The sequence below is a fragment of the Altibacter lentus genome, assembly GCF_000746845.1.
Classification (GTDB): domain Bacteria; phylum Bacteroidota; class Bacteroidia; order Flavobacteriales; family Flavobacteriaceae; genus Altibacter; species Altibacter lentus.
The window spans coordinates 2,356,815-2,818,187 of the sequence record NZ_KN050846.1 but is presented as its reverse complement, the minus strand read 5'-3'; the positions used below and the strand labels follow the sequence as shown (position 1 = coordinate 2,818,187).

The following is a 461,373-nucleotide window of genomic DNA, read 5'->3' as shown; positions in this document are numbered from 1 at the left end:
ACGCGAAGAAGGAAAAGATATAATAGGCCTGAGTTTGGGTGAACCGGACTTCACTATACCCGATTTTGTAAAGGAAGGCGCGATCCAAGCCATTAAAGACGATTATCATACTTACACTCCCGTAGATGGTTATGGCGACTTGAAAAAAGCCATCATTACTAAGTTTAAACGTGATAACGGTCTTACGTATGCACCTGCTCAAATAGTAGTATCCACAGGTGCCAAACAATCACTTGCAAATCTAGCTATGGTCCTTTTAAATGAAGGCGACGAAGTTTTGCTTCCGGCTCCATACTGGGTGAGCTATGCCGATATTAGTAAACTGGCAGGTGGTGTTCCGGTTGAGATTCCAACCACTATCGAATCCGATTTTAAAGTGACTCCAAAAGCACTCGAAGCGGCGATCACCCCTAAAACCAAAATGATCATTTACAGTTCTCCCTGTAACCCCAGCGGATCCGTCTATAGCAAAGAAGAGCTTCGAGCATTGGCCAATGTACTGGTGAAGTATCCAGATATTATTGTGATAAGCGATGAGATCTACGAACATATTAATTTTGTGGGGGAACATGCGTCAATGGCCGCCTTCGAAGATATGTACGACCGTACTGTCGTGGTGAATGGTGTCTCAAAAGCCTATGCCATGACGGGTTGGCGTATTGGGTATATTGGAGGTCCCGAATGGATCGCACGTGCGTGCAATAAGATGCAGGGACAGATCACCAGCGGTGCTAATTGCATTGCACAACGCGCTACCATCACAGCTTTAGAGAATCCGCCAAGTAAGATCCAATACATGGTCGATGCATTTAAAGAACGACGGAGTCTCATTTTGAACCTCCTTTCTGAAATTCCTGGTTTTAAAACGAACGAGCCGGAAGGAGCTTTCTATGTTTTTCCCGATATTTCCTATTACTTCGGAAAAACACTTCGAGGTAAAAAGATTGAAAATGCTTCCGATTTTTCATTGTATCTCTTGGAAGAAGCAACCGTTGCTACAGTGACGGGTGAAGCTTTTGGCGATTCCAACTGTATCCGTATCTCTTATGCTGCTTCCGAAGCAGAGATAAAGGAAGCTATGAAACGCATAAGAGCTTCCGTTACCGCATAAAGCACAGACATGGCAAAGATTTTACTTCTTGGGAGTGGCGAATTGGGCAAGGAGTTCGTCATCGCAGCGCAACGCATAGGTCAAACCGTCATTGCTGTTGATAATTATACCAATGCTCCGGCCATGCACGTGGCCAATGGGTATGAAGTGATCAATATGTTGGACGGAAACGCGTTGGATACGATCGTGGAAAAACATCAACCCGACTTTATCATCCCCGAAATTGAAGCCATTCGAACCGAACGGTTCTATGATTATGAACGTCAGGGATATACGGTGATCCCTTCGGCAAAAGCAGCCAATTACACCATGAACAGGAAGGCCATTCGCGACCTTGCTGCAGGAACCCTGGGTCTAAAAACCGCCAACTATCGGTATGCTACCTCAGCGAAGGAGTTAAAGGAAGCCGTGGATCAAATTGGGATGCCGTGTGTGGTAAAACCATTAATGTCTTCCAGCGGAAAAGGTCAAAGCACCATTCATACCGAAGCCGATATTGAAAAAGCCTGGCGGTATGCGCAAGAAGGTTCGCGCGGTGATGTCGCCGAAGTGATCGTGGAGACCTTTGTAAATTTCAATTATGAGATCACGCTACTAACCGTGACCCAGCGAAATGGCCTTACTTTGTTCTGTCCACCCATAGGACACAGACAAGAACGGGGCGATTATCAAGAAAGCTGGCAGCCGGCTGCCATGGATACAATCCATTTGCGTGAAGCGCAGCACATGGCACAGAAGGTAACCGAAGCCCTGGGAGGCGCAGGTATCTGGGGAGTAGAATTCTTTGTAGGTGATGATGGGGTTTACTTTTCAGAATTATCCCCCCGGCCGCATGACACGGGTATGGTAACCTTGGCGAACACCCAAAATTTCAACGAATTTGAATTGCATCTGCGGGCTGTTCTAGGTCTTCCTATTCCTGAGATCACTCTAGAGCGGATGGGTGCTTCAGCTGTGATCGCAGCTTCAGGATATTCTGAAAGTCCGCAATTTGAAGGCCTGGAAATCCTTTCCGAAGCCAAAAAGACCGATTTCCGAATCTTTGGAAAACCCACCGCAAGGCCCTATCGACGCATGGGTGTGGTCCTTACATACGATGCCGTTTCGGGCGACCTTTCCGAAGTGATCCAACGTGCTAAAGCATTAGCAACGCAGGTAAAGGTTAAACTGTAGACCTAACGATTTCTCCAGAAGAACGGTGTTAGCAGGATCAATACCGTAAAAAGTTCCAATCGACCAATTAACATTAAAAAAGAAGACCACCATTTGGCCATGGCCGGCAGGTTCCCATAATTATTCACTGGTCCCAGATCCCCTAAGGCCGGGCCTACATTCCCCAGTGTAGAAGCCGCACCTCCTAATGCTGTTTGGAAATCCAGTCCTAACCATGAGAATACCAATACTCCTACGATAAAAGAGAGCATGTAAAGAATAAAGAAGCCTAGAATATTGAATACAATGGGCTGCTGAACCGCTTTATTATTATAGCGTACAGGCAAAATGGCGTGCGGGTGCAAGGTGCGCTTAAATTCTAAGATTCCATTCTTAATCATGATCAAGTGGCGCACGATCTTAATTCCACCGGCGGTAGAGCCTGACGAGCCTCCCAAAAACATCAAACCAAAAAAGAAGATGGTAAGAAATGGAGTCCAAAGCGTGTAATCTGCCGTGACAAAACCTGTGGTGGTCACAATGGCCAACACTTGGAACAAACCATGGCGTACTGCACTCTCGAATGCACCCCATACCATTGGATGTGCAATGCTCGAATCGCTTACATCCGCCTGGAAATAGATAATCAATGCGGCGATGATGGTGAAAAGGATCACCGCATACGTATACAGTTTGAATTCCTCGTCCCTAAATATCTTGCTGAATTTGGTCTTAAAAGCGAAGTAACTAAGCACGAAATTAGTTCCCGCCAAAAACATAAATGCCATGATGATGTATTGGATAATGGGTTGATCGTTCCAATAGGCAATACTGGCATTCTTTGTAGAAAATCCTCCCGTACTAAGCGTACTTAACGAATGATTAATGGCATCGAAGAAACTCATCCCGGCTAGATTTAGCAAAATGGTTTCTGCAATGGTATACCCAACATAAATAAGCCACAATCGCTTGGCGGTATCGGTTATACGAGGGTGAAGTTTATCCCCACCGGGACCCGGTGCTTCGGCAGCGAAAAGCTGCATCCCCCCTATTCCTAACAATGGTAAAATGGCAATCGCGAGAACAATGATACCCATCCCTCCTATCCAGTGCGTGATGCTGCGCCAAAACAAGACTCCATTTGGAATGCTTTCAATATCGCTTAATATGGAAGCGCCGGTGGTAGTATACCCGCTCATGGTTTCGAAAAAAGCATTGGTAAAACTTGGTATCGCCCCTGTAAAAAGATAGGGTAAGGTTCCCGCCAAGGACATAAAGATCCAGCCCAAAGTAACAATAATATATCCTTCTCGCTTTTGTATCTCTTTCCGGTGATTGCGCGTGATGTACATTACAATACCTCCAAAAACTACGGTTACTGCTCCGGCCATCAACAACTCGCGGGTAACACCATCTTTATAATAAAAGCTCACGAGTGATGCCAGAAGCATAAAACCTCCATTGACCCCAAGAAGCAACCCCATTAAGTGAGAAATAATCTTAAAATTGATGGTGGATATGGCACGCATTAGACGAACAATTTTTCCACTTTTGTGATGGATTGTGGCAAACAACAGACAACAATACGGTCGCCGCTGGCAATTTTAAAATCTCCCAGAGCAATGATCCCTTCTCCATTGCGAACAACACCACCTATTACCGCCGAACGAGGAAAATCGATCTCTTTAATGATCATGTTACAGACCTTGGAAGTTGGGGAAACGATGAACTCTAAAAGTTCGGCGTTCATATTATTGAGTTTGGTCATGGCGACCACTTCCCCTTTACGAACATACCGAAAAATATTATTTGCCGCCAGCAGTTTCTTGTTGATAAGCGTATCGATCCCAATGGAATGAGAGAGCTGGAAATAGTCCATATTCTCAACCAACGCAATTGCTTTTTTCACACCTTTGGATTTTGCTACCAAACAGGACATGATATTGGTCTCACTATTTCCTGTCACAGAGATAAATGCATCCATTTCCTGTATGGATTCTTCCTGAAGCAACTCTACATTTCTTCCGTCACCGTTAATCACCAGACAACTGGGGATATCATCTGCGATCTCGAAAGCTTTATTCTTATCGTTCTCTATCAGTTTTACATTAAAGCTGCTCTTACAAAGATCCCGCGCTGTCTTTCTTCCAATATTACTTCCTCCCAGAATCATTACATTCTTTATTTCCTGACGCACTTTTCCGGTAAGCTTGTAGATATGTTCAACACCTGCTTCTGTAGTAATAAAATATACCTGATCACCTTCCTTAAATTGAGTATCTCCCCTGGGAATCAACGTATACTGGGTTCCGTAGCGTTGTATGGCGATGGGCACATATTTCAATTCCGGATACAACTGTCCTACTTCTTTCACGGTCTTGCCTACAAAAACTGCGGTTCGGGACAGTGAAAGACCTATCATGGTCAAGGCACCTTCTTCAAATTGATAGGTGTCATTGAAGGCACTTTGATTGAGCAGAAGTTCTATTTCGTTTGCTGCAAGGGATTCGGGCGAAATGAGTTCATCGATCCCAAATTTCGTAAAACCTACTTCGTCTTTATTATCGATAAATTCGGTATTTGAAATACGTGCAATGGTACGTTTTGCTCCTAATTGTTTTGAGAGCACACATACCGTAATATTGGTCGTCTCGCTGGAAGTGACCGCAATAACAAGGTCGGTATTGGCAACTTTGGAATCTTTTAAGACTGAAATAGAGGTTGCATCTCCACGTACCACCCGAATATCTAAATGAGTATCGGCATAGGCCAACGATTCTCTATTGGTATCTATGAGGGTTATGTCCTGGGATTCGAAAGAGAGAAGCTTTGCTAGATGAAATCCAACTTCGCCGGCACCGGCTATTATTATCTTCATATTCTATTGCGCAATGAGTCCTGCAAAGGTATTGAATTTTAGTCGAATCCTGAGATTGGTAGCAGATTTCTCTTTCAACAGGATTCTCGCCAAAATAGTAAAAAAGTAGTAGCTTTGCAGCCTTGTTTGCTCTTCGCTCGTACATATATGTAAAAACGAACAAACAACAGTCACTATGAGTAAAAAAATAACGCCTTATAAGGATTCAACGCTCAACAAGAAGGAGCAGGTCGAGCACATGTTCGATACTATTTCGGGAAATTACGATGGTTTAAACCGTGTGATCTCTTTGGGAACTGATACTTCTTGGCGTAAAAAGATCATTAAAATGGTGGCGAAGCGAGAGCCAAAAAATGTTTTGGACATAGCCACCGGAACAGGCGATCTGGCCATCCAATTTGCAGAGAAAACAAATATCCCTCGTATTGTTGGGTTAGACCTTTCGGAAGGAATGTTGGGTGTGGCTAGAAAAAAAATAGAAAGCAAGTCTTTTGCAGAACGTATTGAGTTCATTAAAGGTGATTCTGAAAAACTTCCTTTTGCCAATAATTCATTTGAAGTGATCACAGTATCGTTTGGCATACGAAATTTTGAAGATCTCGAGCAAGGTCTTTCAGAAATTTACCGTGTACTGGAACCACAAGGTCTTTTTATTATTCTGGAAACTTCGGTGCCTACCAAATTTCCGTTCAAGCAAGGATATTTTTTCTACAGCCGAAGGTTGCTCCCCTTTATTGGCCGTATCTTCTCTAAGGACAAGGTTGCCTACAAGTACCTTAGTGAAAGTGCTTCGGTTTTCCCGTATGGTGAAACGCTCAACAATATTTTAAAGAAAATCGGGTTTATAGAAGTGGAAAATAAACCGCAAACCTTTGGAGTGGCAACGATCTATAAAGCCACAAAATAACTATGAAAAAAATTCTCTTTCTCGTCACCTTTTCAATATTCGCACAAGCGGCTCAGGCACAATTGTTCACCAAAGAACGGTTGGCGAATCTTGAAACCTTCGACAATCGCTTTTTAAGTTGGGGATATTTTTTAGGATTCAACAGTTACGACTTCAAGTTCGACTATATTGACGATCTTGGGGATCAAAATACCGAGGTACTGGTAGAAGGGCAGGCAGGCTTTAATGTAGGTCTTATTGGTGATATGCGTATCAACAACTATGTCAACCTCCGGTTGGAACCCGGACTTTACTATACGCAACGCAATCTGCTATTTCCGGGATTTGAAGAAGAACGCGATCAACTTCGCGAAGCAAAATCCACGTATATTCACGTACCGCTTCTTGTTAAACTTTCAACCAAACGACTCAATAACTTTAAACCCTTTATAATAGGAGGAGTCTCCACTTCCTTTAATTTGTCAAGTAATGAGAAGAACCCTGAGGACAATTCCAGCGGACAATTTCGAATGACCAACACGACCAGTTATTACGAACTAGGATTTGGCGTTGATTTTTACCTGTATTATTTTAAGTTCACGCCTTCCATTCGTGGGGTTTTTGCAATGAGTGATGAATTGGTTCGCGATAACGATCCTAACAGCCCGTGGACCGGCAATATCGACAAGATGGCAACCAGAGGTATTTTTGTGAACTTTACTTTCCAGTAGACCGCCTCACTTCACTTAATAAAATAGCTCCTGCCGTAGCGACGTTAAGGCTTTCGGTTTCTTGTTTCACCCCAAATTGTGGTATAGTGACCTGTTCCTGAAGCAGCTTCATCACTGGACCGGAAATTCCATTTGCTTCGTTCCCAAGCACCAATATACCCTCTCGGGGCCACGTTTTTTTATACACATTAGTCCCCTCCATACAGGCACCAAAACCAGGTAGTGTCGTTTTTTGCAAATAATCGGTTAGCTCCACATAATGAACCGATACGCGGGTAATGGATCCCATAGTGGCCTGGATCACTTTAGGATTGTAGCAATCGGCAGTATCTTTAGAGCAAATTAATTGACGGATCCCAAACCAATCACAGAGACGAATCAGGGTTCCAAGATTTCCCGGGTCCCTGACCGCATCTAAGGCAAGGACCCATCCGTTCTCGTTAAGCGGAGCAGCGGTGGGTATGGTGAAAACCGCGAGAGCGGTATTGGCCGTACTTAAAAAACTGATTTTTTTGAGCTCTGCTTCAGAGATTTGATAATGATTTTCTTTCGGCCGGGTAATCACTTCCGAAGAAAAAAGTCCATGAAGCTCAAAACCGCCCTTCAGCAATTCTAAAATTACTTTAGGTCCTTCAGCAACAAAAAGTCCTGTTTTGTCGCGGTACTTTTTTTGGCGTAGACTCGTTATTAATTTTATTTGACTTTTACTTATCAAAATTATCCTATTTTTGAAATGCACTATAACAAATGTGTACTTTTACAGTATGTTTTCATGCAACAGTTGTTGGACCAAATAGTTGGTTCCGTTAAATGTAAGTAAACCCGAACGATTGACCCTACGCCTCACAAAAATATCATTTTTTTTAGGAGTTACGATACTGCTTTTCTCTTGTAATGCAGTAAAAAGGGTCGATGAAGACAACTATCTCTTGACCGACAACACCATTGTTGTAGATAGTGTTGAGATCAAGGATACAAAGGTCTACAGTCAGCTTTCCCAACGACCAAACTCACGAGTGCTTGGGGTGCCCATTGGTATTTACATATACAATCTGGCCGATCCAAAACCAGATTCGACTTTCCAGAAGTGGCTGCATAGAAACCCTAAGCGAGAAGAACGCCTGGTGCGGTTTCTTTCTGCAAAGCAAGTGGAAGAAATAGGCGACAGCTATGTGGGTTTCAACAAATGGCTTGAGAAATCGGGGGATGCTCCCGTGGTGATCGAAGAAGCCAAGATCAAAAAATCTGTGGATCGATTAAAACGATATTACGCCAGTTTTGGTTATTTCAATGCCAAAGCCGATTATTCTATTGTACCCAACGAAAAGAAAGAAAAAAGAGCCGCCGTAACGTATTTTGTAGACAGGCAACAGCCGTATTTTGTAGATAGTATTACAAAGAAGATAAGTTCTCCTGTGGTAGATTCGCTTTTTAAGGACTCAAGACAAAATACCTTTATCGTGCAAGGAAAGCAGTATTCGGCCAACGATTTCGTAAACGAACGTGACCGATTGACCATTCAATTTCGAAACAGCGGACTTTATTATTTTGACCAAGATTATGTAGGGTTTGAGGCCGATACCGTAAACACAGGCCACAAGGCCAATATCACGTATATTATTCCCGACCGTAGGATAGACGAAGGCGACAGTACCCGCACCGAGCCATTCAAGGTTCACACCATCAACGAAGTGCGCATTGTCACCGATTACACCTTTGCTAACAGGAACGCGCCCATAACAGATACGGTATCTTATAACGGTTATAAGCTGTTTAGCTATGACGAGTTGAAGTTTCGCCCAAAGGCCATTACAGATGCCATCTCTATTACCCCCAACAAGATATTCAAAGATATTGACCGAACGCTCACGTACAACCAGATCAGTGACCTCCGAATCTTTAAGTATCCCAATATTTCCTATCAGGAAGATCCGGCAGACACCACCGGTACCGGTTTGATCGCTACCATTCTTTTAACCCCTCAAAAGAAATATACCCTGGGAGTGGATTTTGATGCTTACACATCGACCATTCAGCAATTTGGAATTGGTTTCAGTTCAACGTTTTTAATTCGGAATATCTTTAGAGGAGCCGAGATACTGGAAATCTCCGGAAGAGGAAGTGTAGGATCTTCGAAGGATGCTGCCGATAGTGACAGTAGGTTCTTTAATATTTCTGAAGTAGGTGGCGATGCCAAGCTCACCTTTCCCAGGATCCTATTCCCGCTTCGCACCGAAAAATTGATCCCTAAATATATGTCTCCCTCCACGAGTATCAGTCTGGGAGCCAATGCCCAGAACAATATTGGTTTAGATCGTCAAACCTTGAATTCGGTGTTTAGCTATCGATGGAAGCCTTCTAAGGTGAGAACAAACAAGCTGGACCTTGTAAATGTGCAATACGTAAGAAACCTAAATACCGGAAATTATTTCAATGTATACCGCACCTCATACGAAAGACTAAATGAGATCGCTCAGGATATTGGCTACGATTTCAATAATCCTTCAAACGATCCCATGCTTGAGATTCCCAACGAAACCAGTCAGTTTATAGACGATGTCCTTTTTGGAGGCATCACAGCTTCAGAAGAATATTTTCAGGAAGTGTTGAGTATCGCCGAACGTCAATTCCGACTTACCGAGAACAACTTGATCTTTGCTTCCAATTTTACCTGGACGCGGGATAGTAGAGAGAATATCTTCGACAACACCTTCTCTCGCCTGCGTTGGAAGCTAGAAGCAGCTGGTAATCTCCTCTCGGGAATTTCGAGCTTAGCAGGGTTCGAGAAGAACGAGGACGGCAATTATAAAGCATTGGGTGTTGTGTTCTCGCAATACGCAAAAGGAGAGGCCGAATATATAAAACACTGGGAACTCAACGATAATAATATTTTTGCGATACGCGCTTTCGGCGGCATCGCCATTCCCTATGGCAACAGCAACAGTATTCCTTTTACCCGAAGCTATTTTGCAGGGGGTGCTAACGATAACCGTGGATGGCGTGCTTACGATCTGGGCCCCGGAAGCAGTGGAAGTATTTTAGATTTCAACGAAGCAAACTTCAAGATCGCACTCAATGCTGAATATCGCTTCACCATTCTGGGTGATTTTAAAGGGGCGTTTTTTGTCGATGCCGGAAACATTTGGAATGTATTCGACAACGTAGAAGACGAGGCTTCCACATTCAACGGCATTGCAGACCTTAAAGAGATCGCTATTGCATCGGGTATAGGAATTCGATACGATTTTGGGTTCTTTGTACTGCGATTTGATATTGGATTCAAGACCCACGACCCTGCTCGTCCGGTTGGGGAACGCTGGTTCAAGGATTATAATCTAAACAATGCAGTCTACAATATAGGGATCAACTATCCCTTCTAAACCATTAAATTTTGTTATTTTTGCATACCAAATTCAGTTAACCATGAGTCATTCCATTCAGCCCGGTGTAGCCACGGGAAGAGACGTTCAGAAAATACATGCATACGCAAAAGAAAAAGGTTTTGCCTTACCCGCAGTAAATGTAGTAGGCTCCAACAGTATTAACACAGTACTGGAAACCGCAGCTGCATTACGGTCGCCAGTGATCATACAATTTTCCAATGGCGGCGCTCATTTTAATGCAGGAAAAGGATTGTCCAATGAAGGGCAAAAAGCGGCGATCGCCGGTGGTATTGCAGGAGCAAAACACATTCATGAACTGGCGAAAGCGTACGGTGCTACGGTCATCCTTCATACAGACCACTGCGCGAAGAATCTTCTTCCGTGGGTCGACGGACTTATAAGTGCCGGGGAAGAATTTTATAAAAAGAATGGGGTTTCCCTGTACAGTTCACACATGCTGGACCTTTCTGAAGAACCCATTGAAGAGAATATCGAGATCTCGAAACGCTATTTGGAACGCATGAGCAAGATGGGGATGACCCTAGAAATTGAATTGGGTATAACCGGAGGTGAAGAAGATGGCGTTGACAACAGTGATGTCGATTCTTCAAAATTGTACACACAGCCCGAAGAAGTAGCGTACGCCTATGAGGAGCTCATGAAAGTGAGCGATCAATTTACCATCGCAGCAGCCTTCGGAAATGTACACGGTGTCTATAAACCGGGCAATGTTAAATTAACCCCGGTGATCCTTAAAAATTCGCAAGAGTATGTTCAGAAAAAATTCAACACCGGCCACAATCCTATAGATTTTGTTTTTCACGGCGGAAGCGGTTCTACACTCGAAGAGATTCGTGAAGCGATTGGATACGGTGTAGTAAAGATGAATATTGATACCGATCTTCAATTTGCATTTAACGAAGGAATTCGCGACTATATGGTCAATAATATTGAGTACCTTAGAACTCAAATAGGAAATCCCGAAGGTTCCGATGCGCCCAATAAAAAACACTACGACCCTCGTAAGTGGTTGCGCGAAGGAGAGTTAACATTTAAAAAACGTCTTGAAAAGGCGTTCGAAGATCTAAATAACGTACATACATTATAAACGAAACCCACCATTCTATGTCTTGGTTTAAAAGAACAAAAAAAGGGATTCAAACCCCCACTGAAGAGAAAAAAGACGTTCCAAAAGGCCTTTGGTATAAATCCCCTACCGGAAAAATCGTAGATTCCGACGAACTGGAAGCAAACTTTTATGTGAGTCCGGAAGACGGGTATCATGTTCGCATTGGAAGCAGAGAATATTTTGAGATCCTCTTCGACGACAATAAATTTAAAGAACTCGATAAAAACTTATCTTCGAAAGATCCGCTCAAATTTGAGGATAACAAAAAATATACAGACAGACTCAAAGATGCGCAAGACAAGACCGGATTGAAGGATGCGGTACGCACCGCCGTAGGAAAGTCTATGGGAGAGGACCTTGTAATCGCCTGTATGGATTTTAGTTTTATTGGTGGTTCTATGGGGAGCGTTGTTGGTGAGAAGATCGCACGTGCTGCCGATTATTCTTTAAAGAAGAAGATCCCTTTTATGATCATTTCTAAGAGTGGAGGCGCCCGAATGATGGAAGCAGCTTATTCACTTATGCAGTTGGCAAAAACCAGTGCCAAACTGGCCCAACTTTCGGAAGCAGGGATTCCATATATCTCCTTATGTACAGATCCCACAACAGGAGGTACGACAGCTTCTTTTGCCATGTTGGGAGATATTAATATTAGTGAACCCGGAGCGCTTATTGGCTTTGCAGGCCCCCGAGTGGTTAGGGATACTACCGGAAAAGAGTTGCCGGACGGATTCCAGACGGCAGAATTTGTCTTGGACCACGGTTTTCTCGACTTCATAAGCCACAGAAAAGACCTAAAACGAAAAATAAACTTGTATCTCGATTTAATTCTTAACAGACCCCTTCGGGAGAAATCGGCTAAGACAGCCTAATAAAAAAGCCGCTAATTAGCGGCTTTTTTATTAGGCTGTTTCAGAGGGACATTATTGCCCTAAGATAATGGTGTAATCTTGACCGTTGAATGTAAAGACAGCAATATTATCGCAATTACCGTCGCCAAAATCAAGAGTTCCGGTCAAGGCCTGTTGAGAGATATCCAGGGTACCACTTACCAGATATAAGCAATTCAATTTTCGAATGAGCGCTTCTGTAACTTCGCCGCTTCGGCTAAATCCGTTTGAAAAAGTCGTGTTCCAGTTTCCGGTAATACTATAGACATTGTCTGTCCAGGTACCGCTCCCTACACCTTCAATCCATTCAGCAACACGCAATCCAACGCGAGTAGCAGTGATTTCTGTACCTTCAAAACTTACGGTGATCGTCTCGTTCACCGTGGAAGATGGGTTGCCATTTTCATTCTCGATATCCCTAACGATCTCACCACCGCCTGTCACGCCGTGACCATTGTAGGTATAATTCTCAAAGGAATAGTTAATGGTTCTGGTTCCGTCCACGATGGCTCCGTATTCCAGATTTATTTTTCCTGAAACAACGCTTCCGTTGTTCAAGGTACAAGACGTTCCAAAATCCAGTACAATGGTACCTCCATTTCCGTTGGGTGTAATGGTGATGGTGGTGCAGGACGGGAAAAAGGAAACGGCAAAGTTTCTGGTTTCTTCGCTCTCAACATAACCATTCTCCATAATATTCAAAGTATTTTCCACAATAATATCGGCTTGTGCGGCCCGGGTGGCATCTTCAGCCGAATAATTTACATCTACGGTTCCGCTATCATCTGAGGTATCACAACTCGAAAGTAAAAGTGCTGTGACAATACAAGAAAACAGGGCGATCTTCTTTGTTAGGTTTTTCATACGTTTGTTTTAGAGTTATTACTAGTTGACCATTAAAACGTATAAAAGTTTAATTTCGTACGCAATTTGTAAGAATTTGCGTAAGAACCCACTCTTTCTGAAATAGATTTTGTACTTTTGCCGCTCGATTACCAAAGCGGTCGTCGGTACATAAAAATCATTTAAATAATATTGGCATGTATTTAGCACCAGAAGAAAAAGAAAAGATCTTCGCAAAACACGGAAAGTCTAAAACAGACACCGGTTCAGCCGAAGGTCAGATCGCGTTATTCACGTATCGCATCGAGCATTTAACAAAACACCTTAAAAACAACCACAAGGATTATAATACAGAACGTTCTTTGGTAAAGTTAGTAGGAAAGCGTCGTTCTCTTTTAGATTACCTTATGAAAAAGGATATCTTGAGATACCGTGCAATCGTTAAAGAATTAGGTTTACGTAAGTAATACAAAGAGGGGCGTTTTTCGCCCCTTTTTAATTATTTTTATATTTTTTCTGAAATCATTTCTTCAGAAACACATAGAAAAGCTACCCTTAGGTTTTTCATTGGTCACCACAACAACACAACAACGCGACCGATAGCCGGTCGTTGACCATTAGTAATCCCACGCAGCTCCTGTTTAATAATACCGGGCTGGTGGAAAATGAAAAACAAATGATACCTAAAGTATTTAAAGAGGTCATAGACCTTGGTGACGGTAGAGAGATCTCTATTGAAACCGGAAAATTAGCAAAACAGGCCCATGGTTCTGTTGTTGTTCAATCGGGAAAATGTATGTTGTTATGTACTGTAGTTTCCAACTACAAACAAAGCGATGTAGATTTTTTACCGTTAACGGTAGATTACCGTGAAAAATTTGCCGCTTCGGGGCGTTATCCGGGCGGATTCTTCAAACGGGAGGCGCGTCCTAGCGACGGCGAAGTATTGACCATGCGTTTGGTTGATCGTGTGTTGCGTCCCTTGTTCCCTAAAGACTATCATGCCGAAACACAGGTGATGATCCAGCTTATGTCCCATGACGACGATGTGATGCCGGATGCCATGGCCGGATTGGCAGCTTCAGCAGCTATCCAGTTATCCGATTTCCCTTTTGAATGCCCTATTTCTGAAGTACGAGTAGGTCGTGTGGATGGTAAATTTATCATCAACCCAACGCGTGCGCAATTGGCAGAGAGTGATATTGACATGGTGATTGGTGCCTCTGCAGATTCTGTTATGATGGTAGAAGGTGAAATGAAAGAAATTTCAGAAGAAGAAATGGTGGAAGCCATTAAGTTCGCACACGATGCCATTAAAGAACAATGTGCTGCACAGGTACGATTGGCGGAAGCCTTCGGAAAGAAGGAAGTTAGAGAATACGAAACAGCGCGAGAAGATAAGGATCTGGAGAAGAAGATCCACGATATGGCGTATGATAAAGTATATTCCATCGCAAAATCAGCATCGGCCAAGCACGAACGCAGTTCTGCTTTCGATACAATAAAAGAAGAGATCAAGGCAAGTTTTTCTGAAGAAGAACTCGAAGATTTTGGTGACCTTATTTCCAGCTACTATTACAAAGCCGAAAAAGCTGCCGTTCGCGATCTTACCTTAAATGAAGGATTGCGCTTGGACGGAAGAAAGACCGATGAGATCCGACCTATCTGGTGTGAAATAGACTATCTGCCTTCCACCCACGGTTCTGCCATCTTTACACGCGGAGAAACACAGGCACTGGCAACGGTCACCTTGGGAACCTCAAGAGAGGCTAACCAGATCGATATGCCATCGTTTGAAGGTGAAGAAACATTCTATTTACACTACAACTTCCCACCATTCTCTACCGGAGAGGCGCGACCTATTCGCGGAACGTCCAGAAGAGAGATCGGTCATGGAAATTTAGCACAACGCGCGTTAAAAGGAATGATCCCTGCAGATTGTCCGTATACCGTTCGTGTTGTAGCCGAAGTATTGGAGTCTAATGGTTCCTCTTCCATGGCAACCGTTTGTAGCGGAACTATGGCATTGATGGACGCAGGTGTTCAACTGAAGAAACCTGTTTCAGGAATTGCGATGGGACTCATCTCCGACGGTGACACCGGTAAGTATGCCGTGTTGTCTGATATCCTTGGTGACGAAGATCACCTAGGGGATATGGACTTTAAAGTAACCGGAACTGCCGATGGGATCACGGCGTGTCAAATGGATATTAAGGTGAAAGGGTTGTCGTATGAAATTCTTGTGAATGCTTTAAAGCAGGCAGCTAAAGGACGACTACATATTCTTGAGAAATTGACCGATACTATCGCAACGCCTAATACAGATGTGAAGCCACATGCACCAAAGATGGTGACGGTGACCATCCCGAACGAGTACATTGGAGCCTTGATTGGTCCCGGAGGAAAGGTGATCCAGGAATTACAAAAAGCGACAAAGACAACTATCGTTATCAACGAAGATCCTGTGACCGAAGAAGGGATTGTAGAAATCCTGGGAACCAGTCAGGAAGGAATCGATGCTGTATTGGCGAAGATCGACTCCCTTACCTTCAAACCTGAAGTAGGAAGTGTATACGAAGTGAAAGTGATCAAAATGTTAGATTTTGGTGCTGTAGTAGAGTATACCGATGCCCCGGGCAACGAAGTCTTATTGCACGTATCGGAATTGGCGTGGGAACGCACTGAAAATGTGAGCGATGTTGTGAATATGGGAGATGTTTTTGATGTGAAGTATCTTGGGGTTGATCCAAGAACACGTAAGGACAAAGTGTCCCGTAAAGCGTTGTTGCCTAAACCTGAAGGGTTCAAGGAACGGCCTCCTCGATCTGACAATAAGGACAGAGGACGTGACAACCGCGGACGTGATAATAGAAACCGCGACAGAGACAGAAAGAGAGATTAATTAGTTTGATCTTTTTTAGATAAAAAAAACGCTTCCCAATGGGAGGCGTTTTTTCATATAAGGCAAATGCCTTATTTACATTTGCTCCTTTTCAAAGTAGATTTGACTAAAACAATTTTATGAAAACCTACTCACTTGCAACCATCATATTCGCCATTGGCGTATTATTTACAGCTTGCAGTAAAGATTCGGAACAAGCCGAAGAGGAACAGCAAATGGACGAACAAGAGATTGTATTTTCCACTGTTGATTTTAACGATAATCCCAGACTGCAATATGGACACCATGTAACGAAGAGTGGTGATAAAGTATTTCAAATCTCGGGATTTGACAATAATTATCTAAGCGCGTTCTCTTTAGCCGATAATTTTGACTTTGGAGTTCACATCCCACGTTTAACAAATGTAGCTTCCATTGAATCGGACGGTTCGGGAGGAGTGATTGTAACAGGGGTTAAAGACAATGCCTTTCTAGTTGTTTTCCGAGTGAGCGCAAGCGGAACAGTTATTTGGGAACGATCGTATTCGTATCAAGGTAACATAATGAATAGTCCGATCACACAAGACTTTTTTTATCATACCCAAACCAGTGATATTCTAAATGGTAAATTCATTTTAATGCATTACAACACTATGTATGTAGTGAATGTCGCCGACGGAACGGCGGATTTTGCAATTCAACACTACAGTGTATACTATTGGATGCAGTCTGTTTTAGATCCAACAGGCTTTACTGTTTATGGTCGAAGCGGAGCTTCCCTATTAATGGCTCGCTATAATTGGACCGGAGATTTACAATGGTCTAAAGAAGCGCTGGATGAAACAGCTTACACTTTGGTCGCTTTGGACAAGCCTTTGGTTTTGAATTCAAACGAAGTTTTAATGCCCTATACTCGGTATCAATATTCCGGAGTGTATGGAATATTAAAGCTAAATTCGCAAGGGGAAGTATTGGATAACTGGAGTTACAACCTGAGTATTGCGAGATTTCCCGACATAAGTTTTAATGCAACAGCGCAAAATACCTTTACCCTGGAGAAGAATACGAACAACCAATTGTATATCAATGACAAGAGGTTAATCGCGCAGGATATAAACAATAATCCAATACCATTGGTAGGCGCTTTTTCAATAGATGCGAATGGTAATGTGGATGGTAACTCCCTCACATTTAGTAAATCTGAAGTATTCTATTTTGATGAGAATTACATTACCGTAGACGGCTCGGGAAGAAAGGGCACCCGCACCACCAATTGTGATAATTATTTTGGTTACGAAGTGACACAATTAGAAAAAAATACAAACGTATACCCATACAATTTTGTAAGTACTCAGTTGTATGATTCCGAAATTCTATCACCCATTGTTGCCATACATGCAGCGCTCCCGTTTGAATTTATTAGTAGCGCTGCGCAAACAGAAAGTGACAAGGACAGTAAATGTACCAATTTATCCTTTTGATTTTTTCAAGATCCTATCCATAAGACGCTTACTAACACATTGCGGCTTTAAAGTGTGTCACTGTTTTTATTTATGATCGTGAGGAATCCTATAACTGACGCTCACCACTGATGAATTTGAATAGCTTGCTGATCCACAGCAAAGTTAGTAGCCCAGACTTGTAGTAAAACCCGAAACCAAGAGAGAACGCAGATTAATGTAATTAGCTTCAGTTTAAAAAATCTTAGGATTCTAAAGTTTTTTTGTTCTGGCTACGCAACCTTTTGAAAAAAATTCAGACTATAAGTTGTAGTAAGTAAATTTCAGGGTAATACTTATAATTTGTTTGTCATTGCTATTTGCATTAAGTATTTTCATCATCATTAAAATATGCAAGCAGGATGAGACGTTCGTAGCTAAACCTATAAGGAAGAGGTAGAATTTTACAATGCAGAATTTGTGACCGCTTTTAAAATTGAAAAGTACATCAGTTCAAAAATGATTTTACTTATTTATTTGATAAAAACACTCTAGCACTCAAACATCATTGAAAGAAACGCAACTTATAGAGAATTGTATTAAAAATGATCGAAAAGCTCAAAACGAACTTTTCCAGAAGTATAAGGATACGCTATACTTTACATCTTTAAAGTACTGCAAGAATAAAGCCGATGCCGAAGACAATTTACATGATGCGTTTATCACTATTTTCCAAAAGATAAGGACCTATAAAAATAAGGGCTCGTTTGAAGGTTGGATGAAACGTATCACAATTTACAAGGCAATAGACCGATATAAAAGTAACCGTCCTTTCCTTACAAAAGACCATGACGATATTCCCGAAGAAAATGTATACCTAGAAGAAAATCCTCAAACAGATATCCATGAACTTTTAAAGCTTATCCAAGAATTACCGGATCAATACAGGCTTGTTTTTAATCTTTATCAAATGGACGGTTATTCACATAAGGAAATTGCATCTCTATTACATATTTCTGAAGGAACATCCAAGTCCAACTATCACCGTGCAAAAATACTTTTACGCAATAAAATAATTGGGCTTACAAAATTACTTAATTCAATGGCATTGTGAAATGGAAAACAAGAGAGAAATAGGATCGTTTTTTGAAGACAAACTTAGAGAGGGTGAAAAATCTCTCGAAAGTAATCTGTGGGAAAGAATTAATAATTCTTTGGACGTGGAAAAGATTCGTAGAAAAAAAATATTGTTTTATTGGGCTACGGGAGTTAGTGTAATTGCTCTAATAGGATTGTTGTTATTATTAATACCTGATTTTTTTTCAGAAGAATCAGGAAAATATAAGGAGAACGCGACTCCCACTAAGGATCAGGTGGAATCTACACTTGTACAAGAGCATACCGCTAAGGAATATAATGATATAAATGCAACCCTTATTGAAAACAAGAATGACGACGAAGGAACATCTTCGAGTGAAACCCAAAAGGATTCAACTGAAAAAACCCATGAGATTTCAGTGCCTTCTCTTCATCGAACTAATAATAGAGCTAACTTAAAGAACGAAAGTATTGATGAAACCTTTACGGTTTCAAAAAAATATTATTACTACAACAGCAAAGATGGCAGGCAGATAGAAACAAACGAAAAGAGCGTGATTGATAGCCTGATTTCAAAAAATAATACGTCATTGGACTCGATAGTAAATAAAGGGGATGACAATAAGAATCCCTAAAATAGTATTAAAAACATATTCTCTTAACTTTTTTAATTTTCATTGCAATCATTAATAATTACTAGCAAAACAGAACATTATGAAAAATCTAATCTTCCTATTTCTAACAGCTACTACAATTGTTTTCTTCTCAAGTTGTAGTTCGAACGACGAATCAGATAGTTCGCAGGATATAATTTTTGAAATTGGGGATGCTTATCAGGGTGGTATTATTTTTTATATTGATAGTACTGGGGAGCACGGTCTTATTGCTGCTACAGTAGATCTTCCTAAGGCTACTTGGGGTTGTATTGGGAATACTTCACCTATCGCACAAAATCAAGAAATTGGTTCGGGTATAACGAATACGCTCGCTATTTTGAGTAATTGTTCAGAGCCCGGTATTGCGGCGAGAGTGGCTTCAGAGTTTGATTTTAATGGGTATACAGATTGGTTTTTGCCTTCCATCAATGAACTTGCTTTGCTTTATGAACACAGAGAAATTATTGGAGGTTTTGATGAATCGGAGGGTGCAATTTATTCAAGTTCCACTGAGTTTTTTCCTGTAGGAACAGGAGAACACTTAAACTATTGGGTATATGATTTTGGCGTTAGTCCAGTTATACCGGATGCCAGAAAACTGAACACTAACAAAGAGACTCCTTCCATAATACGTGTAATCCGGTCATTCTAGCAATGAGTTTATTTACACAGTTAACGGATTCTTAGGAATTATAAAATCGTGTAACGGTAATATATTCTTCAATACGCCATCTACTATTTAAAACCATAGACAAGACCTATGGTGATATACTGCATTCCAAACTGTGACGGGAGGTTCTTTTTAAAAAGATTATAGGGGACTACAAAATAGTCGATCTTGACCCCAATGTTCTGGTCAAATACAGGAGTTCTAAAGGCTGCTCCCACACTCAGGAAAATGGTTTCGGCGCCATATACTGTATCATTTGTCTCTTTTGGTTTCCCGGTTTCTATATCCGTTTGAAAGAAGCCAAGTCCTGTGCCAATACGTGTGTCCCAGTACCACGATCGCCCCAAGCGTTTAACTCGAGTGCCCCAGACCCCGATCGTACCACTTAACATGGCTCCCCCCTCTTCGATTCCGTTGTCAGTACGGTACATAATAGGTTTTTGTATGGCCGGAAAAAAAACGGAAGTGCCAATATCAATTCTAATACGACCGTTGATGGGATATCCTGCATACAGCCCCAGTCCCAGACTTGGATTAAGTGTTTCTGAAAGATTACCCACCGGAACAAAATTATTCACTTCGAACGTAAAGATATTTGCCAATTCCCAATTGTCTAAACTTTCGATTTCCACAACAGAAGCATTTTTCTGAGCATAAATGCTGAAAGCACATAAGGTAAACACTGTACATATAAAACATTTCATAAAGAATTGATTAAAAATTATAATCAAACCTATTGTATATATCGCAAAGAAATTAGGTATATTTACAATTATCTATTTATTTTTTTGTGTTTTTCACAATTTCTTAGATTCAGTATGATGCAGCAACAGCTTTTCTCCCAAATCTCCTTACAATTAGAGGCAAGTACCTCTTTGATAGATATCGTGGCGATGGTACTAGATATTAGTTATGATGCGGCTCATCGACGTACCAGTATGAAAGCCAAACTTTCGCTTGAAGAAAGCGTACTGCTCGCAAGACATTTCTCTATTTCCCTAGATCAAATGTATACAGAGCAGGATCCCGAGCGTGTTATTGTGAATAAAACAGCTTCTATCACATCGGAAGCGGAATTACATCATTACTTTGAAAGTTCGTATAGGTCTTTAGCTCCCTTAGTAGCCCAGACGCATAGTTCCATAACCTATTCGGCTAAGGATATCCCTCTTTTTTATACGCTCACCGGCACTTTATTGGCCAAATTTAAGATCTACGTATGGCTGAAGTTACTTCACCCACGATATTCCGATATCCCATTTGAGGGCTTCCATCCGGGATTGGACTTGTTGTCTTCTGCCAAAAGATTGGGAACGCTGTACGAATCGGTTGCCACCACCGAGATCTGGGATACCACTACTATTAACAGTACGCTAAAGCAAATTCACTTTTATCATGAGGCGGGTTTGTTATCGGCTGCAGATGCCAAACAAGTGTGTTGGGAACTACGGGAATTATTAAAGAAGCTGCATCGAAAGGTCGCTGATGCAAAACCAGGTTTTACGTTATATTTTAATGAATTGTTATTGATGAATAATAATGTGCTGGTTACGACACCAAAAGAAAAGATGTTGTATGTCCCGTTTACCATTCTGTCATATTTTAGAACAAGTGATGTTCTATTTTGCGAGCAAGCTCTTGATTATTTGAACAAACAATTACAACATTCCAAGTTGTTGAATTCGGCGGGAGAAAAGGAACAACGCCAATTCTTTAACAAGTTATACGCAAAAATAGGAGCATTGGAACAATGGATCGACTCGAAACAGTTGTTGGATTTTAACTGAGAAGGACAAAGCTCGCATGAGCGATAGCAGCGGCATCCCCTCCCGTAGAAATACGTGAGGGATACAGCGAATAGCGCGGTCCCGGCGGGCGGTCGCACGCCGGGACATGCCCAAAAAACAAGTCTTCTTAGTGTTTTATGAAATTAATTTACGCGCTTTTGTAACATTTTGAGGTTTTGTTACGTATAACTTAATGCACAAGCAAATTTAACTTAGTAATACAGGAGACACCTTAAATGAGACAACTTAAAATTACGAAGCAGGTCACCAACCGGGAAACCGCTTCTTTAGACAAGTACCTTCAAGAGATTGGAAAAGTTGACTTAATTACCGCAGATGAAGAAGTAGAGTTGGCACAACGCATAAAGGCGGGGGATCAACGTGCTTTGGAGAAATTGACCAAAGCGAACCTTCGTTTTGTTGTATCGGTAGCGAAGCAGTATCAAAATCAGGGTTTGACCCTCCCCGATCTTATTAATGAAGGGAACCTCGGTCTTATCAAAGCCGCACAGCGTTTTGATGAAACGCGTGGTTTTAAATTTATTTCGTATGCTGTTTGGTGGATTCGCCAGTCGATCCTACAGGCATTGGCAGAACAGTCTCGTATTGTTCGTTTACCTTTAAACAAGATTGGTAGCATTAACAAGATCAACAAGACATTTGCCTTTTTGGAGCAAGCACATGAGCGTCCGCCTTCGGCCGAAGAAATTGCCAAGGAACTGGACATGACGATCAACGATGTGAAGGAATCGATGAAGAACTCGGGCCGTCACGTATCGATGGATGCCCCTTTGGTGGAAGGAGAGGATTCCAATTTGTATGATGTATTGCGTAGCGGAGAATCACCTAACCCCGATCGTTCTTTATTACATGAGTCACTAAGAACCGAGATAGAGCGTGCTTTGGAAACGCTTACACCAAGAGAAGCCGATGTGATCCGTTTGTATTTTGGTTTGGGAGATCAACACCCAATGACCTTAGAAGAAATTGGTGAAACATTTGATCTAACTCGTGAACGTGTTCGACAGATCAAAGAAAAAGCGATTCGTCGTTTAAAACATACATCCAGAAGTAAGATATTAAAAACGTATCTGGGATAGGTCTATGCTTTGCATAACCTTATCCCGTTAAAGCAACTTACAGTTAAAAATAACTGTTCGTTTTTTGATTGATGAATGACCTCCGGCTGATTACCGGAGGTTTTTTTATATTTACCGCAACAACCTTTCGAACCACACATGCATACAATTTGCTATTTGAGCAATAAGGTTCCTCATGTTGATCTTCATAACATCGAGGAATTATTTGAGACCACTCAGCGTAATAACCTTTCCAACAACATCACCGGTATATTGCTGTACCTAGACGGCAATTTTCTTCAGGTCCTGGAAGGAAAAAAGGAGGTGATTGGGCCGCTGTTCGATAGTATTATGAAAGACGCAAGGCATACCAGTATTTTTGTGATACTGGACAAGTCCATAGACGACCGTACTTTTAATCATTATAGATCTGGATTTAGTGTGGTTAAGAACCAAACAGACCTTTCTAATTTAAAGGAGTATCTCAATACTACTGTTGATATCAAAACCCTCTCTAAAAGCATATTGGGAATTCTAGAACCGTTCTTATTGTAATACTATTATCTTGAATGCTGTACCATCAGTATCAATTGCCTTTTACATTTTATCACAATTTCGTATATTGAAACCTATCGAACTCTGACATGAACCATACTATCTGTTATGTAAGTAAAGCGAGGCAGGGGCTGTCTGAAAAAGAGATAGAAGCCATCTTTGAAAAAACCCAACGCAACAATACGAATGCGAATATTACCGGTATTCTGCTATATGGGTTTGGCAATTTCTTTCAGGTCTTAGAAGGTGAAAAAGAACAGATCACTGTACTTTTCGACACGATCTGTGAGGATCACAGGCATGATCGTATCGAAACCTTGATACATCATCCTATTAAAAAACCTATCTTTGCCACGTACAACTCGAAGTTCAACGTCGTGAAGACTCAAAAAGAATTATCTGAGATAAAAAACTACCTTGATGTTTTCAACAACAAAACTTCTTTTTCCAGTAAAATTAACCGATTGATCCATCCTTTTCTGTTATCGATATGAACAAAACCCTTATTGCCCCTTCGATCCTTGCTGCCGATTTTGCCAACCTGCAACGTGATGTTGAAATGGTGAATAACAGTGATGCAGACTGGTTTCATTTGGATGTGATGGATGGAGTGTTTGTCCCTAATATTTCCTTCGGAATGCCGGTGATAGAAGCAATCTCCAGATATGCAAAAAAACCTTTGGACGTACACCTAATGATCGTGGAGCCACAACGTTATATTAAGGATTTCGCCTTATTAGGAACCGACACGCTCACGGTACACTACGAAGCGTCCACACATTTACACAGAACTTTACAAGCTATCAAGGCAGAAGGAATGAAAGCCGGCGTGGCTATAAATCCGCATACCTCTGTCGAATTACTTCGTGATACCATTACCGATATCGACCTGGTCTGTATGATGAGTGTGAATCCGGGTTTTGGCGGACAGAGTTTTATAGAAAACACCTATGAAAAAGTAAAACAACTTCGTGCTATCATCACCGAAAAAGGAGCTTCTACTAAAATTGAGATCGACGGTGGTGTCACCAATAAAAATGCTGCCCAACTCGTTTCGGCCGGAGCCGATGTTCTTGTAGCAGGCAGTTATGTTTTTGGAAGTTCGAATCCCGTTGATACAATTTCAGGATTGCGTGACTTGGTAAGGCAGTAGAGCTCCAAAAGGTTTCTTTTTATAAGTATACACTCCATTTAAGTTTGGGAGTACTATTTTAGCGATCAATGTGATGACACCTCCTAGCTTCGATACATGGACGTCCCTGTTTTTATTAGCAGTCGCTATGGGATTGTTCCTGTTCATGGTTTTGATCACGGGCAGACAAAAAAAGAATTATCCTATCGCATTTCTTTTGCTTGCCTTCGCTGTTATTCTCTTCCAATATGTATTATTCTGGACACGCTATGAACGTGTATACCCTTATCTCATCTTCATACCTCCGGTATGCTATTTTGTGTCCGGTCCGCTACTCTATCAATATTTTTTAAACCTCTATCAAACCAGATTGTCCAAATATTTTTGGATGCATTATATCCCGGCGGTTATTGCGATTGTACCCTCCCTAGTGCTATGGCTGCGAATAGCCGGATGGAGCGAGACCGAAATTCCCCTCCGCTGGTATGTGGGAGCCTACTGGGGAATTGCGGCTCATATGGGCATCTATTGTTTCCTTATAGCAAAAAAAATAAGCGCCAACGCAACTCCCGACACAGAATACAAGAAGGTAAGACATCGCTGGGCATTGGTCTTGTTGAGTTTATATGGTTTATTCCTACTGGCCTATGTTTCATACTATGTTTTGGTGAACTTTCCGTTCTTTAACAGCGAGTGGGACTATATGATCTCTGCCACGATGACGCTTTCAATATATACGATTGGATATTTTATTATCAAAGAACCACGCATCTTTGACGGAGCCCTTTTTGCTGAAATATTCCTACCGATAAAGAACAAGAATGAATCGTTTGAAAACTCCTTACTCAATGAGTTCTTTGAGCATCTCACTACCTATATGCGTCGGGAAAAACCATATCTCGATAACGAATTGCGATTGGTCCATTTAGCAGATCAAGTAGGATTTTCAACACATTTATTGTCGAAGGTGATCAATAAGAAAGCCGGAAAGAGCTTTAATCACTTTGTGAACGACTATCGCTTGGAAGAAGCAGAGCGTCTCCTTCGGAATGAATCCGATCAATACGTGAAATCTATTTATTTTGACGTTGGGTTCAATAACAAAGCTACATTCTACAAAGCATTCAAAAAGAAACATCAATGCACTCCTTCCCAATACAAGGAGCAAAAACCATGAAAATAGGTTAACTTTTATAAGATCATACCCCTTATATGAAAGGTATTTCGACATTCGTGCTATAGAACTTTAAAAGCACAGGTCATGAAAAACAATCTTTTACTTTCAGTGGTATGCCTACTTACCGGCTTCTTGCTACACGGACAAGAATTGGCCGTGTATGTAAGTGATGCCGGAAACTTTAACGTAGGTCCGTGGCAAATTGCCAAATTCGATGCAGACGGAACATTTCTGGGACCCCTAATAACTTCGGAAAATGACGAAATCGTATGGCCACAGGATATCATTTTCTTAGAAGCTGAAGAAGCCGTACTCATTTCAAATTTAAGCACTGCCGGGATCATTTCAAAACACGACTGGGCAACAGGCGATCTAATAGCGAACTTCGCCGAAGGTCTTGGGGGACCCACGCGTATGAAGGTAGGACCGGACGGATTGCTGTATGTCATCCAATGGGATACCGCAAATAACAAGGTATTGCGCTACGAACTCAATGGCACCTTTTTAGGCGAATTCACTGCTACAGGTGTTCCCCGAAGTATTGGCATCGCCTGGGACGCTACCGGCGACCTATACGTTTCATCGTATTCTCAATCCACCGTACAAAAGTTCAACGGAACAACGGGCGAAGCCATGGGGACGTTTATCGACACCGGACTCAATGGCCCAACGAATATCTTTTTTGAAGCTTCAGGAAACATGATCGTGTTTAGTTACAACAACGGTATTATAAAAAGATATGATGCAGCGGGAAACTTCATAGAAGATCTTATAACAGGACTCAGCGGTCCCGAAGGATTTGCATTCTTCCCAAATGGCGACATGCTTATTGGTAATGGCGGTGACGGAACCGTAAAACGATATGACAGCAATTATAATTTTATAGAGAATTTTGTGAAGAGTGGTTCCTTAACAACCCCTAATGCCATAGTGATACGCGAAGATATTCCGTTGTCGACACCTTCGACCAACGAAAAAAAAACCTTCGTGATACCCACAATAGGAACTAAATTTCGGCTCAACGAAGCGTTGCTTTCCGGCTATTCAACCTTGGAAGTCTATACGATTTCCGGTGCATTAGTTGAAACCATTGTGCTTTCGCAGAGCACCACATGGGATGCCTCTCATCTCGCCGAAGGAGTCTATATAATTGCAGGCACACAACAGGGAATAGTCTCGCAACAACGCGTACTGGTGCAACAAAAGTAGCATGTAAAAAATGATAGTATCGAGACCGAGGGTTGCTTGACTCAAAGGAAGCAACTCTCGGTTAATATCCTGCAAAATTAAAATTAAGGAGTTGTCGTGTATGTTGATAAAGCTTCGGAAAGTGCATTTTAAAATCTCCGGGCGATTCTATAAAATATTCGGTTAAGACCGCCATGAACTCATATTGATTGGTAAATGCATACGCTCTAAAATACCGTGTTTCATCAAGCTTATCTTTTACTTCCTGCTGCGTAAGCTGTTGTAGGATTTTTTGGAACTGCTTCCCAAACCGCGAGGAATCCAGATCGCGACTTTTCAAGGATTCCAGTTGCATGGCATGCATAAATTCATGTATTCCCAAATTCAAGTTATCGTCTGTGATCTTATAGCCATTTTCAAAATCACTCCATGACAGTACAAGTGCCCGTTCACGAGGATTGAACTCACCTTTGTGATACGCATCGTTCATGGTGCTGTAAAATTCCCCGGGATATAACAGAATATAATTGATCAACGAATACCCATAGTTTTTTCTTCCGAAGCTAAGCATGCACCCCATTGCTGTAACAAGCACCTTCATCCGCTCTGTAACGATAAGTTGGTCTCGGCCCACAAACTTTTTCTCATTTAAGAATGTGACCATCCTGTGTTGAAATTGTCGCTTGTGTTTTGAAGAAAGTTTGTTGTAAAATGTAAATTCTTCTTCTAGGATTCGAAGCTGTGTTTCTGAAAGCCTTTTGTATACAAAATAATGACGGTACAAGGGTCTGTTATACTGATTTGCATACCAATTCTCGAAGACCCTGAACAAAAAAAATGCGAACCCCAATAATACAATGGTATAGGCGTAGGGTGCGAGCCATGTTGCATTTTCGTCGGTTTGTAACAGTAGCATCATACACGTTTGGGGTATTGTAGGGGTTCAATCGTTTATCACTCAAACTATTTGTCTGAATGTAAACGTTTTATTTGTCAATTTTAGTACGTGACCCCCAACGATCAGTCTCTGGAGAGAATACTCAAAATGTACCAAAACAATAACATGAGTGAGGCGAACAAGCCTAATGACGCCGCTACATATTGATCTTCACTGTATCGATGCACCATATTTGATGTTTGGTACAATATCGATCCCGACGCCAATACCACCATCCCTACACTAAACCAAAGCCCTAAATTGAACCCGAATAAAACACCGGCCACAATAAGCCCCAATGCAATAAAGAATCCAATCGCTAAAATGGATCTTAAGAAAGAAAAGTCCTTTTTGGTCAATAACACGATCGCCGAAAGGCCAGAAAACAAGGATAATGTTAGTATGGCAGCTTGATTGAGTATTTCAGTCCCACCATCATCGGCGATCATCATTGCCATGAAAATAAGAGGAATAAAAATAAAGGCTTCCGCAACTACATACAGCAAGAGAGCGAGATATTGCTTGTTTTTGTCATGATTGGTAAGCGCCAATTTTTCAGCATAGTTGGTTACTAACATAAACCCTCCCAACATCAATAACCACAGCCACCCTTCGGTAAGAGAGAGAGCGAATTTCAATACGGCAGGAATTTGAAAAAAGATCATTTCTACCAATATGAACAGCAATACGGCCAGCGCAAGATGAGTATACGTCTTTCTATAAAAGGCCACGCGTTTTTCATCGCTTAAAGTAACGATCGTGGGATATGTGGGTTGTTGTTGTAGTTCTTCCATGGAAAATTATTTGGTTAATTACATTTACTTGGCGCTTTCGCCCTTGAATTGTTGTGACTGATTTTTAAAAAGTACGTTGAAGGTGGTCAAACTTCCGTAACAACGCGTTATATATTGCTGAAGGTCTATCTTATCTTGATCGTCCATCGATTTACTGGCGTTGATCTTTTGTTCCATCACGCGCAATCGATCCCGAAGCATCACGATCTTGTGAAAAAAGGTTTCAATGGGTATCTCTTTGTTGGACAGGGAGCTGTCTTTAGGCTGAAGGATCAACGTCCCCCCACGGTACTTATCGGCTATGGGTACGATCTCGCTCACATCGCTCCATTTCTTTAAGATCTCCCGAAGGCTTTTTTCCACTTCATAAAAACTCACGGTATCCACTTCGTCCTCGGCTGCTTCGATCACAGTGAAATCTGCATCTGTGGCAATAGTTTCAAGACCTTTATCCATAAACGTTACCCAGTACATTTGTGATGTCACATTGGTCACCACTCCTTTCCCGTGTTCGGGATGTTCAATACGAGATCCAATGCCTAAAATTCTGTTCATATTGTTTTATTTCTGAAAAAGTGAAAATACACATTTTTGCTTTTTCAGAAAGGATTTTATACAATTTAAAATTGTTCTCTATCTTCAGTAAACCCATAGGATTACGACACGAAAATTTGTCACAAAAAATAAAATCGTACTTTTAGGTTAAACAAAAAGACTTTGAATCAAATTACGGTAAAATCGTTGCCTCTGTACGAGGTAATTAGGGATATCGCCGAAGCACTTGACACGAGCTACGAAGAGAATTGCGGCGAGTATTATGTAAGCATTCCCGACCATTGTGGTACCGGAACTATTCGCGGCATTAACTTTCACGGCGGTTTTGGACTCATAATCTATGAATGTACCTTTCATGAGGATATGGAAATCCACTTTATAGTGAGCAAGATACACCCGCTTAAATTTTTGTTTTGTTTAAGCGGTGGATTGCTTCACCGTTTTGAAGATGAATCCTCCTATAACGAGATCGACCAATACCAAAGCTCCATTGTTGCCAGTAGAAGCTATAATGGACACATCCTTCAGTTCAAGGGGAACCAGAAGATCAAGGTGAGCAGCTTGGAGATAGATCGTGAAAAATTTCAGGAAAAGATGGACTGTGAATTACGCAATCTTGACCCCAAACTGAAAGAACTCTTTATGGACTCTAAAGCAAGCAACCCTTTTTATTATGCCGGTTTCTACAGTTTACAGATCGCAGATCTTTTCAGAAAAATAGATACCTTTGAAAACAATGACTTTATACGACGCATCTTCCTGGAAGGAAAAGCGTATCAGATACTTACTTATTTGGTACTTCAATATCATGATGACCTTAAAGACGCCGGGAAGCGCTCTCTTTTAAGAGAACACGAGATCAACTTGATCGAGAAAGTAGCGGGCAAGATCGATATGAATCTCTCTCAACCCGAGACCATTGATTCCCTGGCCGAAGAGATTGGACTAAACGTGAACAAATTACAGGAAGGTTTCAAATATCTTTACGGCAGTACGGTCAATAACTACATCCAAAAAAGCCGTCTTGGTTTGGCAAAGCACCTTCTTATTTCAACCCAGTTGAACATTTCGGAAATTGTAGAAAAAATTGGTCTCTCGAGCAAAAGTTACTTCTCTAAAGTGTTCAAGGAACAGTACGGTATTACTCCCTCTGAATTTAGACAGAAGAACCGCAATCTAATACGAAGCAAATAAAAAAGCCTCTTTGTAACAACAAAGAGGCTCTGGCTTACAACCAATGAAACAAAAAATTCAAGTCTACCAAATTGATTGAATTTTTAAAATAACCGTAGGATACACCTGTAAACTAACTAAAACCCATACGAGGTGGGCCTACTAATTATTTCGCATTAAAAATAGCTTTTCAAGCCTTAACGCAGTATCTCAAAACACATTTTTTGTAACAAAATACCTTAAAAATAACAGCATCTTTCGCAGCACTTGCTTGCCGGGAAACATCCTTCGAAATCAACCGTCAAAAGGAGACTTTATTACTCTGCTTGAAAGGAAGGCCGGCAGGGAGATTCCAAAGAAAAGGAAAGCAAAAAAAAAGGGATTACAGATCCCAAATGCGATCCCCTGTGCAAATACGAAGTTTACAAAGCTAAAGCTTTGCACTTTTTGTTTTTCAAAGAAAAGAAAGCAAAAAAAAGGGATTACAGATCCCAAATGCGATCCCCTGTGCAAATACGAAGTTTACAAAGCTAAAGCTTTGCACTTTTTGTTTTTCAAAGAAAAGAAAGCTTGCTTTCTTTTCTTTGAAAAACAAAAAGTTCTGCAATTTTCATTGCAGAACTTCGTGCTTGTAGTGACCGCGGAGGGATTCAAACCCCCAACCCTCAGAGCCGAAATCTGATGCGCTATTCAGTTGCGCCACGCGGCCGTTTATGTTTGTTACATTATTACAAATTACCTAACTGCCCTAAAGACGTTTAGGTGTTATATTAATTCTAAGACAATCTGCTCTTTACGACCGTAGCGATTGTTTTACCATCAGCTTTTCCCGCCAATCGACTGTTCGCCATCCCAATAACCTTTCCCATGTCTTTCATGGAAGTCGCTCCCGTTTGTGCGATGATCTCGTTGACGATTTTGGCGACTTCTTCTTCACTAAGCTGCTCGGGCAAGAACTGCTCGATCACGGCAGCCTCCGCCAACTCCGGCTCGGCAAGGTCCGTACGCCCTTGCTCTATGTAAATAGCTGCACTATCCTTTCGTTGTTTTACCAACTTTTGAAGTAGTTTGAGTTCCTCGGCTTCAGAAATGGTTTCCTTTGCACCACTTTCGGTCTGTGCTAACAAGATCCCCGACTTCACGGCACGCAATGCCTGAAGCGCAACAGTATCCTTTCCTTTCATCGCCGTCTTCATGGCATCCATAACCTGTTGCTGTAAACTCATATCACTTTTTAAATAGAGTGCGAAGATAGTAATTCTATGGTTTCTGAAAAAGAAGTTCTGCCCTAAAAAAATCCGAATGTTCTAAAATAAACATCCGGATTTCGTCGTGTTACAGCAATTGAAGTATATAGGTATTTTACAAAGATTCTAGTCTACATTGTCATGCAAGAAAGAGTTATTGGACCTCAGTTCAATATCGTCATCATCAGTGTTTACAGAAGTCCGTGAGATACTTACTTTCGAATCGGAACCCTCATCAAGATCGATGCCCATTCGCTTATATGCCGGTTGTTTTTCAATATCTTCAATTTTGGAAGCACTGTTCCTGAATTTATAATTGAACTCCTTCATCTTCTTCTTACGCTCTTCAGAGCGATCTCTCAGTATTTTTGAAATTGGAGAGTTCATTGGATCGGCTGGCTCATCCACATCGGTTTCGGGTGCTTCGGGAGCTGCGATCGTCTTTTTCTCAAAAACAATTTCTTCTTCAAGGATCTCTGTACTTTTAGCAGTAGGTTTTGCTTCGTTAAGCATGTTTTCAACCTCTTGATAATCATCCAGACTGTATCGTTTTATGCCTTCGCCGGAGACTTCAGTCACCGGAATGATCTCCACATGGTCCTTCACTTCGATCTCTTCCACCCGTGAAGTGGTGATTTCAGACTCTTCTTCCTTCTTCTTTTTCCTTTCCGTATCCTCCTCACCGGAGTTATGCAATGGAAGGTCGAACATAAGCATTTGTTCGTCTGTTTCTGAAGTTTGCTTCGGTTTTGTATAGGTAAATTCTTCTTCTGAAGCTTTTTCAGAAATAATTGGCCTACGTACTTCTTCACGAGGTTTTGGTTCAACGATCACAAATTCGTTGACGTCGATCTCATTGATAAGAATTTGTTCGAACTCGGCCAAATGATGGATGTTGATCTCTTCAAATTGAACGTCTATGTTCTTGATCAATTCTGAAGTCTTAATGTACCCGTCGAACGGAAGGCTCATTTGTGGTTTGGGCGTTTCTTCCTCTTCTTCGAACAGCGTGTGCTTTATAACAGGTGCTTTTTCAGAAGGCGCTTCAGAAGACCGGGTTGGTCCTTCTTTGGGCAATTCCACGGGTCCCGCAGAAGGCTTGGTGGTCAACACCTGCTCTGCGCGTTGTTCTTCTTCCAGTGTGTGGATGATCTTCTTCGATTCGGTATTGACGATCTCATGCTGTTGCTCGGCATTGAACCCTGTCGCGATCACGGTAATAGAGATCGCACCGTCTAAGGTTTCGTCTTCACCCACTCCCATGATGATGTTGGCACTATGTCCGGCCTCATCCTGAATATAATCACTAATTTCTCCAATTTCATCGATGGTGATCTCTTCACTTCCTGAAACGATTAGCAATAGAACGTTCTTCGCTCCCCGTATTTTATTGTCGTTCAACAAAGGAGAGTCCAGAGCTTTACTAATGGCTACGTGTGCTCGGTTCTCACCTATGGCATTGGCGCTTCCCATAATGGCAGTACCGCTGTTAGACAGTACGGTCTTGGCATCGCGCAAGTCAATATTTTGAGTGTAGTGATGGGTAATCACCTCGGCGATTCCTCGAGCCGCGGTGGCCAATACCTCATCGGCTTTAGAGAAACCGGCTTTAAAACCAAGGTTTCCATATACCTCACGTAATTTATTATTGTTTATCACTACCAAAGAATCTACATTTTGACGTAAATTCTCGACACCTATCTGTGCTTGATCGTTGCGTATTTTCCCCTCAAACTGAAAAGGGATGGTCACTATGCCTACGGTTAGAATGTCCAATTCCTTGGCCATCTTGGCAATGATCGGTGCGGCACCGGTACCGGTACCACCACCCATACCGGCGGTGATAAAGATCATTTTAGTATTGGTAGCGAGCATGTTCTTGATCTCTTCAAGGCTTTCCACAGCCGATTGCTCACCGATCTTTGGGTTGGCACCTGCTCCCAGTCCTTCGGTCAAGGACACCCCAAGCTGGATCTTCACCGGCACAGGGCTATTCTCGAGTGCCTGGGCATCGGTGTTGCAAATAACGAAATCCACGCCTTTGATTCCTTGGCTAAACATGTGGTTGATGGCGTTACTGCCGCCACCTCCCACGCCAATGACCTTTATCACGTTGGATTGGTTTTTTGGCAGATCAAAAGAAATGTTGTCAAATTCTGTGTTGCTGCTCATATACTTAATTTTGTGAGGTTTTTAATTTCATTTTAGCTGGGTTTACTCTGCGTTGTCTAAGAATTCCTTAAACTTTTCAGCCCATTTATCAAAAAAGCGTTTCCGCTCTTTAGGTGTATCTTCTATCTCTTCTTCGTCTGTATTCTGGTCCTCCGGGCCATCCTGAGATGCTTCCATGGTAGAAAATGACGTGGCTTGTTTAAATTTTGGTTTGCTTTTCAAGCTGTTCAGCACCAATCCCACGGCCGTAGCATACATAGGGCTGGTTGTTTCACTGTCTGTATCTCCGGCGAGGTGTTCGTTGGGATATCCAATACGGGTGTCCATGCCGGTGATGTACTCCACCAATTGTTTAATATGTTGAAGTTGTGCTCCTCCACCCGTTAAAACGATACCGGCGATCAGTTTTTTCTTCTGTTCTTCATGCCCATAGTTCTTGATCTCCAAATACACCTGTTCAACGATCTCAACGACTCTGGCATGTATGATCTTTGAGAGGTTCTTCAACGTGATCTCTTTTGGCTCACGACCTCTTAATCCGGGGATAGAAACGATCTCATTGTCCTTGTTCTCACCCGGCCAGGCCGAACCAAATTTTATCTTTAAAAGTTCTGCTTGTTTTTCGATGATGGAGCATCCTTCCTTGATGTCTTCGGTAATTACATTTCCTCCAAATGGGATGACCGCCGTGTGACGAATGATTCCGTCCTTAAAGATGGCGAGATCGGTAGTTCCTCCACCAATATCGATCAATGCGACTCCTGCCTCTTTCTCTTCCTGGCTCAATACGGCATTTGCCGAAGCTAAAGGTTCCAAGGTAATACCAGATAATTCCAATCCGGAACTCTTTACACACCTTCCAATATTGCGAATAGAGGATACCTGACCCACGACCACATGAAAATTAGCTTCCAAACGACCGCCGTACATTCCAATAGGTTCTTTGATTTCGGCCTGTCCGTCAACTTTAAAATCCTGGGGCAGTACATGAATGATCTCTTCTCCCGGAAGCATCACCAGCTTATGCACTTGATTGCAAAGACGGTCAATATCGCCTTCGTCAATTACTTCATCGCTATTGGTCCTGGTAATATAGTCGCTGTGTTGCAGGCTCCGAATGTGTTGTCCCGCAATGCCCACTACTACTTCTTTGATCTTGATCCCCGAGGAAGTTTCCGCGTCTTGAACCGCTTGTTGAATGGATTGAATAGTTTGGGTAATGTTGTTCACAACACCGCGATGTACACCAAGACTTTTGGATTTACCAATGCCAAGGATCTCCATTTTCCCGTACTCGTTCTCTCTACCAATCATGGCAACAATCTTGGTAGTTCCAATATCTAAACCTACAGCTATGTTGTCGTTTTCCATTCCCTTATTTTTTTGTGGCTACCACTTGATTTTCAAATTGTAAATTCACCAAACCGTAGCTTGAAAGCGTACTGTCTTGTTTCGTTTTCTTATAAAATGCCTTGAAATTCTGAAATTTCTTCTCGATGCCTGTTGGTTTTCCAAACAACACCTTACAATCGTGTTTTCGCAATCTCAAATCGATGGTTCCGTTACTGTGTACATGGACTCCCACGACAGTACTCTTCATAAAAGCATCTTCTTTAATTTTTAAAAGCAGGGGCGTTACTTCTGAAAATTCCGACACTGATGTTCCGGTGATCAAGGGTACTCTGGCTGAATAAACCGATGACAAAGGCATCTTCTTCCCGTCGCTATCCAGATAGAAATGTGGCGAAGCAGCAACTCTCGCGATGGGCTCGCGTTGTTCAATTTTCGCCCCTAATACCCCGTCCACAGTTACAAATACCTCGGCATCACGGATCATAGGGTTTTTCAATAGCCTATCTTCCATCTCTTTCAAAACTAAAGTTTCTTTATCGATACTCGTAACGCTGTCCTTATTTTGTATTAACAATTTATTAACCGTGTTTACCGTGATAAATGGGTCGTTCTCATCAACAAACTCAACTTTTATTTCTGTTAATTTTCTGCTTTCGTTTCTGCTTTTCGAAAAACTAAACAAGAAGACAACGAGTGCACTTAAAACCATAAATTTTATAAGACCCCAATTAACTTTCATGACTCAAGATTTTAGTGATTCTTTCTACTTCAGCTCCAATATCACCGGCGCCTACAAGCATTTTAATACGACATCGGGAGGCTTGTATCTTACGAGCCAAATGCTCTTTGGTAACTAATTCTTTAGTTGCTGCGGAAATTTGATCGAGCAACCATTCAGACGTAATTCCTTCCATGGGTTCTTCCCGTGCCGGATATATATCAAGGAGCAGGATCTCATCGAATTTTGAAAGGCTTTGTGCGAAACCTGAAGCAAAATCTTTGGTTCTACTGAATAAATGTGGCTGAAAAACAATCAATTTCTTATCTTCCGGGTACATTTCTTCCACTGCCTGATGCAATGCATCGATCTCGGTGGGATGGTGTGCATAATCATCTATAAGAACCAAGTCATCCCGTTTTATCTTGTAAGAAAAGCGTCGTTGTACTCCTTTAAAATTTTGTAAAGCTTTGGGCAGGCCGGGTGTTGGGATACCGGAAAGAATGGCCATGCCCAAAGCAGTTACAGCATTGTGTAGGTTATGATGTCCGGGCAGATTAAAAACAAGATCTCGTAATATGATGTTGGGTGTCTTAAGGTCAAAATGATAAACTCCGTCCTCGATTCGAATGTTCTGCGCCTCAAAATCAGCTGCCTCGCCCACTGCTACGGTTTGCCCCTCTAAAGGCAATCCTTTTCGAAACAACAAATTATTTGCATCGGGAAGTAATGCCGTAAAACTTTTAAATGCTTCTTCTATGGTTGCAGAATCGCCATAGATATCCAGGTGATCTGCATCCATTGAGGTCACGCAAGCGATATCGGGTCGTAAGGTGAGAAATGAACGGTCGAATTCATCTGCTTCTACCACGGTGATCTCGGTCCCATTGCTTATAAAGTTACTGCCGTAATTCTCTGCAATACCTCCAAGGAACGCTGTAACAGGCATATCGCACGCAGCCAAGAGGTGTCCTAAGATCGCCGACGTGGTGGTTTTCCCATGAGTACCGGCTACCGCAAGACACAAAGAATTCTCTGTGACCGCACCAAGAAGTTTGGAGCGTTTCACAACAGAGAACCCTTCCGAAGTAAAATAATGCAAGAGTCGACTCGAACCCGGAATTGCGGGTGTATAGACGATTAGTGCGTTTTCTTTATTCTGAAAGGCTTCAGGAACTTCACCAACAGCATCCACATAGGTTACATCAATACCCTCATTTACCAAAGCTGCGGTAAGATCGGTGGGTGTCTTGTCATATCCCGAAACTGTTTTTCCCAGCAATTTACAGTAACGCGCCAAGGCACTCATCCCGATACCTCCAACACCTACGAAATATATGGCCTCTATGTCCTTCATCTCTTTCATGACGCGTTATTCAATAATTTTTCGATCTCTGCAACAATCATCCGGGTCGCATTGGGCTTTGCCAGTTCCTTTATATTCTCTGAGAGGAGCTTACGGGTATTCTCCGACTCTACTAGCGCTGTGAACTCTGTTTCGAACTTATCGCTGAGCTCACTTTCCTTTATTACTAATGCTGCATTTTTTTCTGAAATTGCGATAGCGTTCTTTGTTTGGTGGTCTTCGGCAACATTGGGCGAGGGGATGAACAATACTGGTTTTCCCACGAGGCATAGCTCAGAGACCGATAATGCCCCTGCGCGCGATATAATGATGTCGGCAGCAGCATACGCCAAATCCATGCGGTTTAAATAAGCGTGAACTTGAACCGAACGAGTACCTTCATTTTTATAGGTTGTTTCATAATGCGCTCCGCACTGCCAGATCACTTGTAAATCAAGACGCTCGAAAAACGGAAGGGAGGTTGCGATCAATTCGTTAATACGTTTGGCACCTAGGCTTCCGCCCAGAACGAGCAGTGTTTTTTGTGAAGGATCCAACTTAAAAAAGGATTGCGCTTCAGTACGCTTTGATTCCACTGCAAGCAGATCCTGTCGCACCGGGTTTCCGGTGAGGGTTATTTTTTCAGAAGGAAAGAACGCATCCATTCCTTCATAAGCGACACAAATGCGTTGTACCTTGCTCCCCAACCATTTATTGGTGATCCCGGCATGACTGTTTTGTTCTTGTATCAAACAAGGGATCCTTCTCATGGATGCAACCCGAAGCAACGGTGCACTCGCATAACCCCCGGTTCCAATGGCAACGTGAGGCTTGAATTTTTTAAGGATGCCTCGTGCCCTTATAAGACTTGAGGCTAATTTTAAAGGAAACAGCAGGTTTTTAATTGTCAAATTTCGTTGTAACCCGGAGATCCATAAACCTTCAATGGCGTAGCCTGCCTGTGGTACTTTTTGCATTTCCATTCTGTCCTTAGCCCCAACAAATAGAAATTGGGCTTCCGGATAGCGTAATTGCAACTCGTTCGCAATTGCTACGGCCGGATAGATATGACCTCCGGTTCCTCCTCCACTTATGATGAATCTATAGGGCTTCACTTAATATATCTAAAGGGTTCTCTTCTTTTTCTTCTTTTTTAATTACTTCTCGCTTGGCACTCACACTTAGTACCATCCCCAAGGCCAAGCAAGTCATCCATATCGCACTTCCACCGCTACTAATTAGCGGGAGGGTCTTCCCGGTAACCGGAAACAATTCCACCGCAACACCCATATTGATAAGGGCTTGAAATACAATAGGCAATCCCACTCCAATGACCAGCAATTTTCCAAAGACCGATACCGCCTTATAAGCAACGATCACCAGCCGGAACAAAAGGAATAGATACAACGACATAAGAAATAGCGCGCCCAGTATTCCAAATTCCTCTACAATGATCGCATAGATAAAATCGGAGGAGGATTGTGGTAAAAAGTTCTTCTGAATACTCTTTCCGGGACCTAAACCGGTCACCCCGCCCGAAGCGATGGCGATCTTTGCCTTTTCAATTTGATAGTCGGCTTCTGTGTCTTCACCGTTGGTAAAATTATCTATACGACTCATCCAGGTATCCACACGATTGGGGAATAGCGTAGGAAATGCTTTTGCCGTAGTAATGAACAAGGTGAGGAACAACAGTCCTGCTCCCAAAATAATGCCTAAATACTTCACAGGGTATCCCCCTACAAAGACAAGCATCACCACCATGCTGAAAAGGATGGCGGTGGTTGAAAGATTTGCAGGCAGTATCAAGGCCAATACGATAAAAACCGGAAGCCACAAAGGCACTATGGTTTCCTTAAAAGTGATCGCCTTATCCTTAATTCGGGAAAGATAACGAGCTACATAAGTTAGTAACACTACAGATGCCAAGGTCGACGTTTGAAAAGTGACCCCTACAAAGGGAACACGTATCCATCTGCTTGCATTCGCTCCTTCTACGGTAGTACCTTCAGACAAGGTGATCAATAGCAAAATAATAACAATAGGAAGTGCAATGATCGAAAGTCCTCTAAAATAGTGATACGGGATCTTATGCACGCCGTAAAGTATGGCAAAACCTAATAATAAATGCGCAAAGTGTTTCAGCAGATAAGGAAGGGTACTTCCATCACCATACAAATAGGCCAAATTACTACTGGCACTATACACCGGTAAAAAGGAAAAGAGCGCCAGTAATCCTACGACCGCCCAGATCGCTTTATCTCCCTGTATATGTTGAAAAATCGCACGCATTGATTTAAATTATTTTATAGGTTTCGTACGGCATCTTTAAATTGTCTTCCCCGGTCCTCATAATTCTCAAAAAGATCGAAACTGGCGCAAGCCGGTGAAAGAAGTACGGTTTCGCCTCTTTCGGCCATTCGATACGCTACCTGCACAGCATCCTGCATGGACTGCGTTTCCACCATGACATCTACTACATTCCCAAAGGCGTTGACGATCTTTTCGTTATTAACACCCAAACAAATAATCGCTTTTACTTTTTCATTGACCAAAGGCAATAGCTCACTGTAGTCATTACCTTTATCTTCTCCGCCAACGATCCAAACGGTAGGAGTTTCCATGCTGTCCAAGGCATAAAAGGTAGCGTTGACATTGGTTGCTTTTGAGTCGTTTATATAAAGTACCTTGTTGATTCGAAGTACTTTTTCCAAACGATGTTCCACGCCTTGAAAACTTTCTAAACTTTCCCGGATCGTGGCTTTTCTAATTTTTAGCAGCGTTGCTACCGTAGACGCGGCCATGGCGTTCTTGATGTTATGTTGACCTTGTAATCCTAATGTTGCAATTGGCATAGTGAGATTGGTATTATCTATTGTTAGTATTATTTGTTCATTTTTTATGTATGCACCTTCTTCTAGTTCTTTTTTTACCGAAAAAGGTATTTTCTTAGATCGTATGGGATGTGTGGCAAGCCATTTCGCTATTTCTTCATCATCGGCATCGTAAATGAAATAATCACTTGCTGTCTGGTTCATTGTTATCCGGAATTTGGAAGCGATATAATTTTCGTACTTGTAATCATATCGATCCAGATGATCCGGACTCAAGTTTGTAAGCACTGCAATGTGCGGTCGAAAATTCACGATTCCATCCAACTGGAAACTGCTCAATTCCAAGACAAAGTGCTCGTATATATCTTCGGCCACTTGCTCGGCAAAGCTCTTCCCTATATTTCCACCCAACGCTACATTCAATCCACCGTTCTTTAGCAGTTCATAGGTAAGCGTTGCCGTTGTGGTTTTTCCGTTGCTGCCGGTAATTCCAACGATGGTCGCTTCGGTGTATTGAGAAGCAAACTCTATTTCAGAAATAACAGGGATTCCCTTTTCCTTCAATTTCATTACTACAGAAGCGGTATCCTTGATCCCCGGACTTTTCATCACTACAGTTGCTGAAAGTAATGTTGCTTCGGTGTGTCCCTCTTCTTCCCATTCGATCTCATGATGTAAAAGAACTTGTTTGTACTTGTCTTTAATTTTTCCGAAGTCTGAAACAAACACCTCAAACCCCTTCTTTTTGCCTAAAATGGCAGTTCCTACCCCACTTTCTCCTGCTCCTAATATGACCAACCTACCTGCCACTACTATCGAATTTTCAATGTGACGATGGTAAGGATTGCCAGAAAAATCCCGACGATCCAGAATCGTGTAACGATCTTACTTTCGTGAAACCCCTTTATTTGATAATGATGGTGCAGCGGTGACATTCTAAAAATGCGTCGTCCTTCACCAAACTTCTTCTTCGTGTACTTGAACCAGCTTACCTGCATCACCACCGATAGGTTCTCCATTAAAAAGATCCCGCAAAGAATAGGGATGAGCCATTCCTTTCGAATTGCAATGGCGATCACAGCGATGATCCCTCCAATGGTCAAACTTCCTGTATCCCCCATGAATACTTGAGCGGGATAGGCATTGTACCAAAGGAATCCAATGAGTGCTCCTACAAAAGCCGTTATAAAAATGGTAAGTTCTCCCGTGTTGGGGAGGTACATGATGTTGAGGTAGTCTGAAAAAATCACGTTCCCGGAAACCCATGCAAAAATGGCAAGGGTGAGCGCAATTATGGCCGAGCTTCCGGCGGCAAGACCATCGATCCCATCGGTGAGGTTGGCTCCATTGGATACTGCCGTTATGATAAAGATCACAATAGGAATAAAAATGAGCCAGGCATATTTGGCGTAATCGGGTCCTGCCCAAGCGATAAGACGTTCGTAATTAAACTCATTCTCTTTCACAAACGGAATCGTGGTCAATAGTGTCTTCTCGGCATCATAAAATTCCCGAGGTGAATTTTGGGTAATGGATTCGACACTGTTCACCGGATTGACCTTTTCTCGTTTCACAGTAATGTCCGGATGGAAGAACATGGTCGCACCTACTATAATTCCTAAACCTATCTGCCCGACAACCTTATACCGTCCCGCAAGACCTGCTTTATCATTCTTGAATTTTTTTAGATAATCATCTATAAAACCAATCGTTCCCATCCAAAGCGTCGTAATAAGCAATAAGATCACATAGATGTTCTCCAAACGGGCAAAGAGCAACACAGGAACCACAGTGGCCAAAATAATAATGATCCCTCCCATGGTAGGCGTCCCGGCCTTTTCACTCTGGCCTTCCAAACCAAGGTCACGTATAGTTTCACCCATCTGTTTACGTCGCAGATAATTTATGATCTTCTTGCCGTAAACCGCTGCGATGAATAAAGACAAGATCACTGCCAAAGCTGCTCGGAAGGTGATGAACTGAAACAGCCCGGCCCCCGGTAGTTGGTAGGTTCGTTCTAAATATTCAAACAAATAATACAGCATGGTCTACTTATTTAGGGCGTTGATACATTCATTCACTACTTTAAAATCGTCAAAATCGAAACGTTCACCTTTTATCTCTTGATAGGTCTCATGTCCTTTCCCGGCTATGAGAATAATATCTCCCTGATTCGCCAACTGACAGGCCGTTCTAATGGCCTGCTTCCTGTCGGTAATGGAAATTATTTTTTTAAAGTGCTCCGGCGATACGCCGGCTTCCATCTGTTTGATGATAGTGTCCGGGTCTTCGCTTCTGGGATTATCGTTGGTAAAAATGACCTTATTGCTAAGAGCGGCTGCGATCTGCCCCATCTTCGGACGCTTTTCCACATCCCGATCTCCGCCACATCCAACCACGGTGATAAGCTCTTCATTACCGGTTCTTATGCTATTGATGGTTTCCAATACATTCTGTAAGGCATCGGGGGTATGAGCATAATCTACAATACTGGTGATATTGGTAGACGAAACCCGATACTGAAAGCGACCATCGACACTTTCCAGTGTGCTCATTAGCTGCAGGATCTCCAGTGTTTCTAATCCTAAAAGATCGGCAGTGGCGTAAATGGCAAGCATGTTATACGCATTGAAATTCCCTATGAGCTTTACCCATAATTCATTGTTGTTGATCTTCAGCAGCAGACCTGTAAACTGATTTTCTAAAATCTGAACCTTATAATCGGCATACGACTTGAGTGCGTAGGTGTATTTTTTAGCAGGCGTGTTTTGAAGCATCACAGTACCATTCTTATCGTCTATATTGACAAGTGCAAAAGCCGACTTTGGTAGTTGATCAAAGAACTTCTTCTTTACATCCCGGTACTCGGCAAAATCTTTGTGGTAATCTAAGTGATCGTGCGATAGATTGGTAAAAATGCCCCCTGCGAATTGAAGCCCCTCCGTACGTTTTTGATGGATTCCGTGTGAACTTACTTCCATAAAACAGTAGGTTACACCTGCATCGACCATTTTCCGGAGATATTTATTGATCGTTAAAGAATCGGGCGTCGTATGAGTCGCCTTGTGTTCCACATCCCCAACCATGACCCGTACGGTGGAGAGCAACCCCACTTCGTAGCCGGCTGCTTTAAAAAGATTGTATAATAGAGAGCTTACCGTAGTTTTACCATTGGTACCGGTCACGCCAATTAGTTTAATTGCTTCGGAAGGATTCTCGTAATAATTGGCAGCCATTAAGGCAAGCGCCCGATGCGCATCCACAACCTGAACATAAGTGATCCCGTTAATGATCATACTGGGAAGCGTCTCACAAATAATCGCGATCGCTCCTTTATCGGCCGCCATTTTTATAAAGTCATGTCCGTCGGTTTGTGTTCCCCGAACTGCTACGAACACATCGTTCAACCCTATATTTCGGGAGTCGAATTCAAGATTGGTAACAGCCACAGAGGTGTTCCCAATCACCTTTTCGATGGTTACCTTATAGAGTATGTCTTTAAGCAGAATCACGATAATTTTAATAGTATTTGTGTACCTTGTTTTAAAACCTCTCCCGGTTCTATTGACTGTGAGGTCACGTTACCGTTCCCTTCAATTCTTACCTTTAATCCAAGATTCTCCAAAAGAGAAACGGCATCCATCCCCGCCATTCCCTTTACATTGGGAATTTTCTCATAACGGGTCTGCACCTTGGCATAGTAATTCTCAAAATCCATTGCAATGGCAGGATCTGAAGTATCAATATTGGCGATCTCTGCTACGGTGGGTGCGTCTGTAAAGATCTTTTGCGCAATACGCTTAAAGACCGGTCCTGAAACATCTGCGCCATAATAGCCTTTCTTAATACTGGGTTTGTGGATCACAACAATGCAGGAATATTTTGGATTCTCAGCCGGAAAATATCCCGCGAAGGAAGAAACATACCGTCGGTTTTCACGCCAATCGTCCATCCAGTACTCCGTCTGTGCGGTCCCGGTCTTTCCTGCCATGGAAAAATGGGGTGAATACAACGATTTCCCCGTACCGCGCTTTACAACATTTTTTAGGATCTCTTGGATCTTTTTCAAGGTTTCGTCGGAACAGATCTTCGTGTCGATCACTTTGGTATCGTAGCTTTCCACTTTTCGGTTCCAGGCACGAACCTCCTTAATAAAGCGAGGTTTCACCATGACCCCGTCATTGGCAATGGTGTTGTAAAAACTAAGGGTTTGTAAAGGAGTGAGCCGAAGGTTATACCCGTACGATATGGATGGTAAAGCGTTCTTAGACCATTTGCTGTGACCGGGTTCCGGAATAAAAGGCTCCCCTTCACCTTTAATGGCAACGCCAGTTTTTTCGGTGAGATGCCAACTTTTGAAACGGTTGATCAATTTTTTCGGATTGGCGGCATAATTTTCATCAATGATGGTCGCCAGACCAATGTTGGAGGATACCTCCAATGCTTTGGCGGCAGAGATCTTTCCGAAGCCACCCCGATGAGAGTCATAGATCTTTCTGCCATAAAAAGCCTTTACCCCTTCCTTGGTATCGACCACGGTGGACGTATCGATCACTTTATCTTCCAATGCAGCCATGAGCGCCATCACTTTAAATGTAGAACCGGGTTCATGTGATTCTCCAATGGCGTAATTCAATTTTTCGTAATAGGTGCCGTCGTTGGTCCTGCCAAGGTTCGAAACGGCTTTGATCTCACCGGTCGCCACCTCCATTACGATCACCGTTCCGTGCTCGGCCTCGTAATATTCCAATTGTTTTAAAAGTGCATGATGCGCAATGTCCTGAATGTTCACATTTATGGTAGAAACGATATCGTAACCATCCTGAGGTTCTACCTCATTATCATCATACACCGGTTTCCATTGCCCCTTGGCAATCTTTTGCTTCAGCCGGTGTCCTTCCTTGCCTTTTAATAGTTCATGGAAAGCTCCTTCCAGTCCTACTGCATAGTAACCCGGTCTGTCGTAGGCCTCATCCCCTACGGTACGCTGGGCGATCTTCCCTATTGGATGTTCACGCACCGTACGTTGTTCTACGATAATCCCTCCTTTGTAGGGACCAAGACGGAACAACGGCATTTTTTTAACACGCATATAGTCGGAATACCCCAGGTTCTTTGCGACCAACATGTAGCGGTTCTTGTTGGCGCGTGCTTTCCGAAAACTGTTTTGATAGAAAGAGGCCGGTTTTCCAAACATCTTGGAAAGCTCTATGGAAAGCGGCACCATGTGCTCTTTAAAATTCTGGGATGTAACCGTTACGGCATCAAACCGAATGTCGTACTTGGGTACAGAGGTCGCCAGTAAGCTTCCGTCATCGGCGTACACATTTCCTCGATTGGCCGGGATGGTAAAGTTTTTAGTTGTGTTCTTAAGCGCAAGGTCTCTATACTTTTCGCCTTCCACAAATTGAATTTTTATCAAGTTCACGGTAACAGCGATCGCAAAGACGAACATACATCCGGCGACAAAATACAAGCGGTTCAATATGTTCTTTTCCTCTATGGCCACCGCGTTACTTTTTTGTTGTTATCTTGATTTTTTGTGGCGGCGTGACCGAAGGTTGTAATCCCCGCCGGGCCATCGCCGCAATGATCTTGCTTTCCATCTTTGTTTGCATGAGCCGCATGCGCACATCTACATATTCACTTTTTAATTCTTTTACCTCGTTATTTAGTTGTGCGATGCGATGCACTTTTTTATCGGCACTGTGCGAGCTTGCTATCATGATAAGGGCCAATACCGAAAGGAAGATGATAAACCGCCAGTTCTTAAAAGCATCATCGCTTATTAAGAATTTTCCTTTCATGATATTGTAAAAGCTCTTCTTCATTTGTTTCGCAGGTATGCTTTTCTCTTATGTTCTATAGTTTTTCTGCAACCCGAAGTTTTGCACTTCGCGCACGGTTGTTCGTTTCTATTTCTGCTTCGGAAGGAATACTAAACTTTCCTACTGCTTTGAAGGGTACTTCTACCCTTCCGAAGACATCCTTCTCCGGCTCCCCTTCAAACAACCCGTTCCGAATAAATCGTTTTACCAATCGATCTTCCAGGGAGTGATAGCTTATTAAACTAAGTCGGCCTCCCGGACGAAGCACTTCTTGTGTTTGCACTAAAAATTCCTTTAAGGCTTCCAGCTCCTGATTGACCTCTATGCGAATCGCCTGATAAATCTGTGCAAGGATCTTGTTTTCTTTATGTTTTGGAAGAAACCGCCCCAAGGCCTGCTTCAACTGCTCGCTGGTCTTGATGGGTTCTTTGGCCCGAGCCGCAACAATCACGCGAGCCATTCCCGGTGCAGCCCGCAACTCGCCATATTGAAACAAAACACTGCGCAATTGAGCTTCCTCATATTTATTAACCACATCGTAGGCCGAAAAAGCACTGTTCTGGTCCATACGCATATCCAGATTGGCTTCAAATCGTGTTGAAAACCCTCGTTCGGCCACATCGAATTGATGGGAGGAAACACCAAAATCCCCGAGGATCCCATCAACCTGCTTATAGCCATGAAAACGCAAGAAGCGCTTGAGATACCTGAAATTTTGATTAATCAATAAAAACCTCGGGTCGTCGATAGCATTCTCAAGCGCATCTTTATCTTGATCGAAAGCGATCAATGTGCCGTTCTCATCCAAGCGGGAAAGAATTTCTCTGGAGTGACCTCCGCCGCCGAAAGTGACATCCACATAGACCCCATTGGGGCGGATGTTCAAACCGTCAACCGTTTCTTTTAATAATACCGGTTTATGATATTCCATGAGCAGCATCGCTTGCATCTCCCATTACTTCTTCAGCCAGATCTGCAAAATCATTGGCAGCGTCGTCAATGGCTTGTTCGTACTTTTCTTTATCCCATATCTCCACAATGTTGATCGCAGTGGAGATGACAATTTCTTTGGTAATACCCGCGAAGGACAGTAGATCCTTTGGAATAAGTAGTCGCCCGGTAGCATCCAGTTCTACGGTCTTTACCCCGGCGGTAAACCTTCTAATAAAATCGTTGTTCTTACGGTTGAAGCGATTGAGCTCACCCATTTTTTGCATTAATGCATTCCATTCGTTCATGGGATACATTTCAAGACAGGGTTGAAAAACCGCTCGCTTAATTACAAATCCCTCGGTCATCACAGGAGTAAGCTGCTTCTTCAATGGAGCAGGCACCATAAGCCTTCCTTTTACGTCGGCTTTACACTCGTATGTCCCTATAAGGTTGACCATGAGGGGTATTCTTTAACAAAATTTTAAATTCAAATATAGAGAACTTTTCCCACAATTTACCACAATTTACCACATTGTTGATAAGTTTTACCACTACAAACCATTTTGAAGGGTGTGTTTGCAAATTTGAAGGAGGAATTATAAATTGAATCAGTGAAATAAATTTGTGTACTTTTGCCTTTGTTAATTGCATTAACCACAATGACGAACCAGCTAAAGAAAGAAGGAAAATTTAATTATTTAGAATTGGGCGAAGGAACCCCAATTATTGTGCTTCACGGACTTATGGGCGGGCTAAGTAATTTTGACGGGGTGACCCAATTTTTTCCGCCAAAAGGATACAAGGTGTTGATTCCAGAATTACCTATCTACAAAATGTCCTTGTTAAAAACCAATGTAAAGAATTTTGCAAAATACGTTTCGGAATTCATCGACCATAAAGGTTTCAAAGATGTTATCCTACTGGGAAATTCACTGGGAGGCCATATTGGTTTACTCTGCACAAAACTCTATCCCGAAAAGATAAAAGCACTAGTCATTACGGGTAGTTCCGGCTTGTACGAAAGTGCTATGGGAGAGAGTTATCCCAAGCGAGGCGATTACGATTACATTCAGAAAAAAGCCGAAAATGTGTTCTATGATCCGAAAGTGGCAACCAAGGAGATCGTAGACGAAGTATATGCAACGGTTAACGACCGCAACAAGTTGATTAGAACGCTTGCGATCGCAAAAAGTGCCATTCGGCATAATATGTCTAAGGACCTTCCTCACATGGACACACCCACCTGTATCATTTGGGGGGAGGACGACAATGTTACACCGCCGGAGGTAGCCAAAGAATTTCATGAGTTGCTACCGGATTCCGATCTTTTTTGGATCGCTAAATGTGGACATGCCGCTATGATGGAACATCCGGATACTTTTAACGAGCTTCTTTTTGCATGGTTGCAAGAACGCGATTTTTAGTATTGACCGGCTGGGGTATTTCCACTTAAATAAAGAACATAAAAAGTAGCGTATGCAGATCAAATCGGCAGAATTTGTAATGAGCAACAGCGATGTTGCCAAATGTCCCAAAGACCGACTGCCCGAGTATGCTTTTATTGGTCGTTCTAATGTGGGAAAATCGTCGTTGATCAATATGTTAATGCAACGAAAAAGTCTGGCAAAAACGAGCGGACGCCCCGGAAAGACTCAATTGATCAATCATTTTCTAGTCAATAAGAATTGGTATCTGGTCGATCTCCCCGGTTACGGTTATGCGCGGGTCTCAAAAACTGCCAAAAAGACCTTTCAAAAGTTCATTACCAATTATTTCAGTAAACGAGAGCAGCTCGTTTCGGCTTTCGTTTTAGTCGATTGCCGTCATGAGCCACAAACCATAGATCTGGAATTCATGCAATGGATGGGCGAGAATCAAATCCCTTTTTCCATTGTATTTACAAAAGCAGATAAATTAAAACCGAAGGCACTCTCAAGAAATATTGAAACGTATCTTCAAAAATTGCTGGAGACATGGGAGGAAACACCGCAGTATTTTGTGACCTCGGCCACCTCATCTGAAGGACGTGACGAATTGCTTCAATATATTGATTCGATCAACAACACGATACACAGTTCCTAAAGGGAATGATGAAAACTTCAGAATATAGAAAAAGCCTCACTTAACTAAGCTTTTTTATTTCTCCCTTTGTTCAAAAAAGCAGCTATTTATTCTTTTTTCAGCTCAAGCTTTTCAGCAAAATAATGGCAAAAATCACGCATGGTGGCACTCATCTTTTCATCGGACGTGGCGCGCTCGAAAGTATCTGCCATAGCAGTCAACGTTTGGTGGAAAAAGATCTTCATTTCGTCCAGCGGCATGTCTTTGGTCCAGAGATCGATGCGCAGTGCTTCTTTGGATTTATGGTCCCATACCGACAGGAATACGGCTTTGGCCGCTTCGTTAGTAATCCCTCCGTCTACGGCTGTCCATTGAAGGTTCTCGGGGATCTTGTTCTCATCAAGATCTACTTGAATTTTAATTTCTGAAGTATGTGCTGACATTAGTTCTTTTTTGGTTTGTATTTCGACTTTTTAAAGATCTCTTCGGCCTCAAGGATACTTAATTGCTGAAGGCTTGCAGGGTTGTTCTCCATATAAGACGCTACGATCTGCCATCCCAGGTATCTGCCGGTCATACCCGGGGATTCGTTGTCGATCTCAAGGTAGAATTTAGAAAACGGTGCCGGATTGATAAAACGCGGAGGCAGCTTTGGATCTGTACTGTACAGCAATTCGTTCTCCACAAAATAGCGCCACATATCGATCTCATTATCTTTAACCCATTGGTATTCGGCTTCGGTATATCCTAGTTTTTCGGCATTGGAAACCTCGGGCAACCAAAGGTCCTTGAGATACAGAATTTTTCCGTAGTAAACCATCAACGAAAGCAAACTTCTATCGCGAGGAGGTGCAATATATCTTTGCGCATAGGCCTCGGCGACATTCACAGGAATTTGAGAAGGCTTCATGTTCTTTACCGTATATTTTTGAATGCCTTCATAAAAAGGGTGTGCTTCTCCCAAATAGGTGTCCAACGCTATAACGAGCAGACTGTCCACAGCGATCACCTTGTTGCGGTAATCCACATCCGACGTGGTAGTGTAGACCTTGGGTATTTCAAACTGCGGAAAGTAATATTTTATATGCTGAAAGAGCGGTGTGAGATCGTCTTCCAAGACCGAATTATCCGGAAATCGCTGCGCTACTTCCATGTGTAACTGTTGCTGAAGCGTATCCTGCATGCGCTGCACCCAGATGCTGTCTGCATACTGTTCCGGAAAGAAGAGAGGGTACTGTGCCTTTAATGTTGGAAGTTCCTCGACCGAAGCTGCCGCAAAGGTCTTATCGAATCGAACAATGTTTAGATCTACCGGGATCCTTTCGATCTCCTCTGTGACATCCAACTTCGATTCGCAGGATAGAAACAGAAGGGCGAGCACTGTGAAAATGATATATTTCATTATAAAACGGGTTTGGCTTGTCTTTAACGTCATTCCCTTTTTTAAATTTTACTTTTAGCGTATTTTTGTGTGGCAAAGGTATTATTATAAACGATTAAACCGTAGAAAATGCAGACAGAAAAAGTAGCAGACCACATTGTAAATTGGCTAAAACAATATGCCGTGAGTGCCAAGATGGAAGGTTTCGTAGTAGGCATTAGTGGTGGTATCGATTCTGCGGTAACCTCAAGTCTTTGCGCACGTACGGGATTGCGAACGTTATGTGTTGAAATGCCCATCCATCAGGCGCAAAGCCAGGTTTCCAGAGGTGAAGAGCACATTGCCCTTCTCAAGAAGAATTTCGCCAATGTGAGTGATGTGCGAGTGGACCTCACCCCCGTGTTCGAATCGTTTAAAAAACACGCCCCCTTTACCGTAGACGACACACATTTGGACCTTAGTCTTGCCAATACCCGTGCACGTTTACGAATGACGACCTTGTACTATTTTGCGGGGCTACATCGCTATTTGGTATGCGGTACCGGTAACAAGGTAGAGGATTTTGGAGTGGGATTCTACACCAAATACGGTGATGGCGGAGTGGATCTAAGTCCTATCGCCGATCTTCTTAAAAGCGAGGTCTATACTCTTGGCAGCTATTTAAATGTCCCCGAATCGATTTTAAAAGCAGCTCCAACCGACGGATTATTTGGCGACAGTCGAACTGACGAGGATCAAATTGGTGCCAGTTACGATGAATTGGAGTGGGCGATGAAAATGAAGGACGAAGGAAAGACAAAAAGTGACTTTTCCGGACGCCAAAAAATCGTTTTTGAGATCTTTTCAAGGCTCAATTCTGCCAACCAACACAAAATGAAACCCATCCCAATCTGCGAAATACCCCCCTCTCTAAAAAGTTAACCGTTATTTAACGAGTTTTCGTGTTGTTGAACGAAATTAATCTTAAGTAGTTTAACTTTTTTTTAGTTTTGATTTGTAGTATAAATATTACAAAACCTCACACTTTTAGCATCGCAGTTGTTTTAAGTGTCTTTCGCATCGTTAAAGACTATAAAATGAAGAAAATCATTATTGCAGATCATCATCCTGTGACCCGAAAAGGGATCGCCTGTATGTTAAAAAAGAACAGTAATTACACCATAATCGGAAAAGCCAATAATGGGGACGAATTGTACAAGAACCTACAGGAAGAACAACCCGATATTCTTATCATGGAAATTGACATGCCCAACCTTAACGGAATTAATGCATTAAGGGGCATCAAAACCGAATTTCCAAAAATGCGCGTTCTTATTTTTTCCACACACCCCGAAGAGATCTATGCCCTGCGATCCATTAAATCCGGTGCGGCGGGATACGTTCCAAAAACTGCGTCCACAAAAGTATTCTTAAAGGCTCTTAAACAAATTGCGAAAGGCGGTATCTTCCTTAACGAAGAACTTACTTCTACCTTCACGAGTCGTAATGTGGGAGAGACCAGCGCTATTAGCCGGTACAAAAAATTATCTTCCAGAGAGATCGAGGTATTAAATCTACTATCCAGCGGCAAACGCAATAAAGATATTGCCAATGCACTCAACATTAATGAAAAAACAGTAAGCACGTATAAGACCCGTTTACTAAAAAAGTTAAAGGTGGATAACCTGGCAGACCTTATTCACCAGTCCAGAATGTTTCAATTCGGGTAAATTACAATACCCGATTCAATTTTTCAGAAAGTACTTTTTTCAAGGTGATATAATCAACAATATCCTGAAGCCTTGTTTCTTTATCGGCGCTGTCGCCATCCTTAATTTCGTTGGAGAGCTCATTGATCTTTTGGGAAACCAGAAATCTTCTTAGGTTCAAGATGGTCTCACTTACTACTTGAGCAATGGAAGTGTTCTTCTCTTTCACATAAATATCCTTGCCCTCCCAATTGTGCAGCTGGTATTTCTCTTCTTCCATAAGAATGTGCGAAATTGTTTCTGCAGTACCGGGTTCAAGTTCGTTTACCAAAGTATTGATCTGGAAATTGGTGTCCTGAGTCAGTTTATTGATAATGGCATAATACACTTCCTTAAAAGTATCATTGGCAAATTCTATCTCATCATCCTGAAGGTCGAGATAGATCTTTTCATAGACCTTAGCCTTATGCGTCTCCGGTTTTAATGCAATGGCTCCTTTCTCATCGGTTTCAAGAAGAAGCTCCTCAAAATCTTCCTCCTCTTTTCCATAAAGGAGCAACAATTCAATGAGTTTACGTTCCAGCTCGAACTGGACATCTACCTTCGTAACCGTTTTATTTTCTGAAGCAATTACCTGCATCTCACCCGACTCAGGTTTTGGTTTCCTGCCGGCATCCCTTTTTTCCTTCTGAAGGATCTGCGCCAACGTATTGAACAAGACCTCCTCGCTTATATCCATACGCCGAGCACACTCTTGTATGTACACCTCACGCTTAATGACATCCGGGATCTTGGAGATGCTCAACACCATATCCCGAATGGTCTCTGCCTTCTTTACCGGATCGTTCTTAGCTTCCGAAGCCAAGAGCGAAGCCTTAAAATTGATAAAATCCTGACTGTGCTCTTCCAGATACAATGCGATCTCTTCTATCGTATTGCTGCGAGCAAAACTATCCGGGTCCTCACCCGGGGGGAATGTAAATATCTTCACATTCATCCCTTGCTCCAGAATGAGATCCACCCCGCGTAAAGAGGCGCGAACACCCGCTGCATCACCATCGAACAAAAGTGTGATGTTTTTAGTAAGCCTGTTGATAAGGCGTATCTGTTCTGCGGTAAGGGCCGTTCCCGAAGATGACACTACGTTGTGGATCCCTTTTTGATGGAACTGAATGACATCGGTATAACCTTCAACCAAGTAACAATTGTCTTCTTTCGCAATGCTTTGTTTTGCATGGTAGATACCATAAAGCACTTTGCTTTTATGGTAGATATCACTCTCGGGAGAATTGAGATATTTCGCTGCTTTCTTATCGTTGGTGAGTATCCTTCCGCCAAAGCCAAGTGTCCTTCCGCTTAAACTAAGGATGGGAAACATCACACGCCCTTTAAAACGATCGAACTGCTTTTCTTCCTTTACAATAGTAAGCCCCGTTTTTTCAAGGTACTCCAGCTGGTATCCCTTTTTAATGGCATGGCTTGTGAAGGCTTCCCATGAATTGGGGGAATAGCCCAATTCAAATTTCTTGATCGTCTCTTCGGTAAAACCCCGCTCTTTAAAATACGAAAGACCAATGGCTTTCCCCTCTTCGGTCTTCAGCAAAGTAGTATGAAAATAATCCTTGGCAAATTCACTTACCAGATACAAGCTCTCGCGCTCGTTGGCAGATTCTTTCTCTTCGTTGGTTTGCTGCGTCTCTTCGATCTCGATCCCGTATTTTCTTGCCAGATACCGGATCGCTTCAGGATAGGTGAAATGCTCGTGTTCCATTAAGAAAGCCACTACATTCCCTCCTTTTCCGCTGGAAAAATCCTTCCATATCTGCTTTACGGGCGACACCATAAAACTGGGTGTACGCTCATCACTAAAAGGACTCAATCCTTTAAAATTACTCCCCGATTTCTTCAGTTGTACAAAATCACCTATCACCTCCTCCACCCGGGCGGTCTCGAATACAGAATCGATAGTGTTTTTTGAAATCAATGGAATGAATGAATTTTCAGTAAAAATACTATTAAAAATTATACTTTCCCATAAAGAAAAAGCTCCTTTACAGGAGCTTTAATGTATCGATGGAAACACAGGTTTCTTAGTCCATATCAAATCGCAACCCCAGAGAAATATTTCGCATTTCTACCGGATTATCCTTAAATAGGGTATTCAGATCATATTTTACATACAGAGCCGTTTCTCGCCAACCTACATAGGCACTCAAGCCGTAAATAAAATTATTCGTGTTATATTCTGCTTTCAGCTTTTCTTTTACGTCTTCCCCATCGGCGGTATATTTTAATTTTTGGCGTGAGCTAAGTTTAAAGCCGGCATAGCCCCCAATTCCTACTTTCACCTTATTGTAGGTTGAATATCGAAAATAGTTTTCTCCTTCTATCTTTTTAGAGGGACCTACTTCAAAGTGAACCGGAAATACAAGGTTGTCCATTCTGAATTTTGATTTATCGAGATCCACAGGAAATTCCTGCAATTCGGTTTGAGAACCGGTATCCACAAAATATCGATTGTCGGTAGGTTTTAATCCGTTAAACTGAAAAGAGAATCCGTATTTAACACGAAGCCAGTTACTTTCTTCGAAGACCCGCGTCTTCCAGGCCCAACCGATCTCTGCAAATCGGCTCCCGCCTATTTTAAAATCGCTGTCGTTTAGAGACTCCCCTTTGGTGATCACATTGTTTAAACCTACGGCCAAAACAAAATCGCTGTAGGTTCGCCGGTCATATTTCCTTTCATTCGACTTGTTGAACTGAATGCCAAAAAGCGATCCTTCGGTTTCGTCATCTTTGCCAAACCCGATCACTACAATGTTGTTTTCTTCTTCATCCACGCCGTTTCGCTCTATTAAAGCGATCTTATTATCAACAATAGCGAGTCGGTTCTCGATGTTCATTGCGCGTTTTTCGGCTGCTTCGTTCTTTAACGTTTCAGCTTCCTCATAAGAGATCTCTTCATTTTCCAGACGGCGATTGATACGTTCGACCTCTTGTTTTAATGCGTCCTTTTCTTCATTGATGATCCGTTCTTTTGTTGCCTTCAGGAATTCGATCGTGTTCTCTTGATCGGTTTCCTGTGCCAAACTAAAAGACATAGCGATAGCCCAAAGCACCACTGCGATGCAATACGTAATAGTTTTCATATTGTAATTTTTGATTTAGCGCTCTTCCGGCCTCCCTCCCGAGTAGAGAGGGATGGAAAAGCTTGATTGATGAATGATTGTTAATTGTTTCGTTCGGTGACGGCAGTTCGAATCTTCTCAAAACCGTCCCCTAAAGCGTCGAACACCTTATCCCTAAAGCTGCGTTCCAACTCCAGCTCCACATCTAAAAGCAGTGCCGCCGCATCTACCTTTTGTGTGCTTTCCGTAAGGATCCGCTGTGTTTGGATCTCCCGTTGCGCCTTGGCCAAAAGCGCATCGACTTCCTCTATGGTGATCTCGATATTCGATTCTTTTAATTTTTTAAGCTCATTGATGACTTCTTCTGCTTTTGAATCCTCAAACGATTTTTCTTTTATCGCGATCGCTTCGGAAGCAGTGAGAACATCATCTGTCTTTTTCTTTTCAAGTTGAGCAAGTGCTTCAGAAGGGGTTTCGTTTTGCTTCAGAAGAGCTTCTTTTTTCTTCGGAAGGGATTTCTCTTGAGCTACCTGCGATCCGCCCTCTGTTTTTTCTTCAGAAGAAAGACTTTCCGAAGCAATTTCCGAAGAAGTGATCTCCTGCGGAACGATCTCTTTGGTGCTTTCTTCTTTCTTAACTTTTACAGGTGCTTCCTCTACCAGACTCCCGTTAGGGGTTTGCTGAAATGGGCTGTAAACCAACGCCCCTACGATCAACAGTGCGGCGACCGCAGCTGCAACGGCAAACCAGAAGCTCCGGTTGCTTTTTTGTGGTGCTTCGGTCTCCAGCTTTGCTTCCAGTTTCTTCCAGGCATCTTTGGACGGTGACAGCTCCCGCTCCTGCAACTTTTCTCTAATATTCTCTTCAAATTTAATGGGTGCCATAACTAATTGTATTATGTTCTACTTTCGACTGAAGCATTTTTCTAGCCTTGAACAGTTGTGATTTCGAAGTGCTTTCACTTATCCCTAATAATTCGGCGATCTCACTGTGCTTGTAGCCTTCCACGGCATACAAGACAAAGACCGTTTTGTAACCATCCGGCAGTGTATCTATCATCGCCTGGATCTCTGCCACTTCCAAAGCAGTCTCAATGTAAGCCACATGATCCATGGAATTCTCGATTTCGGTTTCATCTGCAAAGCCTAATTTTTTATCCTTGCGAAGTTGAGAAATAGATTCATTTACCATAATACGACGGATCCATCCTTCAAAACTTCCCTCCGACTTATACGTGTGGAGGTATTTAAACACCTTGGTAAAACCGGTGATCATCACATCTTCCGCCTGCTCGGTGTTCTTTACATACTGTCTGCATATACTCAGCATCTTTGGCGCAAAGAGCTCAAACAGGTCGTGTTGTGCCCTGCGGTCCCCTTTTCCCGCCTTTGCGATCAATTTACTATAGTTCTTATGTAATGATACAATCTTCACAAACTTGGTTTTTTTAAACGCTTCTATTATTAAAGACGCAGCGTTTTAGCAAATGGTTGCCTGAAGGTGAAAAAATGTTGGAGCGAGGTTTCGTTTCTGAAGATCACTTCTTTCTATCGATAACGTAGTTGACCATGAGCTCCAGTGACTCCTTATAGGGTGAGTTGGGGTAGGTTTGAAGGATTTGAAGTGCTTGTTGCTGATACTCTTTCATTTTGGTTACCGCATACGAAAGCCCTCCAATTTCCTTTACAAAATCGATAACCTCTTTTACCCGTTGTTTGTCTTTATTGTGATTTTTTACTGAATTGATCAACCAGCGCTTTTCCTGTTCCGAAGCGGTATTCAACGCATAGATAAGAGGCAACGTCATTTTTTGTTCTTTGATATCAATGCCTGTAGGTTTGCCTATCTTTTCATCGCCATAGTCGAATAGGTCGTCCTTGATCTGAAATGCCGTGCCAATGAGTTCCCCGAATTTACGAAGCGATTCCACTTCGCTCTTAGGCGCATTCACAGATTGTGCGCCCATAGCGCAGCAGGCTGCTATCAAGGTTGCAGTCTTTTGACGTATGATATCAAAATAGACCGCCTCGGTGATGTCTAATTTTCGCGCCTTCTCTATTTGAAGCAATTCGCCCTCGCTCATTTCGCGCACCGCCACCGAAATGATCTTTAAAAGGTCGAAATCGTTGTTATCAATGGACAGTAAAAGTCCTTTGGATAAAAGATAGTCGCCTACCAAAACCGCAATTTTATTTTTCCACAACGCATTGATGCTAAAGAATCCGCGGCGGCGGTTACTGTCATCCACAACATCATCATGAACCAAGGTAGCCGTATGGATCAACTCGATCACAGAAGCTCCGCGGTAGGTGCGGTCATTCACTTCACCGTTGTTGGTCATTTTGGCAATTAGAAAAACGAACATGGGACGCATCTGCTTGCCTTTTCGATTCACAACATAATGCGTGATCCTATTTAAAAGCGAAACTTTGGAAGACATGGCCACCGAGAACTTTTTTTCGAAAAGCTCCATTTCAAATTCGATGGGCTGTTTTATTTGAGAGACAATTTTCATCCAAAGGTAAAAATAAATAAAATCGAAACGTATCTTACAATTCACTAAGATTTCTTATTTTTGATAACATATAACTTTCTAAAAATTAATTAAAATGAAAAAAATTACTTTATTGGCAGCACTGCTTGCTGTTGTAACATTAAGCGCACAAAATGTGCTTTATGAAGAAGATTTTGAATCAGCTACTGTATCTGACAATGTTGGGGAAGATACAGATATTCCAGGTGATTTTCTATCTTATGATGTAGATGGAGATGGATTTAATTGGGGGTTATCAAATCCAGCAAATTTTACCCAACCCTTCGGTGATATTTACATGGGAAATAACTTTATTATTTCGGCTTCTTTTATTACTACCGGTGCAGGAGGTAATGGGGGCCAAGGAGCACTTTCACCAAACAACATCCTTGTATTGCCAATGATTAGTATTCCTCCGGGAGCTACAGGAGTAGAATTAAGTTATTTTGTGGGTTCAGGAACTGATCCAGCATTTTTTAGTGAAACCTATTCTGTGACCGTCACTACAAGTAGTGCTCAAGCTGATATTTTAGCTGCCACACCCGTTTTATCAACCACCTTAGCTTTTCAAGGAGGAGAAACTGTAAATATAAATCTTGATGCATTTATTGGCCAAGATGTATTTATTGCATTTAGACATCACGACACTACAGATGAATGGCTTATAGGTCTAGATGACATTAAAGTTGAAGCTGCCACGCTTTCTATTGAGGATAATAATTTTGAAGGCTTTGCGTATTTTATGGATACCGACAGCAACCTTAACCTTAAAGCGAATGCTCCTATCCAAACCGTTGCGCTTTACAACATCTTAGGTCAAGAAGTAATTGCACAGAAATTGAATACTACCAATGCGGTAGTAAACATGGCTTCTTTGAAGTCAGGCGTGTATATTGCTACCGTAACCATCGATGGTGCAAGCAAGTCATTTAAAGTGATCAAGAAATAATATTTTCTTGACATTTCAGATAAAAAAAGCGACCTTAGGGTCGCTTTTTTATTATTAAAAATTTGTTTATTAGTAAGTTTTTTCCTACTTTTAATTTCAGTTATTTTATTCTGAACTCTCCCCAATATAGAATATCATTCTATAATTTTATTATAGATGCCCCTGTATGACATTTTAATTTAATTAGTTGTATTCACTTTTAAATTAATATATCATGAAAAAATTTATGTTATTTATTGCAATTATTCTACTTGTCACCTCTTGCGAAAAAGATCAAGGGTACAATGAAGATGAAGTTTTTAACCTTGAACTAAAAAAACAAGACCCAAAAATTCTAGAATCATTTAGGTCGAAAAATTTGATGTTTGAAAACACAAAATTAGCTTTCGAACAAGAACGTAGCAATGCCTATATCGAAAATCTATTAAAGAAATCACAACAAAATTCTTGCTTATCTGACAACCCAAGTTATCCAATAGCTCAACTTACTAGCGCAGCTCAATATTTAAGTCAACATTTCGATCCTAATCCAAATACACAACCGGGTGATCTAGAAACATTAATTCAATCAAAATATCCATTCACATATCCTAATTCTACACCTATAGGTGGTGTCTCGACGTCGATTGAACTTACACAATCACCTTTTAATCTATCTAGTGGACAATTTTTATTAACTGCAACTCAAGCAAATCTTGTTTTGAATGAGATTGAATGCGCATTAGACCCTTTTTACCCGAACAATGGTTTAAGGCCTAAGATAGAATTAGATTTTGCATATGGAGACATCCTCCTCTGTTGTGGCACTCCATTTTTTTTCTATCAATTTACTATATATCAATAACGAAAAAAGCGACTCTAGGGTCGCTTTTTTTATTGTTTATTAGCGAGCTGTCCGCACGCAGCATCAATATCTTTGCCACGGCTGCGGCGTACGGTAACGGGTATCCTGTGCCTCTCTAAAGCCGCTATATACGTCTCCGTCGCTTCTATGGATGCCTGCTGAAACTCACCGTCATCAATGGGATTGTACTCAATAAGGTTTACTTTACATGGGACATACTTACAGAATTGTACCAAAGCTTCGATATCTTCTTTTTCATCGTTGATTCCCTTCCAAACCACATACTCATACGTAATCCTACGCTGCGTCTTGGCATACCAATATTCCAAGGATTCTCTCAGGTCGACCAACTGAAAACTCTTGGCAAACGGCATGATCTGCTCCCGTTTCTCCTGTATCGCAGAATGCAGCGAAACGGCCAAGTGAAATTTTACCTCATCGTCTGCAAGTTTCTTGATCATTTTTGGCACACCTGATGTGGAAAGGGTGATACGCTTTGGAGACATTCCCAAGCCTTCTTTGTGAGTGATCTTGTCGATGGCTTCAAGTACGTTCTTATAATTCATGAGTGGCTCTCCCATTCCCATGAAAACAATATTAGACAAGGGCCTGTCGTGGTATAATTTACTTTCCTGATCGATCGCCACGACCTGATCGTAGATCTCATCCGGATTTAAGTTACGCATGCGTTTTAGGCGTGCTGTAGCACAAAATTTACAATCCAAGCTACATCCTACCTGAGAAGATACACAGGCTGTCGTACGTTTTTTTGTAGGTATGAGCACAGATTCCACTACCAAACCGTCATGCAATTTTACGGCATTCTTAATGGTTCCGTCATTGCTCTTTTGCAGGCTGTCCACTTGTATGTGGTTGATCACGAAATTCGCTTCCAGATGCGCTCTAGTTTCTTTTGAGAGATTCGTCATCTGGTCAAAGTTATGGATGCCCTTACCCCATAACCATTCATATACTTGATTGCCACGAAAGGCTTTATCTCCAATTCCTTCGAAAAAATCTCGAAGTTCTCCTTTGGATAATGCTCGTATGTCCTTCTTTTCTGAAATCATTGATGCAAAAATACAGTATCCTCCGCACTAAGACGGCTGTCTTAGTAGTTTTTTAGCATTCGAAAAAGGGGTATGCTTATTTTTGGATAAGGATCTTCTTAGTGATCTCTTGATTGGACTCCTCATCTTTTAGGCGTAGAAAATAAATGCCTTCAGTAAACGTAGCCACCTGGATGACATTCATGGTATTGGAAACCGATCCTGAAACGATCTGCTGCCCTAACACATTGAAGAATTGATACGATAGATTTGGATATCGGCTATTCATCACCGTGATGTAGGTATTTGCCGGGTTCGGAAAAATTTCCAGCGTACCGGTGAGCTCGATATCCTGCACATTCAATATATTCTGTAAGGTCTCTATGGTTGTCTGTCCACTATTGATGGGATCTAACCAATCCTTTAAGCGGGTTTCCGGTGTGTCTCCAAAATCCCAAGAAACAGCAAACCGTCCATAGATATCATATTGTCCGTTGTTACTGGTCCCGTCACAGAATGACTGTCCTCCATAGAGCTGACCAATGATATGTCCTTTCTCGTTAAAGAGCGGGGAGCCGGAGGAACCGCTCTCGGTAGTTCCAATTTCCCAACCATTGCCGGTACCGGCAGCGCCGCCGCCAATGAGCCAGACATCGGTTCCTGATGCTACGTCCTTAGTAGCGCCGCTATTATCTCTGCACACCTTCATGATATCACCATTGGGATGGTGTATTCCCACCTCAAATTGGGGCATCGCATCCGAATTATTCCAACCGGCAAAGGCGATATCCCAGGACTCCGGAATTCTATTGAAAAGCTCAACCAGCGCAAAATCACTTTTTGTATTACTGGCCCTTACCTGACCTCCACTCATAGTGAAGTTCGTTTGAATATCGGCACTTTCAGCTTCTTCCCCGCACACAGGCGTAGGACTTATCCAATTGAAACGTACCGACCAGAATTCGGGGTTGCTATCCTGAAGACAATGGTTGGCCGTAAGCAAAAATGGTGTTTTATCGGCTGCTGTATTATTCACCAAAGAAGCGGTGCACAGATAACCGTTCCCAAGATTCAGTAATGTGATCGCCTTTTTAATAACATCCTTTAGATCGTCAAAATCGGCTCCAATAGAACAATTCACGTCAAAATTACAACTTCCGGAATCGTTGAGCCCTCTTATGTTTTGAGCAATAGTCGTGATGTTACCCATACGATAACCATGTATCACGCTGGTAACGGTCAATTGAACATCTTCGGAAATGTAAGGTGGCTCATAATACTCCAGCCAGATCACATCCCCTTGGAGAAACCAAGAGCCCAAATTATTACTGGACCGATTTGAAGCATCGGTATAGGGTACAGAAACATCGGACTGGTCGCCGTTGAACAAGAAAAAGCGAGCTCCTTTAGGAATGTAAAACGCATCCAGATTAACACTAAGGTTTATCGCATCGGTGGATTTGATCGCCACTTGCCATAGTCTTCCTGCATTATTGGGAAGCGTGGTCCAAACCCCATCTTTTTCAATATCTATCGCTACAGGTCTGGTAATCCCATAGCGCCAAGGCTGACTTTTATCAAGATCATTAACGGCATCTTCGGCATGTACGGCTTCCAGATCCAGCGGGGGTAATTCTATAGGTGTATTTCGTTGCTGTAGGTTCAATTGCCAGCTTACAGGAACATCTTCAGCGAAATCCTGCGCATGACCCATCATTGGGATCATTAATATAAAAAACAACAGTAGAAGTTTTTTCATAATAAGCCGTTAGCTCTGCTACAATATACTAAGGTACTTTTTTATTTTGATATTTGAAAACCAAAAGTTTAGAAATAAAAAACCCCTGCTGTAGAAAGCAAGGGTCTTTTTTATCTTTAAGCCATCGTTAGATAATTAACATGGCGTCTCCGTAGGTATAGAACCTATATTTTTCCTTGATCGCTTCGGCATAGGCCTCTTTAATAAATTCATGGCCTGCAAAAGCTGATACCATCATCAATAAGGTTGACTTTGGGGTGTGGAAATTGGTCACCATAGAATTGGCAATGCTAAAATCGTACGGAGGGAAAATAAATTTGTTGGTCCATCCGCTATAATCGTTCAGCGTATGATCTGAAGAAACCGAGCTCTCCAACGCTCTCATCACCGTAGTTCCAACAGCACACACACGACGCTTCGATTTAATGCCTTTATTGATGGTTTGAACGGCATCTTCAGTAATAATGATCTCTTCAGAGTCCATTTTATGTTTCGACAGATCTTCCACCTCTACAGGACTAAATGTCCCCAGACCTACGTGAAGGGTCACCTCTGCAAAGTTGATCCCTTTGATCTCAAGGCGTTTTAACAGATGTTTCGAAAAGTGAAGACCTGCGGTAGGCGCGGCCACAGCCCCTTCATTCTTGGCGAAGATGGTTTGATAACGCTCAGCGTCCTCGGGCTCTACCTCTCGTTTTATATATTTTGGCAAAGGGGTTTCTCCAAGCTCTGTAAGTTTGCTTCGGAATTCTTCATAAGACCCGTCAAATAAGAAACGAAGCGTTCTTCCGCGGGAGGTCGTGTTATCGATCACTTCCGCAACCAAAGACTCGTCATCACCAAAATAAAGCTTGTTTCCAATACGTATCTTTCTTGCGGGATCTACCAGTACATCCCATAAACGGGTTTCAGAATTAAGTTCCCGAAGCAAGAAAACCTCGATACGAGCTCCTGTCTTCTCCTTATTTCCGAACAAACGGGCCGGGAATACCTTGGTATTGTTAAGCACCAACACATCATCTTCTTTAAAATAATCGATAAGGTCCTTGAACATCTTATGCTCTATGGTTCTTTCTTTACGATTGAGCACCATTAACCGTGACTCATCCCGATTTGCTGCAGGATATTCAGCGAGTAATTCCGGTGGTAAATTGAAGTTGAAATGTGACAGTTTCATTCCCATAATGACAATATTTTTGTTGACTTTAAAAGGTGGCAAATATACAACCTCCACATAGGGGTTGTCAAGTAAAAGTGTATTTATTATTGGAAATCGGTTGAAATACCGCACTTTTCGAGGTCTTGCCAAAATCCCGGAAAGGATTTTGAAACTACCTGTGGATCTTTAATGTGTACAGTTGTTCTCAACCCTAAGGGCGCAAATGCCATAGCCATTCTATGGTCGTTGTAGGTTTCGATGGTAACCTGATCACGTATCTTTTCTGAAGAAGTCAACGTAAGCGAATCTGGTGTGATCACGACCGAGCCACCCAGTTTTTCTAATTCAGTTTTTAATGCTGAAAGCCGGTCGGTTTCTTTGATCTTCAAGGTGTGCAATCCGGTGAGATGACACCCCACTCCCAGTCCGAAGCAAGTCACGGCTATTGTCTGTGCAAGATCGGGAGTATCTGCCAGATGCAACAATACACTATCCGGGAACACAACATTTTGTTTGCTTAGCGTGATCGAGGCTTCAGAGGAATTAAAAATGGTCTTGACCCCTAATGTCTCGAACAATGAAACAAGCGCGCTATCCCCTTGCAAACTGTTCTCCTTAAAATGTTTCAGTGTCACTGATAATCCTTCAGAAAGGGCTACCAAGCTGTAAAAATAGGATGCCGAACTCCAGTCAGATTCTACTCTGAAGTCGGTAGGTGCAATGGCAGCGGCCGGTGCCACACGAATCATATTTTCAGAAAAAGAACACGAAACCCCCATTTTTTTCAAAAGCTGTAATGTCATTTCAATATATGGCATGGAAGTTACCGTCCCCTCTAACTGCAATGTGAGTCCGTTTGTTAAGGAAGGTGCGATCAGCAACATTGAGGTTATGTACTGGCTGCTAACATTGGCATGGATCCTAACTGTATCGTTGGCAAGGGCTTTTCCTTTGATGCGCAACGGAGGAAACCCCCTGGTACGAGTATACGATATATCTGCTCCCAGCTCGCGCAAGGCATCGACAAGAATGCCTATAGGACGTTGCTGCATGCGTTCGCTCCCAGTTAGAAGAACATCCACCCCTTCACGACATGCAAAATAAGAAGTAAGGAACCGCATTGCAGTGCCCGCATGATGAATATCGATATTTCCGCTCTGCTGTTGCAGCGCTGCTTGAAGGACTTTGGTATCATCACTGTTGGAAAGGTTGTGCAAGGTTAGCGCCGGAAAGAGTGCTTTTAGGATCAACAGACGATTTGATTCGCTTTTAGAGCCTGTGATCGTAACAGACACTGATTGCACGGGCGATTTGGCCTTTTGCAACAGCACCGTCATTTTCTGTTCTCTTTAGCCTTTAATTTTGCTCTAAACTTTCCGAAGCTTACAAAAAAACCATACACAAACCCCGCGGCAAGGGTACCAAGGATAAAAAACAGCGGATCACGATCTGTTAGGTAGACAAACGAAAATCCTTCAATAGCCCATTTAATAAGCAGGAAAAGAAGGACAAAAGCCAGTCCCAAGGAAACCACAGATCTCCAGAATCCCGGATATGTCACTACTTTTTTAAACATTATTGTAGCTTTTTATTGTCATGATGCCTGTCGTGGTCGCGTTCAGTTTTAAGTGCCAGTTTCTTATCGAATGCTTCTTGCAGATTGACTCCGGTTTGGTTTGCCAAACAAAGCACTACAAAAACAACATCGGCAAGTTCTTCTCCAAGATCCTTATGTGTATCACTTTCCTTCTCGCTCTGCTCGCCATAACGTCTGGCTATGATCCGGGCGACCTCGCCCACCTCTTCGGTGAGCTGGGCCATATTCGTTAATTCATTGAAATAGCGAACGCCATGGTTCTTTATCCACGTATCCACAGCCAACTGGGCGTCTTGCAATTGCATACTTTAGGTTTTAGTGAGTACTATCTTTTCGTTTTCCTTGTCGATTAGCATCTGATAGAATTTCTTTAAATTCGCATAATCGGTAGGTAAAAATAAGGCTTCATTCATAGATAATTCCACAGAAACCTGAATTTTATTTCCAGAAGCATTTACCGCATAGCGAAAACTAGCTGCATTTCTGTCCAAAGCAAATGTTACAGACTCGGGGAGGGATTCTACTAAATATCCTTCAGGAATGTCCAGCGCAATAAGATAACGATCTTTAAAAGGGTATTGAAAATCAATTGGGTACTGGCGTTCTTCAGCCTTAAAGGGATTTTCGGCTTCGGTCAAAAATAATAATGGCGAAACATAGAGTTTTCCACTGATGTTCTCCACAGCATCGAAAGACTCAAATTCATAAGAAAGTTCTACAGGCTTATAAGGAATGTTTAGATTGTTAAAAGCGATGCCCGATGTTTCCAGTTCTCCTTTTCCCTTTTCTATCTTCTTGCGCTTTTCATCGTCGTTAATAGCCCCATACTCCTCTCGGTATTCCATCGCATAATGTCCGGTAAATCTATTTTGTGCATTTCCGGTTATTGATAGGTCTTCGGCAATTGTACCACTCAACATCGTGTTATTAACTGCATGTTCCTTAGGACTAAGCGGTACCCAGTTGGAACTACCGTCTTTTCGAATGATGCGTCCTTGCCAGTTAAGTAATTTTGCTTCCAGCAACCCAATTTCGCCACGTTTGTTTGTAGCATCGAGAAGTAATACGTCGTTTTGCACCTCCACCCCTGCAATCACATAATTGAATCCGTTCATGGTTGGAAAAAGAGGGATCCCATTGGATTTTGTACTAACCAAAACAGGGTTGGCATTTATTCCGGCGTATCGAAGCATTGCTGTAAGCATCAAATTGATATCGGCAACGTTTCCTGTATTGCTCTTATACGCTTTCTTGACCCCTTCATTGGCGAACATTCCATGATATCCGTTCCAGTTCATTTGCGCTTTTACAAATTCGAATATCTTGAGGATCTTCTCATTCTCACTGGTCGTTCCGCTTAATAACCGGTCAATATCATCTTTAAAATAATTATTTGTTTCCAGTTCATCGCCAAAAGAATCGTATTTATTGATTGTTTTGGAAACATCCTCCCAAGTTGAAGTAAATGATCGAATGGGATCGTTTGGAAATTTTATATATGACAGTTCGAATTGTAAAGCAGCTGTGTAGTTATCCAAATTTCCGGCATAAGCTTCTTTTCGAATTGGTGGAACATTAGACAATAGAACAGAATATTTTTTCTCAAGGTAATTTAATTCTCTTGTGACCGCTCTACTTTCAGTAGGAGTTCCAATATTGGTGAAGCGCACCATACTAGTGTTAGAAATCTTTTTAGTATGAGAAGATTCATTAATTGAAAAAGACAGCCAGCCTTTTTGATAGTATTTATACTCGTAATATTCGGGTGCCGCAAATTCCAGGGAAACCTTGTCAACAGGAATACTTTCTTGAAAACGATAGATATCTATATCGGAGACGAATGGGGAACGCACCTTGTATTGATACTCAATAACAGAACCTTCTGAAATTCCCGGCAAGGTAAAAGTAGTAGTATTGTGATATTTATTTTCCTTATTTTCAAAGATCCCGTCGTTCCGCAGTTTATTTTCATTAATCTTGTCACCTTCCAATGTATAGGTATATCCTTTTAACGAAGACAGAGATTCCTTATCCCCTCCATTGCCTTCATACAGCTTAACTTTGTGTGTGGCCCAATCAAAACCTTCTTTGGTATACAATTTGACTCTTTCGAATACTTCTGTGACTAATTCAAACCCTTCTCCGGGAACATATTCAATTTGTGATTTATGTTCTCTGTAAAGAATAGCGGCATCGGCGTCCGGATATTGAGGATGGACTGTTTGTTGCAATTCTTCTTTTGATACTTTTCCAAATCTGTAATCTTGTGCGAAAGAATATTGTAAAAAGCAAATAGTTATTAGGGTGGATAGGATGGTTGTTTTCATGTTTAAAAAGTTTTTTACTGCTTTTTTTTGGTGAGTCTGTTACTGAAATTAACGATAAGTGAGTGAAGCCGTCTATGCTCTTTTTAAAAGAATTTTGGATTTATCCCATTTTGAAACGTTCCGTCTAAAATTCCTATAATCTGAATAGTCATTTTTTGTAAATGTTCCTTTCTTAATGATTAGCGTTCGTGTATAGCGAATTTTTCTTGCCGAAATTCTTTCAATTTGTGAACTGTACAAGCCAAACTTATTTTCTTCAGTATACCCTTCCGGTATTTCTTCCAGTACAAATCCTTCCGGCAACTCGATCTCAATTTGATCTACATCCTTAAACCCAATTGGAAGAAACAATGGTTGTTTGCGATCTGTAATGCGAGGCGGGATAAATTGTGACTGATTGAATAGGTTGGGTGCCAAAAGCAAATCTTCACCAATGAAAGAGCAATATTTTGGAACGGTTAACTTCAGCCCCTCCAGAAAAACAATATCTTCTTTATTGTTCTGAAGCGCTATCGAGTCAATCGTAAATCCGTTAATGTAATCCCAATGTTCCTTATAATATTGATCTAGTTTGAGCGCATCGAACTTCTCCAGATAGTACTTTTGGTCGTACTGAAGCCCCATGGATCTTCTTTGAAATTGAGCCTTCAATCCGCCGTCAGGATCCAATTGCACACTCGCTGTATTGTGCTGAAGACTTTCATCGAACGCATATTTTTTGGTGTGCACGATTTTTCCTCCTTCGGGAGTAATGACCAATACATCCCTGTCATCACTATGCGTACCCCCAAAGCCAAATGGCATATCCTGACTGGTACATTCTAACCATACAATATCGTCGTCGCTTGGAATGCCTAAGATAACATGATCCCCTTGCATGGCTGAAAAATCCTCATCAAAATCTCGTCCATTGGGGCCCGAATACAATACGGTATAATAGGATGGGACACCCACAGCGTCCAATAAAGCTTTGGTATAATTGGTAAGTGCTTTACAATCGCCGTAACTTAATTTATCGACTTCGGAGGCTAACATTGGTTTCCAGCCCCCTACCCCTATTTGAACACTTATATACCGCACTTTATTTTGAACGAATTCGTAGACTTTACGAGCTTTGTCAAGAGGGGTTTTTTCTGTGCTAACCAGCGATCGGACTTGCGCAATGGTTGCTTCTGGAAGATCGTTCACATCGCCCAGCAGGGATCGCTCCATCCACCTGCCAAATTCGTTCCAGTCCTTTCCATAACCGGCGACACCTTTCAAGTAAAAGCGATCCAAAGCAAAAAGCACCTGAGGCGCTGTATTTAAAAAAGGAGGACTATGCTCTTCGAACTTTCTTGCTTTCAAATTTTGAGCACGACAAATTATTTTTGAAGGTTCTTCTGAAATAGCGATATCATACCCCTCCAAATTCACAGCTTTATACCTAGCGGTATTAACCGGATTATAGGTAATGGTATAACTACTTTCCAAGGTACTTGTGGCAGTTCCTTCCAACGGATACCACCGTGGCAAGAATGCGGTCGTATTACTTACTTTTTCATAAGAAAATGCTACTGTATAGGGGTATCTGGTTGGAGTGTAATCCATGTACAAGACCCGATCGTCTGTATAGAGTGAGAATCCATCCGAAGCGCTGACATCATTAAAATCATTCTTGCGATAATGTTCCATTTCTTTCCCTGAAGCATCATAAACATAGGCTTCAATCTTTCTAACCTTCACATCGTCGTCGTAGTATGCTACCGCACGCACATAGGCATCGCCCATTTTATTAAGGACCGTCACCACACGATCGACCCGAACTTCCATATGAGCTTCCTTTGATACATCAACTTGGATTTTGTGCTGTAAAAGGACACTATTAGCACCAAGTAACAATTCCGAAGGAATAGATGAAATAGCATAATTGGATTGTGCGCAGATGCTAAAGCCGGTGGCTAATAGCACGAATAAAAATAATTTTTTCATAAAGTATTCTCCCGCGGCAATATATTAATTTACCCGAACCTAAAAAATGTTATTCTTTATTTTTTGAATCGATAAAAAGGGTTACGGGACCGTCGTTAACCAACGCCACATCCATCATTGCACCAAAAACACCTGTTTGGATCGGGGTAGATATTAACGTAGAAAGTTCATTTACAAATGTTTCGTATAACGGGATGGCTATTTCGGGACGAGCGGCTTTTATAAACGAAGGGCGATTTCCTTTTTTGGTGCCGGCATGTAAGGTAAACTGACTTACCACGAGAATTTCGCCTCCAACATCCTCCAAGGAAAGATTCATGGCGTCAGTCGCATCTGAAAAAATACGCATTCGTGCAATTTTTCCTGAAAGCCACTCGATATCCTCTTGATTGTCCTCGGCTTCAATTCCCAACAGCACTAGAAATCCGGTGCCTATCTTCGAAACAATTTCACCATCCACCGTGACCGAAGCTTCTTTCACACGTTGTAGGATCGCTCTCATGGGTTGTGTATGTCTTTTCGATAATGCTCGTCTTCTCCCTCCAATATTTGAAGGTAGCTCTTGTAACGTGACCATGCAATCGTTTCGTCTTCCAATCCCTCTTTTACAGCACAATGCGGCTCTTCCAGATGCAGACAATTATTGAATTTACACAAATGCTTAATGGCAAAGAACTCGGGAAAGTAGTCTCCCAATTCTTCCTTTTCCATTTCTACGACCCCAAAGCCTTTAATTCCGGGTGTGTCAATAATTTGCGCACCAAATGAGAGATCGAACATCTCTGCAAACGTCGTAGTATGCTGGCCTTGCTGGTGTTGTTCGGAGATCTCGGAAGTCTTCAGGTTCAATCCGGGTTCAATCGCATTGATAAGCGTCGATTTACCCACACCGCTATGTCCCGAGAACATAGAAACCTTATGCTGCATGAGCTGTTTTATCTTTTCTACATTCTTACCTGTTTTTGCTGAAATACCCACGCATTCATAACCAACACTCCTATATAAGGCAGCGAGATATTTAACCTCCAGTATTTCTTCTTCAGAATAGGTATCGATCTTATTGAATAACAAAACTGCTTTAATATGGTATGCTTCCGCAGTAACCAAAAACCGATCGATGAAGGTGGTGAAGGTAGGCGGATTATTAAGGGTGATCACCAAAAAGGCAAGATCAATATTGGCGGCTATAATATGTGTTTGCTTTGAAAGGTTGACCGATCTGCGAATAATATAGTTTTCTCGCTCTTCTATTCCCGATATTACACCAATGGTTTCATCCCCCTTCGTTTCAACTTCAAAGGTCACCTCGTCTCCAACGGCTACCGGATTGGTACTTTTAATCCCCTTGATCCTGAATTTTCCCTTGATACGGCATTCGTAAAAATCACCTTGCTGTGATTTCACGGTATACCAACTTCCAGTAGATTTATAAACAGTGCCTTGCATCTATTGCAAAATTCAGAAAATAAAAAATAACTCGTGCTATAAATATTTATTTTTACGCTGTAAAAACCATAAAACTCAATTAACATGAAAAAAACACTTTTCACATTGCTTTTCGTTGCCTTGATAGCTGTTGAGCTTCACGCACAACAATACGAGGTAAAGGTAGTCACCAGCGTAGAATCCATCGTTCCAAACGGTTTGGGCCGTTCGCGCCTGATTTCGGCCAATGCCGAGCGTGACTACAAAGAATTCACTACCACACAAACCGAGGACGACAATACACGAAACAAGTCGGATCGGTCTGATATACGCGTGAAAGATTTTGACGAAACGAAACTTCTTAACTTCTATAATCTTGGCGGAATCCGTTTCCAGAACATTGCTGCCAATGATGCAGTGATTACCTCAAAAATCAACACCATGTTAGCCGAAGGCTGGGACCTCGCCTTTGTAAGCAGTGCTGTAGAAAGCGATTCGGGCAAAGATGACGGGCAAGGAATTTTTATTACCCGCTATATCTTTAAACGTTTAAAACAATAATGAAAAAGACCCGCCATAAGCGGGTCTTTTTTCTATTCATTGATCACTTTCTTCTGGTGATTGATGGATTCCTGGTGAATTGCTTTGTAAATGCGTAAAATAAACTCTTCACTTAACTGGTTCTCCTCTCCCTCCAGTATCATGCGCCCCAGCACTTCGTTCCATCGTTTGACCTGAAGGATCGCCACGTTGTTCTTTTTCTTAAGAAGTCCTATGGAATCTGCGATCTTCATTCTTTTCCCCAACATTTCTACCAATTTGTTGTCGATCACGTCTATTTGGGTACGTAGCGTATTCAACTGGTTGTTGAATTCCACCGCATCGTCTTCCGTTTTACGAATACGAAGGTCGACCGTCATTTGATCCAAAGTAGCCGGTGTTATTTGTTGTTTGGCATCGCTCCATGCATTTTCAGGGTCATAATGAGTTTCGATCATAAGCCCGTCGTAGTTGAGATCCAATGCGGTTTGGCAAAGATCGAAGATAATGTCCCGTCTCCCTGCAATATGTGAGGGATCCAAGATCAAAGGCAGATCGGGAAACCTATTTTGAAGATCGATAGGTATCTGCCATTCCGGATTATTCCGGTAGCGTGTCTTTTCGTAAGTCGAGAAGCCGCGGTGGATCACACCCAGATTCTTCACCCCTGCTTTATAAAAACGCTCTACCGCTCCCAGCCATAAGGCGAGATCAGGGTTTACAGGGTTTTTTATAAGAACCGTCTTATCGGTTCCCTGCAATGCATCGGCGATCTCCTGCACCATGAATGGAGAGACCGTCGTTCGGGCACCTACCCACAAAATATCAATATCATGTGCCAGCGCGAGGTCCACATGATTTGCATTGGCAACTTCGGTAGTGGTCAATAGACCTGTTTCTTCTTTGGCGCGTTGTAACCATTTTAATCCCAAAGCACCCACTCCTTCAAAATTTCCCGGTCTTGTTCGAGGTTTCCAGATCCCGGCACGCAGCACCGTAGTATCGGTTTCTTTAAGCTCATGGGCTATCTTTAGCACCTGTGCTTCAGTTTCGGCGCTACAAGGACCGGCGATGACCAAAGGATGACTTAGCTTAAAAGCATCCAGCCAATTTCTCAATTCTTTTTTGTTCTCCATAGATCTTTTCAGAAATAAAAAAAGCCCCGGAAGGGACTTTCAACAAACTGCAAATTTATATATATACAATAATCCCTCTTAGCAACAGTTCAGTGAATGACGCCATCTAATTAAAATAGGGTGTTTTTGTACGGTTATTATCATTGCAGCTAAAGTAGCTAATAATTTACGTACTGAAAATCTTTTATTAAAAATTTTACATTTTAGGAAGGTGCCGCTGCGCGTTATTTTTGTGTAGTTTTGTTTTTCTGAAGAACTTATGTCCATACAAGTAGAAAATATCACGAAAACCTACGGCGACCAGAAAGCCCTGAACGCTGTTAGCTTCTCTATTGAAAAAGGCGAGATCGTTGGATTTCTGGGGCCGAATGGTGCCGGAAAATCTACGCTGATGAAGATCCTCACTACCTATTTGAAACCTACGGAAGGAACCGCGGTAGTGAATAACCACATACTTTCTAAGGACGATCTAGGCATCCAAAAAAGTGTGGGATATCTCCCGGAACACAACCCGCTGTATCTGGACATGTATGTACGGGAATACCTTGCCTTTAATGCAGCCATATATAAGATTGCATCCACGCACATAGAAGATGTTATTGTTCGCACAGGTCTTTCGCCTGAAGCCCATAAAAAAATAGGGCAACTCTCAAAGGGATACCGCCAGCGTGTAGGACTTGCAAATGCCTTACTGCACGATCCCGAGGTGCTTATCTTGGACGAACCCACCACAGGATTGGATCCCAATCAACTTATCGAGATCCGTGAACTCATAAAAAGCATCGGAAAGCAAAAGACCATACTACTTTCTACTCATATCATGCAGGAAGTAGAAGCACTTTGTGACCGGGTGATCATAATCAACAAGGGAGTTATTGTATTGGATAAAAAGCTTCAAGATCTTAAAAAAGATAAAAAACAGATCATTGAGGTAGAATTTGATTACCGTGTCGAGGAGATCGCACTTCAGCAATTACCCAAAGTAGCAAAAGTGGACAATGTGGTAGGTTTTGTGTATCACATACATTTTGAAACCGATACGGATATGAGAGCTCAGGTATTTGACTTTGCCCATGATAACGGCCTTAAGATACTTCAGCTGCATCAAAAGAATACCACACTCGAAAAACTTTTCACTGAATTAACTACTCAAAAATAAGACGGCCCTGGTATAGCTCTTCTACATCGACCAGCTCCGGCCTGTTAGTAGCGTATACATTTCCCAAACTCACAATTTTCCCTTGAATGGAATTCATGGGTCTTACCCTAATCAAATTGGTGCTTCGGTGAAAAATTACGAGATTCTGTATCTCGAAATCCTCGGCTTCAATGCGTACATCGCCATCGATGGCGGCGAAATTGGCATTGAATGCTCTTCCGCTCAAATAGAAATTAGACAATCCGTTGGCTCGTATGAGCAAACTTCCCACATTGAGATCCCGCATGATAAAATCACCGTCTATATGAAACACCCCTTCCCTTAGTGGATCCTCCGAAACCAAAGTGAGCACAGGAAATCTAATGACTCCAATATTCTGAACAGGCAATCCGGAACTGTTTTGGATCTCTTCCACATCGGGGGCCGTGACATAGACTTTAGTAACACCATAATCGCGTACAAAATTACAACTGTTGCGATCACTCACCTTTAGAATACTGTCCTCAACCCTCACCAAAACCTCATCTATTAGGTTAGAACCGGACTCTACCCGTACTTCCTGCGGACCTTGAGATATAAACAATTGTACCCGATTCCAAACGATGATTCGTTTAAAAGCATCCACATCGTAGGTTTGAGATACGATATCACCAGTCGCCTGAATACAGTCCGGAGCCTTCTCTGAATCGCATGAGAAGAAAAAAACTAAGCTACATATAAAAAAGGCGTATTGTTTCATTTTTTTCCTAATCGTATACCGATACTAAATTCAACAGCTTCGGCTTTGGCATAGTGTGCCTTCACGGTAGCGCTTGCAAAAATTCGGTCGTTATAAAAATAGCGTTTTAATCCCAATCGATTGTACACCCGGTTTTCAAATTCATAAGGCCAATAGGCATAATATCCTACCTGAGAAACAAATGCGATCTTACTGAACCGTAATTCGTGTCCTACGAATACTCCTATTCGCCTGTAATCTTCATCGCCGGTTAGGCCATCCTCGGGAAAGGCAATAGAACGAAAGCGTATCAATTCTATTAAAAAGTGTGAAAAAAAGACATCAACACCCGCTTGAACTGTGCTTTTATAATTTAACCTTTTGTCTGCAAAAAGAGAAAAGGTATAAAATGGAAACTGCCCCAATCCGTTCACATCGGCTTCGTTCACGCCGGTTCGAACCACAAAATTGTATTGTATAGGTTCGGCATAATTGGAACTTGGCCAGGATCCCAGGGGAATATAACCGGGGAAATCGTAATGGTCGAACTGATAACTTATCCCTGCGTTAAAATAAAGCGTATTTGTACTGTTATTGGGTGCCTTGAAATTTGCGTTAGAATAATGTATGATCCCCACCCCTGCCTGTACTCCAAATCCGTCAAAAAGGTTCTCCTTTACGAAATTGGCCCGCAAAATGGTCGAACTCATAAAAGTACTTCCATAGGCGTTGTTAATGAAATTAGTCTCCGGATCGTAGGGATTGGTCGCATAAGCAATACCTTGCCCTACTCCCACCGTTAGTGTTCGGTTCAAAAAATACCAGTTAAAATGTCCATAGAGCGAATAATTCTCTCCTAGATATGGGTTTTTAAGATCTTGATAGATGAATGTAACGCCCCAGTCCGGATAGTTGTAGCGCGCTTCGGCCTCATTGAAACCGTAGGTCTTCCTGTTGTATTTTAATATCAAGCCCGTGGGATGGTCTGTGATCAAGTGGGAAATATCCGGATTGTGTTCCATGATCGTTCCATAGAAATAATTTGCTTCTATTGAAAAGGGTTTCAGTTCCTTCTGTTGCGCCCATGAAAGCTGAAACGAAAGAAGTGCAATTAGAATACAAAAAAACTTGTTCATACCAATTTAAGAGCCGTAAATATACAGTAATACTTCGTATCTGAAAACGAAATAAAAATGCATTTAAGGACTAAAAAGGGAGCTGTGACAGAGACACATTTCCTCCCGATAAGAGGATGCCTATTTTTTTATTTCTGAATTGTTCTTTGTGACGTAGCAGTGCCGCAAAAGGCACCGCCGAAGACGGTTCGATCACTATTTTTAATCGTTCCCAGAGATACCGCATGCTATCGACGATCTCCGCTTCCTCCACACGAAGAATATCGGTTACTAGTTCTTTAATTATGGGAAAATTAACAGACCCTAACTGCGTTCTAAGTCCGTCGGCGATGGTAATGGCCGTAGTGTTGGTTTCTATTTGTCCGGCATGGAAAGAGCGGTAGGCATCATCTGCCGCAAAAGGCTCTCCTGCAATGGTCGTGCACCGATTACCAAAATAATGAACAGCCAGGGCCGTGCCCGCCAGTAAACCCCCACCGCCAACAGGTGTGATAACAGTATCCAGATCGGGATGGGACTCGAGTAACTCCAAAGTTGCTGTTGCATTGCCAAGGATCACCTCCATTTGATTAGAGGGATGTAAAAATGTAGCCCCTGTTTCTCTTTTTATTTCTTCTGCCGCTCTTTCCCTATCCTCCAAGGAAGGCAAGGATTCTGTAATAATGCCACCATATCCCTTAACAGCCTCCTTTTTCACGCCGGGCGCATTGGAAGGCATCACAATATAGGCTTGGACCCCTAGGGTACGAGCGGCCAAAGCAACTGCCTGGGCAAAATTGCCGGAAGAATGTGTTACCACCCCGGCTTTTCGTTCTTCTTCACTTAATTGTAAAATGGCATTGACGGCTCCCCTCATCTTAAAAGCGCCCATTTTCTGAAAGTTCTCACATTTAAAAAAGACCTCGGCATTGATATGTTTGTTAATCAGGCTTGAGGTAAGCACAGGTGTTCTGTGTACATACGGTTTCACCCGTGCATAGGCTGCTTCGATATCGGCTTTTGCTGGGATCATTTACATTGGACGTTGTGAAGTTTGCTGTATGAGATCTTCCAATGAGGTATTCTCGAAGATGGTAAGCGTATTATCCCTTACTTGTATCATCAACCTATGAACACTGCAGCGGTCCTCATCGGGGCAATCATCGCATTTTTCATAGAAATTCAAACTTACGCATGGAACCATGGCGATAGGTCCTTCCAGCACCCTGTAGACTTCAGAAATGGGAATATCCTTTGCCTCTTTCAGCAAATAATAACCTCCTCCTTTGCCTTTTTTCGACTCCAAGAATCCCGCCTTCCGAAGCGTTAAAAGAATGCTTTCCAAAAACTTTTGAGAGATGTTCTCTGCTTCAGATATAACAGAGATCTGCACAGGCGTATTCGATTCCTTCCTTGCCAGATAGGTGAGTGCCTTTAATCCATATTTGGTTTTTCGGGAGAGCATAGGTTATGGTTCTTATGGATTAAACTTACAAATTTTAGAACAATTGTGAAGCTACGGTTTTTATATTATCGCTTTTACCCATAGAATAAAAATGTAAAAAAGGGACCCCGTGTGCCATGAGCTCTTTGCTTTGCATGATGCACCATTCGATACCCACGTTCTTTACCTGATCTGAATCTTTGCATTTAAGGACCTCTTGGATCAAGGCATCGGGCAGCTCTGCATTGAAACGCTGCGGAATAAGATTAAGTTGCTTTTTACTGGACAACGGTTTCAATCCCGGAATGATGGGAGCTTCGATACCTGCTTCTCTGCATTTCTTTACAAACAGAAAGAATTTCGCGTTATCGAAGAACATTTGCGTCACAACATACGCCCCGCCGTTCTTCAATTTTTTTTTCAAGAAGTGGATGTCGCTTTCCATATTAGGTGCTTCGGCGTGTTTTTCGGGGTATCCGGCTACGCCTATACAAAAATTGGTTTGCGCCTGATTTAAAGTTTCAGCGTCCAAATAAGTGCCTCTGTTAAGGGCATCGATCTGTTTCACCAACTCCTCGGCATAGGCATGACCCTTCTTCTCAGGTGTGAAATACGTTTCGTTCTTTACGGCATCGCCGCGCAGGGCCATTACATTATCGATCCCCAAGAAATCAAGATCGATCAAAAAATTCTCGGTATCTTCTTTTGTGAATCCGCCACACAGGATATGCGGGATGGCGTCCACGTCGTACTTATTCTGTATGGCTGCACAAATTCCCACCGTGCCGGGACGCTTTCGCACCACTTTTTTTTCAAGCAGGCCATTCTCCAACTCTTTATAAACATATTCCTCTCTGTGATAGGTCACATCAATAAAGGGAGGATTAAACTCCATTAACGGATCAATGCTATCGAAGATGGACTGTATATTTTGTCCTTTTAAAGGAGGGAGGATCTCAAAGGAGAATTGGGTCTTGCCATTCGCCTTCTCTATATGTTCTAAAACTTTCATCTAATCTGCTATATTCGTTTTTAGCCATTTTTCGGCTACTTCATAATCTATTTTCTTGCGTTCTGCAAAATCGGCCACTTGGTCTTCCTTGATCTTACCCACGCCAAAATATCGCGCTTCAGGATGTCCAAAATAATAACCGGAAACCGATGCCGCAGGCCACATTGCAAGACTTTCAGTAAGCGTGACACCTATACGTTCTTTCACCTGCAGAAGCTCCCAAATGGTTTGCTTTTCCAGATGATCGGGACAGGCGGGATATCCCGGTGCCGGGCGTATTCCGGTGTATTGTTCACTTATAAGCTCTTCGTTAGAAAGCTGTTCGTTAGTAGCATATCCCCAATAGTTGGTACGCACGTGCTTATGGAGGTATTCGGCAAATGCTTCAGCGAGTCGGTCAGACAGTGCCTTTACCATTATCGCATTGTAATCATCCAGTTTTGCCAAGTAATCATTGGCAAGTTCATCGGTTCCAAAGCCGGTGGTGACACAAAAACAACCTATATAATCCTGTACTCCCGTTTCCAAAGGAGCAATAAAATCTGCCAGTGCAATATTTGGGCGTCCTTCGGCTTTTTTACTTTGTTGACGCAGCGTTCTGAAATAGATCTTTTCTGTAAGTGGTTCGGAAGGAGATGTGACCTCAATATCATCATGTTGCACGCTATTGGCTTTAAAGAGTCCGAAGACTGCTTTTGCCTGTACTTTCTTTTCAGTAATGATCTTCTGAAGCATTTTCTTTGCATCGTCATACAATTCTGAAGCCTGGGTCCCCACCACTGCATCTGTAAGAATCTCGGGGTACTTTCCGTGTAGGTCCCAACTTCTAAAGAACGGAGTCCAATCGATATAGGGTACCAAATGCTCAAGATCAAAATCTTCTATTACCTCAATCCCTAAGTGCTTTGGCTCTTTGATTTTAGGATCCTTCCAATCCAGCTGCAATCGATTGCTTCTTGCCTGCTCCAGGGATAAATAGGTCTTTTCAGACTGTCGGGAGAGGAACCGTTCCCGAAAGTCGGCGTACTCTACTTTCAATCGATCCTTGAACCCTTTGGAATGTTCCTTTTGAAGTAGATCGCCTACAATGGTAACGGCCCGCGAAGCATCATTTACATGCACTACAGCTTCTCGATACTGCGGATCGATCTTAACTGCGGTATGAGCTTTGCTGGTCGTGGCACCTCCAATAAGTAAGGGCACCTTAAAGTCCTGTCGCTGCATTTCCTGAGCAAGGAAGACCATCTCATCCAGTGAAGGAGTGATCAAACCACTCAACCCAATAATATCCACCGCGTGTTTTTTTGCTTCCGCAATGATCTTCTCCGGTGGTACCATCACACCCAGATCTATGATCTCGTAATTATTGCAAGCCAAAACAACCCCAACAATGTTCTTTCCAATATCGTGCACATCTCCTTTTACGGTAGCCATCAATATTTTTCCATTGGATTGTGCTTTGCCGTCCTTTTCAGCTTCAATAAAAGGCAACAGATAGGCCACTGCCTTTTTCATTACTCGCGCCGATTTCACCACTTGAGGCAGGAACATTTTTCCGCTTCCGAAGAGATCTCCCACCACATTCATCCCTATCATTAAATGTCCTTCGATCACCTCAATTGGTGCAGCCACACCGGTTCTTGCTTCTTCGACATCGTTTACAATAAATTCGTCTATGCCTTTCACCAACGCATGTGTAATGCGCTCTTGCAGCGGGTTTTCACGCCAAGAAAGATCTGCGGTCCTTTCTTTACTGGTTTGTTTCACTGTTTCGGCAAAATCCAGAAGTCTTTCGGTAGCATCTTCCCGGCGGTCCAGCATCACATCTTCAACACGTTCCAGAAGATCTTTCGGGATACTGTCATAGACCTCCAACATCGCCGGATTCACGATCCCTAAATTCATCCCTGCCTGGATTGCGTGATATAAAAAGACAGAGTGCATGGCTTCCCGTACCGTGTCGTTTCCTCTGAAGCTAAACGAAACATTGCTTACACCTCCGCTAACGCTGCAATGGGGAAGATGAGTTCGCACCCAGCGCGTGGCTTCTATAAAATCCACCGCATTCTTGCGATGTTCGTCCATGCCCGTAGCAACAGGGAAGATATTGAGATCGAAGATGATGTCTTCCGCAGGAAATTTCACGATGTCTACCAGCACATCGTAACTGCGCTTTGCTATTTCGATCCTTCGTTCGAAGGTATCAGCCTGTCCCTTTTCATCAAAAGCCATGACGATCACAGCCGCACCATACCGTTTGATCAACGCAGCCTGTCGAATGAATTCGGTTTCTCCCTCCTTGAGGCTAATAGAATTCACAACACATTTGCCCTGTACCACCTGCAGGCCTGCTTCTATGATCTCCCATTTTGAACTATCGATCATAACAGGGACCCGGGCTATGTCGGGTTCGGCCATCACCAGATTTAGAAATTTTACCATGGCTGCCTTTCCGTCAATAAGACCATCGTCCATATTCACATCAATGATCTGTGCTCCTCCGTCCACTTGGTGTCTTGCAACCGACAGTGCTGCTTCGAAATTATCCTCATTGATCAATCGAAGGAACTTGCGGGATCCCGCCACATTGGTTCGTTCTCCCACATTAATAAAGTTACTTTCGGGTGTAATGACCAAGGGCTCCAGACCCGAAAGTTTTAAATACCGCTTTTCATTCAGTCCTTTCTCCATACAGCTCTTTATATATTTACGGTTGAGTGGTTCGAAACAGTAAAAGGTCGTGGTTGATATTGCGATGCCAACTGAGCGATCGCTTTGATATGTTCAGGAGTTGTCCCGCAGCACCCCCCGATTATGTTGATCAGTTTTTTATCTAAATATTCCCGGATCTGTGAAGCCATCTGTTCTGCACTTTCATCGTAGGCACCAAATGCGTTGGGCAAGCCTGCGTTGGGATAAGCAGAGACTGCCAAGGTGGTATTTCTAGAGATCGCTTCCAAATGGGGCGCCAACTGTTTGGCTCCCAGCGCACAATTAAAACCTACACTTAAGAGCGGAATATGGGAGATGGAAATAAGGAATGCTTCTGCAGTTTGCCCCGACAAGGTTCGGCCGGAGGCATCGGTGATGGTTCCGCTTACCATTACCGGAATATCCAATTGGCGTTCTTCTTTTAGTTCGTCTATTGCAAATAGAGCGGCCTTCGCGTTTAAGGTGTCAAAAACGGTTTCCACCAATAATAAATCCGCACCGCCATCGATAAGTGCGGCTGCCTGTTGTTTATAGGCTACCGCCAATGCTTCAAATGAAATAGCCCTGTAGCCCGGATCGTTCACATTTGGGGACATACTTGCTGTCTTGTTGGTGGGGCCCATCGCTCCTGCTACAAACCGGGGTTTGTGGGGTTCCCGTTCAGAGAACTCCTGTGCTACCTGTTTTGCAATTTTAGCCGATTCAAAATTAAGTTCATATACGAGATCTTGCATCTCATAGTCGGCCATAGCAATAGTAGTACCGGAAAAGGTGTTGGTCTCCACAATGTCTGCTCCGGCCTCGAAGTACTTGCGATGCACTTCGGCAATAGCTTCAGGCTGTGTTAGGGAAAGAAGGTCATTATTCCCTTTCACAGAGAGATGATACTCTTTGAAACGTTCACCGCGAAAATCAGCTTCAGAAAAATTATACCGTTGCAACATGGTTCCCATGGCACCATCCAGGATGAGAATGCGCTCTTTCATTGCCTTAAGGATCTCCTTCATATCGCTTCTCCATTAAGAATGATGGAATAGGTAACCGAAACACATCCTGTCAAGGTAAGGGAGACCGAGCAATACTTCTCAAAACTCAAGGCCGCGGCTCGTTTTGCCTTTTCAGGTTGAATGTTTCCGTCCAGGAAGACACTTACATGAATTGCTTCAAACGGCGTTGCGTCTCTAAGTTCCTTGCGTTTCCCGTCGACTTCAATGGTATAGGAAGTCACCTCTTGGCGCTGCTTCTTTAGAATTGAGATGATGTCGATAGCATTACAACCCCCTACGGCCATAAGCACCAGTTCCATGGGACTCGCGCCTTGAACGTTCTCATTGCTCTTATTATCGATATGTACCGGAATTCCATTGGGACCAACCGCTTCAAAAAGGTAATCGTTATTGGTACGCTTAAGTGTTACTTTCATAGTTACATTTTTTCTGACATTGTCAAAATTCAAAATCCAAAACCGAACGATGGTCGTTTCAGCAATTAAAATGTATCAAGAAAAGGAAGAGAAGGTAGAACTATCCCTGTGTTATCTATCACCATTGTAAATTGTGTAGAATGTAGCACCTTCTTTCAAGTGAAAGGGTTGCTAAGGCTTCAACGGGTCTAATCCCTCCGCCTTTCTTGATAACGTTTCAATAAAGATGTGAACTTAACGAGTACAAATATTGAATTGAAAAACCGAACATCCAAATTTTTTCTGAAATATTTTGAAAAGGAATCGCTATTCACATTATTTTTTTACTTTTGCCCGAAGAAAGTAAAGAGGAAAGATTTGACTGATTGCAACCTCCCTAAAAAATGCTAAAGGCAGTGCAAACTACCTTCGACGCTTCCGTCAAATCTCCGTTAATTTTAAATTTTTAAAAACCATTTATATGGCGTATTTATTTACTTCGGAAAGTGTTTCCGAAGGACACCCGGATAAAGTTTCAGATCAGATTAGTGATGCATTGCTCGATCATTTCTTAGCCTTCGACCCAGAATCTAAAGTTGCTTGTGAAACCCTGGTAACTACCGGACAAGTTGTTTTGGCAGGAGAGGTGCGAAGCAATACCTACCTGGATGTACAGAACATTGCGCGCGATGTGATCAACAAAATTGGATACACCAAAGGAGCCTATCAATTTAGCGGCGACTCATGCGGGGTTATTTCGTTGATACATGAACAATCCAAGGACATAAACCAAGGGGTGGATCGCGATACTAAAGAGGAACAGGGCGCAGGTGACCAAGGAATGATGTTTGGATACGCTACAAAAGAGACGGCAAACTACATGCCGCTGGCCTTAGACATATCACATAAGATCCTGATCGAACTGGCGGCACTGCGCCGTGAAGGAAACGAAATTCCCTACTTGAGACCCGATTCTAAGAGTCAGGTAACTATTGAATACAGCGATGATAATGTCCCGCAAAAGATCGTTGCTATTGTCGTTTCGACGCAGCACGACGATTTTGATGAAGATGAAATCATGCTAAAAAAGATAAAGAAGGACATTATTGATATCTTAATTCCTAGAGTTAAAAAGCAACTTCCGGAATATGTACAGGCATTGTTTAACAACGACATCACCTACCATATCAATCCTACCGGAAAGTTCGTGATTGGAGGACCGCATGGTGATACGGGACTTACAGGAAGAAAGATCATTGTTGATACCTACGGCGGTAAAGGAGCCCATGGTGGAGGAGCATTTAGCGGAAAGGATCCCAGCAAGGTAGATCGTAGTGCGGCCTATGCAGCACGACATATTGCGAAAAATCTTGTAGCAGCTGGAGTAGCCGATGAAGTGCTCGTACAAGTATCGTATGCGATTGGTGTTGTAGAACCTACTTCCATCTTTGTCAATACTCACGGTACTTCGCACGTCGCTATGTCCGACGGGGAGATCGCTAAGATCACAGCTAAGATCTTTGACATGCGTCCTGCTGCCATCGAGACACGTCTTAAGCTCAGAAATCCTATTTACTTGGAAACCGCTGCGTACGGACACATGGGCCGTACTCCGCAACACGTAACAAAGGTGTTCGAAAGTCCGTATAACGGTCGTATTGAAAAGGAAGTAGAGTTGTTCACCTGGGAAAAATTAGATTATATTGAAGCTGTGAAAGAAGCTTTTAAACTTTGATCGATCGATTAAATTATATTTTTTTCTGAATAAATTTTAAAAACCACGCTTTAGTATAAGCGTGGTTTTTTACATTTATAGAAACAATTTCGCCATGAACGCTACTTCTTTTCTTACATTTTTCCTCCTTATCCTTTGCAGCTGTATCTCCTGTAAAAAGGCACCTTCAGAAACAAAACAGGTAATGTTGTGGCAGTCCTACGACGAAACTCAAGAAATCGAAGCGCAACAAGCGCATGAAAGCAACCGGATGAAATTCAAGTTGATTCAATCCAGGTACCGCGACAAGAACGATGTATTTCAACCTTTGTACGAGGCTGTAGCCGCTTTTTCTGAAGAACGATACGCCCAGCTGGCTCCTATGGTGCTGGAACAAGATATTCCAAGCCTTCAGCAACATATTAGTAGGGGTGATCTTACCTACGAAGAGCTTACACTGTTCTATTTGAAACGCATCTACACGTATGAGCTTGACCCCGCTACGTCCTTACATACCATCATGGCCCTTAATCCTCTGGTCCTGGAACAAGCGAGAGCCCGCGATAAAAATAAGCACGACAAGAAACATCCTATATATGGAATGCCCATACTTTTAAAAGATAATATCACAACAGCTACCATGAATGCTACCGCCGGAGCCGCCGTTTTGGAACACACCTCCAATGAAAAAGATGCTTTTCTCGTAAGTCAATTGGAGGCCAATGGAGCCCTTATCCTCGGAAAAGTGAATCTTAGCGAATGGGCTTATTATTTTTGCTCTGGCTGTCCATTGGGATATAGTGCCTTAGGCGGACAAACCTTAAATCCGTATGGACGAAAGATCTTTGAAACGGGAGGCAGCAGTGCGGGCAGCGGAACATCGGTAGCGGCAAACTATGCCGTGGCCGCTGTGGGAACCGAAACAGCAGGTTCGATTATTTCTCCCTCCAGTCAAAACTCTTTAGTAGGATTGAAACCCACAGTGGGAGTGATAAGCCGGTCCGGGATCGTTCCTATTTCCCATACGCTGGACACGCCCGGCCCTATGGCCAAAAATGTGACCGATGCAGCTATTTTACTGGACGCCATGAGGGGGAAAGATGCCAAGGATCCTTCCAGTATTGCTTCTTCGAGCTCGTATATTCTTCAGAAAAAGAACAACGACCTTTCAGGAAAACGATTAGGCGTGATCAATGGATTGCTTAGCGATACGATCTATGCAGCATCTATCAAACAATTGGAATCTCGGGGTGCTATACTTGTCCCGTTCGATCCGCCGCAAGTCCCGCTGGATGGTTTTCTCAGCCTGCTTAATCTGGAGATGAAACAAGACCTCCCTGTCTACCTTAGAGAATATACGTCCATTGCAGACACCCTTCCCTCTTTGGAGGCGATCATGACCTACAATGCGAAGGACAGCACTTTGCGAATGCCCTACGGACAAGGAATCTTTGATGCCATCATGAACGACACCATAGACACCAAAGGTTTGGATTTGCTGCGCTCTCGGCTTCTTACCAATGGAAACCGCTATTTTCAGGAGCCTATGCAACAATACCAACTCGACGCCATCTTGTCCATTAACAATTATCATTCGGCGTACGCGGCGGTGGGATTACATCCTTGTTTAGCAGTCCCAATGGGTTATAAAACAAGTGGAGAACCCATTGCGCTCACGCTTATTTCATCACCATATACAGAAGCGTCCTTACTTGAATTGGGCTATGCGGTAGAACAAATACTCAATGCCCGAAAGATCCCCCGGGCGTATAAAGATTAGATGATATTGTGATTTTTAGCCTTCTGAACGGCCTCCATCTTACTATGTACCTGTAGTTTCTTATAGATGTTCTCGATGTGTTTTCGAACCGTACTCGGGGATAAAAAAAGGTTATCGGCGATCGCTGTGTAACTTAAGCCCTTACTTAATTGCTCCAGCACCTCCACTTCGCGTTTGGAAAGCGAGATCTCCTCTTTGTCACAAGGGTTTTGAATGTCTATGGGATTTCGGAGCAACTTCAAGGTTTTCAACGCAATGGAAGGATTCATGGCAGCACCGCCATTAAGCGTTTCTTTGATCCCGTTGTAAAGGTCTTCAGGATTTATCTCTTTAAGAAGATAGCCGTCAGCTCCCGCTTTTATGGCGTTGAAAATGTTCTCGTCGTTGTCGAAAGCCGTAAGCATAATGATCTTGATCTGCGGATATTTCTGTTTGACCATCTGTGTGCTTTCGATACCGTTAAGAACGGGCATTTCGATATCCATAAGAATTACGTCCAGATTGTGGTTCTCTTCTAATTTGGTGAGCAGTTCACTGCCATTGAGGGCGGTGTGTTTTATTGAAATATCCTCAAAGAAAGAAAGCTTCTCTTTAATCGCGTGGATCAAGAAACTGTTATCGTCTACAATGGCAACTTTTACGCTCATCTTTGGTGGGTTCAACATTAAAGATACTTAAAATTACAACAGTTTGATCCTTCTTGCCATAGGGCAGTTGCCTTATTTACAGTTATCCGTGCTCTTTAGGGATGATCACCTTTAGGGTGGTTCCTTTTCCTGCTTCGGAACGGACCTCCAGAGTGCCTTTAAACTCTCTGGTTCGTTTTTTCATATTGTTGAGCCCGTTACCCGATTGGGTATTGTCAATATCGAAGCCCGTTCCGTTGTCTCGAACGGTGAGCAGGAAATGAGTTGGTTCTTCTGAAATGTTCACGCCTATCTCTGAAGCTTCCGCATATTTTATGGCATTATTGACGCCTTCCTGAATGATCCGGTAAAGATTCATTCCAACAACCGAAGTGAACGCGTGAGAAGCTTCGACCGAAGCATCCACAGTAAAAGAAAACTGGGTTCCTTCCGAAGCTAACTTCGCCTTTTCTATGAAATTACTAATGCGGGACTGAAGGTCTTCGAACGTAATGCTGTTCTTGTTCATGGCCTAAATAGTATCCCGTAGTTCATAAATGGTCTGAGAAGTAAAAGAACTGATCCCGGAGAGTTTTTGGGACAAGGTAGTTTCCATATCCTTGAAGCTGTACTTGAGGTTGTCCAGACTTGAAATAATAAATGTGAGTTGTGCCCCGATATTGTCGTGCAGATCACGGGAGATACGCAACCGTTGTTCCTGCAACCTGTTTTGTGTTTCTATCTGTGCCAGAGCGGTTCTTAACTGTCCTTCTTTACGCAACTGCCGGTTCTTTAACTTTTGTTGATTATAGACCAGGTAGCCCAGAAGCCCTAAGACAAGCGCCAGGCCAAATCCGCCATAGACCAAGGTGTTCTTTTTTCGAACCTGCAGGTCCTTTTCTGCCAGTTGCGCTCTTTGCTGAAGGATTTCCTTTTCCTTCTTCTCGGTTTGATATTTGGTTTCTGTCTCTTGAATGATCTGACTGTTCTTCTCATTAAGAATCGAGTCCTTTACCGCAATAAAGTCGTATAAATAGGTATTTGCCTTTTTATAATCATTTTGATCCTTGGCAAGTTCTGAAAGGCTTGAATATCCTTCTTTAAGCGACAATTTTATATCATATTGCTTCGCGAGTGCGACCCCTTTCAGTAAATATTCTTCAGATTTCTTAAGTCGTTTTTGAAGTCGAAGCGATTCCCCAAAACTGGTATACGAATGTGCCATCCCGTTAAAATCCTGTGCGGCTTCACGCAAGGCGATGGACTCCAGAAAGAGACGTTCGCAGGTAGTGAAATCGCCTTTTTTAGAATACGCCAGGGCTATATTAGTGAGATTGGAAGCTTGTTCCTTGGTATCACCCAGCTGTTTGCTAATAGCAAGTGCTTTGGAATAGGAAGCGATCGCATCATCGTACTTTTGCTGATAATCGTAAATAGCCCCCACATTGTTATAGCCATTCTGCAATCCGGCAAAATTACCCAAAGCTTCCTGCATTTCAAGTGCCCTTGTAAGGTATTGAGTTGTTTTGTCGAAATCCTGAAGATAGTAATAGGCTACTCCTATATTGTTATACGCCTGAGCGATTCCTGTCTTGTTACCCAGTTTCTCTTCAGCTTTCAGGGCTTCAAATAGCAACGGAATGGCTTTTTGGTAATCGCCCCTGCGAATATGAATGGTTGCAATATTATTGAGAATTACGGCAAATCCCTTTGTACTGTTGGTCGCTTTGGCAATGTCTAGCGCCTTGTTATATTCGGTCATTGCCTTCTCATAATTAGTCTTGCGTTCAAAATAATTTCCCAGGACATTTAGGTTCATCATTTTTCCGTAGGGATACTTCAGCGTCTCTGCCAGACGAATCCCATCCTCGGCAAAAGCCTTTGCACTGTCCAGATGTGTAATATTATAATGACGTGCAATCGCAAGCAAAAGTCCCACTTTTGCGGTATCGTTGGGTGCCTTTCTAAGCACCGTTAGGGCACTATCAATATTTTGTAAGGTTTCTTGTGATTGAAGAAGGAAGGAGGAAAAAAAGAATACCAGAAAACATGCACTGCGAAGTTTTGACATCTTAGATCTAATTTGGTTAGTTACCATAAATCTAGATATTTATATTGGTCTGAACAACAAGTGCTTCGTCTAAATTGTACCGTAAAAAATGATATTTGTTCAACGCATTCTCTCGTATCGCGATCTGCGTCTTATGCAGCACAATGGCTTCGGAAAGTTGCTGTCGTTTGATCTTGTGACTTTTTTCCAGCCGCTTATTCCGAAGAACAAAATACAGTGTTATTCCCGCGATCGCACAAAAAAAGAGCGCGAATCCTATAACAGATTCATAATTCATGGTGTTTCATTTGGCATTCTAAAGGTACAACCCCCTTACCAAATTGAGTATACGGCATTTGACGTATTTAGCTAACTCTTAAAGGTCACCACTACGCGCGTTCCCTTTCCTGGTTCCGATTCTATTGAAATGTTTCCACCCAGATCTGCTGCTCTTTTATGTATATTCTTAAGGCCGTTTCCGGTCGTTTCAGAAATGACCAAAAATCCGCTGCCATCATCGGTTATTGTTAGTGTGCACAATTCATTTTTCTTATCGATCTCCACTGAAACATGGTTTGCCTGTGCGTGTTTTAGCGCATTGTTAACCGCCTCCTGGATAATCCTGTAAATATTCATGCCTTCCACAGATGAGAATGTGATGTCCGGCGTGACATTTCTCCCTACAGAAAAGTTAAAATCAACACTGGCCGAAGCCGTACCGGCCTTTTCAATAAAATTTGAGATACGCCCTTGCAGATCTTCCCACGAAATATCGTTCTTGTTCATGGCCCAAATAGTGTCCCGCAACTCATAAATGGTCTGAGATGCAAAAGCGCTGATATGGGTTAACTTCTCCTTGGTTTTCCCACCGGTGTCCTTCAGTCCGAATTTTAAAGTGTCGATCGAAGAAATGATAAACGTAAGCTGCGAGCCTATGGTATCATGAAGGTCCCTGGAAATGCGCAATCGTTGTTCTTGCAGGCGGTTCTGGGTCTCTATGCGTGCAAGTGCGGTCTTTAACTCGCTTTCCTTTTTTAACTGTTTGTTCTTTAGTCGTTGCTGATTGAAGAACAAATACCCTAAAAGTCCAAAGATGATCGCAATAGCGATCCCTCCGTAGATAAGCGTATTCTTTTGTTCCACTTCCAGTTCACGTTCCGCCAGATCGGCTTTCGTCTGGGCGAGATCCTTTTCCTTCTGTGCCAGATTGTATTTGGTTTCCAGATCGGCGATAGCAGCTGCGCTTTTATCTGAAAAGATCCGCTCTTTGGCATCCAGGGATTTTTGAAGGAATGCTCCACCCAATTGAGGGTTTCCGGTTCTAAAATAGGTCTCTGAAGCATGTTGGTAGAAATCGACTGCGGCATTTTTAAGATCCGGGAATTCTTCTAGAAATTCATTCCCCAGCACTACATATTTTAACGCCTCATTGGTATTGCCCAGACTGTTGTTCGCCTGTATCAAGAAGGAGATCGGGATCAAATTCGCACGTCGGTCTATATTAGCGGCATCCCGTCCTTTTAAGATCTCGGTAAACAATGGTATGGCCATCGCCGGTTTTTCCTGGGTGATGTACAGATCGGCCAAACTACTAAGTGAATCGAAATATTTGCCCTGTTCATTAGCAGCTTCGGCAGTAGCAACGGCTTCTTTTAGAACTTTTTCGGCTTCATCGAATTTTTCCAGTGCTACAAGGTTGATCCCAATATTATTAAGGGAGGCAGGAATCTCGCTGGTTTTGTTATACTTTCGGCGTAATTCAAGCGAGCTGTTGTGATATTCGATCGCCTTATCATACTGCCCCATTTCCTGATAGATCAAGCCTATATTATTGAAAAAGACCGCGTTTCCCGCTTCACTGGTGTTGGTCTCGTTCATTTTGAGCGCTTGAAAGAAATAATCGAGGGCATCTTGATAGTTTCCTTTGTTCCAGTGAAACATCCCCAGATTATTGATCACCATGACCGTTATGGTCTTAAAATCCTTTTGTCTGCTAAGCGCTAATGCTTCCTTAAAGTAATAGTTTGCAGAGTCTGCCTGCCCAGACACATCGTAGTAGATACCGTAGGTATTTACGAGTTCTGCTTCGGAAAAAGGAACCTTCTTATTTTTTGCTTCGGCAATAGCATTTTGCAACAATTGCTTCGCCCGCGGAGGGTCGTTAAAAATAAAATAGAAACCTACCTTGTTGAAAATACGAAGCCGCACCGAATCATTGGCTGTTTCTGCAACTTGAAGGAGACTGTCTATTTTTTGAGCCTGGGATTGTGAGAAAAGGATCCCATTGATAAAAAGGAAAATGAGGATTACAATCTTACGCATGTGAAGGGGTTTCTGAAAACGAATGTAAAGAAAAAATAAAAAACACGATCCGTAGGGATCGTGCTTTGATCTATTGGCTAATTAGTATTATAGTTTTTTGACGAAGGTGCCGTTATTCCACGTACCTACGCGGTCATCGGCAGCAGACTGACCCTGATAATAGCCCCGGCCATGGTATTTCCCGTTATTCCATTCCCCGCCGTAATAGTTCCCGCTGGTAAAAAAGAACCTTCCTTGCCCGTGGTACTGATTGCTACTGTTAAACTGACCGGTATACTTATCGCCATTGGCAAATAAATAGGTGCCCATATACAGATTCCCGTTCTTAAAGAAACCTGTGTACGAATCGCCATTGGACCATTTAAATCGTCCGTATTTATTAGTACAATCTCCTGCGACACAGCCTGTGGTCGTCCCGTTATCGATAAAGGTGTAGGCGTCCTTCAACTGACTTAGTTCATAGCGACCTTGCTCCCAGACCTCATCTTCCACAATATATCCAAGTCCTTGGATAAATCCGTTTTGATACTCACCCACCATGTCTTTATTGACCCCGATATATACACCATAGCCTGTCATGGCATTGTTTACCCAAAAGCCGATATACTTTCCGGAGTCATTCCAATCGAAGAGGCCATAACCATCCCTGTTTCCGTTTTTCCAGAATCCTTCATAATATCCATAATCAAAGGTCTTCTTTCCCCATCCGTTCATACAATCGCCACTTACACACCCAAAGGTAGTTGTACTGGGCGTGCTTGCGGTGGTGGTAGGCGGATTCGCAGCATTCCCGGTAGTAGGTGTCATTGGTGTTTCTTGTGCCATAAGCAAGCCGCTAAACAGCATGCATAAAAAAGCTAGTGTTAGTGATTTCATACTATTTTGGTTTTACGTGTTAATTGAATTCTATTTCTTTAAAGATTTAACCAGCGTCCCATTAGACCACTCCCCTACTTGCTGGACAAGATCTTTGTTGTGGTAATAACCCCGGCCGTTATATGCACCGTTCTTCCATTCGCCCCCATAGTATCCGCCACTTATATAAAAGTACCGTCCTGTGCCGTGAAACTGATTTTGAGCATTGAACATCCCGCTGTATTTATCGCCATTGGCAAACGTGTATGTGCCTAAAAGAAGATTACCGTTCTTAAAGAAGCCTATATAGGAGTCTCCGTTAGAATACACAAATTTTCCATATTTATTCTGACAGTCTCCCGCAGTACATCCCGTTTCTATATTGTTCGTATAGAATGTATAGGAGGTGACAAGATTACCATTTGTGTAGATGCCTTGTTGCCAATCCTTTCCATACACAGCATAACCGGGACCATTCAATTTACCATTACGGTATTCACCTACGATATTATCCTCGTTATCGGCAATGTAAGCTCCATAACCGCTCATGGTATCATTTTCCCAATTTCCTATGTATTTGCCTACACCATTCCATTTATAGAGACCGTATCCGTTTTTCTTTCCGTTTTTCCAGAACCCGTCGTAGTGCGCATTCTCGTATTGCCATTTGCCCCAGCCATTATTGCAATCACCGCTCACACAACCTGTGCTTCCATTGGTAGTTGCAACCGAATTTGAACTAGAAGCTGAATACAGCTGGACAGGTTTATAGACAAAGGAAGCCATGGTGTAATACCCGGGAAGCACATATTTTTTTACGCCGTCAACAGATACGATAAGATCGTTCCCGTCCTTTTCATTGGTAGCCTTGGTATAATCAATGTGTTTTCCTTTGATGAGTATCGCATACAACCCTTTGTCAGTATCACGGTACCAATAAGTATTGTCCGGCGCAGCGGGTAGGGCATTGATGGTTTTAGCACCCCAGTTCGAAAAATTACGTATCCCATCCAGGACATAGGTACTATTGGCTTCTTCCAGATATTCAACATAACTCCCGTTAATATTACTGAAGGTTCCGCTTTGGGATGCATCATTGATATATACAATAAACGAATACGGGTTCGTGATGTAAAAATCCTTACCGATGTTATTCGCCAGGACCGACACACGACCTGTGGTACCCGTTGGTGCTTCTTTAATATCTGCGCACAAATAGAGCGTACGTGTATTTTTATCCAACACCGGCAAGGTATCGGTCTTTAAGTAGCTAAGCGGCTGAAGATTGGTGAGTTTTTTTCCGGATGAATCGTACATATAGAACTTGTCATTCTCAAGCATCGTCCAGCTATTGGCAGTACCATTAGCGGTGCTCGAAGTACTTGATACAGGCGAAGGCACTTGAGCCAGCCCTGAAAAACCTATACAAATCCATAAAAAAAGTGATAAAACAAAGGGTCTCATACTTGATTAGTTTTTAGTGATATACAAAGTAGCAAAAAAAATAATGTGTTTCAAATAGGGCAGCTGACGTATTTTTTTGTTATTCTGAAAATTCTTGATATTTGCGTTTCATCTCTTCATAATGATCGGGTGAGTTAGCATACTTCTTTGCCAGTTTTTCCAGCGTTTCCGAATCTTTGTGTAAAGACACCATGGTAAGATCTATCAACAACCTAAAAACAATTAATAGCACAGCGGCAACCACACCAGTTGATAGAAGCAGGTAGAAAAAGAATGCCAGGATCACTACAAACTGCTGTACAAAGATGCGCACATACGGTTTCATAAAGATCGCTCCCGGTGTATATGACTTGTACTTTTCATTCTTCCAGAAATTGGTGTAGAAGTAGCTCAAATTAGTAACTACCAATGAAGCCAGCACTACGGGCATCCCTTCCACCGAAAGAATGTATCCATAATTTTCAAGCAAAGCAAAAGAGCTGGTGATCTCCGGTACCGCACTTTCAAATAAAGTAAAGGCAAAGATCGATTGGATGGCAACGAACATTCCGTAGTGTAGCACGAAAAAGAATATTAGTGGCAACCCTCTAAGTTGTAACCCTTTTTTAGATCGGGTTGGTTTTCCTTCCGCAGAAACAATCCACAATTTCAAGATATGGATGAGTCCTATGACAATAGTTTCTAAAAAGTAGGCAAAGACCACGGTCAAGGCATCTATCTGTTGCATGAATAACAATGCCAACAGGAAAAGTGCGTTTGCCCACACCAACATATTCTTTTGATTAGGAAGTAAAATGGTTCGTATCATTCTATTAAAGGTAAAAAGAAACCCCGTATGTTGTATACGGGGTTTGTACGATTACAGACACTCCTCACCATCTGCAACCCTCGTAACTTGGCTAGTTAGTTACTTCTTAAGATCGTATGCAAAGATGGAATTGTTGTCGGCTTTGTAATACAGTATCCCTCCTATTTCATCCACTTGGTACTCCGGCTGCTTATCTTTCAATACGATCTCCTTTTCTTTAGATCCGCTGTCCTTGTTCAATTTTACAAGTCCTACACCGTCATCCAGTTTGGTCAATACAAACTGTGCATTTTCGGTGGCGGCTGTTGCTTTAAAGCGTTTTAACATCTCGGCAACTGAGGCACCCGCAGCTGCAGCCATCCCATCCCCCAGGTCGGCATACCGCTGACCACGGTCTGTGTAGTTTCCTAATTTGTTCCGGTTCTGGTTTGCAGCATTGTAGGAAGCAACGGCTGTCGTTGCTGTGGCAACTGCCGCGACTCCTGCAATAATAGCTCCTAAAGCACTTTTCCCGGGGGCTCTGTAATACTCATGGAATTTCTTACTGCCGTTCCAGTCAAGCATCATTAGATTTTGATCGCTGGTGAGCAAGATCCCTCCGTCGCGCACTTCCACTCCTGTAGGTGCTTCTTTGCCGTCAAATTTGGATTCAGCCAAGGTGGATACCTCTCCCGAATTGGCGTCTACCGCAAATAATTCATCATCGGCGCTTATTAAATACCGGGTATTCTTACTGTCATAGCTAGACGACACGGCATTAGCTCTTTTATATTTCAATGGCTTGTTCCAAACCTGGTCCCCCGTAGCGAGATTTACGATATTGGCATCTTCCGAAGTAATATAAATAAGTCCCTGTGGGGTATTGGCCATGGTCATGATGTTCTCACCTGTCTTCAATGGTTTTTTGAATAGTGTCTGCCCGTCGAACGAGATCTTATTGATCCCCCCCTGGAAAATCCCGAAGAGTATACCATCATCCATAATGTAGAAATGTTGAACATATCCCTTGGTCTTAGGTGCCTTATCCCAAAGATCCTCTCCTGTGGATGCACTTAAAAATCCAATTTCCGATTCGTTCTTGGCGGCAAATACGCTGTTACTTCCACCGTCATCTTTGTTGCTTACAATGGCTAGGCCCTGTGGCAATATCTCGAAATTGGCGACTTTACCTTTTACTTTGGCCGGTTTGTTCCACAGCTCGGCTCCGGTAGCACTTATCTTATAGACCTCGGTATTGGTCCCGCTGGCATTTTGCTCGAATGCATAGATCTCTTTTTCCCCGGCATCGGCCACTAACCAGTTCACGTTCTTGATCTTGGTCTCCCATAACTTATCTCCTGTTTGCGCCTTTTTGGCGATCAAACCTTGTGCGGTAGGGATGATAAGGTATTCCTTTAACAATAATGGTCTGCCGGTGACGCTGTAATCTTTGGCAATGCCTACACGTCCCGGTTCATCCAAATGGAATCGGTAATCTTCTTTGCCCGTGTTAAGATCGTATACGGCTACCTGCATCGCAAATTTTTCTTTGGAAGTACGTTGACCGCTTACCACCAATTTGTTTTGAGGCATCATGACATCACAGGTCATTACTGTCTTCCAGCCATTGTTCTCGGTCGTGAACAATACCTTCCCCGATATATAGTCGATCACTGCCTTCTTTGCCGAAAGATTGGCAAATCCAACATCCCCGACAATTACATAAGGCGCGCTGGGCACAAAGAAAAGTTCTTCGGGCTTGACACGACCGTAGTCAGTGAAATTAAAAAGCAGCTCATTGCTTCCGGGTTTGATCCCAACGAGACCATCATTGGTCGCTACGACCATGGTGCCGCCTTGGGTAAGGGTCATTTCGTTGATCTTCGCACCGGTATCGTAGCGAAAATCGGGTGTTTCGGCACGTTGAGCCGAGACGTGGATCACCGAGCTTATTGCGAGGGCGATCATTAGTGTTGCTGTTGTTGAAAGTTTCATATGCGTGGTTTAATTAATTGATATCTCAAAGGTGCGTTAAAGAAAGAGGCCGTTCAATAGGGCAATTGTCGTATTCTACTGATTGTGAATGAGAAACTAGGGGTGTCGGGAATAGTTGGCAGCAGCTTGCAGAAAGTAAAACTCCCCTATTCACCTTGTCACATACTCCTCAAAAAAAACCGGAAGAAGAACAAATTGTTCCGCTCCCGGCTCCACGTAAAAACCTCAACACTGAGATTTTCTTTAGAGGATCTAGTTTTGTGTAAGGGCCATGTCAAAAGACCCCTCTGTTACAGAAGTAGTCTCACTGGTATTATTAATATTATATCCGGTAAATGAGAATGTGCCTTTAACATTTGTGGTGCTATAACTTGAAATATTAATAGTTCCGTTTGAACTGTTACCATTGGCTGTGCTATAAACCACTACAGTGCTTGGATCCGGATTGCTTGGATCCGGCAAAAAACTATACGTTCCAATATTTGTAAAATTAAGATCATAGGTACCCTCTCCATCAAAATTGATGATGATCATTTGTAGGTTTTCAGAATTGACCGTTCCCGCCGAAACTGCAAGGGTGCGTACTCCGGAATTACTTTCCTGCGCCATGACAGTTCCTTCAAGCGATTGAAAATTCTGTCCGTCTACTTTTGCGACCATCTGACCTTCTCCGGCCTGTCCGTCATCGCCGCCTTCGTCATCTTTTTTACAGGCGGTCACGGCCAAACTTATAAAGAGAACGAAAAGTACTTTTTTAAAATTTTTCATAATTGCTGGGTTTTTAATTGGTTAACTGAAGCAAAGATGCCTCAAAACCCAACGCGACTCAATAGGGCAGTTGTCGTATTCTAGAATTTCAAACCGGGAACTCGCTGTTCCAATTGGAGTATTTTCTTCTGAAGGTTTTTCTGAAAAGCCTCATAAGCCGCTCCATCCTGGTGGAATGGCCGGTGTTGCAACCCCTTCTGGATCGCATCCACTTCCTTTTGAACGTTTTCCGTTTCCGAAGCGATCCAGACATCCTTGAACCGTTCCCAAAGCAGCTCGATCGCAGTGACATTGGGATGGATAAGGTCTTGTGCATAAAAACGGTAGTCCCGCATTTCGTCTTGCATTAGTTCGTACGACGGAAAATAGAAAGCATTCGTTCGGGTATCCAATGCTGCATGCAGTCCGGCGATCAAATGGGCCTTGCTCCTGCTGTTCTCTGAAAATCCGTCCTTGAGATGTCTCACGGGAGAGACGGTAAAGAGGATAGGTGCCTTGGGGTTCACCCTTTGAATGCGGTCAATACTTTCCCGGATCACTTCAGAAATATGGGATACGGAAAGCAACTCTTTAGCAAAGGATCTTTGCGGTATCTTATGGCAGTTTGCCACTATAGTTTCGCTCTCCAAATACCGGTACACCCATGCGGTCCCCAATGTAAGTATGATATGCGTCGCACTGAAGATGGTCTTCTTTAAGAGATCTCTTTGTGTATTCAATGTTATAAGGAGGTCCTCTTTGTTAGGGTGACTGAGCCTAGAATGCACTTCAAAACAATGCCACTGTTCGTTGTATAGGAAGATATCTTCTTCGGTATAGGGCCTTTCGTCCAAGGCTCTTGCGATCAAGGTATCGATCGCTACGGGATGAAACACGATCCCAAAAGGATTCTGGACATTGTGAAATTTAAAATAATCAAGCTTCCCGCCTATGTTTTCAGTAAAACAGGAGCCCATGAGCAACAAGTTGGAATCGTACGTAATAGGATTCTCTTCAGGTGCTAACGGTATATGGGTAAAGAGCTTCATGCTTTAATTATTTAAAAGGATGGAAAGCCAACTTCTCAATCCTCACCTCCTACTCCAGTCTTCTATTGCACAAACTTCCGTGCCTCTTCGAGGGCTTCAGCAATCCCTGCCGGGTTTTTCCCTCCAGCCGTTGCAAAGAAGGGTTGTCCGCCCCCACCGCCTTGTATGTACGTACCAAGTTCTCTTACGATCTGGCCGGCATTTAATTTTCGCTCTTCCACCAGTTCTTTCGAGATATAACAGGTAAGCAATGCCTTATCCTCGCTTCGGGAGCCAAAGATAACGAACAGATCATCGATTTCTCCACCCAGTTCGAAAGCCAGGTCTTTTAGACCGGAAGCATCCAACTCCAGTTCTTTTGCCAAGAAGTTAATCCCGTTAATATGTTCCACGTCGTTTTTAAGGTCTCCTTTAATGTTCTTCGCCTTATCCTTCAATAATTGCTGAATTTGTTTCTGAAGCAGCGCATTCTCTTCCTGAAGCCCGGCAACTGCCTTTACAGGGTCTTGTGCATTGTTCAACACCTTCTGCACTTCGGAGTAGGCTTCGCTGCGCTCCACAAAGTACTGCTTGGCAGCATCTCCGGTGATCGCTTCAATACGGCGTATTCCCGAAGCTACAGCGCCTTCCGAAGTAATAATGAAGTGCCAAATATCTGATGTGATCGGGACATGCGTTCCTCCACACAACTCCATGGATTTCCCGAATTTGATGGCGCGAACGCTGTCTCCGTATTTCTCACCAAACAAAGCGATGGCTCCTTCGTCCAACGCTTGTTGATAAGGGATACCGCGCCGTTCTTCCAGGGCAAGCCCCTCACGAATTCGCGCATTGACAAAGTCTTCTACCTGCTTCAATTCATCGTCGGTTACCTTTCCGAAGTGAGAAAAATCGAACCGTAAGCTACGACTGTGAACCATCGAACCTTTTTGAGTGACATGCTCTCCTAAAATATTGCGCAAGGCTTGATGCAGTAAGTGTGTGGCTGTGTGATTGGCTGCTGTACGCTGCCGCTGTTTGGCATCGACCACTGCCTTGAAGGTAGCCTCGGGATTTCTGGGAAGGTTTTTTGCAAAATGGATAATGAGATTGTTCTCTTTTTTTGTGTCTATAATGTACACAACCCCGCCATCGGGAGCTTCCAGATATCCCTTATCGCCCACTTGTCCACCCCCTTCGGGATAAAAAGGTGTTAGATTAAAGACCAATTGAAACAATTCGCCTTCTTTTCTGTTCTCTACCTTTCGGTAACGGGTGATCTTAATTGGTGTTTCCAAAGTATCGTAGCCCACAAATTCTTCTTCCGAATCGTCTGAAAGGACAACCCAATCACCGGTTTCCACTTTGGTTGCGGCACGAGATCGATCCTTTTGTTGTTGAAGTGCCGCCTCAAACGCTGCCACGTCCAGATCGAAGCCTCTTTCCCGCAAGATCAAGGCGGTAAGATCAATAGGAAAGCCAAAGGTATCGTACAGCTCAAAAGCTTTCTTTCCCGAAATGGTCTTGGAGGAAGCTGTTTCGATCACGTTCTCCAGCAATACCAATCCCTGATCCAGCGTGCGCAGGAAGGATCGTTCCTCCTCGAGGATCACATTGGTGATCAAGTTCTGTTCGGAGATGAGCTCCGGAAAGGCCTCGCCCATTTGTTTGCTCAGGGTGGCGACTAGCTTATAGATAAACGGCTCTTTGGTATTCAAAAAGGTAAAACCGTAACGGATACCACGACGTAAGATACGACGTATCACATAGCCGGCTCCCGAATTGCCCGGCAACTGCCCGTCGGCGATACTGAAGGCAACAGCACGAATATGGTCTGCGATCACACGAATGGCAATATCTGTTTTTTCGTCCTTACCATAGGTGGTATTGGTGATCGCCTCGATCTCCCGTATCAAAGGGGTGAAAACATCGGTATCGTAGTTACTTTGTTTGTTTTGCAAAACCATCGCCAAACGTTCAAAACCCATCCCGGTATCCACATGCTGCGCCGGTAATTTTTCAAGGCTTCCGTTCGCTTTACGGTTAAATTGCATAAAAACCAGGTTCCAGATCTCTACCACTTGTGGATGGTCTTGATTGACCAACAGAGCGCCGCTTTGTTTTGCTTTTTCTTCGGAAGAACGGATATCCACATGGATCTCACTACACGGACCACAAGGGCCTTGTTCGCCCATTTCCCAGAAATTATCCTTCTTGCTGCCGTTCAAGATCCGGTCTTCGGGGACAAACTGTTTCCAGTATTCGTAGGCTTCACTGTCCCGCTCTAAACCTTCCGAAGCATCCCCTTCAAAAATGGTGACATAGAGTATGGACGGATCGATCTTATACACCTCAGTTAACAGTTCCCAGGCCCACTCGATCGCTTCCTTCTTAAAATAATCGCCAAAACTCCAGTTTCCCAACATTTCGAACATGGTGTGGTGATAGGTATCCATCCCCACCTCTTCCAGATCGTTATGCTTTCCGCTTACACGCAAACACTTTTGTGTGTCGGCAATACGATCGTGCTTTGAAATGCTGTTGCCTAAAAAATATTCCTTGAATTGGTTCATTCCCGCATTGGTGAACATTAGGGTAGGATCATCCTTAATGACCATAGGTGCTGAGGACACAACGGCATGAGATTTCGATTGAAAAAATTGTAAAAATTGGGAACGTATTTCCTTGGACTTCATACGGTTTTGCGCTACTGAAATTATTAGTTAGGGTTATGCACGAAACAATTTCTATATTTGCAGTACGTTACGTACCTGTTAGCATAACCTATCAACGAGCAAAAATAAGTTTTTTTAACGTATGTCTAAGGTTAAATATTACTACGATAGTGAAACCCTTTCCTATCGCAAAATTGAAAAGAAAAAAGGAAGAAGGCTTGGCATCTTCTTGCTGAGCCTAGTAGGTATGCTCTTAAGCGGTTTTCTGTTGCTCTTGGTGTATATCAATCTTCCCTATGTAGAAACGCCTAAGGAGAAGGCACTGCAGCGCGAATTGGCGAACATGGAACTGCAGTTCGAGATCCTTAATAAGAAAATGGCGCAGGCCGAAACAGTACTCGCCGAAGTGGCCGATCGCGACAACAATCTCTATCGAGTTTATTTTGAAGCAAACCCTATCCCCGATGAGCAGCGAAAAGCCGGATTTGGAGGGGTGAACCGCTATAAGGACCTGGAAGGTTTCGACAATTCGAAGCTTATAATTTCATCCAGTAAGCGTCTGGACATATTGACAAAACAGATCGTGGTGCAATCCCGTTCGCTGGACGAGATCGCACAACTCGCCGAAGAGAAAGAAAAACTATTGGTAGCCATACCCGCCATCCAGCCTGTTAAGAACGAAGACCTCACAAGGGTTGCCTCAGGATTTGGATATCGCACCGACCCTTTTACCAAGGCAGTAAAGTTTCACTTTGGGATGGATTTTACCGCACCACGGGGTACCCCGGTCTATGCTTCAGGGGATGGCCGCGTGGTTCGTGCAGATAATACGGCCACAGGCTACGGTAATCACATACGCATCGATCATGGATACGGGTATGAAAGTCTTTACGCTCACCTCTACAAATACAATGTGCGCGTAGGGCAAACCGTTAAGCGGGGAGACCTTATTGGTTTTGTGGGAAGTACGGGACGTTCGGAAGCACCGCACTTACATTACGAGATCTTTAAGGATGGTGACCGCATCAATCCTATTAATTTCTACTACGGAAACTTGACCCCGGAAGAGTTTGCGCAAATGCTGAAAAAAGCACAGGAAGAGAACCAATCACTGGATTAGTGGTATGATTCGGGTTAATGAAATATAGAAATTTATAGTTACATTTATCTAACGTATCGCATATCCCGAACCGGAAATAAAGCAACAATACGCACCACAAAATGCACATCGAACTACCCGAGAAAAGATATTACAACATTGGCGAAGTAGCCGAAGCATTCGATGTGAACACATCCCTTATTCGTTACTGGGAGAAGGAATTCGACGTGCTTCAGCCCAAGAAGAACGCCAAGGGCAACCGCAAGTTCACGCCTCAGGACATCAAGAACCTAGAGCTAATCTATCATCTGGTAAAAGAACGCGGATTTACCCTCGAGGGGGCTAAAATTCACTTAAAGGAAAACAAACAGAAAACGCTGGACCGGTTCGAGATTATTCGTAAATTAGAATCGATCAAAGTAGAACTTCAGAAAATAAAAGACCAACTTTAAACACATTTCCCATGAAAAAATGGATACCCATTATCATTATCCTTGGCCTGGTTTTACTGGCTGGGGCCTGGTTTGCCAGTGTGAACAACAAGCTCGTCCCCTTGGAAGAGAATGTGGCTTCACAATGGGCCAATGTTGAAAGCTCATACCAACGACGTGCAGACCTTATACCTAATATCGTCAATACAGCCAAAGGCTATGCCGAATTTGAACAAGAAACGCTGGTACAGGTGACCGAAGCACGCAGCAAAGCCACGGCTATTCAAATCGACCCTACCAATATTACACCACAGCAACTGGAGCAATTCCAACAGGCGCAATCCGGACTTACCTCAGCCTTATCACGATTACTGGCCGTATTCGAGCGTTATCCCGATCTAAAAGCCAATGAGAATTTTAAAGAACTGATCAACGAACTAGAACGTACCGAGAATCGTATCAATGTAGAGCGTAACAGATATAATGAGGTTGCGCGCGATTTCAATGCTGAAATACGTTTGTTCCCAACCAACATGGCAGCGGGGATCTTAGGTTTTGATGCCAAGGCATACTACGAAGCGGAAGCAGGAAGCGAGAATGCCCCCGATGTGGAATTTGACTTTGGGGAGGAATAGTCATGTCGAAAGTAGAAGATTTTTTGAGTTCGGCAGATGAACGCGACGTGATCGAAGCCATTCGGGTGGCAGAAAGCAACACCTCCGGAGAGATCCGTGTGCATTTGGAATCACACAGTAAGATCGATGCCTTCGATCGCGCCGCAGAGGTATTCGATTTCCTGCACATGGACAACACCAAGCTTAGTAATGGTGTACTCATCTACGTAGCCGTAGAGGACCGAACGCTGGTCATTATGGGGGATAAAGGAATCAATGATGTAGTCCCGCCCCATTTCTGGGAAACGACCAACGATGCGATCATTTCTCAGTTTAAAAAGGGCAATATGAAACAGGGACTTGTAGACGGGATCCTGAAAGCGGGAGAGCAGTTAAAGAAACATTTCCCCTATTCCAAGAATGACCGGAATGAATTGCCGGATGATATTTCAGTGGGGTAAATACCCTGCACACTTGTTTGGTGAAGCAACACCGTAATAACCAATTAATCTAATAATATTAGTCTGTATCGTACATATTGTCTCGTAGTTTTCCTGATTGCTTCTCTTGGAGCTAGCGGAACGTTATCGGCGCAGTTTACTATTCCCGAAAAGCCCAAGCTTCAAACAGCTGTATACGATTATATTGAGTTGCTCACTGCATCTCAGCAACAACAATTGAGCTCTAAATTAAAGAACTATGCCGATACTACTTCTACTCAAATCGTAGTGGCAATTATTAGCTCCACCAAAGGGGAAGATATTTCTCTGCTGGGTGCCAAATGGGGACAGGAATGGGGTATCGGACAAGCGGATGAGGACAACGGAATCCTTATTCTTCTGGCCAGGGATGATCGCACCATTGACATCAATACAGGTTATGGAATAGAATACCGACTTACCGACCTTATGGCCGAAAGGATCATCAACAGAGTGATTATCCCCGAATTCAAGCAAGGCGATTACTATGCCGGTCTGGATAAGGGAACTACAGCTATTTTTTCAGCCCTTAATGGCGAATTTACCGAAGACCGTGACTTTGGAAAGGAGGTAGGCTATAATTTTGGATGGGTGATTATTCTGCTCATCTTTATAGGTTTCATTATTCTTATCTCACGCGGACGCAAGAACGACGGCGACAACAAAGGAAAAGGCGGAGGTGGCGGCAGTATTTGGGATATCATTATCCTTAGCAACGCTGGCCGTACCGGTGGCTTTGGTGGCGGAGGTGGTTTTAGTGGTGGCGGTGGCTTTGGCGGTGGCTTCGGAGGCGGCGGCTTTGGCGGAGGTGGAGCCAGCGGAAGCTGGTAAACAAATTCATTGGCCTTTCAGAATAAATCCAACCAATCTTATGCACATCTACACATTCAGGTGTGCCCTTTAAGAATTGCTCTTAATTATAGAGATCCTTACATTTACAACGTGGTTTGGGGAATTCAAATTCATAGTTTAACATCAATTCATGAGAACCGGAAGTACCCACGCTTAGGTTCGAGGTGATGTAATCATAAGCATACCCGATCGAAAGCCCTTCAGTGATCCTAAAATTTACGATCGCTCCAAACGAGTCGGAGTACCGGTACATCCCTCCTAACCATAAATTCTCATTAATGTAGAACATGGAAGAGAAATCAAAGGATATCGGTGCGCCATTTACATACTTTATAAGAAACGAAGGCTTGAACTTCAAATGAGGGTTCAAGTCAAACAGATATCCTCCATTCAAAAAGTAACTTACCTTATCGAGGTCTGCATATTCGGAAGTGGTTCCATAGCTCAATAACTTCGGAGCCGAAACTCCCACGTAAAAAGAATCCCCTCTAAAATAGAGACCAGCGCCCACGTTCGGGTTCCATGACGGGTCCAGATTCTGTAAAAAGGGATCGTTCGCCGCGTTCGGGTCCATCAATAGTTCATCGTCTATAGTATACCTTCTAAAACCACCCTGCACCCCGAAAGCCAGCTTATACTCATCGTAAGGATCCAGATCGATCGTATACGAAACTGCGGTCGATAAATATGTGGTTTTCTCATAGCCCAATTTATCATTGATCACAGACAATCCCACACCTAATTTGGTGCCGGGAATGGAGGAATGCGCCGAAAGTGTCTGGGTCACCGGAGCCCCGTCTATTCCTAACCACTGATTCCTGTTTAGCAGATTCACAACCAGTACCTCGCGCGAACCGGCGTATGCCGGATTCACCGAAATGGTATTGTACATATACTGTGAGAACTGTGGCAACTGCTGCGCCAGTCCCAGGACCGGAAGTCCCAAGATCAATACCCGGATCGCTATGTGTTGCAGTTGTTTCATTGGTCGGTTCCCAATAATATATATCCTTGTATAGTGTCGTATCCACTGTTCTGGAGGGTGACCAGATAATAATAAGTCCCAGATGGCAATACTCCGGCATTTCCAAAAGCACTTGAAGGTGCCGTACCATTCCAGTCGTTGGTATAGTTCATATCACTGAACACTTTTGCTCCCCATCGATTGAAGATCTCTACCTTCACTGAAATATCACAAGGATCTGTATTAGCCGGATTGAGGACATAGTTCACTTCAAAGAAATCGTTAAAACCATCGTTATTGGCGGTCACCAATTTTGAAATGGTAATATCTTCCTTGGAAGCAATACAGGGACCGTCGGCACAAGCGTTGTTTACCGAGATACGGAGCATGGTCATCCAGGAACACTCGTCTTCTTGATAGATATAGATAAATTCATATTCTCCTATTCCCGCACCGGAAGGATCGAAAATAGTTCCGTCAAGCAACTCCATGGTATCACTTTCCCAAGCCCCTCCATTCGGATCGGCATTCTCAATAAAATTGGTCAGGTCAAAGGGCGGATCGGTAGTACATACACGAATGGATTGTGAAGCGACCTCCACAGCAGATCGAACATGGATGGTTTGAGTGAATTGGCTCTCATTATTACAATCGTCGGCAACCGTCCAGGCTCGTAACACATCATACCCTTCTTCTGTTTCGTTTATTATTTCTTCGGAAAAAACCACCCGCGGTTGTACGGTACAATTGTCTCCAAATTCCAGTTCGGGAACATCCGGTAACTGGGCACAGGCTATAAAAACCTCTGCGTCATACGTATTCAGTAATACAGGAGGCGTATCATCTTGAATGACGATGGTGTGTTGTACCTCGATCGCATTGTCGCAGGCATCGGTAATACGGTAGGTACGTATAATGGTTTCGGGACAACTTCCATTATCGGTCGTTTCACCAACAAAGGCCACTAAGGGGACCGAGCAATTGTCTGAAGCATCTGTGATCACATTCACATTAGGTGCCGGTACGTCATCGACACACTGAACTTGCAAAAGTGCAGGTGTACTGGCCGTAGGAGCGATGTCGTCATTGACGATGATTAACTGGGTTACATATATGGTATTATCACAGGCATCGGTCACACTGTAGGTACGTGTGATCGTTTCGGGACAACTTTGATTATCAGACACGTCCGACACGAATTCCACCACGGGAATAGAACAGTTGTCTGAAGCTTCCACCACACTGCTGTCGTACTCCGGAATGTCATCCACGCACGACACAGAAATAGGCGCCGGATTGTTTGCCGTGGGCGGTATGTCGTCATTCACCGTGATCAACTGTGTTACCTCAATAGCGTTTCCGCAGGCATCGGTCACACTATAGGTACGGGTAATGGTTTCGGGGCAGGATTGATTGTCTGATACGTCTGAAACAAAGGCAACAAGGGGTGTCGAACAATTATCGGCCGCATCGGTCACCACCGCTGTATCAGGCACAGGAATGTCTTCCACACACTGCACATTAAGAGGGGCAGGGGCACTTGCGGTAGGGAACACTTCGTCATTAATGACAATGAGTTGTGTCACCGTGATCGCGTTTCCGCAGGTATCGGTCACACTATAGGTTCGGGTAATGGTTTCGGGACAACCGCCGTTATCACTTTCATCTGAAACGAAAGCAACGATTGGCGGCGCACAGTTATCGGCCGCATCGGTCACCACACTCGTATTTGGTGCAGGAATATCTGCAGCACAACTAACAGTGAGTGTGGGCGGATTTGAAGCGGTAGGAAAAACATCGTCATTAACGATGATCAATTGTGTCACATCGATCGCATTTCCGCAGGCATCGGTCACCCGATAGATACGGGTAATGGTTTCGGGGCAGGATTGATTGTTGGATGTTTCAGAAACAAAGGTCACCGAAGGCACCGAACAGTTGTCGGCAGCATCTGTTACAACGGCGGGGTCGGGTGCAGGAATATTGGAACTACAGGCTACTTGAAGGGTCGCCGGGTTACTGGCAGTAGGGGGCGTGGTGTCAGTAACGGTAATGGTCTGAACAAAGTCAGCAATGGTGACCCCACAAGCATCTGTAAAGTTCCAGGTATTGGTATAGGTACCCGTACTTGGACAAGCTCCTACCACGAAAGGCCCGGAGGTCTTGTTCAAGGTAAAGGTACATTTGTCGGGAACCGGGAAAAGTGTTTGAGCGGCTGCTAAGGCACCGGGATCATCACAATCCACAACTGCATTCAATGCATTGGGCGCCGTTGCCCAATTCACTACAGGTTGGTTCACGGTTACGGTATAAGGCAAGGCCTCGCAGGAGGCAGGATCTGAAGTACTGTTACTGATGATCTGTTGCGCACTGGTGGCTCCGGTATAGGTAGCCGTGAACTGCAGATCGAAGGAAAGATCACAGTTATCTTCCAGAAAGTAACATTCATCATTGATCTGTAATTCGATCGGGATGTTCACTATCGGGTTCCCTATGTCTAAAACACCATCGGGTATATTGAAAGTAAGCAGTCCTGAAGGCACATCGTAAGTATGGGTGATACCATTTGGTAAAGCGCCTATGGGCTGTAAGGTAGTTTGCGGCGGAATCGTGGTTTCTATGGAAACACCCACAGCATCGTCATTCCCGTTGTTTTCAAAGCTCAAATTAAAACCTAAAGTATCTCCCGGATTGGCAGGATTGGTCCCGGCTGTTTGTGTCACGGTCATAGGCTGCAGATTTGGGCGATAGATCTCAACTGCGAGACCCAGTAAATACAGACCATACACTTCCTGATTGGAGGTAAGTCGGAGAGTCGCACTGGTTTGATTGTTGCCTATGATCGTGTTTCCCGGATTATCGAGCGGAAACACGGCAGCATCAAAACCAAGTGTATTTGTACTGGCAGGATTCCTGTCGGTATAATCGCCTCCTCCTACGGTAATACGACTGTTAAAGAAATTGTTCGCACTTCGGGAGGGGGCTGTTAGATTTACATAGTTATTGGAAGTATTTAAGATCTGAAGCCGGTCACCGGACAAGTTGCGATCGCCCTCAAGCGCTCCAATGATCATATTGGCATTGACGGGTCCTGACGGGGTGGTCTGGAACCCACTGAAGTTGATATCAAAATTATTCATAAAAGAAGTCACATGGGCATATCCGTCGAACAAAGAGATGTTCTTCGCAGGTAATTCCGGACTTTCATAGACAAATACGATCTGCCAGCCTCCCGAAGTTCCGGAGTCACTATGTGTAAGATAACCTTCTTTCGCTTCAACGTTGGCTACTTGATAGGTACCGTACTTATTCGCGAGGGCAGTCACTTCGGCAGAAATGTCCTTTACACAAATGTAAGGGTCATTACTAAAGTGAGAATTTCGGCCACGAAACAACACTTCATCGGCCGTAATCGTTGTATAGGTGGTTTCACCCGGAAGCATCAATTTAACCTGATCGAAATCCCAACCCGGCTGATTATCGCCACCACCGCTTTGCTCTGTATCGGCTGCCGCCCAATAAAGATAGGCTTTAAAAACAGAGATACAGGAAAGCGATACGTTTGGGTTGCTAAAGTTGGCACTACTGGAACTGAAGGTAGTAGGATCACTATCAATATCAACATACACATTGTTAAAGAAGTTGTGGTTGTCCCCTCCTCCGTTAAAATTTCCCGTAGGAGTACGAGAGATCATATTATTGCCAATGATAGTGAAATCTCCTTCCATGGACTCGCTAAACCTAACGGTAAAGGGTGCCTGAACCTGGGCTTCACAATAGGAGCCAAAGAGCAGTACCAGTAGAAGTAGTATCGATAACTTACGTACCATTAGAGGGAGCTAAATGCGCGTTTATTTTTGGGCGAATTGATAAATGTAATTAGAAGAAATGAGTTTCAAAAACAGCCTTGGGATGACGATTGTTTTGATGTAAGAATAAACTGATTTAGAGTGATGTAGATCGTGTTTCATGAGTTAGGGGCTTTTGAAAGTATCTGCACAAGTATACACGAAAAAAACGATTAAGTGCAAATAATTACGATGTAATGCATTAAACTTTAACAAAGTACGGTAGAAATCACTGATTTTTCAGAATTATCTTACAAATATCTAATAGAAAACCTCAAGCTGAAATATATGATGCTCAACATCATACCGTATTTTCTGTCATTATAATCGTACATATTTATATGGCAAAAATGTGGAGAGAATTGTGAGATTTTTAGGACAAATAATTTTTATGAACAACCCTTAGAAGAAAAAGAGGTGGATAAAAGTATAATGAAAATAAGACCTATGCTTCTTCAGCGGAAAACGTCGAAATTCCACTGCTTACATCGAAACGATACGGCAGTGCAACCAGCTCTGGATCCTCTGCTACTTTTTCCGTATATACACCGTCACCGGGGCCCCGGTAAAATCGAAATTATCACGAAGTTTATTCTCTAAAAATCGCTTATACGGATCCTTTACATACTGCGGTAAATTTGCAAAGAACACAAAACTGGGATACGGTGTAGGGAGCTGCGTACAGAACTTGATTTTTACGTACTTTCCTTTGTGCTGTGGCGGTGGATACGCCTGAATAATTGGCAACATCACCTCGTTAAGCACACTGGTCTTTACTTTTTTGGTACGGTTCTCATAAACTTCAACAGCGGTTTCGATCGCTTTATAGATCCGTTGCTTGGTCAATGCAGAAATGAAGACAATGGGCACATCTACAAAAGGCTCGCATTGTTCTCTTACGTACTTTTCAAAATCCTTGACACTGTGATTGTCTTTTTCTACCAGATCCCACTTATTGGCCAGTATCACGATCCCTTTGTTGTTTCGGTGAGCCAGCCAAAAGATATTTTGTACTTGTCCGTCAAATCCCCGTGTGGCATCGAAGACCAGAACCACGACATCACAATGCTCTATAGCACGTACGCTGCGCATCACCGAATAGAACTCAAGGTCTTCTTTTACCTTGCTCTTCTTTCGGATGCCGGCCGTATCTACCAGATTAAATTCAAACCCAAAACGATTGTACTTGGTATCCATACTGTCACGGGTGGTCCCGGCAACATCGGTCACGATATACCGGTCTTCCCCTATCAGGGCATTGATAAAAGAGGATTTCCCTGCATTGGGTCGCCCCACCACTGCAAAGCGCGGTAACTCATCTTCCTCCCTATCGGGCGAATCGGGCAGTGCCTTCACCAAGTCATCCAAGAGGTCTCCCGTTCCACTGCCACTAATACTGGACAGATTATACTGGTTGTCAAAACCCAGTGCGTAGAATTCCAATGCATCGTTGACCCGGGTCGCACTGTCTACCTTATTGATAGCGAGAAAAACCGGTTTTTGCGATTTGCGAAGCAGTTTAGCCACATCCTCATCCATCCCCGTCACTCCGGTCTCTACATCTACCATAAAGATAATAGCATCGGCTTCATCAATGGCCAACTCCACTTGCTTGTCGATCTCGGCTTCAAAGATGTCGTCACTCCCCTTCACATACCCGCCGGTATCGATCAAAGAGAATTTCTTTCCGTTCCAGTCGCTCTTTCCGTAATGGCGATCGCGCGTCACTCCGCTCACGGCATCTACAATGGCTTCACGGCGCTGGATCAACCTATTGAAAAAAGTTGATTTTCCTACATTGGGCCTCCCTACAATCGCAACAATACTCATGGTGATTTATTTAGGGTGCAAAAATAACGCTTTTTTTATGGACGACTGACGCTTGTCAGTAATTGATTCAGAAAAAAAGAATAAATTGACAGGCTTAATTCTCTACAGATGGCTCTATCCAACGATATCGTTCTTCGCCCGCGTTTCCGAAGAAGGCTACCGCATACCAGCGAAGTGGTATTGTTAGCCTTTGAAGAGGCTCGTTTGGCAGCTACGCAGTTCATCATTTCTAGGGTAGACGACCATGTGTTCATCCGTATTCCCAAACACAAACAACATTTTTGGTCGCCTCAGCTGCATCTGGAAGTGCGGCCGGTTTCAGAAAAGGAAAGCGAGCTCTTTGGTCTTTTTGGCCCTAACCCTACCGTCTGGACATTATTCATGTTCCTGCATTTTGGTGTGGCCACGCTCTTTATAGGGTTTGGTATATGGGCGTATAGTAATTACGTACTTGACACACCCTACGGAATTCAATTGGGCGTCATGGGACTCTTGATCGCCTTGTGGGTGATACTCTATTTCGCCGGAAAGATGGGCAAAACAGCTGGAAGCAATGAAATGCAAGCGCTACACGCCTTTATGGAGGAAGTATTGGCCGGAGAGTTCAAATGATTCGTTATAAAGGAAAGACAAGAAATCAAGAACTTAACATTCCTAAATCCTATCTCCTAATCCCTGTTTCCTGTTTCCTGATTCCTAACCCACAACTACTGATTATACCCAAATCGCCTTAGTTGCCGAGCGTCGCTTCGCCAGTTCTTGTTCACTTTTACGTACAGTTCCAGATGCACCTGTTTTCCGAAGAATTTCTCAAGGTCCTTACGTGCCTCAATACCCACACGTTTTAGGGCTGCTCCTTTATGACCAATGATGATGCCTTTTTGTGTTTCCCGTTCGACCATGATCACACTTCGCATGCGAATAATAGCTTCTTCCTCAAAGAACTCTTCGGTTTCGATCTCTACGGAATACGGGATCTCTTTCTTGTAATGCATTAGTATCTTCTCCCTGATGGTCTCATTCACAAAGAATCGTTCCGGCTTATCGGTGAGCTGGTCCTTGGGGTAAAAGGGCGGGGATTCCGGCAAATGTTCCAGAATGCGGGTAAAGACCTCAGCCACACCAAAATTCTGAAGGGCGGAGATGGCGAAGATCTCTGCATTCGGCACTTTCTCCTGCCACAGTTGCAGCGAGGCTTCCAGCAGTTCTTCATTTCCCTTATCGATCTTATTGATGAGCAGCAAGACCGGTATCTTTGCTGAAGTGATTTTCTGAAAGAATGCATCATCCTTAAGTTCCTTCTCTCCCAGTTCCACGAGATACAACAGTACATCGGCATCATCAAACGCCGACTTAACAAACCCCATCATGCTCTCCTGAAGCTCATACGCAGGCTTGATGATCCCCGGCGTATCACTAAGGATCATTTGAAAGTCCTCCCCGTTAACGATCCCTAAAATTCTATGGCGGGTTGTTTGTGCCTTGGAGGTAATAATGGAGAGCCGCTCCCCTACGAACGCGTTCATGAGTGTGCTCTTTCCCACATTAGGATTCCCTATGATATTGACAAAACCGGCTTTGTGTGTCATGAAACGAATTTTTTACAAAGATACAGGATATATTGGATGTTGGAAGGCAATTATAGGATGTCCTTTGTGCGAACCTCCAAATCTGAAAACTGACCACCGTGAACTCACTCTTCCTGCACGGCTCCGCGTTTTGCAAGGTAATTCACCAATTTTTCAACCGTCAATCCTTGCACAAGTATGGAGAACAAGACCACCACATAAGTGATCACCAGAAAGAGGTCGCGCTGCATGTCTTGTGTGAGTCCCAGGGCGAGTGCAATGGAGATCCCGCCGCGAAGCCCACCCCAGGTCATGATGAGGTTGGTCTTGGGTACAAAAGCGAGCCGGTCCTTGAAAAAAGCGATCGGCAAAACAAGCGAACTGTACCGGCATGCCAAAATAATAGGTATGGCGAGCAATCCGGCCACGATGTAATTGCCTTCAAAGGTGAGTACCAACATCTCCATCCCAATAAGAACAAACAAAATGGTATTGAGCAGGATATCTATAAGCTCCCAGAATTTGTCGACATAGGTTTCTGTGATCGCAGACATGGTTGACGCCCGAACCGTGTCATTTCCTACGATCAGTCCGGTAGTGACCATCGCCAGGGGTGCCGATAAGTGCAAACTTTGTGCGACTACCGTGCCTCCCATCACCGCTGCCAGGGTAATGATCACTTCAATATCATAATCGTCTATGGAACGCATAAGGCGGTAGGTGATCCATCCAAGCAGTAGTCCTAAAAGTATACCGCCTAGCACTTCCTGAGAGAACAATACAATAATATCCATGGGATCCACACTCCCTTGGGCACCCATACTTGCTATCTGGAAAATGGTAAGAAAAATCACCACGCCTACGCCGTCATTAAAGAGCGACTCTCCAACGATCTTTGTTTCCAGTTTCTTGGGAACACCTGCTTTCTTGAGGATGCCTAGCACCGCAATGGGATCGGTGGGAGAGATCAGTGCGCCAAAAAGCAGACAGTAGATATAGGCTACCTCCAGCCCTAGTAGTTGTAAAACAAAATACATCACAGTTCCCACCAAAAAGGTAGAAACCAGCACCCCAAAAGTGGCAAAGACAAGTACCGGCCAGCGCTGCACTTTTAACTGTTGGAAGTTGGTATGCAAGGCCCCGGCAAAGAGCAGGAAGCTTAGCATGATATCCAGGAGCACACTCTTAAAATCGATTTGTGTAATAATGTATTTCTCGGCATCAAGCAAGGTACTGTCAATATAGCTAAGTGCAAAGATCCCTAATGTGAACACTATAGTGATAAGCATGAGCCCTATGGTATTGGGCAGCTTCAGAAAACGCACATTGATATAGCCGAAGAGGGCTGCCAGGGTCACTAAAATTGCGGTGATCAAGAAATAATCCATAAGGTGTTCTAAATTTCTTTACAAGGTAATGATTCTGAAACATGAAGTGCAAATCATTGGGCTACGGGCACACATTTTGAAAAGCATTTTATAGTTAAACACCAGATACTAAAGGGGTGTTTCGGCGATTAAAAAAACTACGAGCACTCCAAATATATACGAAATCCTTTCTTCGGCTATAAATGTTGTTGATAAATTGTTAAAATCCATGCCAATCCAGTTCTTATTCCGTAACTTATACATTATTTTTGCACGATAACAAACTTGACTCCCCGTCTAAACCTATCGGTTCATGAGTATCCCCACGATATCTTCATTATTTTTTTTAGTGGCTAACTTTAGGGTTCCACAACAGGATTTCTTTACTTCCTTTTTCAAAGAAATGGGAATGGACATGTCACACTGTGACTTCCGGAAGGAAGTCCCCACACATGCATTGTCGCCTCATATTATTATTTGGTATGTGGATGAAAGCATTAAAGATAAGGAAATAAAAAAGGTACTAGTTAGGCATCCTGAAAGCGCCTTTATCCTCATATGCAAAAAGGTTACGTCCGAAGAACTGGCCCGTTATTATGCCTGGGGCGCGTTTGAGGTCTTTACCACCGAAGAATTGAACGTTTCGAACCTCACTAAAGCGGTTGCGCGATATCGCTTCCGAAAAACACCCAAAAACCCGCGGGCCGTATCAAAAGAGGCGTTATTGCTGGAGGAAAGAAATTTCTATTTGAAAATGAATACGGCGATGAACGATCAAAACAGTTTTAAATCGCGGTACGATGCTGTCATTAAGACACTGCTGGAATACACCCAATTTGATATTGCAGAAGGATGGATAAGCAGTATCGATTACAAAAAATTAATCCTTGAAGTCACGCATCATAATGAAAAGCCCAATTCAAAGTTGTTTGCCAGAATTAACAAACTAAAGAGCACCACAGTGGGCAAAGGCCTTTCCGGATTGGCTTGGGAAACCGGATCCATAGAAATATGGGATACGATAGCGAATTGTAAGAACTTTTTACGAATCTACGAAGCCAAGCGAGCTCGTATTCAATTTGCAATTGCAGTCCCTATTTTTCATAAAGGTCGCATACAGGGAGTCGTCCATCTCTTGCGGGAAACAACCCCGGAGAATCTCAGTTATCTTCGTAATTTTCTGAGAGATTTCTCTGAACGCTTCGGCGGAGCGCTCCATCGACTTAAACAGGAACACGAGACCAGCAGCTATTTGACGCTGGTTCCGGATATGTTATGTATCTTTTCCGAAAAAGGTATTATCCAAAAATTAAACCCCGCTTTTGCAACCGTTAGCGGACACTCCATGCTTCAGTTAACAGGGAAGCCACTTCAAAACTTTCTACATCCGGAGGATATAAAGCCCTTTCAAAAAGCACTTCGCTCTGTGAAACGCGCGTCTCAACCGGTCGTTCTTCAAAATCGCTTAGTGCGTCCGGACGGAGATCAGGTGCATATTTCGTGGTCCATTGCCTACGATCCGCACCAGGGTGCCAATTATGCGATCGCGAAGAACGTCACACGCGAACAGGAACTCGAACAATTCTTAAAAGAAAGTAACCGTCTCATTGGGATGGCACACTGGCATATGGATATAGCCACAGGCACCGTACACTGGTCTCCCGAGCTCTATGATATTTTAGGGGTACCTGAGGATTTCGAGCCTACACTGGAAAATTCATTGGCATTTTACACTCCCGAAGGTCAAGAGACCATTCAACGTGAGTTGGAACTGTTGCTAACCGGGTCCAAAACGCAATACGATCTTACCTTACAGGCTATTACCCGGGATAAGGGGCTACTTTGGATACGTTTGGCCGGGCAGGCAATCTATCATAAAGGAAATTGCATTAAGTTATATGGGATCTTTCAAAATGTCCAAGAGCAACATACAGCTACACAAAACACACTTGCCTACCACCACCGCTATAAGCTGGCAATAGAAGCAGCTTCCATTGGGGTTTGGGAACTCGACCTTATTACAGGAGATATCTTTTGGGATGAGCAGACCTACACCCTATTCCATTACCAACCTCCTAAAGACGGAACCCTTTGGGGAGCCTGGAAAGAGCGTGTGCATCCCGAAGACTATCCCAGGGTCACCACAGAAGTGCGTAATGCGATTACTCAGGGCAGAAAGCATATAGATTCATTCCGAATTGTTTTGCCCGATGGCAGTCAACGGTGGTTGAAGGGGCGACTGGATTTAATTAAAAATAAGGAAGGTGTCGCTGTTAAATTGATTGGTGTGGTGTACGATGTAACGAGGGAGATCACTCAAAAAGAAGCGATCGTGGAAGCTGCTGAATCAAGAGAGGCTATCCTTACCAATATCACAGACGGTTTCTTCGCCATAAACTCCAATGGGAAGGTGACCTATTGGAATCCGGCTGCTACCCAAATTTTCGGAATTTCCGAATCCGACATCGTGGGAACTTCTTTATGGGAGCAAGTAGCGAGTCTAAAGAACTCCTCATTGCAGGAACGGATGTTGGCTAATGAATCATCTTCTGAAGTGATCTTTTTAGAGGAGTATCTATCCGTTTTAGATCGATGGTTACAGTTTTCGGCCTATCCGGGTCCAACGGGCTGGTCTGTATTTGTGAAAGACCGAAGTGAACACATGCAACAGGAACAGGAACTTGGCCGTATGAAGCATTTAAAGCACCATCTTATTAACAGCACCGATGATCTCATTTGGGCGATCGATTCCGACTTCAAATTATTGGTAGCCAATGAAGCTTACTTATCCGCCATGAAGGAATATACCGGTCAAATCTATCGCATTGGCGAAATCGTAGCCAGTAAGAAAAAAACACTTTGGCTGACGCGGGATACCTCTAAAAAAGACTGGATATCGGCCTATGAAAATGCTTTGGCCGGGGAAAATGAAGAGATAACCTATACCATTTCGAACAAGACAGGTCTGGAAGAACATTACCAAGTAGCACTGCACCCCATTCGTACGGAGGTTGGAGGTGATAATCGCACCATAGGCGTCGCTGCCTTTGCCAGAAATATCACACAGCGACTTAACCACACAACACTTTTAGCCCAGCAGAACAAGCAGCTGAAGGACATCGCATGGAAACAATCACACGAAGTCCGTGCACCGCTCGCCAATATTATGGGTATCACAGACCTACTACTGAATTACGAGAAGGATCCACAAGAATCCCTGCGCTTGATGAATCATTTACAAGAAGAGGCGATGCAACTGGATTCCGTATTATCAGATATTGTCACAAAACTATATCAAACCGAGAATGCCTCATGAGATCGCGTCCACACATCTTTTTAATCGATGATGATCCCTTATCGAATATGATCACCCACAGGATGATTTCCCATACGTATCCACACTGGACGATCTCTTGTTTTGAATGCGGAAGGAAGGTACTTGGTGAGCTTAAGGAGCGTCGTGAGGATACGCTGCCCGACCTTCTTGTGGTCGATCTCAACATGCCCGGTTTTTCGGGATGGGAATTACTGGAAACATTGGAAGCAGCGGGGCAAACACGAAAGATCCCTGTGGCCATTCTCACTTCCTCCATTGACCCCAACGACCGAGAACGAGCTAAGCAGCATCCTTTAGTGAACGAGTTTCTTATTAAACCACTACGACCGGAAACATTACAAAAAGTATTGGAAAACCACCTAATTTAAATATTAGGACAGGCTGAGTTTACGAGCATTCAATTTCAGCAGTGCCAAGCGTTTTCACTTAATTTTAAAAGTTAATGTGAAGTCAAATAAGGGGACTTTTTTACACTAACAACCATTGCAATACTTATTGATTTTCAAACACTTACAATGTTTCAATCGACAACCTACATTTTTCATGGCATGAAATACACATCCTGCTCATTATGAAGCTGATATGTTAAATTATAAAATGATAAATACTGATTATCAGTTATTTGTAGGAAATCACTTCACTCACCTCTTTTTTTGTTCATTTCTAAATAGTACTTTCGGGACGAATTTTTACAAATTACTAACCAAATTCTGCTTATGCGATCATTACTACGCTGCATGAAGAGAGTCTTCTCGTTCATGCCTTCTTTAGTGGGTATTACTCACGCCACAACAACCTTTTTTACAAACACAACGGCATTCCTGCTGCTCGCCTTTATGGTCACGACAACGGGAACTGCGCAAGTCTTTACCGATGGATTTGAATCGGGTAACATCAATAACTGGACCTCCGGAGTAGGAAGCTACAGTGTGCAGGCGGCAACAAACACGGCACCCGCGGTGGGCAGTTTCTGCTTACAGCAAACGGGAAATTCCGGGCACTACCAAGGACTTACTTCAACTTTTACACCTACTCAGGCAAGTGCGGTCTCCTGGCGGGTTAAAACAGATAATACCACTACTGCCAATGGTTATATGGTTTTTGGTGATAACAATAATTTTAACAATGGCGTTGCCTTTGTCTATATAACCAGCGGGAGTCTTCAATTCATCAACGGGACTTCTAACTATTCGTATCCCGTAGCGGGAAATACGTGGTACCACATCGAACTCATTAATTTTGATTGGACCGCAAAGAATTTTGATATTCGTATAAATGGCGTTACGGTACAAACGGATTTTGCGTTTCGTAATACAGCAGCAACGGATGTCGATATCATCCATCTATACAACTTCCAATCAGCCACTGCCTATTGGGATGAGATCATTGTAAATGGAGCGGCCGCAGACGCACCACCAACGGCTGTATGCACCAATTATACTGCTGCACTGGACGGTTCGGGCATGGTGACCATCACCGGCGCTGATGTGGACGGAGGATCTACCGATGCCGAAGGCCCTGTGACCTTATCTGTGAGCCCGAATACCTTCGACTGCTCCAATATCGGTCCGAATACTGTAACGCTTACCGTAACCGATAACATGGGCCAGACAGATACGTGTACGGCTACTGTGACCGTAATTGACAACACGGCACCTGCTATTTCGTGTCCGGCGGATGTAACGCTTGAATGTGGAGAATCTACTACCCCGGGTGGTGGCCCGGTTCAGCTATTTGCCAGTAATTCTGGCGGACAACTTTACGAATTAAATATTTCTACCGGAAATGCTAGCACGATCGGTAGCACCTCTAGAGCGAACGTCGGACTTGCCTGGAACAGTGGCACAGATGTTACCTACCTTCGTGATTTTGCAAACTTGTTTACGGTGGATCTTACCACAGCGGCGCTTACTCCTGTTGGACCACTCACTAGTGGTTATACAGCCTTAACCTTTAATGCGAGCGAATCCCTTTTATACACGGTGGGTCAGGGCAACGGGTCTTTTGCTTCTATTGATCCCGCTACCGGAACCACCACCGTAATAGGAAGTACAGGGGTGGGAGGCACTCAACTTGGACTTGCTACAGACATGAATGGCGTTGTTTGGGGCGGAGATATCAATGCCAACTTATACACTATAAATACAAGTACGGGGGCGGCCTCCCTTCAATACAGCAATGTAGGAGGAGACGGACTAACGGCAATGGCTATTCATCCTACTACCAATGAACTGTATCTGGTAACATTAAATTCTGATAATCTTATTCGGGTAGATCTTTCTACCGGAGTCGCTACACCGATTGGTGTCACCGTACCGGGATCTGATATACGGGGACTAACCTTTGTAGGTGCAGGAGGAGGCCTTCCTTCCGCTACAGCTACCGATAATTGCAGTACCCCAACCATAACATACAGCGACAGTTCAGCTCCGGGTTGTGGCAATACTGAAGTGATCACACGTACCTGGACTGCCACCGATGCTGCCGGTAATTCATCCAGCTGTGTTCAAACCATTACGGTGACCGATAGTACGCCTCCTGTGGCAACCTGTCCTTCAGACATTAGCGTAAATAATGACGCCGGTGTATGTGGTGCCGTAGTGACCTACACAGTAAGCGGTACCGATAGCTGCGGAACAACGTCGGTGACCCAAACTGCGGGTCTGGCCTCCGGATCGGTATTTCCGGTAGGGACCACCACCAACACTTTCGATATAACCGATGCCTGTGGCAATACGACCAACTGTAGCTTCGACGTAACGGTTACTGACACAGAAGTGCCTGTTGCCAACTGTATGAATATTACGGTTCCTTTGGACGCTACCGGCATGGTTACCGTAAATGCTTCGGATGTGGCCGGAACCAGCACCGATAATTGCACGATTGATTCGATCTCATTTTCAGAATCACAAACGGCCTTTGCCGAAGTGAACGAAAACCAGAGCCTTACCATCACCCTCCCGGCGGGCGCTGTTGTGAATGCAGTAGATTTCGCCAGCTATGGAACGCCTACGGGCAGCAATGGGATGTATATGATCGGCGGTTGTCATGCGGCCAATTCACAAAGCATCGTTGAAGGATACGCACTGGGGAATAATTCCTTTACCATCCCTGCTAATAACGGCGTATTCGGGGATCCTTGTAACGGAACGGTAAAACGTCTCTACGTGGCCGTGAGTTATGGGGTTGAAAGTACCAGCATGAGCTTTGACTGCTCCCAAATTGGAGCTAACCCGGTGACGGTGATCGTAACAGATGTCAACGGAAACAGCAGTACCTGTACAGCTACCATCACCGTGGAAGACAACGAAGCTCCGGTGATTACCTGCGTAGCCAATGCCACCCGTGATACCGATCCGGGCGTATGTGACTATACCGTTCAGGGAACTGAATTCGATGCGACCTTTACCGATAACTGTACAAGCAGTACGCTTACCAACGATTATAACGGTACGGCTACCTTAGCCGGAGAAGTACTTCCATTGGGAGTGACCACCATAGTATGGACCGTGAATGACGGAAACGGTCAGACCGATACCTGTACCATGACGATCACAGTAGAAGACAACGAAGCACCTGTCATTACCTGCGTAGCCAATGCCACCCGTGATACCGATCCGGGGGTGTGTGACTACACCGTTCAGGGAACTGAGTTCGATGCGACCTTTACCGATAACTGTACAAGCAGTACGCTCACCAACGACTACAACGGAACGGCTACCTTAGCCGGAGAAGTGCTTCCATTGGGAGTGACCACGGTAGTATGGACCGTGAATGATGGGAACGGTCAGACCGATACCTGTACCATGACGATCACAGTAGAAGACAACGAAGCACCTGTCATTACCTGCGTAGCCAATGCCACCCGTGATACCGATCCGGGCGTATGTGACTACACCGTTCAGGGAACTGAGTTCGATGCGACCTTTACCGATAACTGTACCAGCAGTACGCTTACCAACGACTACAACGGTACGGCTACCTTAGCCGGAGATGTACTTCCATTGGGAGTGACCACGGTAGTATGGACCGTGAATGACGGGAACGGCCAGACCGATACTTGTACCATGACGATCACAGTAGAAGACAACGAAGCACCTGTCATTACCTGCGTAGCCAATGCCACCCGTGATACCGATCCGGGCGTATGGGACTACACCGTTCAGGGAACTGAGTTCGATGCGACCTTTACCGATAACTGTACCAGCAGTACGCTTACCAACGACTACAACGGTACGGCTACCTTAGCCGGAGATGTACTTCCATTGGGAGTGACCACGGTAGTATGGACCGTGAATGACGGGAACGGCCAGACCGATACTTGTACCATGACGATCACAGTAGAAGACAACGAAGCACCTGTCATTACCTGCGTTGCCAATGCCACCCGTGACACCGATCCGGGGGTGTGTGACTACACCGTTCAGGGAACTGAATTCGATGCGACCTTTACCGATAACTGTACCAGCAGTACGCTTACCAACGACTACAACGGTACGGCTACCTTAGCCGGAGAAGTTCTACCATTGGGAATAACCACAGTAGTATGGACCGTGAATGACGGGAACGGTCAAACCGATACTTGTACCATGACGATCACAGTAGAAGACAACGAAGCGCCTGTCATTACTTGCGTAGCCAATGCCACCCGTGACACCGATCCGGGGGTGTGTGACTACACCGTTCAGGGAACTGAATTCGATGCGACCTTTACCGATAACTGTACAAGCAGTACGCTTACCAACGACTACAACGGAACGGCTACCTTAGCCGGAGAAGTTCTACCATTGGGAATAACCACGGTAGTATGGACCGTGAATGACGGAAACGGTCAGACCGATACCTGTACCATGACGATCACAGTAGAAGACAACGAAGCGCCGGTGATTGCCTGTCCTTCAAACATAAACGTGAGCACCACGCCGGGCGATTGTTTCGCAGAAGTAACATTCCCGGGTGCACTGGCACTGGATAACTGTGGTGTGGCTTCCGTAGTACAAACCGCAGGTTTACCAAGCGGCAGTATGTTCCCTGTAGGAGTGAATACCATTACCTTCACCGCTACCGATGTGAATGGCAATACCAGTAGTTGCAGTTTCACTATTACAGTAACCGATAACGAACCTGCCGTCGCTGTATGTCAGGATATCACCATTCAGCTGGATGCCTTCGGAAATGCAAGCATTACCGCAGCCGATATTGATGGTGGTTCTACCGATAATTGTGGGGTGGCTTCCATAAGCGCCTCTCAAACCAATTTTGATTGTAGCGATGTAGGCCCTAACAACGTGATCCTGACCGTGACCGATGTGAATGGCAATACCAGCACCTGTACCGCAGTAGTGACCGTGGAAGACGTAACGGCTCCTGATGTAATGTGTATGGACATAACCGTGCAGCTGGATGCCGCCGGTACCGTAACCATAGCAGGAACTGATGTAGATGCCGGTTCGACAGATGCCTGTGGTATTGCAAGTTACGATCTGGATATTGACACCTTCGATTGTTCCCATGTGGGAGACAATACCGTGACCCTTACCGTAACCGACGTGAATGGTAATACGGCCAGTTGTACCGCCATTGTAACAGTAGAAGATGTGACCGCTCCGGACCTTGTGTGTATGGACATCACCCTTCCGTTAGACGCAGACGGTACCGCGATCATTACACCGGCCGATGTGATCCTGAGCAATGACGATGCCTGTGGTATCGAAACCTCGGCGGTAGACATCACCGAATTTGATTGTAGTGATATTGGAACTCCTGTTACTGTACAAGTGTTTACCGTGGACGTGAACGGAAACCTGGCAACCTGTTTTGCCACCGTGACCGTAGTCGATGATCTGGCACCGGAACTCAGCTGTCCGGCCGATCAAACCGTAGATCCGGGAGCCGACAACCTGTTCTATACCGTACCCGACTATTTTGCAACGGGTGAAGCAACGGCTACCGACAATTGTACCGATCCGGTGACCATTACAACGCAAACCCCCGCAGCAGGGACGCAATTGCCTGATGGTGTATACACCATTACGCTTACGGCAGAGGATGCTTATGGAAATGTAGCGACCTGTACCTTCGAACTTACGGTGGAAACCGTGTTAGGCGGTAACGACATCACACTGGAGATGGGCACGCTGAGCATGTACCCGAATCCGGCGAAGGAATTCGTGATCTTAGCCAATCCGAAGCTCATTCCGTTACAGGATGTATCTATTTACGACCTCAACGGACGCTTGATCCGTACGATCGATCTAAGCACCATGACCACCGAAATGCGTATCGATATGCATAACCTGGCCGGCGCTTCGTACCTGTTCGTTATCAGCAACGGGAAACAACAGATCACAAAACGAGTCATTAAAGAATAGGTTTTAATTTTAAGTGTTTGAAAAGGCCGCTCTTAGGAGCGGTTTTTTTATTTCTGAACATAGCGTTTCGTTGGTGAAGGAGGCGTAGCCGGGACTTAGGATTTAGTAGTGATTGGTGAATGGTGAATGGTGAATGGTGAATGGTGAAGAGTGATTATACCACTTCTCGATACAATGCCCTATCAGGGCATCACTCGAAGTGACACGGCTTCTTCTTTTATATAAATGTCTCTTAGAATCAAACCGGCCATACGATTCGACTTCGGGACCCGCCGTTTGCAACTGAGAGAATAACAAAAATCTGTTTGAGGGCCGCATAAGCGGACCGAGTTATTTTTGTGGCGAAGTAAAAACTTGGCGGGTGAAAAAGAATCGTAAGGACTAGACCTTTTTGCTTCTTTTTCCGGCGATGGGAAAAAGAAGAAAAAAAAAGATTCCTCATTGCATTCGGAATGACATTGGTAGGTGAACAGTGAGCAGTGAAAAGTGAAGGGATCACGTTTTCTTAGCATTAAAATTGGCCATACGATTCGACGCATGCTTCCCATTTGAATGGTTTAAAAGAAAGTTAAGAACATTAATAAAAAAAAGAAAATTCGTATTTTAATACCACAAAACCGGTATCATGACTCTTTCACTACGTCTGGAACAAGCCCTTACCAAACTCTACCGGGCATTTCATGAGGGAACGCTGCACCCCGAATGTGCCCGGCAATGCGCTGTGGGAAATATCTGCGACCATTCCGATACCTGGCGTCATTTCACCGATGTGCATGGTTCGCAACAACTCAATTATGTCGGGCTGGTCCATCAACGTCTGGGCCGTCGGTATCACGGCTACACACCTCAGGAATTACTCACTGCCGAAGCGGTCTTTTTGAAAGGCTGCGGTTATTCCGTTCCTTTCGGACGTAATAAAACCAAGCCCGAGCATCCTACCCATACGGACACTCTGTTTGAAGGTCTCTGTGCCGTGACGCGCTATTTATGTGAACTGGAGGGTGTAAAGGATGTGATGCACCTTCAGAAAGTGTTAACAAATCCCGGTCCTTCACGATCGGAAGCCTTAGAGATCACCTTTTAATACTATTAGTAAGCAGCTCTTTTTCTAAAAAAAAGAATGCTACAATTTTAGAGACCTTCCATAACTTTTCGGAATCCTTCAGAAAAAATAAAACCTACTCCCCTTTTATTCCGTATGTAGTATAGCAAGTATATCTTTGAATAGTACATGAAACAACGCTTAACACACATACGCGCCTTCCTGTTACAGTCCTTTCTTATAGGAATGGTCACCGTATATGTAGTAAGTCCGTTGCACAATGAGGTGTTCAGCTTGCTGCACCATTTTTCGCACTACGTACATTCAAACATCGGACACACCCACCATGATGACGACGAAGACCACGACCACGACCTTCCTGTCATGGCAGTGACACCCACTGAAGCACCGGCAGCACATGCGCATTCGCATAAATTGCTGTCCTTTATAAAAACAGCCCTGGGCTTCGCAGAGACTCCCGAGGATGCCGAGAAACCTGCGGTCGAATTCAAATTCCCTAAGCACATCCTTCCGCAACAAGATTCGCACACACAACTGCTTGCCTATCGCACCATACAGCCCATCGGCTGGCGCGAAAAGGTTCATGCAGGTCGTGAACAAGACGTGACCACACCCCCTCCCCAGGCCTTTTATACATAAGGATCTTTCCTTTTTGGTGTATGCTTGGATACGCTGTGTACTATCTGATACACGGTGCTATACCTTGTACAACTATGGATATGGCCTTATGTGTTCTTCAACTAAAAGGTGTTCCCGCAGCGGAACCAAACTATCAATCCATACAATTAAAAAAAATGAAATATATCTATATCGCATGTTGCATATTTGTTGCAACCCCGCTATTCGCGCAAAATCTGCGTGGGAAAGTGGTCAATTCTCAAAACCAACCGCTCGAAGATGTTGGCATATTCAATCAGGATACAGGACAACACAGCCATTCCGATGCCACGGGATCCTTCACCATTATCAATACTTCCCCGGGAGACTCGGTCTATTTTTCGATCCTGGGGTACAAAACGCAACTGCTTACGGTCTCTCAGGATCACCTTAACTCAGGCGTCACGGTGTCCATGCAAACGTCCAGTATATCGCTGGACCAGATCGTACTCACTTCAGAGATCACTACGCTTAGCCGTATTGTGGATGTCGATGTACAGACCAATCCGGTGAATTCGTCCCAGGAGATCCTTCGTAAAGTCCCTGGCCTTATCATCGGACAGCACGCAGGCGGCGGAAAGGCCGAACAGATCTTTCTGCGTGGCTTCGACGTGGACCACGGGACCGATGTGGCCCTAAGTGTGGACGGAATGCCGGTGAACATGGTAAGTCATGCACACGGACAAGGGTACGCCGATCTGCATTTCGTTATTCCCGAAACGATCGAGAACGTACACTTTGGCAAGGGACCCTATTACGCCGACAAAGGGAATTTCAATACGGCGGGTTTTGTGGACCTGCGTCTTCGGAAAACCCTGGACAAGAGCAAGGTCTCTTTGGAAGCCGGACAGTTCAATGCCTCCCGACTCTTGGGGATGTTCAATGTGCTGACTTCAGAAAAAAGCAATGCCTATATCGCTTCGGAAGTATACCTCACCGACGGTCCGTTTAATTCCCCGCAAAACTTCAATCGGATCAACGTGATGGGGCGCTACAATTACAACCTGTTCGCCGATCAGGAACTCAATGTAACGGCTTCCTATTTCACCAGCAAGTGGGATGCCAGCGGACAGATCCCGCAACGCGCCGTGGACCAAGGATTGATCGGTCGCTTCGGGGCCATAGACGACACCGAAGGCGGACAAACCAGTCGAACCAATCTGTTGGTGGCACACACCAAGAAGATCGATGACGATCAGCAGTTCAAGACCCGAGCCTTCCTGTCCCACTACGATTTCGAACTGTATTCCAATTTCACCTTCTTTCTGGAAGACCCGGTCAACGGCGATCAGATACGACAAAAAGAAGACCGGATGATCGCAGGGGCCGAAAGCGTGTATCAAAAGAAGAACATTTCTCTGGGTGGAAATACGCAGCTGGAATTACAATCGGGGATCGGGTTCCGCTACGACAATGCAGACGATATCGAGCTGTCCAATACCCTGAACAGGCAAACCACCTTGAATCGCGTTGCCCTGGGTGATGTCGACGAAGTGAACACCTATGGGTTCGTCAATGCCGAATTCGAGACCGGAAAGTGGAAATTCAATCCGGCACTGCGTCTGGACTATTTCAAATTCGATTATGAGAACAAGATCAGCGAAACCTACGATGCCCAAAGTGAATCCAAGGTAACAGTGAGTCCGAAACTGAACACCATCTACGCCGTGAACCGCAACTGGCAGCTGTTCCTAAAATCCGGTATCGGCTTCCATTCCAACGACACCCGTGTGGTCGTGGCCAACAATGGCGAAGACATCCTGCCGGCTGCCTATGGCGCCGATCTGGGGACCATTGTAAAACCGCTCGACCGACTCGCCCTTAATGCCACCCTGTGGGGCTTGTTCCTGGAGCAGGAATTTGTATACGTAGGCGATGCCGGGATCGTAGAACCTAGCGGAAAGACCCGACGTATGGGACTGGAAGTGGGTGCCCGCTATCAGCTGAATGACTGGTTGTATCTCTACGGCGACGTCAACTACACCTATGCGCGCAGCACCGAAGCCCCGGAAGGAGAAGACCTTATTCCTCTGGCACCGGACCTCACCTCCTCGGGCGGACTCCTGGTGGATGGCCTCGGTAATTTCTCGGGCGCCCTCACCTACCGCTTAGTAGGCGACCGCCCTGCCAATGAGGACGGTTCCATCACAGCCGAAGGCTATTTTATTACCGATCTCAACGTTTCTTACGCCTGGGACAACTGGACCTTCGGAATCATTGTAGAGAACCTGCTCGACTCCCAATGGAACGAAACCCAGTTCGCCACCGAGAGCAGGTTGTTCAGTGAAGCGGCCCCCATGGAAGAGATCCATTTCACGCCGGGAACACCTTTTTATCTGAGAGGGAAAGTGGCGGTATCTTTTTAAGGTGAAGGGTGAAAAGTCAGGAATTAGGGCTTAGGAATTAGGGCTTAGGAATTAGGGCTTAGGACTTAGGATTTAGCTTTAAGTAGTGAATAAATTGGAAAGAAGGGAAACGTCCATCCCATTCGACGCTTGCTTCCTACGATACGCTATAAGCGGGTTGCTTCTTAGAAGGCTATCCGGCCTCAGAAAACATCTTAGAGCATAATGCTTCAATTTAACTCATCCTTTTCATCAGCATAGAACGCAAAAAGCTCGGAGATTCAGTGAGCATAGTGAACGCCGAGTTTTTGCGTTGGTGTGGAATGCGTGAGCATTTCAAAATGCCTATGAAAAGGATAAAAGGTCTTTTTCTTTGCAACTTTCTTTTGGACCAGCAAAAGAAAGTTGAACTAAAAAAAATAATCAATACTAAAGACAACACATCCACGGTAATGGGAAAAAGAAGAAAAAAAAAGATTCCTCATTGCATTCGGAATGACATTGGTAGGTGAACAGTGAGTAGTGAGTGGTAAAGCGAGAGCTGTTGTACGTCCCTGATATAGGTTGACCACTTAAAACAGTGGTAACTATGAAAGCAAATGTGCGAGAGTTGCGCAAGCAGCGAAAATACTCTGAAGAGTTCAAAAGAAAAATAGTGGCAGATTTCGAGAGCGGCAGGGTTAGCGGTTTGCAGCTAGAGAAGCTCCACGGGGTAAGAGGTCAGATAATCTACCGTTGGATCTATAAATTCTCTCCCTTTAACCAACAGGGAACCAGAATTGTAGAGATGAAGGACAGCAGCAACAAAAAAATGAAAGAATTAGAGGCTCGAGTAAAAGAGTTGGAGCGTGCCGTTGGCCGTAAGCAAATCAAGATTGATTATTTGGAGAAGATGATCGAGATCGCCAAAGAAGAATTGGACAGCGATATCAAAAAAAACTTCGGCACCCCACAGTCAACTGGTTCAAAGAAAACAAACAAAAAGTAAGTTTTTCTATGAACAATCTCTATAAAGAAGCAGGGCTGAGTAAACAAGCAGTTGCGCAGTATCAAGTCAGGCAAATGGCCTTTGATACTAAAGTCAATCAGTTGATCCTTGAAGCTGATGATCTTAGAGAAGATCACCCGGGTTGTGGGGTGGAGAAAATGTACTATACCCTTAACCCTGCCTTTATAGGACGGGATCGGTTTATAGAGCTAATGATGGAACTGGGGTATCGATTGAAGCGGAAAAACAATTATAAAAGAACAACAATCGCTTCAAAGATCTATTAGCCATACGATTCGACTTCGACAAAGAAGATTGTGGGATATAAGATCTCTGATAATATGAGAGCCAAAGCAAACGTGGAAGCATTAAAGATGGCACTTAAGGATAATTCCCCACCTTTGATTCACCACAGCGACAGAGGAAGTCAATATACCTATAAAGAGTACGTAGCGCTTCTAAAAGGGCATGGCAGTAAAATAAGTATGGTACTCTCGGCGCAAGACAATGCTTATGCAGAACGCATCAACAGAACCATAAAGGAGGAATACCTGGATTATTGGAAGCCACAGGATATTGTTCAATTAAAAAGAATGGTGGCAAAAGCGGGACAGAACTATAACAGTAAAAGATTGCATAACAACAACGACAGAATGAGTCCTGAGAAGTTCATAACTCAGTTTTCTTTCTTGAGGCCTCAAGAAAGAAAACTGATGACTATATTTAACAATGAATTAATTAACTAAAAACGGTCAACATTAATTAGGGAAGTTCATGTTCTCACACCACTTCTCGATACAATGCCCTTTCAGGGCATCACTCGAAGTGACACATGTTAGTAGTGATTAGTGAATGGTGATTGGTGAATGGTGATTGGTGAATGGTGAATGGGGTAACATTTAGTAATTAGTAGCGAATAAATTTGAAAGAAGGGAAACGTCCATCCGATTCGACGCTTGCTTCCTCCGAGGCGCCATAGGCTGATGCTTCTTAGAAGACGAACGGCCTCAGAAAACATCCCGTGAAATGCAAGAAGGTGCAGCGTCAAGCGCGTTACGCTGTCTGAGGGCTGCGAAAGCAGACCGAGTTCGGAACGTGTAGCGAACCGACGTAGCATTTAGGGATGGTTTCTGCATCCGATGAGCCACAACATGTGACGAAAGGAATGCATTTTTCCGGCAATGGAAAAAAGAAAAGAGAGCACTATTCCTTTATAATTCAACCTAAAAAATGTACCGCCTATTGTCGTTGATATAATTCTTCATAGATCTGAATATATCCCTGACCTGCATCTATTACGGTCTCAGTATTACCGCCATCATAGGTGAGAATATAGTTCGTGCCGTTGAAATAATAGGTTCCATTTCCTTCTTCGGTAGAATAGTAATCGGTGTCGGGAAAGTCTTCATTGATCACACAGGTCTCGCTATCAAACGCGATGTTGGTAAGGATGGTATGCTCTGTCCAGCTATAGAAAAAAGTATTACCCGGAGCAAATTCGAAGTACCCGCTACTCGACACTTTCTGTTCCAGAATATTAGAACAATTCTCATCGTAGATATTCTGATAACTGCCTACAGGAATACCCCCTGCAAATGCGGTCATCTCCCAGACCCCTACCAGATTCGAAATCCCTTGAACGACCAGCTCTTTACTGGCGGTACAGCCATTGCTGTCGGTGACGGTCACCGAATAATTTCCGGGGCCTTCGATAATCAAGGTAGGTCCTTCGGTATCATCGTTCCACACATATTCATACGGTGGATTCCCATCGGATGCCGTTGCGGTAGCGGTTGCTCCGTCAAGTTCTATATCCACTTCGGGACTATTGAATTCACAGCTATCTTCGGGATCCATACCGTCATCCTTGGAACAGGTTGAAAGAGAGAACACAGCCCATAAAAAGGCCAGAGAGAATTTAAAATAAAGCATTATGTATGTTTTGTTTTCAAAAATAAAAAAATCAATAAGTAAAGCAAGTCATATTTGCGACCCCACCCCGAATCCAATCCCCTGAATACAGACCTTCTGTGCGTACGCCAACAACGCGACCCCCTATCCTCCATCCCTGCGAAACACTTCTAACGGTTCTGACTCACAAACATTTACGGAAGGATGCACGCTCTGTGGAAGCCCTCCCTTTTCTTGTCGCTGTGACCGTAAATAAACTGTTGATAAGTTATCTGTTAAAAAAAGTAGAACCTATGGCATCGTTGAAGGGGGAAGCGCGAGTAGCCGGGGGTTAGGACTTAGGATTTAGTAGTGACTAGTGATTGGTGAAAAGTGAGTAGTTAGGACTTGGAGTTAGTAGTGATTAGTGAAGTGTGAGTGGTGAAGAGTGATTATACCACTTCTCGATACAATGCGCCTACAGCACATCACTCGAAGTGACACATCTTAGTTTCACTCGCAATGCCGCTTAGAATCAAAGTGCACGGTGGTGAAAAGTGAGTAGTTAGGGGTTAGCAGTGAACGGTGCGCGGCACTTGTAACAATTATAAAATCAGACAGTTAATTATTTTTTCATACCTTTAAACTATTCTCCTCCAATAGTATTTCTGCATTCCAACAATATAAGCTTATGAAAAAGTGTTCGTATTTAGTACTTTCTATTATCATTTCTACTTTAATATTAACTACAAGCTGTGCACCATCTGCTGCCAAATTCATAAAAACAAATTCAAACAATTTTGTGACAGTTGCTAGTTATGGGTCTAATAATGTGCTTACTGTCTCTGAAAATGGAAATATTGAACTGCAGCCTTATTCTAGAGAAAAAAGAGTTAATCAGATCTTTAGGCTTAAAAATGTTTACGACCCACAGAAAAACCCTGTGTTCTACTTACAGATGGATACGCTTTATGTTAGAACCCTTCCTTCTGGTTTTCAATTACAACCCTATGAAGAGTCTATTGATTTTCTTTTTACAGGCAATATTGTCAGTAAAGAAGATTCTACTTCCTATCAGTTATATAGACCGGTTACCTATAACGAGGTTTTTACTAAACTTTCAAAAGGAGATAATAAAGCGATCCCCACTACATGGATAGCTGATGGCACACGTGTTTTTCTGGGAGAAGTCCCGGCAGGTAATGTACCAACAACAAAAAAAATTGTTTGGAAAATTAACCGTTCTCCCTATGTCCCTTTTAATTTTGAAGCATCGCTCAAAGAGTTGGACACTATAAAAAATCGCAATCCGGCGGATATCGATATTACTTCCAATTATTATATAGCAAGCAGATGGAATGACCACGTACTCACTTTTTCAGATTCAACAAACACTACGTTCATAGCTCCTAATATGACAGAGAAAAAGGGAGCTCTTTTTTTAAAAGCATTTGAACGTGTCAATTGGCAACAGTTTGAATTTGTGAAGCAGGGGGGTTCAAACTATGCCATCAAGAATTTGGAAAATGGCAAATACCTCACCTATGATTCGGTTTCAGATGGCAACGGACTTGCTTTATATGAAAGTGACCCGGACACCGGTAAAAATCAGTCCTTTGTCATCCAATACAGTTGGCATCCCGGGAATTTTGTTTCCATAAGAGCAGCAAATGCCAATTTATATCTTACCTCTTTAGGCAATGGAGAAAAACAGGAACTCAAAATGATGCCGCCGGATTTTTCAGAAAAACAGGAGTTTGACCTTATGAAAACCGAGCTGTACGAAGCAATCATTTACAATAACGCAACGGCGATCTTCGATATTGAACCACTATATTTTAAGTATAAGATCTCAGCAAGAAACGCGGGAGCATCCTGTAAAAAAATAAAACAGATGCACCTTGATTTTATCGTGTTTCAAGATAATTTCGTGAGAGACGGCGATAACGGGTATAGGTACACTGGCTGGAATACAAGAAATTACCCAGACTATATTACTCAATATAACACCCACAATTGCGCAAGGGAAAATGAGATGGCCACCTATAAAATCTACAGTTCCGGTAGTCGTAAGTTTACCTTTTTTAAAGTTTCATTTATTCAAGTAGATGAAGGGGTGGGTAGTTATCTTCCAATGAAGGTAGTGGGAAGACCAAAATCTTATAAATATAGGGAAATAGTGGGAAAGCCACTAAATGCGCCTATGAAGCTGCCAAGTTGCAAAATACTCTGTTGGAAATCGCATGGGGCTCCCGAACCGGATGGAATGGTGGGACTGGGTTATTTGTATGCCAAGGATAGCGAAACACTACAAAAACAAATTGCACACCAAGCGTATGTAGTAGGTACTGTGGCTACTGAATTAGCCATAGGCTTCGCAATACCCGGTGGTGCCAAAGGCGCAAGAGGTTTTGCAGAAGAAGTTGTACAATTTACCGGGGAATATTATGTGGGGGCTGCTGCTAATTTTGTAGCAGGCTCAGACGATAATCCAATAATGAATGGTGTGGTAGACAATATTGAGCTAGAATTCCGTAAAGCCGGATTGCCTCCGGGCTTGAGTAACGAGCTTTCAAGGATCGATCCTACCGGGTTCTACGATATCGTAAAGGCTTTTTATTTTCCTAATTGCGATTGCGATAAATAAGTAAGACGGCATTGGCTTCCTGCATCGTACTTATTACCTTTTACGTCTCCCACCTTAAAACTCTGTTTTTGTTATCTTTTTATCCGATTTGTTAATGACTCCCGCTGCTTCTTTTACACGATCTTGGTGACCTCTTAATTTCAGCAATACCACAACAGCCAAGGCCCCTGCCAAAACAATATGCGAGACCAAATACCATTTGCTAATGGGGTGTGGGGGTTTATAGTAGGCCAGTGCGACCGAAGCCGCATACAGTAATACATAGATGCCCGAGTTCACCCAAGCGATCACATTGTTCTTTACCATATAGCGCATCCCGATATGCGCGTAAGAGATCAGGTTCTCCCCTGCCTTCTTATTAATGAGTTCCTCCAAATGACACTTATAACCCTGTAAACCTAGGGTTCGTTGCAACTGGTACGCCACTCCCATTAAGATAGTGAGGAGCACATAGGGCAAGAATTGAATATAGAATTTGGTGTTGTTATACGACTCAACTACCGCCTCCTGCGAAGCATCAAAATAGCTGGTGCCTTCAATTAAGAAGAAAATATACCCTCCCGCAAGTGCGAGGGTACCTTGTGTATATAAAAACTGATTCCCTACAAAACGTTCTATCTTTTGGTTGATAAGCTCGTATTCCTTTAACAGGATCTCAATTTGTAATTCTTGGTTCATAGTACGTTAGTTTGAATTACGAACTTAAGGAATTTTATGCTACTTCGTGAATGGTAAACTATTAGCTATTCACCAAGCACCCGTAGATTTTTTTTGGGGGAGCAAAAAAAGAAAAGAATGAAAAATAAAAAACACCACTTCTCGATACAATGCCCTTTCAGGGCATCACTCGAAGTGACACGGCTTCTTCTTTTATATAAATGTCTCTTAGAATCAAACCGGCCATACGATTCGACTTCGGGACCCGTAGTCCGAACATTCGTTAAAAACTAAACACTGTCTGAGCCGCCTTTGGCGGTGAGTTGTGTGTGTTTAGAATGGAGGACGTAACGGGTGAACAAGAATCGTAAGGACTAGACCTTTTTGCTTCTTTTTCCGGCGATGGGAAAAAGAAGAGAAGAGAAAAAGAAAACAACACTTCTCGATACAATGCCCTTTCAGGGCATCACTCGAAGTGACACCGTAATTATTAATCGTAAGACATCCTTTACATCAAGTCGGCCTCCGACGAGCATAGCGAGAGAAAGGCACTATTTCTTTTGGACCAGCAAATGCGAAGCATTCATGAATTCCTATAAAAAAAATATAAACGCATGAATAAAAGAAAGTTGAACTAAAAAAAAGAATCAATACTAAAGACAACACATCCACGGTAATGGGAAAAAGAAAAAAAAAAGATTCCTCATTGCATTCGCAATGACAATCTGCATGTCATTCAAGCGAAGCGAAGAATCCTTTCAATCACAAAGAGATTCCTCATTGCATTCGGAATGACATTGGTAGGTGAGCAGTGAGTGGTAAAGCGTGAGCTGTTCTCACACCACTTCTCGATACAATGCCCTTTCAGGGCAGCACTCGAAGTGACACATGTTAGTAGTGATTAGTGAATGGTGATTGGTGAATGGTGAATGGGGTAATATTTAGTAGTTAGTAGCGAATAAATTTGAAAGAAGGGAAACGTCCATCCCATTCGACGCTTGCTTCCTACGATACGTTATAGATAGTGAGTATTGAACGGTGAGTAGTGAAGGGCAATAGGTTCTTGCGAATTAATACATCAGGCTTATTTTGTTACTAACCTAAAACCTTCTTCTAAAACGATTATTTCAATACGAAGGACAACCCTTTTACGCAAGAATATGCACACAAAACTTCGAGATCCAGGAGGCCACCACCGGTGGCTGACGCGGAGTTTTGGGGGCGGTTCCCGGCATCAAAGGCCGGGAAATTCCTCGTAAAAGGCCTCCTTTTTTTCGTTCTTTTCTTGCATCCGACGATCCGCCGTAGGCGGTAAGTGGAATGCACAAGCAAAAAAAGAAATTAAATAAAAAGAAAATTTCATTTACACCAATATTCCTCGGTAATGGGAAAAAGAATAAAAAAAAGAAATCAACTATCTTTAAAACACAAAACACCCCACCAATGTTACAACTCCAACAATTCTGGAACTGGTTCGTGGAAAACGAGGAAACCTATTACCGGCTCCACCGAATGCCCCTGGAGGAAAAGACCTATCACTTCGAGCAGCTGTTAACGTACCTCCGCGGTTTCGACCCCTGTGTAAGTGTTCAGCTGGCAGGTCCGGTGCAACTGGGAAAAGCCACACTCACCTTCACCTGCGACGGCAAACCCGAAGGCATATTATACGTACAGAACCTCGTGGCGCAGGCCCCTGCACTCCCTCGTTGGAATATAATAGCCTTTGTACAGCCTACCCTGGATCTCGACGCCTGTGAGCGCCGTATGGATGACGAGTACAACTTCCCGGGGATGCCTATAAAGGCCAGTGACGTGTACTGGCTACCGTTAAAACCGCAAGAAGGCGACACCTCCGGAAAGCTGGACCTGATCATTTGTTTTAAGGGATTTGATGAGAGTGTCAAGGGACTAGGCTACCGGCAAGTACAGGAAAACATATATCATATCTTTATGGAGCTGCTGGGCGAACTGGAACTGCACCGCCGTATCGGAATCGTATATTTTGAGGAGCTGAACCCCAAACGGGAGCCGTTGGAGCTGTATCTCCTCCCCGACTATCTGGAGCTGGAAATGAAGACATAAGCGGAGCCGTCATGTTATGACTTAAACAAGGTTCTAGAAAACTAAAATTAATATAATGTAATTGAAATTTGATCGTTCGTTCCTTTGCATTTTTCCTTATATTTAACCTCTCCCTAATTAATTTGTTGTATTCGATTGCCCCTCCTTTGCGCAGGTGAGGGAATGTTTTATATTTGAATTGAATAGAAGGAAATTAATGACCAAACCAAACCAAACTCCCGAGCAGATAGCACGTGATAAGATAGATGCAATGCTTATCAAGGCAGGATGGGTACTACAATCCAAAGACAAGATTAATCTTGCCGCCAATAAAGGTGTTGCTATAAGGGAATACCAAACCGATGTAGGTCCTGCCGATTATGTATTGTTTGTAGACAGAAATCCTGTTGGTATTATTGAGGCGAAAAGAGAAGATGAAGGTCATCGTCTTACCGTGGTAGAAGAACAATCTGGAGATTACGCAAAAGCAAAATTAAAATACCTCAATAATGACCCCTTACCTTTTGTATATGAAAGTACAGGAACGATTACTCGCTTTACCGATTACAGAGATCCGAAGCCAAGAGGTAGAAATGTATTTAGCTTTCATAGGCCCGAGACTATGGCGGCATGGATTAAAAAAGACAAAAGTTTACGGGCACGTCTAAAAGAATTTCCACCTTTAAATGACGACGGACTGCGTCCGGCCCAAATAAAAGCTATCAATAATTTAGAGACGTCCTTTAAAAACAACCGTCCTAAAGCACTAATACAAATGGCAACCGGAGCGGGAAAAACCTTTACCGCAGCCACTTTTGTATATAGACTTCTAAAATTTGCAGATGCCAAACGCATACTGTTTCTGGTGGATACAAAGAACCTTGGTGAGCAAGCTGAACAGGAGTTTATGAAGTTTCAACCTAACGATGACAATCGCAAGTTTATTGAGCTCTACAACGTACAACGACTTAATTCCAGTTACATAGCTTCTGATAGCCAAGTCTGCATTTCTACCATTCAACGTTTGTATTCCATCTTAAAAGGAGAGGAATTGGACGAAAGTGCCGAAATGGAGAACCCAAACGAATCCTCGTGGATGCAGGAACAAGAAAATAAAAAAGAACCCCTTCCGGTAATATATAATGAAAGGGTGCCTATTGAACAATTCGACTTTATTATTATAGACGAATGCCACCGCTCCATTTACAACCTTTGGAAGCAAGTACTAGACTATTTTGATGGTTTTCTTATTGGCTTAACGGCAACCCCAGACAAGCGCACATTTGGTTTCTTTAATGAAAACGTGGTTAGCGAATATACCTATGAAGAATCGGTTGCCGATGGCGTAAATGTACCCTATGATGTTTATACCATCGAAACCGAAATATCAAAAAAAGGGGGAGAGCTCAAGGCAAAGGAATATGTGGACAAACGTGAAAAACTCACTCGTAGAAAACGATGGGAGCAATTAGATGAAGATTATACCTATACTGCCAACAAGCTCGATAAAGATGTAGTAAACCCAAGCCAAATCCGTAATATTATAAAGGCATATAAAGATGCCCTTAGAAAAGAGATTTACCCAAACCGTTTTGACGAAAACGGAGAATACGAAGTACCTAAAACATTAGTCTTTGCAAAAACCGATAGTCACGCAGACGACATCATCAAAATAATTAGGGAAGAATTTAATGAAGGCAACGATTTCTGTAAAAAAGTAACCTATAAAATTGAAGAAGACCCCAAATCTGTACTCAACCGTTTCCGTAATTCCTATTACCCGCGCATTGCAGTAACGGTAGATATGATAGCTACGGGCACCGATGTAAAACCGCTGGAAGTATTGCTCTTTATGCGCGATGTTAAAAGCATCAACTATTTTGAACAGATGAAAGGGCGGGGTACAAGGACTATCAATAACAACGATTTAAAATTAGTGTCTCGCACGGCAGACTCCAAAACGCACTTTGTAATTGTGGATGCTGTAGGTGCCATAAAATCTAAAAAGACAGATAGCCGTCCTTTGGAACGTAAAAGAGGTGTGCCACTAAAAGATTTATTGGGTGCTGTTACGATGGGAGTGGCAGAAGAAGATCTATTCCTTTCCCTTGCAAACCGCTTGATACGTTTGGAAAAACAGATTTCCGAAAACGAAAAAGAAAAAGTATTAGAGTATAGCGGTGGCAAGAACCTAAAGCAAATGACGAGGGAGTTACTGGATGCCTTTAACCCTGATACCATAGAAATAGAAACCAATAAGATTGTAGAAAATATTCCCATTGAAGAAAGAACTCCGGAGGTCATTGAGCGGAGCCGAAATGAAGTCATGGCAAAACTCTCCCAAAGTGCAAGCACTACCTTTAATGGCGAACTAAACGAATATTTGGACAACGTGCGTAAAATACACGAACAGATTATAGACCATATCAATATTGATACGGTAACCAAAAGCGAATGGGACACCACCTCTGTAGATAAAGCGAAGGAAACGGTAAAAGATTTTACCGAATATTTGGAAACTCACAAAGACGAAATAAAGGCTTTGAGTATTTTCTACAACCAGCCCTACAACCGCAGGGAAATTACCTTTAAAATGATAAAGGACGTTTTGGAAAAATTGAAATTGGACAAACCTACTTTAGCACCAGATTATGTATGGCATGCCTATGCTGCTTTGGAAGATGTAAAAAGCCAAAAACCGGAAAACGAACTCACTGCTTTGGTTTCCTTGATACGTCGAGCCTGTGGGATTGACAACACCGTAACCGCTTTTGATAAAAAGATAGACGACAACTTTAACAAATGGATTTTTAAACAGCATACCGGACAGCACAACCGTTTTACACAGGAGCAGTTGGATTGGTTAAGGATGCTAAAGGATCATATTGTGAGTAGTTTCCATATAGAAGTGGAAGATTTGGACTATACCCCTTTTGATGCCCATGGGGGTCGGGGTAAAATGTGGCAACTCTTTGGGGAGGAAATGGAGAGCATTATTAAGGAATTGAATACGGAATTGGTTGCGTAATAATCAGTTATAAGTCAGATGATTAAGCATTTATAAATACTTAACATACTATTTGAAACCTAAATCGTACATTTGAGGACAGCTATAAACATAATGGATTTCGAAAATAAACCACAAATTGGATTGGGTATTTATACGGCATCGGAGATTGCCCAAATACTACGTTTGCCATACCAAAAAATCTATTTATGGATGAATAAGTATTGGGATGACAAACTAGGCAAGAATTACGGTGAGAAATATTCTTGGCAAATGGATGGTACACGAGCGGTAAGTTTTCACACGTTTGTAGAATTTTATGTTATGATGCGCTTTTCGGAAGCTGGTGTAAAGCCAAAGGAGGTTATGAAAGCTCACACAGAATTGGTTGAATGGTACAAAACTCCATTTCCTTTTGCACTTAAGGAAGTGCTCGATGGTATCCGTAGTGATGGTAAACGAATATTCTTAAACCACAAACAGGGTACAATAGAATTGAATGGGATGAAGCAATTTAGTTTAGAAATAATTCAAATGTTCTTTGTTAAATTAGATTTTGGAGACAATAATCTTGCTTCCCGTTTTTACCCATTAGGTAAAGAAAAATCTATAGTCGTAGATCCTGCGCGTAAATTTGGGAGTCCAGTTTTTAAAGACCACAATATTTATCCTGAAACTTTTTATGGCATGTACAAGGCAGGAGAATCCATTGAATTTATAGCGTACATCTACGAGGTGCCGGAACAAATGGTAAAAGATGCCATTGAATATTGCACTGCCGCATGATTGTTTATATTGATGAAAATCTTGCACCTGTTTTGGCTTCTGGGTTTAATATCCTACAAGCTCCTCTTAATTTTAGACACAAACTTAAAGAACCAATAGAAGTTCGTTCCATCAAAAAAGAGTTTGGCGAAGGAGCCAAGGACGAAGATTGGATTCCCAAACTTTCTAGTGGAAAAGATTGTGTAATCACCCAAGACTATAACATTAATAGGATAAAGGAGCAACGTCAACTTTGTGAAAAGTTCAATATAGGAATGGTTTATTTTAGACCGCCTTCCAAAAACGGTTTTGAATACTGGGATATGGTATCCATGCTCGTAAAACATTGGCCCGAAATAATTAAAAAAGCAACCAAGGAAAAACGTCCGTTTTCCTTTAAAGTAACATCTCGTTCTTCTAAGTTGGAAGAGATATAATTTACAAAAAAATATTAATGGCATTAGGAATAACTCCAGATCAAATTGTTGCAGATGATAAACATGTCTTATTGAGAATAAATAAAGAATGGAAAAGAGTTTATATAGAAGATTTAGCAAAAGTCCAAAATGGATATGCTTTTTCATCAGAATTATTTAATCGTATTGAAGGACTTCCGTTAATAAGAATTAGGGATATTAATCGAGATGAAACTGAAAATCTATATTCAGGAGAATATAAAAATGAATTTTTGGTAAGGAAAAATGATTTCTTGATTGGTATGGATGGTGACTTTAAAGCATCAAAATGGCCTGGAAAATTGGGTCTGTTAAACCAACGTGTTTGTCGTCTTATTTTTAAATCTAAATATTATGATAAAGAGTTTTTTTATAACTCTTTACAACCCTATTTAGACGCAATTAATGAAGAAACCTCTGCTGTAACTGTAAAACACTTATCTTCAAAAACTATAAAGCAAATTCCATTACCTCTTCCACCCCTCCCCGAACAACGCGCCATAGTAGCCAAAATAGAACAACTCTTTAGCGAGCTGGACAACGGCATTGCCAATTTAAGGACTGCCCAGGAGCAGCTAAAGGTTTATAGGCAGGCGGTTTTGAAAAAAGCGTTTGAGGGAGAGTTGACGAGGAAATGGCGAGAAAAACAAACCGATTTACCTTCTGCTGAAGAATTGTTGGAACAAATTGAAATTGGTAGACAAGAATTTTTTAATAAGCAAATTGAAGAATGGGAATTTGAGCTTAAGAAATGGAAAGAAGAAGGCGAAAATGGAAAAAAACCAAAAAGACCAAGACCACTAACAGTTCCAGATACACCAAATAATGGTCATAATGAAAGAAAATGGGCTATCCCTATTAATTGGATATGGACTCAAATAGGATCGCTATGCTTTGTTACCAAGTTAGCAGGCTTTGAATATACAGACTATGTTAAATATGATGAAAATGGAGATTTACCTGTTTTAAAAGCTGAAAATGCTGGGGCAAATGGCTTTAAGAAAACAGATTTTTCAAAAGTTAAATCAGAAAGCGTTAAAATGCTTACACGTTCTCAAATTTTTGGAGGAGAACTATTAATTGTATTTGTGGGTGCAGGAACTGGAAATGTGGCCATGGTTCCTTTTAATCACAGGTATTTTCTTGGACCTAACATTGGAATGGCAAGACCATATTTTGATTTAAATTCAAAATATTTGGAACTATTTCTTCAATCTGAATTTGGAAAAAGTTTAATGATGTCTGCTGTAAAGGCTGTCGCGCAACCGTCTTTATCTATGGGTACCATTAGACAAGCTCCGATTTCTTATCCATCATTAGAAGAACAACACCAAATAGTTCAACAAATAGAATCCCGCCTTTCCGTTTGTGATAAGGTAGAAGAAACCATAGCAGAGAATCTACAAAAATCGGAAGCCCTGAGGCAAAGCATCCTTAAAAAAGCCTTTGCCGGGGAGTTGCTCACCGAGGCAGAGATAGCAGCCTGTAAAAAAGAAAAAGATTGGGAGCCTGCGGGGGAATTGTTGAAGCGGATAAAAAAAGAGAAATTAAAAAAATAAACTATGAACCAAGATTTAAGAAAATATTTAATAGATGTTTGTAAAACAGGATACCCTGTTAATTATAGTGATGTTGGAAATTTTTTAGGTTTAGATTTTTCTAACGCGGGTGACCGTAAAAAATTATCAAAAGAGTTAGGCGCGGTTTCTGAATATGAATATTTAAATAAAAGACCACTTATAAGTAGTGGGGCAATTTATAAAGATAAAAGTGACCATGGCCCTGGTTTTTATAACTTATGTGAAGAATTAGGGGTGGGAAATGCTAAAAAACTTCATGATAGTCAATATGGGTTTGCTGCTTTTAATGAATCAAAAGATTATTGGAATAATGAAGTTAATTACTCTAAACATTATGAGCTAAATGATGATGCTAAATATGATATGCCATTTTTCAATAATGCTGAATTAGAGTTCTTTAAAGAGTGGGCTGATAAACCATATAATCCAGAAGATAGTGATCACATTAATGCCAAAGAATTTTTAATGGAGACCGTATGGTTAAAAACGCAACTTTGGTCTAACGAAGTAATCAATAAGACTTTAGAATATACAACTTCAAATGGAAGATATTGGTCAAAACCTGATTGGCTCGACGGAAAGCGAATAGCTGGCTTCAAGCCCTATACGTGGGCGCGTATTTATAAGTTTGGGGATAAGAATAAAGATATATTTTTTACTGTGGGTGTTGATGCACTTAGAGAAGTTTTGGTTTATAAACTAGATTATTTTCAAGAATCTAAATCCAAATTAAGTGAAGAACAAAAACTTTTGTGTGAAAAATACATACCTAGTGATATTAGATGGCAAGAAATACTTTTTACTTCTTTAGAAAATTATAATTGGTCAAGATTAATTGATAAAACAGTAGATTTTATCTCAAAAAATAATCAACATTATGATCAATTAATTAATATTGTTTGGAAAGATATATCAGTTGAAGAAGCTTTTAATAATTCATTAACTCTCAGAGAATTTCCTAAAGGTGGTTTTACATCTCCTCCAAATTATAATCCTAGTTTTAATGAAACTAATGTCAACTTTCTTAATAAGAGTATTGAAGCTAAAGAACTTGGTGATGCCGGAGAGGAGCTAGTAAAAGATTATGAATATAATCGATTAACCGCAAAGGGCATGTTTAATGAAGCTAAAAATGTAAAAATAGTTAAAGATGGAAAAGGTTATGATGTTCTTTCATTTGACGACAACGGTAATGACTTGTATATTGAAGTAAAAACAACCACTGGTAATGAAAAAACACCGTTTTATTTATCACGAAATGAGATGGCTTTTTCCGAACAAAATTCAAAGTCATATCAGCTTTTTAGAATATATAATTATGATGAAGTAAACAATAGAGGTGACTTTTTTATAATTTACAACCCTTCTGCAACACAGTTTTTAGTTCCAACCAACTATGTTGTTTATATTAAAAAACAAAACTAAATGACCGAATCCTCAATAATATCAAAAGTCTGGAACTTTGCAAGCGTACTTCGTGATGACGGCGTAGGTTATGGTGACTATCTGGAACAAATCACCTACCTGCTATTCCTAAAAATGGCAGACGAGCTAAATAAACCACCCTATAATAAAGGGCTGGTATTCCCGCGTTTAAAAGACATAGAAGGCACAGAGCAAGAAGAAGCAGAGGTTTGTGACTGGCAAACCCTAAGCACCAAACGTGGTGCAGAACTCGAAGCCTTTTACACTCAAATGCTACGTACCCTTGCTACAGAAAGTGGCATGCTCGGACAAATATTCACCAAAAGCCAAAACAAAATTCAAGATCCCGCCAAACTTTTAAAAATCATAGATATGATTGACAAAGAGGAATGGACGATGATGGGTGCAGACTTAAAAGGAAAAATCTATGAAGGTTTATTGGAAAAGAATGCCGAAGACACCAAAAGTGGCGCAGGACAATATTTCACACCCCGTTCCCTTATCAGAGCAATGGTGGAATGTGTCCGCCCAGAACCTAAAAAAACCATAATAGACCCTGCTTGTGGTACAGGAGGTTTCTTTTTGGCGGCCTATGACCATATTGTGGCCAATAACAAGCTGGACAAAGAGCAAAAGGATTTTTTAAAGAACAAAACTTTTCACGGTAATGAGATAGTAGCAAACACCCGTAGAATGTGTTTGATGAATATGTTTCTGCACAACATAGGCGAGATAGATGGGGAGTCTTTTATTTCTTCCGTTGATGCCTTGATTTCTGATGAAGGCATACGCTATGATTATGTATTGGCAAATCCACCTTTCGGTAAAAAGAGCAGCATGACCAGTACTAATGAAGTTGGGGAACAAGAAAAACAGGATTTAAGTTACAATCGTCAGGATTTTTGGGCAAGTACTTCCAACAAACAACTAAATTTTTTACAACATATAAAATCCTTGCTTAAAATACATGGGGAAGCAGCTGTAGTCTTGCCAGACAATGTACTTTTTGAAGGGGGAGCAGGAGAGACCGTACGCAAGGAGCTTTTAAAGACTACAGAATTACATACCGTTTTAAGATTGCCAACAGGCATATTCTATGCTCAAGGTGTAAAGGCAAATGTTCTTTTTTTTGATAACAAACCAGCTTCCAAAGAAGCTTGGACAAAAGATGTTTGGTTTTATGATTACCGCACCAATATACACCATACGCTTAAGAAAAAACCCATGCAGTTGGAAGACCTCAAGGAATTCATTGAACTATACAACCCAAAAAACAGAAACAAGCGTAAAGAAACCTGGAGTGAAGAAAACGAGGAAGGCCGTTGGCGTAAATACAGCTATGAAGAAATATTAGCTAGAGATAAAACCAATCTCGATATTTTCTGGCTACGGGACAAAAGCCTCACCGATTTAGACAATCTTCCCGATCCGGATTTCTTAGCACAGGAAATCATTGAGAATATGGAAGCAGGTTTGGAAAGTTTTCGTGAGATCATGGACACACTGTCTAAGGAATAAGGTTAAAAAATAACAAACCCCAATAACATGTTTTTAAACAAAGAGTATTTTATTAGTAGACTAATACAATTATTTAATGAAACACAAGAAGAACTGGTTTTAATTGTACCCTATGTCAAGACATCTGCCCAAGTTTATGAGCACTTAGTAGAACTAGATGAAAGAGGGGTCGAAATTTTAATGGTATGTCGTGAAGATTGTTTGAAGCAATCGGAAATATCAAAACTAAGCAAATTAAAACACCTCACTTTGTTAAGCCATCCAAACCTCCATTCAAAGATATATCTCAACGATTACGATATCATTGTAGGTTCAATGAACCTATACGAATATTCGGAACAATTCAACAGGGAAGCAGGTTTCGTATTCCCTAAGAAAGAGGTTTGGGACAACAATAATGGCGAACTTTGTATCAATGAGATTCGGCAGATCATTTCAGGTTCCACAGAGATTGTAACGTCTAAGAAGGTACGTGAAGAAGGGGTGAATTTTGAGATTCTTAGTACAAGTTTCGAAAAACTGCAAAGTCGGAGTGATATTTTATCCCGTATGTTTACCACAAAGAAATTTATTCCATTAGAAACCAGCGAAGGATACAATCCAACATGCACAAATTTTTATGATAATATAGATGTTGCAGTATCATACCGCGTTGTAATTTTACCAAATTATCCGGAAGAAGTACTTGAAAAAGTGTTCGGAAAAATGAGAGAACCCAAAGTAGATTATTATCCTGATTTCAGAGTGTATGTAGATACACGAAAAAAACGTATTACGGTATATGCTGCCGAAGGTAGTACCATTGACGATCATATCTACACAAACAAAAAGTACGTGAAAAACCTTGAAAAAACAATTATGTCAATCTCCAAGGAAATTAATCAACTTTATACTCGAGTATTACGAACACAACCACGGACTTATTAAACTGAAAATAAAAAGACCATTTCCGGTCCCTCAATTTTCCAAACCCAAAACACCCCCTATCCAATTATTTTCTATATTTGAGTTCCCCCCGTTATAAACAACACACAATACCCTGTTACCCGGTACAGGATCCTTCCTTAGGGTCCCCCGGCTCAAGGGTTGTGTTCGTAAAACAAAAGAAATGAAAAAACATACCCTTACGCTAATTGCGCTCTTGGTGGTGCTGTCTGTAAAGGCACAGATCATTGATGTACACCTGCACAGTTACACCGATACCGATTACTGGGGTGGAAGAACACATCCCACCGGAATTGATTCGCCTAAGAACGCCGAGGAACATCTGGCAAGGACCATTGCTTTAATGGATAAACATCAAATTGAATATGCGGTCGTGAGTGGCAGTATGGAAAGCGTCGAGAAATATGTACTGGCAGATGCGCGGTTTATTCCCGGGTATATGGATAGCGAAGAACTGCTCCCCATCGATACCTTCGAACAGCTCATCAAAGAGGGGAAGATAAAAGTATTTGGCGAAGTGGCGGGGGTCTATTTCGGACGCACCTTGAACGATCCCATATATGCGCCTTACCTTAAGATTTGCGAACAATACGGCATCCCTGTGGCGTATCACACGGGAGGGGGTCCGCCAATGACTCCCTATGGCTGCTGTCCTAATTTCCGAATTGCCCTGGGCGATCCGTATCTCATTGAAGATGTGCTGGTGACCTATCCCAAATTACAGGTGTATCTCATGCATGGCGGAGAAGTATACTTCGAACATGCGGTGCGGATGCTGAGTATGTACCGACATTTGTACGTCGATCTGGGGGTGCTGCTATGGGTCGATCCCATGCTCAATGATTATGCGGTGCGCCTTCTTAAACTGGCACAAAAGGCCAAAACACTGGATAGGATTATGTTTGGTACAGATCAAATGGTGTGGCCGGAAAGTATATCAACATCCATAGAATTCATCAATTCCCTGGATTTTTTAAGTGAGAAAGAGAAACGAATGATTCTCTACGAGAATGCCCGAACCTTCTTAAAACTTCCGAAATAACACCCCACCGGCCCGGCTGGTTTTTATATCTAGGTACTTCAGGCAGTGTAAAATTGTGGTTTACGGCTGAAAGCTGTATACGTCATTATTTCAGTGGCTACTGAATTAATTATCATACCTTTAGAGAAACTAACCGCCTGTGATACCATTCTTTCGAAGAATCAGACGCAATATACTTTCCGAAGGAAAAACGGGGAAGTACATTAAATATGCGCTCGGAGAGATCTTCCTTGTGGTCGTCGGAATATTGATCGCACTGCAAATAAATACCTGGAATAATAACAGAATAAATTCCTATAAAGAGCATGAATATTTGATGGGTATCAAAAATGATCTGGAAAATCAAATTGCTGCCTTAAACGGCCGACTTCAAATATTTGATGTAATCATTGACAAAGGAGAATCCATTATATCCGACTTCACCACAAAAGGGAACTTGACGGCAATAGATAGTATCAATACCAAGCTAAGCTATATGATGTATGCCTTGCATTATCCCGAAGCACAAACAACCTTTAACGAACTTAGTGCTACAGGGCAAATTAATTTAATTCGGGAAAAAGCACTGCGGTTAAAAATTATAAGCTACTATCAGTTATCTGAAGACACTAAGTCGAATGTAAGCTCCAATGTGGCCGCTGTTTTTTACGATCGCATATTTCCAATCGTACAATCTTCCGTTATAGTACATTTTGAAGATTTTGGTTTTATTACGGAAAAGGTCAGTAAAGAGCGTTTAACCGAAAAGTTGCTCCCGGCGTTTCAGGCGATTCTAGATGATCCGCACAAAGAGTTCGAGATTATAAATGCGGTGAGTTTACGGGTACTGGAAACGAATACGAATAAAGGACACCTACAAATTGCTAAAGGGAATGCCGAAGCTCTCTTAGCCGATATTGAAAGTGAATTAAGCCATTAAAACGATGATCAAATTCTTTCGAAAGATCCGACACCGATTCCTTTCTGAAAACAAATTCAGCAAATACCTGCTGTATGCCATAGGCGAGATAATCCTGGTGGTGATTGGTATTTTGATCGCATTACAGATCAATAACTGGAATCAGGATCGCTTACAGGATCAGGTGCTGATCAACATCAATAGAATTATCGTGGAGGACCTGAAGAACGATATCGCAGATATCGACCTCATCCTGCGAACAAAGCGAGAAAAAGAGGTCTATTTTACAAAAATATTGAAGGGTGAAATGACAAGAGAAGATTATAAACAGTGCCGGGAATGTAAATTTCTTATTGTGGGCTCCTTGGATCTCTCCATCGAGAAAAGGGGGTATAATCTCTTGAACAATGTGAGCACCTCCAAAATGAGTATCGACAGCTTATCCGTTAAGATCGTTCAGTTTTATACAAAACAGCTCGTTGAGCTCACCGTTGATAATCCGCTAAGGGAAAACGATATTGAGAACAATATCAATCACTGGAAAGAAAATTATACCTGGTATGCAGCCTTTATCACCCAACAGAACAGTGACTCCTTTATAGAATACGCATTGAACGACCCCGACTATACCAACAGGGTAGCCAATTATTATTTACTGAACTATACTATTTACATTCCGCTGCTGGAAACTTTTACCACGGAAGCAAAGTCCATTGTAAACGAGCTGGAATTGGCACTGGAAGAATAACAAAGGCCCGTTTCCGGTCCTTATTACCTCCGGTTTATTATTTACCGGCCACCAACCTCCCCTATCCAATTATTGTCTATATTTGAGTTTACTCCTTTTTAACAGCTTGTTAGATAGCCGGGTAAGGCATGACGAAGTACCAAACGATGTATGTTCGGCCGGCTGCCATACAACAAAAAAAGTACTATTAATTGAAGCAACAGATGTTGTAATATATAAACCAAGATGAAAATAATAGTAGTTGTATCCTTACTCTTTAGTTTCGTAGGCTTTGGACAGACCAAACCTGAAATGGAGCAACAGATAAAAGATCTTTTATACGAGTACGGTACTTTTATTCCACAGGACGCCGATAATGCATCCGGCCCGCAAAAGTCTTGTAATATTTCATTTAAGGAGGGTAGTATAGAGGTATTGCTTCGTCATTACGGGGATATGCAAGCAATAAAAAGTATAGGCGGAGCAGATCCGTCAAACGCGATCGTAGCTCATGCGTCAACTATAAACAAATACACTTTTAATGTTGCTGATTTAAAGCTGAAAAATGGTTCATTAGACTATCATATACTGCAACATGGAACAGGGGAGGCGACGCTTTATTTAAATGTGCATGGCGGAACGCTTCAGTCGTTTACCATAGGTGAAATTCACAATAAAAACAACCTGAATAATAAGATAAATACCTATCGCTATTTTAATGAATCAGGCGCCCGTATAACAAAGCTGAACGAGTCGTTCGATCAGGCATTGGCCAGCGTTCCAAAAACGGATGTAAAGCTAATTAGGATCCCGATTTCAGATAAGGCAACGAATTCCGATTGGTTTAAAAACACATTGAACGCATTGTTTATTAAGTATTTCGACCCTGGCAAAGATATTGTGTTTGAATACGATTCAAATGGCAGAACCACGTCAGAAACGCATATGGTTGATGGCGTTAAAAATGGGCACAGCACCAACTATTATGAAAATGGCAACCCGAAACTGGTAGAGATTTGGAAAAATGGAAAGAGAATTACGTTCAAAGACCAGTTTTTGGAAGATGGCACACAAACCTTAAAGGATGGCTATGGCGTTTATATGACGTTCAATAATGCCGGAAATAAAAACTTTGAAGCGCAATATTATGCAGGAAGAAGGGCCGGAAAAGCCACCTGGTATTATGATAACGGACAAATAAGTGAATCTGCGGTGTATAGATTTACTAAAGATGATATCTCCGGCCTGCGGTGGGAAATAGTATCGTCATTTCATAAAGACGGGACCCCTCGCGAAAAAGGAACCTTAAAAGAGGGTAATGGCACTTGGATCATCTATGACGATGCCGGTAAATTAGTAGAAGTGCTGGAATTTCAAAATGGAATGCGTATAAAATAAACAAACATGAAACATTTGGTGTATCTTATTTTAGCGTGTTTAGTGTGTCCCCAAATGGCAAAAGGGCAAGAAACCGCAATGCCCGATAAAGACGAACAACAAATATTTTGTCAAGAGTTTCATGATCGTAATTTTTCGGGGCTAGTGGCCAAAGTTGAAGCGTTTGGACATAGCCTTTACGACGTTTATAATTGTATTGAGTGTGATAAAGTGACCAAGGCCGATTTAATAAGACACAGAGCATCGATTTCTACTGCAGGATCAGATATTATGTCGTTGGCGCGGTATTATATTAAAATTAAGAACGATCCTGAAACACTAACGTTTATTTTTAACCGCATTATCGATAATCCCGGCAAGCCTAGAGGCACTTTGTTAGATTGGGTAGAGTACTATTCTTCAAATCCTAATTTAATGAAATTGGAGAAAGAAAATTTTGCAAGATACGAATCAACCATTCGCCGTTTTGGTGGAAAACGAGAAGCAGAATTGACCGCAGAAGAAAGACAAAAATACAGCACTACAAGATGTAACTGAAAATAGAATGAGATTCACGCAACCTGCTTACCCAACGGTTTATTTTAGCACATTAATATGGGTGCGTTGCCCCAATTGCGACAAGGCAGCCAGGATTGAAACGAAACTGGGAAAGTACATCATACCGGAGCCTCAACAACATCAGTCTACACTCACATGTGCACATTGTGGTCTACGCAATAAGCATAACGAAAATTGGCACGGACAATACCGGGGGCATCTCAATATAGCTTGTGGTTTTTGTGGAAGCCCACTTATACATACAAGAAAACCTACTAAAAATAGAGTCGCACAGATAGCCGTTAGGTGCGAGGTCTGTAAGAAAGAGAAGGAATACGCTTTGCACTGGTATAAATACAAACAAAATAGTGCGATAGATCCCTATTTTGGACTCGATTTGTGGTTGCGAATAAGTATTAAGGAAAACGTGTTATGGGTGTACAATGTAGAGCACTTAAAATATTTAAGAGACTATGTGTCGTCTTCATTAAGAGATGATAATAGCAGACATAAATATGCTATGATTGCTAATTTACCGAAATGGGTAAAGTCTGCTAAAAACCGCGACTTAATTGTAAAAAAATTAGGGCTGTTAGAAATGGAATGCAAGAATTTAAACGGATGAGAATGATGTATACAAAACTTAAGATTTCGTTGTGCTTATTAGGTAGCTGTATAAGCTCTATGATGTTTGCACAAGAGGAAGACCTGCCTTCACAATTTGCAGCAATAACAGGCGAAAAGGATATGCCTTCTTCTGGTTTCTATATAGGGAAATACGAAGTGAGTGTGGCAGATTATAAATTTTACCTGGACGCATTAGGACAACCCATGCCGGAGCCTCCGGAGTATGGTTGGGAAAATGATTCATTACCCATGGTAGCTGTGTCGTATGTCGAAGCGCAAAGTTATGCCAACTGGCTGTCAGACCACTATCAGATCACCTTCAAAATCCCTTCGGAAGCACAATGGGCGCTGGCGGCCGGAAGTCAACAGCGTAATAGTAATGGTGATTCAAAAAGCCCGCAATGTGTCGATTGTATGGCGCCAAACCAATTTGGTGTGTACGGACTAAACGGCAATGTATGGGAATGGACCTCGACCTCAGAAGATGATGAGTTCTATAATATCCGTGGCGGTAGTTATTTAGAACCATCAAACGAATTGAACGTGAATAGATCGAGCACCATAAGCGCCGGTTTGCAACTATCCGATGTGGGTTTTAGGCTCTTACTGGAAGAAAACGAAATGAAAAAATATCTTTTTATGGTAGAAGTAAGGGAGTTATTGCATCTGTTATTTCCCGAATATACGAACATGAGAGTCGAGCCCTATGGTATTTATATTGACGACATGGAAATGTTTTGGGGAGAAGACGAGCTTCCGATTGTTCACTTAAATGAAACTGAATTTAATCTGTCATTTTGTTGTATGGATGCCATTAGTGAAGATGCAGAGATGATCTCAAAAAAAGCACTGGTCTTCGATTTTGATAAAAACGACCTCGTCATTGCCCAACAGCTGGAACGATTAATAAATAAGCGAGATGTATCGATATTTAGGAAGTAATAAAATAGCTAAGGCATCCATGTATATGCTGTTATGTGTTGGCGTGCATGTGCATGCACAACTGAATATCCCGGCACATTTTTCGTATGTGGAGCAAGGCTTTTATGAACAGCCGGTATTTGATGAAGATACCAATACAACCAGGTTATTGTATTCCGAAGAGATCCCCCCGTTCTACCTATATAGCTTTGAAGTGAGTGTACAAGAGTATAAACGATTCTGTGATACCACCAACAGGCAGATGCCGCCACAACCGGAGTGGGGTTTTAATGATCTTAAATTACCCGTTGTGAATGTAACCTATGTTGATGCCCTTGATTATTGTCACTGGTTATCCACTGTATATGGTATGCAGTTTCGGTTACCCACCAAAATTGAATGGGAACACGCCGCCAGGAACGGAGTGTATGAATCAAACGAGTATAGCTATGCAGCTAAAACACCCAATGCCTTTGTAAATTATGCTGACAACACAAACAATAAACCGAAATGCGTTAGTTGTATTCAGCCTAACGAGATAGGACTCTACAATATGTGTGGTAATGTCTGGGAGTGGACGCAACAACAGCGTCAAGGAGCTACTGCCCGGGTTGTCGGAGGCAGTTTTCTGGACGATTCCACCCAGGTGAAAGTAACGTCTCAAAAAGAGTTGAATACGTCCCACAGGAGTGAAACGGTAGGTTTTAGAGTATTGGTGGAAGCCAAGGACATGAAACACTACCTGTTTTTGGAGAAAGCACAAACCTTATTAAATAATGCTTTTAATAACAAACCGCCCATTGAATTCACAAAAGAAGGTATTGTCTATAAAGATCGATTTGTGCCTTGGGAGGATGCTTATAAAAATGTCTCAATAGCCCGCGATGCTGCGTATATTGAGTTTTGTTGTGGCGTTAAGGACCGTAAGAACACAAATACAAAAAGTGCAAAAGCGTTTCGTATTACATTTGATAAGGAGAACAGAAAACAGATTGACGCAATGATGGTACACCTAAAGAGTTTTAATGAGCTGTAGCAGCCTCTTTCGCTTGAATAAAATACGTTGAACCAAAGTGAGGTCGATCAAATAAAAAACACAGATAGCAAACCATGGGCAACAGAAATCTTGAACAACAGCGGATTGAATTTATCAATCAAAAATTTCTGGCAACTCCCTTAGCCGGATTGATCATTTGGACGGTAATAGGATGCATCGGGATCTTTTTCTCCCACTTTATTGCGGTTTGGGCAATTTTTATCGGAACGGGAAGTATTGTATATCTCGGACTCTTTCTCTCAAAATTTACAGGCGAGAATTTCCTCGATAAAAAGAAACCGAAAAACGAATTCGACACGCTTTTCCTCTTTACCGCTGGACAAGCGATTCTGGCCTATTCCATAGCCATACCCTTTTTCCTCGGAGACTATTCCTCTCTTCCGTTATCTGTGGGCATCCTTACCGGATTGATGTGGTTGCCATTTTCATGGATTATAAAACATTGGGTGGGGATTTTTCATGCCTTGACCAGAATTATTACAGTGCTAACGCTTTGGTACCTCTTGCCTGAACACAGGTTTATTGCGATTCCCTTTGCGATCGTCTTGCTCTATAGTATTACCTTAATGATCTTAAAAAATCGAAAGAAAGCCGAATAGAACAATAATACAACAAAGGCGCTTCGTACTCGCCTACTCCCCGACGCCGATAGCTATTGCGTCCCTCGGCTATTAAGTGTAGTGTGTACTTGAAAGGTTTAGAGCTTACTAAATATCCCTTTTCAAATCCCCTTCCTCCCCTAGCCTCATTTTTACACCCCACCGGCCACCCCTATGTATTTAATCGCTATATTTGAGTTCCCCCCTTTTTAACATATGGATGCATAGCCGGGTTTGGTGTAATTAAAAGCCGAACTTTTTTACAGAAGTGCAGGTGTTGGTGATAATTATTAAAATGCAAATCGTATCATATGTAACTGATTTTTCTGAAATATTTAGAAATTATGATCGAAGGAATATTAAATATTATTTACGGACTGATTGCTTCATCCGTATTTGTTGGGGTCGGTTTTCTGTATGGAAGATACAAGGAAAGAAAAAGGAATCAAGGAAGTCCCCTTGAAAATTATTCTTTTTACCCTTTTACTTTAGATGAGAAAAAAATGCTTCAATTTGATTTTGATTTATTCACTCAGGCGGTTTCTGCTTTAATTAAAAAAAGAGACTTTCAAGCAGGTAAACAGTTGATATTAATTGGAGAGCAAAATAATGTGCGGCAGGTATTAAAAGCTCCAAATTTAGGAAATTATAAAAAACTATATAAGTTATATAATGGCGATAAAGTATTAGACGATTCAACTAAATATTTGAAAAATTACAAGCGAATCGTTCGGCTTATTGGTGACAGTTTCCCTGAATGCGGAATCGAAATTTTATTGCATAATCTTAGTAATCCGTCTAAGGCCTTATATATTCTGAAAAATAATGTTACCGGTAGAAATATAGAAGCACCGGCTACTAATCTTGTAATGGACTTAAAAAGAAGAGATTCAAACAAGGAAGACAAACTTAATTATGAACTAAATATCGGATCCAGAAAATTTAAGTGTACCACAATTCCAATCTATAAAGAAAACGTGGGCTTAGTTGGAGCTATTTGCATTAATGTAGACTATAATTATCTCAACAATAAGGTTAGGAATGATGAAAAATTAATGAATGATTTTATTGATTCAGTATGTAAAGTAGAAATGATTCTAGATGAAAATATCTTAAGTAAGGTTGAATATGAAAAGGCGCTTAAAGGGAAAAGTCATTTTCGTGATTTTTGATTATAACATTATTCGATATTATTAACATATCACCAACAACGCATCCTATAAAAAAGCCTTAGTCCGCTTCTCCAAAGGGAACCATATCATGAAACGGAAGGTAACTCACAAGACCGCAATTTCATAAACTACATTTTTCCCGGCCACCCCTATCCATTTATTTTCTATATTTGAGTTCTCCCCTTTCTAACATGTTGTGCGATAGCCGGATATGGCGTACCGAAGTAACATACTATTCTAATTTTAGCAAGTGTTATGGACAATTACAAGGACTATGAAAAATCAACTGTTTAAGTATGTATGCATTTTAGTTTTAGTATATGGATGCTCCGAAACAAAGAATCAGGGCAACCCGGAAGAACACGCGACTGAGCAATATACGGGCCCTATTATTGACATGCACATTCATGCATTTGAAAAGGGTAGCCCTTTTTTCGGCATGACACACCCACCCACATTACGTGGGGAAACTTTTAAAGGGGTCGCTTCGTTCACTGAGCAGAAAGAAAAAACACTGGAGAAGTTTAAGGAGCATAATATTGTTAAAGCGATGGTGGCAGACGGTGAGCTTTGGTATGATAATGAGCGTTCAGACCTAATTATAATCGGTGGTAAAAATAAGCCAATAGATGCGTTAAGAGCGCAGTACAATGAAGGAAAGCTGGGTGTTATTGGTGAGATGGCGCCCTTCTACGGTAAAATATTGGCGAATGATCCCTCGCAAATGCCATACTTTGAGTTGGCGCAGGAATTGGAAATTCCTGTTGGCTTTCATGTGTTTCCGGGAGGTCCAAATTACGGCATACATGTCTTGCCCGAAATGCTTGGAGGTATGCGTACTTACAACGCCGGACCCTTGCAACTGGAAGATGTACTGGTGAAATACCCTCATTTGAGACTCTACATTATGCATGGAGGCTGGCCCTATCTGGAGGATGTTAAAGCCTTGATGTATGCCCACCCTAACCTGTATGTTGATGTTGCGGTTATTAACTGGATCTTGCCTCAGGAGGAGTTCCATACTTATCTTAAAGTTCTCATCACGGCAGGCTTCGGGGATCGGATAATGTTCGGAAGCGACCAAATGGTGTGGCCTCAGGTTATTAGCATAGGTATTGAATCCGTTAATAACGCTGATTTCCTCACCCTTGATCAAAAAGAAGATATTTTCTATAACAATGCTGCAAGATTTCTTAAACTAAGCGAAAAGGAGATTAAAAAACATAAAAGTGAATAACAACGGCCCATAACAACGCCTCCCATGAAAAATTGCGATTTAATCGCTGCTTTTTAGATACAAGACTGTGGTGTGTGCTTTGAGAAATGACAGATAAAGAACATCATATAGAAATTGAATTTTTAGACCACGTAGCCATTCGCGTTGCCGATATGGAAGCTTCCGCAGCATGGTATGAAAAAGTATTGGGCCTAAAACGTTATAGCGTACCTAAATGGGGGGACTTCCCGGTCTTTTTACTTTCCGGAAGATCAGGAATCGCATTGTTTCCTGCTAATACCACTGATCCCAAACTTGAACCAACTTCAAGAAATGTCAAAATTGATCATTTTGCCTTTAATGTGACAAAGGAAAATTTTGAAAAAGCTAAAAAAAGATATAGCGAACTGGGTTTGGAATTTAGTATCCAAGACCATCATTACTTTGATTCCATATACACAAGAGATATAGATGGACATACAGTTGAATTGACCACATTGAAGGTGCATGAAAGCGAATTTTATAAATAAAATCGCACCATAACAACGCATCCTATAAAAAAGGCATAGTCCGCTTCTCCAAAGGGAACCATATCATGAAACGGAAGGCAACTCACAAGACCGCTAATTTCATAAACGAGAATTTTCCCAACCTCCCCTATCCAATTATTTTCTATATTTGAGTTCTCCCCTCCTGCAAAATAAGGATCGCAAGCTGTACGGAACAGGCTATAGTCATAAAATGATACAGTAGCGTTAGTGTGGTGCTTCATTTTTTAAAATAACAAATGACGTTAACAATAAAAAAATATAACGCGGCTTCAGATTATAAAGGGCTTGCTGCGCTTATTGAGCTTGAAGGTGAAGCATGGGAGGATTATATCAAAAAACGCAGAACAACGTACCAAAAGTCATTAGAAGGATCCATAACATATGTAGCCTATTGTGATGGCGTTTTATGTGGTTACTTACGTTCGATCAACGATACTGACATGTATATTTGGATTGTGGATTTACTGGTTCACAAGAAATACAGAGGAAATGAGATCGGAAAAAAACTGATGGAGCGTATAGCAACCGATTTTCCTGATCATAAGATTTTTGTATTGTCAGATGTCGATGAATATTATAAAAAGCTCGGGTATATCAAAGAAGGATCGATATTTACTATTACTACTTAAATTAAAAGCTCTACCACGTATTACACAAATAGACCAACGGGTAAACCAACGTTCCTTTCCTCTTTCTACCATGTAAAATTCAAAGGTGGACAGCCATTTTTTAAAATTGATGCGGTGTTAGGCTTCCTGTTTAAAAGAATAAGTATATATTGAAATCAAATAGTAGATGTAAATGAAAAATACCATTACTGCCTTAGGAATAACGTTTCTCTTCCTTCTGTTTTCAAACAATGCGCAAGCGCAATTCAATGTGAACACCAATCCTTTTTGGGAAGGTGAAATTGTAATGCTTGATGGTCGCATAAAAACCGGCTATATTCAAGTGCCCGCTATCGCCGCAGAAAAAAAAATAAGTTATAAGGAGACCAAAGGATCCTCTGCAGAATCGGTTGATCGAAAAGAAATCGCCAGGATAAAAGTGATCTCGGAAAATGGTAACCACTTTTATTTTGACAACCTTCCCATAGGGTCGGTAACAAAAGATAAAGTCTCAAAGAAAAGGTATTTACTCCTAACGCATGCAAGTAATAATTTTGTCTCTTTTTATGTCATGAGTCAATACAAAGTGAACAAGAGATCAGGGACCATTGATTTCGTGTCAAGCTATGTACAGGGAAAGGACATTCCAACGTTTTCATATTATATGAGCAAAGGCGATAAAACAGATGCTAAGCTCTACTATATGACCAAACAATTGGGCGGGATAAAGAAAGATGCCGAGCTTCACTTCAAGGAAGATCCTGAATTGGTCAAACTAATTGAGAACAAAGAACTAAAAGGCGATGATATCTCAGAGATTATAAAACGCTTTCTGGAAACCACTCAGGCAATGTAATTGCAACAGCATTGTATAGTGGCCCAATAGCCCGGGTATGGCGTACTTAAACGCAAACTGTGGGCATTGTAGCAAGTGTTGGTTTACATATAAAAATACCCCTAATGAACTTGAAAGATCTTGAAACGATCAAGCCAAATGAAGAAATCACGTATAATGATTTGCTCGCTTGCCAGGAATGGAAAAATAAAAGACAAGAAATATTTCATCGGGATGAATTTAAATGTTCCAACTGTAACAGAAAGAAAACGTTTAAAATGTGGTCCGGGGGTAAAGTGATGTATTTTGAACTGAATACGACTGAATCTAAGGAAAATGAAAGTCTTATTCGATCTAACCAACCTATCCGCCTCGAAGTTCACCACAAGTATTATATTTTAAATAATTTCCCCTGGGAATATGATGACATCGCGTTAATAACTGTCTGCAGAGAATGTCATCAGGAAATACACGACAATCATAAAATTCCGGTTTGGAACCAGGACATGCTGAATATTATAGAATTTGGTTCGTGCAATAGATGCGATGGGAAAGGATATTTAAAAGAATACAAACATGTAGAGAACGGCAGATGTTTCAAGTGCAGCGGATCGGGATCTAATGTACCCTTTCGTTATAAACCCAGAGTATAGTACTATAACTGCGGTGTTAATGGGCCGGCTCATTCGCACACACCTGGCTTCGCAGAGACCATTATAAGCTCCCCTTCCTCCCCTAGCCTCATTTTTACACCCCACCTGCCACCTCTACCCGATTATTCTTTATATTTGAGTTCTCCCTTTTATAACATGCTGCGCGATAGCGGGGTATGGTGTACGAAAAGCCTAATCTACGTAAAGGATAGCAGGTGTTATGTTCAATTTTGAAAAACCGAATTAAATGGAAATAAAATGTTTAGACATCAGGGTAAAAGCAGAACATTAAAACACAATCTGCGAATTGCCACTATTTTGTCCTTTGTTGCTGGAATTGTGAATGTTACGGGTTTTTTAGCTTTTAAACAATTGACAACAAACGTAACTGGGCATTTTGCTCTTTTTATTAGCGATGTTGCCAGTTTTGAGGTATGGAAAGGAACAGTTTATTTTCTTTATATCTTCTCCTTTCTCTTTGGTTCTTTTTTGTCAAGTTTCTTAATTGAAAAATTCAAAGAAAATAGAAAACTTAATGTTTTTGTTATCCCAACAATAATTGAATGCCTAATTTTAGTATCAATTTCTATCATAAGCAATACTGGAGGAATAAAATATCCTGACTTAATTGTTTGTTCGCTGCTCTTCGCTATGGGACTTCAAAATTCTTTTGTTACAAAGATTTCAAATGCGATTGTAAGAACAACACATCTTACAGGATTGTTCACAGATTTAGGAATTGAATTATCACAACTTTTTTTCCCTGAATCTCATCCACATAGAGTTAAACTTAAAGCAACTATAAAACTGCGGATTTATATAATTTGCTTCTTTTTTCTTGGCGGAATAATCGGCGGATTTCTTTACTCAAGACTTGACTTGAAATTAAACACGCTTATTTTAGGAGCAGTAATTTTAGTAACGAGCCTATTTTATGACGATTTAAGATATAGATATATCAGAACTAAAAGGAAATATAAACAAAGAAATAAACGGCACACACCACCGCAGCCTATGAAAAGTGGTACTCAGGTTCTCTAAAAGTCACGATATCACTAAACAAAAGTTATCCTAAAACCGCTACGTTCATATACAAAACCGTTGGCAATAAGTATGACCCCCCTTTTGGTACAATTAAATACTCTTTTGAGTAAAGAACCTAAATTCCCCAAACTCTTGATGACGTTTCCGAAAATTTCCGATGTATAGGAAATAAATTAAAATTAAGGCAATGCAACAAAAAATACTTTCTCCGATTTTTACACTAACACTAACTCTCTTTGCTGTTTTTTCAACAGCATCGCAAAGCTTTGATGTTTTCGATATCAACCCCAATGGGGATAGCGACCCTAACGATGGTTTAAGAATCTATAATGATAACTTGTATTTCAGAGCTGATAATGGAACAAACGGCAGAGAATTATGGGTTACCAATGGCACCATAGCGGGCACCCAAATGCTCACGGAAATCAATATGACGGGCGATGCAAATCCGCGCTGGCTTACAGAATTCAACGGCAATGCCTATTTCGCTGCAAGTAATGGAGTTAATGGAGCAGAATTATGGGTAACAGATGGCACACCTTCAGGCACAGTGATGATAAAGGATATTAATCCCTCTGGCAATAGCGACCCAAATGAATTTACAGAATACAACGGAAAACTTTATTTTGAAGCCACAGACGGTACTAATGGCAGAGAACTATGGGTTACCGATGGAACCACTGTAGGTACGCAAATGGTTAAGGACATTAATCCCACTGGATTCAGTAACCCTGATGATTTTACAAGCTATAATGGTAAACTTTATTTTAGTGCAAACGATGGAACTAATGGTTACGAACTTTGGTTTACAGACGGGACTACAGCAGGCACGCAAATGCTAAAAGACATCAATCCAACTGGAAATGGAAGTCCTTTATCAATGACGGTCTATAATGGGCTCCTATATTTTAATGCAACAGATGAAACAAATGGCGGCGAACTTTGGGTAACAGATGGCACATTTGCCGGAACCCAAATGCTTAAAAGTATAAATCCAGGCGGTGATGGTGGTCTTCCTTATGGTTTTACTGAATACAACGGTAAACTGTATTTTGAAGCTCTTACAGGTACAGATGGATGGGAACTTTGGGTAACGGACGGCACTGAAGTTGGCACCATTATGCTAAAGGATATTAATCCTAACGGACATTCCAGTCCTAACGGTTTTACCGTCTATAACAATAAACTATACTTTAGTGCAAATGATGGTTCAAATGGTTTTGAGCTTTGGGTTACAGATGGAACTATATCGGGTACGCAGATGGTAAAAAACATTCATCCTACTAACAATAGCAGGCCCAACTTTGGTAAAACGGAATATAATGGCAAACTGTATTTTGTTGCAGAAGATGGTACGAATGGCGATGAATTATGGATGACAGATGGCACATCAGTAGGCACCGTTAAGGTTGTACCCGGTAATGCCACAAACACGAACCCATTAGATCGTAATTTTGCCGAGCGGCTACAAGTATTCAATGGCTCCTTATATTTTAGTGCCAATTATAACGATACTGGGCGAGAACTTTGGAAATACACTGCTTCTCCATTGAGTGTTTCAGAGACAATGTTGGATGTTGTAAGTGTGTACCCTAACCCAACTTCTGATATTTTGAATGTTAAGGGTGTCTCAAGTGATTTTATAAATTATAGAATTTTTGATATAAACGGTAAAGAAGTTTCAAGGGGCAGTTTAAATAACGGTAAAATCAATATCAATAATTTGCAGTCTAGCGTATATTTTTTGAATTTAACAAGTTTAGAAAATCAACGAATAATTAGAATAATAAAGAACTAACTATTGCCAACAATGGCTATAAGTAATTGCTTGTTCTCGCCTATTTACGAATCCCGATAGCTATCGGGACTCGCGGACGTTCTATCTGTGATTTATTTGCTAAATTAATTGCTGAAACACGCAACGAAATCATACACAAACACGTTGTGCATAATGCGAGAAATGAACGTTAATTCAAAAATAAAACCTGAAGATAAATGCTATTGGTGTGGAAAACAAGCAGTAAGTTTTGAACACGTTCCACCGCAAAATTTATTTCCTAAAGGACATCGAAACGAATTAATAAAAGTAACTGCTTGTAAAAAACATAATCAAGACTTGTCAAAAATCGATGAGCGAATGAGAATAAATTTAATAATGCTTTCTCATACATCAGGAGTTGCAAGAAAACTTTTTAATGAAAAGATTTTAAAAGGAATTCAAAGAGAGGAAAGCAAAGGACTTGGAATTGATATTGTGAATAATATTTTGGAAAAGCCAGAAGGTGGAGGATACATTCGAGTGAACTCAACACACTCGCATATCTATTTTGAAAAAATAATTCGTGGACTTTATTTTAATATTTACAAAAAACATTTTTCAGGAAATACACATCATTTTTGGAACGGATTTAATGATTTAAGTTTATCGGCAAATGCGCATTTTTATTACTTCGAGATTGAAAAAAAATACTCGGAAAACTGGGTTAACGGAAACTGCAAAAATAAAGAGGTTTTCGACTACAAATATTATTATTGCGATATTGAAAAGCAATTCTTTGTGATTATGGACTTTTACAAAACTCATAAGGTTATTGGAATCAGTATTCCAGAGGGAAAGAATATTGAAAACTATGGATTGGACATGGAAAAATATTTAAATGTAAAATTGGAGTAAAGTACAATGAAAAAGATTTTAGACAAATGGTATTTAAGTGTATTTATCATTCCAATAATTCTTACCTATTTGACCAACTATGTCGAACTGCCAATCATATTTGCTAATTGGGAATATTCAATAATTGCCTCAATGACAATATTAATTGGAATTCTACTTTACGAAGTAATAATTTTTAAGAGAAAATTAGAAAGATTAAGAGAGATACCAAAAAAGTCAGATAAAAAAATCGTTCGGGAATTAATAGAAACGCTGAATATCGATAAATTTCACGAAGATATTGTAAGACAAGATGCTTGGAATGGTTATCATCGTGAGGATATTCATAGAATAATTGAGTTTCAAGAAAAAGCGAAACTGATTGGATATAAAACATCAAGTGAAAAGCTCAATAATTTAATAAACAACTTTCTATCAAAACTTGATGATTTTACAGATTACAGTTCTATAAGAGTTTATGGTAGTGGAGATTGGTTGATTCCTTTTAAGGATAATCCAGATGTTCATACTCGTGAAAAAATCAAAAAGGAAACTGAAAAAATGAATGAATTAACAACGAAGTGTTTTATAGAACTTGAAAGTCTAATGGAATATTTGAAAAAGAAAGAATATATATAAAGCACTATGTACAACACCGTATAAAATTAAGTGCTTGGTACAAGCCTACTTGTTAAAATTGCTTACGTCAGTTCGCTTCGCTAGTGTCTCACGGATTTTAAGTTTGGTGGGTACCTGTAAAGTTATGTTCTAACTAAAAGATCCTTTTCCAATCCCCTTCACCCCCGGCTTATTTTTACACCCCACCGGCCACCCCTATCCAATTATTTTCTATATTTGAGTTCTCCCCCTTTATAACATCATGCGCGCTAACTCGTCATGACCTATTTAAATGTTAACTTATTATAGGATAGCAGGTGTTGGCAACAATACAAGAACATTGATAACAAACCTACCAACAGCAGAAGATTTTGAAGAAGTCACATTTCAATGTTTGACTCAGGCATTCAATTTACTATTTCGGGTCTATCAAGATTATCAAGAATACGACGAAACTGTAAAAGAAGAGGTAAATTGGACTGAAATTTGGAATCACAATGACGGTACAATCCGAACCTCAATTATCTTATTACATCAAGCTGTAGAAACTTATATGAAATTTTCAATTAGTAAAGTTTCTCCACTATTGCTAATTGAAAAAAATCGTGCAGATTGGCCTACATTACCTTCAAAAGCTGACAAAGATTTTGATAGTCTTTACACTATCTCCGGAGAAGCATTATTATCAACATTTTGTGCAGTAGAAACTGAAATTCAAATTAATTCTGAATTAATAAATTTTATTGAAAAAATAAGACAGAACAGAAATAAAGCAATTCACGGAGTATCAAAAATATCACTAACACCTAATGAACTTTTAGATGATATATTGAAAGTATTCACATATTTTTTTGGTAAAGATGTTTGGTTTCATCAATTATCAAATTTTAATTTTAAAAATCCTTTATTTGGTTATTATGATTGGGATTACGAAGATGCCTTGACATATGAATTCCTCGATTTTGCCGAATTTATGATTGGTAGAAAAAAACTTAATAAGCATCATTCAGTTGATGTCATTGGACGAAGATACTTCTGTGCAATTTGTAAAGACACAATTGATGCCGAATATGGAGATTTGGAAAGTAAATGGGCTTTTTTAACGCCAAACAAACCATCATCTAAAATTATTCACTGTATTAATTGTAATGCTGATTTCAATGTGATTAGAAAAGATTGTGAAAATGAGAAGTGTAAAGGAAATGTTCTTTATCAAAATAATGATATAGGAGAACAAATCTGCTTAACTTGTTATAAATATTGACACAAGTACTGTTGCCAACAACATATAATGCTAATGGTGGTTAGTGCTTAAGCTTAATAATTTTCGTACAAATTGTTGTAAATTGATTTCTGAAAAATAAAAACTTGCGGCGCCAGTGCTGCTGATTCGCACGCGGGTTCAAACCCGCTCCCGCGCTCGCCTTGCCAATTGGCTTTGGCTTGACCAATGGAAAAGCCGCAAGGCTCGTCCACTGTCGACTCAGCCGCCAGTCCGCCACAAGCATTATACAAACTCGTTAGGTAACATTATTACTCGAAAAATGAATAAAATAAGTTTTATTATAATTTTAGTTTTATCAATTCAATTATCATTTAGCCAAAACGGCGATTCCGTTGATAAAATCAATTCTATAGAGACAAAATTAGACAGTATTATTTCTCTGAACAACGAACTAAGAAAGGATTTATCTCAAAAAAAATTAAAACAAGATTCTCTAACGAAGGAACTTTTATTCTTTCAAGTTAAAGAAGACTACTATTCTTCAGCACTATCCGATCAATCAACGAGATTCGCGCTAATTGTATCTGGAATTTTAGCGCTATTTGCATTAATTTCATTCAGTATTTTCAAATACGAAGTTAATCGCATTAAAGAGTCAATGGAAGAGAAAATGCTAAAGCACGAAAAGAAAATAAAAAAATACAAAAGAAAACTTTCCAAAACAAAAAACACCTTAATTGCAGCTAAAGGTAATTTAAACACCTCCATTGCAAGAAACTTTTATCGTGAGAAAGATTATCCAAATGCTTTTCGCTTTTATATTTTCGCAGCAAGAGCACATGGAACTTTTGGCGAAAAATATAAATTCAAAGCGGATGATAATTCATCAAAAGAATCATACTACGGAACTTGTATCACTAATTTAAACCGTGCCAAAGAATGTCTGGATAAAATTGAATCTCAAAGAGAGATTAAAAATCTTAAGGATCATATTGAAATTCTTAAAAAGGCTTTGAAATTGACCAGTGAATTAAAAGATGATGAAATACATAACAAAGTATCTGAATTAAGAATTAAACTTAATAGTTTAATAAAATAACGTTACCTAACAATGCATATAGCAAAGCGGTCTGATGGTTAAGTGAGTTGCAATTCCTACAATTAATCGTAAATTAGTCTTTCGGATAAAAACGTAGTGGCGGCGCCAGCCCTGCTGTTTCTCACGTCACGCCGGTGGCGTGACTGCCCCCAAACGCTACCGCGTTTTGTCGGCCAGCCGAATCTAAGCCGCCAATCCGCCACAAACGTTATACAAACCCGTCCCAACCTCCCCTAATAAAAAATTAAAAAAGGGGCCGTTTCCGGCCCCCTTTATTACCCAAGTAGTCCCAGAGGGCACGACGCACTAGGGCACATTGGGTTGTGACTGTCCGCAACAGGAGCAAAACCGCCATGTACCGGGAAAGCGACGGTAACCTAAGAGGTTTTTTGCAGCGTAGGCATCAATGGACACTGCGTCCTTTTGGTTCCCGCCCAATACCTGTATAGCCGTGGCCGTAGTGCTCCAGTAGAAGCCCACATGACCGCCTTTGCCCCGCCGGAAGACCACCACATCGCCGCGCTTGGGCGTGGTCGTTCGCTTTCCCCAATGCAACCAGTCCCGGGCCCAGGCAGAGTTGGTCCCTTCGATCCCCACCTGCTCCATACACCAGTTGACAAAAGCCGAGCACCAGGGCGTGGCATCACTGGCCCGCAAGGCCGCCGGCAAGCGTTCGCAGCTTTGCAGGTACTGCAGCACCCGGGGATGATCGGCCGCTCCGGCGGCTTCCCGTACGCCCAGTTCTCCTACCGCTGTACGCAACCAGGGCGGATCGGTGACTAGCAGGAGGTTGTCCCCTTCGACCGCTTGCAGGTAGCGCAGCGAGCTCCATCCCGTATGGGTGTTGCCGTTTTTGGTATACTGCAGTTGCAGCCATTTTCGGTCCTCAGATTCCCCCAGGGCGGTGACGGTGGTACCTATGGTCAATACGCCGCGGATCCTTCCCGCCAAAGCGGGCTTCGCGCGTACATTCAGGGCATGGGTTGTTACACGATATGTTTTCATAATGATTGTTTTTTTAAAATGGTTACTATTCAACTTTCTTTTATCGGTTCAAAAGCACTGCTTGATAGGCTGTGCTTAGGTGTCAAGCGTGAGCTGTTCTCACACCACTTCTCGATACAATGCCCTTTCAGGGCATCACTCGAAGTGACACATGCTAATAGTGAATAGCTAGGACTTAATAGTGATTAGTGATTAGTGATTAGTGATTAGTGATTAGTGATTAGTGATTAGTGATTAGTGAATAGATAGGAATTAGGGGTTAGTAGTGAGCGGTGAACAGTTGTACGTCCCTGATATAGGTTGACCACTTAAAACAGTGGTAACTATGAAAGCAAATGTGCGAGAGTTGCGCAAGCAGCGAAAATACTCTGAAGAGTTCAAAAGAAAAATAGTGGCAGATTTCGAGAGCGGCAGGTTTAGCGTTTTGCAGCTAGAGAAGCTCCACGGGGTAAGAGGTCAGATAATCTACCGTTGGATCTATAAATTCTCTACCTTTAACCAACAGGGAACCAGAATTGTAGAGATGAAGGACAGCAGCAACAAAAAAATGAAAGAATTAGAGGCTCGAGTAAAAGAGTTGGAGCGTGCCGTTGGCCGTAAGCAAATCAAGATTGATTATTTGGAGAAGATGATGGAGATCGCCAAAGAAGAATTGGACATCGATATCAAAAAAAACTTCGGCACCCCACAGTCAACTGGTTCAAAGAAAACAAACAAAAAGTAAGTTTTTCTATGAACAATCTCTATAAAGAAGCAGGGCTGAGTAAACAAGCAGTTGCGCAGTATCAAGTAAGGCAAATGGCCTTTGATACTAAAGTCAATCAGTTGATCCTTGAAGCTGATGATCTTAGAGAAGATCACCCGGGTTGTGGGGTGGAGAAAATGTACTATACCCTTAACCCTGACTTTATAGGACGGGATCGGTTTATAGAGCTAATGATGGAACTGGGGTATCGATTGAAGCGGAAAAACAATTATAAAAGAACAACAATCGCTTCAAAGATCTATTACCCCAACCTGATAAAAGGAATGGAGGTTGACCGTCCATCGATGGTGTGGCAGTCTGATATTACCTACATTCCAATTGGAAACAGACATTATTATGGAGTGTTTATAATAGATGTCTATACAAAGAAGATTGTGGGATATAAAATCTCTGATAATATGAGAGCCAAAGCAAACGTGGAAGCATTAAAGATGGCACTTAAGGATAATTCCCCACCTTTGATTCACCACAGCGACAGAGGAAGTCAATATACCTATAAAGAGTACGTAGCGCTTCTAAAAGGGCATGGCAGTAAAATAAGTATGGCACTCTCGGCGCAAGACAATGCTTATGCAGAACGCATCAACAGAACCATAAAGGAGGAATACCTGGATTATTGGAAGCCAAAGGATATTGTTCAATTAAAAAGAATGGTGGCAAAAGCGGTACAGAACTATAACAGTAAAAGATTGCATAACAACAACGACAGAATGAGTCCTGAGAAGTTCATAACTCAGTTTTCTTTCTTGAGGCCTCAAGAAAGAAAACTGATGACTATATTTAACAATGAATTAATTAACTAAAAACGGTCAACATTAATTAGGGAAGTTCAAGTTAGCTGTGAACAGAACATGAGGGCAGGGCTCCGTTTCATCAAGAATAACCGAAGCCAAGCTCCGAGATCCAGGAGTTGCTACAAGCAACGACGCGGAGTTGGCGAGGTGGTTTTCAGCTTGCTGGAAAATTCCTAGGAAACGGAGAAAGGGTCCTTTTCTTTGCAACTTTCTTTTGGACCAGCAAAAGAAAGTTGAATCAAAAAAAAATATACGAAGCCTCCTTTTTTTCGTTCTTTTTTTGGAGGAGCAAAAAAAGAAAATAAATAAAAAGAAAATTTTATTTACACCAACATTCCGAAGTAATGGGAAAAAGAAGAGAAAAAAGATTCCTTATTGCATTCGCAATAACACCCTCCATGTCATTAAGAGCGAAGCAAAGGATGTATCAATCATACCCAATCCTATCCCGAATCGTCCCATCCTCCCGGTGGATGATCACATCAGACTTTCGTTTCTTCGCGATGCTTTTCGCTTTATTAACAGCCGTACTTTGCTTGCGGTGTTTGGACGTGATGCGCTTATTACCTTCCCGTCGTACCGCCCAGCCGTCTTTATACGGTACTACGTGCTGGTGCCAGGTTCTGGGCGTAGCGCTGTCGCGCGACTGCTCAAATAGCACTTTTATAATATCAAGCAGGGATCTTACTATGGATTTTAGATCAGCCATCTCATACAGTTGTTTGGGTGAAGATACAGAAATTGGCAATAGTGAGGAGTTAGGAGCTAGGCTGTTACTATTTTAAATGCACGAAATGGTATCACGAGATTCCTCACTGCGTTCGGAATGACATGGGTAGGTGAGCAGTGAACAGTCAGTGATGAAGCGTGAGCTGTTCTCACACCCCTTCTCGATACAATGCCCTTTCAGGGCATCACTCGAAGTGACACCGTAATTATTAATCGTAAGACATCCTTTTCATCAGCATAAACGGAAAAAGCTCGGAGATTCAGAGAGCGATAGCGAACGCCGAGTTTTTACGTTGGTTTGGAATGCGGAAGCATTTCAAAATGCATAGGAAAAAAATAGAAGGTCCTTTTCTTTGCAACTTTCTTTTGGACCAGCAAAAGAAAGTTGATTCAATCTCATAAATGGAAAAAAGAAGAGAAAAAAGATTCCTCATTACATACGGAATGACAATAGTACCAACTCATGAAAGTAAGCGCAAGCGCCGGTTTCATGGCACAAAAAAAACCTCTTGATCTCTCAAGAGGCTTTCTTAGTAGCGGGAACTGGACTCGAACCAGTGACCTTCGGGTTATGAGCTTAGTCCGTACAGCAACTAACAATACTTAAAACTACTTAAAATCAATGATTTACATAATTTTAATAAAATTTATCATCAATTATAGGCATCCGATACCAAATTATTCTGTACTTATTCTGTACTAGTTTTTGTATCTTTATCATTGCAAAAAGTAAGTTATGGCTAATATAAAAATTGTTCTTCGTAAAAATATGATTAAAAAGGATGGTACAATTCCATTGGCCATAAGAATAAGTGCAAATTATAAGACTAATTATAAGTGGCTTGGTCAATACGTTCTTGCAAAGGATTGGGATAAAGTTGCTGGACAAGCAAAAAGAAGTCATCCAAATTATAAAATTCTAAATAATTTTTTACTTAAAAAATTAACAGAAGCCAACGATGTTTATTTAAATAACCAAGATGAAAATATTACTCCAAAACAGGTCAAACAAAAACTGAAAGGTCCAGGCGGCTCTAAATCTTTTTTTGCAGTTGCTGCTCAACGGATAAAAACAAAATATGACCGTAAAGTTTTTTCAGTAGCCAAATCAGAGCTTTCTATTTTATACAACATTGAAGAGTTTTTAAATCTCAAAACTTCCTTAACTAAAAAAGATGTTATCGAAGGTATTGGAAAACGAAGAAGAGATAGAGTTGGTAAGGCTAGAAAGTCGGAATATTCCTTTATTGATGGAATTGAACATTTTCAAAAGAAAAAAGATTTGAAGTTTCAAGATATTAATCAGGCTTTTCTAGAACGCTATAAAACCTTTTGTTCCGCTTATCTAAATCAGAAAACTAGAACAATTTCAAATCAATTAATTTTTATCAGAACACTATTCAATGTTGCCATTAAAGATGGTGTGGTTTCTGCAAAGTATTACCCTTTTGCTGGTGACAAAGAAAAAATCAGATTAGGAACTAGTAATAAGATAGGTCTAACTATCGAAGAGGTCGAAAAAATTGAATCATTGAAATTAGAGCCTTATTCTTCGATTTGGCATACGCATAATGTATGGTTGATTTCCTTTTATTTTGCTGGTATTCGTATTTCAGATGTTGTAAAATTAAAATGGTCTGATTTTAAGGATGATAGGCTGTATTACGTTATGAATAAGAACGAGAAGCCTTTAAGCCTTAAAGTTCCCGAAAAAGCGAAAGCTATTCTAGATTTTTACAAAATGAACAGAAAAAATAATGGTGGATATATCTTTCCTTTTTTAAATGAAGTCCGGCCAAATGATGATGAAGATTTTTTTACTAAGACTAGAAATGCCACTAAACTCTTCAATAAATATTTAATTAGAATCGCTGCCCAATGTGATATTGACAAAAGCTTATCTAATCATATTGCGCGTCACACTTTTGGAAATATTGCAGGGGATAAAATCCACCCATTAATGTTACAGAAGCTTTACAGACATAGCGACTTAAAAACTACTTTAAACTATCAAGCAAACTTTATTCATAGAGATGCTGATGATGCTTTGGATAGTGTAATTAGTTTTTAATCTGAGTTTTACCATTTACAGAACACTTCGCAAGCACCAACTTTTAAGAAATTTTAAGAAAGGCATAATTTTTGCAGCTTTCCAGTAAAAAACTGTCTATAGAACGTCAACTACATAATTCTTTGTAATTACCTTATCTAATATCGACCCTACTATTAACAGTTACTAACTCTGTAATTAGGTATGGTATGAAATTACATTTACTCGCGCAAAATCTAGAAAAACAATTATTAGAAATTGAAGAAAATTCAGAGACAATTATGCAACGCTCAAAGCATTCTATAATAGTCTGCACGAAACTTTTAGGTCAATTTAAAAAGGAAATTATTAACAAAGGTTTCGCCTCTATCTCGGATGAGATTTATTTTTTTAAGCACACAAAACAAATCCCATTAAGACATCTTATCTATTTTTCTGAAATTCGTTCCTTTGAAATTCAATTCCCCAAAACAGACAAAGAATCACAACGCAAATTTATTAGAAGAAAGATGCAGAAAGTCAATCGTTTCTTTAGCTACAATTTGGACTTCACGCAATATGCTGATTCAAAACATACTCATTTTGATAAAGAATATTATACACGAGAATATTTGGGGTCTTACATTATAGCTACATCTAAATTCTATTTCCAAGACCCTGAATTTTGTACACCAAGAGATATGCTTCTTGGTAAATACAGAGCCTATGATTCGCTAGCAACTTATTTAGATGAGAAAAAATTTAAAATTCGCAACGGTTTAAATGGTAAACTTAAATCCATTAAACCGATTGAAAAAATACATTGGCCATTTTCAAATACAGAATACGTTGAACTTTTATATGCACTCTGTGCAAAAGGATTGGGAAAACAAGATAACCAAAGCATAATGCAAATTTCCAGAAAATTGCAACAGCTATTTGATCTTGAACCAAAAGACATCTACAAAACCTATCACGACATCAAAAGCAGGAAGAATAGTCGAACGCTTTTTCTTGACGAACTCTCTACATCACTACTCATAGAAATGGATAAAAGTGAAGAATAAAGCCATTATTTCTCTATTCGATTCCTTATACTCAAACTGTTAAAAAAAGACCGTACTACGGTTGACCTACGGTAATTAACTTATGTATCTATTTTTTATAAAATTTAATATGATTTGAAGGTGTAGGTTTGCAAAAACACCCTCAAAAACTATCAAAACAAAGCAAATCTCAAGATGTTAAATTTTGACCGTACTACGGTCGAACTGGGGAATAAAATCCAATAAACCTATTCAAATTTGTAGAACGAAAGTCAAATCAAGTCAGGGGCTATCAAATTAATTGTAAATCAATAGTCCCTTTCTTTAAAATCGTTTTATTATGCCAGCAACTATTATTACTTCAGACGACCTTAGAGAATTCAAAATGGAATTGCTCGATGACATCAAAAATCTCTTATCCAAACAGGGAAATGGAAAACTTAAAAAATATCTTAAGTCTTCTGAGGTTATGGACTTACTGCAAGTAAGTCCTGGAACACTTCAAAATCTTCGTATCAATGGAACGTTACCCTATACTAAAGTTGGCGGAATCATTTATTATGATACCGAAGAAATACAAAATGTAATGACAGCTAACCGTGTACATCACGGTTTAAATCATTAAGCGATGAACTATATAAAGCTACTAAACGCGGCTTTTGAAAAGTTCTATTTTGATGACCGCCTAAACCCTACCCATATCAGTTTGTATATGGCCTTGTTCCAAGAATGGAACAGCAGCCGCTTTGCAAATGAATTCTATGTTAATCGTAGAGATTTGATGCTCGCATCAAAAATAGGTTCAAAATCCACTTATCACAGGTGTGTTACCAACCTAGATTCTTGGGGCTACCTGTCATACTACCCTTCAAACAATCCTTACAAGGGTAGTAAAATCAAGATGTCCATTATTGGTACAAGTGATGAACCTGATATGGGACGGTACAGTCCCATATTAGAACAGGTTGCGGAACAGTACCGTCCCAATGGTGTACCGATAGCGGGACAGCACTATCCCATATCTGGACAAGTTGTGGACTCGCACCGTCCCGTGAGTGGACAAGCATTGGTATCTACTATAAACAATACCAAACAAGTAAACAATATAAAACAACCAAAGGGCTGGCAGGCCGTTATTGATTTTTTTATTGAAAAAAGTTTTAATGCTGATGAAGGAAAAAAATTCTTCGAGCATTATGAAACTCGAAATTGGCAAACTAGCGATGGAAAAGAAATTCGAGATTGGCGAGCCTTAGCTTTGAACTGGATGGATAGAACCGAGCTTTTCGATGAAGAAAACAAACCAAACAAAAAACAAGCGTCCCAAATCAAGGACAACTTGCGAACCACTAAAAATAAAGATTATGGACAACCCCTCTAAAATTACCGAAGGTGGCGTGGAATACTCGCTCGGAAAGTTTGATGGCAAAAGCGTTCTTTACGATTTTGACAAAATCCTAATTTATCTAAATGCAAAGGGATCGAAATTATTTGGTCAACAATTTAGAATCTATGACGAGGACACGGTTATCATTCGTAAACTCTGCCATTATTTCATCAAGGACAAAGAAAATTGTGAAAAGAACGGAATTGATATCGACAAAGGCATTTTACTTTCTGGACCTGTAGGATGTGGAAAGACTACATTGATGAAACTACTTCGACATATCGTACCAATGCAAAGGCCTTACGAAATGATTCCTTGCAGGAACGTGGCTTTCAGTTTTAACCACCTCGGTTTTAAAACCATTGAAGACTATGGAAATACCAGATTTTATTGCTTTGATGATTTAGGTATTGAACCTGCTGGAAGGTTCTATGGCAAAGATTTGAACGTAATGGGCGAAGTCATCTTATCTAGATATGAACTATACATTCAGACCAAACATAAAATTAAAACACACGCTACCACCAACCTCAATGCTGAAGAACTGGAAGAACACTATGGTAATCGGGTTCGTAGCCGAATGCGAGAACTGTTTAACTTGATTGCTTTTGATAAAGGTGCTGGGGACAAAAGAAAATAATTAAACTTTGGCAAATTTATTGTATTTTGCCAAAGTTTAATAAATGTAATTACTTTGAATTATACAATAGAAAAAAAAATACCATCCTATTTTCAAGGGAATCAAACTATTTCTAAAAAAGATTTAGTTGATTGCATTCGCAAAGATTTTCCAAATCTGAAAGAAAGCTCGATTAACGTCTATTTGTCGAAACTAAAAAAAGAAGGGGTATTAAAAAATCCCACTAGAGGTATTTATGCGTTGCAGGGAAATAATGAATTTTGTCCGGTTATCAATAGTAAATTAAAGCGACTGTTCAATAAAATCAAAAAGGACTATCCCTTCATAGACTTTTGTATTTGGAACACTATTTGGCTAAACGATTTAATGCGACACCAGCCATTTAAATTTTACACCATTGTTGAACTGGAAAAAGATGTAGCCCAATCCGTATTTTACAAATTAAAGGACAAAGGAAAACAAGTTTTTTTAGAACCCGATGCAGAAACTTTTGAGCTTTACATTCATAATAGTGATGATGTAATTATTATAAAACATTTGGTTTCGGAAGCACCTATAATCGAAACAAAAAATACTATAATACCATCACTAGAAAAACTTTTAGTGGATATGATTATCGATACCAACTTGTATGGTGCGCAACAAGGGGAATTAGATTTTATATACGAGTCGGCTTTTAGCAAGTTTGAAATCAATCAAGGTAAAATGAAACGTTATGCCCAAAGACGAAATAAGGAAAAAGAAGTAGAACATAGAATAAATTTAACTTTGGCAAAAAATTAATATTTTGCCAAAACTTAATATATATGATTAAAGAAAGTACATATCATCCAGAATGGATTTTTGAGGTCAAGCAAAAACTTGGCAGAAAGTATGATCCAAAACTTATAGAGAAGGTTATTTATGCCTTGATACTATTGGAACAATTAAAGATAAACGGTCTAGAATTTATTTTCAAAGGTGGAACCGCTTTGTTGTTAGCAACAAAAAAGCCAAAGCGATTTTCCATTGACATTGATATCATAACCGAACAAATTCAAAGCGATATAGACCCCATATTAGATACTATGTGTAGTAAAACTGTTTTCACACATTGGGAAGATGACAACAATAGAAAACATACACCTGATGCCCCTGTGGGACATTTTAAAACATATTATAAAAGCAACGTGGATGGAAGCATTGAGCCGATTTTATTGGATGTTCTTTATACCCCAAATCCATATCCTGAACTCACAGAAATCCCAATAGCTCACGATTGGATTCAGACAGAGGGCGAAATTATACAAGTAATGATGCCAACTTTTGACGCTATTTTAGGCGATAAACTAACCGCCTTTGCCCCAAAAACAACAGGAATTCTATATAGCAAAGGAAGACCTGTAGAGATTATCAAACAGTTATTCGATGTCGCTTTTTTAATGGAAAATATTTCTGATTTGACGGTGGTACGAACCAGCTATGCAAAAGTGGTTAAAGAAGAGCTTTCCTTTAGAAAATTAGATATAACCGCAGAGCAAGTACTAAACGATACGCAAGAAGCTTGTTTTGTGCTTTCAACTCGCGACACTAAATCTGAAGATTTTAAACATCTTCAAACAGGTATCAGTAATTTTACAAACTTTACCATTGAGAAATTCAATATTGAAGAAGCCATCATAGCATCTTCAAAAGTGGCATACTTGTCTGAACTAATCAAATCCCAAATCAATAATAAGATTGAAAGGTTTGATAACCCATTAGAGGTAAAAGACTGGTTGATTGAAAACCCTAAATACAATAAGCTCAACAAGCTTAAAAAGAATAATCCAGAGGCTTTCTTTTACTGGTATAAATCAATAATGCTTGATGAAAGAATGTAATTCAACCTCGAAATGATTTATATAACAAAATCACTTCTGAAATAAATTGCACTATAATCGCTTTTAAACTTTCGGTTAACTCTAAAAATATGTCTTTCATAATAATATTAGTTTTGGATTGATAGTAAAATAGCGTTGGCAGCGAATTGAATATTGGTAGCATTTGAAATATAAGTACCTTCATCTTTATTAGATAAGAAACCCAATTCCAAAAGCACGGAAGGACAAAAACCAACTGTTTCTCGCAACACCTGAAAATTGGCAAACTTCACACCTCTAATATCGAAACTCAGTTTCTTATTCAGTATTTCTTGTAATTGATAAGCAAACCAGATAGATTCTTTGGTGTATTCTGTCTGCCTGTTTGAAACATAAACTTCTATCCCTCTCGCATTCCGATTATCAGAATGATTACAATGCAGCGAAACAAATAAATCCGCATTCAGGGCTTTAGCCAATTTTGCTCTATCCGATAGAGAAATAAGTGTATCGCTATATCGTGTCAAATAGATATCCAGAGGATTTTCTAATTCGTTATTTAGCTTCAAAATCGCACTTGCAATATTGAGTACAACATCCTTTTCTTGGATGCCATTTACACCTATTGCTCCAGAATCTTTTCCACCGTGTCCAACGTCTATAATTATTCTTTTTTGAGCACTCATTTCTTGTCCAAAAACGATGCACATTTTTAGAAGCAAAAAGACAAAACTGACGTTCTTGAGCACTTTTTTCATTTTTAATTTTCAGGTTATCAACAACTTCCCTTTAAAAACCCATAGGATTTGATGCTAAATAACAACAACCGAATTCAAATAGAATCAAATAATATTTTATTCACAAATTACTGATTTACAGTAATTTATGTTCAAATATATGTAAATTTCTACTAACGAGAACAACATAAAAATCTAAACAATTTTATTATGAAAAAATCACTCTATTTAGCATCATTTCTTTCACTCTTATCCACTTCGCTTTTTGCTCAAATTGGTGGTATTGAAGATTCAGTTAATGATGTTGGCGACACTATCAGAACTATTTTTCCAATTTTATTAGGTGTCATCTTCCTAGTTGGCTTCCTGTTTAACGCAGGACATTTCTTTGGGGAAAATGCAGACCTTAAAAAAGGAATTACTAGAGTACTAGTATTTGTTTTAATTGCTGGCGCAGTAGTCGGCATCTTCACATACTTAATCGGAATCGTAGTGTAACTATGAAGAAGTTTGAGGTCTATAAAAACATCAGGAAGCGGGCGGTCATTTTTGGGCTGCCTATTTCCTTGTTTGCATTAATGATGGTTGCGATTCTTGCTTCGTTATTAATCATCATTTTTTCATTCAGCTTCTTAATGATAATAGGTGTTATGGTTTTTAATGCAGCCTTATACATCGCTCTTACAAGGATGGCTAATAATCCACAACTGTTTCAAACAGCTAAAGCCTTCCCTAAAATAATAAATAACAAAAGAAATTCTGGATTCGATTATGAACAAGATTAATCTTTCAGCATATAACCCTATTACGGATATTCAAGACAATATCATATTTGCCAATAATGGCAATGTCGTCCTATGCTATGAAGGAACGCTACCAGAAATCTATTCACTATCTGAAAAAGACTTCGAGGACATACACGGTGCTTGGTTTCAGGCTTTAAAATCATTGCCCATTGGTACGGTGGTTCAAAAACAGGATATCTACCTAAAGAAAACATACACTTCAGAAAAGCTTCCGAATACAACCTTTTTAGAAAAAGCGACCCACGACCACTTCAAAGGGCGTGATTATATGGAACATCGTTGCTTTTTGTTCTTTACGCTCACTAAGAACAAAGCGTTGAATAATTCAAAATATGTCAACCCTTTTCGTAAAGTTTCCAAAGGAATTGTTCAACAATTGGATGATAGCGTTAAGAGCTTCATCGGTTCAGTAAGCGATTCTATATCCTTTATAAACAATAGCCGAAAGATGACCTTCGTTTCGCTTAAAGCGAAAGAGATACAGCAACTCACAAATGGCTATTTCAATGGCTTCAATGATGGGTTTGATACTGATATCATACTAGATAAAAAAAGCGTCAATATTGGCGAAAACCATTTTGATGCCCTGGCTGTCAATAGCGAACTGTGCTTTGGCGAAAGTGTACAGAGTAGCAAGACCAATGAGAAATTCACATCTGACGATTTTGTGTTTCATCAAGGGTTTATTGATGGCTTAGGGCTTACGCTTAATGAGAATCACATAGTCAATCAAATCTTGTATTTGGATGACAAACAGAAGTGGCGCAAGCTGCTTGATAAGAAAGTTGAAGAACTGAACAAAAGTTCCAATTTCGGCTCTCAGAACAAAGTCGTACTAGGCAAAATTCAACACATTCTCGACCAGATTAATGCCGATGATAATGCACGAATAATCCGTGGTCATCTAAACATTGTGTATTGGGATAAGAACCCTGAAAATTTAAGCCGAATCGGTTCAAAAATTAAAACTGAGTTTAAAGAACTGGACATTATTCCATACTATCCAAGAGGCGAAGAACGGAAGAACTACATCCTTAATAGTTACTGCTGTTTTTCATCCAACTTTTCAAATAACGATTTATATGTGACAGATTTAAAGCACGCTTTATGCCTGTTTATCAACAATACGAATTACAACTCAGATGCTACCGGAATCATTTTCAATGATAGAGAACATAATGTACCTGTTCTAAAAGATGTTTGGGACGAACGCAAGAAACGTATAAAAGCACGAAACTTCGCCATTTTCGCACCAACAGGCGAAGGGAAATCGTTTTTGGCCAATAATATTTTACGTCAATATTTTGAAAGTGGTGTCCGTCTGGTCATCATCGACTTGGGTGGTTCTTACACCAAATTCGCAAAACTATATCCTGAGAAATATACCGTACTCAGATATGAAAGCGGAAAGAACTTAGGTATCAATCCTTTTTACATCAGCGATGTAAAAGATTTGACACCGGAACGGTTGGAAGACTTGTCCGTTTTCCTGTTTGAACTGTTCGCTTCAGATTTAAAAGTGACCAAGGCACAATCTGTTTCTGTCAAGAAAATACTGAAACATTATTACGATAGTACACCGGAAAATCACTCATTGGATGGTTTTTACAGCTTTATAGAAATAAACCAAAGAGACCTTCTAAACATTCTAAAAATCCATCCCGACTACTTCAACGTCACAAGCTTTTTGCACGTAATGTCCGAATATGTCGGCGATGGTCTATACAGCTTCTTGTTTGAGGTAAGCGAAGACCAGACCTATAAGATTGAGGACAAACGATTGATTGTTTTTGAACTGGATGAAGTAAAGGATAACAAGGAAATCTTGTCCGTAATGTTGAAGTTGATTAAGTCAGCTATCCAAAGAACCATTTGGAAGAATAGAGCTGAAAAAGGTATCATCCTATTTGATGAGTTTGCCAAACAGTTAAAGTTTGACAACGTACTGGAAAGTGTGGAATTCTACTACCAAGCTATTCGTAAACAAAATGGTGCTATTGGGATTATTCTACAATCAATTAATCAGCTACCGAATAATTCAACATCCGCAAGCATATTAGAAAATACACAAGTCATTTATAGCCTAAACAATGAAAAAGGCTATGACGAATTAGTCAAAAGGCTAAATCTTTCTAGCCACGATTTGAACCAATTAAAGTCCATTAAAAACAACCTTTCTGGACCACGGAAGTACACAGAAATGTTTATCAAGATAGGAAAGGAAAGTAACATTTTCCGTCTTGAAGTTCCAAAGGAAGTCTATGCAGCTTACTTGACTGATGGGCAAGAAAATGAAGAAATAATGAAGCTCTACAATGAGCATAACGATATGGAAAAAGCAATAATTCAATTCACATCTTAAATATAAAAACAATGAAAACAAAAATCTTAGTACTCGCAATCGCATTACTGTTTAGCTTAAATATTAAAGCCCAGGGAATGCCAACTTATGACAATACCAATTTTGTCAGTTTGATAAAACAACTTGTAGAATCTGGTAAACAGACAGCTCAAATGATTAAGTCTGTAAAATTTTTAAAAGATGCAAAAGAGAGCATCGAGAAAGTATCAAGTGTGGTACAACAACTTAGAGCGGTTCAAGAAATAGCACAAAACAATCAGCGCCTTATCAATGTAATGCAGAATGATTTACAAGACATCCTGAACTCGCCTTACATCAAACCAGAGGAAGTTACTCGGGTTGCACAATCCTTTGATGCGATAGTTCAAAACTCATTGGACGCCGTTGACTTTATGGGCGAAATACTATCTAGCGATAATCTAAAAATGACCGATGCTGAACGTGCGGAAGTTTTAAAAGAAAAAGAATTGGAATCGAAAGAAATGGTTTCCAATATTCAGACAAAAACGAAACGCTACAAGGATATTATTTCCTTCAGAAAAATGCAGGATAAAGTAAATAACAGAGAAACGGAATATTAAAAATGACCGCAACCATACTTTTAGGGATTGGACTGGAATACATCGATGCGGTGTTTCAAACCATACAGAACAGCAGCTTCTCGCAATACACTATTGCCGGAATGAAAACGCTTGCTGTTCTGTTCTTTTTAATTAATATCCTTAAAAAGTATAATGAAGGTGTTGCAGATAAGGATGGCTATACTTGGGGATTGAGTCCTGGGGAATTGATGAAGAATTTTGCAATTGTTGTTCTAGTCATATTCTCGACACAAGTATTAGGCTTTTTCGATAGTATCTTGGTTTCGATAGAAGCGCAATATCGTGGTACAGCACCTGCTTTATTACCGTTGCAGATGCAAGATATTCCTATTGAAGAAGATGTAAGTATCATCGAGGTAGCGCAAGCTGCTATGACGCTCTTATATGAAGCATTGGTAACACCACTCTACGGATTCAAAATATTTGCATTTATCGTTAGCCTTTTTCTTTGGATTTTGGATTTGTTCATCTACCCACTATTCCTTGCGGAACGCTACTTCTTATTGGGTATAATGCAAGCCTTTTTTCCTTTGGTAATTAGTCTAGCGGTTTTTGAAAAATTTCGTTCGCTTGCCTACACGTTTTTTAAGTTATATGCTGCGGTGTATATGTTGGTGCCTGCCTTCTTTTTGGTCAATGTATTTGTAAATGCGCTCTATACTGAAATCAACACTAATTTCTGGACTAACCTTTTTGGTACAGATGTTGGCCAGGGCTTTTTTGCACCTGTGGTTCAGTTAGGGTCGGTATTTTTTATTGTCTTCCTAAAATTCAAATTATACAAACGCGCCACATCGTTCACGCTCAGATTGTTTACCAGTTAATTCCAATGAAAATGAAAACACCTTATAAAAACATCTATGCCGTCTTAAAACTGAACCGATTTATCGTTCTGGCAGTTGTCATTTTTGCAATGCTATCTAGCATCTTTTCACTTTGGATGGCATTCAGCACAAATCAAAAAGCACTCAATAGCGCTTTTGCTATTAATACTGATGGCAGTATTATTCCGCTGAAACTCGTTACCCAAAAAGAGAATTTTAAGGTTGAAGCTTTGGCACATTTAGACCTATTTCATAACTACTTCTATAACATCGATGCGAGTAATTACGAACGGAATCTTGAAAAGGCACTTTGGCTAGGGAATAGTTCTGTAGACAATTTATATCGCCAGAAAAAGGCTGATGGTGTCTATAACAGATTACTTCAATACTCGCTCGTTCAGAAGGTGCTGAGCACAAACTCACAAATCGAAGAACAAAACGGAACGTATGTCTTTAGAACCGTTACCATTTTTGAAATCAATCGTGGTTCAATAATAGACACCTACGAACTTATTTCTAGTGGAAACTTAATATCAGTTGATAGAAATTTTCCAAACAATCCACACGGATTATTGATTACAAACTATTTCGAGAACACCTTAAAAAAATTAAACGATGAAAATTGAGCCGATAATCGGCAATTAAAAAACCACGATTATGAAAGTAGAAAAGAATAAAATAGTATTTGCAGCGGTATTGGTCGTGATTTTCATATTCCTAATTTCCTATTCTATGATGGTTATGGGCGATGATAAAAGTGAAAATGAAAATCTTGAACAGACTTTAGTGCCAGATTTAGATGAAAACCAAAAAGAGTATGATTCTAAACTAGATGCTATCAATGATTTAAAAGAAGTGCGTGAAAATAATGCACCAAGTATCTACGATGAAAAATTTTTGGATTCAACTGGTCTTTATAATCCTGATTTACCAGAACAGGAAAAGAAACGTATCGTAGATAGTATTTACCAGGCTGGCAAAATTCAATATTCCGAAAAGCGATACCAAAGCTTTGGGCAAAAGAAAATCACTCAAAATACTGCACAGCAAATTGACTCAGCCGATATCAAAAGAGAACAAAAAATAGAAGCTAAAGAATTGGGCTTGGAACATCAACTGTTCTTTGCTGCTTCGCCGAAACCAAACGAAGTTTCGATTATTGGCAATACAGATGAAACCATTTATGTGGTTGTCGATGGCGACCAAATTGTGAAAGCAAATACCAGATTGCGAATGCGTCTTACCAAAGCTGCAACAATCAATAACAAATTGATGCCAAAGAACACACCAGTTTTTGGATTTATAAGCTTTCAGCCCAATCGGGCTTTAATTGAAATTGAAAATATAAAGCATCATCCCACCAAACTCAAAGCCTTCGATTTATCGGATGGTAGTGAGGGCATCTATGTACAAAACAATTTTCGAGCAGAAGCTACCACCGAAGTTATAGACGATATTGTTAGCGATATCAATATTCCTACCGTTCCACAAGTAGGCGGAATTACAAAGGTGTTTAGGCGTAACAATCGAAACATAAAAGTAACCGTACTAAATAATTACAGATTAATTCTAAAACCAAAATTATGAGCCCATAATGGGCATTTAAAAACGCACTCTTATGAAAAAGCATATCATTATTTCAGCTCTTATAATTATGTCCGCTATCGCACCTCGATTGTGCTGGGCACAAGCTACAACGCAAACAAACACAGTCCTCGACACTATTTATGCAAACGACACTAAAAATGTTGCGCTATTTTTCCCAGAACCTATACGTCAGGGTATAACTGGTTCGGATAATTTTGTTTTTACCTACAATCGTGAGAAAGAACAATACTTTGGATTACTTCAGGCAAAGCCTGGAAAAGAAAGTAATCTACTGGTAGTCAATAGAAATGGTTCAATTTTTTCGTATATTGTAAGGTATAAAAAGCAACTGTCTAAGCTCAATTACTTCATTCCTTTATCAAATAGTATTGGAAATGAAAAACCATTAGTAATTGATTCTATTCAGACTGTAATTGTTAAAGATAATATAGATAACAGAACGTATTATTACCAAAAATTCTGTTCTTATCTTCTTAATAGAAATCAGCATATTGGTCGAATCAAGAAGCGAAACGAAGGCATTATTTTGAGTGTTGAGAATATAGTTTTTGATAAGGAAGAACTCTACTTCGTTATCCAGATTGAGAATAATTCTACTTTGGATTACGATTTGAATTTCTTAAACCTTTCGATTGAAACAAGACAAAAAGGGAAAAGAAAATCGTTGCAACGCCTGTATCAAGAACCAACGTACAAACACAATCTGCCTTCAAAAATTGCAGAAAGTGAAACTGTGCGCTTCGTTTATGTATTGCCCAAATTTTCATTATCTAATGACCGTAGGGCGATTTTAGAATTGAATGAAAAGGATGGCGAACGAAACATTGAACTGAAAATATCACATAGATATATCAATAACCCAAATTAAGAATATTATGAAAAAAATTGTCGTTTTCTCGCTCGTACTGCTGTTCCTTTCTTGTGCCGATTCTGATACTAAAATTTCGGGACCAAGTGCCACAGCCCAAATCGTCATCGAAAGCTTTTATGAAAAAGATGAGGAAGCTTTAAAAGCCAACTCAACACCACAGGCATATTCTAATTATATGAATACTATAAATATGTTCAATGCGACGGTAAAGGATGATTCAAACTTTACAGTTTTGCAGGATACGATAATGGGTGACGTGGCTTGGGTAAAATATACTACAGCCTATGATAAGACACCGGGTCTTTTTAAACTGGTTAAGCAAAATGGCAAATGGTTGGCGGATGCGAGAGGCTCAAAGGATAAATCGCCTTTTTAAAAGGATACTTACTGATTTTTTTCGAGATTAATTTCCCAATAACCTTGTGTGCCACCGTGGCGTTTTATAAACCCTTTGGTTTTGAGCGCATTTATATGTTTGCCCACAGGGGATTCATTGATGCCTAAAGCTTCAGCTATTTCAGTATAAGTAATAGTAGTATTGGTTGCAATTAGTTTAAGTACTTCTTTTTGTCTTTTAGTAAGTATATCTATAGCATCTATTGCACCACCTGTTACACCACCCATTGCACCACCTGTTACACCACCTTTTTGACGATCTTCTCTAATAGTAGATTCATCAGCAACTTCTTTAGCAATAAAAGTCATTCTAAGAAAGTTATCGGAAAAACTAAAACTCTCTTTTCCATAGTGTTCTAAAATACGAGGGATGCCAGAACCTAATTGTTCAACCAGTTCTAAATCTTTAAAAATTCGCATCAGTTCCTTATTTCGTGGAACTGAAAAGCCTTCAAAAAATTCTTGCTTGCTCAATCCTTCCGGAAGACCACCAGCTGATGTGATTTCGATTCTATCGGTAAAAATCTCAAACTTTGGGGTAATCTCATTGGTATAGTCATTATGCACAAACGCATTAATGATGGCTTCTCGCAAGGCGATGGGATGCCAAAGGTTGGCTTGTTGTCTTTCTTTTGATGTGATTTTTGTGGTTGTTCTGTTCTCGACCGCAATTTTATCTATCACTTGTTTAGTAGCCTTAACTAAACATTCGTGACCATATTCGTTGCTTTCTATTAAGTCTGTTCTGGTTATGCCTGAATATTTGGCGACTTTAATTGAAGTGTTATTTTTGTCTGCCAAAAGATAGCCGGCATAATTAAAAGCACCATCTTCCGTAAGTAGTTCCAAGTTCTTTGCAAAAGCTTTACCAAGGGTGTACCCAGATTCTTCGTAGTAAATTTTTAGCTGTCCGAAGCCTAAATCCTGCCGTCCTGCTTTAATCTTGCTGATGGAATTTCGGGTACGTTTAGCAAACAGCTCATCTATCATTTTTTGGGGCATCGGTTCAGCCGCTGAACCCAAGCGAATAAAACAACCCTTTTCGCTCATCCCGTATTTTTTAAGATGATATGGTTTTTCTGGACCGCTGGCCACTATGATTTTCAGAATGTTCTTGCCGTCCCTTTCCTCACTCACAATATCAAACAGACCAAGGGCGGAAGGGCGGATGTTGTTTTTTAACCTATCCTTAATCTTTAACTGGTCGCCATCAGCATCTGCCAATCCGTAAGTATTTCCATCCTTATCGATGCCGATATGAATAATGCCACCTTCACGGTAGTTCAAGAAAGCAATGACCTCTTTTTCGAGTCCATCGGACAATTCTCGTTTATATTCTATGCGGTTTGTTTCGGTCATTTTTATTGGTACTTTTCTAATGCTTCCTTGTAAACATTTTCGGTTTGGTCTTTAAATCTGTCCTTGTTAGTCAGAAATATGTTTAGCTTCTCGTAAATGCTTTTATAAATTATTTGATGTGCTTTATTGGCTAAAACATCTTCGTCATAAACATCCATTTCAAAATCATCTTCTGTCGCAAAATCTAAAAGCTTCATCAAATCCTCTTTTTCTATTTTATCAATTTCGTTCCAATTTTCAGGTTGTGTCTTATCCTTTCTAAAAAATGCCTTGTTATCTTCAATCTTTAAGTATTTCATAGCTTACAGTATTTCTTTGATTATATGCTTCCGCTCCTGCTTCGAGACAGTTTAGAAGTACCTCTAAATTTTTTATTATTTTTCCATCAACACTTTTCAATGTCTTACTTGTCGGATGTCCGAAAAACACCTTATATTCCACATTACCAGAATCGACTAATTTTTGAGTAAAAACTAAATGATTCGGATTAATTGACGCGCCTATCGTACTGTTATGTGTTACCACAATTACTGGAATTTCTGTTGAAATTTGTTTGATTAGCTCATTTACTTCATTTTTAAGAAAAATATTATCAAATGACGATTCAGGTTCGTCAATTAATAGCAAATCGTGCTTTAAAGCATCACTAATTTCGTGTAGCAGGTTAAATTCAGAACGCTCCCCACCAGAAACCTCGTAACCGTGTTTGTTTAAAGTTCTATAATCTATCGCCACGAAGTATTTATAATATTCAGTTTCCTCAATTCCGATGTTTTGTAATGAAATTAAAAACTCATAGGGATTATCATAATTGTTGAAAGCCTCGCTAAAGCTTAATTTACTTTTGCTTTTATTTTTTAATTGACTTGCTCCAGTATATTTTTTTGTTTTTGCTAAGACTTTAAAGCCCCTTATTTCCTTACTGTCTATTATCTTTTCGGTTTGGACTTTCTTTACTAAATTCCTAAATTTCTGGACTTTGATTTTCTCTAATTGAATTTGTAAGAAATCAACCTCTTCAATTGATGTAGTGGTTGAGCGAAATCTCAAATTTTCTTTTATGGTCTCAATTAGACTATTTGTCCATTCCTTTTTTAAGTTAGTTTGGTAAAGCTCATTATGCTTTTCAATTAAGTCAACAATTAAGCTTTTCAAAATTTCATCGCTAATATGCTTGTTGACGATTGTTTTATATTCATTGGCTTCTATCAAAGTTTCAGTTGCAGAAATCAATTTTTTAATGTTATTTAAGCTGTCCAATGTAAACTTTGTTTCGTTGTATAATTTACATTTGGAAAACGTGTCTAAACTATCACTTTCAGTAGCATACTTCTTTAAAGAACTCAAATATTTTTCGAGGGAAACTTCATTGGATTTTAAGTCGATATCATTTACATCTAATACAACATCTTTAAACTCCTTCAAATAGTTTTCGGTTATTAAACTATGTCTTGTAGTAACTAATTTTTTGAAGTTTTCTTTATCATTTTGAAGCAGAGAAAACTGTCGTAAATATTTGACATTATCAAAGTTCTGACAGATTTTATCAAGTGTATATGTTTTCCCTGAAGAACGTCCGCCAACGATAACATTCAATCCTGTTGATAAGATTATCCCATCATCGGTTGCTTGAAAAAAGTCGTTTCCGTCATCTTTAGAAAGAAAAACTTTTGCTTTGTCATATAAGCAACCTTTAATAGCATTAAGTGTGTTTTCTTCAACATCAATGAAAGTTTGTTTGGTTGGATATAATGTCATATTTTCGACGAACCGACAATCACTAAATATTACTGGTGTTAATTTATCGGCTTCTTTAATGCAGGTTTTGAACTTTCTTAAACTTGTTACTTCGCCTGCAAAAATATTATTCCCTAATTTTTTTAAAGTCTCAGGTTTGATATTTGGTTTTTTATCATAATGTGGGATTAACAGATAATCTTTTAAGTTCAGAAAAACTTCTGTTAGTTGTTCGTAGCTAATCGAATCATCTTTTGTTGGAATGAGTTTTTGGACTTTTTGACATTTTTGCGCGAAATCATCAAGATTTTCATTTTCTGAAATTAAAAGTAAATGACCACCTTCTAAATCAATTTCTATCCCTGGGAAAATTTTTATATTGAGCGCTTGGCAAATTTGTTCGAACTGAGTTTTATCGAACAAGTTGTGATTGGTAATGGCAATACAATCAATTTCAAGTTTGTTTACATATTCCTTTAAAGATTCTAAATGGAAAATGAAATTCCTATCGCTGATAGATTGTACGGTGTGAATGTGTAGGTCTATTTTCTTCAATTCTTACTATTTTTAAATTACCGTCAAGAGTATTTTATTAGCTTCATATGCAAACACAAGGATTACCCTTTTAGCTAATCACTAACAAGTTTTTTAATTATTATTATAACTAATGAGACAAGTTAAACATTTAGATAAAGTGCGATGACTTCTTCAATTTGAAACTTACCTGGACATTATGCATTGGCTTCATTTAATGTATTTTCCAATGTTTCCTTAAATTCATTTTCATTTTCGTTATTATAAAATGGAACGCCTGTTATCAAATATTTATCAGAGTCAATTTCTATTGTCGTTTTATCTTCTCTAATCTCTTTTAAGAAGTCTTCTTTCCATTTATCGTGAGCTTTCAAATGGTTTCCTTTCGGCTCAATGAATACTTGATAAGTCAATTCATTCCCTGCTTTTTGTTTACAAAATAGAACGAAATCTGGCTCAAAAGCTCTGCCCATTTTATCAATGATTTTGATTTCTCTTTCATTACGAATCAAGTAAATATTTTCAAAGGATTTTTCTAAATTTTCGAAACGTCTAGCGAACATTTTCACAAACTCTTTTTCTTCACTAGTTCCATAATTTGCATTGTAAACATACCAAGGTTCATTAGCAACCAAGCCTTCTTGACCATCTGCTCGTTCACTATCTTTATAAACTTTTATTTCTTTGTCTTTAAATACTTCGTGTACATATTTGTTGAAATATTCAGAGCCTTCATATTCCGTAAGATTTGATTTAATTTCAGATTCAATAGTTTGTAATAAACCTTGAACTGCTAACAAGTAATCACGATTAGAAATCTTTGATAGTCTTTTTTTTGAGCCGTTAAAGGTAATTTCTAAACCACCTAAATAATTTGGGTTTTCAATTAAATTAGATAGAGATTCAGTTTTAGGAAAATACCTTATAATATTTGAAAAATAATAAAACGGATTTTGAGCAAGAGCATATCTTGTTATGTGTTTTGGAATTGCAGAAATTGCGATGTCTTTTTGCTCTATTTTTTCAGTTTTACTCTCTTTTTCTTCTTTTTCGAAAGCAATTGACATTACTCCAATACCAGATGATAGAGTGAAAGCGAAATTTCGTTTTGAAACACCTAAATCAGAGAAAGATTTTACATTGTTATAGCTCTTTGGTACTTTCTTATTAAATATTACTTTTCCTGTTTTGTAGAAATCTGTTTCTTTAAATCCTAACTTTAAAGTTAGTTGTTTAGTTTCCAGTTTGTCATCGTCTTCATAAATTCCAGATTCTACTAAAGCTTTTTTCAATTCAGAAATGTATCGATTATCTTCTTTAGTATGATAATACAATTCTTCTAATGCCTTTAAATCATTTGTAGTGTCATCATCATACTTTCGTTTATATTTATCTTGTCCTTCCTCTAGTGTAAAAGGAAAATACCTAGCACCTCTACCAATCAATTGAGCTTCCGAAAGTGTTGTTTTCCCAATTTTAGTATTTGAACCACCAGTATTCTGACCTTCATATAATCGAACTATATCAAATAGATTTAAAACATCCCAACCTTCATTTAGTTTTTGAACTGCAAAAACAGCTCTAATTGGATTGTTTACATTTTCTAAAGTATTTAATAATTCATCACTTTTTTTGCCTTCTAATAAGCTTTTTTTGTCTTTAGAATTTGATTCATTAGCACTTAAACAATTTTCTTCTTTGAAGTTTGATTTTATTCTTTTAGAAATTTCATTTAATGTTATATTCTGGGATTCAAAAAATGAAAATGCTTTTTGAATGATTTGAACAGTTGAAGTTTCTTGAATGTTCTTAACCATTGAAACCGAAAAACCCTCAATCAATTTATGAAAATTGACTTTGTTTTGCTCCGATTCTTTAATTGTCTTTTTCGCTTTAAATAGAATTACTGGTTTTAAGTTAATTCCTTTTGAATTTGCTAATTCTTGACGATATAAGTTCAATATCAATGCTTGGATTATTCGTTCACGTTCATCATATAAAGACCTTATTAAATTAATTTCTTTAGAGTATTTATCAATTCTAAACTGTGCAAGGTCGTATTTATGAATGACCTTGTCTTGATATTTTTCAACTATGGCTTGACTATCATAATCTAAAGTAGCTGTAAATTCTAAAAGGATATTTTCAAAATTTGTTTTATGAATTCTGTCTACTATTTCTCCCCAAACTTCTGCATTATTATGATGTGCTTCATCTGAAATAAGAACTGTTTTTCTGTTTTCGAAATCTTCAAAGCTTATTCCGTTTTCTTTGACATTAGTAAATAAACCAGATGTTAACTTTTGAATTGAAACAAAATTTATATTAATGTTTTGGTTGTCAGCTTCGTCAAAATTTTGAACCTCTTTTACAAAAACCTCTTTACTATTAACTACTATTTTATTCGCAAATAAATATTTAGACGATTGAGGATTTAAGAAGTTATCTTTTGTTTTATTAATGATATTATTAGAATTTACAAAGAAGAGGAAATTTCGATAACCTTTTTCATATAGGTATAGAATAAGTCCAGCCATAACTAATGTTTTCCCACTACCTGTTGCCATATTGTAAAGAAGGTGATAAGGTTTGTTAGGCTTACCATCAAAATCCTCAATGTCAGAATAGATGTATCTTCTAAAGGATTCTTCTTGATATGGTCTAATAGAATATTTTAAATTATCTGTGATATAATTTGGAACATTCACTTGTTCAAGTGCCTTACGTGCAAAGGGATTATCGAATATGTTATATAGAAATGCCATATTTAATCCTTTTTAATTTGGTAAAAATCTTTGGTTACTGTTCTCTCATTTTTATCAACTTGAAAATCTTTATCATCAATTGAAGATAAGTTTACATACAATTGATTTTTATCCAATAACTCTATTAAATGTTCTTTTTGTTGTTTTAAATCTAATTCTTTAAGTTCATCAATATGTTCTTCTTGTTTCTGAATATCTAAATTGTAATTGAGGAATGATTTAGCTTTCATTTGTTCCCAAATCTGCAATAAGGTTTTATTGTCTTTTGCTTCTTCAATTTGTTCTATGAATTTTTGATTATATTTTTTAAGCTCGAAATATGTATATGAACCTCCGCTTTTCCAATTAATAGCTTTTGAAATACCTGATTGGTCTCCATTAATAACATTTTGTAGTCTGATTGTGCTGTCATTTTTGCCATAATCGAGTTGTTCAATTCCAACATACTGTCTTCCTAATTTATGAGCAACTCCAGCTGTCGTTCCGCTTCCTAAATGATAATCTAAAACTATATCATTTTCATTGGTTGACATTTCGATAATTCTTCTCAATAATTTTTCGGGTTTTTTCCCTTTTTTTAAGGTAACTCCACCTTCTGACGCAATTCCTTCATAAGCAATATCAGTCCATATATTTGTTAGTAGAGTAGTAGGTGTTTCTACACCATCAATATTTTTAATTTTTTTCGAATAAAAAGCAATTTCTTGACCGTTTAATAAAAATCGAGAATCATTATTTTCTCTCTTAACCTCAAATACTTTTTCATTATTTTTTTTGGACTTCTTTTTTATATCAAGAGTATCTTTTCCAGCATCGTCTCCAATAGCAGTAAGACGAAAAACGGAATTTGAATTTTTTAATGCGAAATCACTTAATTTTTGAATGTATACGCCTTCTCCTATTTTCTTTTGAACTTTACTATATGGATGATGTGTTGTGTCTGGGTCAATTCCTTCTTCACGACAAATGATTTTTCTAATATCATCTATAATCCATTTTTCTGGCTGTTCTTTTATATTGGTAATGTAGCCTGTATAATTTGTATCATATCCAGAATCCACATATTGTAAATTATAATTAAAATCATTTTTTGAAACTCCATACATTAATATATATTCTGCGGTTTCAAATAGTCCTAAATTCACAGTTTTAAAGCCAGATGGTGATTTTGTTCTAACAGAAATAAGGTTTATGAAATTTTCAACACCAAAAATTTCATCCATCATTATTTTTAGGTTGGTTTTATTATGGTCATTGATTTGAACAAAAATCACACCCGATTTATGTAACAGTTTTTTTGCGGACTTAAATCGATTGTACATAAACGTAAGCCAACTAGAATGAGTAAAAGAGTCATTATATTTAAATGAATCACTTCCAGTATTGTAAGGTGGGTCAATGTAAATAAGCTTTATTCTTTCAGAAAATTCTTGCTCTATTGTATTTAGAGCTAATAAATTATTGCCTTTAATTATGAGGTTGTCAGTAATCGTGTTTTCTGGAAGTTCTCTTTTTTTATTTAGTTCAGCATTTCTCGTAAAACTTTTGAAAGTATGTTCGCCTTCTTCATTGAAGGTTTTAGCGTTAGTTAAAATTTTTGGTTCTAGTAATTGTGTGATTTCATCTTGAGCTAGAATTTCATTAAAAAAGATTTCTTCTCGCTTATCTTCCTCTTTACTTTGACCACCTTCCAAGATACAATCCTTGAATGGCCAAACTAAAGAAACTTCGTTTCTTTGTTTTAGGAATTTACCATCTATTGTAAGACCTACTTTTATTCTGTATTTCGTGTAACTATCGTTTGAATAATTTTTTTGTTCTAAAAATTGGATAAACAAGTTTTGGTCAAAAACTAAAGTTCCTTTTATATCCAAAAAGAATTTTTCTTTCAATTCTTTATTATCAAGCAATAATTCTAAAAGTCCAACATCAAAATTCTGTGCTTTACTGATTACAACCCATTTTTTTAATTCTCCATTGTCGGAAACAAAATTGTTTTCGGTTTTGAGTTGTTTTTCTAATGCTTCGTATAGTTTCATTTATTGGTCGTTCTTTCAATTAGTAATTCTTTGACTTGCACATTTAAAATTTCTGCAATTTTGTACAGGTCTTCTAAACTCGGTTGTCTTTTGTTTTGAGCATAAGAGTGCACCATATTGTAACTCTTTCCCAATTGTTCTGCCAACCAGATTTGTTTTATTCCTTTCTGTTCCAAAACCTCTTTTATTCGGTTCATTTTGAATTTTTTTAATTCAGTTCACTAAAGTAAAGAACATTTTCAATATACTCACTAAATGAGTATTAAAATTATCATATGAATAATATATAATTGGCAAGGCGCGAATTGTTTTACTTAAATATAGACCGCGCCTCATCATAAACCCGTTCAAAATTAGCTTCTAAATCAGCTTTAGAAAACGGATTAGTTTCATTAGGAAGTTCCCTTTGAATATCTGCTAACTTAAACTGCACCTTCTTATCTCTACCATCAGCATACGTGATAAACTCGCCCTGTTTCAATCTGAAAAATACGTCCGCCCGAATCTTTGGGATTTCTTTTTCGCCTGTAGTAACTCTTGTGTCAAAATCGAGGTTATGTCCCCGACTGATACTCTTGGTTGGGTCTTTAATGATTTCAAAAAAGCGTTCGTAATATTTTGCGGTGTCCGGGTCATTTACCTTTCCGAAAAACTGGTAGGAAAGATTGCTTAAAATAGCTTTGCTCGCTTTATCGCCATACATCATATCGTTTTGAATTTTATCCTGCATCACGTAAATTGTAGAGATATTATAGCTTCTCAATGTAGCTGGAATACGATGCATATTCAACAAACGAATGGTCGGTGCTTCTTCCATCAGCAAGAACGACGGTTTAGAATTCCGAACACTCATTTGTTTTGTAATTGTATGAATAATTGTTGCGATTACAGGCGAATACGAAGTCTCAAATTTTGGATTATTAACAATCGAAATAACACAAGGGTTTTTAGAATCATTTATATTAAGCGGCACTTCATCTGCTGATAAAGCCATAAAAATCCGTTGTGTGCTAATTCGTTTCAACGCATTTGCCAACGTACTTTTAACACCTGCGGTCTGCCTTTCAGAATCCTTACCGCTGATAAATGCATCTGCCATCGCTCTTGATGTGGTGTTGGTTTCCAAAAATTGAATTAGGCTATCTGTATCGAGGTGTTGGTAAATCGCTATCAAATGCGGTAGTGTACAATATTTAGGGTAGTCGGTTTTTAATTTCCAAATCAATCCACCAATCAAACCTTCAGCTGCATCGTTAAAGAATTTTGTCGTTCCTGTAGTTCCCGATTCCCTTTGTTCCAAAAGGTTTTCAATTAAAACTCGAGACACCTCGTTTACGCTTTCCTCGTTCTCTAAATAGCGTGGCGCAATAGGATTTACGCGATGTATAATTTTATCGAAGGAAATAACCTTAAACGGAATATTACTATCCTTGAAAAGTGGATATGCCATTTCGGTTAGTTCAAAATCTTTGTAATCGTGAATAATTCCGCAAAAGCTCTCTTTCTGAAAATGTTTTAGAAATCCATAAACCACACTTTCTGTCTTACCACTTCCCGCAGAACCTATGACGGATGCTCCACGTTTAATATTATCTAATTTGAAGTTCCCTTTGTTTGTAGCAAAATTGACTTGGTACTTGGTATTTCCGTTTTGTACATTTTCAGTTTTATGCAGAAATACATATAGTCCTGTATTAATTAATAGTAGAGGACAAACCAAATAGAGTAATAGCGATACTAATTCGTTTCCCTCAGAAATATAGAACACAAAAATTGAAAGCAATATAAAATTCAAAAGAAACGCATATCTACTTACCCGAAAAAACGCATAGAAAACAGTACTGGCTAAACCAATAATTGAAAGTATCGTTATGAGATTATCTATTTGCATATTCATCATATTCCGATGGAACTTGATTTTATGGCCACTTCTGCGCCACGTCTTAATCTTTTGAAAACTCGAAGTGCAATTTGTGCCTGACTTACTGGAATACTTGGAATGATTGGCAATCCTGTTTTTGTAATCATTTTAAATGCCAACGCTTTTTCATTAGCTGGTAATTTCATTAAGGCAGCAAAATATAAGTTGGGATTCTTGACAAAATCTTTTCGTGCTTTATAGGTTTCTGCAAAGTTACGTTTGTAGCCAAATGTCTTGTCAAAAGTCTTTTCTGCTTTCTCGAAAAATTTGTCTCTATCAAAACCTCGTTTTACATTTTTACCGTGCATTTCAACTTCCGAAGCTTTGTGTTTACTTCCTGGGGAAAGACTGATTGAATTTGAAGCATCTTTTCTGCTCACGATAATATGAATGTGACTTTGGTTTCCATCTTTTGCCATTCCTTGGACTATCCGTTTTCTGTTTAGTTGGTGTGGTGCTTGTCCTTCTAATTTAGTAATTTCTCTTTTCATTTTTTTAATATTTCCTTCAGCTCTTCCTGCTTCAATATTTCGGATGTCCGTTTTTAGCTGCAATATTTTTGTAGCGAAAGGTTGGTTTTCTTTTATCTGAAAATCTGTTCCCTTAAAGGTTCGTTGCTGTTCAATTTTAGCATAATATTTAATGTCATCTATTGTTATGGGTCGTCCGTTTATTTCCCGATTGAATGATGTGACATAATCTTTCATTATATCTTTGGTGTAGGTTTTTAAATCTTCCCGATTGTTCTGTAATCGCTTCAATTCATACTTCGATGGGCTGACCGTAATGGAATAAAATTTAGGTTCTTTCTTTTTCAATTTTGCTGTGTTTCCATCAATTTCTTTTACCACTTCCTCTGCGGAAATTTCATCGCCATATTGATTAAAAAAGTGTTCCATATCTCGCGTTTCTAAACCTTCATTTTCTTTCTCTAAATAGCCTACAAAATCTGCTGAACTTTGGGAATAATTACCGCCTAACTTTTGAGCTGTGATTGTGATATACATAGTTCAAAAAGTTATAGTTGATTGCTTGAGTTTTGCTTTTCGCGAAAACGGACTTCCTTCTTTTCTTCAGCATATTTCTTTTCTACGATTAGCGGTTTTTTAGTTGGTTCTTCGGTTTCAAAAAGTGATTGAATCATCGCCACCGTAGGTTTCGTTTGTGTCTTTTCTACGTCTCGCATTATGGCAATTACCGCATTGATTCTTTTTAAAAGTTTGGCTTCAATAGTTCGCCCTGTCGGACCTAGTTTTTCCTTTGGTGAGATTTCATTGTAAAAGAAAAAATCGAGCATCGTTGCCATTGCCTCGGTATGCGATTTGAAGTAAGTACGTGAGAAAGTTTGGAAACGCTTTGCAGTTTCCTTTTTAAATCTGATTCCGATAAATGAGTCCATAATTTCGCCGATTTGTCGCAAAATTTTCCCTAAAAATGGGCGTTTCCAGCCCGTTTGTCGCAAATCGTTGATTGTCAGGAAATTAAAATATATTCAAGTCGCTGATAATCAGCTATTTGAAAACGAAAAGGAATCCGAAACATCGCGCAGCGTGTTACCCTCTTGCTATTCCTTTTCGTCACGCGCAAGCGTGACAAAAATCCATCCAATCTGGTTAAAAAACCGATTGCCATTTTAGGAAAATAATTTTCCGATATGTTATATTTCGATGTGTACGGTTATCGGCGAAAGTCGAAAAGTGGATAACCTTACTTTAATTTGTGTGCTGTATTTCCAGCGATATAAAGATACGTTTTTTTATTGACTTGATATAAATTGCATACAAAAACACCCCTAAACTTTAGAGGTGCTTAAAAACTAACTTTAGGAAATTAGATATTAAAAACGAAGTTGTAAGTGTATAGATTTTTAATCATTTCTTCGTCTATCAATTTATCATAATCTGCTCCAGTTTCGTCAACATATTTCTGAATAGATTCTCCAAAAAGATATATGACGTGTTCTCTAGAAACCTGAAAAAGTTCCTCTTGTTTTTCCATACTCAAATCTTGAAATTTAATATACATCATAGCTTCAAAATTTAGTATTCGCTTGGCAACATCAGCGTGCCATTTACAAAAAACAACCGCAGTTCATCAAGTGGAAAATCGGTAACCCGATAGCCGTGTTTTTCTAGAATATTATCATTGCCATCGCTGTAAATTATTTCAGCTTCATAACCAGAATAATCTTGTTTTTCTTCGGGCAATCTTTTGAAGTCAATGGTAATAAATTCACTTCGGCTCATCAGACTTTTTGCAATTACGGAAGTGTCCGTGATTAACCAAAAACAATCTGCTATATTGGCAAGATATTTTAGTCCGTCTGTAAAACGTGTTCTTAATAATGGGATTTGATAGAACATTTCCGTTCCGTGAAAATGTTGCAATCCTTCCTTAATTTCGTTAACTTGTGCTTTCATTGTACATTTTATTTAAAGTGTGAATAATGAAAAAGAGGGCGCATCTTTCGACTGTTACGCCCTCTTTCATTTTAAGATTTACTTGTCGTCTTTGCTTCCAAGTAATAGAATTTCATCGGCTACAACTTCCGTAACATAGCGTTGTTCGTTATCATCATTTGTATAACTTCGGGTTTTAAGCTTTCCCGATATTCCAACTTCTTTGCCTTTAACAACATACTTCTCTACAATTTCGGCAGTTTTGCCCCAAGCTACTACGGTATGCCAATTCGTGTCCGTTTGCTTGTTGCCTTCTTTGTCCTTGTAATACTCATTTGTTGCTAATGAAAAACGGGCTACTTTCTTTCCGCTTTCAAGGTTCGTAATGGTTGGCTCTTGTCCAACGTTTCCAATTAACTGTACGTGATTTTTAATAGTACTCATAATAAAAAGATTTGTGCCTGCTTTGTTACAGACTGGTTTATATTTCCCCTATTTGATTTAAACTGAATTAAATTTTAAGGGGTGTTTGTTCTTTTCTTCTGTGCACCGCACAATGGATAGAGTGGGTTTTGTCCAGACTTTTTGGGATAAAATCAGGTGTGTTTGCGACGTAGTAAATTCCTTGGAATTTCAAGGAAGTAGAAACCTTATTTTTCACTAAAACTTGTATAGTCTTGACAAGTTCCATAAGGGCATTAGCAATTCTTTTAAACGCAGTTGAGTTTGAGCGTACCGGCAGTTAAGCGATATAAGCAGCTGTGTTTAATTTAGAATTGGTTATGTCGTGCCTGTTTTTCGACGACCCGAAAAACATTGAAGGCTCTATCCATTATAAACCCCTTAAAATGTGTAAGGCAGCGGTTCGGTTTTTAAGGATTTTCGAGTAAGGGCTCAAGAAGACCGCGCCGAAAATACTGTTAAGAAAATCGAAGTGATGACTTTCCAATGAAAAGCGGACTTGATTCACGATTTTGGCTCAGGAATGAAGTGTCCCGTTCCAGCGTAGCGGGAAGGGTTAACGGAATGGAAAGCTGAAATTGGGGATTGTGTCCAAGACTTATGTAGTGAAGCTCTTTTTCCGGAATGTAGCTTTTCGCGAAATGCTGGGGAATGTGCTGATTAAAGAGTTAAGAACCACTATACTTTGTCTCATAAAAGGTCAATTAACAATACTACTAAAAAAGACGGAAAATGAGACTTTAGTTTCTTTACCTCCTATTTTCGTTTACTATAGTCGCATAAAACGACCATTTTATAGAACTATTCAGAGTTTACCGATTTATGTGTAAAATACCTGATATTTAATTTTTAGGGCTTTTGGAGCTATTCTAACTTCTCTAATAAATTGCCAAAAATTTAGTTTTTTGAAATTATTACCGTTATATATTTTTTTTTTATAAAATATTGGCAATTAATTTATCAAATTGATTATTCGAATTTTGAAAATAGAAATATTTTTGTTATTTTCGAATCTTAATCTAATCAAAACCCAACATTTTATGGCAAACGTTTTATGGTTACAAGGAGGTGCATGTAGTGGAAACACAATGTCCTTTTTGAACGCTGAAGAACCAACTGTGGTAGAACTTATTACAGATTTCGGGCTTAATATTCTTTGGCATCCAACTACAGGATTACAAATTGGAGATCAAGTACAAGATCTTTTAAAAGATATCTTAGCAGGAAAAGTTCAAATGGATATTCTGGTATATGAAGGTTCCTTAATAAAAGGTCCTAATAATACTGGGACAATGAATTATTTTGCCGATAGACCAATGATGGATTGGATTAAAGAATTATCAAAGGTTGCAGGCTATGTAGTTGCAATTGGAGATTGTGCAACTTGGGGAGGAATTCCCGCTGTAGCGCCAAACCCTAGTGAATCAACTGGTTTACAATTTCATAAGAAAAATAAAGGAGGCTTCTTAGGTCACGACTACGTTTCAAAAGGAGGCTTACCTGTTATAAATATCCCTGGATGCCCAGCGCATCCTGATTGGATAACTCAAATACTCGTAGCAATATCTGTTGGAAGAATAGGTGATGTTTTAATAGATGAATTTCACAGACCAAAAACATTTTTTACAGATTTCGTTCAAGACGGATGTACTAACGTGACTAATTTCGCTCAGAAGGTCGATGGAAACTTTGGAAAACGTGGTGGATGTCTATTCTACGAAGTAGGATGTCGTGGACCAATGACTAGAGCAAGTTGTAATAATATACTTTGGAATCGTCAGTCGAGTAAAACACGTTCTAATCATCCTTGCTTAGGATGCACAGAACCAGGATTTCCACATAATGATTTAATGAAAGGAAGTGTGTTCAAAACGATGAAGCATTTAGGAGTTTTTCCTAAAGAAGTTCCAACAGGAAGAACAAAATTGGCGTATTATATGGAAGCAGGTTTCCAGAAGGTTATGCCTACAAATAAACGTGTAACTGAAACTTCTAAATAAGTAATTAAACTAACTACAAAATGTCAGTAAAAGAATTAAATATATCACCCGTAGGACGTGTTGAAGGAGATTTAGATGTTAAAGTTTATATCGATAACGGAAAAGTAACTCGTGCTCATACCCAGGCAGCAATGTTTAGAGGTTTTGAGAAAATAATGGAAGGTAAAGATCCACAATCTGGTCTTATAGTAACACCGCGTATTTGCGGAATATGTGGAGGGTCACATTTGTATTGTGCATCATCTGCTTTAGATACCGCTTGGGGAACAAAATTATCTCCAAATGCCCTATTATTGAGAGCTATTGGACAAGCCTCTGAAACATTACAGAGTATTCCACGTTGGTTTTATGCCATTTTCGCAACAGATTTGGCGAATAAGAAATATGCTAATCAGCCTTTGTATAAAGAAGTGGTTAAAAGATGGTCGGCTTATGTCGGCGAAACATTTCAAATAGGGTTAACGGCAAGTGGATTGCCTGTTCAAATCTATGCTTTATTTGGTGGGCAGTGGCCACACTCGAGCTATATGGTTCCAGGTGGAGTTATGTGTGCGCCGACCTTAAAAGATATTACACGAGCACATGCTATTTTGGCACAATTTAAAAATGATTGGCTAGAGCCAGTATGGTTAGGTTGTTCGATCGAGCGCTATATGGAAATCAAATCATGGGACGATATGTTAGCATGGGTTGATGAAAATGAGTCTCATAAAAATAGTGATTTAGGATTGCTTATTAGAGCAGGAATCGAATTTGGCTTAGATAAATTTGGTCAAGGAGTAGGTAAATTTTTGGCAACAGGAACATACTTACATAAAGACCGATATAATAATCCAACTATTGAAGGTAGAAATGATGCCTTGATTAGTTCTAGTGGATTTTTCGATGGAGAAAATTATCATGAGTTTGATCATCTTAAAGTAAAAGAAGATGTTTCACATTCTTGGTATGATAATCAAGAAGATGGATTACACCCTTGGGAAGAACCATTACCCACTCCTGCTAAATCACAACCATTACACCATACAGATTTTGATGGACAATATAGTTGGTCAAAGTCACCAAGGTATGATGGACATGCTGCAGAAACAGGCCCTTTGGCCCGTGTTATAATGAATGCAAACCCTAATAATAAGGAACATCAAATTAGAGATCCTTTATTTGGAGATATCATGAAAAAACTAGGACCTAGTGTATTTACACGTGTTTTAGCGAGAGTTCATGAAGCTCCAAGAATATATAAGTTTATAGAGCAATGGCTTTCAGAAATTGACCTCGATGGAGAATTCTATATCAAGCCAGTTGAAAAGGACGGAAAAGGATTCGGAGCAACAGAAGCAGCTCGTGGTGCATTAGCTCACTGGATAGAAATTAAAGATGGTGTTATTAAAAACTATCAAGTAATGGCTCCAACTACATGGAACGTTGGGCCTAATGATGGTCAAGGAAACCCAGGACCAATTGAAAGTGCACTTACAGGTATCGATATCGAAGATCCTAGTGATCCTGTAGAAGTTGGTATTGTTGCAAGATCATTTGATTCCTGTTTGGTTTGTACTGTGCATGCGCACGATCAAAAATCTGGAGTTGAACTATCTCGATTCAAATTATAAATAGATATAAATCAATTATTTATATAAGCTTTCCCGAGGGTGTCTTCGGGAAAGTTTTTTAGTTTAATATAAAGAATAAGAATGAAGACAGCAATAATGGGTTTCGGAAACCCAGTTAGAAGTGATGATGGTATAGGAATGTACGTGATTGAAGAGTTGCAAAAAATTATCGGAGATAATGATACGATAAATATCTTTGATATGGGTACGGCCGCCTTTGAAGTACTTTTTGGTCTTAAAGGGCATACTAAAATTTTGATGGTAGATGCAGTAGTAAATTCCAATGAACCTATTGGTACTTTATTTAAAGTGCCTGCAGAAGAAGTGTTAAGAGCGCCACAAGATGACCCTATGGTATTTTTACATGGTATGAAATGGGATCAAGCACTATCGTATTCTAAAAAAATACTTGGTGATGAATATCCAAAAGATATACAAGTCTATTTAATTGCCGTAGAAAACACAAAGTTAGATACCGTATTAAGTAAAGAAGTACAAACAGCGGGAGATAAAGTAGTGCAACATATTTTAGAAGATATAAAACTAGCCAGTGCATAGTGAAAGAACTTGTTACTTTAAAATCATCACACGTCTATCTCGATGCCTCTTTGGTTGACAAGGTATTTGATAACATCCACTATGCGTATGTTACTTATGTGGTTGCGCAAGGCAAAATGTTGATTACGCCAGTAAGTAGCCAGTGGTTTGTTAAAATGCACGAGCCTACCCAGTTTCTTTTAAAATCTAGAAATTTGAAAGGAGACAGGACATTGGCTATTAGAGAAATTTTAATAGATAATGACTTAGATATGAGTGACAGAGTATTACACTATGAAGTTGTAGAGAAGACAAACCTTATTAAAATTGATATGTGATGGCAAAACGGAATGACCCAAAGGACGCCTGGTTACTAGATGCAGAAGTAGGCACTAAAATTGACCATATAAAGGGGCGTTGGGAAGTTTCATTAGTATTTGTAAATACAGCGGACCCTAATCAATTATTGATTAGAAAAATAGGAGATTACAGAACAAAAAGACTAGCGGAGATATATGCGTCACATATGCAACAAACAGCTGCTAAAGATATTAGAGGAACACAAAAAGTAGATAAAGATGCTTACAATTTTGACAAAAACTAATGTTCAGGAAACCATAAAATCAGCTATAGCTTCTGTAGAGCGATTAGATGAACTTGTTGAAATTCAAAGCGATGAAAACGCAATCAGCATTTCTAATAAAATACTATATGTTTCAGGAGATATCATAACTTCCTCTCTAGATTGGCACGATACCGAACCGCCTTATATCATTCCTAGGATTCCTTTTTCCGAAATGAATTTACTAGCAATGGTTTTTTACAAATTGGGAAATCATCAAAAGGCATTCGAATTTATTTCTGAAGAAAACGAACTGTACAATCATTTATTAATTGCTACACATCTACAATTTGGTTACGAGATTAGTGAGGATATGTGCGCTTTCGCGAAATCGAACCTTGGAGATTCACGACCAAAGGGAGAGCGCAGCGTTAAAGCGGAATCTTCTCACAACCACTGTATCATTTTACAATACAGAAATAGTACAACCCCTCAAGACGTAAATGCGCTAAAAGGTCTATATGCTGAAGCAATTGCGAGTGCTACCAATGATGAACATCGTTTGTTCACCATCAAGCACTTCGTAAATCTTTTGATAGATAACAATATGCTGTCAGAAGCTGAAAAGATACTGCGTATTTCTTCCCCCAAGGCTATATCTGAGGAAGCGAAAAATGCTATGACTACGCAGTTAGCAACAGTATTAATGGCACAACTAAAACTTCCGTATGATACATCAGTTTTAAATGAAATACAAGAATTACAACTAGCTAGTATTGCATTTTATGAAGACAAAGAGTTAAAAGTGAATGCAGGTTTAGTGTATGTTGATGCTTCTGAAATCGCCAATTATCAGGAAGATTTTATTACTTCAAAAAACTATATTACGAAAGCCATTCTCTATTTCAAAGAAGCAGATATTCCTGAATTTTTAGGCGAAGCAGGATTGCGCAAGGCTACTTTATTATACACCTGGTCCAAAAATGGAAGCCCGCAGTATTACAAGCCAGCGATTAACGCCTTTCAAGACACTTTAAAAGTTTTCAAACGTGATACGCATCCTCAAAAGTTTGCAGACATACATCACAATTTAGCGCTTATATATTCTGAAATTCCTGTTTCACCAGAAGAAAAACCAATTTGGACAGCATTTTGTGCTTCATCATTTAAGGAAGTATTGGCATTTTATACTAAAGAAGAATACCCTTATGAATATGCTATGGCGAGTCATAACTACGCTACAGCACTTATGAATTTTCCAGAGGCAAAATTGCACAACAATTTAGATAAAGCATTTGGTTTGTTTGAGGATGCACTTTCTGTACGTTCAGAAAAGGAATATCCTTTTGAGCGTGCTTTAACCCTATTGAATCAATTAGAATTGTATTGGTTAATGCATAATGAAGATGAAAAAGCAGAAAAAGAAAAGTACCATCAAATGCTTGAAAAGGCAACTTCTATAACCACAATAGTGGAAGATGAAAATATTATAGAACAAGCAAATCAACATTTGAATCAACTTAAGAATTTGAAAACAATATTAAACTAACAATGCACGAGACATCCATAGTAAACGGAATATACAGAACTCTTGAGCAAGAGTTTGAAGTAGAGAAACGTAATAAAATGAAAGCTATCTATGTGAAAGTAGGAATACTTTCAAACATAGAACCACGTCTTTTAATGAATGCTTATGAGGCGTCTCATATGACTAATCCGTTTTATCAAAATGTGAAATTCAACATAGAAATGGTGGAACTTAAGATACAATGTGAAAGTTGTGACCACATCACAGAGGTAAAGAATTATCGTTTTTTATGCGATAATTGTCAAAAGCCAAGCAAGAATGTCATACAAGGAGAAGAAATGTTAATCCATAAAGTAGAATTTGATGACTAAAGAATAATGCTAAAAAGAACGTTAACATATACAGAACGAATCTTCGATACGTGCAAACAGTTTTATGAAAGTAAACAAAGCTTGTATGCTACTAGTGTTGTTTTAGTTTTGGTATTTATTGTTTGTTCTTTTTTAAGCGCGCTGGTTGTATCAGAATATGTTAACCTAGGGCATTATCAAAATAAGTTTGAAAACCCCTTTTTTTCAATAGAAATAGTATTCACACTGCTTTTAATCATTGAGTTATTTGGACTCATTTTTGTGCTTCCACAATCGGTCGCAAAATCGGTAGGAAAACAATTTGAATTACTGTCTCTTATTTTTTTGAGAGATGGTTTTAAGGAGTTTAGCCATATAGGAACAGATTTTAGTTGGGAACATATGCAAGACTCAATTATTCCTATGGTAGTTTACGGTTTTGGCGCCATTGCCATTTTTTCAATAATTAGTATAACTGCCAAGTTGCAAAAGCGTATTAAATTAACAGCTACCGAAGACGACCAAGAACAGTTTATCAGACTCAAGAAGTTATTAGCTTTGTTATTATTGGTGGCATTTGCCGTGGTAGGTTTTAACGATTTAAAAATTTTGTTCACAACAGGAAGCTATTTACATTCTTTCCAAACATTTTACACGGTGCTTATTTTTAGTGACATCATTATTGTTTTGATAGCGTTAAGATATACACTCAACTATTACCGTATTTTCAGGTACTCAGCATTTGTACTAGCCACAATTTTAATTCGTGTTTCGCTATCTGCTGATACGTATTATAATGTAATTATTGGCGTGACAGCCTCTTTATTTGTGCTTACACTAACTGCTGCTTACAACTATTTTTTAAAAGACATTCCAGAAAAAAAATTAATATAACTATGAGTATAGAAAAATCAACAAAAGCCGCTCGCGGTACAGTACAGTGTGAGAACACAAATATCAATTTATTAAAAGCAAATGACTTTGTTGCGGACATTATTAAAAAAGAGATGGCAAAAAGCAAAACGCTTTTGGTCAACATTACATCGTCCGCGGGAAGTGGTAAAACTACTTTGATGCAAGAAACTGCAAGTCGTTTAAAAGACAAAATCAAGATGGCAGTAATGGTGGGTGATTTAGAAACTGAAAGAGATGCAGAGCGCATTCGAGAAACTGGTATACAAGCACTTCAAATCGTTACAGGCGGCATTTGCCATCTAGAAGCTCAAATGATTCATCAAGTATTGCCAGAATACAAACTAGATGATATTGATTTATTATTTATTGAAAACGTAGGCAATCTTGTATGTCCAGCTTCTTTTGACTTAGGAGAAGACTATCGTGTTACGCTTATGGCAACCACCGAAGGAGATGACAAGCCAAAAAAATACCCAAGAATGTTTTTGACAAGCGACATGATGCTTGTTTCAAAGTCAGACCTGTTGCCTTATGTTCCTTTTTCCGTAGAAGCGGTAATCAAAGATGCTCGTGAGGTAAATCATGAAATAGAAGTCTTACAGATATCTTCAACAAGTGGAGAAGGAATAGACACTTGGTGTGACTGGTTATTAGAAAAAGTAAAAGCAAAAAAGGAAGCATAAACATTGCATAAAAAAACATATCACATACAAATCAAAGGACGCGTTCAAGGAGTCGGATTTCGTCCTTTTGTCTACAATCTAGCAAAGCAATTTGCTATAGATGGATATGTAACCAATACTAAAAATGGTGTAGAAATTTGCGCGACTACTTCTGAAGAAATTGCGAACCAGTTTTTAAAAAGTATATTAAAAGATTCTCCGCCTGTCTCAGAAATTAAGGGGCATTCGATAGAAGAAATTCCTCAAGAGTTATTTACGGATTTTAAAATCAAGCCGTCAACCGTTTCTAAAACAATTAATATCCCGCTTACACCAGATTTTGCGTTTTGTAAACAATGTAAAACTGAAATTTCTGATTCTAATAATAGACGTTATAACTACCCGTTTACAACCTGTGTGCATTGCGGACCACGATATGCTATTACAACACAATTTCCTTTTGAACGAGCCAATACTTCGCTCACATCATTTACAATGTGTGCAACTTGTGAAAAGGAATATAAAGACCCAAATGACAGAAGATTCCATTCGCAAACCAATAGTTGTGCAGACTGTGGGATACAATTGCAACTAATTGATAGTAAAGGAAAAACGGTTACTGTTCATCAAAATCAAATTATTGAAAAAACAGCAACTTTAATTTTAGAAGGAAGCATTGTTGCTGTTAAAAACACAAATGGATATGTGCTATGCTGTGACGCTACAAATGAAAATGTAATCACTCGCTTACGCGCAAATAAAAAGCGTCCTAACAAACCATTTGCAGTTTTGTATTCCAGCATTGAAAAAATTAGAGAAGAATATCAACCTAGTGTTAAAGAGACCGAAGTTCTTACAAATACCATAGCACCTATTGTCATTCTTAAAAATACAGATACAACTGCCATAGCAACTCACACTATTGCACCAAAGATGAATCAAACAGGTGTAATGCTACCTTCGTCATCACTACTATTTTTATTGAGCAAAAACGTAGGCCGCCCTATGGTTTGTACTAGCGGGAATCTACACGGTTCACCTATCATTTCTGATAATGAAACTGCTCAAAAATCGCTTCACACTATTGCCGATTATTTTGTTCACCATAATTTAGATATTCAATTTCCTCAAGATGACTCTGTTGTCAAGTTTCACGAGAACACACAACATATTTTAAGACGTTCTAGAGGTTTTGCGCCTAATTATATGGAAAACAATACTCTAATGGAATCTGGTACATTAGCGATGGGAGCACATTTAAAAAGCACATTTACTCTTGTTCCAAATGCACACATTTATGTGAGTCAATATTTTGGAAACCTTGATAATTATGATGTAGTAACACGCTACAAAAAAATGTTAGACCAACAATTACAAGTCTTTGATTGCCGACCTGAGACTATTCTTGTAGATACACACCCTGCATATCAAAGCAGTCTTTTAGGTGCAGAAATCACCCAACAACACAAGACAGAAACACATAAAATTCAGCACCATAAAGCACATTTTGCAAGTGTTTTAGGCGAGCATAAATTGTTCGATTCCGAAGAAAAAATATTAGGAGTTGTATGGGACGGAACAGGTTATGGTGATGACGATGCTATTTGGGGAGGCGAGTTTTTTGTGTTTGAAAACAGTACCATAGAAAGAGTCTCTCATTTTGAATATTATGATTGGCTGGCAAACGATAAAATGGCTCGTGAGCCTCGCATCTCACTATTAAGTTTACTTTGCGACGAAAACAAGGAACAGATAAAAGACAAATTCACGTCAACAGAGTGGACTATTTACAATAAAATGCTTTTATCAAACAATTTAAAAACATCATCAGTTGGTAGACTATTCGACGCTGTAGCTTCGGCTCTAGGGCTTTGTGACAGTAATACATTTGAAGCGGAAGCAGCAATGTTATTGGAAGATTGTGCTTCCACTTATTCAAAAAGTTATTACATAGATTTTTTGCATAATATATCCTATGATACTATTCCAAGTAAGAAGATTGTTGAGGCTGTTTTAAAAGCTTATAGAGAAGGGTTTTGTAAAGAAAGATTAGCATTCAGTTTTATCTATACACTGGCAAAAAGTATTGTTACACTTTCGCGAAAGCACCAAGTAACAATAATAGCCTGTAGCGGAGGTGTTTTTCAAAATACCTTGTTGGTTTCTGTACTATCAAAGCTTTGTAAAAATCACAAAATAGTGTTAAAAATAAATCGTAAATTGTCTGCTAACGATGAGAACATCTCTTTTGGGCAGTTGATGTATTTTCAGCATATCATAAATAATTAAATCTTAAAGATTATGTGTTTAGCAATTCCGGGAAAAATAAAAAGTATTGAACTGCAATATGGCGGAGCAGTACGAATGGCGACCGTGTCTTTTGGCGGTATTTCAAAAGAAGCCAGTTTAGAAATGTTACCTGATGCATATGTTGGAGACTATGTTTTAGTTCACGTAGGCGTTGCAATTAGTAAGGTAGATGAAGAAGAAGCCCAAAAAACTTTTCAATACCTCGAAGAATTAGGTGAGATTGGGGAACTCACAGATGTAGATGAATATTTACCTAAATCGGAGTAGTTATGAAGTATATGTCAGAATACCGAGACCCAGAACTCGCAAAAAAATATCTCGAAGAAATAAAGAAAACGGTTTCGCAACCTTGGTCTATTATGGAGGTTTGCGGCGGACAAACACATAGTCTGGTTAAAAATGGGATTATCGATATGTTACCCAAAGAGGTCACGATGATTCACGGTCCAGGCTGTCCTGTATGTGTCACACCTTTAAATATTATTGATAAAGCCATTCATTTAGCGTTAAACGAGAATGTCATTTTATGTTCTTTTGGTGATATGCTTCGTGTACCTGGCTCCGGTAAAAATCTTTTAGAAGCAAAAGCAGAAGGTGCAGATGTACGCATTCTCTACTCACCTCTAGAAGCGGTTAGAATTGCAGAGGATAATCCTGATAAAGAAGTGGTGTTTTTTGCAGTAGGTTTTGAAACAACCGCCCCAGCAAATGCGTTATCTGTTATTCACGCCCATAGAAAAGAGCTTAAAAACTATTCCATATTAGCATCTCACGTTTTGGTGCCACCCGCAATAAAAGCGGTTATTGATGATGAAGAAAGCAAGATAGATGGTTTTCTGGCTGCTGGTCACGTATGCACTATAATGGGTAATGCAGAATATCACCCATTATCTGCAAAATATAAAGTGCCTATCGTAGTAACAGGTTTTGAGCCACTCGATGTTTTACAAGGCATATTAATGGTATTACGCCAATTAGAAGAAAGTAAATCGCAAGTTGAAAATCAATATGCACGTATCGTAAAGGAAGAAGGTAATCCTGATGCTCAAAAAATGATTCACACCGTGTTTGAAATAAAAAATCAAATATGGAGAGGTATTGGAGAAATACCAGATAGTGGGTATCAAGTGCGACCAGAATACGCAGCTTTTGATGCTAACCGTAAATTCAGTATACAGATTGAAGAAGCACCAGAAAATCCAGATTGTATTTCAGGACAAATAATGAAAGGGTTAAAAAAACCTTTTGAATGTTCACAATTTGGAAAAAAATGTAAGCCGACGAATCCTTTAGGTGCACCTATGGTTAGTAGTGAAGGCGCTTGTGCAGCCTACTATCATTTTTCTGGACTAGTAGAGGCGTAGTTGAGCGTTACCACAAGGGTCGGACTTTACGTTGTATCTTTTTTTGCCATATATGGCAGCAAAAAAAGGATGCTACTTCAGTCCCTAACGCAAAATCTCATAAAATTTAAAAGAGTTAATGAATAAAAAAACAATAAAAATGCAACTACAATGTCCAATGCCTAAATTGGATTTTGATGTCATTACCTTAGGTCACGGTAGCGGTGGTGTGCTTACCAATAAATTATTAGACAGTGGTGTTTTTGACTTATTAAGTAACCCAATCCTTGATGAACGTCACGATGGAGCCATTTTTAAAATGGAAGGCAAGATGGCCTTCTCAACCGATAGTTTTTTAGTGTCTCCCATCTTCTTTCCTGGTGGCAACATAGGCGAATTGGCAGTAAATGGAACGGTGAATGACCTAGCTATGTGTGGTGCTATTCCTAAATATATATCCCTAAGTTTTATTATAGAAGAAGGATTAAAAATGTCTGAATTTTGGGATATTCTTGTGTCTATAAAATTAGCCTGTGAGGAAGCAGGGGTTCACGTGGTAACAGGAGATACCAAGGTTGTAGAAAAAGGAAAGGGTGATAAAATTTTTATCAATACCTCTGGTGTTGGGAGTATACATTCTAAAGCTAATATTGCAGCAAAAAATATAAAGGCAGGCGATAAAATTATTGTTAGTGGGAATATAGCATCTCACGGGATGGCAATAATGTCTGTTAGAGAAGGGCTTGAATTTGATTCCGAAATTCTAAGTGACACCATACATCTGAATCATACTATTAGTGGATTACTAGATACGTTTGGAGAGCATATTCACCTATTAACAGACCCAACGCGAGGCGGTATAGCAACAGTTTTAAAAGAAACAGCCCAATCCATCAACTTAGGAATAGATATGGCTCAAAGAAATTTACCAATAGACAATCAAGTGGCTAGTGCTTGCGAGTTACTTGGTTTAGACCCAATTTACGTTGCAAATGAAGGACTCTTCATTGCGTTTGTAGATGCATCTATTGCTGATGATTTTTTAGAAACACTTCAAAAAGATGAAAACGGAACGAATGCAAAAATCATAGGAACTGTAACCGAAGAGCATCCTAGACAAGTTATTATGGAAAGTGCCATAGGTGGTAAACGTGTGGTTAGTATGTTGCCAGGAGAGCAATTACCTCGAATCTGTTAACCTATGGATTTTAAAACATTAGGAAATCAAGTTGAGAACGGTCGATTATTTAAAGGTTCAGAGCAGAAGCCATTTTTAGCACCTAGAGGTGTTTTTGTTGCAAAAAACAAACTCTTTGTATCTGACACAGGACAGAATCGTGTCTTTATTTGGAATACAATCCCAACGACAAAATTTCAAGAACCCGACGTTATTTTAGGACAGTTAGAAGTTGAAGATAGCGGACGCAATTCTGGAGGTGATGTAACAGCTACAACATTGCAATACCCATCTGGGTTGTGGAGCGATGGTGAGAAATTAATTGTTGCAGATGCTTGGAATCATAGAGTACTTATCTGGCATTCTATACCAACTACAAATGCACAGCCTGCAGATGTTGTACTTGGACAACCCAATTTTGAAACTAATTTACCCAATGTAAAAGGCATAGGAAACGACCCAAGTGCTCAAACACTTAATTGGCCATATGGATTGTTTTCAGACGGCAAAAGCCTTTGGATTGCCGATACTGGAAATAGACGCATCTTATTTTTCGATAACATCCCTACCGAAAACTATGTAGCTGCCGATAAGGTCATTGGAAAACCTAGCTTCAAAACAAGAGATTACAATAATGATGAACCTATCTGGCCGTATTCAGTTAAAATAAATAGCAAGGGTCAAATGGCAGTTGCGGACACCCAATTCTATCGTGTTTTGGTTTGGAACAATAAAGAAGATGCTTTTTCAAAACCTGCCAATATAATCATCGGTCAAGATAATTTTGATGCTTGTGGTCAAAATCAATTTAGTTTAGCACCAGAAGCGAATACTTTAAATTGGACCTACGATGCTTGCTTTTATAGAGATGGTATTTTAGTAAACGATACAGGAAATAGTAGAATTTTAAAATTTGATGAAATTCCTAATACCAATAATCCTTTTGCGAAAGCAGTAATAGGCAGAGAAGATTTTAAAACGAGCAGCGATTTTAATGGGAATATGCACGGTACTAAAAGTGCTATTTATTGGCCATTTTCAATTACCACTGCCGGTGATACATTGTTCATAGCGGACACCGGAAATCACAGACTTGTAATCTGTGAACTAAAAGGTTAGATACAACCAATAGAAGCCAATAACTATTGCAAATAGCCCTCCAGCAAAACGAATTCCTTTAAAAAAATTATCATTGTGTTGATGCTTTGAATGCGATGTTAACTTCCCTAAAATCAATGCATATACAGACATTGCTAAAACAGTACCTATTGCAAAGCCGATAATGTATTGTAATCCTTCTAAATTATTTTCAAAACCTAATACGGGTAACAACAACAGGAAATGCGCAACGCCCGCTAATCCATGTAAAAAGCCAATTCCAAAAGAGGAAAGAACATTTTGTTTTACAATTTTATCGTGCACATGTTTATGACCCTCATTATGACTATGCTCATGCGCATGTATATGAACATAGTTTTCGCCTTCATTATGAACATGAGGATGTTGATGTTTTTTTTGCTCATTAAAAATACGATAGAATGCCCAAAACCCAACTCCAATCAAGACAATAGCTACTAACTGCTCACTATATTTTGAAATACTCTCGACTGGAATATATTCCTTGAATAATAAGAACAAAACACCAATTAAAAGCATTCCTACTAAGTGTCCTAAACCCCAAAACAAACCTATTTTCCATGCTTTTCGTTTAGTTTCAATGACTAAAGGGGTAACTGCTGCCAGGTGATCGGGTCCAGAAATAACATGAAGCATTGACGCAAGTGTTCCGGCAAGTAGAGGAATGGTTAATGTCATTTAAAAAGTCTTATAAAGATGACAATTTACTAAAAAAATATTATTCTTGATATTATGAGGAATAAATTTAATTTGACTATTTCTTGTTACTTTTATAAATGGATATGTAATATTTCTAATTTGTTTTAAAGAAATTAAAAAAAGTAGGTGACAGGCTGTATATGTCATAAAACGGCACATAGTCCTATTGTTCAAGCTCTATACCAAAACCTTCTAAAGTCTCATAAAAGGAACGTTTTATGAGACATCAGAAGCTGTTATATAGCTGTTACAGCTTTGTTTAATAGAATTTACTTCTAAAACATATCAAACAATAGAATTTTAAATGGCTTAACGAAAAATAGTAAAATGTTGTACCTATGTTGTACCCAGCACATAAAAAAAGGCCTCACATTTCTGTGAAGCCTTGAATTTACTAGTAGCGGGAACTGGACTCGAACCAGTGACCTTCGGGTTATGAGCCCGACGAGCTACCTACTGCTCTATCCCGCGATATATCTTTTAAACTAAAAACATTGTTTTAGTTCCTGTTTTCTATTTCTTTTCAGAACCGGTAGGTACCCTGTCCTGAGCCTGTCGAAGGATACTGCTCTATCCCGCGATATGGATGGCAAAGATACAACACATTTTAGAGACCGCAAGGGAACTGCTTGGAAAATTTAACAGAAACTCATAAAGTTTTCGGTACCCGCTATCACTTTCTTATTTTTAAATATGTCGAAATCAGTACGTATCTTTCTTATTGTCCTCGTTTCCGCAGGGATCCTTATCGTCCTTGGGAAAATAGCCATCAACACCTTCCTCAAGAACAAGGTGGAAACCTTCGTCACACAAAACCTCCCTCCGAACTACCAATCAGATTTCGACAAGCTGTCCCTTGACCTTTTCGACGGCACCATCACCTTTAAGGATGTATCCCTTCAAATCCAAAATGCCGATACCGCCTCGGTGCATTCTACCGTAACGGTGAAGGAACTTATCATAGAAGATATCAGTTACTGGAAGTACCTCTTCCATAATGAGATCCATATTGAGGACATCAAGATCTTCTATCCTGAGGTCACCTACTACACGCATTTGTACCGCACGCCCAAGGACAGTGCCCGCGGCTCCGCACTCAACCTCAACAAACCCATTCGTATCGACGAACTGAGCATCGACCATACCCGGCTTACGCTCTTTGACGACAGTGAGGAGAACACCTTGCTCTATGCCGAGAACCTCACGGTGGAGATCGATGATATCTTGATCGACCAAAACACGCTTCGCAAACGTCTGCCTCTGGAGTTTGGGGACTACATTGCAAAAGCCGATTCTATCTTTGCAAAGGTGGGTCCGTATGAGAATGTTACCACCCGAAACTTCAAGCTAAAAAAGAAACGGGCGGTCTTTACCAACCTGAAACTCGCTACCAAGTATTCCCGTCAACAACATGCGCAGCTACTGGACAAAGAACGAGACCATTTTGACCTCACCATAGACTCCTTGGAGATCGATGCGATCGATTTCGGGTTTACGGAACGCGAACTCTTTGTGAACAGCAACCGCTTACTGTTGGCACAACCAAAGCTGGACATCTACCGTAACAAGCTCGTCGCCGATGACTTTAGCAGAAAGCCTTTATACAGCGAAATGCTTCGGAAACTGCCCTTTCAGCTCAGCATCGATACAGCCGCTGTGAAGAACGGAAGCATCCGCTATACTGAAAAGGTCACCGAAGGAACCAACGGCGGTACTATTGAATTCACATCACTGGATGCGACCATCGCGAACCTTGGGAACACCTATTCCGAAGGAACCAAAACAAAGCTCGATATCAATGCGGTCTTTATGAAGGATGCCCCCTTTCATGTCGACTGGTCCTTCGATGTTCGCGACCCCGAAAACCGTTTTGTATTCAAAGCCGATGTAGGGAAACTGGCCGCTGCGCAACTCAATCAGTTTACCCGTGAGAACCTGCGGGCAAACCTGGAAGGAACCATACAACAAACGTATTTTACCGTTTCGGGAGATGATACCTATTCACAGATCGATATGCGTATGAAGTACGACGAGTTCAAGATCAAATTCCTTAATGACAACGGCAAGGATAAGAAATGGCTGAAATCGGCAGTAGCAAATCTGTTTATCAAGAAGAACAGCGATCAGGAAGGGGTTGACTTTAGAGAAGGGAATGGCGAAGTGACCCGTGTGAAGCATAAATCCTTTTTCAACTATCTATGGCTCAATGTGGAAAAAGGGTTAAAGAGTTGTGTAACGGGCGGATAGGCTAAGATCAACGTTCCGCGATCCAGGTTATCGCTTCCATCCTGTCCTCACTAACAAAACTCCTGATATCGATATCACCTAGCATCTTTTCTAACTTACCACACAGGTGGATCCATTTCCGGTCACTTACCAAAGCTACTTTATTGAACTTCCCGTTATGTTCTAATTTGAAGAAGAGGTTCTCTAACACTGCGGTCAGGGAAAAGGTCTCGATCCCACTATCTTCCAGATAAAGATTGATCGTATCGAAGTCTTCAAATTTCTCGAGTATCCGGGCATGCAATTGCTGCACCGTCTCTTCACCGAAAGTTCCTTCCAATAAAAAGCCGACCGTATCTTCAGAAAAACTGAAACTGGATAGCATAGCTGTATCATTTAGAGGGAGTTCTATAAAGATACGGAAAAAAGTTATTGCTCGATACTGCCGGCGTCGAAAGATTGAAGCGCACCCGCTTCAAAGACAGCGTGTATCTCAATGGGATTACAACATATCTCGCAATCCTCAATATAGGTCTGTTCCCGTACAGAGCTGTCTAGCAGCATGGAGATCTCCTCCCAGCAATAAGGACATTGAAAGAAATGCTCGTCCATTACAATTCAATATTGAGCAGTTGTCCCGTGAGTTGCAGCAGTTCCAGTTCGGCTAGTTTTGCCTCGTATTTCGCCAGATTCTTGTTGGTTTGGGCATTCAACAGATTGATCTGCGATTGCCGCAATTCCAGCGAGGTGATCTGTCCCAGTTTATAACGTTCGTTGGATCGCTCAAAGTTATTTCGTGCGGTCACCACATTCTGCTCCTGAAGGCGGTAGATCGCCAGCCTGTTCTCGTAATTGCCTTGCGCATTCGCGATATCTCTTTTTACTTCCAGTACCAGACGCCGTTGTTCCAGCTCCCGGTTGCTGATCTGTATCTTCGCATTCTTCACCGCAGTGATACCGCCACCCCCATCAAAGAGATTCCAGCTCAAACTAACCCCCGCCGAAAACCCGGTAGACGTACTCGATGCCAGAAAATTGGTCGCCGGAAAGTTTCCTTCGTTCCATCCATAGGATCCGGTAAGCCCCACCGAAGGAAGGAATATCGACTTACTCGCTTTGTAATTATAATCGCTAATGGTTATGTTTTGACGCGCCTGAAGCAAGCGTACGTTGTTCGTATCTGCGGTTTGAAGAAAGGTCTCCAGCACCAGCGGATTTGTGAATACAATGGTTGTATCTACGGTAAAGCGTCGGTCCAGCGCGCTATTGGTCACTACATTGAGATCCCGTTTCGCATTGGTGAGTTGCTGGCGGGCATTCATGAGGTTAATGCTGTCTGTTACTATGTCCACTTCGGCATTTAACACCTCCAGTTTGTTTACCTGTCCGTATTCAAAGGCGTATCCGGCGCGGGTAAGGCGTCGTTTTGTATTCTGAAAAGTTTCCTCGAGTACCGCTACATTTTCGGTAAGACGGGCCACTTCAAAATACACCGTGAACAACTGAAGCATGGTCGTTTCTATGGTCTGCCGTGCCTGTAATTCACTAAGATCGTATTCTTCTTTTAAGCGCTTGTAATCGTACCAGCGCCCCAGCCCGTCGAACAAGGTATAATTAAGGTTAAGAGAAGCGTTATAACGCGTTGTCTCCGCATCTACCACTTCTCTTGTTGTTCCATCCTGAAAGGTAGCCGTTTGGTCCTCCAGATTGTAATTGGCACCTGCATTCCCGGTTAGCGATGGAAGAAACCCCGAATTGAGGACATTTTTATTGTTTTCTGAAATGGTTACATTGTTTCTTGCGACCGCGATACCAAAATTACCTTCCAGCATATCGGCTACGGCCTCCTGCTTGCTTAGCAAGGGTACCTCTTGTGCAACCATGCTTCCGAAGCATACCAAAAAGATGCCCAGTTTAATGTACTTCATTGTCTTCTTTTATAGCGCGTTCTACTTCTTCTTTGGTAACTTTCTTTCCTGTTTTAAGCCATAAGGTTCCGGTTTTTACACTGTTGGTGAACGACAGCAATAGCGGTAGGATCACCAGGGTAAGGACGGTGGCGATGGCAATTCCGTAGGCAATGGAAATGGCCATGGGTATCAGGAACTGGGCTTGTCGGCTCTTCTCTAGCAACAGCGGTGCAATTCCTGCAATGGTGGTCAATGAGGTAAGGAAGATCGCCCTAAAGCGCACCCGTCCTGCCTCATAGAGCGCGTCGTCAAAACTCATGCCTTGCTTCAGGAAGGTATTGAACTTCCCAATAAGCACCAGTCCGTCGTTCACCATGATCCCGATGAGTGCAATGATCCCTAAGGCCGATAGAATATTGATCGGGAAATCGTGGAACCAGTGCCCCCAGCCTACTGCAATGAAGCTGAAGGGGATCATTAGCAATAACAACAGCGGTTGGCTATAGCTTCGGAAGGTAAAGGCGATCACCACATAGATCAGGAAAATAACGATAGGCACGGTTGTCCATGCCGACTCCGTAAGCTTGTTCGCCTCCCGGTTCTGCCCTTCATACAACACGCTTACCGTAGGATACTTGGAAAGTATGTCCGGCATGATGTTGTTCTCTATATTCAGTAAGATCTCCGTCGGACTGTCCTTTTCATCTTTTAGGTCGGCGTTTACCTGTATCTCCCGTTTCCCGTTCAAGTGACTAATGGATTCTTCACCACGTCTAATCTCATAACTGGCGATCTCTGAAAAAGGCACGCGTTGTCCCGAAGGGGTTACAATACGCATATCATCCAGATCATTGATCGACTCACGGTCCGTCCTGCTGTAGCGCACCCACACCTGTATCTCATCCTGACCGCGCTGGAAACGCTGCGCTTGTAACCCGAAAAAGGCCGCCCGCACCTGACTCATCACTTCGCGGAGGTTGAGACCCAAGGCATAGGCAGTTTCATTCAACCGGATGTTGATCTCTTTGATCCCTTCGGGATCGGTATCGGTCACATCCGCCAGCTGTGATATGTTTTCTAAGGCCTGTCGTAACTCGGTCTTGGCTGCCTTTAGTTCCTGTGTATTGTTCCCCAGTAGCGAAATGGATACAGGATTCCCACCAAAATTCCCCCCCGACCCGAAGGTAAGACGCTCCACCCCATACACCGGACCCACTTCTTCACGAATAGAACCGGTAATGTCCGGTGAGGAGAAATCACGCTCTTCTCCCGGCAATAGGTTTACCTGTAACGATGCTTTGTTGTTCCCCGGTCCTACACGTTTAATGATATTCTCCACCACCTGTTTGTTCCCCGTTTGTCGTGCCGTATAATCTTCATTGACACGCCAGGCTGCCGCTTCCACCAGGCTAATGATCGAATCGGTGATCTTAGGGTTGGTCCCCTCGGGCATAAGAAGATCGATACTTACCCGGTCGCTGGCAATGTTCGGGAAAAAGGCCGTTCGAATGATACCCCCCATCATACTGCCCACGGTAAGGATCATTAAAGCAAGTAGGATCGAAAACGTGATAAAGCGTTGCCGAAGGGCAAACCGCAACACCGGACTGTACAAATTATCCCGCATATACCGCATGATCTTGTCTCCCAGTTCATTGAATCTTCGCAGCTGAAGAAAGATCTTTTCAATCCCCTTGGTTTTCTTCTCCTCGGAAGCGGAAATAGCCACTAATGCCTTGGAATGAGCAATGTGAGACGGAAGAATGATAAATGCCTCAATGAGTGACACGAGCAGCGTTAAGATTACGATCACGGAAACCTCACTGAAGAACTCCCCGATGCGGCCTTCTAGAAATAAAAAGGTGGAAAAGGCCAGTACCGTTGTAATGATCGCCGCCATAATGGGAGGCACTACTTCCATAGTACCATCGATGGCAGCTTGCACCCGGGATTTACCCCCTTCGTAATGCTGATAGATATTCTCGGCGATCACAATACCGTCATCGACCAGAATACCGATAACGATGATCATTCCGAAAAGGGAAAGAACATTAATGGTCACACCAAACTGAGCGGCGAAGATGAACATCCCCAAAAAGGCAATAGGCAATCCGAAGGCGACCCAAAACGCCAGCCGGGTATTCAGAAAAAAGGAAAGGAATAACAATACCAAAAAGATCCCTATAGCGCCATTCTCAAGCAGTAGGTTGGTACGTTGTTGCAGTCGTATGGAAGAATCACTTACCACATCGATTTGAACCCCGGAGTACTTTTGGTTGAAGGCATCAATATAGGCGTTCACCTTTTCGGCCGTAGAGATAAGATCTTCGTTGTTGGTGTTGGTGATCTCAATATTGACCGCGACATTCCCGTTGAAATAGGAAGCATTAGGCGTTTCAGAAAACCGGTCCTTTACGGTAGCAACATCCTGAAGTCGCACTACTGTCCCGTCATCACGTGAACGCACCACAAGATTGTTCAGCTCTGTCCCGTAATAGGAACGATTGTTGGCACGTATGAGGTAGTCCTCGGCCTCCGTTTTAATATTTCCTCCGGTAGTAAGAATATTGGCTTGTGCAACAGCATCGGCCACTTCAGCAAAAGTAAGGTTGTAGGCCAACAGGTCGTTCTCCCGTACTGCGATCTCGATCTCCTCTTCGGGATAGCCAGAAACATTGATCTGTGATATGCCATCCATGACCCGCAGGTCGTTCTCCACCATACGCCCTATTTCCTTGAGGGCGTCCAGTTGAATATTGTCCCCACTAATTGCAAAATCTATGGTCTGCCTGATCTGCTCCTGTTTTGCCACCACCAAAGGTTCCATTCCCGTAGGGAAGTTGGGAACACGGTCCACCGCATTCTTCACCTCAGACAGCATGGCATCAATATCCTCATCGCTATCGATCTCAACGGTGATGCTTCCGCCATTTTCCCGTGACACCGAAGTCACCCGTTCCACACCAATAAGTCCTTTCAGGTTGTCCTCAATCTTCAAGACCACACCTTCCTCGATCTCCTGCGGGGCCGCTCCCGGATACGTGATGTTTATGGAAATGATCTCGGCTTCCTGTAAGGGAAAAAAGGAAGATTGTAATCTAAGAATACCGATCACCCCGAAGATCAAGAAGGCGAAGATCACTACATTGACAGCAACCTCATAGCGAATAAAATAACTAATGAGCTTTCGCATCTAGTTCTGTGTTTTATCTGTTTGTTCCGGAAGATCGGCGGTGGTGTTCTCTCCTCTCTTTACCAGCATACCGACATAGGCCCCCGGGATAGGGCGTGACAAGATCTCTGTTCCATCCGGAATGCCTTTAACGATCACCTGCTTTGGCGAAAAATATACCGGTTCTACCTGCATGATGTCTAGAATACTGTCCCGAACATAATACACATTCGATTCGTCTACCAGTAACTTTCTGGAGATCTCATAGGCATTTGCAACCTCTTGGGCTTCCAATTGTGCTTCAAGATACATGCCCTCCTTAAGACCTTCTTCTCTCACTTCCACAAATACTTTTATGGTTTGGGTCGCCTGATCGATCTTGCCATTGATACGGGTGACTTTCCCGGGAAAGGTTTCTGTCCCATCGGGCGTAGAAAGGGTTACGTTTTCTCCCACCGCAAGCAAGTCGCTGAAATTCTTTTGTATGGCCAGTTCCACCTCAAAAACAGAAGTATCGATATACTCCCCTAATTGCTGTCCGGGGCGCACCAAGGTACCTTCGGTGACCAGCGCTTCGGTCAATACCCCGTTGAAGGGTGCGGTGATAGTGTATTTGCCAAGTCTTTGTTCTAAGTTCTTTAGATTGTAATACGCTGTGTATACACCCCGTCCGGTAATAAAATATTTCACGTTCTCTGAAGAAGTGTCAGGGAGCGGAGGTGTGGATTTGTTGAGGTCGAATGCATTCAGGTACTGTTCCCACTTCGGAAAAGCCTCAGGATAATCTAATCTAAGATCCGGCATTAGGGAGGTGATAAGATTATAAAAGTCACTTTTGGAAGCTTGTAACGAGGCATAGAACTCGGCGGCATCGATACGAATAAGTGTTTGACCTCGTTTGTATTCCTGACCCGTCTTAAAAGGGTGCGCGCTGCTGTTAAAGACCCCTTGAACCTCAGCGAATAACTCAAGTCGGTTCTTTGCGGTAAGGACACCGTTCGTGGGAATGACCACAGGCACCGATTGATTGTTCACGGTCTCGGTGAATACCGTTTTAACGATCTTCTCTGCTCTGGGTTGTTCTTTAACGTTACTATCGATGATCCATTTGGCGACAAGAACAGCCCCAAGGATCACCACAATTCCAATGATAAAAAGTATGATTTTACGCACGCTGAAGGATTAAATATTGCATCTTTCAAAAATAACACGCCTTGTTTCAGTTAGCGTTAAAACTATCTTAAATAAATAGGGATTTATGCCAAGGCTTCAAGCTTTACCGTCACTTTCTCCCAGTCGTTCATAAGTTCACTCAACTGTTTTTTCTTCTTCTGGTATTCGTCAAAGAAATTAGGTTTAGCGATCGTAGCGTCGTAATTGATCGACAACTCAAGGTCAATAGCTTTGATCTCCTTTTCCAACCTGCTGATATTTGCCTCTATCTTGCTTAGTTTGTTGGTCAAAGATTTTTGTTTCTTCTGGTCCTCGTAGGATTGCTTTCCCGATGTTTCAGCGGTAGCAGTGCTTGTATTGACCGCACGTTCTTTTTTTACAACGGTGCGTTTTTCCGCTTCGCGCAGGTTTTGAAGGTTGCGTTGCTCTAAGAAGAAGTCGATGTCGCCAAGATACTCCTTGATCTTGTGATCCTTAAATTCATAGACCTTGTTGCTTAGACCTTGCAAGAAATCCCGGTCGTGTGAGACCAAAAGTAACGTCCCTTCAAATTTATTGAGTGCTTCTTTTAGAACATTCTTGGATTTGATATCCAAATGGTTGGTAGGCTCATCCATTACCAGCACATTGAACGGTTGCAGAAGGAGCTTCGCCAGTGCCAGTCTGTTTCGCTCCCCTCCGCTTAACACCCGTACATATTTATCGACTTCATCCCCGCGAAAAAGAAAGGCTCCCAAGATATCCCGGACCTTACTTCGGTTCTTTTCATTGGCGGCATCGATCATGGTATCCAGGACCGTCTTGCTTCCGTCGAGGTATTCGGCTTGATTTTGGGCAAAATAGGCGATCTGTACATTGTGTCCCAGTTTTAAATGTCCGCCGTGCTCGATCTCACCTACAATGATCTTAGCCAGTGTAGATTTCCCCTGACCGTTCTGCCCGACAAAAGCGATCTTACTGTCGCGTTCTACCATGAGATCGATATGGCGAAGTACTTCTTTATCCCCGTATTTCTTTGAAATGTCCTCGGCGTCGATCACTACTTTACCCGGTGTCACAGACACAGGAAAATGCAGCGACATTACGCTATTGTCGTCCTCATCCACTTCAATTCGATCTATCTTATCCAACTTCTTGATAAGCGATTGCGCCATAGTGGCTTTGCTCGCCTTCGCACGAAATTTCTCGATAAGTTTTTCGGTTTGTTCGATCTGCTTTTGCTGGTTCTTCTGAGATGCTAATTGTTGCTCCCGAAGTTCGGCTCTTTGCACCAGATATTTGGAATACGCCTTATTATAATCGTAGATCTTCCCTAACGAGATCTCAATGGTGCGATTGGTCACGTTGTCCAGGAACATCTTATCGTGAGAAACCACCACCACGACGCCGGGATATCCCTTCAAAAAATCTTCCAGCCACAATATGGACTCGATATCCAAGTGATTGGTAGGTTCATCCAAAAGCAAGATATCGTTGTTTTGAAGTAATAGTTTTGCCAGTTCTATACGCATGCGCCATCCTCCGGAAAAGGTTTCGGTGCGTTTGTTGAAATCCTTTCGCTGAAACCCAAGACCCTGAAGGATTCGTTCTGTCTCACCCTGATAGTTATACCCGCCGTGGATTTCGTATTGATGTTGCACATCGTTGAGATCCACCATTAATTGATGGTAGCCATCACTTTCATAATCGGTGCGCTCCGCTAATTGCGTATTTATATCTTCCAATTGACTCTCGAGTCGCTTGATCTCTGTGAATGCCTGATAAGATTCCTCCAGCACCGTTCTACCCACAGTAAAATCGATATCCTGTTTTAGGAAGCCTATAGAGATCTCTTTATCGGTCGCAATAGAGCCACTGTCGTATTCTTGCTCATTGGCAATGATCTTGAGCAAGGTAGACTTACCTGCACCATTTTTACCCACCAACCCTACGCGATCGCCCGGTGTTAGCTGAAAAGTGATCTTTTCGAAGAGATAGTCTCCCTGAAAGGAAACGGATAGATTGTGAACGTTCAACATTTATGTAACAATTGTAACCTAAAATTTTTGCAAAGATGCTTATTTTTGTACTGCAAAAAAAACCGTTCCCGTCTTCTTGGCGAAATATTATGAAAGGCACCAAACTCTACAGCATCTTTACAGGAACCTGTCCGGTATGTCATACCGGGAAAATGTATGTGAACAGCAATACATACGTTCTTTCCGACACTTTAAAAATGCACGAAAGATGTCCGCATTGTTCGACCAAATTCAAGATAGAACCTTCCTTTTTTTACGGTGCTATGTATGTGAGTTACGCAGTGGGAGTGGCTATTGCAGTCGCGGTCTTTATTGTTGCTTATTTTTTCATCGGACTGGACCGTTTCACAACCTTCTTGGTGATCGTAGGATCGTTGATCGTTTTATTACCTGTTATCCTTAGGTTATCACGCAACATTTGGATCAACTTCTTTTTTAAGTTCGATCGGCAAAAAGTGTAAAACCCTTTAGCAAAAACGATCTACTTTCTTCTATTGCCGTAACCGATCACTTAAATCGGTCGATGTGCACCTCTTTGGGAAGTTCCTGTTGATGCTCCAGATGATCGAATAAGAATGATGCTAATTTAGGCGCCATAAGAATTCCTCTGGTACCAAGTCCATTTAAAAAAGCGATCCTTGCATGTTGATGATGTGTTCCCAACAAAGGCCGTCTGTCCGGCGTTGTTGGGCGCAGCCCTGCAATTTGATCGACGATCTCGAACTCGCAGTGAATCATTCCTTTTAGCTTATTATCTCTTGTCTGGCGTGCTCGGTGGGTTGCAGGCTCGTATCCACTCGGTCGTAGGTGGCACCTACCTTATAAAGATCATTCCCCAAGGGGATCACGAACATACCGCCTTTAAGCAGCGTGGTAAGCTGTAATTGCGGTGCCCGCACCACCAGATATTCTCCTTTGTTGGGACGTAACAGATCCTTCGGAAAGAAGGGGTTGTGGCGTGCTGCAGCGCCTTCGGCAAAGACGAGCCATTTTGCATTGTAGCCCTTATACTGAACAGAGGTTTCTTGTGTAGTAAGCGCTGCATAGTCAAAAGCTTCAGCGTGGTACTGATCAAGCTGTGCAAGGTATTCGGCGTATTTTTGAAGCAATTGAGAAGGATAGATCCTTCCGGAAGCGGTTACCTTTCCGAAGCCATAAGGCGCATTGATCGAGGGGTTTGTATTGGGCTCCAGTTCCGAAGATAAAAAAGGAGACAACTCTCTTTTGTCGCTCGCAACCGACCAATTATTCTGCTCTTCCGCATCCTTGAGAATACGATATACCGGTACTGAATCCATGACCTGGAGGTCTAATAATGTACCCAAAGCATTATAGAAGGGAATCGCATACTCGAGATGTGCCTTTGCATCCCAAGCAGCGGTAAAACGTTTAAGCACGACAGGATTGAAAACACCTCCGGAAACCGTGGTAGATGCCCGCTCTCCCGCATCGAACACCACAAAGGAACGATTATGCTTCCGCAATTGTTCACAGAACGAGATCCCGGCTATACCGAGACCTACCACTATATATTCCATTTGTTTCACAAGGCAAAGATACTACCTTTAGTGCATAAAAAAACCCTTCACAGTCGGTAGAAAGGAAGGGTTCTTTATGTATGTTTCAATGAACTTTAGTAGTTCCACATATCCATTTCAAGGTTTCGGATCTGCTCTTTGATTCGATCTGATTCCAATAATTGCATCAACGCATTATCGCTTATATAATCGGACACGCTTCGGTCACCCTGAACGTTGTCTTCCTTATAGATCACACCGTGGAAACGACGTGAGTTAAGCAAATGGTCGTAGGAAATTGGTTGAGATGTATTCTTGCGGTTGAAGGCTTTCGCTTCATGAAGCACGTCACGTGCTCCCGGAAACCATACCCAGAACAATTCCACTTTACTGTCGATGTTATCATCGGGGAACGCTTTAGAACGAGCTTCGTTCGCTACCGGACAAATACCCAACAAACGGTATTTCAATTCTCCCTGACGCTTGTCAAGGTACCAGTAACCGCGTACACGCCATTCTTCGATATCGCCTGCGTCCAGATTGAACTTTCTAACATATTGTTCGTCCACGGTACCTTCGGCGTTTAACTGCTCAATACCAAGATCTGTAGTATCACTGTAGACCAATGAAGCTTCAATATCTTTTAAGGTACGTTTTTCAGTAAAATAAGAATCTGCATAAACATGTTCGATCTCTCCATCTTTAATGGCTTTCACCAACACATCGTATAACGATCTTCTTTCGGAACCAATGTTGTTGGTATCAATAGGATAATACAAGGGAAAGTTCACTCTTTCATCAAGATCGATGATCTCCCATGTTGTTCTAGACCATAACACATCACGCTCATCCGTGTACCCGTAAGGTAACGGTTCATCATTATCATAGGCAATTTGTGCTTCGGTCTTTTTGCCTATTTCTTCAGGAGTCTTTGCATTTAAGATGTTAAGCTGTGCCGTAGCAGAGAAGCTCAACAACAGTACAAAAACACATAAAACAACATTTTTAAAATTCATACAACTTAGGTTTTAATTCTAGTTTGTCAATTCGATAATTACAGGGGATGTTTTCTTTAACACCACGTTACTACCCTGCACTTTCGCATTAATATCAAATATTTGAACTGCGTCGCCACGTCCTGCTCTACGCAGGGCACCTTTTGCAGCAGCATCTAATTTGGTTCCGTTCACACGAACGGTAGGTTGTCCGGACACCTTAAAGCTAAATCCGGTAACATTCAAGTTCACATCGAAATCGAAGTCTTCCAGCACTGCTGAAATAGTAGAGATCTCAAGACCTTGACGTTGCATACGAACAATTCCAGTTTCACCACGGATCGCTCCTACAGGTGCGGGAATATCCTTGATACGGAATTCGGCCGGTGTATTGATCTTTTGTCCGTCGGGTAGTGTACCGCTTGCACTAATGGTTACCGTTCTACCGGCTCCCGGACGCATTACATACTTACTACCGGACACTTTACTAAGACCCGGAGCCGATGCATTTACTTTGTTATCCGGAATTCCAGGGATGGAAACCGTCATTGGATTGTCCACACCACGATATACCACATTCATCTTATCGGCTGAAATCACCGCTGAATTTGGTTTCGAGATCGTTGAGAATCCTAGGTTTACCGGAATTGGTGTATCCTTACCATCTTCGGTAAAGATCAAGTTTCCTTCGATCTTGTGATCACCGGGGCTTCCGGCGCTGATGTTCAACATCACTTTACCATTCTGAATAGTATACTGTGACTCGGTTAGCGGTCTTCCGTCCAGTGTAAGTTCTACACGGTTTGGCTTTGTGTTAGGGTCTTTACGTCCCAACACAATACCTCCGTCAAACTCTTCACCTGCATAGTATGCAGTTTTAGATGTTTCCAAAAGGGTATTGTACTGTGTAAAGGACAGTGCCGCAGCTTGCTGACCTGCCAACATGGTAGATAGTATCTCACTCTCAACTGTTTGAACATCGTTCTGCATCTGTGTAAGTTTGGTACGTGATGCTACCAGCGGGAAACCTTCAAAATGATAGTTCAACCATGGCACTTCCACACCGTCTCTACGGGTTTCCGGTTGCGTTTCAAATTTAGACTTCACATCACTTGCAATGCTCTGGAAACGGGGCTCGTTACCAATTATGCTTAAGACACCTTCACGGTACGCGTCGATCTTAGCAACGAATTCTTGACCTGCAGGTGATAACTTATCACCTTGAAAGAATTTTTGATCCAAATGATCAGGTTTGTCCTGAACTTCGTAATCTTCTAATTCTTCCGGCTTTACGGTCTTCAACATATCATCCTTAATGGTGCCGATATAACCGTAGAACTCGTTGGATAGCTCGTTAATACGATCTGCCTTTTCTTTTACCGCTCCGTACTGATCCGGTTGCTCTGACGCCTTTGTGGCCAGACTTTCCATAAATGCAGTATTACGTGCGTCGGTAGCGACATTGGACTCTGTTAAACGCTCGTTCAACAATCCGAATGCCGATAATACTTCTTTGGACATGTTCAATGCCAACATAGCGATGAAAACCAGATACATCAGGTTAATCATCTTCTGTCTTGGGGATAGTTTTCCTCCTGCCATTTTACTTCTTTTTAAAGATTAATAGTTAGTGAAAAACTATGCTTAGTTTCTATTGGTCATTGCAGAAAGCATACCTCCGTAAACACCGTTCAACGATGAAAGGTTAGTAGCAAGATGTTCCATTTGTTGTTTAAGTTGTTCTGCATTTTCAGCAACACGCTCGTTAACTTCAGTTTGACGGCTGGTAGATTCTACCTGTACCTTATACAAACTGTTCAATGATTCCATTTGAGCAGCGGCTAACGCCATTTCTTCGCTGTATTTCTTGGTAGAGCTCATTGCTTCGGCAGTAGGTGCCATTCCTTTTGCAGCTCCTTCGAAAGAACGAATACTATCGCTCAAGCTATTCATTAATTCTGAATCGATACGTGCTTCTTTCAGCATTTCATCTAATTTCTTAGAAAGCAATCCATCTGCATCTTGCGGTTGCTGCTTTTTCTTGTCTGAAGCCATACCTCCTGCTAATTCGGGGTATACCAACGACCAGTCTAAATCGTCTTCAACGGGTTCGAATGCAGAGATAGCGAAGATGATCGCCTCTGTGATCAAACCGATCGCCAATAACAATCCTCCGTTCAAAGGACCTAATTCCCAGTGAAGGATCTTAAAGAGCGCTCCTAAGATTACAATAGACGCTCCAAGGCCGTAGGCCATATTAAATAATTTCTTAGATGATCTTGATTGTGCCATAATACAATAGTTTAGTTAAGTTAAGTGTAGTTAAGATTTAGTTGTTTAGTGTATAATGGAGGGGGGCTTATCTAGCGTCTCCTAAATTTTCGTTTAAAGTAACATCTGTTCCCATATAATCCTGAACGGTTCTAAAGCCAATATAGCTTCGGGCAGAATCTGCATATTCATAATCACGGGTGCTCACCTGTAGGAAATAAGCAACATCCTTCCATGATCCACCACGAACTACCTTACGCATGTTATCTTCGTCATTAACGTTCGGGTTCATAGTTGAAGTATATTCGTAAGAAGCCGGGTCGTATGAAGAGGCTACCCATTCGCTTACGTTTCCTGCCATGTTGTAAAGGTTATAATCATTAGGCTCATAAGCGTCTGCTTCCACCGTATACAAGGCCTGATCTGCCGCATAGTCTCCTCGCAGCGGCTTAAAGTTCGCCAGGAAGCAACCTCTATCGTTCTTAGCATACGGTCCTCCCCATGGGAAGGTAGCCGATTCCAGACCGCCACGCGCTGCGTATTCCCACTCGGCCTCTCCTGGAAGACGGAAGGAATTCACATGGTTTCTGTCTCTTGATTTCTGGTATGCATTCTTATATAAGGTTCTCCATGCACAAAATGCCTTGGCCTGTTTCCAGTTCACACCCACAACAGGATAGTCACCATACGCCTCATGCCAAAAGTAATCATTATGCATAGGCTCATTATAAGAATAATTGAAATCCTTGATCCAAACAGTGGTATCCGGGTAGATCTGAATCTCTTCTTTCTTAATAAAATCTTTTCTTCGCTTGCTTTTATCTCTAGCTGCCGCTTGAATGTCCATATAAGTATACTGGAACTTCAGTTTATCCACGTCAATGGTTCGCTGTCCGTTATAGGCTTCTTCTGCAGGAATATACATAGTATCCATCACTTCGCTGTAGTACTCATCCGGATACTCTGCTGTGTCCCAGATAAGATCTACATCGTTATTGATCTTTCTGCCGGCATAGAAATCCTCTCCCATACCATAGTAATTGTCGTACATGTATTGGTCATAAGGAGTCATTTCTTCGTTCTCTTGATCGACAAAGGCAAATTCTCCAATTCCCCCGTCTCCGGGAGTAGCTCCTACCTCATCGGCAAGGATAGCTAAACGCAGTCTTACTGTGGAATCCCGTACCCAATTTACAAACTGACGGTACTCGGCATTGGTAATCTCGGTTTCATCCATGTAGAAGGAACGAACCGTCACGGTCTTTGTAGGGGCATCATTCACCGCCACAAAGTCATCGTCAGATTTACCCATGATGAAAGACCCACCAGGGATAAGTGTCATTCCGTACGGCTTTTCGGGATACCATTTTTTACCTTTTGCTCCAACAAGTTCTCCTCTGTCGCCAGAGTTACAACTAAACAAAAAGGCTACAATCGCAGTTAATGCAATAAACTTCTTCATAGGTGTTTAGGTTAAATTTTCGAGATTCAAGGGCGTAAACCTATTTATAAAATTTTAAAAAAACAACAATTTTCTTAAAAATCCCTTAAAGCTCTTTTTTACTTAGTTCGTTTGGTTATACTTCATTCTTTCGGCGGGCTTTCAACCACCTTTCAGGAATCTCCTGATTTGTTGCACCCAAATATTCGCCATAAGTGCAAGGTAATAACGTTCTACTTTTTAATTTATTATTAACATTTGAAATAAAAGGTAATTCAATCCACCACCGGCCCGTCTTATTGCTTTTCTTAAAGACCAGCACTTCGTCGTCCACAGGCACCTTATATGTTGTAAATAATTCGTTCTTACTGAAGTCCTCATCAGCCACTCTAAAATTGACTCCTTCTATAAAATACCAAAATATTTGGGCGATCAACATCGCCGCACTTTCGGCATTCTTATAGTCGGTCAATTCATAAACTCCAAAAGAGCTTACTTTATTGCTTATTCCTGCATACCGAGCGATCGCACAGATCTCACGCCCGTCAAATCCATTGGGGCTTGCGTTATTCTTATAACTCAATTCCGCACTTTTTATTGCAGCCACGTCCAAAGCCACAATATTGGTATTTCGCATGATAGGCTCCACCAGCGTTATATCGGCTGTTACTTCTCCCAACCGGTACGCATCAAAATACAACTTCTCCATAAGTGCGATCTCTCCCGGCGGATTGAAATACGATTGATATCCCAGGACACTATAATTAAATAGATTGTAGGGTTTGTCTACAATGATCTTTCCAACGTACGAAATATTTGAAATTGGCTTTTCGGCATCTCCCAGATCGAAGTTACAATCTACATTGACCAGATTTACCATGGTGCCCCCATCATCATACGCGCGGTATTGCGCATAGACCAGATCCTGACTGCCTCCTAGAATAAGAGGAATGACCTTCTTGCGAAGCAAGGCTTCAATGACCGTTCGCATGGCAAAATAGGTGTCCTTTACTGTTTCCCCCATTTCAATATCACCTATATCAATAATCTTATGGTTCCAGTTGCCCGGGTATAAAGCATAGAACGCCTTCCGAAAAGCGTCGAAAGTTGGTTCGCCTCCCAGAAAATTGATGTCGTTACGGTTCTCTTTAACGCCCAATATCGCAAACTTCACCTGGGAGAGCGAAGGAAGTGTTCCCTGCTCCGCATAGACTTCAATTTGTTTTCCTAAAACGCCGGCTGGTAAAACTTCTCTGTGAGCGAGTACCGACTTAGACACGGGGGTCAAAAATTCTATCATTAGTTTTTCTTGGTGGTCGTTTTCTTTTTACGGCTTGTTTTCTTTTTAGGTGCTTTCTTTTCCAACAGTGCCTGAGCCTCTTCCAACGACATTGCTTCAGCCTTGGTTGATTTTGGCAATTCTACCTTTGTTTTGCCCTTGATCAAGTTAAAGCGACCCCAACGGGCCTTCTCAAGGCGAATTCCTTCAGCGGGCCACTCCTGAACAAGTTTATCGATCTCCTTTTGCTTCTTATCTTCAATAAGCTGTTCGATGTCTGCTTCGGAAAGATTGTCGAAGTCGTACTTCTTATTCACATTAATGAACATATTGTTCCACTTGATAAAGGGTCCAAAGCGACCGGTACCTTTTTGAACCGGCAATCCTTCATACATATATATAGGTGCATCTGCTTTTTTCTTCTCTTCGATAAGCTCTTTGGCCAAGGCCATATCCACATCCAGCGGATCTATATCCTTAGGCAGGGAAATGAATTTCTTTCCGAAGCGCACATAAGGTCCAAAACGACCGTTGTTCACCTCAACTTCTTCTCCTTCATATACCCCCAGGGTCTTCGGTAACTTGAACAGGTCCATTACCTCTTCGAAAGTCACAAGGTGTAACTGCTGGTCGGGACGCAAACTTGCAAATTTCTTCTCGTCATCATCAGGCGCACCAATCTGGGCCATAGGTCCAAACTTACCCAGACGCACCAGCACCGGACGACCCGACTCGGGATCTTCTCCCAGGATACGCTCTCCGCTTTCGCGATCGGCGTTCTCCTGCACATCTTCCACCTTGGGATGGAACTTTCCGTAGAATTCCTTCAGCATTTGCTTCCATTCCTCTTTTCCTTCGGCTATATCGTCAAAATCCTGTTCTACCTTAGCCGTAAAGTTGTAATCCAGTATGTTTTTAAAATGATCCACCAAAAAATCATTTACGATCAATCCAATATCGGTAGGAACCAATTTTCCTTTATCACTCCCCACAGTCTCGGTGAGGGTCTTATCTTTAACCACATCCTTTTGAAGGGTAAGCTGTACGTACTTACGCTCTGTACCCTCCACCGTTCCTTTTTCTACATAATTCCGGTTGATGATGGTTGATATTGTAGGTGCGTAGGTTGAAGGACGACCAATGCCAAGTTCCTCTAATTGTTTAACCAAAGAAGCTTCGGTATAGCGATACGGTGGCCTTGTAAAGCGCTGGGTAGCGGTAATGAACTCATTCCCTAGCGTCTCACCTTTGCTAAGATTAGGCAACATCCCTTCTTGCTCTTCTTCTTCAAAATCGGTGCCTTCCAAATAAACTTTCAGGAAACCGTCAAACTTGATCATCTCCCCATTAGCGGCAAAATGCTCGGTGACCTTTTCTGTGCCGGTAATAGCGATCTTCACATTGGTACGCTCCAGTTGCGCATCGCTCATTTGTGAAGCCAAGGTGCGTTTCCAGATAAGGTCGTACAAGCGCGCTTGATCGTAATCCCCTTGTATGGCATGTTGTGACATATCGGTAGGCCGGATCGCTTCGTGTGCTTCTTGAGCGCCTTTGGATTTTCCTTTAAAGCTGCGAGGATGACTGTATTTACTTCCGTACGACGTTTCAATTTCCTTTTGTGCGGCATTCTTCGCCTCATTGGACAAGTTCACGCTATCGGTACGCATGTACGTGATCAACCCGGCCTCGTAGAGCCGTTGGGCAATGGTCATGGTCTTTCCTACTGAAAAATATAATTTTCGGGCTGCTTCTTGCTGAAGAGTTGATGTAGTAAATGGTGGCGCCGGAGATTTCTTCGCGGGCTTTTTGACCAATTCTGAAATTTGATACGAAGCCCCCAAATTCTTCCGAAGGAATTCGCGTGCTTCCGCTTCGGTGTCGAAATTCTTAGGAAGCTTTGCCTTGAAGCTCACTCCTTCACCAGTAATGAACTCTGCATCTACACGATAGGAAGCTACAGGTGTAAAGGCCTCGATCTCCCGTTCGCGCTCTACAATGAGTCGCACGGCTACCGATTGCACACGTCCGGCCGAGAGCCCACCTTTTACCTTACGCCACAATACCGGAGAGAGCTCATACCCTACCAGACGATCCAGAATACGTCTCGCCTGTTGTGCATTCACTAAGTTATAATCGATCTGGCGCGGATTCTCAATGGCTTTTAGAATAGCCGATTTTGTGATCTCATGAAAGACGATACGTCTTGTTTTATCATCCTTTAGGTCTAAGGTTTCTGCTAAGTGCCATGCGATCGCTTCCCCTTCCCGGTCCTCATCACTCGCCAGCCAAACCATGTCGGCTTTCTTGGCTAAGGCCTTCAATTCCTTCACCAGGCTTTTCTTATCACTGGAGACTATATATTTAGGTGTAAAATCGCCATCCACATCTACACCGAGTTCTTTTGAGGGCAGATCGGCAATATGTCCAAAACTGGATGTAACCTTGAAATCCTTTCCTAAAAATTTTTCAATGGTTTTTGCTTTTGCAGGCGACTCAACAATCACTAAATTCTTTGCCATATTCACGTTGTTTGGGGTACAAAAGTATCTATTTTTTTTAATACAACGGAAGCACCCCTAAAAATAAGGGGTTTGAGAGGACCTTAATCATGCAGGCTTAGAGTCCGGTTGGGGTCGTATTCCTGTCGGTCACGAGACCCATACCTACCGTATCTTTATATATAAAGTACATAGGAATATGAACAAAAAAAGCAGTGACAAAAACACCTACCAAACACAGCAGGAGCCCTAACTGCGCGATCAATCCGGCTACTATGATCAATCCAAAGATCGTTAACCAGTATTTGTTACCCAGTTTAAAACTCGCTTTAATGATCTCTGAAACGGACAATTCGGGATGAAATGCAAAGAACACAACAACCAGTTGCAGCGGGACCATTACATAAAAGATGGGCAGATAGCAAGCCAGGGTTGCTGCAATTGCTATTCCGAAAGTGGCGAGGGAAAGCATAAACAATTTCTTAAAATTCCCTTTAATAAGATCGAAATAACCTCCCACGTCCTCTGTAGTTCCCATATCTACCTTTTTTAAAACACGTATAAAATGGGCTGTGATTCCGTAGACCACAGCTTGCACCAAAAAGATGAGAATAAAAACTGCTATTAGATAAAGTATAAGTACAGGAATATAAGGTGTTAGATCGGGTTCATTGTAATAGCCATAGGTATCGTAAGAATTATAACCATCGAACCCTCCCATGTAAAAGATAAAAGCTATATAAGGAATATAGATAAGAAGGATCATTGGAATGACCACTACCATGCTCATAAGCGCATGATACAACGCTTGCTCCCAAACCTTCTTAAAAAGTTCGAAGCTCTTTGATAGGATGTCCCCAAAATCGGGTTTGTTGGCATTTTCAATTTTTGAAAAAATAGGATGTTCCATGGTCGGTTGGCTAAAAATGATGCCTTAAATTTACAAAAAAGAAATCTGCCAATTTGTCACAAACATCATTTTAATTGTATCTTTGCCAGTGCAAATTGAAAAGGTGGCGTTATAATTGTCGATCCTAAGAACCTATTGTATTTGAAGTGACCTATGGAAGAGAAAATCATTGATGAATCCCAGCAAGGCCAATCGCTGGTTTTAGAGCAGCGACCCGAAAATCGTCGTAAGTTATTCATTGAGAGCTACGGCTGTCAAATGAACTTTAGCGACAGTGAGATCGTGGCCTCTATTCTGGCAAATGAAGGTTTTAATACGACCAATCGTCTGGAGGATGCAGATCTGGTCTTGGTAAATACCTGCTCGATACGGGATAAAGCCGAACAAACGGTACGCAAGCGTCTGGAAAAATACAATGCGGTTAAACGCATCAATCCAAAAATGAAAGTAGGTGTTTTAGGCTGTATGGCCGAAAGACTGAAAGAAAAGTTCCTTGACGAAGAAAAGATCGTGGACATGGTCGTGGGTCCTGATGCGTATAAGGACCTTCCCAATTTGTTGCAGGAGGTAGAAGAAGGTCGTGATGCCGTAAATGTCATCTTATCCAAGGACGAGACCTACGGTGATATCGCACCGGTGCGTCTGGGAGGAAATGGTGTTACGGCTTTTGTGAGTATTACCCGTGGCTGCGACAATATGTGTACATTTTGTGTAGTTCCCTTTACCAGAGGGCGCGAACGAAGCCGTGATCCGCAAAGTATTATTGCCGAAGTGAATGATCTAGCCGAAAAAGGATACCAGGAGATCACGCTGCTGGGACAAAATGTGGACAGTTATCTGTGGTATGGTGGCGGACTCAAAAAAGATTACAAGCATGCGACCGAAATGCAAAGAGCCACGGCAACCGGATTTGCACAATTGCTTGAAATGGTTGCTGAAGCCCAACCGCACATGCGTATTCGGTTTTCAACAAGTAATCCCCAGGATATGACCGAAGACGTCCTTCACAGCATGTCAAAATACCGAAATATTTGTAATTATATACACCTCCCCGTACAAAGCGGAAGCACCCGTATCTTAAAAGAAATGAATCGTCAGCACACTCGTGAGGAATATATGCACCTTATCGACCGTATTCGGGAGATCCTTCCGGACTGTGCGATCTCCCAAGACATGATCACCGGTTTCCCTACCGAAACCGAAGAAGACCACAAAGCCACCTTATCGCTTATGGAGTATGTAAAATACGATTTTGGTTTCATGTTCATGTATTCTGAAAGACCGGGAACCTTAGCCGCACGTAAACTGGAAGACGATGTTCCTTTAGAAACAAAAAAACGTCGGCTTACCGAGATCGTAGCGCTTCAGCAGCAACATTCAGCCTACCGTACACAACAATTTTTAGGTAAGACTGTAGAGGTATTGATAGAAAAAGAATCAAAAAAAAGTGACCTTCAATGGAGCGGAAGGACCCCACAAAATACGGTAGCTGTTTTTCCGAAGGAACACTACAAAGTTGGCGATTTCGTAAATGTGCATATTGAAGATTGTACCACGGCGACCTTGATAGGAACCGCTGTAGGCTATTCAGAAAAAAGATAAGTATGGAAAGTGTACAGGCAGTAAAACAACGATTTGGTATTATAGGGAATGACCCTAAGCTAAATCGCGCGGTAGAAAAGGCCATTCAGGTGGCTCCTACAGATATTTCGGTGCTGGTAACCGGCGAGAGCGGCGTGGGGAAAGAAAGCATCCCCAAGATCATCCATTCCTTGTCCCACCGCAAACACGGTAAATACATTGCCGTGAACTGTGGTGCGATCCCCGAAGGAACCATCGACAGTGAGTTGTTTGGTCATGAAAAAGGTGCTTTTACAGGAGCTACTGCCACACGAAGCGGGTATTTTGAAGTAGCCGACGGAGGAACGATCTTTTTGGATGAAGTAGGCGAACTTCCCTTGCCCACCCAGGTGCGCTTGTTGCGTGTGCTGGAAAACGGAGAATTTTTAAAAGTTGGGTCTTCCAAATCCCAAAAGACCGATGTACGTATCGTGGCAGCGACCAATGTAAATATGAACGAAGCGATCGATAAGGGAAAATTTCGGGAAGATCTTTATTACCGTTTAAGCACGGTGGAGATCAGCCTCCCGCCCTTGCGAAAGCGAAGTGAGGACATTCATTTATTGTTCCGAAAATTTGCTTCAGACTTTGCCCAAAAATACAAAATGCCTACCATTCGCCTTGAGGACGATGCGGTGGATCTGCTGTTACAATATCGCTGGGGCGGGAACATCCGTCAGTTGCGTAATGTCGCCGAACAGATATCGGTGTTGGAGCAGGAAAGAGATATATCCTATGCTACGTTAAAGCATTATCTTCCGGATGTAGGGAGCAACCTGCCTGCGGTGATCAATTCCAAAAAAGAACAAAGTGATTTTAGCAGTGAGCGGGAAATTCTTTACAAGGTCTTGTTCGATATGCAGCGTGATGTGAACGATCTAAAGAAATTAACCCTAGAGTTGATGAAGAGTGGCAATGTTTCCAAAGTAAAAGAAGAACAATCTTCGCTTATCAATAAGATCTATTCTGAAGACACCAATAACGAGGAACAACTCGCCGCTATTGTCGATGAGGAAGAAGCGGCCTCGCAGGACGTAGAAGTTCTTAGCATCCCCTCTTCGGGTTCTGAAGCATTCGATGCCTCGCAAAACCGAACCAAAAAAGGAAATTATGATTTTGCCGAAGAGATCGAAGAAGAAGAAAATCTGTCCCTTCAGGAAAAAGAATTAGAACTCATTAAAAAGTCCTTAGAGAAATACGGCGGTAAACGGAAGGATGCAGCCGACGAACTTGGGATCTCCGAACGCACCCTCTACCGAAAAATAAAACAATACAATCTATAATGAAGCTGTTGCAATTCATTTTTATGTTATTCCTCTTTGTGCTGCCGCTTCAAAGTTGCAAATACTATTCCCTTACCGGTGCCGATATCGACTACTCGAAGACCAAGACCTTTCAGGTAAATTATTTTCAGAATACGGCCGCACAGGTAGAACCGGGTATCGCGAGGGATTTCACGCAAAACCTTCAGGACCTTTTGTTGAACCAGACAAGTTTAGACCTGGTAACCTCTAACGGCGACCTGGTGTACGAAGGCGAGATCGTAGAGTATTATATTGCCCCTATTACCGCTACCTCGCAGAGTACTGCGGCACAGAACCGGCTTACCATAGCCGTGAATGTTCGCTTCTATAATACAAATGACGTTGAGAAGGATTTCGAGCAACGTTTCTCTTTTTACTTTGATTATCCGGGTGGGGCATTGCTCACGGGAGCCCGTCTCGATGATGCCATTGCAGAAATTTTTGAACGCATCACACAAGATATTTTCAATAAATCCTTAGCCAATTGGTAAGCCTTTGAACACGAAAAAATACACATATCTGTTGGCGCATCCTCAAGAAATCAAAAAAGAGGATCTCAAGGAATTGGAAACCGTGATCCAACGCTATCCCTATTTTCAAAGTGCACGTGCGCTCCGGTTAAAAGGATTAAAGAACAATAATAGCTTCTTATACAACGAAGCGCTTAAGGTCACGGCTGCTTATACCACAGACCGAGACATTCTTTTCGAATATATCACATCGCAAAATTTTATCCAGAATGAGATATCGGAAGCCATACAGCAACACGACGAACATGTGCTTACCCTGGATGTGAAAAGTGAAGATGTTTCCGAAGAGGTGAGTTTGGCCCTGGACCGGCAGATGAAGGAGGAGCTAAAAAAAGCAGAAGCCATTTTAAATCCCAATCTCTTTCAGCGCAAGCTGGAATCCATAAAGGAAATCGTGGAAACACCTGCAGAAAAAAAGGAAGCTACTGTTCAGCCTGACGCACCCTTAGAGTTTAAAAAAGAGGATACGCATTCGTTCTCCGAATGGTTGAAATTAACCAAAGCGCAGCCTATTGATCGTTCTTCGGAAGAAAAAACGGCAAAAGAAAATACCTCGGACAAAGAGCGGAAATTCGAACTCATCGAGAAATTCATTCAGCAAAATCCGAAACTGCAACCTGCTTCTGAAGCTGCTCCCCGAAAAGATCTTGCAGAACCCTTCACACAGCCCGCAGATGCACTTATGACAGAGACATTGGCCAAGGTGTACATGCAACAAAAGAACTATTTAAAAGCCATACAAGCATATAAAATTTTAATTTTGAAATATCCCGAAAAAAGTGGTTTCTTTGCAGACCAAATTCGGGCAATTAAAAAATTGATAAATACTGAAGAACAATGAGTACGTTTACCATATTTTTGATCTTAATAATTTTCGTAGCCTTTTTACTCGTAGTAGTGATCATGGTACAGAACCCAAAAGGCGGCGGATTGTCTTCATCTTTTGGAGGTGGCGGCACACAGCAATTAGGCGGTGTAAAAAAGACCACAGACTTCCTGGACAAGAGTACCTGGACCCTGGCCACCTTGTTACTGGCCCTTATCCTCTTGTCGAACATTCCCATCATGAGCGATACCGCTCCTGCAACCGATGTTTTTGATGAAGGTGCTATTGAGAACACTATTCCGGTCGATCCAAATGCCGGTAACACGACAGAAGATCCTGCCGACTAACAGCGAAAAAAACTATTATAAAAGCCTGCTTAGAAACGAGCAGGCTTTTTTATTTTACTGAATTTCTTATATTTAAGTTTGTTTTTGTACAGCTCCCCGGCATTATTATTCTTAAAAGCAGTTTGATATGAGAAATATTGCGTTGAGTTTTGTTCTAATTTTTCTATGTTCAGGCTGTTATACCTACAAGACCACCATTGAGACATCGAACATAGAAGTGAATGAGAAATATGAATTTGTCCTTAAAGAGACGGGAAAGAAAAGAGCCCGCTTATTATCCATTGGTGAGACGAATATTCTTTTAAAAAAGAACGGTCGTAGTTTCTCCGTACCACTTTCCGACATAGTTGAAATAAAGAGCAGGAAATTCTCCTATTTCAACACTATTGTATCAATATTGAGTATAAGTCTGGTCACCATAGCCATCATTGGCATCTTCACCTGGGATGGACCAGAGTTTTCTATCAGTCCCGCCTTTCCTAATTAAGTGTTTTTTATCTTACTGCTGACAAGCTGACATTTTGCGGTCGCAAAGCTGTCAGTTTTTTGCCATGGCATAGTTTCTGCCTGTTAACAGGACAACAAACAGATGAATTAACAACTAAAAATTATACGAAAAATGGCGTTAAAAATTCAACCCCTTTCAGACAGAGTTTTGGTGCAACCACAAGAAGCTGAAACCAAGACCGCATCCGGTATCTATATTCCGGACTCTGCTAAAGAAAAACCGCAAAAAGGAAAAGTAGTAGCCGTAGGAAAAGGCAAAGAAGATCATAAAATGACCGTTAAGGTTGGTGACGTTGTCCTCTACGGAAAGTACTCCGGTAGTGAGTTAAAATTTGACGGCAAGGACTATCTCATCATGAGAGAGGACGATATTCTGGCAATTATCTAATTGTGTCGAACGAAAAGTAATCTGCATTGTAGTGTATCGATTACTAAAGTTTCTAAATAAATCAACATTTCATCTAAAATATAGTTTAATTCGGCTGAAGGCAGACCGCTTGAAGCATAAAGCAAAACAAAAATGGCAAAAGATATAAAATTTGATGTAGAAGCCCGCGACAGTATTAAACGTGGTGTTGACGCATTGGCAAATGCAGTAAAAGTAACGTTAGGCCCAAAGGGACGTAATGTGATCATCAGTAAATCCTTTGGGGCACCACAAGTGACCAAGGACGGGGTAACCGTTGCCAAAGAAATAGAATTAGAGGATGCCCTTGAGAACATGGGAGCCCAAATGGTAAAAGAAGTTGCTTCCAAGACGAACGATCTTGCAGGAGACGGTACCACAACCGCAACTGTGTTGGCGCAAGCGATTGTAAAAGAGGGATTAAAGAACGTTGCAGCAGGAGCCAACCCTATGGATCTGAAACGCGGCATCGACAAGGCTGTTGAGGCGATCACCAAGGATCTGGAAAAGCAGGCTACCCAAGTTGGAAACTCCAGCGATAAGATAAAGCAAGTAGCTGCTATCTCGGCCAATAATGATGATGTAATAGGTGAGTTGATCGCGAAAGCCTTCGGAAAAGTAGGCAAAGAAGGGGTTATTACCGTAGAAGAAGCCAAAGGAACCGAAACCTACGTAGATGTAGTGGAAGGAATGCAGTTTGACCGCGGATACCTATCTCCTTATTTTGTAACAGACAGCGATAAAATGCAGACCGAGCTGGAGAATCCAATGATCTTGTTATACGACAAAAAGATCTCTTCCATGAAGGATCTTCTTCCTGTACTGGAGCCTGTGGCACAGCAAGGAAAGTCCTTATTGATCATTGCAGAGGATGTGGACGGAGAAGCGCTGGCAACCTTAGTAGTGAACAAACTTCGCGGATCGCTTAAGATCGCCGCAGTGAAAGCACCGGGGTTTGGAGACCGAAGAAAGTCCATGCTCGAAGATATTGCAGTATTGACCGGAGGAACCGTAATTTCAGAAGAACGCGGCTTCACACTTGAGAACGCAACTGTTGATATGTTAGGTTCTGCAGAGACCATCACCATCGATAAGGACAATACTACCATTGTGAACGGTGCCGGAAACAAAGGAGACATTAAAGCACGCGTCAACCAGATCAAAGCACAAATAGAAACTACAACCAGTGACTACGACAAAGAAAAGTTGCAGGAGCGTTTGGCCAAATTGGCCGGTGGTGTAGCTGTATTGTATGTGGGTGCTGCTTCCGAAGTAGAAATGAAAGAGAAGAAAGATCGTGTGGACGATGCCCTTCATGCAACCAGAGCTGCTGTGGAAGAAGGAATTGTAGCCGGAGGTGGTGTGGCACTAGTGAGAGCCATTAAAGTGCTTGAGAAATTGACCACAGATACCCTTGACGAATCTACAGGGATACAGATCGTGGCACGTGCCATCGAATCACCCTTACGTACCATAGTAGAGAATGCAGGAGGAGAAGGATCGGTAGTGATCAACAAGGTTCTTGAAGGCAAGAAGAACTTTGGATACGATGCTAAAACCGAACAGTATGTAGACATGCTAAAGGCCGGGATCATCGATCCTAAGAAGGTGACACGCATCGCTTTGGAGAATGCAGCTTCGGTTGCAGGTATGATCTTGACAACAGAATGCGCACTGGTAGACATCAAAGAAGATAGTCCGTCGATGCCTCCAATGGGTGGCGGAATGCCGGGCATGATGTAATGGCCAGTCGCCATAGACAGTAGAAAAGTTAATTGTTAAAAGAAGGTCTTTGTTGAAAAACGAAGGCCTTTTTTCATTTGTAAAAGGCTTGTTTTTTATGCTGAAATCATTTTGATACAGGGCTGGAGCCGACGAATAACAACAATTTGTGTATAGGATTTTTAAGCGTCCTCTTTTCTAAAGATTTTAAAAAGAGAGATCGCCACCAGAGTGATGACCACCGGCCAGATCACAAAAAGATCAACGCGCATTACGTTGGCGCCGCCATTAGGCTGGTAAGACAGCCATTGCTGCATATAGTATTCCCATACCACAGCCGCGATGAGTACGGCCACCGTAATAATATATAACAGTATTTTGGGTTTTAAAAGCATGCAGTAAAAATACAAAAACCACCTTGTTTAAGGGTGGCCACTAGGTATTTTCTGACTAAAAGGTTTATCGGAATAAACCCCCTTCGAATTACTTCTTCTTAGAAGCAGTCGGAGCCTTCTTAGCAGGAGCTTTCGCTGGTGCTTTCTTTGCAGAAGGCTTGCTGTTTGACTTAGGTGTTGCCATAATGAATATTGATTTAAATGACTAAGTAAATGTACATTGTTTTTTAATACGATGATTTTTTTGTTGGCTAAAATTTAACTAAAAGTTTCACATTTTTTTTCGCAAAAAAAGGAGCTGTAAAACAACTCCTTTTTCGTTTAAAAATTTTAAGTGAAAGATATATTGCTGAACACAACCGCATTTGGTTCTATGCCAGAAAAGCTTCACACTGGGCAACGCAATTGTTGCAGGCTTCAGCACATTGCTTACAATGATCGTGATCGTGTTGACCACATTCTTCGGCGCAGGCCTTACACACTTTAATGCAGTAGCGCACCAGATCATCAACATCTTTGTAATCCATGGCCAAAAGCTGATTTAATGTGCTACACACTTCGGCACAAACACGGTCTGTGCGAATACAGTTGACCATTTCCTTTACATTAGGCTCATTTAAACAGGCATCGGCACAATAGTTACAATGATTGATGCAGTTACCTAAGGCGTGAATTAATTTTTCGTGTCTCATTGTTCGTGGTTTTAAGGTTCCACTTCAAGATACACAATGACCACTTTACTTCATTTTAAAGGAATGATAAGATTTGCTGCCGAAATATTAAAGTTTACTTAATATTCCTGTCAACCCTTTCCCTCAAACTTTTAATTATTGTCCTTCTTGCCGTGGGCGTCCTTAATTTCTTCGCTTCGATACTTACAACAATCGTGAACACTGTTGTAGGCCTCTTCAGTTGCTTTGATCTCATGCGTATCATGACCCACATTCGCAATGTTTTGCTGGATCGTGGCAAGATCGGTTTTACGCTCATCAAAGATAAGGCTTAACTGATGTGTTTCAACACTCCATACAGCCGATTTCACTCCTTTGGTATTTAAGGACGCGCGTTCTATTCGCTGTTTACACATACCACAGATACCATCCACCTCGATCGTGGCTCTGGCGTTCTTATCTTGTGCAAAGACTGCGGTGGTCATAAAGAAGACCGTTACCAATAAAAGTACTTTTTTCATTTTTTCTTTTTATTTTTTCTGAAGGTGTACACCCGAACCACCTTCCTTTATATTATTATTAAAGTTGCGGGGTGACAGCAACTAATTAATTCAACTTGTAGCGCAAGCCGGCGTAATACATACTCCCAAAAATAGGGCCATATACAAAGGTAGTATCAAAATTTGGTCCAAAGGGATCCTGACTTGCGATAATTGGGTTTTCCTGTGTAACATCCAGTATGTTCTCTCCGCCAAAATAGATCTCAAAATTAGGGGTCAGCACATTGGTGACCTGTGCGTTGAGCGTTCCAACTGTTGGTGAATACTCCGGCAATTGATAAGGCAACGGATTGTCACTTGTTTTTGAGAAACGTTGTTCTCCTAACCAATTGTAGGTAGCGTCGAACTTCCATTGAGAGCCGTTGGGCTGGATCTCGGTTTCGTAAGCAATGTTCCCAAATAAACGGTGTTGGGCCGTGAGAGGTTTTTCCAGCCTTCCTGAAATATAATCGGTTTGAATATCATAATACTTATAGGCACTTCTTAGATCGAGCCGCTCCAGCAAATTAATATGAAATTCTACCTGAAAACTGTTGGCGAAGCTCTCACCCTTCAAATTGTAAAAACGGATCTCTTTTCGGTTCTCCCAGTCCACGACCACCTGATCTTGAAAATCGGTACGATAAAAGTCTAAGGTGACATCGGCTTTTCTTCCGAAGAGATTAAATCCCTGTAAGTAAGAAACCCCGTAGTTCCAAGCGATCTCAGGGTCTAACCCATAAATCTCCCCACCGCTGTCCAAAATATTGATGGTCCGTGCTGTGGCGAATAATGACTGATTCTCAGCAAAGATGTTTGCACTTCGCTTTCCGCGCCCCACCGATGCTCGAAAGGCCGATTTTCCCCAAGGGGTGTAACGAACATGCAATCGCGGCGTTAAAAAGGTTCCCAATAAATTATGATGATCTAAACGTATCCCTGCCGTAAGATTGAGACTGCCAAGATTGTCATACGCATACTCAAAAAATCCCCCCACCGAATTTTCTGTGCGACTGTAAACATCACTGTTCACTAATTCTTCATAATCGTCGTGTGTATAACTTACACCCGTCTTAACCTTATGGCGTGAGTCGCTAATAATGGAATTATACACAAAATTAGAATAGATACTGCGGTGCGAAATGTCGTAGGTATTGAGACCAAAAAAAGAAGCTTGTTCATGTTCGCTGAAAGCAAACTGAAGTCCTGCCGTTTGATACGGAATTTTCGGATTGACATACCCAAGTTTTGCCGATAGATCGTATCTTCGGGTATCGATCTCACTGCGCCACAGCTCCGTGCTGTTTTGCCGAGTGATCCCGTGTCCGCCACCACCATCTGTCGTGCCATGCTCAGAATCCAGTTGCCCGGCCTGTTTTATATCGTCCAGATACCGAAAGTTCAGAAAACTCACAATACCCTTTTCGGTATTGGTATACTGCCAGCGGTTCATCACATTTAGCTGTTCTCCGGTTGGCATATCTAAGAACGTATCGTTGTTCTCGTCGTGTTCCTTATTTCTAACATTACCATGCAGGTACAGTCCTGTACTCCAGCGATCGCTCACCTGCGTATTAAGGTGTGTGTTGAGTTCGAAGCGTTCATTGGTAGCACCATACAGATTTACGAACAATCTATCATCGGTTGATGGTTTTCGCAACTCGGTGTTGATCTGTCCGGCGATACTCTCGAATCCGTTCGTCACACTCCCCGCCCCTTTGGTGATCTGGATGCTTTCCACCCAGGTTCCGGGAATAAAACTCAAACCATACGTTTGGGAGGCTCCGCGAATTGCGGGAATGTTTTCGGTAGTGATCAAAATGTATGGACTCGTAAGCCCCAGCATTCTAATCTGGCGTGCTCCCGAAACGGCATCGGCAAAATTCACATCAATGGAAGGATTGGTCTCAAAGCTTTCAGAAAGATTACAACACGCCGCTTTTAAAAGCTCATCGCTGCTTATATTGGTAATATTTTCTGCTGAAATATAAGACACCGAACTTGATCTTTTGCGCGTGCTCACGGTTACTTCTCCCAAATTATTGGACGCCCGCAGTGTATGCCGAATGTTCCTCGGGCTGTTGACCGTTAACGTATCGGTCTCGTATCCTACATAACTCACCACCAAACGTGTATATTCGGTTTTATAAGGAAGGCTGAAAGTACCATCTAAGTCTGTGATAGTCCCTTCGGAAGTATCCAACCAATACACATTGGCTCCGGGAAGTCCCATGGTCTTATTGTCTTCCGTTTCCGTGAGAATGGTTCCTTCCAAGGAATCCTGCGCTAAGATCAATGTAGGAAGTAAGAAAAGTATATATGCTAATTGTTTCATGTATGTTTTTTATAAATCAATATTTGTTGAACGTAATCGCAACGCATTTGCGATCACCGACACCGAGCTGAAGCTCATTGCCAGGGCCGCTATCATAGGAGAGAGCAAAATTCCGAAGAACGGAAAAAGTACGCCCGCTGCAATGGGCACGCCAAGAGTATTATAAATAAGTGCGAAAAATAGGTTCTGCTTAATGTTTCGCATTACCTTGATACTAAGGTTTCGGGCTTTCACTATACCATGCAGATCGCCCTTCACCAGTGTGATCGCAGCGCTTTCTATGGCAACATCGGTGCCGGTTCCCATAGCGATCCCTACATCGCTCTTGGCGAGTGCCGGCGCATCGTTGATGCCGTCTCCTGCCATGGCTACTTTGCGTCCTTCATTTTGAAGCCGCGCTACTTCGTCAAGTTTGTCCTGTGGCAGCATTTCGGCTTTGAATTCTGTTAAGTCCAGTTCAAGAGCCACTGCCTGAGCCGTATCATGATTGTCACCGGTAAGCATGATTACTTCCACGCCGCTCTTCTGCAACTCTTCAATGGCTTTCTTGCTCGTTTCTTTTATCTTATCACCAATAACTACATAACCTATGGCTATTCCATCTACCGACAGATAGGGAACGGTCTTTCCTTTTTGTTGTGCTTCGGTGATTTCTTTCTGAAGGGCTTCGGAAACAGAAGCCTCTACTTCTTCCATCAGCTTTTCGTTTCCAAGTGCGATCTTCTTACCATGTACCGTCCCGGTAACACCTTTTCCTGTCACCGAATGGAAATTGGTAGCTTTCAAAATTTTTACATTGTTCTCCTTTCCGAAGCGAACCGTGGCCTCGGCCAAGGGATGCTCACTTAATTGGTTCACAGCGACTATATATTCCAAAACTTCTTCTTTTGAAGCGTTCTCTGAAATTCCTATTCGTTCCACAGAGGGTTTTCCTTCGGTTATGGTTCCTGTCTTATCGATGATAAGTGTGTCGATGGTGTCCATTTTTTCAAGGGCCTCTGCATTCTTTATCAATACGCCGTTCTGTGCGCCCTTCCCCACACCTACCATCACAGACATGGGCGTAGCCAGTCCCAACGCACACGGACAAGCGATGATAAGAACCGCGATGGCGTTCACCAGCGCATAGACATAGGCAGGTTCCGGACCGTAGATCGCCCAGACAATAAAAGTGGTCACCGAGACTAGCACCACGATTGGCACGAAATACCCGGAGATCTTATCGGCAAGTTTTTGAATAGGAGCCTGGCTTCTGCTGGCCTTGTTCACCATATCGATGATCTGCGAGAGCAAGGTATCATTCCCTACTTTTTCAGCTTTTACGATAAAAGATTGCTTGCCATTGATCGTTCCCGAACTCACCCTGTCTCCTTCCCCTTTCGAAACCGGAATAGGCTCTCCGGTGATCATAGATTCGTCTACAGAACTTTCGCCTTCGGTGATCACGCCATCTACGGGGATCTTATCTCCGGGTTTCACACGAAGCAGATCTCCCAATTGAATTTGCTCGATCGAAATGCTTTCTTCCTTCCCGTCTACAATTCGGGTCGCCTTATTAGGAGCGAGTTTCAGTAACTCTTTGATCGCACTGTTGGTCCGACTGTGTGCCCGGGCTTCCAACACCTGTCCCAGCAGAACTAAAGTGAGTATTACGGTGGCCGTTTCAAAATATACGTGCACCGTACCCGCTTCGGTCTTGAACTGACCGGGAAAAACATCCGGGAATAACATCCCAAACAAACTAAACAACCATGCTACTCCGGCACCAATCCCAATAAGCGTGAACATATTAAGGTTCCATGTTTTGACAGAGCGATACGCCCGCTCAAAGAACATCCAAGTGGCATAAAACACCACAGGAATAGAAAGCCCAAACTGAATCCAGTTCCAGTAGCGTAGTGCCAAGAGATCATACAACGGATTTTCCGAAAGCATTTCAGACATGGCGATGAGAAAAATAGGAAGAGTGAAAGCAACTGCTAGCCATAACTTTCGAAGCAATCCTTTATATTTCTTCTCTTCCGCCGAAACATTTCCCTGCACAGACACCAGGTCCATTCCACAGATAGGACAGTCGCCCGGTTCATTTCGAACAACCTCGGGATGCATCGGGCAGGTATATTGAGTTGAAGATCCTGTTGTTAGATTCACTTCTTCCACCAGATCCATTCCGCACACAGGGCAATCGCCCGGGGCATCGTAGGTTTTGTCACCTTCACAATGCATGGGACAGTAAAAAGTTCCCGTGCCCTCGCCCTTGGGCTGCTGCTTCGATGTTTTGGCAAGGGAAGGCGCCTCCCCATGAGGGTGAATACTATAAGTACCGCCATCTTTTTCTAATGCTGCCTGAAATTTTTCTATAGGAATGTGTGTTTCCATCTCGATGGTGGCTTCTGCCTTTTCGAGATCAACAAACGCCTTGACGACACCGTCTACTTTAGACAGTGCTTGTTCTACATGGCTTCGGCAGCCGTTGCAGGTCATTCCGTGAATGGTATAGGTATGAGTCATAGTTTAATTTAAACAGTGTTACAAAAATGCATTTCTGAAAACTTCAGAATAAAGGACCGTAATCCAACAAGGGCTGGACCATGGAAACTTACAAGGTCTAAATCAAGAAAATCTGGTAAAGTACAGGAATGTCCTTACCGAGGGGTGGCGGACTGTAATCCGCAAAGAAATCTACATTATCTGCGTCTATGCCTGCTTGCTGAAATGCAAAAACAGCATCGGGAGTAATGAATGCAGGGGAAGTAAAAGCAACTTCAAAAGAAGTTTTCGAAAAAGTATCATCGGTTTCAACCGAAGTGTACTCATTATCGCAGCAGTGCTTTTCGGATTGTGTCTCTGTGGAAGAATCACAAGAATCTGAGCTCATTTCCATTCCGCAGGAAAGGAACATTTCACCCAGCGTGAACTTAGCCATCACTTCATAACCGCTGCAAAAATGTTGTGAATAGGCGATCCCGCTGCTGCTTAGCAACAACAATAATGAAAGTATTATGGAAATGCCTTTTTTCACGGCTACAAAGATAATTGAAATATCATAACAATATTTCAAAAAAATACTAAAATTGGCCTATCCGCAACAGTTACACATCTTTACAATTCACGATGACATTACTGCTTAGGCAACTTCAATATCATATTATTCCCTAAAAAAATACGATCCACATGCCCTGCCAAACTAACATTGTCGGTCTTAAAATGCATGTGTGTGTTCTCTTTCATGTGTGTAAAGACCCCTTGATGATCTTTAGAATAGAATCCTATGATCTCTACATCACCATTGCTTAGCACGCCATTAAGTCCGTACCGCAGGTGATTTTCCTCCGTGTGCTGCGTATTGTTGATATCCCAGTTTACAATATGCCAGTCCAAGCGTGCCACGGTTCCCGTGAGTAAAAAAGGAAAAGGTTTCGAAACATCGATACCTGCTTTTTTGGCTTCCTGTATCAAGAACATCTCAAATTGCCCCTGACTTCTAATCATAGAAGCGACGGCGACGGATTGCCACTCCGGCACTTGTGTGTAGACGAGTAATGCTGCCGACGTGTCGAACGATTCAGTAAGAGTTACCATCTCGTCCGTTCGTTTGCTCAGCAAGGGCTTTCCATCAAAGACCTGTATTTCCCCCTGCAGGTTCTCAACTGCTCCCAATGCATACAAATGTGGTTTGTTTTCGAGCTCTTTTAGAGCGATTGTTCCTTCCATCCTGCCATGCATTACCTGCTGAAGAGCACCTGAATACTGTACCGATGTGTCGATACTTTCATCCTTTTGTGAGGCTGTTTTATTATCACAGCTCTGCAACAGGCAGAGTGTAAGCGCAAGAGAAAGGATACGATTCACGATTATTTAAATTACAACGATATAATAGTTGAAAAAGCGCTTGTTCGGGAAGTAAAGCCGAAGCAGGTGCCTTTTGGATTACTTGATCTCTGCTTCTATTCGGCCACATTTAAGCATCTTGTCTCCAAAATAAGGGTTGTAAATATCCTTACTGTTGCTTAACCAAGCAGCTCCGGTATTATCAAAAGCCATAGGACAGTATTGCTTGTAGATCGTTCCCGATTTTAGGTTATCTGTAAGCATTTGCTCTACACTGGTCGTTACGGCAACAAAAGCAGTGCGTTGCGCTTCCACATCATCGCTCTCTACAATATTTTGTGCTGCCTTCAAGGCAACCTCTTCCACACCCACATTAGCAAAGGCGGTCATAAGTTGAGACGCGGCTACAGAAGCAGCTTTTGCATCGGTATTTACCAAAGCAGTCTTAACGTTGATGTATTGATTGAACACTTCAGCGATCTTTGGATCATTGAATTCTGCTTCGGTAGCAGAAGCTTCGTATTGTTTATTGTCTTGGGTGGTATCCACGGTTACGACTTCCGGTTCAGGATTCTTTGTTTCATTCTTACAACCGGAAGCGACAATGGTAATGATTAAAATAGGCAGGGCAATATATTTTTTCATGATTTTGATTTTAGAGTTGTGCAAAGATACCAAATTTGACCTTATTTACGGTTCTGAAAGTAGAATGCAGGAACTAAAATAAGTAGAAATAAGGGCTGAATCAAGAATCTCCTTACGTAGAACAGCATGAGGTGCCCCCCGGAAGTTTCCGAAGAAATTAACAGTAGGAATAATGTCATGGCAACCACGTATAGTATCGCATACAAGATGACAGAAAGCCTCACAATAGCAAGCTCCCGGAATAATACCCAAAGAATCCCCAACGATAGTACTGTGTTCATCCCAAACCGAAGCGAAATACTCCCCAGCAGTTTACCTAGATCGTAAGACGGCAACGGATCGGTGCTATGCGTGGTCTTAAAAAAATCCATCAGCACTCCGTAGAACAATTGATCCTCAAACATTCGTATAAGTACCAGCAGTCCTACCAGCAACACAAGCAGTATTATTTTTACGGGCTTACTCATGGCGCCTTTTTACTGAAAGCATTCGCACCCACACCATCCATAAAAGAAACACCATGCCATAAATAAGGCCCGGAAAGACCACCCCGTGCAAGAGTTCCTTCTGTTCCGGATATTCATATAATGCAATGGCCAAGATCACAATTCGAACCACGTTCACCCCGTAGATAAGTACAGCACCGGCAAAAAGAAATAAGAGCGTTTTTTTCCATGATTCAGAAAAAGCGATCACAAAGGCCATAAACAGAATGATGATACTAATTGCGTTACAACCTTCAACAATGCGTGCTACATAGTTCTTTTCCACCATAAGACGCATAGTAGGTTCAGATGAATTTGGGATCACTTCGGCCTCATATCCAAATCCGCGGATCACTGCGCTGCTTTGCTTGGCCACCAATCGGGTAGCAGGATCTGTGGTAATTTCGGTTTCCATGTAGATGTTAAGGTAGCCCCAATAGAGCATACTTAAAACCACGTAAGAACCTAAGAAAAGCACTATAAATTGAAGAACTTTTTTATATTTTCTGAAAAGTGTTCGCAAGGACTGTGGCTATTTTTAACAAAAATACAGCATTTGTACTTGGTGTATATGCCTGTTTTGAAATACTTTTACTGAAAAATAAAGATATGCCTTTTGATGCCCTGCGCCCTAAAGTAACTACAATACTCGCCAATGACTCTGAAAGTGTCGAGCAGCGACTTACTGAAGTATGTGAACTCCTACAAGCTACGATCGGTTACTACGACTGGGTTGGATTCTATTTTGCCAATGAAGCCGAACGCACTTTGCATCTAAGAGCTTTTGCGGGTGAACCCACAGACCATACGGTCATTCCATTTGGTAAAGGCATTTGCGGACAAGTAGCCGAATCGAATCAAAATTTTGTGGTTTCCGATGTCAAGGCCCAGAATAATTATATCGCATGCAGCATGTATGTCAAGGCCGAGATCGTAATTCCGTTGTTCAAAGACGGGAAGAACGTGGGGCAGATCGATATTGATTCGCACATGGCCGATCCCTTTTCTCCTGAGGACGAACGATTCCTGGAGTGGGTGAATGAACAGGTTGCTGAGATCCTTTAAAGGATAAGGTTTTATAACATAATAGAACCTTATACTTTCAAAAATTACATTCCTGTTCGAATGGCTTCCACCGGATCCAAGCGTGATGCGGAAATTGCCGGCAATATACCCGATATCAACCCGATACCTGCAGAAATAGCGGTCCCTAAGAACATGTTCCAGGGTGAGAGTATAAATTCAAAATCCCCCGTGAATTGAGAAGCGATAAGTGACACAAAGAACACAAGCACCAACCCGATCAATCCTCCAATAACCGCAAGAATTACCGCTTCAAAGAGGAATTGCAGAAGTATAAAACGGTTCTTGGCTCCCAAAGACTTTTGTATCCCGATGAGGCTGGTACGCTCCTTCACACTCACGAACATGATATTGGCAATTCCAAAGCCACCAACCAAAAGAGAAAAACCACTAATAATGAGTCCGATGATATTCATCTGACCGGTAATATTGTCAATAAAATCGGCAAACCCCTGCAATTCATTCACAAAGAAGTTATCGATCTCATCGGGTTTCAACCCGCGTGCCATACGAAGTTTTTGAGTGAGTAAAGCAACAAATTCTGCCTGGTCGATCCCTTTTTCGGGTTTGATAATGATAAAAGGAAATAAATTCTTGTTGTTATCCCCAAAGATTCGGCGAACCATATTCACCGGAAGAAAGACAGAGGTATCCTTAGAGCCTCCAAATAAGCCACTCCCTTCCTTCTTCAAAACACCGATCACAGTAAATTTTTGACCGTACAGACGTACTTTTTTACCGATAGCTGCTTCGGCAGAACCGAATAGAGAAACAGCGATCTCATCTCCGGCAACAAGTACCGGCGAACCACTGGCAGATTCGGCTTCATTGAAGAACCGCCCTTCAGAAAGTTGTAAGGCTTCAATATCATAATACTCATCGGTGACCGCACCGATCTCTACATTACTCACCGACTTGTCTTCGTACTTAACGATCTCACTCTGCACATTGAGTGTGTAGGAAGCTGCATAAAGATCCGGAACCGTGCGCTTCAGGTACTGGTATTCTTCATAGGTTACATCGGGAAATTGTTCCCGTTTCCAATTAGGAACATCGGTGGGTCCAAAAGAAAAACGACCTAAGTAAATAGTGCTGTTATCCAATGAAGAAATACTCCCTTCAATTTCCTTTTTTAAGCTATCGACCGCAGCGAGGACTGCAATGATCGAAAAGATACCAATGGTGACTCCTACGAGAGACAAAAACGTACGTAATTTATTGTTCTTAAGCGCGTTGATCGCAAAGTTAAAACTCTCTTTAAGTACGCGAAGGTAGATTAACATAGCTTGATATTTCTCGGTTGAAATTCAGAATAAAGATAAGACGTTTTCTCTAGGGTAATGTTACAAAATTACTTGGTAATTATGTACTTTTGCACCTTCCTTTACGAGCAATTCATTAAAATTCTATCATGACTGATTCAAAAAAGATCACTTCTGCATTAATTTCAGTATTTCACAAGGACGGCCTTGCCCCCATTGTTCAAAAACTCAACGAACAAGGTGTGATGATCTACTCCACAGGAGGAACACAAAAATTTATAAACGATCTTGGGATCGATGTGATCGCAGTAGAGGATGTAACCGATTACCCGTCCATTTTAGGGGGAAGAGTTAAAACGCTGCATCCCAAAGTATTTGGTGGTATTTTAAACAGACAAGATAACGACAGCGATGTACGAGAAATGGGACAGTATAACATTCCTCAACTGGACCTTGTGATTGTCGACCTCTACCCTTTTGAAAAGACAGTTGCTTCGGGTGCTTCAGAACAAGACATCATTGAAAAGATAGATATAGGGGGCATCTCCTTGATACGTGCCGCTGCCAAGAACTTCAAGGATACACTTTGTGTGTCCACCATGGAAGATTACGATGAGTTATTACAGTTGCTTTCAGAAGAAAACGGCAGCATTTCATTGCAGGATCGAAAACGCTTTGCCGCAAAGGCATTTAATGTTTCCTCGCATTACGATACTGCTATCTTCAACTATTTCAACAGTGATCACAGCATTCCGGCGTTAAAGATCAGTGAGACCAATGCACAAGTCCTGCGCTACGGTGAGAATCCGCATCAACGTGGTTTCTTCTTTGGGGATTTTGATGCCATGTTTACCAAACTCCACGGAAAGGAATTGAGCTACAATAATTTGCTGGATGTAGATGCCGCCGTAAATCTCATGTCGGAATTTAATACCGAAGCTCCCACGTTTGCTATTCTGAAGCATAACAACGCATGTGGGATCGCGCAACGAGAAACCGTGCTTCAGGCTTATACTGATGCATTGGCAGGGGATCCTGTTTCGGCCTTTGGAGGCATTTTAATTTCCAATACTGAAATTGACGAGCCAACGGCAGAAGAGATACATACTTTATTTTGTGAAGTGGTGATCGCTCCTTCGTTCACTTCCGAAGCAGAAAAAATATTGAAAGGAAAGAAAAATCGTATTCTTCTGGTTCAGAAAGAAAATCGACTTCCCGAAACAACGCTTCGCACCTGTTTGAACGGCGTACTTGTTCAGGATAAAGACAACCTGACTGACGCTGCCGAAAATTTAACACAGGCTACAAATACTAAACCTTCCAACACCGAGTTAGATGATTTGTTATTTGCTTCCAAGATCTGCAAACACACAAAATCGAACACCATTGTACTGGTAAAAGGAAAGCAATTGTGTGCCAGCGGAACGGGACAAACCTCACGAGTAGATGCGTTACGTCAAGCCATTGATAAAGCCCGTGCTTTTAATTTTGACCTGCAAGGCGCAGTGATGGCCAGTGATGCGTTCTTTCCGTTTCCCGATTGTGTTGAGATCGCTGATGACGCAGGAATAACTGCGGTGATACAGCCCGGAGGCTCTATTAAAGACGAATTGAGTATCGATTATTGCAATGCGCACAAAATGGCTATGGTATTTACAGGTACACGTCATTTTAAGCACTAAATTTTAGTACATTTGTGAGGAGTTGAGACTCAACACGTTTAATTTCAATACCGCCAAAACAGCTTATGGGATTTTTTGACTTCCTGACAGAAGAAATAGCCATCGATTTAGGTACTGCCAATACGCTTATCATTCACAATGATAAGGTGGTGGTGGACGCACCTTCCATTGTAGCAAGAGACCGCACCACAGGTAAAATTATAGCTGTGGGACGCGAAGCCGCAATGATGCAAGGTAAAACGCACGAAAACATTAAAACCATTCGTCCTTTAAAGGATGGGGTCATCGCTGATTTCGATGCCAGTGAGAAAATGATCAATATGTTCATCAAGGACATTCCCGCCCTGAAAAAGAAATGGCTTACGCCTTCCTTGCGTATGGTGATTTGTATCCCCAGCGGGATCACAGAGGTAGAAATGCGTGCCGTAAAAGAAAGTGCTGAACGTGTGAACGGGAAAGAAGTCTACCTCATCCACGAACCTATGGCCGCTGCCATTGGTATTGGAGTCGATATCATGCAACCCAAAGGTAATATGGTGGTGGATATTGGAGGCGGAACCACAGAGATCGCGGTGATCGCTCTGGGAGGAATTGTCTGTGATAAATCTGTCAAGATCGCAGGGGATGTCTTTACCAACGATATAGTTTATTACATGCGTACACAACACAACCTTTATGTGGGAGAACGCACTGCCGAAAAAATAAAGATTCAAATTGGTGCCGCCACCGAAGATCTTGAACTCCCTCCGGAAGATATGGCAGTACAAGGTCGTGACCTGCTCACCGGGAAACCAAAACAAGTGCAAGCTTCCTATCGCGAAATTGCCAAAGCCTTGGATAAGTCCATTCTTCGAATTGAAGATGCTGTTATGGAAACCTTATCACAAACCCCTCCGGAACTGGCAGCAGATATCTATAATACGGGTATCTACTTGGCCGGTGGTGGTTCTATGCTACGCGGTTTGGATAAACGGTTATCGCAAAAGACCGACCTGCCGGTATACATCGCCGAAGACCCACTGCGCGCAGTAGTGCGCGGGACGGGAATCTGCTTGAAGAACATCAATAAATACAAAAGTGTATTGATAAAATAAGTTCGGGACGCTTTTCGTTATTCTCTGAATGTATCTTTAGAAGGTATAAAAGTTACTTATTCTCGGTCTCTCAGTAATTTAATAGCTAAACAATAACACAGTGCAACAGATTCTCTTTTTCTTTATACGGAATAAAAATTTTCTGTTGTTCGGGGTGTTGTTTGTGTTCTCAATTGGGCTTACGGTACGAACACATTCCTTTCATAAAAGCAAGTTCGTGAGTTCTGCAAATATGATAAGCGGAAACATCTATGCTGTTAAGAGTGAGATCACCGATTATTTCGGACTTCAGAAAGAAAACGAAAAACTACTCAACGAAAATATACGCCTGCGAAAACTGGTAGAGAGCTATAAGGAGCTCACCCCTATCCCTCCTTTGGACAGTGTTGCGATTCCTTCTTCCTTTGTTTTCTATTCGGCACGGGTGATCAACAATAACTATTCAAAAACAAAGAACAATATTACGATAAATAAGGGAGCCGGTGATAGCATTGCGATCGACATGGGCGTGATCTCTTCAAAAGGTCTGGTGGGTATTATTAATAGCGTGTCTCAAAATTACGCTACGGTCCAATCGATCCTAAATACCAAAAGCCAGATCAATGCGAAACTTAAAAATTCTGAACACTTTGGGAGTTTGGTATGGGATACCAAAGATCCTAATGTGGTCCAATTGATCGATGTACCACGATTGGCCCCGGTAGTGGTGGGCGACACCATTGTAACTGGCGGAAAATCCACCATTTTTCCCAAAGGGATCCTTATAGGAACTATCAAGGATTTCTCCATAGAAGCCGATGCCAATTACTACGACCTGAACATTCAATTGTTCAATGACATGACCAACTTGAAACATGTATACATGATCAAGAACAACCGTGCAGAAGAAATAATTACTTTGGAAAAGCAGATCGAAGATGCAGAACAGTGATATTCTTATTACCATTCTTCGGTTTATTACCTTGGTCTTGCTTCAGGTATTGATCCTTAACCACATCAATTTCATGGGGTTTGTTAATCCCTATGTGTATGTGTTATTCATTCTCATATTTCCGCTTAACGGCAACAAATCGTTGTTGATATTCTTAAGTTTCCTCTTAGGCATCACCATTGATATTTTTAGCGATTCCGGCGGGGTGCATGCGGCAGCTTCAGTATTTATCGCATTCATTCGTCCGTATATCCTCAAATTCGCATTTGGCGTGAGCTATGAGTACAATATGGTGAAATTGAACAAGGTGCCATTTACCGAACGGATGACCTATATAGTAGTCTTAGTATTGGTGCATCATTTTTTACTCTTTTCTTTGGAAATTTTTAGCCTTTCGCATATATTATTGATCCTAAAATCTACGTTATTTTCAGGGATCTTTAGCACCGTGGTCATATTATGCCTGCTGTTACTTTTTAGTCGAAAGTCATCATGAGAAAACTACTTCTTTTTTCACTTGTACTTCTCACCGGCGTGGTGTTTGCCGGGCGACTTTTCTATTTACAAATTTACGATACGTCCTTTCAGAAGTTATCTGAGAACAATGCCATAAATATTATCTACGATTATCCCCCACGCGGGTATATATTTGATCGCAACGGTAAGCTTCTGGTGTCCAATCAGCCGTCTTACGATGTCATGGTGGTCCCGCGAAATGTAAAACCTTTGGACACCCTTGAGTTCTGTGATATCTTACGTATTACCAAAGAAGATTTTAAATCAATATTAAAAAAAGCCACTATTTATTCCCCCCGATTGCCTTCGGTGGTAATTCCTCAGCTCACAAAAGAAGAATATGCATATCTCTCTGAAAAAATGCATAAATATGAAGGGTTCTATATTCAAAAACGATCCTTGCGTGATTATCAAGTGGATCATTCTGCCAACGTGCTGGGATATATTGCTGAAGTAAATAACCGTATTATTGAAAAGAATCCATATTATCAAATGGGAGATCTCATTGGGATGCAAGGAGTGGAGAGCCAGTACGAAGAGGTGTTACGCGGTATAAAAGGAGTAAAATATATTCAGAAAGATCGCTTCAATAGGGATATTGGACCTTATAAAGATGGTATTTTCGATACATTACCGGAACGCGGGAAAGATATCACCTTGACAATAGACGCTGTGCTTCAGGAATACGGGGAAGCCCTCATGGTAAACAAACGAGGTGGGATCGTGGCGATAGAGCCCGCTACAGGTGAGATCCTTACCTTGGTCACAGCCCCCAATTACGATCCAAGTCTCTTGGTGGGCAGAGAACGCTCCCGAAACTTTACGAAACTGTATTACGACACTATTGCGAAACCACTGTTCGATCGCGGACTCCAAGGAGAATACCCTCCCGGCTCGCCCTTTAAGACGCTCACAGCGCTTATTGGTCTGCAGGAAGGTGTGATCGATACCAAGGAAACTATTTCGTGTCATGGCGGCTATATATATGGCCGTGGCCGGAAATTAGGGTGTCACCATCATTACAGTCCACTGGCTATGGTTGCAGGAATCGCGAATTCCTGTAATGCTTATTTCTGTACTGTATACCGTCGGGCCATCGAGAAGTATCCCTCACCGCAGGAAGGGATCGACAACTGGCACGATCATTTAGCCAGTTTTGGTTTGGACCAGTTTATGGGATATGATCTTCCCAGTGGCAGACCCGGATACATCCCTGATGCAAAGTACTACAACCGAAGCTACAACTATCCTACTTACAAATGGTATGCTACGGCAACCATCTCGAATGCTATTGGACAAGGTGAGGTATCCCTTACCCCTATGCAAATGGCTAATTTCGCAGCCACCATTGCGAATCGGGGCTGGTACTACAAGCCGCATGTCATCAAGAACATTGGCGGCGTGGATACTATTCCCTCAGTATACACCGAAAAGTACCATACTACCATAGAACCGCGTTTCTTTGAGCCTGTAGTTGAAGGAATGTTCGATGTGTACAATAAAGGAACGGCTTCACATATTCAAATTCCGGGTATTGAGATCTGCGGAAAAACGGGTACTGCGGAAAATTTTATACGTGTAAACGGAAAACGCATGCAGCTTACCGACCATTCAATTTTTGTCGCCTTCGCACCGAAGGATGATCCTAAGATCGCCATTGCAGTATTCGTAGAAAACGGATACTGGGGCTCCAGGTGGGCAGGACGCATTGCCGGACTTATGATCGAAAAATACATTAAAGGAGAGATCACTCGCACCGACATGGAGAATTTTGTACTAAACGGTAGTCTGGAAGCCGAATACGCCAAACCCTATAGCGGGGAGCCGTTTAAAATCAACCAATAATGGCCGGCGGAAGAGGGATCCTAAAATTCGATTGGAGCATCATTCTGCTCTATGGCGTGTTAGTGGGAATCGGCTGGATGAATATCTATTCGGCATCGTTGAGTGATACTGCCAGTTCATTCTTTGATTTCAGTCAGATCTACAACAAGCAGTTGTTCTTTATCGTAATGAGCATCTTGCTTATCGTCTTTATTTTAGCGATTGAAGCCAAGTTCTACGAGCGTTTCTCCAGTGTGATCTATATTGTCGCCCTTCTATCACTCATCGGGCTCTTTATTTTTGGAAAGAACGTAAATGGTGCTACGTCATGGTACGGATTCGGTAATTTCAGCTTACAGCCCAGTGAATTTGCCAAAGCTGCCACTGCCTTAGCGTTAGCGAAATATGTAAGTGACATTCAAACCAATATTAAGGAATTCAAACACCAACTGCGAACCTTCATTATCATCGCCTTACCTGCGATACTTATCGTACCTCAACCCGACCCTGGAAGTGCCCTTATCTATGCTGCCTTTGTTTTTCCCTTGTACCGGGAAGGACTCCATTTTGTGTATTTGCTTTTGGTATTTTTTGGGGCCGGACTGTTTGTCGGTACTCTTTTGTTCGGGGTGATTTGGGTGATCCTGGGAGTGGTCTTGATCGCCGGTATTCTATTTCTTCGAAACAGGAAAAAGCGGCCCAAACTCTTTAAATATCTAGTCATAACAGGTGCGTGTATTGGCTTCGCCTTTTCGGTGAACTATATCTTTAACAATGTCTTTGAACAGCGACACCGGGATCGTTTCAATATTGTCTTGGGAAAGGAGGTAGATTCCAAAGGAATTGGTTATAACACCAATCAGAGTGAGATCGCCATTGGGAGCGGCGGTTGGACCGGAAAGGGATGGACGCAAGGAACGCAGACCAAAGGCAATTTTGTACCTGAACAACAAACCGATTATATTTTTAGTACCGTGGGTGAAGAATGGGGTTTTCTGGGAAGTATTTTAGTGGTTCTTCTTTTTGTGGCACTTATTCTAAGAATCCTTTTTTTAGCCGAAAAACAGAAGAATCAGTTTAGTCGTGTTTATGGGTATAGCGTTGCCTCAATCCTATTTCTTCACTTTTTTGTAAACGTAGGGATGGTCACCGGACTATTTCCTACAGTAGGGATCCCCTTACCATTCTTTAGCTACGGAGGTTCCGGCTTATGGGGCTTCACCATACTACTGTTTATTTTTGTAAGACTGGATGCTTCTAATTACTATTATTCGTGATACTAAAGTCAAATAATACTATATCTGTTAGAATAATGATCGGGGTGGCAAGCATTACTTTTTTGTAATTTATTGAACACAAAAAATAATGCGCAGCCGTATCAAAGAAAACCACTGTTTATTTTTGTAAGACTAGATGCTTCTAATTACTATTATTCGTGACCCTAAAGTCAAATAATATTATATCTGTTTGAATAATGATCGGGGTGGCAAGCATTACTTTTTTGTAATTTATTGAACACAAAAAATAATGCGCAGCCGTTTCCAAGAAAACCACTGTTTATTTTTGTAAGACTTAGGATCAAATTCTCCTAAAACCTATGTATATGGAAAACGGTGTGTGGCAGGCCTTGATATTAGCGTTTCCCCCAAGCCTTGGGATCGATCATCTTTTCGAGTTTAATTTCTTCGGAATCGGGCAGGTTTGAAAAGAAATCAATATGGGTGATCGTTTCTATTTCATCGATGGATACCACATAATCGTAAAATGATTTGTTCGTGGGCGCATTGGGGATGAGAAATGCAATGGCCTTTAGATCTTTTTCCGAAGCATCCACAACGATCTTATAAAAGGCACCCGGCACCGATACTTTTTCAACGCCTATGACCGGAAGACCCTCCTTGAGGACTCCTCCGGTAACGACATAGACACCATCGTATTTTTTAGCCCAATACCGAACTTGTTGCTCCAGTTTATTCCATATGCCACCGTTGAACTCATTGTTTTGGGGACTAATATTGCTGGTGAGAAAGGTTTCTAAATAGGCGTTAAAAGAAAAACGTCTGTCCCCTGCCGGACATAAATGACCTCGATCATATCCTGAATTCTTATAGCTGCTCCAATGTGCCGATTTAGATGCTATCTTCCTGTCTTCAACAAAATCAGGCCGTTCATACTCGTTCTTAGAAAGATGTGACTTTGCAAGTTCGTAGGCGACCCACTCTGCCTGTTCATGTTCTTCGGCATAGGACAAAGTAAAATGATTGTGTTCTATTACAACACCCGTAGTGGAAGCGGGAAGAAAGCGGTCATCAAACTCAGCTGTTGAAACGTCTCTGTCCGGAAGTGTCGTTTCCGGATACATTTCGTTCTTCCTGTCTACATAGATTTCGGCATAATACAACCCAATAATAATGAGCACTGTAAGTAGTGGATAGAGGTATTTTCGTTTCATGAAGTGATTAATTCTTTACATCCAGCGCATCTCTCATCGCATTTCCTATGAGCATAAAAGCTGTCACCAAACTCATGATGGCCACCCCGGGAATGATGGCAAGATACGGCTTCCCTAAAATAATATAGGCATAATGATCTTTAATGATCCCGCCCCAACTGGGCATAGGAGGCTGCGCCCCTATTCCCAAAAAGCTCAACCCGCTTTCTATTAGGATCGCACCGGCAAAGTTCGCCGCCGAAATAATAATCACAGGGGCCATGGCATTTGGCAAAATGTGCTTTGTGATGATCCTGAAATGGTCATACCCCAGTGCTCTGGCTGCCGTAACATACTGCATTTCTTTGACTCCCATTACCTGCCCGCGCACCACTCGCGCAACTTCCACCCACATTGTAAGTCCGACAGCTATAAAAACCTGCCAAAAACCCTTGCCTAATGCCAAAGTGATGGCAATAACAAGTAATAGTGTGGGTATCGACCAGGTCACGTTGATAATCCACATAATTGCAGCATCTACTTTCCCACCAAAATATCCGGCTATCGCCCCCAATGTAATGCCAATCACGAGTGAAATAAAGACAGCTACAAAGCCAATAGCCAGAGAGATCCGGATGCCTATGAGCATCCTGCTTAGTAGATCCCGCCCGTATTTATCGGTTCCTAGGAGGAATTTTTGAGTTTTTATGTATTGCTTCGGAATGTCCTCCAATGCGGTCGCTTCGGGGAATTGTGAAAGCTCATATTCCTTTTGAAGGCCTTGGGTTCCATCCAAAGTGTACTCTGTAATGGAAATATGTTGCGACTCCAGCTTGTAGTCTGATATAGGAATTTCGGTTGCTGCACTCTTCCTTCCGAAGAAAAAACGGGAAAAAGCACTTTGTGTTTCCACTTCCGAAGGGATTGTAAGCATAGTCACTTCAAATCCGGGTGGTTTGGAATGTATCGAGAGATGCATCTGGTTTGCATTCTCAGTATTATCGGGTGCCAGTGCATAGGCGAAAATGGCTGTTAAAACACAAATCACCAAGAAACAGAAACTAAAAACGCCCCAAAAGTTTCGTTTGAACTTTTGGAGCGCAATGTGTGTTAAGGAGGTCGATCTACTCATTAAAAAATTAATTCTTAATGTTCGCCATTTTACCTTTTTTAATGTTGTTCAATTTAAGGTCTTCCAATACGTGTACTGCTTCTTCCACATAAATATCCTTTGCAAGGTTCTTGTGCCAACGTTTTCTTTTCTCGCGAAGGGTTGTGTCTTGGCGCATAAGCTCTATTTCGTAAGGCAGTGAGCGATAGCTCAACTTATTGTCATAATTATCGATCGTATCGAATTTTTTACTTTCTTCTTTACGCTTTTCGATCTCGGCAGCGTATGCATCGTAGTTTAAGCTCACTTCCATCTCATCTCTTTTGGTCTTGATCCAACGTGCGTTTTGCTCTATAAGGGCCAGTTGCTCACTTTTGGCCATTCTAGCCTTGCTTTTCTCGATGGTCTCTTCAAAATCGATGTAGCCATCCCACGCATCATATTTTGCAGGATCAATCTTGTCATAAGGCAACGGATTGTCATAATCGCGCTCGCCAACGTCTATATAGCTATAGCGATCCGGCATGACTACGTCACTCTTTACTCCTTCAAGTTGTGTGGAACCTCCGTTCACTCGGTAGAATTTTTGAGTGGTAAGCTTTAACGCTCCCATATCTCCCATATCGTTTTGTCGTAACCACTGATTGAGATCGATCAAGTTTTGAACGGTTCCCTTTCCATAGGTTTGTTCGCTTCCTATAATGATGGCGCGCTTGTAATCCTGCATAGCAGCGGCTAAAATTTCGGAAGCTGAAGCAGACAGTTCATTCACCAGGATAACCAACGGTCCATCCCATGCGATATCATCATTCTTATCTTCTAAGATCTCCTTTCGTCCACCACCGGAAGCTACTTGCACCATAGGACCTTCCTTAATGAACAAGCCGCCAATATCTACAGCTGTCTTTAAAGATCCTCCGCCATTATCTCTAAGATCAAGGATCAATCCTTCCATCCCTTCACCTTTTAGACGTTCGATTTCTTGTTTTACATCACTTGCGGCATTGCGTTCCTTATAGTTTTCCATATCAAAATAGAACTGTGGAAGGTTTATCAAACCAAATTTTCGATCGTCTTTCTCGATCACAGTAGATTTTGCATACGTTTCTTCCAACTCCACCACATCCCGTGTAATTACCTCATCTTCTATGGTCCCATCCACTCTTTTGATGGTAAGCGTTACCTCGGTCCCTTTAGGGCCTTTGATCAATTTCACAGCATCATCAATACGCATTCCAACTACGCTCACAGGCTCCTCTTCATCGGCTTGTTTAACCTTTAGGATCATGTCTCCTACCGCAATGTGCTCTCCTCTCCATGCCGGTCCGCCACTTATAATTTCAATCACCGTGATGTAATCATTCTTCTTCTGAAGCCGTGCTCCGATCCCTTCTAATTTTCCAGACATACGTAAATCGAAACGATCGCGATCCGGTGGTGCAAAATAGTTGGTATGTGGGTCGAACTCTTCAACAATGGTAGTTAAAAACACAGCGAAGTAATCCTTACGTTCCAAATCTTTTGTAAAGTCGAAGTATTCCTTTAAAGAAGTCTTTGTGGTATTGCGAGATTTTGCTTCTAGCTCGGCGAGAGAAAGTCCTTCGTTAGGTGTTGGTTTATACTCCTCCCCTTTTTCGGCTGCTTCTTGTTTGCGTTCTGCCACCGAATTCTTCTCCTGTACCAGATCGTAATAAGAAGAAATGGTTGAGAATTTAAGCTGCCATCTCCATCGCTCCTTAAGCTCTTCCTTGGTCTTTGCGTAGTCCAACTCGTCGTAATCCACATTGATCACCTCGTTTTCGCTATAATCAAAAGGACTATCCAAAACCGACTCGTACATGGACTTGGCTTCTTCCATACGCTGCGTAAAACGCTCGTACACCAAATTGAAGAACGTAAGGTCCTTATTTTTTATCTGGTCATCGATCTCATTTCGGTATTTACTGAATTCTTCAATATCTGAAGCCAGGAAATAACGCTTTATGGGATCCAACCCGTCAATAAAGTCGGAATACACCCCTTGAGAAAAAGTGTCGTCCATATCGGCGGGATCGTAATGACCCTTCTGAAGTACATAAGTAATGAGGTCAATGAGCAATTTATCTTTGTCGGGGTCATTAAACTCCTTTGTTGTGAAACTACAAGAAGCAACTGCAACGAATACAGCTATAAACAACACCTTAAAATTCTTTTTCATAATACGCATATCAATCTTCTTAATTTGAATCTCCTAAATTATAGAAAAAACCGTGCCAACAGGACATAATGATACTAATTTTTTGTTAAACAAACTAATAACGCAAACCCTAATAAAATGTGTATTTTAGCAGTAGAAAAATCTGCTAAATGGCTAAGAAAAAACCGTTAATTCTAGTAACCAATGACGATGGGATCACAGCTCCCGGAATTCGAATGCTAATTGAAGTGATGAATACCCTTGGAGACGTATGTGTGGTCGCACCGGATTCTCCACAAAGCGCCATGGGACATGCCATTACTATAAACGATACGCTCTACTGCGACAAGGTAAAAGTGCTAGAGGATCAAACCCACCAAGAGTACAGCTGTAGCGGGACACCCGTAGACTGTGTAAAATTGGCTGTCAACGAAATACTAAAAAGAAAACCGGACCTTTGCGTAAGCGGTATCAATCATGGTAGCAATTCTTCCATTAATGTGATCTACAGCGGAACCATGAGTGCAGCAGTGGAAGCCGGAACGTTAGGCATTCCTTCCATCGGGTTCTCATTGTTGGATTATTCTATGGAAGCCGATTTTGAACCTGCGAGGTCTTTTGTTAAATCGATCGCTTCCCAATGTTTAAAAAAAGGGCTTCCTACGGGTGTTGTACTTAATGTGAACATCCCGAAATTACCTAAAAAAGAAATTAAAGGGATCAAGGTGTGCCGACAGGCCAATGCTCACTGGGAAGAACAATTCGACAAACGAGTCAACCCATTGGGACGCGAATATTACTGGTTAACCGGAGAGTTTGTTAATGAGGACAAAGGTGAAGATACCGATGAGTGGGCGTTGCACAACGGTTATATTTCGGTAGTTCCGGTACAGTTTGATCTTACAGCGCATCATGCAATTAAAGATATTAATACCTGGGAGCTTTCATGAACAAGACCATCGCAAAAGGCATTGCCATAGGAGTTTTAGTCGGGTTGATTGCAAACCTAACGGGTAGTTATCTGTACGTGTTCATCCTTTCACAAATAAAAGGGTTGTCGCTGGATGAAACCCTACAGGTGGCTGTCGATCAAGATCTTTTGGGCACCATTATAGCGTTGGGTGCCTTGCTCAATTTAGCCGCCTTTTTTGTGTTTCTGAAAAAGAACCAGTATTACAGGGCACGGGGTGTCGTACTAGCTACGCTAATTGCTGCGATCGTGGTGTTGATCTCAAAGTTCTATTAAATGAAATATTACCTTATAGCCGGAGAAGCATCGGGAGACCTGCATGGCGCCAATCTTATGAAGGCGCTATCTAAAATAGATGCTAACGCTTCATTTAGATGTTGGGGTGGCGATCTTATGGAACAGGCTCAAGGAACCTTGGTAAAACATTACCGGGACCTGGCCTTTATGGGGTTTATAGAGGTAATTTTCAATCTTAGAACAATCCTTCAGAACATACGTTTTTGTAAAAAAGATATCGAAGACTTCCAACCGGATGTGATCATTTTTATCGATTACCCAGGCTTTAATCTTCGCATTGCAAAATGGGCAAAACAAAAAGGATTTAGAACCCATTATTACATCTCACCTCAAATATGGGCTTGGAAAGAGGGTCGAATTAAGAGTATTAGGCGGGACATTGATGCCATGTATGTAATTCTTCCTTTTGAAAAGGAGTTTTATGAAAAGAAACATGACTTCCCAGTTCACTTTGTCGGGCATCCGCTTATTGACGCTATTTCCGACAGGGAGCAGGTACACCCCGAAGCTTTTAAAAAACAAAACGGCTGGGATGAACGTCCTGTCATTGCCCTGCTTCCGGGAAGCAGGAAGCAGGAGATCTCCAAGATGCTTCAGGTTATGTTATCTGTGGTTGAAGATTTCAAAGAATACCAGTTCGTCATTGCAGGAGCGCCCAGTCAGGAAGCCGATTTCTATGCGCCCTTCATTCAGAAACAAAATGTACATCTGTTACTTAACCAAACCTACGACCTGCTTAGTATTTCAGAGGCTGCCTTGGTGACCTCGGGCACCGCTACGTTAGAGACTGCCTTGTTCAAGGTACCGCAAGTTGTTTGTTATAAAGGCAGCAGGATCTCTTATGAGATCGCAAAACGCGTGATCCGCTTAAAATATATTTCACTGGTGAACCTCATTCTGGACAAGGAAGCGGTGACAGAGCTGATACAAACCGACTTCTCTTCAGAAAAATTAAAAAAAGAGTTAACCGCCATCTTGGATCCGTATCGCAGGGCAACCTTGTTCTTGGACTATTACGACCTTGAAAAAAAACTGGGAGGTAAAGGAGCCAGCGACACCACAGCGCAATTAATTTACGAGGCATTATCTGCTACCTAAGAAAAAATCCTTAGTTTTATAGGCAACTATTGGAATTTGCCTGCAATGAAAAAACTGTTCCTACTTGCCCTCCTCCCTATATTTCTAGCTTCCTGCGGCAGCTCTAAACACACCGCCACTAAAACGATCATTGTAAATTCCAAAGGCAAACCCAATCGCACACGAACGGTCGAAAAAAAGGAAGATAAAAAAAACATTATTATCACAACAACCGAAGCGGACGAGGTGGTTACGGCTGATTCGAATAAGAACAAACTTGAAAATATTATCGATTTCGCTAGATCCTTTGAGGGGACCCGCTATAAGTTTGGCGGCACCACCGAAGAGGGTATGGACTGTTCCGGTCTGGTATATACAGCCTTCAAAAAAGAAAACGTTATCATGCCGCGTATCTCAAGAGACATGGCTAGCAAAGGGGTCTCGGTCAAATTAAAGGAAGTGACCGAAGGAGATCTAGTGTTCTTTAAGACCAGCCGACGAAATTCCATTAACCACGTTGGCTTGGTCGTTGAAAACAAACGAGGTGAGATCCTGTTTATTCATTCCACAACCTCAAAAGGAGTGATCATCTCTTCTCTCGAGGAAGACTATTGGAAGAAAGCCTTTGTGGAGGTTCGTCGCGTCATTTAAATTTTCGTATCTTAGGGTTCCTTCCCAGTTTATTTTAAACTTTGTTTTAAGATACTGGGATGAAATTCATCAATGTTGCTGTCGTAAGGTTTTCGGTATTTCTCACACTTGGGATTCTGCTGGCTCATTTCTTTCCTAATTTTTCACGATATCTTATTTTCTTATCCCTTTTTTGCTTCGGAATGCTGGTTGTTCTGTGGTGGCGAGGAAGAAAGCAACTTATTCCCACTGTCCTTTTCGGAATAGCGACCTATTTCTGCTTCCTGCTCATTGGCTATGTGAACTACCAGCTACGGCAACCCAACGCCCAGCCGCGGCATTATTCTCATGTGGCCTCTCTAGATACAACGGCTCTCTTCACGCTAAAAGTTACGGCAATTCTGAAACCGGATCGATACAACCAAAAATACATTGCCGAAGTGACTGGATACAATAACCGGCATACATCGGGTAAGGTGCTCTTATCTGTTAAAAAGGACAGCACAGGCTCAAAATTCACTAGTGATGACCTGCTCTTGGTACACGCAGCACTTTCTGAAACTCCCGGGTCGCTCAACCCTTTTCAATTCGATTATGCAGCCTATCTTCGAACGTTGAAAGTGCATCATCAGTTCCGAATTGATTCCGAAGCAATTGTAAAAAGATCCAAAGGAGATTGGAGCCTTCGCGGAAGCGCCGAATCTATACGTGCACATATTATTTCAAAGCTAAAACAGACTTCTATAGGCGTTGAAGAACGCAGCATTCTCCAAGCACTGGTTCTTGGAGAGCGCAATGAGATTGACCCGGAACGTTATAAAGCCTATGCTGCCGCAGGCGCTATTCACATCCTTGCTGTTTCCGGATTACACGTGGGAATTCTTTTTCTACTTCTGTCGCAATTGTTATATCCCTTGTGTCGGTTGCCCCATGGTGCTTTAGTGCGCTCCATTCTTATTGTGTTGCTCCTTTGGGGATTTGCTTTGATCGCCGGAGCATCGCCATCTGTTGTTCGCGCCGTAAGCATGTTCAGTTTCTTCACCTTCGCACAAGCCAGCCGCCGTCCTACCAATTCGATAAATACCCTATTTCTTTCCTACATGGTATTGCTGCTTCTTGAGCCTCTATGGTTGTTTCACGTAGGATTCCAGCTTAGCTATCTCGCAGTTTTCTTTATCCTCTGGGTACAGCCCTTCCTCTTTAGATTAGTACATTGTAAGAACATTATCGCTAAAAAACTATGGGGGATCATCACCGTTACTTTAAGTGCCCAACTGGGTATCCTTCCCCTCAGTCTCTATTATTTCCATCAATTTCCCGGTTTATTTCTCCTTACCAATATCGTTATCCTACCTTTTTTAGCACTTTTACTGGCCGGCGGTATTGTAGTGATTGTTTGGACACTTATCGACGAAGTGCCCAAACTTGTTGCGGAAGGATATGCGACTGCGATCGAAACATTGAATGCCTTTGTGGATTGGGTTGCGGGCAAAGAGGATCTATTGTTTAGCAACATCCCTTTCTCTGAAACCCAGGTGCTTGCCGCGTATGTTCTTATAATTGTATGCATCCTATTGCTGAAGAAATGGAATGGCAAACGTGTAATTAAGGCACTGGCAGGAATACTGCTTTTTATTTGTGTTCTATTTTGGGAGAAACATCGTGCTTCACAACAACAACTTATTGTTTTTCAGAAGAACCGCCATAGTGTGATCGCATATTCGAATGCTTCGGAAATGGTGTTATACACAGAAGATACATCGCAGGGAATATCCAGTACCTTTCCCGTTAGTACCTATCGTGTAGGACGTAGAATTGATAGTGTTTCCGAAGCAATGATACCAAAACTGTTCGCTTTTAGAAAGCAAAAAATACTGGTCGTGGATAGTTTGGGGGTATATGGAGTAAAGGATCGCATCAACATTGTAATACTCACGCAAAGTCCGAAGCTCCATCTGGACCGTCTCATTGATTCGCTGCGGCCCGACTTGATTATTGCCGACGGCAGCAATTACACTTCTTACGTGAATCGCTGGAAAGCTACCTGCCAAAAAAGAAAGCTCCCCTTCTACCATACAGGTGCGAGAGGAGCTTTCATCTTGGAGTAGTAAAACACTTAACTAAAACACTACTCTAGAATGTGCCTTTAAAATTCTTTTGATATTTTTCCCACGCTTCGGCGGTGGTCAACGTGGCATAATCGTTGTTGGCGATCATTTTCAGGTATATCTCCAATTGCTGTGGTGTTTTATAGCCCGGAATCGCCTGAATCAACGTACCATCTTCTTTAAAAAAGACCAAACTCGGGTATCCCCTTAGTTTAAGCGCATCTGCAAAGAAATGAGTGGCGTTTCTCCCTTTTCTGTCTTCCTGATAATTAGGATTGGTATAAGTGAAATCCTGATAGGTGATCTCCTCTGTCCCTTCGCCGTTAAACTTCACAGCATAATAGTTATCATTGATGAACTTTATGACGTTCTTATCGCTAAATGTATTTTTGTCCAATAGCTTACAAGGTCCACACCACGTCGTGTAGACATCCATAAAGATCTTCTTGGGTTCTTTTTTCTGCGCAGCCAATGCTTCGTTCATGGTCATCCATTTGATGGATTGTGCACTTGCCGTTCCCACGACGAATACTAAAGCTACAAGTAATAAATGTCTCATTCTGTAATTTTTATTTCTGAAATAATTGTAACAAAAAACGTTCCACAAAAGAGGAACGTTTTTAGAGTGTTTCTATTGTGTTTAACGCACGCCGTGCATCAGTTTCTTTATAACGGGATATAGCAATGCCGAAAGAACTCCCAGTCCCACTGCTATGGCAGTAAGCAACCAGAAGAAATAACTGAGTCCTTCGGTTTCAGCAATCCCTTCAGACACCTCTCCGAAGACACCTGCTAACTTCATCCCAATGGCTACAGCCAAATACCAGATTCCAAACATCATAGCGATCATTCGTCCTGGAACCAGTTTACTTACATACGAAAGGGCTACAGGGGATATACAGAGTTCTCCCATAGTGTGGAAGAAATAGACAAGTATCAACCAGATCATACTAACTGCCGCTGTTTGGGCCCCTACGGGAATATCGGAAGCTCCTATGGCTACACATGCCATCCCAATCCCCAACAGAATCATTCCAAGGGCATATTTCATATTTGCGTTAGGGTTGTATTTACTTTCCCACCACTTAGAGAACAGCGGTGCAAAGGTGATGATAAAGAGAGAGTTCAAGACACCGAACCAAGATGCAGGTACTTCAGCAATTTCTTTTAAGAATTCAGTATATAACATCCACAGCGCGATACCCCAAATGATCACGAAACTGGTCGCCAGAAAAATATTGGAAACTGCGTATTTCGCAAAAGTCTTTTTGAACAACAACCATAATACCCATGTAATAATTCCTAGAGGTATCAATGTCATTAGCGAATTCACAATTTTAAAGATAAGCGCTGAATCTCCCTCCAACACTCGCTGGGTATAGTCATTCGCGAAGATGGTAAGAGAACCTGGAGCTTGTTCAAAAATTGCCCAGAAGAAAATCGTTATAAACGCAAAGAATACTACCGCCAGCATTCGGTCTCGCACGATACGGGTGTATTTTGGAATTCGAATAATTAACAAGAGAATAAATAGAAGAAGCGAGGTCAAGATCACAAAATTAGAACCATCCATTCCTAAAATATCAAACTCGAAAAGATTGTATGCACCTTCACTGATCTTTGCCACAGGATCATTAAGAATCCATGCCAGACCGAGTACGGCTGAAATAACAATTAAAGCCAATTGTAAGTTTGTAAAAGGATTAGGTTTAGACTCGTCCGTTTGCAGTTCTTCGATGAATTCTCCTTTCTTTTCTGGTTTAAGGCCAATCTTTCCGAAGATATTTCGAGCAAACCAGAACTGTAGAAGTCCGAATAACATGAAGATTCCCGCTACTCCAAAGCCCCAGCTCCAACCTACTTTTTCTCCTAGGTATCCGCACAGTAAAATTCCTAAAAAGGCTCCTGCATTCACTCCCATATAAAAAATGGTATAGGCACCGTCCTTTTTTTCCGGTCTGTCGACATACATTTCAGAAATGATAGACGTCATATTAGGTTTAAAGAACCCACTACCAAATACCAGTAAGGTCAATCCGGTATAGATGAAAAAAGGAACTTCAATGGCCATACAGGCATGCCCCAAGGTCATTAACAAAGCTCCAATCACTACTGCCCAACGATACCCAATTTTCTTGTCGGCCATGTATCCTCCCAATAAAGTGGATAGGTAGACCAATGAGGTGTAGGTACCAAAGATTGCAAAGGCGTGCTCACGTGGCCAGCCCCAACCGCCGTCCATCAAAGAGGCGGTAAAGAAAAGCACCAATAAAGCCCGCATCCCGTAATACGAGAAGCGTTCCCACATTTCAGTAAAAAAAAGTACGAACAAACCTGCCGGATGACCCAACACTTTGTCTTTGAATAGATTTTCAATATCTGTGTTCATATCGGAAAAATTTTAAAAGGATCTATTCGTTGATTTTTGGGTCAGCAAGTTCGTAGGGTTCTTGTTCCATAGTGTCCATTTTTCGTTCATTATCTTCGGCACCATGTGTAAGTTTTTCGAGTTTCTTTCTGAAAAGCATCACCAAGAAACCAAACGCAACACAAAATATTGCTATTCCCGTAAATATGGTATACTCTCCTAAACTCTCGGAAGCTTCACCCAAAAGACCTGCCAGTTTATTTCCAAAACCGGTCATTGCAAAGTAGACACCCATCATTAAAGAAGCGTACTTTAAAGGGGCTAATTTCGTAATATAGGAAAGGGCAACCGGTGAAATACACAGCTCTCCTACCGTATGGAATAGATACGCTAGTACCAACCAATACATAGCTGAGGCACCATCACTGTTAAATTCGGCTGCAGCAGCAGTCATGAAGAAGAATCCTGTTCCCATGATAATAAGTCCGATGATCATCTTAAATAGTGATGTAGACACTTTGCCTTTCAGTTTTCTGTTTGCCCAATATGCAGCGACACTGGTTCCTAAAAGAATAATAAACATGGCGTTGAGCGACTGGAACCATGAGGCGGGAACTTCCCAGCCCATAAACATCCTATCGGTCTTTTCCGAAGCATAAATATTCATAAGACCCCCTGCTTGTTCAAAGGCGCCCCAAAACACGATCACTAACAAGAAGGAAATGAACAAGACGACAACTCGATCCTTTTCGATCTTAGTTAGCGGGCGTTTCATCGCTTCTTTCTCTTCAATGTTTTCTGAAGTTCCGGAATAATTCCCTACATGTTTCAAATGTTTTTGACCTACTAAATACTGAATAAGTCCCAGTGCCATTCCAATTCCGGCTAATCCGAAGCCGTAATGCCAGCCATGAACTTCACCTACATATCCTACTATTAAACTTGACAAAAAGGCACCAATATTGATCCCAATATAGAAAATTGTAAAGCCTTTATCTCTTCTAATATCTCCTTGCTTATACAAGCCTCCCACCATGGTTGAAATGTTAGGCTTTAGCATGCCCACACCAGCGATAATCAATCCGAGTCCGCTATAGAATGCCCACATTTGTTCCACAGCTAAAATACTATGGCCTGCTACCAAAAGAATTCCCCCGTAGAGAACAGATTTCTTCTGACCTAAAAATTTATCGGCGATCCAACCACCCGGAATGGAAGCTACATACACTAACATCGTATACCATCCGTATAAGGCAAGTGCTTCACCGTTGCTCCAACCTAAACCGGCATTATCCCCAGTAGATTGTGCCACAAGATATAATACTAATATGGCTCGCATTCCGTAGTAAGAGAAACGCTCCCACATTTCAGTAAAGAAAAGCACGTACAGTCCTACCGGATGTCCAAATAATTGTTTTTGATTTTGGAGAGTTGTCGACATAGTATATTGTATTTAGTTACTATTTAAGTTGGTTGTTAATTACTTTTTTACCTCCATGAGGGTAGTTTTGGGCTCCCCCAAGGTCTCGTGGATAAATCGTGTCATTTTCTTATAAAGGTGCAAGCGTGTATTACCCCCGTAAATACCGTGGTTCTTATCGGGATAGATCGCCCAGTCGAAAGCTTTGTCTGCTTGTACAAGAGCCTCCACCAATCGCATGGTGTTTTGTACGTGTACATTGTCATCGGCACTGCCGTGCACCAAAAGGAAGTCTCCTTCTAACTTGTCTACATGCGAGATAGGTGAGTTCTCGTCATAGCCCGTAGGGTTCTCCTGCGGTGTTTGCATATAGCGCTCGGTATAGATGGTATCGTAAAAACGCCAGCTCGATACAGGTGCTACCGATATTGCCATAGAAAAGGTGTCGGCTGCCTGAAACAAACAATTGGCCGCCATAAAACCACCGTAACTCCATCCCCATATTCCAATGCGGTTGGCATCAATATATGGCAAAGCTCCTAATTTCTGCGCTGCTGCAATCTGATCCTGAACTTCATACTTCCCTAACTCCTTTTGTGTCATTTTTTTAAAATCCCGCCCTTTCAGTCCTGTTCCGCGACCATCTACACAAACAATTACGTAGCCTTGTTGGGCCAACATTTGGTGCCAATAATCGTTTGCACTCCCCCAGCTATTGGAGACATTTTGAGATCCCGGACCGGAATATTGATACATAAACAGCGGATACTCTTTGGATGCATCAAAATCCAAAGGCTTAATGGTGTACATATTGAGGTCGTACCCATTTACATTGATAGTAGAGAATTCCTTAGGTGAGGTCTTATAATCTGACACCACACTTTTTAATGCAGCATTATTCTTTATCTCCCGGATCACTTTTCCGTTTTTGGCATTATTAAGAGTGAACACATACGGAGTTTCGGCATTGGAGAACGTATTGATATAATAGGTGTAATTGGCGCTAAAGTCAGCACTGTTGGTGCCGGTACGGTCACTAAGACGCACCTTGTTCTTACCGGAACGCAATATGGAATACACATCGCGATTGATACTTCCATTCTCGGTACTTTGGTAATAGATACGACCTGTACTTTGATCGAACCCATAGTAATTGGTCACTTCCCATTTACCATCGGTGATTTGGTTAATAAGTGTGCCGTTCTTATCGTAATGATAGATATGGTTCCACCCGTTCTTCTCACTGGTCCATATAAAACTGTTATCGTTTAGAAAAGTGAGGTTGTCGGTAACATCAACATAGGCTGCATCTGTCTCTTGGTAGATGCGTTTTGCGGAAGTATCCTTCGCATTTACAAAGATCAAGTCTAGTTCATTCTGGTGTCTATTGGTCGTTTGCACACTTAAAACATTAGGGTCTTGTGTCCAAAGGATTCGTGGGATGTAATAATTGTTAAATGCTGAAAGATCCACATGGCTAGTGGCTTTGGTGGAAAGATCGTACATTTTCAAAGAAACCTTAGCATTGGCCTCACCTGCTTTTGGGTATTTAAAGACCTGTTGTGTTTGGTATAGGTCTTCACCATACATATCCATTGAAAATTCCGGCACATCGGTTTCGTCGAATCGAATAAAAGCGATCATTGACCCCGTAGCATTCCAGTCGAAGGCACGAACAAACGCAAATTCCTCCTCATACACCCAATCGGTGATACCATTGATAATGGAATTCTTTTTGCCATCGGTAGTGATCTGTACTTCTTCTCCGGTAGTAAGATCCTTGTAGTACAAATTATTCGAATACCCGTAGGCTAATTTAGAACCATCGGGACTAAAGGTGGGCTCCTGTATCTTGTTGGGTGACGCTAACGTAAGTGTCTTCTTGTCGAGATCATAAATAAAATACGTCCCTAAAGAAGAACGGCGGTAGATCTGCTCTAATTGAGCTGCCAAAAGCACTTTAGATTCGTCTTGACTGAACTCGTACGAGATAATATATTCAATACCGGGTAATTCGCTGGTATTGACCAGTGTACGCACCTTATCCCCGCTTTTGTAGTCGTAGACATCTATGGTAGAGGCCTTCGCCGTGCGGTCGTAATTTAAAACCGAGTATTCCTTTCCGTTGTTCAACGAACGTAATACGTCGAGGCGTTCTGCCCGAAAAGTACCTCCCCAAATGTCTTCTAATGAAATTTCTTTTTGTTGTGCTATACTTGTAGAAATTGCTGCAATGAACAGCATGAGCACCTTCACTGAAAATAGTCGCTTCAAAGTGTTAAAATTTTGTTAGGCCAAGTTTACTAAATTTTAACGAAAAATGGGCAGTTTTTTTGTTAAATACAGTGTATTTGTTAGTAAGTAAGCCGCTAAAAGGTTCATCATAAATAGTATCTTTGTGTTTTCAACAGTAATTCTATGGCGAATCCAGTTTCCGGATTTTCAAAAAAATCGAAGACAGAAAAAATTGAATGGCTGGCAGCAAATTACCTGACCGATCGGCCGGACGCTGTTGCTCTTTTAAAAAATTATTGGAACGATGATTCCGCTGTACAACGACTTCATGACGATTTTATAGAGAACACCCTCAGCAATTATTATCTGCCGTTCGGGGTGGCACCAAATTTCTTAATCAACAATACATTGTATGCCCTGCCCATGGTCATTGAAGAAAGTTCGGTGGTGGCTGCGGCGAGCAATGCTGCTAAATTCTGGCTGTCGCGCGGGGGATTCAATGCCGAAGTGATCGCGACTCAAAAGAACGGACAGGTTCACATTAATTTCTTCGGAAAAAGTGACCATATCTCGGCTTTCTTTTCTGAAATCTATCCGAAACTGATCGCAACTATCGAGTCCCTTCAGAAAAATATGAAGAAGCGGGGCGGCGGACTTACCCATCTCGAATTACAAGACCATACTGAAACACTGGACGGGTATTACCAATTACACGCCACTTTTGAAACCCTGGATGCCATGGGGGCCAATTTTATAAACAGTTGTCTGGAAGCCATCGCTCATACCTTCGAGACCGAAGCTAAAAACTATCCTTCTTTTCAGCATACAGCCTCCTACCCCGAAGTGGTGCTAAGCATACTATCCAACTATGTCCCGGAATGTTTGGTACGTGCCCAAGTGAGCTGTGCTGTGGATGATCTGTCCGACAAGCACATGGAAGGTCATGTGTTCGCTAAAAAGTTTGTGCGAGCCATCGCTATAGCCAATGCCGAAAAAAGACGCGCGGTCACCCACAATAAAGGGATCATGAACGGCGTCGATGCCTTGATCCTCGCCACCGGTAACGATTTCCGGGCGGTGGAAGCGGGGGTGCATGCATACGCAGCAAGGGACGGAGCCTACCGAAGCCTCACACATGCTAAGGTAGAAGATGGGATATTCACTTTTTGGATCGAACTCCCTTTGGCTCTCGGAACCGTTGGCGGTCTTACGTCCCTGCATCCAATGGTGCAATTGGCTTTCGATATTTTACAAAAACCCAATGCTCAACGACTCATGGAGATCGTAGCTGTTGCCGGACTGGCACAAAATTTTGCGGCCATACGGTCACTTGTTACCACCGGAATTCAAAAAGGGCACATGAAAATGCACTTGATGAACATCCTGAATCAATTTCAAGCCACCGATACTGAAAAACAAAAAGCGATCGCCCACTTTAAGGAACATACCGTTTCACATAGTGCGGTAGTAGCATTTATAGATACACTTCGCTCATAACCATTGGAAAGGACATTCTACAGCAACGGAAAATTATTGTTAACGGGCGAGTACGTCGTGCTGGACGGCGCAACTGCATTGGCCTTCCCCACCCGTTACGGACAGTCGCTTACCGTAGAGACCGGCGATGAGCAAGGCCTCCATTGGTCTAGTCTGGATCCGGACGGGAGCCAGTGGTTTGAGACCTTTTTATCGTTTGACAACGGCAGGTTACAACCTAAAGGCAGCGATCCCGTTTCACAAACACTGGCGTCCATATTAAATGCTGCGCTCGAATTGCAACCGCAATTTATAGCGCCGCATGCAAGCATTCGTGTGACCACTGCTTTAGATTTTCGGCGGGACTGGGGTTTGGGAAGTTCTTCTACCCTTATCGCTAATATTGCTGCATGGGCACAGATAGATCCATTTCTTTTGCTGGAAAACAGCTTTGGAGGCAGTGGTTACGATATTGCTGCCGCATTAAGCAATTCTCCTTTTCTTTATGAACGTTTTGCCGCTAAACCTACCTACAGGCCTGTCCATCTTCCCTGGGAGTTCAAAGCGCAGTTGTTTTTTGTCCATCTCAATCAAAAGCAAGACAGCAAAGCCGGGATTCGACGTTACGAAAAAGCTTCAGTAGCTCCCCAAATGCTTCGGAAAATTAGTGATATAAGCAACAAATTATTGCTTTGTTATTCTCTGTCAGATTTTGAAGCACTACTGGAAGCGCACGAGACCATCATTTCAGAAATCATTCAACTACCCACTGTGAAAGCGTCACGCTTCACCGATTATCCCAATACCGTGAAAAGCCTGGGAGCCTGGGGTGGTGATTTTATTTTGGCCACCGGAACCGAGAATGACCAAGCTTATTTCAGAAAAAAGGGATATACAACACTTATCCCCTTTACTGAAATGATCCTATAAAAAAAGCCCCGCAGTCGCGAGGCTTTATAATATCTATTTAAGATACGATTAATAGAATGTAGCTCTATAATCTTCGATCTCGGCGGCGCTTTTCAACGCGTTATACACTTTCGAGTTGATGGCCGGAACTTCTTTCGCATTCAACTGATTTGCAAAAGAGGCATAATTATCCAGCTCGGGTGCCTTGTTCAACGCCAATACTTTTACTTTGAATACTCCGGTCTCGCCGTCAATAAGTTTTGTGGTCTCACCGGCTTTTGTTCCAAAGGCCGCTCCCACCACCTTAGGTTCTGTTCCGGCATCGGCTATAGTTGGGTTTGCCATGGTCACTGCCGTTGCATTCTTTACGGTCACATTTTGACTGCTAGCGATGTCCTGAAGCGTTGTTCCTGTGATAGAAGCACGGATCTTATCGGCTTTTTTCTGTTTTCTAAGGATGGGTGTCACCTTTGCAGAAGCTTCGGCTACGCTCATCAATCCCTTTTCATTCTTACGAGTGAGTTGTGCGATGACATATCCTTCCGGCACATTGAAACGTTTCACGTCTCCAACATTTGTCTCCTCATCGAATGCCCAAGTGACGATGCTGCGATTGCTTCCCAATCCGGGAATATTCGCATCCAGTTCTCCAATTTTGTTTACCGGTTTCACCGTCTTGTTATCGGCTGCGGCTACTTCGGCGAAATCACCTTTTTGTGCATCCAATTCGAATGTGGTCGCTTTCGAGAAAATATCGTTAATGGTCTTTTCTGAAGGCTCGATCTCTCTGGAAATGGTCGCCAGCTTCACAGCTTTTTGAGTGTTCTTCTGATTTTCGATCTCGATCACATGATACCCGAACTGTGTTTTAACCACACCCATATCGCCCGTATTGTTCTCAAAGGTAAAGTCTCTAAACTCGGGAACCATGGCTCCATAGGTAAAATTCTCGTACTTCCCGCCTTTCGCTATACTTCCGCTGTCTGAAGAATATTGGGTTACCAGATCTACAAATTTAGAACGATCTGCCCTTACCACACGCAAAAGACTGTCGGCTGTTGCTTTCGCTTGCTCATCGGTTCTGGCAATACTGTCGGTTGGATTCATTCCTGTTGGAATAAGGATATGTCGTGCAGAAACCGTATCGGGTAATTGACGCATCCCGATGACTTTGGTAAGATTCAAGCTATTCTCAATTTCATAAGGTCCGAAGATATCTCCCACATTCATAGCGAAAACTGTATCGCGGATCACTTCGGGTAATTCGTTCTTGAACCAATAGGTATCCTCGAAGTTCACATCGGAACTTGCATTCACGAATTCTTCGTTATTGGTAGTTTTTCTGAATCCCAGGATGGTGTCATTGGCTTTGGTTACCGTGTTATATTCAACACTGTCTTCCAATAGCGCCATGATATCTGCTTTTGCCGCATCCAGATCCTCTTTTGAAGGTTCTTCGGTATAGGTCACATACTGAATGTCTGCCATTGCCTCTACCTCATACTCTTTTGGGTGTTTTTTTATGTAGGCCGCGATCTCAGACTCACTTACGGGAACATCTTCATCTGCGATACTTGAATAAGGTACTTGCACGAACTGAATATTGACCTTATCGTTCTCAAAACGGTATTGGTTCTCCCCTTCGGCCAGGGTTGCGATCAATCCGCTCTTTACCATATTTAAATAGGTGGTCTCGAGTGCTGCTACTTTTGTATTCTCCACATATTCCAACCACTGCTCGTAGGCAACCGGATTATTGGCACGTACATCGGCGATGTATTCTTGTAATTTTGCCTGACTGAACTGTCCCGCTTCATTTTGAAAAGTAGGGTTAGTCGCTAAAAATTTAGCCAAGGATGCATTGGTTAGTTCGGTTTCGGCGGTTAGACCGATCTCTTCGTATTGTTGTTGTAACAGCAAACGACGCAATTCACGATCCCAAACAATGTTCATCGCTTGGTTGGCACCGGCATTAGGCCCAAGTCCTCGCTGTGTATTTTCTACCTGCTCCATGAATTCCTGACGTGAGATATCTTCTCCATTCACAGTTGCGACGGTTGTTTGACCTTTTTCTGTACCAAGCCCACCATTACGTATCACATCTGCCAATACAAAGGAGAAAAGCGCAAGCGCTATAATTACAATAAGGAATACTCCTCTTTTTCTAATACTATTTAAAACTGCCATCTGTCGTTCAAATTTATTTTTCTGCGCACCGAATCCATCGGTTTATAAAAAATATGTTAGTCCTGTTTGTTACCTCACAACCAATTGTAAGGATGAAGTTTAGGAAAGCACTTCATTTAATTTAGGGGGCGAAAATACCATTTTCCCTTCATTTATGAAAGATTCCTTTTGAAAAAAATTAAGAAAAAAGAAGAATCTAATCTTCGAGCTTCACTTTAAGCTCTACGAGCTCGATCTTGGTATTGGAGACTTCAAGAATACGGAAGAGGTAGTCCCCCATTTCCACCATTTCGTCCTTATCCGGGATCTCTTCGGTGTGGTTAACGATCATCCCTCCCAAAGTTTCATAGTTCTCACTTTCAGGCAGATCAAGTTTATAGGTTTCGTTTAGATAATCTACCTCCAGGCGGGCCGAGAATTTAAAGTGTTCATCCCCCAACATCTCTTCAATAAGGGCCACAGAGTCATGCTCATCTTCGATCTCCCCAAAGAGCTCTTCAATAATATCCTCTACCGTCATAATCCCTGATGTACCGCCGTACTCATCGATCACCACAGCAATACTCTTTCGTTTTTTACTTAAAATATTAAGTACATCTTTGGCATGCATGGTTTCCGGAACGAATACCACGGGCATCAATACTTTATTGAGGTTGGCCGGCTTCTTGAAAAGCTCGAAAGAATGGACATACCCCAAAATATCATCGATATTATCCTTGTAGATCAATATTTTAGAGAGTCCGGTTTCGGTAAATATCTTACTTAGCTCTTTAGGTGTCGTGTCTATATCCACAGCCACCACTTCGGTGCGCGGGATCATCACTTCTCTTGATTTTACTTCGGAAAAATCCAATGCATTTTGAAAGATCTGAATCTCGGTATCTATCTCTTCGGAAGTTTCGGTGGTTTCCATTTGCTCGCTAATGTAATTACCAAGCTCAATTTTACTGAAGGTAAGTTGAATGGTATCGCCCTGTGTTTTAAAGAAGAGCTTCAGCACCAGATCTGAGATCCAAATAATAAATTCAGAAATCACAGAAAACAAAACATAGAACAGGTAGGCAGGCACTGCAAATATTTTGACCAGGCTGTTGGCGTAGATCTGAAAGAACACTTTAGGAAGGAATTCGGCAGTAAGCAAAATGATTAAAGTGGAGATAATGGTTTGAACCAAAAGACCTGTAAAGCCTGCCAATGGGATATACTCCATCAAGAGATCACCCATATAAAACCCGTAGACCACTAATGCAATATTGTTCCCCACCAGCATGGTGGCAATGAACTTAGAAGGTCGTTTGGTGATCTTTTTTAAAACCCCTGCAAGGAAGTTGTTCTGCTTCTTTTCGATCTCAATATGGATCTTATTTGAGGAAACATAAGCGATCTCCATTCCTGAAAAGAATGCAGAAAGGATCAACATCACGACAATAATAAGGATCGATTCCATTAACGGTTTTGGTTGCGTTCTTCCATTTTCTTCCTAAACCTGCGCTTAAAGAAGAACATAAAAATAGCGACTACCACGAAGAAAGCAAATAGATAGGCTCTGTTCCTATTGTCGTTCCAGTTTTCATAAGCCACGTAAGCGGCAAAGATCGCCATGACAATATAAGCGTATTCAAAAAGACGGTAAATCTTAGTTCCCATTGGTTGTTTTTTGGTCAATTATTTGTACTCCTTGGTTTTTTCTGGACAAGAAGTTAGTGAAATCCTCATTAGAATCAAAGCGCGCACCGTCGTTATACGAGCCATCTTTGAGTTTCATTTGATACGGCTGATCTGTGAATACCCATTTATTCTTTTGGTCCCAATACAATTGATCGGCCTTTAGGATGGTGCTATCGCTTGTTACAAGCACTACATTTTTCCGCAAATCTACAATATTTGTTCCTTCAAACCGAATGGCATAGTCTGAGGTTACAGTACTTTTTTCATTTTTTTCATTCCAAAAGCGCACTTCAACACCTTCGGGAAATTCTTGATAGGGAAATTCGTAATTGGAATAATCATGCAGTAAAGGTGCCAGTAGGTTGGTCACTACTTTCCCGGAATCGGTATATTTAAGATCAATGTTCCTTCCTTCTGCAATGGGAGCACCATCGGTTAAACTAAGCTGCCTGATATTCTTGTAATTTCCCTCACACGCAAAAAGCGTGATGACAACCAAAGTTGCCATCACGCTTTTAATGCTATGTGATATAGGTTTCATGCTTATAAGTTTGGCACTCGAACGCTACCGCCAACCCAACAGTTGAAAGTGATCGTTTTTCCGGCCATACCTTCACTAAAGATATCGGTCTTTTGCGGTGCACGCTCACGGTAGCTGCTTGCTGTCGCTCTTGCAGTTCCGGCGATAGATGCATCCACACGGGCCGCCTTGTCTGCCATCTCTGCCGCTTTCCAGTAGATCGCTCTTTTCTCGAAGGTGGTGGTACCACAGTTATTTGCACTGGCAGCATACATATTAGCGATCTTCAAATATGCTATACCTGCTGAAGGCTTCGCTTCTACCATCTTCAAATAATAGGATCTCGCGCTTCCCAGACTTCCTTTTTGACGGAAGTTCTCTGCTATACTGTAATATACCTTAGCCTTGTCGCTTGGATTTGTCTCCAAATCGGCTGCCTGATTGAAATACTCCAAGGCCTTACTTGACTTATTATCCTTCTCGGCCAATTTACCTAAGTAATATGCAGACTTTGCTGAAGGCTCCAAGGTATGTAATTGTTGTACGAGTTTAAAGAACAACGGATCATCACAGTCTTTTGCGCTCAAACGACCTGCCGCTCGTTTTACCCAAGTAATATCATCTTTTTTAGCTTCAAAATCTTTGTTGTACAAAGGAACAAGGTTGGGACAATCGGCCAACTGACCTAATTTACCATCTACACTTCCCTTGACTTTTCCATACGCTTCCAAGTTCGTTTCATACGCCTTCATCAACTTTTCTTCTCTGTTGGTCAATTGCGTACCGGCTTCTTGCTTTTCAATAAGAGCGGTAAGTTTTTCAGCAAGCTGGCTTTCTTCCTTTTCGATCTTGGCATATTCAATATCATAAAGGTCGAAAACCTCTTGAAGGTCTAATTGCCCGTCATTATAAAGATCTACTGCCAATGAAAAATAGGTGTACAAGCTCTTCGGACTGGTAAAATTCTCTTCATCCTTAGTATACGCTTCTTCAAAAGCTTTATACTCCTCCATCTTCGTACCAATATTATTGTCGTACTTCACCTGAGCGATATCAGACAGTACATCTCCTTCCTTGGTTTTATCGGGAAAATACTTTAATCGTAGTTCGTACGATTTAATAAGGTCATCAACTTTACTTTTATCTCCTTTTTCAATAAAGTACTTGAACATTCGCTCTGCATACTGGTATGTAGCCAGACTAAATGTTGGACATTCCTTGATCACTTTTTCGTAATGAGGCAATGCTGCCTCGTAATTTTTTGCTTTGGCCGGTTCAGCAAATAGTGATAATGTAATATTACAGTCGTTTGGCGCCTGTGCCAATACCGTGCCCCCAAAAGTTATGGATAACGTGGCTAAAATTAAAAGTGCTTTCGTTTTCATAATGCTAGTGTTTACTTTTTTAATCATATAATCTTTTCTCAAACCACTTGTCGTTCAAAGACAAGCTTAGAAATGTGTTGAAGAAGTTTTCCTGTATCAATCCAAAGTCCTTGGTTCCACGTCTTCCGATCTCAAAACCAAGGTTCACATTCGAGAACAATCTTCCAACAGGTAATCCTACTCCAAAAGATATGCCAAACTCATTAATGTCCTGTCCGCTAATATTGATCCCTGTCTCTTCGAACCTAAATCCGGCACGATATACTACCCGCTCCCAATAATTACCAAGTGAGTTGTAGTTGGGAACATAAAACCCGCCTATTCTATATTTGGCGGCATCATTAAACTCTACAATGTCTATATCGAAGGTTCGATTGGTAAAATTACTTGTTTTTTGATCTGTGTATTCCAATCCTAAGAACCACTGCTTCGGTTTCCCAATTCCGGCTCCCAGCGTGAACTGTGAGGGAAAAGTGAAATTTGTATCGGCCACATCTATTTCTTCGGCATCGATCACGACTAACCCGCCATTTTCTCCCACAAGAATTGTGGAAACAGCACGACGATTTTCTGAAGTAAAGTCGGTTTCGGGTGTGTAGGTTACAAAACTGATCAGTTCTAAGTCCTCAGTCACCATGGTCTTGTATGAAGCACCTAAATTGAAGCTAAAACCAAGGAGGTCCGATTTATTGAATTCCCGGGTGGCATATTGTACACTGTCCTGTACACTAAATGCTGTATTCTCGATATTTCCAAAATTGTAGTTCACTTCAGCACCAATATTAAATTCTGGTGTGATTTTATAGGCTAAGGTAAAAAATGCTTTGTTGAGTCCGCCATTCCCTGAATATGTAGTCGTAGTGGCCCCGCTTGTCGAGGAAAGCTCATATCCTACGGAAGTGTAAGGAATCAACCCAAAACTGGCTCCGAACTTCCCCATTGGAATTCCTATGGCCAAGTAATCTAAGGAGGTCGTAGAGACTTTTCGGTTTTCGGTATCTGTACTAAGGGAGGTGTATTTGTGACTTGCTCCCAAAGAATAATTTACCAAACGCAGATCGGCGACACCTGCAGGGTTTTGAATATTTAAATGGATACTGTCTGAATACACACTTATTCCTCCCATGGCTCTATTCTCTGCCGTCCCTTTAAACTTTAAGGTTCCTATTCCGTAGAAAGAATACGGCGACGTGGTCCCTTCTTGGGCTACTGCAACACCTGTAATGAGTAAAAATACTGCAATGATGATTTGCTTCGTCATTAATCTTTGTTAAGTTCTAAAATGTAGTTTAAGCCCTCTAATAGAAAATTTGAGTTGGCAAAGATGTCATTTTTTAAGCTATCTCGCAAAAATTGCGTGTCTCCACCTGTTAAAATAATTGTTAAATCGCTGAATTTCTCAGAATACGCCTGTATAAATCCTTCTATTTCATGCAAAACACCATGGATCACCCCCGAGTGCATAGAGGTCGCAGTGGAATCGCCTATCAATTTCTTGGGCGTACTTGTATCCAACAACGGTAATTTTGCCGTAAACGTATGCATGGCCTTGTATCGCATCTCTATTCCGGGCGAGATCGCACCGCCCAGATACGTATTCTCAGCCGATAAGAAATCGTAGGTGATACAACTTCCGGCATCAATCACCAGTACGTTCTTTTTTGGAAACTTCCTGGCAGCAGCGCTTACCAGGGCGATTCGGTCCACGCCTAATGTTGTTGGCGTGCTGTACTTATTCGTATAGGGAAGGTGCGCATCGTGTGACAGCTCGAACACAGAAATGCGTTGTTTTAATTTTGCTTGCTGGTGTTCGCTCAACTGCCCTGCTGAAGCAATGATACAATGTTCTAAACCGGGATGCTTCTCGAAGGCATCTTGCAGTGTCTCTAAAAAATCCTTTTTCAAGCAGGTCTTTTTGAATTTCAATTGGGACCCATGAAATACTGCAAGCTTCACCAAGGTGTTTCCTACGTCAATTACTAAGTTCATTGGAAGGTTTAAGGGGTAAAAATACAACTTGTATGCGTAGTGTATTGTTAATAGCGTATTAAATTGAAATTCCCTTTCTATTTTTTTTCAATTAATGTTTTGGAAACGGCAAAATAGGGTTATATTTGCGCTCTCAATTAAGGTACCTTAGCTCAGTTGGTAGAGCAACGGACTGAAAATCCGTGTGTCCCTGGTTCGATTCCTGGAGGTACCACTTAAAACCCAAACGCACTGCGTTTGGGTTTTTTAGTTTTTAAAGTTCTGTTTCAATAGGCTGGAAAGAAAAAAAGAGAGCGTAAGTAAGGCAGTTTTATTTAAGCATTTTTTGCTCAATCTTCATTAGCAAGAATTCACTAAAAGCAAAAAACTTAAAGTGGTGCCTCCATATGTGAGGTGCCACACCCTCTATTTTTTGTATTTTTTTGCACAAAAAATAAGGGTAAGGCGCTCTATGCCAATAACCCGTAACGTGATAGCATTTTTTAGTTATCAATGCAGGGTTTAGATTTTTTGGTGAAGTATAAAAAGTTACCTCTTGATAGCTTTTAATATTCGTTCTTCACTTATCACTACATCTCTGAACAATAATTTATGAGGGAAAACTTGGTGCTTGGTGTTATTCCTAAAACCTAAAAGAATTTCATATAAAGTACTCGCAGTTATCAACGACAGATTCAAGTCGTATTCAAGTTCGCACTCACTAATGAAATCATCTGTAAATTCTGGCCCGATTAGTAATGATTTAACTACTGTATAATTGTTTTTATCAATAAGTTTATAGTAAGATTGAAGCTGTCTTGAAACTTGACTAAAATTATTATAACCTTTATCTTTCTTTGTTTTGCACTCAACCAATATCAATTCAGAATTACCAAGATTTAGGATGATATCTATTTTATCTTTCGATGTATTCATGGAAGCTTTTAGCTTTTCATCAATATCAAACCCCAACTCTTTAAAAATATCCTTAGTTATTTCTTCAAATTTTAATCCAATGCCTGCTTCCCCAATTTCAATTCCGTTTTCTTTTAGTACATTAAAATCTCGAAACGCAAGATTCGAATAATTTTCAATAAGCAGATTATCTAGATCCTTATAGCAATCTAGAATATTTAGTATTTCATCTCCTCTAGTTGAAACATTGAACTCTTTACAAAATTGCTGAATTTCATCCTTTTTCAATAACTCTAAAACATCTCTTGGCTTAATATTATAGTCAAGTAAATAATCTGAATCACAAACATTTTCTTCTTGAAGTTGAAACTCTTTTCTAAGTATAGAATTAATTTTTGGGAATGATTTTTTTAAATCAATTATTAACTTTTCATACCCCTCCTTTGAGATGCCGACCTTCTCATCCTCTTCTACATCTTCAAAATATTTTACCAAACTATCAATTTTTTCATCTAAAGTACTTCCTTTCAACCTCGGGGAAATATCTAATCCTTTATCACAGATTTCGTTTAAATATAATTTTCTGTCTGTCAAACTAACATCTTCCTTAAATATATCTTCAGAAAGTATTGAACGAATTCGAATTCCTTCATTAATGATTGCATTTACCTTTTCAGAAAAATTTTGCTTCCAATCAATATTATGTTTTCTACAGGCAATATTCAATAGTGGTTCACGGATTAATCGCAAAACTCTTCTATAATACTTATCCGCTACCTCTTTATTTCTAACTTTACGCAACAGCCTCACCATTTCGTCTGCAACATAAATCGTATTCGATTTTTTGGAATAGAAGATTACCCCTATATTCTTGAGGTATTCGATTATATCCAGCAATTCCAATTTTTTTAAAGGAAGAATTGTATAATTTACAAGTTTGATTTCTTCTTGGGATAAGTTTAGAGAGTTTGAAAGTGTTAATAGAATACTTAGTTCATCATCGGTAACCTTAGATTCTCGGTTGTTTATCAAATCATTATTATAGGCCGTTTCAAGGCAATTCTTATAGATAATATAATCTCTTTCTCTTTGAGGATCATAAGTGTGATTTTGAAGACTTTTGTTAAAATCTGCAACTTTTCTTTTCAACATTTTAATTTCTTCATCATAAAGTCGGGACAGCCAATCCGTTTTCATTATACAATTCCCATCTCTTATAAGTATATCAATTATAACATCGAGTTGATTAGTCGCATCTGAAAATTGAAACTCAATTTTACTTTTAAATTCTCCTTTTACAAGCGTGAAGATTTGGGCAACAACTTCACTATCTGCTTTTTTTAATTCTGTATCTCCTAAATTTAAAAGAGAGTTGATCTCCTTTTTGTTGACAGGTTCTTCATGAATAATATTGTCAATAATTTTGATAAAGGAATTTTTCTCTAACGATCCTAATTTTTCAAGAATTGAAACTAATTTCATATTGAATATTTAAAAATGGGTTTTCAGTAAAGCTCTATTATAAGGGGAGAGAAATGTAATAGAACCGGAAATAAAAATATACAATTTTTATGAATTAAACACTCTCTATCAATGTCCAATATTCCGTATCTTTAATGGTCATACACTATCCATACACTATCCATACACTATCCATACACTATCCATACACTATCCATACACTATCCATACACTATCCATACACTATCCATACACTATCCATACACTATCCATACACTATCCATACACTATCCATACACTATCCATACACTTCCTATCAATGAATCTACACCTCCATGCCAATGTTTCCACAAATTTTTACATTTGTAATTAACTAACAGCTGCTATGAAACATTTTTTTTGTGTCGCTTTGCTAACTGTATGTATAGGTTTCTCGACATCTGCTCAAATTGTAAATGTGGAATCCCTTCGGAAAGTGACCGATACTTCGGGATGGTCGGGCGCCGCCAGCCTTAATTTTGCCCTCAAACGAAACGTAAATGATTTCCTCACCATTTCCAACAACATTCACGTGCAGTATAAAATGAACGAACATCTGGTCTTGTTCAAGAACGATATCGAGTTTCAAAAGATCGAAGGTGCACGTTTAGAGAATTCCGGTATTTCACACATTCGGTATAATTACCGCTTCCACCCCCGTATTGCCTGGGAGGTCTTTACTCAGGGACAATACAATAAGGTCTCCTTGATCGATTTTCGAGGCTTGTTGGGTGCCGGTCCTCGTTTTAAACTTTCGAACTCTGAAAACTATAAGTTCTACCTGGGAACGTTGGCTATGTATGAGCACGAAGAAATTTCAGACGGTGTAACGCCCATACAGCGCACGCTTCGCGGCAGCCTGTATCTGTCCTTCAGTCTCTACCCCACCGAACGAATCAGCGTCGTGAGCACGACCTATTATCAGCCACGCATTTCACAATTCAGCGATTACCGCATTTCGAGTCAGTCTTCCTTATTGATCGATCTCTTTGCCAACTTTGCCTTTAAAACATCCTACACTTTTACCTACGACGCATTTCCGGCGGTAGGCATTCCAAATTCGCAATACGACTTCACTACAGGCATCACCTACTCCTTCGATTAATGTTGGATAATAATTGTAAGTTTTTTTATATAGTAAGACTACTTGTTTATATTTACGAAGTTGTAAAACCAGGTACTTTAATATTTCGTACTTATAATAAACACATCTATGGCAGCTAATAATTATTACGATCCGGCCGATCTGAGAAAATTTGGGAATATTACCGAATGGAGCGAAGAATTGGGAGCCAAATTTTTTGATTACTACGGAAAGGTTTTCGAAGAAGGTGCCCTTACCGCTCGGGAAAAATCATTGATCGCACTGGCTGTCGCACATACCGAACAATGTCCTTATTGCATTGATGCCTATACTAAAGACGGTTTGCAACGCGGTGTGACCAAACAAGAAATGATGGAAGCGATACACGTTGGTGCAGCCATAAAAAGTGGTGCCACCCTAGTCCATGGTGTCATGATGATGAACAAAGTGAATAAACTGGACGGATAAGCAGCTCCTATTCTATGTCGAAACTAAAGACCCAATCCCTACATAAACGCCACAGTGAACTTGCAGAAAGCAACAGGCAACTTGAGATCCTGTCGAACGGTATTTTTCAGGATGGCGAATTGCCCACCTTTGCGAAAAAGATCAAAGAAAGCGATCAGTTTCCATTACGCCCTAAAAAACTGGAGATCCTTCAGATCAATCTTGGGTATATGTGCAATCAGGTGTGCGAACACTGTCACGTAGACGCCGGCCCCGATCGTAAGGAGATCATGACCCGAGAGACCATGAAACAATGCTTGGAGGTCATCCAAAATACAGGAGCCCACACCTTGGATCTTACAGGAGGCGCCCCGGAAATGAACCCTGATTTTAGATGGTTCGTAGACGAGGCGAGCAAGGCAGGGATTAAAGATTTTATTGTTCGAAGCAACCTCACAATTCTTAGGGCAAACAAAAAATACTACGACCTTCCGCAGTTTTTTAAAGAACACAACGTACATGTCGTGAGCTCCATGCCACACTGGACACGCGGAAAGACCGATAAACAGCGTGGTGACGGCGTTTTCGATAAATCGATCAAAGCCTTGCAAGAATTAAATGCCATAGGGTACGGGATGCCAAACAGCGACCTTCGGCTGGATCTGGTGTACAATCCTAGTGGTGCATTCCTGCCGGGAGATCAAGCGAGCATGGAAAAAGACTTCAAAAAAGCCTTGCTCGAAGATTTTGATATCCGGTTCCACAACCTGTTTGCGATCACCAATTTGCCCATCGCCCGATTTCTGGATTATTTGATTGCTTCCGAAAACTATGAAGACTATATGTATCAATTGGTAGATGCGTATAATCCAGCTGCTGTACAGAATGTGATGTGCACCAACACCATTTCCATTAGCTGGGACGGGTGGTTGTACGACTGCGATTTCAATCAGATGCTCGGACTCAAAGTGGCAAGCAAGATAAAACACATAAAAGATTACAACGAAGAGATCCTTAACGATCGAAACATAATAATTTCGCAGCATTGTTACGGCTGTACGGCAGGTGCCGGAAGCAGCTGTCAAGGTGCCGTGACGAATTGACGGGTTTTGTAGACCAAAGATCTCATGAAAAAAATAAGCTACATTCTTCTGCTTTTAGTGACCTTTTCTGCGACCGCTCAGGAATCGCTGGATGCGTTGTTGAAACAATACAACACCCACAGTGTCCCTTATATTTCGGTAGAGGAACTGCGAAGGCTTCAGGTGAACGACACCGTAGTGATCCTGGACGCACGTGAAATTGCCGAATTTGGCGTGAGTCACATAGACAATGCGAGGTATGTGGGCTTTTCTACTTTTTCTTCGGAAGAAATTTCAGAAACGGTCACCAATAAAAATAGCCCTATCGTGGTGTATTGTTCCCTCGGAATCCGTTCCGAAGTGATCGCCGAAAAACTGAAGCATGCCGGATTTACCAATGTGAGGAATTTATATGGGGGCATCTTTGAATGGAAGAATAAAGGGTATACGGTGGTGGATTCTACACGTACCGAAACTGAAAATATCCATACATTTTCCAGAGTTTGGAGTAAATGGCTGACCAGGGGAAATAAGGTTTATTGATATGGGGGTGTTCACTACAAACGACAACAACAGTATGGATATGGAAACCGATTTTTGGTTCCCCACGTCAAAAAAAGCGTTGATCATTTTTACCAGAAATCCGGAACTTGGTAAATGCAAGACGCGATTGGCCGCCACTGTTGGTGACGAAGCAGCCCTTCGTATCTACAACTTCTTGTTGAACCACACCGTCTCCATCACGCAAGAGCTTCAAGTGGATAAGTTTGTATTCTATTCCAATGAGATCTGGAAGGACGATCTTTGGAAAACGAGACACTATCATAAGAAATTACAACGCGGGGAAGATCTTGGAGCGCGTATGATGCATGCCTTTCAAGAAATATTCGATAGTGGTTACAAGCAAGCCATTATTATTGGGAGTGATCTCTACGATCTCGACAGTGAAACAATAACACATGCCTTTAAAGCTTTGGATACGAGCGAAGTGGTCCTGGGACCTGCAGCAGATGGAGGATATTATCTATTAGGTTTAAAAAAGGTCATCCCCCAACTCTTCCGTAGTAAAGAATGGGGCACCGAGACGGTTCTAAAGGATACTCTAGCAGATCTTGTTGCCGAAGAGGTTGCCTTACTCCCTGAAAAGAACGACGTGGACCGATGGGAAGATATCGAACACCTTGCGATATTTCAGCAGTTTTTAACACCAGATCAGAAATCGATATAACATGACAACGTACATTCAACAATCGGTTGAGTATTTACAACAACGTGGCTTTGAAGCGCCGGAGATCGGAATCATTTTAGGAACCGGTTTGGGAAAATTGGTCGATCACCTCAACATCGAGAGCGAGGTGAGTTACAATCATATTCCTAACTTTCCAACAGCAACAGTAGAATTCCATAAAGGAAAACTTATCTACGGGACGTTGGGCGGAAAAAAGGTGATGGTCATGCAGGGGCGGTTCCATCTATATGAAGGGTATTCGTTACTGGATGTTACATTTCCCGTTCGGGTGATGTATCGTTTGGGTGTAAAAAAACTATTGGTGAGCAATGCCAGTGGTGCGATCAACCTTAATTTCAAAAAGGGTGAGATCATGCTCATTGACGACCATATCAACTTACAAGGCAGTTCCCCTCTTGCCTTTAATGGTGTTGAAAAATTAGGGGAACGTTTTGTGGACATGAGCGCTCCTTACGATGTAGACATGAATGCCAAGTTAGCATCGATCGCAAAAGATCACAACATTACTTTGCATAAAGGGGTATATGCCAGTGTGTTTGGACCGCAGTTAGAAACCCGTGCCGAATATCGATACCTGAAGATCATTGGTGCAGACGCCGTGGGCATGAGTACAGTCCCTGAAGTGATCGTAGCTAACCACCTGGGGCTGCCGGTTTCGGCAGTATCTGTATTAACGGACGAATGTGATCCGGATGACCTAAAACCTGTTGATATTGAAGAGATCATCGCTATGGCCGGAAAGGCAGAACCGAATATGATCACTCTTTTTACCGAATTGATAAAACGTTTATAATCCACGCACCTATGAGCTATTTAGATACTACACACGATGTTTATAAAGAAGCGGCCCTCACTCCGGATGTTGGCCTTTGCTGTACGACCAATCCAATATGGGAATTGCCCGGTTTGAAGATCCCTAAGATCATGCAAGAAATGAACTACGGTTGCGGAAGCACGGTACATGCCCGCGATCTTACCAACAATCCGCGAATGCTCTATGTAGGGGTTGGCGGCGGGATGGAATTATTGCAATTTGCTTATTTCAATCGGCAAAAAGGCGGCGTAGTGGGTGTAGATGTAGTAGATGAAATGCTGGAAGCCTCCAGAAAGAACTTTTCAGAAGCCGAAGCGCTCAATCCGTGGTTCAAGAGCGAGTTCGTAGACCTTAAAAAAGGGGATGCCCTCCATTTGCCGGTGAAAGACAATTCCATTGATGTGGCGGCACAAAATTGTTTGTTCAATATCTTTAAAGCCGAAGACCTTAAACGTGCCATTGCCGAAATGTATCGGGTGCTGAAGCCACACGGCCGACTCGTAATGAGCGATCCCACTTGCGAGCAACCTATGAACGACACGCTTCGGAACGATGACCGCTTACGGGCCTTATGTCTAAGCGGAAGTCTATCCATCGCCGAATATGTGAAGGCCCTCACCGATGCCGGATTCGGAACTATAGAGATCCGTGCACGAAAACCGTACCGTATCCTTGACCCGAAGCATTATCCAACCGAGGAACTCATTTACATCGAATCTATTGAAGTAGCAGCGATCAAAGATCCTATGCCGGAAGACGGCCCCTGTATCTTTACCGGAAAGGCGGCTATCTTCTATGGTGAAGAGGCTTATTTTGACGATAAGAAAGGGCACGTCTTACTGAAGAACCAGCCCATTGCCATTTGCGACAAGACCGCTGCAGCTCTTCAAGCCTTAGGCCGAGATGATATCTTTATAAGTGAGTCTACCTTTCATTATGATGGAGGCGGGTGTTGTTAAACACAATCTTGAGAAAACACCGAAACCGAAAGAAAGATTCCTTCGTACATATAACCACAATCTACATGAACTCCCATGATCTTCGTTATTCTTTTTATTGCTGCTTGTTTCTTAGCCTATAGCAACGGTGCAAATGATAATTTCAAGGGAGTTGCGACACTGTTTGGGAGTGGAACCACCAATTATAAAAGAGCTATCCGCTGGGCAACGGTCACTACATTTGCTGGCTCGATCGCAGCAATATTCCTGGCAGGAACACTGGTAAAGAATTTTTCGGGAAAAGGATTGGTGCCGGATGATCTTATACAGAACCCCGTTTTTGCAATCTCTATTGCTTTGGGTGCTGCATTTACGGTACTGTTGGCAACTAAGATTGGTATGCCCATATCGACCACACATGGGTTGGTTGGCGCGCTTTTTGGCGCAGGTGTCATGGCCATTGGACCCGAATTCAATTTTGAAAAACTTGGAAAAGCATTCCTAATTCCCTTGATCTTGAGTCCGCTCATGGCAGCTATCCTAAGTTTTATGGCGTATATCCTTTTCAGGAAATTGCGAAAGCGATTGGGTGTTACAAAAAAGAGCTGCCTTTGTGTGACTCAAAACAATTTGGCTGCACAAACTGCCAACTCGAATATGAGCCTTGCCATTGCTTCGCAAATTCAGCTTGCTTCTTGTGAAAGCGGATGTGTTGAAACCTACAAAGGAAAAATTTTGGGCATCACATCGCAAAGAGTTTTGGATACATTGCATTTTATAAGTGCGGGAATAGTAAGTTTTGCCCGTGGTCTTAACGACACCCCTAAGATCGTTGGATTGTTGATAATCATTAATACCATCGATATTCAGTGGGGAATGATCGCCGTAGCAGTTACTATGGCCGCAGGGGGACTCCTTAACGCCAAGAAAGTAGGGATCACTATGAGTAAAAAGATCACACCCATGAATCACGGACAGGGATTTACGGCTAATATGATCACCGGTATTCTTGTCACGACCGCCAGTGTTCACGGACTCCCGGTATCTACTACCCATGTTTCGGTTGGATCCATTTTTGGAATAGGTACCGTTACAAAAAAAGCAGATGTCAAGATGATTTCAAAAATATTGCTCTCTTGGGTCCTTACACTTCCTGCCGCTGCTGTTTTAAGTGCGCTTACATTTAAACTCTTGTCATCTATTTTGTAATTTAGAAGTCTTGTTTCCGACTTTTATCGAATAGTATACATGGAACGCTACATAGACATTTTTAAAGAATCCTATTCCGGTTATTGGAACTATCTCCTTAGTGAGGTCACTAGTTTTCACTGGGAAAATTATTTCTATGGTCTTCTCATCGTCTCTGCAGTGGTTTGGGGATTAGAACTGCTTTTCCCTTGGCGGAAGCAGCAAAAGATGTTCCGAAAGGATTTTTGGCTGGACACCTTCTATATGTTCTTCAATTTCTTTCTTCTCAATTTGATCGTGCTTATCTTCTTGTCCAATACGGCTGAAGCTATTTTCAACGATGTTTTGGCATTGGTGGGTTTGAAGGTGTCAAACTTCCAATTGTTGGACGTGGATGCACTTCCGTTCGGGTTGGGATTGCTTGTCTTTTTCCTCGTATCAGATTTTGTACAATGGAATACACATCGCCTATTGCACAGGGTCCCCTTTCTATGGAATTTTCATAAAGTACATCATTCGGTCAAGGAAATGGGTTTTGCTGCGCACTTACGCTACCACTGGATGGAACCGGTTGTATATAAATCCTTACTCTATATTCCCATTGCTATTATAGGCGGTTTCGACGCACAGGATGTTGCCGTCGTTCATTTCTTCGCTCTTACGGTGGGGCACCTCAACCATGCCAACTTAGGCTGGGACTACGGACCATTCCGCTATGTTTTCAATAATCCTAAAATGCACATCTGGCATCATGCTAAAGTTTTGCCAAAACACACTAAATACGGTGTTAATTACGGACTCACTTTAAGTATTTGGGATTATATTTTCAAAACGGATCATGTTCCCCATGACGGGCGGGACATAGAATTGGGGTTCACAGGTGATGAAACCTTCCCTAAAGATTTCTTTACACAGGAGATGTATCCGTTGAAAACCAGAAAATAATCTGCTGCGTATATAAAGCAGCTAAAAAAATACTATGTTTAGATTTATACGCTTACTACCCGCCTTATTTTTAATCCTTTCTCTTAGCAGTTGTAATTTATTCTCTGCGGCAGGACTCTCCTCACAGGGTCAACCCACAAAAGAAGTGAAAGGAGAACTTACCTCAACAACGGCAAATTCTGCCGTGAACGTGGATCATTCGCAATGGGACAAACTTTTAAAAAAACATGTAGGTCCCCAAGGCATGGTCGACTATAAAGGGTTTCAGAAAGATCGGGAAGCATTGAACACCTACCTTCAGAATTTATCTTCAAAGAATCCTACAGACGACTGGAGTGTTCAGGAGTTATTGGCCTATTATATCAACCTTTACAACGCATATACCGTAGACCTCATCTTGGACAACTATCCCGTAAAGAGCATCAAAGACATTGACGGTGCTTGGACCAAAGGAATCGTGCCTGTAGGAGATCGTGAACTTTCTTTGGGAGGTATTGAGAACGGCATCCTTCGAAAAATGGATGAACCTCGCATCCACTTTGCGATCAATTGTGCTTCCATTTCATGTCCTAAGTTACTGGACGAAGCCTATACAGCCGCCAAGATCAATGAACAACTGAACAGAGCTGCCAGAGAGTTCATCAACAGCGACAAGAACGATATCAGCCCGAACGACCCAAAGGTGTCATCTATTTTCGACTGGTACAAGAAAGACTATACGATTAATGGCGAACAAGACGTTATCGCCTATATCAATCAATACAGTAACACCAAGATCAATCCCTCTGCTACCTTGCAGTACAAGAATTATAACTGGGATCTGAACGATCAAGAATAGTCGTTATTTGCTTGGTTTCAGGAGCCGAATGCCTTGAAAATTTTTGTAAGTTTACCCAATGATCAGCATCATCATCCCGGTCCTTAACGAGGCGCAGAACATCCAGTCTGTATTATCACATCTCACTTCGCACGCATCTAAGGATCATGTTGCAGAGATCTTGGTAGTCGATGGCGGTAGCTCCGATGAGACCATAGCGATCACCCAACATTTTGCTAGAACGTCCTTATTTCCTGTTTCTGTAATCGCTTCGGAAAAAGGCCGTGCCAAACAAATGAACAAAGGTGCGAAGGTTGCTACAGGTAGCGTACTCTATTTTTTACATGCCGATTCCTTTCCGCCGAAACAATTTGACACATTTATACTCGAAGAGGTCGCTAAAGGAAATCCTGCGGGTTGTTTTAAAATGCGATTCGACAGCAACCACTGGTGGTTAAAGCTTGCCGGCTGGTTTACCCGTTTCTCATGGCGCGCCTGCAGGGGCGGTGATCAAAGTCAGTTCATCACGCAAGAGCTTTTCACAGACATCGGGGGATATGATGATCGCTTTATTATTTATGAAGACAACATTCTCATCAATGAGTTGTATGCCCGAGAGACTTTTGTAGTGATCCCGGAAGCACTTACCTCCTCCGCAAGACTCTACCGTGAAAAAGGTGTTTGGTTTGTACAATACCATTTTTTTATGATCTATCTAAAGAAATGGCTAGGTGCCGATGCTGAAGCGTTGTACCAATACTACTGCAAGCACCTTAAAGGGTCGCCCAAAACAATTCCTTCCTCTTCAAAAAAACCTGAAGAAATCTTTGTGGACCGCTAACTTTATGATTTTATAAACACTTTATCTATTGGGTTGGTTGTATTTTTCAGAAAACAAAAAAACCACCATTATGACCATTTTTGAAGCGATTAGAGAAGATCACGACATTCAACGTGCACTTTGTGACAAATTAAAGAAAACCGAAGGCAAGACCGAATTGCGAAAACAGCTGTTCCAGGCGTTAAAGCATGAACTTGACATACACGCCATAGCCGAAGAACGCCACTTTTATTCGCCCCTGATCCATAACGACATGATGCAGGAGCACGCCCGCCATGGAATTGCAGAACATCACGAAATGGACGAATTGGTCGAAGAGCTCGAAAAGACCGATATGGACTCACCGGGTTGGCTGGTGACGGCAAAAAAACTTTGTGAAAAGGTAGAGCACCATCTGGAAGACGAAGAGCACACCTTCTTCCAATTGGCAGGTAAAGTATTCTCAGAATCACAAAAAACGAGTCTGGCAAAGGAATACAAATCGGCTATGGAAAACGAACGCAGTGCTTAATCTTTAGCCTTGTAGCGCTCTTTGATCACATGTGTCACAGGTTTGTTTTGAGGAGTGAACTGTGCGTCTTGCATCCCTCCTACGTCTTCATGGTCTATAAACCATTTCCATAGAAAACCTCCTGCAAACCATGGTTCACCCCAAATTTCATTATAAAGTCCTTGCATAAGGTTTGATTGCGCCTCAAGGTTCACATCCTTGATCTCATGATCACTGTTCCAGGGTTCTTTGCCGGCGAAGTGCGTGCTTCGGTAGCCGTATTCTGTAAAAATGATCTTTTTATCAAATTGTAGTGCTACTGCTTTGAGTTCTTCTTTCCATGGACGCCATCCGGCCTGTGCCTCAAGAACCGTAGGCGTTTTTGCTTCGGAAACAGGAAAATAAGCATCCACCCCTATATAGTCTAATGATTCCCAGAACGGCACCCGTTTGTATTCGTCCCAGTTTGCCGCATAGGTTATTTTACCGTGATACTTTTGTCTCACTTCCGCAATAAGGGCTTTCCAAAATTCGGGACGATGGGCAATAAACTGTTCCAGTTCGGTGCCAATACAGAACATGGCAACGTTTAACTCCTGCGCTTGCTCCGCAAAATCGAGAATAAATTGCCTGTAGGAATCCTCCAGCTGCTCCCAATCGGCTTCAGAATTCATTTTTAAATACCCTGTAAATTCTCCGTGCCATATCCATATTTGTGGCTTTATCATAACCTCTATGTTATGCTCATGAAGTTTTTCGACGTATTGCTTAACGCCTTCCTTCCGCTCTCCAAACCACTGTCGGTCGGTATTGTAAACGATCTGCGGATGTTCGAGATCACGTAGAAAACCAAATGGCATGATGGCAGCGTAATTAGCATGCACCTCCACAACAGGCGTAATATGTTCATGCTGCACCGCATCGCGTGATGCGACAAAGCTTAAACCGCGGATCTTGCTGTCCTCCGGAATGGTCTGTCCGCAGCTTGAAGACAGCACTACCAGTAAAATGTAAAGCACGCCAATGAATCCTTTCATTTCTATGGTTTTACCGAAATGTACAATAAATTTTGATGATTTGTGCTTCCGCAGCCTGCAGTGTTTGAGGAGTGCACTACAGGCGGGAAGACTTAGTTTTTACTATTAAGTCGCCAATCGTATGGATAATAGGCAATCGTTAATTCTGCTGAAAGTTTTTCTCTTCGGAAGCTGTTTAAGAAGTCTATTTCGTTTTCCCGGGCGGTTACAAAATCCTCTTTATACCATTTGAAGATCTCTGAAAGTTCTACTTGGGATCCTTTTAATCTTATAAATTTAGGATCGTTCAAAGCCTGAACGGTTTGCCGCTGAAGTTGCGTTTCCAGTGCCGAAGGTGTATAAGCCTCGGAGATCAAGGGCGGGCACCCTATGGCACCACAAACCAGCACGAAGTGAAATCGGGGTTCATTGAACTTAGCGCGCAGCTTCTTGTTCTCAATATCATTTAGTGTGACCGAACTACCTGCCAGTTCAAATTTTTTCGTGTCGAAGAATCCCGATACATCCAGTGGGGACTCAATAGGATAGGCTTCAAGGACCCCTTTAATAACCGCCAGATTATAGGCATTGATCCAAAACGCCTGATAGCTCTTTGGATCCTGAGTAGATACACTAGTTGTTTTGGCTATAGCCAACAAGCGATCGAGTGATTCAGAATTCTGTGCCAGCGCAGAATAATCTACTTTTCCGTTAGCTACATAGGTTCCAAAAAAAGCATCAGCCTCATTAAAAAAAGACGACGGAGCCTGCGCTATTGCAGAATCATTACACACAGTAAAGAACAAGAAAAACGAAAAAAGAAGCGATCTCATTAATGTAATTATCCGTGTTTCACTATCGAAGACACACACTACTAACTTACAAAATTTTGGAAAAGTGCCCATTAAGAAAATTTTATCATGTAAGAAATCGGCATATCGCTGTAAACTTAGTACCTTACCTTTCGACTCACTTGTGTACTAAGTAACCTGTATGGAACATATCGTCATTATTGGCAACGGCATTGCCGGAGTCACTGCCGCCCGCCACATTCGAAAGCTCTCCGATAAAAAGATCACCCTCATCTCTGCCGAAACCGATTATTTCTTCTCCAGAACGGCTCTCATGTACGTCTATATGGGGCACATGCGGTGGGAAGACATAAAGCCCTACGAAGATTATTTTTGGGAAAAGAACCGTCTGGAGCTACGAAGAGGCTACGTAAAAAGCATCGTTCCGAAGGAAACTACCTTACTTTTTGACGATGGCAGTCACATGACCTACGACCAGCTAATTATCGCTTCGGGTTCCACCACCAACACTTTTGGCTGGGAAGGCCTGGAATTAGAAGGAGTTCAAGGGTTGGTAACCAAGGAGGATTTGGAAGCGCTTGAAAAAAATGCTCCCAATAAAAAGGTATGCCCACATGCAGTAATCGTAGGTGGCGGACTTATTGGGGTAGAATTAGCCGAAATGCTCCGTACGCGTGACATTGAAGTAACCATGTTGGTTCGGGAAAAGGCCTTTTGGACCAGTGTCTTACCACATGTGGAAGGTGCATTGCTATCGCAACATATTCAATCGCATGGGGTAAAGATAATACATGAAACCAATCTCGATAGAATCCTTGGCGACTCAAACGGAAGGGTTCGCGGGGTGGTAGTCAAGGAATCGCAAGAGGAGATTACCTGTAATCTGGTAGGTATTACCACAGGGGTAAAGCCAAACATTTCTTTCTTGGAAGGGTCCGGCATTGAGACAGATAAAGGTATCCTCGTAAACAGGAAATTGGAAACTAATGTTCCAAACATCTATGCTATTGGTGACTGTGCACAGCAGCGGGATCCCATTGGAAATCGGGCTGCGGTAGAAGCTGTTTGGTATACGGGAAGAATGATGGGTGAAGTCGTTGCACAAACCATTTGCGGAAAGGAAACAGCATACAATCCCGGACATTGGTTCAACAGTGCTAAATTCTTCGATATCGAATTTCAAACGTACGGTTGGGTACAACCCAGCTCCAAAAGGAAGGACTACGAAACTCAATTTCATTGGAAACACCAAGACCACACCAAATTTATCACTTTGGCCTATGATAAAAATGAAGGTACCTTTTTAGGAATCAACACCTTTGGTATACGAATGAAACATGAGGTATTCGATCGCTGGCTCACCGAAGATCGATCGATCGATTATGTAATGGACCACTTAAAAGAAGCCAATTTCGATCCTGAATTTTACGCACATTACGAGCACGAGATACGTTCGGCATTTAAAAATAAAACTGTAACCGCCTAAGCCATGAACACCATTCAACGAAATATGTCGCTAACAGGCGAACCACCCAAGACCATAAATACACAGCAAAAAATAGCGACCGTTATAGGGATGACGGGTCTATTTATTTTGCTGTTGGCAACCTTCAATGTAGATTTTCCTGCAAAGACGCTCTGGTTGAGTATTGCATTGGGAGCCATAAACACAGGAATTATTTGGTTTTCCATTGCCGCATATAGATCGAAACATGCAGGAATTAAGAATGACGGGGTTTATTTCAAATCCATTTCGGGCAGGGGTTATCTGGCCTGGGTGCTCGGTTTGGCACTTACAGGCTTTTATATCGTACTCTATTTCTATCCACAATATCTGGGACTGACTCGGGAAGGAGATAATACGGGACTTATCGCATTGTTCGATCCTTTGAGTTATCTCTTGAGCGGAAATCCTGCGAGTCAATGGTTTGTGTATGGTACGTTGTACACGATAGCCATTCTTGCTTTTGGGGTGAAGTTCATGTTGAAATACCGTCACAATCGCTACGAAAGACTTCGCACGCTTAGTGTGATGTTCTTCCAGGCATCGTTTGCCTTTCTCATTCCGGAGTTCATGGCCCGCCTTAATTCAGATAGTTTTTCATTACCTTATTACGATCTCAAGAATATCTGGCCACTCAATTATTATAATTTCGAGCAGTATCGGGTAGATTCATTTATTTCGGCGGGTGATATTGGTTTGGCGTTGTTGCTCTTCGGAATTGCTTCTATTTTTATTATAACTCCCATCCTCACCTATAAATACGGGAAACGCTGGTATTGCAGTTGGGTGTGTGGCTGTGGCGGCCTTGCGGAAACTGCCGGAGATCCTTTTCGGCACCTTAGTGACAAACGAATGATCGCCTGGAAGATCGAACGTTGGGTGGTACACAGCGTCTTGGTCTTTGTTATTGTAATGACCACTGCCGTAGTACACTCATATCTGGGAGAGGATGCCTCAAAATATTGGCTCACCAAAGATGTGTTTCTTCTTAGTGTTGGTGTATTCCTTACCTTACTTTTTCTTGGGATCTGGTTCTTTAAACGAAAGGAACTCGAAAAGGATGCACGCTATGGAGCCATAGGATATCTTACCATTATATTGATCTTGATCGGGATGCATTTTACCGCCGGAAAAACACTCTTCCTCTTCGATGCGGAAACCCTTCGGAGTTCTTACGGCTTTTTGATCGGAGCTATTTTTAGCGGCGTGATCGGAACAGGCTTCTACCCCATCTTCGGGAACAGGGTTTGGTGTCGTTTTGGGTGTCCTATGGCCGCTGTCCTCGGACTCCAGCAACGTCTTTTTTCACGTTTCAGAATAACAACCAACGGCGGACAATGTATCTCTTGCGGAAATTGCTCTACCTATTGCGAGATGGGTATCGATGTTAAGGCATATGCCCAAAAAGGAGAGAATATCGTGAGAGCAAGTTGTGTAGGCTGCGGTATTTGTTCGGCGGTTTGTCCGCGAGGTGTTTTGAAGCTGGAGAATGGTCCCTTGGAAGGTCGCATTCAAGGGAATGAAATACTCCTGGGTAATGATGTGGATCTTATGAAGTATGTGAACAAAAATTAGTTGTCAGCTTCAATAAATACCGGAGCCTGCTGAAATCGGTAGGTGGTATCGGTAAGGATCTTCGAAGCTTTGGTTTCCCAATTCATCAATTCGATATGGAATTGTTTGTTTTCTAAATCGAATACTTCAATGGCCAACCATTTGCCGTCAGGACTCCATCGGTGCCAACCTTGCTGAAGCGAATCATTTTGAGTTAATTTCCATTGCTTGGTGCCGTCCGGTGTTACCGCATAGAGTGATGATTTCCCGTCTTGCTTGGATTGATAGGTGATAAAATTCTCGCTAGGATGCCACATGGGTGGCCCGGCATGATAATTATGCCACAGGGCAGTAGTGTCGCCTTTGGGGTAATGTGTCAATTGGCGCATCCCGCTACCATCTACATTCATAATATACAATTCATCCAAATACCCACTATCCTTCTTGAAAGGTTGAAGCGCACCTCTAAAAACAATCTGTGTTCCATCCGGTGAAAAATTGGCATCGCTAAAATAAGGGAGATCGGGCATGATCGTATCAAGAACCTTTCCGTTGTAATCGATGATATAAAAGGCCGTATCCACGCTCTTATGCGGTTCTACAATGAGCTCACTTCCATTCTTTCGGGTGTTGATCCAGCTATCGGCAAGACGAAAATCAGTTAGCTTTTCCCATTTAGTTCCTTCAGAATTGGTACGATACAAAAAATACCAGCGATGCGTTGTATCCTTATCGGAGATAACATACAGATCCCTTCCGAAGGCATTGTACGTCCATTCCACACCCGGGAGCTTGGTTACGTTCTTCTTATCGGTGCCATCCAAACGCATGGTAAAGACCTCATAGTTATCCGCTTCCTCATCGAGCAGGACATTGTAGGCCAATTTATACTCAGGCACCTTTGCGGCAGCTGCTGTTTTAGGAGTAACTTGGTCCTTACAAGCGATCACACCGCACAGTAGGAATAAAAACAGGATGTATCTCATTGCGAATACTTTTCTCTAAAGTACATATTTTTTCGTTAGTAATAGTACCTTGCGCCGTCTAAGCCATTGTGCTTTTTTTTGAAACTGCACCTCAACAGTATCCATGAAGAACAAGATCATCGTGATCATTCCTGCATATAACGAAGAAGCTTCAATCGTGAAAGTGATAGCGGCTATTCCTGAAATCGTTTCCGAAGTAATTGTGGTGAACAACAATTCTACAGATGGCACTGAAACAGCGGCCAAAGAGGCCGGAGCGACTGTGCTTAACGAACCCAAAAGAGGTTATGGGCATGCCTGTTTAAAAGGGATGGAATATCTCTCTCGCTTAGAAGAAAAGCCGGATATTGTCGTGTTCCTCGATGGTGATTACAGCGATTATCCCGAAGAACTCACTTCTATCGTTGCCCCTATCTTAGAACAGGATATGGCCCTGGTTATAGGAGCCCGGGTTCCGGAACTTCGTGAGAAAGGGTCGATGACCTTTCCGCAGCGCTTCGGCAATGTATTGGCGACCTTCTTGATGCGTGTTTTTTTTGGGTCACGGTTTACAGACCTGGGGCCGTTTAGAGCGATACAATACAACAAGCTTTTAGCGCTCAACATGGAAGATAAAACGTATGGATGGACGGTAGAGATGCAGTTGAAAGCACTACGGAAACGTTATCGATATGTGGAAGTGCCTGTTCACTACCGAAACCGAATAGGTATCTCGAAAGTTTCAGGAACTTTAAAAGGTGCTATATTTGCAGGCATAAAAATTCTGAGTTGGATATTTAAATACAGCCTTAAAAAATGATTCTTGAGACCATTATCATCGCTATTTATTCTATAGCTCTCCTTCTCATATTCTTATATGCTCTGGCGCAACTCAATTTACTGTTCAATTATCTAAGTGCGCGTCGCAGGTGCGAAAAATACGCTGAAAAGTTCGATTTCTCCAATCCGGAAGAGATCCCGTTGGTTACCATTCAGCTTCCGGTCTATAACGAATTGTATGTCATGGACCGCTTACTGGAGAATATTGCGGGACTCGAATACCCAAAAGAAAAGCTCGAAATACAGGTATTGGATGATTCCACCGACGAATCATTCGATTCTACGGCACAACATATCGCCCAACTCCGTAAGACAGGCTTGGATATACTGCATATCACCCGTCCGGATCGAAAAAACTTTAAGGCCGGCGCACTCAAGGAAGGGCTGAAGGTCGCTAAAGGAGAATTTATAGCCATCTTTGATGCCGATTTCCTTCCGAAGCCTAATTGGTTAAAACGAACCATCCCTTACTTTAAAGATGCTGAAATTGGCGTAGTACAAACACGTTGGGGCCATTTAAACCGAGACTATTCTATTCTTACCCGTGTACAGGCATTCGCTTTGGATGCTCACTTCACTTTGGAACAGGTAGGACGAAACAGCAAAGGACATTTTATTAATTTTAATGGTACCGCCGGTGTATGGCGACGTGAATGCATTATGGATGCGGGTAATTGGGAAGGAGACACGCTTACCGAAGATCTGGACCTAAGCTATCGTGCACAGTTAAAAGATTGGAAATTCAAATATCTGGAAGAAGTAGAGACACCCGCCGAACTACCGGTAGTGATTAGTGCGGCCCGCTCGCAACAATTTCGATGGAACAAAGGGGGTGCAGAGAATTTTAGAAAGATGGCAGGGCGTGTTGTAAAAAGCAACAACGTCCCCTTTAAAACAAAGTTGCACAGTGTGTTACACTTGCTAAACAGTACCATGTTCCTTAATATCTTGATCGTGGCCATTTTAAGCATTCCCATGTTATATATCAAGAACGAATACGAACACCTCAAGTTGTATTTCTTTGTGATGAGCTTTTTCGTGATAAGCACCCTTATCTTCTTTATTTGTTATTGGTTTACATACAAGAACAGCTACGGAGGCGGACTTAAACGTTTCTTAACCTACACGGGCATGTTCTTCACCTTCTTTTCGATCGCGATGGGATTCTCTTTACACAATTCGATTGCCGTACTGGAAGGACATTTTGGCAAGAAAAGTGAGTTCATTAGAACGCCAAAATTCAATATAAGTTCGTTAAAGGACAGCTGGAAGGGTAACAAGTATTTAAAGAAGAACATTTCTCCAAACGTGATCTTTGAAGGTTTGCTTATGCTGTATTTTGGCTTCGGGATGTATTCTGCCTTTGTCGTAGGAGACCAGGGAGGTGATTTTGGACTCTTCCCTTTTCACCTAATGTTGTTTATTGGTTTTGGATTTGTATTCTTTAAAAGTCTAACGAGCAAGGTTTAGAACTCCACTTCAACTTCCATGGGAACACCTTCGCGCTCAACGGTGACCATTGCCTTCTCCCCTTTTTCAAACTTTGAAAGCGTTTTCATGTAGCTCATCATATCGGTAACGGGATGCGTTCCCATTTTAACCACCACATCGCCTTTTTGCAATCCTGCTTTTTGCGCCGGTCTGTCTTCGCTCACGCCATCGATGCGCATTCCTTTACCTGTGAAGAGATAGTCGGGTACCACACCTAACGTTACTTTGAAATCGGGAACGGCTTCACTTTCGTTCTTTGTTTTTCTGAACTCAAGTTTTCCTTTGGGATCGAGATCGGCGATGACACCAAAGATCAAATTGGCGACAGCTTCCATACCTTCATAATTCAATTTTTCAGGATCATCGCTGGGTTTGTGATAATCTTCGTGCTGTCCTGTAAAGAAATGGAGCACAGGAATATCAGCCAAATAGAACGAAGTGTGATCACTGGGACCAATACCACTTTCGTGCTCGGCGATGGTAAGATCTCCTTTGTTCGAAAACAAGGTTTGCTTAAAAATTGGGGACGTTCCTACCCCGTGTACAGCCACGGTTTTTTCGGCATTAAGTCTTCCCACCATGTCCATGTTCACCATATAACTCACCGTACTTATATCGATAGTTGGGTTCTTGACAAAATAATTGGAACCAAGCAGTCCCATCTCTTCGCCCGAGAAAGCGATGAACAAATAGTTCTGTTGGCTTTTTGTATTCTGAAGGCGCTTCGCCAGATCTAGTAAGACTGCTACACCACTGGCGTTATCATCGGCACCATTATGGATGGCCTTACCTTCACGATACAAAGAACCTTCACCTCCCATACCCAGATGATCGTAATGAGCTCCGATCACCACCGTAGTAGCTGCATCGTTGTCAATGAATCCAATAACATTGACCCCCGTTGTTGTACTATCAGATTTTAAGCCTGTAAATTCTACTTCCTCATGCGGATTCGCACTAGGGCGAAAAACAAAAGATTGGTAATAATCCCCGGTATATCCCTTTGGTTCTAGACCCAACTCCTTAAAACGTTTTGAAATATATGCTGCTGCTTCTCGTTCGCCTGTGGTGCCGGTTTCACGACCGTTAAAAGTGTCATCGGCCAATACAGTAACGTCGTCTTTCATAGAGACAGGCGATGCCTCATCTTTATTTTTACAAGCGATAAAGACTAGAAAAAGAAATACTATTTTAAATGCGCGCATATCATTACTTTTGCACAAAAGTAATGCATAAAATGAAAAATAGTCTATTGATCGCCGGATTGGTTCTGTTAATTTCTTGTAAAAACACTTCAGAAAAAGAAATAGAGAACACTTCGTCCGAAACTACAACCGAAACGAACATCACTGCTCAGGACACTTTGATCTATCCCGAAGAGGTCCATTTCAAATCCATACGCCAAGTCACTTTTGGCGGTGACAACGCCGAGGCATACTGGAGTTTTGACGACAGCAAACTGGTGTTTCAATCCAATTATAAAGAATGGGGCGTTGCCTGCGACCAAATGTTCCTTATGGATGCAGCGGCTTCGTTCAAGGATAAAAAACCGCCTATGGTAAGTACCGGAAAAGGCCGAACTACCTGCGCCTATTTTATGCCGGACAATAAACATATTGTGTATGCCTCCACACATTTGGTCGATGAGAATTGCCCCGAGGCACCCCTTCGGAAAAATGGAAAATACGTATGGCCTGTGTACGACTCATTCGATATTTTCGTATCGGACCTGGAAGGAAATATTACAGCGCAACTAACCAACGAACCCGGATACGATGCCGAAGCGACCGTTTCCCCTAAAGGAGACAAAATTGTTTTCACCTCAACCCGAAGCGGCGATCTTGAACTATATACAATGAATTTGGACGGAAGTGATGTAAAACAAATCACCAACGAACTAGGGTATGACGGCGGTGCATTCTTTTCTCCGGATGGAAGCAAACTTATCTTCCGCTCTTCCCGCCCAAAGACCGAAGAAGCCATTAAAGAATACAAAGATATGTTGGCCCAGGGGCTGGTGCAACCCACCGAAATGGAACTGTATATCTGTAACGCAGACGGAACCGGTTTGAGACAACTTACCAATCTGGGAAATGCCAACTGGAGTCCGTTCTTTCACCCCAGTGGAGAAAAAGTGCTCTTCTCCAGTAATTTTGAAGCCGAGCGTGGTTTCCCTTTTAACTTGTACATGATCGATCTGGATGGTAAGAACTTAAAACGGGTGACCCACGGGGAAACATTTGATGCTTTTCCTGTGTTCTCAAATGATGGAAAATACCTCGTGTTTTCCTCGAACCGAAACAATGGCGGCACCAGAGACACCAATCTCTTTATCGCCGAATGGCAAGATTAAATCATGCTGAACGCTCTAAAATCACGTCGGATCCCGCTCCTTTTTGCAGGACTGAGCGTGATATTTTATAGCGTTTTTGCCTATGACCTTGAGCGCTGGGACTTTGCCAGACTTGGATTGTTGTATGCGGCACTTTTCTTTCTTGCCTACAAGCTTATTCAAGTAGGCAGGGGAAATTACTGGTGGCTGGTAGGTTTTGGTGTGGCGTTCCGGTTGGTCTTTATGGGGGGACTTCCTAATTTGTCTCAAGATTTTTATCGTTTCCTGTGGGACGGCCGATTGTTGGCACAAGGGCTGAGTCCGTATCTATTCACTCCGGAAAGTTATATGCAACTCCCGTCTTCATTCGCGGCGGAAATACCGCAAGCCACTGAACTTTATAAAGGAATGGGAAGCCTAAATGCGAGTCATTACAGCAACTATCCGCCAATGAACCAACTGTTCTTTGCCATTGCTGCCGCGATCTCCGGAAGCAGCATTATAGGCTCTGTGATCACCTTGCGCCTGCTCCTTATCGTTGCAGATCTGGGGATTCTTTTTATAGGGCAAAGATTGCTTAAAAGATTGGCGTTAGATTCTTATGTGATCTTTTGGTATTTCCTCAACCCGTTCGTCATCATAGAGCTCACCGGCAATTTACATTTTGAAGGTGCGATGCTGTTTTTCCTTATCCTTTTCCTTTACCTTTTATACCGCGGCTTATGGCAATGGGCAGCGGCAGCCATGGCAGTGTCCATTTCGGTTAAATTGATCCCCTTGCTTTTTTTACCCATCCTTTTTAAGTGGTTCCAGACAGGAACATCCCGAACCAAAGGGGTGATGCAGTTACTGCTTTTCTACGGAATCGTTCTTGGCGCAGTACTCCTTAGCTTTTTACCCTTTCTTTCTTCCGAATTTATCTCGAATTTTTCAGCAACCATAGGCCTTTGGTTTCAAAATTTCGAATTCAATGCGAGTGTATACTATATCATTCGCTGGATTGGCTTTGAAACTGTTGGATGGAACATCATTGGAACTGCCGGAAAGATCCTTCCTATCATCGTCTTCATCGTTATAATATTACTTACTTTTCTTCGGAAGCATAGCTTGATCCCTCAATTGTGTGCCGGCATGTTATGGGCTGTTTCTGCGTATTTACTTCTGGCAACTACGGTGCACCCGTGGTACATCGCTACACCACTCTTATTATGCCTTTTCACTCCGTACCGATTTCCTATTGTTTGGAGTGTCTTGGTTGTTGTGAGCTATACGGCTTACGGAGCGGAAGGTTTTCAGGAAAAGTTGGGTTGGGTCGCCATAGAATATGTGGTTGTAATTGGATATGCTGCTTGGGAGGTTATCCTTCAGAATAAAAAAAGAAAACGGTTACAATTGTCACATTAAGCTGTAAAGACAGCATCACCATCTTTAAAACACTTGAATTCTATAATATACCCGTTTGGATCGCGAAGAAAGAACGATTTATGCGCTCCGGCTTCCCCGTTTAGAAAAGAGGTCTTGTCAATATGGAGAAAGTTTTCAGACTTCATCTTGGCATACAGGGCATTCCATTGTTTATCGTCCAGAAGGATCCCGAAATGGAAAGAAGGCAATACCGTATTCTCAAAGCTATAACTGGGGTAATCGAACTTGAATTTTCCCGATTTTGTAAACGTTAATTGATGGTCGAACAAATTGATATCGACCCAAAGCTTTGCTTTTCTTCCTGCTGAAGCGCCGAGGATTTGTGTATAGAACTTCTCTGTTGCCTCTATATGCATGCAGGGCAATGAAATATGAAACCGATTTTCCATAACGATTTAATTTGCACTATGGAAAGTACGAAAAAAACTTATTCGAAATCATCTTCTTCCGAAGATTCTTCGGCCATATCCATATCGGTATCTACAGTATCATCATTGTCATAATCGTCGTCTTCGTCGTAATTTTCCATGGTATCGGCAAGACGCTGACTCACTTTTACCAAATAGATGGTATCTTCGGTGCGTACCTCCACAGCTTCGATGATCTCATTTTGGGCATTTCGGAACACAACGATGTCCTTCCCTTTATACCCATTGGGATATTTCTCAACCAGGAGGTTCAAGATATCATTATTCAGTTTTTTATAATCCACAATGACTCGTTTCATAGTAGGGTTCATTTCTTTATCGCTTTTTTATTTTGAAGGATTGACACGAATGACGTCGTAGACATCTTTTCTACGGTCTTTAAGATTTTTTACGGCACCAAAGGAGTGCAGTTCCCGCAGCAGACTAATATCGACATCGGCCACAAGGATCATTTCGGTATTGGTGGTCGCTTCAGCCTTGATCCCATTGCTTGGGAAGGAAAAATCGCAAGGTGTGAATACTGCAGATTGTGCATATTGTATGTCCATGTTCTCTACGTTGGGTAAATTCCCTACGCTTCCTGCAATGGCTACATAACATTCGTTCTCGATGGCTCGCGCTTGTGCACACAAACGCACTCTCGAATAGCCGTTTTGGGTATCGGTAAGGAAAGGAACAAACAAGATGTCCATTCCTTCATCGGAGAGCAAGCGGGACAATTCGGGGAATTCAGAATCGTAACAGATGAGGATCCCTATCTTTCCGGCATCGGTCTCATAGGTTTGGATATGACTCCCTTGTTGCATCCCCCATACTTTAGCCTCATCCGGAGTGACATGGATCTTTTCGTACCGCTCTGTACTTCCGTCGCGGCGACACAGGTAACCCACATTATACAACTTATCGTCTACCAGTTCGGGCATACTCCCGGAAATGATATTTATATTATAAGAGATCGAAAACTCCGACAAACGTTTTTTCACCTCTTCGGTGTATTTAGCCAGTTCCCTTATAGCTTCTGCTTCAGACATGTGGTTGTATTCAGCCATGAGGGGAGCGTTGAAAAATTCGGGGAAAACCGCAAAATCACAACGGTAAGCTGAAACGCTGTCAATAAAGTATTCCACCTGTTGCATAAGGTCTTGAAAGCTGTTGTAAGGCCGCATTTGCCATTGTATCAACCCCAGGCGCACAATGGTCTTAACGGCACTGGGCTTCTTGATAGGTTTGGTGTAGTAGATATTATCCCATTCCATAAGGACGGCGTATTCTGCCGAGGCTGTATCGCCTTGCAAATACCCTTTAAGCACCCGCACCGGATGAAAATCGTTAGAGATCTGAAAATTCAATACCGGATCTTTAATTTCCTTATTCTTTACTTTTTCAATGTATAGTTTAGGAGAATATTCGTTTTGATATTTATGATAGTTAGGCATTCGTCCGCCAAAGACAATGCCTTTCAGGTTTAAATTCTCACACAATTCCTTTCTGTAATCGTACAACCGTCGGCCCAGTCGTAAACCGCGAAAGGTTGGCTTTATAAAGACATCGATCCCGTAAAGAACATCCCCATCGGGATCATGGTTTGCGAAGGTACTTCCTGTAATGATATCGGCATAGGTATGTTCATCGTCCACCGCATCGTAGTCCACAATTATAGAGAGCGCACATCCGGCGATTTGCCCATCGATCATGATCACAACCTGACCTTCGGGAAAAAGTGAGATAAGCTTCTCGATATGCTTCTTTTCCCAATAGGAATTGAGCACACCCCCGTAGGATTCTAGCGTTGCTTCCTTCAACGCTTCGTAGTCGTCGATGGACAAAAATTTTAGTTCAATATTTTCAATTTTAGAAAGTTCCATGATTACATCTCTAGGAGGTAGGCGAAAATAAGTGGCGCCACGATGGTCGCATCACTTTCAATAATGAACTTTGGCGTATCGATGTCCAATTTCCCCCAAGTGATCTTTTCGTTGGGCACCGCTCCCGAGTAACTTCCGTAGCTGGTGGTAGAATCACTTATCTGACAAAAATAGCTCCAGAAAGGTGTGTCGGTTCGTTCCATGTCCTGATATAACATAGGCACGACGCAAATAGGAAAATCGCCAGCGATCCCTCCTCCAATTTGGAAGAACCCGATTCCTTTTTCAGAATTATCCGTATACCAATCGGCTAGAAAAGTCATATACTCGATCCCGCTCTTCATGGTAGATGCTTTCAATTCGCCTTTGAGCACATAGCTTGCAAAAATATTTCCCATGGTACTGTCTTCCCATCCCGGGCAGATGATAGGAAGATTCTTTTCGGCCGCGGCATACATCCAAGAATCCTTAAGATCGATCTCATAATACTCTTCGAGCGCACCGCTAAGCAGCAATTTGTACATAAATTCATGCGGCAGATAGCGATCTCCTTTGGCTTCGGCATCTTTCCATATCTTGACTATGTGTTGTTGAATTCTACGGAAGGCTTCTTCTTCCGGAATACAGGTATCGGTTACCCTGTTAAGTCCCTTTTCTAAAAGGTCCCATTCTTGCTGAGGTGTGAGATCGCGATAGTTGGGAACTCGCTTGTAGTGTGAATGGGCCACCAGATTCATAATATCCTCTTCAAGATTGGCTCCCGTACATGAGATAATGTGCACTTTGTCCTGCCGGATCATTTCAGCAAAAATCTTCCCTAACTCGGCAGTACTCATAGCCCCTGCCAGCGAAACAAGCATTTTGGATCCCTGTTCAAGCTGGGTTTCGTATCCTTTTGCAGCGTCCACCAATGCGGCAGCGTTAAAGTGTAGGTAATATTTTTGAATAAATTCTGAAATGGCTCCTTTTCTAGTACTCATCTTCTTCGGTATTAAATTTTGAAATTCCTTTTTTCGGTTCGTGGAAGTTGCTTTCGTAATCGTCTCCTTCTTCGGTCCCTTCAAACTTATAGGTAAGCATTTTGTAATATAGTTTTGCCGCTACAAAATCTGAAGCTTTATCTACTTCATTTGGACATAGTTCTACAATGTCGAAACCTACCACGTTTCTTTCAGCAAAGACCTGCTTCAAGAAATCGAGGGTTTCGTACCAAAACAAGCCTCCGGGTTCGGGAGTACCTGTGGACGGCATGATGGAAGGATCCAAGGCATCCAGATCGAAAGTGATAAACACGTTCTCGCCCAAGGATTCGATCACTTTATCCACCCAATAATCGTCTTTGGCCATTTCGTGTGCAAAAAACACCTTCTCCTCGTCCATCACGCGCGTTTCTGCTACGTCCATGCTTCGGATACCCACCTGAATGAGGTTGGTAGTTTGACTTGCTTCATACACGGCGCAAGCGTGATTGCACTCGGAGCCTTCGTACTCCTTCCGAAGATCGGTATGCGCATCGATATGTAAGACCGTTAAATCGTCGAAACACTCGTTGAAAGCGCGAATGGTCCCTATAGAAATGCTGTGTTCTCCTCCAAAAATAGTTACAAACTTGTTTCTAAGGATGTATTCCTTGGTTTTTTTATGAACGGCATCCACCATTGCTTCAGGTGATGATTTTTCAGTCACCGGATCGGCAAGGTAGACTCCCTGCTTGTATACTTCGGTTTGGGTTTCGATGTCGTACAGCTCCATATTTTCCGAAGCATGTAGAAAGGCCTCAGGGCCTTTGTCGGCTCCTTTCTGCCAGGTGCTGGTCCCATCGTACGGAACCGGAATTAATACAATTTTTGAAGTCTCCAGGGCCGCATATTGTTGCGGGATGCCTGCATACGTCTTAGTGCTCATAACCTAAAATATTTAGCAATTGCTCGCTTGTTTGTTGATTAGAAAATAATTGAGTTGTGATGTTTCCATCGTTATCTTTATCGATCAATATGTGTTTTGGTGAAGGAATTAGGCAGTGTTGCAGCCCTCCGAATCCCCCAATAGTCTCTTGATAGGCGCCGGTATTAAAAAACCCGATATATAAAGGTTTTTCTTTTTTGAATTTAGGAAGATAAATTGCGTTCATGTGCTGCTCACTATTATAATAGTCGTCACTATCGCAGGTGAGTCCGCCCAACAATACCCTCTCGTACTCGTCGTTCCAGCGGTTCACGGCCAACATGATAAATCGTTTACTAATGGCCCAAGTATCGGGCAGCGTGGTAATAAAAGACGAATTGATCATGTTCCATTTCTCACGGTCGTTCTGTTGTTTTTGGTAGAGTACTTCATAAATAGCCCCGCCGCTTTCGCCTACGGTAAAACTTCCAAATTCTGTAAAGATATTCGGCACGTCCACATCAGCACTCTCGCAAGTAATGTTTATTTGATTCACGATCTCATCTACCATATACTGGTAGTCGTAGTCGAACGCCAGCGAATTCTTGATGGGAAATCCACCCCCGATATTAAGGCTGTCGAGGCTTGGACAGATCTTCTTCAAACGGGTATATACCTCGAGACATTTAAGCAGTTCGTTCCAGTAATACGCTGTATCGCGAATGCCGGTATTGATAAAGAAGTGAAGCATTTTCAGTTCCACCTTCTTATTGCTTTTTATTTGCTTCTCGTAGAAAGGTACTATGTTCTTATACCCAATTCCTAAACGTGATGTGTAGAATTCGAATTTCGGCTCTTCTTCGGAAGCGATCCGAATCCCAACCTTGAACTTCCCTTTAATCTTTTCACTTAGCAGGCCGATCTCTTCGTAATTATCGATGATAGGGATACAGTTCTTATGGCCGCTATTAATAAGTCGACCAATGTTCTCTATGTATTGATCCCGTTTGAACCCGTTACAGATCACAAAGGTTTTATCGGTTACTTTTCCTTCAGCTTTAAGGTTCTCAACGATGTCAATATCGAAGGCCGAAGAGGTTTCAATGTGAATATCGTTCTTTAAGGCTTCGTGAAGTACATGCTTAAAATGTGAGCTCTTTGTGCAGTAACAGTAATTGTAGTTTCCTTTATACTCGTGTTTTTTGATGGCTTCTGAAAACCATTTCTTTGCACGGTGTATGTTATCTGATATCTTGGGAAGGTATGTGAATTTTAACGGCGCCCCATATTCTTCAACCAACCCCATGAGGTCAATACCATGAAAATTAAGGGTTGTGTTGTTGAGAGTGAACTCTTCCTGAGGAAAATAATAGGTTTGATCGATTAAATCAAAATACTTCGTATTCATGCTTGTTGGTTATTGAAAATGAAAATTAGGAATAATTATGGAAATACTTCAATATATGGGAAGTATAACAAAAATTTAACCTCATTTATCACATGCGAAGAGGGTTCAACCAATAGGCCGACCGTTGTTGGAGAATTTCTACCCCGTTTGGACACAGGGACACGGAAGCTAGCTTTAGAATTCGGTTATCCGCCTGGCGGACTGTTTTTGAATATGACTTCCTAATCTTCAAAAACCCGAACATAGAAACAGGGTTCAATTTGTTCAGCTAAATGCGGGGCAAAAGAACTACTTTTTTTTGAATTCGGGTTTCTTTTTGAAAAAATTTTATCTAGAGACATTAAAGCATTCCGAAGAGCTCGATCTCCGCTTTTGTAAGATGTTTCCAGTTACCGCGCGGAAGGTCTTTTTTTGTGAGATGTGCGATCGTCACGCAATCGACACGTACCACATCATACCCTAAATGATCGAATATATTTCGAATCACACTGTTACCCATGTGTTTGATCTTAAGACCCACTTCGCGTTTTGGTGCATTGGTGACATAGCTCACCTCTTCCACCATCACCTCTTTGCCTTCAATGGTAAGTCCTTCGGATATCTTTTGAAGATCTGAAGCTTTTAAATTCTTATCCAGTTCTATGTGGAACAAGCGACTCATCCCTTTTTTGCTGAGCTTTTCCTTCAATTGATCGTCGTTGGTGAACAACAACAAGCCCGTTGCGTTTCTCCCTAAGCGACCTATGGGAGTGATACGTGCCGAAGTGGCATTGGCGACCAGATCCATGACCGTTTGCCCTTTGCTATCACTGGTAGTTGTGGCAAACCCTTTAGGCTTGTTCAACAAGACATAAGTGTTTGGCTCAGGATTGATGCGGCGCCCATCGAAACGCACATCATCACTTAACTGAACCTTGTAGCCCATTTCATTAACGATCTTCCCGTTTACTGTGACAAGACCTGTAGCGATATACGTATCTGCCTCGCGACGAGAACAAATACCGCTGTTGGAGATATATTTATTGAGTCGCATCCCGTCCGACTTCTTGGCAGACTTACTACCGCCGGTATTCTGCCTTCCGGACATCTTGTTTGTATTTTCTTTTTTGAAAGGAGCATTCCCTCTGGCACTGCTTCTTTTGCGAGTATTATCACCCCCACGACCTGAAGCTTTCCCTTTCCCACTATTATCTTGTCTGCTCATTATTATTAAAATTTTTTGCAAAGATACAGGAAGTAGCTGAAAGATAGAAGATGATCGTTCAAACAGTTTGGAAAATGTGTATGAATTTAGGAATTAGGAGTTAGGAACTAGGGATTAGTTATGCTTCATGGATGATTGATCTTCCGTATGATCTGTGAATTTCAGGGTAGATTGTCGTTCTCTATTCACGATCAAGGTAGTAATATCCGGACGTGAATAATGTCCCACCGGATCAAAATTTTGTCGTTCTTCCAGCACACGATTAAAATCAAGCGTTACATAGATGTTCCCTTCCTTGTTCAATACCGGTTTTACGATCCATTCTCCATCGGGCCCCACAATACAACTGCCGCCATTGGCTAAGGTTTTAGGTGCTTTTTCGAATATCTTTTCCAAATACGGGGTGCTGGATGGAAAATCTTCAATTTTCATAAGTCCTGAAACCGACACAACAAAGCTTCTGGACTCCAATGCTATAAAACGTGTAATATCCTTGGTGTTTCGCTCGCTGCCGGGCCATACGGCCACGTGCAGGTCTTCGCCCTGCGCGTAGAGCGCAGCTCTTGGCAGCGGCATCCAATTCTCCCAACAATTGAGACCGCCAACCGTAAATTCTCGTAGCGCATGGGTTCTAAGCCCGTTCCCGTCGCCGGGAGACCAGGTGAGGCGTTCATCGTAAGTGGGTTGTAACTTTCGATGCACAGATTGGATCGCTCCAAACGCATCTATGTAAACCAGCGATGCGTAAATACTATGCCCGCCGCGGTCTTGAGGGCGTTCTATGATCCCTAAATAAACGGCCATGCTGTACTTCTTCGCCAGTGTGCACACGTCCTCCAAATCTCCCTTTTCAATAGAAACAGCGTTTCGCACATAATGTGCGTGTAGCTCCTTGTTGATTTTGGTGTCCCATTCGGCGCCATCGGTTAGCGCGAGCCAAAAGGGATATCCCGGCAATATTCCTTCGCCAAAGACAATGAGATCGGTCTCCTTTTTGGCAGCTTTTTCTATCTGGTTTTTGATCTTCTGAAGCGTTTCTGCTTTATTCAGCCAAACAGGAGCGATCTGAGCCATGGCCACATGCAACAAATGATTCTTTTTCATATTATAAGATTCGGTTCAACAATACATCAATATCGATCAAAACGATACTAAAGACTCCTATCACTATAATAAGTTTCAGTAAGGTATGCAATAGTAAATAGTGTATCTTCTTTACAGATAACCAAAGAACCACGAGAAATACGCCTAATGCGAGCAGACTTCCGTAGAAATAAAAATACATATACCCTATTTCGAAAGTAGTAACCAATAACACAATAGGAACAAGGGTTAAAAAACTAAGAACGGTAAGCATGCGTTTCGACACTTTTTCTCCATACACCACCGGAATGGTGCGGTAATTTTGTGCCAGATCACCTTTTAGGTTTTCCAGGTCCTTCACCAATTCCCGCATGGAGATCACTAAGAATAAAAATGTGGCATGCACGAAGATCACCAGATCGAAATTCCGGTAATAGATAAATACGGCAAAGAAAGGAACGACTGCCAGAATAGCGGCCGTGATGTTTCCGATAAATGGATATTTCTTTAATTTATGAGAGTAGAACCAGATTCCGAAGATATAGATCGAAAAAAATACCACCGCCCTAAAAGAAACATAGCTTGCAAAAACAACCGATAAAAAATTAAAGATAAAGTAGGCCGATAACTTGGTGCGTTGTCCTACAAGTTTATCCAAAAGTGTTTTTCTGGGCCTATTGATAAGATCTTTCTCGCTGTCGTAAAAACTATTGATGATGTAGCCTCCTGCAATAGCAGATGCCGAGGCCAAAACCAGCATCAATAAATTAAGATCGAACAAGACTTGTTTTAAAGGTAGTTTTGGTGCGAGTATGTAAATGGAAGTGAGGTATTGAGCGATGACAATGATCAAGATATTATACCCCCTTATGATCGAAAACAAACTGAAAAACTTGAGTAGAACGTGTTTTTGTTTTCTCGTAAGCATCCCTTAGGGTCTTTTATAAAGCAACATGGGTCCTAGAAGTTATAGACCACTTCCAGGTTGTAGTCCTTTAAAGCTTTTCGCGCTTTATCGATATCCTCGGTGAAGCCCAACATATAACCCCCTCCGCCGCTACCGCAAAGTTTTAGATAGTAGGTATTAGTCTCGATCCCTTTTTTCCACAAGGCATGGAATTGCTTCGGAATCATAGGTTTGAAATTATCGAGAACCACTTTAGAAAGTTGCTTTATATTTCCAAACAGTGACTTTACATTTCCTTGTAAAAAATCTTCAACACACGCATCGGTGTGTTTTACAAACTGGTCTTTTAGCATGTTGCGGAAGCCTTCTTGTTTCATGTTCTCCATGAAGATCTGTACCATTGGAGCTGTTTCGCCTGTTGAACCACTGTCCAACAAAAATACGGCGCCTTTGCCATTCTCGGTCTGAGAAGGTATTCCTGCCGGTTCAATATTGTCTTGAGAATTGATAAGAATGGGTAGGCTTAAATAACTGTTTAATGGGTCCAGACCCGACGATTTTCCATGGAAAAAGGATTCCATTTCAGAAAAAATCCCCTTTAATTGTAATAGTTTTTCGCGGGTTAAATTCTCCAATACCGTTATTTTATCAAAGGCGTATTTATCGTAGATGGCAGCTACCAGAGCGCCACTACTTCCAACACCATATCCTTGTGGTATGCTGGAATCAAAATACAAGCCCTTGTCCACATCTTGCTGCAATGCTGCAATATCGAAAGTGACCAGGTTTGGATTTTCCGCTTGCAACTGTGCGAGGTAGTCTGTAAATCGTTTTAAACTCTGATTGGAACCGTGGGTTGCTACTGTCTTGCTTTCGTCGATCTTGAGTGCCCCTTTGTAAAAGTTATAGGGGATGGACAAACCTTTGGAATCTTTTATAATTCCATATTCGCCAAACAGTAGAATCTTAGAGTAAAAAAGGGGACCGCGCATAAGTTTTAATACAATGGTTTGTTAAAAATACACTTTTTAACATTAAAAAACGAAATTCGATGCAAAGATATACCTTCCCCTCATACTTTTGAGAAATCATTCGCTAAATATATCTTAATAAACAGCTATTTAGTACCTTACGAAAACCAAATGGTATTCTAATGAACACTACTTATCGTATCTTTCTTTTTGCATTTCTAACCACCTCTTCGGTGCTCTTTGCGCAAAGTCATACATGGACCGGAAATGGCGGCAACGAAGATTGGTTCAATACCGCCAATTGGGATGTGGGAAGCGTACCCGATACCGGGAGCGATGTGTTTATCCCGGATGGTTTTAACACAGAGATCGCGGCCAATGCCGCAGCCGCCAATACGATCTTTCTGGAAGGCACAGCGAATCTGGTCCTTACCAATGATCTTTTGATCATGGACCGGATGGAAATATCTTTGCTTTCTGTTTTTATCTTTCAATCGGGAGTCATTTCCGGGACCGGGAGCAGTATTGAGAATCACGGCCTGCTATTACTTGAAAGTACCAATACCAGAACATTCAATGGGATCACAATCCATAATTTTGGAGAACTTCGCGTCACTAATACCAATCAAACCGAAGTTATCAATGGCACCGTGATCAACAATAATACGAACGGCCGTGTTGATATCTTTGGCTCCGGTGGTTTTTTACCCTTAGGAAGCTCGGCTGCGATCAATAATGACGGGCTTCTTAGAAAGAGAGCTAACGGAAATACTCCCGAGAATTTCTACCTCATCACGGCCATTACCAATAATGGCATTATAGACGTTGAAGCAAATCAAACCTTGCTGCTGCTCGATGGCTCCTCTAATTTTACAAATTCCGAAAGCGGGATCCTTAGGGGTTTTGGTGTGATCGACATCACGACCAATTTCATTAACAACGGGACGATCGTTCCCGGGAATGCAACTACTGCCGGCATCTTGGGTGTGATCAATAATTTTGATTGCCCGCCCCACGCAACGATCGAATTTGATCTTTTTGGTACTGCCACCGCCGATTATGATGCTGTTTCGATCACGGGATCACCACATATTGAAGGAACATTGGCTGTTAATTTGCACTATATGCCGGAAATTGGTGATGAATATACAGTGCTTACTTCAACCAATACCATGACCTGCGACCTTCCCAATTTTATATCGGCCACCTTCAACGGGTCTCTGTATCGTTTTGTGATCTTCTGCAACTCTAACAATGTGACATTGCGCATGGTGGAAAGCACGTTGAATGTTTCGGAAATTGCTTCGGAAAGGGTTACCTTCTCAACGTATCCAAATCCCGCTACATCACAGCTTACAGTTGCCATCCCTAAGTTCTATATTGATAGCACTTCCGAAGCATCCATCACTATTTTCAACAGCCTAGGCCAAAGTATTGATCGGCTGCAAATCACTTCAGAAACTACCATTATAAACACCGCAGCTTACAATAGGGGACTTTATTTCCTTCTGCTACACCATGGAAAACATTTTCTGGGAATAAATAAAGTCGTGATCGATTAATTAAAGTAGTTGAGCGCCACTGCCCGCTTGATCGATGATAAATGCACCGTCCTTACAAAATGCGCTGAGCTCCTCTTTAATGAAGCTTAGAACCTTTTCCTTTTCAGAAAACGGATAAAGAACATGCACGTTGGCGCCGGCATCGAGCGTAAAACATACCGACGTACCGGTTTTTTTTCTGAAAGCCCAGATACGATTGATAATCTCAAGGGTATTGGGTTTCATTAGAATAAAGTAGGGCCGAGAGGTCATCATCATGGCATGCAGCGACAGGGCTTCACTTTCTACAATATGGATAAACTCCGAAAGATCCCCGGACTCCAGCACCGAGATCAAGGCAGTAAGATTGGCATTAGCTTTTTCAAAACGTTGTCGTGCAAAAGGGTGACCGTGCATAAGATCATGACCCAAGGTGCTGCTTACCTGCTTTTCTCCTTTATCTACCAGCAATATTGTATCCTGAAAATTCTCAAAGGTGGGATGTACCTTATACGGGAAAGGAACCCCATATAAGTTCGAACTACCTTCTATTTTAGGGTGCTTTCCCCACACTACCAGAGGTCCTTCAATACTTCGGCTGGCACTACCGGAACCCAGTCGCGCCAGAAAAGAGGCCTTACGGGTAACAAGTGCTTGATCCATTTGCGGATTCATTTGCTGTTCCATACGCACCAGGCATAATGCCAGCGCACTCATACCACTGGCCGACGATGCGATACCGCTACTGTGAGGGAAACTGTTGGTGGTATGAATTGTAAAAGAATATTTTTCTAAAAAAGGAATGTATTCTTTAATACGTTCAAAAAACGTTGAGATCTTAGGTTCAAAGGAAGGAGCAGGTGCATCATCCAAGAAAACCGAAAAATCGAATCCTTCGGAGTCCTTCTTCTGATAGGAGAGCGTTGTCTTTGTATGACAATTGGAGAGTGTAAAACTCACCGAAGCATTCTCGGGTAATTGATTTCCGTACTTCCCCCAATATTTTATTAGGGCAATGTTACTTGGAGCAACGCTGGACACAACATCTTTTTCAATGGTGGTTGGATGGGCATGCGTAATGAAATCCTCTTCAGTCATGGTTTAGGCCGATTCAAAAACAAAAATAAACTTCTTTTTGGTTCTGTGATGACATTTTAAAAAACATTCGATGTAGAAGTATACTATCAATTTGAGGTCGATCCCCGCCTTACATCATTAAAGCGAATTGTTTAAAAATTAATTTAAAACTTCTTCAAATGAAAAAATTACTATTACTATTACTCGTTTTCTCCACCTCTTGGACATTCTTTTCCCAAGCCCCGACTGCAACAATAGATCAAAGGGAACACACTAATTTAGGAGATAATGTAACAGCTTATTTACAACGCCAATCAGCAAATCCCCGTGTCTTTGCGACTATCGAGTTTCCAGATAATATTATTACGACCATCGCGACCAGCGAAACGTTTTTACATTCGGCAGATTTTACTGAAAACCAAACCTTGTACGCAGTAACCAGTACATACAAACTGGTTACCGTAGAGCCAACCACGGGCGCTATTACCGAAATTGCCGATATGACAGGTGTTCCGGTTAACCATAATGCCATTGGTCTGTCGTATGATTTTACAACGGGCACCATGTATTTTATTAGTGATGATGTTAACTCAGGAGCTACGACGGGACAATTGTTCTCTGTTAATCTTACGACCGGAGATCTCACACCTATTGGAACGGGGCTTGGAACACCGCAACCTGTGTGGCTCGAAATAGACAATAATGGGATTGCCTATATGGGGGACGCCAACACCAACTCCTTATATACAGTAGATCTTTCTACCGGTGTTGCTACCGAAGTTGGTTCCTTTGGAGGTATCAATCTATACAATGTACGTCACGGTGCTTCTTTCCATCACCCCACCAATACATTGTATATGGTGTCTGTGATCAACGAGACGATATTGCGGAGTTACTTTTTTACGATCAATACAGACACCGGTCAAGCGACAGATCTGGGGGTTACTCCCAGTTCTTCCCAATACGGTATGTTCGCAATACCGGGAGACCCCGATCTTGGTGTGAACGATTTCGATCAAAAAAGGGTCGTGGCTTATCCAAATCCTACATCTGGAAATATTAACATAGACCTAGGAGCTACTTATCCCGAAGTAGAAGTTACAATCTCAAACATGCTAGGACAAATAATCGCTTCAGAAAAATTTGTCTTGGCAAAAACAATTCAGCAGGAAATAAATGCGGCCGCAGGGGTATATTTTGTGAAAGTAAGTTCTGCCGAAGAAGGATTAAATACCTTACGCATCATAAAACAATAAATTCTTTAATAGGTTTTTAAATTATATCTAACTGGAAATGCACTCACATATAGGGCATTATTCAACAAACAAATAATTTTAGGTCTTTCCGAGAGCAGTCTTATGTCTTATTTATCATTTTAATTGATGATATTTTTAAAATGTTTCGATGTAAGATTAGAGAACACCCGATTTTGCCCAAAATCTAAGACCGAAACTTATCCTTAAGCCTACTTATGCTTTTTGTAACCTAAAAATTATTGATTATGAAAAGCACGCCACTATTTATTCTTATTCTCTTCTCCGCCGTTGCTTTTTCCCAAGTGGGAATTGGAACCACCACCCCCAATGCATCAGCAGCATTGGACATTACCAGCACTACAACAGGAGTATTGGTACCCAGGATGACCGAAGCCCAGCGAACGGCAATCTCCTCACCTGCTACGGGATTGCTGGTCTATCAAATCGACAATACCGCCGGGTTTTGGTTTTTTGATGGGAGTAATTGGACAAGCTTATCTTCTGGAGCAGAAAAGATCAATGACCTTATAGACGGAAAATCCGACAATGATGGTTCCTCCATTTTTTTAGGTATCGAAGCCGGTGAAAACGAAGACCAAAATGATAACCAAAATATTGGAATTGGATACCAAGCCTTGAGCCAAACCAGAAATGGTTCAAGAAACGTGGCAATCGGTTATCAAACCCTCTTTCAGGGCATAAATGGTGATGATAATATCGTTATAGGCAATGGCGCCTTAAAAGAAAATAAATCGGACAGTAATATTGCAATAGGCTCTAATGCCTTAACAAGGTTGGGTTCTGGGATAGGAAACAACATCGCCATTGGCACAAATGCACTTTCCTCCGCAAGTTCTGCTTCAAAAAGTATTGCCATTGGAACGGGAAGTCTTGAAAATTTTGGCAATCCAACTGATGTTATTGCTATTGGCTATAATAGCCTTCACAATAACACTTTTGCAGATAATATGGCGATAGGAAGTTATTCACAAGAATCTAATACAACCGGAGTAAATAATCTTTCAGTTGGAGGCAGTTCACTCCGAATGTCTGTTTCAGAAGGATGGAACACGGCTATTGGAATGGGAAGCATGGAGTTGTCTACGGGAAGCAGCTCAAACACAGCAGTAGGGTATCAAAGTCTACGGAACATTACCCATTCATTAGGAGCAACCGCAGTAGGATATAAAGCGTTAGCAGAAAATACTACTGGCAGTTCAAACACCGCTATAGGTAATAATGCTTTAGGGCAAAACACAACCGGACGTTATAATAGTGCTTTAGGATATAGCAGTTTACAAAATAATACGACAGGCGATAATAATATAGCAATCGGCTTGGGGGCGCTGCTACAAAACACATCAGGTGACTACAATACGGCCGTTGGAAGAAGTTCGTGTTCTATTATTACAGATGGATCTAGGAACACAGCTATTGGGTATAATTCCGGTCCGAATGCCAATTTATCGAACACTATAACGATAGGTTATAATGCCGTGTCTGACGCCAACAATATTGCTAGAGTTGGCGATGCCTCCATTACAAGTATTGGTGGTTATGCCAATTGGTCCAATCTTTCAGACGGAAGGTTTAAAAAGAACATACATGAAAATGTTGTTGGGTTGGATTTTATCTTAAAGCTTCGTCCAGTCACTTATAACCTAGATATGGATGCCATTGCACGTTTCAACAATGCCTCAGAAAATCCGTGGTTAAGTGACGCCGAAACCCAAAAAGCCTCCGAAGTTCAAATAGGCTTTATAGCCCAAGAAGTGGAAAAAACCGCTCAAGAAATAAGTTTTGATTTTCACGGTGTCGATAAACCTAAAAATGAAACCTCTCACTACGGTCTTCGATATGCAGAATTTGTGGTGCCTTTGGTAAAAGCGGTACAGGAACAACAGGAAGTTATTGAATTACAAAAAAGAAAAATTGACCAATTGGAGAATAGGCTTATAACCATTGAAGCTTTGCTTACAAGACTTAATAAATGATCCCACTTAATGATAACAATGTTAAAATGTTTCTATAAACACCCGATTTTGCCCAAAATCTAAGACCGAAACTTATCCTTAAGCCTACTTATGCTTTTTGTAACCTAAAAATTATTGATTATGAAAAGCACGCCACTATTTATTCTTATTCTCTTCTCCGCCGTTGCTTTTTCCCAAGTGGGAATTGGAACCACCACCCCCAATGCATCAGCAGCATTGGACATTACCAGCACTACAACAGGAGTATTGGTACCCAGGATGACCGAAGCCCAGCGAACGGCAATCTCCTCACCTGCTACGGGATTGCTGGTCTATCAAATCGACAATACCGCCGGGTTTTGGTTTTTTGATGGTTCGGTATGGGCCAATTTATCCACGGGGGGCAATGGAGAATTCCAAAGTGTCTCCGGAATGGTACAAAACACAACCAATGTGGGATCCGACGATTTCGTCTTTGGCGATACCGATCTCACTGGTAGCGGCTCAAAATTCTATTTTGATAAAAGCAAAGGTGCGTTCCGCGCAGGCGAAGCTTTTGGAACAGAATGGGATGATGTAAATGTAGGTAGTGGTTCGATAGCTTTGGGAGTCTTTTCAACGGCTTCAGGTTTAAATGCAATTGCAATGCAGGGGGGTGTTGCCGCGGGAGAAAACAGCCTTTCCATAGGAAACAATACCCAAACAAATGCCAACAATGCCTTTGCTTTGGGAAATGGTAGCACTATAGATACCGGAGCGGACAATGCTATATCAATAGGGAATGGAAACTATGTCTCAAATCAGGACGGTACAGCCATAGGATACGAAAATATAGCTTCGGGGGTAAGAAGTTTTGCCTTTGGAAGTACAGCCACAGCGTCAGGAAGTGATGCCGTAGCCTTTTCTGAAGGAACAGCATCCGGAGGAAGCAGCTTCGCAGGCATCTTTGCTACAGCTTCGGGTCAAAACGCAATCGCACTGCAGGGAGGAGTAGCTTCAGAATTGAACAGTCTTTCTATCGGACCTAACACAGAAGCCAATGGTGAGAATTCTTACGCAATCGGTAATGGAAGTGTTGTCGATACAGGCGCCTTTAACGGACTGGCTTTAGGAAAAGGCAATAGTGTGACCAATCAGGACGGTACAGCCATAGGATACGAAAATATAGCTTCAGGGGTAAGAAGTTTTGCCTTTGGAAGTACAGCCACAGCGTCAGGAAGTGATGCCGTAGCCTTTTCTGAAGGAACAGCATCCGGAGGAAGCAGCTTCGCAGGCATCTTTGCTACAGCTTCGGGTCAAAACGCAATCGCACTGCAGGGAGGAGTAGCTTCGGAATTGAACAGTCTTTCTATCGGACCTAACACAGAAGCCAATGGCGAGAATTCTTACGCAATCGGTAATGGAAGTGTTGTCGATACAGGCGCCGATAACGGACTTGCATTGGGGAAAGGAAATCAGGTGACTAACAATGATGGAACGGCCATAGGTTATGAAAATATAGCTTCAGGGGTAAGAAGTTTTGCCTTTGGAAGTACAGCCACAGCGTCAGGAAGTGATGCCGTAGCCTTTTCTGAAGGAACAGCATCGGGAGGAAGCAGCCTCGCGGGTATCCTTGCTACAGCTTCAGGCCAAAACTCAATTGCCCTGCAGGGAGGAGTAGCTTCAGAACTGAACAGTCTTTCTATCGGACCTAACACAGAAGCCAATGGCGAGAATTCTTACGCAATCGGTAATGGAAGTGTTGTCGATACAGGCGCCGATAACGGACTTGCATTGGGGAAAGGAAATCAGGTGACTAACAATGATGGAACGGCCATAGGCTATGAAAATATAGCTTCAGGGGTAAGAAGTTTTGCCTTCGGAAGTACCGCAACCGCCTCGGGGAGCGATGCCGTGGCATTCTCTGAGGGAACAGCCTCTGGAGCAAACAGCTTTGCAGGTATCAATGCGACGGCTTCGGGCCAAAACGCAATCGCACTGCAGGGAGGTGTTGCCTCAGGAGAAAACACTATTTCTATTGGCAATGACACAGCAGCCAATGGCAATAAGGCTATTGCTATAGGAGATAATGTTATTGCCTATTCTTTTCATGAAACCGTTCTCGGTTATGGTAGTGCATCTTATACCCCCAGCAGTACAACTACAAACATTGGCACAGACCGACTATTGGTAGTCGCCAACAGTTCGACCAATAATGCCCTCAACATTCTGAAAAATGGAAGAATGGGAATCTCCCGGATCCCTACCACCAATATTTTGGAAGTGGAAGGCGATGCTTCAAAAACTACGGCAGGTTCCTGGCTTGGAAATAGTGACAGAAGACTTAAAACCAATATTGAAACTATATCAGAAGAAAACGCACTTGAAAAAATACTATTGCTGAGAGGTGTTACTTATCAATGGAGTGATGACGTTACAGGCTACCACAGGCCAGACGGAATTCAATATGGCTTCATTGCCCAAGAACTAATGGAAGTCTTTCCAGAGAAAGTATCTATGGACAATCAAGGGTTTTATCAAACGGCTTACGGAGATTATGATCCTGTTTTTGTTCAAAGTATAAAAGCGTTAAATACCAAGATCGAAAAACTTGAGACAGATAATGAGCTCCTAAAACAAGAGCTACGTAATATCTATTCACTATTGAAGAACATGGAATTGGATGAAAGGAAATTTTCTTCGGAATTACTTGATAAGGAATGACCTTTCCATAAAATTTCATTGAATATATGAATACTACAACCATTAAAATGAAAAAAATGAGAAACACAATTATTTTACTTGCAGTGCTTTTATGGGTTTTTGTAATACAAGCACAAGACCCGGCCATACAATGGCAAAACACCATAGGAGGCAGCAGCGGAGATTTTATGACTGCTTTTGAAGCTACGACCGATGGCGGTTATATCATGGGCGGCTACTCCGATTCAAACATTTCCGGCGATAAGACCGAAAATTCCAACGGCGCCCTCGATATCTGGATCGTTAAGATCGATGCCTCGGGCTCGATCACATGGCAAAATACCATTGGAGGCAGTGGAGACGATTATCTGCTGTCCATTCAACAAACCTCGGATGGTGGCTATATTTTAGGTGCCGGTTCCGACTCGAACATTTCCGGTGATAAAACCGAAAATTCACGGGGCGGGTTGGATTATTGGATCTTAAAATTGGACAATAACGGTGCTATTTCTTGGCAGAAGACCTACGGCGGTGCCATGCCCGATTTCGATACCTATGTCATTGAGACTTCGGATGGCGGCTATTTTGTAGGTGGTTATTCGGATAGCGGTGTGACCGGCGACAAAACAGATCCTTCTAACGGACAAAGAGATTATTGGGCTCTAAAATTGAACAGTACCGGTGCTATTGTCTGGCAGAACAGTATTGGCGGAAGCATGGTCGAACGACCACAGGCAGTGTTGCAAACAACAGATGGCGGATACTTACTAGGTGGTTTTTCAAATTCGCCGGTTTCAGGAGATAAAACAGAACCCAGCCAAGGCGGAAATGATTACTGGATCGTTAAATTAGATGTAAGCGGCAACATACTGTGGCAAAACACCATTGGCGGTAACGACAGCGATGTGTTCCGTGATATGACGGCTACTGCAGATGGCGGGTACATACTGGCAGGTTATTCAAAATCGAATATCTCCGGTGACAAGACCGAAAATTCACAAGGTGATTACGATTATTGGATACTGAAGATCAACAATACAGGAACGATCTTATGGCAAAATACCATTGGCGGAAGCGGAATCGACTATCCCCGTGATGTCAAAGAACTTCAGGACGGAAATATCATGGTTTCAGGGTGGAGTAACAGCAATATCTCCGGTGATAAGACCGAAGCTTCTAACGGGGGGTACGACTTCTGGCTGATTAAGATCACAGGGGCCGGTGCCTTGGCCTCGCAAAATTCAATTGGAGGAAGTAATGACGAGTCCGGGCCTTACCTTGTGGAACTGGGAAGCGGTGATTTTGTCATGGCCTGCACTTCAGATTCGAACATTTCGGGAGATAAAGCTGACAACAGTGAAGGCCTGGATGACTACTGGGTGTTTAAGACCTCCCCGTCCATTCTTGGAATATCTGAAAATGAGAGCGGCTCAAAGGTGCTTGCGTTCCCAAATCCGACTTCAGGAACTATTTCTTTGAATTTAGGGAATATTGCTTCGGAAGTGATCGTAACTATTATTAACAGTGTAGGTCAAATTATAGATATACAACAGTTCAAGCATGTGCAAACAGCAAACCTTACGATACCCGGAAGTGGCGGACTCTATTTTGTAACCATGACTTCTTCCGAAGGGCTTTCAGAAACAATTAAAGTTCTCAAATACTAACTAGCCAAAGTAAGTAGTTTTGCCACTGTTCGATGATTTCGGGCAGTGGCAATAACTTTTAATTTTCGTTCAAAGAAATTCGAATCGCATTTGGCGTTCCTATAACCGTTTTCGGCAACATAGTATACACATGTATCGGTTATTACAAACGTTTCCTTGGGATATGAGATTGCTTGTGTCTTTCCAATATCTACTTGTTGGGGTTTGCTGTCCAGCAGAATAAAGTAGCTCATTCCTTTGTGGGCTTCAGAAAAAGGGCATGCTTCAAGAATGGTTCGCAATGCTTCGGTGGTTTTTACTATTACCGGAACCTCCCATCCGTATTTTTCCTGTATTGCTTTTGAAATGTTCTCAGCATGACCAGACTCACGTTCCGAAGCAAACAAAACATTACCACTTTGAATATAGGTACTTACTTGACTGTAGCCCAAAGACTCAAACAACATTCGCAGGTCGGCCATGAGAATTTTTCTGTGTCCGCCTACGTTAATGCCTCGCAAGAATGCGATATACTTCATTTCTAAGGTATTTTTTTCAACGGGCGGTGAGATATGATCACTGCCTTCTGTTTTGATTACTAAGAAATGTACAAAGAAAATAGAAATGTTATATGATGACATATTAAAACATTTGCGATGTAAGGATAAACACATACCCATAAAAAAATGAAAACGACATTTTATTTTTTAGCGCTTTTTGGACTCTTGGCTCTCTGTTCTTCCTGCCTGCTGGGAAACAGCAAAGACGAGACTCCCTATAAAGACGAAATAGATTCAACCCTCTTATCCCGTGAAACAGCCATGCAAAAAGCTTCGGAACAGAAAAATGATGGCAAAAAATTCTTTTACATAAAAGATGCAGAGAATGGGATGGTCATGGCTAAAACACCACTGCCTTCCAACTGGACCATGGATGAAACTCCAAATGCGTCCCTTCCCTATCGTGGCCCAAGTCAATTGAAAATTTACAAAACAGAACGTTATGAATATTTCTATTCGAATGATTCGTTCACGAACCAGACAGCAATGCAGATGGGCAAGCAAGTGTCGCAACCAATGTCTTTAGAAGACATAGTAACGCATCAAATTAAACCGGCTATGGAAGGGCGGGGGTATACTTTTGTTACAAGCTATTCACTTCCGGGTGTTGTAGGGTTTTGGAATAGATTTTCACAGGGGATGCCTCAAACCAACAGTCAAAGGACGTATTATGCCATTGGCAGTGAATACCAAGGCTCTAATGGCCTGAGCATTTTCATCCTTGCCTTACAAACATTTACACAAAACAACGATGGCATTATCTGGTCTATCAGCACGACCCACTTAGAAGCTTCGCACGCTTACTTCAGTGAAGCAAAAGATGCATACATCTACGGTGTCTCCAACACCGAACTCAACCCTCAGTGGCAACAATTTAAAAACGGTCAATTAGCTGCAAATTTTAAAAGGAATGACGCCTTTTACAGAGAACAAATAATGAAAAGTGAAGCAGCTCATAAACAGCGTATGAGTATGATTGCGGCTCAAGGTAATACAAGCCGTTCTGTGGGTACTATTTATAGTGAGATTTCGGATATTAGTCATGCAGGTTTTCTAAATCGTAGTAATATCAACAGTGATGGGCATTCGAAAACGGTTAATATGATTGCGGAAAATACACTAATTGGCAACCACGCTACGGGCGAGCATTATACCGTTCCTTCGGGTACGAATCACTATTGGGTGAACAATCGGGGTGAATATATTGGCACGAATAATTCTCTTTACGATCCGCGAATTGATAATAAAATAAATAGCACCGAATGGACGAAGTTTGATGTAGAACAATAAAAAATTATTACCTTTCCTTTATCTTCAAAAGATGGGGGAAAGAATACGAATACAAGAACAGCTTGCGCTCACAGAAGCCATAAAGAACAATAATGAACTTGTTCTCAATAGGTTGTATCAAGAAAATTTTAAAAAAGTAGAACTCTTTATCCTCAAAAACAACGGCACGATGCCCTATGCTAAAGATATTTATCAAGAAGCGTTTATCACAGTTTGGAAAAATATAAGAAACGATAGCTTCACACCTCAAAATGAAACAGCAATTCAAGGCTATTTATACAAGATAGCTAAGAATAAGTGGTTGGATGTTTTACGCTCCGGTCGCTATAAGAAGACCGTCGCCTTACAATCACTCCATACGGCTCCGCAGGAAGAAACGGATGGTGTTTCACATCCCTTAGAGGAGCAAGAGGACTTAGCGTTTCGAAATGTAATGATGTCTTTCAATACAATAGGCGAACCCTGCAAAGAGCTGCTACAACAATTTTATTATGAAAAAAAATCTTTGCGAGAAATAGCACTATTTCTTCAAATTGACGAGGCTTCGGCCAGGAACAAAAAATATCGGTGTATGCAAAAACTGCGAACACTGGTGCTTTCTCCCAAATAAACAATAGACAGTGAGTACAAAGCCTACATTTTCACAACAGGAATTAGAAATCATTGAAGGGTATTTAACCCATTCCATGACAGCTAAGGAAAGATTACAGTTTCAAGAACGACTTACTACCGATCCTTCGCTTCAAGTCAAGGTGAATGAGATCAGCCTTCTTATAGAAACCGTAGAAACCAGCGCATTAAAAACAAAGCTTGATCGTTTCCACGAGACTATGGAAGGCACCCATTCTAAGACACTTCACACTCCCGAGATTATTGAGCGCCGCAATACTACTTCAAAACTACCGCTTTATGCCCTAGCTGCATGCCTATTGGTGATCTTTGGAGTATTCTACTTTATGACGATGCCTTCTCCTTCAGAAAAGCTTTTTGCAAAACATTTTGTTCCCGACCCCGGTTTACCAACCACCATGAGTACTCAAAATAATTATCCTTTTTTTGATGCCATGGTAAATTATAAAAGAGGAGAATACGACATTGCGATAGGAAAATGGGAACAACAATTAGATGACACAACTGAGAACGACACCCTAAATTTTTATTTGGGAGTAGCGTATCTAGCTGAAGGAAATGGTGAGAAAGCGCTTTCCTTTTTAAGGAAATTGGAGACAAGTCGGCAAAGCATTTTTATGGAGGATGCCATTTACTATCGTGCATTGGCACATATTAAAAAAAACGAGCCAGATAAAGCTAAGCGATTACTCAAAGAAAATCCTTCGCAAAGAAATAATGAATTGTTGCAGGATTTAAAAGAATAAAGGATGAATGTAATAGCTGTTCGTAAAATCCAATTAGCGGCTTTGCTATTTATCCTTTGTGTGATCATGGGTCATGGTCAAGATGTGGGGACTTCCGGGCCTGATTATATAGAGACACTCATCTCAGAAAACAAAATTACAGAGGCCAAAACTCAACTTGCCAAAGATATTGAAGCCTTTATCACTCAAAAAAATTACGATACATTAATCGCTTACATTCCCCTAATGGGAAGCCCCTCCTTATCTGATGGTGATTCGCAAAAGGCAATTGAGAAGGCCGCCACTCTTGCTCAAAAAGTGATAGGGTCTTCAAATAATACGGTTGCTGCAAAGGCTATTCTACAAATTAGCAACCTTTATTATACCTCCAGACAAATCGATATGGCGCTCAAAACCTCCATGGAGGCCTTAGAATATGCGACTCGTTCAAGAACAGATGACAGCGTTCTACTTTCAAGGATACATTACAATATTGGAACGAATTATTTGAATCTTGGTAATGCTGGGGAAGCAAAAAAATATCTGCTTGAATCAAAGCGATTAATAATGTCTATTCCTGGCAGAAATCTTCAGGAAAAACATAATATCTTCAACTCCATGGGACGATATTACGCTAATATTACCCAGTTAGATAGTTCTACATATTATTATAAGAATGCGTTGTTTACGCTTGATAAAATGGACAGCACAGAAGTAAATCGAGATTATTGGAAAGCTCTTGTGAATAACAACATCTCATTAAATCTACAGAATACAGGGAATACCCAAGAAGCGATGGAGTATGTCAAAAAAGCCATTTTAAATTATCAAAAGTTTATTGCTGTCTCTAAAGACGAATCAAAAAAAATACGTGCACGGCAATTCCGTCTCTCAACAATTGACAATCTAGGTACGTTCTATCATGGATTGGGAGAATACAATCGCGCCGTGGAAATATTGACGTACAGTTATCGCGAAAAATTAAAGTTGTTCGATGATGACGACCCGAATGTTGTTTTCTCCCTTGCGATCTTGAGTCATGGTCATTTAAGCGCGAAAAATTATGAACAGGCAGGTCTATACGCCGACATGGCCTTGACGGTCATTGAACAAAATCCTGCTAATTATACACTTTTGCACAGTTATACACTGGGCCTACGAGCCTCCATATATGAAGCCACCATGGATTGGGACAACGCACGTTCAATGTACCAAAAAAGCGAAGCGTTGTACATGCGAGACTTTGATGGCAACTATTCTAAAGATTATCTGGAGAATTTGAAAACAATGTCTTTGTTTTATACCAAAACGGGAGATGCCGAAAAAGGTCTCCAACTGGCAACTACAGGATATGAATTCACAAAAAGAAAGGCTTTTCAAAACGATCTTATTCATTTTCACCACATTCAAAATATGGCCGATGTCCATTTCGGGTTAAAGAACTTTGATCGGTCTTTAAAATACAGCAAAGAGGCACTTTCCTTTTTTGACTCCAAAGATTTTACTTCAAGATCTCTTGCAGATTCGATACAGATAGAATTTATAAAACCTCGAACACTTTTGGTAAATGCTCAATCGCACTACCAGCTTCAACCTAATAAGACCGAATCATTTTTAAAAGATCTCTTGTTACAAATCGAAACCGGGCTAAGTATCCTGGAGCGAAGAAAGACCTTAATAAAAACTCCAGAAGATCTGGAGATACTTATGGATGACAACAACGAACTTTTCAATTTTGCTAAGCAACTTAGGTTGGATCTATTTCATTTAACAAATAAAGAACAATATCTCGATGATCTTATCAGGATTCATGAATCCAGCATTTACAACCGGATACGGGCCAGACTCAATATTAGGAATAATTTGGCATTCTCTAAAATTCCCGCGGACATCATACAAAGGGAACACACCTTGAAAAAAGCTATGTCTGTTGCTCTCTCACCCACAGAGAATGCTAGTTTCAATACATTCTTTGAAGCATCATCAGCTTGGGAAGTGTTTTTAGATTCGCTTAAAAGCGACTATCCTAAATATTATAAGATGCGTTATGCTACTATTGAAGAAGAATTGGGAAATCTGCAACAAAACATCCCAAACAACGCCACGGTGGTACGCTACTTTTTTATAGAAGAAAACCTGTACGCTTTTGTCGTTTCTTCTTCTGAAAAGAATTTATACGCCTTAGACTTCCATACTGTGAAAGATTACATCCCTCAACTCATCCATAACGATTTTAACGTCAACAAGATTAGTACAAAACTACACGAACTCTATCAACAGTTATGGGATCCTTTTGCTAAAACGATCACTACAAAAAAGATTATTATCATTCCTGACCGAGAGCTATTCAATCTAAGTTTCGAATTGCTCACCCCTACTCCCATACACGCATTTAGTGATCTGGCGACCAACAGTCTCTTGTCCAAACACAGTATTTCGTATAATTTCAGCTTATTGACGCAAAATCAGTACAATACTAAGATCAACGTATATTCAAAGAATTTCGTTGCCTTTGCCCCGGAATTTTCAGAAAAAATGAAAAATGATTATAAAATTGCCGTGACAGATTCTGTTTCATTAGATCAAAACTACCTAACCTTACTTCCCCAACCTTTTAGTATAGACGTAGCTAAAAATTATTCAAGAATTTTTGATGGTTCTTTGTTTCTTAATGAAAAGGCATCGAAGCATTTCTTTACTAAAAATGCCAAGGAACATAAAGTGATCCATATTGGCACTCATGCAGAATCCAATAATGTGAGCCCTGAACTCTCACGTTTGATCTTTGCAAAAAACCTTTCAGAGGAAAACCCAAACGATAATTTTCTCTACACCTATGAGATTTACAATCAAGACTTGTCCTCTCAATTGGCTATACTTACAGCTTGTGAGACCGGAAAACCTACCTATCAGGCCGGCGAAGGGATGATCTCATTAGCTCATGCGTTTACATATGCGGGCAGTGAAAGTATCTTGACTAGCTTATGGAAAATCGATGAGAAATCCAGTGCCGAAATAGTATCCTACTTTTATGATAATCTCGCCAAGGGAATGCCAAAGGATGAAGCACTGCAACAAGCAAAACTTCATTACCTTGCTTCTGCAAAAGGAAGGGAGATAGCGCCGCAATACTGGGCCGGATTAGTACTTATGGGCGATACTTTACCGTTAGAACTGGAAACAGGAATGCCATGGTGGTATTGGGCTATCGCTATTTTTATTCTATGTGTGATTTTGTTTTTATTTCTAATAAGAAGAAAAACATCTTCCTTATCGTCTCGTTGAAACTTAGCTATAAAAGAACAAGCCCCCCGCTATTATTCTTCCTCGTTGTTCTTAAGTTCTGCTTGCCGCATAGGCATGGCGTCGATCAAATCGAGAAATACATCAGCCTTTTGAGGGGCATCTGCGCTAAACTTTTCGCTGCCGTCCAAGCCCACTAACATCACTTTAAAACGATCCTCAACCTCCAATTGCGCCGGAGGTGTCCTACTTTCGGTAGAAAAATTGGAGCGATAGCCATTGTCGAAAATATGATAGATAAAAATTTTTCGCTCTGTTAGTCCGTCTTTTTTGTTTTGTAACTCTTGGAGTTGTTCCAGTGCCATCGGATCATTTGACGTGGGTGAGAAGACAAGGATAAGTCTGTCGCTCCATTGATGTTTATCAAGATGTTGAGCGAACGCATTAAAGGTGAAAGCCATATAGATGACCATTAAAAATTTCATGCATAAATGTAAATCTAAGGAAAGAGGAAATGTGTTAAAAGTAAATTAAAGTGATACCTCGTTTGAAAAAAGTTTTAGAGGGATCGTGCCACGATATAACCTCCTGTCCATGCGTTCTGAAAGTTAAATCCCCCGGTGATCGCGTCAATATTAAGCACCTCTCCCGCAAAGAACAGACCCTCGTGGAGTCTGCTTTCAAATGTTTTGAAGTTCACTTCTTTAAGATCGATACCCCCGGCGGTAACAAATTCTTCTTTAAAGGTGCTTTTCCCGTTTACTTCAAACGTCCCTAGTGTAAGTTGCCGGGCAAGCTCTGTAAGCTGCTCTCCCGTGATCTCCGCCCACGTATGGGCCTCCAAAATGCCGGATGTCTCTACCAGTCGCTGCCAAAGACGCTTTGGCAGTTCGAACTGTGCATGTGATGCTACCAGCTTTTTATTGAGGGACTTTTTTAAAGATTTTAGATCCTCCATGGTAGTTTCGAAAGATAGCCCGGCCAACCAATTCACTTGAATAGTAAACGCATAGTTCATAGGTGCAAGTAATCTCGCACCCCAGGCAGAAAGTTTTAAAACGGCCGGCCCGCTCATGCCCCAGTGTGTGATTAATAGCGGGCCTTCACTTTCCAGTATTATTTCGTGCTGCTCGCCTAAAACACTAATATGGGCAGGAGTTGCAACGCCTTGTAAACCATCAATGCGAATGTCCTTGATGTTAAAGGTGAATAAAGAAGGTACCGGCGCCACAATGCTGTGATTTAGATTTTCCAACAGTTTCCACATCTTTGTATTGCTTCCGGTTGCCACCACGACCTTTTGGGCTGTAAAGTTTCCTTCTGTGGTTACAACTAACCAAGCTTCACTCTTTTTCTGTATACTCTTCACAGAATGGTTTCGCAACACTGATATCCCCAAGCGATCCGCTTCAGAAAGAAAACAATCAATAATGGTTTGAGAAGAATCACTTTCTGGAAACATGCGGCCATCCGACTCGGTCTTTAACGCAATCCCTCGCTCTGCAAACCAAGCAATGGTATCGCCTGTCATAAAATGGTGAAAAGGACCCAGAAGTTCCTTCTCTCCTCTGGGATAATGCATCGTTAGTTCTTTCGGATCGAATTCGGCATGGGTCACATTACAACGCCCTCCGCCGGAAACCTTGACCTTGGTAAGCACTTCCTTTCCTCGTTCCAGAATGATAATGCGTGACCCCGGATTTGCTTCAGCCGCATTGATCGCCGTAAAGAATCCCGCGGCTCCCCCGCCCAATATTAAAATATCGGCTGTGTTCAAAGCGTGAATTTTTCAGCAGCAAAGGACTCACACAGTACCAGCGTTTCTTTAATATCCTGTATCGTGGTTCGGGGATTGATCAAGCACATCCGTAGCACCACTTGCCCATTAAGCACAGTGGTTACCAACAATGCTTGCTTCGAGTCCACTACTTGCTTTGAAATATACTGATTAAGGGCATCGAGTTTCTTTTCTGAAAGTCTGTTGCCAATAGGATTGAAACGGAAGTTGATGACCGCAAGTGTTGCCGGCGATATCACTTCCCAGTGACTGCTCTTTCGCAATACGGTTTCGGTAGCTTCTGCCAGTTGAATATTGTACGTGATCGCTTTCCTGAACGTCCTCAAACCGAAGGTTTTAATGGACATATAGAATTTTAAGGCGCGGAACCGGCGCGTAAGTTCAATACCATGGTCGTAAAAGTTAATTTCGGAAGTATTACCTTCAATATCACGAAGATATTCGGGTTTTTCGGTAAATGTACCTTTTAACCACTGGTGATTTCTAACCAGTAAACATCCGATCTCATACGGCTGAAAGAACCATTTGTGGGGGTCGACCGTAAGGGAATCGGCTTTTTCGATCCCTTTAAGAAGTTGCTTTCCGTTCTTAGATAAGATCGCGGCCGCACCGTAAGCACCGTCAATATGGAACCATATTTTTTCCTTTTTACAGATGGTGGCCAATTCCGAAAGTTGATCGACCGTACCGGTATTGGTCGTACCCGCTGTAGCGATGAGACAGAAAGGCTGCAACCCTTCTAGGACGTCTCTGGCAATGGCATTCTTTAATTTGTTAAGAGCGAACTTGAATTCTGAATCGGTTGGAATGACCCTTATTTGTTCCTTCTTAAAACCCGCCGAACGGATCGCTTTAATGTTGGACGAATGTGCTTGATCTGACAAATAGATGACCGCTTTCGAAAAATCATCCCCACATTTCACTTTACGGGCTGTGATGATAGCCGTAAGGTTCGCCATGGAGCCGCCACTCGTAAAAATACCACCTCCCCGTTTAACGGGAAATCCGAATAATTTGAGCAGCCAGTTCATAGTTACGATCTCTAATTCGGCGGCAGCGGGCGAAGCAGCCCAACCCCCCGAAAAAATATTGAAACCGGACGCAAGCGAATCTGCCATTGCACTTATATAATTACTGGGTCCCGGTACGAAAGAATACGATCTGGGATGCGAAACAACGTTGCTCTTTGTCATTACCTCATCGAGCACAAATTGTAGGACATTATCGGGATCCATACCTCTTTCGGGCGCTGCTTCAGAAAAGAGACGGTCCATCTCTTCTCGGGTAGCGCTGGCAACAGGAAGTTTGCTGTTTTGCGTATCGAAATGGGCAACGATGGCATCAACCACCTTATACCCGTAACGGGTCATGGCTTCTTTTGATATCTCGAGAGTAGCTTCGGTCTTTAACATTAGAATAGAACATCTTTTATTTGTGGTGCAAAAATACCCTTTTTAAAAGAGTCTGAATAGAAAACCTGAGGCATTTAAATAACAAATCCATCTTAAATAAAGGTGATACATCATAAAATATTCTAATTTTATAGACTATGGTTTTATACATTCTTTGTGTTCTATTCATTGCTTCGCCATTTCTTCCGGCCACAGAGCATCCCCATTGGTTTTTTAGAACCCCGGATTTTGTAAGGCTACAATCCCTTTTCATTCAAGGGGTATTATTGGGGTGTTTGTTTTATTTTCAAGAAAAATTCTCGGTGTTGGACTGGGTACTGACCGCAGCACTCATGGGAAGTATGATCTATCAATTTGTAAAAGTCTATCCTTATAGTTCCTGGTATCCAAGAAAGAAACCGCACTTTCCAAATGATGGCTGTGTTTCTATTCTTGCCGCTAATGTGCTCCAGGATAACAAACATTGCGAGAAATTCATTTCACTTGTGGATAAATACGATCCCGACTTGGTCCTGGCAATGGAAACCAACGACGCATGGGAAAAACGATTGGACGAAATTGAAGGTGCTTATCCCTATTCGGTGAAGCTTCCTAAGGAGAACTACTACGGCATGCATCTCTACAGTAAGAAAGAACTGCACAAAATAAAGGTGAACTATTTGGTAGAAGACGATGTCCCTTCTATCTTTTTTGAATATTCGATAGGTGAGAATAGGTCTGTATTCTTTGCCTGTCTCCATCCCGCTCCACCCAGTCCAACCGAGAATGAAACTTCCAAAGAACGAGATGCCGAATTAATGCTGGTAGGTGAATATATTCGTTCGTTCGAAAAACCGGTAGTGGTTTGCGGAGACATGAATGATGTTGTTTGGTCGCGAACCACGCGTCTTTTTAAGAAAATGACAGGAATGATCGATCCGCGGGTAGGTCGTGGTTTCTTTCCCACGTATCACGCCCATTACTTTTTTATGCGATTCCCGTTAGATCATTTATTCCACACCAAAGATCTGTTCGTTGGAAAGATGGAACGCACAACGAATTTTGGAAGTGACCATTTTGGCATGTATTATGAGATCTACCATAAGAATGGAGCGAAGCCGCCTAAAAATCCAAAATTGAACGGTGACGAAAAAAAGGAGATCAAAGAGATTATAGATGAAAAATAGGTTTGAATTCTTGTGGGATTAATTGTACAAAATTGCTTTCAAATTATATGTAACTTTAATATCACTAACTAATCCATTGTTAATGATACTTACAAAAGCTATTTCAATTAGCGGCTTTAGAACATTCATACGCAATTATTTTTTTGGCGCTATCTATCAACACCAGCTCCAAAAAATTACGGTGACCACCTTTTCTGCCCTTTCTTCAAGGTCATATCATAGCAACACCAATTAATTTAAATTTTAATTTGATTACTATTGGCTAGGAGCTTCAGTGAAAACTGGAGCTTCTTTTTTTAAAACTAAAAAGAACGACTTCCTCTTCTTAAAAACGTTCTTTAACCTCGATGATGATCGCTATCAAAAAGCACAATCCAATGGTTGCTATTACAAGACTCCCTACTCCCATATTGTTTGGTTTATGTATACTAATTATTTAATAAATCAAAGATAATGAATAAGGATGTATCTGGCATGTGACTTTAAAAAAAGCGTCGCAACTTTATAAGTTCCTCTTCGTATCAATAAAAGAAATGTATTCCGGCCAAGGCCGACGCCAACTTCTTCACTTCCTTGTTTCCAAAAAAAAACCCTTCCTAGCCGGAAGGGTTTTGCTTTGTGCGGGCGAGAGGACTCGAACCTCCACACCTTGCGGCACCAGATCCTAAGTCTAGCGTACATTTGCCTAAATAACACCAAAGTCACTCATTTTCAATTGATTATAAAAAACATCATTTTCTTTGATATCATCTAATATCAATTGATTTCAGCATTTGTTGTACCTATGTTGTACCTAAAAAGTCTAATAAATTTGTATCTTTATCGAAAGTTTACAACAAAAATTAAGCTCAAAATACAATGTTGTACCTATGTTGTACCTGATTTGACTTTCGTACTCAAAACAGGTCAATTATGTCGTCAAATGCAAAAATAGTACTACGCAAAAAACCGAACAGTAAAGGTCTATATCCACTAGCTATTCGTATCACAAAAAATCGTCGCTCAACATACCAATATATTGGTCATTATATCGACTTAGAGGATTGGGACGAAAAAAACATTCGAGTAAAAAAATCAAATCAAAACGCAGAAAGTTTAAACAAGTTGTTATCACAAGAACTTTCTGATGCCAATAAAGCACTTATTGATTTGCAATCAGAACACAAAGATGCTTCTGCAAACCAAATCAAAAAAGAGCTATACGCATTGGGTAATACTTCTACCTTTTTTGAACTTGCCCAAGAGCATCTCAATGAATTGAAAGCTGCTGAAAAATTAAACCGCCTATCCACAGATAGTGCTTTGGTAACTTATATCTTAAAATTCAATAAATCCAAACAACTTTCCTTTCAGGAAATCGACGAGCGTTTCCTGAAGAAATTGATGATATATCTAAAAGTTGAACATTCTCTAGCTGAAACGTCAATAATGAATATACTGGTATTTATCCGCTTATTGTTCAATAGGGCAATAAAGCTTAAAATTGTTAGTAGGGAATTGTACCCTTTTGGTGGTGATAAGATTAAAATTAAATTTCCGGAAACAAATAAAATTGGGTTGAATATTATTGAAGTAAGAGCTATAGAGGCTCTTGATAATTTAACGTTAGCTGAAATGCACACAAGAAACGTTTGGCTTTTCAGCTTCAATTTTGCAGGAATGCGAGTTACTGATGTACTATGGACAAAGTGGTCCGATATTTATGACGGCAGACTACATTATAGAATGAATAAAAACTCGAAATTATTATCATTGAAAATACCAGATAAAGTTTTTAAAATTTTAGACTACTACAGGGACGACAAGAGATACCCAACGGATTTTGTTTTCCCTGAATTGAAAAAAGCGAATCTCGATGACGCTAAAGACATCTATAACAAAAGAAAGACAGCTACCAAAAAATTTAATGATAATCTAAAGTCTATTGCTAAAAAGGCAAAAATAGATAAGAAGGTTACTATGCACATTGCGAGGCATACTTTTGGTAACATCGCTGGTGATACCATTCACCCCTTAATGCTTCAGAAGCTATACCGCCATAGCGATTTAAAGACAACATTAAATTATCAAGCTAATTTTATACATAAAGAAGCTGATGATGCCTTGGAAAGCGTAGTAAATTTCTGAAAAAAATATTAAAACAAAATTTAGATAGCTTAAGTTCTATTCTTCTGAGCAAAATTAAAATTCTGTTAATCACGATAAAAAATGTTAAATTTTTGTAATTTTGCATTTAAATGAATCAATATATTCACAAATCAATGGCGGTTTTTATGGCAGCTGTAGTCTTTATGACTACGATGTCATTTACTATTGATATGCATTACTGTGGAGATTCTTTGGTAGATTTTTCATTCGTTCAGAAAGCGAAAACTTGCGGGATGGAAAAAGCTCAGGCTACTACAAGTTGTGAGAACCCAACCCTTTCAGAAAAAACGTGTTGTACGGATAAGCAAGTCGTTAAAGAAGGAAAGGATGATTTAAAAGTTTCATTTGACCAACTTACCTTAGAGCAACAAGTCTTTGTTGCCTCATTTACATATTCGTATTTAAGTCTTTTTGAAGGAATTGAATCTAACGATGTTCCTTTCATCGATTACCCGCCCCCCTTTGTCAAACGGGATGTGCAAGTGCTGCACCAGACTTTTTTAATTTGATTTATTAGACTTTTGAAACAAAGCCCAACAGTTACGCTGTAGTGGGCTAAAGCTCGTGTACAGTATTTTCTACTTTGCACAATTTCAACTATCTAATAATCATATCGTATGCTAAATAAAAGCATAAAATTTCTCATAGAAAACAAACTTGTTGCCGTTATACTACTCGCCCTATTCGTAGGTTGGGGAGTCGTTAATGCACCCTTCAATTGGGAAACAGGTATTTTACCAACTGATCCTGTAGCGGTTGATGCCATTCCAGACATCGGCGAAAATCAGCAAATTGTTTTTACCAAATGGCAAGGGCGTTCACCGCAGGATATCGAAGACCAGATTACCTATCCGCTCACAACTTCATTGTTGGGAATTCCTGGTGTCAAGACCATCCGAAGCTCTTCAATGTTCGGTTTTTCCAGTATCTATATCATTTTTGAAGAAGATGTAGAATTCTATTGGTCACGCAGCCGCATCCTTGAAAAGCTCAATTCGCTTCCCGCAAACTTATTGCCCGATGGTGTAAACCCTGCATTGGGTCCAGATGCTACAGGCTTGGGACAAATTTTTTGGTACACGCTGGAAGGTCGAGATAAAGAGGGCAACGTAACTGGCGGTTGGGATTTACAAGAATTGCGTAGCATACAGGATTACTATGTAAAATACGGATTGTCTTCGGCAAGTGGTGTTTCAGAAGTAGCCTCAATTGGTGGGTATGTTCAAGAATACCAAGTGGATGTTGACCCTGAAAAAATGCGTCAGTACAACATCGGCTTGACCGATATTGTAAAGGCGGTAAAGGAAAGTAATCAAGACATTGGTGCGCAGACTTTGGAAATCAATCAAGCTGAATATTTGGTTCGTGGTTTAGGGTATGTGAAATCTGTTGCAGATATTGAAAATGCGGTAGTCGCTTCTGAAAATTTTACTTCTATCAGAATCAAGGACATCGCCAATGTCCATTTGGGACCGCAGACACGTCGTGGTATTTTAGATAAAGAAGGTGCCGAAGTGGTAGGCGGTGTCGTGGTAGCCCGCTATGGTGCAAACCCATTGGAAGTCATCAATAATGTAAAAGACCAAATAGCTGAATTATCATCCGGACTACCTACAAAAACCTTGGCAGATGGTCGTACATCACAAGTGACTATCGTTCCCTTTTATGACCGAACGCAACTTATTCAGGAAACACTTCACACGCTCAATGAAGCCCTTACACTTGAAATCCTGATTACCATTTTGGTCATCATCGTAATGGTGTTCAATCTGCGTGCATCCATTCTAATTTCTGGCCTGTTGCCTGTTGCCGTTTTAATGGTTTTTATAACAATGAAGCTCTTTAATGTAGATGCCAACATTGTTGCCTTGTCAGGAATTGCCATTGCTATCGGTACAATGGTGGACGTGGGCGTTATACTTGCCGAAAATATGATTCGGCATCTGGAAGATGAAAAATTACGCTTTCGCGAAAGCGGAATAGAATACACTACAAACGAAATCATCTACAACGCTACTGCGGAAGTTTCTGGTGCAATTTTAACCGCTGTGCTCACGACGATTATCAGTTTCCTACCTGTGTTTACGATGATAGGTGCCGAAGGGAAACTCTTCAGACCATTGGCTTTTACAAAAACAATGGCACTTGCTGCATCGCTTGTAATCGCGCTGTTTTTAATACCGCCTTTTGCCGCGTTTCTTTTTAAGAAAAGTAACCTAATGGAGCGCTCAAAGTACATTATTAATGGTGTTCTGATCGTACTTGGTATCACAGCCATTTTTTATGGCTATTGGCTTGGTCTCATTTTGATTGCCTACGGTGTTGTTGCGCTTTTGAGCGTAAGGGATAGAATTACAGAAAATCGAGCTAATCTTATTCATATTGTTATTTCCTGTATGGCGATTGTTTTTCTACTCGCCGAATACTGGCGACCGCTTGGTTTTGACCGAAGTATTCTAATGAATTTGATTTTTGTTGCCATTATCTGTTTTGGATTACTTGGTGTGTTTACTGTTTTCCGAAAATACTATGACCGCATTTTGCGCTGGGCACTTCAAAATCGATACCTATTTTTAATTATTCCAACCACGGTGCTGATTTTAGGTGTGGTCATAATGCGCAACACAGGGAAGGAATTTATGCCGGCACTTAATGAAGGTTCATTCCTGTTAATGCCGACATCCTTACCGCACGCTGGTGTCGAAGAGAACAAGCGTGTCTTGCAACAGCTGGATATGGCCGTGGCAAGCATCCCTGAAATTGAAACTGTAGTGGGAAAAGCAGGTAGGACAGAATCTGCCCTCGACCCTGCACCACTCTCAATGTATGAAAACGTGATTCAGTACAAGTCTGAATATATGCGAAATGAGAATGGCGAAAGACAACGCTACCGTGTAAACGATGATGGTCTATTTGTTCTGAAAAATGACAAGTTCATTATAAACCCAAATAATGAAATCGATGATGATGCTAACTATGAAGCGTCACAACTCAAAACAAGTGCAACACGCAATGATTTGATTGAAGATAACGATGGGGAATATTATCGAAACTGGCGACCGGAAATAAGCAGTCCTGATGACATTTGGAATGAAATTGTAAAAGTAACCAAGTTTCCAGGCGTGACTTCTGCGCCCAAGTTGCAGCCCATAGAGACACGACTCGTTATGCTACAAACAGGTATGCGAGCACCAATGGGAATCAAGGTAAAAGGACCAGATTTAAAAACCATAGAAAACTTTGGACTGCAACTGGAAGATATTTTAAAACAAGCCGAAGGTGTCAAAGAACAAGCTGTTTTTGCAGACCGCATCGTGGGTAAACCTTATTTATTGATTGACATTAAACGAGACCAGTTAGCACGCTATGGGATTTCCATAATGGATGTTCAGGAAGTCCTTCAAGTAGCTGTGGGCGGTATGCCACTTACCCAAACAGTAGAAGGACGTGAGCGCTATGGTGTAAGAGTACGCTATCCACGGGAATTGCGAGCAAATCCAGAAGATTTAAAAAGTATCTATGTACCTGTATCAACTGGAAGTCCGGTTCCTTTGGGCGAACTGGTAGAAATACGCTACGAGCAAGGCCCACAAGTCATTAAGAGCGAAGATACATTTTTGATAGGGTATGTCCTCTTTGATAAACTCGATGGCTTTGCCGAAGTAGATGTGGTTGAAAATGCCCAAGCGCTCATTCAACAGAAAATAGATAATGGCGATTTGGTCGTGCCACAAGGAATCAGTTACCGATTTACAGGAACATACGAAAATCAATTACGGGCAGAAAAAACGTTATCGGTGGTTGTGCCACTTTGTTTGCTGGTCATTTTCTTGATTTTGTATTTCCAGTTCAAGTCGGTTTCTACGTCGCTTATGGTTTTTACAGCAATCGCCGTAGCCTTTGCAGGTGGCTTTATAATGATTTGGCTTTATGGGCAGGATTGGTTTTTCAATTTCAGCTTTTTTGGCGAGAACCTACGGGACTTGTTCAATATGAAAACCATCAATTTAAGTGTGGCCGTGTGGGTCGGTTTTATTGCCCTTTTCGGTATTGCAACTGATGATGGTGTTGTAATGGCAACCTATTTAGACCAATCTTTCAAAAGTAACGAACCAGATAGCAAAAAAGGCATACGTCTCGCCACATTGGAAGCCGCAGGAAAACGAATACGCCCGTGTTTGATGACCACCGTGACCACAGTTTTGGCATTGTTGCCAGTACTCACATCTACAGGAAAAGGAAGCGACATTATGATACCGATGGCAATCCCCATTTTTGGCGGAATGATAATCGACGTCACATCCTATTTTCTCTTACCAGTTTTATATAGCTGGAAAAAAGAATACCAACTTAAAAGAGCAAACAAATGAAAAATATAAAAATCATAATCTGTCTTTTGTTTGTTTCCGCTGAAGTTTATGCTGAGCGAAGACGAAGTGCGAAAGCCCGCCTGAACGCACTACTAATTATAAGCATTGGACTGATTTCAATCGGCGGGCAGGCGCAACAATTACAGTCCTACATTGAAGAAGCTGAAGCTAATAACCCAGAAATTCAGGCTTTTGAATTGCGCTACAATATTGCCGAAGAAAAGGTCAATGAAGCAAACTGGCTACCTAATACGGAAGTAAGCGCAGGCTATTTTGTAAGTGAGCCAGAAACAAGGGTGGGCGCACAACGAGCACGGATAGGCGTAAAACAGATGTTGCCTTGGTTTGGAACCGTTACCGCACGTGAAAATTATGCGACTTCTATGGCCGAAGCTGAATATGTGGAAATCACAATTGCCAAACGGAAATTGGCGCTTTCAGTAGCGCAATCTTATTACAGATTGTATGAAACAAGAGCAAAGCAAGAGGTACTTGACGAGAACATTCAACTATTAAAAACCTATGAGCGACTTGCCCTTACCTCGGTAGAAGTGGGCAAGGCATCTGCGGTAGATGTATTGCGGTTGCAGATTCGTCAAAATGAATTGCAGCAGCAAAAAGAGGTTTTGGAAGAGGAATTTAGCGCAGAACAAACAACATTTAATAATCTTCTCAATCGGGATGATAATAGCACGGTTGATATAGTTGCAATAATGGAAATCCCAGAGGATGACCCTATAAACGGCACGGAAGCTTTATCGCTCAATCCTGAACTGCTCAAGTACGATAAATTATATGAATCCATAGCACAATCAGAATTGCTCAATCAGCGTGAGAGCCTACCTATGGTTGGCTTTGGCGTGGATTACCTGCCAGTAACTGCACGTAATGATGTAATGTTCAGTGATAACGGAAAAGATATCTTGATGCCAATGGTTTCGGTTTCCATACCCATTTTTAACAATAGGTACAAGTCTATTACAAGGCAAAATGAGCTACGCCAGCAAGAAATCGAAACTCAAAAGGAGCAACGATTGAATGTTTTGGAATCCGCTTTCGCGAAAGCGTTATCCCAACGCAACCAAGCCCGAATTAAATTCAATACTCAGACTAAGAATTTAAAGCAGGCTAAAGATGCCGAGCAAATTCTAATCAAGAATTATGAAACGGGAACCATCGATTTTAACGATGTGCTTGATATACAGGAACTGCAATTAAAATTTCAAATGAATCAGATAGAATCTGTTCAGATGTATTACGTGCAACAATCCATCATAAATTATTTAATTCAATAGCAATGGTAAAAGATTTTTACATAAAAAATATGGTGTGCGACCGTTGCATCAAGGTGTTGAAGGATGAACTGAAAGCAAATCACATCAAGTTGCATCAGATTGAATTGGGTCGGTTACAGCTGGACATTGATGCCCTTGATTTGGACAAACTCGAAGCGGTATTGAAAGAAAACGGTTTTTCGCTCATCGATAGTACGGAAGATAAGTTGACCGAACGGGTAAAGGTTGAACTCATAAAAACGATGCAGGAACTACCGATTCAACTTGATAAAAAACTGTCCGAACATTTGGTGGATGCCTTGGGACACGAGTATTCAAAAATCAGCAAGGTATTCTCTTTTACGCAAGGTGTTACTATTGAAAAATATTTCATCAAACTAAAAATTGAAAAGGTAAAAGAACTCGTACAGGCTAACGAACACAATTTTACTGAAATGGCGCAACTGCTCGATTACAGTCACATCAACCATTTGAGCGGACAGTTTAAAAGCGAGACGGGAATGAGCCTTTCGACCTATAAATCCCAACAAAAGAATTTTAGGAATTCGTTGGACAAAATTATGTAGATAAGAACCAAAATTATGACACAAGCTGTTGATTTACAGCAGTAATTTCCCTTGGAAATTAAATGTTTAATTAAAAACAAAAATGATGAGAAACTCTGAATTAATTAGCGCCCTTGGCAATTGTATCAACCATTGTAACTATTGTGCAGATGCCTGTTTAGAAGAAGAAAATGTAAAAATGATGGTCAATTGTATTCGTACAGACCGCGTCTGTGCAGAAGTATGCAGCACTTTGGCTCAGGTGTTGGCAACCAAGTTTGAAGACGTAGATGATTTGGTACGCTACTGTCAAAAAGTTTGTAACGCTTGTGCAGATGAATGTTCACAGCACGACCACAAACACTGTCAAGATTGTGCAGAAGCCTGTAGAAAATGTGCTGAGGCCTGTGAAAGCTATTTAGCATAAAACAAAACTGATTTTACAGACCATACATTTAATTTAAAATAGCACTTATGAATTCAAAAATCTTAATTCTTTTGATGATTCTTGTATCATCAACTGCCATAGCACAGACCGAGCCTTCCGTAGAAGGCAATGTAGATAACCTGCCCGTAAGGGAATATACCCTTACTCTACGGGAGGAGCTCGTAAACAAAGCAGACAAGGAAGTTATGGGGATGACCATAAATGGCCAAATCCCCGGGCCAACACTCAATTTTAATGAGGGCGAATATGCCGTAATTTATGTCAAGAACGAGATGAGCGTGGAATCATCGATACATTGGCACGGCCTTCTGTTGCCAAATTTCTACGATGGCGTTCCCTATCTATCCACCCCACCTATCGAACCTGGCAAGACTTTAAAATACGAATTTGCTATTAAGCAAAATGGAACCTACTGGTATCATTCCCATACAATGCTACAGGAACAAAGTGGTATCTATGGTCCTTTTGTAATACAGCCCAAGGAAAAAACAGATTTAGAATATGATAAAGAGCTCGTGCTACTACTTTCAGATTGGACTAACGAAAAGCCAAGGGATGTACAACGATTTTTAAAGCGTGGCACAGAATGGTACAATATCAGAAAAGGGACGGCCACGCCACTTAACCAAGTAATTGCGAGAGGTGCTTTGGGTGCGCAGGTCGATTTTTGGAGGCAACGAATGGAAGGAGCCGATATTGCCGATATCTATTACCCAGCATTTCTTATCAATGGAGAAGAGAAAATTGAATATCCCGAATTTAAACCAGGAGAGAAAGTACGTCTGCGCATTATCGATGGTTCTGCATCAACCTCTTTTTGGATGACCTTTGGAGGGGAAGACCCATTGATGGTGGCAGCTGATGGAAAGGATGTAGTTCCCGTAAGAAAGAACAAGACTTTTATTGGTGTTGCAGAGACCTATGATTTTATCGTCACGATACCTGACAACGGAAAACTCGAATACAAGATTATGGCACAGGATGGTTCTGGCACAGCTACTGCCTATTTGGGCCAGGGAGAGGTGATAGCTGCACCAGATATACCAAGACCAGATAAAATTGCGATGATGCAGCAAATGGCGAAGATGAAAATGAAAATGGGAGCACCAGCATTAAAATTTAGACCAAGAAAGGATGAGCGCTACGAAATGAAGGAAAAGTGGGGAATGCAAAAGAGCGATATGACAATGGGAGAAATGGAAATGGAACAATCGGCTATGAAGGGAGGAGACAAGATGAAGAATATGTCTATGGAAAAGCCAAAGGATTCAATGCAGATGGACCATTCCAAAATGGGAAAAATGGATAAAAAAATGGATGATATGAAAATGGACGAACCGGATGGAATGCAGGGAATGAATATGTTTTCAGAATACAACTACGATTATCTTAAATCACCCGAGAAAACCAACTATGACCCCGACGTGCCTGTAACCGAAATTTTGTTGAACCTTACTGGAAATATGCAACGGTATATCTGGAGCTTGAACGGTGTACCTCTTTCTGAAGCGGACAAGATAAAGATAAAGGGAGATGAAGTAACCCGAATCACGTTCAATAACTTAACGATGATGCACCACCCGATGCACCTACACGGACATTTTTTTAGGGTCATCAACGAGAATGGGGAATACTCACCCCTAAAACACACGGTAAATGTACCGCCTATGCAGGAAATAACCATCGAGTTTTATGGTAATGAATATGGCGACTGGTTTTTTCACTGTCACATACTTTATCATATGATGGGAGGTATGGCTCGTATTGTGAGTTATGATACACCTCGCGACCCACGATTAGAAGAGTTTCCAGTATCTAAACTTATACACGAAACAGACCAATTTTATTCTTGGGGTATGGTAGATGCTGCATCACATATGACCACCTTGAACTTAGTAAGCTCAAACATCCGTAACCAGTTTTCACTGAGGGGCGAATATGGATGGAACAAGAATATGGAAGTAGAGGTAGCATATGACAGGTATCTATATGATTATTTGACCGTTTTTGGTGGTATAAATATTGAAAATGGAATGGAGGATAGCCTTGATGAAATAACAACTACAGCGATAGCAGGAATACGATACCTCACCCCTTACCTCTTTACACTTGATGTCCGTACGGACAGTAAGTTGCGCCCACAGATAAGTTTGAGTCGTGCCATCTCAATTTTTCCAAGAACCATCATATTTGGAATGTATGAATACCAAATGGATTTTGGTTGGGTAGATGACCTGCCACAAGGGGTTAATTTTAAAGAAGAGGTTACTTGGAGCGCAGGAGTAGAATATTTACTATCAAAGAATTTTTCACTAATGGGAAGCTACGACAACCGTTTTGGTGCAGGTGGTGGGCTTTCTCTAAGATTTTAAAAGTTCCTTGATTAACACCTTAACAATAAGTATTAAGATTAACGAACAATAATAAAATGATAGGAAGGGGTACTCATATGATGGGAAAATTGACAAAGGAGCGAAAACAACATATAGAGGGTAATCTTTCTTAAAACGATAATTATAAAAATTAAAGGTATGATGATATTTTGGTGGATAATAGGACTTGCCCTTTTGGGATGGTTAATATTTTTTATAGCCGGTAAAAGAAAAAAGTAATAACTCAATAATAGGGATACAGGAAGGTTCTGAAGTTTAACAGTATCGGATTTTTAAAACCAATGTATCGACCTAAAACAATAACGCTTTTCGATATTGTTTTTATAAAAAATAATTAAACAGTTGATTGTTGAATGTCTATTATAATCTGATGATATTTAGATGGAACCTACAGGTCATTTGTAAAAGTTTAAAGAGTAACAATTTAAAATAAGAATAATGAAAACACTAATGAAAACAACAATCGCAGCTTTTGCACTTATAGCATTTATTAGCTGCAAGGAAAAACAAACTGTAGAGATTAACACACCTGAAGAGGTAAAGACCGCAAAAGAAAACACTGCAGATGTGGCAGACCAAGGCTTTATAGACGGGATGACCGGGAAGGTATGGCACAATTACCTTGAAATCAAGATGGCGCTGGCAAAAAGCGATGAGAGTCAAGCAAAATCCATTAGCAAGGATATGGCAGCATCATTTGGTGAAGAACGAATGGAGATGAAACAGCTCGCACAACAAATGGCTGATGCTCAAGATATAGAAGAGGTCAGGGAACTTTTTGCACAGTTCACGGAAAAGGCGGGGCCTATGTTTGAAGATGCCTTATCTGAAGGAACCATATACAAAAAATACTGCCCAATGGCATTTAACAATGAAGGAGCCTATTGGTATGCAGATGTAAAAGAAATTACCAATCCCTATTTCGGAGAGAAAATGCTGAAGTGCGGGTCGGTCAAAAAAACCATTAATAAATAACCCTTAAATATATAATTATGAAAATGATGAAACAAAATGTAATGATTGCCGGACTGGCATTAGTTCTATTTAGTGCTACTGCCTGCAAAGACGGAAACAAAAACGAACCCACAGCGCCTATGAGTAATGAGATGCATCAAGAATCGATGGATGATATGATGGATGATAAACCAATGAATGAAGATGATGAAATAGCAATGAACAATGGTCAAGACGCAAAAGCAGAAGCTATTTTGACCGACTATTTTAAACTTAAGGACGCTTTGGTTAACGATGATAATGCCAAAGCCAAAGAACTTGGGGCAAGCCTCGCAACAACCTTAGGAAAGCTCGATATTTCAGAATACACCGATACGCAGCAATCAGATTTAAAGGACATCGTTGAGGATGCGGTAGAACACGCAGAGCACATTTCAGAAAGCGATATAACACACCAGCGAGAGCACTTTAAAGTATTGAGCAAGGATGTAACAGATATGGTTGCTATTACAGGAACAGAAAACACCTTGTACCAACAGTTTTGCCCAATGTATGATGGCGGTAGCGCTTGGTTGAGCACGAGCAAGGACGTTAAGAATCCGTATTACGGTAGTAAAATGTTAACCTGCGGTAAAGTCCAGAAAGAAATCAACTAAATGAAGATTGTAAAAATCATAGCGGGAATTCTTTTGGTGGCGCTTGTGCTCATTCAGTTTATTCCGGTGAACTATAACCAAAACGATACCGTGCCCCAAACAGATTTTATGGTGGTGCATAAGGTTCCGGAGGCTATTCAGAAAAAGATACAGGTTTCCTGCTATGATTGTCACAGTAACAACACCCAATATCCTTGGTATAATCGAGTTCAGCCAGTTGCTTGGTTCTTGGAAGACCACATTAAAGAAGGTAAGGCAGAGCTAAATTTCAACGAATGGGATTCATTGTCAAGTCGCAGAAAGACAAGTAAATTAAGGTCTATCATCAAGCAAATTGAAAGTGGTGAGATGCCCTTGAATTCATACACCTTAATTCATAGAGACGCCAAGTTCTCGAAAGAAGAAACGGAAGAAATCATCAATTGGGTAACACAATTAAAAGACAGTTTATAAATAATCTAAAAATTAAAATTATGAAAAAGATAAAAATGAGTATAGCAGCAATGCTATTGTTAACAGTTTCTTTTGTTTATGCACAGGAAAAAGATAAAATGGACCACATCAATATGAAAATGGACCATAGTAAAATGATGGATACCAAGACTGATGCAAAGGCAGAAGTAATTTTAAATGACTATTTCAACCTAAAAGATGCCTTGGTGGCTGATGATACCAAAAAAGCGGCACAATTAGGCACTACATTAGTGGCTTCCTTAAAAGCATTTGACAGCAGTAACTATACAAAAGAACAACAAAGCGAGCTGGCAGATATTATAGAAGATGCCACCGAACACGCCGTGCATATTGCCGAAAGCGCCATAGACCACCAACGCGAACATTTTAAAACGTTAAGCAAGGATATCACGGATATGGTGGCCATTACTGGAACAAAAAATACATTGTACCAACAATTTTGCCCAATGTACGATAATGGTAGCGCGTGGTTGAGCCAAAAGGGTGAAGTGAGGAATCCGTATTACGGGAGCAAGATGCTTAAGTGTGGCAAAGTAGAAAAGACTATTCAATAGATTATCCCTATCCAAGAAGTCCTTTTCTTGTTCTGGTTTATTAGTTAACAGATAGTTATAGAGTTTTTGGAGAATATAGAATAGTTTATAAGTCCTGTCGTGGGAAGGAAAATAATTGATGGTTAGTGTTAGTTCCTTCCCAAGTCAGGCAAAAATTTAAGTCCTAATAAGAGAGAGGGCACGTATTTCTGGTTGGTTTTTAAGGCCCTTTCTCTTAATTAGGCACAATAAATTTATTGAAAAAGAAAAGTTGATTTGGTTAATAGTAGCCCGAATATGGAAGAGACGATGCATCAATTAGTGATGATGAAGCTCTTCCCTTTCCGGGCAAAATAGAGGATTATTGAAAAAGAGAAGTTTAGTGAAGATTACTTGATTTTGGGAGGTGAGCATTTCAGATTGGTTTATTGGTTAATACCAGTTCGCCTCTCATCTTCAAGTATAACCTAATAATTTCAGTTTCATAATCTCAAGCTGAAAAAATATATAAAGTTGATGAAGGATTGCTGCAATACAAATAATGGCAAAGCGCAAAGTAAAAGTCCATTAAAGAAATGGACTAACTATATAGTGTATACAATCCTAACATTAATAATTGGTGGTGCATTGGCGTTGCAGTTTTTTGGTTAGAAGAATAAGCAAACTCGAAACAAAGACCTATGATGAGATTTTTACAGTTAACAAATAAGAATGGATAAAGAAAAAGACATAGAAACCACAGAGGCGTTTTATGGGCAGCTTTTCAATAGCTCAAAGTATGTTCTATTGGTGCTGCTTATTGCTTCAGTAATCGAACTGTATGCGCTACCTACTATGGAAGGGGTTTTGGCTATAGGTATACTTCTTGCCTTAACATTACTAAAAATAGGATTTATTATAGCCTTGTCCTTTAACCAATTAATGAAGATAATTGGTCAGAGCCATCTATTGAGCCACGTACTGGTCTTGTTCGGATATCTGATTGTGTTGATAGTTTTATCGTTTACAATAGATTACACGGCGTTACAGTTTGTGGATGCTATTCATTTTAAAATGAACAACAGTATTGGCAATGATGGACTGTCGGTATTTTTTGATTTATCCTATTTTAGTTTGATAACATTCTCATCAGTAGGATATGGTGATATAGTCCCAATTTCCTTACCCGCGAAAATCCTGGTGGCGCTTGAAGTGGCACTGCGGTTTTTCGTCCTGGTCTTTGGTATCGCAAATGTGAATAGAATTCGAGTAAATAAATAACCTTTAAAAACTAAAAGTATGAAAACACTAAAATTAACTACGGTGGTAATGTTGCTCATAATAGCGACAAGCCCACTATTTGGACAAGATGCAAAAACAGAAAAAGAAGCAGTGCTTACAGTAATGAAAAGCTATAAGGATGCCCTACAAAACCTAACGACCGATGGTACTTTCGAATTATTTACCGAGGATTCCGAGGTTTTTGAATCGGGAGGCGTCGAGGGTACGTACAGCCACTATATAGAACATCATTTAGGACCGGAATTGGGTCACTTTGAAAAATTCGAATTTACAGATTATGAAATCGATGCCAAGGTAGATGTACCCTATGCCTTTACTACCGAAACGTACATATATACCATTGTCCTCAATCCGGACGACAAGGGAAATAGCCGGACCATAAAGAAAAAAGGGGTAGCAACCTCAATCCTTAAAAAAATAGATGGAAAATGGAAAATAATAAAAACCCATTCATCTTCAAGAAATACTAAGTAACATCCGATGAGTAGATATATTTCAATTAGTATAGTGTTCGGTCTTCTTCTTATTATCAGTTGTAAAGAGAAGAAAACCGAGCCATTGCCGGAACAGTCGAAAGAAAAAACCATAGAACAACCGCCAAAAAAAGTGTTAAGCCCCCACACCTCTGCAATGGCGACCATTGGTAATGCGCACATCCATATTGATTATTCATCGCCAGGGGTTAGGGACAGGATGATTTTTGGTGGTTTGCTGGCGTATGACAAAGTCTGGCAAGCAGGAGCACATATGGCTACGTGGATAGAGACGGATACGGATTTAGAAATAGATGGTAAGGAACTGAAAGCAGGTAAATATGGATTTTTCACCATTCCTTCAAAAGAAGAATGGACCATCATTTTAAATTCCAATTGGAACCAGCACGGAAAGGATGAATATGACGAAAATGATGATGTGATACGGTTTAAGTTAAAACCTATTATTGCGGATAGTCTAAAAGAACACTTAGAATATAGTATCCATAAGATTAGCGATACTGAAGGTGAGATAACATTGGCTTGGGAAAAAGTTAAAGTAGTAATTCCATTCAAAGTAAAATAGCAAGATATGGTCAACCAAAGCTCAATGATAAAGAAATTAAAAACACGTGTATCATCAACGAATAAAAAACTAATACAGTTTAAACCGTGAACGAATTTTTAAAACAATGGGGCGAAGCCGCCTATACGACTACCGGATTTTTCTGGATGGCGCTTTGGGCATTCATTTTGGGTTATATCATCAGTAGTATGATACAGATTTTCGTGACCGAAAAGAAGATGCAAAAAACAATGGGCGAAAACGAAGGCAAAAGTGTGCTTTTGGGCACGTTTTTCGGTTTTATAAGTAGCTCGTGCAGTTTTTCTGCTTTGGCAGGTACAAAATCCATTTTTAAGAAAGGGGCAAGTTTTGTGTCTTCCATTGCCTTTCTGTTGGCATCGACCAATCTCGTCATAGAATTGGGGATTATCATTTCCATCTTTTTGGGTTGGCAGTTTGTGGTGGGCGAATATGTAGGTGGTATTCTCTTGATTGGTATTTCGTGGATTTTGATACGACTCATCAATCCTAAAAAACTCATCGAAAAAGCCCGCAAAAGTCTGGAAAATGAAGATGATGATGAGATGGACGGTTCCAAAGATTGGAAGAAACAAATCAAGAACGAAGACAGTTGGGCGCGCGTTGCCAAAAAATACAAGATGGAATGGCAAATGGTCTGGAAGGATGTAACCGTAGGTTTTACCGTTGCGGGTATTACAGCGGCTTTTGTGCCAGATTCGTTCTTTCAGACCTTATTTATCAATAGCGGTCAAGGCAATACAGATTTCACATTTTTCGAAATTCTGGAACATATCGTGGTCGGTCCGGTTGCCGCATTTTTGACTTTTATCGGTTCAATGGGCAACATTCCGTTAGCAGCGTTACTATTCGGAAAAGGCGTGAGTTTTGCTGGCGTAATGGCCTTTTTTTTTAGCGATTTGGTGGTTTTTCCAGTACTGAGAATCAATGCAAAGTATTATGGTTGGAAAATGTCATTGTTTATCACGTTTTTATTGTTTACAGCATTAATTGGTACGGCATTGACGCTACATTATGGGTTTGATGCATTGAATATGCTACCAGATTCATCACAAGTGAAGATTCAGGATAGCGAATTTTTCAAGATTGATTATACCTTTTTCTTGAACGTTGCTTTTCTCATCATTTCGGCCTATCTCGTTTATCTGGGTTTTTTCAAGAAAAAAGATGTAGAACATTCAATGAGCGAGATGGTACCCAAAAGTCCATTGTTGGAAAGTGTTTTAAAATATGCAGCCTTCATCTGTTATATATGGCTTGCAGGAGGACTGATTGTAAAATTTTTAATCAACTAAAATTAGTGGCTATGAAAACATTCGATACCCTTTCCCAAACAATGACCCACTTGCAAAAGAAAGGTTATACCTACGATTTTAATTTATGTTCGGGACACATTGAATGTAATGCGCTAAAGCTAAAATTACATCCAGAGGATTTCGATGTAGATGAGATGCATCGTTTTGAAGGAATGAGCAGTACCGATGACAACAGCGTTCTTTACGCTATTTCATCAAAAAATGGAATTAAAGGATTATTGGTCGATGCCTATGGTGTCTATGCAGAGAATATTTCTGAAGCAATGCGAAAAAAATTAAGATAAAATGAAACATACCTATCACATACACGGAATGACCTGCAAAGGTTGCCAGAATCACGTCGAAAAAACCCTTTCCAATATAGAGGGAGTAACCAGTGCATCAGTCAATTTGGAAAAGGCAGAAGCCATCATAGAAATGGATAATCACATTCCTATCGAGACTTTTCAAAAGATATTAAATGATGACGGCGGTACGTATTCTATCCACAAACCAGGCGAGCATCATCATAAAGAGGATTCCGCTTCCGCTAAAAAGCAAAAACCCAAAGATAAGGGAACGGGAACGTTCTATTGCCCAATGCACTGCGAGGGAGACAAGACCTATGAAAGGCCGGGCGATTGCCCCGTCTGCGGGATGGATTTGGTCGAGGAACAAAATTTAACCGCCACCACTTCCGAGCAATGGACCTGCCCTATGCACCCTGAAGTTGTTAAAGACGGACCTGGAGACTGTCCTATTTGTGGGATGGACCTGGTGCCGATGAAACCCGATATTTCCGCAGAAGAAAAGACCTATAAAAAATTGCTCAAAAAGTTCTGGATAGCAGTCGCTTTTACATTGCCTATATTTTTCATAGCAATGTCAGAAATGCTGTCAAAAAATCCCTTGGAAAGTATTCTCGAAATAAAATACTGGAACTGGATTCAGTTTGTGCTTTCCCTTCCCGTTGTTTTCTATGCCACGTGGATGTTTTTTGAACGTGCGTATCGCAGTATCGTCACCTGGAATCTAAATATGTTTACGCTCATTGGGATAGGTACCGGAGTGGCTTGGGTTTTTAGTGTTTTCGGGATGCTGTTTCCGCAGCTTTTCCCCCAAGAATTTTTAACCGAATCAGGAACTGTATTTGTTTATTTTGAGGCGACCACAGTTATTTTAACGCTCGTGCTACTCGGACAGGTACTTGAGGCCCGTGCGCACAGTAAGACCAATTCTGCGGTCAAGGAACTCTTAAAACTTGCGCCCAATAAAGCTATTAAGGTAGTCGATGGAAATGAAGAAGAAGTTTCCATCGACCAGATAGAAAAAGGAGATATATTACGGGTGAAACCAGGAGATAAAATTCCTGTTGATGGCAAAATTACCGAAGGAGAAACTACTGTAGATGAATCGATGATTTCGGGAGAGCCCATTCCAGTTAATAAATCTGTAGATGACAAAGTAAGTAGCGGTACCATAAACGGCAACCAGTCGTTCTTGATGGAGGCCGAAAAAGTAGGTAGCGACACATTACTTTCCCAAATCATCAAAATGGTAAATGATGCCAGTCGCAGTCGTGCCCCTATCCAGAAATTGGCCGATACGGTTTCAGGCTATTTTGTGCCAATAGTCATATTTATTGCGGTCATAACCTTTATCGTTTGGGCAATCTGGGGTCCGGAACCCGCTTATGTCTATGGGTTTGTGAATGCCATTGCCGTATTGATTATCGCCTGTCCGTGTGCATTAGGATTGGCAACACCGATGTCCGTTATGGTGGGTGTTGGTAAAGGCGCTCAGAATGGCGTACTTATCAAGAATGCCGAAGCCCTTGAAAAAATGGACAAGGTAGATACCCTTATTGTTGATAAGACCGGAACAATTACCGAGGGAAAACCCACGGTGGAGAAGGTAGGTTCTTTTGATGATAAACAATTTAGCGAAAGCGAAATTCTACATTTTATTGCATCTCTAAACAGTTCCAGCGAGCATCCATTGGCCGAAGCTACTGTGAAATACGGAAAGCAGCAGAATGTTGAACTATCAAAAACCGAAAATTTCAGCGCAATAACGGGAAAAGGCGTAGAAGGTACTGTTGATGGCAAGAAGCTCGATTTAGGAAACGATAGGATGATGGAATATGCCAAGGCTACTATTTCATCTGCTATGAAAGATGAAGCACAATCCTTTCAAAAACAAGGGAAAACCGTTTCGTATTTAGCTATTGATGGTAAGGTTTCAGGCTATGTCGTGATAGGCGACAAAATCAAGAAAACAAGCGCCAAGGCCATCAAGGAATTACAGGACAAGGGGATTGCCGTGATAATGCTCACGGGCGATAACCACGATACAGCACAGGCCGTAGCATCAGAGCTAAACCTTGCTGACTTTAAAGCCAGTATGTTACCTGAAAATAAGTTGCAGGAAGTTGAAAAATTGCAGAATGAAGGGAAGGTGGTCGCAATGGCAGGTGATGGCATCAATGATGCACCAGCACTGGCAAAAAGTAATGTGGGAATCGCTATGGGGACAGGTACAGATGTAGCCATAGAAAGTGCGATGATAACCTTGGTAAAAGGTGATTTGCACGGTATCGTAAAAGCTAAAAATTTAAGCCATATGGTTATGCGAAATATCAAGCAGAATCTCTTTTTCGCTTTCATCTATAATACCTTAGGTGTGCCCATTGCGGCTGGAGTCCTATTTCCGTTTTTCGGTTTGTTATTATCACCTATGATTGCAGCTTTGGCAATGAGTTTTAGTTCCGTATCGGTTATTGCAAATGCCTTACGATTACGTACCAAAAAAATCGATAGCTAATGGTCAATAGAAAAACAGCAAAATGGATTCGAAAAGCCCACCGCTACTTGGGTATCTTCCTGGGTATTCAGTTCCTGATGTGGACGATTAGCGGGATGTATTTTAGCTGGACGGATATTGACGAGATACACGGCGACCATTTCAAAAAAGAGATTCCTGAACAAACTGCATTTTCAGGTTTGGTGGGAAGTTCTCAACTAAATATTCAGGAACCGATTAAGTCATTAGAATTACTTGAAATAGCGGATGCGCCCTATTATTGGATTAATGAGACTGTGCTTTATAATGCACTTACAGGAACAAAGAAAGACGAGCTCACAGAACAAGAAGCAATCAAAGTGTCAGAACGCTATATGTTGGCAGATTTAGAATTTGACCAAATACGAAGAATTGAATCTGTTGGCGACCACCACGAGTACCGCGGACGACCATTACCTGCTTATGAGATTTCATATAAAACCGATGAAAATTTAAAAGCCTACGTGGCGATTGAGAATGGTGCTTTTCAAACAGTACGTCATCGCGATTGGCGCTGGTTCGATTTTTTATGGATGACCCACACAATGGATTATCAGGGAAGGGATAACTTCAACACTATTGTTTTAAGAGCTTTTTCACTGTTAGGCTTGATAACAGTATTGAGTGGCTTTATCCTTTGGTATATTTCATCACCAACTCTTAGAAAATTAATTAAAAACAATCGTAAATAAGTAACATTAAAATCAACTATTATGGAAAATTCAATGGAAAACAAAAAGAAAAATCAATACACAAAATTTGTAGGAATGCTCGCTGCATCCTTCGTGGCTATGTACATCACAATGTACCTAAACACTTATGAGTGGGACCACGTATGGTTCAGCCTAACCCGCTTTTATATGGTCTGTTTAGGGATTGCAGCGATGGCCATTATTATGTTTGTTGCAATGCGCGGGATGTACAAAAACAAGAAAAAGAATATCGCAATTGTTTTAGGAAGTATAGTATTGTTTGTAAGTGCTTTGACCTTGGTGCGTGAACAAAAATCAACTGTGGGCGATGTGCTCTGGATGAAAGCAATGATACCGCACCATTCAATAGCAATTTTAACAAGTAAAAGAGCAGATATCAAAGACCCTGAAGCTAAAAAATTGGCAGAAGAAATTATTGAGGCACAATTACGGGAAATCGCACAGATGAAAAAAATAATTTACAGATTAGAAAACGAAAAAGAGGAATAGTACGAGTACTAATTTCTATAAAATTATTATTATGAAAAAGAACATTATTTATATAAGTATTGCAGTTATCGCAGGCTTATTGGCAGGATATCTCATATTCGGAAATTCAGGAACAGAACAAAATGCTGTTAAGGATTTATCCGATATGTCAGATACCCACGACCATTCCGGCGAGTCGGAAAACCAAATGTGGACCTGCTCAATGCACCCACAGATTATGCAACCCGAACCAGGCGACTGCCCTATATGTGGAATGGACTTGATACCTGCCGAATCTGGTGCCGATGGCCTTGCAATGAATGAGATTAAAATGACAGAGAACGCAATGGCACTGGCCAACATTCAAACTACTATAGTGGGTAATGGTACAATGTCTGAAGCCGATGGGATGATTTCACTTTCGGGCAAAATCGATACCAACGAAGAAAACAATGCCGTACAAGCAAGCTATTTTGATGGGCGTATCGAACGTTTGAATGTCAATTATGAAGGCCAAAAAGTAAATCGTGGTCAATTGCTGGCCACCATTTATGCGCCAAATTTGGTCGCTGCACAGCAAGAATTGCTCACAACAGCTTCATTAAAAGAATCGCAGCCTGAACTGTATAAAGCAGTTCGAAATAAATTGAAAAATTGGAAGCTTTCCGATAACCAGATTGATGCCATAGAATCCTCTGGAAATGTACGCGATAATTTTCCTGTATATGCCACTGTTTCAGGAACGGTTTCAGAAGTGATGGCACGTGAAGGCGACTATGTAAAACAAGGTCAGCCTATTTTGAAGGTAAGCAATTTGAATTCGGTTTGGGCAGAATTTGATGCCTATGAAAATCAAATTTCAGATTTAAAAGTAGGTCAGAAAATAAAGGTAGTAACCAATGCCTATACCAATAAAGAATTTGACGCCACGATTTCGTTTATTGACCCCATACTTAACAATGCAACAAGAACGGTTACCGTTAGAGCAACACTTAAAAATACAGAAGACCTATTTAAACCAGGTATGTTTGTAACTGGCAAACTCAAAGGGGAAATGAAGATGAACAACCAAGTTATTACAGTTCCTGCAAGTGCCGTAATGTGGACAGGCGAACGCTCATTGGTCTATATAAAAACCAACCCCAACGAACCTGTTTTTGAAATGCGTGAAGTAACCATAGGAAATCGAAATGGCGAAAATTATACTGTGATAGAAGGCTTACAGACTGGCGACGAGATTGTGACCAACGGAACCTTTACAGTAGACGCAGCAGCCCAGCTACAAGGCAAAAAATCTATGATGAATCAGGGAAAAGAACAGGCACCTGAGATGCCTATGTCTCAAATGAAAATGGAATTTACAGAGAATTTTCAAAAGCAATTTAAAAAGGCCCTCAAGCCTTATTTGCAGATGAAAGATGCATTGGTAGCGAGCGATGCCAGTCAAGTTTCCGCTTTTGCGAAAGCGACATCAACATTTTTAAAATCCGCTGATATTAAAAGTCTCGGTAGTATGGAACAATCACATATTAAGAAAAGTATCGAAATGCTCGATGCCATTGCGGCGAATGACAACTTGGAAAATCAACGTGACCATTTTGTAATATTAAATGAAAATATGGTGCCCATTGCGATGAGTGTAAATGGAACTGATGCGATACTATACGTTCAGAAATGCCCAATGGCCAATAAAAATAAAGGCGCGGTCTGGCTAAGCACGGAAGAAGAAATTCGTAACCCTTATTATGGCGATGCGATGTTGACGTGTGGTAGTGTGATTGAGGAAATAAAATAGTTTAGAAATAGAAAATGATTTAATAAAATGAACAAAGCACTGCAGTTACACTATGGTTCCCAATTTGAACAAGCACTGTTAGAGGAAATAAATCAGGTAGCAACCTTTATGGAAGTTCCGGAAGGACAAGATTTAATAAGACCAGGACAATTTATAAAGTCTATGCCTTTATTGTTATCAGGCAGTATAAAAATTATGCGTCCAGATGCCGATGGAGAAGAGTTGTTACTATACCATCTTGAGAAAGGCGATACCTGTGCAATGACAATGACCTGCTGTATGGGAAATACGAAAAGTGAAATACACGCAGTTACCGAGACCCCTACAAAGCTCTTGATGATTCCTATAGGTAAAATGGAAGAATGGTCAAGAAAATACAAAACTTGGCGAAACTTTGTATTTGCAAGTTATCACGCACGTATGATGGAAATGCTCGAAAGCATTGATAACATTGCCTTCAATAATATGGATGAACGTTTGGAAAATTATTTAAATAATAAAATTGAATTACTAAACAGTAAACACATATATACAACACACAAAGAAATTGCAGCAGACCTTCATACCAGCCGTGTGGTTATTTCCAGACTGCTTAAAAAAATGGAAAAGGACCTTAAAATAAAATTACACCGCAGTTTTATCGAAGTACTGTAACATCGGTTACAAACATTTAATATACTGACAGGTACATTTGTCTCATAACTGGTTTGACAAATGGAAATCGTAGAAATTTTAGGATATATAGGGGCGCTGCTCATAGGGCTCGTTTTAGGTTTAATTGGCGGCGGTGGCTCAATCCTTACTGTTCCCATTTTGGTATACGCACTCTCTCTCAATCCCGTAATCGCTACAGCCTACTCATTGTTTGTCGTGGGTGCAACTTCACTTGTTGGAGCATTTAAAAATATGATGAAGGGAATGGTAGATTTTAAAACTGCCATCATCTTCGCCATACCTGCATTTATCGCAGTATATCTTACTAGAGCCTTTTTAATTCCTGCCATACCCGAAGAGCTTTTTCAAATAGGCGATTTTATGGTCACTAAGAATCTGGCTATTATGCTGTTTTTTGCTATCATAATGCTATTGGCTTCCGTTTCGATGATACGAAATAAACGTAAGGAAACGGATGAGGAAACGGAAATCACCTATAATTATCCACTTATCATAGTTGAAGGTATTATTGTGGGAACAATTACAGGTATTGTAGGTGCTGGCGGTGGGTTCTTGATTATTCCGGCTTTGGTTCTGTTGGCAAAGTTGCCTATGAAAAAAGCGGTGGCCACTTCACTTTTAATTATTGCAATTAAATCTTTGATCGGGTTTTTGGGCGATGTTCAAAATTTAGATATTGATTGGCCATTCCTGCTTATTTTTACAGGAATTTCAATAGTGGGTATTTTTATTGGAATATGGCTAAATAAATTTATCGATGGAAAAAAATTAAAGAAAGGATTTGGCTGGTTCGTGTTGGTAATGGGTATCTATATTATCTATAAGGAAATTGCCAAGCAATAACTATGGGAAAATACATTGAAATAATAAAACAATCTTTTTCAGGGTATTACAACTACCTAATTCAAGAAATAACCAATCCCTCGTGGACCAATTATTTTTATTGGCTCATAGGGTTGTCTTTACTTGTATTTCTATTGGAAATTATCATCCCTTGGCGTAAAAAGCAACCTGTTTTGAGAAAGGGATTTTTTCTGGATGCCTTTTATATTCTTTTTAATTTCTTCCTGTTTTCCTTAATTGGTTACAATGCACTCTCTAATGTTGGTGTAGAATTATTTAATGATTTCTTGGGCCTTTTTGGCATTACAAATATAGTAGCCATAGAGGTGCAGACACTTCCGGTATGGTCGCAACTTTTAATAATGTTCATCATTGCAGATTTTGTGCAATGGAATGTTCATAGGATGCTGCACAGAATTCCATGGATGTGGAAATTCCATAAAATTCATCATAGCGTTAAGGAAATGGGTTTTGCCGCACAATTTCGGTTTCATTTTTTGGAGACCATCGTGTATAAGTCCATACAGTACATACCACTGGCAATGATAGGTTTCGGTATCGAACAGTTTTTTGTGGTACATATGTTTGCCGTTTTTGTAGGGCATCTCAACCACGCAAACCTTGACTGGAGCTACGGAAAGCTGGGCTACATATTCAACAATCCACGTATGCATATTTGGCACCATTCTAAAGAGCTTCCCAAAAGCCATCCCTATGGTATGAATTTCGGACTTACCTTGAGTGTCTGGGATTATTTATTTAATACTGCCTATGTACCCAAAAGTGGTCGAGATATTGTATTAGGTTTTGAAAACGACACGAATTTTCCAAGGACGTTTTGGGAACAGCTGAAGTATCCGTTTGTTCGAAATACAGATAATTCAAAAAAACATAACTCATAAGGCTTCACCATTTGACTAATCTGTTGTTATGTATCAAAGGTTACAGAAAATGCCGTAGACCTTTTTTAATTTTACAAAAAAACAGTGATTATGAATATCAAACAATTTGAATACAAGCCACTTGCCCACTACTCTTATGCAATTGTAAGCAATGGTAAGATGGCGGTAATAGACCCAGAACGCAACCCTGAGCAGTATTACGCTTTCGCGAAAGCTAACGATGTAGAAATCGTTGCAGTAATCGAAACACATCCACACGCTGATTTTGTAAGCTCGCATCTCGAAATCCATAAAAAGACAGGCGCTGTAGTGTATACCAGTACAAAAGTAGGTGCAGACTACCCGCATCAATCCTTTGATGAAGGTGCAAGTATAAAATTAGGAACAGTTATACTTAAGGCAATAAATACCCCAGGGCATTCGCCAGACAGTATAACCGTAGTGGCAACTGAGGGCGAGGAAACGGTATTATTTACTGGTGACACTCTTTTCATAGGCGACGTAGGCCGTCCAGATTTACGTGAGAAGGCGGGTAATATGAAAGCCAAACGAGAAGAACTGGCCGAAATGATGTACGAAACCATTACAGATAAATTCAAGAATTTACCTGATGATGCTTTGGTTTACCCAGCACACGGTGCAGGTACCCTTTGCGGAAAGAGTATAGGTAATGATTCTAGCAGTACCCTAGGCAATGAGCGTATGGGCAATTGGGCATTTAAAGAGCAGTCCAAAGAAGAATTTATAGACACCTTACTTGATGGTCAACCCTTTATTCCTTCCTATTTTGGTTATAATGTGGATGTCAATAAAACTGGTGCAGCAGATTTGCAACCTTCCATTGAAAACATTCCATTCACTGAAAATACAGTTGCGGAAGGACTTATAGTTGATACGCGAGACGAAGCCACATTTAAAAATGGACATTTGAAGGGAAGCATTAACATTCAGGCTGTATCAGAAAACGCGAAGTTCGAAACCTGGTTGGGTTCTATTATTGAGCCTAGGGAAAAGTTTACCTTGGTTATAGACAAGGTCGAAAACAAGGATAGTTTATTACACCGTGTGGCAAAAATAGGCTACGAAAAACAGCTGAAACAAGTTATCACCCTTTCTCAAGAAAATCTGGTAAAAACCGAAAAACTGGACTTGTCTGACTTTAAGAACAATCCTAAAAAGTACACCATAGTTGATATACGCAATACAAGCGAGGTAGAAGAAGAAAAGTTTTTCGACAGCGCCATTTCACATCCTCTTAATGAGCTGAGAGAAACTGCTAATGATATCCCTACAGATAAACCTATTGTAGTGCACTGTGCAGGCGGTTACAGAAGTGCTGCAGGAAGTAGCATAATTAAAAATAAAATTTCTGGAACTAAAGTATATGACCTAAGCGATGATATCGAAAAATTTAAATAATTTTCTATGGATATTCGTTTAGGGTTAAGGGAGAACTGGAAACAGTTTTCTCTTTTAATTTTGGTAAGCGCCTTTGTTGGCGGTATGGTTGGATTGGAACGCAGCATATTCCCTGAATATGCACAGAAGGTTTTTGGGATTGAATCAAAAACAGCAGTACTTTCATTCATAACAGCATTCGGAATTACAAAGGCTCTGACCAATTACTTTACCGGGCGCCTGGCAAATCTAATAGGTAGAAAAAATTTATTGATTTTTGGATGGTTATTCGCCATTCCTGTTCCTTTTATTTTAATGAATGTAAGCAATTGGAACTGGGTGATAGTTGCCAATCTTCTTCTAGGAATCAATCAAGGTCTGACCTGGAGCAGTACCGTGGTAATGAAAATTGATTTGGTAGGGGAGAAAAATCGCGGACTGGCTATGGGGCTCAATGAATTTGCAGGTTACTTTGCCATCGGTATAGTAGCATTCTTATCAGGTTATGTCGCGGACCAATATGGTATAACCCCATATCCGTTTTACATAGGAATTGTCATATCAATTATAGGACTTTTATTGAGCCTCTTCTTTATAAATGATACCGGTAAGTTTGTGAACCTAGAAAGTAAAACTGATGATTCTACCTCACTTAAAAATGTTTTTTGGGAAACCACCTTAAAAGATAAAACCCTTAGTTCTGTGAGCCAAGCAGGGCTGGTAAACAACCTTAATGATGGAATGATATGGGGGCTATTGCCAATGATTTTGCTTCAGTCCAACTACGATTCTCAAAATATAGGGATTATAACCGCTATCTACCCTACGGTTTGGGGATTGGGACAATTATTTACGGGCAGGATGTCAGATGTATATTCTAAAAAAGCAATGTTATTCTGGGGAATGCTTTTGCAAGGTATTGCGATTTTAATTTTACCCTTCATTACAGAGAGCTACATAATTCTAGTTGTCTTAACTTTTACGTTGGGGATTGGTACTGCACTGGTCTACCCTACTTTCTTGTCTACAATTGCAGCTGCTACGAACCCATCCCAACGTGCAGAAAGCATAGGAACTTTTAGATTGTGGCGAGATTTGGGGTATGCTATTGGAGCAGTAGTTTCCGGCATTATCGCAGATTTATTTGGTGTGTCGATGGCAATACTGACTATAGGAGGCATAACCATACTATCGGCAATGGTAATCAAATATAGGATGCCACAACTTAAGTTAATAAAGAATTTTTAAAGTTCTTTTGGCGACCCTTGCTACAAACTATGAAATTTTTAAAAATGATAATTAACAAATAAAATTTATGTGTATGAATTGGATATATGAACCGTGGCCGTGGTATATCGCAGGACCACTTATTGCACTTGTGATGTTGTTATTGTTGCTCGTTGGAAAGCAATTTGGTATGTCCTCAAACTTACGTACAGCTTGCGCTGCGGTAGGCGCAGGAAAGGCAGCTGATTTCTTTAGATTTGATTGGAAAGCAGAACGCTGGAATTTAATTGTCGTTCTGGGCGCTATTATAGGTGGTTTCATAGCTACAAATTATATGAGTGACAATACAGTTGAAATTAACCCTAAAGTTGCCCAACAGCTCTCGAACGACTACAATATTACAAGTGCTGGCGAAAGCTATATGCCACCAGAAATATTCGCTACAGATACCTTAACTAATCCTTTTATCATCGCGGTATTGTTGATAGGTGGTTTATTAGTTGGTTTTGGAGCAAGATACGCTGGTGGTTGCACCTCGGGACACGCAATTTCCGGATTAAGTAATCTGCAGTTGCCTTCACTTATAGCTGTCATAGGTTTCTTTATCGGTGGGCTGGTAATGATACATTTAATTTACCCCTTAATATTTTAATAATGAGATACATTACATATTTAGCAATTGGTATTTTTTTTGGAATTATAATGTTCAAGTCTGAAGCTGCTTCGTGGTTTCGTATATATGAGATGTTCCAGTTTGGCAGCTTTCATATGTACGGCATTATAGGTTCAGCTTTGGTGCTTGGAATCATTGGCGTACAGATAATCAAAAGAAAAAAAATTAAACCGCTTGACGGAAGTGAAATGAGTCTAAAGCCTAAAGATAAAAGTGTCGCTAGATATTTAATAGGTGGAATTATATTCGGTTTAGGATGGGCTCTTGCAGGTGCGTGTCCTGGCCCTATGTATGTACTGGCAGGCGCAGGTTATGTTTCTATTTTAGTTGTGATTTTCGGTGCAGTTGCAGGAACTTTTTTATATGGCTTGGTTAAGGGTAGGTTACCGCATTAAAATTTAGGGAACTATCAAATATATAGTCACCTTTATTACATATAAAGTTTGTGGACTATACGATTGTTTTAAATAATGAAATATTGTTATTTAACCCATCACGCTTACATTCCTGTAAGGCTCAAGAAAAAATATGAATTGACTTAATTTCACTGGATATCAATCATTAAATAAATTATACTTCCTTTTCGATGGCTTTTAAGACAGGCTTGAAAACACAAATCTTTAATGCATTAATAACTTTTACATTACTAGTTAACTTTTTCCTTGTTTAACTAAATTCATTAAGCTACATTTTTATGTAATTATGGTAGTTTCAAACAATATGTTTTGATTCTATCAATTCCATTATAAATACTGCATAACAGAAATTTAGCTTCAATATTTAAGCATATAAATAGAATAGTTTCATATTCCTTTTTATCAAAATACTTCAACTTAAAAATTCGTAATTATGGTTTTTCTCATTTCTATAATTTCAAGATTTATAAGCTATCATAAAAATTATTATTAAGAATTATTCTAAATAACTTGGAAGATACAAAAGAGGATATTACATTTGCGCTCTATTTATAATCATTCTAAATAAAGTTACAATTGAAAATTATATCCTTAACAGCAATTGCCTTGCTATTTTATATTTCGGGATTGGCACAGACCAACACACAAAAAAAAGACTCAACCAATCAACAAACCGAGCGACTTAAGGAAGTCGTCGTTACGGGAAATGTATTATTGGGCAGTAAATTTGAGGCAAGAAACAAAACGGGTTCTGCAACTTATATCTCAAATGAAGACTTAAAAAAGTTCTCTTATACCAATATCAATAGAATTTTACGCACGGTTCCAGGTATTAATATCTACGAAGAAGATGGCTTTGGATTACGTCCAAATATTAGTTTACGGGGTACTTCGCCTGAGCGTAGCGCTAAGATTAATTTAATGGAAGATGGTGTGTTGATTGCGCCTGCCCCTTACAGTGCACCAGCTGCCTACTATTTTCCTACTATTGGCAGAATGGAAGCCATAGAGGTGTTAAAAGGAAGCAGCCAAATACAGTACGGCCCCAACACCACGGGTGGTGCCATAAATATGATATCCTCTCGTATACCGGAAAGATTTTCTGGGAAAGCGTCGATTGCTGCCGGAAACTATGATTCACGAAACACCCAATTGGTATTGGGCAATAGCTTTAAGAATTTTGGGTTTGTGACGGATTATTTCAACTACAGTTCCGATGGTTTTAAGGATTTAGACGGTGGTGGAAACACGGGTTTCGACAAGACAGATTATTTGGCCAAATTCAGAATAAATACAAATTTGGATGCCAAAATCTATCAGTCGCTACTATTTAAAATCCAATATTCAGAAGAAGTGGCCAACGAGACCTATTTGGGACTGACAGACGCAGATTTTGAGGAAAACCCTTTTAGAAGATACAGAGCTTCTTCAGAAGATGTAATGAACGCCGAACACCAACAGTACCAGCTTACCCATTTTATCCGTTTGTCACCATCACTTAATATAAGGACCACAGGCTATCTCAATAGATTTAAACGGAATTGGTATAAATTGGATGATGTAAATTTAGGTGAACGTGTAAGTATTAATAACATTTTATCATCACCAGAAAATTTTCCTTCTGAATATCAAACGCTCTTGGGCAACGATGACACCCAACCCGATGCTTTGGGCATAAAGGCAAACAACAGGGTCTATACTTCAAACGGAATTCAATCTGTTGCTACGCTAAAATGGGGTAACCAATGGATACAGCGCTTAGAAGCAGGAATACGCTACCACGAAGATGACGAGGACAGGTTTCAATGGGTGGATAGATATGCGTTTCAAAACCAAGAAATGATACGGACTACCGTTGGCGAAAAAGGAACAGATGCTAACCGTATAAGCAGTGCTAAAGCACTGGCAGCACATTTACTGTACACGGTAAAAATTGAAAATTTGACCTTGACCCCAGGGTTGCGCTATGAAAACATCACTTTGACCCGGACAGATTATGGTACTGACGACCCTTCACGAACTGGTCAAGACCTATCGATTAGAGAAAACGAAGTAAATGTCTGGATTCCTGGAATTGGGGCTAATTATAGGTTCAGTAATGACCTCTCAATATTTGGTGGTGTTCATAAAGGCTTTTCACCGCCAAGTAATACCCCAGGGCAAAATCCTGAAGAAAGCATTAATTATGAATTAGGTTCCCGTTTTAGTTTTAAAGGTTTCAACGGCGAAGTCGTAGGTTTTTACAATGACTACCAAAACCTACTTGGAAGTGATTTGGCCGCTACTGGTGGTACAGGAAGCCTTGACCAATTTAACGCTGGCGAAGTTCGTGTAAGCGGTATCGAGTTTTTGCTTAATTATAACCTGTTGCATAAACAAAGTAATAGATTTAAGCTGCCCTTATCCATCTCATACACCCTTACCGATACTGAATTTTTAACCAGTTTTGACAGTAATGAGGACATTTACGGCATAGTCACCGAAGGCGATGAGATACCTTATATTGCAAGAAATCAATTCAACGCGTCATTAGGGTTGCAGCACAGAAAGTTTGATGTAAATGTAAATTCACGATACACAAGTGCTTTCAGAACAAAAGCAGGTTCTGGATCAATCCCGGAAAACTTTAAAGTAGATTCAAATTTCATAGTGGATTTGTCTGCCCGTTATTTTATTGATGAGAACTTCACCCTGTCTTCAAACATCATAAATCTTTTTAATACAACCTATGCAGTATCGAGGGTTCCGGCAGGATTACGCCCTGGGCATCCATTTGGGGTTAATTTTGCCGTGGCGTATGGATTTTAGAAATCAAAACAATATCATAACCGTTTCTTTTCTTTCAGATAATCTTGTTTAATTTATAACTACATACCGCAAGACTCTGGTTTTTAAATCATTGAAAATAAATTGCCGTATTTTCAAAAATAAAACCTTGCCAAGTTTTGTATAGAATAGGCTTTCTTACGTGCCTTTTAATAAAAACACTTAAGGGAGGAGGTATGAGTGTGATATTGGTTACCTTGGTAGTATTCATTTAGCCTTTAATCATAACTGGGGCTTACGTTCATTTTAAATAAAAAAAAGCAGATGGCCCTAATTTTGACAAAATTAATCTTTTTTATTCCGCTTCAATTTTTTGCACAACCTGTGCATCGATTAATTTGTATCTTTGTTAAAATTTATGAAAACACTTTTTTCCATATCAATGTCGCTATTGTTCTTTTTTCAGGGAATTAGTCTTGATATGGACTTTTGTGGACCCATTAAAGAAATTTCAAACATCGTAACCCATTACCAGGACCATAAGGTTTATGGTGACTCTTTCCTCGATTATGTAGTTGAAGATTACTTTGGTAAGGAAGCAAAAGATGAAAGGCACCACAATGACTCTGATAAGGAGAATGCACCTGTACATAGCCATCATCAATGTTGTCATCCCTTAGTTTTGTTTGCTGCAAATAAAAATACCGATACAACAAATCGGTTAAAGTTTGAAGATAAAAAGCAATTTAGTTTATATAAGGTAAACTTCACTTCCAGATATCTGGAATCCCTATTCCAACCCCCTAAAGTATAATTCAGTTTTTTTAAGGATAGCTATATCCTATCGTGATGCTTTTTAAAGTAAGCATCGCATCATAAACGTATTGCATCTATTTGCATTGCGAGGTTTAAACTGAATTAATACTTTTTCTATGATTAACAAAATCATTTCATTTTCCATTAATAACAAGTTTATTATTGGCCTATTTATAGTAGCGCTTGTGGGTACGGGCATTTGGTCTATGGCTACTATAAACCTGGGTTCTGTACCCGATATTACCAACAACCAAGTACAGGTTATTACCGTTGCCCCAAATTTAGGTACTGAAGATATTGAGCAATTTGTTACCTATCCAGTAGAATTGGCAATGGCCAACCTTCCTGACGTTATCGAGCTACGTTCTGTATCCCGATTTGGGCTGTCTGTGGTTACCATTGTCTTTGAGGATGAAGCGGGTACCTACCTGCCCCGGCAATTGGTGCAAGAAAAATTAACCGAAGTTTCAGGGGAAATCCCCGAAGGCTTCGGCGAGCCATTTATGGCACCCATAACTACAGGTTTGGGCGAAATATTCCAATATACCTTAAAAGTAAAGGAAGGCTACGAAGAAAAATACGATGCTATGGAGCTTCGTACCATTCAGGATTGGATTGTAAAGCGCCAAATGGCATTAGTTCCTGGAGTAGTTGAAGTGAATGCTTTTGGAGGCTACGTAAAGCAGTACGAAGTGGCCATAAACCCTGACAAACTAAAAAGTTTCGGCATTACAATGAATCAGGTTTTTGAAGCCCTTGAAATGAACAATGCCAATACGGGAGGTGCTTATATCGAAAAAAACCACCAAGCCAATTTTATCCGTGGCGAGGGTTTAGCGCGTAGCCTTGAAGACTTGGAAAACACCGTTGTAACCACTCAAAACGGAAGCCCAGTTTTGGTAAGGAACGTTGCCGAAAAAGTAGGCTTTGGCAATCAAGTGCGCTATGGTGCGTTTACCCAAGATGGACACGAAACTGTTGGTGGCCAAATTTTAATGCTTAAAGGCGAAAGCCCTGGCACTGTCATAGAAAATGTACAAGAGCGCATCAACGAAATTCAAAAATCGCTTCCAGAAGGTGTCTACATAGAACCGTTTTTAAGCCGAAGTGAACTCATTGGAAGAACCACAAGTACCGTAGAAACAAATCTTATTGAAGGTTCGCTTATCGTGATTTTTGTACTGGTATTACTCTTGGGAAGTTTCCGTGGCGGATTGATAACAGCCTCTGTAATTCCGCTATCATTACTCTTTGCGTTTATCTTGATGAAGCAATTTGGTGTATGGGCCAATTTAATGTCCTTGGGAGCAATCGATTTTGGAATCATTGTGGATGGCGCAGTTATTATTGTAGAAGGAATGGTGTTCCATATTCATCAACGGATGAAAAAATCAAAAGCAGCGATAGGTCAGGCCGAAATGGACGAAATCGCCTACGACTCGGCAAGTACAATGATGAATTCGGCATTTTTCGGACAGCTAATTATCCTTATTGTATTTACACCGATTCTCTTTTTGACCGGTGTTGAAGGAAAAATGTTCCGTCCAATGGCATTTACTTTCGGATTTGCAGTTCTGGGAGCGATTATCCTTTGTCTTACCTACGTGCCAATGATTTCGTCAATGTTCCTAAAACCTGCCAAAAATCAGAACAGTTGGTTCGCCAAATTTGAAAACAAGATTGACAGATTCAGTGATAAAATAATGTCCGGTTTAAATAGGGCGTATGTACCCTTGCTCAATTTTGCACTTCGATTTAGAGCAGGTGTTGTTTTAGGTGCAGTCGCCTTATTATTGATTGCGGGATATATTTTCAGCAATATGGGTGGCGAATTCATACCCAAATTTGATGAGGGCGATATTGCATTTCAGGCCTTGATAAAACCAGGGAGCAGTCTTACAGAATCTATTGAAGCTTCAAAAAAACTTCAAAATTTAATCAATGAATTTCCTGAAGTAAAAACAGTGGTTTCAAGGATTGGTGTGGCCGAAATACCAACAGACCCAATGCCAATGGACATTGCCGATAGCTATATCATTCTTGAAAAGGATAAGAGCAAATGGACTTCCGCAGATAGCAAAGAAGAACTCATAGAAAAAATACAGGACAAAATTTCAGTTGTTCCCGGTGTGAATTTCGTGTTTACGCAACCTGTAGAGCTTCGTTTTAATGAATTATTGACAGGTGTTCGTGAGGACGTGGCCATTAAATTATATGGAGAAGATTTGGACGTGTTGGCAGACAAGGTTCAGGAAATCGCAGCGGTTATCAGAAGCGTTCCAGGAGCGGCCGACCTCAATGTGGAAGCTACGAGCGGTTTGCCACAGATGACGGTAGAATACAATCGCGCAAAAATGGCACAATACGGAGTAACCGTCGATAAACTAAATGATTATGTAAGTGCTGCCTTTGCAGGAGAAGCGGCAGGTGTGATTTTTGAGGGTGAAAAACGCTTTGATGTGGTTATTCGTTTGGCAAAGGAGTTTAGACAAGACATCAACAATCTTAAAAATCTGTATATCGATTTACCCAGTGGTGCACAAGTACCGTTGAAAGAGGTTGCAAATATTAGTTACAAACCAGGGCCGATGCAAATTTCAAGGGACAACACCTCGCGTCGTATTTCGGTAGGGGTCAATGTTCGTGGACGTGATGTAAAATCGATGGTCGAGGAAATTCAGCAAAAATTGGAAACTGATGTAAAACTGCCACCTGGTTATTTTGTAACCTACGGAGGCTCGTTCGAGAACTTACAGCGTGCATCAGACCGATTAATGATTGTAGTGCCTATCGCACTTTTCCTAATATTCATATTGCTCTACTTTGCGTTGAGCTCGTTCTCGCAATCGCTTATGATTTATATGGCAGTACCTCTGGCAGCCATTGGCGGTGTGTTTGCCCTTTGGATAAGGGGAATGCCATTCAGTATTTCAGCAGGAGTCGGTTTTATTGTACTGTTTGGGGTAGCGGTATTAAACGGTTTGGTACTGATAAACAAATTCAACGAATTAAAAGAAAGTGGAATGACAGACTTAAAGAAACGAATATACGAAGCAACACACGAACGGTTACGACCAATTTTGCTAACCGCAACGGCGGCCATTATGGGCTTTATCCCAATGGCGATTTCTACCTCGGGAGGTGCCGAAGTGCAGCGACCATTGGCAACGGTGGTTATCGGCGGATTGCTCACAGCAACATTTTTAACACTTGTGGTCCTTCCAGTATTATATTATTGGTTGGAAGCTCGTAAGCAACGAAAGGATAATGGAAATGACCCAAGTTATATTAACAAGAGCACTACTGTTTTGGTTGTATTATTGAGCTTAGGGGGGTTTTTAACCTCGAATTCAGTAAATGCACAAGACCGTGGTATCGCACAGACTATTACTTTGGAGGAGGCTATTTCTTTGGCAAAAGAAAACTACCCTTCCCTTAAGGAAAGTCAGTCTTTTATAGACCGTGAGCGGGCGATGAAAGGAACAAGTTTCGACCTTGGTAGTACACAAATTTTTACGGGCAAAGAAGAATTCGGTAATGACCTGCCCGGTGTGCAAACTACCATTGGGGTGCAGCAGGGAAATATCGATTTGTTATCTGGTTTCTCAAAATCCAAGTTCTATAAGCAACGTGTTCAATTGGGCGAGAAGTTTTATGCCCTTAGCGAGCAACAATTGGTGCGTAATGTGATGCAGGCCTATGACCAGATAAATTATAATAAAGCCCAGTTGCGCTTCGCGGAACAGTTGGATAGTGTGTATAACAACTTCAAGACAGCTGCAGAACTGCGTTTTGATACAGGTGAAACGGGGAAGCTGGAATTTATCGCGGCTTCTTCTGAATATCAACAGATACAGGTCTTGAGACAACAGGCCTATGACGATATCGAGATTGCCAAAAGGGCGTTGAAACAGTATTTGGGGATTGACCAAGAAATTGAAACCGTTGGAGGTACTTACGAACCGTTGAATTATATGAACGTTTTAGATTCAACATCCATAGATAACAATCCATTGTTGCAATATTCTATGCAAAATGCCGAGGTGAGCAAAGCCAACGTTGGCGTCGAAAAATCCCAGTTTTTGCCAAAGTTCAACCTTACCTATGGAAGACAAATCGTTGACGATGTTTCAGGGTTCAACACCTATCAAGCAGGTATAAGTATCCCGTTGTGGTTCTTCCCTCAAAAAGCAAGGGTCAAGGCTGCTAAGGCAGATGCAATGGTAGCCGAGAACCAATATTTGGAACAAAAGGCAATAACCGAAAGCAGGGTATCACAATTGTTAAAATCATTGGAAAAAACCCAAAAAACACTGAATTATTACCAAGAAGGTGCATTGGTTTTGGCCGAAGAGCAAATTACAACAGCAGAACTTGCTTCCAAAGAAGGCGAAATAGACTATGTAAACTATATCACGATTTTAAACAGTGCCATTCGCATAAAGCAGAACCACTTACAATTTATTAACCAGTATAATCAACAAGCCATTGAGTTACAGTATCAATTGGGCAATCTATAAACCTAAAAAAGGAGAATATAATGAAAAATATAGCAATAATTACAACAGTACTATTAACCTTCTTATTGGTAGGCTGTAACGATAAGCCCGATTCTGAATTGGGTCAAAATGAAACTGAAGGCGTGTCAAAAACCGAAGCTACGCACGGCGAAGAGGGTCACGACGAAGAAGAAGGTAGCCACGAGGAAGAAGGAGAAGAAGGCGTGGTAGAACTTACCACACAACAAATAGAGACCATTGGCTTAGAGACCAAGACCTTGGAAAAAAGAAACCTCGGTAACAATATTAAAGTTACAGGTAATCTGGAGCTATTTCCTCAAGATATGGCCAACATTAGTCCTTTTGTAGGCGGTAATGTACGTTCCATCAAAGTAATAGAAGGAGATAAAGTACGAAAGGGTGAGGTTTTGGCCTATTTGGAACATCCAGATATCATTTCTATGCAACAGGAATATCAGGAAAAGAACGATGAACTTGTGTTTCTCAAGCAAGATTTTGAGCGAAAACAGACCCTTTATGATAAAGGAGTTTCCTCTGGAAAAGAATTTCAAATGGCGCAATCCAAATTTCGTTCTACAACATCGAGTGTAAATGGATTAAGGTCTAAACTACGCCTGTTAGGAATCAATACGACTAAGGTTGAACAAGGTGAAATATTTTCAGCCGTACCTATTACTACGCCAATTTCAGGCTATGTCGATGACATAATGGTAACCTTAGGAGACTATGTGGCCACACAGACCAAAATGTTTACAGTAAGTGACAATTCAAAAATTCACTTGGACCTTAAGGTATATGAAAAAGACATACCAAAAGTAAAGGTGGGTCAAAAAATACAATTTACGGTCGCATCAAGACCAGATGAGCTGTTAAGCGCCGAAGTACATTCCATTGGAAAGACATTTGAGGAAGACCCAAAAGCCCTTCACGTTCACGCAGATATAGACAATAAAAATGGAGACCTCTTGCCTGGTATGTATGTAGAAGGAAGAATTATTCAAGGTAAAAAGTCAGGCTTTGCAGTTCCTGAGGAAGCAATTATCAAGGAAGGAGAACAGTCCTACGTTTTTATCGTGGATGAAGATGAGGCACCAGAAGAAAACAAAATGAAGTTTAAGAGAATACCTGTAAGCATTGGTGTGCACGATTTAGGGTTTGTAGAAATAAACCTTCCCGCCGACGTTTCAACGGATGCCAAAGTGGTTATAAAGGGAGCTTATATGCTTTCCTCGGAAATGATAAAAGGTGAATTGGATCACGACCACTAGTCCAAGAACAATCAAAGATTTTGATTCCGAGTTTGTTTATCGACTTAATTTAGTTAGTTAAAAATTAGAAAGCAAGCTCGGTTCAAAATCGATTAACATTTTAAACATTTATAATATGAAAGAAATAAAAGCATTCGTAAAACCCAATAGGATACAAAGGGTCATCGAAGCCCTTAGCGATAACGGTTTTAAAAGTATGACGCTCTCTCAAGCAGAGGGTACCGGTGCATTCAAAGCAAAAGGGGCAAGACCTTCCCTCGATTTTAATATAACCGATAGCCCAGTTGTTAAAGTGGAGTTGGTATGTCAAAATGAAGAAGCGCAATCAGCAATCGACATCATCTTAGAAAATGGTAAAACGCCCGAACCTGGCGACGGTATCATCTATCTATCGGATATAGAAGATGCCTTCCAAATCAAAACGGGTAAATCCTTAAAACGGTACGACATTTAAAACCCCAGCGATAAAAATGGAAAAAATAGTCCAACTTCTGGAAAGCAAAGGCATACGACCTACGGCTATGCGGCTAATGACTTATAAGCGTTTGGCAGAATTAGAGGTGGCCATTAGCCTTGGCGATCTGGAAAAGGATTTTAAAATATCTGAAAGGAGCACCCTATTTAGAACAATGAAAACCTTTGAAGATAAAGGCATTGTCCACCAAATTGAAGATGGCACAGGAGTATTAAAGTACGCGCTATGCGAAGAGAATTGTGAATGTGAGGTTGGCAACGACCTGCACCTGCATTTTCATTGCAGCAACTGCGATGAAACCGTTTGCCTCACAGAACATAAAATACCACAAATCAATCTACCGGAGGGTTATATCACAGAAGATATCAATCTGGTTGTAAAAGGTGTGTGTGAGAAGTGCAGTAGGCAATCAGACTAGTTAATATCAAGAAATATAAACCATAAAAAATCCTATTATGTTAGCGATTTATAAAAAAGATAATATTCTATACGCATTGGCAGAAAATGGTATGGACGAAGATGATGCCACAATGTTATTAACGGCTGTTAGTGAGCATCTTGAAAAATACAAAAGTGCTGCTTGGTATATAGAAGTCAGTGAAGTCAAAAATACAAGGCATCAAACTGTAGAAAATGAAATGGAATTCAAAATTCCAAAACAAGACCATTTAAAAAAAGTGGCACTTGTAGGTAGTATAGAATGGCAGGAAGAATTTACCAAAAATCTTTTGCCATTCTCTGAGGCACATATTAAATATTTTCATTCGGAAGATAAAGAACTTGCTAAAAGCTGGATTGAAAAATAACGATGGCGAAATAAAATATTGAATTTTTTAAAATGAAAAAGTGTGTAATTAGGAATTCCGAAGAAAAATGTAAGAATCCCAAGATTTAGATAGTCAAGGTTTAAAAAAAATGGTTTACAGGAAAAAAATAGCGTTCATAATAATAATTGGCTTTCTCTTTGGACTGTTCATCATTCAGCCCTTGGGACTATCACTTTACTTATATGATGAAACAGGAGATACTGGTAACTGGTACGCACTTTTTTTAGCAACCATTAAAAACACGATACGTTTTGGTGATATAGACCAAATATTTAAAAATGTTTTGTTCGGGATTATGGGCAGTAGCCTTACCCTTATGGTTTTTCTAAGAAATAAAATTTTCATTTTAACAAAGAAAAGGATTGACGGCAATACAATTATAGAGCTTATTAAAAATGGCGAAAATCAGTTTGTAGAGTTCAAGGCTACCTTGAGGTGGGATTTACGTCAATCCAAAGTGAATAAACAGTTGGAGTTTGTTATTGCCAAGACCATTGCGGGCTTTATGAACACCAACGGTGGTAAATTGCTTATAGGAGTAGACGATAACGGCAACATCCTCGGTCTAAACCAGGATTTTGAAACTTTGAAAAAACCTGATAAAGATGGTTTTGAGCAATACTTGATGCAGTTGATAGCCCTAGAATTGGGCACCCATTTATGTACGGCTGTAAATGTATCTTTCTACAGATATGGAGAAAATGACGTTTGCTACATAGAAATAGCCCCGGCCAAAACACCGGTCTATCTAAGTCAGGACGGGAGGTCACGGTTTTATATTAGAACGGGCAACGGAACACGCGAACTCGATTTGCCCGAAGCCATCTTGCACTTAGGAAAAGAGAAGGCACTTTATAATTAAGAAAAGTAAGTGTAGGCCAATGGATATTTGCACATACAATGCACTAATAATAATATTAATTTTAAAAGATGTTACAGATTACAGACATAAAGAGCGAAAATGTGGTTACCACAAAGGCTAGCGGTAAACTCAACCAGTACGACTTTGAAAAAATACATCCGCTTATCCATAGTATTCTCGATAAGGGCTTAAAGGTTCGGTGGTATTTTGAGATGAACGATTTTCAAGGCTGGCACATAGAAGGGCTATGGAAAGATTTCACTAAAGATGTTGAACACGAAAAGGAGTATGAAAAAATAGCATTGGTCGGCGAAAAAAAGTGGCGAAAGTGGGCCACCCAATTTATGAAACCGTTTTGCAATGCCGAAATCAAATATTTTGGTCCAGACCAAAAACAGGAAGCCAAAATATGGATTGAAAGTGAGCAATGACAAGGCATTGGCTGGTTAATCAAAGAATAAACTAAAAGATATATTAATATGGGATTTTTAAAACATTTATTTCGAGGCTTTCAAAACGGAGGCCATCATTCCCGCGGACATCATAATAAGCGCGGTTATGATTACAGGGAAGATAATTCAGGTTCAAAAGTAATGATACGTTGCACGGCCTGTGGTGAAAAAAATGACGAGAGCGCAGCCTTTTGTAAAAAGTGCGGTTCACCTTTAGACAAGTCCAACTGTAGTAATTGTAACGAGAGTGTGCCAGTCGAAGCAAAATTTTGTCCTAATTGCGGTACTGAACGCATCAATAAATAACAACCGATGAAGTACTATATATTGATAATTCTATTTTTTGGTTTCCTGAAAGCGAACGCCCAAAAAATTTACAGGACCGAAGAAGGCCACGTTGAGATGATGGCAATGCTTGATAGTGTCCCCTTTAAGGCAGAAAGCCATAAATTGGCCTTATATCTTGATTATGATACCAAAATCGTGAATGGAGTACTCGACCTTAAAACGCTATCGACCAACAACCCGGAAATCAAAGCTATGCTGGCAGGGGAGGAAGACCCCTTAATGCTTCGGTTTACCGGTACGGTGCCTTCTGCTGATTTTTTGTCCAAACGGCACGACCCTATCGACTTTAATTGGCTGATAGATGTTACTTATCAAGGAAAAGCCTTTAAATCACAATTTAAAGCAACCATTACACATATTGAACAAGGCGTAAGTATGTCGTGTTTGATAAGTGCCAGAGGACAGGTTTTGGTGGCTGATACAGGCTTAGATTCCATCATAAAAGGTATAGATGATACCATAGAAGTGCAGTTTGCACAAATGGTTTTAAAATTGGACAAACGATAATTTAACAAAAAAAATGGGAACTTGGAACGATAGGCTATATCATAAAATATTCAATAGTACGGTAATAATGATGGTAATCGTTACAGCCTCTTTGGGTATAGGAATGATGGGGTATCATTTTTTGTTGGGTTTAAGTTGGATAGATAGTTTTTTAAATGCCGCAATGATTCTTACGGGAATGGGACCATTAGACGAAGCAAATACCAATGCCGGCAAACTTTTTTCTGGGATTTATGCAATGTATTCTGGAATCGTCTTCCTTTCTGCCATTGCTATTTTCATCTATCCAATTATACAAAAAATAGGAAAGAAGTTTGAGCACCAGCATAAACAAGAATGAAAAGTATAAACGGAAATTACAAGCAAACAATTTTAAAACATAAAAATAAACAAACAAAATGCTCTTAAACAAACGGATATCCATCTGGTCCTTTCTTAAATACATTAAATATGACATTATATTTATTGTGTTTTATGCCATAACTATGGGTATTTTAGACCAATTCGGTTTTCTAAGTAAAATTTCGATACCTATAGCCGTTACAGGGGTTTTCGGGACTGCTGTGGCACTACTGTTAGGTTTCAGAACCAATCAAGCCTACGAACGCTGGTGGGAAGCCCGTATTATTTGGGGCGCCATTGTCAACGACTCTCGTACTTTGGTACGACAGGGCATAACCTTTTATGACCGGCAGGATAGTCAGTATGAATTTAGGATTAAAGAAATAGTTTTACGACAAATTGTGTGGTGCTATGCACTGGGTGAGTCCTTAAGGAAAGTGGACTTTTCCCCTAAGGTAGCTGGCTATTTAAAAATTCAGGACATTAATGACCAAAATGTTCCTAATGCTATTCTATTAAAACATTCTGAAGCCTTATCAGAAGCCCGCAACGATAAGGTCATCAATAAATTCCAACAGGTACAAATTGACAGTACTATTGCGCGTCTTTGCGATTCAATGGGCAAATGCGAAAGGATTAAAAACACGGTATTCCCCAAGGCACATAGCCTGTTGATTCACCTCATCATTTATGTATTTGCCACAATGCTTCCATTCGGCCTGTCTGATAATTACCTCTCTGTGGAAATTGGGCTTACCGTCGCTATCCCTATCATCTTTATAGCCATTGAGAAAACATCAATTTTAATGCAGGATCCTTTTGAAAACAACCCAATGGACACACCAATGACCGATTTGGCTCAAACTATAGAAATTAATCTAAAGCAGATGACAGGTGATGATGACATCCCCGAGAAAAAGAAACCTGAAACGTTTTACATTTTATAATATGGATTTAGAAACAGAACTTATGTTATTGCCTCGCTTAGGACTGGCAGTTTTTTTGGGTGTCTTGATAGGTATTGATAGGGAAACTGACGGCCACGACGCTGGTATAAGAACTTATGCAGCTGTTTGTCTTGGAGCTGCACTTTTAACAATTATTAATACGCATATTGAAGTGGCAGACCAGACCAGGATTGTTGCCAATATTGTCTCTGGTATTGGTTTTTTGGGAGCTGGAATTATTTTCAAGGATAATTCAAAAGGTTCAATAGTAGGATTGACTACGGCAGCTACCGTTTGGGCAACAGCAGGTGTGGGTATTTCTTTAGGATTTGGAATGTATCTATTAAGTATCACAAGTACGTTACTTATTATTTTGCTACTTGTTGCACGTAAATTGCCCTATTTAAAAAATAGGAAATAACAATGGGCAAATTTGAAAAAAAATACAAGTACATCCGTTCATTCTATTTTAAATATTATGTACGGTAAAGTTAGAAACAAGGTGTAACAAGTAGGTATTATTAATGCAGATAAATAATAGTATAATTGAAATCAGAAAATTAGTGTGACGTGTAGAGCGTATCATTTGCACATACAATGCACCAATATTTTAAATGGATCAACATAAAAACATATAGATATGACACAGATAATAAACTTAGAACAGGAACATCTTATTGCCGCTAAAATCAGCGGAAAACTTACGGAAAAGGATATGGAAAAGATGCATCCGCTCATCCACAACATCATAGAAAAAGGTCATAAAGTGGATTTCTATTTTGAAATGGAAGATTTTGAAGGCTATACCCTTAAAGGCTTTTGGGAAGACCTAAAGATTGATTCGGCACACTTGGGAGATTATGGCAAGATGGCCTTTGTGGGCAATAAAAAATGGCAGGAATGGGCCGCGAAGGCCACTGATTTTTTCATAAAGTCTGAAGTTAAATTTTTTGATATTAAAAATAAAGAGCAGGCAATGACCTGGGTCTCAACAAAAGGATGAAAAAGAAAAAACTACAGCTACGGGAGCTAAAAGGGAAACAGTCCACTGTAATTTCAGCAAGCGAAAAAAAGCTCAAAACCTATTTACCGGCAATTTTCAGCTTTGTGATGCTCATAGTTGGTATTGCCATTGACTATTTCGATGCCTTTCCTTTCTTTAAGGGATGGGTCAGGATTGTGTGGTACACGGTGGCCTACATCCCTGTTGGCTTTCCAGTCATCAAGGAGGGATGGGAAAGTATTAAAAATGGCGATTTCTTTACAGAATTTTTCCTGATGTCCATCGCAACCTTGGGAGCATTTGCCATAGGCGAATATCCAGAGGGTGTTGCCGTGATGTTGTTCTATGCCGTGGGCGAACTGTTCCAAAATGCTGCCGTAAACCGTGCCAAAGGAAACATCAGGGCGCTTCTGGATGCACGACCGGACGAGGCATTGGTCTATCGTAATGGGGACTTCGTTTCCGTCAATCCCGAAACGGTCAATATTGGCGAGAAGATACAGGTACGGGTGGGCGAAAAAATCCCGTTGGATGGCAAACTGTTATCAAACAAAGCATCGCTCAATACAGCTGCCATTACTGGCGAAAGCAAACCCGACACCATAACACAGAACGAAAAAGTCTTTGCGGGAAGCATCAATCTCGACGGTGTCATCGAAGTAGAAACCACCAAGAAATTCAAGGACAGTTCCATCGCCCGTATTCTGGAGATGGTACAGAATGCCACGGCCCGGAAATCGAAGACCGAATTATTTATTAGGAAGTTTGCACGGATTTATACGCCCATCGTGGTTTTCCTTGCTATCGGACTCACTTTGTTACCATACTTTTTTGTCGATGAATATGTGTTTAGGGATTGGCTATACCGAGCTTTAATTTTCTTGGTGATTTCCTGCCCTTGTGCCTTGGTCATTTCCATTCCACTGGGCTATTTCGGCGGTCTGGGTGCGGCATCGCGCAACGGAATCCTGTTCAAAGGTGCATCCTTTCTCGATGCAATGACCAAAGTGAATACTGTGGTGATGGACAAAACCGGAACCGTTACCAAAGGGGTCTTTAAGATTAAGGAAGTGGTGACCAAGAATAACTTCGCGCCTGCCCTGAACGCAGTCAAAGGGGAAGCAGAATTTCCTGTATTGAGCGAAGCCGAAATGATGAAATACCTGATGGCGATGGAAGAACAATCTACCCACCCCATTGCAAAGGCAATTCTGGAATACAAAGCGGACGGTACTGATTTTAAGGCATCCGAAGTTTCTGAAGTTGCCGGTAAGGGATTAAAGGGCACAGTCAACCATAAGCAGGTCTTGGTCGGCAACAAAGCATTGATGACTTCCAATAGTATTGATGTTCCCCCTGAAACCGATGTGATAGTCGAATCTATAGTGATGGTCGCCATCGATGGAAAATTCGCAGGCTATGTGACCATTGCCGATGAACTTAAGGAAGACGCACATCACACCATTCAACAGATTCGGGAGGCCGGAATAGCTAAAATCATAATGCTCTCAGGAGACAAGGATTCCATAACCCAACAAGTTGCCAAGGAACTGAATATTGATTGGGCCAAAGGCGGCTTGCTACCCGAAGATAAGCTCAACGAGGTCGAAAAGCTCAAGGAACAACCTGAATCCACGGTAGCATTTATGGGCGACGGCATCAACGATGCACCCGTGCTCGCAGCCAGTGATGTGGGTATTGCAATGGGTGGTTTGGGCAGCGATGTGGCCATAGAGACCGCAGACGTTATCATCCAGACCGACCAGCCGAGCAGGATGGCCCGAGGAATCCAAATTGGACGCTCAACACGCCGTATCGTATGGCAAAATATTGGTCTTGCTTTTGGTGTAAAAGGGATTTTTCTCATTTTGGGTGCTATCGGTTTGGCTACGATGTGGGAGGCTGTGTTTGCCGATGTAGGTGTTTCGTTCGTTGCCATTCTCAATGCAATACGTTTGCAAAAAATGAATTGGAAATAGCAAAAATGTTAACCTTTAACAAATTACAAGCCCAAAACTGGATTAAATCTTAATTAACGATAACAAAACCATTAATAATATGAAAGACAAGGAAAAACACAGCAAAGACGATGGCCACAATCACGACCACGGCGGCATCTTCGGCAAAAACACGGAGCTCTATTTTGCAATTTTAAGTGGGGTCACACTAATTACAGGTTTCCTGTTGGAAAAATATACAGGGGTTTCAGCTAACATCCCTTTTGGGCTCTATATTGCAGCCTATTTTTTTGGAGGTTATTTTACCCTAAAGGAGGCCATTACCAAAGTGTCCAAAGGCGAATTTGAAATCGATTTCCTGATGCTGGTCGCAGCTGCAGGAGCCGCCTATTTGGGCGAATGGGCAGAAGGTGCCTTGTTGCTCTTCCTTTTCAGTCTGGGTCACGCACTGGAAAACTACGCAATGGGCAAGGCCAAGAAATCCATTGCAGCGTTAACAGACCTTGCGCCTAAAACCGCACTATTAAAGAAGGATGGCGATACTGTTGAAGTCGGTATAGAAGAGTTACAGATAGGTGATACTATCGTGGTACGCCCCAACAGTAAAATATCTGCCGATGGTGTTATTGTAAAGGGCAATAGTAGTATAGACCAGTCACCCATTACCGGGGAAAGCGTTCCGGTGGACAAAACACCAATAGAAAATCCGGATAAGGAGTACAACTCAAAAAGCGATATCCCGGACGAGAACCGTGTTTTTTCAGGAACCATCAATGGCAACAATACCCTTGAAATAAAGGTGATTAAAGAGGCAAAAGATTCTACCCTCAACCGCTTGGTCACTATGGTTCAAGAGGCTCAGGACCAAAAATCGCCCACACAATTATTGACCGACAAGTTTGAGCGGTACTACGTGCCATCGGTAATCTTATTGGTCATACTATTGAATTTTGCTTTTCTGGTCATCGATGAAACGTGGAGCGAAAGTCTCTATCGTTCCTTGGCTGTACTTGTGGCTGCAAGTCCGTGCGCGCTCGCCATCTCTACACCTTCTGCGGTATTGAGTGGCGTTGCAAGGGCTGCGCGTGGCGGCGTTTTGATAAAAGGCGGTCGCCCCTTGGAAGACTTAGGGGTACTTACCGCTCTCGCTTTTGACAAAACGGGAACACTTACCGAAGGAAAACCAAAGCTTACCGACGTCGAAAGTTTTGGCAACATAGATAAAAAGGAACTGTTGGAAATCGCGATTGCTGTTGAGGAACTGAGCGACCATCCCCTGGCAAAGGCTGTTGTACGTGACGGAATGGAACGGCTTGGGGAGGACACCAAGATTCCAGATGCCGATGATTTAGAAGCCGTACAGGGCAAGGGAATAAAGGCAAACTATCAAGGGAATTCCATTTACATAGGCAACCTGGAGCTTTTCGAGGATATCGATAAAGGTGTTCCCAACGACGTATCAGAAAAGGTAAGAGCACTTGAAGGGGAAGGAAAGACCACGATGCTAATAAAAAGGGGCGATGAATTTATAGGGATGCTCGGGCTGATGGACACCCCACGGGAAAAAGCTAAGGAAACCCTGGCCCAACTTAAGGAAATAGGCATCAAGAAAATGATAATGCTTACGGGCGACAACCAGAAAGTGGCCGACGCTGTAGCCGAGGAAATCGGTTTGACCGAAGCACGCGGAAGCCTGCTTCCCGAAGAAAAAGTGGAGGCCATCAAAAAACTTGCGGAACAGGAAAATAAACTGGCAATGGTGGGAGATGGGGTCAATGATGCCCCTGCAATGGCAAACAGTACCGTTGGTATTGCAATGGGTGCAGCAGGAAGCGACGTGGCCTTGGAGACCGCAGATATAGCGCTGATGGCCGATAAACTGGAAACCTTGCCTTTTGCCATTGGTTTGAGCAGAAAAGCAAAAGCGATTATCAGGCAAAACTTATGGGTAAGTTTGGGGGTTGTTGCCTTTCTAATCCCTGCGACCATAATGAGTTGGGCAAGTATCGGCATAGCCGTTGCGGTTCACGAAGGCTCTACGTTGGTAGTGGTGGTCAATGCATTGCGTTTGCTCGCCTACAAAAAGTAAATTCAATAAAGGAGATTGCTTTTGAATCAAGATTAAAAAATGAACAAAACGGAAAAAATATTGTCAAATCACGGTATTCGCCCTACTCAAATGAGGTCCAAGATATACAGGTATCTGAGAAGGAAGCAAAGTGCCGTGTCCTTTTCCGATTTGAAAAAGGTCTTTGCTGAAAAGAGCGAAACCAATAAGACCGCAAACAGAACGACCTTTTATCGCAACCTTAAGATTTTCGAGGATAAAGGACTTATTCATCAGATAAATGATGGAACCGGAGTGGCAAAATTTGCGATTTCTAATGAAAACGTTAAAGGTAAGTATGGTTCAGATTTACATCTGCACTTTCATTGTACCGAATGTAAGAAAACAATCTGTTTGCCAAATAAAATACCGGAAGAAAGTTTGCCAGATGATTATAAAATAAACGATGTCAACCTGGTATTAAAAGGGATATGTGTAAAATGTAAGGAAAAATAACAGGTGGGAGTCCCAGAACTTTGAACCCTTGCGCCCAAGAGTCAAGTTCAAGGTTCTTCCACCTTATTTAACCAAAAAAATACAATAATGGAAAAATATGATATAACAATTATTGGTTCCGGTCCGGGTGGCTACGTGTGTGCCATACGTGCTGCACAACTGGGCTTTAAAGTGGCCATAATCGAAAAGTACAGTACCCTTGGCGGCACTTGCCTTAACGTGGGCTGTATCCCTTCAAAAGCCTGGCTGGAAGCATCGGAACATTACCACAAGCTCAAACACCAATTCGAGGATTTTGGCATTAATGTCAAGGAGGCGAATGTGGATATTATAAAAATGAACCAAAGGGTTCAAAACGTCGTGGGGGAAATCATCAACGGGGTAGCCTACCTGATGAAAAAGAACAAGGTCACCGTTTATGAAGGCCACGGAAGCATCAAGGACAAAAACACCATTGAAATTAAGGGCGAAGACAAAACACAAACCATAGAAACCGATAAAATGGTCATCGCTACAGGGTCAAAACCTGCATCCTTGCCAAACATAGAAATAGATAAAAAAAGGATTATTTCCTCTACGGAAGCTCTTGTTCTTAAAGAAATCCCCAAACACTTGATGGTCGTTGGAGGTGGTGTTATTGGGGTCGAAATAGGTTCGGTTTTCGCCAGGTTAGGTTCAAAGGTTTCCATCGTAGAGTATTTTGATGGGCTTATTTATACAATGGACAAATCTGTAGGGCATCAATTGTACAGGTCCCTAAGAAAACAGGATGTCGAGTTCTATCTGGAACACAAGGTCACAAAAACTGTGGCAGCAGATGATAAAGTAAGCCTTACGGCACAGAACAGGAAAGACGACAAGGAAATGCAGTTGGAAGGAGACTATTGCCTGATGGCCATTGGGAGAAAACCTTTTACATCAGGTCTTGGCCTTGAAAACGTGGGAGTGGAAACCAACGAAAAAGGACAATTAAAAGTTGATGATAACCTAGAAACCAATGTAAAAGGGGTCTATGCCATTGGAGATGTAGTCCGAGGTGCGATGCTCGCCCATAAGGCCAGTGAAGAAGGTGTTTTTGTGGCCGAACGCATTGCGGGACAAAAGCCGCACATCAATTATTCCCTCATACCAAACATTGTCTATACACAGCCCGAAGTAGCCGGCGTGGGACTTACCGAAGAGGAACTTAAAGAAGCAGGAAGGGCTATAAAAACGGGCACGTTTCCCTTTAAGGCCAATGCACGGGCCAAGATAAGTATGGACACCGATGGCTTTATAAAAGTGATTGCAGACAAGGAAACCGATGAGATTTTGGGCGTGCATATGATAGGTCCTCGCATAGCCGATAGTTATACGGAAGCTGTCGTAGCGATGGAATTCAGGGCAGCGGCAGAAGATATTGCCAGAATGTCCCACGGACACCCCACATTTTCAGAAACCTTTAAGGAAGCCTGCCTGGCCGCTACCGAAGACAGGGCGTTGCATATATAAAATTATAAAAAAACGAAGATGAGGAAAATTCAAAAGCTAACCCAGGAAATCAACGAATTGACAGTAAGGATTGAACACGAATATCCCGAACTCTATCGGTATTTGGACGAGAACCCCATAACGATTCCCGTAGATGATGAAGCAAAACTGACTTATAAATCGTTCGCTGATTATTTGGAGAGCTTAAAATCAATTTTGGAAAGATATATGGAATCCCATAATAAGTAAAGATTTAAAAGACCAAACGTAGAATTTAATACAGATTATTTAAATGTCCACTATAAACAAAAGCACTTTTAAGGTAAGTCAAATGGATTGCCCTTCCGAAGAACAGATGATACGGATGAAACTGGAGTCAAACCCTCAAATCAAATATCTGGACTTTGACATTCCGAATAGGAAATTAGATGTGTATCATCAGGGGAATGCCCAAGAAATAAACGTGGAATTGGGTGCATTAAAGCTGGGGGAAAAACTTTTGGGAACAGAAAAGGCGGAAACACCTATTGCCGAAGACGAGACCAAACAAAAGAAGATACTCTGGTGGGTCTTGTACATCAATTTTGGGTTTTTCGTTATCGAAATGACCACGGGTTGGATTTCTTCCTCGATGGGCCTTATTGCGGATTCACTAGATATGCTAGCCGATTCCATTGTGTACGCATTGAGCCTTTTTGCCGTAGGTGGTGCCATTGCACGAAAAAAGAAAGTGGCGAAGTTCAGTGGCTATTTTCAGATGGCGTTGGCCCTGCTGGGATTTTCGGAAGTCCTGAGAAGGTTTTTGAGCAGTAGCGAAACCCCTTTGTTCCAATGGATGATTATCGTTTCCATTTTTGCCCTTATCGGCAACCTCGTTTCCCTATGGCTCATAAACAAAGCCAAGAGTAAGGAGGCGCATATGCAGGCAAGTGCCATCTTTACCTCAAACGACATTATTGTGAACGGCGGGGTAATACTGGCAGGGGTGCTGGTTTATTTTTTAGACAGTAAATGGCCCGATTTGGTCATAGGCGGTATTGTATTTGCCTTTGTGATGCGTGGTGCCATTAGAATTTTAAAATTGTCCAAATAATTTAAATGAAAACATTTGCAATACATAAACTGATGAACATTCAACAGGTCGGAATTAAAAACCCAAGCTAAACACTAAAATTATTAATGGAAAAATCGAGAAAAAAGAATCTTAAAGAAGCAAGGACACTTCAAATATGGAACGTCATTTATGACGTTACTGAAGTGTTCATTTCGCTAATTGCGGGAATCACAGCAAACAGTTCTGCACTTATTGGCTGGGCATTGGACAGCACCATAGAAGTAATTAGCGCAGCAACATTAGGCTGGCGCCTTCACGGTGAACTCAAAGGTATGGATGAGGAAAAGGTAAAGCGGCGAAAGAAAATCACATTATATGTTATTGCGGCATCCTTTACTTTGGTATGCCTTTTCATTTCCTACGATTCAATCACAAAGCTCATCAATCAAGAAACATCAAATTGGAGTACTTTGGGTTTAATTATTTTGCTTGTTTCATTGGTAGTTAATCCTATTTTAATCTATTACAAAAGGAAATATGGGAATAAACTTGACAGTCCAGCATTGCTGGCCGATGCCAAAGACACTTTTATTTGCCTATATCAAACAGTAGTGGTACTTGCTGGATTGCTATTGGTCAATTGGCTGGGCTGGTGGTGGGCAGACCCTGTTGCAGCGTTATTAATTGTGCCCTATGCGGCAAAAGAAGGTTGGGAAGCACACAATAAAGCTAAAGATATAAACTATAACGCCGAGTAAGAAAGACCAAAATGAAAAGAAGAACTCTACGTGTATCGCACCAGTTTGCTGGTAATGGTTTTTTACGTGTTGAAACTTTTTTGATAGATGAAAAAGGAACTTTTTAAAGATTGCTCGATGAGGCTCAATATGCTGGATGAAAACATCCGCAAATTGGCCGTAAAGTATGCTGAAGAATACTATATAACAAACCAATGTTCCAAGGAGGAAGCCCTTGAACGCGGCATTGTAAAAGCAGAGATGGAAATGAGAAACTTAAAGAAATAATATAATTATGGCAGAATTAAAAAAATCATTGGGTACGTTTCGTCTTACCTTTTACGGCGTTGGCACTATTGTAGGCGCAGGAATATACACCGTCATTGGTGCAGCCGCAGGACAAGCAGGTACCGACCTTTGGTTGAGTTTTATCTTTGCGGCCATTGCTGCCAGTGTTTCAGCAATGTCCTATTCTGAGTTATCCTCTACCTATCCCAATGCAGGTGCGGAATTTATTTTTGTTCGTAAAGCGTTTCCAAAAATTGACATACCGTCCTTTCTCACAGGCTGGACGATTGCGTTTCACAGTTCGGCAACGATAGCTGCCGTATTGTTGGCCTTTTCCGGATATTTTAATACCTTTTTTAGCGTGCCTTCCTTGTTGATAAGTTATGGCGTACTGCTAGTTCTCTCGTTAATAAGCATTACAGGAATCAAGAAATCATCCACCGCCAATATCATTATGGTAAGCATACAGCTTTTGGGATTGTTCATTCTCATTGCGGTTGGGCTTGCCGAAACAGGTCCGCCTAAGGCAAAGTTTTTCAAGGTGGAATCCTTTTCCGGAACTTTGGCGGCAACAGCAACCTTGTTTTTTGTCTATACAGGTTTTGAACATATGGCAGCATTGGGTTCGGAAGTGAAAAACCCTGGCAAGACCATTCCTCGTGCCTTTCTCTTGACTATGGTGTTTACAACCATTATCTATCTGCTCATAGCTTTTACGGTTCTAAACATTGCCGACCCGTCAGAACTGGCAAAAGTAGATTCGCCACTTTCGCTTGCGGCATCCAATCTCAACGGTTGGTTGCCAGTTGCCTTAGCGGTCGCAGCACTTTTTGCTACTGCAAATGCTGCTTTTAGTGGTATTATTTCCATAAGTAGGTTGCTGTTTGGAATGGCAAAGGTAGGTGAACTTCCAAAAGTAATGACCAAAACCAATGCACAGCAAGTACCTTGGGTTACTACCATTGTAGTAATGATTGCAGTTGCAGGATTTATGTTGTTGGGCGATATTAAAATCGTAGCAGGAATGTCGTCATTAGGCGCGTTGCTCGTTTTTGTCGCCGTGAATATTGCCCTCATCGTATTGCGTTTTAAAGCACCTAATAAAGAAAGGCCCTTTAAAGTTCCCTTATCTATTGGAAAAGTACCCGTACTTCCTATTGTTGCTATACTCATTAGCCTCTCTTTGGTCATACAATTTGATTGGCAAGTATATGCTGCATTTGCAGTTGCAATTGTAGTGGGTATTTTACTAGATTATTTTTTAGATAAAAGACCAAAAAAGGAAATAGATGCGGAAGAGGAAAAGGAATTGTTTAAACATTAATTTATTGTTATGGACTGGATGTTTGAAGACTTTAAAACAGATTTGGATAAACTCAATCCAACTGTAAGAGAAAAAGCTATAGAAATTGCGAATAAATTAATTGAACAGGATCATTTTTCTAAAGAAAAGGCTATAACGGAAGCAATCGTGCGAGCTGAAGAGTGGTTTTATGATTTAGGAGGATAAATAACAAAAAAAATTAAAATACTTATGTCCATTAATAGAAGAGAAAGAAGAAAGAAGAAAGAAAAGAAATCTAAAAGCAATATTAGTAAAAAAGAGAAAATTATAGGAATTTTTGCTTTAATCGCTGTATTTGCCGCTGCCATTCTTTTTTACTTTCTTGTTCTTATCAACCATCATCATTAAATAAAACATAATCTATATCTAAATATCAATGGGTTAAGTTTCGCATTATACATAGTTTAATTGTTAATTGATTTAAAATAAATGGCTTAAAATAACTATTAAAATGACCAACTCGGAAGAGAACCATATAAAAGCTATTTTTCATTTAAGCGAAGAGGGAATTAAAATCGCATCGACAAATGAAATTGCAAAGCGGATGAACACAAGGCCGTCCTCTGTAACTGATATGATTAAGAAGTTATCAAAGAAAGGTTTGGTCAATCACAAAAAATATAAAGGAACTTTTTTAACAACGAAAGGGAAAAAAAGAGCACTTCAGATTGTGAGAAAACATAGATTGTGGGAAACATTTATGGTTGAAAAGCTCAAATTTAATTGGGACGAGGTTCACGAAATTGCAGAACAATTAGAACATATAAATAGCGAAAAATTAATTGATAAGCTTGATGAATTTCTAGGTTTTCCAAAAGTTGACCCCCACGGCGACACCATACCCAAAAAGGATGGTTCGTATGAAAAACAAGAAAAAATACGTTTAAGCGAATTACCTATTGGTAATGTTGGGGTTTGTGTTGGTTTAGGAGATTCTTCAACAGCTTTTTTCAGGTTTTTGGACAAATATAAAATTGCCTTGGGTAGTACAATTAAAGTATTGAGCAAAGAAGAATTCGACAAATCAATGGACATTTCCATTTCGGGCAAAAGTTTTCATATATCACATCAAATTGCGTATAACCTATACATTAATATCAAACATTAAATGGAATATATAATAGATTATTTTGAATCTATCAACCCCATTGTAGCAGCACTCTATGCAACCTTATTCACGTGGGGATTAACCGCGGCTGGTGCTTCGCTGGTTTTTTTATTTAAAGGTATGAATCGTGCAATTTTGGATGGAATGTTAGGATTTACTGGAGGTGTAATGGTAGCCGCAAGTTTTTGGAGCTTGTTGGCACCAGGAATTGAAATGAGTCCCGGAGAAGGGTTTGTTAAGGTATGGCCTTCAGCAATTGGATTCTTTTTAGGTTCACTTTTTATTTTTGGATTAGATAAAATTCTTCCTCATTTGCACATCAATTTTAAAGAAAGTGAAAAAGAAGGTTTACAAACATCTTGGCGCAGAACTACGCTTTTAACATTAGCAATAACGATGCATAATATACCTGAGGGCCTAGCAATTGGTGTACTGTTTGGCGGGGTCTCTGCTGGGTTTGAAGGTGCAAGTATTGGGGGTGCAGTAGCTTTAGCATTAGGTATAGGCCTGCAAAATTTTCCTGAAGGCTTTGCTGTTGCTATGCCATTAAGAAGACAGGGATTAAGCCGACGAAAAAGCTTTATGTTTGGGCAAGCTTCTGCCATTGTAGAACCATTTGCTGCTGTTATAGGGGCCTGGGCAGTTTCAACCTTTCAGCCCATTTTGCCTTATGCTCTCTCTTTTGCTGCGGGTGCAATGATTTTTGTGGTAGTTGAAGAGGTAATTCCAGAAACACAACGGGATAACTATACTGATATTGCTACAATGGGTTTTATAGGCGGTTTCATTATAATGATGGCATTGGATGTTGGTCTAGCGTGAAACAGTAAAAGTATTGAGAGAGATGATTGTATAATCTATTGATTTTTAATCCCGAATTATAATTTTGAGATGGGTTTGATAATTAATTAAAACCATTAAAAAATTGAGAAAAAAAGTAAATAAGATTTTAAATAAATATAAAGAAGAAATACAAACAATTGAAGAATCTAATCTTAGCGATTTTAACAATGTAGAAAAAGGAATTTCGATTTCAAGAAAATACTTGCAGAAATTACGTGTATGTGTCAGGGAAAATGAATTCATCAATCAAAAAAACGAAATAATCTTTTTTAAAAAACACAAACCCTATGTTTATAGTAGATTGAAATTTTATGTGAAACTATATAACTTCTTAATAAATAGACCTGCGGGAACCATAAAATCTCAACAGGAATTTATTGATTCAGAGATAAATAGTTTACAAGAAAGCAATAGACGCAATATCGATTTTATAAAATACTATAGAGAGGACTCTGAGCTTTTGGATGAATTTTATTTTCTAAGAGGAAACGACAAAATAAGTTTGGTTTCTAATACCTCTCATTTTTATACAGATGCGGAATTTTCAACAAGCCACGATAATGCAATTGCTAAAATTATGGCCTATGACCTGCTTATAAGTCATTATGTTGAAGAATTGCATAATTTGAGAGGCTTATCCTATGGCATACCAAACAAACTAAATACTTTATCAAACGGTGAACGATTAGGCTGGACAGCTTCAAAAACAGATTTGATTGAATTGATTTATGCCCTACAAGCATCTGGTGCAATTAAAAGTGGTACAGCTGGAATTAAAGAAATGGCATCAGCTTGTGAAGAGATTTTCGACCTTAATCTTGGAAACGTATATAGAACCTTTCTTGAAATAAGAGAACGGAAAATTGACCAAACAAAATTTATAGATAGACTAAAAGCAACATTGTTAAGGCGAATGGAAGAAACGGACGGGTAATCTTCTTTCGTAGAGAATGTTAAATTTTTACCCAACTTGGGTATGACTTGGGAAAAAATAAAATTAATTTTAGTTATCATCATTTGACATAGATGATTTAAAGAACGACCTCTAAATCAAACCAATTTAAACCATTGAAAATGAGCATATAAAATCACCCAACTTGGGTGCGACTTGGGAATAAAATTCAATAAATCTATTCAAATTTGTAGAATGAAAGTCAAATCGACAGATTCACGAACACTTATTTATTAAAATATTTTAGTGCGTGAGCTAAATCAGGTCAGGGGCTATCAATTAAAAGTATGAACCCAGATAGTCCCTTTCTATTAAAACCGTTCTATTATGCCGACAAGTATTATTACCACAGACGACCTTCGGGAATTCAAAATGGAATTGCTCGATGACATTAAAAAATTATTATCCAAACAAGCTACTGGGAAGCTCAAAAAATATCTAAAATCTTCTGAGGTTATGGATGTGCTTCAGGTAAGTCCAGGCACATTACAAAACCTTCGTATCAACGGAACACTACCATATACCAAGGTTGGTGGCATCATCTACTACGACGCTGAAGAAATCCAAAATGTGATGACTGCCAATCGTGTACAACACGGTCTTAGCTCTTAGGGTATGAACTATATAAAGCTACTTAACGCGGCTTTTGAGAAGTTCTATTTTGATGACCGCCTAAATCCCACCCATATCAGTTTGTATATGGCACTGTTCCAAGAATGGAACAGTTGCCGTTTTATGGATGAATTCTACGTGAACCGTAGGGAACTAATGCGCTGTGCTAAAATCGGTTCAAAATCTACTTACCATAGATGCATTGTGGATTTAGATACTTGGCAATATCTGTCCTATTATCCTTCCAACAATCCTTACAAAGGTAGTAAAATCAAGATGTCCATAATTGGTACAAGTAGCGAACCAGTTATGGGACAGTACCATCCCGAATTAGAACTGCTTGCAGAACAGTACTATCCCAGAGGTGTACCACTAGAGGGACACCACCATCCCAAAAACGGACAAGTTGTGTACCAAAACCATCCCATAGGTGGACAAGCATTGGTATCTAATATAAACAATACCAAACAAGAAAACAATATAAAACAGCCAAATGGCAGGCAGTCCGTTATTTTATTTTTTGAAGAAAAAGGTTTTGATGCTGATGAAGCAAAAAAATTCTATGAGCACTATGCAGATCGGGAATGGAAAACAAGTGATGGAAAGCCAATACGAGATTGGCGCTCATTGGCCACAAATTGGATGGATAGAACTGAGCTTTTCGAAGAAGAAAACAGACCAAACAAAAAACAGGCATCCCAAATCAAGGACAACTTGCGGACCACTAAAAACAAAGATTATGGACAACCCCTCTAAAATTATTGAAGGTGGCGTAGAATATTCACTGGGCAAGTTTGATGGAAAAAGCGTGATGTATGACTTTCCAAAAATCCTAATTTATTTGAACGCCAAGGGCAAATTGTTATTTGGTAAAAATTTTAAGATTTACGATGAAGATAAAAGTATACTACTGAAGCTATGTTCTTACTTCATTAAGGATAAAGAGAATTGTGAAACCTACGGAATTGACATCGAAAAAGGCATCCTGCTTTCAGGCCCTGTTGGTTGTGGTAAGACCAGCTTGATGAAATTATTACGACATATCGTCCCAATGCAACGACCCTATGAAATGATTCCCTGTAGAAACGTGACGTTCAGCTTTAACCATTTGGGCTTTAAAACGGTCGAAGAATATGGCAATACCAAATTCTACTGTTTTGATGATTTAGGTATAGAACCTGCCGGTCGGTTTTACGGCAAGGATTTAAATGTAATGGGTGAAGTACTACTCTCTCGCTATGAACTTTATCTGGATACCAAATATAAAATTAAAACACACGCCACTACAAACCTAAATGCTGAAGAGCTGGAAGAGCGTTATGGTAATCGTGTACGTAGCAGAATGCGAGAATTGTTTAATCTCATTGCTTTTGAAACTAAGGCTAGAGATAAGCGGAAGTGAATTTTATGGAAAAACAGGGTCCAGTGCCTCATTAGCCTACTTTAAAAATAACTGAAAACTGTTTTCGTGAGCATTCGATTTTGCTATATTAGAGGCTATAACATTTCTTTTAAATCTATGGCAGACCTATTCACACGACCTTCATCAAAAATTGATAATCAAGAACTCTTTTTTAAATTGTATAATACTAAAGATGAAGAAGATTTATTAAACATAATAGACCTTTATCCTACAACATTTGATGACTCAAACTGGAAACCATTGGGTGGAAATTTCAGTAATTATGGTGTGGTAAAAAATCAACAATCAAGTCCTATTGCCGCGTTAATAGAAAAAGTCACTAATGCCATTGATGCTTTACTAACAAAAGAATGCATTCTTTCGGGAATTGACCCAAAATCTGACACTACACCTAAATCTATGGACGAAGCCATTCAAAAATTTTATCCAGAAAATAATTGGGATTTATCTTCATTTCGCAAAGAACAAGCCGAGAATATTCAAATTATTGCTGACGGTAAAGGACCAAGGAACCAGAAAAGCCAATATCCAACATCTGTAGTAGTTTATGATAACGGCGAAGGGCAGCATCCCGAAAAGTTTGAGGACACCTTTCTCTCGCTACTTCGTGGTAATAAGAACGATATTCATTTTGTACAGGGTAAATACAATATGGGTGGAAGTGGTGCCATTGTATTCTGCGGAAAAAAGCGATACCAACTTATTGCTTCTAAAAGGTACACAAATGATGGTAATTTTGGATTTACCCTGGTACGTGAGCATCCTAAAAAAGAATCTGACCAAGCAAAAGAAACGTGGTATGAGTACTTACTAATTAATGAAAAAATCCCTTCGTTCACAGCTTCAAAACTAGACCTTGGTCTAAACAATCGTCAATTTGAAACAGGCACCATATTAAAACTCTATTCATATCAGTTTCCCAAGGGCTATTCCGGGTTTGCCCAAGACTTGAACCAGAGTATTAATGAGTTTCTATTTCAACCCGCATTACCAATTTTAACAGTCGATACCGCTGAGCGCTATCCAAATAATAAAGTTCTGGAAAATGATTTATTCGGTTTAAAGAGGCGTTTAGCAGCTGAGGAATCCGAATATTTAGCCGAAAGCTTTTCAGAGAATTTCTCGGATGATGTCTTCGGAAAAATGAAAGTATCCTGCTACGTGTTCAAAACCAAGGTAAAGGATTATGACCTCAAGAAGACCAAAAAAATCATACAGGATAGATACTTTAAAAATTCAATGGCGGTGATGTTCTCACTTAATGGACAAACCCACGGGCATTACACCTCTGAATTTATTACGCGTTCGTTAAAGCTAAATCTATTGAAAAGTCATTTATTGATTCACGTGGACTGTACCGAGATGAAATATAACTTTCGGAAGGAACTGTTTATGGCTTCCAGGGACAGGCTCAAGGACGGCGATGAAACTCAATTTCTGAGAAGTTATCTGGCAAAAAAATTGAGCTCAAAAGATGGAAGGTTGGCAGAAATAGAAAAACGCAGAAAACAAGCTGTAGATATTGATACGTCTTCAAATACAAGCGAATTACTCAAAAGTTTTACCAAAAATCTGCCACTTGATTCTGAGTTGGCAAAATTGCTGAACCAAACATTCAAGCTTGATATTAAAAAAGAAAAGAAAACTGAGGGAAGGAAGAATCGAACTTCAAATGAAAAAGAACCCACAACTTTTGAGCCTAAGAGGTTTCCATCATTTTTTCGAATCGATACTAACAGTAAGGATAAAAAAGAAGTTGCTTCAATACCACTTAATGGTGAAAAATCGATTCGTTTTTCTACAGATGTAGCCAATGATTATTTTGATAGAATTGATGAACCTGGGGATTTAAGGGTTAGTGTACTCAACATAAAACCTAATGATTCTGATGGTGGAAATAAACCTGGTGAACCTAAAGAAATTGATGAAGTTTTTAACGTAGTAAAAAGTAGCCCAAACAAAGGAAAAATAAAAATTTCCCTTAACCCTAAAGACGAATTGAAAATTGGCGACAGCATTCAAATGAAAGCAAGCCTCTCATCACCAAATGGCAATATAGAGGAATTATTTTGGGTAAAAATTGCCGACAACAACAAGCCAAAAAGCGAATCACCGAAAAAAGAAAGCGATAATGATTTGTTGGGATTGCCAAAGCTGGTCTTTATGTACAAGAGCACAGATGAGAATTCTGATACGGACGTAACTTGGGAAGCGGTTGAAGAAGCCACGAGCCTCGATGTAGATTATTCTACTGTTATGATTCCGGATGCTGAAGGCGACTTATTAAATCGCATTTTTATCAATATGGACAGTACCGTACTGAAAAATTTCAAATCCAAGGAAAAGAACATCAACCAAGAACAATTAGAATTAGCTAACCGCAAATATTACACCTCGGTATATTTTCACACCTTGTTTCTTTATACAATCAGTAAAAATAGAGGCTATGAGATTAGGCAAAAAGTAGAGGGCAAAAATGAATTGGAACACGTGGATTTAGGCCAATACCTAAAGGATTTGTTTGACCACTACTACTCAACCTTTATATTAAACTTTGGTGGTATGGAAGCTATGATGCAGGGAATTGGCGATTAACACCAAGTGATTTCCTACCCTAATATCATAGCCCAAAAATAAAGTCATTATATCCCATCCCAAAAGTTGTTAATGGCTTAAATAATCCTATTTTTGTAAGGACAAATTTTGTCTCTAAAATAAAATTCAACAACGATGGAAACATTGGGTGAATATCTCAGAACACTAAGAGAATTGCAAAATCTGCCTATAAGAAAAGTTGCAGCGGCACTAGATATAGACCAGTCAACACTTGGTAAATATGAGAGAAATGAGAGGCTTCCCAAAAGAGAACTTCTGTCAGACTTCGCCTCATTCTATAATGTTGCTGTTTCTGAATTGGAAAAAAAATACTTAACCGACAAGGTTGTGTTTACCCTTTTAGAGGAAGAAAATCCAGAGCGTATTTTAGTTGAATGTAAAGACAAATTGAACTATTTAAAAAATAAAAACGGCGAATCAAAAATAAATGAATAAACTAACGTTTACAGGACACGAAACATTTCACTGTCGCCATTTTTGGTTGAAGAAGGGATACGATTATCTTTCCAAAGGACAGTCTTTCAAAAACCCTGATGCGGTAACAGCTTTAGGTGTTGGAAAAAATATGGTGATGTCCATTAATTTCTGGTTAAAGGCTTTCGGCATAAATGACCGAGAAGACCAAGCCACTGCGTTTGCCAATAAAATCTTTAATAGTAATACAGGTTACGACCCTTTTTTAGAGTATGAAGGTACTTTGTGGTTATTACACTATAAACTGTTAGACACAAACCTAGCCTCTATTTACCCTTTAGTTTTTAAGGAATTCAGAAAAAGTAGGGTTAATTCACAATTTACAACCCAACAGCTGCTTAGGTATTTGTTAAGGACAGCCACTAACAATGAAACCTCGATAGCTGAAAACTCTTTGAAAAACGACATCAAGGTATTTATAAAAACATACTATATAGCCGATAAGAACATTAAGGATATGGAAGACGATTTATCGTCCATCTTCATCGACCTCAATCTTATTACTAAAGTTACCGATACCGAGGAAGGTTCAGTTTTTCAATTGAAAGTAAGTGAGAGACCTGAGATACCCAAAGAAATATTTTACTTCCTAATCTTAGATAAATTCCCAGAGCTTGCGTCTATAAGTTTTGATGATATACAAAATAAGATAGGTGATGTGTTTGCTTGCTCTACCGAAGGTACCGAACTTAAAATTCAGGAAATATCGGAAGCTTTTAAAGATGTTGTTTATAAGAAGGATGCCGGAAGAAAAGAAATACAAATTAAAAATATCCCTAACAAGTGGGACATATTAGAACGTTACTATAATGTATAAGTTTACAACATCCACAAATATTGAGCGCGATGCCGTAAACGACATCCATTACGTAGTTACACCCAATGCAAAAAATGTTTTTGAAAGAATAGTTTCTGGATTTCAACAGGGACACCATTCCTTTAATATAATTGGCTCTTATGGTACTGGGAAGTCCAGTTTCCTTTGGGCTTTCGAAAAAAACCTTAATGACAGAAAACCTTATTTTGCTAATCTTAATGGCCAGTTTAAAGGGTTTGAGAAGTTTTCATTCTTAAAAATTATTGGGGAAGCCGCACCCTTGACAACAGTACTAAAGAAATCCTTTAAAGTTAAGGAAGACACAGCGAATTCCAGTCTTATTGAAACAATAGGCAAGCGTGCTGCATCACTTAAAGATAAGGGCGAAATATTGGTTATCCTAATTGATGAGTTCGGTAAATTTCTTGAATATGCAGCCAAACACAATCCAGATAGCGAATTATACTTCATACAGCAATTGGCGGAGTTGGTAAACGATTCCAATAGGAATATTATTTTGATCACAACGTTGCATCAAAATTTTGGTTCTTACGCCATTGACCTATCTCGAAATCAAAAGAACGAATGGGATAAAGTAAAAGGACGATTAATTGACATTTCGTTTGATGAGCCCATTGAGCAACTACTTTATTTAGCTTCAGAAAGAATAGAGGGTTTGAAAATTGAAAAACCAAAGAATATTGGTTTTGATAATTTATTCGATAAAATAAACGAAAGCAAGCTGGTTAGCAATTCAGAAACCCTGAATTACGATTTAGCCAATAAACTTTACCCTTTTGATATTCTCTCAGCAAATATTCTGGCTCAAGCTTTGCAAAAGTATGGTCAAAACGAAAGGTCTTTGTTCTCTTTTTTGGCTAACAGTCAAGTTTTCTTTGATAAAATAGATGAAGACAATCATACATTCTTTAATGTAGCTAATGTATTTGATTATCTAACACTTCATTTAACTAGTGAATTAGAAGATAGATATTCAAACCCACACAAGCCTCAATGGAATACCATTGTAAAAGCATTGGATAAGGCAGAGGCTATTAACGATATAGGATATGAGCACTTAGCGAAAATCATCAAGACCATTGGTCTGGTAAACTTATTTGCAAAATCTTTCGGTAGGCTGGATAAAACTTTCCTAGAAAATTATGGTAAGTATGCCTTAAACATTCCTGATTCCGAAAAATATATTGAAAAGCTAATCAGTCAAAAAATAATCAAGTTCTATAATTATCGTAATAAGTTTTTCTTTATTGACGGAACGGATGTTGATATAGAACAGGAATTGATTGACGCAAGTTCTCATATCGATACTACCATTAATATTGCTTCAAAAGCCAAATATTATTTTACGGAAAAATATCATTTTGCCAAGGAAGCTTATTTTGAAATTGGTACACCAAGGTTCTTTAAGGTAAATGTATCGGATTACATAGATAACATTAAACCTGAAGGGGGAATTGACGGCTACATACATATAATTCTCAATAAAGACATAAAACAAAAGGATTTAAAGAATACCGATGTGCAACAACCGGCACAACTATATGTACTTCTCAAAGACTTTGAATTTGTAAAGTCTTGTATCTATGAAATTGAAAAGATGGATTTTGTATTACAAAAGTATGCAGAGGACAATGTTGTAAAAAAAATACTAACGGAAGAGAAAGCCCACGAAATACAAAAATTGCAAAAACTTCTGGAGTACGGTATTTATGAAATATCCAATGCTGATTGGTTTTATGGTGGCAAAAAGCTTAAAATCGATTCAAAGGTAACCCTAAACAGAACCCTTTCATTAATAGCCAAAGAAGAATACCCTGAGACGCCTCGTTACTTAAATGAAATGGTAAACAAAGAGTATTTGAGCACCCCCATTTTAACGGCGCGCAAAAACCTTCTTAAAGATTTACTTAACCATAGTGAAGTTGAAAACTTAAATTATGACGACAGTAAATTTCCACCTCAAAAATCTATTTATTTAGGGCTTTTAAAAGAAACAGGAATACACCAAGCTCAAAACAGCACTTATGTTCTTACTGAGCCTACGGATTCCAGTTTTATACCCCTTTGGAGGCATTGTAATAATTTCTTAGAAGACTCAAAACATATTAAAAAGAACCTGTCTGAATTATACGAATCGCTATCTAAACCACCATTTAAACTTAAGAAGGGGTTCATAGATTTTTGGATTCCTATATTCCTTATTGTAAAAAATCAAGACTATGCACTATTTCACAAAGCTTCTGGATATGTCCCTTACCTAACTAGTGAAGTTCTTGACCTTGTGCATAAGAAACCTTCCGATTATGAACTGAAATCATATAAGATTGAAGGAGTAAGACTAAACCTTTTCAATAAATATAAAGAGATTACAGGTGTTAATACATCTAGTAACAAGCCCGAAAGTTCGCTGATTTCTATTTTCAGTAGTTTCATAGCGTTTTATAATGCCCTACCAGATTACGTTAAAAAAACCAATCGATTAAGTCCATCCTCTAAAGGCTTGAGGGATGCTATTGCATCTGCAAAGGACCCAGAAAATGCGCTACTATCAGAAATACCTAAAGGATTAGGATATAAAAACATTAACCTCGAAGAAAATGACAGTGAAATCCTAAATGACTTCATTGAACGCTTAAATGGGGCTATCAGTGAAATTAGAGTTGCTTACGAAGGCTTGTTAAACAGGTATGAAGAAAATATATGCGACGCTCTAAATCTGAAAATTAATGATTTTACAGATTACAAAAGTAAAATTCAAGCACGTTACAAGTCGTTGAAACCACATTTATTGATTCAAAAAGAAAAAGTTTTTCTTAACCGCATAATGTCCAAACTAGACGAACGTGATTCTTGGCTAAAATCCATTGCTGATGTAATTCTTGGAAAGTCTATCGAGAAAATGACTGATGAGGACGAAGCCCTTTTGATGGACAATACAAGAAAGGTACTCTCAAATTTAGATAATCTATTGGAGTTACATTCTTTGGCAAATGAAACTGTAAATAATGAAATAGTACAATTTCAACTAACAGATATCTCAGGTAGAACCATAAAACAAAATATCGTTCTGAGTGCTTCTGAAGAAAAGAAAGTTTCAAAATTACAGAAAGATTTAGCCAAGGTACTATCCAAAAATGACAAATTGAGTGCAGCTGCTATAATTAGATATTTAAAAACTTTGCACGATGAAGGTTAAACACGTACTTGGAATTTCTGGAGGAAAAGATAGCGCCGCACTAGCACTTTATCTTAAAAATCTATATCCCACTTTGGATGTAGACTATTATTCTTGCGACACAGGAAAAGAATTAAAAGAAACCTATGAACTTATAGAAGCCTTAAACAGCAGGTTAGGTAAAGACATTAAAACAATTTTTGCTGTCGAACCGGAAAAAGAAACCCCGTACAAAACCACATTTGACCATTTTCTAGCTGAATATGGTGGTTATCTTCCCTCTTCAACTGCAAGATGGTGCACCAAAAAACTAAAGTTAGAACCCTTTGAGAAATACATTGGTGATGAGCCTACAATATCATACGTGGGAATACGAGGAGATGAAAACAGGGAGGGCTATATATCCAAAAAAACCAACGTGCAATCTATTTTTCCGTTTAGAAAAAATATTTGGAGCGAAGACGTTATAAAAGAAGTGTTGGCTAATAATAATATTCCAAAGATTGCAAAACTTTATAACAGTCTAAGTCCAGACCATTTAAAGGAAGATATTATCAATAGGGTCAATCAGCCTATTTCACCGAACTTTAGGCAAGGGCAAAAATTAGAATTCCTTTTAAATAGTGATGTAAAATTATTTAATCGGGTGGTATTTGAGTATTTAAAAGAAAACACCGATTATCCTGTAGGCCTTTTAGAAGAATTCCCTTTAATAGATAATGATGAAGTTTTGGTATTGGACGACATCTTTAAAATACTAGACGAGAGTGGTGTTGGCATACCAGCGTACTATATAAAAAAATCATACCAAGTAGAAATTGATGGTAAAATAGAAACTGGCACCTATTCTCGAAGCAGGTCGGGTTGTTTCTTTTGTTTTTACCAGCAAAAAATAGAATGGGTTTGGCTCTTGGAAAATCATCCAACCTTATTTAAAAAAGCTATGGTATATGAAAAAGACGGTTATAACTGGATGGATAGCGAGACCTTGGAAGAGCTATCTAAACCAGAACGAGTTAAAGCCATTAAGAAAGAACATTTTACGAGAATGAAAAGGCAGCTTAGCAAAAGAACTACCAACAGTTGGAAAGATGAAATTATTGAAGCGGAAGGTCTTGGTTGTGCTAGCTGCTTCATTTAAAATATAAATATATGAGTGATAAAATCGATTTATCCATAGATGCCGGTAGGCTTCTTTTTGGATTGAGCAGAATTGGCTACACAACTTCCGCCGCCATTTGTGATATTATAGATAACTCTGTAAGAGCAAATGCAAACAACATACACTTATTAATCAAAAAAGAACGTGAAGATTTTTCTGATAGTAAGAGGAACAATGTCAAGGAATATATCATCATAGACGATGGCGATGGTATGGACGCAAATGCAATCGAAGAGGCATTAAAACTTGGCTCAACAGATGACCATTATGACGATAAGTCCCTATCAAAATTTGGCTTGGGTTTAAAATCAGCTTCATTTTCTCAGGGTGATGTACTCAAAGTTATTTCTTCGAATGGTAGTGGATTTAATAAGTATGAAGTCTCTCTTCCAAAAGTAATGGCCGCAAAAGAATACTTTGCAGAAAAGACTGAAATTGACGAGAATGAATCCGAACTAATTGATACCTATCTAAAAGAAGGTAAAGGTACCATCATTATTATTTCTGCTATTCGATTAAACAACCATCCAAGTGTTAGAAATACCATTAAGGAACTTAAAACAAAAGTTGGTGTCATTTATTTCTATTTCCTATCTGAAAGCGGAATCAATATTACGATTGGTGACAAAAAAATAGATGCCATTGACCCGTTGTTTGTAGCTGAAGCCAACGAAAATGGAAACTTGAATGAAAATGAATGGGACGGAACCGAAGTGCAATGGATAGAAAAACCAAAAGAGCTTACCCTTGATGATGAACTACAAATAAATGTCACTATTGAGATAACGCAACTTCCTTATCCACCTATTTATAGAATTAAAAATATAGGTGAGTCGAGAGACAAGGAAGTGCGCGAAAGATATTTAATTGAAGCAGGCAACTATGGTTTTTATGTGTATAGAAATAAAAGACTGATATCTTGGGCTTCAAACCTACAAGGTATTATCCCATACGACCAAGATTTTTATGCCTTTAGAGGAAGAATACTTATCAATGATGAGGCAGATGATTTCTTCAACATTGATGTGAAAAAATCTTCGCTCACCCTTTCTGAAGAAGCGTTTAGAAATATCAGCGATTTTACCAAAGAAGCAAAAAGTAAAAGTAAGGCTGCTTGGAAAAATGCAGGTAAGATTAGTAGAGACATAATTAATAAAGCGCCTAACGAAATAGCAAACAAACTCTTAGAAGAATTTGAGCAGATAGAAATATTGCCTGGTGATGACCTGCCCGATGAGGAAATAGCTTTAGAGCGATTAAAGGCTATCACGGACGATATGACCTCAAAAATCAAGTGGATAATTAAAATGATGAAAGAGGATAAGGGTGAAGAAGTGGATGATGTGGATGATGACTACACCGAAGATGAAAAAGAAGAGGCCGTGAAAGGTGAAAAAAACCCTAACCTCACTAAAATATTCAGGGTATCATCTGTTGAGGACAACCTTTTATGGGAACCTTACTATGATACCGATTTAGGGAATTGTGTAAGGATTAATAAAATTCACCGATTTGCAAGACTAATCTATGAAGATAATGCCGAAAATAGAGATTTACAGATTCTCTTCGACTTAATGATGCTTCAATTTGCCGATTCCGAATTATACGCCTACAAGAATATTGGAAAATATGAATACGACGACCTAAAAGTTATTTTACGTGAATCCAGAAGAATAGTATCAGAATTTCTGGCCAATATGTGCCGAAAACTAGAGAACGATTTGCCACCAAATTACAGTGACGAAAAGTATGCTTGAGACTAGTATTCTAGGTGCATTCAATGGTGCTGACCAAGCTTATATCTATATCTGGCTTTCCAAAAAACACAAAATCGTTTATGTAGGAATGACCAACAGTTACACTGGTACAATTGGTAGAGCCGGTGCACACTTTAATAGAAAGGGAACTTTACGAAAACGGTTTGTTGAAACCAGAGGTTATGAAGTCAACGACGTAGATGATATATTGTTACTGTCCTTCCCTTTGCCTAAAACAAGAGAATTTACATCAGTAGAAAAATCATATAGGGAAGCTGTTGAATATTTAGTACAAAAAGAACTGATTTTATTGCGTGGCAAACTCAATCCTACTTTTGATGTTATCTCGTGGGTAAGACTTAGCCCAAGAACAGGAAATTCGAGAATCAAAAAATTAGCGGCGTCCATTGTAAATTCTTTTGAAACTAACTATTCTCGTTTTTAAGAGCATTGACTAAAATATCTAAATGTGATTGAGTTGTGGGACTTCCAAAACTAACCCTGATGCTACTTTCGGCTTCTTCTTTAATTAGCCCCATACTTTTAAGTACGTGGGATTGTTGCAACAATCTAGAATTACAGGCAGAGCCCATTGACACCGAAACTGTGTTTTTATTTCCTAATATAAATGACTCGGCATCTTGATTTGCAAGTTGTATATTAAGAATAAAGGGGCTTCTATTAGCTGAAACTGCATTAACTATACCCAATTTTGATTGCCGCAATTTTTGTTGTAAATGAGTATTCAACTTTTGAATTTTCTGGTAATTTGTTTCCATCTCAAACATTGCCACTTCGCTAGCTTTTCCCAAGCCTACAATTCCTGGAACATTCTGTGTCCCTAAATTTACAGAATCAATAAGGTGTTTAACCGATACACTAGGTTTAGTTTTAGCAGTTGATTTTATTAATAATCCACCGATGCCTTTAGGTCCGTAAATTTTATGCGCATTAAAACAAAGTAAGTCTATATTTTCATCTTGAAAGTTGAGTGGAAGTTTTCCATAAGATTGTGTCGCATCTGTAAAAAAAAGAACATTATGTTTCTTGCATATAGTACCAATATCCCCAATATCGGCAATAACACCGGTTTCATTGTTAACGTGCATTAATGCTACAAGTATTGTATCACTTCCAATACTATCTTCCAGTAAACTTGTATCTAATTTTCCATTGTCATCAACATCAAGATAGGTTATCCGAGCACCGACTTTTTCTAAATCCTCACACGTATCTAAAACTGCTTTGTGCTCTGCTTTGGAAGTGATTATATGGTTTCCTGCATCTAAACTATTGTAGAAAACTTGACTTATGGCCAACTTGATAGATTCAGTTGAGCCACTCGTAAAAAACACCTCATTCTCATCACAGTTAATAAGCTTGGAAACTTGATTTTTGGCTTTTTTAACGGCTTTAGAAGCCATTTCCCCTTGCTTATGAGTACTACTCGAAGCATTTCCATAATAACTGAGAAAATATGGCGACATTGCATCGTAAACTTCCTCGTTTACTGGTGTAGTAGATGCAAAATCAAAATATATTGGTTCTTCGTTCACGCTCTTTAAATAACAACTGCAAAGTTAATAATATAATCACCAATAACTATTAACCAAAATATAAGAAAGTCCTCTTTTAGAGCAGAGATATTATAATATTTATGTTAATTGCCTTTATCAAAAATGTTTTTTATGTAATTACAATTTCCTAACCAATTGTATATATCTATATAAAGTTTTAATAAAAATTGTTTTTTTACGTTGGAAATATAAGCAGCTTGAAAACGGCAACCGTAGTCGCAAATTTTAATATCTTGCCAGATAATTATTTTTTTAATGTTAAAAACACTGCAAATAATTGCCTTAATACAAGGTGTTTTTGTCCTTACGGTATTGTTTATCAATCGTAAAGAATACAAGAAAACTACGTTTTGGTTGCTCTTTGGAAGTTTGATTTCAGTGCTACTGTATGTGGCAGGCGATGATGACAATAACCTATTTGTTCAAGATGCAGACTGGTTTTTGTTTGATAGTTCGCTATTTGTAACATTCCTATTCCTGTTTTTCCGATACTACAAAAATGGGAAAGAAAAATTCGCCAAGCTTGATTACCTTTTCTTTTTGCCAAATATCATTTATTTCTTTATTGAAGCGCTCGAAATATGGATGGTTGAAGAAAATTCCATTGTTGAAATATTTGAAAGCATTATAGAGTTAACATTTGTGGCGTATTTGACATTGATAATCTATTCAATCCTGACTACGAGAACGAAACATTGGATAATCTATTTTGCGATTCCGATAGCATTGATATTTGCTTTGTCATCCTTGGATGAATTACTGAATGTTTTTATGACAGTTGAATTACCTTTTCTTAACGACCAGAATTTCAACACATATCTTCTATTGGTCGTTGCCTTTTTGTTTTATTTTATAGCCTTCAAATTGTTAAGTAAGGGTAAAGATGTTCTACCAAATGTTGAAATTGGCAAATACAAAAATTCCAACCTTAACCCGAAACTAATTGAACAATACAAAGCGGACTTAGTTCGCTCAATGGAAACGGATAAATTGTATCTCAATAACAAATTATCAATTGTCGATGTTTCAGATAAATTAAATATTCCACGCCAATATATTTCGGAAGTATTGAATGAACATATGAATAAAAGTTTTCAAGATTTCGTGAATGAATATCGTGTAGAAGAATTCGTAAATCGACTTAAAAACGACCAAAATAATCATTTTACACTTCTTGGTATTGCTACGGACGTTGGATTTAATTCCAAGTCCTCATTTAACGCAACCTTCAAGAAACATAAGGGTTTAACACCTACTCAATTCAAAAATAGCCTTTCCTAAATTTACCTATTTTGTACAGATTAATTGTTCTGCACTACTCTGTTAAAATCTACATCAAATCTCGTGCGTTCTTTGGATAACAATACAAAGTACGCAGATGGAAATAGCATTTTTCAAAAAAACATTATTACTCTTTTTTAGCTTATTCTTTAGCCTTGTAACATTTCAAATACAAGCTCAAGATACAAGCGAAACAAAACCCGAAATTGGTACAACCCAAAAAATTGGTGATGTCATCTTATTTGCATTGCCTGCCGCAACTTTAGGAACAAGTTTTATAATTGGCGATGAAAAAGGGGCTTGGCAGTTTACTAAAAGCCTATTGCTTACCGTAGGTGTAACCTATGGCCTAAAATATTCCATCAACAAACAGCGACCGGATATGAGCAATGACAACGCTTTTCCATCTGGACATACTTCAACTGTTTTTCATAGTGCAGGATATGTGCATAGACGATATGGCTTCAAGTATGCCCTGCCATCTTATGCACTGGCTGGTTTTACTGCTGCAAGCCGCATCGATAGCAACAAACACGATATACTGGATGTAATTGCAGGTGCTGCAATCGGTCTTGGAAGCAATTTAATATTCACTACAGAATATCAACAAGAGCATATGGAATTGACCTATTCCAACTTTAAAGGCAATCATATGGTAGGTTTCAAATTTAAATTTTAACAAAAATGGCATTACAAGAAGAATTAAAAGCACAGGGCGATTTTCTATTTAAAAACAGAAGTTATCTGCCTTTAATCATTTTAGGAATTGGACTATCGGTATATATCTACACCGAATATTATGAGATTGAAACACCTGAAACCTGGTTGTCCGAAAGTTTCGAGTATATCTGTCTTGGCGTAAGCTTGCTCGGTCTTGCAATCAGAATTTTTACAGTTGGACATACACCTAAAAATACATCGGGAAGAAATACAAAAGGTGGACAATTAGCCGATGAGTTGAATACCACAGGGATCTATTCAATAGTAAGGCATCCATTATATGTCGGAAACTTTTTTATGTGGCTCGGTGTTGCAATGCTTACTGAAAATGCTTGGTTTACGGTTGCTTTCATTTTCTTCTATGCTTTTTATTATGAGCGTATAATGTATGCCGAAGAAAATTTTCTACGGAATAAATTTGGTCAAACGTATTTAGATTGGGCAGAGAATGTTCCAGCATTTATACCGTCTCTCAAAAATTATACAAAACCAAAATATGCTTTTAGTATTAAAAAAGTGCTCAAAAAGGAAAAGAATGGGCTTTGCGCAATATTTCTACTTTTTTGGATTTTCGATTTGGTGGGCGATTTGGTTGAAAAAGAACCTTTTGAATTTGAAACTGAATTTTGGTTTTATAGTGCAATTACCACAACCGTGATTTATCTGATTTTGAAAGTAATGAAAAAACGAAAATTGTTAGACGAAACAAACCGCTAAAATGAAAAAGGCAAAAATTATCTCAGAGGGTTTAAACAAAGTCGCAAAGATTACATTACTCTTTTGGATAATGAAAATTATCGCGACTACATTGGGCGAAACATTGGGCGACCTTTTGGCACATACGCTACAATTAGGATATGCGATTGGTCTTGCCATTACCGCTGTATTTTTTCTGTTGGTATTAGCGATACAATTAAAGGCTAAAAAGTACAATCCACTGTTATTTTGGTTGGTCATTGTCGGCACTACAACTGTAGGTACTGAAATATCGGATTTTATGGATAGGACATTGCATTTAGGCTATCTCGCAGGATCATTGATTTTGATAACACTATTGATAAACACTCTTTGGATATGGAAAAGCACCATTGGAAAAATTGAAGTATATCCCATTTTCAATAAAAAAGTGGAACTGTTTTATTGGATTGCAATTTTATTCTCTAACAGCTTGGGCACAGCCTTTGGCGATTTTTTAAGTGATAACGTAGGCTTGAGTTATTTGCAAGGTGCAATGGTAACCGCAGGTGTTATTGTAATTGTTGTTTTGTTGCATTACACCACCAAAATAAGCCATATCATTTTGTTTTGGATTGCGTTTATTTTCACGAGGCCATTCGGCGCAACATTTGGCGATTTGCTTACAAAGACGACGGCTGAAGGCGGTTTGGATTTGGGAACAATTCCCGCAACGGCAGTGAGTGTTGCACTATTGGGCATATTGATTTTTTACAGTCATAAAAAGAAGTTGGTATAGAATGAACACTGAATTAATAATTAAGACAGAAAAACACTGCAAACAACTTTTAAAAAACGGAAGGTGTCGCTCTTTACAATTCCATAACTATCGGCATACAGCAGAAGTCGCTCATAATGCAAATTTCCTTGCAAAAAAATCGAACCTGACAGACGTGGAAAGAGAAATGGTAGTGATAGCCGCTTATTTTCACGATGTCGGCAACATCGAAATAACAATAGGTCACGAAAAGTTAAGTTGTACAATTGCAAGAGAATTTTTGCAAAAACAGAATTTTCCAGAAGAGAAAATCAAGATAGTGGAAAATACTATCCTTTCAACGGAAATGGGAAGAGAGCCAACAAATTTATTAGAAGAAATATTGAACGACGCAGATTTAAGCCATTTGGGAATGACTACCTTTTTAGAAAGAAACCGGTTGCTACGTGAAGAATGGGAAACTTTTCTGGATATGACATTCACAGATGATGAATGGATAAAATTGAATGTAAAATTTTTAAATGAACATCATTTTTATACTGAAGCAGCAAAAACTGCCTTTGAAAATCAAAAAAAACAGAATTTAACTTATCTTAAATAAGTTTATTTAAACTTTGTTTACTTAACAACAGTTTTTGTTTTCTTGGATTGGTGGACAAGGTACAGAGCCATAAGAGCAATAAACGCAACAATCCCCTTCGTTTGGTTTTAGTACCTCTTTACAGTTCTCACACTCGTAGAAAAATTGACAGGCATTTGTAGGCATATCTTCTACTTTCTTATTTCCGCAGTTGGGGCAGGTAATTTCAGATTTTAATATAGTTTCCATTCAATTTTTGATTAAAGCATATGTGGTATGTCAGAAGCCAATGTTGGATATGAGAAAATCATTGTTCTAATCTCATTGACTTTCATCTTTGTTTTTATGGCCATTGCAAAAAGATTGATTGTTTCTTCTGTATGTGGTCCGATTAGATGCGCACCCAAAATTGTTTGAGTTTCTTCCTCAATGATAGTTTTGAATGCATATTCTTTTACATTCAATCTTTTGGCATTAAACCAACTGCCAACTTCCTTAAAATTTACTCGAATATTGTAATTTAGCTCTTTGGCTCTCGATTCAGTATAACCAACAGATGCCATAGCAGGCAAAGTAAAAACTACCGTTGGCATAGGTGGATAACTTGCTTCTTTATAATTGCCCTGGATGATATTTGAGGCAACCGTATGACCTTCCAAAACAGCAACCGGCGTTAATGGCAAACCTTCTGAATCTGTCGCATCGCCCGCTGAATAAACATTGGGATTTGAAGTACTTTGAAGATATTCGTTAACGGTAACGCCTTTTTTGGTATAAGCTATGTTGGCTTTGTCCAAATCCAAATCAAATATTGCAGGTGGTCGTCCAGCAGAATTAAAAACCGCTTCAGCTTCAAAAAACTCTGTTTTCTCTGTGGATTTACCCTCTACACGATACTGGCCATCCACTCTCTCAATAGCTGTAACATCCGTATTAAGAATAAGTTTTATGCCCAACTCTTCTGTGGCTGAAACAAGATATTTTACAATATCCTGTTCAAAATTTTCCAAGGGATTTTCCCCACGATGAACAATAGTAACTTCTGCACCACATCGAGCTGCAATGTGCGCAAACTCAAAGGCGATATAGCCGCCACCGATGAATAATAACGATTTTGGCAATTCTTCTAAATTCAAGAAATCGGTACTGGATTTGGCAAAATGGCCGCCTTCGAATTCTAAAACCCTTGGCTTGGAACCCGATGCGATTACAATTTTGTTGGCCTTCACTTTTTCGTTTCCAACTTCTAATGTGTTATCTGTTAGAAATTTTGCTGAACTATGAAAGGTATCTATGCCATTCTTTTCATATCCTTTTTCAATTTTCGGTGGCATTGCATCCACAAAGGACTGTTTAAAGGCCATTATGTCCTTCCAATTAACTTTAGGTATGGTATCAATGCCATTGCCTTTAAGTCTTTTCGCAAAATCCCGTACTTCCGTAGCGCCTATAATCACTTTTTTTGGGTCGCAACCTCTCAAAGCACAAGTGCCACCGTAGGGTAATTCATCGGTTATTCCGACTGTCAGGCCTTTTGAGGCACATTTATTGGCGATGGTCATTCCTGCCATTCCCGAACCAATAATGAATACATCGTATTCTTTCATACTAATTGATTTGTTTTTTGTCGGTTACTTTATAGCCTGTTGAGTTAATTGCTTTCTCGATTTCCTTTTCATTCGTTTTGGTTTGGTCAAATTCAATAATGGCATTCCCCTTTTCGTAGGACACTTTTGAGGCTACAATTCCGTTGAGTTTATTTACTTCGTGGTTGACGTGCTCTTCGCAACCTGCACAAGTCATCCCTTTAATATCAAAATTTACCGTATGGATATTGGATTGATTGACTATAACCACTTCTTTCCTGTTATCCGGATAAAAGATGTGAGAGTAATATGGAAAACTTATGGATATAGCCGCAAATAGCGTAATACCAATTAAAAAACCTTTAGTTTGAAACCACTTTGGCTTTGCATCTACTTCACAACAATCCTCTGCTTTTTTCGGTTTTAGATAATCATACCACGCATAACCAATTGCTATGACAGCGATGCCAATTAAATAGGGTCTAAAGGGTTCCATCCAAGATAAAGCGGATGCACTTCCCCCAACGCCAGCTATTAATGCAATAACTGGTGGTATGCAACAAGATGATGCAGCTACAGCAGCAAACAAACCTGTATAAGCTGCATTTTTCGATGTTTTTACGGTACTCATTATTAAAAATTTATGCTGTTTTTCTTTTTAATTTAATTGACTTAAAAATACTATCCAGAATATCCGTCTCATCCTCGTTCAATGAATAGTATAAGGTTTGCCCTTCTCGCCTTGAGCTTATAATATCTGCATCTTTCATTTTTCGTATATGCTGTGAAACCGCGGGAACACTCATACCTAAAATGTCGGATAAATCACAAGGGCACAGTTCTTTTTCCATATTTAAGAGGAATAGAATTTTTAAACGTACCTCATTACCTGAAATGGACAGTAGTTTTGTTATTTCACTAAAATCATTGGTCATACCATCAATGACAGTTTTGCAGTTTAGTAACTGTTTATGGTCAGCTTCAGCTCTCGTACAAGAAATTTCCATTTTCATAATAACTATTTAGACGAACAAAGGTATAATTAATTACGTATTTAAGCAAATACTTAAATATAAATCTTCTTCAATTGTAGCTTTGAGTTTAATTGTATCAACTATAACAGCTGATGCTATGCTTTAATGATTTAACTTCTGAACGATTTATATAGCAGTATCACTTCTGAGATGAATTGTAACACAATATCCTTTAAGCTCTTTGTTAACTCTAAAAATAGTTCTTTCATAATTCTAATGTTTTTGAAGGGACTTTAATATGGTCAATGCAATAGGTTGGATGTTATTGAAATCTGAAATATACTTGCCTTCATCCTCATTACTCAAAAACCCCAATTCCAAAAGAAGCGAGGTACAATCATCAATAGTTTCCCGAAGCACTTGAAAGTTGGCAAACTTTACACCTCTACTTTCATATCCTAATTGTTTATTGAGTGCAGCTTGTAGCAGAAATGCAAGCCAAGTGGCATCATCAGAATATTTGGATGTTACACCTGCCACATAAACTTCTACACCTCTGGCATTTGGATTATCCGAATGATTAGAATGCAAGGACACAAACAAATCGGCTTTTAGAGCTTTGGCCAACTTCGACCTTTGCGATAAAAAAATGAGCGTATCGGTGTACCTGGTTAAGTAAATTTCCAAAGGTTTATCTAACTCATCATTCAACTTTAAAATGGCATTTGCAATATTGAGTACAACATCCTTTTCTTGGATGCCATTTACACCTATCGCACCGGAATCTTTTCCACCGTGTCCAACGTCAATTACAATTCGTTTTTGAGCACTCGTTCCCTGTCCGAAAATGAGGCACATTTTCAAAAGCAAAAAGACAAAACTGACGTTTTTGAGCACTTTTTTCATTTTCAATTTTCGGGTTATCAACAACTTCACTTCAAAAATCCATAGAATTTGATGTCAAATAATAGCAACGGAATTTAAACAATATCAAATAATATTTTATTCACAAATATTTGATTTTCAGATATTTATATTCAAATATATGTAAATTTCCCATAACGAAAACAACACAAAAATTTAAACTGTTACGTTATGAAAAAATCACTCTATTTAGCATCCTTTCTTTCGCTCTTATCCACTTCGCTATTTGCTCAAATTGGTGGCATTGAAGATTCCGTTAACGATGTGGGCGATACCATCCGCACCGTATTTCCAATTTTACTCGGTGTCATTTTCCTTGTTGGATTCCTCTTTAATGCAGGGCATTTCTTTGGCGAAAATGCCGACCTCAAAAAAGGGATTACCCGAGTACTTGTTTTTGTTTTAATAGCTGGTGCTGTAGTAGGCATCTTCACATACCTCATAGGAATTGTTGTATAAGGATGAAGAAGTTTGAGGTCTATAAAAACATCAGGAAACGGGCGGTCATTTTTGGGCTGCCCATTTCCCTGTTTGCCTTAATGATGGTTTCCATTCTTGCATCGCTATTAATCATCATTTTTTCTTTCAGTTTTGGGATAATTATAGGTGTACTGGTTTTCAATGCCGGGCTTTACGTGGCATTGACAAGAATAACCCATAACCCTCAGCTATTTCAAACATCTAACGCATTCCCTAAAATTATCAGTAACAAGCGTAATTCAGGTTTCGACTATGAACAAGATTAACCTTTCTATATATCAACCGATTGCAGATATTCAAGACAATATCGTGTTTGCCAATAATGGCAATGTCGTTTTGTGTTATGAAGGGAATTTGCCAGAAATCTATTCCTTATCTGAAAAGGACTTTGAGGATATGCACGGTGCTTGGTTTCAGGCTCTGAAATCATTGCCTGTTGGGACTGTGGTTCACAAACAGGATATCTGCCTCAAGAAATCCTATACTTCAGAACAACTTCCTTCTACAACCTTTCTGGGAAAAGCAACATACGAGCATTTTAAAGGTCGTGAACACATAGAACATAAGTGTTATCTGTTCTTCATTTTGACCAAGAACAAGGCACTTAATAATTCAAAATATGTCAATCCGTTCCGGAAGGTTTCCAAGGGAATTGTGCAAGAACTGGATGACAACGTTAAGAGCTTCATCAACTCGGTAAGCGATTCTGTTTCCTTCATCAACAATAGCCGAAAGATGGAATTTATTTCGCTTAGAGCGAAAGAGATTCAGCAACTTACGAATGGCTATTTCAATGGTTTCAACGAAGGCTTTGATACCGACATCATCCTTGATAAAAAAAGTGTCAATATTGGCGAAAACCATTTTGATGCCCTGGCCATCAATAGCGAACTGTGCTTTGGCGAAAGTGTACAGAGTAGCAAGACCAATGAGAAATTCACTTCTGACGATTTTGTGTTTCATCAAGGGTTTATTGATGGTTTGGGGCTTACGCTTAACGAGAACCATATCGTCAATCAAATTCTCTATCTCGATGACAAACAAAAGTGGCGCAAATTGCTGGATAAGAAAGTCGAGGAACTGAACAAAAGTTCAAACTTCGGGTCGCAGAACAAGGTCGTCCTTGGGAAGATTCAGCACATCCTTGACCAAATCAATGCCGATGATAATGCACGAATCATTCGCGGGCACTTGAACATCGTGTATTGGTCTAAAGATGCCAAAGAGCTTGATAAGATAACCTCGAAAATTAAAACCGAATTTAAGGAACTGGATATCATCCCATACTATCCAAGAGGCGAGGAACGGAAGAATTATATTCTGAACAGCTACTGCTGTTTTTCATCCAATTTCTCAAATAACGATTTATACGTTACCGATTTGAAGCACGCTCTCTGCCTGTTTATCAATAATACGAATTACAAGTCCGATGCGAAAGGAATCATCTTCAATGACCGTGAACACAACATTCCCGTCCTAAAGGATGTTTGGGATGAGCGCAAGAAGCGCATCAAGGCACGGAACTTTGCCATCTTCGCACCAACGGGCGAAGGAAAATCGTTTTTGGCCAATAACATTCTGCGCCAATATTTTGAGAGTGGTGTCCGATTGGTCATTATCGACCTTGGTGGATCCTACACCAAATTTGCTAAACTCTACCCAGAAAAATATACAGTACTGCGCTATGAAAGCGGAAAGAACCTGGGCATAAATCCATTCTACATAAGTAATGCAAAAGACCTTACACCGGAACGTTTGGAAGACCTATCGGTTTTCCTCTTTGAGTTGTTTGCATCGGACTTGAAAGTAACCAAAGCACAATCGGTTTCCGTTAAAAAGATATTGCGCCATTATTATGACAGCACTTCAGAAAACCACTCTTTAGATGGTTTCTACAGCTTTATAGAAAGGAACCAGAAAGATCTTCTGAGCACCCTTAAAATCCATCCCGACTATTTCAATGTTACGAGCTTCTTGCACGTGATGTCAGAATATGTCGGCGATGGTCTATATAGCTTTTTATTTGAAGTGAGTGAAGACCAGACCTATAAAATTGAAGATAAACGATTGATAGTTTTTGAACTGGATGAAGTCAAGGACAATAAGGAAATTCTGTCGGTAATGTTGAAGCTGATTAAGTCAGCTATCCAAAGAACCATTTGGAAAAACCGTGCTGAAAAAGGCATCATTCTTTTCGATGAGTTTGCCAAACAACTGAAGTTTGACAATGTACTGGAAAGTGTCGAATTTTATTACCAAGCCATCCGTAAGCAGAATGGTGCAATTGGTATTATTCTTCAGTCAATCAATCAGCTGCCAAACAATTCTACTTCAGCAAGCATACTCGAAAATACACAGGTCATTTATAGCCTGAACAATGAAAAAGGTTATGACGAATTGGTCAAACGTCTTAACCTATCTAGCCACGACCTGAACCAATTAAAGTCCATCAAGAACAACCTTACCGGACCGCGGAAGTACACCGAAATGTTTATCAAAATCGGTAGGGAAAGCAACATCTTCCGTCTTGAAGTTCCGAAGGAAGTGTATGCCGCCTATCTGACCGACGGTAAAGAAAATGAGGAAATAATGAAGCTCTACGAAGAGCATCACGATATGCAAAAAGCAATCATTCAATTCACATCTAAAACATAATATTATGAAGACAAAGATTAAAATTTTAGTAATGGCAGTAGCCTTGACACTATTTATGTCTAGCCGTGCAACTGCCCAAGGAATGCCGGTTTACGACAACACCAACTTCATCAGTTTGGTAAAACAACTTTTGGAATCCGGTAAACAGACGGCAGAAATGATTAAATCCGTAAAATTCCTAAAGGATGCCAAAGAAGCTATTGAGAAAGTATCGAGCGTCGTCCAACAACTAAGGGCGGTTGAGGAAATTGCTCAGAACAATCAGCGCCTTATTAATGTAATGCAGAATGATTTACAGGACATTTTGAACTCGCCATATATAAAGCCCGAGGAAATTAATCGTATAGCTCAATCTTTTGATGCTATAGTTCAAAACTCATTGGACACGGTAGACTTTATGGGTGAAATCTTGTCCAGCGATAATCTAAAAATGTCTGATGCCGAACGTGCCGAAGTGTTAAAACAGAAAGAACAAGAATCAAAAGAAATGGTTTCCAACATCACTACTAAAACGAAGCGCTATCGTGATATTATTTCCTTTAGAAAAATGCAAGACAAAGTAAATAACCGAGAAACGAATTACTAATGAGTTTTGGGCTTGAATATGTGGATGCCGTCTTTCAGACGATACAGGCCAGTGATTTTTCGCAATACACTATTGCCGGAATGAAAACACTTGCCGTATTGTTCTTTCTGGTCAATATCCTTAAAAAATATAACGAGGGTGTGGCCAATAAAGACGGTTACACTTGGGGATTGAGTCCGGGCGAACTGGCCAAGAATTTTGCCATTGTCCTACTGGTCATATTTTCAACGCAGGTGTTGGGATTCTTTGATGGGATATTGGTGGCCATCGAGGGACAATATAGGGGCACAGCACCTGCGTTACTTCCATTACAAATGCAGGATATTCCTATCGAAGAAGATGTTAGTGTCATTGAGGTAGCCAAGTCTGCTATGACGCTTTTATATGAAGCCTTGGTAACACCCCTTTACGGTTTCAAAATATTTGCATTTATCATTAGCCTTTTTCTCTGGATATTGGATTTGTTCATCTATCCGCTATTCTTGGCAGAGCGTTTTTTCCTTTTGGGAATAATGCAGGCATTCTTCCCTTTGGTCATTAGCCTTGCGGTCTTTGAAAAATTTCGTTCGCTCGCCTACACCTTCTTTAAGTTGTACGCTGCCGTTTATATGCTCGTGCCAGCCTTTTTCTTGGTCAATGTATTTATAAATGCCATTTATACGGAAATCAACACCAATTTCTGGGTCAACCTATTCGGAACGGAAACAGGTCAGGGCTTTTTTGCACCCGTCGTTCAATTGGGTTCTGTTGGATTTATTGTCTTCTTAAAATTCAAATTGTACAGACGTGCCACATCCTTTACGCTCAGACTCTTTACCAACTAATTCAATTCAAAATGAAAACACCTTACAAGAATATTTATAACGTCCTAAAATTAAATCGGTTTATCGTTTTGGCAGTCGTTGTCTGTGCGCTGCTGTCCAGCACCTTTTCAGTTTGGATGGTATTCAACACCAATCAAAAGGCACTCAATAGCGCATTTGCCATCAATACCGATGGTAGTATTATTCCGCTGAAGCTCGTTACCCAAAAAGAGAATTTCAGGGTGGAAGCTCTGGCGCATCTGGAATTGTTTCACAACTACTTCTATAACATCGATGCCAGTAATTATGAACGGAATTTGGAAAAGGCGCTTTGGTTGGGCAATAGTTCCGTGGATAATCTATACCGTCAGAAAAAAGCGGATGGTGTCTATAATCGGTTACTACAATATTCGCTCGTTCAAAAAGTATTGAGTATTGATTCAAAAATTTCAGAAAGCAACGGTACGTACAGTTTCACTACCACAACCATTTTTGAAATAAATAGAGGCTCTATCATCGACACCTACGAATTGGTTTCCACCGGAAACCTGATTATGGTGGACCGGAACTTTCCCAATAATCCGCACGGACTTTTGATTACGAATTACTTCGAAAACACCCTTAAAAAATTAAACGATGAAAGTTGAGCCGATAATCGGCATTTAAAACACTTACTCTTATGAAAGTAGAAAAGAATAAAATAGTATTTGCGACGGTATTGGCCGTGATTTTCATATTCCTCATTTCCTATTCCGTAATGGTAATGGGCGATGACGATAGCGAGAACGAAGGCCTACAACAGACCTTAGTTCCTGATTTGGAAGAAAACCAGAAGGAATACGAGTCCAAACTCGATGCGATTAACGACCTGAAGGAAGTGCGTGAAACCAACGCACCCAGTATCTATGATGAAAAGCTGATTGATTCCCTGGGCTTTTACGACCCAGATTTACCGGAACGTGAAAAAGAACGCATTGTTGACAGTATCTATGATGCTGGCAAGATTAAGTATTCCGAAAAGCTGTATGAAAATTTAGGGCAAAGGCGAAATGTTCAACAAACAGTACCAAAGGTGGATTCAGCTGAAGTTAAAAGAGCTCAAAAAATTGAAGCTAAGGAACTGGGCTTGGAACATCAACTATTCTTTGCTGCCGATCCTAAGCCCAATGAAGTTTCAATTATTGGCAATACAGATGAAACGATTTATGTAGTCGTGGATGGCGACCAAATTGTTCAGGCAAATACCCGATTACAGATGCGCCTTACTAAATCTGCTACCATAAATGGCAAACTGATGCCAAAGAACACACCGATTTTCGGCTTTATCAGTTTTCAGCCCAATCGTGCCTTGATTGAGATTGAAAACATAAAGCACCATCCCACCAAACTCAAAGCATTCGATTTGCAAGACGGTAGCGAGGGCATCTATGTTGAGAACAATTTTAGGGAAGAAGCTACGAGAGAGGTGCTCGATGATGTTATTGGGGACATAAATATTCCGAGTGTGCCACAAGTTGGCGGACTTACACAAGTTTTCAGGCGTTCTAACCGAAGGGTAAAAGTAACCGTACTGAACAATTACAGATTAATTCTAAAACCTAAATTATGAGAGCAAAAATTATAATATTAGCAATACTGATATCCACTTTCGTACCTCGACTATGCTCGGCACAGGCTACAGCGCAATCAACTATAGTACTCGATACCATTTATGCGAACGACACCAAGAATGTTGCGCTTTTCTTTCCAGAACCTATTAGGCAAGGCATAACCGGTTCAGATAATTTTGTATTTACCTACAACCGTGAGAAAGAACAGTATTTTGGCTTGCTACAAGCCAAGCCAGGGAAGGAAAGTAATTTACTGGTAGTCAACCGAAATGGCTCGATTTTTTCGTATATTGTAAGGTATAAAAAACAGCTTTCTAAGCTCAATTATTTCATTCCAGCATCCAATAGTATCGGGAATGAAAAGCCGATTGTAACCGATTCAATTCTTGCTGAATCCTCTGAAGAGCGTGTAGATAAAAGAACCTATTATTACCAAAAATTCTGCTCGTATTTGCTCAACAGAAAACAGCGTATAGGTAGAATCAAAAAGCGAAATGAAGGTATTGTTTTGAGTGTTGAGAATATCGTTTTTGATAAAGAAGAACTGTACTTCGTTATCCGGATTGAGAATAATTCTACCTTGGATTACGATTTGAATTTCTTGAACCTTTCGATTGAGACACGACAGAAAGGAAAAAGAAAATCGCTACAACGTTTGTATCAAGAGCCAATTTATAAACATAATCTGGCTTCAAAAATTGTAGAAGGTCAAACGGTACTGTTCGTTTATGTGTTGCCCAAGTTCTCGTTATCCAATGACCGTAGGGCAATTTTAGAATTGAATGAAAAGGACGGCGAACGAAATATTGAAATGAAACTATCGCACAGATATATTAATAACCCAAATTAATACTGTTATGAAAAAAATCGTCATTTGCTCACTCGTACTTCTATTCATTTCCTGTTCAGAAAACAAGAATATGTCGCCTTCAGAAACTGCCAAGATTGTTGCAGAAAGCTTTTTCTCAAAAGATGAATCAGTTCTAAAAAAACATACCACATCAGAAGGGTATGCCAGTTTGATTACGGTTCTAAATATGATGCCTGATTCTGATAAAAACATCGAGGTAGAAATTTTGGATGAAGTCATTGAGGGGGACATTGCCTGGATAAAATATAAAACCTCTTTTGATGGAAAGTTGGGGATTTTCAAATTAGTCAAAGAAAATGGTCAATGGAAGGTCACTTACAATAAGCCCAGGGATAAAGGACCCTTTTAAATAATCACTAAAGATTTATTCTAATTAATTATCAGTTTTCAAAAGATTCTGAAGAGTCATACTTATACTTTGTCTTTAATAAACTCAATCTAAATAATTGGCGCAAAAAATACTAAATATAGATTGGAATATCGGAATTAAGTCCGTCGCTAATAACAGTGTAGACTTGGTACTAACCGACCCACCTTATGGCATCGATTACAGAAGTAATAAACGAGGTAAGCGGCATAAAAGAATGCCCAATGACAACAATTTAGATTGGTTGAATCATTGGGTGAAAGAGTTGAAACGTGTATGTAAAGACGAGGCACATCTATACATTTTTTGCTCTTGGCATAATGTGGAAGTCTTTAAGTTTTTTATTGGAAAAGAATTTAGAATAAAAAATATATTAATATGGGAAAAGGAAAATCACGGAACTGGTGACCTAAAAGGCGACTATGCCCCAAAATATGAGATGATTATATTTTGTAGTAATGGAAGCAAAAAATTGAACGGAAAGCGTGATTGTAATATTTTAAAATCTGCCAAAACCAAGAACAATAATCACCCCACAGAAAAGCCCGTTAATTTGATAAGTTATTTAATTGAAAAAAGTACCGATTTAGGTGATTTGGTATTGGATACATTTGGCGGAAGTTGCTCAACTGCCATTGCAAGTAAACAAACCGGCAGAAATTGTATTGTTTTTGAGATTGAAGCAAACTATTGTAAGATTGGTATTAAAAACTTAGCTAGTACTTCAAAAAGATTATTTAGAATGAATAATTAAGATTGTTTCTAAAGCTCAATTATTTACTAAAATTTTTAAGTCTTACTATATAGGTCTAAAAAATTGAAATGTTATACTGAATTTCGTGTAAGTTATATAAATGACTGCCTATCAACTTATAATGTGCCCAATATCAATTTTACACCACCTATTGCACCACCTATTACACCACCAATATGACCACCTATTTGACCACCTATTTGATTACAAATCCTAAAAAATAAGTAAACTTAAGGTTGTGAATAAAGATACGTTATAAAACTATTTATTCTTATCCACAAATTTGACTTGGTCTTTAGATGTTAGTACATTTGGAAACATTGGGATTAAATCTTGATTTTTAGACAGTCTCATCTCAATATCATCCCTATTCCACCAAGAAGTCCAAATTCCTTGAGATGGTAACGATTCGAGTTTTTCTGTAAGTGCTGAAGAAATTTGGGTGTTTACGGCTAAAAAGAAGCCTTGTGAATTATGAGTTTCTACAGTATCTCGCATATCCAATACTTTCCCTTTTCCAATTGTAGATTTTCCCGATTTGCATTGCCCTACAACTTTTATCAACTTTTTTGGTGGTGTGGTATCGGACATATATTCATTTATTACATTCCACTCAATAATTAAATCTCTTCCTTTATCACCTTGATTGATGGGCGCCGGTCTTCTAACGCTTTTTACATTTGGCTCACGTTCCAATAGTGCTTTAACTAATAGCTCGAATTGATCAGGACAGACCTTTTCTTTCCAAATAAATTGTGATATAGGAAACAATAGTTCAGATTCTCTATTATGGCGCTGTCTTATGATTTCTCTCTCTTTTTTATATTCATCAAATCCACAAATTCTACCCAATGCAATAATATAATCTTCCATTACGGTAACGACCATATTTTCCATAGGGATAACCGGGTATCCTTTTAGTTTACCGTTCTCATTAATTTTTTTAAAGTATTCGTCCATTTCAGACTTAGTCTCATCGTGAACAAAGTTTTTTATGTTATCGCTTAGCACAAATGTACCATTCTGTCCTTTTAACTGTTCAGTTTTATCTGTACACAAATCTAATGTTGCGTAGAGAAACTTTGCGAGACTACTGGATTTAATCATCGTAACTTCCTCTTCTATGTCATAGAAATATACCCATTCTGGTCGTTCACGATCCCTATAATTATTTCGGCTAGATATACTATGCAAATGTGAAAATATGTCCTCAACATCTTCGAAAGAGTATTTATAGTTTGAGTTATCAATATTTCCAGCAGTCATACATTTATCACAAGGGCAACCTGCAAAATACCATAAGCTTTCTCGCCAAAATGCGACCATTTTTATTATTTCCTTGACAACCTCAAAGAGTTGTTCGGCAGTTGAAATTCCGTGTAAAATTGGAACTTGGACAGGTACCAAATACCTTCCCCAAATTTCATCAGGTACAACCGGATGACCTATGTCAAATTGCTCACAAGAGATTCCTGTTTTATAGAATCTCAAAAAAGAAGTAAACATTAGGCTTAAAATAACGTGCGCATCGGATCTGTCACCTGCATAAAAAACATCGTATGTTCTTTGAAGAAAATAAAATGATAAATTATAATTTTCATCTAATTGAAGGAAAAGTGTTATACCAGAGGATTGATCTGTAAATATCCTAAAGTAATTGTCTTCAGCGATTTCAATTGTTAAGTGATGTTTTTTACATAAATCTTCAATAATTTCTGTTAGGTTTTGTATTTCTTCAGCGTTGTCTATTTTCATTTAAAGCATTAATATATTGCACGTTTTAAAACTCATTTTACCCAAGATAAATATAACATTATCCTATCAAGAAAGTAAATCATAATTTAGATTTATAGGACCACTCTTTTGGTTAACTAAATATAGACTTTACATCACTGTAAATTTTTTCAAAATTGGCTGCCAAATCTACCCGAGAAAATTGGTTGGATTCTTTTGGAAGTTCTCGTTTAAAACTCGGTAATTTGAACAGCACCTTTTTATCCTTTCCATCAGCATACGTAATAAACTCGCCCTGCTTTAACCTGAAGAAAACATCAGCCCTAATCTTCGGAATTTCCTTTTCGCCTGTTGTAATCCGTGTGTCAAAATCAAGATTATGTCCACGACTTATGCTTTTTGTAGGATCCTTGATGATTTCAAAAAAGCGTTCGTAATATTTAGCGGTGTCCGGGTCATTGACCTTTCCGAAAAATTGATAGGATAAATTACTGAGAATCGCTTTGCTTGCCTTGTCGCCATACATCATATCATTCTGGATTTTGTCCTGCATCACGTAGATGGTGGCAATGTCATAGCTTCGTAAAGTCGCTGGAATGCGGTGCATATTTAACAATCGGATGGTTGGTGCTTCTTCCATTAAAAGAAAGGAAGGCTTGCTGTTCCGTACACTCATTTGCTTGGTAATGGTGTGTATGATGGTCGCAATTACTGGCGAATAGGACGTCTCAAATTTGGGATTGTTTACGATAGAGATTACAGCAGGATTTGCTTCATTATTGATATTCAATGGCACTTCGTCTGCCGACAATGCCATAAAAATTTGTTGTGTACTGATACGCTTTAGCGCATTGGCCAGCGTGCTTTTTACGCCTGCTGTCTGTCTGTCGGAATCCTTTCCACTTATAAAAGCATCTGCCATTGCCCTCGATGTGGTATTGGTTTCCAAGAATTGGATAAGGCTGTCCGTGTCCAGATATTGGTAAATGGCAATTAAATGGGGAAGTGTACAGAATTGTGGATAGGTAGTTTTCAGTTTCCAAATCAACCCACCAATCAAACCCTCAGCTGCATCATTGAAAAATTTTGTCGTGCCGGTCGTACCACTTTCTCTTTGCTCTAATAGGTTCTCGATTAACACCCTTGACACTTCGTTTACGCTTTCCTCATTCTCTAAATAGTTTGGCGAGATAGGATTTACCCTGTGGATGATTTTATCAAAGGAAATGACCTTAAACGGGATATCACTATCTCTGAAAAGTGGGTACGCCATTTCGGTCAGTTCAAAATCTTTATAGTCGTGGATAATTCCACAGAAGTTCTCTTTCCGAAAGTGTTTCAGAAATCCATACACAACACTTTCGGTCTTTCCACTTCCGGCAGAACCGATGATGGATGCACCCCGTTTGATATTATCCAATTTGAAATTGCCCTTAGTGGTAGAAAAGCTGACCTGATATTTGCTATCGCCATTTATCGGCTTGTCCGTCTTATGTAGAAAAACATACATTCCTATGTTAATTAATATAAGAGGGCAAACCAGATAGAGGGCAATAAGAGTCAATGCGTTTTCCTCGTTTAAATAAAATACCATCGCACCAAGCACGAGAAAATTACTGATGAATGCATATCGAGTAACCCGAAACATCGCATAGAAAACAATACTGGCCAGACCAATAATTGAAAGTGTCGTTATGAGGTTATCTATTTGCATAACGATTAGATTCCGATGGAACTTGATTTAATTGCGATTTCAGCACCACGTCTCAACCGTTTAAGAACTCGAAGTGCAATCTGTGTTTGACTAACTGGAATATTTGGCGCTATCGGCAATCCTGTTTTTGCTATCATTTTAAACGCCAATGCCTTTTCGTTGGCTGGCAATTTCATCAAGGCAGCGAAATAAAGATTGGGATTCTTCACAAAATCCTTTCGGGCTTTGTAGGTCTCAGCAAAGTTTCGTTTATAGCCGAAAGTCTTATCGAATGTTTTTTCTGCTCTTTCAAAAAACTTGTCTCGGTCAAATCCTCGTTTTACGGTTTGCCCATTCAACTTCACGTCGGATGCCTTGTATTTGCTTCCGGGCGATAAGCTGAATCTGTTGGACGCATCCTTACGGCTCACGATAATATGGATGTGGCTTTGGTTACCATCTTTTTGCATTCCCTGGACAATCCGTTTTCCGTTTTGTTGGTGGGGCGCTTGGCTTTCCAGTTTGGCGATTTCCTTTTTCATCCTTTTAATATTTCCTTCAGCTCTTCCTTCTTGGATATTTCGGATTTCCGTTTTGAGCTGAAGAATTTTCGTGGCATACGGTTGGTTCTCTTTTACCTGAAAATCTGTCCCCTTGAAGGTGCGTTGATGCTCTATTTTTGCATAGTACTTTATATCATCGATGTTAACCGGTCGCCCTTTGATTTCCCTATTGAAGGATGCCACATAATCTTTCATCAGCTCACGGGTATATCTCTTTAAATCTTCGCTACTGTTCTGAAGTTTTTGCAATTCATATTTTGATGGACTCACGGTAATTGAATAGAATCTTGGTTCGTGTTTTTCCAGTTTTGCGGTATTCCCATCGATTTCCCTAATGACTTCCTCAGCAGAAATCTCATCGCCGTATTGATTGAAAAAATGTTCCATATCCTGTTGTTCCAAACCTTGATTTTCTTTCTCTAAATACCCAACAAAATCTGCCGAACTTTTGGAAAAATTACCGCCCATTTTTTGGGGTGTTATTGTGATGTACATAGCTCGAATATTAGAGTTCGTTTTTTAGATTTGGCTTCTCTCGAAAGCCTGCCTCGCCGGCAGGCAGGCGTACTTCTTTCTTTTCTTCGGCATATTTCTTTTCAACAATCAATGGTTTTTTGTTGGGTTCTTCCATCACAAAAAGGGATTGCAACATAGCGACCGTAGGTTTGGTTTGGGTCTTTTCTACATCACGCATTATGGCGATGACCGCATTGATTCTTTTGAGCAATTTAGCTTCGATAGTTCGTCCGGTTGGTCCCAACTTTTCCTTTGGGGAAATCTCGTTATAGAGGAAAAAATCAAGGATGTTTTCCATCGCTTCGGTGTGCGTTTTAAAGTGCATTTTGGAAAATTCCTGAAACCGCTTGGCCGTTTTTCGTTTGAACCTGATAGTGATGAATGAATCCATTTCCTTTCGCTTTTTTAAAGATTTGACGTAAATCCATCCCTATTTACTGGTGTTCCAAGACCATTTGACGCAAATTGTTGGAACTTTTAAATCCTGTTAATTTTTAAGTAATTAAAAATCAATGGATTAAAACGAAAATGGAATATGTAACGCGGCGCAGCCCGTTACCCTCTTGCTATTCCTTTTCGTCACGCGCAAGCGTGACAAAAATCCATACAATCCGGCTAAAAAGCCGATTGCCATTTTCAAGGAAAATGATTTTCCGATATGTTATTTTTCGATGTGTAAGGCTATCGGCGAAAGTCGAAAAGTGGATAGCCTTACTTTAATTTGAATGCTGAATTTCAGCAAAATAAAGATAGTGATTTTTTTTGATGTAGGTTAAATTACACACAAAAACATCCCTGAAATTTTAGATGAATGTATAACCTATATTGTAAATGATTTAAAGTTTAAGAATGAAATATCAAACCCTTTTTCTCAAGCCTACTTATGGATATATCATAATGTTCTTTCATCAATTCACTACCGATAAAATTACAATGGCTTTCAATACAACTGAGTTGCGTGGTTCCGATTCCAGAGAATGGGTCATAGATGAGACTGCCTTCGGGGAAATAGATATTAATCAGTTGATGGCATAAATCTTTTGAGTATGCTGCCTTTAAATTTGACCTATAGCCATCATTATTTTTTGCTTCGATATAGTTCGTGTAATTTTTGAAAAATCTTTGTCCCGTCTTTCCATTTACCTTACTTATTTTTTTATTGGTTCTAAATGTATGCAAATAGGATTTCTTTACAAAGACGTAGATTAGTTCTGTTAACCTACTTAATTTTGTTGGTGAGGTTTGAAAAGGAATGGCATTTGATTTTTTCCAGCAAATTATATCTGCAATTGTCAAATTGGTTTCATTGTGGATTTTAGAAACCAAAAGTGTCGGTAAAATGGGATTCTCTTTTGAGTAAGAAATGTTGTAACAAATAACCCCTTTATCTTTCAGTACTTTTGAGAATTTTGTAAATTCTTCCGTCCTTAATTTAAGATATTCTGCTTCGCTTAATCCGTCAATATTAGAATATCCATTATTGTAATAACAGTCGCTTCTTTCCGTATTTATATTATAGGGTGGTGATGTGATAATTCCGTCAATACACTTTTTAGGTAACCTATCTAATGTTACGCTACAGTTTTCGTTATAAATGACATTTATTCTCACTTAAATTGATGAAATCAACCCCAAAAAATGATATCAAAATGTTTTGTAGGATTTTTCACGCAAAACCAAATTTTGATATAATCAACTATTTAAAACAGAAAAGAGCATAGATAGCTGTGGTTATAGTGTGCTGTTTTTCAGCTTTAAGAAGTTAGTTTTTATACTGTTAAGACAAAAACGGCAGTTGGTGCCAAGTACTGACATTTGACATCAAAAAATAGGATAATGCAAAAAGTAAATGATTGAAGTGTCTAGTTTCAAAGTTTACTAAATAAAAACCAAGCACTTCAATTTAAAAAATGCTTGGTCTTTCAATCTATTCAAGACTATATATTGAACACATAGGTGTAAGAATATAAATTCCGAAGTGCTTCTTCTTCAATCATCGTTTCAAAACAGCCATAATTTTCTTTTACGTATTTGCGAATGCTATCCCCAAATTTTCGTTTCACATCTTCTTTGGACGTTTCCAAAAATCGGTTTTGAGCTTCTTGGCTCAAGTCTGTAAAATTGAGATATATCATAGCTGTAAATTTTACAGAATTCCATTGTCAGAAAAACTATAGTAATCCCCATCGGGTGCAAAAATCAAGTGGTCTAACAATCGGATGTCAAAAACAGATGCAGCTTTTTTGATTTTGTTTGTCAATTTTATATCTGCTTTACTTGGTTCCAACTTACCGCTTGGATGATTATGTGCTAATATCAAACCTACCGAAAGTGATTTTAATACAGTTGCAAATAGGATGCGCATATCCACTAAAGTTCCTGCAATTCCACCTTGTGAAATTTGGCAAATACCTTTCACTTTATTGCTGTTATTCAAGAGTACAATTTTAAACGTCTCTTGTAATTCCATTGTACGTTTATCCCAGTTTTGAAAAAGGACTTCTGCAGCTTGCGCAGAGGATGAAATCTGAACCCAATCTTTGGATTTGACACCACCTTCATAACTTATTTTTATTTCGTTAACTTGTGCTTTCATTGTGCATATGATTAATGTGTGAATGAAAAAAAAAGAGGGCGCATCTTTCGACCGTTACGCCCTCTTTCATTTTAGGTTTACTTATCGCTTTTACTTCCTAACAATAAGATTTCATCGGCTACTACTTCCGTAACATAGCGTTGTTCATTATCATCGGTTGTGTAGCTTCGGGTTTTTAGTTTACCCGATATTCCAACTTCTTTTCCTTTAGCAACATACTTCTCTACAATTTCAGCGGTCTTGCCCCAAGCCACAACGGTATGCCAGTTGGTGTCCGTTTGCTTTTCGCCTTTGCTGTCTTTGTAATACTCGTTCGTGGCGAGTGAGAAGCGGGCTACTTTCTTACCGCTTTCAAGGTTCGTAATGGTTGGCTCTTGTCCAACGTTTCCGATTAACTGTACGTGATTTCTAATAGTACTCATAACTAAATGGTTTTAAATGCCCTTTACAGGCTTGATTAATATTTCCCTTTTCAATTCAGATTAAATTTTAAGGGGTGTTTGTTCTTTTCTTTCGTGCACCGCACAATGGATAGAGTGGGTTTTGTCAAGACTTTTAGGGAATAAATCAGGTGTGTTTGCGACGTAGCAATCCCGCTTTTTTTTGCGGGATTCAAGGAAGTAGATACCTTATTTTTCACTAAAACTTGCCACGGTCTTGACAAGTTCCATAAGGGCATTAGCAATTCTTTAAACGCAGTTGCGTTTGAGCGTACCGACAGTTAAGCGAAATAAGTAGCTGGGTTTAATCTAGAGTTGGTTATGTCGTGCCTGTTTTTCGACGACCCGAAAAACAACAAAGGCTTTATCCATTATAAACCCCTTAAAATGTGCAAGGCAGCGGTTTGGTTTTTAGGGATTTTAGAGTGAAGGCTCAAGAAGACCGCGCCGAAAATCCTGTTAAGAAAACCGAAGTGATGGCTTTCCGATGAGAAAAGCGGACTCTATTCACAATTTTGGCTCGGGAATGAAGTGTCCCTTCCCAGAGCAGCGGGAAGGGTTAACGGAATGGAAAGCCGAAATTGGGGATTGTGTCCAAGACTAGTGTAGTGAAGCTCTTTTCCCGAAATGAAGTGGTAGGCTGCTTTTTCAGAAGGCAAGCACGGAATGTAGGGGAATGTGCTGAGTGGTTTCTAAAACAAAAACTTTTTTTTGAAGAAAATTTAAATTGGATTAGAATTGTTAGTCGCTGGCTTTATTCTCCCAAGTCTCAGAAATACAGGAAATTCGACTTTTTTGGCTTTAACCCAATCGGACGATAATTTCTCAATTATATTCCTTGTTGTACGCTTGCTTTATTCGGGATTATATTCTTTTCCATTTATGAGTATTGTTCCACCAAGTTCTTCAATATAGTATCCAAACCAACCAATATCATTCCTCTTCCAAGTTTCACGATGTTTTTGAGTTGTTAATACTGTGTCAGTCTTAATACCATCTCTTTGAAACATCATTCTCTCCCAACTTTGAGAAGTGAATACGATAACGCTGTCTTTTTTTAGAAAACGAATGCTATCAATTTTCATTTCAATATTTAATGTGGTATCAATAATCGCCCAATCTCTTAATGTATTCTCTCTCTGTTGTTCCTTTGAAATTAACTTTCCATTTTCGTCTATCAATATTAAATCATTTGGTAATTGGCTCATATACAATTCTATGTTTTTTGTCCTTGTAGCTTTAATACCCTCTTCAATTTCTTTTTTAATTTGTTCTTTAATTTCCGCTTTTTGTGTTAGGGATAATTCAGAAATGGATTTGTTGGAATTACAACTTATCAATAGATTGAGAAGTATTAAAAGATGTCCGAATTTTTGAATGTTACTATTCATTTCTGCCTTTTGAAAGTTTAAAATATTCGTTCGCAGATTTGTCAAGTATTTCGGAAAATCTCTCAAAATTCTCTTGATTTGGTCTAAGGTCAACGTATTTGTCTATTATATTACTACGTTTGTAAATAAAAAAAGTGTTGTCCACGTTTGGGTCAATCTTATTTAAATGCACTTCTGAAGTTTTGTCCATAAAAGAAGGAACAAAAGTCAAGGCAACTTTTTTTAGGTCGAGTTCAGTTCCAATTTTTTCCAATTCTCGTATTCTATTATTTTTGTTGTAATTATTTTCGTTACCATAAACAAAGTATACTTTTAGGTACTCCTCTCTCTTTTGGCTTTCCGTCTCTAAAAATGTAAGCCAATCTTTTATTTCGTTCCAATTTGGATTGTTACCTACAAAATATAGAATTCCGTGATACCAACCATACTTGCAAATCGGACAGGTTTTTGTGCCTTTGTCTGGTCCGTATGCGTGAAACGGTGTGAAGGAAATAATATCTTCGCCAATGTTTTTGCCGGAACTTTTCTGATTAGTTTTTTTTAGTGGATAATCAGGAATATTTAAGCCTAAATAGATATTTCGTTCGCCAACCCACAAACTATCTTTTTGAACAAATCGAATTACACCACTTCCTCCACGATTTTCCATACTCTTTCTCCATTGAGTTGTTAGAAGGCGGTCATTGTCAAATACAAAATCGTCTATGTAATAAGGTTCGTTCATATTTTTTTCCTTTACAGTAATATGAACGTGTGCAGGTTGGTCTCTGCTTGGGTAAGTTTCAGGTTGTATTGTATAGATTGAATAGTTGCCCTGTTCATCCGTTTTCAACCAACCTCTGATGTAACCGTGGGTATGTCCTAATTTGTTTTTAGGCATATTCCTTTCTTCACTTTCTTTTGTAGCATAAATTCCCTTTGTATTGGTTTGATAGTAGTACAGAATTACGTTAGAAGCTGGTGTTTTACCATCTATTTGGTAAACTGTACCTGTAAGCAAAATTTTCTTTCCTTTTTCTTTAAATGCAGGACTTGTATCGGTTGCGGACAAGTTTTTTGGCATCTTGTAATAAAATGGCATTGATTTATCAAAATCATCACTTAAAGTTTCTGTCTCTTTTTTGGTGTTTTGGCTGTTACAACTTGTTAAATTTATACAAGCCAACAGCATAAAGAAAATTTTAAGAATTCGTATCATTTACAATATTTTCTAATAAATGTAGGAATTGATATGGTTGTTAAAACCATATTTTGCGACAAATTGCCTATGTGGTGTGAATAAATAGCTTACTGGATGAACTGTTTCCAATTATTCCTGAAATGTCTGCTCAACCGAATTACTTGACCGTTTTTAAGTGTTGCGTCATAATCGCCATTGTTTCTCGATTTTAGTTCTTTGACGAAAGTTGCGTTAACGATTGATGAACGATGCACTCTTAAAAAAAAAGTTGGGTCGAGTACAGTTTCAAATTCTTTTAGGCTTTTATTGTCTAAAAATTTTTTGTCGTTTGCGTGAACAATGGAATAGGGTTTGTCAGTCGTAATACATTGTATGGTTGAAGTTGAAACACTTAAAATTTTTGAACCGATTTTTAACTTTATTTTATCTGAATACGGTTTTTTTGAATAGGTCGGTTTGTATTTTGAAATATAAATTGCAGGAAAAATAGTATACCACAATAATGCGATATAGAATTGATTAGAAAACGCACTATTGAAAATATTTGAAAATCGATGCGTTGGTGTAAATACCAAACTACTAATTAGTACAAATAATGACGCGAAAAACACTAAATGCAGAAAGCTAAAAGTTATTCCAATTCCTAAATTGAATGGTAATTTGACCAATCTGTTTTTAGGGTTAATAATTTTTATCAATCTGTTTATCAAAATGGTAAGCGGAACGAAAAAAATCCAAAACGTATTGTAGAGCGATGATTCCGATAAGTAAAATCCTGTGTTTTGTATTCTGCTGTAAATATAATCTTGCAATACTGCTAATAAAAAAACAAGGACAACAATCAATAGATACAATGGTATTTTTCCAATTTTTGGAATTTTAAATTTTTCGTTTATGTAAGTTAACTGTTGCAATGACTATTAAGGCTGGAACTATTATATATGCTATAAAGGTAATATTATCTTGCATACTTAGTTTCGATTAAAATCAAATGCTGATTTAGTTAAGATTGAAAAGCGGACTTAATTCACAATTTCGGCTCGGGAATGTAGCCCTTCGACTGAGCTCAGGACAGGCTAAACTTCCCAGCCAAGCGGAAAGGGTTAACGGAATGGAAAGCTCGAATTGGGGATTGTGTCCAAGATATTTGTAGTGAAGCTCTTTTCCCAAAATGAAGTGGTTGCCTGCTTTTTTCAGCAGGCAGGCGTGGAATGTAGGGGAATGTGCTGAGTGGGTTAAGAATTATTTGTTATCAAAGATTTTTAGAAACCCCGTTGATACATCTTTTATTTTATTGATTGATGCTTCATCTTTTACAGTTTCGAGAAGTGCCCAATATTTTGCCTCGTTCCAAATAAACTCTCTGTTCAATCCTGAACCACGTTGATTTATAAAACCCCAAAACCAAAGGTCATCCCAAACTTCCATTTCTTCAGAAGAATAATTATCCTGTAGAAGTTTATTTATTTTGTGAAAATTCCATTTAATAGATGGGTCAATACGATAAAAAATTGCTTCAATTACCGCATCGACAGGTAAGAAAATTCTATCCTTAATGTCTATAACTTTTGGTGCATCTTCCCATAATACATTTTGATATCCATACTTTCCATTATGCAAATGATAAATGGTTTTGGCAAATAATGCGGATGTTTTATTGCCCCAACCGGCTTGTCCCAGCATCCCATAGTAAAGTGATTCATAGTTATGGACACTGTTTTCATTTCCTGTTAGAAAATCGATGAAAGACCTAAAACTATGAAGCTTCGATTTATTTGAATATACTTTTTGAAAAAAAGGTGCAAGTACATCAATTCTTGGTTGACTTTGCGTATTTGCTACGTGATATAAAACTGAATACAATCTATCTTCGACCGAATCAAAAGGTGATAAAAATAAGTTGTAAGAGTTTGATTGAACTTTTTTATTGTAATCCCTGTTTTCGTTCAAAAAATGAAATAAAGCGCTTAATTTAAAATTATAGGTTTCTGAATTCACAAATAATTATTTTTCAAGTGTTACAGTTCCGTTAGCATTAACCCAATAATGAAGTATTCCAATCTTATTAAGCTCAGGAATAATATTTGTTATTGTTTTTCGTATTTGTTCATCTTCAGGATGTGCAATGGCAATTTTTGCATTTGGAAACGCTACTTTAGTTTCTAAACATTTGATGATTGCTTTACCCAAATGAGTCTTAATCTGTCCAGAGTTGAAATAGTCCCTTCTTTTTGTTGGCGAATCTTTATGTGCTTTTGCACCTTTAACTTCAATATACAATTTTTCACTTTTTCTTTTGGCCACAATATCGTATCCTCTTGTTTGACCTATACAAAAACTCTCTATTTGATAGCCCTGTTGAACTAAATGAGGCATCAATAATTCTATAGTTTTATTTTCTGTCAGTTTTTCCATTTAAGCTCAAATTAATATTTTGGTTTCCATTTCCAATTACATTTAGGTGCAAATAAGTCTGGACTGAAATAGATTTCGCTTATCAAATCGAGAAACTTATTGCTTCTTAAAAGGCCACCGCAATGTTCTGGTTCTGTAGCAATTGTAAAACTTTTTATACGTTCAAAAATCCAATTTATCAATGGATTATCCTTGTCTAACATTTTTCTAATTTCTTCTTCTTTTAAATAAGTGAATTCAAAAGAGCCATCACTTAAGCCATTCTTTACTGAAAAGAAATCCAAGTCAATATCAAAAAACACTGATGTTTCCGAAGAATTCAATAGAGCATCCTGTAAGGCTTGATGTGTTTTAAACTTTTTGACTATATGCTTGTTTCCATTGGCATCAATCAGTTCTTCATCTTTCCAAGTATCTTGACCTAATTCTTGTCTACAATGCACGTATATATCTCCAATCAAATTGAGATAGGCCGCACATAGAATATGACCATCGTTATTGCCAGCAAGTTTAGCCCAAGAAAACATTGAAACATCGGCATCACTCGTTAAGTCCAGTTCATCTAGCCATTCTTTTTCTGTTTCACAAGGATAGCATAAATCTTGGTGCCAATCTAATGAAACTAAACAGGGTGGGTTGCTACTTTTGTTCTTACGCATCCATTTGTTCCAATAGAAAAATGCATAACGATGTTCTTGAAATACTACAAGTTCTATTGCTTCAGTTTCGTTTACAGGATGAGATAATATTTCGCGCAAAGCGCCAGGTGGCTCTATGTGATATGGGTTTCTGAATTTAATCATTAGTTTCTTTCTTTGGCACTAGTTTTTCTATATCAGACAGTTCGTTTACGATTCCCTGTTCCTTTAATGACGTTTCAACATTAATTTGAACAACATTAGCATTAGTTTTCCAAACAACTTCCGTAATAAAGGCTATGGTAAGTTGCACCTTTAAATCTGTAGCAAAATCGATATTTGAATTTTTCCATTTTTCTCTATGTCTCGAATTACTATCCTGTGTTAAATCGATTAAAGAGCCATAGATTTTTCTATTGTCATCTAATATACCCAGCTGATGTTCTTGTTGTTCGGTAATCTCTAGTTCTTTATGTTTAAGGATAGGCAAATCAGTTTTTGGTAAAATGAATAGTACATTTTTGAGCCCTGTAGATGGAATCCTAATAATATTATCCTCAATTTTATTAAAATCATCTATCCCGTAGATATTTAGATTCATTGCTACCATAACATCTCTATCAGCATCGAAACCTAATTTTTCAATACCTTTTACCAAGTCTTCTTTACGAATAAGATACCGCTTTTTTCTAGCCGATAAGAACGCATTAGGAATGTAATAATTAATGTTTTGATACACTATCTGTTGGGACAATATCGTGTCTGCATTGAGATGTGGAATGTCTCCAGTTGTAAATGCAGATTTTTGAAACAAATTCATAGTACCATTTACACCGAAGGAAATAGTAGGTTCTCCGTTAAAACTCTTCGCAGCATTCTGGATGCTATCAAATTTTTCTAGCGCTTTAACGATAGCATCTTTAGAATTTATAAGAAAACCCCATTCTTTATCATAATCTATATCTGCATTCAATCTTGCAGCTTCAATAGCCTCTTCAATAGATGTTTCGAGAACATCAATAAATTTTGATGTCTTCGTTTTTAACTTTTTTATCTCTTTCTTTTTCATATCATATTGTCTTTAAGAGATTTTTATCTTTCAACACCTTTTTCAAACAGAATCTGAAATAATGGATGGATTCTTGCCAACGTAATAACTCTAACACTTCGGTTTGAGGCAAAGTAGGTTGACCTGTGAAATTATCATAGGTATAATGTTCAGGCAATTTAAATTGCCGTAGAAAAAGCAACACTAAATATTGGCAGATGTAAAAAGTCACACGCCTTCTGTTTCCTAAATTATCCAATCCTGGGAAAGGATATGATAAATCGATAGGGTAATATCCTCTACCAAATTCGTCTTTAAAACTACTGAACCAAGTAAAAATCTCTGTCATAGTGTTAGGCAGCAGAACATATTTAGGTGGCTGATGTTGTGTATATGTAAACAGGGTTTTTATGGCTTCATAGTTTTTCTGATATATCAATAAGCCACCTAATGCCAAGTGAAACTCAAAAAAACGTTTTCTTTCATTATCTCTTTTATCAATTAATGACTGATTATCGTATTGGCGAGTTTCAAAGTTATAATTTGTGCCATAGACCCTCTGCAAGCCGAAACTATAATATTGATGTGCCGTACCCCAATAATTACCTACAAATTTGGCGTTGTTTGATATGAGTACAACATTCCTCCAAAGTTCTTTATAGGTTTCATTTGAAATTGGTGTTTCAAAGATGCCTTGTCCCATCAACCAGACGCCACTTACAACAAAATATTCAAGACTTTGTAAGTCTTCATTTCTACCTTTTACTACTTCTCTGATTATTTCCCTGATACCATAGTGGAATTCGTGATTAAACTCAACCTTAAAATTTTCAAATCCATCAGGCCTTTCTGCTTCTCTTGGTCGTATGAAGTTCGCCCGGTAATTATTGAATTCTTCCGTGTAGAAGTCAACCAATGTTTCTTCCAGGCCTTTATCCTGTGTTCTAATTGCGAATATTGCCAGTTCATTGATAATCTTGAAATGGTATTCATCATCTTGGTCTTTTTTGAGTTTTCGGTATTCGGAAATAATATAAGTAAGCAAACGTGTAGATTTGCCATTATAAAGTGAAACCTTATCTAGCCAAATAATAAAAATGACCACCAGTAAAACTGTCAAAAATAGCGTTAGAAGTTTTGCTGATTTTTGCATCATCCAGCTATCCTTCCAAAAAAGAGGTTCAAGGTCTAATATTAAGAATATAAATGAGCCTATTGTAAAAAACAAAACCCATTCAAATACTGTTATTCTTCTTGACCTTCCGGGAAATATTCCAAAGAGTTTTGTCTGCGGAAATTCATTTTCAAAAGCATTAGCCAGATAGTTTGATGAAAACTTATTGCCTATATTGGATATTTTATCCACGATTATCGGATAGGCAATACCCAAGATTGCGATGTCGATAGCGACACAGATTTCTATTATATACTTAAATTCCATTCACGTTAATTTACAATAGTTCCACCGCCTTATACCAATAATAAAATATGGACTTATCCGGTTGTCGCTTCAATCTATTCAAAAATGCCCATTCTGCTTTTTCAATGGTAAATTCGCTTATGTTTTTCCCTTCGTAATATTCGATTTCTTTTATCTCATCTTGTAACAAGATGGCATTCAAATAAGCTACTCTGGCCGAAGCTGCAAGAGCTTCCTCGATTCTGAAATTACCCGTCATAAGAAAAGCACTTCCAAAACTGCGTATGCCAAGGTTTATATCCTCGAACTTCTTTTTTGTTTCCTTGGTTGGATTGCGTTCTCTTTTGGCGATGATGGCACAGGTGTTTATGCTATCCCAAAGCACATCTGTTTCTTTGAGGTTTCTTTTGCCGAAATCTTTATCGGAACTACGATAGGATAGTTCTGCTTTCGCGAAAGCTGAAAAACTATCCTTAACAATAGACATATCTGTAATGTTTTCAAACAACTTTCCTAAATCGAACAACTGCTTACAGATTTCCATTGTAAATAACTGGTCGCCCTTATAATATGGAATACCGATGGTCTCTGGTGCAAAAGCAGTAAGCTTATCGCCACAGATGGAATTTACCGAAGGTGTGGCAATTGATATGATAGGCTCGTCAACCGATAGCCAAGGAATCTCAACGGAAGATTCTATAAGTTCTGGATAATGTGGACTGTCAAAAAGTATATCCAACAGAATGGTCCCAGGAACGTTTGGGTTGTAAACCGAATCAAATTCAAAAGTATAATGTGCCTTTGGAACGCCTTCTTTATAACTTCGGCGTTCATTCAAAGTGTGACTTTTAAAATGTGAATTGGCAACAACCGCATCAAGAATTTTTTCCAACGGTTCACGCTCTATACTTGATATGATATCGATATCGATTGAAAACCGATTGCCCGCTTCAAGTAAAAGAACAAGCGACGTACCGCCTTTAAAGACAAAATCAAGTCCTTCTATCTTTAGATGTTCTAACAAAGAAAAGGCGTGAACCATTTTTTCCAAAATGGTCACATTAATGCCCTTATGTTCTTTTTTTGCTCGGAAAGTATCCAACCATTCTTTTGTGAAGCTTTTGTTTTCAATCATTGATGATGTCCTCTAAAATATTCGGTATGTGATTATTCATAAATTGCTTGATTTCCAGTTCTTTCTTTCGTCTTTTTGCATAACTGAAAAGTTTTGTGAAATTAATATTGTATCGCTCAAGTATCTTTTCATAAATGTTTATGAGTTCAGAGCCTTGGTAAAAATGGAACAGGTTTTCATCTGCAAACAAATCCACCATTATTTTTTCAAGTGAGGCGACGGGAACTGCAATTTTTTTGTTTTTCAACTTATTTATGGGTGCTCTTGTAACAAGACGCTTTATGACCACAGGAACAGCACTCTCGGAAATGTAGAACTCAATTTCCTTGTCATCGGGATTCAAGAAAAAATTCATTTTCAAGGAATCATTTAGATAGTAATAGACTGATTCGGTAAATTCCTTCTCTACTTCCACAACAATCATTTGGTTGGACACTTGATGCTGTGTGAATTCATTGAGCCATTGGTTTTCCCATATAGCATATTGGATTTCTTCAAACCTTTCATTGGTCTTTCGTACTATTTTTAGAACGTTTTCAGACAGTACCGGTTTATACTTTGGTTTATAGGATATAACATAAACACCACGACCAATAGTCTTGATGATGTCCTTTTTCTTCAGGTCATAAATTCGCCAACTAAAGGTACTTTCCTTCAAATCTGGTTCAAAGTCCAGATAGAACTGAAATAGTTCGTCCCTATCAAAAGAATCACGTTCCTTAAATGCTTCTATAAGTTTATTTTCTACAATCTTTGGCATAACCTTTATATCAAAACTTTGCCAAAAATACAAAAAAGTGGCGAATATTTGAAAACTAATTATTGCCACTATATAAATAAAGTGGTAAATATTTGAAATTATACAATTTTACGTGAGTAGAAAAATCCAGTTTAAGGTACTGGACAAACCTTAATTTAATTTATGCCATAGCATAGACTTCATCAAACAGCTTTTTATCCAACCGTTCTTGTTGGCCGAAGCTTTTCTTCAAAGTATTATGCAATACTGCATTGAAGGCGTTGTACCCCAACCAGAGATTAGGCTCTTCATTAAGCAACAAGGCTTCGTAGTTCAATATCTCGATGACTTCACGAGACTTTTTTGAAGGGTCACTGTTCTTATCGCTACATTCGTATCTAAAGAGCTTAGTCTTATCGAGAACTGCTTTTACAAATTCCTGTGTGTCGATGATTTTAAATTCCTTCATCTTATCAAATTTCTTGGTAATGGTATAGAATTCATTATCCAGAAACTTGTCGAATAGATTGTTCAACCTTGGCATTATAAGATGAGTGTTGTTTTTACTGTGTTTGATGGAAAACTCAATTTCAGCCTGTGAAACGTGCAGACCGTTTGAACACACTTCTCTATAAAACCCAAAATGGCCAGAGGTCTTTTCGCTACCATCATACGAGTTCTTGAACCGAAGCATTGGTAGTATCAAGTCCTTATCATTCTTAACCGTAAACTGGCTTTTGTCATCGATTATAAAATCGGTAATGAACGACCGGTCATTTTTGTTGATGGTGCGCTTGTGAAAGTTCAACTGAGCATCGGTTAGCATTTCCTCAGCTTTTCTGAAGAACAATTGATTTGGAATGTGGCCATAACTGTTAGATACCACGTTAACGATTTTGCCATTTGAGATGATGACGTTTTCGAGCCCTCGTCGGGATTCCATCTGTGTCAGACTTTTTAAGGATTTCATTTCTGATGGAACGAAGATTTCATCCTGTTGCAAATTTTGTAAATACATAGCTTTTGAATTTTAGATTAAACATTTTTTAATAACACCGCATAATAGATTAGATGCTTTTCTCTGTAATAAGCCAAGTGGCTTTCCGCACCTTCGATGTTATAATTTTCTTTACTCGATTGATAATGTATTTCAGCCTTTTGTGGCGAAATTTTAGGTTTTTCAGATACTCGTTTCATAATGATATATTTTGATTAAACAATATTTGAGCAGTACCCAAACGGAAGTTAAAATCTCAGCTCAAAAGGAAACGGAATAAATGAGAAGAGGGATGAGCGCAATGGCTTTATGCCGTAGTCTTTTGATGGGTGTATTTTACGAGTTTACCTTGCGTGCATATTGTATGATAATTAAACTCTTTTTTTAAGCGGACTTAATTCATAATTTTAGCTCGGGAATGCCTGTGCCGAGCATAGTCGAAGTGAACTGTTCCTTCCAAAGAATCGTGAAAAGTTAACGAAATGCAAAGCTGAAATTGGGGATTGTGCCTAAGAAATATGTAGTAAAGTTCTTTTTCTAAAGCGTAGCTTTTCGCGAAATGCCCGCCTGCGAAACGGGCAGGTAGGGGAATGTGAGCGGCTTACATTAATCTATATTAGTCTTTAGCGCAAGTAATTTCCCTTATTATCGATAATAGATATAATAAGTCAGTAAAATGGCAGACATATTGTAAAATCCGTGTGCTACAATGGACGCTGTCAATCTTTTAGTCGAAATGAATAACAAGGTGTAAATAATGGTTGGGACTAAAATATCAAACCATTCCAGACTATTTGTAGGCATATGACCGAAAGAAAAAATAATAATCGATAATATTGCGGATACCCAGAGTCCAATCTTAGGGTTTTTAAAAATGTTCTTTAAGATGTTTATAAAATAACCCCTGTTGAAAAGTTCCTCGGTTATTCCACCCCCGATTACACCTAAAGCTATGAATGAGACTGTTCCGAGAACAGTGCCATCATACATATTTAGCATACCGCTTACATCTGCTCGATTCCCGCCACCTGTATTCGGTATAATCAATGCAAATTGAATCGACGTCCACAATGCACCGAATAATAACCCAAATAAAGAATCTCTTTTTAAATCCTCAAATTTAAGTCCAATATACTTCCAATCTTTCTTAAGAATTTTTAACGAGGTATGAAGCAAAAGTGTGATAGCCAAAAACTGAAACAATGCCATAATGAATAGGTTTATTCCAATCTTTCCACCATTTATTTTTGTGACACCAAAGAATATATCTGGTACTATGAAAAGCGCATATCCTATTATTATTGTCAGGATGAAAACTATTAAGATTTTTGTTCTGCTTGGGGCTTTGACTTCGGTTTGCGTCATAATTTTTAAATTTATAATTACGACGATTTAAGGTGGTGTTTGTTACTTAGAATTACAAAATCATTTTTTAAAGCGTTTAATATTCAGAGCTATATGATGATTTATACTTATTCATAGATAAGATATAACTCAATCCCAAAAGCAAAATTAAAGACCATACAAATGGAACGGAAACACCACCATTCGGCAAAAGCAAAAAAGAAATATTATAAACTATAAACCCTGAAACGACCGTAAACAATATAAAACCAATTATTATTCGACCAACAGACCAAAACTTGATGGGTTTTTCTTTTATTTGTTCATTTTCAATTGCAGACATTAAATCGTCCGTAAAACCAGTTTTGGTTTTCAGTTCGCTTTTTTGAATGGTTTTCTTGATATTTTTCTCTTTCATAACAAACTGTGTATTTCGTTGCCCAATAGTTGTTTAAGTTGCTGTTCCAAATTTTTTCGTCCTCGATGTAAATCAACCCTGATTTTTGATGCGCTAAATCCAGAAATCGATTCAATTTCCTTAAGACTCATCTCACACAGGTAAAAAAGCCGCAATAAAAGGACCTCATCAGTTTTTAATTTTTGCATCGCTTTTTTTATGTACTTTTTTTGGTCTTTAATTCTTAAAGGTTGTTCTTGACTTGAATTCACAGTTTCAGGCAATACCGTTTCACTTTCTTCTATAGCAACGGTATACTTCTGTTTTTTCAATTCATTGTAACAAGTATTGACGACTATCCTGTACAGCCACGTTGAAAATTTTGATTTGAATTTAAAGGTTGCTATTTTCTTATATACCTTGATAAACACATCCTGAAGGATATCTTCAGCCAAGGTTTCATTTTTCACAATCGAAACGGCCAGTGATAATGATTTGTCCTTATATAAATCCACCAAAGTGCGGAAAGCTTCTGAATCGCCGTCCCGCACCCTGTAAATAAGTTCAATATCTTTATCTATTGCCTTATCGCCCAAACTTTTCTTCCAAAAGATGTGCGACAATAAGCCCGAAACCACCAAATAGTACGATGGTACCCCAAATTAGCAAGTCCGCGGTGTCCTCACTAAGTTCCATCAATGTAAAAACCGAAGAAACCATAAGCCCTAAGCCGAGACCTATTAAAATCCCGCCAAAATGCATTAGCCTGCTTTTTGTGATGGTTTTTGGTGCTTGCAGTCCGTTTTCGGCCATTGCCTTGCGTATTAAATAGGTATAGCGGGCAATGATAAAAATTACTGTGACAATAAGGACAAAAAAAGCTATCCCGAAAATCACTTCTTGTGTTGTTGTATTCATTGTGTTGTTTTTTAGATTTAAAATACAGGGCCGATTATCGAATTGAGTCCTTGGATAAATGGAATGGCCTTGTCGCTGTTTGTAAAGAAAACGATTCCGAATTTTTTTTCGGGCAACACCATCATATAGGATTGAAAATCGTGGTTGTTTCCCGTGTGCATATGCATCATTCCGTATTCCGTAGGTTTTTGCGCCATTCCCAAGCCCCAACCCGTTTGTCCTATTTGTTGCTTTAAGGAATTGTGGTCCTTAAAGCGGGAATGTTCTTTGAACATTTGTACAAAGGTTTCACTTTTTAATCCTTTTTGTTGAAGTAGGGCTATCAAAAACTGGGCATATTCCCTTGCTTCGCTGTGCAAACTGGAATAGGCATTGAAGGTTTTGCCGTTCCATCCGCCATAGGACGGGTTGTTTTGGGTGGGCTTACCTTTATCATCGTGACCGAAGGCCTTGTGGTCGGCCAAATAATCATCCCATACGAAAGTGCTGTTGGGCATATTGAGCGGCTCTGTCACTTCCTTTTGAAATAGGTCGTTCAGGTCGCTTTTGAAGCCTATCCCATTCAGTTTTCCAATGACCGCTGCCAAGTACTGAAAAGCCTCACCTGAATACATAAAATTAGTCCCTGGTGTGAAGGCAAGTTCGACGGGTTCGCCATTTGAGTGGTTGGGAAAACCCGTGCGATGCGACAGCACCATTCTGGCCGTTATCGTTTTATACGCTTCTTTTGAGTTTTCCGCTATTCCTGGATGCGGCAGATACTCATAGAGCGGCCTGTCAAGGTCGAGTATTCCCTGTTCGACCATTCTCATTGTGAAATAGGCAAAAATGGGCTTGCTCAGGGAAGCCCCTTCAAAAATGGTCTGGCCATTAACAGGTTCTTTGGTTTTGGTGTCGGTAACGCCAAAGGTATTATGATACACCAGTTGCGAATCGTTGATGATTGCGATGGATAGCCCGGGCATTTCGACTGCCTGAACAATGCTGTCTATTTTCTTATCCAAATTGGACGCCGAAACCGTTGTACCGTCAACCGCTTTAATTGTTTTTTGGTTCGACTGGGCACAGCAGCTTGAAAAAAATAATACCAGTAGCGATAGGATAAATCCTTGTTTTATTATTGGTTTTGATTGAATCATCTTGAAAAAAATTAATGTGAATAATTTGTTTTTTTGAGCGCTCACATTATTTGGACAAGACGAAGTTGAAAAATGTTACAAGAAAAATTAAAACTGGTTTACAGTGCATTTAAAATATACTTTGGTATCATTTCATTGGGTGGCGTACTCTTACCGTACAGCAGGTACGAATTGTAGTTTCCGCCGGTAAAAACCGTAATCATATCAAGTTCTGGCCAGATGTTTATTTTTTGCCCGCCGTTCCCGGAAGCCATATAGGAATTGTACTGTTTGCCATCTACCACAATATATTTGTGTTCCCACAAATAGCCGTAATCACCATTTTCCATAGTAAAGGTCTTGTTGACCCAACTTTCACGAAGTATCTGCTTACCGTTAAATATGCCACCGTCCTTGTACGTTTTGGCAAGTCTTACCAAATCCCTTGGTATGATATACATTTGACTGAACGTGGTCATACTTTTCTGATTCGGTTCAAATGTCCATTCGTAATTTGAAATGCCCATTGGATCAAACAAGTTTGCTTTCGCAAAAGCTTCTATTTCCATATCGGTTGCCAATTCGACTAGACTGGCCAAGGTCAACGGGCAGCCCGAACAATAGGATGACGATTGACCCGGTTCTGAAACCATAGGCAAGTCGAGTGTGTGCTCTACCCAATCCTTGCTTTGCATCATTATTGTTTCATTGCCTTTACTCTCAGGGTTGTTATTCTCACAATCCAAACCGTGTCGGTAGGTCAAAAAGTTTTCAATAGTAATCGCTTTCTTTCTGTCATCCAAATTGTCTATTTCAGGATATTTGGACGTGAAATAGGGTAACAGCTTGTCTTGTTCACTCTTTATAAATCCTTGGTCCACAGCAATGCCCACAATACCACCAATGAAGGCTTTGGTGGCAGAACGTAATTGGTGAGGCTTATCAGCATCATAACCATAGAAATATTCTTCCAGAACCAATTTGTCGTTCTTGTAAATCAAGATGCTGTGTACATCAGGATAGTTGCCCTTTATCGTTTCCTTCACCATATCAACAATCAAATCGGGATTCCCGAATTCATTCCTTAAGTTTCCTGTTTCAAGACCATCTTGTTTTTTGTGTGGCGGATGATAGGTATAACCATCTGGATTGTGAAACAGTTCCTTTCTTGGAAACATTTCCATTCTATCAAAATCCTTCGTAATGAGTTTGAAATCCTGCCCTTCCACACGATATCCATCGACTTCCGAGTCGGAACGTGTAAAAACGACCAAGCTGTCCTGAACATCCCTGAAAACATCGGTTTCAATATAGGTCATAGGATACTTGGCGTTATCCAAAATGGCATACAGCGTAGTATCCATTTCCGAAGCGACCATTTGAATTTCCTTACCATTCATATATTCATAGTGACCTTCATAATCTGTAAATCGGTCATACAGAGATTTTTCGGTCTTTTCTGAACATCCCGTTGTTAAGACACTGATTAAAAAAACAAGGGATAAAATAGACTTGGTTCTATTTTGCTTGTTTCTTAAAAAGGGAATGGACAATGGATAAAAGCATATTCTCGAAGTTACCGCTCGAAAGATATTGTAAACGATTATAAGGATATTGATGGGCACAATGAGAATAAAAAACAAAAAGCCCCATCCCTCTATGGTCAATAATGATATAAAGGCGGCAATATAGGCCAGCGTCATTGTCAGTTGAAAGTTGATAACCTTCATACCGTGTGCGTTATAAATGCCATTGTCTTCCCGTTTATGCAACCAGAGAAAAAGAGGGAACAGTACCGAAAACGGAAAAACAAAGCCCAACAAGGGTGAACCGTGCATAAACAAAAGCCACTTGTTCTGTATGGATTCCTCATTGGAATTGTCCAATACAAGCAGGTCATCCACTTCTATTTGCATAGCTTCGGCCAGCATTGTAACGGTCTGTAATTGTGGCTCGACCTCGCCACCTTCAATGCGCTGAATGGTTCTTTTTGTCACTTTGGATTTGTCTGCCAGTCTACCTTGTGTAAAACCCTTTGATTTTCTTTGATAAACTAATTTTTTACCTATTGGTTGTCTTTCCATATACTCGAAATATCTTCCACAAAAGTATGGATATATACTTGTTTTTATGGCGACATCTTGGTGTCATCTGGCTGTCATCCTTAGGTTTTATATGGTTTACAGCACTTTAAAAGGCTTCGATGTCTTAAGTGGGCTAATCCCAAACTTTGGCTTAGAATACAGCCTTTCGACAGAGCTTGTGCTGAGCATAGTCGAAGTGCTCAGGACAGGCTTACCTTTCCAGCCACGAGGAAAGGGTTAACGGAAGGGAAAGCTGAAATTTGGGATTGTGCCCAAGAATTTTGTAATGATAATTAAATAATGCAACAAACTCAATATTGATGTAGAGGCTAAGATACCTTGAGCTACTACGCCCTCAAAATATACTTCGGAATCATTTCATTGGGTGGTTTACTTTTACCATAGAGCAAGCAATGATTGAAGTTTCCGCCTGCAAAATCCCATCATATTCGATAGGATTTTAAACTTGTTATTTTTAAGTAGTAGGTTATTCCACTACAAACTTCTGACTCGTCACGCCTTTTCCATCAATCGTAAAAACGACCACGTGAACACCAGAAGAAAGACCGTTCAAGGATATGGCACCTTGTTGTGCAACGTCTAAATTGTCAATCAATTCGCGTCCTGATAAATCAAAAATTTTAATGCTATTTACAATTGTTTCAGAATTTAGGCTATAACTTAACTTTTTATTAGCAACACTAATCGATACTACGTTTTCTAAGTTCTCACCTACACTTAGCGCATTATCGGACTTTGCCACTTCAATTAAGTACTCCGTGCAGAGTTTTGCAAATTTAGTGGCGTGATTGGCTGAACCTGAAACCGCGAATATATCATTGGCCGTATGGATATTGGGATTGGCATCAGAGAAGGACGCCTCAAATGGAAAAGAAGCTGGAAAACCTTCCGCGTGCCAACTGGCGTGGTCGGAACAGCCATAATTACAAGCTGAAACACTGTAGGTTATGGCGTGCGTACCAGAGCCGTTGTAATGATCCAACAAACTCATCATAAAACTATTGAGCGTAGCATCTGTATTATCGTTTATGAAGTAAACATCATTTGTCGAACCATTGAAGTTGGTCATATCAAACTGGGTGACTCCTACAACATTCTTATTATTTGTATTATAAGTCTGCGCGATTTCTGCGGAACCTACCAACCCGATTTCTTCCGCAGCATAGGCCATAATCTCGATGGTACGTTTTGGTCTGAAATCTAATTCAAAAAGCACACGTGCTGCTTCAGTAATAGTGGCAATTCCTGAAGCATCATCATCAGCGCCAGGCGCATTTGCCGTGTTGCTGGACGTGGTGTCTAAATGCCCTCCTGTGATCACATACTCATTAGGAAAGTCAGTACCTTCAATCGTCATAATAACTGATGGCATTGAAGTCGCCGAATGATTGAATAAACGTACACTCACATCATTGCGATTGTAGGTTGCCGCCAATGATTCCCATTTTGTTTTTAAATCTTGGGCAGCTTGCACGCCTTGTGGTTGCGTATGGTTGCGTGTACCATAAGCCTGTAATTCCAAAATGTGCGTTTCAATTTCTTGGGCATCCACTTCATTTAAAGCTTGCGTAACCAAATCATCTTGGGTAATTGTATAGGTGTTGGTGTTATCTTTCTGAAGACTTTCACCAATTGGTTTTGTGGTGATATCAGCAATTGCTTTTTCTGCTGAAGGCTTTCGGATGTAACCTGGACCGTGTACTAATATACGCTTGTGCAAGGCGTGTCCAGCTTCTTCAGTCATAAGGACAGCCGCCTCTAAATCCGTTGTATTTAAAAATTCTATGGATTCTGGAAGCTCTTTTTGAAGTGCTTTAGCATCATCCAAACTAAGTGTCGCATAGAACGATTCCTGCTGCGCATAGCTTGAGAGTGAAATTGCTATACCTATAAATAGCGTACAAAAAACAGTGTTTGGTATTGATAATTTCATAGTTTAAGTAATAATCTGCTTGTTTAAATTTTTAAAACTGTGGACTTAGTCTCTAATGAGTATTTAAACTTTTTTAAAAGTAGAGAAAATCTGCTAAAATTTAGCATTTTGAAGGATTAATTTTAGTTGATCCTTAACACTCTTCCTAATAAAAAAATTCTAAATCTTTTTTTTGAGTGATCTGTGTTGAATCAGAAATTTTTAAATGTTGGCATTTAAAATTTCAATATTTAATGTTGTCGTTATTTGAATAAAGGTTTTTTTATTCACTCGAAAGTTTAGTTTTTAACTTTGAGCAGTTTCCCTCATTTGTGATAATTTGCTTCTTCAAAAAGCCATAATTTTCAGAATAATCCAACATCTCTCTTCAGTACTTTCTGGTTGTGTCAACTTAATTTTCGTGATGTTGCCGAAGTCATTCGTTGTTCTTCTACTGCAAAGAGCGCAACACCTACACCCAATGAAATGGTCATTTTGCCACTAAGAATAAATTCCTTGAAGCCTTCTATCAAATCTGCTAATTTCAAGTGTTGTGTGATAAAGTTGTCCGTTCTTCCCAAACATTTTGAGATATCAGCTAGTGCGTATTTCTCACTCAGGTAAGCGATTGCTTCGACTTCTTCTGTAGATTCAATATCCTATCTTTGTAAGTTTTTGATGATTTTAACTTCCAAAACATCATTGTTCTTATAAGTTCTCACGATAAAGGTTATGGTCTTTTTTCCAGCCAACTTACTTGCTCTTTATCTGCGTTCACCCATCACGATGATAAAATCCTTTCCGGATTCCCGTACCATTATCGGTTGCAGCACACCGTACTTTTGAATGCTTTAAGAAAGCTGGTTCAATAACTTTTCATTGAACGTTTTCTAAGCTGTCCCGTGTCTGGCTTGATTTTGCCAATGGATAGGTTCTGAATTTCAAGTCCCATTGACTTTTCGTTCAATTTAGATTTAGCAGTAATTTTTGCCCAAACTATTGATTGATAATCCCTTCTTGATAAATACATTTTTTAGGTACTATCATAAAAAAAGAAGAAGGGCCAGCACGAATGCCGACCCTTCTTCAAACAACAAAAGCTAATCGTTGAGTTCCTGAATTTGCTTTTCAAGAACTGTGATGCGCTCTTTCAAACGTGCTTCACGCTTGTCTTGTTTTTGGGCATATTCCTTCTCGATGTCGGCAATCTTTGATTTGTAATATCCTTGCATTGCATTGTAGAATGAAATGTTCGTCAGGTTATTAACGTGATTGCTTTCGCCAAAATGCACTTGTTTTGTAATCATATAGCGTATCAACTTATGAAAGACTTCCTTTTTGAATTTCTTCTTGAAATTCTCAACCATTTCAATTTTGGTCATCTTGGACGTGTCGCCCAAGAACTTTGAGAAGTACTTTTGTTGGCTCATATAGTCCACATTATTTTCAAAAAGCGATATTGAGAATGCCACCATTTCGTCTGTCGAAAGTGTTTTCTTTGTATTGATGTATTCGGTCTCACGAATCATCTGAACAACTTCTTCAAAATGCTTGTTGTTCTCGATGTGCTTCTTACGGATTTCCCTTTCGTTAATTTTCACGATTTGTTCTTCGGGCGTACAATCGGCCATTTTCCTATTGGTCAATGGTGCTGAATATTCCGTGGATTCATCTATTGATTTCTCAATTATCTTGACAAACACTTCCTTGTTCTGGTATGTCTCAGGATGGAATACGATACCATTTACAAATCCATTGTCCGCTGCTAAATTGTAATTTTTCAACTTTTCTTCGTAATTCTGAATCGCTTCTTTCAATTCTGCCTTCAGTTCATCTTCGGAATAATCGTAATGTTGATATTCTATTTTGATGGCCTCTATTGTCGGCTTGGTAGGTTCTTCGATTAGTTCAACATCATCGAGAAGATAGACCTTCAATCCATTTTTTTCCAAATGTGAAATAATGAGCTGATTATTTTCGTCATCTACCCAATACTGTCGTATTTCAGGAATCAGTAGAATATTCTCTTTTTTCGATTTTTCAATCAGGTTCAAGAATGACTTCGTTTTCTTCGTTTCAAAACAAGCTGATTTTGTACAGACCATTTTACCCTCGCCGAACAGATTGCCTTGATTGGCCGCATTGAACGGACATTCTACACAAGACCCTGCTTTCGGCACCAACTTCTTATCTATTACATCAAAAGATGCTTTTTCCAAGTCATAGGTCTGGTCTTTAATCATCCTGTTGATTTGATGGGCACTAAAATCCTCGCCCATCGTTTCCAACATCATTTGTTGTTCTTCTGGTGTAAAAAGTGCGACACCTACACCCAATGAAATGGTCATTTCGCCATTGCGAACAAAGTGTTTGAAACCTTCTATCAAACCTGCCAATTTTAGGCGTTGTCTTACAAAGTTGTCCGTTCTGCCCAATTGCTTTGCAATTTCGGCAGGTACATACTTTTCACTTAGATAAGCAATTGCCTCAGCTTCTTCGGTAGGTTCTACATCCCGTCTTTGTAGATTTTCGATGATTTGAACTTCAAGTACATCATTGTTCTCATAAGTCCTCACAATACAGGGTATGGTCTTTTTTCCTGCCAGCTTGCTTGCCCGATATCTGCGTTCGCCCATCACGATGACATAATGACCATTTAGTTGCCTTACCGTGATTGGCTGCAATACACCGTGATTTTCGATACTCGCAGAAAGTTGCTGTAATGCATCCTCGTTAAAAGTCTTTCTTGGTTGTTCTGGGTCAGGCTTAATGTTGCCCAACGGTAAGTTCTGAATTTGAAGTACGGATGATTTCTTTCCGTTTACTTCTTTCTTGGCAGTAGATTTCGTTCTACTGCGCTTCTTTGTGGTACTCGCTTTTGTTGTCATAATACTCAATTTTTTGATTAAACAATATTTGAGCAGAAACCAAACGGAAGGTAAAATCTTGGCTCAAAAGGAAACGGAATAAATATGCAAGGGAAAAAGCGATGGCTTTATGCCGTAGTCTTTTGATGGAAGTATTTTACGAGTTTAACTTTCGGAATTATTGTATAATAAAAAAACTTCTTACCAATGCTTTTAATTTCAATACTTTTCTCTAATGGAAGCAGAAGTCTGAGGTCAAGAGTTTGTCCCTATTCATACTTTTTTTGGGATAAAAGCAAAATAATTTAAAGCTGTAAATCCTTGAATGGAATGATAAAAATCACTAGACTTTTTTAAAGAAAAGACTTTTTCATAGCAATTAATATCTAAAAATCACAAATGATGTCATTTCTTATTAGCATCCAAAAAAAGACAAAATGTTGTACCTATGTTGTACCTGTTCATTTTTTCGCTTACTTTTTTTAATAAAAAAAAGCCGAAGATTTCTCTTCGGCTTATGTGCGGGTGAAGGGACTCGAACCCCCACACCTTGCGGCATCAGATCCTAAGTCTGACGTGTCTACCAATTCCACCACACCCGCATAAAGTGCAATTTAACACTTTTTATTTGGTTTAATCCTAAGTCTGGCGTGTCTACCAATTCCACCACGCCCGCGAACGTATTGGGGTGCAAATATAATCAAGAATTATAATTATCAAACAATCTTTCCCTCAAAATTACATCTTTTTGTACCTTCGTAATCCTTCCAAAAAAAAAATTTATGAAAAGTGCAAAACCGTACATTGAAGAACATAAGCAGCGATTTCTGGACGAACTGCTGGAACTGCTTAAGATTCCCTCCATTAGTGCCGACTCTGCCTATAAACAGGACGTGATCAAAACAGCCCGAGCGATCAAGGAAGCGCTCCAAAATGCTGGGTGTGATACTGTCGAGATCTGCGAAACCCCCGGTTATCCTATTGTATTCGGCGAGAAGATAATAGACCCTGAACTACCAACCGTTCTCGTATACGGTCATTACGATGTACAACCACCCGATCCGCTGGACCTTTGGCACAGCCCGCCATTCGACCCGGTCATCAAAAAAACCGACCTACATCCCGAAGGCGCGATCTTTGCAAGAGGTGCTTGTGACGATAAAGGACAAATGTACATGCACGTGAAGGCCTTAGAGTTCATGACACGCACCGAGCAACTTCCCTGCAATGTAAAATTCATGATCGAAGGGGAAGAAGAAGTGGGAAGTGCAAGTCTGGGTTGGTTCGTTGAGCGAAACCGGGAAAAACTTGCGAATGATGTTATCTTGATCAGTGATACCGGGATGATCGCAAACGATGTGCCCTCTATCACCACCGGGCTGCGCGGCTTGAGTTATGTAGAAGTAGAGGTAACGGGACCTAACCGGGATCTGCATAGTGGATTATACGGAGGTGCTGTAGCCAATCCTGTAAATGTACTTGCCAAAATGATCGCTTCTTTACACGACGAGAATAACCATATTACCATTCCGGGCTTCTACGACCAAGTGCAGGAAGCTTCAGAAGAAGAACGGTCCAAGATGGCCGAAGCACCATTCAGCATAGAAAAATATAAAAAGGCACTGGATATTGATGATGTTTACGGAGAAGTAGGATATTCCACCAACGAGCGCAACTCCATTCGGCCTACGCTGGATGTAAACGGTATATGGGGCGGGTATACCGGCGAAGGGGCCAAGACCGTGATCGCCAGTAAAGCATATGCAAAAATTAGCATGCGGCTTGTACCGGATCAAGATTGGAAAAAGATCACCAACCTCTTTAAAGATCATTTCGAGAATATCGCCCCGAAAGGAGTTCGTGTTACGGTAAAACCCCATCATGGCGGACAAGCTTACGTGACACCCATAGACAGTATTGGTTATCGCGCAGCAGAGAAAGCGTACGAAAAAACCTTTGGAAAAACACCCATCCCCCAGCGAAGTGGCGGCAGTATCCCTATTGTAGCGCTGTTCGAAAAAGAACTAAACAGCAAAACGATACTTATGGGATTTGGCTTGGATAGTGACGCCATCCACTCCCCTAACGAGCATTTTGGAATTTGGAACTATCTAAAAGGCATTGAGACCATTCCTCAATTTTATCATTATTTCACCGAAATGTCCCAATAAGGATTTGGGTGTTCCCCGGCTTCGCTAGTAGCAAGCCGGGTCGCGCTTTCCGTTATATCCCTTTCGGCCCGGCGACCCGTAAGGGGATGCCTCTTCAATCGCTAACACGACAATTGCAGTGCCTCATGATGAGACTTTTTTAACAAAATCGGTGATGATAACGATCTGTTGTCCGTCGACCTTTCCTTCAATATATTTTTCGTTATCAGGATCCAAAGAGATGCGGCGTACGGCAGTACCCTGCTTTGCCACCAAACTACTTCCTTTTACTTTTAGGTCCTTTATGAGTACCACGCTATCACCGGCTTCCAATACAGCCCCGTTACTATCACGATGTACAACGGAATTGCTGCTGTCCGACCCATCGCTCCCGGCCTCCGCCCACTCCTTTACGGCTGCTTCCATATACATCATATCCAAGAGGTCTTGAGGCCAACCTTCCGATTTTAAGCGATGCAATATCCTCCAGGATTGTACCTGTACGGCAGGGACAGGGCTCCACATGCTGTCATTTAAACAACGCCAATGGTTGGGATCGGGATGCGCGTCATCTGCAAGCTGATCGTGGCAGGTCTTGCAAATGAAGATACTCGCTTCTGCCCCAACTGTTGGGGAAGCCGGAACTCCGTAAACCAACAAAGATCCTTCAGCACCACATAACTCACATTTAGAGCCACTCCGCTCTTGCAACACTCGCTCAATATTCATAATACTATTTTTTTGTAAAGGTAGCGCATTCAAAAAAATCAAGAAGTCGAATTCTAAAGAATTGAAACAAATTTAATTCTACATTTGTAGAATAATAAATTTTGTTCTATGTTTGTAGAGTAAACTGTATAAAACATGAAATTATCCAAAGCCGAAGAAGAAGTGATGAACCATCTATGGCGGCTTAAAAAAGCGCGTACCAAGGATCTAATAGCGGCTTACGACCATCCCAAGCCCGCTGCCACTACCATCGCCACGCTGCTCAAGCGAATGCAGGACAAGAAATTTGTGACCTATACACAAATAGGTCGTTCACGAGAATATGTGCCAATGGTCAAGAAAAAAGATTATTTCTCTAAACACGTCAATGCTCTGATAAAGAATTTCTTTAACGACAGCGCATCACAATTTGCCTCTTTCTTCACCCAGGAGACGGATCTTTCAAAAGAAGAACTGGAACAATTGAAAGCCATTATAGATTCAGAAATTAAAAAGAAATGATATGGAACTCTATCTTATAAAATCCACAGTCTGCCTTGCCATTTTATATGTTTTCTATAAGATCTTTCTGGAAGATACCAGCTTCCATGTGCTTAAAAGATGGTTTTTGCTAACGGCTGTTGGTATCGCGTTTTTGATACCCGGCATTACATTCACTACATATGTGGAAGCGCCGGCAATCCTCACTCAGGTAAGTAATACAGGTATAATTGAGACCCCATTGGTTGTGGACACAACTCCTTCCATCAATGTGGTTTTTCTGCTTAAAATACTCTATTTGGGCGGTTTGCTTTTCTTCGGCTTCCGGTTCGCCAAAAACATGTGGGCCCTACTGCTGAAGATTAAACGCTATCCCAAACAACGATACAAGCACTTTATCCATGTGCTATTACCAACGACCGTAACCCCGCACACCTTCTTTAATTATATTTTCCTGAATAGAACCCGTTTTGAGGCACAAGAGATCCCTTCCGAAGTATTGCTGCACGAACAAACGCACGCTCTTCAGAAACACAGTGCAGACATTCTTATAATTGAACTGCTTCAAATTATCTTCTGGTTCAATCCGCTGTTTTATCTCATAAAGAGGTCCATAAAACTCAATCACGAATTTCTTGCAGACCGAGCCGTACTTCAGCAAGGGATCGAGACCTCACACTACCAGCATACCCTTTTGGCATTCTCATCAAATGCCGCAGAAAATTCATTGGCGAATTCCATTCATTATTCATCCATCAAAAAACGATTCACAGTTATGAAAACACACACATCAAAAAAAGCGATCTTGTTAAAAAGTCTCGTGCTAGTGCCTCTGTTAACATGCCTTGTCTTAGGTTTTAGTTCCCAAGAGGTCATTGCTCAAAAAGCAACAGATACAGCAGTAACATCCAAACAACAAGAAAAGGCCTCGGCCAAAGAGATCTCAGAATACAACGCGCTGGCCAAAAAATATAACAGTATGAGCAAAGCGTCGATGAATGTTAAAAAAAGTGAGGTCGATCGTTTAAAATACCTCTATGGTAAAATGACCGTAAAACAACGGGAGAAAGCTGTTTCCTTCCCAGATCTCCCGCCACCGCCTCCCGCCCCGGATGCTCCGGCGATCAAAACAGGCGTCAACGATATGGGACCTAATGTACCACCACCGCCACCACCGGCACCAGATGCCCCCCAAATAAAAATAGGTGAGAAATCCATGATCCCGCCACCGCCACCGCCACCACCGGCTGCAGATACACCGCAGCCTGCACCAGATCCGGCCGAGTACGTTATAAAAATGGCGAAAAAAGGAGCCGATTTCTTCGTGGGGCCACATAAAATCACCCCGGACGAGGCGATCGATCTGGTACGTAAAAGCAACATTTATAAGATTAAGGTAGATGACACCAACCCCTTGCGTCCCGTCGTACATTTTGAAGGTTGCTAACATTTTCGCTACATAAAGACACTTAAAATAAAGACCTCGAAGATTCGGGGTTTCTTTTTGTAACAATCTGTCACTATTTCCGTTATATAGATTCATCAATCAACCTGAAACGTATTCGGGAATAAAATTTTCAACTATGCTACAACGCTTTTTTATCTTCTGCTCCGGGGCAGATACCGACATCCTATCAGATTGCTCCGCCGGGGAACAAACAAAATATGCCGGGATAGGAGCCACCGTTTTTTTTACAGCCGTTATGGCAACCATTGCGGCAGCCTATGCACTCTACACCGTATTCGACAACTATCTTACAGCAATTGTATTTGGTTTTGTATGGGGCTTGCTTATCTTTAACTTGGACCGTTTTATTGTATCGACCATCAAGAAACGAGACAATTTCTTTGATGAGTTCTTGCAAGCTACGCCGCGAATAGCATTGGCGATCATTATAGCCATCGTTATTGCAAAACCCTTAGAGCTTAAGATCTTCGAGAAAGAGATCAATCAGGTGTTATTGGAAGAGAAGAATGATCTTACCCTTGCCAATAAAGATCAGCTCGCCCTGCAGTACACCCCTTCTATTGAAGTGCTGAACAACGACATCAATCAACTAAAGAAAGAGGTCACCGATAAAGAAGCTGAAGTGAACGCTTTGTACGACACCTATATCGCAGAAGCCGAAGGACGCGCCGGTACAGAAATTCTGGGCAAAGGACCCGTTTATAAAGAAAAACGCGAAAAACACGACGCAGAACTTGCTGCTTTACAAGCCTTACGTACTGCCAATACCGAAAAGATCACCGCCACCGAAGCACAGATTGCTGCCTTAGCGGCAGAGTATCAAACCAAAGTGGCAGACACCCAACCTGTGATCGATGGATTTGACGGCCTTATGGCGCGGGTCAATGCTCTTAACAAGCTTCCTTGGCTTCCATCGTTCTTTATATTCCTCTTGTTCCTTGCCATAGAGACCTCACCCATTATTGCTAAATTATTATCTCCTAAAGGGGCGTACGACCTTAAACTGGAAGAACAGGAAAGTGCCTTGACATCCTGGGTTTCCCAGCAAAAAGGACAACGCGATGTGTTGGTAACCACAGACAGGGATGTGAACAACCGCGTCTATGCAGATATCGCCGAAGAACAGGAGCTATACGATTACAAACGCAAAAAAGCACGCGAGCTCATGCAGTTGCAGGCCGATGCGTTCTACAAAAAGCAAAAAGGCGTTTTGTAAGCTTCGCATGACCAACTTTTTTCAGTAATATTGTGAGCCTAAGCAGGTAGATATCATGGCTTCAATTTCTTCTGAAAAGGCTTCGGAAATAGCTGAAAAATTATTCAATATCACTTCGGAAGCGACCGCGCTTCCGGGTGATCTGGATCAAAATTTTAAATTGGTCACACCCGGCGGAGTTTCCTATCTCTTAAAGATCGTTGCGCCCGAAACCACACCCGAATTCTTAGACTTTCAGGAGCAATTGTTGCAGCATCTTTCAGCAACAGAAATGAAAATACAGCTTCCCGCCTTGGCAGGAAACGCACAGTGGGAGCAGCACGCAGTGAGGTTGTTTACTTGGGTAAGCGGACGATTGTGGGCATCGGTACATCCTAAGACACCTATGTTGCGTAAGTGTTTGGGAGCTCACAGCGGATCCCTCACACAAGCCTTGGCGACGTTCGACCACCCAACCGCCCATCGAGAATTCGACTGGAACTTGGCCAATGCCCGGTGGACCAAAGAACATGTAGACCGCTTTTCGGAAGATCGAAGGACGTGGGTCACTTATTTTCAGGATCGATTTTTGGCAATGCAATCAAAATACGCAACACTTCCCAAAAGTGTGGTCCATAATGATATCAATGATTATAACATTCTGGTCTCACACGACCTTCAGCACCCGGAGGTCACGGGAATCATAGATTTTGGCGATGCGGTTTACACACAAACCGTGAACGATCTGGCTGTGGTACTCACCTATGCTATTATGGAACTTCCGGATCCGCTTCAGGGAGCAATGGAAGTTGTAGCGGGATACCATCAATACTATGCCCTTTCGGAAGCTGAGTTGCAATGTCTTTACGTCCTGGTAGGAATGCGCCTGGTGATCTCGGTCACAAAGTCGTCACTTCGGGGGGAGGCAGATCCAAGCAACCTGTATCATGTAATTAGTGAGAAACCTGCCTGGGACCTGTTGGAAAAATGGTATGCCCTCTCTGAAGAATTTACCTACTATTGCTTCAGAAGCAGTTGTGATCTTCCCGTGCATCCGGGGTTGGCCCGCTTTGAAGCATGGGTGAGTTCCCAATCCTTTTCATTTTCAGAATTATTCCCTTCCGAAGCAAAAGAAAAAGCATTTCTTCTCGATCTAAAGGTGTCCAGCAACTGGATGGGGAGTCAAGAAGAATTTAATAATCTGGACCTGTTCCAGTATCGCATTGATCAGCTTCAGAAAGAGCATCCCAACGCTTTGATCGCCGGTGGTTATTGTGAGCCGCGCCCTTTATACACGGCGAGTTCTTACGACAAAGAAGGGAATAGCGGCCCGGAGAGCAGAACCGTACATTTAGGAATTGATTTTTGGCTCCCGGCGGGTACACAGGTGAACGCTCTTTTCGACGGCGAGATCTTTACGGTCACCAACGATGCCGGGTTCAAGGAATACGGCGGACTTATTATATTAAAACACGAGCTGCCTGATCTTACTTTCTTTACCTTGTACGGTCATCTTTCACAGTCCAGTTTATCCCTTTGGAAGGAAGGCGATCGCATTAATAAAGGAGACTGTATTGGCTGGCTAGGTAATCCCGAAGAGAACGGAGCCTGGGCACCCCATTTACATTTTCAGATCATGCTTTCTGTGTTGGATTATACAGATGACTTTCCGGGGGTTACCTATAAAACGCAACTG

General features: G+C 40.6%; 426 protein-coding genes, 4 tRNA genes and 1 riboswitch (2 of these 431 running past the window's edge). Of the genes, 246 read left to right on the top strand and 184 right to left on the bottom strand.

Features of this window, described 5'->3' with window-relative positions; genetic code table 11:
• Both JS40_RS13075 and purT read left to right on the top strand, forming a co-directional pair.
• A protein-coding gene (locus tag JS40_RS13075) for a pyridoxal phosphate-dependent aminotransferase (RefSeq protein ID WP_034261266.1) crosses the window boundary here: on the top strand, positions 1 to 1,111 show its 3' portion. It extends 80 nt beyond the left edge of the window; the window shows 1,111 of its 1,191 coding nt (coding positions 81-1,191); its start codon lies off the left edge, out of view; its stop codon occupies positions 1,109 to 1,111.
• Positions 1,112 to 1,120: 9 nt separating this feature from the next.
• On the top strand, positions 1,121 to 2,284 hold the full coding sequence (gene purT / locus JS40_RS13070; protein WP_034261265.1) for a formate-dependent phosphoribosylglycinamide formyltransferase: 1,164 nt from the start codon (positions 1,121 to 1,123) through the stop codon (positions 2,282 to 2,284).
• A 2-nt stretch (positions 2,285 to 2,286) separates the two neighbouring features.
• On the opposite strand, the gene JS40_RS13065 is transcribed toward purT, so the two are convergent.
• Both JS40_RS13065 and trkA read right to left on the bottom strand, forming a co-directional pair.
• The gene (locus JS40_RS13065; RefSeq protein ID WP_034261264.1) at positions 2,287 to 3,792 is read right to left on the bottom strand and encodes a TrkH family potassium uptake protein; all 1,506 of its coding nucleotides are present in this window, start codon (positions 3,790 to 3,792) and stop codon (positions 2,287 to 2,289) included.
• On the bottom strand, positions 3,792 to 5,141 hold the full coding sequence (gene trkA, locus JS40_RS13060; RefSeq protein WP_034261263.1) for a Trk system potassium transporter TrkA: 1,350 nt from the start codon (positions 5,139 to 5,141) through the stop codon (positions 3,792 to 3,794). Before trkA ends, JS40_RS13065 begins: the two co-directional genes overlap by 1 nt.
• 175 nt (positions 5,142 to 5,316) lie before the next feature.
• Between trkA and ubiE the strand changes: the two genes are divergently transcribed.
• Positions 5,317 to 6,048 (top strand): bifunctional demethylmenaquinone methyltransferase/2-methoxy-6-polyprenyl-1,4-benzoquinol methylase UbiE, encoded by a 732-nt coding sequence (gene ubiE / locus JS40_RS13055; protein WP_034261262.1) that lies wholly within the window; start codon positions 5,317 to 5,319, stop codon positions 6,046 to 6,048.
• Between the two features lie 2 nt (positions 6,049 to 6,050).
• On the top strand, positions 6,051 to 6,758 hold the full coding sequence (gene porT, locus JS40_RS13050) for a type IX secretion/gliding motility protein PorT/SprT (RefSeq protein ID WP_034261260.1): 708 nt from the start codon (positions 6,051 to 6,053) through the stop codon (positions 6,756 to 6,758).
• Here the strand turns inward: porT and JS40_RS13045 are convergent.
• A complete protein-coding gene (locus JS40_RS13045) occupies positions 6,745 to 7,473 on the bottom strand; it encodes a TrmH family RNA methyltransferase (protein ID WP_173402309.1) in 729 nt (242 codons plus the stop codon). The two genes, porT and JS40_RS13045, sit on opposite strands and share 14 nt — an antisense overlap.
• A gap of 115 nt (positions 7,474 to 7,588) precedes the next feature.
• Between JS40_RS13045 and tamL the strand changes: the two genes are divergently transcribed.
• The 3 genes from tamL to accD are packed head-to-tail and all read left to right on the top strand — an operon-like array spanning position 7,589 to position 12,142.
• On the top strand, positions 7,589 to 10,138 hold the full coding sequence (gene tamL, locus JS40_RS13040) for a translocation and assembly module lipoprotein TamL (protein WP_034262515.1): 2,550 nt from the start codon (positions 7,589 to 7,591) through the stop codon (positions 10,136 to 10,138).
• 43 nt (positions 10,139 to 10,181) lie between these two features.
• A complete protein-coding gene (fbaA, locus tag JS40_RS13035) occupies positions 10,182 to 11,249 on the top strand; it encodes a class II fructose-bisphosphate aldolase (RefSeq protein WP_034261258.1) in 1,068 nt (355 codons plus the stop codon).
• A gap of 17 nt (positions 11,250 to 11,266) precedes the next feature.
• Complete coding sequence (gene accD, locus JS40_RS13030) at positions 11,267 to 12,142, top strand: acetyl-CoA carboxylase, carboxyltransferase subunit beta (protein WP_034261256.1); 876 nt, start codon at positions 11,267 to 11,269, stop codon at positions 12,140 to 12,142.
• Positions 12,143 to 12,193: 51 nt separating this feature from the next.
• On the opposite strand, the gene JS40_RS13025 is transcribed toward accD, so the two are convergent.
• On the bottom strand, positions 12,194 to 13,024 hold the full coding sequence (locus tag JS40_RS13025) for a hypothetical protein (protein ID WP_034261254.1): 831 nt from the start codon (positions 13,022 to 13,024) through the stop codon (positions 12,194 to 12,196).
• 176 nt (positions 13,025 to 13,200) lie between these two features.
• Between JS40_RS13025 and rpsO the strand changes: the two genes are divergently transcribed.
• The 6 genes from rpsO (at position 13,201) to JS40_RS12995 (ending at position 19,729) form a co-directional block, all read left to right on the top strand.
• On the top strand, positions 13,201 to 13,470 hold the full coding sequence (gene rpsO / locus JS40_RS13020; RefSeq protein ID WP_034261252.1) for a 30S ribosomal protein S15: 270 nt from the start codon (positions 13,201 to 13,203) through the stop codon (positions 13,468 to 13,470).
• A gap of 209 nt (positions 13,471 to 13,679) precedes the next feature.
• Positions 13,680 to 15,905, top strand: a complete 2,226-nt coding sequence (locus tag JS40_RS13015; RefSeq protein WP_034262513.1) for a polyribonucleotide nucleotidyltransferase — start codon at positions 13,680 to 13,682, stop codon at positions 15,903 to 15,905.
• Positions 15,906 to 16,024: 119 nt separating this feature from the next.
• Positions 16,025 to 17,365, top strand: coding sequence for a hypothetical protein (locus JS40_RS13010; RefSeq protein WP_034261250.1), 1,341 nt, complete (start codon positions 16,025 to 16,027; stop codon positions 17,363 to 17,365).
• Between the two features lie 526 nt (positions 17,366 to 17,891).
• A complete protein-coding gene (locus JS40_RS13005) occupies positions 17,892 to 18,437 on the top strand; it encodes an RNA polymerase sigma factor (RefSeq protein WP_034261248.1) in 546 nt (181 codons plus the stop codon).
• A 1-nt stretch (position 18,438) separates the two neighbouring features.
• Positions 18,439 to 19,056: a hypothetical protein gene (locus tag JS40_RS13000; RefSeq protein WP_034261246.1), complete on the top strand. Its 618-nt coding sequence runs from the start codon at positions 18,439 to 18,441 to the stop codon at positions 19,054 to 19,056.
• Positions 19,057 to 19,135: 79 nt separating this feature from the next.
• A complete protein-coding gene (locus tag JS40_RS12995; RefSeq protein WP_034261244.1) occupies positions 19,136 to 19,729 on the top strand; it encodes an Lcl C-terminal domain-containing protein in 594 nt (197 codons plus the stop codon).
• 83 nt (positions 19,730 to 19,812) lie between these two features.
• Here the strand turns inward: JS40_RS12995 and JS40_RS12990 are convergent, their stop codons facing one another.
• Positions 19,813 to 20,379, bottom strand: coding sequence for a hypothetical protein (locus JS40_RS12990; RefSeq protein ID WP_152558185.1), 567 nt, complete (start codon positions 20,377 to 20,379; stop codon positions 19,813 to 19,815).
• Between the two features lie 186 nt (positions 20,380 to 20,565).
• Here JS40_RS12990 and JS40_RS12985 point away from each other — a divergent pair, with 186 nt between their 5' ends.
• From JS40_RS12985 to JS40_RS12955, 7 genes are all read left to right on the top strand, one after another.
• On the top strand, positions 20,566 to 21,534 hold the full coding sequence (locus JS40_RS12985; RefSeq protein WP_034261240.1) for a hypothetical protein: 969 nt from the start codon (positions 20,566 to 20,568) through the stop codon (positions 21,532 to 21,534).
• Between the two features lie 236 nt (positions 21,535 to 21,770).
• Positions 21,771 to 22,634 carry a sigma-70 family RNA polymerase sigma factor gene (locus JS40_RS12980; RefSeq protein ID WP_034261238.1) on the top strand — a complete coding sequence of 288 codons (864 nt, stop codon included), beginning with the start codon at positions 21,771 to 21,773 and terminating at the stop codon, positions 22,632 to 22,634.
• A gap of 138 nt (positions 22,635 to 22,772) precedes the next feature.
• Positions 22,773 to 23,168, top strand: coding sequence for a BLUF domain-containing protein (locus JS40_RS12975; protein WP_051957605.1), 396 nt, complete (start codon positions 22,773 to 22,775; stop codon positions 23,166 to 23,168).
• A gap of 89 nt (positions 23,169 to 23,257) precedes the next feature.
• A complete protein-coding gene (locus tag JS40_RS12970; RefSeq protein ID WP_034261236.1) occupies positions 23,258 to 23,662 on the top strand; it encodes a BLUF domain-containing protein in 405 nt (134 codons plus the stop codon).
• Positions 23,659 to 24,321, top strand: a complete 663-nt coding sequence (gene rpe / locus JS40_RS12965; protein ID WP_034261233.1) for a ribulose-phosphate 3-epimerase — start codon at positions 23,659 to 23,661, stop codon at positions 24,319 to 24,321. Before JS40_RS12970 ends, rpe begins: the two co-directional genes overlap by 4 nt.
• 73 nt (positions 24,322 to 24,394) lie before the next feature.
• Entirely contained in the window at positions 24,395 to 25,477 is a 1,083-nt protein-coding gene (locus JS40_RS14890; protein ID WP_084677510.1) for an AraC family transcriptional regulator, read from the top strand.
• Positions 25,478 to 25,561: 84 nt separating this feature from the next.
• A complete protein-coding gene (locus JS40_RS12955; RefSeq protein ID WP_034261231.1) occupies positions 25,562 to 26,686 on the top strand; it encodes a T9SS type A sorting domain-containing protein in 1,125 nt (374 codons plus the stop codon).
• 61 nt (positions 26,687 to 26,747) lie between these two features.
• Here the strand turns inward: JS40_RS12955 and JS40_RS12950 are convergent, their stop codons facing one another.
• From JS40_RS12950 to JS40_RS12940, 3 genes are all read right to left on the bottom strand, one after another.
• Positions 26,748 to 27,584: a zinc-dependent peptidase gene (locus JS40_RS12950; RefSeq protein ID WP_051957603.1), complete on the bottom strand. Its 837-nt coding sequence runs from the start codon at positions 27,582 to 27,584 to the stop codon at positions 26,748 to 26,750.
• 101 nt (positions 27,585 to 27,685) lie between these two features.
• Complete coding sequence (locus tag JS40_RS12945) at positions 27,686 to 28,396, bottom strand: Bax inhibitor-1/YccA family protein (protein ID WP_034261230.1); 711 nt, start codon at positions 28,394 to 28,396, stop codon at positions 27,686 to 27,688.
• Between the two features lie 24 nt (positions 28,397 to 28,420).
• Positions 28,421 to 28,951, bottom strand: a complete 531-nt coding sequence (locus tag JS40_RS12940; protein ID WP_034261228.1) for a hypothetical protein — start codon at positions 28,949 to 28,951, stop codon at positions 28,421 to 28,423.
• 162 nt (positions 28,952 to 29,113) lie between these two features.
• On the opposite strand from JS40_RS12940, the gene JS40_RS12935 reads away from it, so the two are divergent.
• On the top strand, positions 29,114 to 30,145 hold the full coding sequence (locus JS40_RS12935) for a helix-turn-helix domain-containing protein (protein WP_034261226.1): 1,032 nt from the start codon (positions 29,114 to 29,116) through the stop codon (positions 30,143 to 30,145).
• Between the two features lie 614 nt (positions 30,146 to 30,759).
• Here the strand turns inward: JS40_RS12935 and JS40_RS12925 are convergent.
• The 15 genes from JS40_RS12925 to mraZ form a co-directional block, all read right to left on the bottom strand.
• Positions 30,760 to 30,833: transfer RNA gene (locus tag JS40_RS12925), tRNA-Arg, on the bottom strand.
• A 67-nt stretch (positions 30,834 to 30,900) separates the two neighbouring features.
• Positions 30,901 to 31,350, bottom strand: coding sequence for a GatB/YqeY domain-containing protein (locus JS40_RS12920; protein ID WP_034261222.1), 450 nt, complete (start codon positions 31,348 to 31,350; stop codon positions 30,901 to 30,903).
• Between the two features lie 147 nt (positions 31,351 to 31,497).
• Positions 31,498 to 33,543 carry a cell division protein FtsZ gene (ftsZ, locus tag JS40_RS12915; protein ID WP_034261220.1) on the bottom strand — a complete coding sequence of 682 codons (2,046 nt, stop codon included), beginning with the start codon at positions 33,541 to 33,543 and terminating at the stop codon, positions 31,498 to 31,500.
• Positions 33,544 to 33,585: 42 nt separating this feature from the next.
• Positions 33,586 to 34,914, bottom strand: a complete 1,329-nt coding sequence (ftsA, locus tag JS40_RS12910; RefSeq protein ID WP_034261218.1) for a cell division protein FtsA — start codon at positions 34,912 to 34,914, stop codon at positions 33,586 to 33,588.
• A gap of 4 nt (positions 34,915 to 34,918) precedes the next feature.
• Positions 34,919 to 35,635 carry a cell division protein FtsQ/DivIB gene (locus tag JS40_RS12905; protein ID WP_034261216.1) on the bottom strand — a complete coding sequence of 239 codons (717 nt, stop codon included), beginning with the start codon at positions 35,633 to 35,635 and terminating at the stop codon, positions 34,919 to 34,921.
• Positions 35,625 to 36,980 carry a UDP-N-acetylmuramate--L-alanine ligase gene (locus JS40_RS12900; RefSeq protein ID WP_034261214.1) on the bottom strand — a complete coding sequence of 452 codons (1,356 nt, stop codon included), beginning with the start codon at positions 36,978 to 36,980 and terminating at the stop codon, positions 35,625 to 35,627. The genes JS40_RS12905 and JS40_RS12900 overlap by 11 nt, the downstream gene beginning before the upstream one ends.
• Positions 36,977 to 38,074, bottom strand: a complete 1,098-nt coding sequence (murG, locus tag JS40_RS12895; protein ID WP_034261212.1) for an undecaprenyldiphospho-muramoylpentapeptide beta-N-acetylglucosaminyltransferase — start codon at positions 38,072 to 38,074, stop codon at positions 36,977 to 36,979. The genes JS40_RS12900 and murG overlap by 4 nt, the downstream gene beginning before the upstream one ends.
• Positions 38,061 to 39,251, bottom strand: coding sequence for an FtsW/RodA/SpoVE family cell cycle protein (locus JS40_RS12890; protein WP_034261211.1), 1,191 nt, complete (start codon positions 39,249 to 39,251; stop codon positions 38,061 to 38,063). Before JS40_RS12890 ends, murG begins: the two co-directional genes overlap by 14 nt.
• Positions 39,252 to 39,265: 14 nt before the next feature.
• The gene (gene murD, locus JS40_RS12885; protein ID WP_152558184.1) at positions 39,266 to 40,603 is read right to left on the bottom strand and encodes a UDP-N-acetylmuramoyl-L-alanine--D-glutamate ligase; all 1,338 of its coding nucleotides are present in this window, start codon (positions 40,601 to 40,603) and stop codon (positions 39,266 to 39,268) included.
• A 2-nt stretch (positions 40,604 to 40,605) separates the two neighbouring features.
• Entirely contained in the window at positions 40,606 to 41,838 is a 1,233-nt protein-coding gene (gene mraY, locus JS40_RS12880; protein ID WP_034261209.1) for a phospho-N-acetylmuramoyl-pentapeptide-transferase, read from the bottom strand.
• A gap of 3 nt (positions 41,839 to 41,841) precedes the next feature.
• Positions 41,842 to 43,305: a UDP-N-acetylmuramoyl-L-alanyl-D-glutamate--2,6-diaminopimelate ligase gene (locus tag JS40_RS12875; RefSeq protein ID WP_034261207.1), complete on the bottom strand. Its 1,464-nt coding sequence runs from the start codon at positions 43,303 to 43,305 to the stop codon at positions 41,842 to 41,844.
• Positions 43,302 to 45,302, bottom strand: a complete 2,001-nt coding sequence (locus tag JS40_RS12870; protein ID WP_034261205.1) for a penicillin-binding protein — start codon at positions 45,300 to 45,302, stop codon at positions 43,302 to 43,304. Before JS40_RS12870 ends, JS40_RS12875 begins: the two co-directional genes overlap by 4 nt.
• Positions 45,303 to 45,306: 4 nt before the next feature.
• Positions 45,307 to 45,624 (bottom strand): FtsL-like putative cell division protein, encoded by a 318-nt coding sequence (locus JS40_RS12865; protein ID WP_034261204.1) that lies wholly within the window; start codon positions 45,622 to 45,624, stop codon positions 45,307 to 45,309.
• A 31-nt stretch (positions 45,625 to 45,655) separates the two neighbouring features.
• Complete coding sequence (gene rsmH, locus JS40_RS12860; RefSeq protein WP_034262503.1) at positions 45,656 to 46,552, bottom strand: 16S rRNA (cytosine(1402)-N(4))-methyltransferase RsmH; 897 nt, start codon at positions 46,550 to 46,552, stop codon at positions 45,656 to 45,658.
• Positions 46,539 to 47,012, bottom strand: a complete 474-nt coding sequence (gene mraZ, locus JS40_RS12855) for a division/cell wall cluster transcriptional repressor MraZ (protein WP_034261202.1) — start codon at positions 47,010 to 47,012, stop codon at positions 46,539 to 46,541. The genes rsmH and mraZ overlap by 14 nt, the downstream gene beginning before the upstream one ends.
• Before the next feature lie 201 nt (positions 47,013 to 47,213).
• Between mraZ and JS40_RS12845 the strand changes: the two genes are divergently transcribed.
• Together JS40_RS12845 and yihA are read left to right on the top strand one after the other, a co-directional pair.
• Complete coding sequence (locus JS40_RS12845) at positions 47,214 to 47,978, top strand: alpha/beta fold hydrolase (protein WP_034261198.1); 765 nt, start codon at positions 47,214 to 47,216, stop codon at positions 47,976 to 47,978.
• A gap of 52 nt (positions 47,979 to 48,030) precedes the next feature.
• A complete protein-coding gene (gene yihA, locus JS40_RS12840; protein ID WP_034261196.1) occupies positions 48,031 to 48,636 on the top strand; it encodes a ribosome biogenesis GTP-binding protein YihA/YsxC in 606 nt (201 codons plus the stop codon).
• An 86-nt stretch (positions 48,637 to 48,722) separates the two neighbouring features.
• On the opposite strand, the gene gldC is transcribed toward yihA, so the two are convergent.
• Positions 48,723 to 49,058: a gliding motility protein GldC gene (gldC, locus tag JS40_RS12835; RefSeq protein ID WP_034261194.1), complete on the bottom strand. Its 336-nt coding sequence runs from the start codon at positions 49,056 to 49,058 to the stop codon at positions 48,723 to 48,725.
• Positions 49,058 to 50,017: a gliding motility lipoprotein GldB gene (gene gldB, locus JS40_RS12830; RefSeq protein WP_034261192.1), complete on the bottom strand. Its 960-nt coding sequence runs from the start codon at positions 50,015 to 50,017 to the stop codon at positions 49,058 to 49,060. Before gldB ends, gldC begins: the two co-directional genes overlap by 1 nt.
• A 108-nt stretch (positions 50,018 to 50,125) precedes the next feature.
• Between gldB and nadE the strand changes: the two genes are divergently transcribed.
• On the top strand, positions 50,126 to 50,917 hold the full coding sequence (nadE, locus tag JS40_RS12825) for an NAD(+) synthase (RefSeq protein ID WP_034261190.1): 792 nt from the start codon (positions 50,126 to 50,128) through the stop codon (positions 50,915 to 50,917).
• A gap of 155 nt (positions 50,918 to 51,072) precedes the next feature.
• A complete protein-coding gene (locus JS40_RS12820) occupies positions 51,073 to 51,705 on the top strand; it encodes a response regulator (protein WP_034261188.1) in 633 nt (210 codons plus the stop codon).
• A 1-nt stretch (position 51,706) separates the two neighbouring features.
• On the opposite strand, the gene dnaG is transcribed toward JS40_RS12820, so the two are convergent.
• The 5 genes from dnaG to JS40_RS12795 form a co-directional block, all read right to left on the bottom strand.
• Positions 51,707 to 53,668: a DNA primase gene (gene dnaG, locus JS40_RS12815; RefSeq protein WP_034261186.1), complete on the bottom strand. Its 1,962-nt coding sequence runs from the start codon at positions 53,666 to 53,668 to the stop codon at positions 51,707 to 51,709.
• 106 nt (positions 53,669 to 53,774) lie between these two features.
• Positions 53,775 to 54,833: a coiled-coil domain-containing protein gene (locus JS40_RS12810; protein ID WP_034261184.1), complete on the bottom strand. Its 1,059-nt coding sequence runs from the start codon at positions 54,831 to 54,833 to the stop codon at positions 53,775 to 53,777.
• 80 nt (positions 54,834 to 54,913) lie between these two features.
• Complete coding sequence (locus JS40_RS12805; protein ID WP_034261182.1) at positions 54,914 to 55,696, bottom strand: hypothetical protein; 783 nt, start codon at positions 55,694 to 55,696, stop codon at positions 54,914 to 54,916.
• Complete coding sequence (locus tag JS40_RS12800; RefSeq protein WP_034261180.1) at positions 55,683 to 56,246, bottom strand: RNA polymerase sigma factor; 564 nt, start codon at positions 56,244 to 56,246, stop codon at positions 55,683 to 55,685. The genes JS40_RS12805 and JS40_RS12800 overlap by 14 nt, the downstream gene beginning before the upstream one ends.
• A gap of 103 nt (positions 56,247 to 56,349) precedes the next feature.
• Positions 56,350 to 57,327 (bottom strand): polyprenyl synthetase family protein, encoded by a 978-nt coding sequence (locus tag JS40_RS12795; RefSeq protein WP_034261178.1) that lies wholly within the window; start codon positions 57,325 to 57,327, stop codon positions 56,350 to 56,352.
• A gap of 94 nt (positions 57,328 to 57,421) precedes the next feature.
• Between JS40_RS12795 and JS40_RS12790 the strand changes: the two genes are divergently transcribed.
• Both JS40_RS12790 and JS40_RS12785 read left to right on the top strand, forming a co-directional pair.
• Positions 57,422 to 58,294 carry a T9SS-dependent choice-of-anchor J family protein gene (locus tag JS40_RS12790; protein ID WP_034261176.1) on the top strand — a complete coding sequence of 291 codons (873 nt, stop codon included), beginning with the start codon at positions 57,422 to 57,424 and terminating at the stop codon, positions 58,292 to 58,294.
• 214 nt (positions 58,295 to 58,508) lie between these two features.
• Positions 58,509 to 59,138, top strand: a complete 630-nt coding sequence (locus JS40_RS12785) for a hypothetical protein (RefSeq protein WP_034261174.1) — start codon at positions 58,509 to 58,511, stop codon at positions 59,136 to 59,138.
• Between the two features lie 29 nt (positions 59,139 to 59,167).
• On the opposite strand, the gene rlmN is transcribed toward JS40_RS12785, so the two are convergent.
• The 10 genes from rlmN to rsgA form a co-directional block, all read right to left on the bottom strand.
• Positions 59,168 to 60,208 carry a dual-specificity RNA methyltransferase RlmN gene (gene rlmN / locus JS40_RS12780; RefSeq protein ID WP_034261172.1) on the bottom strand — a complete coding sequence of 347 codons (1,041 nt, stop codon included), beginning with the start codon at positions 60,206 to 60,208 and terminating at the stop codon, positions 59,168 to 59,170.
• A gap of 76 nt (positions 60,209 to 60,284) precedes the next feature.
• Complete coding sequence (locus JS40_RS12775; RefSeq protein ID WP_084677509.1) at positions 60,285 to 61,946, bottom strand: T9SS type A sorting domain-containing protein; 1,662 nt, start codon at positions 61,944 to 61,946, stop codon at positions 60,285 to 60,287.
• Positions 61,947 to 62,073: 127 nt separating this feature from the next.
• Complete coding sequence (queA, locus tag JS40_RS12770; protein ID WP_034262498.1) at positions 62,074 to 63,123, bottom strand: tRNA preQ1(34) S-adenosylmethionine ribosyltransferase-isomerase QueA; 1,050 nt, start codon at positions 63,121 to 63,123, stop codon at positions 62,074 to 62,076.
• Positions 63,124 to 63,209: 86 nt separating this feature from the next.
• Positions 63,210 to 64,442, bottom strand: coding sequence for a 3-phosphoshikimate 1-carboxyvinyltransferase (gene aroA / locus JS40_RS12765; protein ID WP_034261170.1), 1,233 nt, complete (start codon positions 64,440 to 64,442; stop codon positions 63,210 to 63,212).
• The gene (locus JS40_RS12760; protein WP_034261168.1) at positions 64,439 to 64,681 is read right to left on the bottom strand and encodes a hypothetical protein; all 243 of its coding nucleotides are present in this window, start codon (positions 64,679 to 64,681) and stop codon (positions 64,439 to 64,441) included. Before JS40_RS12760 ends, aroA begins: the two co-directional genes overlap by 4 nt.
• Positions 64,681 to 65,007 (bottom strand): nucleotide pyrophosphohydrolase, encoded by a 327-nt coding sequence (locus JS40_RS12755; protein ID WP_034261166.1) that lies wholly within the window; start codon positions 65,005 to 65,007, stop codon positions 64,681 to 64,683. Before JS40_RS12755 ends, JS40_RS12760 begins: the two co-directional genes overlap by 1 nt.
• A gap of 3 nt (positions 65,008 to 65,010) precedes the next feature.
• Positions 65,011 to 67,029, bottom strand: a complete 2,019-nt coding sequence (locus JS40_RS12750) for a DUF3857 domain-containing protein (RefSeq protein ID WP_034261164.1) — start codon at positions 67,027 to 67,029, stop codon at positions 65,011 to 65,013.
• Between the two features lie 72 nt (positions 67,030 to 67,101).
• Positions 67,102 to 69,000 carry a DUF3857 domain-containing protein gene (locus tag JS40_RS12745; protein ID WP_034261162.1) on the bottom strand — a complete coding sequence of 633 codons (1,899 nt, stop codon included), beginning with the start codon at positions 68,998 to 69,000 and terminating at the stop codon, positions 67,102 to 67,104.
• Between the two features lie 49 nt (positions 69,001 to 69,049).
• Entirely contained in the window at positions 69,050 to 69,502 is a 453-nt protein-coding gene (gene dtd / locus JS40_RS12740) for a D-aminoacyl-tRNA deacylase (protein WP_034261160.1), read from the bottom strand.
• Complete coding sequence (gene rsgA, locus JS40_RS12735) at positions 69,499 to 70,446, bottom strand: ribosome small subunit-dependent GTPase A (RefSeq protein WP_034261158.1); 948 nt, start codon at positions 70,444 to 70,446, stop codon at positions 69,499 to 69,501. The genes dtd and rsgA overlap by 4 nt, the downstream gene beginning before the upstream one ends.
• Before the next feature lie 84 nt (positions 70,447 to 70,530).
• Between rsgA and JS40_RS12730 the strand changes: the two genes are divergently transcribed.
• Positions 70,531 to 70,986, top strand: a complete 456-nt coding sequence (locus tag JS40_RS12730; protein WP_034261156.1) for a hypothetical protein — start codon at positions 70,531 to 70,533, stop codon at positions 70,984 to 70,986.
• 32 nt (positions 70,987 to 71,018) lie between these two features.
• On the opposite strand, the gene JS40_RS12725 is transcribed toward JS40_RS12730, so the two are convergent.
• Positions 71,019 to 72,101, bottom strand: coding sequence for a bifunctional 3-deoxy-7-phosphoheptulonate synthase/chorismate mutase type II (locus JS40_RS12725; protein WP_034261154.1), 1,083 nt, complete (start codon positions 72,099 to 72,101; stop codon positions 71,019 to 71,021).
• A 259-nt stretch (positions 72,102 to 72,360) separates the two neighbouring features.
• Between JS40_RS12725 and gldA the strand changes: the two genes are divergently transcribed.
• Positions 72,361 to 73,260, top strand: coding sequence for a gliding motility-associated ABC transporter ATP-binding subunit GldA (gene gldA, locus JS40_RS12720; protein WP_034261152.1), 900 nt, complete (start codon positions 72,361 to 72,363; stop codon positions 73,258 to 73,260).
• Here gldA and JS40_RS12715 read toward each other — a convergent pair.
• The 8 genes from JS40_RS12715 to JS40_RS12680 all read right to left on the bottom strand — a co-directional run bounded on the left by JS40_RS12715 (position 73,247) and on the right by JS40_RS12680 (position 81,684).
• Positions 73,247 to 73,999 carry a head GIN domain-containing protein gene (locus JS40_RS12715; protein WP_034261149.1) on the bottom strand — a complete coding sequence of 251 codons (753 nt, stop codon included), beginning with the start codon at positions 73,997 to 73,999 and terminating at the stop codon, positions 73,247 to 73,249. The genes gldA and JS40_RS12715 overlap by 14 nt on opposite strands.
• Positions 73,996 to 75,114, bottom strand: a complete 1,119-nt coding sequence (locus tag JS40_RS12710; protein ID WP_034261146.1) for an acyloxyacyl hydrolase — start codon at positions 75,112 to 75,114, stop codon at positions 73,996 to 73,998. Before JS40_RS12710 ends, JS40_RS12715 begins: the two co-directional genes overlap by 4 nt.
• 70 nt (positions 75,115 to 75,184) lie before the next feature.
• Positions 75,185 to 76,126 (bottom strand): pyridoxal-phosphate dependent enzyme, encoded by a 942-nt coding sequence (locus JS40_RS12705; protein ID WP_034261144.1) that lies wholly within the window; start codon positions 76,124 to 76,126, stop codon positions 75,185 to 75,187.
• The gene (locus tag JS40_RS12700; protein ID WP_034261142.1) at positions 76,127 to 76,558 is read right to left on the bottom strand and encodes an RrF2 family transcriptional regulator; all 432 of its coding nucleotides are present in this window, start codon (positions 76,556 to 76,558) and stop codon (positions 76,127 to 76,129) included.
• Between the two features lie 34 nt (positions 76,559 to 76,592).
• Complete coding sequence (gene metF / locus JS40_RS12695) at positions 76,593 to 77,549, bottom strand: methylenetetrahydrofolate reductase [NAD(P)H] (protein ID WP_034261139.1); 957 nt, start codon at positions 77,547 to 77,549, stop codon at positions 76,593 to 76,595.
• The gene (gene metH, locus JS40_RS12690) at positions 77,550 to 80,240 is read right to left on the bottom strand and encodes a methionine synthase (protein WP_051957600.1); all 2,691 of its coding nucleotides are present in this window, start codon (positions 80,238 to 80,240) and stop codon (positions 77,550 to 77,552) included. It abuts the gene before it with no gap.
• An 8-nt stretch (positions 80,241 to 80,248) separates the two neighbouring features.
• Entirely contained in the window at positions 80,249 to 81,268 is a 1,020-nt protein-coding gene (locus JS40_RS12685; RefSeq protein WP_034261137.1) for a homocysteine S-methyltransferase family protein, read from the bottom strand.
• Entirely contained in the window at positions 81,265 to 81,684 is a 420-nt protein-coding gene (locus JS40_RS12680; RefSeq protein WP_034261135.1) for an OsmC family protein, read from the bottom strand. Before JS40_RS12680 ends, JS40_RS12685 begins: the two co-directional genes overlap by 4 nt.
• Positions 81,685 to 81,792: 108 nt before the next feature.
• A riboswitch (SAM riboswitch) is annotated at positions 81,793 to 81,900 on the bottom strand.
• A 244-nt stretch (positions 81,901 to 82,144) separates the two neighbouring features.
• Here JS40_RS12680 and metK point away from each other — a divergent pair.
• Together metK and JS40_RS12670 are read left to right on the top strand one after the other, a co-directional pair.
• Entirely contained in the window at positions 82,145 to 83,398 is a 1,254-nt protein-coding gene (gene metK, locus JS40_RS12675) for a methionine adenosyltransferase (protein WP_034261132.1), read from the top strand.
• A 94-nt stretch (positions 83,399 to 83,492) separates the two neighbouring features.
• Entirely contained in the window at positions 83,493 to 85,157 is a 1,665-nt protein-coding gene (locus JS40_RS12670; protein WP_034261130.1) for an amidase family protein, read from the top strand.
• Here the strand turns inward: JS40_RS12670 and JS40_RS12665 are convergent.
• The 12 genes from JS40_RS12665 to alaS form a co-directional block, all read right to left on the bottom strand.
• Positions 85,154 to 85,804, bottom strand: coding sequence for a response regulator (locus JS40_RS12665; protein WP_034261128.1), 651 nt, complete (start codon positions 85,802 to 85,804; stop codon positions 85,154 to 85,156). The genes JS40_RS12670 and JS40_RS12665 overlap by 4 nt on opposite strands.
• Before the next feature lie 82 nt (positions 85,805 to 85,886).
• Entirely contained in the window at positions 85,887 to 86,312 is a 426-nt protein-coding gene (locus JS40_RS12660) for a sensor histidine kinase (protein ID WP_034261126.1), read from the bottom strand.
• A gap of 3 nt (positions 86,313 to 86,315) precedes the next feature.
• A complete protein-coding gene (locus JS40_RS12655) occupies positions 86,316 to 87,854 on the bottom strand; it encodes a tetratricopeptide repeat protein (protein ID WP_034261124.1) in 1,539 nt (512 codons plus the stop codon).
• A 31-nt stretch (positions 87,855 to 87,885) separates the two neighbouring features.
• Positions 87,886 to 88,131, bottom strand: a complete 246-nt coding sequence (locus tag JS40_RS12650) for a hypothetical protein (RefSeq protein WP_034261122.1) — start codon at positions 88,129 to 88,131, stop codon at positions 87,886 to 87,888.
• Positions 88,132 to 88,202: 71 nt separating this feature from the next.
• The gene (locus JS40_RS12645; RefSeq protein ID WP_034261120.1) at positions 88,203 to 90,155 is read right to left on the bottom strand and encodes a tetratricopeptide repeat-containing sensor histidine kinase; all 1,953 of its coding nucleotides are present in this window, start codon (positions 90,153 to 90,155) and stop codon (positions 88,203 to 88,205) included.
• Between the two features lie 87 nt (positions 90,156 to 90,242).
• Positions 90,243 to 91,031, bottom strand: coding sequence for an MORN repeat-containing protein (locus tag JS40_RS12640; RefSeq protein WP_084677507.1), 789 nt, complete (start codon positions 91,029 to 91,031; stop codon positions 90,243 to 90,245).
• 30 nt (positions 91,032 to 91,061) lie between these two features.
• Positions 91,062 to 92,474, bottom strand: coding sequence for an MORN repeat-containing protein (locus JS40_RS12635; protein ID WP_034261116.1), 1,413 nt, complete (start codon positions 92,472 to 92,474; stop codon positions 91,062 to 91,064).
• 79 nt (positions 92,475 to 92,553) lie between these two features.
• Complete coding sequence (locus JS40_RS12630) at positions 92,554 to 93,282, bottom strand: DUF6498-containing protein (protein WP_034261114.1); 729 nt, start codon at positions 93,280 to 93,282, stop codon at positions 92,554 to 92,556.
• Positions 93,283 to 93,381: 99 nt separating this feature from the next.
• Complete coding sequence (locus tag JS40_RS12625) at positions 93,382 to 95,256, bottom strand: outer membrane protein assembly factor BamB family protein (RefSeq protein ID WP_051957599.1); 1,875 nt, start codon at positions 95,254 to 95,256, stop codon at positions 93,382 to 93,384.
• Positions 95,257 to 95,508: 252 nt separating this feature from the next.
• A complete protein-coding gene (locus JS40_RS12620) occupies positions 95,509 to 96,024 on the bottom strand; it encodes a Riean_0653 family protein (RefSeq protein WP_034261112.1) in 516 nt (171 codons plus the stop codon).
• Between the two features lie 80 nt (positions 96,025 to 96,104).
• A complete protein-coding gene (locus tag JS40_RS12615) occupies positions 96,105 to 97,052 on the bottom strand; it encodes a GSCFA domain-containing protein (protein WP_034261110.1) in 948 nt (315 codons plus the stop codon).
• Between the two features lie 62 nt (positions 97,053 to 97,114).
• Positions 97,115 to 99,727 carry an alanine--tRNA ligase gene (alaS, locus tag JS40_RS12610; protein WP_034261108.1) on the bottom strand — a complete coding sequence of 871 codons (2,613 nt, stop codon included), beginning with the start codon at positions 99,725 to 99,727 and terminating at the stop codon, positions 97,115 to 97,117.
• A gap of 121 nt (positions 99,728 to 99,848) precedes the next feature.
• On the opposite strand from alaS, the gene JS40_RS12605 reads away from it, so the two are divergent.
• The 5 genes from JS40_RS12605 to JS40_RS12585 all read left to right on the top strand — a co-directional run bounded on the left by JS40_RS12605 (position 99,849) and on the right by JS40_RS12585 (position 103,160).
• The gene (locus JS40_RS12605; RefSeq protein ID WP_034261106.1) at positions 99,849 to 100,826 is read left to right on the top strand and encodes a M23 family metallopeptidase; all 978 of its coding nucleotides are present in this window, start codon (positions 99,849 to 99,851) and stop codon (positions 100,824 to 100,826) included.
• A 101-nt stretch (positions 100,827 to 100,927) separates the two neighbouring features.
• A complete protein-coding gene (locus JS40_RS12600; RefSeq protein ID WP_034261104.1) occupies positions 100,928 to 101,257 on the top strand; it encodes a MerR family transcriptional regulator in 330 nt (109 codons plus the stop codon).
• Between the two features lie 11 nt (positions 101,258 to 101,268).
• Positions 101,269 to 101,871, top strand: a complete 603-nt coding sequence (locus JS40_RS12595) for a LemA family protein (protein WP_034261101.1) — start codon at positions 101,269 to 101,271, stop codon at positions 101,869 to 101,871.
• A gap of 2 nt (positions 101,872 to 101,873) precedes the next feature.
• The gene (locus JS40_RS12590) at positions 101,874 to 102,311 is read left to right on the top strand and encodes a TPM domain-containing protein (RefSeq protein ID WP_034261099.1); all 438 of its coding nucleotides are present in this window, start codon (positions 101,874 to 101,876) and stop codon (positions 102,309 to 102,311) included.
• A gap of 57 nt (positions 102,312 to 102,368) precedes the next feature.
• On the top strand, positions 102,369 to 103,160 hold the full coding sequence (locus JS40_RS12585) for a TPM domain-containing protein (protein ID WP_394332694.1): 792 nt from the start codon (positions 102,369 to 102,371) through the stop codon (positions 103,158 to 103,160).
• Between the two features lie 82 nt (positions 103,161 to 103,242).
• Here the strand turns inward: JS40_RS12585 and JS40_RS12580 are convergent, their stop codons facing one another.
• The 3 genes from JS40_RS12580 to der form a co-directional block, all read right to left on the bottom strand.
• Positions 103,243 to 104,166, bottom strand: coding sequence for a PorP/SprF family type IX secretion system membrane protein (locus JS40_RS12580; protein WP_034261096.1), 924 nt, complete (start codon positions 104,164 to 104,166; stop codon positions 103,243 to 103,245).
• Entirely contained in the window at positions 104,163 to 107,975 is a 3,813-nt protein-coding gene (locus tag JS40_RS12575) for an HYR-like domain-containing protein (protein ID WP_084677506.1), read from the bottom strand. Before JS40_RS12575 ends, JS40_RS12580 begins: the two co-directional genes overlap by 4 nt.
• A gap of 546 nt (positions 107,976 to 108,521) precedes the next feature.
• On the bottom strand, positions 108,522 to 109,823 hold the full coding sequence (gene der, locus JS40_RS12570) for a ribosome biogenesis GTPase Der (RefSeq protein WP_034261092.1): 1,302 nt from the start codon (positions 109,821 to 109,823) through the stop codon (positions 108,522 to 108,524).
• Positions 109,824 to 109,931: 108 nt separating this feature from the next.
• Here der and JS40_RS12565 point away from each other — a divergent pair, with 108 nt between their 5' ends.
• Positions 109,932 to 110,435: a hypothetical protein gene (locus tag JS40_RS12565; protein ID WP_034261090.1), complete on the top strand. Its 504-nt coding sequence runs from the start codon at positions 109,932 to 109,934 to the stop codon at positions 110,433 to 110,435.
• A 95-nt stretch (positions 110,436 to 110,530) separates the two neighbouring features.
• Here JS40_RS12565 and era read toward each other — a convergent pair whose 3' ends face one another.
• Both era and JS40_RS12555 read right to left on the bottom strand, forming a co-directional pair.
• Positions 110,531 to 111,412, bottom strand: a complete 882-nt coding sequence (gene era, locus JS40_RS12560; protein ID WP_034261088.1) for a GTPase Era — start codon at positions 111,410 to 111,412, stop codon at positions 110,531 to 110,533.
• A gap of 104 nt (positions 111,413 to 111,516) precedes the next feature.
• The gene (locus JS40_RS12555; protein WP_034261086.1) at positions 111,517 to 112,779 is read right to left on the bottom strand and encodes a cation:proton antiporter; all 1,263 of its coding nucleotides are present in this window, start codon (positions 112,777 to 112,779) and stop codon (positions 111,517 to 111,519) included.
• A 292-nt stretch (positions 112,780 to 113,071) separates the two neighbouring features.
• Between JS40_RS12555 and JS40_RS12550 the strand changes: the two genes are divergently transcribed.
• The 9 genes from JS40_RS12550 (at position 113,072) to JS40_RS15410 (ending at position 128,265) form a co-directional block, all read left to right on the top strand.
• Positions 113,072 to 116,074, top strand: coding sequence for a PAS domain-containing protein (locus JS40_RS12550; RefSeq protein ID WP_084677505.1), 3,003 nt, complete (start codon positions 113,072 to 113,074; stop codon positions 116,072 to 116,074).
• Positions 116,071 to 116,463 carry a response regulator gene (locus tag JS40_RS15310; protein WP_034261083.1) on the top strand — a complete coding sequence of 131 codons (393 nt, stop codon included), beginning with the start codon at positions 116,071 to 116,073 and terminating at the stop codon, positions 116,461 to 116,463. Before JS40_RS12550 ends, JS40_RS15310 begins: the two co-directional genes overlap by 4 nt.
• A gap of 369 nt (positions 116,464 to 116,832) precedes the next feature.
• Complete coding sequence (locus tag JS40_RS12540; RefSeq protein ID WP_160172976.1) at positions 116,833 to 122,466, top strand: HYR domain-containing protein; 5,634 nt, start codon at positions 116,833 to 116,835, stop codon at positions 122,464 to 122,466.
• 625 nt (positions 122,467 to 123,091) lie between these two features.
• Positions 123,092 to 123,550 (top strand): hypothetical protein, encoded by a 459-nt coding sequence (locus JS40_RS12535; protein ID WP_034261079.1) that lies wholly within the window; start codon positions 123,092 to 123,094, stop codon positions 123,548 to 123,550.
• A 147-nt stretch (positions 123,551 to 123,697) separates the two neighbouring features.
• Complete coding sequence (locus JS40_RS12530; RefSeq protein WP_034261077.1) at positions 123,698 to 124,168, top strand: hypothetical protein; 471 nt, start codon at positions 123,698 to 123,700, stop codon at positions 124,166 to 124,168.
• A gap of 155 nt (positions 124,169 to 124,323) precedes the next feature.
• On the top strand, positions 124,324 to 126,552 hold the full coding sequence (locus JS40_RS12525) for a TonB-dependent receptor (protein WP_034262490.1): 2,229 nt from the start codon (positions 124,324 to 124,326) through the stop codon (positions 126,550 to 126,552).
• A gap of 568 nt (positions 126,553 to 127,120) precedes the next feature.
• Complete coding sequence (locus JS40_RS12515; protein WP_034261073.1) at positions 127,121 to 127,519, top strand: transposase; 399 nt, start codon at positions 127,121 to 127,123, stop codon at positions 127,517 to 127,519.
• Positions 127,520 to 127,527: 8 nt separating this feature from the next.
• The gene (locus tag JS40_RS15415) at positions 127,528 to 127,806 is read left to right on the top strand and encodes a hypothetical protein (RefSeq protein WP_152558183.1); all 279 of its coding nucleotides are present in this window, start codon (positions 127,528 to 127,530) and stop codon (positions 127,804 to 127,806) included.
• Between the two features lie 30 nt (positions 127,807 to 127,836).
• On the top strand, positions 127,837 to 128,265 hold the full coding sequence (locus JS40_RS15410) for an integrase core domain-containing protein (RefSeq protein WP_152558182.1): 429 nt from the start codon (positions 127,837 to 127,839) through the stop codon (positions 128,263 to 128,265).
• A gap of 493 nt (positions 128,266 to 128,758) precedes the next feature.
• Here the strand turns inward: JS40_RS15410 and JS40_RS12505 are convergent, their stop codons facing one another.
• Entirely contained in the window at positions 128,759 to 129,451 is a 693-nt protein-coding gene (locus JS40_RS12505; protein WP_034261071.1) for a hypothetical protein, read from the bottom strand.
• A gap of 98 nt (positions 129,452 to 129,549) precedes the next feature.
• Here JS40_RS12505 and JS40_RS15405 point away from each other — a divergent pair, with 98 nt between their 5' ends.
• The gene (locus JS40_RS15405; RefSeq protein WP_152558181.1) at positions 129,550 to 129,765 is read left to right on the top strand and encodes a hypothetical protein; all 216 of its coding nucleotides are present in this window, start codon (positions 129,550 to 129,552) and stop codon (positions 129,763 to 129,765) included.
• Positions 129,766 to 130,211: 446 nt separating this feature from the next.
• Entirely contained in the window at positions 130,212 to 132,056 is a 1,845-nt protein-coding gene (locus JS40_RS12500; protein ID WP_160172974.1) for an RICIN domain-containing protein, read from the top strand.
• 54 nt (positions 132,057 to 132,110) lie between these two features.
• On the opposite strand, the gene JS40_RS12495 is transcribed toward JS40_RS12500, so the two are convergent.
• The gene (locus JS40_RS12495) at positions 132,111 to 132,734 is read right to left on the bottom strand and encodes a hypothetical protein (RefSeq protein WP_034261067.1); all 624 of its coding nucleotides are present in this window, start codon (positions 132,732 to 132,734) and stop codon (positions 132,111 to 132,113) included.
• A gap of 1,422 nt (positions 132,735 to 134,156) precedes the next feature.
• On the opposite strand from JS40_RS12495, the gene JS40_RS12485 reads away from it, so the two are divergent.
• The 19 genes from JS40_RS12485 (at position 134,157) to JS40_RS12390 (ending at position 155,193) form a co-directional block, all read left to right on the top strand.
• Positions 134,157 to 134,795, top strand: a complete 639-nt coding sequence (locus JS40_RS12485) for a hypothetical protein (protein ID WP_034261063.1) — start codon at positions 134,157 to 134,159, stop codon at positions 134,793 to 134,795.
• 196 nt (positions 134,796 to 134,991) lie between these two features.
• The gene (locus tag JS40_RS12480; protein ID WP_034261061.1) at positions 134,992 to 137,802 is read left to right on the top strand and encodes a type I restriction endonuclease subunit R; all 2,811 of its coding nucleotides are present in this window, start codon (positions 134,992 to 134,994) and stop codon (positions 137,800 to 137,802) included.
• Between the two features lie 93 nt (positions 137,803 to 137,895).
• Complete coding sequence (locus JS40_RS12475) at positions 137,896 to 138,567, top strand: DUF433 domain-containing protein (protein WP_034261059.1); 672 nt, start codon at positions 137,896 to 137,898, stop codon at positions 138,565 to 138,567.
• A complete protein-coding gene (locus JS40_RS12470; protein WP_034261057.1) occupies positions 138,564 to 138,983 on the top strand; it encodes a PIN-like domain-containing protein in 420 nt (139 codons plus the stop codon). The genes JS40_RS12475 and JS40_RS12470 overlap by 4 nt, the downstream gene beginning before the upstream one ends.
• A gap of 17 nt (positions 138,984 to 139,000) precedes the next feature.
• Complete coding sequence (locus JS40_RS14885; RefSeq protein ID WP_051957596.1) at positions 139,001 to 140,560, top strand: restriction endonuclease subunit S; 1,560 nt, start codon at positions 139,001 to 139,003, stop codon at positions 140,558 to 140,560.
• Positions 140,561 to 140,563: 3 nt separating this feature from the next.
• Positions 140,564 to 142,006: a protein NO VEIN domain-containing protein gene (locus tag JS40_RS14880; protein WP_051957595.1), complete on the top strand. Its 1,443-nt coding sequence runs from the start codon at positions 140,564 to 140,566 to the stop codon at positions 142,004 to 142,006.
• Entirely contained in the window at positions 142,007 to 143,524 is a 1,518-nt protein-coding gene (locus tag JS40_RS12455) for a class I SAM-dependent DNA methyltransferase (RefSeq protein WP_034261055.1), read from the top strand.
• A gap of 27 nt (positions 143,525 to 143,551) precedes the next feature.
• A complete protein-coding gene (locus JS40_RS12450; RefSeq protein WP_034261053.1) occupies positions 143,552 to 144,451 on the top strand; it encodes a phospholipase D family protein in 900 nt (299 codons plus the stop codon).
• Between the two features lie 181 nt (positions 144,452 to 144,632).
• A complete protein-coding gene (locus JS40_RS12445; RefSeq protein ID WP_034261051.1) occupies positions 144,633 to 145,511 on the top strand; it encodes an amidohydrolase family protein in 879 nt (292 codons plus the stop codon).
• 139 nt (positions 145,512 to 145,650) lie between these two features.
• Positions 145,651 to 146,430 (top strand): DUF6090 family protein, encoded by a 780-nt coding sequence (locus JS40_RS12440; RefSeq protein WP_034261049.1) that lies wholly within the window; start codon positions 145,651 to 145,653, stop codon positions 146,428 to 146,430.
• Positions 146,431 to 146,434: 4 nt separating this feature from the next.
• Entirely contained in the window at positions 146,435 to 147,157 is a 723-nt protein-coding gene (locus JS40_RS14875) for a DUF6090 family protein (protein WP_051957594.1), read from the top strand.
• A gap of 225 nt (positions 147,158 to 147,382) precedes the next feature.
• Complete coding sequence (locus JS40_RS12430) at positions 147,383 to 148,534, top strand: toxin-antitoxin system YwqK family antitoxin (protein WP_152558180.1); 1,152 nt, start codon at positions 147,383 to 147,385, stop codon at positions 148,532 to 148,534.
• A gap of 6 nt (positions 148,535 to 148,540) precedes the next feature.
• Positions 148,541 to 149,071, top strand: coding sequence for a hypothetical protein (locus tag JS40_RS12425; RefSeq protein ID WP_152558179.1), 531 nt, complete (start codon positions 148,541 to 148,543; stop codon positions 149,069 to 149,071).
• A 627-nt stretch (positions 149,072 to 149,698) separates the two neighbouring features.
• Positions 149,699 to 150,640, top strand: a complete 942-nt coding sequence (locus JS40_RS12415) for a formylglycine-generating enzyme family protein (protein WP_160172973.1) — start codon at positions 149,699 to 149,701, stop codon at positions 150,638 to 150,640.
• The gene (locus JS40_RS12410; RefSeq protein WP_084677500.1) at positions 150,618 to 151,655 is read left to right on the top strand and encodes a formylglycine-generating enzyme family protein; all 1,038 of its coding nucleotides are present in this window, start codon (positions 150,618 to 150,620) and stop codon (positions 151,653 to 151,655) included. Before JS40_RS12415 ends, JS40_RS12410 begins: the two co-directional genes overlap by 23 nt.
• 74 nt (positions 151,656 to 151,729) lie before the next feature.
• On the top strand, positions 151,730 to 152,275 hold the full coding sequence (locus JS40_RS12405; RefSeq protein WP_034261039.1) for a DUF7010 family protein: 546 nt from the start codon (positions 151,730 to 151,732) through the stop codon (positions 152,273 to 152,275).
• A gap of 344 nt (positions 152,276 to 152,619) precedes the next feature.
• The gene (locus JS40_RS12400; protein ID WP_034261037.1) at positions 152,620 to 153,447 is read left to right on the top strand and encodes a PAS domain-containing protein; all 828 of its coding nucleotides are present in this window, start codon (positions 152,620 to 152,622) and stop codon (positions 153,445 to 153,447) included.
• A 439-nt stretch (positions 153,448 to 153,886) separates the two neighbouring features.
• Entirely contained in the window at positions 153,887 to 154,684 is a 798-nt protein-coding gene (locus JS40_RS14865) for an amidohydrolase family protein (RefSeq protein ID WP_160172972.1), read from the top strand.
• 86 nt (positions 154,685 to 154,770) lie between these two features.
• Positions 154,771 to 155,193, top strand: coding sequence for a VOC family protein (locus JS40_RS12390; protein WP_034261035.1), 423 nt, complete (start codon positions 154,771 to 154,773; stop codon positions 155,191 to 155,193).
• Here the strand turns inward: JS40_RS12390 and JS40_RS12385 are convergent.
• A complete protein-coding gene (locus JS40_RS12385; RefSeq protein ID WP_034261033.1) occupies positions 155,184 to 155,435 on the bottom strand; it encodes a hypothetical protein in 252 nt (83 codons plus the stop codon). The two genes, JS40_RS12390 and JS40_RS12385, sit on opposite strands and share 10 nt — an antisense overlap.
• A gap of 15 nt (positions 155,436 to 155,450) precedes the next feature.
• Here JS40_RS12385 and JS40_RS12380 point away from each other — a divergent pair, with 15 nt between their 5' ends.
• The 9 genes from JS40_RS12380 (at position 155,451) to JS40_RS12335 (ending at position 163,949) form a co-directional block, all read left to right on the top strand.
• Complete coding sequence (locus tag JS40_RS12380; protein WP_034261031.1) at positions 155,451 to 155,843, top strand: GNAT family N-acetyltransferase; 393 nt, start codon at positions 155,451 to 155,453, stop codon at positions 155,841 to 155,843.
• 172 nt (positions 155,844 to 156,015) lie between these two features.
• Positions 156,016 to 156,678: a hypothetical protein gene (locus JS40_RS12375; RefSeq protein ID WP_034261029.1), complete on the top strand. Its 663-nt coding sequence runs from the start codon at positions 156,016 to 156,018 to the stop codon at positions 156,676 to 156,678.
• Positions 156,679 to 156,782: 104 nt separating this feature from the next.
• Positions 156,783 to 157,310 (top strand): hypothetical protein, encoded by a 528-nt coding sequence (locus JS40_RS12370; RefSeq protein ID WP_034261028.1) that lies wholly within the window; start codon positions 156,783 to 156,785, stop codon positions 157,308 to 157,310.
• A 258-nt stretch (positions 157,311 to 157,568) separates the two neighbouring features.
• Entirely contained in the window at positions 157,569 to 158,351 is a 783-nt protein-coding gene (locus JS40_RS12365; RefSeq protein WP_051957591.1) for a YoaK family protein, read from the top strand.
• Positions 158,352 to 158,541: 190 nt separating this feature from the next.
• Positions 158,542 to 160,152, top strand: a complete 1,611-nt coding sequence (locus JS40_RS12360) for an ELWxxDGT repeat protein (protein WP_051957590.1) — start codon at positions 158,542 to 158,544, stop codon at positions 160,150 to 160,152.
• A gap of 162 nt (positions 160,153 to 160,314) precedes the next feature.
• Positions 160,315 to 161,028: a hypothetical protein gene (locus JS40_RS12355; RefSeq protein ID WP_034261026.1), complete on the top strand. Its 714-nt coding sequence runs from the start codon at positions 160,315 to 160,317 to the stop codon at positions 161,026 to 161,028.
• Between the two features lie 6 nt (positions 161,029 to 161,034).
• Complete coding sequence (locus tag JS40_RS12350) at positions 161,035 to 161,646, top strand: hypothetical protein (RefSeq protein ID WP_034261024.1); 612 nt, start codon at positions 161,035 to 161,037, stop codon at positions 161,644 to 161,646.
• A 271-nt stretch (positions 161,647 to 161,917) separates the two neighbouring features.
• Complete coding sequence (locus JS40_RS12345; protein WP_201770364.1) at positions 161,918 to 162,889, top strand: hypothetical protein; 972 nt, start codon at positions 161,918 to 161,920, stop codon at positions 162,887 to 162,889.
• Positions 162,890 to 163,004: 115 nt separating this feature from the next.
• Positions 163,005 to 163,949: a hypothetical protein gene (locus JS40_RS12335; RefSeq protein WP_152558178.1), complete on the top strand. Its 945-nt coding sequence runs from the start codon at positions 163,005 to 163,007 to the stop codon at positions 163,947 to 163,949.
• Positions 163,950 to 164,255: 306 nt separating this feature from the next.
• Here the strand turns inward: JS40_RS12335 and JS40_RS14860 are convergent, their stop codons facing one another.
• Entirely contained in the window at positions 164,256 to 164,954 is a 699-nt protein-coding gene (locus tag JS40_RS14860) for an SH3 domain-containing C40 family peptidase (protein ID WP_051957589.1), read from the bottom strand.
• Positions 164,955 to 165,279: 325 nt separating this feature from the next.
• On the opposite strand from JS40_RS14860, the gene JS40_RS12325 reads away from it, so the two are divergent.
• Both JS40_RS12325 and JS40_RS12320 read left to right on the top strand, forming a co-directional pair.
• Entirely contained in the window at positions 165,280 to 165,678 is a 399-nt protein-coding gene (locus tag JS40_RS12325; RefSeq protein ID WP_034257734.1) for a transposase, read from the top strand.
• Between the two features lie 8 nt (positions 165,679 to 165,686).
• Positions 165,687 to 166,523, top strand: a complete 837-nt coding sequence (locus JS40_RS12320) for an IS3 family transposase (protein WP_084677410.1) — start codon at positions 165,687 to 165,689, stop codon at positions 166,521 to 166,523.
• A 418-nt stretch (positions 166,524 to 166,941) separates the two neighbouring features.
• Here JS40_RS12320 and JS40_RS15305 read toward each other — a convergent pair whose 3' ends face one another.
• Positions 166,942 to 167,223 (bottom strand): DUF2188 domain-containing protein, encoded by a 282-nt coding sequence (locus JS40_RS15305; RefSeq protein WP_084677499.1) that lies wholly within the window; start codon positions 167,221 to 167,223, stop codon positions 166,942 to 166,944.
• A 756-nt stretch (positions 167,224 to 167,979) separates the two neighbouring features.
• On the opposite strand from JS40_RS15305, the gene JS40_RS12310 reads away from it, so the two are divergent.
• From JS40_RS12310 to JS40_RS12280, 7 genes are all read left to right on the top strand, one after another.
• Positions 167,980 to 169,314 carry a phage integrase SAM-like domain-containing protein gene (locus tag JS40_RS12310; protein ID WP_034261016.1) on the top strand — a complete coding sequence of 445 codons (1,335 nt, stop codon included), beginning with the start codon at positions 167,980 to 167,982 and terminating at the stop codon, positions 169,312 to 169,314.
• Between the two features lie 188 nt (positions 169,315 to 169,502).
• Positions 169,503 to 170,339 carry an RteC domain-containing protein gene (locus JS40_RS12305; protein ID WP_034261014.1) on the top strand — a complete coding sequence of 279 codons (837 nt, stop codon included), beginning with the start codon at positions 169,503 to 169,505 and terminating at the stop codon, positions 170,337 to 170,339.
• A gap of 319 nt (positions 170,340 to 170,658) precedes the next feature.
• Complete coding sequence (locus tag JS40_RS12300; RefSeq protein ID WP_034261012.1) at positions 170,659 to 170,943, top strand: helix-turn-helix domain-containing protein; 285 nt, start codon at positions 170,659 to 170,661, stop codon at positions 170,941 to 170,943.
• Positions 170,944 to 170,946: 3 nt separating this feature from the next.
• Complete coding sequence (locus tag JS40_RS12295) at positions 170,947 to 171,699, top strand: hypothetical protein (protein WP_034261010.1); 753 nt, start codon at positions 170,947 to 170,949, stop codon at positions 171,697 to 171,699.
• Entirely contained in the window at positions 171,683 to 172,345 is a 663-nt protein-coding gene (locus tag JS40_RS12290; RefSeq protein WP_034261008.1) for an ATPase, read from the top strand. The genes JS40_RS12295 and JS40_RS12290 overlap by 17 nt, the downstream gene beginning before the upstream one ends.
• 54 nt (positions 172,346 to 172,399) lie before the next feature.
• Complete coding sequence (locus JS40_RS12285; RefSeq protein ID WP_034261006.1) at positions 172,400 to 173,128, top strand: DUF6577 family protein; 729 nt, start codon at positions 172,400 to 172,402, stop codon at positions 173,126 to 173,128.
• A gap of 23 nt (positions 173,129 to 173,151) precedes the next feature.
• Positions 173,152 to 174,207 carry a nucleotidyl transferase AbiEii/AbiGii toxin family protein gene (locus tag JS40_RS12280; RefSeq protein ID WP_034261004.1) on the top strand — a complete coding sequence of 352 codons (1,056 nt, stop codon included), beginning with the start codon at positions 173,152 to 173,154 and terminating at the stop codon, positions 174,205 to 174,207.
• Between the two features lie 107 nt (positions 174,208 to 174,314).
• Here the strand turns inward: JS40_RS12280 and JS40_RS12275 are convergent, their stop codons facing one another.
• Positions 174,315 to 174,944 (bottom strand): N-acetylmuramoyl-L-alanine amidase family protein, encoded by a 630-nt coding sequence (locus JS40_RS12275; RefSeq protein ID WP_034261002.1) that lies wholly within the window; start codon positions 174,942 to 174,944, stop codon positions 174,315 to 174,317.
• Positions 174,945 to 175,133: 189 nt separating this feature from the next.
• Between JS40_RS12275 and JS40_RS12270 the strand changes: the two genes are divergently transcribed.
• Genes JS40_RS12270 through JS40_RS12230 form a run of 9 tightly spaced genes read left to right on the top strand, consistent with a single transcriptional unit; the run spans position 175,134 to position 182,372 of the window.
• Complete coding sequence (locus JS40_RS12270) at positions 175,134 to 175,421, top strand: hypothetical protein (RefSeq protein ID WP_026813281.1); 288 nt, start codon at positions 175,134 to 175,136, stop codon at positions 175,419 to 175,421.
• A 2-nt stretch (positions 175,422 to 175,423) separates the two neighbouring features.
• Positions 175,424 to 175,708: a hypothetical protein gene (locus tag JS40_RS12265; RefSeq protein WP_034261000.1), complete on the top strand. Its 285-nt coding sequence runs from the start codon at positions 175,424 to 175,426 to the stop codon at positions 175,706 to 175,708.
• On the top strand, positions 175,695 to 178,091 hold the full coding sequence (locus JS40_RS12260; RefSeq protein ID WP_034260998.1) for a TraG family conjugative transposon ATPase: 2,397 nt from the start codon (positions 175,695 to 175,697) through the stop codon (positions 178,089 to 178,091). Before JS40_RS12265 ends, JS40_RS12260 begins: the two co-directional genes overlap by 14 nt.
• A gap of 11 nt (positions 178,092 to 178,102) precedes the next feature.
• Entirely contained in the window at positions 178,103 to 178,672 is a 570-nt protein-coding gene (locus JS40_RS12255) for a hypothetical protein (protein ID WP_034260996.1), read from the top strand.
• A 2-nt stretch (positions 178,673 to 178,674) separates the two neighbouring features.
• Positions 178,675 to 179,517, top strand: a complete 843-nt coding sequence (locus JS40_RS12250) for a hypothetical protein (RefSeq protein WP_034260995.1) — start codon at positions 178,675 to 178,677, stop codon at positions 179,515 to 179,517.
• Positions 179,518 to 179,528: 11 nt separating this feature from the next.
• Positions 179,529 to 180,143, top strand: a complete 615-nt coding sequence (locus tag JS40_RS12245; protein ID WP_034260993.1) for a conjugal transfer protein TraK — start codon at positions 179,529 to 179,531, stop codon at positions 180,141 to 180,143.
• A gap of 31 nt (positions 180,144 to 180,174) precedes the next feature.
• Positions 180,175 to 181,104, top strand: coding sequence for a conjugative transposon protein TraM (traM, locus tag JS40_RS12240; RefSeq protein WP_034260991.1), 930 nt, complete (start codon positions 180,175 to 180,177; stop codon positions 181,102 to 181,104).
• A 31-nt stretch (positions 181,105 to 181,135) separates the two neighbouring features.
• Positions 181,136 to 181,993 carry a DUF4138 domain-containing protein gene (locus JS40_RS12235; RefSeq protein WP_034260989.1) on the top strand — a complete coding sequence of 286 codons (858 nt, stop codon included), beginning with the start codon at positions 181,136 to 181,138 and terminating at the stop codon, positions 181,991 to 181,993.
• Positions 181,994 to 182,000: 7 nt separating this feature from the next.
• The gene (locus JS40_RS12230; RefSeq protein ID WP_034260987.1) at positions 182,001 to 182,372 is read left to right on the top strand and encodes a hypothetical protein; all 372 of its coding nucleotides are present in this window, start codon (positions 182,001 to 182,003) and stop codon (positions 182,370 to 182,372) included.
• 8 nt (positions 182,373 to 182,380) lie between these two features.
• Here the strand turns inward: JS40_RS12230 and JS40_RS12225 are convergent, their stop codons facing one another.
• The 12 genes from JS40_RS12225 to JS40_RS12170 form a co-directional block, all read right to left on the bottom strand.
• The gene (locus tag JS40_RS12225) at positions 182,381 to 183,751 is read right to left on the bottom strand and encodes an RNA-binding domain-containing protein (RefSeq protein ID WP_034260985.1); all 1,371 of its coding nucleotides are present in this window, start codon (positions 183,749 to 183,751) and stop codon (positions 182,381 to 182,383) included.
• A 2-nt stretch (positions 183,752 to 183,753) separates the two neighbouring features.
• On the bottom strand, positions 183,754 to 184,050 hold the full coding sequence (locus tag JS40_RS12220) for a hypothetical protein (RefSeq protein WP_034260983.1): 297 nt from the start codon (positions 184,048 to 184,050) through the stop codon (positions 183,754 to 183,756).
• Positions 184,031 to 186,043 (bottom strand): PHP domain-containing protein, encoded by a 2,013-nt coding sequence (locus JS40_RS12215; protein ID WP_034260981.1) that lies wholly within the window; start codon positions 186,041 to 186,043, stop codon positions 184,031 to 184,033. Before JS40_RS12215 ends, JS40_RS12220 begins: the two co-directional genes overlap by 20 nt.
• Positions 186,044 to 186,219: 176 nt before the next feature.
• Positions 186,220 to 188,787, bottom strand: a complete 2,568-nt coding sequence (locus JS40_RS12210; RefSeq protein ID WP_034260979.1) for a DEAD/DEAH box helicase family protein — start codon at positions 188,785 to 188,787, stop codon at positions 186,220 to 186,222.
• Between the two features lie 2 nt (positions 188,788 to 188,789).
• Positions 188,790 to 190,826, bottom strand: coding sequence for a DNA methyltransferase (locus JS40_RS12205; RefSeq protein ID WP_034260977.1), 2,037 nt, complete (start codon positions 190,824 to 190,826; stop codon positions 188,790 to 188,792).
• On the bottom strand, positions 190,823 to 191,023 hold the full coding sequence (locus JS40_RS12200; RefSeq protein ID WP_034260975.1) for a helix-turn-helix domain-containing protein: 201 nt from the start codon (positions 191,021 to 191,023) through the stop codon (positions 190,823 to 190,825). The genes JS40_RS12205 and JS40_RS12200 overlap by 4 nt, the downstream gene beginning before the upstream one ends.
• A 113-nt stretch (positions 191,024 to 191,136) precedes the next feature.
• A complete protein-coding gene (locus JS40_RS12195) occupies positions 191,137 to 192,717 on the bottom strand; it encodes a type IV secretory system conjugative DNA transfer family protein (RefSeq protein WP_034262467.1) in 1,581 nt (526 codons plus the stop codon).
• A 5-nt stretch (positions 192,718 to 192,722) separates the two neighbouring features.
• Positions 192,723 to 193,754, bottom strand: coding sequence for a MobB family relaxase (gene mobB / locus JS40_RS12190; RefSeq protein WP_034260973.1), 1,032 nt, complete (start codon positions 193,752 to 193,754; stop codon positions 192,723 to 192,725).
• Positions 193,755 to 193,765: 11 nt separating this feature from the next.
• Positions 193,766 to 194,146: a BfmA/BtgA family mobilization protein gene (locus JS40_RS12185; RefSeq protein ID WP_034260971.1), complete on the bottom strand. Its 381-nt coding sequence runs from the start codon at positions 194,144 to 194,146 to the stop codon at positions 193,766 to 193,768.
• A gap of 431 nt (positions 194,147 to 194,577) precedes the next feature.
• Positions 194,578 to 194,775, bottom strand: a complete 198-nt coding sequence (locus JS40_RS12180; RefSeq protein WP_034260969.1) for a hypothetical protein — start codon at positions 194,773 to 194,775, stop codon at positions 194,578 to 194,580.
• An 11-nt stretch (positions 194,776 to 194,786) separates the two neighbouring features.
• A complete protein-coding gene (locus tag JS40_RS12175) occupies positions 194,787 to 195,167 on the bottom strand; it encodes a DUF6876 family protein (RefSeq protein ID WP_034260967.1) in 381 nt (126 codons plus the stop codon).
• Between the two features lie 78 nt (positions 195,168 to 195,245).
• Positions 195,246 to 195,590, bottom strand: coding sequence for a single-stranded DNA-binding protein (locus JS40_RS12170; protein ID WP_026813265.1), 345 nt, complete (start codon positions 195,588 to 195,590; stop codon positions 195,246 to 195,248).
• A gap of 998 nt (positions 195,591 to 196,588) precedes the next feature.
• Between JS40_RS12170 and JS40_RS12165 the strand changes: the two genes are divergently transcribed.
• The 14 genes from JS40_RS12165 (at position 196,589) to JS40_RS12100 (ending at position 209,724) form a co-directional block, all read left to right on the top strand.
• Entirely contained in the window at positions 196,589 to 197,608 is a 1,020-nt protein-coding gene (locus JS40_RS12165; protein WP_201770363.1) for an NADH-quinone oxidoreductase subunit B family protein, read from the top strand.
• Positions 197,609 to 197,628: 20 nt separating this feature from the next.
• Complete coding sequence (locus tag JS40_RS12160) at positions 197,629 to 199,221, top strand: nickel-dependent hydrogenase large subunit (RefSeq protein WP_034260964.1); 1,593 nt, start codon at positions 197,629 to 197,631, stop codon at positions 199,219 to 199,221.
• An 81-nt stretch (positions 199,222 to 199,302) separates the two neighbouring features.
• Positions 199,303 to 199,779: a hydrogenase maturation protease gene (locus JS40_RS12155; RefSeq protein WP_034260962.1), complete on the top strand. Its 477-nt coding sequence runs from the start codon at positions 199,303 to 199,305 to the stop codon at positions 199,777 to 199,779.
• Positions 199,779 to 200,096, top strand: coding sequence for a hypothetical protein (locus tag JS40_RS12150; RefSeq protein WP_034260960.1), 318 nt, complete (start codon positions 199,779 to 199,781; stop codon positions 200,094 to 200,096). The genes JS40_RS12155 and JS40_RS12150 overlap by 1 nt, the downstream gene beginning before the upstream one ends.
• Positions 200,096 to 200,362: a hypothetical protein gene (locus tag JS40_RS12145; protein ID WP_034260958.1), complete on the top strand. Its 267-nt coding sequence runs from the start codon at positions 200,096 to 200,098 to the stop codon at positions 200,360 to 200,362. Before JS40_RS12150 ends, JS40_RS12145 begins: the two co-directional genes overlap by 1 nt.
• On the top strand, positions 200,337 to 201,869 hold the full coding sequence (locus tag JS40_RS12140) for a hypothetical protein (RefSeq protein WP_034260956.1): 1,533 nt from the start codon (positions 200,337 to 200,339) through the stop codon (positions 201,867 to 201,869). Before JS40_RS12145 ends, JS40_RS12140 begins: the two co-directional genes overlap by 26 nt.
• Positions 201,870 to 201,871: 2 nt before the next feature.
• Entirely contained in the window at positions 201,872 to 202,219 is a 348-nt protein-coding gene (locus tag JS40_RS12135) for a hydrogenase maturation nickel metallochaperone HypA/HybF (protein WP_034260954.1), read from the top strand.
• A 6-nt stretch (positions 202,220 to 202,225) separates the two neighbouring features.
• Positions 202,226 to 203,092, top strand: a complete 867-nt coding sequence (locus JS40_RS12130; protein WP_051957588.1) for a hypothetical protein — start codon at positions 202,226 to 202,228, stop codon at positions 203,090 to 203,092.
• A 2-nt stretch (positions 203,093 to 203,094) separates the two neighbouring features.
• Positions 203,095 to 203,796 (top strand): hydrogenase nickel incorporation protein HypB, encoded by a 702-nt coding sequence (gene hypB, locus JS40_RS12125; protein ID WP_051957587.1) that lies wholly within the window; start codon positions 203,095 to 203,097, stop codon positions 203,794 to 203,796.
• Between the two features lie 3 nt (positions 203,797 to 203,799).
• Positions 203,800 to 206,064 (top strand): carbamoyltransferase HypF, encoded by a 2,265-nt coding sequence (gene hypF, locus JS40_RS12120; protein WP_034260952.1) that lies wholly within the window; start codon positions 203,800 to 203,802, stop codon positions 206,062 to 206,064.
• Between the two features lie 12 nt (positions 206,065 to 206,076).
• Entirely contained in the window at positions 206,077 to 206,352 is a 276-nt protein-coding gene (locus JS40_RS12115) for a HypC/HybG/HupF family hydrogenase formation chaperone (protein ID WP_034260950.1), read from the top strand.
• Between the two features lie 2 nt (positions 206,353 to 206,354).
• On the top strand, positions 206,355 to 207,449 hold the full coding sequence (gene hypD / locus JS40_RS12110) for a hydrogenase formation protein HypD (RefSeq protein WP_034260948.1): 1,095 nt from the start codon (positions 206,355 to 206,357) through the stop codon (positions 207,447 to 207,449).
• Positions 207,450 to 207,567: 118 nt separating this feature from the next.
• Positions 207,568 to 208,626, top strand: a complete 1,059-nt coding sequence (gene hypE, locus JS40_RS12105; RefSeq protein WP_233273967.1) for a hydrogenase expression/formation protein HypE — start codon at positions 207,568 to 207,570, stop codon at positions 208,624 to 208,626.
• Positions 208,627 to 208,629: 3 nt separating this feature from the next.
• The gene (locus JS40_RS12100) at positions 208,630 to 209,724 is read left to right on the top strand and encodes an NHL repeat-containing protein (protein WP_034260946.1); all 1,095 of its coding nucleotides are present in this window, start codon (positions 208,630 to 208,632) and stop codon (positions 209,722 to 209,724) included.
• Here the strand turns inward: JS40_RS12100 and JS40_RS12095 are convergent.
• Both JS40_RS12095 and JS40_RS12090 read right to left on the bottom strand, forming a co-directional pair.
• On the bottom strand, positions 209,713 to 210,420 hold the full coding sequence (locus JS40_RS12095) for an urease accessory protein UreH domain-containing protein (RefSeq protein ID WP_034260944.1): 708 nt from the start codon (positions 210,418 to 210,420) through the stop codon (positions 209,713 to 209,715). The two genes, JS40_RS12100 and JS40_RS12095, sit on opposite strands and share 12 nt — an antisense overlap.
• 419 nt (positions 210,421 to 210,839) lie before the next feature.
• A tRNA-Met gene (locus tag JS40_RS12090) sits at positions 210,840 to 210,912 on the bottom strand.
• A gap of 222 nt (positions 210,913 to 211,134) precedes the next feature.
• Here JS40_RS12090 and JS40_RS12085 point away from each other — a divergent pair.
• Positions 211,135 to 212,688 (top strand): AsmA family protein, encoded by a 1,554-nt coding sequence (locus tag JS40_RS12085; protein ID WP_034260942.1) that lies wholly within the window; start codon positions 211,135 to 211,137, stop codon positions 212,686 to 212,688.
• A gap of 7 nt (positions 212,689 to 212,695) precedes the next feature.
• Here the strand turns inward: JS40_RS12085 and JS40_RS12080 are convergent, their stop codons facing one another.
• The 6 genes from JS40_RS12080 to JS40_RS12060 form a co-directional block, all read right to left on the bottom strand.
• A complete protein-coding gene (locus JS40_RS12080; RefSeq protein WP_034260940.1) occupies positions 212,696 to 213,052 on the bottom strand; it encodes a SpoIIAA family protein in 357 nt (118 codons plus the stop codon).
• Between the two features lie 44 nt (positions 213,053 to 213,096).
• Positions 213,097 to 213,279, bottom strand: coding sequence for a CPXCG motif-containing cysteine-rich protein (locus tag JS40_RS15300; RefSeq protein WP_084677498.1), 183 nt, complete (start codon positions 213,277 to 213,279; stop codon positions 213,097 to 213,099).
• Positions 213,279 to 214,595: a TolC family protein gene (locus JS40_RS12075; protein ID WP_034260938.1), complete on the bottom strand. Its 1,317-nt coding sequence runs from the start codon at positions 214,593 to 214,595 to the stop codon at positions 213,279 to 213,281. The genes JS40_RS15300 and JS40_RS12075 overlap by 1 nt, the downstream gene beginning before the upstream one ends.
• Positions 214,582 to 217,770, bottom strand: a complete 3,189-nt coding sequence (locus JS40_RS12070) for an efflux RND transporter permease subunit (protein ID WP_034260936.1) — start codon at positions 217,768 to 217,770, stop codon at positions 214,582 to 214,584. The genes JS40_RS12075 and JS40_RS12070 overlap by 14 nt, the downstream gene beginning before the upstream one ends.
• Positions 217,771 to 218,922, bottom strand: a complete 1,152-nt coding sequence (locus tag JS40_RS12065) for an efflux RND transporter periplasmic adaptor subunit (RefSeq protein ID WP_034260934.1) — start codon at positions 218,920 to 218,922, stop codon at positions 217,771 to 217,773. It lies immediately after the preceding gene.
• Positions 218,923 to 219,005: 83 nt separating this feature from the next.
• The gene (locus JS40_RS12060) at positions 219,006 to 220,940 is read right to left on the bottom strand and encodes an ABC-F family ATP-binding cassette domain-containing protein (RefSeq protein WP_034260931.1); all 1,935 of its coding nucleotides are present in this window, start codon (positions 220,938 to 220,940) and stop codon (positions 219,006 to 219,008) included.
• 89 nt (positions 220,941 to 221,029) lie between these two features.
• On the opposite strand from JS40_RS12060, the gene JS40_RS12055 reads away from it, so the two are divergent.
• Positions 221,030 to 221,401, top strand: coding sequence for a DUF983 domain-containing protein (locus JS40_RS12055; protein ID WP_034262454.1), 372 nt, complete (start codon positions 221,030 to 221,032; stop codon positions 221,399 to 221,401).
• Between the two features lie 46 nt (positions 221,402 to 221,447).
• Here JS40_RS12055 and JS40_RS15400 read toward each other — a convergent pair whose 3' ends face one another.
• The 9 genes from JS40_RS15400 to JS40_RS12015 form a co-directional block, all read right to left on the bottom strand.
• On the bottom strand, positions 221,448 to 221,678 hold the full coding sequence (locus JS40_RS15400) for a hypothetical protein (RefSeq protein WP_152558177.1): 231 nt from the start codon (positions 221,676 to 221,678) through the stop codon (positions 221,448 to 221,450).
• A gap of 5 nt (positions 221,679 to 221,683) precedes the next feature.
• Entirely contained in the window at positions 221,684 to 222,478 is a 795-nt protein-coding gene (locus JS40_RS12050; RefSeq protein ID WP_051957585.1) for an NAD(P)/FAD-dependent oxidoreductase, read from the bottom strand.
• A gap of 95 nt (positions 222,479 to 222,573) precedes the next feature.
• Positions 222,574 to 223,473: a type IX secretion system ring subunit PorN/GldN gene (gene porN / locus JS40_RS12045; RefSeq protein WP_034260928.1), complete on the bottom strand. Its 900-nt coding sequence runs from the start codon at positions 223,471 to 223,473 to the stop codon at positions 222,574 to 222,576.
• Positions 223,474 to 223,491: 18 nt separating this feature from the next.
• Positions 223,492 to 225,054: a type IX secretion system motor protein PorM/GldM gene (gene porM, locus JS40_RS12040; RefSeq protein ID WP_034260926.1), complete on the bottom strand. Its 1,563-nt coding sequence runs from the start codon at positions 225,052 to 225,054 to the stop codon at positions 223,492 to 223,494.
• A 42-nt stretch (positions 225,055 to 225,096) separates the two neighbouring features.
• A complete protein-coding gene (gene porL / locus JS40_RS12035) occupies positions 225,097 to 225,744 on the bottom strand; it encodes a type IX secretion system motor protein PorL/GldL (protein ID WP_034260923.1) in 648 nt (215 codons plus the stop codon).
• A gap of 67 nt (positions 225,745 to 225,811) precedes the next feature.
• On the bottom strand, positions 225,812 to 227,185 hold the full coding sequence (porK, locus tag JS40_RS12030) for a T9SS ring complex lipoprotein PorK/GldK (protein ID WP_034260921.1): 1,374 nt from the start codon (positions 227,183 to 227,185) through the stop codon (positions 225,812 to 225,814).
• 115 nt (positions 227,186 to 227,300) lie between these two features.
• A complete protein-coding gene (locus JS40_RS12025; protein ID WP_034260920.1) occupies positions 227,301 to 228,464 on the bottom strand; it encodes a formimidoylglutamase in 1,164 nt (387 codons plus the stop codon).
• A complete protein-coding gene (gene topA / locus JS40_RS12020) occupies positions 228,464 to 230,962 on the bottom strand; it encodes a type I DNA topoisomerase (RefSeq protein ID WP_034260918.1) in 2,499 nt (832 codons plus the stop codon). The genes JS40_RS12025 and topA overlap by 1 nt, the downstream gene beginning before the upstream one ends.
• Positions 230,963 to 231,059: 97 nt before the next feature.
• Positions 231,060 to 231,851, bottom strand: a complete 792-nt coding sequence (locus JS40_RS12015; protein ID WP_051957584.1) for a hypothetical protein — start codon at positions 231,849 to 231,851, stop codon at positions 231,060 to 231,062.
• A 153-nt stretch (positions 231,852 to 232,004) separates the two neighbouring features.
• Here JS40_RS12015 and miaB point away from each other — a divergent pair, with 153 nt between their 5' ends.
• The 8 genes from miaB (at position 232,005) to groL (ending at position 239,134) form a co-directional block, all read left to right on the top strand.
• Positions 232,005 to 233,453: a tRNA (N6-isopentenyl adenosine(37)-C2)-methylthiotransferase MiaB gene (miaB, locus tag JS40_RS12010; protein ID WP_034260916.1), complete on the top strand. Its 1,449-nt coding sequence runs from the start codon at positions 232,005 to 232,007 to the stop codon at positions 233,451 to 233,453.
• Positions 233,454 to 233,455: 2 nt separating this feature from the next.
• Complete coding sequence (locus JS40_RS12005) at positions 233,456 to 234,754, top strand: sigma-54 interaction domain-containing protein (RefSeq protein WP_034260914.1); 1,299 nt, start codon at positions 233,456 to 233,458, stop codon at positions 234,752 to 234,754.
• Entirely contained in the window at positions 234,754 to 235,266 is a 513-nt protein-coding gene (locus JS40_RS12000) for an LptE family protein (RefSeq protein WP_034260912.1), read from the top strand. Before JS40_RS12005 ends, JS40_RS12000 begins: the two co-directional genes overlap by 1 nt.
• A 4-nt stretch (positions 235,267 to 235,270) precedes the next feature.
• Positions 235,271 to 236,146: a hypothetical protein gene (locus JS40_RS11995; protein ID WP_034260910.1), complete on the top strand. Its 876-nt coding sequence runs from the start codon at positions 235,271 to 235,273 to the stop codon at positions 236,144 to 236,146.
• On the top strand, positions 236,143 to 236,478 hold the full coding sequence (gene secG / locus JS40_RS11990; RefSeq protein ID WP_034260908.1) for a preprotein translocase subunit SecG: 336 nt from the start codon (positions 236,143 to 236,145) through the stop codon (positions 236,476 to 236,478). Before JS40_RS11995 ends, secG begins: the two co-directional genes overlap by 4 nt.
• Positions 236,479 to 236,605: 127 nt before the next feature.
• The gene (locus JS40_RS11985) at positions 236,606 to 236,965 is read left to right on the top strand and encodes a hypothetical protein (protein WP_034260906.1); all 360 of its coding nucleotides are present in this window, start codon (positions 236,606 to 236,608) and stop codon (positions 236,963 to 236,965) included.
• Between the two features lie 132 nt (positions 236,966 to 237,097).
• On the top strand, positions 237,098 to 237,373 hold the full coding sequence (locus JS40_RS11980) for a co-chaperone GroES (RefSeq protein ID WP_034260904.1): 276 nt from the start codon (positions 237,098 to 237,100) through the stop codon (positions 237,371 to 237,373).
• A 132-nt stretch (positions 237,374 to 237,505) separates the two neighbouring features.
• Positions 237,506 to 239,134 carry a chaperonin GroEL gene (gene groL, locus JS40_RS11975; RefSeq protein WP_034260902.1) on the top strand — a complete coding sequence of 543 codons (1,629 nt, stop codon included), beginning with the start codon at positions 237,506 to 237,508 and terminating at the stop codon, positions 239,132 to 239,134.
• A 161-nt stretch (positions 239,135 to 239,295) separates the two neighbouring features.
• Here the strand turns inward: groL and JS40_RS11970 are convergent, their stop codons facing one another.
• The 10 genes from JS40_RS11970 to xrtF form a co-directional block, all read right to left on the bottom strand.
• Positions 239,296 to 239,508 carry a hypothetical protein gene (locus JS40_RS11970; RefSeq protein WP_034260900.1) on the bottom strand — a complete coding sequence of 71 codons (213 nt, stop codon included), beginning with the start codon at positions 239,506 to 239,508 and terminating at the stop codon, positions 239,296 to 239,298.
• 371 nt (positions 239,509 to 239,879) lie between these two features.
• Positions 239,880 to 240,200, bottom strand: coding sequence for a four-helix bundle copper-binding protein (locus JS40_RS15295; protein WP_084677497.1), 321 nt, complete (start codon positions 240,198 to 240,200; stop codon positions 239,880 to 239,882).
• 131 nt (positions 240,201 to 240,331) lie between these two features.
• The gene (locus JS40_RS11960; protein ID WP_034260895.1) at positions 240,332 to 240,700 is read right to left on the bottom strand and encodes a heavy-metal-associated domain-containing protein; all 369 of its coding nucleotides are present in this window, start codon (positions 240,698 to 240,700) and stop codon (positions 240,332 to 240,334) included.
• Positions 240,701 to 240,785: 85 nt separating this feature from the next.
• Positions 240,786 to 243,053: a TonB-dependent receptor gene (locus tag JS40_RS11955; RefSeq protein ID WP_034260892.1), complete on the bottom strand. Its 2,268-nt coding sequence runs from the start codon at positions 243,051 to 243,053 to the stop codon at positions 240,786 to 240,788.
• Between the two features lie 9 nt (positions 243,054 to 243,062).
• Positions 243,063 to 245,564, bottom strand: coding sequence for a heavy metal translocating P-type ATPase (locus tag JS40_RS11950; protein ID WP_034260890.1), 2,502 nt, complete (start codon positions 245,562 to 245,564; stop codon positions 243,063 to 243,065).
• A 97-nt stretch (positions 245,565 to 245,661) separates the two neighbouring features.
• Entirely contained in the window at positions 245,662 to 246,075 is a 414-nt protein-coding gene (locus JS40_RS11945) for an HYC_CC_PP family protein (protein WP_152558176.1), read from the bottom strand.
• A 98-nt stretch (positions 246,076 to 246,173) separates the two neighbouring features.
• Positions 246,174 to 246,905 carry an acetolactate decarboxylase gene (locus JS40_RS11940; protein ID WP_051957583.1) on the bottom strand — a complete coding sequence of 244 codons (732 nt, stop codon included), beginning with the start codon at positions 246,903 to 246,905 and terminating at the stop codon, positions 246,174 to 246,176.
• Between the two features lie 78 nt (positions 246,906 to 246,983).
• Positions 246,984 to 247,529 carry a DUF3347 domain-containing protein gene (locus tag JS40_RS11935; protein WP_051957582.1) on the bottom strand — a complete coding sequence of 182 codons (546 nt, stop codon included), beginning with the start codon at positions 247,527 to 247,529 and terminating at the stop codon, positions 246,984 to 246,986.
• 41 nt (positions 247,530 to 247,570) lie between these two features.
• Positions 247,571 to 247,996, bottom strand: coding sequence for an exosortase F system-associated membrane protein (locus JS40_RS11930; RefSeq protein WP_034260884.1), 426 nt, complete (start codon positions 247,994 to 247,996; stop codon positions 247,571 to 247,573).
• Positions 247,989 to 248,537, bottom strand: coding sequence for an exosortase family protein XrtF (gene xrtF, locus JS40_RS11925; protein WP_034260883.1), 549 nt, complete (start codon positions 248,535 to 248,537; stop codon positions 247,989 to 247,991). The genes JS40_RS11930 and xrtF overlap by 8 nt, the downstream gene beginning before the upstream one ends.
• An 86-nt stretch (positions 248,538 to 248,623) precedes the next feature.
• On the opposite strand from xrtF, the gene JS40_RS11920 reads away from it, so the two are divergent.
• Positions 248,624 to 249,079 carry a GAF domain-containing protein gene (locus JS40_RS11920; RefSeq protein ID WP_034262446.1) on the top strand — a complete coding sequence of 152 codons (456 nt, stop codon included), beginning with the start codon at positions 248,624 to 248,626 and terminating at the stop codon, positions 249,077 to 249,079.
• Between the two features lie 44 nt (positions 249,080 to 249,123).
• Here JS40_RS11920 and JS40_RS11915 read toward each other — a convergent pair whose 3' ends face one another.
• The gene (locus JS40_RS11915) at positions 249,124 to 250,380 is read right to left on the bottom strand and encodes an ABC transporter permease (RefSeq protein WP_034260875.1); all 1,257 of its coding nucleotides are present in this window, start codon (positions 250,378 to 250,380) and stop codon (positions 249,124 to 249,126) included.
• Between the two features lie 128 nt (positions 250,381 to 250,508).
• Here JS40_RS11915 and purH point away from each other — a divergent pair, with 128 nt between their 5' ends.
• The 6 genes from purH (at position 250,509) to rodA (ending at position 257,683) form a co-directional block, all read left to right on the top strand.
• Positions 250,509 to 252,041, top strand: a complete 1,533-nt coding sequence (gene purH / locus JS40_RS11910) for a bifunctional phosphoribosylaminoimidazolecarboxamide formyltransferase/IMP cyclohydrolase (protein WP_034260873.1) — start codon at positions 250,509 to 250,511, stop codon at positions 252,039 to 252,041.
• A 65-nt stretch (positions 252,042 to 252,106) separates the two neighbouring features.
• Complete coding sequence (locus JS40_RS11905; RefSeq protein ID WP_034260871.1) at positions 252,107 to 253,135, top strand: rod shape-determining protein; 1,029 nt, start codon at positions 252,107 to 252,109, stop codon at positions 253,133 to 253,135.
• Positions 253,136 to 253,235: 100 nt separating this feature from the next.
• Positions 253,236 to 254,066, top strand: coding sequence for a rod shape-determining protein MreC (gene mreC / locus JS40_RS11900; RefSeq protein WP_034260869.1), 831 nt, complete (start codon positions 253,236 to 253,238; stop codon positions 254,064 to 254,066).
• Positions 254,053 to 254,562: a hypothetical protein gene (locus JS40_RS11895; protein ID WP_034260867.1), complete on the top strand. Its 510-nt coding sequence runs from the start codon at positions 254,053 to 254,055 to the stop codon at positions 254,560 to 254,562. The genes mreC and JS40_RS11895 overlap by 14 nt, the downstream gene beginning before the upstream one ends.
• A complete protein-coding gene (gene mrdA / locus JS40_RS11890) occupies positions 254,559 to 256,427 on the top strand; it encodes a penicillin-binding protein 2 (RefSeq protein WP_034260865.1) in 1,869 nt (622 codons plus the stop codon). Before JS40_RS11895 ends, mrdA begins: the two co-directional genes overlap by 4 nt.
• A complete protein-coding gene (gene rodA, locus JS40_RS11885; protein WP_034260863.1) occupies positions 256,427 to 257,683 on the top strand; it encodes a rod shape-determining protein RodA in 1,257 nt (418 codons plus the stop codon). Before mrdA ends, rodA begins: the two co-directional genes overlap by 1 nt.
• 356 nt (positions 257,684 to 258,039) lie before the next feature.
• On the opposite strand, the gene JS40_RS11880 is transcribed toward rodA, so the two are convergent.
• Genes JS40_RS11880 through JS40_RS11870 form a run of 3 tightly spaced genes read right to left on the bottom strand, consistent with a single transcriptional unit; the run spans position 258,040 to position 262,145 of the window.
• The gene (locus JS40_RS11880) at positions 258,040 to 258,858 is read right to left on the bottom strand and encodes a DNA/RNA non-specific endonuclease (protein ID WP_034260862.1); all 819 of its coding nucleotides are present in this window, start codon (positions 258,856 to 258,858) and stop codon (positions 258,040 to 258,042) included.
• 7 nt (positions 258,859 to 258,865) lie between these two features.
• The gene (locus JS40_RS11875) at positions 258,866 to 259,969 is read right to left on the bottom strand and encodes an ABC transporter permease (protein ID WP_034260860.1); all 1,104 of its coding nucleotides are present in this window, start codon (positions 259,967 to 259,969) and stop codon (positions 258,866 to 258,868) included.
• 7 nt (positions 259,970 to 259,976) lie between these two features.
• Complete coding sequence (locus JS40_RS11870) at positions 259,977 to 262,145, bottom strand: carboxy terminal-processing peptidase (protein ID WP_034262443.1); 2,169 nt, start codon at positions 262,143 to 262,145, stop codon at positions 259,977 to 259,979.
• A gap of 149 nt (positions 262,146 to 262,294) precedes the next feature.
• On the opposite strand from JS40_RS11870, the gene surE reads away from it, so the two are divergent.
• Genes surE through JS40_RS11845 form a run of 5 tightly spaced genes read left to right on the top strand, consistent with a single transcriptional unit; the run spans position 262,295 to position 267,206 of the window.
• Positions 262,295 to 263,074: a 5'/3'-nucleotidase SurE gene (gene surE / locus JS40_RS11865; RefSeq protein WP_034260857.1), complete on the top strand. Its 780-nt coding sequence runs from the start codon at positions 262,295 to 262,297 to the stop codon at positions 263,072 to 263,074.
• A complete protein-coding gene (locus tag JS40_RS11860; protein ID WP_034260855.1) occupies positions 263,071 to 263,370 on the top strand; it encodes a hypothetical protein in 300 nt (99 codons plus the stop codon). The genes surE and JS40_RS11860 overlap by 4 nt, the downstream gene beginning before the upstream one ends.
• A complete protein-coding gene (lpxB, locus tag JS40_RS11855) occupies positions 263,371 to 264,489 on the top strand; it encodes a lipid-A-disaccharide synthase (protein ID WP_034260853.1) in 1,119 nt (372 codons plus the stop codon). It begins immediately after the preceding gene.
• A 45-nt stretch (positions 264,490 to 264,534) separates the two neighbouring features.
• The gene (locus JS40_RS11850) at positions 264,535 to 265,119 is read left to right on the top strand and encodes a C40 family peptidase (protein WP_034260851.1); all 585 of its coding nucleotides are present in this window, start codon (positions 264,535 to 264,537) and stop codon (positions 265,117 to 265,119) included.
• 59 nt (positions 265,120 to 265,178) lie between these two features.
• Positions 265,179 to 267,206, top strand: a complete 2,028-nt coding sequence (locus JS40_RS11845) for a ComEC/Rec2 family competence protein (protein ID WP_051957581.1) — start codon at positions 265,179 to 265,181, stop codon at positions 267,204 to 267,206.
• Between the two features lie 25 nt (positions 267,207 to 267,231).
• On the opposite strand, the gene JS40_RS11840 is transcribed toward JS40_RS11845, so the two are convergent.
• The 4 genes from JS40_RS11840 to JS40_RS11825 form a co-directional block, all read right to left on the bottom strand.
• Positions 267,232 to 267,765, bottom strand: coding sequence for a thioredoxin family protein (locus JS40_RS11840; RefSeq protein ID WP_034260849.1), 534 nt, complete (start codon positions 267,763 to 267,765; stop codon positions 267,232 to 267,234).
• A gap of 81 nt (positions 267,766 to 267,846) precedes the next feature.
• Complete coding sequence (locus tag JS40_RS11835; RefSeq protein ID WP_034260847.1) at positions 267,847 to 269,595, bottom strand: peptide MFS transporter; 1,749 nt, start codon at positions 269,593 to 269,595, stop codon at positions 267,847 to 267,849.
• A gap of 22 nt (positions 269,596 to 269,617) precedes the next feature.
• A complete protein-coding gene (locus JS40_RS11830; RefSeq protein ID WP_034260845.1) occupies positions 269,618 to 271,015 on the bottom strand; it encodes a peptide MFS transporter in 1,398 nt (465 codons plus the stop codon).
• 39 nt (positions 271,016 to 271,054) lie between these two features.
• Entirely contained in the window at positions 271,055 to 273,238 is a 2,184-nt protein-coding gene (locus JS40_RS11825) for a S9 family peptidase (RefSeq protein ID WP_034260843.1), read from the bottom strand.
• Positions 273,239 to 273,412: 174 nt separating this feature from the next.
• On the opposite strand from JS40_RS11825, the gene JS40_RS11820 reads away from it, so the two are divergent.
• Both JS40_RS11820 and JS40_RS11815 read left to right on the top strand, forming a co-directional pair.
• The gene (locus tag JS40_RS11820; protein ID WP_034260841.1) at positions 273,413 to 274,726 is read left to right on the top strand and encodes a hydroxymethylglutaryl-CoA reductase, degradative; all 1,314 of its coding nucleotides are present in this window, start codon (positions 273,413 to 273,415) and stop codon (positions 274,724 to 274,726) included.
• Between the two features lie 3 nt (positions 274,727 to 274,729).
• Complete coding sequence (locus tag JS40_RS11815) at positions 274,730 to 275,635, top strand: GYDIA family GHMP kinase (RefSeq protein ID WP_034260839.1); 906 nt, start codon at positions 274,730 to 274,732, stop codon at positions 275,633 to 275,635.
• Between the two features lie 48 nt (positions 275,636 to 275,683).
• Here JS40_RS11815 and JS40_RS11810 read toward each other — a convergent pair whose 3' ends face one another.
• The 7 genes from JS40_RS11810 to JS40_RS11780 all read right to left on the bottom strand — a co-directional run bounded on the left by JS40_RS11810 (position 275,684) and on the right by JS40_RS11780 (position 283,363).
• A complete protein-coding gene (locus tag JS40_RS11810; RefSeq protein ID WP_034260837.1) occupies positions 275,684 to 277,801 on the bottom strand; it encodes a peptidylprolyl isomerase in 2,118 nt (705 codons plus the stop codon).
• A gap of 196 nt (positions 277,802 to 277,997) precedes the next feature.
• Positions 277,998 to 279,248, bottom strand: coding sequence for a hemolysin family protein (locus JS40_RS11805; protein ID WP_034260835.1), 1,251 nt, complete (start codon positions 279,246 to 279,248; stop codon positions 277,998 to 278,000).
• The gene (locus JS40_RS11800; protein WP_034260832.1) at positions 279,248 to 279,448 is read right to left on the bottom strand and encodes a hypothetical protein; all 201 of its coding nucleotides are present in this window, start codon (positions 279,446 to 279,448) and stop codon (positions 279,248 to 279,250) included. Before JS40_RS11800 ends, JS40_RS11805 begins: the two co-directional genes overlap by 1 nt.
• On the bottom strand, positions 279,438 to 280,010 hold the full coding sequence (gene lptC, locus JS40_RS11795) for an LPS export ABC transporter periplasmic protein LptC (RefSeq protein WP_034260830.1): 573 nt from the start codon (positions 280,008 to 280,010) through the stop codon (positions 279,438 to 279,440). Before lptC ends, JS40_RS11800 begins: the two co-directional genes overlap by 11 nt.
• A 2-nt stretch (positions 280,011 to 280,012) precedes the next feature.
• Entirely contained in the window at positions 280,013 to 281,374 is a 1,362-nt protein-coding gene (locus tag JS40_RS11790; protein ID WP_034262438.1) for a tetratricopeptide repeat protein, read from the bottom strand.
• Positions 281,375 to 281,393: 19 nt separating this feature from the next.
• A complete protein-coding gene (locus JS40_RS11785) occupies positions 281,394 to 282,635 on the bottom strand; it encodes a BamG family beta-barrel-assembly machinery protein (protein WP_034260827.1) in 1,242 nt (413 codons plus the stop codon).
• Positions 282,635 to 283,363 carry a type III pantothenate kinase gene (locus tag JS40_RS11780; protein WP_034260825.1) on the bottom strand — a complete coding sequence of 243 codons (729 nt, stop codon included), beginning with the start codon at positions 283,361 to 283,363 and terminating at the stop codon, positions 282,635 to 282,637. Before JS40_RS11780 ends, JS40_RS11785 begins: the two co-directional genes overlap by 1 nt.
• Positions 283,364 to 283,504: 141 nt before the next feature.
• Here JS40_RS11780 and JS40_RS11775 point away from each other — a divergent pair.
• Positions 283,505 to 283,577 (top strand) — tRNA-Phe (locus JS40_RS11775).
• 314 nt (positions 283,578 to 283,891) lie between these two features.
• Here the strand turns inward: JS40_RS11775 and JS40_RS11765 are convergent.
• On the bottom strand, positions 283,892 to 285,739 hold the full coding sequence (locus JS40_RS11765) for a restriction endonuclease (RefSeq protein WP_034260821.1): 1,848 nt from the start codon (positions 285,737 to 285,739) through the stop codon (positions 283,892 to 283,894).
• Between the two features lie 364 nt (positions 285,740 to 286,103).
• Between JS40_RS11765 and JS40_RS11760 the strand changes: the two genes are divergently transcribed.
• The 12 genes from JS40_RS11760 to JS40_RS11705 all read left to right on the top strand — a co-directional run bounded on the left by JS40_RS11760 (position 286,104) and on the right by JS40_RS11705 (position 295,673).
• Entirely contained in the window at positions 286,104 to 286,862 is a 759-nt protein-coding gene (locus JS40_RS11760; protein WP_034260820.1) for a DUF481 domain-containing protein, read from the top strand.
• Positions 286,863 to 286,970: 108 nt separating this feature from the next.
• Positions 286,971 to 287,309 carry an arsenosugar biosynthesis-associated peroxidase-like protein gene (locus tag JS40_RS11755; RefSeq protein ID WP_034260818.1) on the top strand — a complete coding sequence of 113 codons (339 nt, stop codon included), beginning with the start codon at positions 286,971 to 286,973 and terminating at the stop codon, positions 287,307 to 287,309.
• 14 nt (positions 287,310 to 287,323) lie between these two features.
• A complete protein-coding gene (gene arsS, locus JS40_RS11750; RefSeq protein ID WP_034260816.1) occupies positions 287,324 to 288,391 on the top strand; it encodes an arsenosugar biosynthesis radical SAM (seleno)protein ArsS in 1,068 nt (355 codons plus the stop codon).
• A 24-nt stretch (positions 288,392 to 288,415) separates the two neighbouring features.
• A complete protein-coding gene (locus tag JS40_RS11745) occupies positions 288,416 to 288,913 on the top strand; it encodes a rhodanese-like domain-containing protein (protein WP_034260814.1) in 498 nt (165 codons plus the stop codon).
• 1 nt (position 288,914) lies between these two features.
• Positions 288,915 to 289,598 carry a TIGR04282 family arsenosugar biosynthesis glycosyltransferase gene (locus JS40_RS11740; protein ID WP_034260812.1) on the top strand — a complete coding sequence of 228 codons (684 nt, stop codon included), beginning with the start codon at positions 288,915 to 288,917 and terminating at the stop codon, positions 289,596 to 289,598.
• 1 nt (position 289,599) lies between these two features.
• Entirely contained in the window at positions 289,600 to 290,412 is an 813-nt protein-coding gene (locus JS40_RS11735; RefSeq protein WP_034260810.1) for a purine-nucleoside phosphorylase, read from the top strand.
• A gap of 11 nt (positions 290,413 to 290,423) precedes the next feature.
• The gene (gene arsM / locus JS40_RS11730; RefSeq protein ID WP_034260808.1) at positions 290,424 to 291,392 is read left to right on the top strand and encodes an arsenosugar biosynthesis arsenite methyltransferase ArsM; all 969 of its coding nucleotides are present in this window, start codon (positions 290,424 to 290,426) and stop codon (positions 291,390 to 291,392) included.
• 75 nt (positions 291,393 to 291,467) lie between these two features.
• Entirely contained in the window at positions 291,468 to 292,580 is a 1,113-nt protein-coding gene (locus JS40_RS11725) for an inorganic phosphate transporter (RefSeq protein WP_034260806.1), read from the top strand.
• 39 nt (positions 292,581 to 292,619) lie between these two features.
• The gene (locus JS40_RS11720) at positions 292,620 to 293,504 is read left to right on the top strand and encodes a sterol desaturase family protein (RefSeq protein ID WP_034260804.1); all 885 of its coding nucleotides are present in this window, start codon (positions 292,620 to 292,622) and stop codon (positions 293,502 to 293,504) included.
• A gap of 34 nt (positions 293,505 to 293,538) precedes the next feature.
• The gene (locus JS40_RS11715; RefSeq protein ID WP_034260802.1) at positions 293,539 to 294,342 is read left to right on the top strand and encodes a DUF547 domain-containing protein; all 804 of its coding nucleotides are present in this window, start codon (positions 293,539 to 293,541) and stop codon (positions 294,340 to 294,342) included.
• Positions 294,343 to 294,400: 58 nt separating this feature from the next.
• Entirely contained in the window at positions 294,401 to 295,162 is a 762-nt protein-coding gene (locus JS40_RS11710) for a TIGR04283 family arsenosugar biosynthesis glycosyltransferase (RefSeq protein ID WP_051957580.1), read from the top strand.
• Positions 295,163 to 295,232: 70 nt separating this feature from the next.
• On the top strand, positions 295,233 to 295,673 hold the full coding sequence (locus JS40_RS11705) for a hemerythrin domain-containing protein (protein ID WP_034262433.1): 441 nt from the start codon (positions 295,233 to 295,235) through the stop codon (positions 295,671 to 295,673).
• On the opposite strand, the gene JS40_RS11700 is transcribed toward JS40_RS11705, so the two are convergent.
• Both JS40_RS11700 and JS40_RS11695 read right to left on the bottom strand, forming a co-directional pair.
• On the bottom strand, positions 295,670 to 296,689 hold the full coding sequence (locus JS40_RS11700) for a glycoside hydrolase family 113 (protein WP_034260800.1): 1,020 nt from the start codon (positions 296,687 to 296,689) through the stop codon (positions 295,670 to 295,672). The genes JS40_RS11705 and JS40_RS11700 overlap by 4 nt on opposite strands.
• A gap of 92 nt (positions 296,690 to 296,781) precedes the next feature.
• Positions 296,782 to 297,501, bottom strand: coding sequence for a DUF547 domain-containing protein (locus JS40_RS11695; RefSeq protein WP_034260798.1), 720 nt, complete (start codon positions 297,499 to 297,501; stop codon positions 296,782 to 296,784).
• Between the two features lie 160 nt (positions 297,502 to 297,661).
• On the opposite strand from JS40_RS11695, the gene JS40_RS11690 reads away from it, so the two are divergent.
• Positions 297,662 to 298,966: an NAD(P)/FAD-dependent oxidoreductase gene (locus tag JS40_RS11690; RefSeq protein ID WP_034260796.1), complete on the top strand. Its 1,305-nt coding sequence runs from the start codon at positions 297,662 to 297,664 to the stop codon at positions 298,964 to 298,966.
• A 3-nt stretch (positions 298,967 to 298,969) separates the two neighbouring features.
• A complete protein-coding gene (locus JS40_RS11685) occupies positions 298,970 to 300,559 on the top strand; it encodes a 4Fe-4S binding protein (protein WP_034260794.1) in 1,590 nt (529 codons plus the stop codon).
• On the opposite strand, the gene JS40_RS11680 is transcribed toward JS40_RS11685, so the two are convergent.
• The gene (locus JS40_RS11680; RefSeq protein ID WP_034260792.1) at positions 300,556 to 301,524 is read right to left on the bottom strand and encodes a TolB family protein; all 969 of its coding nucleotides are present in this window, start codon (positions 301,522 to 301,524) and stop codon (positions 300,556 to 300,558) included. The genes JS40_RS11685 and JS40_RS11680 overlap by 4 nt on opposite strands.
• A 103-nt stretch (positions 301,525 to 301,627) precedes the next feature.
• On the opposite strand from JS40_RS11680, the gene JS40_RS11675 reads away from it, so the two are divergent.
• Entirely contained in the window at positions 301,628 to 302,323 is a 696-nt protein-coding gene (locus tag JS40_RS11675; protein ID WP_034260790.1) for a glycosyltransferase family 2 protein, read from the top strand.
• Positions 302,320 to 303,813 (top strand): cellulose synthase family protein, encoded by a 1,494-nt coding sequence (locus JS40_RS11670; protein WP_034260788.1) that lies wholly within the window; start codon positions 302,320 to 302,322, stop codon positions 303,811 to 303,813. Before JS40_RS11675 ends, JS40_RS11670 begins: the two co-directional genes overlap by 4 nt.
• Here JS40_RS11670 and JS40_RS11665 read toward each other — a convergent pair.
• The gene (locus tag JS40_RS11665) at positions 303,810 to 305,039 is read right to left on the bottom strand and encodes a M20/M25/M40 family metallo-hydrolase (protein ID WP_034260786.1); all 1,230 of its coding nucleotides are present in this window, start codon (positions 305,037 to 305,039) and stop codon (positions 303,810 to 303,812) included. The genes JS40_RS11670 and JS40_RS11665 overlap by 4 nt on opposite strands.
• A gap of 32 nt (positions 305,040 to 305,071) precedes the next feature.
• On the opposite strand from JS40_RS11665, the gene JS40_RS11660 reads away from it, so the two are divergent.
• Both JS40_RS11660 and JS40_RS11655 read left to right on the top strand, forming a co-directional pair.
• Positions 305,072 to 306,187 carry a TolB family protein gene (locus JS40_RS11660; protein ID WP_034260784.1) on the top strand — a complete coding sequence of 372 codons (1,116 nt, stop codon included), beginning with the start codon at positions 305,072 to 305,074 and terminating at the stop codon, positions 306,185 to 306,187.
• 3 nt (positions 306,188 to 306,190) lie between these two features.
• The gene (locus JS40_RS11655; RefSeq protein WP_034260782.1) at positions 306,191 to 307,570 is read left to right on the top strand and encodes an MptA/MptB family glycosyltransferase; all 1,380 of its coding nucleotides are present in this window, start codon (positions 306,191 to 306,193) and stop codon (positions 307,568 to 307,570) included.
• Here JS40_RS11655 and JS40_RS11650 read toward each other — a convergent pair.
• From JS40_RS11650 to JS40_RS11605, 10 genes are all read right to left on the bottom strand, one after another.
• A complete protein-coding gene (locus JS40_RS11650) occupies positions 307,567 to 307,980 on the bottom strand; it encodes a VOC family protein (RefSeq protein WP_034260780.1) in 414 nt (137 codons plus the stop codon). The genes JS40_RS11655 and JS40_RS11650 overlap by 4 nt on opposite strands.
• A 38-nt stretch (positions 307,981 to 308,018) precedes the next feature.
• Complete coding sequence (locus tag JS40_RS11645) at positions 308,019 to 308,318, bottom strand: hypothetical protein (protein ID WP_034260778.1); 300 nt, start codon at positions 308,316 to 308,318, stop codon at positions 308,019 to 308,021.
• 27 nt (positions 308,319 to 308,345) lie between these two features.
• Positions 308,346 to 309,884, bottom strand: a complete 1,539-nt coding sequence (locus JS40_RS11640) for a carbon-nitrogen hydrolase family protein (RefSeq protein WP_034260776.1) — start codon at positions 309,882 to 309,884, stop codon at positions 308,346 to 308,348.
• Between the two features lie 2 nt (positions 309,885 to 309,886).
• Positions 309,887 to 310,864 (bottom strand): deoxyhypusine synthase family protein, encoded by a 978-nt coding sequence (locus tag JS40_RS11635; RefSeq protein WP_034260773.1) that lies wholly within the window; start codon positions 310,862 to 310,864, stop codon positions 309,887 to 309,889.
• A complete protein-coding gene (gene speB / locus JS40_RS11630) occupies positions 310,854 to 311,789 on the bottom strand; it encodes an agmatinase (protein WP_034260771.1) in 936 nt (311 codons plus the stop codon). The genes JS40_RS11635 and speB overlap by 11 nt, the downstream gene beginning before the upstream one ends.
• Positions 311,779 to 313,176, bottom strand: a complete 1,398-nt coding sequence (locus tag JS40_RS11625; protein ID WP_034260769.1) for an arginine decarboxylase — start codon at positions 313,174 to 313,176, stop codon at positions 311,779 to 311,781. Before JS40_RS11625 ends, speB begins: the two co-directional genes overlap by 11 nt.
• A gap of 340 nt (positions 313,177 to 313,516) precedes the next feature.
• On the bottom strand, positions 313,517 to 314,380 hold the full coding sequence (locus JS40_RS11620; protein ID WP_034260767.1) for a pseudouridine synthase: 864 nt from the start codon (positions 314,378 to 314,380) through the stop codon (positions 313,517 to 313,519).
• 114 nt (positions 314,381 to 314,494) lie between these two features.
• Positions 314,495 to 315,484, bottom strand: coding sequence for a carbon-nitrogen hydrolase family protein (locus tag JS40_RS11615; RefSeq protein ID WP_034260765.1), 990 nt, complete (start codon positions 315,482 to 315,484; stop codon positions 314,495 to 314,497).
• A 1-nt stretch (position 315,485) separates the two neighbouring features.
• Positions 315,486 to 316,391, bottom strand: coding sequence for a geranylgeranylglycerol-phosphate geranylgeranyltransferase (locus JS40_RS11610; RefSeq protein WP_034260763.1), 906 nt, complete (start codon positions 316,389 to 316,391; stop codon positions 315,486 to 315,488).
• A 32-nt stretch (positions 316,392 to 316,423) separates the two neighbouring features.
• Entirely contained in the window at positions 316,424 to 317,362 is a 939-nt protein-coding gene (locus JS40_RS11605) for a mevalonate kinase family protein (protein ID WP_034260761.1), read from the bottom strand.
• A 161-nt stretch (positions 317,363 to 317,523) separates the two neighbouring features.
• Here JS40_RS11605 and JS40_RS11600 point away from each other — a divergent pair, with 161 nt between their 5' ends.
• Positions 317,524 to 318,903, top strand: a complete 1,380-nt coding sequence (locus JS40_RS11600) for a T9SS type A sorting domain-containing protein (protein WP_034260758.1) — start codon at positions 317,524 to 317,526, stop codon at positions 318,901 to 318,903.
• Here JS40_RS11600 and JS40_RS11595 read toward each other — a convergent pair whose 3' ends face one another.
• Positions 318,904 to 319,980 (bottom strand): diphosphomevalonate decarboxylase, encoded by a 1,077-nt coding sequence (locus JS40_RS11595; protein ID WP_034260756.1) that lies wholly within the window; start codon positions 319,978 to 319,980, stop codon positions 318,904 to 318,906.
• Between the two features lie 158 nt (positions 319,981 to 320,138).
• On the opposite strand from JS40_RS11595, the gene JS40_RS11590 reads away from it, so the two are divergent.
• The 4 genes from JS40_RS11590 (at position 320,139) to JS40_RS11575 (ending at position 327,537) form a co-directional block, all read left to right on the top strand.
• Positions 320,139 to 321,215 (top strand): T9SS type A sorting domain-containing protein, encoded by a 1,077-nt coding sequence (locus JS40_RS11590; RefSeq protein WP_034260754.1) that lies wholly within the window; start codon positions 320,139 to 320,141, stop codon positions 321,213 to 321,215.
• 245 nt (positions 321,216 to 321,460) lie between these two features.
• Positions 321,461 to 323,209 carry a tail fiber domain-containing protein gene (locus JS40_RS11585; protein WP_034260752.1) on the top strand — a complete coding sequence of 583 codons (1,749 nt, stop codon included), beginning with the start codon at positions 321,461 to 321,463 and terminating at the stop codon, positions 323,207 to 323,209.
• A gap of 120 nt (positions 323,210 to 323,329) precedes the next feature.
• The gene (locus JS40_RS11580; RefSeq protein ID WP_034260749.1) at positions 323,330 to 325,891 is read left to right on the top strand and encodes a tail fiber domain-containing protein; all 2,562 of its coding nucleotides are present in this window, start codon (positions 323,330 to 323,332) and stop codon (positions 325,889 to 325,891) included.
• 56 nt (positions 325,892 to 325,947) lie between these two features.
• The gene (locus JS40_RS11575) at positions 325,948 to 327,537 is read left to right on the top strand and encodes a T9SS type A sorting domain-containing protein (protein WP_084677545.1); all 1,590 of its coding nucleotides are present in this window, start codon (positions 325,948 to 325,950) and stop codon (positions 327,535 to 327,537) included.
• Here JS40_RS11575 and JS40_RS11570 read toward each other — a convergent pair.
• Positions 327,534 to 328,055 (bottom strand): DUF1697 domain-containing protein, encoded by a 522-nt coding sequence (locus tag JS40_RS11570; protein ID WP_034262431.1) that lies wholly within the window; start codon positions 328,053 to 328,055, stop codon positions 327,534 to 327,536. The two genes, JS40_RS11575 and JS40_RS11570, sit on opposite strands and share 4 nt — an antisense overlap.
• A gap of 147 nt (positions 328,056 to 328,202) precedes the next feature.
• Between JS40_RS11570 and JS40_RS11565 the strand changes: the two genes are divergently transcribed.
• Genes JS40_RS11565 through JS40_RS11550 form a run of 4 tightly spaced genes read left to right on the top strand, consistent with a single transcriptional unit; the run spans position 328,203 to position 334,006 of the window.
• Complete coding sequence (locus JS40_RS11565) at positions 328,203 to 329,366, top strand: hypothetical protein (protein ID WP_034260745.1); 1,164 nt, start codon at positions 328,203 to 328,205, stop codon at positions 329,364 to 329,366.
• Between the two features lie 31 nt (positions 329,367 to 329,397).
• The gene (locus tag JS40_RS11560; protein WP_034260743.1) at positions 329,398 to 329,976 is read left to right on the top strand and encodes an RNA polymerase sigma factor; all 579 of its coding nucleotides are present in this window, start codon (positions 329,398 to 329,400) and stop codon (positions 329,974 to 329,976) included.
• A 10-nt stretch (positions 329,977 to 329,986) separates the two neighbouring features.
• Positions 329,987 to 330,742 carry a tetratricopeptide repeat protein gene (locus JS40_RS11555; protein WP_152558174.1) on the top strand — a complete coding sequence of 252 codons (756 nt, stop codon included), beginning with the start codon at positions 329,987 to 329,989 and terminating at the stop codon, positions 330,740 to 330,742.
• A 3-nt stretch (positions 330,743 to 330,745) separates the two neighbouring features.
• On the top strand, positions 330,746 to 334,006 hold the full coding sequence (locus JS40_RS11550; protein ID WP_034260739.1) for a CHAT domain-containing protein: 3,261 nt from the start codon (positions 330,746 to 330,748) through the stop codon (positions 334,004 to 334,006).
• Between the two features lie 32 nt (positions 334,007 to 334,038).
• Here the strand turns inward: JS40_RS11550 and JS40_RS11545 are convergent, their stop codons facing one another.
• The 3 genes from JS40_RS11545 to JS40_RS11535 form a co-directional block, all read right to left on the bottom strand.
• Complete coding sequence (locus JS40_RS11545; protein WP_034260735.1) at positions 334,039 to 334,449, bottom strand: DUF4174 domain-containing protein; 411 nt, start codon at positions 334,447 to 334,449, stop codon at positions 334,039 to 334,041.
• A 74-nt stretch (positions 334,450 to 334,523) separates the two neighbouring features.
• The gene (locus JS40_RS11540) at positions 334,524 to 335,741 is read right to left on the bottom strand and encodes a BaiN/RdsA family NAD(P)/FAD-dependent oxidoreductase (RefSeq protein ID WP_034260732.1); all 1,218 of its coding nucleotides are present in this window, start codon (positions 335,739 to 335,741) and stop codon (positions 334,524 to 334,526) included.
• Positions 335,738 to 337,174 (bottom strand): pyridoxal phosphate-dependent decarboxylase family protein, encoded by a 1,437-nt coding sequence (locus tag JS40_RS11535; protein WP_034260730.1) that lies wholly within the window; start codon positions 337,172 to 337,174, stop codon positions 335,738 to 335,740. Before JS40_RS11535 ends, JS40_RS11540 begins: the two co-directional genes overlap by 4 nt.
• A 137-nt stretch (positions 337,175 to 337,311) precedes the next feature.
• Here JS40_RS11535 and JS40_RS11530 point away from each other — a divergent pair, with 137 nt between their 5' ends.
• The 67 genes from JS40_RS11530 (at position 337,312) to JS40_RS11220 (ending at position 407,713) form a co-directional block, all read left to right on the top strand.
• On the top strand, positions 337,312 to 338,340 hold the full coding sequence (locus JS40_RS11530) for an endonuclease/exonuclease/phosphatase family protein (protein ID WP_051957578.1): 1,029 nt from the start codon (positions 337,312 to 337,314) through the stop codon (positions 338,338 to 338,340).
• A 912-nt stretch (positions 338,341 to 339,252) separates the two neighbouring features.
• Positions 339,253 to 340,467, top strand: a complete 1,215-nt coding sequence (locus JS40_RS11525; RefSeq protein ID WP_034260728.1) for a site-specific integrase — start codon at positions 339,253 to 339,255, stop codon at positions 340,465 to 340,467.
• Between the two features lie 110 nt (positions 340,468 to 340,577).
• Positions 340,578 to 340,997 carry an HYC_CC_PP family protein gene (locus JS40_RS11520; RefSeq protein ID WP_034260727.1) on the top strand — a complete coding sequence of 140 codons (420 nt, stop codon included), beginning with the start codon at positions 340,578 to 340,580 and terminating at the stop codon, positions 340,995 to 340,997.
• 108 nt (positions 340,998 to 341,105) lie between these two features.
• The gene (locus JS40_RS11515; RefSeq protein WP_034260725.1) at positions 341,106 to 344,858 is read left to right on the top strand and encodes an efflux RND transporter permease subunit; all 3,753 of its coding nucleotides are present in this window, start codon (positions 341,106 to 341,108) and stop codon (positions 344,856 to 344,858) included.
• Positions 344,855 to 346,153: a TolC family protein gene (locus tag JS40_RS11510; protein ID WP_084677495.1), complete on the top strand. Its 1,299-nt coding sequence runs from the start codon at positions 344,855 to 344,857 to the stop codon at positions 346,151 to 346,153. Before JS40_RS11515 ends, JS40_RS11510 begins: the two co-directional genes overlap by 4 nt.
• 2 nt (positions 346,154 to 346,155) lie before the next feature.
• On the top strand, positions 346,156 to 346,719 hold the full coding sequence (locus tag JS40_RS11505; RefSeq protein WP_034260723.1) for a helix-turn-helix domain-containing protein: 564 nt from the start codon (positions 346,156 to 346,158) through the stop codon (positions 346,717 to 346,719).
• An 85-nt stretch (positions 346,720 to 346,804) separates the two neighbouring features.
• Complete coding sequence (locus tag JS40_RS15290) at positions 346,805 to 347,125, top strand: four-helix bundle copper-binding protein (RefSeq protein WP_084677494.1); 321 nt, start codon at positions 346,805 to 346,807, stop codon at positions 347,123 to 347,125.
• A 74-nt stretch (positions 347,126 to 347,199) separates the two neighbouring features.
• Positions 347,200 to 349,518 (top strand): multicopper oxidase domain-containing protein, encoded by a 2,319-nt coding sequence (locus JS40_RS11500; protein ID WP_233273966.1) that lies wholly within the window; start codon positions 347,200 to 347,202, stop codon positions 349,516 to 349,518.
• Between the two features lie 471 nt (positions 349,519 to 349,989).
• Positions 349,990 to 350,514 carry a DUF3347 domain-containing protein gene (locus JS40_RS11495; RefSeq protein ID WP_051957577.1) on the top strand — a complete coding sequence of 175 codons (525 nt, stop codon included), beginning with the start codon at positions 349,990 to 349,992 and terminating at the stop codon, positions 350,512 to 350,514.
• Between the two features lie 17 nt (positions 350,515 to 350,531).
• On the top strand, positions 350,532 to 351,149 hold the full coding sequence (locus tag JS40_RS11490; protein WP_034260716.1) for a DUF3347 domain-containing protein: 618 nt from the start codon (positions 350,532 to 350,534) through the stop codon (positions 351,147 to 351,149).
• Positions 351,150 to 351,602: a heme-binding domain-containing protein gene (locus JS40_RS11485; RefSeq protein ID WP_034260714.1), complete on the top strand. Its 453-nt coding sequence runs from the start codon at positions 351,150 to 351,152 to the stop codon at positions 351,600 to 351,602.
• Between the two features lie 20 nt (positions 351,603 to 351,622).
• Positions 351,623 to 352,177, top strand: coding sequence for a DUF3347 domain-containing protein (locus tag JS40_RS11480; RefSeq protein ID WP_034260712.1), 555 nt, complete (start codon positions 351,623 to 351,625; stop codon positions 352,175 to 352,177).
• Between the two features lie 690 nt (positions 352,178 to 352,867).
• Positions 352,868 to 353,416 carry an ion channel gene (locus JS40_RS11475; protein ID WP_034260701.1) on the top strand — a complete coding sequence of 183 codons (549 nt, stop codon included), beginning with the start codon at positions 352,868 to 352,870 and terminating at the stop codon, positions 353,414 to 353,416.
• Between the two features lie 18 nt (positions 353,417 to 353,434).
• A complete protein-coding gene (locus tag JS40_RS11470) occupies positions 353,435 to 353,911 on the top strand; it encodes a YybH family protein (RefSeq protein ID WP_034260699.1) in 477 nt (158 codons plus the stop codon).
• A 6-nt stretch (positions 353,912 to 353,917) separates the two neighbouring features.
• Positions 353,918 to 354,496, top strand: coding sequence for a DUF2911 domain-containing protein (locus JS40_RS11465; RefSeq protein ID WP_034260698.1), 579 nt, complete (start codon positions 353,918 to 353,920; stop codon positions 354,494 to 354,496).
• An 86-nt stretch (positions 354,497 to 354,582) separates the two neighbouring features.
• Entirely contained in the window at positions 354,583 to 355,809 is a 1,227-nt protein-coding gene (locus JS40_RS11460) for a permease (RefSeq protein ID WP_034260696.1), read from the top strand.
• A gap of 11 nt (positions 355,810 to 355,820) precedes the next feature.
• Entirely contained in the window at positions 355,821 to 356,114 is a 294-nt protein-coding gene (locus tag JS40_RS11455) for a hypothetical protein (protein ID WP_034260694.1), read from the top strand.
• Position 356,115: 1 nt separating this feature from the next.
• Complete coding sequence (locus JS40_RS11450) at positions 356,116 to 358,632, top strand: heavy metal translocating P-type ATPase (RefSeq protein WP_034260692.1); 2,517 nt, start codon at positions 356,116 to 356,118, stop codon at positions 358,630 to 358,632.
• Positions 358,632 to 359,342, top strand: coding sequence for a PepSY domain-containing protein (locus tag JS40_RS11445; RefSeq protein ID WP_034260690.1), 711 nt, complete (start codon positions 358,632 to 358,634; stop codon positions 359,340 to 359,342). The genes JS40_RS11450 and JS40_RS11445 overlap by 1 nt, the downstream gene beginning before the upstream one ends.
• A 21-nt stretch (positions 359,343 to 359,363) precedes the next feature.
• Positions 359,364 to 359,852, top strand: a complete 489-nt coding sequence (locus JS40_RS11440) for a DUF305 domain-containing protein (RefSeq protein ID WP_034260688.1) — start codon at positions 359,364 to 359,366, stop codon at positions 359,850 to 359,852.
• A gap of 31 nt (positions 359,853 to 359,883) precedes the next feature.
• Entirely contained in the window at positions 359,884 to 361,626 is a 1,743-nt protein-coding gene (locus tag JS40_RS11435; RefSeq protein WP_034260685.1) for an efflux RND transporter periplasmic adaptor subunit, read from the top strand.
• A 27-nt stretch (positions 361,627 to 361,653) separates the two neighbouring features.
• Complete coding sequence (locus JS40_RS11430; protein ID WP_034260683.1) at positions 361,654 to 362,280, top strand: Crp/Fnr family transcriptional regulator; 627 nt, start codon at positions 361,654 to 361,656, stop codon at positions 362,278 to 362,280.
• Between the two features lie 60 nt (positions 362,281 to 362,340).
• A complete protein-coding gene (locus JS40_RS11425; RefSeq protein ID WP_034260681.1) occupies positions 362,341 to 363,144 on the top strand; it encodes a sulfite exporter TauE/SafE family protein in 804 nt (267 codons plus the stop codon).
• 2 nt (positions 363,145 to 363,146) lie between these two features.
• Complete coding sequence (locus tag JS40_RS11420; protein ID WP_034260679.1) at positions 363,147 to 364,046, top strand: sterol desaturase family protein; 900 nt, start codon at positions 363,147 to 363,149, stop codon at positions 364,044 to 364,046.
• 90 nt (positions 364,047 to 364,136) lie between these two features.
• Positions 364,137 to 365,465 carry an MBL fold metallo-hydrolase gene (locus JS40_RS11415; RefSeq protein WP_034260677.1) on the top strand — a complete coding sequence of 443 codons (1,329 nt, stop codon included), beginning with the start codon at positions 364,137 to 364,139 and terminating at the stop codon, positions 365,463 to 365,465.
• A 6-nt stretch (positions 365,466 to 365,471) separates the two neighbouring features.
• On the top strand, positions 365,472 to 366,692 hold the full coding sequence (locus JS40_RS11410; protein ID WP_034260675.1) for an MFS transporter: 1,221 nt from the start codon (positions 365,472 to 365,474) through the stop codon (positions 366,690 to 366,692).
• A 73-nt stretch (positions 366,693 to 366,765) separates the two neighbouring features.
• Entirely contained in the window at positions 366,766 to 367,323 is a 558-nt protein-coding gene (locus tag JS40_RS11405; RefSeq protein WP_034260673.1) for a YeeE/YedE thiosulfate transporter family protein, read from the top strand.
• 2 nt (positions 367,324 to 367,325) lie between these two features.
• A complete protein-coding gene (locus JS40_RS11400) occupies positions 367,326 to 367,739 on the top strand; it encodes a DUF6691 family protein (protein WP_034260671.1) in 414 nt (137 codons plus the stop codon).
• Between the two features lie 597 nt (positions 367,740 to 368,336).
• The gene (locus JS40_RS11395) at positions 368,337 to 370,568 is read left to right on the top strand and encodes a TonB-dependent receptor family protein (protein ID WP_034260669.1); all 2,232 of its coding nucleotides are present in this window, start codon (positions 368,337 to 368,339) and stop codon (positions 370,566 to 370,568) included.
• Between the two features lie 376 nt (positions 370,569 to 370,944).
• A complete protein-coding gene (locus JS40_RS11390; RefSeq protein ID WP_233273965.1) occupies positions 370,945 to 371,340 on the top strand; it encodes a hypothetical protein in 396 nt (131 codons plus the stop codon).
• A gap of 118 nt (positions 371,341 to 371,458) precedes the next feature.
• Positions 371,459 to 375,862, top strand: a complete 4,404-nt coding sequence (locus JS40_RS11385; protein WP_034260665.1) for a CusA/CzcA family heavy metal efflux RND transporter — start codon at positions 371,459 to 371,461, stop codon at positions 375,860 to 375,862.
• Positions 375,863 to 375,882: 20 nt separating this feature from the next.
• Positions 375,883 to 377,130, top strand: a complete 1,248-nt coding sequence (locus JS40_RS11380) for an efflux RND transporter periplasmic adaptor subunit (protein WP_034260663.1) — start codon at positions 375,883 to 375,885, stop codon at positions 377,128 to 377,130.
• A 115-nt stretch (positions 377,131 to 377,245) separates the two neighbouring features.
• Positions 377,246 to 377,584 carry a P-II family nitrogen regulator gene (locus tag JS40_RS11375; RefSeq protein WP_034260662.1) on the top strand — a complete coding sequence of 113 codons (339 nt, stop codon included), beginning with the start codon at positions 377,246 to 377,248 and terminating at the stop codon, positions 377,582 to 377,584.
• Between the two features lie 16 nt (positions 377,585 to 377,600).
• Positions 377,601 to 378,023 (top strand): Fur family transcriptional regulator, encoded by a 423-nt coding sequence (locus JS40_RS11370; protein WP_034260660.1) that lies wholly within the window; start codon positions 377,601 to 377,603, stop codon positions 378,021 to 378,023.
• A gap of 37 nt (positions 378,024 to 378,060) precedes the next feature.
• Positions 378,061 to 378,411: a SpoIIAA family protein gene (locus JS40_RS11365; protein WP_034260657.1), complete on the top strand. Its 351-nt coding sequence runs from the start codon at positions 378,061 to 378,063 to the stop codon at positions 378,409 to 378,411.
• A 109-nt stretch (positions 378,412 to 378,520) separates the two neighbouring features.
• Complete coding sequence (locus JS40_RS11360) at positions 378,521 to 379,294, top strand: AlbA family DNA-binding domain-containing protein (RefSeq protein ID WP_034260655.1); 774 nt, start codon at positions 378,521 to 378,523, stop codon at positions 379,292 to 379,294.
• A 68-nt stretch (positions 379,295 to 379,362) separates the two neighbouring features.
• Complete coding sequence (locus JS40_RS11355; protein WP_034260653.1) at positions 379,363 to 379,725, top strand: SpoIIAA family protein; 363 nt, start codon at positions 379,363 to 379,365, stop codon at positions 379,723 to 379,725.
• Positions 379,726 to 379,773: 48 nt separating this feature from the next.
• On the top strand, positions 379,774 to 380,052 hold the full coding sequence (locus JS40_RS15680; RefSeq protein WP_084677492.1) for a zinc ribbon domain-containing protein: 279 nt from the start codon (positions 379,774 to 379,776) through the stop codon (positions 380,050 to 380,052).
• Positions 380,053 to 380,058: 6 nt separating this feature from the next.
• A complete protein-coding gene (locus JS40_RS11350; protein ID WP_034260652.1) occupies positions 380,059 to 380,601 on the top strand; it encodes a hypothetical protein in 543 nt (180 codons plus the stop codon).
• Between the two features lie 13 nt (positions 380,602 to 380,614).
• Positions 380,615 to 380,941, top strand: coding sequence for a hypothetical protein (locus tag JS40_RS11345; RefSeq protein ID WP_027392783.1), 327 nt, complete (start codon positions 380,615 to 380,617; stop codon positions 380,939 to 380,941).
• A gap of 58 nt (positions 380,942 to 380,999) precedes the next feature.
• Positions 381,000 to 381,890: a bestrophin family protein gene (locus JS40_RS11340; protein ID WP_034260648.1), complete on the top strand. Its 891-nt coding sequence runs from the start codon at positions 381,000 to 381,002 to the stop codon at positions 381,888 to 381,890.
• A gap of 1 nt (position 381,891) precedes the next feature.
• A complete protein-coding gene (locus JS40_RS11335) occupies positions 381,892 to 382,311 on the top strand; it encodes an MgtC/SapB family protein (RefSeq protein WP_034260646.1) in 420 nt (139 codons plus the stop codon).
• Positions 382,312 to 382,530: 219 nt separating this feature from the next.
• Positions 382,531 to 382,893, top strand: a complete 363-nt coding sequence (locus JS40_RS11330) for a SpoIIAA family protein (protein ID WP_034260644.1) — start codon at positions 382,531 to 382,533, stop codon at positions 382,891 to 382,893.
• The gene (locus JS40_RS11325; protein WP_034260642.1) at positions 382,890 to 384,872 is read left to right on the top strand and encodes a heavy metal translocating P-type ATPase; all 1,983 of its coding nucleotides are present in this window, start codon (positions 382,890 to 382,892) and stop codon (positions 384,870 to 384,872) included. Before JS40_RS11330 ends, JS40_RS11325 begins: the two co-directional genes overlap by 4 nt.
• 79 nt (positions 384,873 to 384,951) lie before the next feature.
• Complete coding sequence (locus JS40_RS11320; protein ID WP_051957574.1) at positions 384,952 to 386,940, top strand: heavy metal translocating P-type ATPase; 1,989 nt, start codon at positions 384,952 to 384,954, stop codon at positions 386,938 to 386,940.
• A gap of 39 nt (positions 386,941 to 386,979) precedes the next feature.
• Positions 386,980 to 387,414 carry a Fur family transcriptional regulator gene (locus JS40_RS11315; RefSeq protein WP_034260640.1) on the top strand — a complete coding sequence of 145 codons (435 nt, stop codon included), beginning with the start codon at positions 386,980 to 386,982 and terminating at the stop codon, positions 387,412 to 387,414.
• 87 nt (positions 387,415 to 387,501) lie between these two features.
• On the top strand, positions 387,502 to 388,905 hold the full coding sequence (gene lpdA / locus JS40_RS11310) for a dihydrolipoyl dehydrogenase (protein ID WP_034260637.1): 1,404 nt from the start codon (positions 387,502 to 387,504) through the stop codon (positions 388,903 to 388,905).
• An 18-nt stretch (positions 388,906 to 388,923) separates the two neighbouring features.
• Entirely contained in the window at positions 388,924 to 389,133 is a 210-nt protein-coding gene (locus JS40_RS11305) for a hypothetical protein (protein ID WP_034260635.1), read from the top strand.
• A gap of 43 nt (positions 389,134 to 389,176) precedes the next feature.
• Positions 389,177 to 389,977 carry a cation efflux transmembrane domain-containing protein gene (locus tag JS40_RS11300; protein ID WP_034260633.1) on the top strand — a complete coding sequence of 267 codons (801 nt, stop codon included), beginning with the start codon at positions 389,177 to 389,179 and terminating at the stop codon, positions 389,975 to 389,977.
• Between the two features lie 86 nt (positions 389,978 to 390,063).
• Positions 390,064 to 390,696, top strand: a complete 633-nt coding sequence (locus JS40_RS11295) for a cation diffusion facilitator family transporter (protein WP_034260631.1) — start codon at positions 390,064 to 390,066, stop codon at positions 390,694 to 390,696.
• An 87-nt stretch (positions 390,697 to 390,783) separates the two neighbouring features.
• Positions 390,784 to 390,963 (top strand): hypothetical protein, encoded by a 180-nt coding sequence (locus JS40_RS11290; protein ID WP_034260629.1) that lies wholly within the window; start codon positions 390,784 to 390,786, stop codon positions 390,961 to 390,963.
• A 7-nt stretch (positions 390,964 to 390,970) separates the two neighbouring features.
• A complete protein-coding gene (locus JS40_RS11285) occupies positions 390,971 to 392,287 on the top strand; it encodes an APC family permease (protein WP_034260627.1) in 1,317 nt (438 codons plus the stop codon).
• 9 nt (positions 392,288 to 392,296) lie between these two features.
• The gene (locus JS40_RS15525) at positions 392,297 to 392,473 is read left to right on the top strand and encodes a DUF2188 domain-containing protein (RefSeq protein WP_173402308.1); all 177 of its coding nucleotides are present in this window, start codon (positions 392,297 to 392,299) and stop codon (positions 392,471 to 392,473) included.
• 24 nt (positions 392,474 to 392,497) lie between these two features.
• Complete coding sequence (locus JS40_RS15520) at positions 392,498 to 392,656, top strand: hypothetical protein (RefSeq protein ID WP_173402307.1); 159 nt, start codon at positions 392,498 to 392,500, stop codon at positions 392,654 to 392,656.
• 103 nt (positions 392,657 to 392,759) lie between these two features.
• A complete protein-coding gene (locus JS40_RS11280) occupies positions 392,760 to 393,416 on the top strand; it encodes a metal-dependent transcriptional regulator (protein ID WP_034260625.1) in 657 nt (218 codons plus the stop codon).
• Positions 393,417 to 394,238: a ZIP family metal transporter gene (locus JS40_RS11275; protein WP_034260623.1), complete on the top strand. Its 822-nt coding sequence runs from the start codon at positions 393,417 to 393,419 to the stop codon at positions 394,236 to 394,238. It abuts the gene before it with no gap.
• 103 nt (positions 394,239 to 394,341) lie between these two features.
• The gene (locus JS40_RS11270; protein ID WP_034260621.1) at positions 394,342 to 395,193 is read left to right on the top strand and encodes an RteC domain-containing protein; all 852 of its coding nucleotides are present in this window, start codon (positions 394,342 to 394,344) and stop codon (positions 395,191 to 395,193) included.
• Positions 395,194 to 395,538: 345 nt separating this feature from the next.
• Positions 395,539 to 395,823, top strand: a complete 285-nt coding sequence (locus tag JS40_RS11265) for a helix-turn-helix domain-containing protein (protein ID WP_034260619.1) — start codon at positions 395,539 to 395,541, stop codon at positions 395,821 to 395,823.
• Between the two features lie 3 nt (positions 395,824 to 395,826).
• Positions 395,827 to 396,579 (top strand): hypothetical protein, encoded by a 753-nt coding sequence (locus JS40_RS11260; protein WP_034260618.1) that lies wholly within the window; start codon positions 395,827 to 395,829, stop codon positions 396,577 to 396,579.
• The gene (locus JS40_RS11255; protein WP_034260616.1) at positions 396,563 to 397,225 is read left to right on the top strand and encodes a P-loop NTPase family protein; all 663 of its coding nucleotides are present in this window, start codon (positions 396,563 to 396,565) and stop codon (positions 397,223 to 397,225) included. Before JS40_RS11260 ends, JS40_RS11255 begins: the two co-directional genes overlap by 17 nt.
• Before the next feature lie 117 nt (positions 397,226 to 397,342).
• Complete coding sequence (locus JS40_RS11250; RefSeq protein ID WP_201770362.1) at positions 397,343 to 399,841, top strand: hypothetical protein; 2,499 nt, start codon at positions 397,343 to 397,345, stop codon at positions 399,839 to 399,841.
• A 135-nt stretch (positions 399,842 to 399,976) separates the two neighbouring features.
• Complete coding sequence (locus JS40_RS11245) at positions 399,977 to 400,297, top strand: helix-turn-helix domain-containing protein (RefSeq protein ID WP_034260614.1); 321 nt, start codon at positions 399,977 to 399,979, stop codon at positions 400,295 to 400,297.
• A complete protein-coding gene (locus tag JS40_RS11240) occupies positions 400,290 to 401,153 on the top strand; it encodes a DUF4007 family protein (RefSeq protein WP_034260612.1) in 864 nt (287 codons plus the stop codon). Before JS40_RS11245 ends, JS40_RS11240 begins: the two co-directional genes overlap by 8 nt.
• A complete protein-coding gene (locus JS40_RS11235; RefSeq protein WP_034260610.1) occupies positions 401,146 to 404,370 on the top strand; it encodes a P-loop NTPase family protein in 3,225 nt (1,074 codons plus the stop codon). The genes JS40_RS11240 and JS40_RS11235 overlap by 8 nt, the downstream gene beginning before the upstream one ends.
• Positions 404,360 to 405,490, top strand: a complete 1,131-nt coding sequence (locus tag JS40_RS11230; protein WP_034260608.1) for a phosphoadenosine phosphosulfate reductase family protein — start codon at positions 404,360 to 404,362, stop codon at positions 405,488 to 405,490. The genes JS40_RS11235 and JS40_RS11230 overlap by 11 nt, the downstream gene beginning before the upstream one ends.
• Positions 405,491 to 405,501: 11 nt before the next feature.
• Positions 405,502 to 407,268 carry an ATP-binding protein gene (locus tag JS40_RS11225; protein WP_034260606.1) on the top strand — a complete coding sequence of 589 codons (1,767 nt, stop codon included), beginning with the start codon at positions 405,502 to 405,504 and terminating at the stop codon, positions 407,266 to 407,268.
• On the top strand, positions 407,261 to 407,713 hold the full coding sequence (locus tag JS40_RS11220) for a hypothetical protein (RefSeq protein WP_034260604.1): 453 nt from the start codon (positions 407,261 to 407,263) through the stop codon (positions 407,711 to 407,713). The genes JS40_RS11225 and JS40_RS11220 overlap by 8 nt, the downstream gene beginning before the upstream one ends.
• Here the strand turns inward: JS40_RS11220 and JS40_RS11215 are convergent.
• Positions 407,694 to 408,824 carry a cysteine desulfurase family protein gene (locus JS40_RS11215; protein ID WP_051957573.1) on the bottom strand — a complete coding sequence of 377 codons (1,131 nt, stop codon included), beginning with the start codon at positions 408,822 to 408,824 and terminating at the stop codon, positions 407,694 to 407,696. The two genes, JS40_RS11220 and JS40_RS11215, sit on opposite strands and share 20 nt — an antisense overlap.
• A 276-nt stretch (positions 408,825 to 409,100) precedes the next feature.
• Between JS40_RS11215 and JS40_RS11210 the strand changes: the two genes are divergently transcribed.
• The 5 genes from JS40_RS11210 (at position 409,101) to JS40_RS11190 (ending at position 412,900) form a co-directional block, all read left to right on the top strand.
• Positions 409,101 to 410,126: a helix-turn-helix domain-containing protein gene (locus JS40_RS11210; protein ID WP_034260602.1), complete on the top strand. Its 1,026-nt coding sequence runs from the start codon at positions 409,101 to 409,103 to the stop codon at positions 410,124 to 410,126.
• Between the two features lie 97 nt (positions 410,127 to 410,223).
• The gene (locus JS40_RS11205) at positions 410,224 to 410,805 is read left to right on the top strand and encodes a phosphatase PAP2 family protein (RefSeq protein ID WP_034260600.1); all 582 of its coding nucleotides are present in this window, start codon (positions 410,224 to 410,226) and stop codon (positions 410,803 to 410,805) included.
• A 5-nt stretch (positions 410,806 to 410,810) separates the two neighbouring features.
• Complete coding sequence (locus tag JS40_RS11200) at positions 410,811 to 411,563, top strand: methyltransferase family protein (protein ID WP_034260598.1); 753 nt, start codon at positions 410,811 to 410,813, stop codon at positions 411,561 to 411,563.
• 1 nt (position 411,564) lies between these two features.
• A complete protein-coding gene (locus JS40_RS11195; protein WP_034260596.1) occupies positions 411,565 to 412,320 on the top strand; it encodes a COG4705 family protein in 756 nt (251 codons plus the stop codon).
• 1 nt (position 412,321) lies between these two features.
• The gene (locus JS40_RS11190) at positions 412,322 to 412,900 is read left to right on the top strand and encodes an HD domain-containing protein (protein WP_034260594.1); all 579 of its coding nucleotides are present in this window, start codon (positions 412,322 to 412,324) and stop codon (positions 412,898 to 412,900) included.
• 21 nt (positions 412,901 to 412,921) lie between these two features.
• Here the strand turns inward: JS40_RS11190 and JS40_RS15605 are convergent, their stop codons facing one another.
• The 5 genes from JS40_RS15605 to JS40_RS11170 all read right to left on the bottom strand — a co-directional run bounded on the left by JS40_RS15605 (position 412,922) and on the right by JS40_RS11170 (position 416,345).
• Positions 412,922 to 413,128: a GDCCVxC domain-containing (seleno)protein gene (locus JS40_RS15605; protein ID WP_084677491.1), complete on the bottom strand. Its 207-nt coding sequence runs from the start codon at positions 413,126 to 413,128 to the stop codon at positions 412,922 to 412,924.
• Between the two features lie 11 nt (positions 413,129 to 413,139).
• Complete coding sequence (locus tag JS40_RS11185; protein ID WP_034260593.1) at positions 413,140 to 414,486, bottom strand: dihydrolipoyl dehydrogenase family protein; 1,347 nt, start codon at positions 414,484 to 414,486, stop codon at positions 413,140 to 413,142.
• A 1-nt stretch (position 414,487) separates the two neighbouring features.
• The gene (gene merTP / locus JS40_RS11180; RefSeq protein ID WP_051957572.1) at positions 414,488 to 415,096 is read right to left on the bottom strand and encodes a mercuric transport protein MerTP; all 609 of its coding nucleotides are present in this window, start codon (positions 415,094 to 415,096) and stop codon (positions 414,488 to 414,490) included.
• 10 nt (positions 415,097 to 415,106) lie between these two features.
• Complete coding sequence (locus tag JS40_RS11175; RefSeq protein WP_034260591.1) at positions 415,107 to 415,478, bottom strand: ArsR/SmtB family transcription factor; 372 nt, start codon at positions 415,476 to 415,478, stop codon at positions 415,107 to 415,109.
• Positions 415,479 to 415,712: 234 nt separating this feature from the next.
• Positions 415,713 to 416,345, bottom strand: coding sequence for an N-acetylmuramoyl-L-alanine amidase family protein (locus tag JS40_RS11170; RefSeq protein WP_034260589.1), 633 nt, complete (start codon positions 416,343 to 416,345; stop codon positions 415,713 to 415,715).
• Between the two features lie 189 nt (positions 416,346 to 416,534).
• Here JS40_RS11170 and JS40_RS11165 point away from each other — a divergent pair, with 189 nt between their 5' ends.
• From JS40_RS11165 to JS40_RS11120, 9 genes are all read left to right on the top strand, one after another.
• Positions 416,535 to 416,822 (top strand): hypothetical protein, encoded by a 288-nt coding sequence (locus tag JS40_RS11165; RefSeq protein WP_034260587.1) that lies wholly within the window; start codon positions 416,535 to 416,537, stop codon positions 416,820 to 416,822.
• Positions 416,823 to 417,095: 273 nt separating this feature from the next.
• A complete protein-coding gene (locus tag JS40_RS11155; protein ID WP_034260584.1) occupies positions 417,096 to 419,498 on the top strand; it encodes a TraG family conjugative transposon ATPase in 2,403 nt (800 codons plus the stop codon).
• 4 nt (positions 419,499 to 419,502) lie between these two features.
• Positions 419,503 to 420,084: a hypothetical protein gene (locus JS40_RS11150; RefSeq protein ID WP_034260582.1), complete on the top strand. Its 582-nt coding sequence runs from the start codon at positions 419,503 to 419,505 to the stop codon at positions 420,082 to 420,084.
• Entirely contained in the window at positions 420,084 to 420,908 is an 825-nt protein-coding gene (locus JS40_RS11145) for a hypothetical protein (RefSeq protein WP_034260580.1), read from the top strand. Before JS40_RS11150 ends, JS40_RS11145 begins: the two co-directional genes overlap by 1 nt.
• An 11-nt stretch (positions 420,909 to 420,919) precedes the next feature.
• Positions 420,920 to 421,534, top strand: a complete 615-nt coding sequence (locus tag JS40_RS11140) for a conjugal transfer protein TraK (RefSeq protein ID WP_034260578.1) — start codon at positions 420,920 to 420,922, stop codon at positions 421,532 to 421,534.
• A 32-nt stretch (positions 421,535 to 421,566) separates the two neighbouring features.
• A complete protein-coding gene (traM, locus tag JS40_RS11135; RefSeq protein WP_034260575.1) occupies positions 421,567 to 422,496 on the top strand; it encodes a conjugative transposon protein TraM in 930 nt (309 codons plus the stop codon).
• Entirely contained in the window at positions 422,493 to 423,347 is an 855-nt protein-coding gene (locus JS40_RS11130) for a DUF4138 domain-containing protein (RefSeq protein WP_034260573.1), read from the top strand. The genes traM (JS40_RS11135) and JS40_RS11130 overlap by 4 nt, the downstream gene beginning before the upstream one ends.
• Positions 423,348 to 423,354: 7 nt before the next feature.
• The gene (locus JS40_RS11125) at positions 423,355 to 423,717 is read left to right on the top strand and encodes a nuclear transport factor 2 family protein (protein WP_034260571.1); all 363 of its coding nucleotides are present in this window, start codon (positions 423,355 to 423,357) and stop codon (positions 423,715 to 423,717) included.
• Between the two features lie 97 nt (positions 423,718 to 423,814).
• Positions 423,815 to 424,489 (top strand): DNA-methyltransferase, encoded by a 675-nt coding sequence (locus JS40_RS11120; RefSeq protein ID WP_051957571.1) that lies wholly within the window; start codon positions 423,815 to 423,817, stop codon positions 424,487 to 424,489.
• Between the two features lie 261 nt (positions 424,490 to 424,750).
• Here JS40_RS11120 and JS40_RS11115 read toward each other — a convergent pair whose 3' ends face one another.
• The 31 genes from JS40_RS11115 to JS40_RS10975 all read right to left on the bottom strand — a co-directional run bounded on the left by JS40_RS11115 (position 424,751) and on the right by JS40_RS10975 (position 454,257).
• Positions 424,751 to 426,244 carry a PDDEXK family nuclease gene (locus tag JS40_RS11115; protein WP_034260569.1) on the bottom strand — a complete coding sequence of 498 codons (1,494 nt, stop codon included), beginning with the start codon at positions 426,242 to 426,244 and terminating at the stop codon, positions 424,751 to 424,753.
• A gap of 112 nt (positions 426,245 to 426,356) precedes the next feature.
• Positions 426,357 to 427,937, bottom strand: coding sequence for a type IV secretory system conjugative DNA transfer family protein (locus JS40_RS11110; RefSeq protein ID WP_034260567.1), 1,581 nt, complete (start codon positions 427,935 to 427,937; stop codon positions 426,357 to 426,359).
• 5 nt (positions 427,938 to 427,942) lie between these two features.
• A complete protein-coding gene (mobB, locus tag JS40_RS11105; RefSeq protein ID WP_034260565.1) occupies positions 427,943 to 428,974 on the bottom strand; it encodes a MobB family relaxase in 1,032 nt (343 codons plus the stop codon).
• A gap of 10 nt (positions 428,975 to 428,984) precedes the next feature.
• On the bottom strand, positions 428,985 to 429,386 hold the full coding sequence (locus JS40_RS11100) for a BfmA/BtgA family mobilization protein (protein WP_173402306.1): 402 nt from the start codon (positions 429,384 to 429,386) through the stop codon (positions 428,985 to 428,987).
• A 452-nt stretch (positions 429,387 to 429,838) separates the two neighbouring features.
• A complete protein-coding gene (locus JS40_RS11095; protein WP_034260564.1) occupies positions 429,839 to 430,606 on the bottom strand; it encodes a DNA-methyltransferase in 768 nt (255 codons plus the stop codon).
• A gap of 326 nt (positions 430,607 to 430,932) precedes the next feature.
• Complete coding sequence (locus JS40_RS11090; RefSeq protein WP_034260561.1) at positions 430,933 to 431,130, bottom strand: hypothetical protein; 198 nt, start codon at positions 431,128 to 431,130, stop codon at positions 430,933 to 430,935.
• Between the two features lie 11 nt (positions 431,131 to 431,141).
• The gene (locus JS40_RS11085; RefSeq protein WP_034260559.1) at positions 431,142 to 431,591 is read right to left on the bottom strand and encodes a JAB domain-containing protein; all 450 of its coding nucleotides are present in this window, start codon (positions 431,589 to 431,591) and stop codon (positions 431,142 to 431,144) included.
• Between the two features lie 77 nt (positions 431,592 to 431,668).
• Positions 431,669 to 432,013: a single-stranded DNA-binding protein gene (locus JS40_RS11080; RefSeq protein ID WP_034260557.1), complete on the bottom strand. Its 345-nt coding sequence runs from the start codon at positions 432,011 to 432,013 to the stop codon at positions 431,669 to 431,671.
• Between the two features lie 872 nt (positions 432,014 to 432,885).
• Entirely contained in the window at positions 432,886 to 433,422 is a 537-nt protein-coding gene (locus tag JS40_RS11075; RefSeq protein ID WP_034260555.1) for a hypothetical protein, read from the bottom strand.
• Positions 433,415 to 434,620, bottom strand: coding sequence for a dioxygenase family protein (locus tag JS40_RS11070; protein ID WP_034260553.1), 1,206 nt, complete (start codon positions 434,618 to 434,620; stop codon positions 433,415 to 433,417). The genes JS40_RS11075 and JS40_RS11070 overlap by 8 nt, the downstream gene beginning before the upstream one ends.
• Before the next feature lie 89 nt (positions 434,621 to 434,709).
• On the bottom strand, positions 434,710 to 435,213 hold the full coding sequence (locus JS40_RS15675; protein WP_394332693.1) for a LytR/AlgR family response regulator transcription factor: 504 nt from the start codon (positions 435,211 to 435,213) through the stop codon (positions 434,710 to 434,712).
• 631 nt (positions 435,214 to 435,844) lie between these two features.
• Positions 435,845 to 436,600 carry a hypothetical protein gene (locus JS40_RS11060; protein ID WP_152558173.1) on the bottom strand — a complete coding sequence of 252 codons (756 nt, stop codon included), beginning with the start codon at positions 436,598 to 436,600 and terminating at the stop codon, positions 435,845 to 435,847.
• A 6-nt stretch (positions 436,601 to 436,606) separates the two neighbouring features.
• Positions 436,607 to 437,017, bottom strand: coding sequence for a protein NO VEIN domain-containing protein (locus JS40_RS11055; RefSeq protein ID WP_034260549.1), 411 nt, complete (start codon positions 437,015 to 437,017; stop codon positions 436,607 to 436,609).
• Positions 437,018 to 437,028: 11 nt separating this feature from the next.
• Positions 437,029 to 437,820 (bottom strand): UPF0489 family protein, encoded by a 792-nt coding sequence (locus JS40_RS11050; protein WP_084677490.1) that lies wholly within the window; start codon positions 437,818 to 437,820, stop codon positions 437,029 to 437,031.
• Positions 437,813 to 438,724 carry a hypothetical protein gene (locus JS40_RS11045; RefSeq protein WP_034260545.1) on the bottom strand — a complete coding sequence of 304 codons (912 nt, stop codon included), beginning with the start codon at positions 438,722 to 438,724 and terminating at the stop codon, positions 437,813 to 437,815. Before JS40_RS11045 ends, JS40_RS11050 begins: the two co-directional genes overlap by 8 nt.
• 1 nt (position 438,725) lies before the next feature.
• Positions 438,726 to 440,144: a hypothetical protein gene (locus JS40_RS15490; protein WP_034260543.1), complete on the bottom strand. Its 1,419-nt coding sequence runs from the start codon at positions 440,142 to 440,144 to the stop codon at positions 438,726 to 438,728.
• A gap of 10 nt (positions 440,145 to 440,154) precedes the next feature.
• The gene (locus tag JS40_RS11035) at positions 440,155 to 441,258 is read right to left on the bottom strand and encodes a nucleotidyl transferase AbiEii/AbiGii toxin family protein (protein ID WP_034260541.1); all 1,104 of its coding nucleotides are present in this window, start codon (positions 441,256 to 441,258) and stop codon (positions 440,155 to 440,157) included.
• Positions 441,251 to 442,018, bottom strand: a complete 768-nt coding sequence (locus tag JS40_RS11030) for a DUF6577 family protein (RefSeq protein ID WP_034260539.1) — start codon at positions 442,016 to 442,018, stop codon at positions 441,251 to 441,253. Before JS40_RS11030 ends, JS40_RS11035 begins: the two co-directional genes overlap by 8 nt.
• A gap of 160 nt (positions 442,019 to 442,178) precedes the next feature.
• Complete coding sequence (locus tag JS40_RS11025; RefSeq protein ID WP_034260537.1) at positions 442,179 to 443,015, bottom strand: DUF932 domain-containing protein; 837 nt, start codon at positions 443,013 to 443,015, stop codon at positions 442,179 to 442,181.
• A 17-nt stretch (positions 443,016 to 443,032) separates the two neighbouring features.
• Complete coding sequence (locus JS40_RS15485; protein ID WP_160172970.1) at positions 443,033 to 443,194, bottom strand: hypothetical protein; 162 nt, start codon at positions 443,192 to 443,194, stop codon at positions 443,033 to 443,035.
• A gap of 445 nt (positions 443,195 to 443,639) precedes the next feature.
• Positions 443,640 to 444,359, bottom strand: coding sequence for a CPBP family intramembrane glutamic endopeptidase (locus JS40_RS11020; protein WP_034260535.1), 720 nt, complete (start codon positions 444,357 to 444,359; stop codon positions 443,640 to 443,642).
• A gap of 76 nt (positions 444,360 to 444,435) precedes the next feature.
• Positions 444,436 to 444,756, bottom strand: a complete 321-nt coding sequence (locus tag JS40_RS11015; RefSeq protein WP_034260533.1) for a hypothetical protein — start codon at positions 444,754 to 444,756, stop codon at positions 444,436 to 444,438.
• Positions 444,753 to 445,331, bottom strand: a complete 579-nt coding sequence (locus JS40_RS11010; RefSeq protein ID WP_051957569.1) for an RNA polymerase sigma factor — start codon at positions 445,329 to 445,331, stop codon at positions 444,753 to 444,755. The genes JS40_RS11015 and JS40_RS11010 overlap by 4 nt, the downstream gene beginning before the upstream one ends.
• Positions 445,321 to 445,653 carry a DUF6249 domain-containing protein gene (locus tag JS40_RS11005; protein ID WP_051957568.1) on the bottom strand — a complete coding sequence of 111 codons (333 nt, stop codon included), beginning with the start codon at positions 445,651 to 445,653 and terminating at the stop codon, positions 445,321 to 445,323. Before JS40_RS11005 ends, JS40_RS11010 begins: the two co-directional genes overlap by 11 nt.
• A gap of 17 nt (positions 445,654 to 445,670) precedes the next feature.
• Positions 445,671 to 446,792 (bottom strand): serine hydrolase domain-containing protein, encoded by a 1,122-nt coding sequence (locus JS40_RS11000; protein WP_084677489.1) that lies wholly within the window; start codon positions 446,790 to 446,792, stop codon positions 445,671 to 445,673.
• Between the two features lie 98 nt (positions 446,793 to 446,890).
• Positions 446,891 to 448,855 (bottom strand): serine hydrolase, encoded by a 1,965-nt coding sequence (locus JS40_RS10995; RefSeq protein ID WP_084677488.1) that lies wholly within the window; start codon positions 448,853 to 448,855, stop codon positions 446,891 to 446,893.
• Between the two features lie 487 nt (positions 448,856 to 449,342).
• On the bottom strand, positions 449,343 to 450,809 hold the full coding sequence (locus JS40_RS10985) for a M20/M25/M40 family metallo-hydrolase (protein WP_051957567.1): 1,467 nt from the start codon (positions 450,807 to 450,809) through the stop codon (positions 449,343 to 449,345).
• A 386-nt stretch (positions 450,810 to 451,195) separates the two neighbouring features.
• Positions 451,196 to 451,336 carry a hypothetical protein gene (locus tag JS40_RS15595; RefSeq protein ID WP_233273963.1) on the bottom strand — a complete coding sequence of 47 codons (141 nt, stop codon included), beginning with the start codon at positions 451,334 to 451,336 and terminating at the stop codon, positions 451,196 to 451,198.
• Positions 451,337 to 451,552: 216 nt separating this feature from the next.
• Positions 451,553 to 451,606, bottom strand: a complete 54-nt coding sequence (locus tag JS40_RS15590; protein ID WP_233273977.1) for a hypothetical protein — start codon at positions 451,604 to 451,606, stop codon at positions 451,553 to 451,555.
• A 282-nt stretch (positions 451,607 to 451,888) separates the two neighbouring features.
• Positions 451,889 to 453,676, bottom strand: a complete 1,788-nt coding sequence (locus tag JS40_RS10980; protein WP_034260531.1) for a ParB/RepB/Spo0J family partition protein — start codon at positions 453,674 to 453,676, stop codon at positions 451,889 to 451,891.
• Between the two features lie 499 nt (positions 453,677 to 454,175).
• A tRNA-Leu gene (locus JS40_RS10975) sits at positions 454,176 to 454,257 on the bottom strand.
• Positions 454,258 to 454,437: 180 nt separating this feature from the next.
• On the opposite strand from JS40_RS10975, the gene JS40_RS10970 reads away from it, so the two are divergent.
• A complete protein-coding gene (locus JS40_RS10970) occupies positions 454,438 to 455,826 on the top strand; it encodes a dipeptidase (protein WP_034260529.1) in 1,389 nt (462 codons plus the stop codon).
• Positions 455,827 to 455,949: 123 nt separating this feature from the next.
• Here the strand turns inward: JS40_RS10970 and JS40_RS10965 are convergent, their stop codons facing one another.
• A complete protein-coding gene (locus JS40_RS10965) occupies positions 455,950 to 456,534 on the bottom strand; it encodes a PhnA domain-containing protein (protein WP_034260527.1) in 585 nt (194 codons plus the stop codon).
• Between the two features lie 135 nt (positions 456,535 to 456,669).
• Between JS40_RS10965 and JS40_RS10960 the strand changes: the two genes are divergently transcribed.
• The 4 genes from JS40_RS10960 to JS40_RS10945 all read left to right on the top strand — a co-directional run.
• On the top strand, positions 456,670 to 457,035 hold the full coding sequence (locus JS40_RS10960; protein ID WP_034260525.1) for a BlaI/MecI/CopY family transcriptional regulator: 366 nt from the start codon (positions 456,670 to 456,672) through the stop codon (positions 457,033 to 457,035).
• Between the two features lies 1 nt (position 457,036).
• Positions 457,037 to 458,461 (top strand): M56 family metallopeptidase, encoded by a 1,425-nt coding sequence (locus JS40_RS10955; protein ID WP_034260523.1) that lies wholly within the window; start codon positions 457,037 to 457,039, stop codon positions 458,459 to 458,461.
• Positions 458,462 to 458,597: 136 nt separating this feature from the next.
• Positions 458,598 to 459,698, top strand: coding sequence for a DUF4407 domain-containing protein (locus tag JS40_RS10950; RefSeq protein WP_034260521.1), 1,101 nt, complete (start codon positions 458,598 to 458,600; stop codon positions 459,696 to 459,698).
• A gap of 55 nt (positions 459,699 to 459,753) precedes the next feature.
• Positions 459,754 to 461,373: the 5' portion of an aminotransferase class III-fold pyridoxal phosphate-dependent enzyme gene (locus JS40_RS10945; RefSeq protein ID WP_034260519.1), read on the top strand. Its footprint extends 1,365 nt past the window's final position; only the first 1,620 of its 2,985 coding nucleotides appear in the window; its start codon is at positions 459,754 to 459,756; its stop codon lies beyond the right edge, outside the window.

Excerpts from the sequence above, each read along its gene's own strand:
- purT (WP_034261265.1), top strand. The coding sequence starts at position 1,121 with ATGGCAAAGATTTTACTTCTTGGGAGTGGCGAATTGGGCAAGGAGTTC.
- JS40_RS13065 (WP_034261264.1), bottom strand. The coding sequence starts at position 3,792 with ATGCGTGCCATATCCACCATCAATTTTAAGATTATTTCTCACTTAATG.
- trkA (WP_034261263.1), bottom strand. The coding sequence starts at position 5,141 with ATGAAGATAATAATAGCCGGTGCCGGCGAAGTTGGATTTCATCTAGCA.
- ubiE (WP_034261262.1), top strand. The coding sequence starts at position 5,317 with ATGAGTAAAAAAATAACGCCTTATAAGGATTCAACGCTCAACAAGAAG.
- porT (WP_034261260.1), top strand. The coding sequence starts at position 6,051 with ATGAAAAAAATTCTCTTTCTCGTCACCTTTTCAATATTCGCACAAGCG.
- fbaA (WP_034261258.1), top strand. The coding sequence starts at position 10,182 with ATGAGTCATTCCATTCAGCCCGGTGTAGCCACGGGAAGAGACGTTCAG.
- accD (WP_034261256.1), top strand. The coding sequence starts at position 11,267 with ATGTCTTGGTTTAAAAGAACAAAAAAAGGGATTCAAACCCCCACTGAA.
- JS40_RS13025 (WP_034261254.1), bottom strand. The coding sequence starts at position 13,024 with ATGAAAAACCTAACAAAGAAGATCGCCCTGTTTTCTTGTATTGTCACA.
- rpsO (WP_034261252.1), top strand. The coding sequence starts at position 13,201 with ATGTATTTAGCACCAGAAGAAAAAGAAAAGATCTTCGCAAAACACGGA.
- JS40_RS13015 (WP_034262513.1), top strand. The coding sequence starts at position 13,680 with ATGATACCTAAAGTATTTAAAGAGGTCATAGACCTTGGTGACGGTAGA.
- JS40_RS13010 (WP_034261250.1), top strand. The coding sequence starts at position 16,025 with ATGAAAACCTACTCACTTGCAACCATCATATTCGCCATTGGCGTATTA.
- JS40_RS13000 (WP_034261246.1), top strand. The coding sequence starts at position 18,439 with ATGGAAAACAAGAGAGAAATAGGATCGTTTTTTGAAGACAAACTTAGA.
- JS40_RS12995 (WP_034261244.1), top strand. The coding sequence starts at position 19,136 with ATGAAAAATCTAATCTTCCTATTTCTAACAGCTACTACAATTGTTTTC.
- JS40_RS12985 (WP_034261240.1), top strand. The coding sequence starts at position 20,566 with ATGATGCAGCAACAGCTTTTCTCCCAAATCTCCTTACAATTAGAGGCA.
- JS40_RS12980 (WP_034261238.1), top strand. The coding sequence starts at position 21,771 with ATGAGACAACTTAAAATTACGAAGCAGGTCACCAACCGGGAAACCGCT.
- JS40_RS12975 (WP_051957605.1), top strand. The coding sequence starts at position 22,773 with ATGCATACAATTTGCTATTTGAGCAATAAGGTTCCTCATGTTGATCTT.
- JS40_RS12970 (WP_034261236.1), top strand. The coding sequence starts at position 23,258 with ATGAACCATACTATCTGTTATGTAAGTAAAGCGAGGCAGGGGCTGTCT.
- rpe (WP_034261233.1), top strand. The coding sequence starts at position 23,659 with ATGAACAAAACCCTTATTGCCCCTTCGATCCTTGCTGCCGATTTTGCC.
- JS40_RS14890 (WP_084677510.1), top strand. The coding sequence starts at position 24,395 with ATGACACCTCCTAGCTTCGATACATGGACGTCCCTGTTTTTATTAGCA.
- JS40_RS12955 (WP_034261231.1), top strand. The coding sequence starts at position 25,562 with ATGAAAAACAATCTTTTACTTTCAGTGGTATGCCTACTTACCGGCTTC.
- JS40_RS12950 (WP_051957603.1), bottom strand. The coding sequence starts at position 27,584 with ATGATGCTACTGTTACAAACCGACGAAAATGCAACATGGCTCGCACCC.
- JS40_RS12945 (WP_034261230.1), bottom strand. The coding sequence starts at position 28,396 with ATGGAAGAACTACAACAACAACCCACATATCCCACGATCGTTACTTTA.
- JS40_RS12940 (WP_034261228.1), bottom strand. The coding sequence starts at position 28,951 with ATGAACAGAATTTTAGGCATTGGATCTCGTATTGAACATCCCGAACAC.
- JS40_RS12920 (WP_034261222.1), bottom strand. The coding sequence starts at position 31,350 with ATGAGTTTACAGCAACAGGTTATGGATGCCATGAAGACGGCGATGAAA.
- ftsZ (WP_034261220.1), bottom strand. The coding sequence starts at position 33,543 with ATGAGCAGCAACACAGAATTTGACAACATTTCTTTTGATCTGCCAAAA.
- ftsA (WP_034261218.1), bottom strand. The coding sequence starts at position 34,914 with ATGGAAAACGACAACATAGCTGTAGGTTTAGATATTGGAACTACCAAG.
- JS40_RS12905 (WP_034261216.1), bottom strand. The coding sequence starts at position 35,635 with ATGAAAGTTAATTGGGGTCTTATAAAATTTATGGTTTTAAGTGCACTC.
- JS40_RS12900 (WP_034261214.1), bottom strand. The coding sequence starts at position 36,980 with ATGAAAGAGATGAAGGACATAGAGGCCATATATTTCGTAGGTGTTGGA.
- JS40_RS12890 (WP_034261211.1), bottom strand. The coding sequence starts at position 39,251 with ATGCGTGCGATTTTTCAACATATACAGGGAGATAAAGCGATCTGGGCG.
- mraY (WP_034261209.1), bottom strand. The coding sequence starts at position 41,838 with ATGCTGTATTATTTGTTTGAATATTTAGAACGAACCTACCAACTACCG.
- JS40_RS12865 (WP_034261204.1), bottom strand. The coding sequence starts at position 45,624 with ATGAAGAAGAGCTTTTACAATATCATGAAAGGAAAATTCTTAATAAGC.
- rsmH (WP_034262503.1), bottom strand. The coding sequence starts at position 46,552 with ATGGAATATCATAAACCGGTATTATTAAAAGAAACGGTTGACGGTTTG.
- mraZ (WP_034261202.1), bottom strand. The coding sequence starts at position 47,012 with ATGGTCAACCTTATAGGGACATACGAGTGTAAAGCCGACGTAAAAGGA.
- JS40_RS12845 (WP_034261198.1), top strand. The coding sequence starts at position 47,214 with ATGACGAACCAGCTAAAGAAAGAAGGAAAATTTAATTATTTAGAATTG.
- yihA (WP_034261196.1), top strand. The coding sequence starts at position 48,031 with ATGCAGATCAAATCGGCAGAATTTGTAATGAGCAACAGCGATGTTGCC.
- gldC (WP_034261194.1), bottom strand. The coding sequence starts at position 49,058 with ATGTCAGCACATACTTCAGAAATTAAAATTCAAGTAGATCTTGATGAG.
- gldB (WP_034261192.1), bottom strand. The coding sequence starts at position 50,017 with ATGAAATATATCATTTTCACAGTGCTCGCCCTTCTGTTTCTATCCTGC.
- nadE (WP_034261190.1), top strand. The coding sequence starts at position 50,126 with ATGCAGACAGAAAAAGTAGCAGACCACATTGTAAATTGGCTAAAACAA.
- JS40_RS12820 (WP_034261188.1), top strand. The coding sequence starts at position 51,073 with ATGAAGAAAATCATTATTGCAGATCATCATCCTGTGACCCGAAAAGGG.
- JS40_RS12810 (WP_034261184.1), bottom strand. The coding sequence starts at position 54,833 with ATGAAAACTATTACGTATTGCATCGCAGTGGTGCTTTGGGCTATCGCT.
- JS40_RS12805 (WP_034261182.1), bottom strand. The coding sequence starts at position 55,696 with ATGGCACCCATTAAATTTGAAGAGAATATTAGAGAAAAGTTGCAGGAG.
- JS40_RS12795 (WP_034261178.1), bottom strand. The coding sequence starts at position 57,327 with ATGAAAATTGTCTCTCAAATAAAACAGCCCATCGAATTTGAAATGGAG.
- JS40_RS12790 (WP_034261176.1), top strand. The coding sequence starts at position 57,422 with ATGAAAAAAATTACTTTATTGGCAGCACTGCTTGCTGTTGTAACATTA.
- JS40_RS12785 (WP_034261174.1), top strand. The coding sequence starts at position 58,509 with ATGAAAAAATTTATGTTATTTATTGCAATTATTCTACTTGTCACCTCT.
- rlmN (WP_034261172.1), bottom strand. The coding sequence starts at position 60,208 with ATGATTTCAGAAAAGAAGGACATACGAGCATTATCCAAAGGAGAACTT.
- JS40_RS12775 (WP_084677509.1), bottom strand. The coding sequence starts at position 61,946 with ATGAAAAAACTTCTACTGTTGTTTTTTATATTAATGATCCCAATGATG.
- queA (WP_034262498.1), bottom strand. The coding sequence starts at position 63,123 with ATGAAACTGTCACATTTCAACTTCAATTTACCACCGGAATTACTCGCT.
- aroA (WP_034261170.1), bottom strand. The coding sequence starts at position 64,442 with ATGACGGTGCTGTTGCAAAAGGCCAAATCGCCCGTGCAATCAGTGTCT.
- JS40_RS12760 (WP_034261168.1), bottom strand. The coding sequence starts at position 64,681 with ATGTTTAAAAAAGTAGTGACATATCCGGGATTCTGGAGATCTGTGGTT.
- JS40_RS12755 (WP_034261166.1), bottom strand. The coding sequence starts at position 65,007 with ATGCAATTGCAAGACGCCCAGTTGGCTGTGGATACGTGGATAAAGAAC.
- JS40_RS12750 (WP_034261164.1), bottom strand. The coding sequence starts at position 67,029 with ATGAAAACAACCATCCTATCCACCCTAATAACTATTTGCTTTTTACAA.
- JS40_RS12745 (WP_034261162.1), bottom strand. The coding sequence starts at position 69,000 with ATGAAAAAATTATTTTTATTCGTGCTATTAGCCACCGGCTTTAGCATC.
- dtd (WP_034261160.1), bottom strand. The coding sequence starts at position 69,502 with ATGAGAGCGATCCTACAACGTGTGAAAGAAGCTTCGGTCACGGTGGAT.
- rsgA (WP_034261158.1), bottom strand. The coding sequence starts at position 70,446 with ATGCAAGGCACTGTTTATAAATCTACTGGAAGTTGGTATACCGTGAAA.
- JS40_RS12730 (WP_034261156.1), top strand. The coding sequence starts at position 70,531 with ATGAAAAAAACACTTTTCACATTGCTTTTCGTTGCCTTGATAGCTGTT.
- JS40_RS12725 (WP_034261154.1), bottom strand. The coding sequence starts at position 72,101 with ATGGAGAACAAAAAAGAATTGAGAAATTGGCTGGATGCTTTTAAGCTA.
- gldA (WP_034261152.1), top strand. The coding sequence starts at position 72,361 with ATGTCCATACAAGTAGAAAATATCACGAAAACCTACGGCGACCAGAAA.
- JS40_RS12715 (WP_034261149.1), bottom strand. The coding sequence starts at position 73,999 with ATGAAACAATACGCCTTTTTTATATGTAGCTTAGTTTTTTTCTTCTCA.
- JS40_RS12710 (WP_034261146.1), bottom strand. The coding sequence starts at position 75,114 with ATGAACAAGTTTTTTTGTATTCTAATTGCACTTCTTTCGTTTCAGCTT.
- JS40_RS12705 (WP_034261144.1), bottom strand. The coding sequence starts at position 76,126 with ATGATCCCAGCAAAAGCCGATATCGAAGCAGCCTATGCACGGGTGAAA.
- JS40_RS12700 (WP_034261142.1), bottom strand. The coding sequence starts at position 76,558 with ATGCTCTCCCGAAAAACCAAATATGGATTAAAGGCACTCACCTATCTG.
- metF (WP_034261139.1), bottom strand. The coding sequence starts at position 77,549 with ATGAAAGTTTTAGAACATATAGAGAAGGCGAATGGCAAGACCCAATTC.
- metH (WP_051957600.1), bottom strand. The coding sequence starts at position 80,240 with ATGGAGAAAGGACTGAATGAAAAGCGGTATTTAAAACTTTCGGGTCTG.
- JS40_RS12685 (WP_034261137.1), bottom strand. The coding sequence starts at position 81,268 with ATGAAGGAGATCCTTAAGGCAATGAAAGAGCGCATTCTCATCCTGGAT.
- JS40_RS12680 (WP_034261135.1), bottom strand. The coding sequence starts at position 81,684 with ATGAAAGTAACACTTAAGCGTACCAATAACGATTACCTTTTTGAAGCG.
- metK (WP_034261132.1), top strand. The coding sequence starts at position 82,145 with ATGGCGTATTTATTTACTTCGGAAAGTGTTTCCGAAGGACACCCGGAT.
- JS40_RS12670 (WP_034261130.1), top strand. The coding sequence starts at position 83,493 with ATGAACGCTACTTCTTTTCTTACATTTTTCCTCCTTATCCTTTGCAGC.
- JS40_RS12665 (WP_034261128.1), bottom strand. The coding sequence starts at position 85,804 with ATGAGCGTAAAAGTTGCCATTGTAGACGATAACAGTTTCTTGATCCAC.
- JS40_RS12660 (WP_034261126.1), bottom strand. The coding sequence starts at position 86,312 with ATGAACAAGAACAGCATTACGTTCGAAGACCTTCAGTCCCGCATTAGT.
- JS40_RS12655 (WP_034261124.1), bottom strand. The coding sequence starts at position 87,854 with ATGTCAAAACTTCGCAGTGCATGTTTTCTGGTATTCTTTTTTTCCTCC.
- JS40_RS12650 (WP_034261122.1), bottom strand. The coding sequence starts at position 88,131 with ATGAATTATGAATCTGTTATAGGATTCGCGCTCTTTTTTTGTGCGATC.
- JS40_RS12645 (WP_034261120.1), bottom strand. The coding sequence starts at position 90,155 with ATGCGTAAGATTGTAATCCTCATTTTCCTTTTTATCAATGGGATCCTT.
- JS40_RS12640 (WP_084677507.1), bottom strand. The coding sequence starts at position 91,031 with ATGAAATCACTAACACTAGCTTTTTTATGCATGCTGTTTAGCGGCTTG.
- JS40_RS12635 (WP_034261116.1), bottom strand. The coding sequence starts at position 92,474 with ATGAGACCCTTTGTTTTATCACTTTTTTTATGGATTTGTATAGGTTTT.
- JS40_RS12630 (WP_034261114.1), bottom strand. The coding sequence starts at position 93,282 with ATGATACGAACCATTTTACTTCCTAATCAAAAGAATATGTTGGTGTGG.
- JS40_RS12625 (WP_051957599.1), bottom strand. The coding sequence starts at position 95,256 with ATGAAACTTTCAACAACAGCAACACTAATGATCGCCCTCGCAATAAGC.
- JS40_RS12620 (WP_034261112.1), bottom strand. The coding sequence starts at position 96,024 with ATGAAAAATTTTAAAAAAGTACTTTTCGTTCTCTTTATAAGTTTGGCC.
- JS40_RS12615 (WP_034261110.1), bottom strand. The coding sequence starts at position 97,052 with ATGAAGCTCTTTACCCATATACCGTTAGCACCTGAAGAGAATCCTATT.
- alaS (WP_034261108.1), bottom strand. The coding sequence starts at position 99,727 with ATGAAGTCCAAGGAAATACGTTCCCAATTTTTACAATTTTTTCAATCG.
- JS40_RS12605 (WP_034261106.1), top strand. The coding sequence starts at position 99,849 with ATGTCTAAGGTTAAATATTACTACGATAGTGAAACCCTTTCCTATCGC.
- JS40_RS12600 (WP_034261104.1), top strand. The coding sequence starts at position 100,928 with ATGCACATCGAACTACCCGAGAAAAGATATTACAACATTGGCGAAGTA.
- JS40_RS12595 (WP_034261101.1), top strand. The coding sequence starts at position 101,269 with ATGAAAAAATGGATACCCATTATCATTATCCTTGGCCTGGTTTTACTG.
- JS40_RS12590 (WP_034261099.1), top strand. The coding sequence starts at position 101,874 with ATGTCGAAAGTAGAAGATTTTTTGAGTTCGGCAGATGAACGCGACGTG.
- JS40_RS12580 (WP_034261096.1), bottom strand. The coding sequence starts at position 104,166 with ATGAAACAACTGCAACACATAGCGATCCGGGTATTGATCTTGGGACTT.
- JS40_RS12575 (WP_084677506.1), bottom strand. The coding sequence starts at position 107,975 with ATGGTACGTAAGTTATCGATACTACTTCTACTGGTACTGCTCTTTGGC.
- der (WP_034261092.1), bottom strand. The coding sequence starts at position 109,823 with ATGAGTATTGTTGCGATTGTAGGGAGGCCCAATGTAGGAAAATCAACT.
- JS40_RS12565 (WP_034261090.1), top strand. The coding sequence starts at position 109,932 with ATGGCTCTATCCAACGATATCGTTCTTCGCCCGCGTTTCCGAAGAAGG.
- era (WP_034261088.1), bottom strand. The coding sequence starts at position 111,412 with ATGACACACAAAGCCGGTTTTGTCAATATCATAGGGAATCCTAATGTG.
- JS40_RS12555 (WP_034261086.1), bottom strand. The coding sequence starts at position 112,779 with ATGGATTATTTCTTGATCACCGCAATTTTAGTGACCCTGGCAGCCCTC.
- JS40_RS12550 (WP_084677505.1), top strand. The coding sequence starts at position 113,072 with ATGAGTATCCCCACGATATCTTCATTATTTTTTTTAGTGGCTAACTTT.
- JS40_RS15310 (WP_034261083.1), top strand. The coding sequence starts at position 116,071 with ATGAGATCGCGTCCACACATCTTTTTAATCGATGATGATCCCTTATCG.
- JS40_RS12540 (WP_160172976.1), top strand. The coding sequence starts at position 116,833 with ATGAAGAGAGTCTTCTCGTTCATGCCTTCTTTAGTGGGTATTACTCAC.
- JS40_RS12535 (WP_034261079.1), top strand. The coding sequence starts at position 123,092 with ATGACTCTTTCACTACGTCTGGAACAAGCCCTTACCAAACTCTACCGG.
- JS40_RS12530 (WP_034261077.1), top strand. The coding sequence starts at position 123,698 with ATGAAACAACGCTTAACACACATACGCGCCTTCCTGTTACAGTCCTTT.
- JS40_RS12525 (WP_034262490.1), top strand. The coding sequence starts at position 124,324 with ATGAAATATATCTATATCGCATGTTGCATATTTGTTGCAACCCCGCTA.
- JS40_RS12515 (WP_034261073.1), top strand. The coding sequence starts at position 127,121 with ATGAAAGCAAATGTGCGAGAGTTGCGCAAGCAGCGAAAATACTCTGAA.
- JS40_RS15415 (WP_152558183.1), top strand. The coding sequence starts at position 127,528 with ATGAACAATCTCTATAAAGAAGCAGGGCTGAGTAAACAAGCAGTTGCG.
- JS40_RS12505 (WP_034261071.1), bottom strand. The coding sequence starts at position 129,451 with ATGCTTTATTTTAAATTCTCTCTGGCCTTTTTATGGGCTGTGTTCTCT.
- JS40_RS12495 (WP_034261067.1), bottom strand. The coding sequence starts at position 132,734 with ATGAACCAAGAATTACAAATTGAGATCCTGTTAAAGGAATACGAGCTT.
- JS40_RS12485 (WP_034261063.1), top strand. The coding sequence starts at position 134,157 with ATGTTACAACTCCAACAATTCTGGAACTGGTTCGTGGAAAACGAGGAA.
- JS40_RS12480 (WP_034261061.1), top strand. The coding sequence starts at position 134,992 with ATGACCAAACCAAACCAAACTCCCGAGCAGATAGCACGTGATAAGATA.
- JS40_RS12475 (WP_034261059.1), top strand. The coding sequence starts at position 137,896 with ATGGATTTCGAAAATAAACCACAAATTGGATTGGGTATTTATACGGCA.
- JS40_RS12470 (WP_034261057.1), top strand. The coding sequence starts at position 138,564 with ATGATTGTTTATATTGATGAAAATCTTGCACCTGTTTTGGCTTCTGGG.
- JS40_RS14885 (WP_051957596.1), top strand. The coding sequence starts at position 139,001 with ATGGCATTAGGAATAACTCCAGATCAAATTGTTGCAGATGATAAACAT.
- JS40_RS14880 (WP_051957595.1), top strand. The coding sequence starts at position 140,564 with ATGAACCAAGATTTAAGAAAATATTTAATAGATGTTTGTAAAACAGGA.
- JS40_RS12455 (WP_034261055.1), top strand. The coding sequence starts at position 142,007 with ATGACCGAATCCTCAATAATATCAAAAGTCTGGAACTTTGCAAGCGTA.
- JS40_RS12450 (WP_034261053.1), top strand. The coding sequence starts at position 143,552 with ATGTTTTTAAACAAAGAGTATTTTATTAGTAGACTAATACAATTATTT.
- JS40_RS12445 (WP_034261051.1), top strand. The coding sequence starts at position 144,633 with ATGAAAAAACATACCCTTACGCTAATTGCGCTCTTGGTGGTGCTGTCT.
- JS40_RS14875 (WP_051957594.1), top strand. The coding sequence starts at position 146,435 with ATGATCAAATTCTTTCGAAAGATCCGACACCGATTCCTTTCTGAAAAC.
- JS40_RS12430 (WP_152558180.1), top strand. The coding sequence starts at position 147,383 with ATGAAAATAATAGTAGTTGTATCCTTACTCTTTAGTTTCGTAGGCTTT.
- JS40_RS12425 (WP_152558179.1), top strand. The coding sequence starts at position 148,541 with ATGAAACATTTGGTGTATCTTATTTTAGCGTGTTTAGTGTGTCCCCAA.
- JS40_RS12415 (WP_160172973.1), top strand. The coding sequence starts at position 149,699 with ATGATGTATACAAAACTTAAGATTTCGTTGTGCTTATTAGGTAGCTGT.
- JS40_RS12410 (WP_084677500.1), top strand. The coding sequence starts at position 150,618 with ATGTATCGATATTTAGGAAGTAATAAAATAGCTAAGGCATCCATGTAT.
- JS40_RS12405 (WP_034261039.1), top strand. The coding sequence starts at position 151,730 with ATGGGCAACAGAAATCTTGAACAACAGCGGATTGAATTTATCAATCAA.
- JS40_RS12400 (WP_034261037.1), top strand. The coding sequence starts at position 152,620 with ATGATCGAAGGAATATTAAATATTATTTACGGACTGATTGCTTCATCC.
- JS40_RS14865 (WP_160172972.1), top strand. The coding sequence starts at position 153,887 with ATGACACACCCACCCACATTACGTGGGGAAACTTTTAAAGGGGTCGCT.
- JS40_RS12390 (WP_034261035.1), top strand. The coding sequence starts at position 154,771 with ATGACAGATAAAGAACATCATATAGAAATTGAATTTTTAGACCACGTA.
- JS40_RS12385 (WP_034261033.1), bottom strand. The coding sequence starts at position 155,435 with ATGAAGCACCACACTAACGCTACTGTATCATTTTATGACTATAGCCTG.
- JS40_RS12380 (WP_034261031.1), top strand. The coding sequence starts at position 155,451 with ATGACGTTAACAATAAAAAAATATAACGCGGCTTCAGATTATAAAGGG.
- JS40_RS12375 (WP_034261029.1), top strand. The coding sequence starts at position 156,016 with ATGAAAAATACCATTACTGCCTTAGGAATAACGTTTCTCTTCCTTCTG.
- JS40_RS12370 (WP_034261028.1), top strand. The coding sequence starts at position 156,783 with ATGAACTTGAAAGATCTTGAAACGATCAAGCCAAATGAAGAAATCACG.
- JS40_RS12365 (WP_051957591.1), top strand. The coding sequence starts at position 157,569 with ATGTTTAGACATCAGGGTAAAAGCAGAACATTAAAACACAATCTGCGA.
- JS40_RS12360 (WP_051957590.1), top strand. The coding sequence starts at position 158,542 with ATGCAACAAAAAATACTTTCTCCGATTTTTACACTAACACTAACTCTC.
- JS40_RS12355 (WP_034261026.1), top strand. The coding sequence starts at position 160,315 with ATGAACGTTAATTCAAAAATAAAACCTGAAGATAAATGCTATTGGTGT.
- JS40_RS12350 (WP_034261024.1), top strand. The coding sequence starts at position 161,035 with ATGAAAAAGATTTTAGACAAATGGTATTTAAGTGTATTTATCATTCCA.
- JS40_RS12345 (WP_201770364.1), top strand. The coding sequence starts at position 161,918 with ATGTTAACTTATTATAGGATAGCAGGTGTTGGCAACAATACAAGAACA.
- JS40_RS14860 (WP_051957589.1), bottom strand. The coding sequence starts at position 164,954 with ATGAAAACATATCGTGTAACAACCCATGCCCTGAATGTACGCGCGAAG.
- JS40_RS12325 (WP_034257734.1), top strand. The coding sequence starts at position 165,280 with ATGAAAGCAAATGTGCGAGAGTTGCGCAAGCAGCGAAAATACTCTGAA.
- JS40_RS12320 (WP_084677410.1), top strand. The coding sequence starts at position 165,687 with ATGAACAATCTCTATAAAGAAGCAGGGCTGAGTAAACAAGCAGTTGCG.
- JS40_RS15305 (WP_084677499.1), bottom strand. The coding sequence starts at position 167,223 with ATGGCTGATCTAAAATCCATAGTAAGATCCCTGCTTGATATTATAAAA.
- JS40_RS12310 (WP_034261016.1), top strand. The coding sequence starts at position 167,980 with ATGGCTAATATAAAAATTGTTCTTCGTAAAAATATGATTAAAAAGGAT.
- JS40_RS12305 (WP_034261014.1), top strand. The coding sequence starts at position 169,503 with ATGAAATTACATTTACTCGCGCAAAATCTAGAAAAACAATTATTAGAA.
- JS40_RS12300 (WP_034261012.1), top strand. The coding sequence starts at position 170,659 with ATGCCAGCAACTATTATTACTTCAGACGACCTTAGAGAATTCAAAATG.
- JS40_RS12295 (WP_034261010.1), top strand. The coding sequence starts at position 170,947 with ATGAACTATATAAAGCTACTAAACGCGGCTTTTGAAAAGTTCTATTTT.
- JS40_RS12290 (WP_034261008.1), top strand. The coding sequence starts at position 171,683 with ATGGACAACCCCTCTAAAATTACCGAAGGTGGCGTGGAATACTCGCTC.
- JS40_RS12280 (WP_034261004.1), top strand. The coding sequence starts at position 173,152 with ATGATTAAAGAAAGTACATATCATCCAGAATGGATTTTTGAGGTCAAG.
- JS40_RS12275 (WP_034261002.1), bottom strand. The coding sequence starts at position 174,944 with ATGAAAAAAGTGCTCAAGAACGTCAGTTTTGTCTTTTTGCTTCTAAAA.
- JS40_RS12270 (WP_026813281.1), top strand. The coding sequence starts at position 175,134 with ATGAAAAAATCACTCTATTTAGCATCATTTCTTTCACTCTTATCCACT.
- JS40_RS12265 (WP_034261000.1), top strand. The coding sequence starts at position 175,424 with ATGAAGAAGTTTGAGGTCTATAAAAACATCAGGAAGCGGGCGGTCATT.
- JS40_RS12260 (WP_034260998.1), top strand. The coding sequence starts at position 175,695 with ATGAACAAGATTAATCTTTCAGCATATAACCCTATTACGGATATTCAA.
- JS40_RS12255 (WP_034260996.1), top strand. The coding sequence starts at position 178,103 with ATGAAAACAAAAATCTTAGTACTCGCAATCGCATTACTGTTTAGCTTA.
- JS40_RS12250 (WP_034260995.1), top strand. The coding sequence starts at position 178,675 with ATGACCGCAACCATACTTTTAGGGATTGGACTGGAATACATCGATGCG.
- JS40_RS12245 (WP_034260993.1), top strand. The coding sequence starts at position 179,529 with ATGAAAACACCTTATAAAAACATCTATGCCGTCTTAAAACTGAACCGA.
- traM (WP_034260991.1), top strand. The coding sequence starts at position 180,175 with ATGAAAGTAGAAAAGAATAAAATAGTATTTGCAGCGGTATTGGTCGTG.
- JS40_RS12235 (WP_034260989.1), top strand. The coding sequence starts at position 181,136 with ATGAAAAAGCATATCATTATTTCAGCTCTTATAATTATGTCCGCTATC.
- JS40_RS12230 (WP_034260987.1), top strand. The coding sequence starts at position 182,001 with ATGAAAAAAATTGTCGTTTTCTCGCTCGTACTGCTGTTCCTTTCTTGT.
- JS40_RS12225 (WP_034260985.1), bottom strand. The coding sequence starts at position 183,751 with ATGACCGAAACAAACCGCATAGAATATAAACGAGAATTGTCCGATGGA.
- JS40_RS12220 (WP_034260983.1), bottom strand. The coding sequence starts at position 184,050 with ATGAAATACTTAAAGATTGAAGATAACAAGGCATTTTTTAGAAAGGAT.
- JS40_RS12210 (WP_034260979.1), bottom strand. The coding sequence starts at position 188,787 with ATGGCATTTCTATATAACATATTCGATAATCCCTTTGCACGTAAGGCA.
- JS40_RS12205 (WP_034260977.1), bottom strand. The coding sequence starts at position 190,826 with ATGAAACTATACGAAGCATTAGAAAAACAACTCAAAACCGAAAACAAT.
- JS40_RS12200 (WP_034260975.1), bottom strand. The coding sequence starts at position 191,023 with ATGAACCGAATAAAAGAGGTTTTGGAACAGAAAGGAATAAAACAAATC.
- JS40_RS12195 (WP_034262467.1), bottom strand. The coding sequence starts at position 192,717 with ATGCAAATAGATAATCTCATAACGATACTTTCAATTATTGGTTTAGCC.
- mobB (WP_034260973.1), bottom strand. The coding sequence starts at position 193,754 with ATGTATATCACAATCACAGCTCAAAAGTTAGGCGGTAATTATTCCCAA.
- JS40_RS12185 (WP_034260971.1), bottom strand. The coding sequence starts at position 194,146 with ATGGACTCATTTATCGGAATCAGATTTAAAAAGGAAACTGCAAAGCGT.
- JS40_RS12180 (WP_034260969.1), bottom strand. The coding sequence starts at position 194,775 with ATGATGTATATTAAATTTCAAGATTTGAGTATGGAAAAACAAGAGGAA.
- JS40_RS12175 (WP_034260967.1), bottom strand. The coding sequence starts at position 195,167 with ATGAAAGCACAAGTTAACGAAATTAAGGAAGGATTGCAACATTTTCAC.
- JS40_RS12170 (WP_026813265.1), bottom strand. The coding sequence starts at position 195,590 with ATGAGTACTATTAAAAATCACGTACAGTTAATTGGAAACGTTGGACAA.
- JS40_RS12160 (WP_034260964.1), top strand. The coding sequence starts at position 197,629 with ATGTCAGTAAAAGAATTAAATATATCACCCGTAGGACGTGTTGAAGGA.
- JS40_RS12155 (WP_034260962.1), top strand. The coding sequence starts at position 199,303 with ATGAAGACAGCAATAATGGGTTTCGGAAACCCAGTTAGAAGTGATGAT.
- JS40_RS12145 (WP_034260958.1), top strand. The coding sequence starts at position 200,096 with ATGGCAAAACGGAATGACCCAAAGGACGCCTGGTTACTAGATGCAGAA.
- JS40_RS12140 (WP_034260956.1), top strand. The coding sequence starts at position 200,337 with ATGCTTACAATTTTGACAAAAACTAATGTTCAGGAAACCATAAAATCA.
- JS40_RS12135 (WP_034260954.1), top strand. The coding sequence starts at position 201,872 with ATGCACGAGACATCCATAGTAAACGGAATATACAGAACTCTTGAGCAA.
- JS40_RS12130 (WP_051957588.1), top strand. The coding sequence starts at position 202,226 with ATGCTAAAAAGAACGTTAACATATACAGAACGAATCTTCGATACGTGC.
- hypB (WP_051957587.1), top strand. The coding sequence starts at position 203,095 with ATGAGTATAGAAAAATCAACAAAAGCCGCTCGCGGTACAGTACAGTGT.
- JS40_RS12115 (WP_034260950.1), top strand. The coding sequence starts at position 206,077 with ATGTGTTTAGCAATTCCGGGAAAAATAAAAAGTATTGAACTGCAATAT.
- hypD (WP_034260948.1), top strand. The coding sequence starts at position 206,355 with ATGAAGTATATGTCAGAATACCGAGACCCAGAACTCGCAAAAAAATAT.
- hypE (WP_233273967.1), top strand. The coding sequence starts at position 207,568 with ATGAATAAAAAAACAATAAAAATGCAACTACAATGTCCAATGCCTAAA.
- JS40_RS12100 (WP_034260946.1), top strand. The coding sequence starts at position 208,630 with ATGGATTTTAAAACATTAGGAAATCAAGTTGAGAACGGTCGATTATTT.
- JS40_RS12095 (WP_034260944.1), bottom strand. The coding sequence starts at position 210,420 with ATGACATTAACCATTCCTCTACTTGCCGGAACACTTGCGTCAATGCTT.
- JS40_RS12085 (WP_034260942.1), top strand. The coding sequence starts at position 211,135 with ATGTCGAAATCAGTACGTATCTTTCTTATTGTCCTCGTTTCCGCAGGG.
- JS40_RS12080 (WP_034260940.1), bottom strand. The coding sequence starts at position 213,052 with ATGCTATCCAGTTTCAGTTTTTCTGAAGATACGGTCGGCTTTTTATTG.
- JS40_RS15300 (WP_084677498.1), bottom strand. The coding sequence starts at position 213,279 with ATGGACGAGCATTTCTTTCAATGTCCTTATTGCTGGGAGGAGATCTCC.
- JS40_RS12075 (WP_034260938.1), bottom strand. The coding sequence starts at position 214,595 with ATGAAGTACATTAAACTGGGCATCTTTTTGGTATGCTTCGGAAGCATG.
- JS40_RS12070 (WP_034260936.1), bottom strand. The coding sequence starts at position 217,770 with ATGCGAAAGCTCATTAGTTATTTTATTCGCTATGAGGTTGCTGTCAAT.
- JS40_RS12060 (WP_034260931.1), bottom strand. The coding sequence starts at position 220,940 with ATGTTGAACGTTCACAATCTATCCGTTTCCTTTCAGGGAGACTATCTC.
- JS40_RS12055 (WP_034262454.1), top strand. The coding sequence starts at position 221,030 with ATGAAAGGCACCAAACTCTACAGCATCTTTACAGGAACCTGTCCGGTA.
- JS40_RS15400 (WP_152558177.1), bottom strand. The coding sequence starts at position 221,678 with ATGATTCACTGCGAGTTCGAGATCGTCGATCAAATTGCAGGGCTGCGC.
- JS40_RS12050 (WP_051957585.1), bottom strand. The coding sequence starts at position 222,478 with ATGGAATATATAGTGGTAGGTCTCGGTATAGCCGGGATCTCGTTCTGT.
- porN (WP_034260928.1), bottom strand. The coding sequence starts at position 223,473 with ATGAATTTTAAAAATGTTGTTTTATGTGTTTTTGTACTGTTGTTGAGC.
- porM (WP_034260926.1), bottom strand. The coding sequence starts at position 225,054 with ATGGCAGGAGGAAAACTATCCCCAAGACAGAAGATGATTAACCTGATG.
- porL (WP_034260923.1), bottom strand. The coding sequence starts at position 225,744 with ATGGCACAATCAAGATCATCTAAGAAATTATTTAATATGGCCTACGGC.
- porK (WP_034260921.1), bottom strand. The coding sequence starts at position 227,185 with ATGAAGAAGTTTATTGCATTAACTGCGATTGTAGCCTTTTTGTTTAGT.
- JS40_RS12025 (WP_034260920.1), bottom strand. The coding sequence starts at position 228,464 with ATGATAGAATTTTTGACCCCCGTGTCTAAGTCGGTACTCGCTCACAGA.
- topA (WP_034260918.1), bottom strand. The coding sequence starts at position 230,962 with ATGGCAAAGAATTTAGTGATTGTTGAGTCGCCTGCAAAAGCAAAAACC.
- JS40_RS12015 (WP_051957584.1), bottom strand. The coding sequence starts at position 231,851 with ATGGAACATCCTATTTTTTCAAAAATTGAAAATGCCAACAAACCCGAT.
- miaB (WP_034260916.1), top strand. The coding sequence starts at position 232,005 with ATGGAAGAGAAAATCATTGATGAATCCCAGCAAGGCCAATCGCTGGTT.
- JS40_RS12005 (WP_034260914.1), top strand. The coding sequence starts at position 233,456 with ATGGAAAGTGTACAGGCAGTAAAACAACGATTTGGTATTATAGGGAAT.
- JS40_RS12000 (WP_034260912.1), top strand. The coding sequence starts at position 234,754 with ATGAAGCTGTTGCAATTCATTTTTATGTTATTCCTCTTTGTGCTGCCG.
- secG (WP_034260908.1), top strand. The coding sequence starts at position 236,143 with ATGAGTACGTTTACCATATTTTTGATCTTAATAATTTTCGTAGCCTTT.
- JS40_RS11985 (WP_034260906.1), top strand. The coding sequence starts at position 236,606 with ATGAGAAATATTGCGTTGAGTTTTGTTCTAATTTTTCTATGTTCAGGC.
- JS40_RS11980 (WP_034260904.1), top strand. The coding sequence starts at position 237,098 with ATGGCGTTAAAAATTCAACCCCTTTCAGACAGAGTTTTGGTGCAACCA.
- groL (WP_034260902.1), top strand. The coding sequence starts at position 237,506 with ATGGCAAAAGATATAAAATTTGATGTAGAAGCCCGCGACAGTATTAAA.
- JS40_RS11970 (WP_034260900.1), bottom strand. The coding sequence starts at position 239,508 with ATGCTTTTAAAACCCAAAATACTGTTATATATTATTACGGTGGCCGTA.
- JS40_RS15295 (WP_084677497.1), bottom strand. The coding sequence starts at position 240,200 with ATGAGACACGAAAAATTAATTCACGCCTTAGGTAACTGCATCAATCAT.
- JS40_RS11960 (WP_034260895.1), bottom strand. The coding sequence starts at position 240,700 with ATGAAAAAAGTACTTTTATTGGTAACGGTCTTCTTTATGACCACCGCA.
- JS40_RS11955 (WP_034260892.1), bottom strand. The coding sequence starts at position 243,053 with ATGAAACAATTAGCATATATACTTTTCTTACTTCCTACATTGATCTTA.
- JS40_RS11950 (WP_034260890.1), bottom strand. The coding sequence starts at position 245,564 with ATGACTCATACCTATACCATTCACGGAATGACCTGCAACGGCTGCCGA.
- JS40_RS11935 (WP_051957582.1), bottom strand. The coding sequence starts at position 247,529 with ATGAAAAAATATATTGCCCTGCCTATTTTAATCATTACCATTGTCGCT.
- JS40_RS11930 (WP_034260884.1), bottom strand. The coding sequence starts at position 247,996 with ATGAGTAAGCCCGTAAAAATAATACTGCTTGTGTTGCTGGTAGGACTG.
- JS40_RS11920 (WP_034262446.1), top strand. The coding sequence starts at position 248,624 with ATGCCTTTTGATGCCCTGCGCCCTAAAGTAACTACAATACTCGCCAAT.
- JS40_RS11915 (WP_034260875.1), bottom strand. The coding sequence starts at position 250,380 with ATGTTAATCTACCTTCGCGTACTTAAAGAGAGTTTTAACTTTGCGATC.
- purH (WP_034260873.1), top strand. The coding sequence starts at position 250,509 with ATGACTGATTCAAAAAAGATCACTTCTGCATTAATTTCAGTATTTCAC.
- JS40_RS11905 (WP_034260871.1), top strand. The coding sequence starts at position 252,107 with ATGGGATTTTTTGACTTCCTGACAGAAGAAATAGCCATCGATTTAGGT.
- JS40_RS11895 (WP_034260867.1), top strand. The coding sequence starts at position 254,053 with ATGCAGAACAGTGATATTCTTATTACCATTCTTCGGTTTATTACCTTG.
- mrdA (WP_034260865.1), top strand. The coding sequence starts at position 254,559 with ATGAGAAAACTACTTCTTTTTTCACTTGTACTTCTCACCGGCGTGGTG.
- rodA (WP_034260863.1), top strand. The coding sequence starts at position 256,427 with ATGGCCGGCGGAAGAGGGATCCTAAAATTCGATTGGAGCATCATTCTG.
- JS40_RS11880 (WP_034260862.1), bottom strand. The coding sequence starts at position 258,858 with ATGAAACGAAAATACCTCTATCCACTACTTACAGTGCTCATTATTATT.
- JS40_RS11875 (WP_034260860.1), bottom strand. The coding sequence starts at position 259,969 with ATGAGTAGATCGACCTCCTTAACACACATTGCGCTCCAAAAGTTCAAA.
- JS40_RS11870 (WP_034262443.1), bottom strand. The coding sequence starts at position 262,145 with ATGAAAAAGAATTTTAAGGTGTTGTTTATAGCTGTATTCGTTGCAGTT.
- surE (WP_034260857.1), top strand. The coding sequence starts at position 262,295 with ATGGCTAAGAAAAAACCGTTAATTCTAGTAACCAATGACGATGGGATC.
- JS40_RS11860 (WP_034260855.1), top strand. The coding sequence starts at position 263,071 with ATGAACAAGACCATCGCAAAAGGCATTGCCATAGGAGTTTTAGTCGGG.
- lpxB (WP_034260853.1), top strand. The coding sequence starts at position 263,371 with ATGAAATATTACCTTATAGCCGGAGAAGCATCGGGAGACCTGCATGGC.
- JS40_RS11850 (WP_034260851.1), top strand. The coding sequence starts at position 264,535 with ATGAAAAAACTGTTCCTACTTGCCCTCCTCCCTATATTTCTAGCTTCC.
- JS40_RS11845 (WP_051957581.1), top strand. The coding sequence starts at position 265,179 with ATGAAATTCATCAATGTTGCTGTCGTAAGGTTTTCGGTATTTCTCACA.
- JS40_RS11840 (WP_034260849.1), bottom strand. The coding sequence starts at position 267,765 with ATGAGACATTTATTACTTGTAGCTTTAGTATTCGTCGTGGGAACGGCA.
- JS40_RS11835 (WP_034260847.1), bottom strand. The coding sequence starts at position 269,595 with ATGAACACAGATATTGAAAATCTATTCAAAGACAAAGTGTTGGGTCAT.
- JS40_RS11830 (WP_034260845.1), bottom strand. The coding sequence starts at position 271,015 with ATGTCGACAACTCTCCAAAATCAAAAACAATTATTTGGACATCCGGTA.
- JS40_RS11825 (WP_034260843.1), bottom strand. The coding sequence starts at position 273,238 with ATGCTGTTCATTGCAGCAATTTCTACAAGTATAGCACAACAAAAAGAA.
- JS40_RS11820 (WP_034260841.1), top strand. The coding sequence starts at position 273,413 with ATGGCGAATCCAGTTTCCGGATTTTCAAAAAAATCGAAGACAGAAAAA.
- JS40_RS11810 (WP_034260837.1), bottom strand. The coding sequence starts at position 277,801 with ATGGCAGTTTTAAATAGTATTAGAAAAAGAGGAGTATTCCTTATTGTA.
- JS40_RS11805 (WP_034260835.1), bottom strand. The coding sequence starts at position 279,248 with ATGGAATCGATCCTTATTATTGTCGTGATGTTGATCCTTTCTGCATTC.
- JS40_RS11800 (WP_034260832.1), bottom strand. The coding sequence starts at position 279,448 with ATGGGAACTAAGATTTACCGTCTTTTTGAATACGCTTATATTGTCATG.
- lptC (WP_034260830.1), bottom strand. The coding sequence starts at position 280,010 with ATGAAACCTATATCACATAGCATTAAAAGCGTGATGGCAACTTTGGTT.
- JS40_RS11790 (WP_034262438.1), bottom strand. The coding sequence starts at position 281,374 with ATGAAAACGAAAGCACTTTTAATTTTAGCCACGTTATCCATAACTTTT.
- JS40_RS11785 (WP_034260827.1), bottom strand. The coding sequence starts at position 282,635 with ATGACGAAGCAAATCATCATTGCAGTATTTTTACTCATTACAGGTGTT.
- JS40_RS11780 (WP_034260825.1), bottom strand. The coding sequence starts at position 283,363 with ATGAACTTAGTAATTGACGTAGGAAACACCTTGGTGAAGCTTGCAGTA.
- JS40_RS11765 (WP_034260821.1), bottom strand. The coding sequence starts at position 285,739 with ATGAAATTAGTTTCAATTCTTGAAAAATTAGGATCGTTAGAGAAAAAT.
- JS40_RS11760 (WP_034260820.1), top strand. The coding sequence starts at position 286,104 with ATGAAACATTTTTTTTGTGTCGCTTTGCTAACTGTATGTATAGGTTTC.
- JS40_RS11755 (WP_034260818.1), top strand. The coding sequence starts at position 286,971 with ATGGCAGCTAATAATTATTACGATCCGGCCGATCTGAGAAAATTTGGG.
- arsS (WP_034260816.1), top strand. The coding sequence starts at position 287,324 with ATGTCGAAACTAAAGACCCAATCCCTACATAAACGCCACAGTGAACTT.
- JS40_RS11745 (WP_034260814.1), top strand. The coding sequence starts at position 288,416 with ATGAAAAAAATAAGCTACATTCTTCTGCTTTTAGTGACCTTTTCTGCG.
- JS40_RS11740 (WP_034260812.1), top strand. The coding sequence starts at position 288,915 with ATGGGGGTGTTCACTACAAACGACAACAACAGTATGGATATGGAAACC.
- JS40_RS11735 (WP_034260810.1), top strand. The coding sequence starts at position 289,600 with ATGACAACGTACATTCAACAATCGGTTGAGTATTTACAACAACGTGGC.
- arsM (WP_034260808.1), top strand. The coding sequence starts at position 290,424 with ATGAGCTATTTAGATACTACACACGATGTTTATAAAGAAGCGGCCCTC.
- JS40_RS11725 (WP_034260806.1), top strand. The coding sequence starts at position 291,468 with ATGATCTTCGTTATTCTTTTTATTGCTGCTTGTTTCTTAGCCTATAGC.
- JS40_RS11720 (WP_034260804.1), top strand. The coding sequence starts at position 292,620 with ATGGAACGCTACATAGACATTTTTAAAGAATCCTATTCCGGTTATTGG.
- JS40_RS11715 (WP_034260802.1), top strand. The coding sequence starts at position 293,539 with ATGTTTAGATTTATACGCTTACTACCCGCCTTATTTTTAATCCTTTCT.
- JS40_RS11710 (WP_051957580.1), top strand. The coding sequence starts at position 294,401 with ATGATCAGCATCATCATCCCGGTCCTTAACGAGGCGCAGAACATCCAG.
- JS40_RS11705 (WP_034262433.1), top strand. The coding sequence starts at position 295,233 with ATGACCATTTTTGAAGCGATTAGAGAAGATCACGACATTCAACGTGCA.
- JS40_RS11700 (WP_034260800.1), bottom strand. The coding sequence starts at position 296,689 with ATGAAAGGATTCATTGGCGTGCTTTACATTTTACTGGTAGTGCTGTCT.
- JS40_RS11695 (WP_034260798.1), bottom strand. The coding sequence starts at position 297,501 with ATGAGATCGCTTCTTTTTTCGTTTTTCTTGTTCTTTACTGTGTGTAAT.
- JS40_RS11690 (WP_034260796.1), top strand. The coding sequence starts at position 297,662 with ATGGAACATATCGTCATTATTGGCAACGGCATTGCCGGAGTCACTGCC.
- JS40_RS11685 (WP_034260794.1), top strand. The coding sequence starts at position 298,970 with ATGAACACCATTCAACGAAATATGTCGCTAACAGGCGAACCACCCAAG.
- JS40_RS11680 (WP_034260792.1), bottom strand. The coding sequence starts at position 301,524 with ATGAGATACATCCTGTTTTTATTCCTACTGTGCGGTGTGATCGCTTGT.
- JS40_RS11675 (WP_034260790.1), top strand. The coding sequence starts at position 301,628 with ATGAAGAACAAGATCATCGTGATCATTCCTGCATATAACGAAGAAGCT.
- JS40_RS11670 (WP_034260788.1), top strand. The coding sequence starts at position 302,320 with ATGATTCTTGAGACCATTATCATCGCTATTTATTCTATAGCTCTCCTT.
- JS40_RS11665 (WP_034260786.1), bottom strand. The coding sequence starts at position 305,039 with ATGCGCGCATTTAAAATAGTATTTCTTTTTCTAGTCTTTATCGCTTGT.
- JS40_RS11660 (WP_034260784.1), top strand. The coding sequence starts at position 305,072 with ATGAAAAATAGTCTATTGATCGCCGGATTGGTTCTGTTAATTTCTTGT.
- JS40_RS11655 (WP_034260782.1), top strand. The coding sequence starts at position 306,191 with ATGCTGAACGCTCTAAAATCACGTCGGATCCCGCTCCTTTTTGCAGGA.
- JS40_RS11650 (WP_034260780.1), bottom strand. The coding sequence starts at position 307,980 with ATGGAAAATCGGTTTCATATTTCATTGCCCTGCATGCATATAGAGGCA.
- JS40_RS11645 (WP_034260778.1), bottom strand. The coding sequence starts at position 308,318 with ATGAAACGAGTCATTGTGGATTATAAAAAACTGAATAATGATATCTTG.
- JS40_RS11640 (WP_034260776.1), bottom strand. The coding sequence starts at position 309,884 with ATGGAACTTTCTAAAATTGAAAATATTGAACTAAAATTTTTGTCCATC.
- JS40_RS11635 (WP_034260773.1), bottom strand. The coding sequence starts at position 310,864 with ATGAGTACTAGAAAAGGAGCCATTTCAGAATTTATTCAAAAATATTAC.
- speB (WP_034260771.1), bottom strand. The coding sequence starts at position 311,789 with ATGAGCACTAAGACGTATGCAGGCATCCCGCAACAATATGCGGCCCTG.
- JS40_RS11625 (WP_034260769.1), bottom strand. The coding sequence starts at position 313,176 with ATGAATACGAAGTATTTTGATTTAATCGATCAAACCTATTATTTTCCT.
- JS40_RS11620 (WP_034260767.1), bottom strand. The coding sequence starts at position 314,380 with ATGAGCAGACAAGATAATAGTGGGAAAGGGAAAGCTTCAGGTCGTGGG.
- JS40_RS11615 (WP_034260765.1), bottom strand. The coding sequence starts at position 315,484 with ATGAAAAAGAATCATTTGTTGCATGTGGCCATGGCTCAGATCGCTCCT.
- JS40_RS11610 (WP_034260763.1), bottom strand. The coding sequence starts at position 316,391 with ATGCTTACGAGAAAACAAAAACACGTTCTACTCAAGTTTTTCAGTTTG.
- JS40_RS11605 (WP_034260761.1), bottom strand. The coding sequence starts at position 317,362 with ATGCGCGGTCCCCTTTTTTACTCTAAGATTCTACTGTTTGGCGAATAT.
- JS40_RS11600 (WP_034260758.1), top strand. The coding sequence starts at position 317,524 with ATGAACACTACTTATCGTATCTTTCTTTTTGCATTTCTAACCACCTCT.
- JS40_RS11595 (WP_034260756.1), bottom strand. The coding sequence starts at position 319,980 with ATGACTGAAGAGGATTTCATTACGCATGCCCATCCAACCACCATTGAA.
- JS40_RS11590 (WP_034260754.1), top strand. The coding sequence starts at position 320,139 with ATGAAAAAATTACTATTACTATTACTCGTTTTCTCCACCTCTTGGACA.
- JS40_RS11585 (WP_034260752.1), top strand. The coding sequence starts at position 321,461 with ATGAAAAGCACGCCACTATTTATTCTTATTCTCTTCTCCGCCGTTGCT.
- JS40_RS11580 (WP_034260749.1), top strand. The coding sequence starts at position 323,330 with ATGAAAAGCACGCCACTATTTATTCTTATTCTCTTCTCCGCCGTTGCT.
- JS40_RS11575 (WP_084677545.1), top strand. The coding sequence starts at position 325,948 with ATGAGAAACACAATTATTTTACTTGCAGTGCTTTTATGGGTTTTTGTA.
- JS40_RS11570 (WP_034262431.1), bottom strand. The coding sequence starts at position 328,055 with ATGAAGTATATCGCATTCTTGCGAGGCATTAACGTAGGCGGACACAGA.
- JS40_RS11565 (WP_034260745.1), top strand. The coding sequence starts at position 328,203 with ATGAAAACGACATTTTATTTTTTAGCGCTTTTTGGACTCTTGGCTCTC.
- JS40_RS11560 (WP_034260743.1), top strand. The coding sequence starts at position 329,398 with ATGGGGGAAAGAATACGAATACAAGAACAGCTTGCGCTCACAGAAGCC.
- JS40_RS11550 (WP_034260739.1), top strand. The coding sequence starts at position 330,746 with ATGAATGTAATAGCTGTTCGTAAAATCCAATTAGCGGCTTTGCTATTT.
- JS40_RS11545 (WP_034260735.1), bottom strand. The coding sequence starts at position 334,449 with ATGAAATTTTTAATGGTCATCTATATGGCTTTCACCTTTAATGCGTTC.
- JS40_RS11535 (WP_034260730.1), bottom strand. The coding sequence starts at position 337,174 with ATGTTAAAGACCGAAGCTACTCTCGAGATATCAAAAGAAGCCATGACC.
- JS40_RS11530 (WP_051957578.1), top strand. The coding sequence starts at position 337,312 with ATGGTTTTATACATTCTTTGTGTTCTATTCATTGCTTCGCCATTTCTT.
- JS40_RS11525 (WP_034260728.1), top strand. The coding sequence starts at position 339,253 with ATGTCGTCAAATGCAAAAATAGTACTACGCAAAAAACCGAACAGTAAA.
- JS40_RS11520 (WP_034260727.1), top strand. The coding sequence starts at position 340,578 with ATGAATCAATATATTCACAAATCAATGGCGGTTTTTATGGCAGCTGTA.
- JS40_RS11515 (WP_034260725.1), top strand. The coding sequence starts at position 341,106 with ATGCTAAATAAAAGCATAAAATTTCTCATAGAAAACAAACTTGTTGCC.
- JS40_RS11510 (WP_084677495.1), top strand. The coding sequence starts at position 344,855 with ATGAAAAATATAAAAATCATAATCTGTCTTTTGTTTGTTTCCGCTGAA.
- JS40_RS11505 (WP_034260723.1), top strand. The coding sequence starts at position 346,156 with ATGGTAAAAGATTTTTACATAAAAAATATGGTGTGCGACCGTTGCATC.
- JS40_RS15290 (WP_084677494.1), top strand. The coding sequence starts at position 346,805 with ATGAGAAACTCTGAATTAATTAGCGCCCTTGGCAATTGTATCAACCAT.
- JS40_RS11500 (WP_233273966.1), top strand. The coding sequence starts at position 347,200 with ATGATTCTTGTATCATCAACTGCCATAGCACAGACCGAGCCTTCCGTA.
- JS40_RS11495 (WP_051957577.1), top strand. The coding sequence starts at position 349,990 with ATGAAAACAACAATCGCAGCTTTTGCACTTATAGCATTTATTAGCTGC.
- JS40_RS11490 (WP_034260716.1), top strand. The coding sequence starts at position 350,532 with ATGAAAATGATGAAACAAAATGTAATGATTGCCGGACTGGCATTAGTT.
- JS40_RS11485 (WP_034260714.1), top strand. The coding sequence starts at position 351,150 with ATGAAGATTGTAAAAATCATAGCGGGAATTCTTTTGGTGGCGCTTGTG.
- JS40_RS11480 (WP_034260712.1), top strand. The coding sequence starts at position 351,623 with ATGAAAAAGATAAAAATGAGTATAGCAGCAATGCTATTGTTAACAGTT.
- JS40_RS11475 (WP_034260701.1), top strand. The coding sequence starts at position 352,868 with ATGGATAAAGAAAAAGACATAGAAACCACAGAGGCGTTTTATGGGCAG.
- JS40_RS11470 (WP_034260699.1), top strand. The coding sequence starts at position 353,435 with ATGAAAACACTAAAATTAACTACGGTGGTAATGTTGCTCATAATAGCG.
- JS40_RS11465 (WP_034260698.1), top strand. The coding sequence starts at position 353,918 with ATGAGTAGATATATTTCAATTAGTATAGTGTTCGGTCTTCTTCTTATT.
- JS40_RS11455 (WP_034260694.1), top strand. The coding sequence starts at position 355,821 with ATGAAAACATTCGATACCCTTTCCCAAACAATGACCCACTTGCAAAAG.
- JS40_RS11450 (WP_034260692.1), top strand. The coding sequence starts at position 356,116 with ATGAAACATACCTATCACATACACGGAATGACCTGCAAAGGTTGCCAG.
- JS40_RS11445 (WP_034260690.1), top strand. The coding sequence starts at position 358,632 with ATGGTCAATAGAAAAACAGCAAAATGGATTCGAAAAGCCCACCGCTAC.
- JS40_RS11440 (WP_034260688.1), top strand. The coding sequence starts at position 359,364 with ATGGAAAATTCAATGGAAAACAAAAAGAAAAATCAATACACAAAATTT.
- JS40_RS11435 (WP_034260685.1), top strand. The coding sequence starts at position 359,884 with ATGAAAAAGAACATTATTTATATAAGTATTGCAGTTATCGCAGGCTTA.
- JS40_RS11430 (WP_034260683.1), top strand. The coding sequence starts at position 361,654 with ATGAACAAAGCACTGCAGTTACACTATGGTTCCCAATTTGAACAAGCA.
- JS40_RS11425 (WP_034260681.1), top strand. The coding sequence starts at position 362,341 with ATGGAAATCGTAGAAATTTTAGGATATATAGGGGCGCTGCTCATAGGG.
- JS40_RS11420 (WP_034260679.1), top strand. The coding sequence starts at position 363,147 with ATGGGAAAATACATTGAAATAATAAAACAATCTTTTTCAGGGTATTAC.
- JS40_RS11415 (WP_034260677.1), top strand. The coding sequence starts at position 364,137 with ATGAATATCAAACAATTTGAATACAAGCCACTTGCCCACTACTCTTAT.
- JS40_RS11410 (WP_034260675.1), top strand. The coding sequence starts at position 365,472 with ATGGATATTCGTTTAGGGTTAAGGGAGAACTGGAAACAGTTTTCTCTT.
- JS40_RS11405 (WP_034260673.1), top strand. The coding sequence starts at position 366,766 with ATGAATTGGATATATGAACCGTGGCCGTGGTATATCGCAGGACCACTT.
- JS40_RS11400 (WP_034260671.1), top strand. The coding sequence starts at position 367,326 with ATGAGATACATTACATATTTAGCAATTGGTATTTTTTTTGGAATTATA.
- JS40_RS11390 (WP_233273965.1), top strand. The coding sequence starts at position 370,945 with ATGAAAACACTTTTTTCCATATCAATGTCGCTATTGTTCTTTTTTCAG.
- JS40_RS11385 (WP_034260665.1), top strand. The coding sequence starts at position 371,459 with ATGATTAACAAAATCATTTCATTTTCCATTAATAACAAGTTTATTATT.
- JS40_RS11380 (WP_034260663.1), top strand. The coding sequence starts at position 375,883 with ATGAAAAATATAGCAATAATTACAACAGTACTATTAACCTTCTTATTG.
- JS40_RS11375 (WP_034260662.1), top strand. The coding sequence starts at position 377,246 with ATGAAAGAAATAAAAGCATTCGTAAAACCCAATAGGATACAAAGGGTC.
- JS40_RS11370 (WP_034260660.1), top strand. The coding sequence starts at position 377,601 with ATGGAAAAAATAGTCCAACTTCTGGAAAGCAAAGGCATACGACCTACG.
- JS40_RS11365 (WP_034260657.1), top strand. The coding sequence starts at position 378,061 with ATGTTAGCGATTTATAAAAAAGATAATATTCTATACGCATTGGCAGAA.
- JS40_RS11360 (WP_034260655.1), top strand. The coding sequence starts at position 378,521 with ATGGTTTACAGGAAAAAAATAGCGTTCATAATAATAATTGGCTTTCTC.
- JS40_RS11355 (WP_034260653.1), top strand. The coding sequence starts at position 379,363 with ATGTTACAGATTACAGACATAAAGAGCGAAAATGTGGTTACCACAAAG.
- JS40_RS15680 (WP_084677492.1), top strand. The coding sequence starts at position 379,774 with ATGGGATTTTTAAAACATTTATTTCGAGGCTTTCAAAACGGAGGCCAT.
- JS40_RS11350 (WP_034260652.1), top strand. The coding sequence starts at position 380,059 with ATGAAGTACTATATATTGATAATTCTATTTTTTGGTTTCCTGAAAGCG.
- JS40_RS11345 (WP_027392783.1), top strand. The coding sequence starts at position 380,615 with ATGGGAACTTGGAACGATAGGCTATATCATAAAATATTCAATAGTACG.
- JS40_RS11340 (WP_034260648.1), top strand. The coding sequence starts at position 381,000 with ATGCTCTTAAACAAACGGATATCCATCTGGTCCTTTCTTAAATACATT.
- JS40_RS11335 (WP_034260646.1), top strand. The coding sequence starts at position 381,892 with ATGGATTTAGAAACAGAACTTATGTTATTGCCTCGCTTAGGACTGGCA.
- JS40_RS11330 (WP_034260644.1), top strand. The coding sequence starts at position 382,531 with ATGACACAGATAATAAACTTAGAACAGGAACATCTTATTGCCGCTAAA.
- JS40_RS11325 (WP_034260642.1), top strand. The coding sequence starts at position 382,890 with ATGAAAAAGAAAAAACTACAGCTACGGGAGCTAAAAGGGAAACAGTCC.
- JS40_RS11320 (WP_051957574.1), top strand. The coding sequence starts at position 384,952 with ATGAAAGACAAGGAAAAACACAGCAAAGACGATGGCCACAATCACGAC.
- JS40_RS11315 (WP_034260640.1), top strand. The coding sequence starts at position 386,980 with ATGAACAAAACGGAAAAAATATTGTCAAATCACGGTATTCGCCCTACT.
- lpdA (WP_034260637.1), top strand. The coding sequence starts at position 387,502 with ATGGAAAAATATGATATAACAATTATTGGTTCCGGTCCGGGTGGCTAC.
- JS40_RS11305 (WP_034260635.1), top strand. The coding sequence starts at position 388,924 with ATGAGGAAAATTCAAAAGCTAACCCAGGAAATCAACGAATTGACAGTA.
- JS40_RS11300 (WP_034260633.1), top strand. The coding sequence starts at position 389,177 with ATGTCCACTATAAACAAAAGCACTTTTAAGGTAAGTCAAATGGATTGC.
- JS40_RS11295 (WP_034260631.1), top strand. The coding sequence starts at position 390,064 with ATGGAAAAATCGAGAAAAAAGAATCTTAAAGAAGCAAGGACACTTCAA.
- JS40_RS11290 (WP_034260629.1), top strand. The coding sequence starts at position 390,784 with ATGAAAAAGGAACTTTTTAAAGATTGCTCGATGAGGCTCAATATGCTG.
- JS40_RS11285 (WP_034260627.1), top strand. The coding sequence starts at position 390,971 with ATGGCAGAATTAAAAAAATCATTGGGTACGTTTCGTCTTACCTTTTAC.
- JS40_RS15525 (WP_173402308.1), top strand. The coding sequence starts at position 392,297 with ATGGACTGGATGTTTGAAGACTTTAAAACAGATTTGGATAAACTCAAT.
- JS40_RS15520 (WP_173402307.1), top strand. The coding sequence starts at position 392,498 with ATGTCCATTAATAGAAGAGAAAGAAGAAAGAAGAAAGAAAAGAAATCT.
- JS40_RS11280 (WP_034260625.1), top strand. The coding sequence starts at position 392,760 with ATGACCAACTCGGAAGAGAACCATATAAAAGCTATTTTTCATTTAAGC.
- JS40_RS11275 (WP_034260623.1), top strand. The coding sequence starts at position 393,417 with ATGGAATATATAATAGATTATTTTGAATCTATCAACCCCATTGTAGCA.
- JS40_RS11265 (WP_034260619.1), top strand. The coding sequence starts at position 395,539 with ATGCCGACAAGTATTATTACCACAGACGACCTTCGGGAATTCAAAATG.
- JS40_RS11260 (WP_034260618.1), top strand. The coding sequence starts at position 395,827 with ATGAACTATATAAAGCTACTTAACGCGGCTTTTGAGAAGTTCTATTTT.
- JS40_RS11255 (WP_034260616.1), top strand. The coding sequence starts at position 396,563 with ATGGACAACCCCTCTAAAATTATTGAAGGTGGCGTAGAATATTCACTG.
- JS40_RS11250 (WP_201770362.1), top strand. The coding sequence starts at position 397,343 with ATGGCAGACCTATTCACACGACCTTCATCAAAAATTGATAATCAAGAA.
- JS40_RS11245 (WP_034260614.1), top strand. The coding sequence starts at position 399,977 with ATGGAAACATTGGGTGAATATCTCAGAACACTAAGAGAATTGCAAAAT.
- JS40_RS11240 (WP_034260612.1), top strand. The coding sequence starts at position 400,290 with ATGAATAAACTAACGTTTACAGGACACGAAACATTTCACTGTCGCCAT.
- JS40_RS11235 (WP_034260610.1), top strand. The coding sequence starts at position 401,146 with ATGTATAAGTTTACAACATCCACAAATATTGAGCGCGATGCCGTAAAC.
- JS40_RS11230 (WP_034260608.1), top strand. The coding sequence starts at position 404,360 with ATGAAGGTTAAACACGTACTTGGAATTTCTGGAGGAAAAGATAGCGCC.
- JS40_RS11225 (WP_034260606.1), top strand. The coding sequence starts at position 405,502 with ATGAGTGATAAAATCGATTTATCCATAGATGCCGGTAGGCTTCTTTTT.
- JS40_RS11220 (WP_034260604.1), top strand. The coding sequence starts at position 407,261 with ATGCTTGAGACTAGTATTCTAGGTGCATTCAATGGTGCTGACCAAGCT.
- JS40_RS11210 (WP_034260602.1), top strand. The coding sequence starts at position 409,101 with ATGTTAAAAACACTGCAAATAATTGCCTTAATACAAGGTGTTTTTGTC.
- JS40_RS11205 (WP_034260600.1), top strand. The coding sequence starts at position 410,224 with ATGGAAATAGCATTTTTCAAAAAAACATTATTACTCTTTTTTAGCTTA.
- JS40_RS11200 (WP_034260598.1), top strand. The coding sequence starts at position 410,811 with ATGGCATTACAAGAAGAATTAAAAGCACAGGGCGATTTTCTATTTAAA.
- JS40_RS11195 (WP_034260596.1), top strand. The coding sequence starts at position 411,565 with ATGAAAAAGGCAAAAATTATCTCAGAGGGTTTAAACAAAGTCGCAAAG.
- JS40_RS11190 (WP_034260594.1), top strand. The coding sequence starts at position 412,322 with ATGAACACTGAATTAATAATTAAGACAGAAAAACACTGCAAACAACTT.
- JS40_RS15605 (WP_084677491.1), bottom strand. The coding sequence starts at position 413,128 with ATGGAAACTATATTAAAATCTGAAATTACCTGCCCCAACTGCGGAAAT.
- JS40_RS11185 (WP_034260593.1), bottom strand. The coding sequence starts at position 414,486 with ATGAAAGAATACGATGTATTCATTATTGGTTCGGGAATGGCAGGAATG.
- merTP (WP_051957572.1), bottom strand. The coding sequence starts at position 415,096 with ATGAGTACCGTAAAAACATCGAAAAATGCAGCTTATACAGGTTTGTTT.
- JS40_RS11175 (WP_034260591.1), bottom strand. The coding sequence starts at position 415,478 with ATGAAAATGGAAATTTCTTGTACGAGAGCTGAAGCTGACCATAAACAG.
- JS40_RS11170 (WP_034260589.1), bottom strand. The coding sequence starts at position 416,345 with ATGAAAAAAGTGCTCAAAAACGTCAGTTTTGTCTTTTTGCTTTTGAAA.
- JS40_RS11165 (WP_034260587.1), top strand. The coding sequence starts at position 416,535 with ATGAAAAAATCACTCTATTTAGCATCCTTTCTTTCGCTCTTATCCACT.
- JS40_RS11155 (WP_034260584.1), top strand. The coding sequence starts at position 417,096 with ATGAACAAGATTAACCTTTCTATATATCAACCGATTGCAGATATTCAA.
- JS40_RS11150 (WP_034260582.1), top strand. The coding sequence starts at position 419,503 with ATGAAGACAAAGATTAAAATTTTAGTAATGGCAGTAGCCTTGACACTA.
- JS40_RS11145 (WP_034260580.1), top strand. The coding sequence starts at position 420,084 with ATGAGTTTTGGGCTTGAATATGTGGATGCCGTCTTTCAGACGATACAG.
- JS40_RS11140 (WP_034260578.1), top strand. The coding sequence starts at position 420,920 with ATGAAAACACCTTACAAGAATATTTATAACGTCCTAAAATTAAATCGG.
- traM (WP_034260575.1), top strand. The coding sequence starts at position 421,567 with ATGAAAGTAGAAAAGAATAAAATAGTATTTGCGACGGTATTGGCCGTG.
- JS40_RS11130 (WP_034260573.1), top strand. The coding sequence starts at position 422,493 with ATGAGAGCAAAAATTATAATATTAGCAATACTGATATCCACTTTCGTA.
- JS40_RS11125 (WP_034260571.1), top strand. The coding sequence starts at position 423,355 with ATGAAAAAAATCGTCATTTGCTCACTCGTACTTCTATTCATTTCCTGT.
- JS40_RS11115 (WP_034260569.1), bottom strand. The coding sequence starts at position 426,244 with ATGAAAATAGACAACGCTGAAGAAATACAAAACCTAACAGAAATTATT.
- JS40_RS11110 (WP_034260567.1), bottom strand. The coding sequence starts at position 427,937 with ATGCAAATAGATAACCTCATAACGACACTTTCAATTATTGGTCTGGCC.
- mobB (WP_034260565.1), bottom strand. The coding sequence starts at position 428,974 with ATGTACATCACAATAACACCCCAAAAAATGGGCGGTAATTTTTCCAAA.
- JS40_RS11100 (WP_173402306.1), bottom strand. The coding sequence starts at position 429,386 with ATGGATTCATTCATCACTATCAGGTTCAAACGAAAAACGGCCAAGCGG.
- JS40_RS11090 (WP_034260561.1), bottom strand. The coding sequence starts at position 431,130 with ATGATATATCTCAATTTTACAGACTTGAGCCAAGAAGCTCAAAACCGA.
- JS40_RS11085 (WP_034260559.1), bottom strand. The coding sequence starts at position 431,591 with ATGAAAGCACAAGTTAACGAAATAAAAATAAGTTATGAAGGTGGTGTC.
- JS40_RS11080 (WP_034260557.1), bottom strand. The coding sequence starts at position 432,013 with ATGAGTACTATTAGAAATCACGTACAGTTAATCGGAAACGTTGGACAA.
- JS40_RS11075 (WP_034260555.1), bottom strand. The coding sequence starts at position 433,422 with ATGAATAGTAACATTCAAAAATTCGGACATCTTTTAATACTTCTCAAT.
- JS40_RS11070 (WP_034260553.1), bottom strand. The coding sequence starts at position 434,620 with ATGATACGAATTCTTAAAATTTTCTTTATGCTGTTGGCTTGTATAAAT.
- JS40_RS11055 (WP_034260549.1), bottom strand. The coding sequence starts at position 437,017 with ATGGAAAAACTGACAGAAAATAAAACTATAGAATTATTGATGCCTCAT.
- JS40_RS11050 (WP_084677490.1), bottom strand. The coding sequence starts at position 437,820 with ATGATTAAATTCAGAAACCCATATCACATAGAGCCACCTGGCGCTTTG.
- JS40_RS11045 (WP_034260545.1), bottom strand. The coding sequence starts at position 438,724 with ATGAAAAAGAAAGAGATAAAAAAGTTAAAAACGAAGACATCAAAATTT.
- JS40_RS15490 (WP_034260543.1), bottom strand. The coding sequence starts at position 440,144 with ATGGAATTTAAGTATATAATAGAAATCTGTGTCGCTATCGACATCGCA.
- JS40_RS11035 (WP_034260541.1), bottom strand. The coding sequence starts at position 441,258 with ATGATTGAAAACAAAAGCTTCACAAAAGAATGGTTGGATACTTTCCGA.
- JS40_RS11030 (WP_034260539.1), bottom strand. The coding sequence starts at position 442,018 with ATGCCAAAGATTGTAGAAAATAAACTTATAGAAGCATTTAAGGAACGT.
- JS40_RS11025 (WP_034260537.1), bottom strand. The coding sequence starts at position 443,015 with ATGTATTTACAAAATTTGCAACAGGATGAAATCTTCGTTCCATCAGAA.
- JS40_RS15485 (WP_160172970.1), bottom strand. The coding sequence starts at position 443,194 with ATGAAACGAGTATCTGAAAAACCTAAAATTTCGCCACAAAAGGCTGAA.
- JS40_RS11020 (WP_034260535.1), bottom strand. The coding sequence starts at position 444,359 with ATGACGCAAACCGAAGTCAAAGCCCCAAGCAGAACAAAAATCTTAATA.
- JS40_RS11015 (WP_034260533.1), bottom strand. The coding sequence starts at position 444,756 with ATGAAAGAGAAAAATATCAAGAAAACCATTCAAAAAAGCGAACTGAAA.
- JS40_RS11005 (WP_051957568.1), bottom strand. The coding sequence starts at position 445,653 with ATGAATACAACAACACAAGAAGTGATTTTCGGGATAGCTTTTTTTGTC.
- JS40_RS11000 (WP_084677489.1), bottom strand. The coding sequence starts at position 446,792 with ATGATTCAATCAAAACCAATAATAAAACAAGGATTTATCCTATCGCTA.
- JS40_RS10995 (WP_084677488.1), bottom strand. The coding sequence starts at position 448,855 with ATGGAAAGACAACCAATAGGTAAAAAATTAGTTTATCAAAGAAAATCA.
- JS40_RS10985 (WP_051957567.1), bottom strand. The coding sequence starts at position 450,809 with ATGAAATTATCAATACCAAACACTGTTTTTTGTACGCTATTTATAGGT.
- JS40_RS10980 (WP_034260531.1), bottom strand. The coding sequence starts at position 453,676 with ATGACAACAAAAGCGAGTACCACAAAGAAGCGCAGTAGAACGAAATCT.
- JS40_RS10970 (WP_034260529.1), top strand. The coding sequence starts at position 454,438 with ATGAAAAGTGCAAAACCGTACATTGAAGAACATAAGCAGCGATTTCTG.
- JS40_RS10965 (WP_034260527.1), bottom strand. The coding sequence starts at position 456,534 with ATGAATATTGAGCGAGTGTTGCAAGAGCGGAGTGGCTCTAAATGTGAG.
- JS40_RS10960 (WP_034260525.1), top strand. The coding sequence starts at position 456,670 with ATGAAATTATCCAAAGCCGAAGAAGAAGTGATGAACCATCTATGGCGG.
- JS40_RS10955 (WP_034260523.1), top strand. The coding sequence starts at position 457,037 with ATGGAACTCTATCTTATAAAATCCACAGTCTGCCTTGCCATTTTATAT.
- JS40_RS10950 (WP_034260521.1), top strand. The coding sequence starts at position 458,598 with ATGCTACAACGCTTTTTTATCTTCTGCTCCGGGGCAGATACCGACATC.